Raw genomic sequence first — 417,085 nt, 5'->3', positions numbered from 1 at the left:
GCAACGCCAAAATGCCGGTGATCACCATGGATCCCGTCGTGATCAAGGACCGGTTCATGAAAGCGGTCACGGCCTGATGACACGCGCCGCGCGTATTCATTCCAGTGAAGATGCGCGGCGTTTGGCCAAGGCCCGTCTACCATGGATGGTGTTTGACTATATCGACGGGGCTGCGGGATCAGAAATAGGGGCTGCGCGCAACCGTGCAGCTCTTGATGCAATATGCCTCGAACCTCGGATCCTGAGAGACGTCAGCAATCGTTCGTTGGACATGCCGCTGTTTGGCAAGACGGCCAAGCGCCCCTTTGGTATTGCGCCCATGGGCATGTGCAATCTGTCCGGACCCGGCGCCGATCTGATGCTGGCGCGACTGGCCGCGCGAGACTCGGTGCCCGTGGGCGTATCAACCGTTGCATCAACTCCGCTGGAGAAGATGATTGAGGTTGCCGAAGGGCACGCGTGGTTCCAGCTCTATTTCAGCGGAGACGGAACGGGTTCGTTCAAGCTGGCAAAACGTGCGCAGGATGCCGGTTACGAGACTTTGATCGTTACCGCCGACGTTCCTGAGGTTGGTCGCAGGCCACGTGAGTTGCGCCACGGATTTACAATGCCGTTCCGTATCGGTCCGCGCCAATTTCTGGATTTCGCCCTACACCCGCATTGGTCGCTCACGTCACTTGCTGCAGGTCGTCCTCAGATGGCGAATTTCGAGATGCCGGGCTTTGAATTCGACCGCACCGAAAGCCGAGCCAAGGCGAATTGGACAACACTGAAGGCCTTGCGCGATTTGTGGCAAGGCCACTTGGTCGTGAAGGGCGTGACCAACGCCGATGATGCGCTGAAGCTGAAATCCGAAGGCGTCGACGCCATTCAAGTGTCAAACCATGGTGCGCGGCAGCTTGAAAGCGCACCTGCTGCCGTTCAAGCGCTTGGCCGGATACGCGGCAGGGTTGGACCAGAGTTTCCGCTGTTTTATGACAGTGGCTTGCGGTCTGGCGAAGACGTTTTGAAGGTCCTTGATCAGGGTGCAAATTATGCGTTTTTTGGCCGCATATTGCAGTTTGCAATCGCCGCGGCCGGTGAAGAAGGCTTGCTTAGACTATGGAGCATCCTTAGCGGAGAGTTGTCCAGCGCACTTGCACAAGTTGGTCGGGATAAACTGACCTGAAGAAATTGGACAAGCTTGAATGGAACCTTACATGCCTGACAGCATCAACGTCCAACTGATGTGACCAAAAAAGAAGTATGTGCCAAATTGGTACATGTCATGGTTCTCAATGGACTGTGTGGATCCGGCTGTCATTGCGGTCAATCCGGGATCCAACCAAGCAATAATACCGCCGGGTTTCATTGCATCTCGCGCGATTTGGGAGCGGAATGCGGCGTTTCTGATAATAACAGAGGTCAAGCGTAGCAGCTTCTGAGGATCGACCGCCGAGCGGTGGCGGTCGATGGGATTTTTTGGATCAGGCGGCCTTAGCCTTGTTGATCGAGGCGTAGAAGGCGCTTTCGAGCTCCATGTATCCGGTAAAGGACACCGCATCGCCAAAAGGCAGGATCTGAGTGGCCCAAAAACCGCCAAAACCGTTCTGCCGGTCAATCCAGTAGAACAGATTGGCAAGTCCGGCCCAGCCAATTGCCCCGGCCGGCCGACCCGTGGGCGCCTGATCATCATTGACCATGAAGGTGTAGGACCATGATTTGGGCTGGCCGGGGAAGAACTCTGCATCGTTGGAAAGCGACGGGATGACCCCTTTGAAAGGCGTGATCTTACGCTGGCCCAGATGGTTCTGCGCCGCCATCTCAACCGTTTCGGGCTTGAGCACGCGTCCGTATTCCCCCGCACCATCGTTCAACCACATGCGGATAAAGCGCATGTAGTCGCCGACAGTGCCATAAAGGCCGTGGCCCCCCATATGGACTTCTGGCTTGTCGGGCAGCTCGAAATCCATCGGCGTCAGGCTGCCATCGTCGCCGCGCGCATGCATCCCGGCCAGCTTCTTGCGGAGCGTATCGTTCAGCTCGAAAGTGGTGTCGGTCATGCCCAGTGGCTCGAAGATGCGCGACTGGAAGACTTCGCCTAAACGTTGCCCGGTGATGCCTTCGACGACCTGCCCGCACCAGTCGATATTGGTGCCATATTCCCAGCTTTCGTCCGGGTCGAACAGAAGCGGGGTCATCAGGCAATCTTTGGAAGCGGTGATGACGCTGGGCTGGCCTTTCTCTTCGGCTAGGCGATTGTAGGTCTCGTTGAAGAAGTCATAACCGAGGCCTGCAGTGTGCAGCATCAGCATCCGTGTTGTGATGTCCCGCTTGGGCGCGCGCAGCCGCGGCTCACCATTGGCGTCAAACCCGTCGATCACCTGCAATTTGCCGATGTCCGGCGCATAGTTTTTTGCAGGCGCGTTCAGATCAAGCTTGCCCTCCTCGACCAGTTGGAGAACTGCCGTACCGGTGATCGCCTTGGTGGTTGAGAATATGGCGAAGGCGTCATCGGTTGATATAGGCGTGTCGCCATCCATTCGGCGCAGGCCCGCTGCGCCCTCATAAATATTCTTGTCGCGATCCGTGACCATGGCGACCACGCCCGGGACGCGCGGGCTGGAGCTTACGACGCTATTCAGAATGGCGTCCGCATTGAATTCATGACTCATGATAATATCCTCCCATTGATTGATGTTTGCCCTGCGACCGGGGCTTTCAGCCGGCACAGGGCGTTGTTTGGTTGGAGATCAGGCGTCTTGCGGCGCCTTTGACTTGCTCATCGCAAAGTGCGGATAGCCGCCTTTGGCCTCTTCGTCACACTTGGTGCGATAGGTCCCGACTCCGCCAGTGTAAGACAGTACCCTGCGCGGTTTGCCCTCAACATTGGAGCCAGTGTACCACGATGTGGTCTTTGCGATCAGGGTCGCATTGGCGGTTTCGTCGTGATGCGCGACCCAGGCAGCTTCACCCTCTTCGGTGGGCTCCATCACGTCATTGCCGCTCTTACTCAGATCACCGATACAACGCGTGATCCACTCGGTCTGTTGTTGCAGGCAAGTGGTCATGTTGCAAAGGGCCGCCGCAGGCGCGAGGGGCGCGCCAGTCATGAACAGGTTCGGGAAGCCGAATTTCTGCAGTCCCATTGTGGTGCGCATATCCTTGCGCCATTCCTCGGCAAGGTTGAGGCCGTCGCGCCCGTTGATGTCAATGCGTGCCAACGCGCCGGAACCCGCATCAAAGCCGACCGCCATGATGATCGCGTCAAGCTCATAGACTGTTCCGTCCTCCAGCTTGACGCCTTCGGGCACGATTTCGGCAATTGGGTTGTCGCGGACATTGACGGCCTCGACATTGTCGCGGTGAAACGCTTCGAGATAGTCGGTCTCCAAAGGCACACGATGCGTGCCGAACCCATAGTCGCCGGGCTTGGGCACAAGCGTGTCGATCAGCTTGGGATCCTTGAGCCGAGCAATCATCTTTTGGCGAACAAACTCCGATATCTCGGCGCTGACCTCCTCCTCGAAGAACATTTCGGCGAAAGAGGCGAGCCACAGCTTCAACGAGCCGTCCGCATAAACTTCCTCGAGCACCTCCAATCGTCTCTCTGGAGTCAAATCGGCCCATGTGTTTTCGAAGTCATACTCAAAGCCGGTGAATGTATGCGGCAGGTTCGACCTGAACTCGTCGAAGCGGCTTTTGTACCACGCTTCCTCATCCGGGCCGTATTTCGGGTTCTTCATCGGCAGCACGTATTGTGGCGTGCGGGCAAAGACGGTGAGTTGGCCGACCTGTGATGCAATGGTCTGTATGACCTGAATTCCTGTGGCACCCACTCCGATCACGCCCACTCGCTTGCCTTCAATATCAAGCCCGCCCTTGGGATAGCGCCCAGTGTGGACGATTTGGCCCTTGAAGCTGGACTGGCCCGGAAACCGGTCCTCCAGTGGGGCCGAGAGCATTCCGGTGCAGCCGATCAGGAACTGAGTGTCGATGACATCGCCCTGATCCGTCTCGACCCGCCAGCGTCCTGTCTCTTCGTTGAAGGTCGCTTTGGTGATCGTGGTCGAAAACGACATGTCACTTCGCAGATCCAGCGTATCGGTGACGTAATGCAGCCAGCGCTCGATCTCTGGCTGTCCGGGGAAACGCTCGCTCCAGGTCCAACCCTTGTAGAGGTTCTCATCGAACAGATACTGGTAGATATAGGCTTCGCTGTCGAATTTGGCACCGGGATAGCGGTTCCAGTACCACGTCCCGCCCACGTCGGTGGCAGTGTCGCAGGCATGCGCCTTGAGACCCATCTGACGTAGCTGGTGCAGTTGGTAAAGTCCGGCGACCCCGGCTCCGATCACCAGCGCATCCAATTGCGCAGGCACGGGGTTGCGAGCCGTCGAAACGGTCTTTTCTTGTGCGTCTAGCATATTGTCCTCCACTGCGGCGGCAGTCGGTTTTTCCGGCAGCCTCCTCCGGGTTCGGATTGCAGGTCCGAATCCACCGCGCTCCAAGTCTGGCTCTAGGCGGCAGGGGCGGTCTTGTAAGATCGGGGGGTAAATTTTGAACGATCTGGGCAGACCGTGCGATGCCGTTCAGTGCCCTGAGCGGTACTGGCCAGGTGTTACGCCCTTGGCTTTGCGGAAGCTGCGGCTCATATGCGATTGATCCGAAAATCCGCATGCAGCGGCGATGTCCTTCATCGCGCGCCCCGGTTCGCGCAGCATGGCGCAAGCCCGTTCCATCCGCTTGTGCTGAACGAAGGCGTAGCCGGGCAGGCCCACGCTTTTGCGAAGCTGGCGATTAAAAGTCCACACGCCCAGATGCAGCACACCTGCAAGTTCGTTCAGAGAGAGTGGTTCGTGCAAATGCGCGTCTATATATTCTTCCAACATGGCCAGCTGTCTTTGCGACAAGCCCGACTGCCCCGATGTCGAGCGGCTGTCGACCGACGCGTAGTTGCGAAGCAGGTGGACCGCAAGTTGCACCGACAGAGCCTCAGCATAAAGCTGTCCTCCGGGGCCTTCTTTGGCTGCCTCTATGGTGAGTTGGTCGGCAATATGGTTGATCACAGGATCGCTGCCTTGCAGTACATCGTGCAGCCTGACCTGTTTGACATCCCTTGCCCGAATATCGCGCGCGACGCGGGTCATCAACGCGTCGGTCAGGTAGAGATGCGACACCACCAGCCCTTCAGTCCAGTTCCAGTGCGACTGCATTGCATGCGACAAGAGCGAGAAATGCCCCGGCCCGCATTGCGTACGCGTCCAACGCCCGTCAAACTGCCGGTCCATCGGCGTGTCTCCCCTGCGGTACTGCACAATCATAAATGTGTTCATCGGCGGAATGTGTACATCCTGCCCGTTATAGCGATAGGTCCGCTGCGACACGTCCTTCCAGCCGAGACCTTTGCTTTCGCACAGAATCTTTCCCGGCACCCAAATGGGTAATTCATCGGGTTCAATAAGTTGTGCGTCTGTTCCCGTCGTCTCAGTCATGGCGAGCCTCGCCGGTATCCGCTGACGCCTCGCAAGATGACAAAATTGCGACTTCAGTAGGCCTCTATTCGAAGCGCGAACGAACCATAGTTGCTGAATTACTTAGAGCTGCGCAATAATGATACAGATTTGTCGTCAGTGGAGTCAATTCAACCCCCTGATGAGATAGACCAAAGCAGTAGATACCGACCCGTGCACTCGGTGAGGGTCCGGCACCACATCCATGGGCTATCCTGAGTAGTGTTTCTGGAATTGCGGGCTCATACCCAAAGCCTGATGTGGTTGGATGTGATTGTATCGTCCGAGCCAGATATCGATCACAAACTGAGCTTGTTCGGCGGTGTGGAACCGTTCGCACCAATGAATTCGCGACTAAGTTTGCCGTTGATGCGCTTGTCATTGCCTTTCTACCAAGGCGACGCCGGGCAGATCTGGATCGACCGTGCTGCCGCGATGAACTCTAAGCCATAACAACTTTGGAATACCGTGGATGAGACAACCGACGCAGCCCCATGGCGAACTGCTCCCAATCCGAAACCGGGCGTTCGTTTAAGGTGCAGCTTCCGGTACTGGGGGCTGCTTCACGACGTTTGTTGCGAGTTCGACCAGCGGCTGCTTTGAGTGAAGCGGCGGATGGAGGAAAGGCTGTGAGCCGCAAAAGAAATCTGCTGCGTTGCGGAAAACCGAACTGCAACCATTTCGACGGCTTGTGAGCGCGTGAATGGAAAAACTATGCGTCGCTCCACATCTGTAGCACGTCAAACAAATTTGACCTTTGCGTCAAAGACTGACCCTAAGGGGTCCCGGCCGAACTTTTTCATACTTGAACTGCAGTTCTCTTTGGCCTAGCGACGCGCTGCAGAAAATGTCAGCTTCGAGCCCAAAGTGACCGAACCTGCGATGTGAATGAACAGCGGCTTTGGGATCCGCCCAGCAAAGGCCATCATGTCTCGACTGTCGATGATCGCTGGGTGGCGTCCCATTCTTCTCGAAGAGCTTTGCCCTCTCCAACAAAAGTATCGCCGGTCGCACGACAGCTCGTCATACGATCAATGCGAAAATGCCGGAATGCCCTGCGCAACTCGCACCATGCGACCAGTAGTACGTTGTCAAAATAGAAGATCAGCGCGAGGGGCAGAACAATTCTTGTGCTGTCCACCCCGGTCTTGGCTCGGTAGCGGATGTCCAGCTTTTGCTCTTCCCGGATCGCGAGGCGCAACGCCTTCATGTTCACTGCATCCGAAGGCTGCACCCCCCAAGATGACGTGAGCAGATGATCGACCACAGGGGCCGCATCGTGTAGCTTGCGGGCGGCGCGTTTTGCAGCCTTCAACAGATCGGCATCGCCGGTTCTTGCAACCATGCTCAGACCTACGGTGATCGCTTCAGCCTCTTCCTGATCGAAGTTGATCGGGGGTAGGTCATATCCTTCGCGAATGATGTACCCGACGCCGGCTTCTCCGTGGATCGGCGTTCGCATTGCCTGCAAGGTGGCAATATCGCGATAGATCGTGCGCTTGGAGACTTCGAGTTCCCGCGCAATTTCTTTTGCCATGAGGGGCGTATCCGCCGCGCGAAGGATTTGAATGATTTCGAAAAAGCGGCTGGTTTTGGCCATCAGCACCCCTGAATAATGCACCGCAATCAAAGACTGCTGACACTCAGTTGGCAACAGGGCCGGTATATGCTCGCGCGAGAAATCGAAAGTCCGAACGATGGAGCACTCACAACATATGAAAGGCGTCGCCTTGGTGGTGCTGTCGGCCGTCATATTCAGCATGTCCGGCGTTCTGACCAAGATGATCGAGGCTGATGGATGGACCATCGCCTGCTGGCGCGGGGTGATCGGTGGATTGGCCGTTATTGCTTATGTCGAAGCCCGTCGCGGTGACACGCCCCGCAGCAAAGCATTCCGGCTGGGTCCGCGTGGTTGGTTCCTGGCCAGTGTCGGAAGCGTTGCCAGCGTCACGTTCATCTATGCGTTCAAGCTGACATACGTAGCGAATGTTGCCGTAATCTACGCGACGGCCCCGTTCTTTGCAGCAAGTCTGGCATGGTTGGCGATGCGTGAGACGGTGAAAGGCCGAACCCTGATCGCAGGGGTGTTGTCCTTCGCTGGTGTCGTCATCATCGTGTCTGGCGGTTTAGGCACCGGGAAACTGCCCGGTGATGTGTTGGCGGTTGCGATGACATTGGGAAACGCGGCTTACATCGTACTGATCCGCAAGTTCTCAGACGTGCCAGTTGTCTGGGCGGGTGGCGCATCTGCCTTGCAGCTATTCGTTGTCGGGGCATTCATAGGTGCGCCGCTTGAAGTAACGGTCAAGGATGCAGTTTTGCTGATCTTCTTTGGTGGCGCATTTGCCAGCGCGGTTATTTTATGGACGGAAGGGACTCGCCTCATTCCATCGGCGCAATCTGCGCTACTTGGCACGGTCGAGATCCCCTGTGCCACGCTGCTCGCCTGGATCGTTTTGAGTGAGCTTCCACCTCTTGCGGCAATAATGGGCGGGGCTGTGACCATGTCAGCGGTATTGTGGCACGCTTCGCTTGACCATCGACAAGAAAAACATCGGTTCGTGCAATAGCGGACATTCCTCCACCATCTGCAAATGGCAGCAAAGCCCCGATAATGGGCCATTCACGGCGCGGAGCGCCAATGACAAGTTGGGTCAACTAGGTTGGTGTGATCAACAAAACTTCAAGACAATGACTATCACACAGCTATGCTGGCTTGATGTCGCATGTTGTTCCACGATTGCAGTACCTGATATGATCTACTGCATGAAGTCGCTACGTTAATCCAAAACCGCGGAACAAGATCTTTAAACGCAAAGACGGCTCTACTACTTTAGGTAGTAGTTACACCACCGATTGAACCGACGTTTCGACGGGAGCCACCGGTGCAATGGCTACGTTTATCATCGTATCAGAAGACAAAGACCCGCTTGGTCCTGGGGAGATCAACGCAGGCGATGACGTTCGGGTCAATGAGGGAGATATCTTTGTCATCTCCCCGGCAGCAGATGAGGATGTAACTTTCAAGAGCCCGGGTGGCGCAAGCACCAACTTCACCGTCGAGTTCGGTGAAAGCAACTCGAACAATCTGGAAATCAAGATAGAGGAAGGGCTCACGCCTTCTATTTCCATCGCCGACAATGCCGATCTGTCAGATATCAAAATTGATGCCGACAAAGCCGACGCCGCCAATCTTTCCATCGGCGACGGTGTAACACTCCAAGAATTCAAGGGATCGAACGACGGCAATGATGTCATCGACATCGGCAATGACTTCACGACGCCATCGGAGTTGAAGACAGGTGACGGTGACAATCAGATCACGATAGGTGACCGCGCCGACATCGAAGACATCGAAACGGGCGACGGCAACGACACCGTCGCAATCGGGGACGATTTTGTAAGCAAGAAGATCAAAACTGGTGACGGCGCAGACCGGATCACCATCGGTGATCGCGCAGCGGTCGAAGATATCGAGACGGGCAAGGGCGATGACGACATCACGATCGGAGACGACTTTGTCGGCGAGAAGATCAAAACGGCCGATGGAGACGACAGTATCCACATTGGCGCGAATGCAGATCTTGACGAGATCGACGGTGGAAAGGGGAACGATGTTCTCAATACCCAGTCTCCTGGCATCGATAACAAAAACATCGAAACCATAAATGTGGTCTGTTTCGTCCGGGGGACGCGAATAAAAACGGACCGTGGTGAAGTCTGTATAGAGCACCTTCACGAAGGTGACCTGGTTGTGACTGCGGACCACGGATTGCAGCCTATTCGATGGATTGGATCATCCGTCGTGAGCGGTTGGGAGGACCTGGCACCGATCCTGATCCCAAAAAGTGCTCTGGCAAACACGCGTGACCTTCGTGTGTCACCGCAACATCGAATGCTGATCAAACATCCACGTGCGCAGCTTCTTTTCGAGACGCCGGAGGTATTGGTGCCTGCCAAACATCTTATCGGCAAAGCTTCTATCCGTAGTGATCCATGCGACAACGTCCAATATTTTCATATGCTGTTTGACCAACATGAGATTGTTTTCTCGGAAGGCGCGGCAAGTGAGAGCTTTCACCCTGGGGTCGTTGGAATGGAAAGCTTTAGTCGACGGGTTCAGGAAGAGATCTTCGCGATTTTTCCGGAACTGCGGGTTGGGACCAGAAATTACGGTGCTGCGGCAAGGCGCAGCCTCAAACGACATGAAGCCGTCATCTTGCATGGTTTCTGACCGGAAACTGAAACTGCTTGTTGCATTTTGAAAGTATTCGTTCGTTTGAGGAATAATAGCATCCGGGATGCCGCGCGTGGGGCAGGGCGCTTTGCAGCTCAACACCACACAGATTGACGGAGGAATCAAACGGGCTGGAATAAACGCTCATCACGCTTCGTAGACCTTTCGAGAACAGCATTTGCTCTGTTCGCAAAACCGAAAGGAGAAGATCATGATGAAGACCGTTTTTGTTGCCTGCAGCGCAAGTATCGCCTTGGGCATGTTCTCGGCTCCTGCCATGGCGGACGATCTTGATGATGCCGTTCGCATCATCCAAAATATCTTCACAGTGCATCACCGGAACCGCGTTCTTGTCTGCGATGATGATGACGATGATGGCGGGCGCAGATGCTATTACGTCCGCCGAGGCCATACCGTCTACAAAGACTATGATGACGACGACGGTCATTGGCGTGGGTACGACGACGATGATGATGACGGAGGCCGCTGGGGCGACGATGACGACTAGACCGAACGACCAGAGACATCAAAAGGGCCCGGATCGATAAGCCGGGCCCTTTCTTTTTGAAGAAGCCAAGGTGGCCCTAGTCGGTTTCGGACAAACTATGCCCCTGCAAGGGAAGAAACGGGTAAGCTTCCGGCATCTGCCCCCGTGGTGCACGAAGTTGGTTGGGCATGATCCATGGGTTGGGCCGTGCCCATTCCCACCTGATCGCTGTCAGGTCCTGCTCGGGATCCGTGAATTGCTGCTTTGCCCGTCCATTTAGCGACTTTTGAACATCTACATAGACAGCAACGTCCGGATAACCGCGTGCGGCCCATGCGTCCTCAAGGACTTGGGCAAAGTCGTAGATGATATCAGGTCTGCCCAGCACGTTTCTTGCCTGACGGGAACTCATGACCTCATAGGGATCGATCTCCCATGTCTCGCTACCATCAGCGGCGACGACGCGGAACATGCCTTCGCTTTTCCGATCATAGATCCGCATCCGCCACGAGAACCGATGACCATCACCGCTCCAACCCACGAGGTTATCGAAGAAAATTTGGCGTTGGGGCACGACAATCTGCACAGCAAACCACACGGCCAATGCGGCAAGACCGACAGGTGCAAGCCGGAACTTTCTTGTTGGAAGTGACGGTAGTGCAGGGAGCGTTTCGAACTGTCCAAGGAGCGCACGCAAAAGGCGTTGCGGCCAGTCCGGGGCGAAGAATATCGTCGAAAGCGCCAGCGTGATCCAAGGGAAGATACCGATGTTGAACAGCTGTGCGTTCGACCAATGGAAAAAGGCATACACGATAAAGACGGCTAGCCGCGTGCGGTGCCAAAGCAATAGAGGTGCGCCGACAACATGCAGGACAATCACGCCCCATGATGCCAAAACGAAGGATACATCGTATTGGAAGAGTGCTCCGAAGAACACCTCGTCTTCCTTTCCCGTGAGCCATGTTCGTAAGGGCTCGCCCCGCAGCCAGTCATCGGTGATCTTAACAATACCGGCATAGATCAAGATGATCTCAAGCTGGAGCTTGAGCGCGGTGACCGGCCAACGTGGGATCACAATGCTGCGCAGTTGCGGCCAGAGCCATGCATCAACCGAGAATGCGCGGTTTGCAGGCATAAAGCAGAGCAGCATCCCAAACAGGATGACCATGTAGTTGTGATTAAGGTACTGGGTGCGATCCAGCAGAAAGAAATAGGCAAAGATACCCGTGAGCGCGATGATCGACACGCGGTAGAATGCGCCGAGTGCAACCAACAAACCGAAAACCCCAACTCCACCCCACAGGATGTGAATCCAGGGCTCTGGCAAGGTTCGAACAAAATCAAAGAAAGGGAAGTTGAAATCCGGCTCAACGTAATAGCGTGTGATCCGGTCATATTTGACATATCGCCACCAATCCCAAGCCAGGATCAAGCCGAACGCGATCCGGATGACAACAAGCGATTGGATACTGATCGGCGTTTCAAGATAGCTGCGGAGGCTTGGCCGCGCCGCTGAAAACCTGGTCATCTAACCCTCCATCGAAATGCGATTCAGAGGGAATACGGAACGAAACAGCTTCGTATTCCATCATATCGCGCACGCATCTCGTCTTGCCGAGCGCAAGTTTGCCCGTATCTAAGGAAGATGACCATGCCTGACCAAATCCGGATCATTTATGATGGCGACTGCCCGTTTTGCTCTGCTTATGTGAAACTGGTGCGTCTGCGTGAAGTCGTGGGCACCATCGAACTGATTGATGCCCGTTCAGATCATGAAGTCATCGACCGGATCAATGCGGCCGGCCTGGACCTTGATCGTGGAATGGTTGTCGAGATGGGAGGGCAACTGCAGCATGGAGATGCGGCGATGACCACGCTGGCGATGATGACCACTCAAAGTGGGGTGTTTAATCGGATCATGCGGTTGATGTTTTCCCGACCGGCAATCGCCCGCATTCTTTACCCGCCACTGGTTGCGGGACGGGCGCTGACACTGCGTTTATTGGGGCGCCGCAAGATCAATCATTAGCATCAGACAGGCGCTTGGCTTCTTCCTCGACCGACATAACGGGACCGGCTTCTGTGTTGCGCATCCAGGCTTCGAGCACTTCAAGTGCGCTTGCAGGAGCGAACTGCGTATCATCGGGTAGTTCAACTGCCGCAGCGAAACGTAACTCCCACCCGGCATCGGTGCGACATCCGACGCCAATCAGATCTGACCTGTCTTCAAGTCTCGCTTCGAACTCCCGGCAAAAGGCACCATCACCCGCCTCGAACGATGCGATAAGCCGTGTGTCGACACCATCGTGCGCGATGCTTGTTCCAGATGCCGCAGTCTCCAGAATTGTAACTACAGGGGCAAGATCAAAGGCGGTGGGATCATTTTTGTTCGGGTTGAGCAAGAACGCGCCCAGACCAACACCCAGCACAAGGCTCGCTGCGATAGCGCCCAGCCAAGCAGATTGTCCCGTCCAAACCGCTGGCTTTAGCGGAGCTATTGTGTTGTCACCCGCATCCGTTGCTGAGTTTTCCGATGCTTCAACAGTTGCCCTGATACGCTCTTTCAAAGCCTCGGGCACATCCTCTAAGGGCATGGCGCTCTGCGCAAGCTCCGTACTGCGCTTAAATACATCCAACCGCGCCCTCAGGTCCGGGTCCTTCATAACAGCCGCGGCCACGCGTGCATGTTCAGTGCCCGTCAAAGCACCATCGGCATAGGCCATCAGATCTTTGTCCGAGACTGTCATTGCGAAGGTGTCTCCGTCTTATCATCCGTTTGGTCGGCATACGTAGCAGCTGTGGGGGTTATTCCAACAGCCGCAGTAAGCGCCAGACGGCCACGCGCCAGACGTGACATGACCGTACCAATTGCGATGTCCAGAACGTCAGCGGCTTCGCGGTAGGTCAACCCCTCAACACAGACCAGAACGACCACGTCACGTTGCCCCGCTGGCAACGTTTGGATCGCCTCTAGCGTCTGACGGACCTCTAGTCTTAGCTCCGGACTGGCTGCATTGTCAGAGATGACGTCTGCCGTCGTATCATCAACGTGGACATGCGCACCGCGCGCACTTTGTCTGCGCATCTCATCAATCCAGGCGTTTCGCAGAATGCGCAAAAGCCAGGGCGCAAGCTTCTTGGTAGGGTCATATTGCTGGCTTTGCTTTAAAGCCTTCTCGACCGTGATCTGCACCAGATCATCGGCAAGATCTGGCTGCCTTGTCAGCGAAATCGCGTACCTCCGCAGGTTTGGGAGGAGATCTATGACCTCGTTGATGAAACGGTCTTGCATCAAAAAACCTAATTCGAAGGAATGTTCGGAATAAGACTGAGTGCCGTGCGTAATCTAGGTGAAGCATGAAGGGAAAACCATGTCATACAGCGTATACCTGCCGATCCGAGCGCTCCTGTTGGCCGCAATTCTTGGCCTGTCTCCCCTTTCGTATTTGCTACCCGGTTGGCCCGACGTGGCTTACGCAGACAGCGACGACGATGATGATGACGACGATGATAACGGGGGCCGCCGTTTCGTTTCAGATGACGACGACGACGATGATGATGGAGGCGTTGCACCCGCATCGACGTCCACCCCAGACCGCGCGCCCGACGAAATCATTGCTGCCGATCTCTCGGATGCCGATCTCACCCAACTTATTGAGGAAGGGTTCGAGCTGTTACAGCAAATCGAAGCTACACCGACACTCGTCCGCCTGCGCATCCCGCAAGCCCTGACATTGGACGCCGCGCGCGTTCGTGTTCGCGCCTTGCCCACAGGCTCATCCGCTGACTTCAACCACTACTACCGGGGATCGCAAGGCACGTGTGATGGTCCAGAGTGTCTGGCCCTTGAACTTGTTGGATATCCCAGAGAAGGGATATGCGCGCTGACCGATGTGCGGATCGGGATGGTCGATACGGGGATCAACACTGGACATGAGGTGTTCAGTGGCAGTGACCTGACCGTTCAACGCATCTCCGACGAGCGGCTCGACCCATCGCGTGCAATCCACGGTACCTCGGTCGCGGCCATCCTGATAGGCGCGCCAGAAAGCCGGTCGCCCGGGCTTCTGCCTGATGCAACTCTACTTGCGGTCGACGCTTTCTACCGCGCCGGTGCAGTTGAAAGGGCAGATGCGTTTTCAGTAGCTGCCGGCATCGACTGGCTCCGCATCCGTGACATTGGCGTTCTCAATCTTTCTCTTTCCGGTTCCGAGAACATCGTTCTGAAAGAAGCCATCGACCGCATTGTCACCGAAGATGTCCTGGTCATCGCAGCAGCCGGGAACAATGGCCCGCGCAGTGCGCCCGCCTTTCCCGCAGCCTATGACACTACCGTTGCTGTTACCGCAGTGGATGTACGCGGCTCCGTTTACCGTCGCGCAAATCAAGGGACGCATATCGATCTTGCGGCTCCCGGGGTCGACGTCTGGACGGCAGCATCCGTATCCGGCGCGCGCTGGAAAACCGGTACATCCTTTGCGGCCCCCTTTGTCACAGCGGCGGCAGCATTATCACGGGATGCACAACCTGACAGCACTGCCGCAGAAATTCGGGAGCAACTGATGGGCTCTGCGCGTGATCTTGGCGCTCCCGGTCGGGACGAGGTGTTCGGAGCCGGACTTCTGAACATGGGAGAGACCTGCGGCGGCGTGGCTAAGACGGAAGGGTGATGACTTGGACAGGGGTGTGACGCGGATTTTGGAAGCTACATGAAGCGCGACTAACGTGCTTATGAACGGGAACTAAATCCCGCATTAAGGGAAAATTTTGCCCTTCTGTGAGTGGATTTCCCGTTCTATGCAAGTTGCAGGAACAGACAGTTTGAGCTCGGAATCTGGTCACACTTCCAGCTGCAGACATGACTAAAGCGGCGATCGCATCGCTTATCCGCTAAACACCTCACTTGCCTTTCTGTCGCTGCAGCCCGTGAGTTTTGAACTGTCCCGCAATCGATCAACGAAGGAAGGCCAAGAGATGGAAATCTTTGAGACCACCTTACGCGATGGAGAGCAGCAGGCGTTCCTCCATTTTTCAGCAAAGCAGAAGGGCGAGCTTGCTGTTTTATTGGAACAGCTTGGCGTGGATGTCATCGACGCGGGTTTTCCGGCGGCTTCGGACGTGGACATGAACGGCGTTACCGAGATCGCCAATGAGACCGATACCGTCAAGTTGAGCGTCCTGACCAGGCCGATCAAGAAAGACATCAGACGTGCATATCAAGCATTGAAAGGTGCCGGGCATCGGTCCCGGATTGCGACATCGTCGCGCCCGTTCGATCTTCTGTCAATCTCGGAAAGCTCAGAGGGTCGTGCCCGACAAAAGACCATAGAACGGTCCTGTGATTTGATGACAGAGGCCCGCACCTACTTTCCCGAAGCACAGTACTATCTGATTTGTGCAGGCAATCGCGACATCTCGTTTTTGATGGATCTGAGTGCGTCTGCGGCCTGCGCGGGCGCCACGCATATAGTCGTCGCCGACACGCTTAGCACAACAGAGCCACATGGCTTTGGCGAGCTTGTCAGCCGTATCAAGTCCGCGTTGCCGCCAGAGGTCACTTTGGGCGTCCACTGTCACAACTTGTTGGGCCTCAGCCTTGCGAATTCCATTGCTGGGGTCAGGGCGGGTGCGTCGCAGGTCGAGGTGACGATTGGAAACACCGGCGATGGCGGCGGCAATACAGCCTTGGAGCAAATGCTGGCATACACGGCCTACTTTGAACAAAACGATCCACGCTTCGCAAATGGATGCGACACCGAAAAAACGGCCGAGGTTGTGCAGGCATTCAAAGACTACACCGGCATGCAGTTTTCACCGAACAAGCCGCTTGTTGGAGACATCAGCTTTCTGGTTGAGACCGGCATTCACCAAGCGATCCCGCCCAAGATCATGCAGGACGTGTTCGCCCCAGAAACGATTGGGCGAAGCACGGAATTAGCGATCGGGCGCCATAGCGGCATTGTTGGAATTCTGGATCAGCTCGACAGGATGAATATGCGCCCTCGGAATGTGGATCAGCGGCGGCTTTATCAGCACGTGATGCGCGCTGCTCAAAAGAACGGTTCGGTCCCCAACCATGAGCTTGGGCGGATTGCAAAATCACTGATGCTGCAAGTCGGTCCGGAAGGCCCGTAGCCCGCGCATTAATCCAACGCCCCAGAGAAGGAACCAAAATGGTCAAAAGACCGAAAACATTGGAAGGAAAAGATGACGCTGCGTTGATGACATGCCTGCGTCGTTTCGTGCGTGCCAAGGGGTCTGCATACCTTATGGACCCGAACGTTACTTCGATTGGCGTTGGCCGCAAGAATGGTGATGGCGAAGTAAGCATCGTCTTTACCGTTCGCGAGAAGGTCGAGGTCTCTGCACTTGAAGGCATCGGGTCAAAACCGTTGCCAGAGGTGATCGAGGCTAACGGGGTTACCGTTCCAACGGACGTCGTTCAGCGCGAGTATCAGCCGTCCTATATGATTGTGGAGAACGCTCAGAGTTCGGTGTTGAAAACGCGTCTTGATCCTTTGGTGCCGGGCGCGAGTGTCAGCCATCCGACCGGCACTGCCGGAACGCTTGGTGCAATTGTTTTTGATCCTGCCACAGGCGACCCTTGTATGCTGTCCAACTGGCATGTCTTGCACGGTGAGACAGGCAAAATCGGTGACAAAATCGTCCAACCCGGTCCATTTGATGACAACAACGTAGCCGCCAATAGCTGCGGTGTTCTGTTGCGAAGCCATTTGGGTGTCGCTGGCGACTGCGCGATTGCGCGGATCCAAGGGCGTGGTTTCGATCGTGCCGTCCATAGGCTTGGAGCAGTCTTGACGCAGATGGCGGAGGTCGCCTTGGGCGATACGGTTGTCAAGACGGGCCGCACGACAGAGACGACACATGGAAAGGTCCGTCGCACTGACGTCATCGTAAAGATCGACTTTGGCGCAGCTTTGGGCAGCAAAAACATTGGTTGTTTTGAGATTGGGCCACATCCCGAATATCCAGCGGAGGGTGATCAAATCAGCATGGGTGGAGATTCCGGCGCAGTCTGGATCATCTCCGAAAAGGACCGCGCAACAGAAATCTTCGCCGGCTTGCACTTTGCAGGGGAGGGGGCCGGAAGCTCGGATGATCACGCGCTTGCATGCTATCCCCGTTCTATCCAGAGCAAATTAAACTTCTCGCTGACGCCACCCCAAGGCCTTGTCGTTGAAGAAGGGACAACAATCACCAACGCCACTTCCGGATATGACGCCGACTTCTTGGGCGTTCCGGCGCCAATGCCGGAGCTTTCATTGGCGTACAAGCGTGATGCGGTGAACTTTGGTAAGGCCCAGACGATCCCCTATACGCATTTTTCAGTGTGCCAGAGCGCAAAGCGACGGCTGGCCCGCTTTGTCGCTTGGAATACGGACGGCGCGCAAAAGGTGCAGCTTGGACGTACGGGGTTTCGTCTGGATGATCGCATCGGCGCGGAATTTCAGCTGGACGACACGATTTACGCGAACAACAGGCTTGATCGAGGTCACATCGCCCGACGAGCAGATGTTGCTTGGGGTACGGTTGAAGACGCACGGAAGGCCAATGATGACTCCTTTTGTTTCACCAACATCGCGCCGCAACACGAGAGCTACAACCAATCCAGTAGAGGTGGTCTATGGGGAAAACTCGAAGACTTGGTTCTGGAAAATGCTGATGCCCAGGGTATCCGGATTTCAGTTCTTGCTGGCCCCGTCTTTGCGGAGGACGACCCGAGGTACCGAGGGGCACTGATCCCCCGCAGTTTCTGGAAGCTGATCGCATATCGCGGCATGGATGAGGACTTGCGCGCAGCCTGTTTTGTCTTGTCGCAAAGTGACTTGCTGACTGACATCGAAAGCATCGACTTTTATCCGTTTCGGCTGTTTCAGGTGTCGGTTCCGACACTCGCCGATCGCACAGGGCTTGGATTTGACACCTATGTCCCGGCTGACATCACCCAAAATCCGGCACGGCTAAGCAAGGTCGGTGCGGCACTGGCGAGTGAAATCAATGTCGAAGCCGCGGTGCGGGAAATCACGAAGCAGAAGGAGATCGCGTTCTAGACAATCACGAAGGGGCAACAACGCACATCAATGAAAAGGATCTAACATGACAGATGTTGTCATAGATGCAGGACACGGTGGTTTTCGCAATGTTGGTGGCTCCAGTTGGAACAACGCTGTCGGGCCCAACGGGACACTTGAGAAGACCCTGACACTGAAGGTCGCGACGCTGTTGGCCGCACAATTGCCCGATGCCGAGCTGACCCGAACAACCGACGTGAATATCAGCCTCGCCGCGCGGGCGCGTGTTGCAAAATCTGCAAAGGCTAAAGCGTTCGTGTCGATCCATTTCAATGCGTCACGCGACGGTACTGCACAAGGAACAGAGACACTCGTCCATACAAACTACTCCAGTGCGTCCGCGCAGCTTAGCCTTTTGGTGCAGGATAATCTTCTGCAGGTCACTGGGTTGCGCGACCGGAATGCGAGCTTTGATCCGTCCCGGATCAAACCTATGCCGCTTGGCGTTCTGAACCCGTCCCGCCACCATTTTGGTACGGCGGCGTGCCTTGCCGAGGTCAGTTTTCTGGATCAGGCCGAAGAAGAACAAAGGTTACAGGATCCAGCGTATCTTGAGGATATTGCTGGCGCGATCGGACTGGGGGTCAAAGCGTTCCTGCAATCACCAACTGCAAGCATGATGCCGGTAAGAATGGAAAGCGAAGATGCAATTGATGTTGTTGCGCGCCAGCAAGACCTGACGACCGTCAGCTATCTGAATCTGGATATTGCGGGCCCGGATCAGGGTGATGATGCCGAACAAGTTGAACGTGAAAGCAGCCCCAAAGACCTGTTTGGGGCTGATTTTCTGAGCGGTTCATTTCACGAAGACGAGACGCGCCAGCTTATGGCGGTTGATCAAGACTACATGTCGGAGTTCACCGCCTTTTTGGCTCCGCTGGGTTTGCGATACTTCAAACCCAGCGAGGTCTTGTTCCTTGGAAATTCCCATGGTGGGTCCGGACGCTGCGGGGGACTGAACAGTCTGCCCCCAAAGACCTTATGGAACAACGTCGTTTCAACAGTTCTGATGCTGGATGAAATCCGCCATCAGCTTGGAGCGCCGATCCGCGTGTTGTCGGGATATCGCAACGATGCCTACAACAGTTGCATCTCTGGCGCGGCCAACAGTTACCACAAGCAGTTCATGGCGATGGATTTCACAGCCGCGGCCGGAACCCCCGAGATCTGGCGTCGGATCGCGGCGCGCATTCGGGCGAGTGATGCGCGATATGCAGGCGGTATTGGCAAGTACATCTCCAGCAACTTCGTTCACATCGATACGCGGGGGCAGAACAGTGACTGGACCAGACCTTAACGCGATGATCTCCCGATGCCTGAAGACAGGCTTGATGCTTGGTCTTCTTTTGGGTGTCAGTCTTGGGTCGCCCGACAGATCCTGGCCGATCTCAAAAGCATACGCACAAGACGATAATGATGATGATAACGGCAACGGCGATGATAACGGTGATGACAGCGGCAACGATGACGACGACGATGATGACGATGTAGCAGAACCAGAGCCGTTGTTAGATCAGGCTCCAGACGAAATCACGGTGACATCTTTGTCTGACGATGACCTGGCGACCTTGCTGACCCAGGGCTTCACAATTGTTCAACAGGGCGGACGTGACGATGCGCCAATTCATCGGCTCCGCATTCCAACAGGTCGGACCCTTGAACAATCCCGCAGCGATGTGCGTGCTTTGCCGACAGGGCAGGACGCAGATTTCAACCATTACTACAGGACAGAGCAGTCAACCTGCAATGGCCCACAATGCCGGGCTTTGGAACAAATCGCCTTTCAGTCCCACACCTGCTCTCAACGCGATGTGGCCATCGGGATCATCGACACCAGTATCAATGTCGATCACGAAGTCTTTGCTGATCGTCAGGTGACTATCTACCGCGTACACGAAAGTCCTCATCCGGCATCAAGGGCACTGCATGGCACTGCTGTCGCGGCGATCATCGTTGGAGATCCAGAAAGCCGCGTACCCGGCCTTGTCCCGGCGAGCCATCTTTTCGCGGTCGACGCCTTTACCCGTGAACGGGGCGATGAACGCACAGATGCATTCGCACTTGTCGTCGGACTTGACTGGCTTGAACAGCAAGGCGTCGAGATTATCAATATGAGCCTCGCCGGACCTGACAACACGGCTCTCGCGGCAGCCATCGACCGCGTGAACAGGGCAGGGATCGTTGTCGTGGCCGCAGCGGGCAACAAAGGACCTACAGCGCCACCTGCCTTTCCCGCAGCTTATTCCGGCGTGATCTCGGTCACTGCTGTCGATGCAAGCAACAACATCTTCGCGATGGCGCAACACGGTCCGCATATCGACCTTGCAGCACCGGGAGTGGACGTGTGGACCGCGGCGTCTGTCTCGGGTGGGCGATTGAAAAGCGGGACGTCATATGCCGCACCATTCGTTTCGTCCGCCGCAGCGCTTGTCCTGTCCGCCGAGCCGCATCTGACGCCGGATGAAGTGATCCAACAGCTTGAAAGCACCGCACTCGATCTTGGAGACGAGGGGCACGATGAGGTGTTTGGTGCCGGCCTTGTCCAGATCGGAGGCTGGTGCGTCAACGGTAACTGAAGAGGAGGTGTTTCATGATGAATCCACTCTTACCCGGTGTCCTGGTTTTGACACTTGCAACGTCAACTATGGTCAGCAGTGAGGAAGATGAAGGCTACTTTCTTCTGACACGCGAAGTTGCGGAATGCATTGCAGTCAACCGGGCTCAACTCGCTCTTCAGGATAGTTCCGTCGTCTTCATCAAGCCGCAAGAATGCCAGACTGATGTGACAGAGGATCTGCCAAGCTATGCCCCGGCTGAAGCTCCGGATGTGAGGCTGCTTCAAACGGACGAAGCGCTTGATGTCGACGCCTTGATCTTCCTAAGCCGCGCGCAGCTTGCCTGCTTCGCCGATCTTTCTGTTCTTGCGAGTGAAACGGCAGGCGCACAGGACATCTGGCGCTTTTATCCTGACACCTGTCACTTTGCGCCGGATGCGTGATGCGACAGAATATTGAACTTGCACTGAAAATACTGGCGGCAGCGATTGCTGTCTTTGGCGTGTGGAAGTTCTTTTCCGACCGCGCACTTGCTGTTGAAGCCGAAAGGCGCGCGACGGCGTTGTCCTACATTGAAGCCTATGGAAGCGCTGAAATGATCGAGACGCGGAACGTTCTTTTTAACTTCTGGAAAGAGAACGACACGTTCGTCGATTATATGCGGGCCGAACTTGTGTCCGAGCGGACGTATGCCTTGTTTGCCAGTGTCACGATTGACGAGCACCCCGACACCGAGGCCTTTCAAACGGCGATTTATCGGCTGGTAAACTTCTACGAACAGGTCTGGCATTGCAGAACCGCCGATCTGTGCGACCCGGGCATGCTCGACGAATACTTTTGCGACCGCGTCACACTGCAAGCCGCTGCATATCAGCCCTTTCTGGATGAGCTGGGAAGCCGCTCGGGATACGAGAGCTTTGGAAGTTCACTGGGTGATTTTCGAGTGTCTTGCACGACGCGCTGACGCCTGCACTGCTACAGGAAATGGTCCGGGTTCACATTGGCAATCTCACGCAAGATGTTTTCGCCCAAGACGTAGCGCAACTGCATGGACAGGTAGCGCTCATCGAATTTTTCGGTTTGGGTCATGTAGTAGTCCGACCCGAACAAGACACGGGCGCACACTTTTGGATTTGCTCGAAGTATGACTGCAAGTGCGGGCAGGAACCGCTGGGTCGCAAAAACCGTGTAGGAGATATCTGTATATAGCCCGGGATAGGCGCCACAGCCGATCAGCTGCATGATCTTTGACAGCCAATTGATATGCCCACGCTCTGCGATTGGTGCATCATGTGGAACAAGCTGTCGGCTTTCGGCGTCTTCGAAATAGGTCGTCCAGTCCTGCAAACCGCCAAAATGCGCAAGGCAAACCCGCACTCCGGGATAGGTGTTGAGGATGTCGCGATAGTTGTCCGGATCCGAATAGCGTGTAGTGTTCTTGCGGCGTTCCCGTCGCGAATAGACACCGCCCTTTGAGCAATGGGTCATGACAGGCACATCATGCGCTTCGCAATAAGCCCACATCGGATCAAGCCGTTCATCCTGTGGGAAATAGCCAAGAGGCGGATAAAGCTTGATGCCCCGGAACACCCGTCGCATTGGAGATAGCTCAGCCGGAAAGCGGCGCTGGAGTTCCGCAATCAGCTTCTCCTTTCCCTCTGGGCCATCATAACGCCGCGGATCGATAGCAATAAATGGCAGGACGCGCCCATTTGTCTGTTTGGCAATGACTTCAAGCTCGTCATGTTGCTCGTCAATATCGACTGGGGGCATTCCCGCACCCATGAACGCCATGTCCATCGGAAGGACGACGAACCTTGTGTTGCCCGGATAATAGCTTTGGATGATTTCGAATGTTTCAGCTTGAGTGCTTCGGCCGCCAATCTCCAGAAAGTTTGCATAACGACTAAGACGATCCCGGTCACTAAACGGGTTTGCCAACCTCAGCAGCCGTACAAGTGGACGTTGAAAGGGCAGGGAGGCCAGCGCCTTTGTCAGCCCGAAAGGTAGAAAACCACGCGGAACATGATCCAGAAGGAACGTGTGAGTGTGACAGTTGGTGATGACGTAATCGACATTCTTGGGCATGCTGAACCTGCGATCTGCACATTTCAAGATTGGCGGGTAAAAGCCAGATCAGCAGGCGCAGTTCAGGTGCACGTGCTAATCAGCTACTGAGGCTTGTCCGGTGACAGCGGTGGAAGCTGGAATGTACCTTCAGGCGACACGCGCAGGACACCGTCCAGCGCTTCAAGCTGATCCACAACACTGTCGTCACACTGCCCGAAAATGACACCCATGGCACGCTGGACCTGTTCTACTGTCAGTCCGTGTTCTGACGCTTTTTCGCAAATCGTCTCAGCGTCTGCGCCGCCTTTGGCGTCAAAGACAACTTTCACTGATATCTGTGCCATCTCGTCGGTCCGCGTTCAGTATGAACTCTCACAGTAAACATAGGGGCGCCGGCTAAGCCACACCAGCGGCAGCAGGCGGCGATTGAACTAGGCCCGCACCGAGATCGCGTGCATCTTCGGAAACAGGTGCGGCTGTTTCGATGATCTTATCCCAAAGCGCCTGTCCTCTCAGGTTTTGATCGGATTCGGCCCAATGCGCCGCGACACCCGCCACATGCGGGCACGCCATACTTGTTCCAGAGAGGGATCTGTACAGACGTGGTGCTGGAACGGATGAGAATACATCAACCCCAGGACCGGCCACATTTACTTCGCCGCCGTCAGGGTTGATACCACCGCTTGAAAAGTCAGCAACGCTGAGTGCCTCATCAACCGCAGCAACGGCCATAATTGATGGTGCGTTGGCCGGGCTGCCGACAGGTGCGACAAACCCCAACCGGCGCGAACTGCTGTTGCCAGCTGCCGCGATGATCAGACTGCCACGGTCGAGCGCCTGGCGCCCCAAAGCTTCGTATTCCGGCGAATAGGTATCGCCTTCACGCACATCGGAGCCGAGCGACATGGAAATCACCTCGCAACCTTGCTCAATCGCCCAAGCCATACCGATCAAAACATCGCGCTCTCGTCCGCTGCCGCTGTTTGCTAGGACTTTGCCGACATAAAGGTCGGCATCTGATGCGACGCCATATCGGAAATCGCGGTCCGATGTTCGCCCGCCCACCGCTGTTCCAGCGCAATGGGTTCCGTGACCTTGCCCGTCTTGTACGTCTTCGCCGGTGACAAAGCTTTCAGACACGATCGTGCGATCTGCAAAGTCAGGATGCTGCAGGTCAAGCCCGGTATCCAGAACGGCCACCTTGATACCAGCGCCAGTGTAACGGCTGGCCCAAGCGCCGACTGCGTCAACGCCCCATGTCTTTTGATCGTCATCCTGAATCGTCTTAAGGGCAAAGAGATAAAGTTCGGGCCGCACGGAAAGCACGCGATCATCGTCCATCAGGTTTGCCCGAATGCTCTCGGATTGTGCGGCACCAACTTGGGCGGAAATGAAACCTATGTTCACGTTCTCAAGGACAATTGCTGGGGCCTCATCAGCGCTTTCTGGCAGTCGCCCGGCACGTGATGCGAAAGTCTGGACATCTGCACCAGACAGGCTGGCAAGTATACTTTGTTGTGTGGACAGATCGACATCCGGCTTGAACAGGACAATGCTGCCCCCGGTTTCATGTGGCGGTTGCATCTCGAAGGTTGTCTTTGACATTGCGGCCTCTTGATCAGTTTAGGTCATTTGGCGAGCGATATGGTGACGTGGCGGCAGCTGGGCCGCGATGTTTGCAACACAAACGTAGCTGAAGCCATCTTGGTGATCCTGAAGGTCGAATGAACACAAGATGAACATTGGATTAGGCGAAGCTAAGGATAATTTCATTTCTTTGGCAGGGTACGCTCGACAACAGAACTTTGGGTCTGACAGCCACGAACTACTCAAAAGGATCCTGACCTGCCGAACTACTTCTGAGAGGCGAATGGCGACGAAATGGTTGATTCTGTTAAAAAATCAGATTTCGCCAGCGGGTGATAAAATTGTCGGCTCTACAGCGGCAGGCATTCAATCCGGCGGGGGGGGGGGCGAGCAAAACACTGGTTCAGCCATGTGCGAGGCTCGCACGGCGTCCTGCGCGCAACCAGCGCCAACTTCTCTACAGCAATGCGTTTTGGCGAAAAAGTGGAAGGACGGCATTTTTGAGCGAAGCACGCGGCGGGCATGTTTCAACAGATCCGCCAAAAATTCCACATCCGCATGCAAAAGCCGTAGTTCCGTGAGTGGTGTGTGGCCGGCTTTGGCGAGCGAAATGTCAATCAGCGGATCAACCCAAGCTGCAGGGCGCAGGAGTGTTGGGGCGGTGGCTTATCTGCGGGCCCAATCGCATCGAACACTAAGACAGATAAGTGTTGAACCACCCGATTGTCCGTTCCCACGCCAATTCAGCCATGGCCTCATCGTAGCGCGGCGTGCTGTCGTTGTGGAAACCATGGTTTGCGCCTTCGTAGATGTAGGCCTCGTACACCTTGTCATTCGCTTTCAGGGCCGCTTCGAAGTCGGGCCACCCCGCGTTGATGCGCTCGTCCAGCTCTCCCATCTGGATCAATAACGGGGCTTCGATTTTCGGGACGTCACCTGACGCGGGTTGCCGCCCGTAAAAGGGGACCCCGGCGGCCAGTTCCGGGTATGCCACGGCAATCGCGCCGACCACACCGCCGCCATAGCAAAAACCGACAGCGCCAACGCTGCCAGTGCTGTCGTCGCGTGAAAGCAGATGTTCGAAACCGGCGAAGAAGTCATTCATCAACGCGACCCCATCAACGGACCGTTGAAGTTCGCGACCGTCGGCGTCATTTCCCGGGTAGCCGCCGACCGATGTCAGGCCATCTGGTGCCAACGCCATGAACCCCGCCTTTGCCAAACGGCGCGCAACGTCTTCAATGTACGGGTTGAGGCCCCGGTTTTCATGGATGACCAGAACCGCAGGCAGTGGCCCGTCCGCCGCGGTCGGCCGCACCAGGTAGCCACGCACATCCCCGGTGCCATTCGGTGAAGGATACATAATGTAATCGGCGTGTATGTCAGCATCATTGAACGACACCTGCTGTGCCATCGCGTAGTTTGGGCTGAGCATATCCAGCAGCGCCACTGCCGTCAGGCCACCGACGGCAAACTTGCCTGCACGGTCCAGAAACTCGCGTTTCGTAATCTTTCCGTGCGCGTAAAAGTCGTACAGATCAAGAAGCTCTTGATCGAAGTCCTTGGCTGTCATGCGTTTCATTGAAAGTCTCCCTTGTGGTGAATGGTGTGGTGGAGCAGTGTCAGCTTGGGCGGGATCGGCGCGTCCCCGGTCTCTCGAAAGAGGCTCATTGATTGTCAGAGGACACTGAGCCGTCCGAGGCTGGGACAGCTCGGCCCGAAATCATACGCGTCAGTGTCGGGTCCCGATCTATCAGATGATGTTTGAGCGCAGCCGCGATGTGCAGCACCACAATCGTGCACAGGCCAAGGCCAACATATTGGTGAATTGCAGATGACATAGCCACGATCCAAGGTACTTCTGCCACACCCGGGATCGAGAACCAGCCAAACACGCTCACGTCTCGCCCGCGAAAGATGGTAAATCCGATGCCGGAAAGCGGCATGATCAGGATACCTGACAACAGGCTCCAATGCACCCATTTCGAAAGCCGGTGCTGCCAGCGTTGCATGGTCGAGACCGGTTCGGGAAAGCCCCGCATGACTCGCCAGGCCACACGCCAAGCGCCGTAGATAAGAACAAGGACACCGACTGAGCGGTGGACTCCGATCAAAGGTCGGCGCGCTTCACGCTCCAACCCGCCATATTCAAGGTACAGCCCAAACAGCAGCATCCCGATGATCGCGATTGCGATGATCCAGTGGTTCAGGCGCGAGATGAAATCATAGTGCATATGTTGAGTCCCTCAAACGTGATGCAGAACAGCGGTTGACGGTCACGACGCAAGCTCGGCTTCAAGCCGCCTCATCTCTTCCGCCTGCGGCTTTGAGAAACCGGCCAGCAGCCGATAGACCACAGGTGTGACAAACAGAGTGGCCAAAGTGGCCAGACCCAGCCCACCAACAATCACCCACCCCAGCGACACGCGCGCCTCTGCCCCGGCACCTGTCGACACCACTAGCGGCACACCACCCAGCACGGTTGAGATCATCGTCATCATGACAGGGCGCAGGCGTTGCAGAGCTGCTCCCTCGATCGCATCGCGCACGCTCATGCCTGCGTCCCGCAACTGATTTGCAAATTCCACGATCAGGATGCCATTCTTGGCCATGATCCCGACCAGTAAAACAAGGCCAATCTGACTGTAGACATTCAAGCTGATGCCCGTGAAGGCCAGCGCAAACACGGCGCAGGCAAGGCCTAGTGGGACGGTCCCCACGATGATGAGGCTGGAAAGAAAGCTTTCGAACTGGGCGGCCAGGATGAGGATGACGATCACGATGGCAAAGCCGAACACCATGCCAAGGCCGCTGGATGTCTCGTCCAGCGTCGCCGCTTCGGACAGCGGGATCAGTCCGACATCGGGCGGCAGGATGCTGGTCGCTGCCGCCTCGATCCGCTCGATCCCGTCGCGCAAGGCCACGTCATCAGAAAGCTCTGCCGAAATGGTGATCGCGCGCAGCTGTTCCTCGCGGTCCAGCGACGGGGCTACTGCCATTTCCTGAACCGACACAATGGACGACATCGGGACGATCCGGTCGTCTGATGCCTTCAGAAAGATGTTTTCGAGGTCGGTGGGGTCGTCGACCGGGTGGGTGGTCGAGATCAATTTGACCGGGATCGCGTCGCCATCAACGAAAACCTCTCCAACCTCGTCGCCATCCAAGAGGGCGCGAATGGCGTCGGAAAGACCGCCGATATCAATGCCCAGATCTTCCGCCCTCTCGCGGTCGACGTCGATCAGGATCTGCGGTTGCGTGGTCTCGTAGGACAGCTGGATGCGGCCCATGTCCGGGTCTTGTTCCAACTCGGCCATCAATGCGTCAGCAGCCGTGGCAAGCACGTCATAGTCGCTGCCGGTAATGGCCATGCGCAGCCCGTGACCACCACCCCGGATGCCCAGCGAATTGGGTTGAATGACGAAAGCCCGCACCCCGTTCACCGATGCGATAAGCTGGTTCATCTCGGCCACGATCTCGTTCTGGCTGCGCGTACGTTCATCCCAGGGCGCCAGTGTCATGACCATACGTCCCTCATTACTGCTACCGCGTCCAACGATAGAGAAGATGTATTCGACTTCTCCACTGTTTCGAAACGGTTGAAAAAGCGCTTCGATCTGGCGTTGTTGGCTTTCGGTGTAGTTCAGACTGACGCCCTGGGGCGCACTGATCCGCAACAGCGCGACAGCACGGTCTTCCGGCGGGGTCAATTCCTCTTCCAACGTGCCGTATGTGATCCAGGCTGAGCCCGAGCAAATGGCTGCGGCAGTTATTACGACAAGCGGGGCTGACAGGCAGTAACGCAAAATGGCTGCGTATCTGCGGCTGCCCCATGCACCGACATGCCCGACAAGGCCGGTTGGGACTTTGGCCTCTTCGGGCACGCGGCGCGACAGCAGGCGCGAGGCGAGCATCGGACAAAGCGACAACGCCACGAAGGACGAAATGGTAACCGCAATGGCAAGGACGTACCCAAACTCGCGAAACAGACCGCCTGACGTGCCCGGCAAGAAGGACAGTGGAATGAAGACGGCTGCCAGCGTGGCCGTTGTCGTGATGACGGCAAAGAACACCTCGCGCGTGCCCCGCACCGCGGCGGCGCGGACCGGCATACCCGCATCCCGTTTCTTGACGATGTTTTCCAAAACGACAATGGCGTCATCCACGACCATGCCGGTCGCCAGAACCAGCGCCAGCAGCGTGATGATGTTGATCGAGAAACCCGCCAACCAGATGCCACCAATGGTCCCGATCAAGGCCACAGGCAGCGTCAGCGCAGGGATGAGCGTCGCCCGCACATTCCGCAGGAATACATAAATTACCCCAACCACAATCGCGATGGCCAGCCCGAGTGATTTCAACACTTCAACAATCGAGCCATTGATGAACGTCGCATCGTCGCTGGTCACCGCGATATCGACGTCCTCGGGCAACGTGTCCTGCATCGCCGCAACGACATCACGCACGCTGTTCGAGATGCTCAGCGTGTTCGAACCGGCCTGCCGGATGATGTTGAGCCCAAGCCCCGAATGACCGTTGGCCAGCAGCACCGAGGATTCTGCATCTGGTCCAAGGGTCACGACAGCGATATCGGCCAGTCGGACATCATCGGCGATGATCAGGCGATTGAAATCCTCCGGTGTGCGCAACGAGGCTGTCGCGCGAACCGTGAAATCCTGCGCGCTGCTTTCCAGAGATCCGGCAGGCACGTCCAGCGCCACATCATCCAAGGCATCTATCAAATCAGCGACCGTCAGGCCGCGCGTGGCAAGCTGCGCCTGATCGATATCGATCAGGAAAGTCTGTTCGCGGTCGCCAAATACCGAGACTTCGGCCACACCTTCGACGGCAGACAGGCGATCCACCACCTCTTCATCGACAAGATCTGTCAGCGCGTCGATTTCCATTGTCTCTGACGTTACGGCCAATCGCATGATTGGTTCCGCATCGGCGTCCGCCTTCACAATCGTCGGGTCATCGTCGATATCGTCAGGCAGGCTGTTGCCGATCCGGCCGATCTCGTCCCGCATATCTGAGGCCGCGACGTTCAGATCAGTGCTCGTCGTGAACTCGACGGTGACGCGGCTTTCCTCGTAGGACGATGACGAAGACATCGATTTGACACCCGACACCTGCGCGGCTGCGGATTCCACGATGCCGGTCACTTCCTGATCCATGGTCTCTGACGATGCGCCGGAATAGGAGGTCCTGATCGTGATCGTCGGGCTGTCCACCTCCGGCAGCTCACGAACGGCAACCCCCGAAAGCGCGGCAAGGCCACCGACAAGGATCAGCATGTTGACGACAATCGCGAGAACGGGTCGCCGCACAAAAAGGGCTGTCATGTCAGACAGGGTGGACGGGGCCGTCGCAGGCGCCTCTTGAGCCATCCGCCTACCCCTCCGTTTCAGAGGTGGACGGCGGGGACAGGTCGGCGCGGTCCTTGCCGGGTCGGGCGTCCACGTCCGGCACAGCAGCGCCCTGCACGACGACCTGGGCGCCATTGCGCACGTTCAACCCGCCTTCGGTGACCACTTCTGCGTCGATCCCGATGTCCGAGGCGATCAGGATGTATTCGACATTGCGCTGAATAATCTCGGCACTCGTGCGCGTGGCAACACCGTCTTCCACGACCCAGATATAGGAGCCCTCGGCGTCCCAATTCACCGCCAGCGGGTCGACGGCGGGATAGGTATCGCCGTCAAAAGCCGTCGTGACGCTGAACGACATGCCGGGGCGGATCAGGTCGTCCGGGTTGTCGATCAACGCGCGCACTTGGATCGTTCGACTGTCGACCTGCACCCGGCTGCCGATCGCACTGATTTGCCCGTCGAGCTGCATGCCGGACAGGGCCAGTGGCGTTGCCATGACTTGCTGGCCGAGCGCAAGCAAGCCCACAAACCTTTCAGGTAACCAGAAATCGACCATGACTTGTGATCTGTCGTCGACCATGGCGATCTCGGTCGAGGTGGAGACATAGTCACCAATCTCAACCGGAACGATGCCCACAACGCCACCAATAGGCGAAAAGATCGAACGCCGCTCTAGCGTAACCTCTGCCTCGCGCAAGGCGAGTTCCGCGTCATCCCGCTCTGCCTGCAGCGTGTCGAGTTCCGTCTGCGAGGCCACATTGGACTGAGCCAGACGTTCGTACCGCGCATACTCGGCTTCGGCCAAACGAAGGGTCACAGCCGCCCGGTCCCGTGCGATTTGCTCAGTGTCTGCATCCAGCCGGGCCAGCAAGTCACCCACGGCAACGATATCTCCGGAAGCGACTGCCACATGGGTCAGCATACCGCTCTCGAACGGAACTACCGAAACAGAGCGCAATGCCTCAGCAGAGCCTATTGCTTGTGCCGTTTCGCTGATCGTCTCCGTGGACACCGCTGCGGTGGTCACGATCGCCGCTGAACTGCCACGTTGCCCACGCGGAGCTCTGACCTCGCTTGCATCCAATGTCTGATCGTCTGATCTGGCAATCGCTTCAAGCAAGGTCGGCGGAACACCCAACCCGCCCAGGGCAGTGTTGAAATCCGGAGAGTAATGTGACGCAACCAGCGTTGCGCATGAAACCAACCCAAGTGTTGCGAGGACTTGCTTTGCCAGGTTCATAACTGCCCCCATCGTGCCCGGGACGATCCCATCAAGCATATCGAATAGTGCTGCTCAAACGGCCTGGTTCCAGAACGTCGGATACTTCCGACCCGCTTTGCGCGCGCCCACAGCGGTGTGGTGATCAATAGTCCCGTCATGCGTTTTCCAGTTTGCACGTCAGCCTCCGTCGCTGGGTGTGCGGGGATCGAACATTTACTCGATGGTGACACGGCAAAGGATGGTGTTGTCCCGCTCTAGGTCGGGGCCCCAGATGAACTGGGCGTCCTCGGACCAACTTACGGTGTCGTAGCCATCCTTCGGATCGACAGCACGGGCCGTATGAAGCGTGGCTTTGGGCCAGCCCGATGCATCAAAGCCCGGGGCGGTCCAGTCCGCTGGCTCTTCGGTCAACTCAAATGCACATGCACCTTTGCCTGCAACCGGATTGCTGGACGCCTCGCATGACCGATCGACCGGGGCGTGGTGCACGACAAGGCAACGCATGTTGTCATCTGTCACGGCAACGGTTTCTCCAGTGTCCACATCCACGAACTGCGCGATCAGGCCCCCATCTCCCATCTGCTGCCGCCGTGACCCGATATATTCCAGGCCAGTGTCGTTCTCCTTGAAATCCATTGCCTTGATCGCAATGGTCATTGGCAACTCAACGGCGAATGTGACGGTTTCGGCGTTGAAAGATCGCTCGGTCGTGATGGGAACACTGTCCTCTAGCACCTTGGTGCCGTTCACCGACATGTCGAACCAATTGTCCGCCCATATGTCCGCAGTTATAGTGAGAGGCTCTGCAAAGGCTGGCGCGACCGTCAGGATAAGGGGTGCTGCAAGGATGGTGCGCATCATGGTCTTTTCCTTCTTGGGTGTCAGTTCAGAAACGAAAGCTGGGCGGATGAGATGACCTTGCCCTCCATGGCGCCGGTCAGCATCTGCCAGTCGACCTGTCGGTCGTCATATCCGGGCAGATCGTCCATGGGCGCGTTCAGGGCGTAGATCGTGATGGTGTATTCGTGCTGCCGATCACCGGGCGAGCATGGCGGAGTATAGCCGGTGTGGGTCCGATCCTTGTCCGCGCCTTCGTCACCGATCGATGTGGGATTGCCACGCTCGATCACGGTGACATCGGCAGGTATGTTCCACAGCAGCCAATAGTGGCTGGGGGCGTCCACGCCTTCGGTCGTGCCGCGCGGATAGTGATGCATGGTCAGGGCAAGGCTCTTGGTCCCATCGGGCACACCGTGCCACTCCAGGGGCGGTGACGCGCCGTCGCCGCCATCGCGGACGCATTTCAGATATGCAGGCAAAAAGCTGTCCTCGGTCAGCGCCGGGCTCGACAGCGTGAAGGCGTCCTCTGCCAGTGCTTGGCCTTCGAATCCGACGCAACGCAGGTAAGCTATCACAAACGATGCAGCGACACCTTTCATCGGCAATACTCACCGGTAACGACCTCGCCACCATTGGTCACGGTGCGGGTTTCGAACAAATAGCAGTCAGGCGTGTCCGAAGGGCTGTAGCGGACGTAGTAATCATCGCCCTCGTAACTGTAATCCATGCTGCGGGTGCCGTCGGCACCCTCGGTGAAGACAAGGTTTTCGACCCCGCCGCGCGGTGGTCGGCCCGGTTCCGTGCCACGGCCCGTTTCGGCATCAACAAGCGGAGAAACGCGGGGCAACGCGCGGATGTCTGCAACCTCACCCATGAGGCACTGCACGATATACGGCGCACCCTCGGACGTGTGGTACCTGTAACCGAATGTTGCATCCGGCTGCCCGTTGCAAACATCAAGCACCCCGTCCGAAATTACACTGCCGTCCGGGTTGTTGTCGCCGTAGATCGGGAAGCCGTCGAACGCCCATCCGATGATCGCGGTGTTCCCGGCGTTTTCCATCTGGGCAATCATGCAAGCAGGCTTGACGTGATAGTGGTAGTCATCCCCGCGCCCGGCATGGCCACCGCACACATCAAGTTGCTGGGTTTGCAACGTATCATGCTGGGTCTGGTGGTGGTAAAGGTTCTCCTCCGTCATCTCGCCACCGCCCGTGTAGTCAAAGATCGGCACACCGTTCACAGCCACGCCGAGCGCCGCGTCGCGTGTTTGTGGTGTATCGCCCAACACGGCCACTAATGGGATCGACGCGTTATAGCCCGGGGCGGGCACTGGCACTTGTTCATTAGTCCCGGTGATGCCTGTCATCATCTCGTGGTCAGGATATGTGTTTGACGAAATCACGGCTGCGCCGTTCTCGCAGGTGACGGTCACATCGTCGGAAAACCCCGCCTCTTCCACCGACGCGATGACGGCGGCGCAGTGCTCTTCCGCGCTGTGGGCGAGTGCCGCGCCTGACATGATGCCAACAGAGGTCGAGAGAAGGGCAAAGGTCAAAAACGGTTGTTTGATCGAGAAGCCCGTTTGCATCTGTGTCCCTCTTCAGTCTGAGAGGTGCCGCCTGATCACAAAGACCATAGCGACACCTTTGATGTAAAACAGGGGCGGCACAGGTCGCCGCCAGTTACTCTTGCGGTGCGGGCCGCGCGGGCCGCTGCAGGGTCAGCGTTCCATCGCCATCGCGGTCCATCCGCTCGACAAAACGCGCAACGCTGCGCTCCATCTCTTCCGGCGCGATCTGGCCGTCGCCGTCTGCATCAAGCCTTTGGAAGGCGTCGACCATCCGCGAGCGCGTGAGACTGCGGTACAGCGTGTCGAACTCTTCGATGGACAGGGCGCCATCGCCAGATGCGTCCACCTCTGCCACCAGCGCGTTGCGGTAGGTTTCGATCTCCTCTGGCGTGACGGCGCCATCGCTGTCTGCATCGGCTGCGTCAAAGATATCGCGCAGCATCTCGCCACCGCGCATCTTGCCGCCGTGGCCACGCATGCGCTTTCCACCGTGGTCATCGCGCATGTCGGCTTTGGTCATCTTGCCTTCGGCGGCCGGGGGCGGGGTTGGGGCGGCGCTGTCTTGCGCATTGGCGATGACGGCGCCAATGCCAGATATGCTCAGGGCAATTGCGGTCACAGCCAGTATTTTCGGTCGGTTCATCGGTTGTCCTTTCCTTGGAAATCGAGGCGCCGTTTCGCCTCGTCTGATTTCCATATGGACATGTCGTGCCAGAAAGGTTTGTCGGGCGGGGATCTTGTTTGTCGCGATCTGTCGCAATGGCCAGCGCTGACACAAATTGCGACAAATGAAATGGCGCTCAGACTCGGAGCGCGGGCCACATGCCGCTAGAACAGGCACAAACCGGCCCGGTACAGGAGACGAAATGGAGCAGACGGCCCCTCAGGTGATGATCGTGGACGATGCCCGCGACATCCGCGAACCGCTGGACAAGTATCTGCGGAAGCAGGGCCTGCGCACACAGATGGCCGCCAATGCGATGGAGGCCCGCAGCCTGTTGGAAGAGAGTGATCCGGCCCTGATCGTGCTGGACGTGATGATGCCGGGCGAAGACGGGCTAAGCCTGTGTCGATGGCTGGTGGCTCGCGGTGGCCCACCTGTGATACTGCTGACCGCGATGGCGGATGAGACTGACCGCATCGTGGGGTTGGAGCTTGGCGCCGACGATTACGTGGTCAAGCCGTTCAACCCCCGCGAACTTGTGGCGCGCATCCGCGCCGTGTTGCGTCGTAGACCACCCCCCGCGCCGCAGGTGGCCAAGGGGCGCAGAAGGTTCGGCTCCTGGACGCACGACCCCGATGCGCAGGAAGTGCGACACACGGATGGGCGCGCTGTTGCCCTGACATCCGGGGAAAGCCGATTGCTAGGTGTCCTGCTTGATCATCCACAAACCGTGATGTCCCGAAGCAGCTTGCTGGACCTGACACTCGGTCGTGACGCCAAGGCATATGACCGGGCCATCGACAACAGCGTGAGCCGACTGCGGAGAAAGATTGAAGTGGATGCGTCATCTCCGCGCCTGATCGTCACCGAATGGGGCGGGGGCTACCGACTCACCGCAGATGTGGAACACGTTTGAACAGGTTGCAACGATTTCTGCCTGACGGCATCGCCGGGCGCTTTGCGCTTCTTCTGACCATATCGCTTGTCAGTGCAAATCTGCTGGCGCTTGCGGTCCTGTCCTACGAGCGAATCCGCCTGGATCGCGCGGCGCTGATCGCGCGCGAACAGGAACGCATCGTTTCGCTGGTGCCTGCGTTGGAAGCAGCCGTGCCGCAGGCCCGACCTGGGCTGGCCAACTCAGCTTCGACCCGATCGTCCAGAGTGACAGTCGACCCGACACCCCTTGTGAGAGCTCAACTTGATACACAGCGTGCCCGCGCCCTCGCCGAGGCGCTGACCGAGGCGCTTGGCGGGCGGGACGTGAGAACTGCAATCAGAGTCCAGCCAGATGATGACAAAGGCGGCAGGAGGGTGGCCGTCGCGGCATCCGTGCGCCTGGTTGTGGCCGAGGATGGGGAAGCGCAATGGCTGAACATTCGGTCACGCGGCAAGCGCCCGCCGCCGCCATGGATCGAAGAAGGTGCATTCCTTTTGATCCTTGGACTGTCACTGGCCGCCATATTGGGTGTCGGTCTGATCTTCGTGCACCGCTTGACGCAACCGTTGACCGAACTTGCCACCGCCGCCCGCGCTGCGGGCCGCGGGGATCGCACAGTTCTAATCAAGACAGAGGGGCCGCGCGAGATGCGCGACGCTGCGGCGGCCTTCAACGATATGCAGGTGCGCATCGCCCGCTTCGACGCAGAACGCATGCGCATGCTCGCCGCCGTGGGCCATGATCTGCGCACACCGATTACCAGCTTGCGCATCCGGGCCGAGATGCTTGAGCCCGAGGACAGCGACGCGATGATCCGCACACTCGAAGAGATGACAGTGATGGCTGACGGGCTGGTGGCCTATGCCCGCGGACGCGGGGAGAGCGAGGCGATGCGCGACCTAGACCTCGGCGCGCTGGTTGAACGGGCCTGTGCAGAGCGGGGGGCCTCTTTTGAATGTGATGACCCTGCCACTGTTCGTGGCCGTCCGGTCGCACTTGTGCGCGCAATCGGCAATCTCCTCGACAACGCTTTGCAATATGGAAATACCGCCCGCGCGACGGTTACCCGCGATGCAGACATGGCTGTCATAACGATCGATGACGACGGCCCGGGCATCAGCCAAGACAAACTCGCTGACGTTTTCGACCCCTTCGTGCGGGGCGACGACAGTCGCAACAGCAATACGGGGGGCGCCGGGCTCGGGCTGGCCATCGTTCGCGACGTCATCGCGGCCCATGGCGGAACGGTGACGCTCACCAACCTGCCAACTGTTGGCCTGCGCGCAACTGTAAGGCTACCAATCGAAAATTAAAGGGAGCACAGATGGCTAAGGAGCCACCAGCCAAAGAGTCAGTTGTGCAAAGCTCCGGCGCGAAGACGAGGAATGGTGGAGATGCGAGGCGCCCTCAAGCATCGGTGGACACTGTTCCTGATGAAAGTGGACACACGTGATCGTTAGGGTGAATGACTCTCGATGAGTCCAACTTGTTCGTGCGGCACGCTACGGCGAAAAGCAACATGGCATCATGATGTAAGGCGACGGGCTTAGGCGATGTACCTAAGCAGTTCGTCTTGACACGTTGTCGTTTCTCTTGCGGATTTCATTCAAACACCACGCGCCGACTGCACTGCATCTTGGCGTGCGGTGGCAAGTAGTCACATTCAAGATACCACCTCAAATGAGAGTATCACGAACGGTCCGAACACCTCAAAGCCTGTAATCAGCAAAGCACCAATTAAGAAGAAGAGGCAAAATTGCACGAGGCCTGATCGAGCGCGATTTTATGAGTGACCTGTGGCAGTTCATGCCGTTAACCACTTTTTACGCTGGAAAATACCGCGGCTCATCATGAAAGCAGTGGCAATGATGAGTGTCCCCAACATCTCGGCTGTGTTCGGAACTGCGCCCAACACGACACTTGCAATTCCAAGTGCAACGACGGGGGTGAAGACGGGCAACAGCGCCGAAACATGCACCGGCAGCGATCGGGCAGCGCCGATTAGGGTCACGACGCTGATAAAGCCACCGACAAGTCCCTGCATGAAGACTTGTAGGGCAATTGCTGATGAAGGCGTCACTAGCAGCGTCTCGGAGGCTGTAATGGCCGGCAACGGCACTGCGATGATGGCGGAGCCGCCGGTGACTGCCAGGGTACCTTCGACTATGGGGATTTGCCACAGGCGGAGCAGCACAGTGTAGCCTCCCCACATTGCGCCAGCCAGCACGAACAGCGCCGCACCCCGCGCCCAGGTCCCGCCTAGTCCTTTGAGGTCAAGCCCGACCATAATGGCAAGACCTGCGCACATGATCGTGGCCCTAATCAGGCGGTCGGAAGTGATATTTTTCCCGAAGCAGCAGGTGCCCCAAAACACTTCCTGTGACGAACACGGCGACCGGCATAAAGAGCAACCCGTGTGACAGGGGGCATGAACGTAACCGCTAGCGGCGAACAGTCCAAACAACGGGCCGCCCAGCAGGATCAGGACCAATAGCCGTCGTACCGGAATGACAACTGCCTTGCCGCGCATGTGCAGGACTGTAAGTATCGGTATCACGATGAGCCCAGGGCAGCAAAGGCGTCATTGACGGTTGCGAACACAGTGAACGGACCTTCGCTCATCAAGGTGGCAACGAGGTCTGCGGCTTTGACGGCGATAACCAGTGTCGTGTGGCCCGCCGAGTTTACGGCGTTTTCGATGATGTACTTGTCGGTGAACATGGGGGCGCCGCCCACATCCGGGTTCACGGCATGAGAGGCGGTAGCGCTTTCGCTTTGGATTCCCGTTTTCGTTGCTACTGTTGTTCTAGTAACTGAACTTGAGCATCTTCGATTTTCGCTCATTGCTAACGGTTTTCTGACAGCAAAGCTTGTCTATGCTGTTGTGTCATTGGCCGATGCTCCCTTTCTCCGCTCTGGTGCATGGATTGTGGGCTTTGCAGCTTGGGGCTGTTTGGCGCCGATCATCATGTTCGCAATTTTGCGATAAACCTTAGATTCAAGATTTCCAGACCTTGGTTTTCCGTAACGTTTGCTGGAACTGCGGTGTTGCGATCTGTCACTATTTTATCTGTAGGATTGTATGCTATCAGACGGACTTGGAACGGTTTTGAAGCACTGCGGGTGGCGCACAGCAGACCGTTCAAACCCGCGACGGCCAACCGCTCCGCGTTGCAATCTTCTGGTTTACTGAAATTCTGTACGATGCCCAGTCCGAGGAAGCCACATCACACGCGTCAGGTTGCGACCAATGACCGGTATGACGGCCGCAGCGCAGTTGGGGAGGTAGTCGTTGGATGTTTCCTTTGGCCGTTACACTATAGATTTGATCTACGTTTTGTACCGCTGCTAACAATGGTAGAAACTTTGCTCAATGAAACTCTGCCTGAAGCCGCTTATCAGCGGCTTCAGGCAGAGTTTCATGTGTGATTAGTTGGTAACCTGAATACCGTGACTGTACAAATCGCAGCAGCGAAACAACATGCGCAAATTACCGGGCCAGCAACAGAAACTCCCGTTCCGGCGAGGGATACGACCGCAATAATTCCGCCCAACCGTGCAAGGGTTATATCCAAACTGGCGGAAATCGCGCTCAGGCCCTTGGGCGCGTGTCGTAAGATTAGCTGCGTTGAAGGGGCGTTGCTGCAAGCCAAACCGGCTCCGACGAGGATCGTTGAGCCCATAAGTAGAAAAGTGTTCTCACTGTAAGATAGCAGCAGACCAGCCGCGATCAGAAGAGGAGCTGCAAGCATGATTGTTTGGACGTGATCTTGATCGACTTTGTTCCGCAAGAGGGCGCTTAAAGCTGAGAAAGTCAGCCACAACGTCGAAAGCATGAAACCAATTATTGTCGTCTCGGCACCCGTTTCTGAAAGCCATAGCGGAAGTCGGAACAAAAAATAGGTAATCGCTCCATAAGTGAAGAAAACGTAGGCGAGCGTCAACCACAGGTGTCTGGCACGAAAAATCGCAAAGTACTCTGGTGTTTCAGTTTGCAGTTCTTCCGGTTCATCTGCAGTGGGCGCCGACACATGGAAAAGCAATGCGAGGGCTGCAATGGCCGCTATAAAACCGAACGCGAGATTCCAGTTTCCTACACCGAGTATGCCGCTATAGACCAGCGGTGCGAAAGCAGCTACGTAACCGGCAAGGCTTCCCCATAGTATGAGTATTCGACCGGGTTTTTCAGGCGCGTTCCGTGTGAGCAAGACCGGGACCAGAGGTGAAAACACGCCGGCACCAAATCCCTGAAATATACGTCCAACGATCAGCATCTCGGTATTGATTGATGCGGCGAGTAAAATGGAGCCGGTGAGAAAAGCGAATACGCCACACCCGAAAACCCTGGTCGTCTTAAATGCGTCGCCGAACAGTCCGCCGACTAGAACGCCTACTGCGACTGCAACGCTGTAGGAATTGAATACCCATGCCAATTCGCCAAGTGACAAGCCAAACTGGGAACGCATTGATGGCAGCAATAGAGGCACCAATGTCAGTTCCATCACGAAAGCGACGTGAGCCGCGACGGGGCCGTATATTGCTGCTTGGGCCATGGCGCTCGCAGCATAGGGTGCGCCATGATTTGGTCCGCTGGCTCTCATGGTCGAATGATGGGGGTCAGGCATTCGCTACCGAACTCAGATCCGCCATTTGAATGGCGGGTTTCGGTTCGGCTGGCTTGGTCAAAAGACTATCCGGGCGTTGCAGGTCTTTGGTCGCTTGAGCGAATGAACTGGCCAAGTCCTTGGCGCTCATCCAAATCAGGTAGTCTTCGTCTGTTACCTGTTGGTCCGGGCCAATCCAACGCCCCGCTTCGCAGTGCATGTAGCCGTAGCGAAGATGCGCCCCCTTGGCAGCCAAAGGTTTCGGGACAAACGCAAACACAAACGAGGGATCCCAAGCGATTACGGTTAACTCAAGCAGGAGACGCGAGAGGAGCGCCGTCGCGCCTTGGCTGCGCGGACCGGCAAGCCCCTTGGCACGCAGCCAAAAGTCCCCTTGGTAGCCGACCTTGCCTGTAATCGTATTGAGTGCCTCAGGTCCCGAAAAAAAGGTCTGATCAGGGTCAGGCGTCGAGTCAGGGGTGATGTATTTGTGGCGGTGGAGTTCCAAATGTGTCGCCAATGATACTCCGGACAAGTCAAGAATTCGCACAGCTTGGGTATGGACCAATTCGCCATCCGGGTCGAAACCGCATATCCAAAAGCCGTTGTTGTGATCAACATAGGAGCTCGCAACGTCGAACATCGGATAGATCGGTCCTCGATCGATTTGCCGGTTGCGAAGGGCGCGGTACTCTTGAAAATCGTCACAGATTTTGACTCGAATCCCCATCTCTTCAAGATCGCGCAGAACCCCAGAAAAACGTGTGATAACTTCAAATAGACGACTTGGTCGGAGGCCCATGTTGATGGCTTTCTGTGACAACTTTAAACAAATACGTAGTAGTGGTTGGATCTACGTAGTAGTGGCTAGATCACTTATTGGTTAATGAAGTGTTACCGCAGCCTTGCTGCCCGTTGCTGACGTTAACCGATTTTCCGTGCGCTCCCCGTGGATTGGATTTCTGCTGATCGGCTGTAACGGAAGATCAAGGGCTTCAATCGGCGTGATCAATGATGTTTCGGCCAGTTGAGTATAAACTGCAAAGCCCTGAGCGCAGTGAGATCCGCAAGTAAGTATCAATTCTACTCGAGTTCGGTCGAATCAGGTCTCAGGTTTCCAGCCTTTACCCCGTAGCCGCTAGTGTACGCAGGTCGAAAGCCTTTCAAATCAGACAAATCTTGGGCGAATGTGTTGAATTGGACAGGATTGCCGAGGCGCTGTGCTCCAGCTAAGTCATTCAAAGAAAATATTTTTGGTGATCCTTCCGCGGAAATTCATGCGACGATTCTCCGCAATTTGCATTCAATTCCAACAGAGCCGCCAAACTACGGCACCTTCAAGGCAAGTGCTGAACATGCGCCCCATTTTGGCCAAACCAAACCAGAATACTGCCTCTAAAATGAGGTCTGTTATGAGTATCCACCAGGTTTTAAACGCGCTTGATGACGTTTCTTTGCTGCCATCTGGCGCAGTGAACGTCCGCACAGGCGCAGCCGTAGAAGGTCCAGGCGGGCGATGGGTTCCATGCACATCCGCGGTCGCTGAAGGAGTTTATCTTCCCTGTGTCTATGAGGTCGGACCAGGCCGCAGGCAGGTATGTGGGGCCAGTGTTACTTTCCCATCGGAAGATGAGGCTTTTTCTCGTGCAATGGAGCTTGCCGTGACGGCTTCAGCATAGGCGCGATCTTTACCGCATTTGATAATCGTCAAACTGATGCTGTTGCAGACGATCATGGGCGCTGTCGATATGGCTAGGGAACAGATGACCGCCAAAAAAATGTCTGCGTTTCAGTAATCGCAAAGCCGGTTAACCGGTGATGTACCGCGCCCGATCCGGTTCAATTGACATCGCGTCCGGCCAGAACAAACCGCCATTTTCAAACAGTCTGTTGCGAAGGTCTTCCAAGCTCATGGGCTTACCGAAATGAAAACCCTGCAGGTAGTCGCAGCCCATGTCGCTGACGATACGCGCATGCTCTTCGGTTTCGACACCTTCCGCAACAATACGCATCCCAAGGCTCTTACCAATGCCAACAATCGAGGCGACCAGCGGGCGCGTGCTTGCTTCTTCCACCACCGGCTGAATGAATTGACGATCGATCTTCAGAATGGACGGTCGGATTTCCAGCAACCCCCGAACGGAGGCGTGCCCGGTGCCAAAATCATCAAGCGCGATGGTTACGCCCAATTCGTCCAGCTCATCTATCGTCCATCGAACAACTTCGCCTATGCGATCAAGATAGACTGACTCAAGGATTTCGATGGTCAATCGTTCGGGGGCGATACCGGAACTACGAATGTCATGAATAAATGTTGGATCGGCCAACCGAGCGGCAGATACATTTACTGCGAACCGCGGAAGGTGTACGCCGGCTTTGTCCAAACGCGATAACGCGTCTTTTAAGCACGCAAACATGATTTCATCGATTCTCTTCAAAATACCAATGTTTCGCGCTGTATCCAAAAAGGCTCCGGGTGCCAGAACGCCTCTGGTCGGATGAGCCCATCGTACCAATGTCTCGGCGGAGGCGATCATTCCGGTTTCTGCATCAATAAGGGGCTGGAAGTATGGGATGAACTCTTGCCGTTCACAGGCCAGCAACAAGTCCGACGCCAGTTGCTTGGTGGCGATTGACTTGGCGTGCATCTTTTCGGTGAAAAAGGACCATCGTCCCTTGCCGTGTTCCTTTGAGTGATACAAAGCTTCATCGGCATCAGCGACGATCCTGTCGGGATCATGCATGTTTGTTTTGGCGATCGCGACTCCGATACTGGCGCCACATGCCGTCGATTTCCCTTCACACAGGAAGGGGGTTTGCATCCGCGACACAATTTCGTCGGCGAGACTGCTGATTTCCAAGGCGCTGTGTCCGAGCGGGCGCAGAATTGCGAATTCGTCACCCCCCAACCGCGCGACCAAATCGTACTCGTCCGTGAGCTCGCGTAGCATATCTGCGACAGAAACGAGCAATCTGTCGCCGGCATCATGCCCGAGTGTGTCATTCACGAACTTAAAGCGATCCAGGTCGATATAAAGGACAGCAAACTCTTTCCCATGCTGCTTCAACTCTTCGATCCAAGTCTTCACCTCAACTTCAAAATGCCTGCGATTTGAAAGCCCGGTGAGCGCGTCTTCATTAGCGTCCTTGGCCACAGATTTGGCCAGTTCGTGTAGGCGCGTGTTCTCTTTCTCCAAGCGATGTACTTTATCGAGCGTCTTGGCGTAGCTTCCCACCTCAACAGGGCCAGCCAGCGGCTGAGCTTCTTTAGAGAGACCAGAGGGTCGTTTCCCCAAATCAATGATAGAGCATAGCCACCAATGATCGCCCGTTGCGGGGTCGGACAAGTGGGTCCAACTCATTCGCTGCCAATACGTTTCACCATTCTTGCGATTATTCGTTGCTTCAGTCGAAAAGTTTTCCCATCCCATCAGTTTTTCAATGATGTGGAGGTGTACGCCCTGCTCAAGGTCAGCGCCGATCAAGATCGTGCCGCGTTGCCCTAACGCTTCAGCGGCGCCATACCCTGTGATCTTGGAAAATGCCTTGTTGCACCACCGCAATATCATGACGGCTCCGTCATCGGCGTCGGCTGATGCAAGAGCGAGACCTTCGTTACACTTGTCGTCGACTTGATTGAAGATCTCAGGCGGTATCATGTTTTTCCTGCTTGCAAACGCAGTTTTCATAGTCGTTTTGCTGACAGAAACCGTTAATACGGCAATACAAAATATCTTTTTTTGTCGAAAAATTATTGCATTAAGTCGTCGCGCCTCAAACTCACTGCGTGCACCACAACCCAAGACCAGAGGTCTTTTGGCACAGCGCTCTGCAGCAACAATATGCATGAACTAATGGCTGCTTTTGCGCTGCGCTTCGCAACCGGCGAACTGATGGTCTAACCCCCTGAATATCGATTATGGGGCGGTCTTCTACGTGAGGAGATAGAAGATTTGTTCGCAACATCGGCCGAACCATCATGGGAAAAACAAGGCTTTTTGTGCGGCCATGATGCACCCCGAGATCGCTCTTGAACACCGCGGCAATTGAGCCGAGCAGATCGTTTTGCGCGAGAGCAGTTTGCAACTGACCTGCGGCAACGGAGTCTGTGCGTCGGGTCTTCTCGACAAAATTCGCATAGTTGCGCTGGCGCTGGTCCCGCGACGTTTCAAACTGCCTTGTCGCTTTCTGTTCAGCGCGTAGTTCGAGCGCCTCAGGGACTTCGACGCTTCGTGTTGATTTCTGAGTAATCTCCTTCATTTCCGTACCATGAAAGCCGGCATCCACGAACCTGCTGCGAGACGTTGCGAGCTAACCGCTGAAACTCTTGGTCTATGCCATCGGGCAGGATGTCGAAACTTCCAAAGATAAGCCCTTTCGACCTAGGCGCTTTCAGCATTTTACAGGCAACGGAGCGAACCTTTTCATCGGGAATTCGTACCTACCAATGAGCAACGTCCGTGCAGGGTGTTTGTTGCACAGGAGGTTGCCCGATGACCAATCGATGGAAGACTGTTGCTACGGGGTCCTTAGCGGCACTCACTATTTTGGCGGCTCCTGTTCTCTGGCAGATTGCCGACGTCCGGCGTGAGACGGATTCCGAAATAGGTTCGCTCGCAGCGCTGCAAGCAGAGACACGGGCCCTGCGGAAAGAGCTTGAAGCATTGCGCGCACGTGTGGATGGGCTCGACTCGCGGACTTCCATCGGGATAACCGCCTTGCAGCGGACCGCGTTGACGGCCACTCCCGATTTGCCACCGGAACGTTCGGAGCCGGCGGCTGACAGGCCGCGCGACAACTATGCGCAGGTGGTTCTGATCGCAGATCGGAGGTCAGTCAACGACGGGTTGTCGCTCGCGACACCAAGTTTCCTGCGCCAAACCTTTGGCTTGCCGCGCAACGATCTGAACGACGACTGCCAAAGGTTGACGAACCCACGTCTCCGCGACCTGATCGCGAACGAGCCCGTGGGGCCGATACGTGTCCAGTTGCTGGCACCGGCCGTGGCTTCCCTGCGCAAGGTCTTTGCAGAGGTTGAGGCGCTAGAGCCCGAGCTTTACAAGCGCATCGCGTCGTCCGGGTCGTTGTGCGTGCGACTGATCCGTGGGTCGGCGGCGTCGGCGTCAGCCCATGCTTACGGTTTGGCGGTAGACCTTAACATCGATGGGCAGCTGGACAATTTTGCCGACGGGCGTACCCAACTCGGCCTGATCCTGTTGGCGGATTTTTTCAAGAAGGAAGGTTGGATCTGGGGGGCTGGTTTCTCCCGCGAAGACTCAATGCATTTCGAAGTGAGCCGCCAAAAGATCGAGGAGTGGCAGCGTCAGGGGCTTTTGTGATTGGCCCTTTGCTGCAGATGAACGGACCGACCTCGCAAAAGGTCGGCCCATTACGTGTTCCACTCAGACGGCGATCCGGACTTTATCCAACTCTTTGATCACGTCTGCGGTCTTGGGAAAGGCCACTGCGTGGCGCGGGTTCTTGCCCTTCATCTCTTTGTCCATCTTGGCCTTGATCGCGAGATCCACACAGGATTTGTCCAGGCCGGCCTTTCCAAGCATCAGGTTGACCTTGGCATCGGCCAGATGTTGACCCGCTGTCGGGGGGTACTTCAGCTTGGATGCCAGCGAAGAGCCGTCGACCTGGGTGTCGACGTAATTCTCGTAGCTGTGCGATTTTTTCCAGTTCGGAATGGCCTGATTGGTCACATAGTTTTCAGCGTGTGCCTGCGCCTTATTAAACGCATCCATAACGCCCGGGCTTCGTGATCCGGCGTAGTGCGCATCATCGCGTGACAGTTGCTCGCCGCGCTCCTGTGCCGTTTCCAACTCTGCTTGAACCGCTTGAATGTACGCCCTTTGCGCATTCTTTCGGTAGGTATCAAGACCGGGCAGCTTTACCTTCGGTTTCTTGGACATGTACAGGTCGTAGATGGCTTCGGGCTTTGGTTTGGCCGTTATGAAATCCAGAAAGTTTTCCATCTTTTGCTGCTTCAAATAGCCCGCGAAGAAGATCATCTTCGAATTGTCTTTCATAAGCTTGGTGAGCTTTGGGTTCGGCATTCGTGCACCCCTTCAGATGAACCATGCAACTGTCCGCTAGTTCGGCGCACAGCGGAAAAGGTTCAGTCTCAACCGGTGATCCATTTGGCCAGTGGCCCCTAAGGTGCTGGGACGGCAGTTTTGTGCCGCGGCGACCTTGGTTGGGCATTGCTGGCTGAGCGCCTGAAAAAAAGAGTATTTTATCCATGCACGGATGCAATTTCCACGCTTTTTCCAACGGTTCATCCATCGTTGTACTCAACGGTTCCACCCTAGCGTGAACCGGCGACAGCACTGGGCGTGATCCAGGGCGCGCAAAAAATCTTCTTCAATCGTGAACCTTTCGGCGCTGCCCGGGGACTAACGATCACAGTTAGGGAAATGAGCTTCATGTGGATGTTGAAATCTATTAAGACCACTGCGAAATCGCCCGCAGCGCTGAGCGATGATGCTCTGATCGCGGCTGTGGCCCAAAGTGACGTCGCAGCGTTCGAACAAATTCATAAAAAGTATTTCCCGAAACTGATGCATTTCGCCCGCCGGATCACCGGCAATGCTGAGGCTGCCGAAGAGGTGGCCAATGATGTGTTGATGACAGTCTGGCGCACGGCAGATCGGTTTGAAGGCCGCTCAAAACCGTCGACTTGGATTTTCGGCATCGCCTACCGCGTTGCAATGAAGCAGCGCAAAAAGCTAGAGCGTCGCGCAGGCGACGTGGAACTTGATGAGGGCATGATTGCCGCCAGAGACGACACAGCCGAAACTGTCATCCGCGGCACTGACCTGAAGAATGCGCTGGACCAGCTTAAGCCAGAGCTTCGCGCCGTCGTCGAACTGACCTACTATAACGGTTATCTTTATACTGAGATCGCTGAAATCCTTGGTTGCCCGGTGGGCACTGTGAAAACGCGCATGATGACCGCAAGGCGGCGATTGCGCGGTATCCTATCTGATGACGAACAAACAGGCGGAGAACATGCAGTTGCGTGACAATAATTCAAACGGTCCGCAAAACGACCATGAGGAAGTGTGGGATCTGATCCCGTGGTATGTGAATGGCACCTTGCCAGACATGGATATCGCGATGGTCGAGGCCCATGCCAAGACGTGCATTGCTTGTTCGGAAGAGATCGGGCGACAGACTGTGCTGGCTCAGAAAGTGGTCAAGACAGACCCTTTTGATGTGCCCTTGCAGCGCAGTTGGGACACCTTGCGCGCGCAGGTCGAAGCAGATTTGCGGACGCCGATCACGCCCAAGCGTGGCTGGCTAGAGGTGGTGCAGGGGCGCGGCAGGGGCATGTTGGGTGGATTGGCCATCGCGTGCATTGCGCTGGCGTTGGTGGCGGTTCAGTTTGACGGACCCGGGCAGGACGATTTTGTCACGCTGACAAGCGAGCCCGCATCCGATGCACCAACCATTCAGTTTCAACCTGCATCTGACCTGACACAGGCCCAATTGACCGAGCTTTTGACGCCGTTGGGTGTTGTGGCTGTGACCGGTCCTTCGGCGGCTGGAATCTATTCGGCCACCTTGGCTGAGGATGCCGATGTGGCGGCCGTATCTGCGGTCATGATGGCGCAGGACCAGATCATCTTTGCCGCACCGGAGGCTGGCCAATGAGCCGGTTCATCGCCTTCTTTGCTCTCGTGGGGTTGATCGGGTTTGCCTTGCCCCGATCCGCTGCTTCACAGGACTGGCAACTGACGGACGCGAACACATTTGCTCCGGCCAACTATCTCATTCTCACTATCCCTCAGGATGAGCCGCAAGCACTGGCAGCCCTCGCTGATACGCTGGCGGCTGATTTTGGCGTGTCGTTGGCTGCGGAATGGTCGCTCAATGCGCTTGAAGTGCATTGTTTTGTCTTTGACGCCCGCAATGTGTCTGACGTGGACGGGCTGATTACTGCGATGGAAACGGATGCCCGTATACGCACGGTCCAGCGCCTTCGCAGCTTCAGCCTAACCGAAATGTTCCACTCCGATCCCCTTTTGCCACTGCAATGGGCGCTGCAGTCGATGCGGGTCTTGCCGATCCATGCCTCATCCTTGGGCGAAGGGGTGCGGGTCGGTATCGTTGACAGTGCGATCGACAATCACCACCCCGATCTGGCCGACCAAATGGTTGATCTGTTTGATTTCGTTGCCGCTGATCCTGTTCCGCTGGCCGAAGCGCATGGTACTGCGGTCGCAGGCATCATTGGTGCAGCAGCCACCAACGAAGGGATCGTCGGCGTGGCGCCTTCGGCCGACATGGTGGGCTTGCGCGCCTGTTGGCAGCAAGATGGGGCGCCGGGCGTTTGCAACAGTTTTTCGCTCGCGCGCGCGATCAACTTTGCCATTCTCAATGACATCGACGTTTTGAACCTCAGCATCGGCGGACCTGAAGATCCACTTTTGACGGAGCTGATCAATGTCGCGCTGGAAGCCGGTATCGTGGTGGTTGCAGCCTCGGGCGAGGGGCAAGAATTGGTCTATCCTGCCTCTTTGGACGGCGTGATCGCTGCGGGGCAGGTGGCCGGGCGCAGCGTGCCTGCCCCGATGGTCGACGTACTGACAACGGCGCCGGGGTCAGCCCATCGCTATGTATCAGGATCCTCCATCGCCACCGCCCACGTGTCCGGCGTGGTCGCGCTCATGCTCTCCCAGGACCCGACCCTTACATCCGCCGCGATTTCGGAGCGGCTGAATGGATCGATCAGTGACGTTGAAACGCTGCCTATGCTGAATGCCTGTACCGCTATTCTGGGTCCAAGCGAGGCGTGTGCGCTATGAGGCGCGCCGGTCTTCGTGCTTTGTGGACGCTTGCGTCCGTCACGCTGTTGGCGGTGGCACCCGCTGCCGCGCAAGATGGCGTACGGATTGTTGGGATGGTCGTCTCATCAGGCACAGATGCTCAGCGCGCTGAAAGCGCCCTGCGCAGTCTCAATGCGTTGAATGCGGAAGTTTTGCAGGTGAGCGCGCCCAGTAATGCAGAACTCCGTGCGATGATGCGGCGGTTTTCGCAGGAAGCAGCACAAGCAGATGCGGCAGTGGTCTTTCTGGACCTGCCGGCTGTGCGCTTTGAAGAGCGGATTTTCGTGTTGCCGGGCGGTGCGCGACTGAACCGGTCGACTGATATCTTCACGGAAGCTGTCCCGCTGCGTGCCTTCGCGCGGATGACCGTTCTGGCGGAGCGTGGCGGGGCTGTGATCTTGTCATCGGAAGCGCCGTCCGACTTACCCGAGGGGGTGGAACATGCCGACGCGGCCTCGGCCCCTCTGGTCGGGTCCAGCGAAATTGTGGTTGTCCCGGCACAAGAGGCAAGCGGCGTTCTTGATGTTCTGAGCGAAAGGACCGATGGCACCCCCAGCGTGGATTTGCGCGCTGTGCTTGAGGACATGTCACTGGTGCCGGGTGCCACGCTTTCTGCCGTTCCTGCTGATCCAATTGTATTGCGTGCCCCGCCGGTCGCTGCGCGCGCGCCAATCGATCCAGTTGCCGTTCCGGTGCCCGAAATCATCGAGAATACCGAAGCCGATACGCCTGCGACAGAAGCTGAGCTTGCGATCCTCGAGCAATCACTCTCGCCTCCGGTCAAGCGCGACCTTCAGCGCGCGCTGCGCGCCTCCGGTCATTATCGCGGTCTGATTGATGGAATCATCGGGGTTCAGACCCGTGAGGCGATCAAGGGTTTTCAGGTTGCGCGCTCGGAGGCCGATACCGGGCTGCTGACCCCAACACAGCTTTTGGAACTTTTGGCACGGAAATGAACCTTGTGCCCCTTTGAGGGGACTCACCAGAGAGACAACAATGGTGAGAACACATGGGGCTTCGGTTCAAATACAATCTGGTTCTGGTCTCGGCCAGCGTGCTTGGTATCGTGGCAGCCGCCGGTGCCAGCTACACTCTGGTGCGGGAAAGTGCGTTGCGAGACGTCGAGCGCGAGGCGCAACTGATGCGCGCCAATGCGACTGCGGTCCGCAATTACACCCTCGCGCATATCGAACCTCTTTTGACCGATGACGGCGACATCCTGTTTCAGCCCGAAGCGGTGACATCTTTTGCCGCCCGCACGGTTTTCGAAGCCGTCACGGCGGAGTTCCCGCAATACTATTACAAGGAGGCGGCCCTTAATCCGACGAACCCCGAGGATCTGCCCACACCTGCCGAAGCCGACATCATTGAGCAGTTTCGCGAAAATCCTGACCTCACCCAGCTTTCTGCACGGATCGAGACCGACGCAGGGCAGTTGTTGATGATGGCCGCGCCGATCACGATCAACAATCCCGGCTGCCTCAATTGTCATTCCAGCCCTGACGTGGCGCCACCCGCGATGGTGGACCTGTATGGGTCGGTCAACGGGTTTGGCTGGGAAATGGGCGAAACCGTGGGGGCACAGATCATAACCGTGCCGCGGTCGCTGATTGTCGAACGGGCCAAGGAAACGGCCCTGATGGTTACCGTGGCCCTGGGCGCTGCATTCACGCTGGTTTTCGTATGGACCAACATCCTTCTGAGCCGGGTGGTCATTCGCCCGGTGTCATACCTGACAAAAATGGCCGAGCGGGTCAGTATGGGCGACTTCTCTGTGCCGGAATACAGCCGCAATTCGCGCGACGAAATCAGCTCGCTTGCGCAGTCGTTCAACCGGATGCGCCGCAGCCTTGATCGCGCGATGGGGATGATCGATGACTGATCATACCGTCATAGCGCCGCAAGGCCCCCAGAAGATCGGAAAGTACCGCATCCGGGCCAAGCTGGGCGAGGGGGCAATGGGCGTGGTTTATGATGCCCATGACCAGGACATTGACCGCTTTGTCGCGATCAAGACCGTGCACAAGCACCTGATTGATGCGGCGGGCGAAGAAGATTGGCTGACCCGCTTTTCCCGCGAAGCGCAGGCTGCTGGCAGGGTGCTCCATCCCAATCTGGTAACGATCTTTGATTATCTAGAGCAAGACGGTCGGCCCTATCTGGTGATGGAGCGGCTCGAGGCCAAAACCCTCGAAGACCGCATGTCCGAACCGCAGTCTTTGACCCTGACAGAGGTGGCCGCGATCTTTGGGCAGATTTTGGATGGTCTGTGCGCCATTCACGAAGCATCGATCGTTCACCGCGACATGAAGCCCGCCAACATCATGTTGACGGCTAAGGGCGGCGTAAAACTGACCGATTTCGGTATTGCCCGCTTTACCAAGATGGACCGCACCAGCGCTGGCATGATCGGGACGCCAGCCTATATGGCGCCCGAGCAATTCTCGGGTGACGAGGTCTGCGCCAGATCCGATGTCTATGCGACCGGCATCATTCTTTACGAGATACTAACAGGGCGGCAGCCCTATCGCGGCGGCGGGATCACGGCGGTCATGCTTGCCAGCAAGGGCGAAAGCGTACCGCCACCTTCGACCCTTGCGCCGGACCTGCCTGCCGCTCTTGACACGGTGGTGATGACGGCGATCTGCCCTGATCCCAAGGGTCGGTACGCCAGTGCGGTAGAGATGCGCACAGCCCTTTTGGCGGCGGTCAGCACGCATGGAGCTACGCTGACCGCACCCCCCAAGGTCGGTACACCACGTTCGTTAGAAACGATGATTGGCCGGTTGTCTCTCACGACGATGCTGCGGGTGGAGGAAAGCTTGGTGGCGCGCATCGGGCCAATCGGCAAGCTGCTAGCCCGCCGCGCGGCTGAAACGGCTGTGACGCAAGAAGACCTGCTGCAACAGATACTCGGTGAAGTCAGCGATCCGTCCGAACGCGAGGTTCTGCGCCAGACGGTGGCCAGCCTGATGACCGCTGACCCAGGGCGTGCGCAAGGCAAGCTGAACGAGGGCGATCTGAAGTCCGTCATCGCGGCTTTGACCCCTCATCTGGGTCCCATCGCTGGGACGTTGGTGAGACGCCAAGCGGCGCGCTCACCCTCGCTGTCGCAACTGTTGGACACCATGACCGAAGCGATCCCCGACACCAACGACAGGGCCGCCTTTCTAGAAGCCGCCCAAACCCAAATTGCAAAAGGACCCCGCCATGCTTGACCTGAACGCGCTGATGGAACCCATCCGTGACGACGCGCCCGGTGGGGATGATCTGGAATATGACGACGATTTCATCGCTCTTGAGATGGCCAGCAAACCGTCCGAAGAGCGGGTGATCGGCGATAACGTGATCCCAGCCGAAGATCCCGATTACGATGACGTTTCTTCCAAAGCTGTGGCCCTGCTGGAGCGTACGCAAGATCTGCGTGTCGCGGCGATCCTGGCAAATGCGCAACTGCGCACAATCGGCTTGCCCGGGTTTCGTGACGTGCTGCGCTATGTCGAGGGATGTCTGAAAACCCACTGGGACAGTGTGCATCCCCAGTTAGACGAAGATGATGGCGACCCCACGATGCGGGTAAACGCGGTGCTTGCGCTGTCGAGCCGTGACGTGCTGTTGCGGTCGCTGCGGCAGGCGCCGCTGGTCGATAGCCCGACCTTTGGGGCCTTTTCATTGCGCGATCTTGAGGTGGCTGGCGGTGAAGCCAGCCCGCCTGCAAACGCGACCAGGGTGATTGATACTCAGACCATTGCCGCCGCGTTCCAGGATGCGGGCCGCGCGGACGTCGGCCAAACGCTTGAGGCAGCGGCCGACGCGCTCGAAGCGGTTCGGGCGATATGTGACGTCTTTGATGCAAATGTCGGTGCGGCGGGGCCGGACCTAGACCCCTTGCAGAAAATGCTGGACGACATCTGTCGCAAGCTCAGCGTTTTTGCGGATGACGGTGCGGTACCTGAAACGCTTGAGCAGGCGAGTGAAGCTTCTGCTGCCGTGCCGCAATCGAGCGTCCTTCACAACGCGGCAATCACCTCACCTCAGGATGTCAAAGCGGCTCTGGACCGGATCATGGCCTATTACGCTCAGTTCGAGCCCTCAAGTCCGCTGCCTGTCCTTTTGACCCGCGCTAGGCGTCTCGTTTCGGCCGATTTCGTGACGATCATGAAGGATATGGCACCCGAGGGGGTGGGGAATGTCGCTTTGATCGGCGGATTTGAACCCGATGAGGGGGATGAGGGCACTTACTAACGGGACTGAGCCCTCGACGGGTGTTTTCAGCCGCGACAGAAAAGGAAAACAGCATGGCCAGTAGCCAGAAATTCATCGCCCGCAACCGCGCGCCCCGTGTCCAGATCGAATATGATGTGGAGCTTTATGGCGCGGAGAAGACGATCCAGCTGCCCTTTGTAATGGGTGTGATGGCTGATCTGTCAGGCAAGTCCGAGGACCCATTGCCCGCCGTGGCAGACCGCAAGTTCCTAGAAATCGATGTCGACAACTTTGACGACCGGATGAAGTCGATCAAGCCGCGTGCCGCTTTTGCGGTGCCCAACACGCTGACGGGCGAAGGCAACATTGCCGTCGATCTGACGTTTGAGCGGATGGACGATTTTTCGCCTGCGGCAATCGCAAACAAGGTCGAGCCGCTGAAAAAATTGCTCGAGGCGCGAACCCATTTGTCGAACCTGGGCACTTACATGGACGGAAAGACCGGCGCAGAAGACCTGATGGCCAAAGTCATCAATGACCCTGCTTTGCTAAAGGCCCTGACTTCGGCGCCTGCCGCGACTTCCCAGGATGAGGACTAGGCCATGACCGATGCAACCGAGACAACAACAGAGACGCAGACACAGACGATTTTTGCGTCGTCCGAGTTTGCCGAGCTTCTGCAAAAGGAATTCCGCCCCAAATCCGAGCAGGCGAAAACCGCAGTTGAAGAAGCGGTGAAAACACTCGCTGAACAGGTACTGGAAAACGAGGCACTGGTGTCTGATGACGCATTGCGTTCGATCGATGCGCTTGTCGCCGAGATCGATACAAAGCTGACCCAACAGATCAATCACATCCTGCACCACGCGGATTATCAGAAGCTGGAAAGCTCTTGGCGCGGTTTGCATTTCCTTGTGAACAACACCGAAACTGACGAGATGCTGAAGATCCGGTTCATGGATCTGTCCAAAAAGGACCTGTCCAAGACCTTGCGCAAATTCAAGGGCACCGCGTGGGACCAATCCCCGATTTTCAAGAAGATCTATGAAGAGGAATACGGGCAGTTTGGCGGCGAACCCTACGCCTGCCTTGTGGGCGATTACCACTTCGACCACAGCCCACGGGACGTTGAGATCCTGGGCGAGATATCCAAGATCGCGGCCTCTGCCCACGCGCCATTTCTGGCTGGCGCTGATCCCACGCTGTTACAGATGGACGGTTGGGACGAGTTGGCGAATCCTCGGGATCTGACCAAGATTTTCCAAACCCCGGAATACGCCGCGTGGCGCTCTCTGCGCGAGAGTGAGGATGCCCGTTATCTGGGTCTCGCCATGCCGCGTTTTTTGGGACGTCATCCTTACGGAGCGAAGACCGATCCGGTTGAGGAGTTCGCCTTTGAGGAAGACACCGAAGGTGCACATTCAAACAAGTATTGCTGGGTGAATGCATCCTACGCGATGGCCAGGAATATCAACCGGTCCTTCAAGGAATACGGCTGGTGTTCCCGAATTCGCGGAGTGGAATCCGGCGGCACTGTGGATGAGCTTCCCACCCATACGTTTCCGTCTGATGACGGCGGTGTTGATATGAAGTGCCCGACCGAAATTGCCATTTCCGACCGGCGCGAAGCCGAGTTGGGCAACAATGGTCTGATGCCTTTGATCCATCGCAAGAACACCGATACCGCGGCCTTTATCGGGGCGCAGTCCCTGCAAAAGCCAACCGAATACGACGACAGTAATGCTACTGCTAACGCGAACCTCGCGGCCCGGCTGCCATATCTTTTCGCGACCTGCCGGTTTGCGCATTACCTCAAGTGTATCGTGCGCGACAAGGTCGGCTCTTTTGCCAGCCGCTCGGACATGGAGCAGTGGCTGCAGGACTGGATCAGCAAATATGTCGACTATAACGAAGAGACCTCAACCGAGGAAGTGAAGTCGCGCAAACCGCTCGCTGCAGCCGAGGTCGTGGTCGAAGAGGTCGAGGGCAACCCCGGCTACTACGACAGCAAGTTTTTCCTTCGTCCTCACTATCAGCTGGAAGGCCTGTCGGTCTCACTCCGCCTCGTGTCCAGATTACCTTCTGAGGTCGAATAACCTCTCTCTATCAACGCCTTAAAACCTGAAGAAAGGACCGTAACATGTCATTTGACTCATTCCTACGCTTCCCCAAAAACAACATTATCCGTGGGGAAACACTCGACGAAGAAATGGCCAAGGAAGGCGCATTTCAGATCACTCAATTCAGCTTTGGTGCTGAAAACAGTTCGATCATCGACTCGCAATCTGGCGGCGGTGGTGTTGGTAAAACCGACTTTCAGGACTTTACCTTCGACAAGCTGACCGACACAGCATCTGCTGGCCTCTACCGGGCCTGCGCGACGGGCGATCACCTTGATGAAGCCGTTATGGAATGCCGTCGTCAGGGCGCTGGCAGCAACACTGGTGGCAAGCACTTCTTCATCGTGCGCTTCAAGACCGTCATCGTGAAATCGATGACCTGGTCGGGGTCGGGTGATGAACTGACCGAGAGTATCACGCTGGCTTACGGTGCCAAGCAGATCGAATACCGACGCCAAGGCAAGGACGGCAAGATGATCAAACCGTCCGGCGGCCAGGGCGAGGCCGAGTGGAGCAAGGTTCTCAACAAAGAGAAATACGAGGTCCAGAAGGCATAAGCCGGACTTCGCGTCCCGGGTGCTTCATCTCCCCAGCGCCCGGGGTCAACTCCCTCAAACCATCGAGGCATGAACCATGTCTGCGGAAACCCTGCTCAAATCCGGCGACCTGCCTGGTGCACTGTCCGCGCTTCAGGCTGAGGTGCGTGCCAATCCTGCTGATGCGCGGCGGCGGGTGTTCCTGTTTCAGTTGTTGTGTGTCGAAGGCGAATGGTCTCGTGCTGTGCAGCAGCTCAAGACGTGCGCAACGCTCGATCCGGTGGCCGTGCCCATGGCCCAAATGTACCGCGAAGCAATCGTTTGCGAGGTTTACCGCGAAAAGGTTCTGCGCGGGCAAACTCCGCCACCCTTTGACGAGGACGCGCCGTCCTGGCTTTCGGTGCTTTGGGATGCTTTGAAAAAGGAACTCAACGGTGATGCCGAGGGCGCCGAGCGGCTACGGTCCATGTCCCTGCGCGCGGCGCCCGCCACGGCGGGCAGTGCGAATGGCACCAGCTTTGACTGGATCGCGGACGCAGATCCGCGCTTTGGCCCGGTGCTGGAGCTCATCGTGGATGGCAAATACCTTTGGCTGCCCTTTGCAGAATTGCGTGGGCTAAAGGTGCATCCACCCCGCGATCTGCGCGATGTCGTCTGGACGCCTGTCACCCTGACCCTTGTGAACGGTACCGAAAGTATAGGGCTGATACCGACGCGCTATCCAAACACGCATGAACACGGCACGCCTGTACAGAAGTTGGCCCGTGCCACCGACTGGTCCGACCCCGACGGCATCACCCCTCGGGGCCTTGGTCAAAGGATGTTTTGCACCGAGGCCGACAACCTGCCTCTGATGGAGTTGCGCGAGGTCACGTTTCACCATGCCGATACACCCGCCAATCAATCGCTGAAGCAGGTCAGTCATGGTTGATCGTGCGCGACTTGAGCGTTTGCAGCCTGCACTGCTTGACCGGCTTATCGACGATGCGCCGGATCAGCGCGTCGAGACCAACGCGGCCTGGATCATCGACATCAACCGGTTACGCGACATAATCCAACGTGACCTGCATTGGTTGCTGAACACCACAAATCTGCAGGCTGACACCGATCTTGGACCGTTCCCGGAGGCTGCGCGCTCCGTGTTGAACTTCGGCATCGCTGATGTGTCTGGAATTACAGCCACCAATACACGCGCCATAGAGATCCAGCAGGCGATCCGCGTGGCGATCGAACAGTTTGAACCGCGCCTTCTGCCCAACACGCTTGAGGTGGTGATCCATGAACAGAAGGATGTGCGCGGCGGGTTGTTCTCTTTCGATATCCGGGCCGAGCTGTGGGCGGAGCCCGTGCCGCTTGATCTCTATTTGCGCACGCAACTTGATGTGACGACGGGTGAAGTGACCGTCCATCGCCAAGGATAGCGTCATGGATAAGCGCCTTTTGAATCACTACGAGCAAGAGCTGACCTTCATTCGGGAAATGGGCGACGAATTCGCGGCGGCCTACCCAAAGGTTGCCGGGCGACTGGGCATGGGGCAGTTGGAAGTGATGGACCCCTATGTCGAGCGATTGATGGAAGGGTTTGCTTTTATGGCGGCGCGCGTCCAGCTGGAGCTGGAGCAGCAAAATGCAAACCTGACCCAGAGCCTGTTCGAGACGGTCTATCCCCACTACTTGGCGCCGATTCCGTCCATGATGATTGCAAGACTGGAACCTGATCCGGGACAGGGCAATCTCGCGGCCGGCGTCGCCGTGCCGCGCGGCACCGAATTGCGCGGGCGGGTGCGCGATTCCGTCCAAACCGGAATCATCTACACCACGTCCCAAGATGTCACACTCTGGCCTTTGGAAGTCACCGAGGTGGAATACATCGATGCGCGCGGCGACCTTGTTGCGGCGGGCGTCGGTCGCCACGCCCCGGCCAAGGCTGCATTGCGCCTACGCTTGCGCCGCACGGATGGCGCCCCTCTGGCGGAGTTGCCGTTAGATCGTTTGCGGATGTTTCTGACGGGCGCTGCGGCAGAGCCTTGGCGGCTGTACGAGGCGATCTTAGGGCAGGGGATCGGGATCGCGGGCCGGTCGACCGACCGCCGTGACGATTGGAATAAGTATCTGGGTGCCGAAATCTCTGCGTGTGGATTTGGCCCGGAAGAAGCCCTGCTTCCGACGCCGGGCCCCTCGTTTGATGGCTACCGGTTGCTGCAAGAGTATTTTGCGATGCCGCAGCGGTTCTTTTTCGCTGAGTTTGGGGGGCTGCTGCAGGCAGTGCAAAGAACGACCGAGGCCGATCTGGATCTATATATCCTTCTGCGCGAAGGCTTGCCCGAGCTTGCATCCGTCACGCCTGCTAACTTTGACCTTCATGCCGTGCCGGCAATCAACCTCTTTCGCAAGCGATGTGATCGCGTGCATGTCGCGGATACGCAGGTAGAGCACCTCGTGACAGTGGACCGAACCGCGCCCATGGATTTCGAGGTCTATCAGCTTGAATCCGTTACGGGTATCGGGGGTGATCGCGACGCGGATGTGCAGTTTCGACCGTTCTACAGTACTGAGGATTTCGGGCCATCAGGCGGAAAACATGCCGCCTACTACAGTCAGCGCCGTCGGCTGCGCCAGCCTTCTGAGCGTCAGCGAATGGCTGGATCGCGCACATCCTACCTGGGGTCGGAGCTTTATCTGACCCTCACGGACCAAACGCAGGCACCTTATCCTGCAGCCGTCAAACAGCTTGCAATAAAGGCGCTTTGTACCAACAGGGATCTACCGCTGCTGACGCCAGTGGGTCTGGGCGAGACGGATTTCACACTGCCAGAGGGCGGCTCGGTCAAGCGCGTGCGAGCGATTGTTCCGCCGACCCGCCCAAGGTCTAGCCTCGCCGAAGGCAAGCAGGCCTGGCAGCTCATCTCTCATCTCAGCCTCAATTACCTGTCCTTGGTTGACGCCGACCGCGGCAGCGGGGCAGCTGCCCTGCGCGAGATTATCGGACTGTATGCCACGCTGGGGGAGCCCGCGTTGGCCAAGCAGGTCGAAGGCCTGTCAACCGTATCGTCTCGCGCCATTGTCAGACGGCTTGCCGATGGTGTTCTAAGCAGCGCGGTGCGAGGTCTGGAGATCAGGGTCGGCTTTGACGAAAGCTGCTTCGAGGGGACCGGCTGTTACCTTCTGGGTTCGGTACTGGAAACCTTCTTTGCCAAATACGTGAGTCTCAACAGCTTTACCGAGACTTGTATCCATTCATCACAGCGTGGGGATATCGCCAGATGGCCAGCCAAAAGCGGACGGCGGGTCCTGATCTGACGCGACTTGCCGCGCTGATCGAGGCTCCCGAGAAATTCAACTTCTTCCAGGCACTGCGGCTGATCGAGGCGGTGCATCAGGACGGTCCGCGCCTAGGCATGTCTAGTCGCCCGTCCGAGGACCCAGTGCGCTTGGCGCAGGCGGCGGACCTTGCATTTCCACCCTCTACCATCAAATCCTTCACCGAGGATGAGGCTGGTGTGCCGAAGCTGACGCAGCTGGCCTTTGGCCTCTTTGGTCCCAATGGTCCTCTGCCACTGCACATGACTGAGTTTGCGCGCGACCGGCAACGCAACATGGATGATCCCACGATGGTCGCCTTTGCGGACATGTTTCATCATCGGATGCTGTCGCTTCTCTATCGGGCCTGGGCAAGCGGGCAACCTGCCGCCTCGTTCGATCGGTCGGAAGATGACGCATTCGGCCAAAAGGTCGGAGCGCTGGCAGGTTTCGGATGCGACGCGCTGGAGGGGCGCGATGCCATGCCTGACGTGGCAAAGAAGCATTTCGCTGGCCTTCTGGCCGCTAGCCCGCGTAGCGAGGCGGGTCTGAAAGCTATAGTGACACAGCTTTTTGATACACCTGTCGAAGTCGAAAGCTTTGTGGGCAGTTGGCTGCACCTTGAACCGGGAGACCGCGGACAGCTTGGAAACGCTGCCTTGGGCGGTACCGCCAGCGTGGGCGAAAAAACCTGGTCACGGTCCGCCTGTTTTCGACTGCGTATCGGTCCCATGTCGCTATCGGAGTACACGCGGCTCTTTCCCGGGACGCCCGGCTTTAAACGGCTTGCGGCGATCATTCGAACATATGTCGGCGACACCCTGGAATGGACCGCCAATCTAATCCTGAACGCCGATGAGGTCCCCCCTTCGGTACTGGGGCAGGCTGCAACACTTGGTCGAACCAGTTGGATCGGGCGACGTCCGGCCCTCGATGCGGATGATTTGATCCTCTCTCAACCTTGCCAACACTCCCTTTGACGGCCCCCACAGGAAAGCAATGCAAATGTCCGAGATCAGCCGTGTCGCCCTTTTTGGAAAACTCAACACAAGCGCCTTCCAAGCCATTGAAAGCGCAACCGTCTTTTGCAAGATGCGCGGAAATCCCTATGTGGAGCTGGCCCATTTTATCCATCAGATCCTGAATGTACATGACAGCGATCTACACCGGATCATTCGCTTTTTCGATCTGGACGAAGGGCGTATCGCGACCGAATTGCAGCGTGCTCTGGATGCTTTGCCGCGCGGGGCAACGGCCATCTCAGACCTGTCGCCGCATCTGGAGGAGGCTGTGGAACGGGCATGGATCCATGCGTCACTGGGTTATGGGGAGTCCCGGGTAAGCACGGGGCATCTCTTGCTGGGACTGCTGACCACGCCGGGATTGAAAAACGTTCTGCGTTCAATGTCTGCTGAACTGGAAAGAGTGGATCCGCAGAAGCTTGCACGTGACTTTGAGGCTGCGGTGGAAGGATCGCCCGAGGCTGGATTGCCTGCGCAAGACGGGTCGCATGTAGGGTCAGAGCCAGGGGACGCGTCGTCGGCCATGGCCTCCACTCCTCAGGACGGGTCGGCCTTGGCGCAGTTTTGCACCGATCTGACAGCGCGCGCACGCAAGGAACAGATCGATCCAATTGTTGGTCGGGACCCGGAAATCCGCGAGATCATCGACGTGCTGATCCGTCGTCGTCAGAACAATCCGATTCTGACAGGAGAGGCGGGCGTTGGAAAGACGGCCGTGGTCGAGGGATTGGCCCTGCGCATCGCACGTGGTGATGTGCCGCCTGCTCTGGCAGAGGCGCGCCTTTTGTCTCTGGATATTGGTCTTTTGCAGGCAGGGGCCTCGATGAAGGGCGAGTTCGAAAACCGCCTGCGCGGTGTTATCGATGAGGTGCAGGCCAGTGCAGTTCCGATTGTTCTGTTTGTCGACGAAACCCACACGTTGGTGGGTGCAGGTGGGGCTGCGGGCACAGGCGATGCTGCCAATCTTCTTAAGCCCGCTCTGGCCCGTGGGACGTTGCGCACCATCGGGGCCACGACTTGGGCGGAATACAAAAAGCACATTGAAAAGGACCAAGCCCTGACCCGCCGGTTTCAAGTGGTTCAAGTCGCCGAACCCGATGACGCGACCGCCCTGCTGATGATGCGCGGGGTTTCAGAAACGCTTGAGCGTCACCACAATGTCCAAATCCTCGATGAGGCATTGGAGGCTAGCGTGCGCCTGTCTTCTCGCTACATCCCGGCAAGGCAACTGCCTGATAAATCGGTTAGCGTTCTAGATACGGCCTGCGCGCGCGTCGGCATCAGCCTGCACGCGACACCGGCGCCCGTGGACGATTGCCAACGCCGCATTGCAGGTTTGGAGACCGAGTTGGACATCATAGACCGTGACGAAGCCGCTGGGGCTGAGATCGGTACGCGCCGCAGCAAGGCACAGGCAGAGCTGGACGCCGAAACTACCCGGCTGACCACCTTGACTGAGCAGTGGGAGGCTGAAAAGGCACTGGTGGTCCAGATTATGGACCTGCGCGCTCAGGCCAAATCCACCGAATGTCCAGATGAAGTGGCATCCGCGCTTGAAACCCTGCGCAAGACCCAAGCCGCGCTGGACGAGCTGCAAGGCGAGACGCCCATGATGTTGCCTATCGTGGATGCCGCCGCCATCGGATCGGTGGTCGCCGACTGGACCGGGATACCTGTGGGCCGGATGTTGCGGGACGAGATGCGCACCGTTCTAAACCTGGCGGACCACTTGTCGAAACGTGTCATCGGCCAGGATCACGCGATGGCGATGATCGCCAAGCGTGTGAAATCTTCGCGCGCGGGTCTGGACAATCCGTCCAAACCCATCGGGGTTTTCATGCTCGCTGGCACGTCGGGCGTGGGCAAGACTGAAACAGCGCTTGCAATCGCCGAGACACTCTATGGTGGCGAACAGAACGTCATCACGATCAACATGAGCGAGTATCAGGAGGCCCATACCGTCAGCAGCCTGAAAGGGGCGCCCCCCGGTTATGTCGGCTATGGTGAAGGCGGCGTGTTGACCGAAGCAGTACGGCGCAAACCCTATTCCGTTGTCCTGCTGGATGAGGTTGAAAAGGCGCACCCGGATGTACACGAGATTTTTTTCCAGGTTTTTGACAAGGGTGTGATGGAGGACGGCGAAGGTCGTCGGATCGACTTTCGCAACACTCTGATCCTTATGACGTCGAATATTGGCTCTGACGTGATCATGGATTTATGTGCCGACCCCGAACTGATGCCTGATCCTGACGGCATCGCCAAAGCATTGCGCGCGCCGTTGCTGGAGGTGTTTCCGCCCGCCCTTCTGGGCCGGATCGTAACCATCCCGTACTATCCGCTGAGCCCAGAGATGATCGGTCAGATCACCCGGCTGCAACTTGATCGGATCGGTGCCCGTGTGCAGGCGGCCTATGATGTGCCGTTTTGCTATTCGGATGCTGTTGTCGACGCGATTGTGTCGCGCTGCCGCGAGGTCGAGAGCGGTGGGCGTATGATTGACGCGATTGTCACCAACACAATGTTGCCCGCACTGTCGACCGAAGTCCTGACTCGTCAACTTGACGGAAACCACGTGTCGAAGATGGCCATCGACGTCGCGGATGGCCAGTTCCAATATGCTTTCGACTAGAATGGGTTTGATGGGGGAAGCGCCCTTTTTCTGTTGTCGGGATGAACCCTGCGCGGCGCGGTGGGCACTTACGGATTGAACGTCTGTAAGGAAGCCTGTCCGATGTCCAAGAGCAGCCAGAAATTCATCGCCCGCAACCGCGCGCCCCGTGTCCAGATCGAATATGATGTAGAGCTGTATGGCGCGGAGAAGACGATCCAGCTGCCCTTTGTAATGGGTGTGATGGCTGATCTGTCAGGCAAGTCCGAGGACCCATTGCCCGCCGTGGCAGACCGCAAGTTCCTGGAAATCGATGTCGACAACTTTGACGACCGGATGAAGTCGATCAAGCCGCGTGCCGCTTTTTCGGTGCCCAACACGCTGACGGGCGAAGGCAACATCGCCGTCGATCTGACGTTTGAGCGGATGGACGATTTTTCGCCTGCGGCTGTCGCCCGCAATGTGGAGCCGCTGAACACCTTGCTTGAGGCCCGCACCCGGCTGGAGCACCTGCGCACGTATATGGACGGTAAATCAGAGGCCGAAGATCTGATGACGCGTTTGATCCATGACCCCGTTGCCCTTGCTGCGCTGGCAGGTTCCGCCAAGGAGACGAACCAAGCCGATGCCGCACTGGACTCCATGCGGAACGCCGCAACTCTTGCTTCAGAAGATACGGGTTACGACACCGATGCCGTCCTTGCCGCTATGGCGCTGCAGAATCCCGACCAGATGAACCCACCCAACCCGGACAAAAACGCCGACGGTGTGCTTGCCGACCTGGTGCAATCCGGCATTGGCACAGAGGATGCGAATGATGGCTCGGTGTCTGAGGAAGGCTCAACTGGAAAAGAGCCTGCGGCTGGTCAGGACGCATCAACTTCGGACACTGTGCGCCTCCCTGATAACGAAGGCGCAGGTGATACAGATGTGTCGGAGATTGCGCTCGAAGGTGATGCGCTGGACGCAATTGAGGACGATGTCGATACAGGGGATGAGCTGGAGGCATTGGACTCCACTATCGCAGACCCTGATGTCGTTGCCGATGACTTGGCAGATACCGTCGGTTCCGACGACACGGATGAACACTCTGAATTTGAGGCGCCGGATACCGACGAAGGGGCTGACCTGATTGCGGACCATCTCGATGTGCTTGTTCAAGACGTGTCTGATGAAACCGAAGAGGAGACGTCACTCGATGACGTCGCGATAGAGGATGACGAACCCGCGGCCGAGGAGATTTCACCTCACGGGCGCCTCGATCTGCCCAAACCCGAGGATCGCGACGCCGCCCGACCCAAGTTTCGCATCGCAATCCTTGGTGATTTCACCGGTCGCTCCAGCAAAGGTACGGTAGAGATTGGTGCAGACCTTGCCCGTCGCAAACCCATCAAGTTCGACGTAGATACGCTGGATGATGTCATCGCGCGTTTCGCCACTAAGCTTGTCCTTCCAATTGGCAAGGATAGTGCCGGTGTTGAGGTGACATTGTCTGACCTGGACGACCTGCACCCTGACACGCTCTATGAAAATGTTGAGCTGTTCGAAGCGCTCTCCAATCTGCGCGATCGTCTGGTGTCTGGAAACAGCACCCAGGACATCGCACAGATGCAGGAATGGGCGACAGAGTTCGGGGATACAGAGCCAGTTAGCCGCGCGCGCGCCGCTGGGGTCAGTGTGCCTGCCAACCTGAAGCTGAGCGCGTTTCAGTCGCTGATCGGAGACAATGCCAACGACCTTTGCACGCCATCGCCTGCTGAAGACCTGATCGGGCGTATCGTCGGCCCCTATGTGCAAGCGGCCCCCGACCCGGATCAGCCCGCGATGCTGGCCGCTGTTGATGAGGCTTTGTCCGGTGCAATGCGCGCAATCCTGCATCATCCTGACTTTCAGGCGGTAGAGAGCACTTGGCGTTCGCTTGAACTGTTGGCCCGCCGGATCACGACGGGTGCCGGGCTTGAGATCGTTCTTTACGATATGTCGGCAGAAGAGTGGGCAGCCGATCTGGCGTCCGAGGAAGATCTTGCGAAAACCGGCCTTTTTCAGATGCTGGCTGAAGAGCCGCGCCTTGATGATGCCCAAGGCCCGCTGTCGGCCGTTTTTGGGCTTTACACTCTGGAAGAAACGCCGCCCCACGCGGATCTAATGGCACGCATGGCCAAGATCAGTGACTGGATGAATGCGCCCTTTCTGACAGCAATATCCGAGAACTTCCTGGATACACCCAAGCACGAGCGTCATCCGCTGGTGGCCCGATCTTGGGACGGGCTGCGCGCGATGCCCGAAGCGTCATATGTCGGGCTGGCTGCGCCGCAGTTTTTGCTGCGCTTGCCCTATGGCGCCAAGACCGAACCGGTGGATCCTTTTGATTTCGAGGAATTCACCCTGCGCGACGGTCTCAAGGGCATGCTGTGGGCCAACCCCGTCGTTCTGTCGGCCATCCTTCTGTGCGAAACGGTGAACCAAAAGGGCAAGGCGATGCAATTGGGCGACGTGATGTCAGTAGGTGATCTGCCACTGCATCACATCACCGATCAGCACGGCGATCAGGTCGCCCTGCCATGTACCCGTCGGCTGCTGAACACGCGCACGATGGCGGACGTGGTCGCCCGCGGTTACATCCCGCTGTTGTCGATCAAGGGCCGCACCGAGGTTCGCCAAGGGTCGTTCCAGGGTCTGGGCGCCGGTATGTTGGCTGGTCCATGGGGGCAAAGCGCGGGCGCGGGAACTGGTCTCGGCGGCGTCAAATCCACACTCGATATCACACGCCAGGCATCGGATCACCCCGAAGACGGCGGTGACTTTGGTCCCTCCCGGCCTGGTGGAGCGGGAGAGGACTATGACGACCAATTTGCCCAAGACGAAGATGAAGACGACACGGATGACGGCGATGACCTGGGCTTCGGTGATGATGATGACGACGATCTGGATGGCTTTGACCTAAGCGACGCTGACGACGCCGACGATGGCTCGGACGACGACCTTGATGCGTTGCTTGCCGGGTTCGGTGACGATGATGGCGCTGACGAAGACAACGAAGAAGATATGGATCCCGCACTTGCTGCGTTGATGGAGGATCTGTGATGCGCGTGAACTTCACTCCGCATGCGTATCCCTGCAGCCGGGAGGCATGCTGAATGTCCAAAGATATCCTTTTGGAAAACCGCCCCGCGACACTGATCTTGCCGAACCGTATCAAAGGCTATCTGGTACGCGCGCAGATTGATGAGGCCCTGGGCGAAGTTCCTCTGATGACGGTCGAATTCATGTCTACGGACCTCGATCTTGATCTGCAAAAGCTGGTCGGCGAACGACTGCGGATCGACTTGGATGCGCCGAACAAGAAAACTCGCTACTTCCAAGGGCGGTGTGTCTCAGCTGAATTTCTGGGTGCATCGGGCAGCCAGGGGTATTTCCGTGCCGAGTTGCGTCCTTGGCTGTGGTTTCTGACGCAAACGAACAACTGCCGCATATTTCAGGACAAAACGGTGATCGAGATCATTAAGGATGTCTTTGGTACGCACGGATTTTCAGACTTCAAGGACAAGACCAAGCATCGTTTTGAAAAGCGGACCTACTGCGTCCAATACCGTGAAAGCGATTTCGCCTTCATCTCGCGTCTGATGGAAGAGGAGGGAGTTTATTACTTTCACCAGTATGATCAAACCCGCGAAACGCTGATCCTCGCTGATGACTCGAGCAGCCACGAGCCCCTTACAGATCACGGTCAGCTCAACTACTATGTGCGTGCCGCCGATATGTTTCGGGACGAGGATCACATCTACGAATGGCGCGGTTCAGAGCAGATACGGCCCGGAAAAGTGTCGTTGCAAAGCTATGATTTTGAAAAGCCCAAGACAGACTTGGCATGCGTTAAGTCGGTGTCCAAGGGGCGCCACGTGCACAACTCTTATGAAGTGTATGACTACCCGGGGCGCCATGACAGCGCTGGAACAGGCGAGCATCAGGCCCGCGTGAAAATTGAAGGAATTGCGGCTCAGACCCATCAGGCTCGAGCCGTAGGCAGTGTCCGGCAGATGGCTGTGGGCGCAAAATTCCGGTTGAACAAGCACCCACGCAAGGCAGAGAACAGTGAATACCTTGTTGTTCGCGCCCGACATCAAATCCAGCTCGATGTGATGGTGGAAGACCGCGATATCGTCGAGGCCATTCTGGGCCCGGTGTTGGATTTCGATGCCGATACCAACCCTGATCTCTACCGGTGCAATATCGAAGTGCAGCCCGCCCGCGAGCCCTACCGCTCAGGGCAGCACACGCCACCTCCGGAAAACCCCGGCGTGCAAACCGCCGTTGTCGTCGGAAAGGCCGGTGAAGAGGTTTGGACCGACACATTCGGTCGGGTCAAAATCCAATTCCATTGGGATCGTGACGGCAAACGTGATGAAAAATCGTCGTGCTGGGTTCGGGCGGCTATGCCCTGGAGCGGCAAGGGATGGGGAATGATGGCTGTCCCGCGCATCGGTCAGGAGGTTGTTGTCCAGTTCGAACAGGGCGACCCAGACCGCCCGATCATCACCGGGATGGTTTATAACGGCGATACCAAAACCCCTTTCCCGCTTCCGGGCAATGCGACGCAGATGGGCATCAAGACCAATAGCTCCAAGGGTGGGATTGGCTTTAGCGAACTGGTGTTTGAGGATAAGAAGGGTGCCGAGTTCGTTCGTCTGCAGTCCGAGCGGGATTTCAAACAGATCATCAAAAACAACGCCGAGATCGAGGTTGGGTTGGCCCACAAAGACAAGGGGTGGCTCAAACAGACGATCCATGGCGACAAAACCGAAACGATTGGCGGTGATGACAACACGCAGATCGACGGGGCACACGGCCTGACAGTCGCAAAGAGCGCAGAAATCGACGTGGGTGCGGCGCTGAGCCTGACGGCGAAATCCAAGATCACATTGAAATGCGGTGGTGCGCAGATCGAGATGACGCCATCCGGGATCACGATTTCTGCGCCGCAGGTCGAAGTGAAGGCTGCAGCCACGGCCAAGATCAACGCTGGTGGTCAGCTGGCATTGGAGGGCAAAGGCATGCTCAAGCTCGAAGGCGGCGGTATGACCCAGTTGAAATCTTCCGGCATTTTGATGGTCAAGGGCAGCTTGACCATGATCAATTAGCGGTGCGCGCGATGTCTGATCCTCTATTTGATGATCTGTGCAAACTGTCGGCGGGACCCGTGGCCCGTGTCCTTACGCAGCACAATGTGACTTTGCAGACCGAACTGGATGCCCCAGCGGGAGCAACCGCCGCCGCGATCTTGGAAGAGCTTCATGGCAAGGGCGCTCAGCTCGACATGATGCAGGTGCTGGCCCATACCCTTCCGCCGCGCGAGGCGGCGTGGTGGGCCTGTCTTGCCGCGCGCGAAATGGGGGCAGAGACCCGTGCTGTCAGTGTGGCTGAAGGTTGGGTGCGCCAGCCCGGTTTTGACACAAGGCTTGCAGCCCGCGAAGCATTGGACTCCGCAAAGCAAGACGACGATACCGCCTTTTGCGCCATGGCAGCCTGCTTTGCCGATGGCACGATGGGCCCCGGCGAATTCGATGATCACCCGGCCCCGCCTGGCGCTGTGGGCGCGGCGGTTTATGGGATGCTTTTGATCGCGCTTTTTGCGGATGAGACCGCCGTGGCCACGCGCGGCTCCCTCTTTTTGAAGCGCGGTTTGGATATTGCGCGCGGCGGCAATGGTCAGATTGAACCAAATTCGGACTAGGCGGCACTAACCTAACGAACCGCCAGCGCGCCACGCACTGGTGCAACCGCCAACCCGAACGAGGTACAGTCATGACGTTGCCCGCCGCCCGTGTTGCAGACATGCACGTCTGCCCGATGCTGACCGGTGTGGTGCCGCATGTAGGCGGGCCTATCGTGACACCGACCCCGACGGTCCTGATTGGAATGATGCCCGCAGCCACGGCCACGGCGATGGCGGTTTGCGTCGGCCCGCCGGACGCTGTGGCCAAAGGTTCAATGACCGTTTTGACCGGCAAGAAGCCACAGGCCCGCATGGGGGATACATGCGGCCATGGCGGGGCGATCGTAGTGGGTTGCATGACCGTGCTGGTCGGGGGGTGATGACCATGTCCTTATCCTTGAAAGCACATCATCCCAACCTGCCGAACGATGTCACTCTCGAAGTGACGATGATCGCCGACACGATCACCGTCGGGCGCGGCGAGGATAATGACCTCGTTCTGCCTGATCCGGATCGCCACCTTTCCAAACAACACTGTGTCGTCGAGCGGAGCGGTGACAGCTTTGTCGTGAGGGATATGTCGACCAATGGCACGTTCCTCAATTACCAGGACGACCGACTTGAGGCTGCACCCACGCCACTGAACACTGGCGATGTGATCCTTGTGGGCGAGTTCGAGCTTGTCGTGAGTATCCGCGAGGTGCCTGCGGATGCAGCTGCGACCAATCCTGCGCCTGATCTGCTGGGCCCTTCGAATAATGATAAGGCCTGTTTCGAGTTGGACCCGTTGGCGGCGAGCCATGATGATGACAGTGCATTTCTGGACGCGTTGCTGAGTGAACCCGCCTCAGTTGCGCAGCCCGTAATTACCGATCCTGTTGATGCGCTGCTCCAAGATGAACCCCAGATGGGGGCGAGTGCACCTGATCACACGCCCGCGGCGCAGGATCATTTTGTGCCGCCTCGAGCCATGAATGCGGTCATTCCCGACGACTGGGACGACAACATGACTTCGCCATCTGCCGAGGAACCGCCCCGGGAGGACCCTGAACGAACGCCGCTGCTTGAGCAGACGCCGGATCCAACTCCGTTGCCCGCGACGCAATTAAAAACCGCAGACGCGGATACAGCAGTGCAAGCCTTTGTCGCTGGCCTTGGAGTGACAGGCCTGCAGATCACACCTGAACAGACCGAAGAGGTGATGGGCCGCATGGGTCGCATGATGGCCGCAATGATCGCTGGCATGCGCGAGATCATGATGACGCGCGCCGCTCTCAAGAGCGAAATGCGTGTAACGCGTACGATGATCGAGCCGGATCAGAACAACCCGTTGAAGTTCTCAGTCAGCGTCGAGCAGGCCATCGAGGCGATGCTCAAACCTGCTGGGCGCGGGTATCAGGACCCCGAAAGTGCGGCCGCCGAGGTGCTGCACGACATCAAAACCCATGAGGTTGCAACAATGACCGGCACACAAGCCGCGCTGACTGACCTTTTGGCGCAGCTTGCACCCGAACAAGTGTCAGCGCGGATCGAAAAGAGATCAGGGTTTCTGGGCAATCGAAAGGCGCAACTCTGGGGCGCATACGTGCGTCACCATTCAGAACTGGTCCGCCAGACCGAAGACGACTTTCAATCCACGTTCGGCAAGGCGTTTTCCCGTGCCTACGAACAGCAGATCACCAAGCTTTGAGGGCAAAGACATGTTCAACCGCACCACACTTCTTTTAATCGCGATGGCACTGGCAACCCTTGCAGGCTGTGCCGAGCGCGGCCCTGCGCCAACCACCGTGGCCCTGTCAATCACTGGGGCGGCGGACATGAACGGTGGCGCACCTGCGCAGGTCAAAGTCTACTACCTGAACGACACGGCGGCCTTCCGCTCCGCAGACTTCTTCGCGGTTTTTGAAGAACCCGAGGCGACGCTGGGCGATGATCTGGTGGTGGTGAGCTCATTCAGCCTTGCACCAGGGCGGACGGTGAATGATGCCCAGAGCTTTGCCAACCCACCCGCTGCGGTGGGGGTCGTAGCCGCCTTCCGCGATATCAACGGCACGTTCCTTGCGGTTCGTCCCCTCGTTCCAAACGCACCGAACCCGGTCCAGATGGCACTGACCGGCAATCGCGTCGTTCTTCGCTGACGCGCCCTGAAGGAGCCCACCCAAAATGTCCTGGCAAAACAAAGTTGTGTGGCAAGAAGGTTTGTTCCTTCAGCCACACCATTTCCAGCAGCAAGACCGCTATTTGGAAGCTCTGGTGGCCGGTGTGGCAGGCTCTATCGCGCCCTATGCCTGGGGCGTGCAGAAACTGACCCTCGACACCGAACTGTTGCGGTTGGGCAAGATCGCTGTGACATCGGCCTCTGGCCTGACCCCCGATGGTGCCTTGTTTCGTATCCCCGAGGTAGATGCCCATCCTGCGGCTCTTGACGTTCCGGAAACGGTGAAGGACGCGGTCGTCTTTCTGACGGTACCGACACGACGCCAGGGCGCAACCGAAGTGGACCTCACGGATGATCCGGCAGCGCGCTCGCGCTATATGCCAAGCGAAGTTGAGATCGCCGATAGCACCGGTCGCGACCGTCGAGCTGTCGACCTTACCGTTGGCAAACTGCGGATGACGTTGGCGTTGGACTTGGATGAACTGACGGATCGGCTTGCCATCCCGATTGCCCGCATCATCGAGGTTCGGGCCGATGGCGAGGTTGTCCTCGACAAAGGGTTCATGGCGTCATGTCTAGATGCCCGTGCCGCACCTCCGCTTCATGATTTCCTTCAGGAGCTTGAGGGGTTGGTCAGCCACCGTGCACATGCGCTGTCTGGTCGGCTCAGCCAAACGGGTGGGGCCAAGGGCGTGGCTGAGATCTCTGATTTCCTCCTCCTGATCGCGGTCAACGCGGCACTACCGCAGATCCGTCATTTGTTGAGCATTGAAAATGCCCATCCCGCGCAAATCTATCAGCAGCTCGTTGGGTTTGCCGGTCAGTTGGCAACATTCATGACCGTGGACAAGATTGCGCCGGAGTTTCCAATCTATCGCCACTCCGACCTGACCGGTGTGTTCCAACCTGTGATCCGGGCCTTGCGCGAAAATCTCAGCATGGTTCTTGAGCAAAATGCCGTCGCGATTCCGCTTCAGGCCCGCAGCTATGGTGTCTCCGTGGCGATGGTAGAGGACAAGTCGCTTTTGACCAGTGCCAATTTCGTCTTGGCCGCCAAGGCGAGTGTACCGCCAGAAAGCGTGCGCAGGCACTTTGCCTCGCAGGCCAAACTGGGACCGGTGGAGGAAATCCGCCAGCTGGTGAATTCGGCATTGCCCGGTGTTGATCTGCGCGCCTTGCCCGTGGCGCCGCGTCAGGTGCCGTACCACGCCGGCGTTGTCTACTTCGAACTCGACCGTACGAACCCGTACTGGAAGCAGATGCGCGACTCCGGTGGGCTGGCGATTCATGTGGCGGGCGAGTTCCCGGATCTTGAGATGGAGCTGTGGGCGATCCGTTGATGCGGACCCGTGCAGGAGAGATGAAGATGACCAAGGATGACCCTTTCGCGGAAGCCACAGATACCGACAAAACAGTGATCCGACTTAATCCGGGCGGGCGGCTTCCCGAGCCTATGCCCTCTCCGCCCCAAACTGCACCTGCGCCCAATGTCGGAACTCCGGCGATGACCACTGCGACACGACCTGTCGCGCAGATGCCTCAGTCGCAAGATGTTCTTGCCGGTTTCAATCCGCTTTGCGTCGCAGCCTCGCATCTGTTTCAGCTCGTCGGACGCATCCGCAACCGCGCGCAACATGCCAATCCAGCCCAGCTGCGCCAGAGCGTTGTTTCAGAAATTCGCGCCTTCGAAGATCGCGCGGCACAAGCGGGCGTGCCTGGTCAGATCGTCAAAGTGGCGCGCTACGCCATCTGTGCAACGGTCGATGACGTGGTTCTGAACACGCCGTGGGGCGGCAACAGCATCTGGGCTCAGCAAAGCATGGTCGGCACCTTTCACAAGGAGACCCATGGCGGCGAGCGATTTTATGATCTTCTTGATCGGTTGCAGACCGATCCTGGCAGCAATCGGGACTTGCTCGAGTTTCTCTATATGTGCCTCAGCCTTGGATTCGAGGGACGTTTACGAGTCGCCGCGCGGGGAACGGAAAAGCATCTGACCGTGCGCGATGGGCTGGCGCGGACCATCCGGACACAGCGGGGCCGGACAGAGCCTGATCTTTCGCCGCATTGGCAGGGTGCCAAAGTGGCACATCACGTGCTGTCGATCTGGATGCCGGTGTGGTTGCTGGCTGGGCTTACCGCCGCGCTTGCGGCACTCGCGTTCTTTGTCCTGTCCTTCCTGCTCAGCCTTGATACTGAGCGGGTTCGTGGCCAGATCCTCGCATTGGACCTTGGCGGACCGATCACGCTTGCGCGACCAGCGCCGCCGCCCCCACCACCGCTGCCCGCACCCGAGCAGGTTAACGATCTCGACCGCATCCGTACCTTTCTGGCCCCTGAAATCGCCGCATCCCTTGTGACAGTCACACGTGACGGCAATACAGTGCTGGTTCGGATCAACGGTCAGGGCATGTTCGGTTCGGGCTCTGATGTCTTGCGCGAAGACGTGCGCCCGCTGATCGACCGCGTGGCTGCCGCGCTGGAGCCTGAGGACGGTCGGATAATCGTCGCAGGACACTCCGATAATATCCCGATCAACACCGCGCGCTTTCCGTCGAACCTGGCCTTGTCTCTCGCCAGAGCTGAGGCCGTGATGGAAAAGATCGTTACGACCCTCAGCGATCCGGACCGGATTACCGCTGAAGGGCGCGCGGATAACGAACCCATCGCCACCAACGAAACGCCAGAAGGGCGCGCCCAGAACCGTCGCATTGACGTCATTCTTGTAAAGGCAGGCTAGAGCCATGATCCGCAATTTTTTCGTGAACGTCATCCTTTCGCCCATTGGCATAGTGGCCATCACCGCTGCCTTGCTTCTAGGACCCTTGTGGTACCTTGGTCCGCTGGTACAGATTGTGGGCGTGCGACCCTTTGATACGGTTCTGGACCGTGTGGCGGCCACGCTTTCGATCCTCGCGGCCGCAACGATCTTTGTGTTGATCATCCTCCTGAGCCGCCGGTCACGCGAAACCCAGATATCGGAAGAGATCGCCAAACAAGCGGCCGAGGACACCGCCGAAGACGAGGCAGTGCGCTCCGAGCTGGCGGAGATCGGTGCGCGGCTCAAAACGGCTTTGCATACCCTTCGCAAAAGCAGGACGGGCGGATGGTTCGGTAAGAGACATCTCTATCAGTTGCCATGGTACATCATGATTGGTCCACCAGGCGCGGGTAAAACCACGGCCATCGTCAATTCGGGCCTCAAGTTCCCGCTGGCCGACAGCCTCGGCAAAGAAGCGGTCGGAGGCGTTGGTGGCACCCGGAATTGTGATTGGTGGTTCACCAATGACGCCGTTCTTCTTGATACGGCTGGCCGTTACACCACGCAGGATAGCAACGCCTCAGCGGACAGCCGCGCCTGGGTCGGTTTTCTTGAGATGCTGAAGAAGTACCGCAGTCGTCAGCCGATCAACGGTGCGATGGTCGCGATCAGCGTGTCGGACCTGTCGGAAATGGATGAGGTCACCGCCGCAACCCACGCTCAGGCGATCCGCGTCCGGTTGCAAGAGTTGCGAGATAGGCTTGGTGTCAGCTTTCCGGTCTATGTGATCTTGACCAAGGCCGATCTGGTGGCAGGCTTCCAGGAATTCTTTGATGGGTTGGGCAGCAAGGAGCGTGAACAGGTCTGGGGCATCACCTTGCCGCTGGCCACCGGCAAGGTCGCAGCTGCACCCGTTGCTGAGAGCTTTCGCACGGAATTCGACGGGTTGGTGGCGCGCCTCAGCGATCACAGTCTGGAACGTATACAGGCTGAGACAGACTTTCAGCGCCGCACTTTGATTGCAGGTTTTGCTACCCAGATGGCTAGCCTGCGCGATGCCGCAGAAACGTTTCTGGGCGAGATTTTCCAGGAAAGCCGCTACAGTGATCCGCTGCTGTTGCGCGGTGTCTATTTCACTTCTGGAACACAAGAGGGTATGCCCATCGATCGGCTCATGGCCGGGATGTCGCGCAACTTTGGCATCGGGCGGCAGGCCATCGGGACCGGCCAGGGGCAGGGGCGCAGCTTTTTCCTGACCCGGCTGATGACGGACGTGATCTTTGGCGAGGCGGGGCTTGTTTCGCGGGATGATGCGGTTGAGCGGCGTACGCGTTGGGTCACGCGCGGTTCAATCGCGACGGGTTTGGCGGCCTTTGCCCTGGTTTGCGGTCTTCTACTGAACAGTTTTTTGGGCAACCGGAACCTGATTGCGCAGACCAGTGCGCAGATTTCGACATTCCAGGCCCTGGCCGCCGAAATCCCGCAAAGTCCTATCTCTGATAGTGATCTGGCAAAGGTGGTTCCCGGGCTGAATATCCTGCGTGACATGCCCGGCAATCCAGCCGCCACGGATCCCGAGCCGCCACGCGCGCTGACCTATGGCCTGTATCAGGGTGATGTGATCGGCACGGAGACCGGGCAATCTTACCGCGCTGCCTTGAACACCCTGATGCTGCCGCGCTTGCTGGTTCGGCTTGAAGACGTGATGCAGACCAATCTCAACGACAGTGCCGATCTGTTTGAGGCCCTGAAAACCTACATGATGCTTGGTCTGCAAGTGCCGATGGACGCGGATCATGTCTCGGCATGGCTGGCCGATGATTGGGAAAACCTGTTTCCCGGTCAACCCAACCTTCAGTCCGACCTGCAAGGACATCTGGCCGAACTGCTGGGCCAACCCATGCAGGAAATCGCCCTGAACGGTCCGCTGGTCGCGCAAGTGCAGGCGATCCTGTCGGAAACACCTATTTCCGAGCGTGTTTACATCAGTATCGTTACCTCGCCTGAAGCACAGGCTTTGGCGCCGTTCCGGATCACGGAAGTGGGTGGACCTGCCGCGTCACGCGTACTGGTGCGCCCATCGGGAAGACCGCTCACCAGCGGGATCGAGGGTGTCTACACCCGAGCTGCCTTTTATGACTTTTTCCTGCCTCAGATCCTCGTTGCCGCCGAGCGTATTCAACGTGACAGCCTGATCCTTGGACCCGGCGGACAGATCGAAAACAGCCCTCAAGCGCTTGCGCTGATCAGCCGGGACGTGCTGGCCTTGTACGAGACCGATTTCGTCGCTCGTTATGACGAGTTGCTGGCGGATATCGATGTTCTGCCGATGACCAACCTTGGTCAGGCCACTGATGTCATCAACATCCTGTCGGGGCCCATCTCCCCCTTGCGCAACTTGCTGGAGGGTGTGACCGAGCAAACTCGATTGACAGTCCTACCCTCGGTTGCTGCTGTCACGGGCGTAGCCGCAGCGGAAGCGCAGGAATTTGCGATCGGGGAAGTGGTCCGTAGCGTCAGCGTTGATGCAGAAGACTTTTTTAACGCTGTGCGCGGCACGCTTGAACAGATCCCTGATGCCGAACCTGTCGCGCCGGGCCAATTCGTCGAGGATCGGTTTCAGGAGATCCATCGCCTGACTGACCGCACCGAAGGTCCATCCGAACTTGACCGCGTTATCCAGCTGATGACGGATGTCTATGACGAGTTGAACCGGTTGTCGCTGGGCCAGAACCTTGGCACGGCACTTCTTGGTGACAGCCAGAATGCACCTGCCCGCCTTCAGGCTGAAATTGGGCGGATGCCCGCTCCGATGGAGCGCTGGGCAACACAGGTCGTGCAGTCATCTGCAGGGGCGGCAATCGGTGGCGCACGGTCAGAGATCAACACCAAGTGGCAGTCCGAGGTTCTGCCGTTCTGCACCCGCGCCATCAATGACCGCTACCCATTCAACAGACAGGCGCAGGCAGATGTTGCTTTGCAGGATTTCGGTCGCCTCTTTGGCCCCGGCGGACTGATTGAGGCATTCTTTGACGAAAACCTCGCCCGCTTTGTCGACACGTCGCAAGACCCTTGGCAGGTGCGCCGGGTTAACGGGATCGATGTGGGCGTTTCGAACGCGGTTGTGCAGCAATTCCAGCGCGCGGACGAGATCAAGAACAGCTTTTTTACTGCCCCCGGCTTGCCCGATGTCACGCTGGAAATCACACCCTCTGCGCTTGATCCGAACGTTGAGCGCGTGACGTTGGAAACAGGTGGTCAGACTGTCAGCTATGCCCATGGCCCGCCCCAGCCGAGTGCACTGCGATGGCCCGGGGAACAGGGCGCGCGGACCCGTGTTGCGTTTACGCCTACGCGTTCGGACGTACGCAACGATGTAACGCATGACGGGCCTTGGGCGCTGTTTAGACTGTTGGATGCAGCAGAGGTGCGGCGCACGAATGTGAGCGATCGCAACCGTGTCGTGTTCAATGTCGGTGGACGGATCGCGATCTTTCAGCTGCGTGCTGGCTCCGCGTTGAACCCGTTTACGCTGGACGCTCTCAGCACGTTCAGCTGCCCAACCTCCTTGTAATGTGGGGCATGGATATGACTTTTGGCTATTATGGCAAACTGCCCTTTGCCGGTGATTTCCTACGCCACGGCCTGTCTGCCGCCTTCGTGTCGGGTTGGGATGCCTGGATGCAGCGCGTTCTACTCATGGCCAGCGAGACGGAGGGCGAAACCCGCTGGCAAAGCTTGTATCTGTGTGCCCCGATCTGGCGGTTCAGCATCGCACCGGGTCGATTGGCATCGCATGGGGCCGTGGGCGTTTTGATGCCGAGCCTTGACCGGGTCGGGCGTCGATTTCCGTTCTGCATTGCGGCGGCGACGGATTTACCACCTGTTGCTGCCTACCTCGCCCTGCAACCGGTGGCAGAAAGGTTGGAGGCGATTGCGCTTGATATGATTGAAGGGGAGGGCGGTCTGTCCACCCTCGATGCGCGCCTTGCTCAGCTGCCCAGCCTCAGTCCATTGCAGCACGTGGCGGGCCTTGGACAGGGTGTCGGGTCGCTCTGGATCGCGACCGTCATGGATCAGGCCCGTGTGATGCTTGCGCCCCACGTGCCGACACGCCCGGACGAGGCCGCCGCTTTGTTCAATCCCGATGCATCCTATTGGACCCACGCTGCCTTGACGGGTTCGGAGACCTGATATGCCCCAATCCAAAGCTCTAGCCCGGCGATATAGCGCCAAGACCCACATGGGCCTCGTCAGACCGGTCAACGAAGATGCAATTTTGGCGTTGCCGCATCTTGGGTTGTGGGCCGTAACGGACGGGATGGGCGGCCATCAGGGCGGTGATTTTGCAAGCCAGACGGTCATTGACGCTCTGTCCGCCTTGCCGACGGATCTCCCGCCTGAAGCTTTGCCGGGCCGTATTCGTCAGGCCCTGCATCAAGCACATGACGACATCCAAGCGGAAGCTGCACGGCGCGGGAATGCCATCATCGGCACAACCGTGGTGCTGCTGGTTCTGGCGGGCGATCATTTTTTGTGCCTTTGGGCAGGCGACAGCCGTCTTTACCGTTTGCGCGGTGAAACCCTGGAAATGATCAGCGTGGACCACTCTGTTGTTGGCGCGTTGGTGGCGGCTGGTCAGCTAAGCTGGGACCAGGCCGAACATCATGCCCAGAGTAACCAGATTACCCATGCGGTGGGCGTGGGATCTGAGCCCGGGATCGATAAGCGCCGCGGTGAAGTTGCCCCGGGTGACAGGTTCCTACTCTGCTCTGACGGGCTGACGAAATATGCCAACGAAGCGACATTGAAGCGGTTCATGCAGCAGGGCGCGCCTGAGACTCTGGCTGACGAGCTCATGCGCATCGCATTCGAAGGCGGGGCTGCCGACAACATTTCCGTCATCGTGGTCGACACCTGAGGAGAGACGCAAAATGGTCTGTTTCTGTAAACAACCCGCCGCAACGATCCCAACGCATATCCGGCCCAGCTTTTCCATGGCCTTGCCGCAGGTTCCGCTGCAGATGCAGTTGGCCGTCGCTCTGCCCGCGATCACGCCCGAGAACCGGCTGGACATGCAAATTGGGGCCTATCTGGGCAACCTCAATCTGCCCACCATATCCATGCCGAATTCCGGGCTCTTCCAGATCGCCCCGATGTTGGCCCTTGTGGCGGGGACATTTCCACTGATGGATTTGCCCGCACTGGAACTGTCGCTACAACAGATGGGCGACACGATGATGACGCATGTCTGGCCGCATGTCGGATGGCTCATGTCGCTCAAGCTCGGGCCGCTTTTGAACTTTGCGCTTGCAGCCCGGCTGGTTCTGGATTTGCAGGACCTTGGCATCGATCCATTCGATATGTCCTACACGATGCCACGGGTCAGCTACCCGGGGCATCATTTCCGGATGTCCATGCCTATGCCGCAGTTGCACATGGCGCGCCTCCTGTTAGGGCTGCCAAGCCTGTTTTCGCTGACCGAGACATTTCAGTTGCCGACCTTGGGCGACGAGGGATCCTTTCCAGGTTTGTTCAGCGCGCTGCACCGTTTGGCGAGCGTCCGACCGCCCCAACTGGGTATCACGCTCCCTCAACTCACCAAGCTGGCTCTGGTCTTGAATTCGTTGGCAACGATCAAGATGGCCTTTGGCGATCCCGGACTGATGGGGGCCGGCCTCGCCCCTATTCGCGCGATGATGCGGTTCTGGGGGGCGATGCCTTTTCCGATGCCGCCAATGCCTGCTCTGGCATTGAACGCAGAACTTGACGCGTTACCTTCGCTCGAGTCGATCCAACTGGGCGCGGGGATGGCGTCGCCGTCGATACTCGCGCCGCTGATAGGGTTTTCGATGCCACAGATCGGGTTCTTGCCGGTCGCCAACTTGATGCTGGGTCTCAGCGCCTCCTTGCAACTTGTGCTCGACATGGATCCGCTGGATCCATGTGCCCTTTGCCCATTTTCCTGAGACTGCAAGCAAAACAAAAAGGCCCCGCGAGAAGTGCCGGACTTTCATTCGTGCGCCTTTGCAGCGCTTACATCAATTCCGTGACGACCTTGTCGGAAACCGCCATGACCAGTTCAATACCGGTTTTGTCGGTGTTCCCCGCATCTGCAAGGATAGCCTTTGCCATTGTTATGGTTTTTTTGTTCACGGCGCCGTTCTTGAGAATAGAAGCGCCCAATTCCTTGAGGTCTTTCTCGGCCCCCTTGGGCAAAGCGAATTCCCGCATGACGCCCGGCCATTTCACCGCGTTTACCGCTTTCTCGTTCGCGTTCGAGAACTTTGGGATGTCCTTGTACAACTTTGTCAGGTGATCCTCACAGTCGGCAAATGCTGTGCCCGCCGGGATCTCGCCCGAGCGCATCATCGAACTGTGCAGTGTTTCACTGGCTTTCTTGGCTGCCGGTCCACCTTTCTTCTTGAAAATACTCGTCAGTTTGGCCAGTTCCGCTTTGCGCTTCTTGAACGCGGCTGAATAGCTGAAGTATCCGTGCTTCTTTAGGAAATTCTTGGCAAGGAGGGTAAAGGCCGCCATTTTCTTATCGTCGTAGACACCCAGACCGTCCACTTCGGTGATGACCTTGACGAACCACTTCTTAGTATCAGCTTTGCGGCCGACCCGCCGCGCATCAAGCGCTTCCTCGAACGCGTTGTAGATGGCCAACTTGGCCGGCCCCAGCACAGTGTCAGTCAGCTGATACTCCTTCAAAAAATGCCTTGATCAGTGCTTGGTCACCTGCGGCCATCACTGGCTCCTTTCCTAAAGGGTGCCTGTAGTTGTTAGTCTCCAAAACGGGGCAAATGGTTTGATTTCAGTGCGGGTTTTTTGGACACCCAGGGCACCATGGACGCACGCGCTGCGCTTAAAGTCTTGCAACGATTGCACAAAGCCGGGATGCTGGCTTTCCAGAGAGAGTGGGCGCCTCGGGTCTTGGGGCAAGACAGCAAGGCCATCGCAGCGAACGATTGGGTGAGGGCGATGAAACAGAATTCTCTGACCGGGGGCGCGAGTGCGCGCCTGATCGCCGCGGCGTTGGTCCGTAGGCGTATGGTCCTGTATGTCTGAGCGTTTGCAGATCGACCTGATAAACGAGGTGTCCGTCAGAATATCGGGTCAAGTGGTGCCGCTCGTGCAGTCCCGCAAGACCGTTGCGCTCATGGCCTATCTGGCCGTGACCGGCCAGCCGCACCGCCGAGAACATCTGTGCGAGCTGTTCTTTCCCGACACCAACGACCCCAAAGGATCGCTGCGTTGGTCGCTGACCAAGCTGCGCCAGGCGCTCAACACACATTCAACGTGTTTGCAGACCCCTGGCACATCTGTGCTGATCGATGCCGATCTAATCAGTCTTGATGTGCACCATGTCCAGGCTGTGCATGATGCCGCTGACCCCTCCAGCGCTGACTTGGTGGAGGTCGCTGAGTTGTTGTCCCACAGGCCGTTCATGGGTCTGGAACTGTCACGCAACGATGACTACGCGTTGTGGTTGATGGGCGAGCGCGAACAACTTCATAGCCTGCGGCCCCGTATCTTTCAGCGCATGGTCACAGCCGAGGATGTGAGTGATCAGGACGCGGTGAAATGGCTACGCCGATGGCAGCGGCTCGACCCTTATTCGCACGAGGCTCCTCGCCTCTTGTCGCAAAAGCTGACTGATCTGGGGCTTCAGGATGAAGCGGCAATCGTGGCCCGCGACTACACGGCCCTAATGGGCGACAGTGCTGTGATCGAACCACGACGCGATCCGCTAGAGCCTGTGCGCACCCGTCAGTCCATCGGCTTTTGCAAAGCATCCGATGGGGTCAAAATCGCCTATGCCAAGGTCGGCAACGGCCCACCTCTTGTGAAAACAGCCAATTGGCTCAACCATCTGGAGCTGGACTGGGAGAGCCCGATCTGGGCAGACATGTTTCACGCTCTGGCTGCGGACCACACATTCGTGCGATATGACGAACGGGGCAATGGCTTGTCGGACTGGGATGTCCCGGACATCAGCTTTCCGGCGTTCTTGGAAGACCTCGAGACGGTTGTGGACCATTTGGGCCTGACCCGGTTTCCGTTGTTGGGCTTGTCGCAGGGGTGCGCTGTATCGATTGAATACTCGATCCGCCATCCGGAGAAAGTCTCTGCCATGATCCTGATTGGTGGCTATGCTGCTGGCTGGCGTGTTGGCCTGTCGCCTGAGGAACGTGAACAACGTGAGGCTGTTCTAACGCTGACTCGGCACGGGTGGGGTACATCGAACCCCGCTTACCGCCACATCTTTTCGCAGACTTTCATGCCGAACGCAGATTCTGAACGTCTGGCGTGGTTCGATGATTTCCAGCGCCGAACGACATCGCCAGAGAACGCCGTGCGCTTTCAGGAGGCGTTTGGCGACATCGACATCCGTCATCTGTTGCCCAAGGTTCAGACACCCACACTGGTCCTACATGCCCGTGACGATCAGCGTATTCCCTTGAGGTGTGGCCGCGAACTGGCGGCCAACATTCCAAACGCAGAGCTGGTGACCTTGGACAGCCAAAGCCACATCATTCTTGGCGATGAGCCGGCCTGGCAGGTGTGCATGAACGAAATCTCGCGCTTTCTGGCGAAGCATGTACCAGAAGGTCGCAAAGGCCGTCGCTGAACCAGGCTCTGGAACACAACTTCTTTTTTAACAATGGTCTACATCTTGCATTCTGCCCACGCGGCAGGTCGCAAACACAGTCTTCGTTCCCCGAACGGTTCCCGAGCCGACTGATCCGCGCCACACTTTTCGATCCGGCCGTCAGCGGATCCGAGGCTGCGCACGGCGGCATAAACATTCTTCGCATCGGCGTCCAGCAAGCCTTCGGTGGTGGCCTTGCCGATGCCGCGATTTGCATCTGTGATCAGGGCAACAGTGTTCGTTATGTCAAAAGCCGTTTTGACACTCCTTTCAGGGTTCAGATTTTCTGTTGGTCGTTTAGATGGTGCCGCCTACACCCCGACGGAAGTCCGGACCGACAGCGTTTAGGGGAGGATGGAACCGTAAAGATTGTCTCTGTATTCCATCAAAGCCTTAACCGCTCTCTTGGCGTTCCCGCCGTCGCGGCCACAGCCGAACCGTTTGCCGCCGGTGTGCACGGTAAGTCACATAGCCCGTAGTCTGCGCCAGCGTCTATCAAGGCACAACAGAAGTACAGTATGGCAGTGCCCAAACATAGTTGTCGCTTCGGCAGGTTCGTTTCCTTCTTTGAACGTGCTGTCGTCATCGGACCAAACGGCCGGCACGGCGAGGCAGCGACGCGCCAGAAACGGTGGGCTCTGTCCCTATTGTCGGAGGATGGCAACAGGGCGTTGGTATTGCGAGGCAGAAACCAATTTTAGGATATTCTCATGCCGGCACTCTATCACGCTCCAAACTCTCGTTCGACATCCATCGTCGCCTTAATTGAGGAGATGGGTGTCTCAGACCGCGTCAAAGTGGTTAAGGTCAATATCCCCCGACAAGACGGTGGAGGAGGCTCGGACTCGCGCAACCCCCATCCCGAAAAGAAGGTCCCTTACCTGGTTCACGGCGATGACCACGTTCGGGAGCGTGGCGCAATCGTCGCCTTCCTAACGGATATGTTCCCAAAGTCGGGCCTTGGCCGTCCGGCTGGACACCCACAACGCGGGGCATTCTTGAGCTGGCTGTTCTACTATCAAGGCGTAATGGAACCGGTGTTGGTTCTCGACTGGGCAAAGATCGAGCATCCTGCCATGCAAGCCACCTTCCGCGATCTCGATACAATGATGGACCGCCTGACTGATGCCTTGAACGGTCAACCCTACTTGCTGGGAGAAAACTACTCTGCGATCGACTTGCTGCTATCGAGCCCATTTCAATGGCTCCCGGAAGCTTTGTCGGACCGGCCCTTGGTTCAATCTTGGTCAGAACGCTGTGCCAACCGGCCGAAGTTGAAAGCTATCGTTGAGCGGGAGCAAGCGCGGATCTAAATCAGTCCCACGCGCTTGGGCCCGATCCTTTGTCAAAGCGGAACTGGACGAGCGAGCCTTCAAGCATCTGCGCCGAACGATCGCACCGAGAAGAGTTTTGCAGTTTTGAGTAAAGAGTGTCTCTGGCACGTAGCGCTAGAACACATAGGTGACTTCTGTAGTGAGAGCAGAATATTCGCACCTCTTTTTCCATGAAGAAGACGTGGGGCCGTCGCCACTGACGGTCTCATCGAGCACGCGGATTGCGGGGCGCGCCGCACAAGGCAAGTGCGGCAGGGAGGCAGTCGCCGCTAGACCTGCCGACCTCTTCGCTAACGCGGCATGAGAACTAATCGACCCTGGCTAGACACGTCCACTGCAGCCACAAAATGTATGAGCGACACAGGTTCATCCCAAGTCGGCAGAGACCCGCTGCGATCTCACGCAGTACAACGTGGAGATGGCAGCCGGGTTCCAGTTTGTCTTGTTGGTTGTCTGTCCAATGACATTCGATTCACTCTAGTCAATCGCTCCCGGGGCAGGCATATCTTCGGAGCAAGCCCGCGATGTTCGCCAGCCACATAATCTCAATGCCAATGAGAAGAGGTGCGCTGCGGTGGAGTTGCACTCTACAACTTTGTTGACTGCTTTTGTTCTGCCCTGGGTCTTCGAGCCAAGGTTTCGCGAGCCATATCTTGTCCGATCGGTTGCACAGGGTAACGCAAGCCACCCGGCGCGTAGGGAGCCCGTTGTCGGGCTGCGTCGGCGGTGTTCTCAAATATCGCAGGACAGTTTGTTCTGCCGAGACAAGAGATCGAGGCCGGAGCGATGAGGATAGCGCGTTTCGCGGACCTTGCCGTAGCCCATCTTGGTGATGGTATTGCCCGTCACAACGGGCCGCAGCACCACGTAACCGGGGCCTGTCTATTCGCAATCCATGACGTCCGGCCGCACATGATCGCCGGACCGGCAGATGGTGCGCCACATGTCATCCCACTCTGAGAGGACGCTATGAAAGTGTATTCTGACATCGATGGTTTGGGTTTTTCCACCATGCGGAAACTGATGCTGAACGAAGCGACGGAACATGGGCTTGCCGTTCTGGAACAAGGGGCGGATCGTCTTAGGATCAAGTCAGATTATGGTGCGTTTGGCATCATTGACCGCAGTGCAAACGGCTTCCGGCTTGAGATCGAAGCGGATGGCGCGGGCAATCTGCATGTTCTGCGGGACAGTCTGGTTGCACACATAACCGATTTCCAACCGGATGTGGCAGCACAGATCGCGTGGTCGGATGCGGTGCAGGATGGGCTTAGACCGCCCAATTTTCAGTTTGCCAAAGTCAAGGCTGCAACGCGGTTGTCTGCTTCGTTTCAACGCCTGACTCTGGTCTTGTCAAAACCAGACAGTTTTGGTGATCGGGCCATTCATTTTCGTTTTGTCCTGCCCCGCCCAGATAACCCAGCACCAGAATGGCCAACGCTGGCGGCCAATGGATCGACCCGCTGGCCAGAAGGTGACAAAGCATTGCACCGACCTGTTTATACAGTGCGCGCTCAACGTCAGGCCGAGATTGACGTAGATGTATTTTTACACGAAGGCGGGCAAGCGTCGGAGTGGGCTGTGGGTGTGGCTGCTGGTACTTCGGTTGCGCTTATTGGACCGGGCGGTGGCGGCGTTCTGGATACTGCTCGGGTTGTGCTGGCTGGGGACGAAACTGCCTATCCAGCAATTTCGCGTATCATCGAAAGCTTGCCAGGACAGACACGCGGTAAGGTCATCCTGTTAAGCCACGCGAAACAGCAAGACTATCCGGTGCCACATCACGTAGGTCTGACACCGGCTTGGGTCGGTCCGGATGATTTCGTGAGAGCGGTGTCGTCTGCTGCATCCGACTGCATGGGCGGATATGTATGGGCCGCTGCTGATGCGGGACAAATCAATGCGCTGCGCAACTGTGATGAGATCGCGCACCATCCAAAGGCACAACGCTATGTCGCCACCTACTGGAAACGGACATAGTTGCTTACAGCAAGCGCGGCACCATACAAGGACTACCACTTTTCGTGAAGTGGAGTGAAGGGCTCTGTCCATTTCAGAGAGTTACACCGTTAACCCCTTGCCACCAAACCACGCAAGGGCCGCTGGCTCCTACGCCATCAAGTGACCCACGCATGCCTAAGTTGCTTGAGTAAACGGGGTCTGCACGGTGTGAAGCCTCAGGTGCCGGATGAAAGCGCGGGCTATGGCGGGCGTCGGTTTGTGATCTGAAGTCACAAAATATGTACGGTACTCGATCGGTGACGCGAATTTGCGAAAGATGACGTCGTCGGAACGATATTGCGCAACAGGGAACGGATTGATGACCGTAACACCGAGACCGGTTCGGGCGAGATCCACTGCAGCAAAGGAAGTGGAAACCTCAGCGACGATGTGCGGGATGCTTCGGCGATTGGTCAGAACTTTCTCCAACTGCGCCCGTCGCGAATGCCGGTGGCTCAGAGCGATCAGGGGGTGATCGTGCAGATCTTCAGGTTGGATCACATCGAGTCCGGCCAGCTCGTGGTCTTTGGGCATCGCGCATGCTGCTTCGGAGTGTCGATAAGGCGTCAGCTTGATCCCTTCTCGGGTTAGGTCCACGCCGGACAATCCCAAGTCTGACCGATCCTCCTGAATCCTCCTAATCACATCTTCGGAGGACGCAACCTCAAGGCTTACGAAGAAGTGGGGATTTGCGCGTAAGAAACTCGCGATGTGCCCGATAAGAAATCGATGCGCAAAGGTGGGTGGGGCGGTCAGACGCAAGGTTTCCTGTGCGGGTTCGGTCGGGCCATCAATGCGATCAAGCGCTTCGAACAACGGGTCCAGTCGCTTGTTCAACTGGGCGGCCTCAGTGGTTGGACGCAAGCGTCCTCCATCCCGCTCGAACAAGATCCGGCCAAGGCGGGCCTCGAGGCTCGCGATGGACCGGCTGATCGCAGATTGCGATAGCCCCAGTCGAAGAGCCGCTTTCGATGTCGTGCCGCTTTCCATGAGCGCGCGCAGCGCCTCATACTCCGGAAGGCTGTGCCAAGTTCGTCCTGCCATGAGACCCCTTCGATAACATCATCAGCCTATGATATTTATTCATTCTTTGAAATCTAGTTCATGAGATTTTATGGAATAAGATACCCGAGTTGTTATTGCTTGGAGCCGCCACTTTTTGGGACACGCAACCGATCCGACCATTTTCGATGGACACAACGATGTACTTTTGAAGCTCTTCAGGGCAGGCCAAGCGTCAGCTGTAGAACGTTTCATGACGGGAGACGAAGGTGCGATCGATCTGCCTTCGGCCGAATTGGGTGGCTTTGGCGGCGGCTTTTTTGCCGTCTTTGTGCCGTCACCGATGAATGCTGATGACAAGTTTCAAGAGATGACGAGGGACGCATACGATCTTCCTTTGCCTGATCCAATCAATTGGGAAGATGCGTTTCCGATCGTCATGTCCCAAGCCGCGATCCTGTTCGAGTTGGAAAGACAGGGCGCGCTGACTGTTTGTCGCTCGGCCAAAGAGATCAGGAGTTGCCTGAATGCAGGAAGGCTCGCCGCCGTTTTTCACATCGAGGGCGCGGAAGCGATTGATCCTGAACTGAATACGCTTGAGGTGCTGTGTCAGGCCGGGTTGCGGTCCCTAGGTTTGGTTTGGAGCCGCGACACTATCTTTGGCTACGGTGTACCTTTTCGATACCCTAGCGGCCCCGATACGGGCCCCGGCCTCACCGATCGCGGACTGCGTTTGGTCAAACGATGCAATGAGCTTGGTATCATGGTGGACCTTTCACATCTCAATGAGGCAGGCTTCTGGGATGTGGCGCGGTATTCAACCAAGCCATTGGTCGCGACCCATTCCAACGTTCACGCGATCTGCCCGCACTCCCGGAACCTGACCGACAAACAGCTTGCGGCGATTGCCGAAAGCGATGGTATGGTAGGATTGAACTTTGCAGCGGCGTTCCTGCGCCCGGATGGCAAGATGCTGCCTGACGTCCCGCTCGAGCAGATGATCCGCCATCTTGACCATTTGATCGGGACACTTGGCGAAGATCGTGTTGGGTTTGGATCGGATTACGACGGTGCGATTGTGCCTGAAGTGCTCAAATCCAATGCCGGATTGCCGAAATTCAGGGCAGCCATGCGGCAACACGGCTACGACGATGCTTTGATGACGAAGCTCTGCCATGGAAATTGGCTTAGAGTTCTTGAGGAAACCTGGGGAGCATAACCCGGGCACAAACACGCCAAATTCTGACAAAGGAGAGAAACACCAAATGAATACTTTTGCGAAATTGCTCACTGGGGTCGCGATGGGTCTTGCGGTCAGCGTGACATCCTTTTCGGCAGTGGCCGAGACGCCCTCGAACATGCTTGTGATCGCGCACCGGATTGATGACGTCACCACGATTGATCCTGCTGAAAGCTTCGAATTTGCTGGCTCGGACATCAGCCGAAATGTTTACAGCCGCCTTGTCAGTCTTGATCCGAATGATCTGGCTGCAGGGTATAAACCGGATCTTGCGGAGAGTTGGGACGTCTCGGAAGACGGAAAAACAATCACCTTTACCATGCGTGAGGGGGTGACGTTTCATTCTGGCAATCCGGTCACCGCAGAAGATGCAGCCTTTTCGCTGCAGCGCGCAGTGATACTGAACAAGACGCCAGCGTTCATTTTGACACAGTTTGGTTTCACAGCCGAAAACGCGGCCGAGACAATCCGCGCTGAAGGCAACAAACTGATGATCACGACGGACAAGCGCTATGCGACATCCTTCGTGCTCAACTGCCTGACTGCCACCATCGGGGCAATTGTGGACAAGGAAACCGTCATGGCCAACGAGGTCGGTAGCGACATGGGCAACGAGTGGCTGAAGACCAACTCTGCAGGCTCGGGTCCTTACAAACTTGACAGTTGGAAGCCAAATGAAAGTGTCACTTTGTCATCCAACCCCGACTACTACGGCGGTGCGCCCGCGATGGAGCGGGTCATTGTGCGCCATGTCCTCGAAAGTGCGTCGCAACGGCTTTTGTTGGAACGCGGTGATGTGGACATCGCCCGCAACCTGAACCCGGAAGACATCGCCGGTGCATCGCAGGTTGACGGTGTGAAGATCGAGGACGAACTGAAGGGCCGTCTGATGTACATCGCGCTCAACCAGAAACACCCAGAGCTGTCCAAACCGGAGGTGCGGCAGGCCTTCAAGTATCTGATCGACTACGAAGGCATGCGAGATAGCTTCCTGAAGGGCCAATACACGATCCATCAGAACTTCCTGCCCGCGACCTATCTTGGCGCGTCAGAGGAGAACCCATTCTCCTACAACATCGAAAAGGCCAAGGAACTGCTGGCTGCCGCAGGGGTCGAAAACCTTGAGGTCGAGATTGGCGTACGTGAAGCGCAGGAACGGATCGAGATCGGTCAGAGCTTCCAGAATGCTGCTGCACAGGCCGGCATCAAGGTGAACATCACCGTGGGCACCGCCAAGCAAATCCTGGCACGGTATCGCGCGCGCGAACTTGACGTGTATCTGGGCGCTTGGGGTCCTGATTACCCTGATCCACAGACCAATGCGGGTACGTTTGCCTACAATCCGGACAACTCGGATGCGGCTCAGGCCACCGGTCTGCTGGCCTGGCGCAACAGCTGGGATACTGGCGGTTTGACCGAGAAAGTCGAAGCCGCTGTGGTCGAGAATGACCGCGATGCCCGTGTCCAGATGTATCAGGACATTCAGGCCGAGTTCCGCGAGACGTCGCCTTTCGTCGTGATGTTCCAGCAGATCGAGCAATCGGCGCTGCGGGACAACGTGACTGACTGGTCCACCGGTCAGGCCGTGACCTCTGCAGCCTATTGGCAGGTCACAAAGTAAATGGCCCTCACAGAGGACAACAGGAAGAGGCGCGCGCACGCGCCTCTTCCTTCATGGATAAAGACAATGGCCCTAACGATCGGCTCGATTGCCGTTACGATGCTTGGGCTCTTATTCGTTACTTTCATTATCGGTCGCGTGATGCCCATCGATCCGGTGCTGGCCATCGTCGGTGAGCGTGCGTCGCAATCCACCTATGATGCCGTGTTTCTCGAGCTAGGTCTCGACAAACCGTTGGTCGTGCAGTTCGGGTATTATATTTGGGACGTGTTGCACCTTGATTTCGGCACTTCGCTTTTGAACGCGAGACCCGTTTCCGAAGACATCGCGCGCGTTTTCCCTGCAACGCTTGAGCTTGCGACACTGGGCATTTTCATCGGAATTGTCATTGGCGTTCCGCTGGGCGTTGTTGCCGCCGCCCGCAAAGGCTCATGGATTGATCAACTCGCCCGCGTGCTTGCGCTTGTCGGATATTCAATGCCGATTTTCTGGCTTGGCCTCATGGGCCTGCTGATCTTCTATGGCATTCTGGGGTGGGTCGGCGGGCCGGGACGTGTCGGCATATTCTATGTTGACGTGGTGCCAAGCGTCACGGGTTTGATCCTTGTGGATGCGGCTCTCGACGGAAACTGGGACGTCTTCAAGGATGCGTTCAGTCATATCATTCTGCCTGCCTCTCTCCTTGGATACTTTTCGCTGGCCTATATCAGCAGAATGACGCGCTCATTCATGCTTGAGCAGCTCAGTGCCGAATACATCACCACCGCGCGGGTCAAGGGCATGTCCGAATGGGATGTCATCTGGAAACACGCGTTCAAGAATATCCGCGTTCAGCTGATCACAGTTATCGCGCTTAGCTATGCCAACCTGCTGGAAGGGTCTGTGTTAACCGAGATCATCTTTTCCTGGCCGGGGATTGGCAGCTACATCACCACGGCTCTTCTCAGTGCAGACATGAACGCAGTTCTTGGCGGTACTGTAGTTGTCGGGCTGATCTTCATCCTGCTCAATATCTTCTCGGACCTGCTCTACAAGGTCTTTGATCCGAGGGCAAAATAGATGGCAGAACAGACACTGCGCGCTTGGCTTCTGACGGATACGCCCACCTCGCGCCGCCATGCGAAACTGTCGGCGCTGTATCAGGGCTGGCTTGCGTTTCGCGCGAACACCATGGCGATGATTGGACTTGGCATTCTGCTGTCGCTGGTGCTGATCGCTGCTGCCGCGCCGCTGCTCGCACCGCATGATCCCTTTGTCCAGAACCTTGGCAATCGGCTCGCCCCCTTGGGGTCGGAAGGGCACATCCTTGGCACCGACAGTCTGGGCCGGGATATATTGTCGCGACTGATCTACGGTGCGCGGATCACGCTCTATATCGTGGCCTTGGTGGCCATGATTGCGCCAATCGTCGGTCTCTTGGTTGGGACTGTCTCTGGCTATATCGGCGGGTGGGTAGATATCGTTCTGATGCGGATCACTGACATCTTTCTCGCCTTTCCGCGCCTGGTGCTTGCATTGGCCTTCGTAGCGGCGCTCGGGGCCGGGATTGAGAATGCGGTGATTGCGATTTCACTGACTGCGTGGCCGCCCTATGCCCGCATCGCGCGGGCCGAGACACTGACCATCCGCTCCTCCGACTACATCTCGGCGATCAAGCTTCAGGGTGCCGGAGGCCTGAGGATCATCACGAAACATATCTGGCCGCTTTGCGTGTCGTCCCTCATTGTGCGCGTAACACTTGATATGGCGGGTATTATCCTCGCTGCCGCTGGCCTGGGCTTTCTTGGTCTCGGGGCACAACCGCCCAGCCCGGAATGGGGTGCGATGATTTCAGAGGGTCGCCGCTTTATTCTCGACCACTGGTGGGTCGCCACCATGCCGGGGCTGGCCATTTTTACTGTGTCGTTGGCGTTCAACCTCCTTGGCGATGGCCTGCGCGACGTGCTTGATCCGAAAGCAGGTGAGTGATGGACCCTCTTCTTGATGTCGAAGACCTATGGGTCAGATTCTCCACCCGCCAAGGCGTCTTTGATGCAGTGCGAGGTGTCTCGTTCACGCTCGGGCGCGAACGCCTTGGCATTGTTGGGGAAAGCGGCTCTGGCAAGTCAATGACTGGCCGCGCGATCCTGCGCCTCATTCGACCGCCCGGGATCGTCGAAGCTGATCACATCAAGTTGGACGGTGTGGACCTGCTGCAGAAATCCGAAAAAAGCATGCGCGATGTGCGTGGCGAGCGCATTTCGATGGTGATGCAGGACCCAAAGTTTTCACTGAACCCGGTAATGACCATTGGTGATCAGATCATCGAATCTTACCGGCTGCACAACAAGGCGACGAAATCCGAGGCGTGGGTCAAAGCGCTTGAGATGCTTGAGGCGGTGTCCATCCGTAATCCCGAACGCGTCATGCGTGCTTACCCGCACGAGATGTCGGGCGGTATGGGGCAGCGCATCATGATCGCCATGATGCTCATCCCGAACCCCGAAATCCTGATTGCGGACGAACCGACCTCTGCATTGGATGTCTCGGTTCAGCGGCAAGTGCTCGACATCATGGACAAGCTGGTCCAGGAGCGGGGCATGGGTCTGATCTTCATCAGTCATGATCTCAATTTGGTCGCCGACTTCTGTGACAGGGTCCTGATTATGTACGCTGGCAGGATCGTAGAGGTCTGTGATGCCAACAAGCTGCACGAGGCGCAGCACCCTTATACGCGGGGCCTGCTGAATTCGCTGCCGCGTCTCGACACGCCACGTGACCGTCTGGACGTGTTGAAGCGCGATCCTGCGTGGTCGGAAGCCCCAAGCGTGAGCGGGCGCCTATGAAGATGCTGGAAATAAATGGGCTGAACGTTTGGTTCGGAAGTGGCCGAGACCGGGTCGATGCCGTCAGAAACGCTGCCTTTGAAGTTGGGGCAGGGGAGAGCTTTGGCCTGGTTGGCGAAAGTGGATCTGGAAAATCAACGATCCTGCGCGCGATCACAGGCCTTGCCCCCTCTTGGTCGGGCACGATTGCCGTCGCCGGCAGGCAGATCGAAATAAGGCGCCCCAAAGACTTCTACAAACAGGTCCAGATGGTGTTTCAGGACCCTTACGCGTCACTTCACCCGCGCCATTCAGTTGATGCAGTCCTTGGGGAAACGCTGCAACTGCACGGGTTCAAGGACATCGATGCACGTGTTGTCAGGTTGCTCGATGATGTCGGATTGGGTCAGAAATTCCGCTTCCGCTATCCCCACCAGCTGTCGGGTGGACAGCGGCAGCGCGTGGCGATTGCCCGCGCCTTGGCCCCAGAACCTGAGCTTTTGCTTCTCGACGAGCCGACCTCTGCACTAGATGTTTCTGTGCAGGCCGAAATTCTGAACCTGCTTGCTGACCTGCGCCAAGAACACGGACTGACTTATCTGATGGTTTCCCACGACCTCAGCGTTGTCGGCCACATGTGCGATCGGCTTGCGGTGATGAAAGACGGCGAGATTGTCGAGATCATGGATGTGGTGGCCCTGCGCGCCATGAAGGCCACGCATCCCTATTCGCAGCACCTACTTCAGGCCTCGGTTTGAGGCGAACTCCAGAAACGGGGGAATACATGTACCATTTCAGAAAATCTTTGTTGGTTGGTGTCACCACCAGCTTGATGGCCGTTATGCCGCTCTACGCTGAAACGCCCGACAACATTCTCGTCGTTGCGCAGAACATCGATGACATTGTGACCATCGATCCTGCGTCCGCGTACGAATTCAGCTCGGGCGAATATGTGGCCAATACATATGATACACTGGTCCGCTATGATGCGGCAGATACCACCGTTCTTGCCCCGGCTCTGGCAACAGACTGGCAGATCGATGCAGAGAACAAGACCGTTACGTTCACGCTGCGCGACGATGTGACGTTCCACTCCGGCAATCCACTGCGCGGGGAAGACGTTGTTGGGTCGTGGAAACGTGTCGTGACACTGGACAAAGCCCCGGCCTTTATCCTGACGCAGCTTGGCTGGACAGCTGACAACATCGAACAGATGGTTACGACAAGCGGAGATACCGTTACTGTGCGCTACGAAGGCGATTTCGCACCGTCCTTTGTGCTGAATGTACTGGCTGCACGGCCGGCATCTGTCGTGGATATGGAAACTGTCATGTCCAATGAAGTTGATGGTGATATGGGCCACGCGTGGATGAACAAGAACTCCGCTGGCACTGGACCGTTCAGCCTTGGCACATACCGGCCTGCCGACATCCTCTCGCTCGATGCCAATCCCGACTACTATCAGGGTGGTCCGGCGATGGACCGCGTCGTCATTCAGCATAATCCAGAAGGTGCCACGCAACGCTTGCAGCTTGAGGCGGGCGATATCGATATGGCGAAGAACCTCGACCCAGGGCAGATCGCGGGTCTTGAAGGGGTCGACGGTGTGCGGATTGAAACATACCCGCAGGCGGCCGTGCACTGGGTGTCGTTCAACCAGAAAACCGAAAGCCTCACCGACCCCGCAGTGTGGGAAGCGGCACGTTATCTCGTCGACTATCAGGGCATGGCCGATGGGATGCTTGAAGGGCAGATGAAGGTCCATCAGGCATTCTGGCCTGACGGCTTTCCCGGCGCGCTGACTGACACACCGTTCAGCTATGACCCGGAGAAGGCCAAGCAGATCCTCGCGGATGCCGGGGTGGAAACACCAATCAATGTGACGATGGATGTCATCTCGGCCCCGACCTTTGTCGAAATGGCGCAGGCATTGCAGGCCTCCTTTGCCGAAGGGGGTATCAACCTTGAGATTGTTGCGGGAACTGGCGCGCAGGTGATTACCAAGTACCGCGCGCGGACCCATGAGGCGATGTTGCTTTACTGGGGCCCGGACTTCATGGATCCGCATTCGAACGCCAAGGCGTTTGCGTTCAATGCTGACAATTCGGACGACAAATATGCTTCGACGACGACCTGGCGCAACGCGTGGATGCCGCCAGCCGGGATGAATGAGAAAACAATGGCTGCCCTTGCCGAGCAGGACCCTGATAAACGGCTGGAGATGTATCTGGAGTTACAGAAGGAAACTCAGGCCGAGGCTCCATTTATCATCATGTTCCAGGCGATCAAGCAGGTTGCGATGCGTGATAACGTCAATGGGTTTGTGAATGGTGCGACCTCAGACTACGTCTTCTACCGTCTTGTAGATAAGGAATGAGCGACGCGGAGTCCGCTGACGCGTTCTTTGCCGATTTGCATAAGGAAGTCGGAGGGCGCTTGTTCACCGTGACAGTCCTTGACCACAAGGCTGGACTCGCGCAGCGCGTTTACACCTCACACCCCGAGACCTACCCGGTCTCGGGCACCAAACCGATGTCGCAAGGCGCATGGACCGAGATGGTTATCGAACGAGGTGAGACATTTGTGGCAAACACGGTTGCGGAATTTGCAATCTATTTTGCAGACCACGCGTTAATCGAAAGCCTTGGTTGTCAGTCAGCTCTTAACATTCCGGTCGTCGATGATCGGGTTGTTGGGACCGTCAACGTCCTAGACCAGGAACACTATTTTTCGCCAGATAGGGTGGAGCGCTGTAAATCAGCAATTCTGAATCGACGTGAAGAACTGGTCGCAGCTCTGCAACGTTTTATCAGTTGAAGGATATCGGGGTACTGTGTGTCTGTTTGGCTGCCATGGAGCCAATTTCCACAAGGCTTGGGAAACAGGTGACGCGATCGTGCTAAGCAATCAATGGCACATCTTCTCTATCGACAAGGTCGTCAAAGGATTTGCAAATGCAGGTTCAGTGCGATTCCAATCAGTATGAATCCTCCGATCCAGGCCATTCGTTCACGCATCGCCCTTTCTCGGTTGATGATTTTCGTCATTGTGCCTCCCATGTAGGCCACGACCAGGTCGGACGGGATCGCCGTCAACGGCACCAATATGCCCAGTACCAAAAGCTGGACCTGGACACTGGCGTCGGCCGATTGAATGTCGCCGGCGTTGATGAAGGGTGGCAGAAAGAGCGCAAAGAAAAGAACGGTTTTGGGATTCAGAACTTCCACGATCACGCCCTGCCAAATGATCGCGGGAAGCGGTTTCTGTCGCACCTTCTTAACGTCGAAGGTCACTTGGGCCTCGACCTTGGCCCCACGGATCATGTCAACGCCGAGCCAGACCAGGTAGATTGATCCGACATAGCGTAAGGCAGTCACCAGCCAGTCGGATGTCTGAAAAACCGTGGCCAACCCCAATGCTGTTGCAACAGCAAGAACGATACCCCCCAAACACAATCCCAGCGCGGAAGCGAGGCCAGCCATACGGCTCTGACCAACGGTTCGCGACAGCACGTAGAGCATCGAAGGGCCAGGTGTCGCGCTGAGTGCCAGACCGGCCAGCGCCACGGCGATCATCGCATCCAAACTTGGCATGATTTAACGCGCACTCCGGTTCATTCGGGTTTCGAATGGATTCTTGATCGATGTCGCCTGGTCTGATTTGCCGGCAGTTGTTTCGCATTGGGTTTGGTTTCTCAAGTACGGAAAGTCCCGCACCAGCATTCGTTCCAGATGAACCCCGGCTTTGAAAGGTTCATATCTGGATTGTTCACCCCGACCTATGAGTTCCGGGAAAGGACTGATCATGGTGTCGTAGTTTGCCGCAACAAAATATGGCATCGAGAACCGCTCGGGACTGAGGTTCAGAACCCGGTGCGGTGTTGAACGCAACAGGCCATTGGTCCACGCTTCGAGCATGTCTCCGATGTTCACCACGAAGACACGTGGATCCACCGGCACATCGATCCAACGATCATCAGTGTTCATAACCTGAAGCCCCGCGTTTCGGGTGTGCAGAAGTGTCAGGCATTCATAGTCTGTGTGCGCACCCATGTTGACCGACTTGACGTCGACCTCATTGTTCTGGCGCATATAATGCAATAACCGAAGCTGGGATATAGGCTTGGTCATGCGATCTGTCATTGTTCCGGGGACCAGCCCCAGATGCAGCTCGAGCGTTGAGCAAATCAACCGACCGAGAGCAGAAATCTGCTTGTAGTACTCTGATATTGTGTTCTGGAATCCTGAGATGCAGGGCCAGACATTTGGCCCCAGCAGGCGGTTACCGGCCAGAAAGTCGGGATCGTCAGGTGGCAAGTCCAAGCCGAGATCGAAAGCTTCGTAACTTCGGTTCATCTCGTCCGGATAGTCGCCCTTTTCTGTGAATGGCACGTAGCCACGGTGGTTTGTGCTTAGTCCAATGTAGTAACGCCGCTTTATGGGGTCCGGCAGAGCAAAGAATTGCTCGGCCATTTGATAGGCTCGCTCGACAAGTGCGAGGTCAATTCCGTGACCCATGATCCTGAAAAAGCCGATCTCGCGCCCTGCAAGGCCGATTTCATCGGCGATTTTTCCGTGTATCGTTGCGTTTGTGGAAGCTAGTCCCCCGATGTCGATGAGAGGTAGGCTGTCGAACGCGCCCGGAATGTCTTTCATCTGTTCTGCAGTCGAAGCACCCAAGTGCAAAACCCTTATCAGCTATTGATGGATGGCACGTTATTGCCGGCAGACGAACCGGCTGGGAAGTAGAGTTCGAAGGTCGAACCTTCGTCGACACGGCTGTGCACCGCTACGGTGCCACCCGATTGGCGCATGACCCCGAGCACCATAGAAAGCCCCAACCCGGTGCCTTCGCCAACGGCTTTCGTGGTAAAAAACGGATCAAAGATTTGTGGCAAACGGTCCTCGGAAATGCCTGCTCCTTGATCTGAAACACTCAACCTCACATAGCGTCCTGGCTGGAGCTCGGAAGGGAAGTGTCGTCCTTCTGGCAGAGTGTGGAAGACGTTTTCGGTTGTGATCTTGAGCGTGCCGCCGTTCGGCATCGCGTCAATACCGTTCAGTACAAGATTAAGAAGCATGTTCTCCATTGCCATGGGATCGACTGATACCGACCAAAGATCACCAGCCAGGCTCTGCGCGACGTGTTGTGCAAGCGACTGTTCAAAGTTCTCGCAGAAGGTCGACACAAGTGTGTTCAGATCTAGAACCTCAGGCGCCAAACGTGTCCTTTGCGCGAAGGCCAGCATGTCTTGGATCAGCTTTGCGCCCCGCCCTGATGCTGTCTTGATACTCTGAAGTGTGTCTTTCCTCTCGACACCTGATGCGTCCAGTTCCAGTAGTTCGATGTTTCCCGAGACTACGGTCAACAGATTGTTGAATTCATGTGCGAACCGGCCGGTCAACCACCCGATCGCTTCCAGCTTACGCGCCTCGAACAGCTTGGCCTCCAAAGCCTTTCTGCTGCGCGTTTCCAAAGTGAGTTGAGAGTGTGCCGCGACGAGGCCTTCGTATCGCTCGTGGGATCTCTGGGCCTCCGCAAGCAACTCCAGCTTTGCGCTTGTCATCGCAGCAACCGTGCTTAGTATTTCCAGTTCCGGTTCGCCGAATACGGCAACGTCCGGGTGTTCGCTGTCGATGACGCCAACCACTCGGCCAGCCGAGGTCAATGGGATGCAAATCTCGGAGCGCGCAGGTTGGGTGTCAGCGATGTAATTCTTGTCTCCCAAAAGATCGTCCACGATGATCGGTTTGCCGCTTTGTGCAACCTGCCCGGTGATGCCACGTCCGAAGGGGATGACCAGCGGGTTGATGATGTTCCGCCCAAAAGGGTTTTTCTCACCCCATGCCGCGGCCTGTGTTAGCTCTGTTTGCGCTTCATTGGCCTGGTAGATGACACAGTCGATAAACCCCAGCTTGCCAACCACATTTTGGGCGACATACCAGAACAGATCTTCGACACTTGGGATCGACATCAGGTCGACCGCAAAAGTGTTAAGTGTGCGAAGCATTTGTGCTTCGCTGGCTCGGTTTCGCTGGCTGAGGCTCGTTGGCACAGGCTGGAGCATGACTTCAATTCCCTGAACAGGCTAGCCAAACTACTTTAAGTTGTGTTTCGCCTTGGGTATAGTCTTTTTGGTGTGTTTTTTTAGAAAAACTTCTTTCCCAATTGTTTTTGAGACCGGCAATGACCGACCCAATCGGATCAATTTGTAGCCCATTGAATTTGCCTAGTTAATGGAATTGGTCTGGCCTTGCAGATCAAAATCGTTTCGTTGTCAAAGTCAGGTGATTTAAGAATTGTTGGTGGTAACGAAATCAAACGGGCTCATGATTGTCAGTGCGGTTGTTCAACTGCGGTCAAGATCTTCCCATCTTCAATCGTAGTCGCGCCAGTGGTCATCTATTGGTCATGTGACCCGAACCTAGCTAGCGTGCGAGTATGACAGCTGCCGTACCGACAACCCTCTCAACAGTATCCTATCCGTTTATCAGCGACTGGCTTGTCGCACTGCGCGCGCTTTGCACCGATGAGCAACTGGCGTCGCTACTGGAACGGTCCCATCTCTCGATGGGTCAGGGTCAATCAAACGATAGGGTTACTCTGGATCAGATTGTTGGCCTTTATCAAATGGCCGCCGTCGAGACAGGGGATGAGATGATGGGGCTGTGGAGCCGTCCGGTCCGTCCGCGGGCGCTTCAGCACCTTTTGACTTCCGTACGCGAAGCGACGTCGCTGTCTTCAGCACTTTATCGGTTTTCAACGTTCTGGAACCTGCTGCTGGACGACTACCAGTTCGACCTAACCGAAGCAGATGGCCTTCTGACGTTGACGTTGCATCCCCAGCGCGGCGCCGAGGTGCAACGGTTCGGGCATATGTTGATCCTGAAATTGGCACACGGTCTGATATCCTGGATGGCGGGGCATGAAGTGCCTGTAAAGCACGTAGGGTTCGCTTTCGCGCGACCCGAATTCGATCAGGACTATGCAATTGTTTTCCCCGCGCCCGTGTCATTCGGTAGGAAAGAAACGTCTCTGACTTTGGTCTTGGACAAGATCGGGCGCGTACAAGTGCGCAACAGAGCAGACCTTGATGACTTCTTGCAGAACGCACCCAGAGACTGGATTTTTACAAAATCACGGGAGCATACGCAGTCTTTGCGTGTGCGCACATACCTCAGTCAAACGGGGTGGGAGAACGCAAATCTGACCAATGCGGCGGATGCCATGAATATGACCTCGCGGACGCTTATTCGAAGATTGGAGGCCGACGGTACCTCCTTTCAGGCGATCAAGGATGGACTGCGCCGCGACATTGCCATTCGCAGTTTGCGTGCGGGTCTTAAAACCATTGAGGAGATTGCTCAGGATGTCGGCTTTTCGTCGGCGGCCAATTTCCATCGGGCCTTTCAGCGGTGGACAGGAAGTACGCCCAGCCACTATCGCCGCGCGCCAAACTAAGAACTCACTTTGTCACTTTTGGACAATATCTTGTCACCCCAAGAGATGGTTAACCGTTGCTGGACATCCTTATTTTAAGGGTAATTCACACGCAAACTAGCCAGCATCGGCTTTTGTTGCCTCAAGGCAATGCAGAGTGATGTGGCATGTTCTGACTGCCGGTTTCTGAAAGGAAGACACCAGTGACTGATAAACTCGCTGCCATCCTAAATGCTGCTCGTGACCACGCCGAGCAGGTGATCTTGCCGAATGTGGATGCATGGAATGCCGCCAAGACGTGGCCCCGCGATGCATCGGACAAAGCCGGGGCTGCTGGTCTGACCGGCCTTTATGCACCTGAAGAGTTTGGCGGGCAGGGGTTGCCCTTGCCCGAAGGTATCCAAGTTTACGAGCAGTTGGGCCTTGGTGATGGGGCATATGCTTTTGCCCTATCCATGCACAATATTTGTACGTTTGCGGGATGCAGCTACGGTACTGATGCCTTCAAACAGCACTGGGCCCGCGATCTGACGTCCGGCCACAAGTTGGCGAACTTTGCGCTCACCGAACCACAGTCCGGTTCGGACCCGATGCAAATGTACACCCGGGCCACAATAAACGACGATGGGACATGGACGATCAGTGGATCAAAAGCATGGGTCAGCCTTGCGACAGAAGCCGATATTTATTTCACCGTCGTCAAGACAAGCGATGCGCCCGGGCACAAGGATATGGCAATGATCGCCATTCCTGTCGATGCACCGGGGATCAGCTTTGGTCCGCTCTACGATACCCCGTCCTACAACTTCCTGCCCATGTCTGAAATGTATCTCGACAAGGTGGTCGTCAGCGAAGACAACATCGTCCTGCCTATTGGTCAGGGCCTGCAGGGTTCGCTTATGGCGATCGACATTGCCCGTGTTTCTATTGCATCCGGATGCTGCGGCTTGATGCAATCGGCCCTGGATACGGCACTGTCCTATTCCAAGAACCGCAAGATGTTTGGTGGCAAAAACCTGGATCTTGATGGCATTCAATGGATGCTTGGCGAAGTTGCGACCGACCTTGAAGCGTCAAGACTGCTCTATCGCAGAGCGGCCGAGGCGCTTGGTACGCCGGACGGCCCTTTGATGGCTGCCCATGCAAAACGATTTGTCCCGGACGCTGCAGTGAAGGCTGCAAACACCTGCACTCAAGTCCTTGGTGGCATGGGTCTTTTGCAGCCTTACGGTTTGGATCGTCTGTCCCGCCTTGCTCAAATGCTTCGGATTGTAGACGGAACCACAGAAATCAGTCGCGTTGTGATCGGGCGCGCGTTGCAAAAAAGGGCGGCGGCGCTACCGGACCTCCCGGTTCCAAAAGGGTTTGGCGAGCAGCACGAACAAGCTGATGAGATTGCGGCGCAATAAAAGACGAAAAGGACGCAGTACGACGACGTGATGCCCCGGCAAACCGGTCGCACAAATGCAGCCGGTTTGCTGCATTGAAGACCAAAATTGTGCACGCTGCGCACCCACGAACGAGGCAAAAATTCCACCAACAAGGATGTCCCCGGAGGTGGCGATGTTGCGATCAGTTGCCGCGAACTTCGGAGATTGAGGTTTCACTCAGTCTTTGGATCAGCCTTTGTTCGACATCTTCCAGAACGCCAGTGACCCGTTTATGCAAAGCTTTTTCTACAGAACATGCAGGCGCTTCATCACTGTCACCACCGGTGACCAAACGCTCGTCGAGTGCAAGGTAGACATCGGCAAGTGTAATGTCTTCCGGTGCCTGTGCCAAACGCCAGCCACCTGAATGCCCCTTTTCCGAGGTCAATAGCCCGGCTTTTCGAAGTCGGCCCAGGACACGGCGTACGACCACGGGATTGGTACCAGCGTGTTCGGCGATATCTGCGGATGTGCGCATGCGGCTCGGATCGCCCGCCATATGGCTTAGCGTGTGCAGGGCAAGTGACAGGCGACTGTTTCGCTTCAACGCGTAGTTCCGCTTATTTTGACGCTCACGTAACAAACGGTGTTGCGTGCCTTATGTAGCTCCGCTAGTTGCATGAATACCCTTTTTTCAAGCTTTGACCATTCAAGATGTCTGCGCAACTCACTCGCAATCTCGGACAAACAAGCCTTCGTGGCAAGCGTCGTCTCAGCGATCCGATGCGAACATATGACTCTCTGCCAGCACCCCTAAGGCAGTGGCTTTCACAGGCAGTTCTACCATGGTCCCCGACATCAGCGCGTCGCATCTGGAACAAAGCTCATGCAAGAGGGCACAGTGTTGAAGAGACGCTGTATTCACTCTCGCAGGTCGAGGCGCGCATGCTGATGCGCGACAAGTATGCCGCTCAACACGCCATTACCAATTCTCAAGCCTAAAGGAGCTTCCCGATGTCTATCGTCACCAGACTTGTCTTTGCTGCAATCGTGACGCTGAGCCACGCGTTGCCGACATTTGCCCAAGAGGGAAGTCTCAACATATCGACCGGCTCGGGTCCGAGCGCTGAGGTGCCAGACCCCCGGGCTGGTTACAATGGATGGCTATCCAACCAGACCGGCGTCACCGAGACGCTGATGGGGATCGATTATGATCTGAAGCTTTATCCACGTCTGGCTGAAAGCATTGAACAGTCTTCACCGACAAAATGGCGTGTTACGTTGCGGGACCGAGTACAGTTCCACGATGGTACGCCGCTGACGGCACAGGCCGTGATTGATGCGATTGCGCCGATTTCGGATCAGAACCACCCGGGGCACAACGCCCGGGTGATGAACCTGCTGGATCTGGCGGGAATGTCAGCCGACGGTGATAGCGTCGTGGTGTTCGAGACCAACAGCCCGAACGCGGCCTTCCCTTGGACGCTGTCTGAACCCGGCATCGCGATTCTAGGCCCGCCGTCGGATGCGTTTCCGATCAATGCGACTGGCCCGTATTCTTTTGCAGAGGCTGTACCGAACCAGTTTTATCGTGTTGAAGCGAACCCGAACTATCGGCTTGGCGCTCCCGGCTTGGAAGAGGTTCGTGCGGTTGTGTCCGGCGATCCGGCCACGGCGGCACTGGCCTTCGAGGCGGGCGAGGTCGATATGGTTATCAATTACCCGGAGAGTGATTTTGAGCGGATCAAGAGCACTGGTGCACTTGGCTTTTCTGAGCCAACGGCCCGCCTCTATTTCTACACAGTGAATGCTGCCAGCGGGCCGATGGCCAACCCGCTGGTGCGCCGCGCTGTATCTTTGGCAATTGATCGTCAGGGCATCGTCGATGCTGTTCTCTCTGGGGTTGGTGGCTCCGCTGCCGGGACTGTGTATCCTGACGGGAAGGGCTGGGCTGCGGATGTTCAGGCAGTGTACGATCCGGCAAAGGCTGAAGAACTGTTGTCAGAAGCTGGTGCCGTCAAACAAGGCGGGCGCTGGATGCTGGATGGTGAGCCGCTTGAGATTGACATCGTGACCTATTCTTCGCGCGCGGCCCTGTCACCGACGGCCGAACTGACACAGGCATTTCTTTCGGCCATCGGGATCACAGCGAATGTCAAAGTCGGAGAATGGGGGGCGAGCAGCGACGCTATTGCGGACGGCTCAGCTGATCTTTTCCTGCAAGCTTGGGTGACCACGCCACAGGGAGATCCAGGTGCGGTTCTTGAAACATTGTTGAAATCCGACGGTGCTTCGAACTCCGGGAACTATGCGAACGCCGCCTTGGACAAGTTGCTCGAAAAGGGCCGCCTGACGTTTGACCATGAAGAGCGAGAAGCGATCTATGACGAAGCGCAGCATATCATCGCAGCAGATACCGCCATCATTCCTGTCTTCCATGTCAACCAAGTCAATGTCGCCAAACCCGGCCTCACTGGCTATGCCGTGCATCCAACCGAGACCTACTGGATCACGCATGAAACGAAGTTTGTTGAATGACGCTTTCCGTTTCCGGCCTGAGTGCGATGCGCTCAGGTCAGACCATTCTTTGTCCAACCTCACTTGCAATTTCACCCGGTGACAGGATCGGACTGGTCGGAGCGTCGGGATCGGGTAAGTCGACCCTAGGGCACGTATTGGTTGATGCGTTGAGGGCGCAAAGCCATACCGTGGCGCATGTTCCCCAAAGCCCGGACGAGGCGCTGGACCCGCTGCGTAGCATGGCATTCCATTGGCGTGAGGCAGAACAGGCTTTGGGTTTACAGCCGGGTGCCGCCGATCAGAAGGCCCTCTTTTCATCGCTGAAAATCGAAGGCGGCGATCTGCGCAAGCGGCCTTGGGCGTGGAGCCGAGGCATGCAGCAAAGGTTCGTCATTGCAATGGCACTTATGGGGGTACCTGATCTCATCGTTCTTGATGAACCAACATCGGCACTGGACCCTGTGATCGCGGCTGCGACCATGGGCTTGCTTGATCGACATCTTCGGGGCAGCAAAACTGCAATGATGCTTATCACTCATGACCTCGGATTGGTTGCGCGACGCGTTTCACAATTGATGGTGATGCACGAAGGGCAGATCGTGGAGCACGCATCAACAAAAGACATTCTTGAACGCCCCCAATCGGAACCCTCTAAAGTGCTCGCGGCTCATCGAAACTGGTTTGCCCTGCCATGTTGAAGGTCGATCACGTCTCGGTCAAACGCGGTGCTTCTGTCGCGCTCAAGGGCATCTCACTTTCGCTGGACCCTGGAAAAACTCTGGCTGTCGTCGGCGAAAGTGGCGCGGGAAAATCGACGCTGATCGCCGCGATCCTTGGCCTTTTAAAACCCTCGCACGGGTCGATCACATGGGCTGGCGCACCTGTCCGATCCTGCAGACCTGCGCTGGTCATGCAAGAACCTCGCTCTGCTTTCAATCCAGCCTTATCCTTGCGCCATTCCGTTTTCGAGACGGTCACTGCTGGTAAGCTTAAGGTGCAAGACGACCGCTTGGAACGTCTATGCCGCGGTCTCGAATTATACCCCGGCCTTTTGGACAGACGCCCCAGCGCGGTTTCCATCGGACAGGCGCAGCGGGTTGGCATCCTTAGGGCGTTGATCGCCGCACCGCCATTCGTTCTCTTCGACGAACCGTTGTCGGCTCTTGATGCGGTAACGCAAAAGCACACGGCGAAGCTGATTGCGGACTTGCAGGACGAAGAAGGTTTCGCCGCTTTAATCGTGACACATGATTTGGGATATGCCGTTGCCCATGCCGATGAAATCGCGGTTTTAAAGTCCGGTCGGATCGACGAAATCTCGACGCCGCAAGTATTCATGGCGTCACCGAAATCTGAATATTGCCGAACCTTACGAGATGCAGCCGTGGCGCTTGGAGCATTGGAACCGCCGGTATGATCGCAAGTATTGTTGATCTCGTTCTGCGTGCATTGATCGTTCTCGCGGGCACGGCATTGGCAACTTTTGCGTTGCTGTGGCATGCCCCTGGCGATCCCGCTCAGTCGATCGCCATGGCGCGATTTGATGCTCTCGTGACTGACGAAGTGATCGCCATAGTCCGGGAAGAGGTCGGGCTCGATGTTGGTTTTTGGTCTGCATTCCAGTCTTGGGTCCGCCCTCTGCTTGTATTCGATTTTGGAAACTCGTCGGTCACAGGCCGGGAGGTATTGCCTGACCTGTTGACGGCAATTTCCTATACTGTTCCGCTCGCATTGGTTGGTCTTGCCATCGGCCTCGTTGTCTCAATACCATTGGCATTTGTCGCCACCAAACGACCGGGCGGCTGGCTCGATCGGTTGGCGGTTGCAATCGCATCTCTTGGAGCTGCCATTCCGGCCTACTGGCTTGGACTTTTGCTTATCCTAATCTTTGCTGTCCATCTTGCCTGGCTGCCTGCCATGGGCGCACGGACACCGGCCCATGCCGTATTGCCGGCCCTTACGCTCGGTCTTGGCGTTGCTGCATCGCTAACCCGCATTATCCGTTCAGGCATCCTTGAGGCACGCGCCCAGCCATTTTTGCCAGCCATCAAACGCCGGGGCGTTTCATCGAAGGCGATTGGCAGAGATCACGTGGTCCCCCATGCTGCGATCCCGGTACTTACTGTATTGGGCTTAGAAATGGCCTTCCTCCTCGAAGGGGCGGTCATGGTCGAAATCATCTTCGGCCGTCCAGGTCTGGGAACCTTTCTGGTAACGGCCATCGAAGCACGTGACTTTCCACAAGTGCAGGCCGTGGTCATCCTGACAGCACTGCTATTTGTCACCGTCAATCTGGTCATTGATGTCATCTACCGCGCACTTGACCCGCGCATTGGAGAGCAAGATGCGTAGCGTTGTCGCGCTTGCAGGGATCATTGCACTACTCGTCGTGTTTGGACCCGTCTTTGCTCCGTATGAGCCGACAATGATCGACATCCGCAACCGTCTCAGCCCACCCAGCATGGAGTTTTTGCTCGGAACCGACGCCCTTGGTCGCGATATCCTGTCCCGCCTGCTTCATGGAGCGCGGTGGTCCCTGGGGCTGGCGTTCCTGATTTCGGTCATTGGCCTTTGTGTCGGCACGGCAATCGGCCTGGCCGCCGCGCTGGGCGGCAAGTTGGCAGATTGGGCCGTTATGCGAACAACCGATACATTCCTTGCCTTTCCCGATCTGGTGGCGGCCGTCGTGATTGCCGGGCTAATGGGCGCTGGCACATGGAGCTTGATCTTCGCCCTTAGCGCGACCGGGTGGATGAGATACGCACGGGTTGCCAGAGGCGTTGGGCTTTCACTCAAAACCCGGGGCTATGTGATTCAAGCGAAACTCGCTGGAGTGCCTCCTTGGGCGATCGCACGCTGGCACTATTTACCGTCTCTCTTACCCTCGCTCACAGTAGTGTGGACCGGGATGTTTGCTCGCGCCATTCTGGGCATCTCCGCGCTTGGGTTCCTTGGTTTCGGTGTCCAACCACCGATGCCGGAATGGGGAACGATGCTTTTGGATGCCCGTATCCACATGCGGTCGACGCCGCTGCAAATGATCTGGCCCGGTTTGGCGGTGGTAACCAGTGTTCTTGCCATCAACCTTGCCGGGGACGCGCTCCGGGATGCTTTGACGGAAAAAGACGCCGAGCAATGAGCGGCACTGATCGCCCAGCCTTCGGTATCACATTGCGCCTGCTGTCTGGCCTTCTGGGTGCGGGAATGTTCGTCAGTGTAAAGGCCGTCAGCGACAAGGTTCCATTGGGCGAGATCGTCTTTTTCCGCTCCTTCTTTGCGCTTGTACCTTTGGTGATGTTTCTTTGGATCAGGAATGAGTTTCCCGGTGGCTTGGTAACAAGACGACCCGGCGCTCATTTCATCCGGTCCGGTTTCGGCGCACTGGCACTTTTTACATCCTTTGCCGCGATTGATCGTCTGAACTTGGCCGAGGCCATCCTGATTGCGCAGTTGACCCCTGTACTGGTTTCTGTGGCTGCAGTATTCCTGCTCTCGGAAAGGATAACCCAATGGCGGCTAGGCGGGCTGGTTCTGGGGTTTTCCGGCGTTGTTGTACTGGTCTGGCCGGAATTGGATGGCGGATCCAAAAACAGTGCAAGGTTGCTGGGATACGCAATTGGCCTGGTGTCTGCGGTCTTGTCAGCTCTGGCACTTATCATGGTGCGCAGCCTCAACAAAACTGAAAGCCCGGGCGCCATAGCACTCTATTTTGTCTTGGCCTCCATGATCGGTGCGTTGTTTACGCTGCCTTGGGGCTGGGTCATCCCAGACATTCAGACACTGCTCCTGTTGATCGCTGCAGGTGTGTTCGGTGGATTTGCCCATATAGCGATGACACTTGCGTTTCGTTACGCCGAGGCCTCGCGTCTAGCGCCATTCGAATACGTGGCGCTTCTGTGGCCGTTTTTGGCGGACCTGTTCATTTTCAGGCTACAGCTGTCGACGGCATTCATTTTCGCGGTTCCTTTGTTTTTGGCGGGCGCTTTGTTCGCAGCAGCCGAGAAGAAAAAGAACTGATGAAATGCCTCAGTGTCGATACCCAAGATGAGGAACTGCCTCAGGGCCAGCACACTGTTGCAGGGTGCTTTTCTATTCCCTACGCGGCATCCTCGCTTCCAGGGTTGGGGTGCAAGATCAGTTGATACGCGCCGTGTAAGGTCGGAACTCTGCGAGGTCTGCAGACGGGTGTTCGTGCGCCCGCCATTCGAGCAATTGTGCAGTCCGGAAGTGTGACCCAATCAAGATTCCCGTCAATGTGGTGGACCGGTTGGCATCTATCCCATAGCCTACCGTCAGAGCAGCAGAATAATGCAGGCATACGGAGGTGCCACGCCACTCTCGTGAATAGATCATAAGAACTTACAAAATAGGGACAGCCTCATGAAGTTAGTTATCGGCCTAGACGGGCAAAGCTCGGGGGACAAAGCCCTCGACTTTGCCAAGGATTTGGCAGCCAAAACGACTGCTTGCGAGTTGATCATTGTCTACGTGATCGAATGGTCGCCGTTTTCTTTCCAGACCGCAGAGGAAAACGCAGAACGGCACAAACGGCGCGAGGAAGAGATTGCCGTTGCAACAGAAAGGGTCGTTAATCCGGCGGTGGCGTCGTTGACTGAGGCCGGATTGTCGGCACGGGCAATTGTACGGCACGGGGATGTGGCTGACACCATAGACGACATTGCTCACAAAGAGGGTGCGAGCCAGATCATCGTCGCCCGCAGCAGTGCCGGTGGATTGACATCGCGCATCTTCGGCAGCTCGACCGCAAATCTTGTCATGAACGCCCGCGTTCCTGTCACTGTCGTCGCATAAGGATTGCAGAAAATGAAAAAGATTTATTGGATACTCCTCGCGCTGTCGGCGCTTGTTGCTTTCACCATACCTGCGCAGGCGCAGGATGCGGCACCGTCGCTGGATGCGCGTGTGAACGAAGCCTTCGCCAATTTCACCGGCCCCTTCGTGAATTTCATCTTTGCCCCGATCCCCGGCACGTCCTTTCCATGGATCGTGATGTGGCTCGTCATTGGTGCAACCGTGTTCACGATCTACTTTGCCGCAGTGCAGTTTCGGTTTTTCGGACACGCTATCGGCTTGGTTAAAGGCGACTATTCCGACCCGGATGACGCAGGCGAAGTCAGCCACTTTCAGGCGCTTGCAACTGCACTTTCAGGGACAGTTGGTCTTGGGAATATCGCAGGCGTTGCCGTTGCCGTTGGGATCGGTGGGCCAGGGGCGACATTCTGGATGATCCTTGCAGGTCTCTTGGGCATGGCGTCCAAGTTCACCGAATGCACCTTGGGTGTGAAGTACCGCAATGAATACCCGGATGGCACCGTGTCCGGCGGTCCGATGTACTACATATCCAAAGGATTTGATGAACTGGGCCTGCCGGGTGGCAAGATCCTCGCCGTGCTGTTTTCGGTGTTCTGTATCCTTGGGGCCCTTGGCGGCGGGAACATGTTCCAGGCCAACCAAGCACATGTGCAGATCACTGTGATCACCGGCGATTATCCGGGCTGGATCACAGGCGTCATCTTTGCAGCCGTTGTCTTTGCGGTGATCGTAGGTGGGATCAAGTCCATCGCGAAAGTGACCGAGAAGGTCGTGCCGTTCATGGGCATCATGTATGTCGGCGCGGCGCTGATCGTTCTGATCGTCAACTATGACATGATCGGCTGGGCCATCAGCCAGATATTTGTCGGCGCGTTCACCGGGCTTGGCGTGGCAGGCGGACTTGTCGGTGCGCTGATCCAAGGCTTCAAACGCGCGGCCTTCTCGAACGAGGCGGGCGTGGGCTCTGCAGCGATTGCGCACTCGGCGGTGAAAACCAAAGAGCCGATTACCGAGGGGTTCGTGTCCTTGCTTGAGCCATTGATCGATACGGTTGTGATCTGCACGATGACGGCCCTGGTTATCATCATCTCGCAACAACTGATCGTTGATCAGGCAACAGGCAACTACATGCTGAATGAAGCGGGCAGTGCAATTGCGACAGTAGACGGCAATTCCGGTGTGGCGTTGACGTCGGCGGCGTTCGGGTCCGCGATCGGCTGGTTCCCGTTTGTCCTTGCGATTGCAGTGATCCTGTTTGCCTTCTCGACGATGATATCGTGGTCCTACTACGGGCTGAAGGCATGGACCTATCTGTTTGGCGAAGGCAAAACGACGGAACTTGTGTTCAAGATCATCTTCTGCATCTTCATCGTCATCGGAGCGGCGGCAAGCCTTGGGCCAGTCATCGACTTCTCGGATGCGGCGATCTTTGCGATGGCTGTGGTAAACATCTTCTGCCTCTACTTCCTGATGAAAGTGGTGCGGGCAGAACTGAACTCTTACAGTGATCGTCTGAAGTCAGGCGAGATCAAGAAGTTCGCGCACTAAACCATCGGAGATGTGTTTGCGAGGCCGCTCGGTTCAGAGCGGCCTCCTTTTTTTGAGATAAACAGAATGGTCAGACTGTCGGACATCGGCTGTCCTTATCCATTCGCGCGATACTGCGACGGGGTCATCCCAAGCTCGCGTTTGAACGCCGTATAGAAAGAGGATCGCGAGTTGAACCCGACGTCGTAGGCGATGGCCAGAATGGTCGCATTGGTGGTACGCAGCCGCTCTGCCGCATCCCGAATTCGCCAACCGTTGATGTAGTCAAAGAAGCGTATCCCGATTTTTTCGTTCAGGGCTTGCGAGGCATAGTGAGTTGTGACGCCAATCCGCCCGGCCAGATCCCACAGCGATAGATCAGGCTCGAGATAGAGTTTCTGTTCGGACATCAACGTGTCGATCTTGTTTGCGATCCTGTCCAGACGCATCTCGCTCAGCCCGCTTTTGCCGTATTTTCGTTGCGGCTCTGTTTCCTCGGGCACAGGCGTATCCGGTTTGGGTGACGGCGTGATGCCCGGCCGCTGCCGCGTGCCCCAAAGCGCAATGCTCCATATGAGCGCGTACTGCACGATGATCATGGCAACAAGTGAGTCAAACACCGCCGCCCCGGGAAATGAGAACTCAGCCAAAGAGGCGACAATCGGGATCAGGTTAAAGCACCAGAAGACGATGACTGCAGCCGCCAACCACCGGGCCCAGGCCATCTCCCTGCCTTCCGTGCTGGCAAACAAATCCTTCAGGCGGGTTCGGTATTGCCGCAACCGCAGCATGATCAATATCGCGTAGATCGGTACCAGCACATAGAACAAGGCCGTCGCAGCATACAGTCCAGCAAAGGCAATGGTTTGCCAGACAAGGTGGTCGGGCGCGTCTGGATACAGGCTGGCCTTTAGTTCGGCGGGCAGGACCAGAACATACAGATAGACGATGCAGGCGAACACGATAGGCATGGCATGCCATCGCCAGCGCGGTTGTTCAGAGTGTTGGGTCGGATCACAGGTCAGCCGATGCACATAAAGCCAGAGCAAAAAGGGCTTTGCCATCGTCAACGGCACTTCCGCCAATTCAAGTGCGAGGTTGAGAAGGGGCAGGGTGCTCCCAAGGCTGAGAATACTGACTGGCAGCGCCAGCAACTCAATCGCATTGGCCCAAAAGAACAGGGCAAGTGGCACGCGCACGTGCCGATGACCATCTTGCAGCAAGAGGAGGTGTCCGCAAAACGCTGACAGGACGAGTAAACCAATCCCCGCAGCGAGCCGCATACTTTCAATGTCAAAATTCAACTGAGTGGGGTCCATGAGGTGTTCGCCATCCACGAAGAGGGGGGCACACATGACTTGCGTGCCCCCGCTTTTTCCTTGGTGTGTTCAGAAGATAAAACTGTCTTCCGTCAAGGGCTCGCAAGAGGTTGAGAAGATGGCAACCTCGTTGTCGCCATAGCTGACGCGCGTGTGTGATCCATAGCTGTCGATTTGCAGATCTTCGAAGCTGAGTCCGGTTTGTGAGAAATCCAAAAGGTCCTCATCGGCGTTGAAGCCAAAGATGCGATCATGTCCGGCATTGGCCTGAAAGACAAAGGTGTCTGCTCCTTCGCCGCCCCACATCAAATCACGTCCGGCACCACCGTTCAGAATGTCGTCACCCTCGCCACCACGGATCATGTCATTACCATCTCCGCCGGACAGCGTATCGTCGCCGTGACCGCCACGGACATGATCGCGTCCGTCACCCCCGTCGATTTTGTCATCGCCATGATCGCCGAGCAGAAAATCGTTGCCATCGCCGCCGGAAATGTTGTCATCACCATCGCGCCCTTGGATGAAATCGCGGCCGTGACCCCCGTCAATTTTGTCGTCGCCATAGCCACCACGCAGATGATCATTGCCGGCGCCGCCAATCAGTTGGTTGTCGCTGTGCGCTGCATCTGGTGTTTGGCGAAGAACGTCAGTGAAGTCTCGACCATCGGTGCCGATCGACAGGGTCGAGCCGTCCGAAAAGGTGAAGCGACCCGTATCCAGATCACCCAGTCTGCCTTCAAAGGTCAGGCTGGCGTTACCTAGTTCCAACACAGTTTCTGGTCCGCCTGGTGCATCTTCATCCTCTGTCAGCGAAATCTCGGCCGCTGTACCGGCGATGGTAAAGCTTTCGTCCGATGGGTCGAAGTTGGCCCAGCTATCGTCATTGTAAATTGCGGAAAACGCCTGAAGCAAAAGATAGGTTGGTTCGACTTCGGAAAGCGTCGCCGCTAGCGAGAAGATTGTACCGGATTCGACATGCAGGAAAGTCGCTGTGTTTGTCCCCAGGGTACCGCCCGCGAACCCAATGAACTGTTGACCATACGCGATGCCCGATGACAGACCAAGGCTTTCTCCATCCAGACTTGGGGTGCCATCCTCTGCACGGAAGTCCAGCATCTCCTCGAGTTGCTCGGGTGGCAGCAGCGTGCGAGAGACCAGTAACGCATCCATGAAGCGGATCATGTCTGAAGTCGTCGATACAGCACCGCCAGCTGCACCAAAATCAATGGGTACATCTGTGACGTCCAGGACATTGTCGGGGAAAAGCTCCGCATAGGACCGCAGCATACCGTCTGTCTGGCCTTCGGATCTCATTGAGCTGTCATCCATGCCAGCAACCGAGAAAATACGGTCGGACACCACTTCTGCAAAACTATCACCAGTCTTTTGTTCGATCAGCTTTTGCAGAAGCAGGTAGTTCGTATTTGAATACCCGTAGGCTTCGCCCGGCGCAAAGTCAGCAGGCTGATCTGAGACAAGCGCCAACAAACCGTCAGGCCCCAATGGCTGCGTTGGATTGGCCAAAAGTTGTTCGATGAATGCCGGCAAATCTCCCTGACCTGGGATCGTGTCGAAATCAGGGATACCGGACCTGTTTGCCAGCAATTCGCGCACCGTGACTTCACCAATGTTGGGAATGTCTTCGAGGCCGGTGATGTCCATCTGTTCTGCCAGGGGTGCGTTGAAATCAATAGCACCTTCACCGACCAGCTGTTGCACGATCACTGATGTCATCATTTTGGTCTGTGACCCGACCTCAAATGTATTGTCAGTGCTGGCGGCCTGGTCACCAAAACGCTCAGTCGTTCCGGCCGCATTACGAACGGACAAGCCGTCGCGCACGATTTCAAGTAGCACCGCAGGCGCTTCGTTGCTGTTTGCAAATTCCTCCAAGGCTTCTGCAGGGCCGGAGTTCAGGGCGTCAGGGTCAAATAGGGACATGGTGTCAATCCTTGTCGAAGTCGGAAATTGGACGGACGCATCGGCCCGCTACATGCCATTTGAGTGATTGGGACAAGAGATGCGTCCGGATCGGTCGGGCCGGACAAAACAAGTGATCCGGGCATCCACAGCTTGGCAAAAGACCCCGCGTTTGATACCCGTCAGGCACGGTCGGCAGACACCGAGGCGTCGCTGCTCTTACCAGAGTGCTAAACCTGCCAACGAACCAAAACGAAATCGCATGAAGTAGGGCGTCTTTCGTCAAGCCAGCGACCGACGAGTGAGCAATACGCCCGACTTGGATGCATTATGACCAAAACACCTGTCCCATTGCGCGTGGACGATATGACCGCCTTCACACGCGCGCTGTCCCGACAACTGGGGGACACAAGTCCCAAACATTTGACCCTGATGAACATGGTGGCCCGATCTGCCGGGTTTCAGAATGTTCAGCACTTGCGCGCGGTGTCCGCGGCGGCAAAGCGGTTGGATAATCAGACCGAACCCGCCACAGTAGACGCGCGTGCGGTTGAACGTGCGCTGCATCAATTCGATGCGCTCGGACGGCTCCTTCAATGGCCATCCAAACGCGCCACGCAAACCCTCGCGCTTTGGGCGATGTGGGCAATGCTGCCCACCAATCAGGCATTGGACGAGCGCGAGGTGAGCACGCATCTGGCAGACGAACATCTTTTTAGGGACCCGGCGACATTGCGACGGACAATGATCTCATGCGGTTTGTTAACCCGAGACAAGGACGGGACAAACTATTGCAGAATTGAGCAGGAACCGCCCGTCGAAGCCAAAGCGCTGATCCGTGCCCTAAGTTCCCGCCGAAAGGCACGTGTCGAGTTGGCAACAGAACCTCAGCGTGCCTAAGGCAGATGAACCGGCGCTTTGGAACCGGCGATGACGCCAGACCAAGGCGCGATCACACTGCCACAAGTCGGGGCGCTGGCGCTTGTACCTCTGTCTCTGCCGCGTCTGGCCGTGACAGGAACAGTATTGCTGGGCTTTCAATGCCTGCGATTGCCAGTTTGGACACCATATCCCGACCGACACAGCGCAAGACTTTTTGATCCGCGCGCTGGGCGTTGCCGACGGCTGTCACCTCTACCTGATCCAGCAAGTCAGCGCGCCGAAGACATTCGGCGATCTTGGGCGCTGCCGCCACCCCCATGTAGACGGCGACATTGCTGCGCTGGGTCAGATGCGTGACCCAGTCCGGTGTACCGTTGCCATCCGCACAGCGGCCTGTGGTCAGAACCAGCGTGTCGCTCTTGCCACGCTCGGTCAGGAAGCCCCCGACGGCGGCAGCCGCCCCGCTGGCGGCAGTCACGCCCGGTACGACTTCGTATTCAAGTCCCGCCGCGCGCAACGCGTCTGCCTCTTCTGCGCCGCGGGCAAACACACCCGGATCACCGCATTTCAGACGCACAACGCGCTGACCGCGCTTGGCGGCGGCGACGATGACCGTGTTGATCTTGTCCTGTGGCCAGGCGTGGTAACCGGGTTCCTTGCCCACGAACACACGTTCGGCATCGCGGCGGGCCAATTCCAGCACACCCGGATCGACCAGGCGGTCGTAAAAGATGATGTCCGCCTCTTGCAACCGCTGCACGCCGCGCAGGGTGATCAGATCACTTGCGCCTGGTCCTGCGCCAACCAGCGCGACCGAGGAAGGGGCAGCGGCGGGCACTTTGCCGGTGCGAATGACGTCCTTGATCGCGCGGGCAACGGGCGCATCGCCCTCACGCGCATGCTGGGCGCGCAATGGGCCGTTGAACACCCAGCGCCACAAATCGCGCCGTTGACGGGGTGCAAGACGCTGGGCCGCAAAGTCGCGCAAACGTCCGGCCAATGCAGCCAGATCACCCAAACGCGGATCTAGCATGCGTTCAAGCGCAGTCTTGATCTGTCGCGCCATCACCGGTGCCGTACCCTCTGTGCCTATGGCGACCACAACCGGATCCCGATCCACGATGGCGGGTGTGATCGCATCGCACAGATCGGGTTGATCCACCACATTCACCAGCCCGCCTGCGTCTGTCGCAATGGCGTGCAGTGCCGCGTCGATGCCTGGGCAGCCTGTACCGACAAACACAAGTGGTGCGCCGCGCAGCGCATCCGCAGTGATCCGGTCCATCCGATGGGTGATCCGGCCACCATCGGCCAGCGATTGCAATTCGACATCCAATTCAGGCGCGAACACCTCGATCTTTGCCTCGGTCTTGAGCATCAGGCGGCATTTCTGAGTCGCCTGTTCGCCGCCACCAAGGATGACCACCCGTCGGCCTGTCATGGTCAGAAACATGGGGAAGGTTTTCATCGCAATCCTCCTATTCCGCCGCAACGGCGGTGGGGTGGGCAGGCAGCAAGGCCGCAAGCTCGGGCTTGCAAGCGCCGCAATTCGTACCTGCACCGGTGCATTGGCCCAGCGCGTCAACACTTGCCGCACCATCGGCGATGGCGCGTTTCAGATCATTCAGACCGACGCTCATGCAGGCGCAGACCGTGGGGCCGGAATCCGCTTGACCGCCCGCTGCACGCCCGGCCAAGGCAGCCCCAGCGGGGCTTGCTTGCCCGATGGCTGCGACGGCGTGGGCGCGCGACAGTTGTACGGGTTCAGGCGCAAGGAACAGCAGGGCGGTCAAGCGCCCATCCGCGTGATGCGCTACACGCTGCATCCCGGTGGCACCGTCACTCACCACACTGATGGACCCGGCAAGTGGTCCGACAAGCTGCGACAGCATGGTTTGCAGGTCTTCGAGATCTGTCAGGCCTGCCAGCTCGGCCTGCCATCCCGTCTCAGTCCGGGCGACTGCACAGTAGTCACCGTACAGCTGCATCTCGGTCGCGGAGGTGGCAAACCCGTACCAGCGGGCGGCAAAACGCTGCGCGCTCACGCGGCCGAACTTCAGGGCGGGTTGGCCGGATACTGGATCGGTGCCGGCCTGAACAACGGCGTTCACCGGCCCGCTGGCCGACACTTGCCGCGTCCAGTGCATCGGAGCAAAGAGAGTACCACGTGCAACGCGGTCTGTGGGCAGGGTGCGTAGGACGGTCGTGTTGCGCCCATCGCTCAGAACGCACAGCTCGGCAGTGCCCAGACCCACCTTTGTTGCATCTTCCGGGTGAATCTCCACATAGGGTTCCGCCAGATGTGCGCCTAGCCGGGGCGATTTGCCCGTGCGTGTCATCGTGTGCCACTGATCGCGATTGCGCCCCGTGTTCAGGTGGAACGTGCCGTCCTCAAGTGCGTTCGGAGCGGTCAGGGGCAGCATGCGCGCTTTGCCGTCCGCGTGGAAGAAACCACCATCGGCAAAGAAACGGCGTTGCCCCTTCCCAGTCTCCGGCACGGGCCACTGAACGGGTTCAAGCGCGTTGTATTCGGTGTCGGTCAGGCTGGCGAGGCCGCTGATGTCAAAGTCGCGTCCAAAGGGTCGCATCGCGGCCGACAACTGCGCATGTTCCCGAAACACCGCTGCAGGGGAGGTATAATCAAACGCTTTCTCCCACCCCATTGCCCGTGCCACCTCGCTGATGATTTGCCAATCGGGTCGCGCCTGTCCCGGCATGGGCAGGAACGGGCGCTGACGCGAAATGCGGCGTTCCGAGTTGGTGACGGTTCCGCTTTTTTCACCCCATGCGGCGGCGGGCAGCAATACGTCGGCCAGATCGCCCGTATCTGTGCGGGCCATGATGTCAGACACAACAGTGAAGGGGACGTTGGCAATTGCGTCGGCCACACCTTGAGCATCGGGCAGGCTGACGGCGGGGTTGGTCGACATCACCCACAGGGCCTTGATGCGCCCATCGGCACAGGCCTGGAACAGATCCACGGCTTTCAACCCCGGTGCAGTGCACATGGTGGGACTGGCCCAGAACTCCTGTACCGCATCCCGATGATCTGCGTTTTCGATGTCCAGATGGTTGGCCAGCATATTGGCCAGACCACCAACCTCGCGCCCACCCATGGCATTGGGCTGACCGGTGACCGAAAACGGGCCCATGCCCGGACGGCCAATGCGGCCCGTGGCCAGATGGCAGTTTAGGATAGCGTTGACCTTGTCGGTGCCGCAGGCCGATTGGTTCACCCCTTGGGAATAGACGGTCACAACTTTCCCGGTGCTTGCCCACATGGAATAGAACACAGCCAGATCATCCGCCGACAGCCCGCTGGCTGCGGGGTCGGTTGCGCGCGCGGCCTCAACCGCAATGTCGAACCCGGTCACATGGGCATTCACATAAGCCCTGTTTACGCGGCCTGTCGCGTTCAGATGCGCCAAGAGCCCATTGAACAGGGCCACATCGCCATCAGGCGCAATGCTCAGATGGAGATCAGCCAAATGAGATGTCGCGGTGCGCCTAGGATCAACATTGACGATCCGCATTTCGGGCCGCGCTTCTTTCGCGGCGGCAATGCGCTGATGCAGGACCGGATGACACCACGCCAGGTTCGAGCCCACCAGCACGATCAGGTTGGCCTCTTCCAGATCTTCATAGGTCCCCGGAACCGTATCCGCACCAAAGGCACGTTTGTGGCCCGCCACCGATGACGCCATGCACAGCCGTGAATTCGTGTCGATATTCCCGGACCCGATGAACCCTTTCATCAGCTTGTTAGCGACGTAGTAGTCCTCGGTCAGCAATTGACCCGACACATAAAACGCGACCGAGTCCGGACCATGATCCCGAATGGTCTCCGAGAACTTCCGCGCAACCAGGGCGGTCGCCTCATCCCAATCCGTCTCGATCCCGCCAACAGTCGGGGCCAGCAAACGTCCCTCTAGATCAATCGTTTCTCCCAGGGCCGCGCCCTTGGAACACAGCCGCCCGAGGTTTGCGGGATGCGTCGGATCGCCCTTGATGCTGCCATCTGGCGATGCAATGATCCCGCACCCTACGCCACAATAAGGGCAGGTGGTGCAGGTGCTCATGCCGCTGACCGCGCTTGCAGGAACGTTGTGTCCAACAGTATACGCCCACCCTCGACCCGCGCCGGATAGGTCGCAACCTGCCCTTCATCATTGCCCTGTACCAACCCGGTCTCAAGCGAGATCACCCAGTTGTGCAGCGGGCATGTCACGGCGCTGCCATGCACGATCCCCTCGGCCAGCGGCCCCTGCTTGTGCGGGCATGCGTTGTCGAGAGCAAAGACCTCGTCCGCTGCCGTCCGAAACACAGCCACACAGCCTGCCCGCGTCTTAACCACGCGGGCACCACGCTGCGGAATGTCATCGAGAGATGCAATGTCAATCCAGTCGGTCATTCCGCTGCCTCCAGGCTCAGGTTTGCAACAGGCCGATAAATCGCTGCCTTTTTCTGTGCATGCTCGGCCCAGGGGTCTTTCTGATAGACGGTTTGGGACAGATCAAAGCGCGCGGCCAAGGCCTCCCGTTCTGCCGTGTTGGCAATACGCTCTCGTATCCAATCGAGCCCCACCTTGTTCATCCACTTGTAAATACGGTCGAGATATTTGGCATTCTCACGATACAGCTGCGTCATCGCCTTGATTGCGATGATGGTTTCCTCTTCGGTCTCGACGTCGATCAGGCGTTCGACCTCGCGCACATCCATGCCTGCTGCCCCGCCGATGCCGATCTGAAAGCCGCTGTCGACACAGACAATCCCGATGTCCTTGCAGGTCGCTTCCGCACAGTTGCGCGGGCAGCCCGACACACCCAGTTTCAGCTTGTGCGGTGTCCACGACCCCCACAACGCTTTCTCCAACTTGATGCCAAGGCCGGTCGAATCCTGCGTCCCGAAGCGGCAGTGATCGGTGCCCACGCAAGTTTTGACCGTGCGCAGCCCTTTGGAATAGGCATGTCCCGACACCATCCCGGCGTCGTTCAGATCGGCCCAGATGCTCGGCAGGTCCTCACCTTTCACGCCCAACAGGTCGATGCGCTGCCCGCCCGTCACTTTCACGGTCGGCACGTCGTATTTGTCGGCGGCATCGGCAATCGCGCGCAGCTCATCCGGGGTTGTGATCCCACCCCACATGCGCGGCACCACCGAAAATGTCCCGTCCTTCTGAATGTTCGCGTGCTTGCGTTCGTTGATGAAACGGCTTTGCGGGTCGTCCAGGTATTCCAGCGGCCAATCCGCAATCAGGTAGTAGTTCAGGGCAGGGCGGCACACGTGGCAGCCATCCACCGTCTTCCACGCGCATTCCTGCCAGACGGCAGCCATGGACTTGAGTTCCTGGGATTTGATCATGCGCCGCACATCTTCATGCGTCATGTCGGTGCAGCCACAGATCGGTTGCGCACCGGGCAATACGAAATCGTCGCCCAATGTCACCGCCAAAACCTGTTCGACCAACCCGGTACAGGTCCCGCAGGACCCCGACGCCTTCGTCACCGCGCGCACCGCGGTCAGATCGGTCGCGCCGCCCTCGATGGCGTCTACGATAGTGCCTTTGCAAATGCCGTTGCAGCCACAGATTTCCGCATCACGCGGTAAGGCTGCAACGGCTGCTAAAGGGTCCACGGGGGCACCCCCTTGGTAAGCTGGCCCGAAGATAACGGTATCGCGCATCTCGGCGATGTCGGTCTTGTCGCGGATCAGGCCAAAGAACCAATTGCTGTCGGCGGTGTCGCCATACATGACGGTGCCGACAACCACGTTGCCCTCGATCACAAGCCTTCGATAGACCCCGCGCCCGGGGTCCCGGAACACAATGTCCTCGCGTCCCTCGCCATCGGCAAAATCCCCGGCAGAGAACAGATCACACCCGGTGACCTTCAGCTTCGTGCTCAGCTCCTTTTGAACAAATGCTGCGTCTTCCCCAAGGATCGTCTGAGCGGCCACCTTTGCCTGATCGTATAAAGGGGCAACAAGACCAAAGATCGCGCCGTTGTGTTCGACACATTCCCCAACGGCGAGGATGTCTTCATCCGACGTCACCATCTGGTCGTCCACATGAATACCCTTGCCCACGGCCAATCCAGCGTCCTGCGCCAGAGCCACGTTGGGCCGGATACCCACCGCCATCACGAGCAAATCGCAGGGCAGTTTGGTCCCATCGTCGAGCAGCAGCGCGCGTACCTTGCCATCCTCCCCAAGGATCTCCTTGGAGTTTGCCTGACACAGCACCGTAATGCCCTTGTCCACCAACGCTTTGCGCAGCAGGTAGCCTGCCGCCTCGTCAAGTTGACGCTCCATCAGGTGGCCCATGATGTGCACAACGGTCACGTCCACACCGCGCGCGGCCATTCCTGCTGCGGCTTCCAGACCCAACAGGCCGCCACCGATGACAACCACTTTGTTCTGCGGCCCCATCGACATCATCAATTCGGTATCTTCCAGATCACGATAAGCAATCACGCCGTTCAGATCATGCCCGGGCAGGGGGATCATGAAAGGGTTGGAGCCTGTACCGAAGATCAACTTGTCGTAGGGCAGCACGTCTCCGTTCTTTGCCGTCACGGTCTTGGCCGCACGGTCCACCGAGGCCACCCGCTCCCCAAAGCGGCAGGTGACACCGTTAGCCTCGTACCAGTCAACATCGTGGGTCACGATCTCTTCGTAGGTTTTGTCGCCCGCCAGAACGGGGGACAGCATGATGCGGTTATAGTTCCCGCGCGGCTCTGCGTTGAACAGCGTGACGTTCACGTCGGCGCCTGCGTCAAACAGATGCTCCAGCGCACGGCCCGAGGCCATGCCAGCACCTATGACGATGATTTCTTGGGTCATGTATCTGCTCCGCTTTGCGCATCAGAGGGAAGGCCCCGGCCCTGGGTGGGGGTGATAGCCCCCTCCCGGGGGGAGGGTCGGGGGCTGCCCGGCGGTGCCGGGCGCGACAGGGATGAATGGAGGTGCATTTGACTTACTCCGCCGCGATCGCTGTGGGTTTTGATTTGGGCTTCGCGCCGTGCTCGTATTCCTCAAGGAAATCCAGAACGTCCTGCCGGTAGGTGTAGTAGTCGGGATGTTCGAGCAGTGCCTTGCGCGTGCGCGGGCGGGGCAGGTCCACATCCACGATCTTGCCGATGGTCGCCTGAGGCCCGTTGGTCATCATTACGACGCGGTCGGCCAGCAAAATGGCCTCGTCCACGTCATGCGTCACACAGATGGCGGTCACCTTCGTGCGCGACCACACCTCCATCAGCACTTCCTGCAACTCCCACCGTGTCAGGCTGTCCAGCATCCCGAACGGTTCATCCAGCAGCAGCAGCTTCGGAGACAATGCAAAGGCCCGCGCGATCCCCACCCGCTGTTTCATCCCGTTCGACAAGGACGCCGCTTGCTTGTCCATCGCATCGGCCAGACCCACACGCTCCAGGTAGTACTCGATCACATCCTGCCGTTCCTCGCGCGAGGCGCGCGGGTAGACCTTGTCCGCCCCGATCGCCACGTTCTCCTTGGCGGTCAGCCATGGGAAAAGGTTGGGCGACTGGAACACCACGGCGCGTTCAGGGTCCGCCCCCTCAACATGGCGACCATCCAGCTTGATGGCTCCCTTGGAGATCTCGTTCAGCCCCGCTGCCATCGTCAGGACCGTAGATTTCCCGCATCCCGAATGCCCAATCAGCGAGATAAACTCGCCCTTGTTGATCTTCAGATCAAAATCCTCGACGACCGTCAGCGGCCCCTTGGGCGTCGGATACACCTTGTGCAACTGGCTGAAGTCGAGGAAACGGTTCTCAATCATACCCTTCTGCGCGTCGGCGACAGCAGATGGCACACCATGGATGGGCGTCACATCCGGCAAGGACTTGGTGCCCTCGACCTTCGCCTCGATCCCCACATCCATCAGGTATTTGGTTACATCCGCACGCAACCGCTTGAACTGCTCGTTATGGTTCATCTCCATCCGGTCGCGCGGGCGTGGAATGGAAACAGAGAACTCGTTACCCAACGTCCCATCCGGGTTCAGCGCAATGATGCGATCGGCCAAGATAATAGCCTCATCCACGTCATTGGTGATCAGCACACAGGTCTTCTTGTCGGCCTCCCAGATATGCTCAATCTCGTCGGCCAGATTGGCGCGGGTCAGTGCATCCAGCGCAGACAAAGGCTCATCCAGCAGCAACACTTCGGGGTTCATCGCCAACGCACGGGCGACATTCACCCGCTGACGCATCCCTCCCGACAACTCCGCCGGACGACGGCCCGTGGCATGACCAAGACCCACCATCTTGACATAGTGATCCACCTTCTCGGCCCGCTCCGCCTTCGACAGGTTGGGAAAGATGGTATCGACCGCCAGGCCCACATTCCCGTTCACCGTCAGCCACGGCATCAGCGAATAGCTCTGAAAGATCACGCCACGCTCCGGCCCCGGCCCGGTGATCGGCGCGCCCTTGAACGTCACCTCACCGGAGGACGGCATATCCAAACCAGCCATCAAGTTGATCAGGGTCGTCTTGCCGGTGCCGGAAAAGCCCAGCAGAACCAGAAACTCGCCCTCTTCCACGGACAGAGAGATGTCTTTCAAAACCTCCGTCCGCTCGGTGCCTGCCTCGAAATGCTTCGATACGTTCTTGAACTCGATCATGCTCATGGCGCTCACCGGTTGTTCGTGAAGGTGAACATGGACTGGATGGCGTACATCAGGCGGTCCAGCAGGAAGCCGATGATGCCGATTGTGAACACGGCCACCATGATCTTGGCCAGCGATTGCGAGGACCCGTTCTGGAACTCATCCCACACGAACTTGCCCAGACCGGGGTTCTGCGCCAGCATCTCGGCGGCGATCAGAACCATCCAACCCACACCGAGCGATAAACGCAGACCTGTAAAGATCAGCGGTAGGGCCGAGGGCAGGACCAGCTTGGTGATCTTGGTCCAGGTGTTCATTTTCAGAACCTTGGACACACTCACCAGATCCTTGTCGATGCTGGCCACACCAAGGGCCGTGTTGATCAGCGTGGGCCACAGCGAACAGAGGGTCACGGTGATGGCCGAGGTCAGGAATGATTTGGCGAACCAGCCGTCCGAAGCATAGGTGGCCGACACGATCATGGTCACAATGGGCAACCACGCCAGCGGTGACACCGGTTTGAAGATCTGGATCAGCGGGTTGATGGCTGCATTCACTGTCGGGCTCAGACCAGCGGCGATGCCCAGCGGGATGGCCACGGCGGATGCGATCAGAAAGCCAAAGAACACGGTCAGGATCGACGTCCAGATTTGGTCGTAATAGGTCGGCTTGCCGGTATAGACCCGCTCTTTCACGCGGTCGGCTTGTCCGTCCGCGATTAGCTTGGCGTTGCGCTCGTCCTGACGGACGTAAAACGCGGCTTCCTTTTCCTTCTCGCGCTGTGCGTCTTGGTGCAGTTTGCCAACCTGCTCCCAGACCTGTGCCGGTCCGGGGATGGCGCCCAGCGATGTTTGCACTGTCGGTGCCAGCGACGCCCACGCGGCCAGAAACAAACCAATCGCCAGTAGCGGCACACCCAGCAGACGCCAGATTTCGCGCCCCTGCGCTTTGGGGTTGTCACCCGCGGCGGCCTTTAGCACCGGAGTCAGCCAGGCCAGGCCCAGAACCTGAAACCATTTGTCGGCAGCATTGATGCGGGTAAAGGTCCGCTGTTTGCGCTCTTCGCGCGCTGTGGCGTCCAGATCGGATGGGTCGATGGCGGTCATGTCAGGGCCTCCTCGGCGGGATCGGGCGGGGCGGTCAAAACCCCATATCTTGTGTGTGGCGGGCTATGCTGCACTGCGGCGGTGCATAGGGGGTGTACGGGGGGTGCACGTGGGGTGACACCGGGGTGTTGGGGGCTCTTGCGGCACAGCAGCGTGCCTGAATTTTGAGCAGACGCCCCGCCGTTGGGGCCAATTTGCTGCGGGGCAGCGTCGGGTGGGCAATGCTGCCCACCCCCTCATGGCTTTCAACCTTCGACCGCGTTGCCGACGACCTTCTGGTCACCCTTCAGACCGATAGGCAGGCTGTCGATATAGGCGTTCGGTGCCTTCCCGTCATAGGCGATACTGTCGATGATATCGGCAGCAGGCGTCGGCGCCTTGAAGCCGTCGCTGTCCCAGGGGAAGTCGGCCTCATCCGCCAGCCCTTCGTCCACCAGCAGACGGGCTGCTTCGAGGTAAATCTCGGGCTTATAGACCTTGGCGGCCATGTCGAAGTACCACTGGTCGGACTTCGCTTCGGAAATCTGACCCCAGCGGCGCATCTGGGTCAGGTACCAGATCGCATCCGAGTAGAACGGGTAGGTCGCGTTGTAGCGGAAGAACACGTTGAAGTCGGGGGCCGGACGGCGGTCGCCCTTCTCGAATTCAAAGAAACCGGTCATCGAGTTGGCGATCACATCGTAATCCGCGCCCACATATTCCGAGCGGCTCAGGATCTCGACCGCCTCCTCGCGGTTGGCGTTGTCGTTCTCGTCCAGCCAGATGGCGGCACGGATCAGCGCCTTGGTGATGGCCTTGGTTGTGTTGGGGTACTCTTCGGCGAACTCGTTGGTGATGCCAAAGACCTTTTCCGGGTTGTTTTTCCACATGTCATAGTCAGTGATGACCGGTACACCGATGCCTTTGAACACGGCCTGCTGGTTCCACGGCTCACCCACGGCGTAGCCATATATGGTGCCTGCTTCCATCGTTGCTGGCATCTGTGGGGGTGGAGTCACGCTTAATAGCACGTCCGCGCCGATCTGGCCGGTGATGTTGTCCGGGCTGTAATAGCCGGGTTCCAGACCGCCGGCGGCCAGCCAGTAGCGGATTTCATAGTTGTGGGTCGAGACGGGGAATACCATGCCCATGTTGAAGGGCAGGCCTTGGTCTTTATAGTCCTCGACGACCGGCGCGAGCGCTTCGGCGCTGATCGGATGTTGCGGGCGACCATCGTCCATCAGCGGCACGTGGGGCTTCATCTCTTCCCAGATTTCGTTGGAAACTGTGATACCGTTGCCATTCAGGTCCATGGAAAAGGGCGTGATGATATGCGCCTCGGTGCCGTAGCCGATGGTAGCGGCCAGCGGCTGGCCGGCCAGCATGTGCGCGCCGTCCAGTTGCCCGTCGATCACGCCGTCCAGCAGCACTTTCCAGTTCGCTTGCGCTTCCAGCGTGACGAACAGGCCTTCGTCCTCGAAGTAGCCATTCTCGTAGGCGATGGCGAGCGGTGCCATGTCGGTCAGCTTTATGAAGCCGAACTTCAATTCATCCTTTTCCAGATCCAGCAGCTCGGCGTGGGCCGCCGTGCCAAGCAGGGCAGCCATGGCACCTGCAAATGTAGAGAGACGGGTCATCCTGTCGGTCCTTTTTTTATAAAAAAAGCCGCCCGTTCCACAATGCGCACGGGAGGAGGTGTACGCAGGCAGAACGAGCGGCTTTGCTCTTCAGTGAGCCCCCATCGCTGGGAGCAGAGGGAAGCTTCTTTGCTTCGTTGGCATGAACCTAGCGGCCGCCTTGTTCAGCGTCTAACAAGAAACTCCGTTATTCTGATGAAATTCGCTGCAATGCAGCAACTGCTCAAAAATTGGTCACTCAGACAGGGTGAAATCAAAAGTTTCGCCATCAAAAAAAGCATCTGGCCCAAGAATCATCTGGCCCCGTGTCGATGCAACAGCCATTGGATGGTTCAGAGCGCCTTCGATCTTGGCGGATGCGCCGGGCATATCGACGCCAATTGGACCAAGGTGCTGACGATAGCAGTCTGGCCGCATCGTGCCTTGCGCCACTGCAATGGCGTGCTTGCGATCAATACCGGTGAGGCGGGCGATCTCTGCCCCGATCCATGCAGCTTGGCTGCGCCAGGGGAAATTTGCCGCGCGGTCATGAAAGCGCAGAAAGCCCGGTACATCCACTGGCGCCGCACCAAACTGCGTCGCGAACCGGCCCATCAACGCATGATCCAACGCGGCATGCGGAAGGTCCAGATGTGCACTGCGGGCCAGGATTTCGATGGCGAGGGGACGGTTTTTGGGCGTGTCCAGCCATGCAGCTGCGCGCGCCACCGCGCGCATCAACGCGCCCACGGCAGGCGTGTTCTCTTCTATCCATTCGTGTCGGGCGGCCAGTACCTTTTCCGGGGCATGCGCCCATATCGCGGCCCCGGGCATGATCAGTTCGCCCACGTTGTCCGCTACGGCGACCGATCCCCACGGTTCGCCAACACAAAATACGTCGATCTCTCCTATGGCCACGGCGTTGGCCATCAAGGGGGGCGGTGTTGTGATGATCCTGATGTCTGCTGATTGCAATGCGCCGGTGTGCGCAATCCAGTACTCGAATAGCAGTCGATGCATCGAGTAGGGGAACGGCACCCCGACCCGCAACGGACCATCAAGCGCCTTCAAAAGCGGGATCACAGTGTCATACGGCGTTCCAAAGCCACCGGGCCATCCGCGGTCTCGCATAGCCGCCGCCATTGCGTTCGACACTCCGATGACAGTGCCGTTGACGGATAACACCATCAGTGCGTCGATCCGCGCGATCGGTCCGCTCAGGCCAAGCGACATAGCGGTCGGCATCGGCGCCAGCATATGCGCGGCGTCAAGATGACCGAGAGCCAGCAAGTCGCGCAACGCGGCCCACGAGGGTTGGCGCAGAAGGTTGAGCGACAGGCCTTCATCCGCCGCAAAGTTGAGCTCTTGAGCGACAATCAGCGGCGCACTGTCGACCAAAGGCACGTACCCCAGATTGAGGCGTGAAACGCTCATGTCAAAAGATCCGATGCCGTCAACAGGGCCTGGGCCACGTCGATCACCTTGCGGTTCTGCGACATCGCGGTCTTACGTAGAAGGGCATAGGCCTCTTCCTCGCTCACACCGCGAGCGCGCATGATCATGCCCTTGGCGCGATCAACGGTCTTACGGTCTGCCAGCGCCTGCTTGGCGGCTTCAAGCTCGTTGCGCATCTGGCTCATCATCTGGAACCGGGCAATGGCCGTTTGCAAAACGGGCTTGATACGTTCGGGCTGCAATTCGCCCACGACATAAGCCGACAGTCCGGCGGCCACTGCCGCTTGGGTCATCTCATCGTCAGAGCGATCGACAAACATTGCCACGGGGCGACTTTGTGCTTCGGATGCAACGCTGACCTGCTCCAATGCATCCCTGCTGGGGTTGGCCAGATCGATCAAGACAAGGTCCGGGTCGAGGGCTGCCAGTTTGCGGGCAAGCCCTGTGACATCGCCCAACACAACCACATCGGTCCATCCGCCCTCCATCAGCGCGTCGATGATATCGCGGGCGCGGTCGGGGTCAGATTCAATGACGGCTATCTTCATGGTCTTGGTCACTGAACTGTGGTGGGTCAAGTCACAGCTTTGATCCATTGACTGCGCGCTCAGACGCAGCGCGATGTCGCAGCACATCAAGGCGCCATCCCAATAGTTGGGCGAGGCGATCAAAAAATGTGCAACCGTCAAACAAAGGTCTGGTGCGCTATTCAATTCCGCCGCACAGTCACCGCCGGTAAACTGAAAAGACGGAAATAGGCCAGATGGCAAATGCACCGGAATACAGCACATACGATGTGGTGATCGTCGGAGGCGCTATAATGGGCGCATCAACGGCTTGGTTCCTGACAGACAACGCTGACTTCGACGGTCGTGTTCTCGTGGTTGAACGGGATTCGACATATTCCGCATGCTCGACTACCCACACAAACAGCTGCATGCGGCAGCAATTTTCCAGCGAACTGAATGTTCATATCAGCCAGTTCGCTGCTGATTTCGTAAAGAATATTCGCCAGTACATGGGGGGTGACGACCGGGTGCCCGAGTTGGGAATCCGCAGCTTTGGCTACATGTACTTGGCCGATACCGTGGGGTTTGCCGACACGCTGCGTGAAAATATCGAAGTACAGCGCACGGCTGGTGCGGCAACGCAATTGATGACACCGGATCAAATCAAGGCGGCTTATCCGTTCTACAATGTCGATGATATCGTGTTGGGGTCCATCAACACGGTGGATGAAGGGTATTGGGATGGTGCTGCTGTCTTTGACTGGTGGCGGAGGCAAAGTCGAGAGCGCGGTGTTGAATACATTGAAAACGAAGTTGTGGCGATGGCACGCAACGCTGCAGGTACACGTGTGGAAAGTGTCACGCTGGCCTGCGGAGAGGTCATTTCTTGCGGCCAAGTTGTCAACGCGTCAGGCCCGCGTGCTGCGCGCACAGCACGTATGGCGGGGATCGATGTGCCGGTGGAACCCCGCAAACGTTATTCGTGGGTGTTCAAGGCCGAACAACCGCTTGAGCGCGATTTACCACTGACAATCGATCCATCCGGAGTTCATGTTCGTGAAAACGGGGGCGGCACTTACCAGGCGGGCGGACACTCGGACGTTGATCCGGCAGTCGATTATGACGATTTCGCAATGGATCACAGCATCTGGGAAAGCCATGTCTGGCCAATCCTTGCCACGCGCATCCCGCAGTTCGAGGCAATCAAGGTGACCAGTGAATGGGCAGGCCACTATGCTATGAACACATTTGACCATAACGCGATCGTCGGTCCACACAGTGAGGTCGAAAACTTCATCTTTCTGAACGGTTTTTCCGGCCACGGACTGCAACAATCACCGGCGATGGGGCGTGGCACCGCCGAATGGGTGACTTATGGGGCGTTCCGCAGTCTTGATCTCTCTCCATTCAGATATGACAGGATTGTCGCGGGCCGTCCCATCATAGAAAAAGCAGTGATCTGATAGATCGGGAAAAGGGCCGCACCATGCGTATCGACAACCTTCAATACTGCAACTGGTCCGAAAAGATCTTTCGTCAGATGCGTGAGGGCGGTGTGGATGCTGTGCATGTCACCGTCGCCTACCACGAGAATTTTCGTGAAACAGTGCTGAATTTCGAGGCGTGGAACCGCTGGTTCGAGCTTTATCCTGACTTGATCATCAAGGGGTCTTCGGTCAGCGATATTGATCGGGCCAAAGCTGATGGCAGGACCGCAATCTTCTTTGGTTTCCAAAACCCCAGTCCCATCGAGGATGATATCGGGTTGGTTGAAATCGTACATACGCTCGGCGCGCGCTTCATGCAGCTGACTTACAATAACCAGTCCCTGCTCGCGACAGGGTGCTACGAGGATAACGACACCGGCATCACTCGGATGGGGCGGCAGGTGATCAAGGAAATGAACCGCGTGGGCCTGGTGGTGGACATGAGCCATTCGGCGGATCGCTCCACCATTGAGGCGGCAGATATCTCGGAACGGCCCATCGCGATCACCCACGCCAACCCGCATGACTGGCACCCGGCCCTGCGCAACAAGCGTGACGACGTGATCCGGGCTGTGACGTCGAATGGCGGGATGCTTGGGTTTTCGCTCTACCCGCACCACCTCAAGGATGGGTCAAAGTGCACGCTGCAATCGTTTTGTGAGGCGGTGGCCCGCACGGCAGACCGCTACGGCACGGACACAATCGGCATTGGCTCTGACCTGTGCCAGGACCAGCCCGACAGCGTGGTGGAATGGATGCGCGTGGGCCGCTGGTCGAAAGAGGTAGACTATGGAGAAGGATCCGCCGCCGATCCGGGCTTTCCGCCACAACCCGATTGGTTCCGCGATAATCGCGATTTCGGAAACATCGAAAATGGTCTGCGCGCCACTGGAATGTCGGAAGACGAGGTCGCTGGGATCATGGGCGGCAACTGGTATCGGTTTTACGCCGAGAATTTTGGTCCGGCGTCGTAAACAGGACGGACAGTGTCGGCGCGTCCATATCCCTTTGGGCGAAAGGCGCAAGGGAGGGTGGCGGCCATGAAAATCGGGTTTATCGGTCTGGGCAATGTCGGTGGAAAGTTGTCCGGCAGCTTGATCCGCAATGGACATGACGTAGCCGTGCATGATCTGAACGCGGTTTTCGTGGCGGACAAGGTCGCAGCAGGCGCCCAGAACGGGGTAAGCCCCGCCGCCATGATGCAGGCCTGTGACGCGGTTATCACTTGTCTTCCGAGCCCCGCGGCCTCTGCTGCGGTGATGGAAGAGATGCTACTGCATGTCGGTCCCGGCAAAATCTGGATGGAGATGTCGACGACGGACGAAGCCGAGGTCAAACGGATCGGCGCGCAGGTTATCGAAGCTGGGGGTGCAGCAGTAGATTGCCCCGTGTCGGGAGGATGCCACCGGGCGGATACCGGCAACATCAGTATTTTTGCAGGCTGCGATCGCGCCACATTTGAGCGTATACTGCCGCTGCTCTCAACGATGGGACGCCGCGTGCTGCACACCGGCGATCTGGGTTCGGCGTCTGTGCTCAAAGTGCTGACCAACTACCTTGCTACTGCAAACCTTGTCAGTTGTGCCGAGGCACTCACGGTCGCCAAGGGGGCGGGCATGGACCTTGGCGTCGCTTACGAAGCCATGGCGATCAGTTCGGGCACTTCCTTTGTCCATGAAACCGAAAGCCAGGTGATCTTGAATGGCAGCCGCGACATCTCTTTCACGATGGACCTGGTGGCCAAGGACATTGGTCTGTTTCAGGACGTGGCAGACCGGGCGGGGGTGCCGCTGGACCTCAACCCGTTACTGATCCGGCTGTTCAACGATGCCATTGACCGCTTTGGCCCACGTGAGCTGTCGCCCAACATCATCAAGCGGCTCGAAGAGGCGACGGGCCTGGACGTAACTGCCCCCGGCTTCCCGGCGGAAATGACCGATTATGAACCGGAAGAGCAGGGGGCCGAGGTCATCGTTCGACGTTGATCCCCTTGTCCGCACGCATCGGCCAAGCTAAGGGCGGACCATGCAAGGTCTGGATTTCAAAGAAGGCGAAGTGATCGCAACGATCACGGCATCGCCAGGGCGGCGCATCCTGGGCATTGGTTCGCTTTGGGTGCTGTCATTGTTGGTGATTTACGTCGGCATCGTGCGCCCACCCGAGATTGGCTGGCAATTGTTCCTGTTCGCGTTGGGCGGCGGCTCAATCTGGATTGCCGAAAAGATGCGACGCGCGACAGCCCTGACACTGGAGTTGACGCCAGAAGTGTTGCGAGACAGCTCAGGCGAGATTGTCGCACGGACCTGTGACATTCAATCGCTGGATCGTGGCATGTTCGCCTTCAAACCATCGAATGGGTTTCTTGTGCGGCTGAACACCTCGAAGGGACGCGCGTGGCGTCCCGGTCTTTGGTGGCGGCTTGGAAATCGGGTTGGCGTTGGTGGAATGACACCCGGTCACCAAGCAAAATTCATGGCCGAGATACTCTCGGCCATGATTGCGGAGCGATTGCCCGACTGATTATTGGCTCAACCAAAGCACGCGGGGTGCGTAGCGAGGACGTGTGAACACGAAGTTCTCAATCTCGCGGTCTTGCAGGCCGGTTGCGAATGGTGGGTCGTACTTCACGAACGTTTCCACCACCATCACCCGCTCATTGTGGGGCATGACAGGCAGCAGGTCCTTCAGCTTGCCGACGTCACTGTTGCTCAGCGCAGGTTTCCACCCTTTGGCCTGGGACCAGTCGCGTTTGTAGACGTCATTATTACCGTCATACTTCACGCTGGTCACACGCACCGCCACGTCACTTTCGGTGTTGGCCGTCAGGTAGGCAAGAATATCGCGCGTGCCATTCAGGTAGTCATTGTCCAGCGGCGTCGTCTCACGCGATATGATGTCGCCGATCGTATATGCCGCCTTTTGGTTGATCGAGTGCTGGCGATACGCATCAAAGATGGCGAACATCGACAGGTAGGCCCAAAACAGGACGGGAATGATCAGCACGGTTTCGACCGCAAGGCTGCCACGCTCGTCGTCGCGGAAGGACTGTAGTGTTGCGATAAGACGTTTCATCAGCTTGGCTCCTGCACAAATCCGGACATCGAGACCATCTTGACGCGGCCCGCACCATCCTTCGAGAACGAAGCGCCGAGGCCTGTCATCGGGAATACCGGTTGGAACGAGTAACATGCGCGCAGCATCATGAGCTGGTGCTCCGCTCCATGTACGAAAGTGGTCGAAGGTGTAACGGCCAGTGACACGTCAGCACAGTCAGGGGAGTCTGGGAAACCTGCGAAATTGCGTGCCGACACTGGCTTCATTTCCAGCTTCAGGGCCGAGTCGCAGTCTTCGAGGAAGCCTGAATACTCACACACCATCGTCTTGATGTCGCCGTGGGTATAGTTGGCTCCGGTGTTCAGGCGGACATTGCGGACCGCCATATCCAGGCCCCGGTCCAGAAATCCTTGGCGTACCGAGTAGATGCCGAGTTCGACCGAGGTCATGAAGAGAGTGAACATGAGGGGGACTGCAAGGGCGAATTCCACCACCATCTGGCCATCCTCTTCACGCCGGAAACGACGCAGGAATGATTTGGGATTGAAGGTCATTGGGTCAGCCTCAGTTGGTTGATTTGCTTGGCAATTGCCTCGAAGGCTTCGGTAATTTCGACGCCTTCCACCCGGAAGAAGTGGCTTGGAGAGGAAGCGCAGTCTTCCATCACACCGGCCGAGTAGTCTGTGACCTCGAAGCCGACGGACCACACCACAATGCCTTGGTCCTTTGCTGCGCTGCAGATGTTTGCGAGCATGGAGTCAGCTTGAGACGAGGTATACTTGGTGTAGCGCCAGTTAGACCAGCTCCCACGAACGTAGTTGTTCAGGTACCAGTGCAGCGGGTAACGGCTCCAGTGTGCGTAGTGGGATGAATTGGCATAATACCACGGCTGGATGCGGGTGGTGTCCACGTTCTGGCCGTCTGTCATCAGAACCACTGTCTTCAGCGTTTCGACATCCGAGTAGGCGGCCGGGCGGCTTGCAAATGCGTCATCCACGATGTTTTCGTCAGGTCCGGCCAGATCTTGAACGATCGGGCGGAATGACGGGTCCAGCAGTGCCACACCCCATTTCATCCCAAGGTGGATCGAAGTATTCGCGCGGGCGCGGTAATCGTCGATCGTGTTCTTGAGTGTCGTTGCGTTCTGGCTGAACGGCACAATCTCTTCAAAATCGCGTTTGGGGCAGCCCGGGTTGTTGACCGGGTTGGAGTAGTCCCACCCCTCGTCAAAATGCTGCATCTGTTCATAGGGTGAATCCAGATCCAACCCGCTTGACGAGAAGTCGTCGATTTCGAAGTCGACGCAATATGAGTAGTTGTGCAGATGGTTCGTCTCCATCCGCGAGAAGATGTCGTAGCCGGCATTCACCTGCGCGGTGTAAGGGATCAGCGAGATTGAGATCAGATCTTCGTTTTCCGCGCGGACAACAGTGTCGACAAAGGTTTTCGCTGCATCCTGAAGGTTGGCCATCTTGTTGTTCCAGCCCATGGAGCCGGAAATATCGAGAACCATCGAAATCTCTACGTTCGACACGCGCTCTTCCGCCTGGCCCAACGCAGGTACCGGCAACTCGCTAACACCCATCAGGTGCATGAACTGCGTGCTCGTCGACATGTTGGCGGATGCTGTCACTGTCCGATAGTTCAGACCCTGATCAACGGTAACCGAGGACAGGTAGTCGCTCATCCCGGCTTTATTAAAGTAGTCGCGTACGACTGCCTCGGGCTCAAGTGGCTGATCCAAGTCCGCAGCCGCCAGAACGGCGCGGTCGACCGTTGCTTGCATGCGCGTACGTTCCATTTCGTTGCGCATGAGGTCGACGCCGATACCGCCAACTAAAATCATCATGAAAAACATCGCGACGGCGAAAATGGTCATGGACCCCGAGTCGTCGCGCGCAAATCCGGCAACGCTGCTTTTCAGCCCTGCCTTCGTCGTCAATTTCCGTGTCCACATCATTAACATAATGCACCTTATTGTTTTTTGGTCATCACAGGCTTTGACAGCCTTTTGTCCAACGTTGGGTGTGGGCTCTGAATGTGGCTGAAATCGGGCAAAAGGGGGAAACCTCTGGGGTGATTTCGATCCAATTGTCGTCAATCCGTGCGCGTATGCCTCACTGTTTACGATTCATTAAGAAATGGCGCGAAAGCGCGTGATGTTTTCAACGCGCACAAAAAATTCGCACTGATTAACGGAACCGTCATAGGCTGGCTCCACAGACTCGGACCCAAATGAGTCGTGCCGGAAAAAGGAGATCCCGGATGAGCACCCCCAATGAGCCCAGTTTTCGTGAGAGCGTGGACATCATGTTCAACCGTGCTGTTGCACTGATGGACCTTCCACCGGGCTTGGAAGAGAAGATCAGGGTGTGCAACGCAACCTACACCGTTCGGTTCGGTGTGCGGTTGCGCGGGCAAATCCAGACCTTCACGGGATACCGTTCCGTACATTCGGAGCATATGGAACCTGTGAAGGGCGGTATTCGCTTTGCGCTGGGCGTCAATCAGGATGAAGTCGAGGCTCTTGCTGCGCTCATGACATACAAGTGCGCACTGGTCGAAGCTCCATTCGGTGGCTCGAAGGGCGGATTGCATGTTGATCCGCGTGAATATGATGAGCACGAGATGGAGTTGATCACCCGCCGTTTTGCATACGAGCTGATCAAGCGCGACATGATCAACCCCGCTCAGAACGTGCCTGCCCCCGACATGGGAACCGGTGAGCGCGAGATGGCCTGGATCGCGGACCAGTACAAGCGGATGAACACGACTGACATCAACGGGGTGGCCTGTGTTACTGGCAAACCGACCAACGCGGGTGGTATTCAAGGTAGGACCGAGGCCACGGGACGCGGCGTCCAGTATGCTCTGCGCGAGTTTTTCCGCGATGCAACCGGCGTTGAGAAAGCGGGCATGTCCGGTACTCTGGACGGCAAACGTATCGTTGTGCAGGGGCTGGGCAATGTGGGTTACCACGCAGCGAAGTTCCTCGCGGATGAGGACGGATGCAAGATTGTTGGCATCATTGAACGCGATGGTGCGCTTGTGGATGACCGGGGGTTGGACGTGGACGCCGTACGCAACTGGATTGGTGGCCACGGCGGCGTCTCCGGGTATCCTGATGGCACATATGTGGAAAACGGCAGTTCAGTTCTGGAAAAGGATTGTGAAATCCTTGTGCCAGCTGCACTTGAAGGTGTGATTAACCTGTCGAACGCGGCGCGGATAACGGCACCTTTGATCATCGAGGCGGCGAACGGGCCGGTCACAGCTGGTGCGGACTCTGTATTGCGTGAGAAGGGCACCGTCATCATCCCGGACATGTATGCCAACGCTGGCGGTGTTACTGTTTCCTATTTCGAATGGGTCAAGAACCTTAGCCATATTCGGTTCGGTCGCATGCAACGCCGCCAGGAAGAGGCACGGCACCAATTGGTGGTGGATGAACTGGAGCGGCTCAGCCGCCACTTGGGCGATTCTTGGTCCATGACCCCGGACTTCAAGGACAAGTATCTGCGGGGCGCGGATGAGCTGGAATTGGTTCGTTCTGGTCTCGATGACACGATGCGGGCGGCTTATCAGTCCATGGCGTCAGTTTGGCATGACCGTGGCGATGTTGATGATTTGCGTACGGCAGCGTATCTTGTTTCGATTGGGAAGGTGGCTGAAAGCTATCGCGCCAAAGGATTGTAGTTCTGAGACGGTATGCCAGCGCGAACAAAAACGGCGCTGGCATACCTTACGAAGATTTACGTCAGCTCCCTACATACGCCAACGTCTTCACAGGTGTGAAAGTAATCGCTGCATCGTCGATGCTTGTCTAACGGGCGGCCAATTCCGGCATGGCGGCTTCGATCTGTTCGTAAACCGCAGTACAAATATCGTCCATTGCGATCATGAAGAAGGTTTTGGCCGCTTTTTCATTTGGGTGATACGGATCCTTGACCTTGCCAGATTTCGAAAGACGAAAGTACGTCTTGTTCCCCTGGTTTGCGGCGACCGTCTCGGGGGTTGCCCCCTCAACAAAACTGCACTGGCTGCCCGTTTCTGCAAATGCGCGTTTCACATTCGCTTGCGCCTTCAGGCGCAAATCGGTGATCTTCTTTGAGTAGCTCGGGGCCGTTGTCATGAAAATGCAAGGAACGCCCGCAGGCAATTGCGCATTCATCGTCTCGACATCTTTTATTGCCTGATCGTAACTGCTCGCCCAGCGTTTCGCCGAATTTCCCAAGAACGACAGAAGTATCAACTTCGGTTCGTAGTAACCGGGGCGAAACATGGTCTGAAAGGCAGACATGTCCATCTTGCAAAACTGGTAGGCATCCCCCTTACCAATTTGCTTGTACTTGTTTCCCGTCGTGTTGATGAAGCCGTAGGTGCCCGCGTTGACTTTCCATTTGGGATCAACGTCACAGATTGCCCCTTTGGCCTTGCCCATCTTGGCTGTCCATGAGTGCAGCGACGTTGAACGAACACCGATGACCGCAACCTTCATATCCGCCAGCACTTCCAAGTTAGCGGCCTGCTTAGGCGTCGGTGGGCAGTGGGATTTGATGTTTTCGAAGAACTCGAGAAAGGCGGGGCCGGAGCCAAACGGAATTTGACTGTCGCCGAGGATGACAATCGACGGTGAAACAAAGTCCGAAGACTGGGCAGAAATTTGGGCCGGCAGAACTGCACTGAGGGCGAAGGCAAGTGTGCGAAGCAAGGTCATAAAGGCATTGAACGCCAAAGTGATGTTTCATCAAACAAAATACTACGTGAGCTTTGCAATTCGTCGCTGGCAGACCTGCCCGTGTCGAAAAGCGCCACGAGGTAAAATACTGCTCTTGCTAGACCTGTCAGGATGGTGATGGTGGTGCCATGAAAGGGCGGAGGTGCGCATGCGCTTTTCAGGGCTGAAAGTGTTGGCCGAAGGACTAACCGGTAACAAAGGCTGGAGTCCGCATTGGCGCAGTCCCGAACCAAAGTCCGAATACGATATTGTACTGATTGGTGGTGGTGGTCACGGTCTGGCCACGGCTCATTATTTGGCCAAGGTGCATGGCTTGACCAACATTGCAGTACTCGAAAAAGGGTATCTTGGCGGCGGGAATGTCGGCCGGAACACGACGATTGTTCGTGCCAATTACATGCTGCACGGCAACTCCGAATTCTATTCCCATTCGCTGAAGCTGTGGGAGGGTTTGGAAGAAGACCTGAACTACAACGTCATGCACTCGCAGCGTGGCATTATCAACCTTGTCCATTCGGACGGCCAGCGCGACGCCTTTGTACGCCGGGCCAATTCGATGTGCGGGCAGGGGGATGACGGTGCGATGCTGGACCGTGCAGGGGTAAAGAAGCTACTGCCGTTCCTAGATTTCGACCAGACCCGCTTTCCGATTTATGGTGGTCTCTATCACAAACGCGGCGGTACAGCTCGACATGATGCGGTGGCATGGGGCTTTGCCCGTTCGGCTAGCGATCGCGGCGTCGATCTGATCCAGCAATGCGAAGTCACGGGCATCGATGTTGTAAATGGTGTCGTAAAGGGTGTGCAGACCACAAAGGGGCCGATCCGCGCCAGGAAGGTCGGCATGGTCGCAGCTGGACGATCCAGCCAGGTTGCCGCCATGGCCGGGCTACGTCTTCCTATCGAAAGCCATGTGCTGCAGGCTTTTGTCACAGAAGGGCTGAAACCTTGCCTGGATCGCGTTGTTACCTACGGGATGGGACACTTCTATATCAGTCAATCCGACAAGGGGGGCCTCGTGTTCGGGGGTGATCTGGATATGTACGCAAGCTATGCTGCGCGCGGGAACCTGCCGCTGGTTGAGCATGTAGCAGAGGCTGCGATGACCCTGATGCCGGTGATCGGCAAGGCCAAGATACTGCGCAGCTGGGGCGGTGTCATGGACATGTCGCCCGACGGGTCCTTCATCATCGACAAGACGGATATCGAAGGCCTGTTTGTCAACACGGGTTGGTGCTACGGCGGTTTCAAGGCGACGCCGGCCTCGGGCCACACCTTTGCCCACCTGCTTGCTACGGGTCATCCACACCCTACAACCTTGCACCACCGTTTGGATCGGTTCCGCACAGGCCGCGGCATCATGGATGAAGAGGCGACCGGGTCTCAGCACAATCTGCACTAGGAATGGTTGAGATGACGGGAGCCTCCGGCGGGGATTTTTTTGAAACAGGGAAGGGGTATACCGTGCACCCTGATAGAGAGGTCTGATGCGCCTGCCATGTCCGATTTGCGGAGAGCGCGACCGGCGCGAGTTCTACTATCAGGGGGCTGCGGTCATGCTGGACCGGCCTGCACCGGATGCAGGTGAGGCGGCGTGGGATGACTATCTGCACCTACGCGAGAACCCGGCAGGTGATCTGGATGAACTGTGGAGCCATGACGCGGGCTGCGGTGCATGGCTCAGGGTGACCCGGAACGTGTCGACCCACGAGATCAAAGCTGCGGTGCTGGCGCGGGATGTCAAACGATGAGGATTGATGGCAAGGGGTTGATCGACCGATCACAGCCGGTCTCCTTCCGCTTTGACGGCAACACCTATCGTGGGTTTGCAGGGGATACGCTGGCGTCGGCCTTGTTGGCCAATGACGTGCGGCACGTGGCGCGGTCGTTCAAGTATCACCGCCCGCGCGGTATTCTCACCGCCGGGTCGGAAGAACCCAATGCCTTGATGACCATCGGGCACGGGGCGGCAACCGATCCGAACGTCCGCGCAACGGTGCAGGAGCTCTATGATGGGCTAGAGGCGCGCAGCCAGAATGCGTGGCCATCGCTGGCTTTTGATCTGCTTAGTGTGAATGATCTCGCTGCGCCATTTCTGGGTACGGGCTTCTACTACAAGACCTTCATGTGGCCGAGGGCTTTCTGGGAAAGGGTTTATGAACCTTTCATCCGACGTGCGGCGGGCCTGGGTGCACTGAGCGGTACGCAAGACGCCGATCACTACGAAAAGGCCTACGCGTTCTGTGATGTGTTGGTGATCGGCGCAGGGCCCGCTGGCTTGATGGCCGCGTGGGTGGCCGCGCAGTCCGGTGTCAGAGTCATTTTGGCGGACGAAGACAGTTTGATGGGTGGTCGCTTGAATGCGGAAACCTTGACTGTGGACGGCCTGTCGGCTGCGGACTGGGCGGCGCACATGGTCACAAAACTCTCAGCGATGGACAATGTCCGGCTCATGTCGCGAACAACAATCTCCGGTGCGCATGATGGCGGCACATTCGGCGCCCTCGAGCGGGTCTCGCATCACGTGAAGGACGTGCCGCGTGGCGGGGTCAAAGAAACCTTCTGGCGCATCGTCGCCAAACGCTCGGTTCTGGCGGCGGGGGCCATTGAGCGTCACATCGCGTTTCAGAACAATGACCGTCCCGGCATCATGGCCGCAGGTGCCGTGCGCGCCTATCTCAACCGGTTTGGCGTCAGTCCGGGCAAGGCAGTAACCGTCTTTGCCAACAATGACGACGCGCATCGCACGGCCATGGACCTGCAGGAGGCGGGCGTGCACATCGCCGCTGTTATTGACAGCCGTGCAGATGCGGCGGCCTTGGGGGATTACCGCCTGATGAGCGGTGCAATGGTCTCGGGCGGTTATGGGCGCCGTGGTCTGGAGGCCATCAACGTCCAGACAGCCTCAGGTACAGAAAAGATTGCCACTGATTGTCTTGCTGTGTCGGGCGGGTGGAACCCGACCGTGCACCTCACCTGCCATATGAACGGGCGGCCCACTTGGCATGAAAACATTGCCAGCTTCGTACCGACGCCCGGAGCAATCCCGGGGATGGAAACTGCTGGGGCATGCAACGGGACCTTTTCGACAACGGGCTGTCTGACCGAGGGTGTTGAGGCGGCCAAAAGGAGCCTTGAAGCACTTGGCCTCAAGCCCGCTGAGGTTGATCTGCCCGATGCTGATGACAGCGTTTATGCCATTGACCCGCTCTGGGCCGTGCCGGGCAAAGGCCGCGCGTGGCTCGATTTCCAGAACGATGTGAGCGTGAAGGACGTCAAGCAGGCTGCGCAAGAGAACTTCAGGTCCGTCGAGCACATGAAGCGCTACACGACCCAAGGCATGGCGACCGATCAGGGCAAGAATTCGAACGTCGCGGCGCTGGCCCTTCTGGCGGACGCAACGGGCCGTGGCATCCCGGAAACTGGCACGACAACATTCCGCCCACCGTACAGCCCCGTGGCGCTCGCAGCGCTGGGTGCCGGGGCGCAGGGCAAAGGGTTCGCGCCGGAACGCAAGACCACCAGCCGCGCAGCCACCATTGCTGCGGGTGCTCCGATGATCGAGGCAGGGCTTTGGTATCGCCCGTCCTACTATCCGCTGCCGGATGAAAAGACATGGCGCCAGTCCTGCGACCGTGAGGTAGGTTGGGTTCGACAAGCGGTTGGCATCTGCGATGTCAGCACGTTGGGCAAGATTGATATTCAGGGACCAGACGCCGCACGGCTCCTCGACTTTGTCTACATTAACATGTTCTCGACCCTGAAAGAGAACCGTGTGCGCTATGGTCTCATGCTGCGCGAGGACGGGTTCGTCATGGATGACGGGACTACGGCGCGGCTAGGTCCGAACCACTATGTCATGACAACGACCACCGCCGCGGCTGGGCAGGTGATGCGGCACCTCGAATTCGTGACGCAGGCCTTACACCCCGAGTGGGACGTGCGCATCATGTCGGTCACCGAGCAATGGGCGCAGTTTGCTGTTGCCGGGCCGAAGGCGCGTGAGTTGCTGAACGGCTTGCTCGATAAACCTATCGACAATGATACATGGCCGTTCATGTCCTGTGGTTCGGTGGATGTACAAGGGGTCAAGGGGCGGCTCTTCCGCATCTCTTTCTCTGGCGAGCACGCCTATGAAGTTGCGGTGCCATCCCGCTATGGCGACAGCCTCTTCCGACTGCTGGTGGCGAGGGCCGAGGCATTGGGCGGCGGCGCTTACGGCATGGAGGCGCTGAACGTCCTGCGCATCGAAAAAGGATTCATTACTCACGCCGAGATCGATGGCCGCGTGACGGCGCAAGATATCGGGATGGAACGTATGTTGTCCAAGAAGAAGGATTTCATCGGGGCAACGATGGCGCAGCGGCCCGGCCTGACCGAAGAGGGGCGCGAACAGCTTGTTGGCATGAAGCCGGTGGGACCTGTCAAACAGCTGACCGCGGGCGCGCACATCTACACCGACGGGGAGGAACCCGTACGGGCGCATGATCAGGGCTACGTCACCTCTGTCGGTTTCTCCCCGACCCTCGGGCATTTCATTGGTCTTGGGTTTGTGCGGGACGGGCTGGCCCGGCATGGCGAAGTGCTGAACATGGTAGATCACGTCAGGGGCATCCAGACGCGGGTGGAACTTTGTGATCCTGTGTTCTTTGACCCGGACGGAGAGCGCACACGTGGCTGAACTTATTGCAAAAACGCCGCTGGATGACATGACGCCGCTCACCACCGGCACCCTTACACTGGCCGAGGTTGATCTGGGCATCCTGACCTCGATCGCGCCCTACGCACAGGTCAAGATCGCCGAACCGTTCAAGGCCACGCATGGCATGGCCTGGCCCGCCCCGAACCGCGCTACGGGCAAGGCAGGTGCACGCGCCATCTGGTTCGGACGCGAGATGGTGCTTTTGGCCGGTCCAAAGCCCGATCCGACACTTGCCGAACACGCCGCGCTGACAGATCAGTCTGACGCATGGACGGCGGTTACCCTGTCCGGGGACGATGCCGAGGACGTCTTGGCCCGCCTCGTCCCCCTGGATCTGTCAGCCGCACACTTCAAGCGCGGGCATACAGCGCGTAGCCAAATCCAGCACATGGCCGGATCGATTACCCGCATCGGCAGTGACACATTCCTTCTCATGGTCTTCCGATCCATGGCGGGCACGCTTTTACACGATCTGGAAAGGGCCATGGCAAGCGTCGCGACACGGCGATAAAACGGTAAAACTGATTCCCTAGTGACTGGAGCCATCCATGATCCGTTTTGCCGTTATCGCCGCCATCGCAATGTCTACCGCCCCCGCCTTTGCCCAAGACAGCAAAGAAGAAAGCTGTGGCTACCAAGCGCAGGTGGTTGGTGCGATCCAGCAAGCCCGCCTTGACCGGGTCAGTGAGCGTGACGTGCAAGGTCATATTCTGGCGCAGAACCCCGAATGGCCCGCGCAATACAACAACGCGATCCCGCTGATGACACCATGGGTCTACGAACAAAAGCGCCGCGTGTTGCGCAATGAAAGCCTGTCGGATGCGTGGACTGAGTTGTGCCTTCAGCAGTGACTCGACTTCGGTGCTCACACCACCAATATTAAGGGCATGAGCCTGCCCCCCGGATTTCTTGATGAATTGCGCACGCGTCTGTCCCTCGGGCAGGTGGTTGGGCGCAAGGTCATGTGGGACGCGCGCAAGTCCAATCAGGGCAAGGGAGATCTTTGGGCGCCATGCCCGTTCCACCACGAAAAGACGGCCAGCTTTCACGTCGACGATCGCAAGGGCTACTATTACTGCTTCGGTTGCCACGCCAAGGGCGACGCAATCTCCTTTGTCCGCGAGACCGAGAATGTGGGCTTCATGGAGGCCGTCGAAATCCTCGCGGGTGAGGCCGGTATGTCGATGCCGGAGCGCGATCCGCGCGCGCAGGAAAAGGCTGACAAACGGACACAGCTTGCCGACGTTATGGAAATGGCCGTCCAGCACTTCCGGCTGCAACTCAAAACCGGCGTGGCCGGTCCAGCGCGTGACTATCTCGAACGACGCGGCCTTGATCCGGCAGCACAAGACAGGTGGGAGATCGGCTTCGCGCCCGATGCGTGGCAGGGCTTGTGGGACTCTCTCAAGGGCAAGGAGGTCGAAGATGACCTGATCCTTGACGCGGGCCTTGCCAAACCCAGCCAGAAGGGTGGCAAGCCTTATGACACCTTCCGCGGCCGCATCATGTTCCCGATCCGTGACGCGCGCGGTCGCTGCATCGCCTTTGGTGGGCGGGCGATGGACCCGAACGACAACGCCAAGTATTTGAACTCTCCCGAGACTGAGCTTTTTGACAAGGGCCGCAGCCTCTACAACCACGGACCAGCGCGGACGGCGGCGGGTAAGGGCCAGCCTCTGATCGTGGCTGAGGGCTACATGGACGTCATCGCGCTGACCGAACACGGCTTTGGCGCGTCCGTCGCGCCCTTGGGCACTGCCGTGACCGAGAACCAGCTCGCGATGCTCTGGCGCATCGCAGATGAACCCATCATCGCACTGGACGGGGACAAGGCGGGCCTGCGCGCCGCCATGCGCCTGATCGACCTCGCGCTGCCCATGCTGGAGGCAGGCAAATCCCTGCGCTTTGCGCTGATGCCCGAAGGGCAGGACCCGGACGATCTGCTCAAAGCGCAAGGCGCGCCAGCCCTGCAAAAGCTGCTCGATGCCGCGATGCCAATGGTCCAACTGCTCTGGCAACGCGAGACGGAAGGGAAAACGTTCGACAGTCCCGAACGCAAGGCGGCGCTCGACAAGGTGCTGCGTGACAAGATCAAGCTGATCCAGGACCCGTCGATCCGCCAGCACTATGGGCAGGCGGTCAAAGACATGCGCTGGCAACTTTTCCGTCCGCAGCGCGGGGGCGGGGGACCAAAGCGCAACTGGCAACCGGGTCGCGGCTGGCAAGCGCCACCGGTGCCCATGCCCAGCACCAAGACATCCGCACTGGCTTCGGGCGATGCGCAGGTGACTGATCACTTGCGGGAAAGGGTGATCCTTGCGGCGCTGATCTGCACGCCCGAGGTGGCCGAAGACTTTGAAACTGGGCTTGAAAGTCTGGTTTGTGCTGATCCGGACCATGCCGTCTTGCGCGACCTGATTCTGCACCACGGGAATGCCGGTGCGGAGGTGTTGCGCGAAAAGATTTTCAGCGCGCTGGGGCCGGATGCCCTTGATAACCTGCTCTCTTCACGCCATGTGGCAATTGTCCCGTGTATCCGCACACCCGGCGATGCCGACATGGCCCGCATGACCGTGGCCGAAGAGCTCGCAAAACTCAGCGCGGCGAAGGGACTGGATGCCGAGATCGCGGATGCGGTGCAGGACCTCGAAGGTGTGGCTGATGAAGGCGTGACATGGCGCCTCAGCCAAGCGGCTCAAGCCGCAGCTCAGGCCAGCCGCAGCGGGAAAGAAGATGATTCGGAATACGATACGGGCGACAACGGCGCCCGAATCAGTCGCAGTGAGCGAGATGCTTTTGCGGCGCTCATGGACCAGATCAGCTTCTCAAAACGCCGCAACTGATGCGATTTGGTCTCAAAACATAAAGAAAATGCACGTACATGGGTGGCCGAATCACCCAAAGCACTAAATGTTTCTGGGAGTGATTCGTGGGGACGAATCACCAAGGAGCCCCGGTAAAGGAGCCCAGTATGGCCGCAAAAGACACGAACGAAGACGCTAAGACCGAAGATCAGGACAGCGCCCACTCGCTGGACATGAGCCAGGCAGCCGTCAAAAAGATGATATCGGAAGCCCGTGACAAGGGCTACATCACCTATGATCAGCTCAATACTGTGCTGCCGCCCGATCAGGTCAGCTCTGAGCAGATCGAAGACGTGATGTCGATGTTGTCCGAAATGGGCATCAATATCATCGAAGACGAAGAGGCCGAAGAGGAAGAGCAAAAGGGCTCGACCGAGGTCACGACCACCGAAGGCACCCGGGACCTGACGCTGGGCGCGACGGGCCAGGAAAAACTCGACCGCACCGACGACCCGGTGCGCATGTACCTGCGCGAGATGGGCAGCGTCGAACTGCTGTCCCGCGAAGGCGAGATCGCCATTGCCAAGCGGATCGAAGCTGGCCGCAACACCATGATCGCGGGCCTGTGCGAAAGCCCGCTGACCTTCCAGGCGATCACCATCTGGCGGGATGAACTTCTCAGCGAAGAGATTTTGCTGCGCGACGTCATCGACCTCGAAGCTACCTTTGGCAACCAGATGGGCGAAGACGGCGAAGAGGTGTCTGAACCGGTTGTCGATACCAGTGCCAAACCCGAGGATAAGGCGGATGCCGGTCCCGAGCTTGATGCAGATGGCAACCCCATCGCCAAAGATGATGACGACGACGAAGACGAACAGGCGAACATGTCGCTCGCCGCGATGGAAGCTGCGCTTAAGCCGCAAGTGCTCGAAGCGCTGGAAGTCATCGCACACGATTATTCCCTGCTGTCCGAAATGCAGGATAGCCGGATTTCGGCAACGCTGAACGAAGACGGTTCGTTCAGCAAAGGCGACGAAGAGACCTATCAGAAGCTGCGGGCCGAGATTGTGTTACTGGTCAACGAACTGCATCTGCACAACAACCGGATCGAGGCACTGATTGACCAGCTTTATGGCATCAACCGCCGGATCATGCAGATCGACAGCTCTATCGTGAAGCTGGCAGACCAGGCGCGGATCAACCGCAGGGAGTTTGTCGACTCCTATCGCGGGCGCGAACTGGACCCGAACTGGCTGGACGAGATGGGCGAAAAGTCCGGGCGCGGCTGGCAGATGTTCATCGAACGCTCGGCCGAGAAGGTCGAAGAACTGCGCGCGGACATGGCACAGGTTGGCCAGTATGTCGGCCTCGACATCTCTGAATTCCGTCGCATCGTGCAGCAGGTTCAGAAGGGCGAGAAAGAAGCCCGTCAGGCCAAGAAAGAGATGGTCGAAGCCAACCTCCGCCTCGTGATCTCGATCGCCAAGAAGTATACCAATCGCGGCCTGCAATTCCTCGACCTGATTCAGGAAGGCAACATCGGCCTGATGAAAGCGGTCGATAAGTTCGAATACCGCCGCGGCTACAAGTTCTCGACCTACGCGACATGGTGGATCCGTCAGGCGATCACCCGGTCCATCGCGGACCAGGCGCGCACCATCCGTATCCCCGTGCACATGATCGAAACGATCAACAAACTGGTCCGAACTGGCCGCCAGATGCTGCACGAGATCGGGCGCGAACCCACGCCCGAGGAACTGGCTGAAAAGCTGCAAATGCCGCTCGAAAAGGTCCGCAAGGTGATGAAAATCGCCAAGGAGCCGATTTCGCTCGAAACCCCCATCGGGGACGAGGAAGACAGCCAGCTTGGCGATTTCATCGAGGACAAGAATGCCGTGCTGCCCTTGGACAGCGCCATTCAGGAAAACCTCAAGGAAACTACTACGCGGGTTCTGGCCTCGCTCACCCCACGCGAGGAACGTGTGTTGCGCATGCGCTTTGGTATCGGCATGAACACGGACCACACGCTCGAAGAGGTGGGCCAGCAGTTCAGCGTGACCCGCGAACGGATCCGCCAGATCGAAGCCAAGGCTCTGCGCAAACTCAAGCACCCCAGCCGCAGCCGCAAACTGCGCAGCTTCCTCGATCAGTGAGGGGGCTGTCTGTCGCCCTTGCGCTGGCGCTGACCCCCGGGTTGGCAGCGGCGCAATGCGGCAGTCTGGACGTTGTCCTGAATTGCCAGATCGGAAGCAAAACCCTCACCGTCTGCGTGGGTGAAGGGCAGGCGAGCTATGCCTTCGGTCCTGCCGGATCACCGGAATTGTCCCTGACCCGCCCCTTGGGTCAGGTGCAAGCCACGCCTTGGCCGGGCGTCAGCCGTTCGATCTGGGAGGACATCACCTTTGAAAATGTCGGCACGCGTTACACCGCCTGGATTTCGGTGGACCGCATGGCCGAGGACTTGCCGACCAGAGGCGGCGTGATCGTGGCGCAGGGCGAACAGAAACTGGCCGATCTGGACTGCAAAACGGGAACGGCAGAGGTTGGTGTCTTTGCCATCGCGGACGCCATGCAAGCGGCAGGCTATTGCGTGGATCGGGCGACAGGCACATACGCGCAACACTGCCCGGATTGACACTGAACTTGCGTCACCAGACCGCGGTGCCAATGCATACGAAACCCACTAGCTTTCGGGCATGAAGGGGTAATTCAAGCCACGCCCGATCCCGTTGTCGCCTGATCTGATGGACCGGTTTAACCAGCGCGATATAATCGTGTTTGATGGCGAATGCATACTGTGTTCGGGGTTTTTCAAGTTCATGCTGCGCCATGATCGTCGCCAGCGGTTTGATTTCGTTCTGGCGCAATCGCGGCTTGGGGCCGACCTTTACAGGTCGCTGGACCTGCCAACGGACGATTTCGAAACCAACCTCGTTGTCGTTGACGGGCAGGTACATCAACGGCTCGACGCCTTTGCCGCCGCTATGCGCTGCCTCGGATGGCCGTGGAAAGCGTTGTCAGTCTGCCGGTTTCTACCCGGCGTCATCAAGAACCCACTCTACCATCTTATCGCGCGTAACAGGTATGCCATCTTCGGTCGCTACGACACCTGCATGATGCCCGATGCGGGCCTGCGGTCGCGGTTCATTGCAGGGGGCTGGACCTGACCGGTGCGGTCCTCAGCGTGTTGGGGGATCGGGCGCGGGACCTGCCTGCTGCCTTGCTGGCCTTTCACAGGGGTGAATGTGATGCCGCCTATATCGGGACTGTCACGGTTCGGCAGGGCAACGCATTGGTTCGGCTCCTGTGCCGGTTGGGTGATTTCCCTGCGCCAATGACCAAACGACCCATGCCATGTCGATTGCTTGCGGATCAAAGGGCGAACGGTGGAACCGTGACTTCGACGGGCATATCCTGTCCTCAACCATGCGGCAGGTTTCGCCCATACAGGTCGCAGAACGGTTCGGCCCCTTCGAGGTGCATATGTGTCGGTCCGTCACGCAGGCTGGCCTTAACATGCCGGTCACGGGAATACGCATGTTTGGCGTGCTCTTGCCGCGCCGCCTGTTCCGCGGGAGCGGCGGGCGTGAAGCGGTGGACAAGGACGGGCAGATCACCTTTCATGTGTCATCCAGGGTCATGGGGCTTGGGTGCGTTATCGACTACAACGGCACCCTCATGCGGGCATCCGATACGGTGAGCTTGAGAGGCGGCGCTCAAGGCGACATGTGACGGTTTGCAACCCATCTGCATCCGGCGCAGGATCAAGTCATGCAAACGACCTTTCAGATCACCACAGCCGGGCAGGGGCTCTACGAATTCACCCGCGACGTGACGAACTGGTGTACGGGCGACGGCCTGCTGACGCTCTTTGTTCAACACACCTCCTGTTCCCTGCTGATCCAGGAAAACGCCGACCCCGAGGTGCAGACGGACCTGAAAAACTTCTTTGCGCGCCTCGTGCCGCCCACCACGGACCCGTCCATGTCCTACCTCACCCACACCTACGAGGGACCGGACGACATGCCAGCGCATATCAAGGCGGCGCTGCTGCCCGTCAGCCTGCAAATTCCGGTGCAGCACGGACAACCACAGTTGGGCACCTGGCAGGGGATCTACCTGTTCGAACATCGCGATGCACCTCACCATCGTCGGGTTGTTGCGCATCTGGGCCTCACGTGACCAAAGGTGATTTGGGGCCACGTCGTCGCTGGTCTATGCTGGCCTTACAAAGCGGAGAAGCCCCATGCGCCCACGCACCCTGATCCTGATCTTCCTCGCCATCCTGCTGCCCACCACGGTGCTGGCACAACGGTTTTTCCTGCGCGAAATCATGATCATTCCTGTGCGTCCTATCGACACCGACACATTCGAAGTGATCGAGAATGATGGCGCAGGCGGTACACAGATGTGGTGTGCCGCGGGAAAGTACGTGCGCGATTACCAGCGGCAACGCGGAGGCAGCATCACTGTCCTCACCCCGCGGGCGTCCTCGGTCGCCTATCCCGGGCGCAAAAGCGTGATGTTCACCACCAAGCCCGTCGAAAACAGCATCAGCTCGACCTCGCAGGGCGTGCGCACAGCGGGCCAGACGTTCAGCACGACCCATGCAAATGCGCTTTGCCGGTCCCGCCACGATTTGTACATCAAGGTGCGCGTGCTCGTACCCTGACCCGAAGGGTCAAGGCTGGCGGCCAACATGCAAGGCTCCGCATCGTGACAAAGCGCGTTTCTGCGCGGCGTTTTCATCACCTCGGTCCCAAAGGCGGCCAACCTGCGCATGGGACTTTAGTGCAATCGCCTTTGACCGGTTGAAATCCATGTCGCCGCAAGGTGATTTTCATTTCAGTGCAAGCTTCCTACATCCTTTGAACAAAGGAGATACCCGATGTTCAAACCTATTGCCCTTGCCATTGCCATAACGTTGCCGACCTTGGGACATGCCCAGGATTTCGCTCGCCGAGAAAGATTCACGATTCCGGTCAACCAGATCGACGGCACCACGTTCGAAGTCATCGAGGCCGACGCGGCAGGTGGCACGCAGATGTGGTGCGCGGCGGGTATCTATGCCCGCAATGTCCTCGGCGTGCGGGGCGGCGACCTTTACATCGCGCAAGGACGCGGCGACGCACAGACAGCGCCGGGCCGCAAGGGCGTGACGTTCAGCACGCAACCCGTGCCAAACGCATTCTCCTCTGTCAGCCAAGGGGTGCGTCGCACGGGCAAGGTGTTTTCCATGGCCCATGCCTATGCGTTATGCCGTAACCTGCCGTTCCTGAGGGTCCGCATCTCAAACAACCAGCTTGTACGGCGCTAAGGTTGGCACCGCTTATGTAGCGGTGTCATTTCCCCTCTACCCAAAACTTGGACAACCGCCTATAGTTTCGTGGAACGGGGGAAAACCCCCACTACAGGCGGGACTGAAACAAGGGGATGGGCGATGCGCTGTCCGTTTTGCGGCAATATTGACACACAGGTAAAAGACAGCCGACCGGCAGAGGATCACGTTTCGATCCGGCGCAGGCGCTTCTGTCCGGCGTGCGGTGGGCGGTTTACCACATATGAACGTGTCCAACTGCGCGACTTGGTGGTCATCAAGTCCAATGGCAAGCGCGAGGATTTCGACCGCGACAAGCTCGAACGCTCCATCCGCATCTCGATGCAGAAGCGGCCCATCGATCCCGAACGCATCGATCAGATGATCTCGGGCATCGTGCGGCGCCTTGAAAGCATGGGCGAAACCGACATCCAGTCCAAGCAGATCGGCGAGATCGTGATGGAAGCGCTAAACCGCATCGACACGGTGGCCTACGTTCGCTTTGCCAGCGTTTACAAAAACTTCCAGGCGGCGGATGACTTCGACAAGTTCGTGGCCGAGCTGCGACCAGACACTCCATCAGACGAGTGAGCAAAGCGGAGGATATCCGCTTTATGTCACTGGCGCTGTCCCTCGGGCGGCGCGGAATGGGGCAAACGGCCCCGAACCCCGCCGTGGGCTGCGTGATCGTCAAGGACGAACGTATCATAGGGCGGGGTTGGACCCAGCTGGGCGGCAGACCCCATGCCGAAACCGAAGCGCTCGCGCAGGCGGGCAGCGATGCGGCAGGGGCTACCGCCTATGTCACCCTTGAACCTTGCGCCCATCACGGCAAAACCCCCCCCTGTGCTGAGGCGCTCGTGGCCGCAGGCATCCGTCGCGCCGTGATCGCCATGCGCGACAGCGACACACGGGTGGACGGGCAGGGCATCGCGATCCTGCAAGCAGCGGGGATCGAGGTGACCACCGGCATCTGCGAGGCCGAGGCGGAGGCCGACCATATCGGTTTTACCCTGCGCACCGAACAGGGCCGTCCGTTCGTGACCCTCAAGCTCGCCAGCAGTTTCGACGGGCGCATCGCCACCGGCACAGGTGAAAGTCAGTGGATCACCGGGCCGCAAGCGCGCAGGTGTGTTCACGCCATGCGCGCCCGACACGATGCGGTGATGGTTGGTGGTGGCACGGCGCGGCACGATGACCCGTCTCTGACGGTGCGCGGCTTTGGTGATGTGCCGCAACCCACCCGTGTGGTCGTGTCACGCAGGCTGGACCTGCCGCTTATGTCCACATTGGCCCGCACGGCCAAGGACGTTCCCGTTATCCTGTGCCACGGGCGCGACGCCGACCCGATGCTTCAGGACACATGGCTTGACCTGGGCGCAACCTTGCTGCCTTGCGGCACATCCGGGGCTCAGCTTGATCCGCGGGACATATTGCAGCAGTTGGGCAGCCACGGCGTCACCCGCGTGTTCTGCGAAGGGGGCGGCGCACTTGCCGCATCCCTGATTGAGACGGATCTGGTGGACGAGCTTGTGGGCTTCACCGCCGGGTTGGTGATTGGTGCCGAAGGGCTGCCAAATATCGGTGCACTTGGGCTGGAAACGCTCGCCGCTGCGCAGCGCTACACCCTGAAATCAGTGTCCCGCATGGGGGTGGACGTGTGTCACAGATGGGCGCGCGTCTAACGCCACAGATGCGCGCGACTGGCCAGCAGGCCCTGCAGCTTTGACAGCACCCGGTTGGCAAATCCCGGCCTTGGCAAAGGTCCGTTCCGCAGCCGGTCGACAACAACTTCGACCGGGCAGGCGGTGCCGGTCACGGGGTCGAAATAGCGCGGATAGTCAATCAGGGTGGCGTGCACCAGACCGCTGAGCGGAATGTCCTCGCGCCGCCTTGGCGGCACATCGCCAAGATCCTCGGTCAGCCCCCATCCCGCATAGAAAGGTGCACCTGTTGTCACGACGCGCACACCGCGCAGCAGAGCCTCGAAACCGGTCAGTGATGTCATGGTCCACAGCTCGTCCACGCGCGCCAACAGGGCCCCGATGTCGGCCTGCGTGGCAACCACATCAGCCAGCGCTCCAGCGTCGCACGCACCCTCACGCAGACCGGCCTCCACATCCGGGTGAGGCTTGTAGATCAGGATGTCGTCTGGCCGCGCGGCCCGTGCCGCCTCAAGCAGCGCTGCGTTGGTGCACACTTGGCCGGCCCCCAGCCGGATTGACGCATCATCCTCGACCTGCCCGACCACCAGAACGCGCCGCCCGGCGGGCAAGTCGGGCACGTCACCTGACAGGTTGTACTTGCTCAAACCCTCCTCGGTCAGGCTGCGTATCAGCCGTTCCACGCGCTGTGTCTGATCCGGGCGCAAGCTGCGGCGCGCGCGGATCAGATGCTCCAACCGGCTGGGGCGCGCAGGGTCATAGTAAATCCCCAGATCATCCGTGACCAGGGACAGCGGCGGGATCAACGCGGCACCCAAACCACGCGAGCGCAGGAATCCGTCCTCGACCCGAACAGCATTTTCGTGACCCACATCCGCCTTGCCTGCCCACACCATCCAAGGGCGGTCCATCGCGCGGGCGCGACCGGGGTCATCCTGAAAGCGCACGGGCGCATAGCGACCAAAAACGTTCTGCAACGGTTGCCGCTTCCAAAGCCGCATGCCGCTGGCGACCCACCCCTTGTGATCAGCACGCCACGCGCGCGTCTCTGCAGCCAGCGCTTCCATCGTTGCGGCAAGGTCGCACAGACAATCACGGTGCGGATCGTACCATGTCGGGTAAAGGATCATGGCCCCGGCAAACAGTTGTGCACGGGTCAGTGTGCGCTGGCGGCGCTGCACCGGAAACTCGTCTGTCGTTAGCCCCCATCCCGCATAGAAGGGCTGGCCGAACACGCGCGGCTTGTGGCCCGCGATGATCGCCTCGAACCCCAGCCCGGACGACACGGTGTAGACGGCCACCGCCCCCTCCATCAGGGCCCATGGGCTGACTGGGTCCGAAAAAAGCGATACACGATCGTTGCAATCATCCTGGCTGAAGTAGCCTTCGCGAAAGCCCTGTAGGGTTTCCGGGTGCGTCTTGATCAGGATGCGGGCGCCGGGGTGTTCATCCTGCGCGACAAACAGCATTTCGAGAAACCGGTTCCGATCAGCCCCACATGCCGTCACCGATGCGTCCCTTCGCGTCTGGTCAATCACCAGAACATAACCGGGATCGGGCACCGGGGCGCTGGGATCAAAGCCGGTGTATTTGCTTAGGTGTGCCTCCTGCATCCGCGCCATTGCCCCGCGTGCCGTGTTCAGGATGACTGTGTCGTCCAGCGGATCTGTGGCCAGTATCTCTTCAAGGTCGGACGGGGTAGATGGATCAAAATGCACCCCCTTATGATCGATCAGAAGCCCCATTGGCGGACTTCCCGCGCGACCGGGTAGGACAGAGCGCAAGAACGCATCCTCAACCCGCACCAGGTTGGCGTCGCGCCGGTTGGCGACGGATTCGCCCCGATGGGCCGTCGGAGAGTTACCCCAAACACCCACCATCCCGTCGGGCTGGGGCAGACCAAGCGCGATGTCATAACCCGCAAGCTCGACAATACGCCGCACACGCCCCCGGGCCAGAAAACCGCCATTGTAAACATAAAGCCGCCGGGCCCTTTCGGGTCCGGCAGCGGAGTCGTTTGACCGTTTCATCGGTGTCAGTTGCCGGTCACACCATTGGCAAGCGTGTTGACGCCTGTGATCGGTGTCGTGATCGACGTGATGATCTTGGCGAACTGGGTGTACGGCGCTTCAGTTACATAAAGCGTGTCGCCGTCGCGGATCACGAAATCACGGGCCTGGAACATGCCGTTGGGCTGCGTGAGGTCCAGAACATAGACCAGACGCTGGGCGCCAATCAGGTCATCGCGTCCCAATACGACATTGGCCACTTCGGCAGGCTCGTTTCGGAACACGAAAATCCCAGTCGGGTCCGACGTATTGGTTTGCAGCCCGCCCACTTGGGCAAGAGCTTCAAGCGCGCTCAGGGTTTGACTTTCAAAGGGTACGCGGGCCTGTCCGCCAGTGGCACCCAATGCTGTAAAGGCGCGGGTGTCTTCCTCGACCAGCACGCGATCTCCGCCACGTAGGGCGATGTCCAACTCGGGGTGATCATAGATATCCTGGAACCACACCTGACTGCGCACATCACCACGGATTACGGTGACACGTGCAATCTCGGGCACGATGGTCACGCCACCAGCGCGGGCAAGCATGGTCGACAACGTGCGCGTTGGACGCTCAATGGCATAGACGCCCTGCGCGCCCACAGAACCGATCAGCGACACGGTCGATCCGTCCCCGGCCACCCGGCGCACCTGCACCTGCGGGTCGGGTGTTTGGTCATCAAGTTTCGTGGTGATGATCCGGCGAATGGCGTCCGGTGTGTTGCCAGCAGCGCGGATTCGGCCCGCATATGGGACAAAGATGAAACCGGCGCCGTCAACCTGCACCTCTTCCAGGATGGTCGAATTCAGAGATTCTCCAGCCAGCAGACCATCGTCAACGTTTTCCCAGATGGTCAGGCCCAGAACGTCGCCCGGTTGGATGGTGTCTGATCCCAGTACGCCTACATTCCGAAACGCGTCTGAAAAACCAAGAGCCGGGGTAACAGCGGTGGCTTCGGTCACTCGGTCATTGACCGATACGATGAACGCATCGCCCTCGCGCTGGACCGAGCCCGAGAAAATCTGACGTTTGTTCGGGCCGATCTGCGGCAAGCCGCAAGAGGCCAGAATCCCTAGAAGGGCCAACGACGCACCCACGCGCGCCCAGCGGAACGGTTGGAAAATCACTGCTCGGTCTCCTCGACCTGTTTTTGTTCTGCCTCGAGTGCAGGTTGATCCGCACCCATTTTTGTATTTGCGACGGTTTTCCGCCGCTGATTTGTCGTCAAGCTACCGGAGTCCCGTAATAAAATCTAGCCATAGGGGTTGTGGTGGTCAGGTTACTAACCGCAACTGTTGCCTTGGGGCCGCGGTGCCTGATGCCAGCGCATCGTAGGGATCGTCCGGCGAAAGCATCATGTCGACAACTTGGCGCAACAACTGGCGCCGGCCACGGGCTGAATAGAAACCGCCAGCGATTTGACTGGTTTCCAGCAGATAGCGGCGATAGTCCCTGTATGCGCGGTTGTCGGGACGGCCCGCCCCGGTAAAGAAGGCTGGCAGGGGTTGATCACTTACAAATTCCGGCTTTGCGAAAACGGCTTTTCCAAAGACCTTGAGCGGAATACCGCGCCACAACACCTGTTGTGCAGCCGTAGAATTCACGGTGACCGCGCTGCGGGCATCATTCAGAAGCTGCGCCAGCTTGCCGCCACGCACGTAATGAATTCGCCCCTGCAGGCCCAGTTCCCGGGCCAATGTTCGAATGGTTTTGCGGATCGGCGCACGCCCGTCTTCCAGGGGGTGCGCTTTGATGACAAGGTGATGATGGGCCAGGGCGCCTTCGGCAAAGCCGCGGATCACAAGGTCCAGGAACTCTTGCATGGTTTTGAAGGGCGAGTGTTCCTGAAAGCTGCTGTCATGTTCCAACTGAAGTAACGCGAGGTGATACGGGAACCCACCGTACCGGATACGCAACGTGGCTTGCACCCTATCCATCGTTTGGATCGGCATCAGAAACAAGCGCTTGAGATACAGCTGAAATTCACGCGAGACGCTTAATGCACGATGCGGTTGAAAGTTGCGATAACTGCCATTTCGGAACATCACAAACCAGTGGTACAGCGCGCCGTAAAATATGTGCTGACGCATGTCGCCCCAAGTGCTGGGAGGCAGCGGCGCCTCCATGTCCGACAGGGCCAGCGCTTCCTGCATCTGGGTTACTGACATGTCCATTAGGCGTGAATGGCCATTGGAGCCGCCGCGTTCGTAGGTGACCCAGTAGGGACGCATGTAGCCTTCCTCGAAGACGTGTACGGTGATGCCGCGCCGCTTGGCCTCGGCCACAGCTTGCGCGTGGATGGGGCGCACATCACCGTAAAGAACGACGTCGGTCACGCCCTTGTCGTTTAGCAGTTGGGAAAACGTGAAGGGCCACTCGGCGGTAGTGCCGGTGAAGGGGATGTAGCTGCTGCGATGAAACCAGAACGCGCGATCCCCCGCGTTGAACCCGACACGCCACACGGTTGTCCCCGCACGGCGCAACATCGCGCCAAGGCGGTTGAAAAATGGGCCATGGGGTCCCTGCAGAAACAGGAACACCCTGTCTTCGGGGGCGTGCAGTGTCATCTGGTCCCTGATACTCGGCAATGTCTTGACCCATGATGAACACCTGACTGGGGCGGATTTATGGCTCAAGCGGTAAAAATCTGCAACTTCTGTGACACTTGCCCTTGGTGATATGCACAGTTACCTCGGGTCAGAACGGCAAGGAGCGCAATCATGTTTACGGGCATTGTCACCGATATCGGTACCATCACGGATCTGAAGCAAGAGGGCGACCTGCGTGTGCGCATCCAGACAGGATATGACACGTCGGGAATCGATATGGGGGCATCCATTGCCTCTGACGGGGTTTGCCTAACTGTCGTCGACCTTGGTCCGGACTGGTACGACGTGCAGGTAAGCGCCGAGACGGTCTCAAAAACCAACCTGTCGGCCTGGGCCGTTGGGCGCCGGGTGAATCTGGAACGTGCGCTGCGCGTCGGCGATGAACTGGGCGGGCATATCGTATCAGGCCATGTAGACGGCGTGGCAGAGGTGGTGTCCGTTGTCGACGAGGGCGACAGCACGCGGGTGCAGTTGCGTGCCCCGGATGATCTGGCGCGTTTCATTGCGCCTAAGGGATCCGTCGCGCTGAATGGCACGTCCCTGACGGTGAACGAGGTGCAGGACGCCATCTTTGGCATTAATTTCATCCCGCATACTAAAGAGGTGACAACATGGGGCGATGTTGCAGTCGGGGATGCGGTCAACCTCGAGATCGACACACTCGCCCGTTATGTCGCGCGGCTGGCAGAGGCGGGTTGATCCAAAGAACAGGCTGCGCCCGACGTCATTCCTGGCGCGCCTTTCCCTCGTGCTCGCATCATGGGAGGCGAGGGTGCAGCGGCGGATCGGGCCTTCGGGGAGGATGTTTTGGAGCAGGGGAAGGCCGTAGACCCTGCGCGCGCCGTAGCACTGGTATTGATATGCGCGATCCTCTATGTCGCGCACAATGCTGCCACAGGTGACCCATGAGCTTTGAGACCCCCGGGCCGGTCGAGACTGACCTCGCCGCTGCCATTTCGCCCATCGAAGAGATCATCGAAGAGGCGAAGTACGGCCGGATGTTCATCCTGGTCGACCACGAGGACCGCGAGAACGAAGGCGACCTGGTGATCCCCGCCAATTTTGCCGATGCGGCTGCCGTGAATTTCATGGCGACCCACGGGCGCGGGCTGATCTGTGTGACCTTGCCCGCCGAGCGGATCGACGATCTGGGCCTGCCCATGATGGCAATGCACAATTCCTCACGCCACGAGACGGCCTTTACCGTGTCCGTGGAAGCACGCGAGGGCGTAAGCACCGGCATTTCGGCCGGCGACCGTGCCCTGACAATTTCGACGCTTGTGAACCCGCAAGCCACGTCTGCCGAACTGGCAACGCCCGGGCACGTGTTCCCACTGCGCGCTCGCAAGGGCGGCGTCCTGGTCCGCGCGGGTCATACGGAGGCGGGCTGTGACGTGTCGCGGCTGGCCGGGCATTACCCATCCAGCGTCATCTGCGAGATCATGAACGAAGACGGCACCATGGCCCGGTTGCCCGATCTCGTGGATTATGCCGCCAAGCACAAGCTCAAGATCGGCACGATTTCCGATCTCATCGCCTATCGCCGCCGCCACGACAACCTCGTGGTCGAGACGGACCGCCGCATGGTAACCTCTCAGCATGGTGGCGACTGGGACATGCGGATTTTCACCGACCAAACCTATGGCATCGAGCACGTGACCCTGTCGAAGGGAGATCTGACAACGGATGAACCGGTGCTGGTCCGCACGCATGCACTGACTGAAGTGACGGATATTCTGGGTCTCAGCGACAAACCCGTGGGCGAGCTGCCCCGCGCGATGGAGTTGATCGCCGCCGAAGGGCGCGGCGTTGTCTGCCTCTTCCGCGAGCCGCGCAAGTCACTCTTCACTGATGAAGAGGCGGGCCCGCGCATCGTCAAGAATACGGGCCTTGGCGCCCAGATGCTCTCGAACATGGGCCTGTCGCGCCTGATCCTTCTGACCGATAGCCCTCGCACCACCTATATGGGCATCGACGCCTACGGGCTTGAGATCGTCGGCACCCGCCCCATCCTCGGAGAGAAATGATGGCATCCATAGACCACCACGTGCTGGACCGCCCCAGCTTTGATGATCCGACCAAGCTCCTGATCGTCGTGTCGCCCTATTACAAACAGATCGCAGACAACCTCGTGTCCGGCGCTAAGGCCGAGATCGAGGCCGCAGGCGCCACCTGGGATCTTGTGGAAATGCCGGGCGCGCTTGAGATCCCCACCGCCATCGGCATTGCCGAACGCCTGTCGAACTTTGACGGTTACGTGGCGCTGGGCTGCGTGATCCGGGGCGAGACGACGCATTACGAGACGGTCTGCAACGACTCGTCCCGCGCCATCCAGCTTCTGGGCCTTCAGGGCCTGTGCATCGGCAACGGCATTCTGACGGTCGAGAATACCGAGCAGGCCGAAGTGCGCGCCGATCCCTCAGTCCAAAATAAAGGCGGCGGGGCCGCTGCTGCGGCCTTGCACCTGATCGCGCTCAGCCGTAAGTGGGGCCGCTCCAGCAAGGGGGTCGGGTTCAAACCGGCCACCGAATACCAGCTGGCATCCAAGACAGGATCCACGACCGCATGACCCTTTCGGGCAACCAGAAACGCAAGATGCGCTCGGCCGCACGTCTCTATGCCGTGCAGGCGCTGTTCCAGATGGAACAGACGGCTCAGACCGTTGATCAGATCAAGGTCGAGTTCATGGACCACCGCTTTGGCGCGTCCTACGAGGGCGACGAGATGACCGAGGGCGACCCGGACCATTTTGCGCGGGTCATGGACGACGCGGTGAACTACCAGGCGCCGATCGACCAGATGACGGACCGGGCGCTGGTAGCGAAATGGCCGATTGCGCGGATTGACCCGACATTGCGGGCGCTGTTCCGGGCGGCAGGGGCTGAGTTTCGCGATACCGCGACGCCGCCCAAGGTGGTGATCGTGGAATATGTGGATGTGGCGCGGGCATTTTTTCCGGAAGGGAAAGAACCGAAATTCGTGAACGCGGTGCTGGACCACATGGCGCGGGAGGCGCGACCGGAAGCGTTTTGACGCAAGTTTTCGAACGCTTGCGCTTGAGATGAACGCGGGTTGGCCATTGTCGGATGACACCGTGCTTTGCGCTAAAATTGCAAACGCGCGAGAAGGTTTTGCCTACGTCATCCCTCGTTTGTTTGTCGTTTTGATTTGCCAGATTGTTGTGCAGCGTCGATCCTCCAATGGGGCGTGGATGAGCGAGACCAAGTCCTCTTGCGGATGCGAGATGGTCTCATAGCGGGCGCTTCTACTGTGCGTTGCTGCACGCCCACACACCTGAGGTATCAGGGGGGTCACTTCAGCTAGGTTCCGGTGGCGCGTCTGGGCCGTATTGGTCGCGTGGCTCACGTGTCGCACCAAGCATTGCTTGAACCACGTCATTCCAAACCCCAATTCACAACTGAGTTGAATAACCTCCCGCGTTGCGACGCATTTGGGCGGGGGAACTTGTCGTCTCTCAACCATCCCACGAAATAATTGAGGAGTCAGAAATGGGACGTGAAATCACTCTGTTCAGCAGCAAGGAAGCAAAGAGCCGTGGCGAAATCGCGACCTTCTTGCGCGGCCTCGCAGACCGCTTTGATGCGGCCGAGGTGATCCTGCGGAAAGGTCAGGATGAAATCGTGCTGAGCTTGCCCGATCGAATGATGCTGGAGTTGAAAGTCGAGGACGAGGAGAAGCGAAACAAAGGCATTCAACACAGCCTTGAAGTCGAGATGAAGTGGTATGACGGTGACACACCAACCGGCCCTGTCGAGTTGGGTTAAGACCGGCCAGCAACCGGAAGCGCGCATTTGTTTACTTCATGGCTCAATAGCTGCTCGGTAATTACCGCCAATCACTTGGACGAGTAAGTGCGATACGGACTGCTCTGCCGCAGGGTCCCTGAGACCTTTGGCAAAACGCCGTGCGTTGCTTTTTGAGGCCTGAACTGGTGTTCCAAACTCGATCCAACCGTACCGTCAAATGAGCTGCTGAGGGTAGTCCGCCCTTATGACACCCACCATTTGAGGCCGCTCTTGCGCAGTTCGCTGGACAAAATGGTTGCTTTGTCCGACAAGGCGACCGGGGTCTCGGTTTCGGAGCATCATGCCAGTCTTTCTCTGTGTCAAAGCGGGCTTCATTGCCTTGTTTACAAGAGGTAGTCATTGCTTCCTCCGACTGCTGAACCGGGATCAAGCCATACTGACGCGGGGCTCAGCATGACAGATATCCTGTTCAACAACGCCAAACTGGTGGACCCCGAAGCGGGCACAGTGACCACGGGGTCGCTTGTCGTGCGCGCTGGAAGGATTGCGGAACGGCTCACGCAAGACACTGAATTGAATGCTGAAAAAACTGCAACTGCAAACTTCTCACAGGTTGTCGACTGCCAGCGCAAATACCTGGCGCCGGGCATCGTGGATGTCGGTGTGAAGGTGTGCGAGCCTGGGGAAAGGCACAAAGAAAGCTTTGGGTCTGCAGGGCTCGCGGCGGCAGCTGGCGGGGTTACTACAATGGTCACCCGTCCCGATACCGACCCGGTCATCGACAATCCCGAGACCTTGGAGTTCGTGATCCGCCGTGCCCGTGAGGCAGCACCAGTTAATGTTCTGCCCATGGCTGCTCTGACAAAGGGGCGGCAGGGACGCGAGATGACCGAGATCGGCTTTCTGTTGGATGCCGGCGCTGTCGCCTTCACCGACTGCGATCAGGTGATCGCTGATAGCAAGGTCTTTGCCCGCGCCTTGACCTATGCCCGTTCGCTGGGTGCATTGGTGCTCGGGCACCCGCAGGATCCCGGGTTGAGCGCAGGCGCTGCGGCCACATCGGGCAAGTTTGCGTCGCTTCGCGGCCTTCCTGCTGTGTCACCCATGGCCGAGCGCATGGGACTTGATCGGGATATCGCGATGGTCGAGATGACTGGAGCACGCTACCACGCTGATCAGATCACTGTCGCGCGTGCACTGCCGCCGCTGGAGAGGGCGAAAAACAACGGGTTTGACATCACCGCGGGGACGTCCATCCATCATCTCGCGCTGAATGCGCTGGATGTGTCCGACTACCGCACATTTTTCAAGATCAAGCCGCCTCTGCGAGACGAGGAGGATCGCGTGGCGATAGCCGAAGCAGTTCGGACCGGCCTTATCGATGTCATCAGCTCAATGCACACACCGCAGGATGAAGAGAGCAAGCGTCTGCCCTTCGAAGCGGCCGCGTCTGGTGCAGTCGCGCTTGAGACGTTACTGCCTGCTGCAATGCGCCTGTTTCACGCCGACCAAATCGACCTGCCTACATTGTGGCGTGCCATGTCGCTGAATCCCGCCAAACGTCTTGGGCTTGAAACCGGGCGGCTGGCTGTGGGCGCCCCGGCGGACCTTGTTCTTTTTGACCCGCATGCGCCGTTTGTGATGGATCGTGCCACACTGCATTCGAAATCGCGCAACACCCCATTTGACGGGGCACGGATGCAGGGTAAGGTTTTGGAAACCTTTGTCGCTGGACGATCCGTATACAAAAGAGACTAAATGCCCCTTCTTGAAAGCACACAAGCGACACTGGCCCTGTGGGCAGTGATTGGCTACCTCCTTGGGTCGATCCCTTTTGGCATGGTTTTGGCGCGGGTTATGAACCTCGGAAACCTGCGCGAGATTGGATCTGGCAACATCGGCGCCACCAATGTCTTACGGACCGGTAACAAACTGGCAGCTGCGCTGACTTTGGTGTTGGACGCCGGAAAGGGGGCCGCAGCGTTGCTGCTTGCTCGAATGATTGCGGGAGCAGAAGACGCAGCACAGATAGCTGGGCTCGCTGCGATGCTGGGCCACTGTTATCCAGTCTGGCTAAGCTTCAAAGGCGGCAAAGGTGTTGCAACCTTTCTTGGTCTGCTGACAGCACTACACTGGCCCGTCGGGCTAGGGGCCTGCATTGCGTGGCTTATCGGTGCGGGACTGTCGCGCATTTCGTCGATGGGTGCGCTGGTCGCGGCCGCTTCATGTACATTCCTGATGATGTTTCTCGGCGCGCCAGATGGACTGCTCCTGGGGATCATCCTTACGCTTCTGATCTTCTGGCGGCACCGCGAAAACATTCGTCGCATCAAAGCGGGAACTGAACCGAAGATAGGTCAAAAGAACGTGTAAGTGACTTCGCGGTTCTGTCTGCTTTTGCGGGCGCCATTATTTGTCGAATTGAACGTGAATTCGGATCTACCCAGCGCGCTCAACTCTTTGCTCAACTGGCCGCGCCAAGCAGTGCCGCGTTCCCACCCGAAGCGGTTGTATCCACGCAGACATGCCGTTCGACAAAGACGTGTGCTCTGTCTGGCTGTCCTGTGATCAAGGGGATGATCGGGCCGCTGCGCTTGGCGAGGGCCTTTTCCAAGGCGGAGCCCGTTGGTTCAATTGCACCCCACCAGAGCACACCGCCATACGCAGGGCCGTCGGTCAGCGTTTTGGGGTCAATCTCCCCGCTGGCTACAACGGCGTTACCTCCCAATGCTGTCACGGCCGCCATCTGGGCTGCCGCTGTTTCGGGGCCTGGGCCGGCGCAAAGCAGTGCAGGCCGTGGGGAGCGGCTGTGTACGTTTGACTCGCCTGTTGGGCCGGGCAGAGTGGTGCTGTCCTGAACCGTATCCGAATTCGCTGGCAGCGGGGGTAGCGCTGAGGGGGCGATCCACGTTCCGGATGATGCTTCGGGTGTTTGTGCCCTGAAACGCAACAGATAGTCCGGCCCGCCCGCCTTTGGTCCAGTCCCCGACAGTCCGTGTCCACCAAAGGGCTGACTGCCCACGATGGCTCCGATCTGATTGCGATTGACATAGACATTGCCTGCAGCAATGCGGTCCGTCACATGTTGCACCCTGTCATCTATGCGGGTGTGGAGGCCGAAAGTCAGACCGTACCCCGTGTCATTGATGGCGTCGATCACGGCATCGAGGTCAGCGGCCTCGTAAGTCGCAATATGTAGAACCGGACCAAACACTTCCCGCTCGATATCTCCGATGCCATCCACACGGATCAGGGTGGGTGCAACAAAGTACCCGTGGGTCGGGGTTTCGAGCTGGTGCAGCAGTCGCCCCTCTGTGCGAGCGGTGGCAATATATGTATCTATGTCGGCCTGCGCTTCAGGATTGATGACGGGGCCTATGTCGGTTGCAAGCTGCCAAGGGGTGCTTACGTTTAGAGCGTCCATTGCCCCGATCAACATTTCGGTCAGGTGCGGTGCGATATCCTCTTGCACATAGAGGCAGCGCAGGGCGGAGCAGCGTTGCCCGGCGGATTGAAATGCGCTTTCAACGATGCTGCGTACCACTTGTTCGGGCAAAGCGGTGCTGTCGACGATCATCGCGTTCAGTCCGCCGGTTTCGGCGATCAGAGGTGTGCCGGGTGCTGCATGGTCGGCCAGATTGGCTCGGATGCGCAGCGCGGTGTCTGTTGAGCCGGTGAAGGCGACGCCATTGACATCGGGGTGGCTGGTCAGTGCCGCACCAATATCGCCCGCGCCCAAAAGCAATTGCAGGGAGGTGCGCGGAACGCCAGCTTGGTGCAACAACTCGATGGCTCTGTATGCGATCAAGGATGTTTGTTCCGCCGGTTTGGCCAGAACCGCATTGCCGGCGGCCAGTGCTGCCGCGATCTGTCCAGTGAAGATCGCCAGAGGAAAGTTCCATGGCGAGATACAGACAAAAATGCCTGCAGGAGCGCTGCTGTCCGAGTGTGTCGCGTAGTATCGGAGGAAATCCACGGCTTCGCGCAGTTCGGCCACGGCGTCCGGCAGCGTTTTGCCCGCCTCGCGAGCGAGAAGAGCAAAGAGCTCGCCAAAAGCCGCCTCGTATAGGTCGGCAGCAGCGTTCAGGATGCGCGCGCGCTCTTCGGCAGAGACGGACCATTCCCTGGCGTCTGCGACGGCTTTGTTCACCACGTCCGATGTGGCCCAAAGGGCGGTGCCCACGACATCCTCCGGATCGGCTGGGTTCAAGACAGGTTTTTGAATGCCATCACCCGTTCTGACCGTGAGCGATTGTGCGTTCCACTGATGTGCAGCAAAGTCCTGACGCGCCTTTTCAATCCGTGAAAAGGTGGGTGTGTGGGTCAGGTCAAATCCTTGCGAATTGCGGCGCTCGGGCGCGAACAGCGCAGGGCCGTCTGGGATGGTGATCGCGCTGTCTTCCAGCGCTGCGAACGGATCGGCGGCCACCACCTCTGGCGGCACATCCTCGTCGACGATCTGGTTCACGAAGCTGGAATTGGCGCCGTTTTCCAGAAGCCGTCGCACCAGATAGGCCAAGAGATCGCTATGTGCGCCCACGGGCGCATAAATCCTGCACCTTGTACCATTTTCGCGCAGCACCATGCTGTGCAACGCCTCACCCATCCCGTGAAGACGTTGAAACTCAAAGGGTTGCCCATTGGCGATATGCAGGATCGCCGCGACGGTGTGGGCATTGTGGGTTGCGAATTGCGGATAGATGCGGTCGGTCAGACCCAGCAATTTGCGCGCATTCGAAATATAGGACACGTCGGTTGCGGCCTTGCGGGTGAAGACGGGAAAGCCCGCAACACCTTCGACCTGTGCACGCTTGATTTCAGTGTCCCAATATGCGCCCTTGACCAGCCGCACCATCACCTTGCGATCGTACCGTGCGGCCATATCGTGGATCGCATCGATAGCGGTGCCTGCGCGCGGACCGTAAGCCTGAACCACGATGCCGAACCCGTCCCAACCGGCAAGCGCCTTTTCTCGCAGGACCGCATCAATCACCTGCAGGGACAGTGACAGACGGTCGGCTTCTTCCGCATCCACATTCAGACCCATTCCCGCCGATGCGGCAAGCAGGGCGAGCGACCGCAAGCGGGGTACAAGATCGCGCATCACCGCGGCCTCTTGTGCGCGTTCATAGCGGGGATGCAGGGCGGACAACTTGACAGAGATGCCGGGGTTTTCGCGGATATCTGCGCTGGTGCAGGCCCGCGCTATGGCAGAGATGGCGCGGGAATAGCTCAAATGATAGCGCCGCGCGTCGGCGTCGGTCATCGCGGCCTCTCCGAGCATATCGTAGGAATAGGTGAAACCCTTGGCTTCCATTCCCGCAGCGCGCTCCATGGCGCTGTCGATGCTCTCGCCCAATACGAATTGTCGCCCCATCTCTTTCATTGCACGGGAGACGGCGGCCCGGATCACGGGCTCGCCCAATCGTTTGATCGCCCCACGCAGGTGGCCAATCGGACCCGGTTGATCGTCATCCAGTACGCGCCCGGTCAACATCAGCGCCCATGTGGATGCATTCACCAGTGACGACGTCGAATGGCCCAAATGTTTGCCCCAGTTCGACGGGGCAATCTTGTCTTCAATCAGCGCGTCGATGGTATCGGCATCCGGCACACGCAAAAGAGCCTCTGCCAAGCACATGAGAGCGATCCCCTCATCCGTCGATAGACCATATTCAGCCAGGAAGGTCTCCATCAGACCCGGTGCGGCTTGGGTGCGGATGGCAGTGACCAAATGAGCGGCGCGTTCGCAGATCGCATTCCGGTCCATGGCAGACAGATTGGCGGTTTGGATCAGGTCCGCCAGAACGGCGTCGGGTTCAGCATACATGCCGTTGTCAAGCTGGGTAGCCAGTTCACGGTTCATTTCTCGTACCATGGCGCTTTCCTTTTCCATTTAGCTAAGTGTATCATCGGTTGAGTAGGTAAAATGATTGAATTTGACGGAAACAGCAGAACAAATGAATAGCTTCAGGCAGGATACGAAAGCGAAGAAACCGAATGCATTGGACAAGCTGGATCAATCGATTCTGACGGCCCTTGCCGAGGATGGTCGGATCAGCATCACCGATCTTGCGACGCGCATTGGTCTGTCCAAGTCCCCGACACAGGCGCGGCTGCGGCGGTTGGAGAAAGCCGGGATCATAATGGGGTATCGCGCACTGCTTGATCCGATTTCGCTGGGGCTTGATCATGTGGCCTTTGTGGAAGTGCGCCTGAGTGATACCCGTGAGGCGGCTCTGCGTGGATTCAATACGGCTGTTCAGCAAATCCCGGAGATTGAGCAAGCCCATATGATTGCGAGCCATTTCGACTATCTCTTGAAGGTCCGCACTCGGAGTATGGCGCAGTATCGTCAATTTCTCGGGGATGTGATTTCAAGCCTTCCCCATGTAGCGTCAACATCGACCTATGTGGCTATGGAAGCCGTCAAAGAAGTTATGCTGCCCGGTCTTGAGTAAATGTGATTTGACCGGGGAGGTCTGAGCATCATTCTTTCGAGCATGAGATACGCTATTGTCGCCCTGTTGTTGTCCAGCCCAGCATTGGCGGAAACATGTCCGCCTGCGCCGGACATTTCTGTCGAGTTGCAGGCATTGATCGCCGATGCGAATGCTGCGCCGGATGAACGCAACGGGCAGGTTGCATCTGACCAGATGTGGCAATTGTGGTTGCGCGCACCCGACGCCGCTGCACAGGAAGTTCTGGATCGTGGGATGCGTCAACGGAGCAGTTTCGACTTTGCCGGTGCCCATGACAGCTTTGATAAGCTCGTGAGTTACTGTCCAGACTACGCGGAAGGGTACAACCAGCGGGCTTTTATCAGTTTCCTGCGCGAGGATTTTGCTACTGCACTGATTGATTTGGACCGGGCTTTGGACCTGTCCCCCGATCATGTAGGTGCGCAGTCTGGAAGAGCGCTCACACTCATGAACCTTGGCCGACGAGACGACGCGCGCGCGCAGCTTGAAAAGGCGCTGGTAAACAACCCGTGGCTGTCCGAACGTCATTTGTTGGCGGATGGGGCGCCGCTTGGTCCAGAAGGTCAGGAATTGTAGTCCTGTTGTCAGAGCCAGCGTGCGAAGAATGACACTCAGTTTCAGTCAGATGCAGGCATTCCATCGCAGTTGTGTTCCGCAAAACATGTATTAGAGTTTTGCACGACCCCCCCGTGGTCAACATCAAAAATCTATGGCAACGTCCGACGCAGATGCGGACGTGGTGGAATCGGTAGACACAAGAGACTTAAGCCATGTTTTGAGTGCCTCGGGGGAAACCTCGGGAGTAGAACTGCTCAAATTCGGGGAAAGCTAATGGCCATACCTAGCCCATGCCAATCCCGAGCCAAGCCGGTTGGATACTTGTCCTGATCGGAAGGTGTAGAGACTAGACGGGCAGCACCTAAGGCCGGGCGACCGGGGATGGTGAAGGGATAGTCCAGACCACAAACGACGCGATGCGTCGGCGGCGAAAGCCGTAGCGGGTAAGAAAATCTCTCGATCGTATGATCGTGCGGGTTCGAGTCCCGCCGTCCGCACCAGAAACCAAGAATGTGGTCACCCTGCAATCTGCCAACGTTTTTAGTGAAGCGCGGCGTTGCATAAGGGTGTGGACCTGCCAAACAACCAGAATTGGCCGTAGTTCTTTGTAATTTTATAAAATTCTCTGCAATTTGGAAATGGAGTTCCGCGGTTGCATTAAGGCGGAAGTAAGTGCGGTGACCTAAGGACGTGGTTCAGTTCATGTCGCTGCAACAGGTGTTGTCGCGCGCAATGCCAAGGATCATGCCATGCAATTCACAGGTCGAAACCTGCTTGTTCTGCCTCGCTTGAACTCACTAATGGCGAAAGCAGTACTGATGACTGCGCTGGTCACGCTCTCAGTTCTTGCAGCGATGGTGTCGTTTGACTACTCGGCGCAACGCAAGCTCTTGCACTCAGAACTGACTTCGCGTGCGCAAAACGTGACCGAGCTTCTGGCCATGCAGATGGGTGGCTCCATCAAGTTTGCAAATGAGGCTGCTGTTAAGGAAATAACCAAAAGCGTGATTGCCGCAGCCGAACCCGAGGTGCAGGGAGCGTTGGTTGTCGATTCAGCTGGCTTGCAGATGTTTGGTAGTCCTGAGATGGATGTACTTGCACCGGATGCGGCGTCTCTTGCCGCCAGCGCGATCAAGACTGGTCAGGTGTCGGCGTCAGAGAATGGTTTGGTGGTCGCATATCCAGTGAAGTTCGGGCCGGAAGCAGTGGTGGCAGGGGCGGTTGTCACGGCTTGGGACGATGCGCAGGTCATCGCCTTTCTTGCACACAATCAGATGATGGCGATGGCGGTTGCGGCTGCGGCCTTCGTTCTCGCGATGGCCCTGATCATCACGTACGCTTGGTACGACGTGTCGCGCCCAATAAATGGGCTTACTGAAGCTATGTCCGCAATCGCGCGGAAGGAATATCAGATCGATGTTCCGGGCACAAAGCGTGGTGACGAAATCGGTAACATGTCCCGCCGTTTGGATGGCTTCAGATTGGCACTGGCCAAGGCAACGAAGGGGCAGCGGGAAAGCGCATTCAAAGGTGCCGCATTCGAAGGGTCGACCGCACCAATGATGATGGTAGATGAAACCAATCAGATCATTTTCGTCAACCCCGCCTGCACGGCGCTCCTGAACAGCCTTTTGCCCGACCTGAATGCACTATGGCCTGGTGTTCAGTGTGATGCATGGATTGGTACCAATCTTGGTGAGATGAAAGATGTTGCAGATCTGCTCGATGTCCTGAGTGATCCCGGCAGTCCGCGCGACAACAGCATGGTGCTACGGGTTGGCGAACGGCATGTGCGCATTAATCTGAGCCAGACAAAGGACTATATGGGTCGAACGATTGGTGCGGTTGTTGAATGGTCGGATCAGACGACGGCACAACGAGACGCAGCCTTATTGGCAGGAATAGATAGCACGCAGATGCGCATAGAGTTCGATGATGTCGGACGGTGTTCTGGCGTGAATGGAGTTGCCGCAAAGCGCTTGCGTATAGAACCAGGCGATCTCGCGGACGTAACTTTGGGCACCCTGTTTGCTGCTGACCAGCCTGATCCGAAGATTCCGCACGATGTTCTATTTGCCTTGCAGCAAGGAGAAAGGCTGCACGGCAAAATACATCTAAAGTCTATCGGTGGGGAAAGGCGGGTCATTGATGGTGGTTTTGTCTGCGTTCGCACCGAAGACGCGGCGATTGAGCGCTATATCCTTATCGGAACGGATGTGACCGAGGCAGAGTTGGAAGTACTGGATGCGCGGGATCATCAGGCACAGATTGCTCGCGATCAGACCACCGTTGTTGCCGCCTTGGGGCAGGGCCTGCAAGACCTGTCCGAAGGCAATTTGACGCTCGAGTTGAAAGATCCGTTTCCCGACGAATACGAGAAACTCCGGCTGGATTTTAACGGGGCACTCACCAGTCTGCGCGATGCAATGGCCACTGTGACGCACAATGTGAACTCCATTCGGAGTGAAACAGCTGAAATCACCAGCGCTGCGGATGATTTGTCACGTCGGACGGAACGACAGGCCGCCACTCTCGAAGAAACGGCAGCTGCATTGGATGAGCTCACATCTTCTGTGCGTTCTGCTGCTGAAGGCGCCGATGCGGCGAGCAAAACCTCTGAAGATGCAAAACGCAATGCTGAGCAGGGCGGGGACATTGCACGTCAAGCGGTGAGTGCAATGGACGGTATCAAGGCGTCGTCTCACGAGATTTCCAAGATCACATCCGTGATTGATGACATCGCGTTCCAAACCAATTTGCTGGCGCTCAATGCAGGGGTTGAAGCGGCCCGTGCTGGTGAGGCTGGTCGTGGTTTTGCCGTTGTTGCAACCGAGGTGCGCGCGTTGGCACAAAGATCCTCTGACGCGGCCCGGGAAATCAATACGCTCATTTCCACGAGCGCTGAGCAAGTCCAGCACGGCGTTGAACTGGTCGATCGGACAGGGGGCGCGCTGTCAGCAATCGTATCTTCTGTTACCGATATTTCCGAACGAATGGTCGAAATCGCGACATCAACACGCCAACAATCAGCGGGCTTGAACGAGATCAACGCCGCAGTGAATGAACTGGATCATGTCACCCAACAGAATGCGGCAATGTTTGAAGAGACCACAGCAGCAAGCCATGCATTGACGGGTGAGGCAGATGCACTTGCAGACGCTGTCGCGCAATTCAAGATTGGCTTGGTCCGATTTGAAGATACTGGAGCGTCCGTAACCAGTACCGTACTGCCAGATGTAACACAGTTGCTGGAAGTGAATGGTGCCCTTGCCCTTTCGGATGATGACACGGCGGAGCCCACAGGATGGGAAGAGTTTTAGCCCATTTGATCAACTTTGGCTTGCGCAAAACCATATCGACGGAATTCATGACGATACCGCCGGTGCGTGATACCGGAATGACAGGGCCTGCGGCACCAAAAGTCTCCGGTATGAACAAGCGTTCGTGTAGCGCTCATCAGCCCTACACGAACGCTTCACTCACAAAACAAAAGAGGCGGCGTTACTCACATTTTCGGCGCATGCCCGCTGGACGGGTTGCCGTCAAGCACGGCCTCCGGCGAAACGATCTTGCCAGTCCTTTCTGTCTTCGTCGCTGATCTTGGCGAAAAGATTTTCAGGCACGGCAAAACTTTGTCCGGCAGGCAAGCTGTCGAGGGCATCTGATGCGTTGCTTGGCCACTGTGCCTTTTCGATCTGCAGCGCGGTGTTCATCTTTTGGGCCGCATCCGGGATGAACGGCGCGGACAAGGTGGCATAGAACGAGATCAAGTTCAGGCCAAGACGGATCTGCATGGCTGCCGTCTCGGGGTCCTCCTTGATGGTTGCCCACGGAGCGGCGGCCTGGAGATACTCGTTCCCTGCGACCCAGATAGCGCGAAGCTCTTGCGCTGATTTACGCACTTCCATGGAGTCCATCATCTGAGCATAGCGTGTGAGGCGGGCGTCCAGTTCTGCAATCAGCGTTTCTTCTCGGTCTCCATACACTCCGCCTTTCGGAACGATCTCTCCGAACTTGGAACGGCAGAATTTTGTGACGCGGCTTACGAAATTGCCAAGGACGTCTGCGAGGTCCTTGTTCACACCTTGCTGGAAGAGTTCCCACGTGAACTCTGAATCCGATGTCTCGGGACAATTGGACAACAACCACCAGCGCCAATAGTCGGCGGGCAAGATCTCCAGCGCCTGGTCCATGAACACACCCCGCCCCTGGCTGGTCGAGAACTGACCGCCATCGTAGTTCAGGTAGTTGAAAGACTTGAGGTGATCGACCATTTTCCACGGCTCTCCAGAACCAAGGATGGTGGCCGGAAAACTGAGCGTGTGGAACGGCACGTTGTCTTTACCCATGAACTGGGTATAGCGCACGTCATCTGCGCCCTTGTCGGTCCGCCACCAACGTTCCCAATCTGCGCCGCCGTGCGCATCTGACCACTCGCCAGCGCAGGCTATGTATTCGATTGGCGCGTCGAACCAGACGTAGAATACCTTGCCCTCCATACCGGGCCAGTCAGCGTCGCCACGGCGCACGGGAATGCCCCAGTCCAGATCTCTTGTGATCCCGCGGTCCTGCAGGCCGTCACCATCGTGCAACCACTTCTTGGCAATCGACGTGGTTAGCAAAGGCCAATCGGTCTTGCTATCGATCCAGGCGTTCAGGTCATCCTTGAGCGCGGATTGACGCAGATAAAGGTGCTTGGTTTCACGCACCTCGAGATCGGTTGAGCCGGACACTGCACTCCGCGGCTCGATCAGATCGGTTGGGTCCAGTTGCTTGGTGCAATTCTCGCACTGGTCGCCGCGCGCCTTATCATAGCCGCAATTTGGGCAGGTGCCCTCGATGTATCGGTCAGGGAGGAAGCGGCCATCCGCGTTGGAATAGACTTGTTTCTCTGTCACCTCACGGATCAAATCCGCATCGGCCAACCGACCGGCAAAGTGCTGGGTCAAAGCGTGGTTCTGAGGCGATGACGACCGTCCGAAATGGTCAAAGGATAGACGAAAACCCTTGGCAATCTCGGCCTGGATCTTGTGCATCTCCGCGCAGTATTCAGCCACTGGTTTGCCAGCTTTGGCTGCTGCAAGCTCAGCTGGCGTTCCGTGTTCATCGGTGGCGCACAAAAACAAGACCTCGTTTCCCCGCGCACGCTGGTAGCGGGCATAAAGGTCGGCTGGCAACTGGCTGCCAACAAGGTTGCCTAGATGCTTGATCCCGTTGATGTAGGGAATGGCGGACGTGATCAGATGACGCTGCATGATGGGCCTTTGAATGATTGCGGCCCATGTATCAGCGGGATGCCCGGTGGAAAAGACCTGTTACTTGTTGTCGCGACTGCGGCCCGTCAAACGCCCAATCAGGAAGGATGTCCGTGGGGCGTAGATGTAACGCGTACGCTTGGTCGGCGTGGCACGGGCGCGCATCCGAGCTAAACCAAAGACGATCAGAATAGCATGCCCTACCGCGATCATGGCGAATAGCGCAGGTGGGCCGAAAGCGTCGATCAGGGCCGAGGCAGTAATCGGGGCTGCGATGGCACCGAGGGCGAAATAGAACATCAACGCGGCTGACAGTTCTACCCGCTCCGAAGCATCGGCAAAGTCATGGGCGTGTGCCGCAGCCACCGAATAGATGGGAAAAGTTGTCAGACCGAATAGTCCGGCGGTCAGCATTATGCCCGTTGTATCAAGGTCGGTTGCAAGGGCTGTGATCGCACAGCTGCCCATTGCTGCGGCCGACAGCCAGATCAGCACCCAGCGGCGGTCAAACTTGTCAGCCAGCCACCCCACGGGATATTGCGCCAGCGCCCCTCCCAGCACGAAGGCGGCCATGAACCATGCGATTTGCTGTGCTGTTAGTCCCACTTCCTGACCATAGATGGGGCCGACCATACGGAAGGATGCGCTGGACAGGGCGGCCACTACGACCCCTGCGGCAGCCAGCGGAGAGCGTTCGATTGCCAATCTGGGGCGGAGACGTGGGGCGCTCGGTGTTTCAGGCTGTTTCACCTTGGTCAAGGTTAGGGGCAACAGAGCCGCGCAACACACGATGGCCAACAAGTTGTAGCTAACATAGCTTGCTGGTTCGAGCACCCCGATCACAAGCTGGGCGGCGAGGGACGCGCCCATATCCATCAACCGGTACACACCCATGGTTCGACCGCGGGTGGCATTCGTGACCTTGGATTGGAGCCAGGCTTCGATCACGGTGTAGCAGCCTGCAACGCACATGCCGGACGCGACGCGCATCACTGCCCAGGCTATCGGGTCCACGATCATCATATGAGCGATCAATCCGATGGCTCCTGCTGCGGTAAAGGCAGCAAAGGCGCGGCTGTGCCCGACGCTGCCCATCAGACGTGGTGCCCACCAGCATCCAATGAAGAAACCCAGAAAATGGGCAGATCCCAGCAGGCCGATCTCTTGCCGTGTGAAGTCGAGCGCGAGACCCGACAGCGCATCCAGCGGACCAAGCGCGCCTGAACTGAGTTGCAGCAGAATGACCGACAGAAACAGGGCCGCGAAGGAGATGAGCATGCGCATTGCAAGCTCCTTGTGGCGCGAGTCGGGGGGCTTGCCTAGCGGGTATTCGACGGGCCTGCGTCGTTTTTCAGCCAGCTGCCGTGATTTCGGCAACGATGTCGATGCCGACGGTGTCGTCCACCAGATTAGCATAGCCTGTTGCGCCGAATTCGCGCCGGTCGATACGGCCTTTCAGCATGACGGTAAGAGTGCTGAAGTCCTCTGCGGCACTGCCGCGGGCGCGAAACAGACCCGCATCGAAGCGAATGCGGCGGGTGACACCGCGCAATGTCAGATCCCCTTCGAGCGTGGCGCCATCGGAAAGACGCCCACCGGCCCCCAGCTTTACACGTGTTGATCGGAAGCGGGCGGTGGGATGGTTTTGCGCATCAAGAACCGAAGGTGATTTCAGCGCTTCTGTTGCAAAGATCAGACCGGTGCGTGCACGGCGCACATCGGCGCTGACGAGGGCGGTGGACTTGTCCAGATTGTTGGGGTCAACGGTCAGGTCGGCTTGGTTGACAGGCACCGTTCCTTTCACCGGCGCGCCGTTCAGCATGAATGTATAGGTGATCGTCGCGCCGCCTGTACCAAGGCGATAGGGGGTGGGGACAGCCCAACCTGTACGCGGCGTGAGTGTGGCGAGGGCACAAAGTAGCAAGTGGCGGCGGTTCATGACGATGTCCTTTGCAGGTCTGTTCTGCAGAGGTAACACGCCAGCCTTGGATTTAGTCGCAGGTCACGCAGCCTTTATCGACCCGGAGATGCGGGGAAGCACGTGATCAGGATGACGCGTGATTTCCCACGTCTGTTCAGGGGCAGCGCGTGCACGCAGCCGTGTCAGACGCCAACGGCCTTGGTCGCCCCGGTGATCAGGGGTCAAATGCCAGCGGCTTTCAACACCCTGTGCACCGCCCATTCCAGGCGTCAGCAACAGGCCCAGCGGGGCGTCGCCTTTGCCCGCTCCTCCGTTTTCGGCCGCCAGATGCATGCGGCGGACCGGGGTCAGGCCTAGCAGGCCGGGCATATCGGCGATGGCAAGGGGCACGGTGCCGCTGCGCAAAACTTCTTCCATACTCCACAACACGTCATCCGCCCGCTTTGCATGGACTATGATCAGCCGTGCTGGGTCGAGTGACGGCATCATGCCACAAGGGTTCAGGTGTTCCGTGCTCCAATCCGGGGTGATCCAGATCACTGGACCCTTGGTTTGTGCCACCAGCCACATGGCAAGCCGGTGGCGGGCAGGGCCACAAGCCTCGTGTACCCGGCCCATTGCCAACCCATGCCCAAGCCCATGTTGCGCCCCTTCGGACAACAGGGGCAGACAAGCGCGGACGCCTGATTTGGTGTGCTGGGCAAGTGACGTGGGCAATGGCATGTCTATACGGTAGCGTGTTCTTTATATGTTCTCAATTCTGATTTGCGCGAAACGGGCAGATTTTTGGCTTGTCCCCAAGGGTCTGGCCGCTAGGGTCACCCGGACGCAACAGGAGGGCCTGACATGGAACGACGCAAGCTGGGACGCACGGGGATCGATGTGTCAGCCTTATGTCTGGGATCAATGACCTGGGGCACACAGAACACACCGGAAGAAGGCCACGCTCAGATCGACCGTGCGCTTGCTGCAGGAATAGACTTCGTCGACACGGCAGAGATGTACCCGGTGAACCCCATAAGCGCTGAAACCGTGGGGCGGACTGAGGACATCATCGGCCTGTGGTTCGAACGCGGTGGTGCACGCGACGACATGATCCTGGCCACGAAACATTCGGGGTCAGGTATGCGCCATGTCCGGGATGGTGCGGATATCAGTGGCGCCACGATTCCTGAGGCCGTTGAAGGATCGCTTCGCCGACTGCGGACCGATTATATTGATCTTTATCAGTTTCACTGGCCGAACCGTGGCAGTTACATGTTCCGCCAAGACTGGACGTATGACCCGTCCGGGCAAGACCCCGTAGCCGTTCGTCAGAACATGGCAGATTGTCTGGGCGCGCTGCAGCGCGAGGTGGATCGGGGAACCATTCGTGCATTTGGCCTGTCGAATGAAAGCGCCTGGGGTACCGCTGCATGGCTTGCTATTGCTGAACAAACAGGTGGGCCGCGTGTGGCGTCAGTCCAGAACGAGTACTCTCTGATGTGTCGTCTATATGACACCGACATGGCCGAGCTCAGCGTAAACGAAGATGTCGGGCTTTTGTCGTTTTCGCCTTTGGCGACCGGCCTTTTGACCGGTAAATATCAAGGTGGGGTCGTGCCCACCGGGTCACGCATGACCCTGAATGCTGATTTGGGCGGCCGCAAGACCGAGCGGGCTTTCGAAGCAGTCGATGCCTACCTGGCCGTTGCGCGCAAACATGGTCTGGATCCAAGCCAGATGGCCTTGGCGTGGTGTATGACGCGCCCCTTCATGTGCTCTGTCATCTTCGGGGCCACAACGATGGACCAACTGGACGTGGCCATCGGTGCGGCTGATTTGCAACTGAGCGATGAAGTGCTGGCCGATCTTGACACTGCCCATCGCGCGCATCCGATGCCCTATTGATCCAACTGCGCTAGTGCATTCGACACTCGGTGAGCCTACCCAGATTCACCTGACTGGAAAGGTTTTGCAAAGGCTACTGGTCAAAGCGATGCGCAGCGCGTGTTGCGCGCGGGCTTTCCCCGTATTTTTCTGTATGTGCCCGGGCAAGGCTGGATTGAGATCCGAAACCTGTGGCGAGAGCGATACTGTGCAGCGGTGTTTCTGTATGCTTGATCAGCCTGTGCGCTTCCGCTAACCGAAGGGTAAGGTAATGCGTTTTCGGCGTGATCCCAAGCACTTGCTGGAAGTGGAGTTGCAGGCTGCGGGTGCTGAGCCCGAGCCGCTTCGCGATGGCTGGGATGGGAACAGGGGTGTCCAGCGCGCTTTCCATTATGGCATGAGCCTTGTGTGTCAGTGCACTGTGTTGACGCGCGTCCGGGTGCCGGATCTGCGGGTCAGTGGACGATGGGGCGCGTGTATGGATAAAGCCAGCGGCGACACGCGCGGACAATGATGCTCCGTGTTGGACCTCGATCAGCTGCAGCATCATGTCGAGGGTCGGTGCTGCGCCGCTGCTGGTCCATCGTCTGCCGGATGTCACGAACCTTGCATTTTGCAGCATGATGTCCGGGAAACTTGCAGAGAACTCGGCCAGGTCCTCCCAATGGGTGGTGGCGGTGTGTCCGTCAAGCAAGCCAGCCTTTGCCGCCAGCCATGCGCCGCCATCAATGGTCATGAGGACGGTGTCAGGTGCGGTGAGGCGTCGGATGCTCGACAATAGGGCCGGGGTGGCTTGCGGGATCACGTTGAACCCGGCCACAAGGATCAGAAGGTTGCAGGATACGACGCGTTGCAGCGGTGCGGTGGGCACGGTCAGACCGCTGGTCAGTTGAACGTCCTCGTTGGTTGGTGTTGCAAAGCTCCAATCGTAGAGTTTGCGCTGGGACTGTCGGTTGGCTGCGCGTAGGGGGTCAACGGCTGCTGCGAGCGAAAGGGTGTTTGTATTTTGCAGGACGAGTATTGCGGTTTTCGTCATATCAATTCGCTTTTTGACAAGTTTGGATCACAAGGAATGGCAGAGTGCCCTTGAATGCAAGGAGGGACACATGCCGCTGACCATGAATCGTGAGGTTTTCATCACCTGTGCCGTGACCGGATCGGGCGGCACGCAGGATCGTAGCCCCCATGTACCGCGCAGTCCTGAAGAGATTGCCAACAGCGCGATCGCCGCAGCCAAGGCCGGAGCGGCTGTGGTGCATTGCCATGTGCGGGATCCGGAGACAGGGGTGCCGAGCCGGAAAATTGAATATTATCGGGAGGTTACGGACCGTATTCGCGACGCGGATGTCGATGTTGTCCTGAACCTGACCGCTGGAATGGGTGGCGACATGATCTTTGGCGATGTCGAAGCCCCTCTGCCCTTGAAAGAGGATGGCACTGACATGATCGGCGCGTCCGAACGGGTGGCGCATGTGGCGGAATGCCTGCCGGAGATTTGCACTCTGGATTGCGGCACCATGAACTTTGCCGAGGCCGATTATGTGATGACCAACACGCCCGGCATGCTGACCGCCATGGGTCGGATGATGACGGAACTGGGCGTGAAGCCCGAGATCGAAGCCTTTGACACAGGCCATTTATGGTATGCAAAACAACTGGTTAAGGATGGCGTTCTGGACGCGCCCGCGCTGGTGCAACTGTGCATGGGCGTGCCTTGGGGCGCGCCGGATGACCTGAATACCTTCATGGCGATGGTCAACAACGTGCCGGATGACTGGACGTTTTCCGCTTTCTCGCTTGGGCGGAACCAGATGGCCTATGTCGCGGCGGCGGTACTGGCGGGCGGCAATGTGCGCGTGGGTCTTGAGGACAATCTGTGGCTGGGCAAGGGCGAACTGGCGCAGAATTGGCAGTTGGTCGAACGGGCGGGCACTATCATTGAAAACATGGGTGCGCGGGTCATCGGACCGGCAGAGGTGCGCGAGAAATTGGGACTGACAAAGCGGGCGCCGAAAGCGTGATGACAGGGTGTCACCCCCCGTGCACCAGGCGTGCACCCCCTGTGCACCCCCATCGGACGCTTTGGCTCCTGATCATTAACCTTTGCGCAATAGGCTGGCTGGCTGCGTGCGCGCCTGCGCCTTCAGATGATCCTCAATTGCTGCGCAATCCGACCGTGCCAATCGGCGCCATCAGCCGGTTCGAAGAGGCGCGGTTTGACGGGCGGTGGCAGGTCGAAAGGGCGGGCGCTGGGGAGTGGGCGCTGGCAGGGTTCGAAGTTGCCGGCGGTCGATGGCAGGAGTTGAGCGCGACGGGGGCAACGCGCGACGGACGGGTGAAGCCACTTGGGCGCGGTATTTTAGAAATCACCTACGAAGACACGACCACGCGCGATCTGTGGGTCGTATGGATCGACCCTGATCACAACACGGCGGCCTTGGGAAACCCCGACGGCCGGTTCGGTTTTGTTGTGACGCGCGTTGGAAAGCGGCGGGCAGATCAGATCCGCGCGGCAGAACAGGTTTTGGACTTCAACGGATATCGGACAGAAACATGGGCAACGGTGCAGTAAGAACAGCGGCGATCATCGGCGGCGGTGTGATTGGTGGCGGCTGGGCCGCGCGGTTTCTGCTGAACGGGTGGGATGTGCGGGTGTTTGACCCAGACCCGGACGCCGAGGCGAAGCTGGCCCCGGTGCTGACGCAGGCAAGGCGGGCGTTGCCGAGCCTCACGGATGTGACCTTGCCCCCAGAGGGGCGGCTGACCTTTCACGCTGATCTGGCCGAGGCCGTCGCTGACGTGACGTGGATACAGGAAAGCGTGCCGGAACGGTTGGACATCAAGCACAAGGTGCTGGCGGATCTGCAAGCGGCGTGCCCTGCGGATGCGATCATCGGCTCGTCGACCAGTGGTTTTAAACCCAGCGAGTTGCAGGAGGGGGCGGCGCGGCCTGAGCAGATTATGGTCTGTCACCCGTTCAATCCCGTCTACCTGATGCCGCTGATCGAGTTGGTGCCCTCACCTGCAACCGACCCCACGCTGGTGGAAAACGCCGAGGGTATCTTGCGGTCGCTTGGGCATTACCCGTTACGTGTGCGCAAAGAGATCGACGCCCATATCGCAGACCGGTTCCTTGAAGCTGTCTGGCGCGAGGCGCTGTGGCTGGTCAAGGATGGTGTTGCCACAACCGAGGAGATCGATGAGGCGATCCGCATGGGCTTTGGCATTCGCTGGGCGCAGATGGGGCTGTTCGACACCTATCGCACTGCGGGCGGCGATGCTGGGATGCGCCATTTCATGGCGCAGTTCGGACCGGCCCTGCAATGGCCCTGGACCAAGTTGATGGATGTGCCGGAGTTTACCGATCAGTTGGTGGATCTGATTGCTGGTCAATCAGATGCGCAATCGGGGCATATGACGATTGCAGAGATGTTGAAGGCGCGGGACGACAACCTTGTGGGTATGATGCGGGCGCTCAAGGCCAATGATTGGGGCGCGGGTGCCGTGATGAACGCCCACGAGGCGCAGTTGCGCGAGGGCACTGTTCTGGCGGCGCATGCCGACGATCTGGAGGATGTGTCCGCACCTATCCTGACCGTGCATAGGGCAGTGCCGTTGGATTGGACCGACTATAACGGTCACATGAACGAGGCGCGGTATCTGCAGGCTTTTGGCGATGCGACGGACCGTTTCATGGAAATGATTGGCTGTGATGCGGAGTACATTGCGACAGGCGGCAGCTACTTCACTGCCGAGACGCATATTCGCCATCTGGATGAAGTGCATGCGGGAACCGTGATCGAGGTGCGCACACAGATCCTGGCGGGCGCCGGCAAGAAGCTGCATCTGTTCCATGAGATGTATGAGGACGAGCGGCTTTTGGCGACGGGAGAACATTTCCTGCTGCATGTGAGCCTTGAGACCCGCCGCCCATCCGAACCTGCGGTTGGGATTGTTGCGGCGCTGGAGCGTCTGGCTGCGGCTCATGCGGATTTGCCTGTGCCGGAGGGGGCGGGGCGCGCGGTTGGCCAACGGCCCTGACAGGGTGATCGTCGGGCGGCTCTGTTTGCCTTTGGCAAAGGCGCCCGCCCGCCGACCCGGGGGGAGCCGCGCTAGCGGATCAGGCTGCGCAGGCTTTCTAGGTGATCGGGCAGGGCGCGGGCCGTCATGGCGGCTTGCCTGATCAGCGTGTCGAAGTGCAGGGACAATGTTTCGATCCGCTCACGGTCGCGGAAGGCCATGTAGTGGCCGCCGGTGTAGATCACTGCGAGCAGAGGGCCGAAGATGGTGATCGGTGCCGAGTAGAGCTTGCGCTGGTCAAAGAGGTAGATGCGCAGCCTTGGGTAGAGCTGGGTGCTGAGGTCGAGCAGCTGGTCGAGCTGGCTGTGTCGTGTGTCTGTCGGCAGGTCTGCGTAGTAGCCGGTCCCTGCGGCGAAGCTGTGCAGTTCATACAGAGGCAGCGCGATTTCGTAGTCTGATTGTGCCGCGCGCATCCAGTTCAGCCGATCACGGGAGGCGTTGATGGCTTGCGTGGTGGTGCGCCCGAGGTGGGGGCCGTATTCCCATTCTAACATCTCTTGGGTCTTGAGCATGTCCGGCAGGCCCGCAGGGACGTGCCGGATCTTGTAACCTGCCGCTTCCTGGTGCCATGAGAAGATGCGTTCGTCGATCAGGGCGCGGGGGGCTTCAGTCCACGTAAGCGCGGCCGCGGTTAACGCTGCTGCGCTTTCGGGGCGATCGGAGAGGCCAAGCAGCCAGTCGGCGGATACGCCAAGCGCCTGGGCGCAGGCGCCGACCACCTGGGCGCCGGGCAGCCGCGCGCCATCATCACCGAGGGCCTGGCTGATGGTGGATCGGTCGGTGCCGATGTGGCGGGCCAGCGCGCTTTGCGACATGTTCTGGTCCTGCATGGCGCGGGCCAAGCGGGTGCGGAATTGGGATGCTCGAAGGCGTTTGTCGATAATTTCAGGCATATTGTGATAAATATCAACGATTGGCAAAATTGTTAACTCAATTCGGAATTCGCAGCGGTACGGGATCACGATAGCGTTCGGCATCACTTCCCGGAGCCTTTGCCAATGCCCTCACGCCGGTCGTCCCGACGCTTGCCTTTTGATCGCCCGATGCAAGTCGAGTGGATCACCTTGGGACTGTGGCTGGTGTGTGTTGCGCTGTGGAGTCTGGCCCTCCTGGTGTTGCCGGTGGGGTGGGCATGGGGCGTGCTGGTGTTCGCCCTTGTTCTGCATGCGTCATTGACCCATGAGGTGCTGCACGGTCATCCGTTTCCGTCCCGGATGGCGAGTGAGGCCCTTGTGATCGTCAATCCGGGGCTGTTTATCCCGTACCTGCGTTTTCGTGACACGCATCTGGCCCACCATCAGGATGCGAACCTGACAGATCCGTATGATGATCCCGAAACGAACTATGTTGATCCGGCAATGTGGAGGCGGATGCCACGCCTCTTGCGGGGTTTGCTTGCGCTGAACAACACGCTTGCAGGGCGTATGCTGCTGGGGCCAATCGTGGCGCAGGTCAGTTTCATGCGAGAGGACTGGCGGGCGATCCGGGCTGGTGATGCGCAGGTGTTGCGTGGGTGGTTGGTGCATCTGCCGGGCGTTTTCGCAGTTCTGTGCATCGTTTGGGCGAGCACCATGCCGATCTGGGTCTATTTGACGGCCTGCTACGCCGCGGTGTCCGTGTTGAAAATCCGGACCTTTCTTGAGCATCAGGCGCATGAGCGCGCACGGGGCCGCACGGTGATTGTTGAAGATCGCGGCCTGCTCGCGTTCTTGTTCCTGAACAACAACTTCCATGTTGTTCACCACATGCACCCGCGCGTGCCGTGGTACCGGTTGCCCGCGCTCTACCGGGCCAACCGCGACCGGTATTTGGCCTGTAACGAGGGGTATCGCTATGCCTCGTACAGGGACGTGTTTGTCCGGCACTTCCTGCGTGCAAAAGATCCGGTGCCGCATCCGCTCTGGTCCTCGGACCGCTGAGCCGCCATAGAGGGCCATGGCCCTTTGGATCCCCATTTCTGTCGCCGCGGCGATGTTTCAGACACTGCGGTTCATGTTGCAGCGGCAACTGTCCCTTGGCACCCTGAGCGCGTCGGGCGCGACGCTGGCCCGGTTTCTTTATTCCGCTCCGCTCATTGCCGTTCTGATCATGCTGTACATGCGCAGCACGGACGGGGTGTGGCCAACGTTTGGACCGCAGTTCTGGATGTTCGCAGCCGTTGGGGGGCTGGCGCAAATCCTTGCGACGGTGGCCACGGTCAGCCTGTTCAAGGCACGCAACTTCGCGGTCGGCATCACCTTCAAGAAAACAGAGGTTATCCAAGCCGTCCTGGTGGGCTGGATCGTGTTGGGGGACGCGGTCAGCTGGCTTGGTTTTGCAGCCATAGGACTGGGCCTTGTCGGGGTGCTGTTGCTGTCCGCCCCACCTGAGCCCGTGCGTTGGGATTGGCGGGACATGGCAAACCGGGCGACCGGGCTGGGACTGGCGGCAGGTCTGCTGTTTGCCGTGTCCGGGGTCAGCTACCGGGGGGCGTCGCTCAGCCTCGGGCTGGATGACCCGATTGCGCGTGCAGGTTTGACGCTGGCCGCCGTGACCGCGATGCAAACGGTTGCCATGGTTCTTTGGTTGCGGTGGCGTGATCCGGGTCAGGTCAGGGCAGTTTGGAACGCGCGCAAGGTTGCGGTCTGGGTCGGCCTGATGTCGATGGCCGGATCGTTTTGCTGGTTCTTTGCCTTCACGCTGCAAAGCGCGGCTTACGTCAAGGCGGTCGGGCAGATCGAACTGGTGATGAGTGCGCTGGTCAGTGTGCTGCTGTTCCGAGAGGCGATTACGTCTCGGGAGTGGATTGGCATGGCCGTTCTACTCAGCTCCATCCTGTTGCTGGTACTCGCGATCTAGTCCGCCGTGGGATGGCCGCGCAGGCGAAGGAACAGGCTCTCTTCATCATTGTTCTTGAAGTATGGCACACTTGCCGGTGGAGTGGGGTCCGTCACGCGAGCCGCGATTTCGGCCAAAACCACTTCGGTGATGAACGGCATGTCAAAACCACGGACATCGTCCAGGGCGATCCATTGCAGATGTGAAAGTTCATCGGAGGCGGAGCTGAAGTCGTCGAGGTCCGAAGCAATGTCCTGTGCGTCGATCAGAAAAAACCGAGCGTCAAAGCGGCGCGGGCGGCCTGGCGGGGTCAGCGCGCGAAAGACGAATTGCAGCGGGGCTGCGTGCGGGCGGTAGCCTGCGGATGCGAACTGTGCCCAATCAGGGGGCGCATCCGGCCAGTTGCCCTGTTGTCCGAGGATCTGCCCGGTTTCTTCGAACAGTTCGCGTATCGCCGCTGCGGCGAGGGCCGGGGCGAGATGCGGTTCACCATCTTCTGCGAGACGCGTGTCATTCGGCGACAAGAGCGTCGACGCGAGCGGTATGGAGTGGTCACCTGCATCGACCGCACCGCCCGGAAAGACGAATTTGTTAGGCATGAACGCTGCATTGGCGCCGCGCTGTCCCATGAGGATACGGGGCGTTGTCATCCTGTCACGCAGCACGATGACTGTTGATGCATTCCGAATTTGGGTCTTGTCGATTGTGGTCATGTCACCCCTTTGGCCGATGTCGGCGCCAGGGTGCAGGTGCTACCCGGCGCGGCCGAAGCCGCCCATCGACCGTGCCCACTGAAACCCGACGATGGCCCCCTTGAGCCTTGGCAAAAGGTAGAGGGACAAGCCCACGCAGCCAACTGCAAAAATCGTGAACAGCACCAGCGGCTCGGGTCGCCAATGGACAAACACTATATGCAAGAGGGGCGCCATCAAGTGTCCGACCAGCAGAATTGTCAGGTACGCAGGCCCGTCGTCAGCCCGCGCATGGGTGTAGTCAAGCTTGCACACCGGGCAGGCGTCGGCGAGTTTCAGGTAACCCTTCAACAGCCTTCCGTTGCCGCAGCGCGGGCATTTGCGTTTCCAGCCACGCATCAGCGCCGGCCGCACGGGCCGCTGGACTTCATTTGCAATCGTTGCTTGCTCGGTCTGCATGGCATCTGCCTTTCTAGAAGCTTGCGGAACATGGGGGCGCATCACACAAAACGGAATGCCGCAATCTGTCCTTGCGTCCCGATGTCGCGTTTCACATCAGGTACGACTCGGCAGTTGTTTTTTTTTTTCGACGGAATGTGCGGAACGTGCCGTTTGAGGTTGCATAGGACGGCGGGATCAACCGGCCGGACCTGAGGCAAAAAACGGAGTATACCTTATGCAACGCAGCACATTCATTGGAGCCATCGCCGCAGCGGCGGTTGGGCTTACCACATTGTCGGCCATGGCCCGCGATCGTGGCCCTGACTTTTCCGCTCTGGATGCGGATGGCAGTGGCGAAGTGACCTTGCAGGAAATGCAGGCAATCGGCCAGGCACGCTTTGCCGCGGCTGACACAGATGGCGATGGGTTCCTTTCGGTGTCCGAGCTGGAAGCAAGCGCCAGCGAGCGCGCAAAGCCCCGGGCGGAGCGCATCCTGTCCCGTATGGACGCCAACGAGGATGGCAAGCTGTCGCCTGAAGAAATGCAGAACAACCGCCGCGATCCGGCCCGCATGTTTGAACGTCTTGATGCCGACAACAGCGGCGGGATTTCGCAGGAAGAGTTCGAACAGGCCCGTGCAGAGATGCGCAAGGGTGGCCGCAAACCGCGCGACAATAACTAAGGGCGCAGGCCCTGCCCCTTGTTCATGGGGGCAGGGCCGGGCAGGTTGCCGGAGTTATGACGATGCCGCTTGACGTACGCCCGGAGGAGGATGACGCCGCCTTGCTCGCCCGCTATGCGCGCGGAGATGCAGGTGCGGCCCGCGCCTTGACCGTTCGTCTGGCACCGCGCGCGCACGCGCAGGCCTTTCGTATGCTAGGCGACAGGTCAGAGGCAGAGGATGTGGTCCAGGATGCCATGTTGCGATTGTGGCGCATTGCGCCGGAGTGGCGGACCGGAGAGGCGCAGGTGTCGACCTGGTTGTACCGGGTCGTGTCGAATCTGTGCACGGATCGGTTGCGAAAACGCCGCCGGGGCGGTGTTGCACTGGATGATGTGGCCGAGCCGGAAGATCCTGCACCGGGTGTGGAGGCAACGTTGCAGGACAATGCGCGTCATACCGCGCTGCGCGTCGCGATTGCAGATTTACCGGAACGCCAGCGTCTGGCCCTGACACTGCGCCATTTCGAAGGGGTATCGAACCCGGAGATTGCGGAGCAGTTGGGTGTCAGCGTAGAGGCGGTGGAAAGCCTGACAGCACGGGCAAAGCGCGCCCTTGCAACGGCCTTGAAGGGGCGGGTGGCCGCCCTTGGATATGAAGGATGATGGATATGACAGTGGCACCAGACAAGCCTGATCCCAACGGGATCGACCAGATGCTGGACGAGCTTGCGGCACTGCCGGTGCCCGATCCCTCGGGCGATCTGGTGGCCCGGGTGCTGGCCGACGCCGAGTTGCATTTGCCAGCCCCCGGCGGTCGCGTGGCGGTGACCCCCTGGTGGCAGCAGATTGTGCGCGGCATCGGGGGGTGGGGGGCTGTAAGCGGGCTGGTTGCTGCAACCGCGACCGGCTTTGTCATTGGCCTTGGCGCGGTTGGCGATACGGGTGTCGATGCATTTTGGACCCTTGGATATGATGATGCCTATTACGACACCGACCTGGGCCTTGATGCCTTTGGTTGGGCATTGGAGGAGGGCTGAGCATGGCAGACACACAAATTGAGCGCCGCTGCCCGGTCTGGGTGAAGATCCTGCTGGGCCTGTCCCTGGCAATCAACCTGGGCATTGCGGGCCTTGTCGGGGGTATTGCCCTTAGTGGGGGACCGTTGGGCGGCAAAGGGCCGGGCATGGGCTATGCGATGCCTTATGTACTTGCACTTCCACAAGAAGACCGGCGCGCTGTGTTCGGTGTTGTACGGGGCAACCGGGACCTGCCTGGTCGTGGCGTACGCCGTGCAGTCTATGGCGAGATGGTGGCCTTGCTCAAGGCAGACACGTTTGACCGGGCGGCCGTTACAGCCATTCTTGAACGGCAGGCGCGTGGCGTTGAACAAGTTCAGAGTGTTGCACAGGATGAATGGTTGGACAGGGTCGCTGCCATGTCCGACGAGGAACGCCGCGCTTATGCCGAGCGTGTTGAGGAGGTGGTTGCAAAAGGGGGCCCTCGCAAACCGCGAAAGAAAGACTGAAGGCTGTCGCACGACTGTTGAACCTGATGTTTTGGGAACGGATATTTCCCGATCCTGCGCGGCAGGATGTTTGATGACACTCTCAAAGCATTGATATGCAAGACGCCCTGCGTTGTGCGCATCGACCTGCTAACATGTAACGAACAGGGACGGCGCGCGCCGATTGTCGGGTAAGGGATCAGGATGGACGAAGATGGCTACTTTGGTGACACCGTAGCGGAAAGCTATGACCGTGATCATGGCGGTTACGATCCAACGTTGATTGATCGGACGGTTGAGTGCCTCAAGGGGCTGGCGGGGTCGGGCAGCGTGCTTGAATTCGCCGTCGGAACGGGGCGCATCGCTTTGCCCTTGCTGGCATCGGGCCACGACGTGAAGGGCATCGAGCTGTCGAAGGCCATGGTGGCCGAGCTTCGCAAAAAAGAAACCGGCCCGCCGATGGACGTGGTAATTGGTGATATGACCTCCGCCCAGGTGCCCGGGCATTTCTCGCTTGTCTTCCTCGTGTTCAACACGATCGACAATCTTGTCACACAACAGGCGCAGATCGCGTGTTTCAAGAACGCCGCACGGCATTTGGTCAAAGGCGGGCGGTTCCTGATTGAAACCCGCGTGCCGCCCCTGCAGCGTATTCCATTTGGTGAGACTAAGATGGCCTTTGCCTGCAACAGTGATCATTTCGGTGTGGATGACTACGATCTGGCCACGCAGCGCTACACATCCAATCATGTCTGGATGAAAGGCGATCAGCATCAACATTTGTCGATCCCGTTTCGCTATGTCTGGCCGTCCGAGTTGGACCTTATGGCGCAATTGGCGGGTTTGGAGCTGGAGCATCGGTGGGCCGATTGGGATAAGACGCCCTTCACGCATCTAAGCGAAAGCCATATCTCAGTTTGGAGAAAGCCCGAAGGGTGATTGCCAAATCCCGGTAGCGCTGCCGCAGTGCGTAAGCTATCCGCCGATCCGGATCATCAGCCAGGTCAGAAGGCCCAGAACAAGCAAGGCGATCATGGCGATCCGGCCGGACATGGCGGCGTCGGATGGCTTTTTCTTCACGGTCTCGGGCGGGGCCGAGTAGGGTTTGGCACTGTCCGCCTCGACCGTTTCAGTCGCACGCCAGTCGGTGCGGACCTCGCCATATGTGCCAATCAGCGTTAGCGTCGGGGCCGGCTCCAACACCGTTTCGCGATCCCCGAATGCCAGCGAAAAGACAATCATTACCCAGCCACCCAGCTTTTCCAGCTTGGCTTTGTCCGGCGACAGTTGCTCTGTCGGTACTGCGTTGCCCTCAACCAGATAGCCAACAAGGCCAACCCCTTCGAGGTCCGAGATGGGGAAGACTTCGACATGCTGGGCGTCAACCGATGCCCCAAGTGCGGCATCAATCGCTTCTGGATCGTCCTTGAGTGCGCCCGCCTCCACGTCTGTCATCGACAGGGCAAAGACGCGGATGACCCCGCGTTCATTGGGCGGAACGCGGAAATCTGCGTTCATGCGACGCCCTGCACGGTGCGCAAATTGCGGGCCAGAAGGTCCATGGCGGCCATGCGCACGGCGACACCCATTTCGACCTGATCCTGAATGACTGAACGGTTGATGTCGTCGGCCAATGTTCCGTCAATCTCGACCCCGCGGTTCATAGGGCCGGGGTGCATGACGATGGCGTCGGGTTTGGCATGGGATAACTTGTCCGCATCCAGGCCAAAACGGTGGTAATACTCGCGCTCGCTGGGGATAAATCCGCCGTCCATGCGTTCTTTCTGCAAGCGGAGCATCATCACCACATCGACATCTTTCAGCCCTTCGGCCATGTCGTCATAGACCTCGACACCGAACTCGGCGATGCCTGCGGGCATCAGCGTGGGTGGGCCGATCAGGCGAATGCGATTCTCCATCTTGCCCAGCAGGATGATGTTCGACCGGGCGACGCGGCTGTGGGCGATGTCGCCGCAGATCGCGATGTTCAACCGGTGCAGCCGTCCCTTGGCCCGGCGGATTGTCAGTGCGTCCAGCAGCGCCTGAGTCGGGTGTTCGTGACGCCCATCGCCCGCGTTCAAAACCGCGCAATTCACCTTTTGCGCCAAAAGGTCCACAGCACCTGAATGCGGATGCCGCACCACCAGCAGGTCGGGGTGCATTGCGTTCAGTGTCATCGCCGTGTCGATCAGTGTTTCGCCCTTCGAGATGGACGAGGCCTGCATTGCCATGTTCATCACGTCCGCACCCAGCCGTTTGCCCGCCAGTTCGAAACTGGCCTGCGTGCGGGTGGAGTTTTCGAAGAACATGTTGATCTGGGTCAGACCCGCCAGCGCATCGCTGTGCTTTTTGGCGGCGCGGTTAAGGTCCACATATTCTTCGGCAAGATCCAGAAGGGTGACGATTTCTTCGGGGCGTAGGTGTTCGATCCCCAGAAGGTGGCGGTGGGTGAAGGTCATGGCGATCCCTTGGCGTGTTCCCGCGCTTATATGCGCCCGCCACGCGGCGCGGCAAGCGGTTGGGTTGGCATATTTGTGGAACACGGAATAGGCATTCCGGTTCGTGTGCGGCGCGCGTAGGATCGCGCCATGGAATCGGCGGAATATCATGGTGCCCTCGCGGCGCTGGCGTGGCAGATTGAGCTGGGCGCGGACGAGTGCATCGCCGATGCGCCGGTCAACCGCTATGACGTGCCTGCAACAGTGCCGAAGGTGGCAAAGGTCCCGGCTGCCGCACAAACGCCTGCGGTGCAGATCCCGCAAAACACGGTCGACCCGGTTGTGGTCGCGCAGCAGGTTGCATCAGCGGCGACGGATCTGGATGGTCTACGCGCGGCGCTTGCCGCCTATGATCACTGCGAACTGAAGCGTGGCGCCCGCAACCTTGTGTTTTCGGATGGTGTCGCTGGCGCCCGCGTGATGATCGTGGGTGAGGCGCCGGGCCGCGATGAGGATATTCAGGGCAAACCTTTTGTGGGGCGGGCGGGTCAGTTGCTTGATAAAATGCTCGCCGCGATCAATCTCAGCCGGGGCGAGAGTGTCTACATCACCAATGTCTTGCCCTGGCGGCCGCCGCAGAACCGCGATCCAAAGCCGGAAGAGGTGGCAATGATGCAGCCCTTCCTGCACCGGCACATTGAATTGGCGAACCCTGACGTGTTGGTTGTCGTGGGCAACCATTCCTGTCAGGCGCTTCTGGGCAAACGCGGCATCACCCGCCTGCGGGGCAATTGGACCGAGGCGCGCGGCAAGCCTGCGCTGCCCATGTTCCACCCGGCCTACCTGTTGCGTAACCCGGCGGCCAAGCGTGAGGCCTGGGCCGATCTGCTCAGCCTGCAAGCGCATTTGAGAGACACCAAATGATCGACCCCATCATTTATCTGACCTTTCTGCCTGCGGCCTTTGCGCTGGTTCTAACACCCGGGCCGGACATGCTGTTTGCCATGGCGCAGGGATTGCGGGGCGGTAAGGGGCCAGCGGTTGCGGCCTCTGCCGGGATCGCGTCGGGGGCTTTCATCAATGCGGGTCTTGCTGGCCTGGGCCTTGGCGCGCTGGTGGCTGCAGCCCCTTGGGTCTTTGGCGTGGTGCGCTGGGTTGGGGTCGCCTACCTGCTCTATCTTGCGATCAAGACGCTGATGTCGCCGCTTGTCGGTGAAAACACCCGGCCCGTGCGCCCTTCGCGGGCGTTTCGGGACGGGCTGGTGGTGAACCTGTCGAACCCGTCAGTGATCCTCTTCATCCTTGCCTTCATTCCGCAATTCGTGGATCCGGCGCGTGCCATCCTACCGCAGTTTCTGATCTATGGCGGGACGATTGCCGTTCTGGGCTTTGCCGTGAAATCTGGCGTCGGGCTTACTGCCGGTGGGCTTGGCCGTGCGCTCGCGCGCAATCCCATCATCGAACGTGTGCTGCGGTGGATCACTGCCGGTGTCTTCGGCGCCCTGGCCGCCCGCGTCGCCCTTGCTGGAGCCCGCCCATGAGCCGTATTGACGACGACATCGACTTTATTCCGATCCGCATCGCCGTGCTGACGGTCAGCGACACGCGCAGCCTGGACGAAGACCGTTCGGGCGACGTGCTGGTGGGGCGACTGACCGATGCCGGTCATACGCTGGCTGACCGCAAGATACTGCCTGATGAGCGCGCGCAGATCGCGGGTCAGCTCCGCACATGGTGCGATGACCCTGAGATTGACGTTGTATTGTCGACCGGTGGCACGGGCCTGACCGGCCGCGATGTGACTGTCGAAGCACACAGGGATGTCTACGAAAAAGAGATCGACGCCTTTGGCACCGTGTTTACCATCGTGTCGATGCAAAAGATCGGGACATCCGCTGTGCAAAGCCGCGCAACGGGCGGCGTCTGCAATGGAACTTACCTGTTTGCACTGCCCGGCAGCCCGGGGGCGTGCAAGGATGCATGGGACGAAATCCTGGGTCGGCAGCTCGACTATCGGCACCGCCCCTGCAACTTTGTCGAAATACTGCCGCGCCTCGACGAACATCAGCGACGGAAATAGCCGTCGCTTACGTAACAGCTTTGTTGCTTGGACATTTCCCGGGCGCCACTAAATTGTGATATGATCCCATCGGGGCGGTTAATGGCGTGAAAGAATGAGATTTTTAAGGCAAAGCCTGATCGGACTTGTGCTTGCGGCACTTACCCTTGGTTTGCTCGCCTATGCAGGGTCCATCGTAAGTGGTGCTGTGCAGGAACGGTTGGCGCGTGAGGCAAACACGCCACCGGCCCGCGAACGGGTTTTTGCCGTTGGGGTCGTGCGGGCTGAGGCTGGTACCGAAACCCCGGTGCTTGAGGCGTTCGGAGAGGTTCAAAGCCGCCGCACGCTGGAATTGCGCGCCGCTGCTTCGGGCCGGGTGATCGAACTGGCAGACGTGTTCGAAGACGGCGGGGAGGTCGAGCAGGGCCAGATCCTTGTGCGCATCGACCCTGCGAATGCCGAGGCGGCATTGGCACGTGCCGATGCGGATCTGATGGATGCCGAAGCCGAATTGCGTGATGCCGACCGGGCCCTTGTCCTGGCGCGGGACGAAGAGCGGGCAGCGCAAGATCAGGCCAACCTGCGGCAACGGGCCTTCCAACGGCAGGTTGATCTTGCCGAACGCGGCGTGGGCACCGCAGCGGCTGTGGAAGAGGCCGAGCTGGCCGCATCATCCGCCCGTCAGGCGGTGCTGGCCCGCAGGCAGGTTGTCACCTCGACCGAGGCACGGATCGACCAGGGTCGTACACGCCTTGCCCGCGCCCGCATCGCATTGGACGAAGCACAGCGCACGGTGGACGATACAACCGTTATGGCCCCGTTTGATGGCACGCTGAACGAAACCGATCTTGTTGCGGGCCGCCTTGTGTCAAGCAATGAAAAGCTTGCGGCGCTGATTGATCCAAACGCGCTGGAGGTGGCGTTTCGCCTCTCAACCGCGCAATATATTCGACTGCTTGGGGACAATGGCAGCGTGATGTCTGCACCGATGACGGCGACACTGAATGTCGTTGGTATTGATCTGACAGCCACCGGAACCGTCAGCCGCGCCAGCGCAGGTGGTGGTGACATGCAGACCGGGCGCCTGATCTTTGCTCGCCTCGACAGTGCGGTGGGATTCAAGCCCGGTGACTTTGTGACTGTTGTGGTGTCTGAACCGCCGCTGGATGAGGTGGTGCGCCTACCGGCCTCTGCCATTGATGCGGCGAACACAGTTTTGGTACTGGGTGAAGACAACCGGCTTGAATCCGTTGAAGTCGAGCTTTTGCGCCGTCAGGGCGACGATGTGCTGGTGCGCAGCCCTGACATTGTGGGTCGTGACGTGGTCGAAGCCCGCTCGCCCTTGCTGGGGTCCGGAATCTCGGTGCGGCCCTTACGTGCTGATCAGGCCGAGGCGCAGGTTGAGCCCGAGATGCTTGAGCTGACTGATGAACGCCGCGCCCGGCTTGTTGCATTTGTAGAGGCGAACGAACGCATGCCGGCAGCAGCCAAGGAGCGTGCGTTGGCCAGCCTGAGTGAAGCGCGTGTGCCTGCACAGATGGTTGCGCGGCTCGAAAGCCGGATGGGCGGGTAGATGGTGCGCGGCATCCCCAAGGCGGCGGGGGGGATCCTCAGCTACTTTGTTCGCCACCGCACCGTTGCCAATCTGCTGCTTCTGATGATGCTCGTGGCCGGTGTGGCTTCCATGCCCAACATGCGGGCCCAGTTCCTTCCCGATGTGATCATCGACAATGTCACGGTCAGCGTGGCTTGGGACGGGGCTGGGGCCGAAGATGTCGATGCAGGCATCGTTCAGGTTCTCGAGCCTGTACTGCTGGCAGTTGAAGGTGTTGAAAGCACAGAGTCCCGGTCGCGCGAAGGGTCAGCCACCGTAACGCTTGAGTTCGAACCGAATTGGGATATGGGCCGTGCCGCGGACGATGTGCAAACGGCGGTCGATGGCGTCACAACCTTGCCGGATGAGGCAGATGAACCCACGGTGCGCCGCGGCGCGTGGCGGGACCGTGTGACCGATGTGGTGATTACCGGGCCAGTGAACCCTCAGCAGCTCGGGCTGTTTGCCGATGAATTCATTGTGCGCCTCTTTGCCGAAGGGATCACGCGCACCACGATCCGCGGCGTTGCCGCGCCCCAAGTTCTGGTCGAAGTGCCGTCGCTGTCTCTGATCGCGAACGAAGTCACGATGTCCGAGATCGCCCAGGCGATCAACGCAGAGGTTGATACTGACCCGGCCGGCGACGTGTCAGGCGCCAATGCCCGCGTGCGCACCGGCACGCAAAAACGCACACCGGAAGAGATCGCAGGCATCGTGCTGCGGTCCAACCCGGATGGATCCAAGCTGCGTGTGCGTGACGTTGCAACCGTCACGCAGTTGGGTGCGGCGCGCAACCGCAGCTATTTCGTGGGGACCAACCCCGCCGTGTCGATCCGTGTGGACCGAACCAACAATGGCGATGCCATTGGCATGCAGGCGCAGGTGGAAAAGGTGGCGGCTGAATTGCAGTCCACGCTGCCCCCTTCGGTGACCGTTGACTTGATCCGCACCCGCGCCGAAGCCATCTCAGCCCGTCTCAATATCCTCGTCGACAACGCCATTGTGGGCCTCGGCCTCGTGATCTGCCTGTTGTTCCTGTTTCTGAATGCGCACACTGCCTTCTGGGTGGCGGCAGGCATTCCGGCGGCCCTGTTTGCAGCCATCGCCTTGATGTTCCTTGGTGGCCTGACACTCAACATGGTGTCACTCTTTGGGTTGATCATCACCCTGGGGATTGTCGTCGATGACGCCATCGTGGTGGGTGAGCATGCCGATCATCGCCACAGGGCGCTTGGTGAAGCGCCCATGGCTGCAGCTGAAAACGCGGCTCGCCGTATGGCAATGCCGGTCTTTGCAGCAACGCTGACGACCGTTATCGCCTTTTTTGGATTGGTCGCCGTCGGCGGACGCTTTGGCGATCTGATCCGCGACATTCCCCTGACTGTGATTGCCGTGTTGCTGGCCTCGCTTGTTGAATGTTTCCTGATCCTGCCGCATCACATGGGGCATGCGCTGGCCGCATCGGACAAACCGCGCTTTAGCCGGATCAAACTTGGCGTGGCGGTGCTGAGTGTCGCTGTGCTGTCTGCCGTGATCTCCGGTGCTGTGGGATATGTGATCTGGTCCGGCAGCATCGCAACTGCTTGGGATGTCTGGCCCTACCTGCTGGCAGGTCCCACCGTTTTGGCTGCCGTCTTCCTGCTGTCCCCTCGTCGCCTCAAGGTGGATTGGGTCGCGGGCATGGGGGCGAAGGGGCTCGACACGCCGTCGGTCATCGTCAACCACGGTTTTGAGTGGATGCGTGAAAAGCTGTTCCGCCCCATGATGGCCGGTGTGATTGCCGCGCGCTATGTGGTGCTGGCGGGTGTCTGCGTGGTGCTGGCCAGCCAGGTGGCACTGTTCATCCAGGGCGACGTGCAATGGCGGTTTTTCAACGCACCCGAACGCGGGTCCGTTACGGGCAACTTCGCCATGCTCGAAAGTGCCACCCGCGACGACACCTTGGCCATGATGCAGGAAATGCAGCGCGCAACCGAAGCGCTGGGCGCAGAATATGAAGAACGCTATGGCCGCAACCCCATCGACTATGTGATCGCAGAGATCGGCGGCAATGCGGGCCGCGGTCTGTCCGGAACGGAATCCAAAGACACCGATCTGCTTGGCGGCATCTCGATCGAATTGATCGACGCCGACCTGCGCCCCTATACCTCCTTCGCATTCGTGGCCGATTTGCAGGATGCCGTTGTGCATCACCCCCTAGCCGAAACCGTCAGTTTCCGCGGCTGGAGATCGGGACCCGGCGGTGACGCGCTGGATGTGCAGTTCTTCGGCAACGACACCGACACGCTCAAAGCGGCGTCCGAAGACCTCAAACGCGCCTTGTTGCAATATCCCGAGGTAAGTGCGGTCGAAGACAACCTCGCCTATGACAAGGAAGAACTGATCCTCGACCTCACGGCACAGGGGCAGGCCCTTGGCTTTACCATCGATACGCTCGGCAGCGCCCTGCGCGACCGGCTGAACGGGATCGAAGCGGCAACCTTTCCCGATGGCCCCCGCAGCGCCGAGATCCGCGTAGAGCTGCCAGAGAACGAGCTGACCGCCGATTTCCTGGACCGCACCCAGATGCGCACGCCCGATGGCGGATACGTCCCACTGGCGGACATTGTCAGTGTCGAACGCCGCACCGGCTTCTCGACCGTCCGGCGCGAGAACGGTGTTCGGCTCATTTCCGTCACGGGCGACATTTCCGAAGATGACCCCGCCCGCGCGACCGAGATCAACCGTGCCCTTGAGGAAGAGATTCTGCCCAACATCGCCGCCGAACGTCAGGTGGATTTCCGCAAGGCAGGGCTGAGCGAACAGGAAGACGAATTTCTAAATGACAGCCTGACGGGCCTGATCCTGTGCCTGACCGGTATCTATCTTGTTTTGGCCTGGGTGTTTGCAAGCTGGACGCGACCAGTTGTCGTGATGGCAATCATTCCCTTTGGCCTCGTTGGCACGATCTATGGCCACAGCGTGTGGGACATACCACTAAGCATGTTCACGGTGGTGGGGCTGCTTGGGATGACGGGCATCATCATCAATGACAGCATCGTGCTGGTCACAACCATTGACGACTATGCCAAGGATCGCGGCCTGTTTCCGTCGATCATCGACGGCGCGGCAGACCGGTTGCGCCCGGTCATGCTGACAACGCTGACAACGGTGCTGGGGATGACGCCGTTGCTTTATGAGACATCGCAACAGGCGCAGTTCCTGAAGCCGACAGTAGTCACGCTGGTCTACGGCCTTGGTTTTGGCATGGTGCTGGTGCTGCTCGTGGTGCCGGCGCTGGTTGCCGTGCAACACGACGTGGCACGACAGATTCAAGCGATGCGGCGTGGGCTGGGATCACCAGCCGCGTCGGTCCGCTGGGGTTTCATGGTGCTTTGGGCGGCGGTATTGGGGTGGTTCGGTACGACGATGGGTTATGCTGTCGTCACCGGCGCATTGCCGCCTTACTTGACACATATGTTGCCGCAACTGGCAGAGAACGACGCAGTGCCAATGGCATTTGCCCTGTTTGCGGCTGGGGTGATGGTTTTGGGGCTTGTGGCCTATGTGCTGGCGGCGCTGACCTTCCAGATCATGCGCCGCCGCGCGGTCTAGCCGGCCGTGCAGCCGCGTACATCCACGGCATAGCTTCCGCCCAGAATGGTGATGCGCACGTTTGACCGATCAATGGCAAAAGCGCCGCCCTCGGTATGTATCATCTCGCTTACTGCGACGACGGTGTTGCCGCTGCGGGTTGTCGCGGCCTCGCTCACCCATACATCTGGCACACCGGATTCGATCACTGCGACCTCGGTTCCGCCGGTGTGCGGCAGGTCGATACGGGCTTCGATCTGCATCCCATGGTTGGTCGGACGCAGCCGGCAGGTGACGGATTGCACGTCGGCCTCATCCGCGGAATAGGGCATGTCAGCCAACGCCGCCACAATGGCTGGTGTCGGGCTCAGGTCCGGGCTGTCCAGCAGGGCATCAATCGATACCTCATGGGGAATGCAGACATCGGAACAGACGCCCATGGACAGCTTGGTGCGCAAGCGTATGGGCTTGCCCGGCTTCGTGGGGGTGATGTGCATGGGGATCACCACCTGCTCGGTATAGCCGATGGACTGCATCCCGTTCTGGACATGTACATCCGGGGTTGGCCAGTTCAGACCAACGGCACTGATGTTGCGGGCACGTGACCAGTCGAAATGCGGCGGAATGCCGGCATCGCCCGGCGCCCGCCAATAGGTTTTCCAACCTGGTGCCAGAACCAGGCGCACCGCTGCCAAACGACGGCCATCGGGCAAATCCCAACCCTGCAGCACTTCGGTTTGAACGATATTGTCATACCGACCCTGGGCCAGGGTCGGCACAGCGGTCACGGCAGCCAGCAAGGCGGCAAGGGGCAGGGAGCTCTGTTTCATGGTTTCTAGATGCAACGCCGGACGATCAAAGCCAAGTCACGTCCCGGTCAACTTCCTGTAACGATCCAGTGCGCGGTGGCTTGCCTGTGGCACGTCTTTCGGTTGCTCCGCGCGCGGACCGGCGGCATTCTGCCACCAGAAACAACGGAACAGGCAATGACAGTCGCCTCCAAACTGGATCTGACAGGGCAACTCCTGGTCGCAATGCCGGGCATGGGCGACCCGCGCTTTGACCGCTCGGTTGTGTTTGTCTGCGCGCATTCGGACGAAGGCGCCATGGGACTGATCGTGAACAAGCCTGCCACGGACATGATGCTGGGCGAGTTGCTGGACCAGATCGAGATTGCCTGCACGTCGCCTGAACGACGCAAGCCGGTGCATTTTGGGGGGCCTGTTGAAACCTCGCGCGGGTTTGTCCTGCATGGCCCTGACTACACATCGCGCCTTCAGACACTCAAGGTCGGCACCGCCTTTGGCATGACGGCCACGCAAGACGTGCTTGAAGATATTGCCATTGGTGATGGGCCGGAACGGGCGTTGGTCATGCTGGGCTATGCCGGATGGGGACCGGGCCAGCTGGAGGACGAGATCGCCCGCAATGGCTGGTTGACAGTCCCGGCTACACCACAAGTGGTTTTCGGCACCGGCAATACATCGAAATGGATGAAGGCGCTGAATGCGCTGGGCATCGATCCCTTGGGATTGTCGGGTGAGGCGGGTCGGGCCTAGGGCCGTGGGGCCGCCGCACGCCGCAAGCGATCATTGATGGCCCGACCAAGACCGCATTCCGGGATAGGAGCCACAGCGATTGGGCGGCCCAGGGCATCCAGCGCATGCAGGTGGTCAAACAGGTTTGCAGCCGCTTCGATCAGATCACCTGACAAGGACAGGTTCAGGTCCGACGCCATGGGGCCAAACCCCAATAACACCTCGCCCGGATGTGCCGCATTGGCATTCAGGCGGACGGTTGCACCGGGGGCATAATGTGATGCCAACTGACCCGGCGCTGTGATCACCTTTCCTGCCTGTGCAAGGGGGCCGATAACGCGCTCGATGTCTTCCTGCGCCAGCCCGCCGGGCCGCAGCAGGGCGAGGGGGTTGCCCCCGACGATGGTCGACTCAAGCCCCACCGGGCAAGGACCGGCATCAACAACGGCATCAATCCGACCGCCCAATCCTTCCATGACGTGCATCGCCGTTGTCGGGCTGATACGCCCCGATGGGTTGGCGGATGGGGCCGCGACAGGCCCGTCAAAGACGCGCAGCACGTCCTGTGCCGCCGGATGCGCAGGCACCCGCAGCGCGAGCGTGTCGAGACCCGCCGTGACCAGCGGCGACAGACCGTGCCCATCCACGAGCGGTGCCACCAGCGTCAGTGGCCCAGGCCAGAAGCTTTGGGCAAGGTCGGCCAGCACGCCCGTGATGTCGGCATATCGACGCGCCATATTCAGATCCGGCACATGCACGATCAGCGGATTGAAGCGCGGACGTCCCTTTGCGTCAAAGATGCGCGCCACCGCGTGGCTGTTCCGGGCGTCCGCGCCCAGACCATAGACCGTTTCGGTTGGAAATGACACCAACCCGCCCGCCGCCAAGAGCCGCGCGGCCTCGGCGATCCCGCTCGCATCCGCGGGCAACAGGGCTGTCTCGCTTTGTGTCATCCGACCTTGTCCGCTTTCTCGTGACGCCGCGTTTGAGTTGCGGTACGCCCATCAGAAACGCATCTATGATTTCAAACATGCCCCTTTAAGCGCGGTTGCTGCGCTTGCCAAGACTTTGATACCGGAGCTGACACATGCCATATCGCGCCCCCGTGGACGACTATACCTTCCTCTTCGATCATATCGTTGGACTGGATCAGGTCGCCGCCACCGACCGTTTTGCAGATGCGACGTCCGATGTCACAACCGCGATCCTCACCGAAGCGGGCAAGCTCTGCGAAGACATTATCGCCCCTCTACAACGTGCCGGTGACTTGCACCCAGCAAAGCTGGAAAACGGTGTCGTCAGGACCTCGCCCGGCTATGCCGATGGGTACAAGGCCATCGCCGAAGGCGGCTGGGTCGGTATCGCGGCGGATCCTGAATATGGCGGCATGGGCCTGCCGATGACGGTGACCACTGCGGTGAACGAGATGATGTCGGCGGCCTGCCTGTCGCTGCAACTGGCACCCCTGATGACGCAGGGTCAGATCGAAGCGCTGGAACACCACGCCTCGGACGAGATCAAGACGCTGTATCTGCCCAAGCTGATCTCGGGCGAGTGGACGGGCACCATGAACCTTACCGAGCCACAGGCCGGATCGGATGTTGGTGCCCTTTCGTCCAAGGCCGAGGACAACGGCGACGGTACCTACAGCATCTCGGGCCAGAAAATCTACATCTCCTGGGGCGACAACGACTTTACCGAAAATGTCTGCCACCTTGTGCTCGCGCGTCTGCCGGGCGCGCCTGCCGGGACCAAGGGGATTTCCCTGTTCCTCGTCCCGCGCAATATCCCGGACGAAAACGGTAACCCGGGCGTTGCCAACACGCTCAAGGTCGTGAGCCTTGAACACAAGATGGGCCTGCACGGCTCGCCCACCTGTGTCATGCAATACGACAATGCCAAGGGCTGGATGGTCGGCCCCGAGGGCGGTGGCATGGCGGCCATGTTCACCATGATGAACAACGCGCGACTTGGCGTCGGGGGGCAGGGCGTGGGCGCTGCCGAAGGGGCGTACCAGCACGCACTCAGCTACGCGCTGGACCGCAAGCAGGGCAAAACCGAAGGCGACACCGGCACCATCATTGACCATGCGGACGTGCGCCGGATGCTGATGACCATGCGCGCCGAAACATACGCAGCGCGCGGCATCGCACTGCTGTGTGCCAAGGCGATCGACATGACCACGGCCACCGATGACGAAACCTGGAAATCCCGCGCGGCTTTGCTAACGCCAATTGCCAAAGCCTTTGGCACGGACATCGGCAACGAAGTGGCGGGCATGGGCATCCAAGTCCACGGCGGCATGGGCTTTGTCGAGGAAACGGGGGCAGCCCAATACGCCCGCGATGTACGTGTCACCACCATCTACGAAGGGACCAACGGCATCCAGGCCATGGATCTTGTGGCGCGCAAGATGATGGACGGGGGCGAGGCCGCGGCCCGCATTTTCGACGAAATCGAAACGGCTGCCGAAGCTGCCCGCGCCACCTTCCCGAAGATGGCGGAAGCGGTCTGGCAGGCAAGCGAGACGCTCCGCGAGACGACGGAATGGATGATCGCGCAGAACCACCGCGTCCGGTTTGCGGGGGCTGTGCCGTACCTGCGCGCCTTTGCCCGCGTGCTGGGTGGCCATATCCACCTGCAATCCGCTCTCAATGATCAGGGCGGCGCGCATGAAAAAGTGGCACGCTTCTACATCCAGCGGCTGCTGCCCGAACATGACAGCCTGCTTGCACAGGCACAGGCAGGCGACTACGACGTCTATGCACTGACACCAGAAGAGTTCGCCGCCTGATGAAAGACACACCGCCCGCTGGACTGAGATATCCGTGGGCGGAAGCGCCAGAGCACGGGGCTACCATCGAAGTGGCCCCCGGTGTCCTCTGGATGCGGTTGCCTCTGCCGATGAAGTTGGATCACGTGAACGTCTACGCGCTGGACGATGGCGACAGCTGGACCGTGATCGACACGGGCTTTGCATCCAAGAAAACGAAAGCCATCTGGCAATCGCTGATGGAAGGCCCGTTGGGCGGAAAACCAATTGCGCGCGCGATCGTCACCCACCATCACCCCGACCACGTCGGGTTGGCGGGATGGCTGCAATCCGATTTCGGGGCGGAACTCATCACGACACGCACCGCGTGGCTGTTTGCACGTATGCTGACGCTGGATGTGCAGGAAACTCCGACGCAAGAGACACTGGACTTCTACCGCAGCGCAGGCATGGACAAGGCGATCTACGATCAGCGCGCCGATGAACGCCCCTTCAACTTCGGGGACATCGTGGCACCCATGCCGCTGGGCTACACGCGGATCAAGCAGGGTGACACGATCACCATGGGTGGACGAACATGGGACATCCACATTGGCAATGGCCACGCCCCTGAACACGCCACGTTCTGGAGCCGAGACGACAACCTCGTCCTCTCCGGAGATCAGATACTACCGTCCATCAGCCCCAATATCGGTGTCTATGCGACGGAACCCATGGCCGACCCTATTGGTGATTGGCTGGAAGCCTGCGAACGGCTCAAACTGCTGGCGCGCGATGACCACCTTGTGCTGGGCGGACATAAGTTGCCGTTCACCGGTTTGCCCACACGGATGCGGCAACTGATCGACAACCACCATGGCGCACTCAAGCGGCTGATTGAGTATATTGACACCCCTAAGGCAGCCTCCGAGTGTTTTGCACCGCTCTTCAAGCGCAAGATTGGCGAAGGCGAATATGGCCTCGCACTGGTTGAAGCTGTCGCGCATCTGTCGCACCTTTACCAAGAAGGGCGGGCGAGCCGCACCCGACGGGAGGATGGCGCGTGGGTCTACCAGCGCGCCGAGTGACAGGAGCAGGTCATGAATGACGAGATCAAAACGGCAGCCGAAGCGGTGGAAGCCGATGCCTTGCCGCGTGCATATGAGGTGCATTGTGACCCCGACGCGCGCAATGCCGCGGATCAGCCGGTGCCCAAGGGCGTAAGTAAAACCCCGACCGAGAACAAAAGCCCGGCCCAATGGGCCTATGAGCGCATCATCATGTACCTCAAGAATTTCGAGGAAAACCTGGATAACGAACACGAGGTGGCCATGGGGTTCACCGGTGGCGATGCCGGTGTGCTGCGAATCGAGGGGATGGGATATTTCCCGCCTGACGTGGTCACGTTTTATGGTTCGGATCCGACAGGGTCGAAAACGCAGTTGATCCAGCACGTCAGCCAGTTGAATGTCATGCTGCGCGCGTTGCCGAAGGCAGTAGAACAGGCGGAACCGAACCGGATCGGTTTTCGGTTGGCCCAGGACCTCGAAGAGGAATAGAACCGTGCCGCAAAGACGCAGTGACACGACACCGCGGATGCGCTAAAGCGCAGCGCAGCTATTTGGACAAGGGAACCGGATATGGCAGATCACAAAGCGGGCGAGATGGACATTGAGGTCCAGGAAAAAACCTTTGACGGGTTCATGTCTTGGGTCACATGGTCGGTGATCGTGATCCTCGTCCTTCTTATCGGTATGGCGATCTTCATTTCATAAAGCCTTTTGCATCTTGACGATTGATTGGGGAGTACGGGTATGCGTTTGATTGCATCCCTCGCAGTGTGTGTCACGCTTGCCGGATGCGCGCCGCCTCCCACTGTGTCTTACGCGTCAAATGAACGTGTGGCGTCCGTCGCCTATCGCGAACCGGGTCCGGCCACCATTACGGTGCTGACCATGGTCAGCAATCGCGACGGGTCTGGTGGGCATTCGGCCCTGATGATCAACGGCAGCCAGCGCGTGATCTTTGACCCGGCAGGGTCCTTCGTGAACGACCGTGTGCCGGAGCAGCAGGACGTGCTCTATGGCGTGTCGCCTGCCGTTCTGGCGGGATACAAAAGCGCACACGCGCGCAGCACCTATCACGTTGTCAGTCAGACCGTGGAAGTGACCCCCGAACAGGCCGAGATTGCGTTGCGGCTGGCCCGTCAGAATGGTGCGGTGGCTCGTGCGTTCTGCACCAATGCCAACACGGCGCTGCTACGCCAGGTGCCGGGTTTCCAAGACATCCGCACCACCTTCTTTCCGACCAACCTGATGGAACAGATGGCCGCGCGCGTCGGCGTGATGGAAGAGAAGTATTACGAAGACGACGAAGGCACGATTGTCGACGGCGTCGAAAACCTTGTCATTGCCGAGTGACGGGGCCGGACGCTCTTTGACTGTGTCAAAGTCGCCCCGCCCGCCGTCCCGTCAGAGCACATAGATCAACAGAAACAGCGTTGCGGCCCCCGCGCCGATGGCGGCAAACACGTTCCGCGTCCACATCCCCACCGCGAGCGTTGCAATGGCAGCCCCGACGCGCGTGATGTCCGTGCTGCCGCCTTCACCGGAGTAGACGACCAGCGGTGCAACCAAGGCAGGCAGGATCGCGACGGCCGTATAGCGTAAGTGGCGCAGTAGCCAGGCAGGCAGGGGGCGGTCTCCGACAAAACCCAGAAAGGTGAAGCGCAACAGGAAGCTGCCCACGCCAAGGCAGATGATCACGGTCCATAAGGTCGCAGTGTCTATCATGGTGAGCGCCCTTTCAGCCAAAGCTCGGCCTGCGCGCCCGCCATCATTCCTGCCGCCCCGGCAATGATCAGGCCAAGCGAGTAGGGGACTGACACCGCCAGCAGCCCGACGATCACAGCCACCGTGGCGGCGATCAGATGTGGCAAGGTGCGCACCATGGGTGCAACCATGGACAAGAACGCGATCGGCAGGGCGAAATCGAGGGGCAAGTCCGCGGGCAGCTGCGTTCCGAGAGCGGCACCGGCGTAGCTCATCCCGAACCAGACGATCATCACAAGGAGGCAGGTGCCGAAATAGTAGGCCATGCGCTGCGGTATGGTCAGATCCGGGACCGCCTCGAACTTTGCGTGACTCAAGGCATAGCTTTGATCGACCAGCAGATAGGCGGCGAACACGCGCTGCCACAGCGGGGCACGGCCCAGATAGGGGGTCAGCGCCGCCGAATACATCGCCACGCGCAGGTTCACGGCCAGTGCTGACAGGATGACCACGACTGTCGGCGCATCGTTTTCCATCACCTGCAACGCGGTGAACTGGGCGGCACCCGCAATGACGGCCAGCGAAAAGGTCATCACCTCGAACACGTTCAGCCCCGCTTCGGTCGCGAGCACGCCGAACAGCATGGCAAACGGGCCAGCCACGAAGATGAACGGTGCGCCGTCGCGCACACCCGCCCAAAAAGCGGATTTGGTGGTGGTGATGGGCATGAGGGGGCCTTAGACTATTCGCCAAGACTTACGAACAACCAAGGGGGGATGCAATTGGCACGTGACAGCGATCAAAGCGGATACCTGATTGCGCCCGATCCATCGGCACCTCGACTGACGCGCGCCGTAACCGGGTTTGACCACACCGGGGCCGAAACAGAAATCTCGGTGGTCGAGGAGCGGCCCCTGACCATCTATCTGAACGGGCAGGAAATTGTCACTGCCATGACCATTGGCGATTACCCCGACTATCTGGCGCTTGGCTTTCTGCGGAACCAGCGGATGCTGACCGATGCGGACACGGTGACGCGCGTCGACTATGACGAGGAATTGGAGACGGTTGTTGTCCGCACTGAGAACCCCACGAACCACGAAGACAAGCTGAAGAAAAAGACGCGCACCAGCGGCTGCGCGGTGGGCACCGTCTTTGGCGACATGATGGAGGGGCTGGAGGATGTCACGCTGCCACAGGCGCAGGTCCGTACCTCATGGCTTTACGCCCTCAGCGCTGCCATCAACCGCACGCCGTCGCTCTACCTTGAGGCCGGGGCAATCCACGGCACGGTACTGTGCCAGCAGGACCAACCGCTAGTCTACATGGAAGACGTGGGCCGCCACAACGCGGTGGACAAGGTGGCGGGCTGGATGCTGCAAACAAGCAGCAACCCAGCGGACAAAATCCTCTACACCACCGGTCGCCTCACCTCTGAAATGGTAATCAAGACGGCGCTCATGGGCATCCCCGTCCTTGCGTCCCGCTCGGGCTTCACCGCCTGGGGCGTTGAGATCGCACGCGAAGTGGGACTCACGCTGATCGGACGGATGCGAGGACAGCGTTTCGTCTGCCTGAGCGGAGAAGAACGCCTGATCCGCGACACCGACCCGGCCAGCGTCAAGGATGAACCAAAGGGCGCAGGGCGCAAGGGGACCGCGTGACCGATACTCTTACCCTGAACTACACGGTCGATGAAGCCTCGGCCCGCGACATGCTCGACGGTATGATGCCAGCCCCTGCTGCCATGCAACGGCTCAGCAAAGCAGCCTCCGTATCGCTGTCGGCCATAGCGATGATTATCGGTATGCTCACCGGTTTCGCAATCTCGTTCTACGCCAGGCTGGGCGAAATCGCATTTTCCATCCTTCCCATTGGTCTTGGCTTAGGGTGCGTTGTGGCCTGCTATGTCTGGGCGCGGCGGGTCAACAGGCAGGTGCGCCAATCACAGATCGACGTGATGCGCCCGGGTTCTCCGGTCAGCTACGTTTTTGATACATCCGGTCTTTCCCTCAAGACATGGTGTCAGCAGTGGCAAACCAGTTGGGCCGGGGTGACTGAAATCAGAACCTCCGACAAGGGACTGGTGATCATGTGTGGACTTGTCGGGTTCGCCATCCCACGCGCCGCGCTGGGCGATCACCCCGATGCCACGAGCACACAAATCACGAACCTATGGACACAGCACAAATGACCCCACCCCTCGGTGTGATCCTCGCGGGCGGGTTGGCCACGCGCATGGGCGGCGGCGACAAGGGACTGCTGCTGGCCGGCGACAAACGTCTGATTGACCATGTGATCGACCGGCTCAGCCCCCAAGTGGCAGACCTGGCGCTCAACGTAAACGGCGACCCGGCCCGTTTTGCAGACCTGAACCTGCCGGTGGTCCCCGACAGCATCGAAGGCTTCGCAGGTCCCCTCGCGGGCGTCCTCGCCGGTCTCGATTGGGCAGCGGAGCAGGGCGCAGACACCATCGTGACCGCCGCCGCCGACACACCGTTCTTTCCTTGTGATCTCGTCCCGCGCCTGCAGCTGGCCACCGAAGGGATGCAGCACCCTCTGGCCCTTGCCGCTACCCCCGATCCCAAGCGGGGGCAGGCGCGGCACCCCACCTTCGGGCTCTGGCCCGTCGCCCTGCGCGATGACCTGCGCGCGGCCCTTGAGGACGGGTTGCGCAAGGTGGTCCTATGGACCGACAAGCATGATGGCCGCACCGCCCTTTTCCCGGACGAGGCGGCATTCTTCAACGTCAACACGCCCGAAGACCTCGCGCGTGCAAAGGATATGGCATGAGACTTTACGGCGTCGTTGGCTGGAAAAACGCGGGCAAGACCGGCCTGATGGAACGACTGGTGACCGAGATCACCGGGCGCGGCCACTCGGTGTCGACCGTCAAACATGCGCACCATACCTTCGATGTGGATCATCCCGGCAAAGACAGCCACCGCCACCGCGTCGCTGGCGCGTCCGAGGTGCTGCTTGCCTCCCGCAACCGTGTGGCGCTCATGCAGGAGTTACGGGATCAGGATGAACCGACGCTCGATCAACTTCTGACCCGGCTCAGCCCAGTCGATCTGGTACTGGTCGAGGGGTACAAACGCGACGCGCATCCCAAGGTCGAGGCGCATAGGGCCGAGACGGGCAACGCGCTGATCGCCCCCGACGATCCTACCGTTCGGGCTATTGCCAGCGATACGGCCCTGACGATGGACCGCCCGGTCTTCGATCTGAACGACACCAAATCCATTGCTGATTTCATCCTTTCCGAGGTTGGATTGTGAGTGTCGGCGACACCGGCGCGGTGTTCGACACCATAATCGTCGCGGATTGGTCGGCAGGCAAAAGGCGGCCTGCGCGGCCCAGCAAAGACTCCATCTGGCTCGGCATCGCCCGCGATGGCGTGGCTGAGACACCGATCTACTGCCGGTCCCGACAAGATGCTGAAAACCGGATCAACCAGATCATCGACGATGAAACCGCGGCTGGGCACCGGATGCTTTTGTCGTTCGACTTCCCCTTTGGATACCCGCGTGGCTTTGCCCGCCATATCACAGGTCAGGATGATCCTTTCGTGCTCTGGGATTGGATCAGTGCACGGATCACCGATGCAGCCGACGGCACCAATAACCGTTACGCCGTCGCCGAAGAGATGAATGCGCTTTTTGAGGGGTCCGGTCCCTTCTGGGGTAAGCCAAACGACCGCGACTGGCCCGCGGTTCCCTACCGCAAGGCCGATATCACCTACGACATCGTGCCCGAACGCCGCACCTGTGACTTGGCGGCCAAGGCCGCCTCGAGCTGTTTCCAACTGGCTTTCCCGCCCACGGTCGGTGGCCAAGTCCTCATGGGCTTGCCAACGCTCAACCGCCTGCGCGCCCGCAACGGTGTCGCGGTTTGGCCGTTCGAGGACTGGAACGATGCGTCGGTCGTGTTGGCAGAAATCTGGCCCGGCCTCATCGAACCCGCCGTCAAGGCCACGCAAACCGACGATATCCGCGATGCTGTGCAGGTGCGCCTGCTGGCGGCGGCCCTATCGCGCTTGCCAGCGGCCACATTGCAGACTTGGATGACCGACCTGCCGGATGTCGCGCGCGAAGAGGCGTGGATCCTCGGTGCGGGCCACAATGCAGAACTCGTTTCATATGCCGAGGACACAGATGCCGCCGCTTAAGAACGACTGTTTCGCTCTGCCGCCCGGTGTCCACTGGACACCGGTGGACGAGGCTTTGGCCGACCTGCGGACCCGCTTGTCCTGTGTTGTGGGGGAAGAGGTTTTACCTGTTGCAGACGCTCTTGATCGCATCCTTGCCACCGACATCACCGCGCCGCGTGCCCATCCCCCGCTGCCAAACACGGCCGTAGATGGTTACGGGTTCCTTAACGGACGCGGGGAGGGGGACCACCATATCCCGCTTGTCGCCCAACATATGCCAGCCGGTGCGACCCCCGACGCAAGTGTCCCCGCGGGGACAGCCATTCGAATCCTCACGGGCGCCGCGCTTCCGCCCGGCGTTGACACCGTCATTCTGCAAGAGGATGTGACAGTCGAGGATGATGCCATCCACTTCACCGGACCCATCAAGCAGGGGGCCAACACCCGCAAGGCGGGCGAAGATGTCGAAGCGGGTGATGTGATCGCCCAAGCAGGGCGTAGATTGACGCCTGCGGACCTTGCCTTGCTCTCTGCCGTGGGTGTGGCTGAGGTGCGTGTTCGTCGCTCGTTGCGTGTCGGTATCCTGTCCACCGGGGATGAATTGGTCCAACCGGACGATGATGCTGGGCCGGGTCAGATCTACGACGCGAACCGGCCCATGCTGCGCGGACTGATTGCACGTCTTGGGCATGTGCCCGTCGATCTGGGCCATGTGGTTGATGATCGGGCAGCTTTGCGCGCGCGTCTTGATCAAGGTGCAGAGCAAGCGGATGTCATCTTTACCAGTGGCGGTGCCTCTGCGGGGGATGCAGACCACGTGTCGGCCTTGTTGAACGAGGCGGGGGCGATGGCGCTGTGGCGTGTGGCGATCAAGCCCGGGCGACCCTTGGCCCTGGGAATGTGGCAGGGCAAACCCGTCTTTGGACTGCCGGGGAACCCTGTGGCTGCGATGGTCTGCACGCTTGTGTTTGGTGCGCCTGCGCTGTCGTTGTTGGCCGGAGCGGACTGGAAAAGCCCGCAGGGGTTCATGGTCCCCGCGGGATTTGCCAAGACCAAGAAGGCCGGGCGGCGTGAGTTTTCTCGGGCTCGAATCCGCGGCGGTCAGGTCGAGGTTTTTGCCTCCGAAGGGTCTGGACGGATCAGTGGGCTCAGCTGGGCCGAGGGGCTGGTCGAGTTGCCGGACGAGGCGATGTCGGTTCGCCAAGGCGACCTTGTACGCTTCATCCCCTGGGCGGGGTTTGGCACCTAGTCGAACGTTCCCGCCACGCGGCCCAGCAGCATGAAAGCGCGGGCGGTGCGGGTGTCACTCAGGGCTGAGAGTTCGGCATCCGTGGCCGTCTCGGTAAAAGTGGACACCGTCTGGTCAAAGCGGCGCAGGAAGTGGTGCGCCGCATCGCGGAAGATCGGGTCCTGCTTCATGCGGCCAGCAGACAGCGCCAATGACGAACGGTCCCGCACGCCGCCCAACGGAGCGACGGCACGTCCGCGCGCACCTTGGGCAAACTGGCGCCACACTTCGGGCCGAGCACGGTCGGGGCGCAGGTCGTCCATGTAGATACCGTCCTGACTAAGCAGGGTCAGGATGTCCTGTGCGGCCTGGACGAGCTTCGACGTCTCCCGGTCGCGCATGGCCTTCCGGAGTGCGGCAAAGCCTTCTTCGTCTTCTGCCGTTTCGGGGAAGTTCAGGGCGCGGATGAAATCCTCGGTCGCAAGCGGCGGAGCTATGTCTTCGGCACTGGTGCCGAGCGCAAGGGTGGGTTGGTCACCGCTGGGTTCCGGCTGCGCTGCGGGTTGCTGGGCCGGGGCTTGCTCGCGGCGGCTTTGGAAAGTTGCAAGCGCCGATTCTGTCTTGCGGGTGGCGGCGGCAATCTCATCCAGTTTGCGGGCCACGGACGGCTCATCCGCCACGTTGCGCCCCTGATTCTGGGCGATATAGGCGTGCCGGATCGCGTCGATGGCGGTCTGTAAACGCTGGCTTTCCTCGCGCATCACCTTGCTGGACCGGGCCGCCGTCGCCGCAACCCAGATCATCGCGATCGGCATGAAGATGGCGAGCATCGTGATCAGAAACCGCAGACCTTCGCCTGTCCCCGCAGGGTCATCACCAGCCAGCAGGAAATAGGCCGCTGCCCCGACCAGCCAGATGGCGGTCAGGATCAGCGCGGCAACTTCGATCCCTGTGACACCCCCTTCATTGGGTTTGTCATAGATACCCAGGGGTGTCGGGCGCGTTTGTGGTTCGGGCTTTTCGGCCATGGCCTCAGCTATAGCTGATTTTCAGGACTTCATAGGACTTTTCGCCGCCCGGCGTGCGCACTTCGACGCTGTCGCCCTCTTCCTTGCCGATCAGGGCGCGGGCGATGGGCGATTTTATGTTCAAAAGGCCCTTTTCGATGTTGGCTTCGTACTCACCAACGATCTGGTAGGTCTTTTCCTCGTCCGTATCTTCGTCCACCAGCGTCACGGTCGCGCCGAACTTAATGGCCCCGGACAGCTTGGTGGGATCGATCACTTCGGCCAGCGAGATCACGCTCTCGAGCTCTTTGATCCGCCCTTCGATAAAGGACTGCTTTTCCTTGGCCGAATGATATTCCGCGTTCTCGGACAGGTCACCATGTTCGCGCGCCTCGGCAATCGCCTTGATGATTGCGGGGCGTTCCTCGGACTTGAGGTGCTTCAATTCCGTTTCCAGTGCGGTCGCACCGGCGCGGGTCATTGGGATCTTTTCCATTGGCGTCGTCCTAATAACAGGCGGCGGCCCGCGATGGAGCCGCCGTTGTTTGCGATAGGAGATACCTGACCCAATGGAGCGGGGGAATGCAAGAGGGTTTGGGGCTTTGCCCCCGGCGCGGCGCGCCTCCCCCATGGTATTTTCGGTCAGAAGAATGAACAGGCGTCCCGGAAACGGTCTGGGGGACCGTTTCGCCTGTGAATGGGCGGAGCCCTATTCGTATTGCACCACCTCGAACTCGATATTGTCCTTGTCATGAAAATAGAAGCGGCGGCCCGGTTCATAGTCGTGGTGCTGGCCCACGCGGAACCCCTGTTCGCGTGCGGCGTTCTCGATCCCTTCGAGGTCGTCCGTCACGATGGCAATGTGGTTGAGCCCGCCGATGGTCGCATAGGAGTTATCGGTGGCCTTGCCCGCCGCGTCCTGCGTGTACAGCGCGAGATAGTGTTTGTCGGTCCCGACGTGGACGGTGCGCCCGACCTCCATCGCGTTGCCGGCCCACCGGATATGCCAGCCAAAGAGGTCGCACATCCATGCTGCGGTCGCATCCGGGTTGGAAACGGTGAGATTGGTGTGTTCGAGCATTGCGGGCATGATCTGGTCCTTTCGTCATGTGGTCTTTCCTTTTCAGGTCGATGAGGGCATCCTGCGACCTCAAGTTAACTTGAGGTCAAGGACTTTTTTCATGGCTGTATCCGAGGGTTTGAGCATTGGCGAAATCGCGTCACGGACAGGGTTGGCCGTGTCGGCCATTCGTTACTATGAGGACGAGGGGCTGGTGGCCCCGTGGCGCAATGCCGGTGGGCAGAGGCGGTTTCAGCGTGCAGACATCCGGCGGTTGAGCTTCATCATGGTGGCGCAGCAATTTGGCTTCACGCTGGCCCAGATAAAGGCAGAACTGGACCTGCTGCCCCGCCACCGCGCCCCGAACAAGCGGGACTGGGCACGCATCAGCGTGGAATTTCGGGAAGGTCTGGACGAGCGTATCGCGCGGCTGGAAAAACTGCGCGATACATTGGATGGGTGCATCGGTTGTGGCTGTTTGAGCCTTGAGGTTTGTGCGCTGTACAATCCGAAGGATACGGCAGCGGACAAGGGGCAGGGGCCACGCTATCTGATGGGGGACACGCCGCCCTAGTCGTAGGTTTGTCCGATCAGCATCGTTGGGGTGACGTTGGTAAAGTTGGCTAAGTCGGCCAGCACGGGGCCGGCGCTGGCCAGTGTTGCGTCTAGCGCGGCCTGATCCGCAAAGACAAAGGTGGCAATGGCGTGAAAGCCAGGTGGTGTATCAGGTCCGCCTGCAAGCCCTTTGGTCACCACTTGGCTTTGAATATGCGCACCCATGTGTTCGGACACGAGATCCATGTGGCTGGATTGGTAATAGGCGTCGTCAAATGTGGTGTCGTCGCTGACAGGATAGAGCACTTGCAGGGTCATAGGCATTGTCCGGGTCCTTGTGTTGCGTGTGACCACCATGCGCGGACGCGCAGATTCGGCAAACCGTGGTGTCTGTTGGTGAAGGAAACGTGTTGGATTGAATGTGCATGAAATTGCGGCTTCGGTTTGCTTGACGTGATGCGTCGCCACGTCATTTGCCATAACGTGTCGTCGTTTCGTGAATTTTTGATGGATTTTTTCACGAAGACAGTTCACCACATTGCGCAAAGCCTATCTGTAGGCTAGCGACACGGAAATTTGCGCAAAGGCGCGGGAGAATAGGGGAGCCGCCACATGGCAGAGATTGAACGCGAAGCGATGGAATATGACGTGGTGATCGTTGGGGCCGGCCCGGCGGGCCTGTCAGCGGCCATTCGTCTCAAGCAGTTGGACGCCGACCTGAACGTGGTTGTATTGGAAAAGGGGTCCGAAGTGGGTGCCCATATCCTGTCCGGCGCTGTGCTGGATCCCAGCGGTCTGGACGCATTGATCCCTGATTGGAAGGAAAAGGGCGCGCCGCTGAACGTGCCGGTCAAGGACGACAATTTCTATATGCTGGGCGAGGCGGGTCAGGTCCGTATCCCCAACTTCCCGATGCCGCCCCTGATGAACAACCACGGCAACTACATTGTCTCGATGGGCAATGTATGTCGCTGGATGGCCGAGCAGGCCGAGGAAATGGGCGTCGAAATCTTCCCCGGCATGGCCTGTTCCGAACTGGTCTATGGCGACAATGGCGAGGTGAAGGGCGTTGTGGCTGGTGTGTTCGGTCTCGAAGAGGACGGGTCGATCGGCGAGAACACCGAGCCGGGCATGGAGCTGCACGGCAAGTACGTGTTCCTGTCCGAAGGTGTGCGTGGGTCACTGTCGAAAGAAGTCATCGCCAAGTATGACCTGTCGAAGGGCAAGGAACCGCAGAAATACGGCCTGGGCATGAAAGAGATCTGGGAGATTGATCCGGCAAAGCACAAGGAAGGGTCGGTGACCCACACGATGGGCTGGCCCCTTGGATCGAACGCGGGCGGCGGATCTTTCATCTACCACCTTGAGAACAATCAGGTTTATGTCGGTTTCGTCGTTCACCTGAACTACAAGAACCCGCACCTGTTTCCCTACATGGAGTTCCAACGCTTTAAGCATCATCCGATGGTGGCAGAGCTGCTCAAGGGCGGGAAGCGCGTGGCCTATGGCGCGCGGGCAATCTCCGAAGGCGGATACCAGTCGATGCCCAAGATGGTGGCACCCGGCGTGGCGCTGCTGGGCTGTTCGGTGGGCATGGTCAACGTGCCGCGCATCAAAGGCAACCACAACGCGATGCATTCGGGCATTCACGCAGCCGAAGCGGCGTTTGAAGCGATCAAGGCGGATCGATCCGGTGACGAATTGACGGCGTACGAGACCGAAGTACGCAATGGCGTTATCGGTAGCGACCTCAAGAAGGTGCGCAACGTGAAGCCGCTGTGGTCCAAGTACGGCCTCACGGCCAGCCTCGTGCTGGGCGGCTTCGATATGTGGACCAACACGCTGGGCTTTTCGCTGTTTGGCACGATTGGCCACGGCAAGAACGACGCCGACGCCACCGAAGAGGCAAGCAAGCACAAACCCATCGACTATCCCAAGCCTGATGGCACGCTGTCCTTTGACCGGCTGACCAACGTGTCCTTCAGCTTTACCAACCACGAGGAAAGCCAGCCTGCGCACCTCAAGCTGACCGATGCGGATGTGCCTGTGAACGTGAACCTTGCAAAATATGCCGGTCCGTCGGCCCGGTACTGTCCGGCAGGCGTTTATGAGTTCGTTGAGGAAGAGGGCAAGGACACGCGCTTTGTCATCAACTTCCAGAACTGCGTTCACTGCAAGACCTGTGACATCAAGGATCCGGCCCAGAACATCACTTGGACCACGCCACAGGGCGGGGACGGGCCGAACTATCCTAATATGTGATCGGTTCGCGATCTCGCGCAAAATGTGAACAAAAAACGACGCCGGGCCATGTGCCCGGCGTTTTTTCAGGCACGCAACCGCTGACCATTTCGCGAGGTTCCGTTGCACATGTGCACAGACGTGCTAGCCTAATGGCCAATAACAGGCAAAAGGCAGTGCATTCCGTGATCCGATCGCTTCTTTCCAGTGTCGCTTTGGCCACCGTGCTGGCGACCACCCCGCATATCGCCCCCGCGCAATCCGTGGCCGGATCGTATCTGGCCGGACGGCATGCTGCGATCACAAGCGATTTTGAAGCGGCGGCCCGGTACTACCAGGCTGCTCTGGCCCGAGATCCGGGCAACGTGGAACTGATGGAAGACGCCATCGTTTCGCAGCTGGCGCTGGGCCGTGTGGATCGTGCCCTGCCCATCGCGCGCCTTGTCGAAGAGCAGGACGTGCGGAGCCAGGCCGCGCATATGGTCATCATCGCCGACATGTTGGCGCGGGAAGACTATGCTGGCTACCTGGAGCGTGACGTGGAGACGCAGGGTATCGGCCCGCTTGTCGACGGGTTGCTGAACGCCTGGGCCCTTGTCGGGGCCGAAGATATCGAAGGGGCATTGGCCGCCTTTGACGCCGTGTCCGAACAGCGGGGCGTGCGCGGTTTCGCCATGTATCACAAGGCGATGGCGCTGGCCGGCCTGGGCCAGTTCGAAGCCGCCGGAGAGATTTTCGAGGCCGAAGGTTCTGGTCCTCTGCAACAGACCCGCCGCGGTGCCATGGCACGCGCCGAGGTGCTGTCGCAACTGGGGCGTAACGACGAGGCCATTGCATCGCTTGAAGTGGCTTTTGGCACCGTGAGTGACCCGGAGCTCGATGCGATGACACTGGCGCTTGAGGCGGGGGAGACGCTGGCCTTTACCCACATCACCTCTGCCCGTGACGGGATGGCCGAGGTGTTTTATTCGCTGGCAGGTGCTCTGCGACAGGACGCAGGGGCGGACTACACCCTGCTTTATGGCCGGATTGCGCGGCACTTGCGGCCCGATCACGTCGACGCACTGCTGCTGAACGCTGATCTGCTGGAAACGCTGGAACAGTTCGATCTGGCCAACGCGGTCTACAAGCAGGTGCCGGCCGATCACCCTGCCTTCCACGCGGCTGAACTGGGCCGGGCTGCGGCTTTGCGCGAATCTGGCAAACCTGACGCGGCAATCGAAGTGCTTGAGCAGTTGGCCAAACGCTTTGGTGACCTGCCATTGGTTCATTCTACCTTGGGCGATGTGCTGCGCCAGCAAAACCGGTTCGAGGCCGCCGTGGCAGCCTATGACCGCGCGCTGGACCTGACCGACCCGGATGATCGCCGTGCGTGGTTCCTGCATTATGCCCGCGCCATTTCGCATGAACGGCTCGAGGAATGGCCCGAGGCCGAGGCTGACTTTCGGCGCGCGCTGGAGCTGAACCCCGGGCAGCCGCAGGTGCTGAATTACCTTGGTTATTCGCTGGTCGAAAAGCAGATCAAGCTGGACGAAGCGCTTGAGATGATCGAACAAGCCGTCGAGGCAAGCCCGGACAGCGGGTATATCGTCGATAGCCTTGGCTGGGTGCTGTACCGTCTGGGCCGCTACGAAGAAGCGGTTGGTCATATGGAGCGTGCGGTCGAGCTGATGCCAGTCGATCCGGTGGTCAATGACCATTTGGGCGATGTGTACTGGGCCGTGGGACGTGAACGCGAAGCGCGGTTCCAATGGATGCGCGCCTTGAGCTTTGTCGATCCAGCGGACACGGATGCTGAGGCGGACCCGGCGCGGATGCGGCGCAAGCTGGATGTGGGCCTCGACGCGGTGCTGGCCGAAGAAGGCGCGGAGCCACTGCAGGTGGCGAATGGCGACTGAGGTCTTTGCACCTGCCAAGATCAACCTGACCCTGCATGTGACCGGCCAACGCGCAGATGGCTACCACCTACTTGATTCCCTTGTGGTTTTTGCTGATGTCGGTGATCGGCTGACCATCGACCCCGCCCCCCGAATGCGTCTGGATGTGTCGGGGCCGTTCTCTGTTGGCGTGCCGACCGACGAACGGAACCTTGTTTGGCGCGCAGCGGAGCTGGCTGGCGCGGCTGTGCGGATTTCTTTGGAAAAGAATCTGCCCCATGGGGCGGGTATCGGTGGTGGATCATCCGATGCGGCCGCGACCCTGCGCGCCCTCGGGGCCGAGGCGCACGCGTTGGCATTGGGTGCCGATGTTCCGGTATGCCTGTTGGATGCCCCGCAGCGGATGCGCGGCATTGGAGAGGTGGTGGCGCCAGTTGGCGGCGTGCCCTCTCTGGATCTGGTGCTGGTCAATCCGGGCATTCACGTGCCCACGCCAGATGTGTTCAAGCGTTTGAGGTCCAAGGACAATCCGCCGATGGACGCGCGATTGCATTGGCCGGACCACGCCACGTTTCTGGCTTGGTTGGCCGACCAGAGGAACGATCTGCAAGCGCCCGCTGCGTCCGGCAATCCGGCGATACTGGCCGCATTGAAGACGCTAAAGGGGGCCGAGCTGGCGCGCATGTCCGGGTCGGGATCGACCTGTTTCGGCGTCTATTCCGACGCCGAGACGGCCCGTGATGCGGCCGCCGAGATTGCGGAGAAGCAGCGCCGGTGGTGGGTTCGGGCTGTGAAAACGGTGGGGTCTTAGACAGGGGCGGTCAGTTGATCCGTTCGACCACGTAGTCGGCAAGATCGATCAGCATATCGCGCAGGTCATGCGCGGGCAGGGCGCCGAGTGACGCCTTGGCCTTGTCGGCCCATGCGATGGCGTCGCGCTTTGTCTCTTCCAACGCGTCGTGCTTGTGTAAAAGGTCTAGCGCGTGGTCGAGGTCGCCCTCGTCTTGCTGCCCCTTTTCGATGGTGCGCGACCAGAAGGCGCGCTCTTCCGAATCCGCCTTTGCGACAGCCTTGATCACCGGCAGTGTCAGTTTGCGTTCGCGGAAATCGTCGCCCACATTCTTGCCAGTGGCGGACGACTGGCCCTGATAGTCCAGCAGGTCATCGACAATCTGGAACGCGATGCCGAGCGCATCGCCATAGTCGAACAGGGCCTGCGTTGTTGCCTCGTCCTTGCCAGCGATCACGCCGCCCACTTCCATGGCAGCCGAGAACAGGGCCGCGGTCTTGCCCCGCACCACTTGCAGATAGATCGCTTCGTCGGTGGCAAGGTCTTGGGCCGCAGTCATTTGCAGCACTTCGCCTTCTGCGATGGTGGCGGCGGCGTCTGACAGGATGCGCAGGACGGAGATGTTGTCGGTTTCGGTCATCAGCTGGAAGCTGCGGGCGAACAGGTAGTCGCCGACAAGGACCGAAGATTTATTGTCCCAGAGCAGGTTGGCCGTGGGCCGTCCGCGCCGTTGAGCGCTTTCATCCACCACGTCGTCATGCAGCAGCGTGGCGGTGTGGATGAATTCAACTGTGGCGGCCAGATGCACATGGTAGGGTCCCGGATAGCCGCACAGATGCGCTGAGGCGAGCGTGAGCATGGGCCGCAGCCGCTTGCCACCGGCTTCGACCAGATGGCGTGTTACCTCGGGGATTCGGGGCGCGTGTTCCGATGCCATGCGGTTACGGATCAGGTCATTCACACCCTCCAGATCTGCCGCAAGATAGCTGGCAAGCCGGTCATGCGGCTTTGCGATTGTGGACGCGTCCATCACTTTCCCCATAGCACCCCTCGACAGTTAGGCCGGTGTGCCCCTACATCCATGATATGAAGGAACTTTTGCGCAGCACCGACCCGACGATCATCGCCTTTGCCTCCGCCCTTCTTGAGGGCGAGGATATAGACTGCTTTCAGATGGACGTAAATATGAGCATCCTCGAAGGTGGGATCGGAATTTTCCCACGGCGCCTGATGGTGCGGGACGATGATTATGATGCCGCTTTGCGGGTTGTGACCGACAATGACATCGACCTTGGACGCTGACCTGACCCACGATGCCTTTCTGGGTGGGCGGCTGCATTTGTGGCAACCGCGCGACGGGTATCGGGCGGGCGTTGATCCGGTGTTGCTGGCTGCCTCGGTGCCTGCGCGCGCGGGGCAATCGGTGCTGGATCTTGGGTGTGGCGTTGGGGCTGCGGCCTTGTGTCTTGGCGCGCGGGTGTCCGGGTTGGAGCTGGTCGGTGTCGAACGGCAGGCCGACTATGCCACACTTGCGGTACGGAACGGCTTGCAGGCTCATGCCGCCGATCTGACGGATATGCCCGCAGAGCTGCGAGATCGCAGCTTTGATCATGTTCTGGCCAATCCCCCCTATTTTAATCGTGCGGCGGGGCACGTGGCCGATGATTCGGGGCGCGAGGCGGGGCGCGGTGTTGAGACACCTGTTGCGGCATGGATCGATGCGGCGGCGCGACGGCTGCGGCACAAGGGCTACCTGCACATGATTCACCGGGCCGAGCGGTTGCCAGACCTTCTGGCCAGTGCCGCCGGGCGGCTGGGCAGCCCCGAGATCTGGCCGCTTTGCCCGCGGATCGGAAAAGCGGCAGAGCTGGTGATTTTTCGGGCGCGCAAGAACGGGCGCGCAGATTTTCGCCTGCATTTTCCCGTCATTCTGCACGAGGGCGCACGGCACGAGAGGGATGGCGAAAGCTATACCCATAAAATTCAGTCGGTTTTACGTGAAGGCGCTGCGCTGCACCTTTAATCCGGCGTTGACCATACATACATTTTGTAGGTCCACATGCTGCGCCTGCGGCGTGACTTATGAGCAAAGCTGTGCTTGGCTGTGGAGGCAACTTTATCAGCAAGGAGGACTGCATGAGCGTGATCGCCCATCTCGAGGAGTTGAAAAAGAAGCACCAGACCCTGAGTGATCAGGTTGAGACGGCCCAACGATCGCCGGGCGTGGATCAGATCGAAGTGGCCACCATGAAAAAGCAGAAGCTGAAACTGAAAGAGGAAATTACCCGACTTTCGAGTTAGGGCACCCCCTTCAGGCTGGCGCGGGCTGCCAAGAGCGCTCCGCCAGTGATCAGGATGGCCGCAAGGGCCAGTGACCAGCTGGGCGCAGCAACGCCAGCCAGTATCAGGACGACAGTCGACAAGAGCGGCGCCGCGTAAGAAGCGGTGCCGAGCATCTGGATATCGCCGCGTTTCACGCCGATATCCCAGACATAGAAGGCAAGCCCCACTGGGCCGAGGCCCAGCAAGATGGCGCTTGACCATCCCAAGCTACCCAATGGCCATACCGTTTCTTCCAGCATCAGGTGTAGCGGCACCGAAAGAATGGCGCTCGCCACGCAAAACACGGCAACAGATGCTGTCGGCACAGTGCCAAAACGGCGTGACAGGACGGAATAGCTGGACCAGGTGACGGCGCACGCCATGGCGAGCATGTAACCGGGCAGGGCAGCCGCATCGAACCCCGTGGACCCGCCGGTGACAATCAGCGCGGCCCCTGCAAAACCGACCACCGCCCCCAGCACGTGACCGGTGCGGAGTGTTTCCCCCGGCAGCAGGCCGGAAAACAGAACGATCAGCAGGGGCCAGAGATAGGCGATCAGGCTGGCCTCTGCCGCAGGGGCAAGGCGCAAGGCCGAAAAATAGAGCGCGTGATAGCCGAACAACCCCAATGTGCCCATGACGTAGACGTACAGGGGCACGGTCCGCAATTGGCTCAGACCGCCACTGACGGCGGTCCAGATCAACCCAAGTGTTCCGCCGATGGCAAAGCACATCGCGTTCAACAGGAATGGCGGCGTCGGCGCCGAGCCGACAGTCAGTAGGGCCAAGACGCCCCAAAGCAGCACAGCCACGAAGCCGATCATGGTGGCGGTGCCGCGTGTCATGCAGCTTGAAAATCGGATGAAGGTTTACGGATCATGCGGTCGGTGATGTAGCTTGTCTTGTCGATCTCGACGATCATCCAATCGAGGAAGGCTGCGATGTGGGGCCGGGTTTCGGCCCCTTCGGCGCAGAGAAACCGGAAACGCACGCCGGTGTCCAGCGCGTTCGGCCAAGGAGCCACAAGGCGACCGTCATGCATGTCCTTAACCACCAGTGACCGCCGACCCAACGTCACACCCATTCCTGCCAGTGCGGCATCCACCGCGTGGTCGGCCTGGCTGAACCGGGCACCGTGGGTTGGGGCAAAGTCGATCCCCATCATCCGAAACCATGTGCTCCAGTCCGCGCTTGGACGCAGATTGACGATGCTGTCGTCAAAGATCAGCGGCGCGTCCTTGAGGCTTTCTGGCGTCGGGTATTGCGCGGCGAGTTCGGGTGTCATCACCGGACAGACCCATTCCATCGCCAGCAGTTTGCTGAACATGTCCTCGTCCTTGCCGGTTCCAAAGCGGATGGCAACATCGACCCCGTCGCGGTTCAGGTCGACCATCTTTAGGGATGCCGAAAAGTGCAGTTCGATCTCGGGATGGGCTTGCGCAAAATCATAGAGCCTTGGAGCAAGCCATTTGGCGGTGAACGCTGGTCCCGCGGTGACGGTTAGCGTTCCTGTGTCCAATGTCCTCTCGGCAGCGCGCCAGGCGGCTGCCAGGGTCTGGAACCCATCAGCCATGCCGGGTGCCATGGCCCGACCGGCCTCCGTCAGCTCCACAGCGCGGTTCAGCCTATGAAACACTTGGGTGCCCAGATGTTCCTCAAGCGATTTGATTTGAAAGCTGAGGGCGGCGGGCGTGACATGCAGCTCTTCCGCGGCCTTGGCAAAGGACATGTGGCGGGCAGCGGCATCAAAGGCACGCAAGGCGGTCAAAGGGGGAAGGCGGTCAGGCATATTCACTTAAGTACAGCTTAAGTGAAGTTATGGAAAGTCTCGTTTGTGGGCTTTCATAAAAGGGCGCATATTGATCCCAATTCAGAAACGCTGATCCATCAAAGGATACCGCCCATGTTAGAGACATCCGCACACCCCGCCATCCGCCAAGGTTTGGAACGCGCCCATGCTGAGCGTGGCGCAGCCCTTGCAGACGCCTGGAACTGGTTGTTTGGGGGCAAGACTTCCCGCTGATGCGCGCGCGGCATCTTACGGGATAAAGAAGGGCCGGAGCATCGCTGCACCGGCCCTTTTTATGTCGGAATGGTCTGGCGTCAGACGAAGAATTGCGCGCCGTTGGCCGAGATGGTCGAGCCGTTGATAAAGCCCGAATCGTCGGAGGCCAGGAAAACAACGCAACGCGCGATCTCTTCCGGTTCGCCCAAGCGACCCGCCGGGATCTGGCCGATAATGCTTTCGCGCACTTTCTCAGGTACGGCCATGACCATTTCCGTCGCGATGTAGCCGGGGCAGATGGCGTTGGCGGTGATGCCTGCGCGCGCGCCTTCCTGGGCCAGAGACTTCACGATGCCCAGATCGCCAGCCTTGGTGGCGGCATAGTTCACTTGTGCGAACTGGCCTTTCTGACCGTTGATGGAAGAGATCACGATGACACGGCCAAACTTGCGCTCGCGCATGCCGGACCAGACGGGGTGAACAGTGTTGAACACGCCGGTGAGGTTGGTGTCGATGACCTGATGCCACTGTTCCGGCGTCATTTTGTGGAAGGGGGCGTCGCGGGTGATGCCCGCGTTTGCCACGACGATTTCGATGGGCCCCAAGTCAGCTTCGACCTGGGCGAGGCCCGCTTTCGATTCGTCATAGTCGGCCACGTTCCACTTGTAGGTCTTGATGCCGGTTTCGTCCGTGAACTTGGCAGCTGCCTCGTCGTTGCCCGCATAGGTGGCGGCGACGGTGTATCCTGCGTCTTTCAGGGCTTTCGAAATGGCCTCGCCGATACCGCGGGAACCGCCGGTGACAAGTGCTACACGGGACATGGGGAGAACTCCTTTTGGGTGTGTTTCGCATTGTTTCGCTTAAATGCGGTCTGGGCGCAACAATATTACGCACCTACTTTGGCCTCGAGCGAATTTTGATGGGGAAGGGGTAGGCGGCGCCGTGCGGCACCGCCTTGATCTGGATCAGTCGCGTTCGAGGCACATGGCTACGCCCATGCCACCGCCAATGCAAAGCGTGGCGAGGCCCTTCTTGGCGTCGCGGCGCTTCATTTCGAACAGCAGGGTGTTTAGGATGCGCGCGCCCGAGGCACCGATGGGGTGGCCGATGGCGATCGCACCACCGTTCACGTTCACGATCGACGGATCCCAGCCCATGTCCTTGTTCACGGCGCAGGCTTGGGCGGCAAAGGCTTCGTTGGCTTCCACGAGGTCGAGATCCTCGGGCTTCCAGCCTGCTTTTTCCAGCGCTTTGCGCGAAGCGTAGATCGGGCCGACACCCATGATCGACGGGTCAAGGCCAACAGTCGCGTAGCTGGCAATACGTGCCAGTGGCTCGATCCCGCGCTTTTCGGCATTCTCTGCGCTCATCAACAGGGCCGCGGCGGCACCGTCGTTCAGGCCGGAGGCGTTGGCGGCTGTGACCGACCCATCCTTGGTGAAAGCGGGGCGCAGTTTCTGCATGGCTTCCATGGTTGCGCCGTGGCGGATGTATTCGTCGGCATCGACCACGATGTCGCCCTTGCGGGTCTTCACGGTGAAGGCGGTGATTTCATCGCCGAACTTGCCAGCCTTCTGCGCGGCTTCGGCCTTGTTCTGCGAGGCAACGGCGAATTCGTCCTGCATATCACGAGTGATCTGCCATTGGTCGGCAACATTCTCTGCCGTTTGGCCCATATGGTAGCCGTTGAAGGCATCCCACAGACCGTCGCGGATCATGGTGTCGATGTACTTCATGTCGCCCATCTTGTGACCGGCGCGCAGGGCTGCGGCGTGGGGACTGAGTGTCATGTTTTCCTGGCCGCCGGCAGCGACGATATCAGCGTCACCCAATGCGATGTGCTGTGCGCCGAGAGCGACGGCGCGCAGACCCGAACCGCAAACCTGGTTGATGGACCAGGCAGCACTTTCCTTGGGCAGGCCCGCGTTGACATGTGCCTGACGAGCTGGGTTCTGGCCTTGGGCGGCGGTCAGCACCTGGCCGAGAATGGTTTCGGAAACCTCGGATTTTTCGATGCCTGCGCGGTCCACGATCGCTTCGAGAACGGTTGCGCCAAGATCATGGGCGGGGGTGTTGGCAAATGAGCCACCAAAGCTGCCAACGGCAGTCCGGGCGGCCGAAGCGATGACGATGTTGGTCATAGGGTCGGGGTCCTCTGTCAGTTTCCTTGAGGACCAATCCGAGACTTTGCACGCCGGTGCGGGCCTCAGAATGGTCCCGCGCTGCGTGTGCAGTATCGGATTCGCTATGACGCGACAACTGACGTTATGTCTCAGGCGCGCATGCCAGCCTTCTGTGCTCCCACGCCCTGACCAAAGAGCCAGTCGGGGCGAACCTGGGGTGCCTGGAAATAGAAGCCCTGCAAACAGTCGACACCCATCTGTGTCAGCACTTCGACGTCTTCTTGCTGTTCGACCCCTTCGGCCACAACTAACATGTCAAAATGATGTCCGATCTGGATGATTGCAGCGGTCAGTGCCTGCGTGTCCGGATCGTTGGCAATGCCATTGCAGAACTGCATGTCGATCTTGAGCACGTCAAAAAAGAAGTCCTTGAAGTAGCGCAATGCGGTATAGCCCGCACCGAAATCGTCAAGCGCAAAGCAGATCCCCTTGGTACTGAGCCGATCCATGAAATCCACGACCAGTTCAGGTTGGTCCATGGCCGACCCTTCGGTTATTTCCAGAATCAGCCGTTCACCGACCGAGGGATCCTTTTTAAGCCACCGGTTCAGCGTCTGCATCCAACGCTGGTAGCCGATAGAGCGGGCAGACATGTTGATAGACAACCGTATCGATGGATTTTCATTCAGCGTGCGCAGCCCCATGTTCAGCGCCACCACGTCAATCTCGCGCCCAAGTTCGGTACGCTCAACAACGGGCATGAAATCCTTGGCCGGGATGATGCGCCCGGTGTCGTCCATGACCCGGATCAGCCCTTCGTAAAAGCCGACGCGGGACGGATCGTTGGCGATCACGACCGGTTGGAACGCAAGCAGGGTCTGTTGATGTTCGACCGCTTGTTCGACCATCGCCAGCGTGCTGCGGTCACGCGACGATACGGCGGCATTCAGCGGATTGTCCGCGCCAACGGGCACGTTTGAGAACCGGTGTTTCGTCATGGGCTGGCAGCGACCCTTGTGCTTGAAAACTGCCGTCAACATTGTGCCCAAGCTGTAAAAACTGTCTTAATGTTTGCATTTTGTTCCAATTTTAGTTGTTAATCAAAACAAGGGGGATTTGGCATGGTGCACCGCTGTGGGTGGGAGGGGGAAGCCCCCGACTACGTCGCCTATCATGACACCGAATGGGGGGTGCCCGAACATGATGCGCAGGCCCTGTGGGAAAAGCTGATCCTTGATGGATTCCAAGCTGGACTGAGCTGGATCACCATCCTGCGTAAGCGCGATGCCTTCCGCGAAGCCTTTGCTGATTTTGACCCGGCTGTCGTCGCCGAGTGGGGCGAAGATGATGTGCAACGTCTGTTGGCCAATCCCGGCATCATCCGCCACCGTGGCAAGATCGAAGCAACGATTACCAACGCCCGCGCCTATCTCGAGGTTAATGCCACCGTCGGCTTCGATAAATTTCTATGGAATTATGTGGATGGTGCGCCGCTTCAGACCAACTTTGCCAGCCGTGATCAGGTACCGCCCAAGACGAAACTGAGCGAGCAGGTGTCCAAGGATTTGCGGGCCCGTGGCTTCAAGTTCGTGGGGCCCACGATCGTCTATGCGTTCATGGAAGCAACCGGGTTGGTCAATGATCACATCACCCCGTGTTTCCGCCATGCCGAATGCGCTGCCATGGGTGGGCCGAAGTAGCCGTTGACTCTGTCAATTCTGGTCGTATAAGCGCGGCTTCATTGGTGTTGGTGGCCTTCGCAAGAAGATCCCTGTCGTCCCGGCCAAATCCGGGGAGAGGACAACGCCCTTCGAAAACCTGAACGAAGGAGATCAGCCGTGACAAAACGCACGTCTGCCAAGTACAAAATTGATCGCCGCATGGGCGAAAACATTTGGGGCCGCCCCAAATCCCCCGTCAACCGTCGTGAATATGGCCCCGGCCAACACGGTCAGCGCCGTAAGGGCAAGCTGTCCGACTTCGGTATCCAGCTGCGTGCCAAGCAGAAGCTGAAAGGCTACTATGGCGACCTGACCGAGAAACAGTTCCGCCGCATCTATGCCGAAGCGGTACGTGTCGGCGGTGACACCGGCGAAAACCTGATCGGTCTGCTGGAACGCCGCCTTGACGCGGTTGTTTACCGCGCGAAATTCGTGGCAACCGTCTTTGCCGCCCGTCAGTTCGTGAACCACGGCCACGTGCGCGTGAACGGCCGCAAGGTCAACATCCCCTCCTACCGCGTGAAAGAGGGTGACGTGATCGAGGTGCGTGACCGTTCGAAGCAACTGGCAGTGCTGTTGGAAGCAACACAGCTGCCCGAGCGCGACGTGCCCGACTACATTGACGCAGATCACTCGAAGATGACCGCCACCTTCACCCGCACCCCCACTTTGGGCGATGTGCCGTACCCGGTGATGATGGAACCAAACCTGGTCGTCGAATTCTACGCCAAGAACTAAGACGCTGCGGGAGTGTCCCGCCGTCAGATTTCAAAGGGTCGCCCGCATTGGGCGGCCCTTTTTCATGCGTTTTCGATGGTGATCCATTCGTGCGCGATCTCGATTCTGTCGACGGCGATCTCGTTGCCCTCTGCCTTGAGGTCGGTGCCTGTGATCTTTGTGGGAAAGGCGTTCATCACCCGCCAGACCATGGTCGGCGTACCGCTTCCATCACGCAGTGAAATGGTCAGGTCCTGACGCTTGATCGTGTTCATCTTGATGCCGCTGAACCAGTCCCAAAACGTTTGACCCCGTGTGAAGACACCCTTTTTGAGGGTCAGGTTACCGGTCTTGCGGAGGCCGGGCATCTTGATCGTGGAAAAGACCTTGCTGTTGCCTGCGCGATATTCAATGGGCTGGCTCTCGACATCGAGACCGCTCACCTCCTGAAATGTCATGTCCTCGCCGGCCATCGTAACTTGGAAATAGAAGGCTGGTAGAGGCCAGATGTTTTGTGATTGCGGGCTGTGATCATCGGTCATGGCGCGGTTCCTGTCGGATGAAGGTGGCGCTAGTGTAGCAAGCTTTCAGTTCCGTTGTGGTTTCATGTCACAGGGTAAGGGCTGGCATGCGTCAATAGAGTGACCACAGTCAGCCAAAGGAGTGTCACATGTTTTTCGCACCGCGCGTCACCGCCACCCCATTGCCCGCCGACAGTGCCTTGCACGGGCATATGAAGCGGGGTGATTTTCTGGATTGCTACTCGGTTTCGAGCACGACCAGCCCGCGCGCGGCAGCCGAGATCATCACGGCCTTTCCGGGTTGGGCGCAGATATTGGTCAGACTGCGTGGCTTGATCACAACCCCGTTTGGCTTGTCGCAGGATGGGCCAGACGCCGCTGACAAGCTTGGGCCATTTCCTGTGGAGAGCGAGACGGGGACCGAACTAATCGCCGGGTTCAACGACAGACATCTGGATTTCCGGGTCAGCGTTCGGTCCGAGGATGGTGTCGTTTCGCTGGCAACCTGGGTGCATACGCACAATATGGGCGGGCGGCTTTACTTGACCGCGATCATGCCCTTCCACGTTCTGATCGCACGGGATGCGCTTGCCCGCGTGGCCCGCGCCCCTGCGACACCGCCGCACCCGGCTTAGGCCGACCAGCTACTTGTCGTCCCAGAAGGTGGGGGGCATGTCGTGCAGCAATTCTGCGGCCTTGTCCTCGATCCAGTCCTGCCGAGCATCCGCCGACCACGTGTCAGCCTCCGGTTCATCTGCGATAAGCGCGTGTGCCAGTTTCATGGCTTGCGCGTATTTCAGGTCTTCGATCCGTGCCTCAGGCACGATGGCATAGACAAACCGCGCACCCATGGCAGCGGCCAGCTGTTCCATCTGCTTGATTGAAACGGCCCCGTCCTGTTCGCTGCGCTCCGCCTGATACACCGCGTTTCGGCTAACACCCTTGCGTCGTGCCACCTGTTCTGCAGACATGCCCAAAGCATGGCGGACCGAAGCGATCCAACCCTTGTCAGGCACGGCAACATCGGACACTTGGCTGGCCGTACGATCAATCATCCGCGCAAGGCGGCGGCGGTGGAGAAAGTCCGGCATGGTGTGCGCTCAATCCCGTGTGAAACCGTGGCTGGTACAGATGTTAGATAGGTATGAATAAAAAAAATACAATTTCTGCACATAAATACCTAACAATTTTTTTATCAACGACTATATGGATATGGAAATGAAAGACATGATTGCACTTTTCCTATCGCCCGAGAGCGCCCCGTTTGCCATCGCACTGGCAGTGGTGGCTGGCTTGTTTGTCCTTGAGATATTGAGCGCCGTTTTGGGCGGCACACTCATGGGCCTTGGCAGCGACGCGCCAGATATTGACGTGGATGCGGACTTTGACCTGTCGGCTGAATTCGCGGCTGACATTGATCCCGGTGTGGATGCCGTCGATGCCGTGGATGCGGTAGAGATGCCTGACATTGATGCGGGTGCTCAGTCCTCCGGGCTGTTCACCTGGATCGGTGCGCGCGACGTGCCGTTCCTGATCTGGCTTGCGTCATTCCTGACCATGTTTGGCCTGTTTGGCCTGATCCTTCAGTCCTTTGTCGCGGGCCTGTTCGGGCAGGGGCTGCCCGCCCTCATCGCCTCGGCTGTTGCGGCTGTCCCGGCGCTGGCCGTGACCCGCGTGATCGCCAACTGGGTGGCCCTGATCATGCCCAAGACGGAAACAAGCGCCACGCGGGCCCGGTTTCTTGGCGGCTATCACGGCACGATCACCCAAGGCACCGCTGCGCGTGGTCGCCCGGCTGAGGTCAAGATCAAGGATCGGCACAACAACATCCACTACCTTCGGGTCGAGCCGCTTCATGATGATGATGTTTTCCCCAAGGGCAGCGATGTCACGCTCATTCGCAAGCGTGGTGACAAGTTCTTCGTGATCTGACCCCGCCGGGGGCTCATCATACACGCTGTCTGTCTAACCTTACCTTTGTTCATGTAGGAGTATTCATATGCAACTCACTGCAATTCTGACGATTGCCGCCATCATTCTTGGTTTGCTTGTCCTGATCGGCTTGATCATGGCGCGCCTTTACAAACGTGCGACACGCGAAACCAGCCTGGTCAAAACCGGGTCCGGCGGGCGCAAGGTCATCATGGATGGCGGCACCATTGTTGTCCCGTTCCTGCACGAGATCTCCAAGGTCAACATGAAGACGCTTCGCCTGGAAGTGGCGCGGGTGGCTGAACAGTCGCTGATCACCAAGGACCGGATGCGTGTTGATGTGGGCGTTGAATTCTACGTCTCGGTCAACGCCACCGAAGACGGCATTTCGCGCGCGGCCCAAACGCTGGGCGACCGGACATTCCACGTCGAACAGCTGCGCGAGATGATCGAGGGTAAGCTGGTTGACGGTCTGCGCGCCGTGGCCGCCCAAATGACCATGGACGAGTTGCACGAAAACCGTGCCAGCTTTGTCCAGGAGGTGCAGAATGCCATCTCCGAAGACCTGCTGAAGAACGGTTTGGAGCTTGAGGCCGTGTCGCTGACCGCGCTGGACCAGACACCGTTTGAATCGCTCGATGAAAACAACGCGTTCAACGCGGTCGGGATGCAGAAGCTGGCGGCCGTCATTGCCACCTCGCGCAAACAGCGGGCCGAGATTTCGGCAGAGGCCGATGTGTCCGTCGCCCAATCCGAGATGGAAGCCGAAAAGCGCAAGTATCAGATCGAGCGCGAGCAGAAGCAGGCCGAGATCGCCCAGATCGAGGAAATCCAGACGCTGCAGGCGGAACAGGAGGCACAGATCGCGCGCAACCAGGAAGCGTCGGACCGCGCCAAGGAAGAAGCGCGGATTGAACGCGAGAAAGCGGTACGTTCAGCCGAGATTGCGCGTGAACGCAGCATCCGCGAGGCCGAGATCGCCAAGGAACGCGAGCTGGAAGTGGCGGATCAGGAACGCCAGATCATCGTGGCCCGCAAGTCCGAGGAAGAAAGCCAGGCGCGCGCATCGGCTGACACCGCGAGGGCAGAGGCCAAGAAAGCGGCGGAAGCCATTGAAACGGCACGTGCCGTGGCCGAGGCGGAGCGGATCAAGCGGATCGCCATCATCGAGGCGCAGAAAGAGGCGGAGCGTCAGGCAACGGGTATTCGCGTGACAGCCGAGGCGGAAAAGGACGCTGCAAGCGACCGTGCTGCGGCCCAACTGGAAGAAGCGCAGGCCGATGCAAATGCGTTGACCGTGCGTGCCGAGGCAAAAAGGACCGACATGCTGGCAACAGCCGAAGGTCAAAAGGCCATCGCGAACTCCGAGAACGAGCTGAGTGCCGAGATCGTGGCGATGAAGATCCGTCTTGCCCAGCTTGAGGCCATGCCTGCCATCATCGCGGAAATGGTCAAACCGGCTGAAAAGATCGACTCGATCAAGATCCACCAGGTGACGGGCATGACCCCCGCCAGTGGTGGTGCAGACGGTGCGCCGAACGTTGGCACGCCGGTCAATCAGGCCTTGGATTCCGTGCTGGGTATGGCACTCCAGATGCCCGCGATGCAGGCCCTTGGCAAAGAGCTTGGGATCAGCATGGAAGACGGGATGGCCGGCATCGCGGATGCAGCTGTGGGCAAAACGGTGACTGCGGTTGATCAACCCGCCCAGCCGAAGTCGATCGAAGGTGCAGCAGCCAAACCGTCAGATGCAAACAGCATCCAGGAGCCTGCAAGCAACAAAGCGTAGGCACCTGTCCAACTTCACCCAAACCTTTTGGGGGCGCTGATGCAGCGCCCCCTTTTCCGTTTTGTGCGCGGGCGTTCGGGCACGTCCGTGCCCTGCACCGGGTTTTGCGTTTTTCACACCCACGTTGTGTAACCTGTGGTAGCATTCGGGCATTGATTGACGTGAATTGGAGACGACCATGGGCGCCCGCGACATTTCCTTTGCGAGCTTCAACCTCTTGAACCTTCAGACCCCTGGCGACGCCATTTATGGCGACACGGACGGGTGGGACCCAGACATCTACCAGCGCAAGATTGACTTCAGCGCAGCGACCATGGCGCTTTTGAACGCCGACGTCGTGGGCCTGCAGGAACTCTGGGCCCCAGCTGCGCTGGATCAGGTGTTGGCTGACGCCGGTATGAACAGCGACTACACCGCCCTGACCCCCCCGGATCACGCGGGGGACAGGATTGTCTGCGCCGCCGCCGTCCGCACCGACGTGCTTGTTGGCGATCCGGAATGGATCGTGGATTTCCCGGACGAGTACGTGCTCAAGTCTGGCGGCGATGACCCGCAACAGGACTATCTTGAGGTCAACCTGAGCACCTTTTCCCGCCCGGTCCTGCATTTCCAGGTGCAGCCCGATCCGCGGACCCCGGTGATCCATGTCTTTGTCTGCCACTTCAAATCCCGCCGTCCCACGCAGATCTGGCGCGAGCGCAGCTGGTACGACAAGGATGTGCATGGGGATCATACAACGGCGTTGGGTTATGCCATTTCCACCGTCCGCCGCACGGCCGAAGCGGCCGCCCTGCGGGTCATCATCACGAAGCTGGTCAAGAAGACGGACACGCCCGTTGTTGTCATTGGCGACATGAACGACGGCAAGGTGAGCAACACGCTGAACATCCTGTCCGAACAGCCCACCTATCTGTCGCCCCTGTCAGCGGGGGGCGGGGACAATGCCCTGTACACGGCGCAGACGATACAGGAATACCGGTCCGTGCGCGATGTCTACTACACCCACGTCTACAAGGGTCAGCGGGAAAGCCTGGACCACATCATGTTCAGTCAGGAGTTCTATGACAACTCCAAGCGCCGCAAATGGGCCTTTGACGAGATGGTGGTGCAGAACGACCATCTGAACTTTGACGATCACAAGGAAAGTGGGACCAACGACCACGGGGTTATCCGGGTGGGGTTCAAGTGGAAGCCCGCACCGGACGTAACCAGTTAAGACTGGACCGGAATCAAGCCGAAGGCGCCGGTCCAGCGGCGGACCGTCCCGTCGGTCTACCGCTACATCGCCGACAATCGCGGAACATCAACCACAAAGGCAAATGATCCACATAAATCGCGTTGTTCATACGCCAGTGCGGCAGCCCACGGTCCGCAGCTGAACCGGTGCGTCCGACGCGCGCTTTTGCCCCTAGCCACTCCGGCCTCGCAGCCCTAAAACCTCTCTAATGGACGGAGAGGACACCATGCCCGCTATCACACCGCAACCCGGCATTATGGACATCGCGCTCTATCAGGGCGGGGCGTCTCATCTGGCTGGCGTGGAGGACGTGCTCAAACTGTCCTCGAACGAGAACCCGGCGGGCCCGCCCCCGGCGGCGATCGAGGCGTTGACCAACGCCGCCACCCGTATGCACCTCTATCCCTCGACCGACCACGCGGCGCTGCGCACCGCTATTGCCGAGGTCTGGAACGTGGACGCAGATCGCGTGATCTGCGGTGTCGGCAGTGATGAGGTATTGCAATTCGTAACCCAGGCGTTCTCCGGGCCGGGGGATGAGATCATCCACACCGCGCACGGATTTTCCATGTATCCGATCCTTGCCAACATGGCGGGTGCGACGCCTGTTTCCGTGCCCGAACGGGACCGGGTTGTCGATGTGGATGCCATTTTGAACGCCGTCACCGAACGCACGCGTATCGTGCTGCTGACCAACCCCGGCAACCCTACGGGCACACGATTATCGGATACAGAACTGGTGCGGTTGGCCAATGATCTGCCCGAACACGTGATCCTTGTGATCGACGGGGCCTATACTGAATACGCCGATGGGTATGATGGCGGCCTTACCTTGGCCGAGGCACGACCCAACGTCCTGATGACACGCACCTTTTCAAAGATCTATGGACTCGGCGGCTTGCGTGTCGGCTGGGGGTATGGACCCAAGAACATGATTGACGTGATGACCCGCATCCGCCAACCGTTCAACCTGTCCACCGTCGCATTGGCGGCGGCAGAGGCAGCGGTGCGGGACACCAAATGGGTCGAGGAGTGCGCTGCGCTGAATGCGGATCAACGGGCGCGGTTGACGGGGGCTTTGCGCCAGCTTGGCCTCGCCTGTGATGACAGCGATACGAATTTCGTACTGGCCCGCGCGGCTTCGGTGCCCGAGGCGGATGCGGCCGAGGCTGCCTTGAACGCCGATGGCATCCTTGTACGCCGCGCAGGCGGCTACGGGTTTCCCGAGGGTCTGCGTATCACCGTGGGCAACGCCGAACAGACGGGACGCGTAATCTCGGCCCTGACAGAATGGCGGAACGCATCGTGAGCGTGATCTACAACAAGATTGCCTTTATCGGCTTGGGATTGATTGCAGGGTCCATGGCGTGGGCCACACAGCGCGCAGGCGCGGCCAAGACAATCAGCGGGTACGCCCGGTCCGAGGCGACGCGCGACACGACACGGCGGCTGGGTTTTTGTGACATCGTGACCGACACTGCGGCTGACGCAGTACGGGACGCCGACCTTGTCGTTCTGGCCGTCCCCATCGGCGCGATGGGCCCTGTGATGGCCGAGATCAAGGAGGCGCTGAAACCCGGTGCCACCGTGATCGACGTGGGATCGGTGAAACAGGCCGTGTTCGACGCGGTGCAGCCCCACCTGCCGGATGGCGTGCACTTTGTAGGCACCCACCCCATGGCCGGGACGGAACACAGCGGACCGGAGGCCGGCTTTGCCGAGCTTTATGACAACCGCTGGACATTGATCGTCACACCGGATGATGCCGACCCTGACGCGGTGGCGACGGTGGAACGGTATTGGGCGGCACTGGGCGCGATGACGGACCGGATGAATGTGCAGCACCATGACCGGGTCTGCGCGGTCGTCAGCCACATCCCGCACCTGATTGCCTACACCATGGTCGGCGTGGCCGATGATTTGCGGCGCGTGACCGACAGTGAGGTGATCAAGTTTTCAGCCGCCGGTTTCCGGGATTTCACCCGCATCGCGGCTAGCGATCCAACGATGTGGCGTGATGTTTTCCTGACGAACAAGGATGCAACGCTGGAAATTCTTGGCCGCTTCACCGAAGAGCTGTTTGCCCTGCAACGGGCCATCCGCACGGGCGATGGGGATCACCTGTTCGACTATTTCACCCGCACCCGCGCCATCCGCCGGGGGATCATCGAGGCCGGGCAGGACACGGATGCGCCTGACTTTGGCCGGGGAGCACAACGATGAAGGTGCTGGTGCTTGGACTGATGCTGGCCGCTGGTTTTGCGGTTGCGGCCCCCGAGGCCTCAAAGCGCCCTGTTGCGCGGGCAGGTACAGACGCCCGGAATGTCGTGCGTGATGTGGCCGTGGCCCCGGTGGTGCCAACCGTGGCGTCCGCCGTGCCATCAGCCGCGATCTTGCCCGAAAGTGCCACGTCCCTGCGCCCGGCATTGCGCCCTAGGGCGATTGTCGAAAAAGCCATGGCGCGCCGGGCCGAGCGTCGTCGCGGGCAGGTCTGTGGTGATCCTGACTTGCAGGGGGATTTCGTGGGCTTCGTGCCGGGCCGCATCAATGGCTGCGGGATATCCGAGGCTGTACGGCTGCGCTCGGTTTCAGGCGTGACACTCAGCCAATCGGCCCTGATGGATTGCACAACGGCCAAGGCGCTCAAAAGCTGGACAGAACGGGGGGCCAAACCCGCGTTGCGCGGCACAGGGGGCGGGTTGGCCAGCTACCGCGTCGCCGCACATTATGCCTGCCGGACGCGCAACAACCAGCCGGGCGCGCGTATCTCGGAACATGGCAAGGGACGGGCCATCGACATCTCAGGCTTCCAGCTCCAGGACGGAACCACGCTGACCGTGCTGAACGACTGGAACTCGCGCCACCGTCGGGCGCTGCGGTCCATGCACAAGGCGGCATGCGGACCGTTTGGCACAGTACTGGGCCCAAACTCGGACCGGTTTCACCGGGATCACTTCCATTTTGATACGGCCCGCTACCGAGGTGGAACCTACTGTCGATAGGGTCGGCCTGCGTCAGCGCAGGATCAAACGCGGTGCCGGGGCCAGCGGGATAAAGCCAAGGCGGATCGCGCCGTCCCTGACTGACAGTTCGACATCCAGCGTATTCTCATTGCCCGACGCGCCGGCCAGTGCCTGCAAAACACCTTCGGCCTGACCACGCAATTGGGTTGGCAGCAGCCCTGCCGTTTCTGACATATCCAGCATCTCGCGCCAGTTCTCGGCCTGAATGGCGACTGTCCCCGTGGGGACACCTTGTGCATCGACGGTCAGGTCGGCCGAGAGGTTGAATTTCATGTCGCCCCAGATCGCCTCGACCAGATGCAGGTCAATGACACGGGGCTGCGGGCGGCGCTGATCCAGCGCGCGCCGATCCCAAGGTTGGTCAAAGGTCACGTCGGCGCGCAGTTGCAGGCTGTCGAAGGCGCGCGGAAAGTTATCCGGCAGGCGCAGGCCGCGTCGAGTCGCCGCGCCGGGGGTGAACGTGCCTGCGGTGGCGACCAGCCCATATTGCGCACCCTCAACCTGCGTCATGGTCAGGGTGAGGTCGTCGGCCTGCATCTGCACGCCCTCTGGGTCGCTGACCAGCCAGGGTCCGGCTGTCCATCCCAATGCCTCAAGCTCAAGCGCTGTGCCGGGATGCAGGTTCAGGGCCATCACCCCGTCTGCCATGGTCAATGTGGACCGACCAAGGGGTGACGCGATCAGGATCGGGCCGTCATCCAGCGTGACGGCCACGTCGCCGGGCCACCACGCCGGGGCCGTGATATCCAGTGCTTGCGTTTCGATGGCCAGACCTGCCTGCGGGTCGGCCAAGGCGATGTCGCGCAACCCGGCCTGCAAGGCAAAAGGGAAACCGCCGCTCTCAACGTCGCGCAACTCGGCCTGCCATCCATCGGCCTGCCGTGCGTCGAACCATGTCTGTACGCCACCGCGCAATCCAGCCGAGGCAACCCACCACCAGCCGCACCATGCCAGCACCGCCAGTGCAACGATCCACATCACTTTGCGCATGCGCGCCCCTTTTCCTTTTCTTCCAAATCGGGTCTACCCCACGGCGCAACAAAAGGACCAGTGACAATGACCATGTGGGTTTTCGGCTATGGCAGCCTGCTTTGGAACCCCGGCTTCGATGTGGCCGAAGCCGCGCGCGGTACCTTGCCGGGCTGGGCGCGGTCGTTTTGCATGCGGTCGATCCACCACCGCGGGTCCGAAGCAGAACCGGGCCTTGTTCTGGCCCTTGATGCTGCTGCCGACGCGTCTTGTGATGGGGTGGCACTGCGTGTGAAGCCGGGGACCGAAGACAAAACGCTTGCCTATCTCAGAGAGCGCGAACTGATCTCGTCCGCCTATCTGGAAAAGACCCTGCATGTGGATCTGCTCAGCGGTACGCGGGTCGAGGCCGTGACCTATGTCATCGATCCCGAGCATGTGCAGTATTGCGGTGGTTTGCCGCTTGAAGAGCAGGCGCAGATCATTGCCCACGCGCATGGCGGGCGGGGCGCAAACAGTGAATATCTGTATAACACGGCCCAACATCTGGCCGAGATGGGCGTGGCCGATCCCGACCTGGATTGGCTGTCACGCCGCGTCGCAGCGATACTGGCATAAATCCTTGGCGCTTGGGTACAAAAGCCGATAGTCTGCCGCAAAAGCAGAACAGAGCAGGGGTCAGGAGCCACGCTATGGCACAGACCACACCCAAGGCACAGCCGCATTTCTCGCAGCCGGTTCAACAGATTTTCGCCATGGTCTTTGTACTGGGCATGTCGCTGTTTGGTGCGGTACTCGCACTGCCGCGCGTGCTGCCAGTGTTTCAGGCGAACCCCTATCTGAACGGCTTTATCCTTATGGTCTTTGCCATCGGGGTTATCGCCTGTTTCTGGCAGGTGTTTTCGCTGATCTCATCGGTGCGCTGGATCGAAGAATTTGCAAGCGACCGGGCGGATGCGCAGACAAAGGCGCCGCAGCTTCTGGGGTCGCTCGCGTCGCTGCTGCGGTCGCGGGGCGCGCGAATGCAGCTTTCAGCATCCTCGACCCGTTCCATTCTGGACTCTGTGGCCACCCGGATCGACGAAGTGCGCGATATCACGCGCTACATCGTCAACATGCTGATTTTTCTTGGTCTTTTGGGCACGTTCTACGGTCTGGCAACGACTGTCCCGGCGGTGGTCGACACGATCCGCAGCCTTGCCCCGCAAGAGGGCGAAGGCGGGGTCGCGGTGTTCAATCGGCTGATGACGGGCCTTGAGGCGCAATTGGGCGGCATGGGTGTCGCCTTTGCCTCGTCCCTTCTGGGCTTGGCCGGGTCGCTTGTGGTGGGCCTGCTTGAGCTCTTCGCGGGGCGCGGGCAAAACCGCTTTTACCGTGAACTTGAGGAATGGCTAAGCTCCATCACGCGTGTTGGCTTGTCCGATGGCGAGGGGGGAGGCGACCAGAATGCAATGGCAGGTGTGATCGACCATCTGGCCGAGCAGATGGAAAGCCTGCAAACTATGTTCACGCAGTCGGATATCAGCCGATCGATGGTGGATGAGAAACTGGGCCTGCTGGCGGATTCCGTTGATCGCATGACCGCGCGGCTTGAAGCGCAAGGCAGTGGAAACGAGACGCTGGCGCGGATGGCCGATGGGCAGGAACGCCTGATCGACGTGATCGAACGGCAGGGCACGGGCGACGGGATCGACGCTGAAAGCCGGATGCGCTTGCGGTCGATCGACGTTCAGATGCTGCGTATTCTCGAAGAAATCAGCGCGGGTCGACAGGAAACGATGGCGGAACTGCGCACCGATATTTCCGCCCTTGCCACGGCGCTAAGCCAGCCGCGGGGCCAAGGGCGCAAGCCGGGCGGCAACACTCGCAACCGCCAGGGCCACTCCGCAGGGGATAGCTGACCATGGCGCTGTCGCGACGCACAGGGCAACGGTTCCAGGCGTCCATCTGGCCGGGCTTCGTGGATGCGATGACCGGTCTGCTGCTGGTTCTGATGTTTGTTCTGACGATCTTCATGATCGTGCAATTTGTCCTGCGCGAAACGATCTCGGGTCAGGAAAACGAGCTGGATCAACTGGCCGGTGAGGTGGCAGCCCTGGCGCAGGCACTTGGCTTGGAAGAACGCCGCGCGAACCAGTTGGATTCCCGCCTGTCCGCGCTGAGCGCGACATTGACCGATGCACAGACGCAAGTGGACACGCAGGCCGCAACAATTGCAGCGCTTACGGCAGAACGGGATGCACAAGCAACTGCGCTGGCACAGGCCGAAACCCGCATCACCAGTTTCGAGGCGCAAGTGGCTGCGCTGATCGCGGACCGCGATACCGCGCTTGAGACGGTGGCCGGGCTTGAAGAAGAACAGACACGCCTGTTGTCCGAGCAGGAGGCGCTGAATCTGGCCCTTGCTGCGGCCCGGAACGAGGTGGACGCACAAGCCGAAGAGGCGCGTTTAGCCGCTGCACGGACCGACGCATTGCAGGCCCTGATCGCGGATCTGCGCAACAGGAATGCGGACAGCGCGGATCAGGCCGCCGCCTTGCAAGCCGATCTTGATGCGGCGCAAGAGGCGTTGAGCGCAGAAGAAGCCGCGCGGCTGGTCGAAGCCGCAGCCGCCGAAGCGTTGCGCGAACGGCTCGAGAATGCCGACACCGAGCTGACGGCTATGACCCTCGCGCTCGAAGCGCAGCGGAAGGAGGCCGAGGATACGCTCACCCTCTTGGCTGCTGCCCGCGCCGTGGAAAGGGATTTGAACGACCGTCTGGCGGCGGCGCTGCTGTCTGTGCAGGAATCCGGCAGTTCGGCGTCGGCGGCGCAGATCCGCATCGAAGATCTGGAAGCCGAGCTGTCCGCCGCTCTGGCAGCACTTGATACGTCAAACGCGGAAAAGACCGCACTGTCCGAAGCGCAGGCAAGCCTTGAAGCGCGCCTTGCCACGGCTCTGATCGACGCGGAGACCGGGACGGAAGCGTCCCGGGCCCTCGCTGACGTCGAGGCTCAGATGGCCGTGATCGAAGAACGCCTTGCGGCGCTGGATCTGGAACGTGAGGATCTGCGCGAGCGGTTGGCGGCAGCCGTGGCCGAGAAGGTGGCTGCAGAGGGGCAGGTGGCTGCACAGGATGCCGATCTGGCAGAGTTGCGCACGCAGCTGGCCACCGCATTGGCCGCGCGTGAGGCGGCACTGGCCGACGCGCAGGCCGCGGGCAGCAGTAATGCAGACGTTCGCGAGCAATTGGCTGCGGCGCTGGCCGCCAAACTTGCGGCAGAAGAGGCGCTTACCACGCAGATGTCCGAGGCAGAGCAGCGCGCAGCCCTTTTGACAGCGGCACGTGAGGCTCTGAATGCCGAGGAAGCGGCCACGCTTGAGGCGCAGCGTCAGACAGAGTTGTTGAACCAACAGGTTTCGCAACTTCGGACGCAATTGGGACAGCTTCAGGCACTTCTGGATGACGCTGTCGTGCGTGACGCAGCCAAAGACGTGCAATTGAGCACACTGGGCCGCGATCTGAACACTGCGCTGGCACGTGCGGCGCTGGAGGAACGCCGGCGGCGCGAGCTGGAAGAGGAAGAGCGCAAGCGGCTTGAGGCAGAGGCGCAGGATCTGGAGCGCTACCGGTCCGAGTTCTTTGGCCAGTTGCGCGACGTGCTGGGCGCTCAGGAAGGTGTGCGAATCGTCGGGGACCGGTTTGTCTTTTCCTCGGAAGTCTTGTTCCCGCCCGGTGGCGCCGAATTGTCGGTGGCAGGTCGGGGAGAGATCGGGAATATCGCGGGTATCCTGCGCGGTGTTGCAGATGACATTCCCGCTGGCATTGACTGGGTACTGCAGGTGGATGGGCACACGGACAACGTGCCGTTGTCAGGGCAGGGCGAGTTTGCGGACAATTGGGAGCTGAGCCAGGCGCGCGCACTATCGGTTGTGCGGTACATGGTTAATTTCCTCGGCCTGCCGCCGGATCGGCTGTCCGCCAACGGGTTCGGACAATATCAGCCGATCAATCCTGTGGACACCGTTGAAGCGCGGGCGCAAAACCGTCGGATCGAGCTCAAATTCACCGAGAAATAGGGCGCACGAATAGGTGCGCCTTACAGTCGTGTCCGGACGGCAGAAGCACCGTTGGGACAGCGCAGTACAATTGCGCCTTACTGGATGACGGTGGTGCCCTGAACGCGGCTGATTTCCTGTTGTCCCCGTCGCAGCACCACGGTGCCGGTGTAGCGTCCGCTGGGCCAACTGGCCGTTGTTCGTTTCTTGCCAAGGGCGCGAAAAAACTGGGCCTGATTGCGATCTATTTCGACCATGTCGTCGATCAGCGTTCCGTCAGGGCCATCGATACTCAGTTGCATCTTGTCCCCCGCCTTTCCGCCAAACGCAAAGCCAAAAACCACGATCGCAGGGGCATCTACCGGCATATGCGCGGCTGTGGCGCGGCCCGCCTTGATGTCATCGAACTCGGGCACTCTGTCGGAAAAGCCCACCTCCAGCACAGCGCCCGGCCGGTATTGCGGGGGCGTTTGCCAGAGCGTGTTGGCGCTGGGGCCCCCGCATTCAACCTTTCCATCGGGGTCAAAGGGATCAACCACCGCTCCGTCCTTGCGAAGGGTCATATGGACATGTGGAAACTGGGTCCGGCCTGACAGGCCCACTTCTCCCAGAACAGTGCCCTCATCCACGCGGTCGCCCGTTTTGACGGTGACACTTTCGCGTTTGAGGTGGCAATATTGGGTGCTCCACCCATCGCCGTGATCGATCAGTACACCATTGCCGCATTCGCGCCCGTTGATCTGGCTGCTTTCTTCCGCACGGAAAAGCCTGTCTTCCATCCCGTCGCGTGTGCCCTGGACCGTGCCGGGGGCTGCGGCAATGACAGTCACACCGCGCCGCATCTGGTCCAGGGACCGAAGGGCGAAATCCGTGCCCTGATGCGTATCGTAGCTGAGTGTGGAGCAGCGGAAATCCATGGCCCCGGGCGACGGATCATGATCCACATATTGCTGGATGAAGCATTCGGTACCCAGATCGCAATCAATGGGCAGGTTCAACGAAATCTCCCTCGCCGCGAGCGGGGTCGCAGCGAGGGTCGATATCAATGCGGCAAACGCTGCCGCCCGCATCAGTCTGCGGTCAGAAGCGGTGGCTTGTCGCCCGAGATGCGTGGTTTGTCAGGGCCAGAGAGCTTCAGATCCAGCTCGCCATTCTTGACACCCACGCGGACAACGCCGCCTTTCATCAGCTTGCCAAAGAGCAACTCTTCGGCCAGCGGTTTCTTGATATGCTCCTGGATCACACGGCCCAACGGGCGCGCGCCCATCTTGTCGTCGTAGCCCTTGTCGGCCAGCCACTCGGCGGCAGGCTTCGTCAACTCGATGGTCACGTTACGATCCATGAGCTGCGCTTCCAGTTGCAGCACGAATTTCTCGACCACGGACAGGATCGTGTCTTTGCCCAGCGGTGCAAAGCTGATCACAGCATCCAGGCGGTTACGGAATTCCGGCGTGAATGTACGTTCGATCGCTGCCGTATCCTCGCCCTCGCGCCGCTCGCGGCCAAAGCCGATTGCGGCCTTCGCCATGTCAGCCGCACCGGCATTCGACGTCATGATCAGGATCACGTTGCGAAAATCCACCGTCCGACCGTTGTGGTCGGTCAGTTTGCCGTGGTCCATCACCTGCAGCAGGATATTGTAGACATCCGGGTGCGCCTTTTCCATCTCGTCCAACAACAGAACGCAATGCGGATGCTGGTCAACGCCATCGGTGAGCATGCCACCCTGATCGAACCCGACATATCCCGGAGGGGCACCGATCAGGCGGCTGACGGCGTGTTTCTCCATGTATTCCGACATGTCGAAGCGCAGCATTTCCACACCCAGCGTGTCCGCCAGTTGCTTGGCCACCTCGGTTTTGCCCACGCCCGTGGGCCCGGCAAACAGGTAGTTGCCGATGGGTTTCTCAGGTTCGCGCAGACCCGCCCGCGCCAGTTTGATGGCCGAGGCCAGCGCCTCGATCGCAGGATCCTGACCAAACACCACGCGCTTGAGGGATACTTCGAGGTCCTTGAGGGTCTCTGCATCGTCCTTGGACACGTTTTTTGGAGGAATGCGGGCAATCTTCGCCACGACATTTTCGATCTCCTTGGTGCCGATGGTCTTGCGGCGCTTGGCGGCCGTGACCAGATGCTGGGCCGCGCCCGCCTCGTCGATCACGTCGATGGCGCTGTCAGGCAGCTTGCGGTCGTTGATGTACCGGCTCGCCAACTCGACAGATGTCTTGATCGCATCCGAGGTGTATTTGACGCCGTGGTGGTCCTCGAAATAGGGTTTCAGCCCCTTCAGAATCTTCGTGGCATCTTCGACCGATGGCTCGTTCACGTCAATTTTCTGGAACCGGCGGCTCAGCGCGCGGTCCTTTTCAAAATGCTGGCGGAACTCTTTGTAGGTGGTCGAGCCCATCGTGCGCAGCTTGCCGCCCTGCAAAGCAGGTTTCAGCAGGTTGGACGCGTCCATGGCACCACCTGACGTCGCACCAGCACCGATCACGGTGTGAATCTCGTCGATGAACAGGACCGCATCCTTGTGCTCTTCCAACTCGGTCACGACGGCTTTCAGGCGTTCTTCAAAATCACCGCGGTAGCGGGTACCGGCCAGCAGCGCGCCCATATCGAGCGAATAGATGGTTGTACCAGACAGCACTTCGGGCGTTTCACCAGCCACGATCTTGCGCGCAAGACCTTCGGCGATGGCGGTCTTGCCCACGCCCGGATCACCCACAAGAAGTGGGTTGTTTTTGCGGCGGCGGCACAGCACCTGAATGCAGCGCTCCACTTCGGCCGATCGGCCGATCAGCGGATCGATATCGCCCTCGCGCGACTTTTCGTTCAGGTCCACGCAATACTTGGCAAGTGCGCTTTCCTTCTTCTCGCCCTCTGTCACGCCTTGCGGCTCTTCTTCGGCTTCCGGCGCACCGGAGACAGGTCGCGCCTCGCCAAAGGCGGGGTCCTTGGCCACACCGTGCGCGATAAAGTTCACCGCGTCATAGCGGGTCATGTCCTGCTCTTGCAGGAAATAGGCTGCGTTCGATTCGCGCTCGGCAAAGATGGCGACCAATACGTTGGCACCGGTCACTTCTGTGCGGCCCGATGACTGCACGTGAATGGCCGCGCGTTGGATAACGCGCTGGAAGGCGGCTGTGGGCACGGCTTCGGAGCCGTCAATATCAGTCACCAGGTTCGACAGGTCGTCGTCCACAAACTCCTCAAGCGTGCCGCGCAACTCGTCGATATCGACTGAACACGCCTGCATGACACGGCGTGCATCAGGTTCGTCGACCAGCGACAGCAGCAAATGCTCCAGCGTTGCGAATTCGTGCCGGCGTTCGTTGGCCAGCGCAAGCGCCTGATGAATGGCTTTTTCGAGTGTCGTCGAGAATGAAGGCACGGCTCGTGCTCCTTTCGATCGGGGTCGGGTGGGGGCGCCAAGGTATGTCGAGGCCCCGTACCAACCATGGCCTCATGTGTTTAAGTTTGGTTGAAGATCGCGCAGCTTCAAGGCTTTTTTGCACCTTGACCCTCACAATATGCGTGAGAAACGTTACGATGGTGTCACTTTGGGCGCATTGGTGGACTGATCCGTCTCAGAAGTTGTCCTTCCGGGTGCGGATTTCCGTGAATACGTCGGTGGCGTCGGCACCTTTCATTCCCAGATGGGCCTGAATGGCGGGGTCGTGGGCGCGCAGAAATGGATTTGTCGCCCGTTCCTCGGACAAAAGCGATGGAACAGTCGGGGTGCCCGATGCGCGTTTCTCGGCCACCTCGCGGATTCGCGATATAAGGTCCGTATTCTCAGGATCAATGGTGAGGGCGAATTTCCCGTTGGCCGTTGTGTATTCATGGCCGGAGTAAACATGGGTATCACCGGGCAGGGCGGCCAGCTTTTGCAGGCTGTCATGCATTTGCGGCTTGGTGCCCTCGAACACCCGCCCGCAGCCTAACGCCATCAAGCTATCGGCGGTAAACACCGCCCTGGAGGCGGGAAAGTGGAACGCGATGTGACCAACGGTGTGGCCCGACACGTCGATGACCGTGCCAGTTTCCGACCCGATGGTGACCATGTCGCCGTCGGCCACCTGTGCATCCAGCGCAGGCAGGCGGTGCGCATCGGCGCTGGCGCCCGTGACGCGGGCAGGGTGCTGGGCAAGCAGATTCTGCAAACCGTCCACGTGATCATAATGGTGATGCGTGATCAGAACATCCGTCAGCTTCCATCCCGTCTCGGCTAATGCTGCAAGAATTGGCGCGGCCTCGGGCGCGTCAATTAATGCGGTGTCTCCAGTGTCCGGGTCATGGGCCAGAAACGCATAGTTGTCGGCGAGGCAGGGGATCGTGCGAATGTCGAGAGGCATGGCAATTCGGCTCTTTGTGCTTAGTGTTAGAACCAAGGTGGTCCGAACGGGCCGGATGAACAAGAGACGATCATGCATCTTGATGTGCAAGACCTGCGCAATTTCTATTACCGCAGCGCGCTGGGGCGTGCCGCGCAGGCTTCGTTGCGGCGGCGGCTGGTCGAGTTATGGCCGGAAGCCAAGGGGCAGACGGTGGCTGGCTTCGGCTTTGCCGCGCCGCTCTTGCGCCCCTATCTGAAAGAGGCGCGCCGGGTCGTGGCGCTTATGCCCGGCCCCCAGGGGGTGATGCCGTGGCCGCCTGATATGCCCAATGTGTCCGTGCTGACCGAAGAAACCCTGTGGCCCATTGAAACGGGGCACGTGGACAAGCTGGTCGTCCTGCACGGGCTCGAGACGTCAGAGCGCGCCTATGACCTGCTGGAAGAGGCGTGGCGTGTGCTGGGGCCGGGCGGCAAGGCGCTGTTCATCGTGCCGAACCGCGCCGGGCTGTGGTCGCGTCGGGATCGCACGCCCTTTGGCTATGGACGGCCCTATTCGGCCAGCCAACTCGAAACACAGCTGCGCAAACACCAGTTCCTGCCCGAACGGCATGTGGGCGCGCTCTACCAGTTTCCGTCCACCAAACGGCTGTGGATGAAATCAGCGCCAATGTTCGAAAAGGTGGGGCGGTTGATGCCGGGTATGGTGGCAGGTGGGGCGTTCATGGTCGAAGCATCGAAACTGGTCTATCCGCCCAAGGGCAAGGCCGTGCGGTCCAAAGCCAAGCGGCAAAAGGTGCCGCAAGGGGTCACGGCACCTGTCGCGGGGCGGGTCTCGTGACGTTAGTTGACGATCACAATCTGATCCGTTGTGATATCCGATATGCCGTTGATGCGGATAATTGCTGTACCCGGGTCTAAAGTACCGTTGGGTGCGTAGGTCAAACGCACATCAGTAACGCCATCTTCCAGGTTCTGAACGACTTCGACGTTGTCGACCGTGGCACCATTGAAAGAACCGATCTGCAGCAGGTCTTCGCTTGGGTCGAAATCCGTTACTTCAAGAAAAACGGCCTCGGGGGCGCCATAGGGATCTCGGACCCGGGCACTGATGGTGTCGGCACCCTCGCCTCCGGTGATGGTGGCCGGACCGTCCTCATCGTTGTAGGAACTGACAAGGGTGAACAGGTCATCGCCTTCACCGCCAAATGCAGTGCTCCCCTCTGCAAGTTGCAACGTATCGTTGCCCGCTCCCCCATAGCCGGTTGCGCCCATGTCCACATTGAGGGAATCGTTCCCCAATCCACCGAACGCTTCTGACCCGATGCCGCCCACAACCAGCCGGTCGTCGCCAGCGTCTCCGAAAAGCGTCACCACCCCGTCGCTTCGTGCGTTCAGTTGGTCATTCCCATCGCCTCCGCGGGCTTCACCCCCGTATATGCTAACGGTGTCGTTCCCTGTACCAGCATCCACGGTTGCATTCGAGGTCCGTATCAAGTCGTCGCCGTCACCTCCGTCGATGACGACAGCAGGTTCTGTACCGTCGATCCGCCAGAACGATATGTCTCGAATGCTAAAAACACCTTCGATCGTGTCGTCACCTGCGCCGCCGGAGAGAGTGGTTTCCCCATGATCCGCGATCAGTATGTCGTTCCCTTCGCCACCCTCGAGGGCAATCCCCTCTGTTCCGGTCGTTAGCCAGTCTGCTTCGCTGGTGCCGGTCGTATCTTCGGTCACCACCTGCTCGGTAATGCCACCACGGGTCACAACATAGTCTTCGTTCAGAAAGGTGATCAGTTCATCGCCATCGGTTGTGGCCTCCAAATAGTGGACATCGATGTCAACATTGGAGGTGATGTCGGGCAAAACATCCCGCATCGCGCCTGGATCGGGCAGCGGGTTTCCATCCTCTGGCAAATCCAGCGCAACCGTTCCCAACAGCTCCAGCCCGAAATGGTTCTCAAAATCTGCCAACTGATAATCGTAGGGATCGCCGCCAAAGTCCTGTTGCCCAGGGATGTCCCAACGGTCCTCGAAATCGTTATCAGACAGGTCCACCCCTTCCGGTACGAGATAAAAGCGTGCCTCATAGGTCCGGTAGAAATCGCCGGGGCTGTCCTCACTGTTGACATAGATAACACTGGCCACGTTGCGGGTCTCATCAGCGCCTACGTCGATCATTACTTCATCTGCGGCCGCGTCGAAGTCGAACGCTGCACCAGTGTCCTGATCGCCGGGTTCTGTTGGAGTGTCGGGCGCGTCCGGTTCGTCCTGTGGCGGAACTGTATCCCCACCGTTTTCGCCATCGTCCAGCATTCCGAATGACAGCGCACCTGTCACCAACGCCAAAAGCATCAACGCGCCCATACCAATTCCTTTCCCGTTCGCCCCCCGAACGCCCGGAAGTTGTATCTGACGCCAATGCGAGTCAACAAACCGATCTTGCAAGTGCTGTCGCGCTCAATGACCCGTTGCGATTGAACCACATATCGCCCCGTTAGACCCGGAATCGCCCCCAAACGCCCACGTTTTGTGACGGAAATTTTGCAATTCCTGCGGGCCAAACGGTCGCAGTTTTGTTAACCCCTTGAAATCGCGAAATAACCGCCCTAACGCCCGTTCACGAACACATGTTGCGGGGTGGCAAACCCTCTGCTACATCCCCCCTGATTTTCACGCCTTGGCCAAAATCAGGGCGGTCCAACACCCCGGGCCACGCATCCGTGTGCAGCAATCCGGGCCAAGACATCGAAAGGGTGGACGTGTCCGAACCAGCTTCGATCTCCACAGGTATCGCCGCGCGCTATGCCACTGCTGTCTACGAACTTGCCAAAGAAGGCAAAGCCGTCAAAAAACTCGAAGGTGATATTGAATCCCTGACAGCCGCCATGGCTGACAGCGGCGACTTCAATGCCCTGATCCAATCGCCCGTTTACAGCCGGGAAGAGCAGGCCGCCGCCATCACTGCGATCGCCAAGAAAGCCAAGCTGACCGACCTGATGTCGAACACGCTGGCCCTGATGGCCGAAAAGCGCCGCCTGTTCGTGCTGCCGCAATTGGTGCAGGCGCTGCGCGAGGTGATCGCCGAGGACAAAGGCGAAGTGACCGCAGACGTGACGTCCGCCAAGGCGCTGACAAAAACGCAAAGCGACAAGCTTGCCAAGACGCTCAAGGCCCGCATGGGCAAGGACGTCACCATCAATGCAACCGTCGATGAAAGCCTTATCGGCGGTTTGATCGTAAAAGTGGGCTCGAAGATGATCGATACGTCGATCCGCTCCAAGCTCTCTTCCCTCCAGAATGCAATGAAAGAGGTCGGATAAATGGGTATCCAAGCAGCAGAAATTTCTGCGATCCTGAAAGACCAGATCAAGAACTTTGGTCAGGAAGCAGAAGTGGCCGAAGTGGGCCGCGTTTTGTCGGTAGGGGACGGGATTGCCCGCGTCTACGGCCTCGACAACGTGCAAGCCGGTGAGATGGTCGAATTCCCCGGTGGCATTCAGGGTATGGCCCTGAACCTCGAGAACGACAACGTCGGTGTTGTTATCTTCGGGTCCGACCGTGACATCAAAGAAGGCGACACTGTCAAGCGCACCAACTCCATCGTGGACGTGCCTGCCGGGAACGAACTGCTGGGCCGCGTTGTAGACGGTCTGGGCAACCCGCTGGACGGCAAAGGCCCCATCGCCTCGTCCGAGCGCCGCGTCGCTGACGTCAAAGCCCCCGGCATCATCCCCCGTAAATCGGTGCACGAGCCGATGGCGACCGGTCTCAAAGCCGTTGACGCGATGATCCCAATCGGTCGTGGCCAGCGCGAACTGATCATTGGTGACCGTCAGACCGGCAAGACCGCCGTTGCTCTGGACGCGATCCTGAACCAGAAATCCTACAACGACGCTGCGGGCGATGATGAGAGCAAGAAGCTCTACTGCATCTACGTGGCCGTCGGCCAAAAGCGTTCAACCGTGGCGCAGCTGGTGAAGAAGCTCGAAGAATCCGGTGCGATCGACTACTCGATCGTCGTGGCTGCAACCGCATCCGACCCGGCCCCCATGCAGTTCCTGGCACCCTACGCCGCGACCGCCATGGCCGAGTTTTTCCGTGACAATGGCCGCCACGCGCTGATCATCTATGATGACCTGTCGAAGCAGGCTGTGTCCTATCGCCAGATGTCGTTGCTGCTGCGCCGCCCACCGGGCCGCGAAGCTTACCCTGGCGACGTTTTCTACCTTCACTCGCGCCTGCTGGAACGTTCGGCCAAGCTGAACGAAGACAACGGTGCCGGTTCGCTGACGGCTCTGCCGATCATTGAAACCCAAGGTGGCGACGTGTCGGCCTTTATCCCGACCAACGTGATTTCGATCACCGACGGCCAGATCTTCCTTGAAACCGAACTGTTCTATCAGGGTATCCGCCCCGCCGTGAACACCGGTCTTTCGGTGAGCCGTGTGGGTTCCTCGGCGCAAACAGACGCGATGTCGTCGGTTGCGGGTCCGGTGAAACTGTCGCTGGCCCAGTACCGCGAAATGGCCGCCTTTGCCCAGTTCGGCTCTGACCTTGATGCCGCCACGCAGCAGCTGCTGAACCGTGGTGCGCGCCTGACCGAACTTATGAAGCAATCGCAGTATTCGCCCCTGACCAACGCGGAAATCGTCTGCGTGATCTTTGCAGGCACCAATGGCTACCTCGACAACATCGACGTCAGCGCAGTTGGTAAATTCGAAGCGGGCCTGCTCAACTTCCTGCGGTCGCAGAAAGCCGACTTCCTGAAGTGGATCGCTGACGAAGATCCCAAGTTCAAGAGCGGCGAGAACGTCGACAAGATGAAGGCGGTCCTCGACGAGTTCGCTTCGACCTTCGCATAAGGAGATCGGGCAATGCCAAATCTCAAGGACCTGAAAAACAGGATCGAAAGCGTCAAGTCGACGCGGAAGATCACCAAGGCCATGCAAATGGTGGCCGCCGCGAAATTGCGGCGGGCCCAGGAAGCTGCCGAAATGTCGCGTCCCTATGCCGAACGGTTCACAGCCGTGATGGCGGGGCTGGCGTCGGCGGCGGCCGGCTCCGACAGCGCACCCAAACTGCTCAGCGGTACGGGCTCGGATCAGACGCATCTCTTGGTGGTGATGACATCGGAACGTGGTTTGTGCGGTGGTTTTAACACCAACATCGCCAAACTGGCACGGGCCAAGGCGACGGAACTGCAAGCCGCAGGCAAGACGGTCAAGATCCTGACCGTCGGCAAGAAAGGCCGTGATCAGCTGAAACGCGACTTTGGCAACATGTTTGTCGGTCACGTGGACATGACCGAGGTCAAGCGCATGAGCTATGCGGATGCCCAAGGCGTGGCCAAGGACGTGCTGGGCCGCTTTGATGCGGGCGAATATGACGTGGCGACGATCTTCTTCTCGAAGTTCCAGAACGTCGTGACGCAGATCCCCACAGCGCAACAGATCATCCCCTTCGCGATCCCCGAGGATTACGAGGGCAGCGACACGCTCTATGATTACGAGCCGGACGAAGAGGCCATTCTGGCCGACCTTCTGCCGCGCGGCGTGGCCACGGCGATCTTTTCCGGCCTGCTGGAAAACGGCGCGTCCGAACAGGGCGCCCGGATGAGCGCCATGGACAACGCGACGCGCAACGCTGGCGACATGATCGACAAGCTGACCATCGAGTTCAACCGCTCGCGTCAGGCTGTGATCACGAACGAGCTGATTGAAATCATTTCCGGCGCGGAAGCGCTGTAAGACACCCGGAGACGAAAAATGGCAAACGCTAAAGGCAAAATCACACAAGTCATCGGGGCCGTCTGCGACGTGCAATTCGATGACCACCTGCCAGAGATTCTGAACGCTCTGGAAACCGACAACCACGGCAACCGCCTGATCCTTGAGGTCGCGCAGCACCTTGGTGAAAACACCGTGCGCTGCATCGCGATGGACAGCTCCGAAGGTCTGGTACGCGGTCAGGAAGTCACCGACACCGACGGCCCGATCATGGTGCCGGTTGGCCCGAAAACACTGGGTCGTATCCTCAACGTCGTGGGCGAGCCCGTTGACGAAGGTGGCCCGGTTGCAGCGGAAGAAAAACGCGCCATTCACCAGGACGCGCCCGCCTTTTCAGAGCAGTCCACAGAATCCGAAGTCCTCGTGACCGGTATCAAGGTTGTTGACCTGCTGGCCCCCTACGCCAAGGGCGGCAAAATCGGCCTCTTTGGCGGTGCTGGCGTGGGCAAAACTGTTCTGATCATGGAACTGATCAACAACATCGCCAAAGTGCACTCGGGCTACTCCGTGTTCGCCGGTGTGGGTGAACGGACGCGTGAAGGCAACGACCTTTATCACGAGATGATCGAGTCGAACGTGATCAAGCCCGACAACCTCGAAGAAAGCCAGGTTGCGCTGGTCTACGGCCAGATGAACGAACCTCCCGGTGCGCGTGCCCGTGTGGCCCTGACGGGCCTCACACTGGCCGAACAGTTCCGCGATGCATCGGGGACCGACGTTCTGTTCTTCGTCGACAACATCTTCCGCTTCACCCAAGCGGGTTCCGAAGTGTCGGCTCTGCTCGGCCGTATTCCTTCGGCGGTGGGCTACCAGCCAACACTGGCCACCGACATGGGTGCGATGCAGGAACGGATCACCTCGACCAAATCCGGTTCGATCACATCCATTCAGGCCGTTTACGTGCCTGCGGATGACTTGACCGACCCCGCGCCTGCGACAACCTTTGCGCACCTCGATGCGACCACTGTTCTGAACCGTGCGATCTCGGAACTCGGCATCTACCCCGCCGTGGACCCGCTCGACAGCTCCTCGCGCCTGATGGACCCGCAGATCGTGGGTGAAGAGCACTACAAGGTGGCCTCGGACGTGCAGCAGATCCTGCAGCGCTACAAGTCGCTCCAGGACATCATCGCCATCCTCGGGATGGACGAACTGTCGGAAGAGGACAAGCTGACCGTGGCCCGCGCCCGGAAAATCCAGCGCTTCCTGTCGCAGCCCTTCGATGTGGCCAAAGTGTTCACCGGCTCGGACGGTGTTCAGGTTCCGCTGGAAGACACGATTGCCTCGTTCAAGGCGGTTGTGGCCGGTGAGTATGACCACCTGCCCGAAGGTGCGTTCTACATGGTTGGCGGCATCGACGAAGTGATCGCCAAAGCCGAGAAGATGGCGGCCGACGCAGCTTAAGGTGCATGGCGGGGTGAAACCCCGCCCTACATCTCCGAACGAACTCCGGGCGTAAGGTGGGGTTTAACCCCACCGCCCATTGAAGGAGAAGATGATGCAATTTGATTTGGTATCGCCCGAGCGCAGCCTCGCATCCATGGACGCGACAGCCGTACAGATCCCCGGTGCCGATGGCGATATGACCGTGATGGCCGACCATGCCCCCACGATCACGACCCTGCGCCCCGGCGTGCTCAAGGTCGAGGCGGGCAACGACACCCATGAATACGTTGTGACCGGCGGCTTCGCCGAGATCGGCGCGCAGGGCGTGTCCGTTCTGGCGGAACGTGCGGTTGCGAAGGGTGATATGACGCAGGACCAGCTGGACGCGATGTTCGACGAGGTGCAGGATGTCTACAACCGCGCCAAGGATGCGGCACAGGGCGACACTGGCCCCGTTGACGATGCGGCCAAGCTGCTGGCCGACATGGCAGCCATGGGGTCCGAGATCGGGCTGAGCACCAAGCAGCCCAGCCTGTAACACTCTTTCAAGAGATGTGTGAAAGGCCTCGCATATCGCGGGGCCTTTTTTCGATTTTGGGGCCTTAAATTACCGGTCTGACGTGGTACGAAACCAAAGCCCAATAAGAACGATCTGATGAAACGACTGCGCAACCACCTGATAGGCATCGACCAAGGCGACACCGTCCTGTTCTCCGATTTCGAGGACGGGGGCGAGATGTGGACTGGCCGTGGGCAACGCGAACGCCGGCGTAGAGTGAGCTTTTCCGAACCGTTCCGGACAGAGCCGTCCGTTCATGTGTCGATTTCCATGTGGGACGTTGATACCGCCTCCGCCTTGCGCGCCGATGCCATGGCCGAAACCATCACAAAAGATGGGTTTGACCTCGTGTTCCGCACCTGGGGCGACACGCGCATTGCACGCGTGCGGCTGGCCTGGATGGCCATGGGCGAGTTACGACAGGCGGACGATTGGGATCTGTACTAACTCCGGTTTTTTCGTCAGCGATGTTTTGACACTCGGCGATTGGTGGCTGTGCGGGACGGAGCTGCCGCCGACGGTTCCAATTCCAATGTGCGAGACGAATAGCGGACAGTCGTTGTTGCGAGTACAATCGATACTCTATCGACTTAGCCAGAAGTATTCATCCACCAAACTCTGAACCAGCTGGTTGGGAACTGATGGATATGCTGCAAGAAAGTCGTTTCGAACAGTCTTGGCGTCATGCATCAAGTTCGCGCCGGAGGTATGTGTTGGCTTCATTGAGAAGAACGTGCTCGTCATTTCCTCGTGGGTCTCCAGGATAAGATCTGCCTTCGTTTCTCCAAAAAACTCAATGACTTCGGACCAAGCATCTGTACGCCATTTTTTTCGTCCAATCGCGTTCGATAGAGGTGATCTCGCACATATTTCCAAGGCTTTCGACAGATCATCAGGCGCTATTGTTGCCGTACTTCTAGGCTTGGACATCGCGATGTTCTCAGTTTTGTGGCGACTATTGGGACATGTTGTTTGAGTAAATCATTTCAGAGCTAACTCGGCATTCCAGCATTTGTCAAAGGGGCTCACTGCCGACCTCGGAGCAAACGCAGCATCGCGCTGTCTGCCCCGGCGTACTCAGTTGGTGGTCGGGCTGGCTGCCGAGCACAGCGAAGAAAAGGCCGTCATGATCGATGCGACCTACCTCAAGGCCTACCGAACAGCGACCAGTATGGGCGTCAAATAGGACAAACGGCGTAACCGCATCGAGATCATGTTCGGCAGGCTCAAGGACAGGCGGCGTGCCGCAACGCGGTATGATCGCTGCCCAAAGATGTTCCTCTCGGCAATCGTCATCTATTGGCTATGATTCATGACCCTGGAACAATGCGGATCTTCTCTTCGGCAGAAAATTTCTACCGCGTCTTGCGCCTGATCTTTTTTACAAGCTTGTCAGCTATCCATTCGGCCCAGTACTTGATCTCATCTCGTATCCTCTCAAAGATCATGATGAGCTCACAACTCTCGCTTAGCAAAACAACCCAGTCTGTCTCAAAGGCCCTGACGGGGTTACGCAGGTACACATACTGGACCTACCCAGGCGCAGCCGTAAGGTTGGTGGGATCACCACCAACCTGAACTATCCTTCGGCACAGGGATCACCAGCTCCTGGAACTGCACCAGCGGCAGTCGGTCATTGTCGGTGACAATCGTGGTCGCAAATACCGTCAGCAGAAACTTTAGACTGCTGTCGGGGGATTGTGCGCTCGTGGTTGCTTGCCAATTTGCCAGATTTGACGCGATCTGAGCAGCCAGTGTCCTTTCATCACCCGGATCAACTTTACCTGCGACCAGGAAGACCGGCAGCACGCTGTAGGCGCTGTTGCCCTTATTCGCCATGACCTCATACCGGTAGGAAATCGAGCTTTCAGTTTCCAACGGTGGGTTGGTGCCGTTCTGAACCGAATCCTTCGGCGGGGTGGTCAGGTCGATCAACATCGCCTCAACAGCTTCTGCCAGCGTCGCCTTTGACTCGAGGTCTATCTGGTCTGGTGCACCAATCAGAGGCACGATAGGCGTGGGCCACGCGACCGTTTCAGTGCGATAGACAAAGTCCGGGTTGGTCTGCTGGGGTGGGACGGCGAGGTTTCGGTTCCGCTCGGTGAACGCGCTTGGCAGCACATTCTGGTAGTCAAGGACGTAAAGGTTCTCCCATGTCAGCGTCAGAACACGTTCCGACTTGCCGTTGTCGGGCGAATAGATCGCTGTATCACCGCTGGCTGATTTGAACGTGTAACCAGTGATCGTTGGCCATGGCGGCGTGCCGCTTGAGCGCGACCAAGTGCCTTTCACCTGTAAGTCCGTGCTGTTTTCGACATTCTGGATGTTAAAGTGCCAGACTTCAGTGTCGTCATCCGCCGTGACCCGGTCCAGCCCACCGCGCGGTGGCTCCGGCGGTTGCCAGCTGCTCCATGTTGCCGCAACGCCTGCGATGATCGCGCTGAAATCCTTGAGCGCGTTGACCGACTCTGCACCACCATCGGCGGGCAGTTGTTCGATTTTGGGTTCGAGCTGTGGATATTCAAAGACAAACCGCGCCAGCGCATCGAACAAATCCTTGGGCGGGTCGCGCCCGTCGTCGGTGGCCAACAAGGCCGCGGTAGAGACCGATGTGGGACCCATGTTCGTTTGCAGCTGGTTGAACGTCAGCGACAGGTTCAGGGTGTCCTGATCGGCGGCCGAGCGTTCGACCTGCAACTCGTAGCTCCAGACCAGCGCATCCTGAATGGTGCTGACCGTCGTTTTGGCCTGCGCCTTGGTCGACAGCAGTTTGGGCAAGGGCGGATAGCTGCGCAACGGGATCGGAATCCGTGTTTCGCCAATCGGCTGTGTCAGCGTGTTGTCCTGTTCCTGCGGCAGATCGCCGGGGTTTTGTTGCAGGACAAAGGTCAGCCAGCTGGACGGGACATATCCACGATCCGATGCCTGACCATCGCGCTGATGCTCCAACTGGTTGACCTCATAGTTCAGATCCAGATTGAAAGCGCGCTGTGCCTCTGGGTCACTGGCCGAAACCAGGAAGTTCAGCCAGTTCTTTTGGTCGTCTGTGGTTTGCACCAGCGGTAGGGTCGACGGCGTCAGCGAATAGGGCAGCTTGTCCGGGTCACCCTGTCCGGGGACCTGCACGGCACCATAGAGTTGTGGCGGCAGCGAAGGGTCCCCGCTGGGTTCGATCGGACCGTTGAGGTTCACAATCGCCTCCAGCTGCGTCAGCGTCGAGAAGCCATAGTCATTGGCCAACGTGCGCAGCAAGGCCTGCCGCCACGTCTCTTTGGCAGACTTCGGATCACCCGTGCCGTCCAGTTCGTCGTAGACATAGGTGATCTTGTCCGAAATCGACCCGGCCAACGTTTCCTTGTTCTCCACAAAGGGATCGTACAGCTCGTCCTCGATACTGGAATGATCCGCAACGGCCGGGGCCATGATCGGGCTAAAGATCGTTTCGACCGTGGTCAGGAACAGCGCGCCCCATTGGTCCATATCCGTACTGTTGAAAATGCGATTGACCAGATCATAGCCTTTGTCCGAGCCGCTGGGATTGCCGTAATCCTTCAGGTTCGGCACGTCCCGCGTGATCAGTTGACGGCTGAGGGGGGGCGGTGCATAGAAGATCGGCTCGGGTTTGCCATCTTCGCCTTTGACGATCTCGACCTCGGTGCCCACGCCCTTGCCCCAGCGCTGCAACCAAATGCTGCGGCGGCCAAAGCGTTGGCTGGTGATGTCGCTGTTCTGCCCGGTGGCAACCTTGACCACGCCAACCTTGTCATCGAACGGATAATACGCCGTCTCGAACTTGTCGGCGAACGTCGTCAGGCCCGAGGGATCGTCCTTTTCGCCCGTGTCCTCCACCGGCTGCATCGGAGAGGTGACCATGCGGACCTCAGGTGCTTTGTCGGCAATGTCATCAGGCACATCAGCCCGTTGAAGCACCAGGCTGACCACCAGCTCCTGCAAGTCACCCGCCCAGTTTGCAGGCTGTGATTTGTCGAGCGGCATGGCCAACGTAATGGCCGCAGGTGCCTCACCGGTACCGCCTGCCCGTAGCCAGTCCAGCAGAGGCGTTATGTAACCCACGAGGCCCGATATCACGCTGTCCCCCGACGCCAGCACACCCAAAGGTGCATCCGCCAGCGTGTCGCCGGTATCCACCGCAGCGCTGGTGTTCGGTTGATCGGTTAGTTGTTCATAGATCTTGGCATATTGGTCGGTTGTGACCTGCAATTGATCTGCATTCACCTTGCCTTCGGCATCCTGGATCGTCGACGGATCGAACGACATGCGCAGTTCCAACTGCACGCCACCCTTGTCTTCGACCGCGTAATACACCTGCGTGCCCGACCAATCGGCCAACCCCATCAGATCGTCGTTGTAAACGACCTTCAGGTCCGTGGTGGCCATCAGCGATGCAGGGACCGAGTTTCCGAACACGTCCTCGATCGAGATGCGCACTGTGAACGTATCGTTGATCGCGCCATAGCGGTTGTCGCTTCCCACCGGCGTCGCCGTTTCGAACGCCTTGGAATAGATCCACGTGACCGCGTCGGCACCGGCACCGCTTTCGTCATTCGCATTGATCGGACGGCTCCAGTTCTCATTGGGCTGAGCAGTGCCATTGATCTTTTCGATGCGGTAGCTGACCATCTGGTACAGCCCCTGCAGAAAGTCACCGCTGCCTGCATCTGCCTCGTCTGGTGCGTTGTCCCAAGTGATCGACCACCCGACTGAACCGCCAGCATAGGCAGCAGCATATCCCTGGACTGGAGTGCCGTCCGAGTCTTCGGCCAACGTGCTGAAGATCGCCTTGCCCTTGTCGGGCGCCGATCCGATCAACGCGTTTTGGTAGGGTGCTGCACGTGTGATCGACCCTTTGGTGCCGAATTGCACCACCAACGCCAGATCAGCCGGACCGTTCTGGAATATGTTCAGATCAAGCCCTTCGACTTGCAGGTAGAAACCCGACGAATGCACGACGGACACTTCCCATGTCAGGCGCAGGAACCGGGCAAGTTGCACACCACCTTCACCTGGTTTCGCCCAGTTTAGGCTGGGGGTCGGTTCGGCATCCGTGCCCGCATTGGCTTCGGCCACCGCGTTGGCGGCGGCCACCCCCGCAGGTGTGCTGACGGTCGACAGATCGGTGCGCACCAATACGCGGGGTGTCTTGGAAGACGCCCAGTTGCCCCGGCTTTCGCTCACCAACAAGTCGATGGAGTTCACGGACTCGTTGCCTGCGTCAATCTCGTCCAGCAGGGCCTGCAACATCGCACGGTTGGCTTCGTCCGTACCCAACAACGAGAACGTGTCAGTCAGGATTGCACCCGGCTCAACCGCATCCGGATCGGGGATCGAGGCCAATCGGATCGGCAGGACCAGTGCGCTGTCCGCCTCCCAGGGCGTGCCGCCACTTGAAAGGTCAGTCTGCTGATCGGCATCTGATTCACCACCAAACAGCTGATTGGTCAGCCACGGACCTGTGGTTGCGCCCGTGTCCTTGCGCCAATCCCGCACCGCTTGCACAACATCCTCAGACAATGTGTTGATGATGTAGTCGTCATCCCCGTCGGACCAGCTATTGATGTTGTTCATCGGGAAAATCAGCGGTTTTTCGACCAGTGCGCGCAATGGTCCCACGGTCCACGGCGGCGTGGCCGGGCCCGTGGTGTGCACCATGGATGGATCAAGGCTGGATGTGGCATCATCCGCGACCTTGATCCACTCGGGCGTGTCGGCGGTGGTGGTCAACTTTGCCCCCAACACCCACGCATCATCCGCTTTGACCAGCGCGAATTGCTGCCCCGTCAGGACATACAGCGCCTCCAGCTTGCTGGTGTCATTGGGATCAGGCAGACGCACACCGCCCATCAGGAAACGCGACACAAAGCCGCCCAGATCGTCAATGCTGATTTCGCTCAACGCGGTGTCGAGATCTGGCGCACCGGTCTCGATCAGCAATTCAATGACCTGCTGACCCAGCAGGTTGAAATATTCGTCGAATACCAGCGCGGCAGTCGATTCCTCCACCATCTCAGCGGCTTGCAGACTGTCACCACCGCCAAAATACGCCGCGACAATGTCGGTGTAGTTCGACGGCAAGCGCAGGTGGCCGAAACTGGCGATGGCGCTGCGCAGCGAGGCGTTCATCACCTTGCCGCCATTGTACTCGAGGCCAAGGCTGTCGGGCATGGCCATCGACACAACGGCGGTGTCAGCCGTGAATGTGGTCTTCCCGATGTTGAAGATGAACGTATCGGACAGCGCCTTCAGAATGGCTTCGCGGTCGAATTCACCGTTTTGCAACGCTGCTTCGGTTGCTGCCAACTGTTCCTGGAACGTGGTCGCGGATCCGCTGTAATTGTGCACCAGCCAGCTGGACAATTCCGACGCAAGAACGCCAAACGGACTGCCCAGACTACCGGATTCCAGGACCAGAGTGGCGACGCCCTGTGGCGCCCAGTTTTCTGTCGAATCCCCGGTCGCAATGGCTGTCGGTTGCAGGACGAAGCCCACAGTGATCGGGGTCTTGTCTTTGACAAGCCGCGTGTGGATGCCGTGGGACAACCGCGCCCATGGGGCGCTGGCTGGCCTTGCCATGGCCTCCAGGAGGATATCCGCCTCGAGCGGTCGGCCAGAATTCACGGCCGTGGGCGTTGGTCCACTGAGTTTCGCAACCGCAGACCCGCTGCCGATCACCGTGTCGATCAGGTCCAGCTTGGCGGTAAACGAGAACGATATCTTGACGAACACGATCTTGATCGACGCCTTGGCAACCACTTCGGCTGTCAATTTCAATGGCGACGAATGCGCGGTCTCAATCGCGAATGCGACGGTCAATGAAATGGTCAGCGACACGTCCACCGCGATGATCTTGAAATCGACCTTGCCGAACACGTTGCCGGTCAGCGACAGGCTGACACCCCACCACCAGTAGTCGACACCGGTCTGTGTCATCTTGCCATCGAACGAAGCAAGGAACCCTTCGATTGTGCAGCCCAGCATCAGGCTCGCTCCGGCCTTCAGCGGGCCTTTTTCGAACTCCTTGCCGACGCCTCCTGCAATCCCCAGACCAAAGGTCCAGATCAGATTGAATTCGGTCCCGAACTGGTCAGGCGCGGCGGCACTGCTGAGTTTGCCCAGGTAGAACCCGGCCTTGACGATCAGGGGCAACGGGCCCGCCTGGAACTGGACCGTGATCGGATGTGCCGTTGTCCCGGTGAAAGGCCAGCCGATGGCAAACCGCCAATCGCCATTGGTCCAGATCGAAATGCTGAAATTCGGAAGCGACAGCATCACGGGACCCAGCGGGATGGTGCCCAGATCCAGATAAATGTCGGCGGAATAAACACCGACTTCATCGCTCACTTTTCGGTAGATGATGGTAAAGGTAAAGCCTTTGACCTTGCCCAGGAATCCACCTTCGTCCTTGTCGTCACCGTCCTTGTCATCGTCGGCCATCACGGCGTTGCCGTCGCTGGCAACCAGCCTCTTGCCGTTGCCGTTTTTGCCGCCGCCACCGTCAGGTTCTTTCTTTTCCGGCGGGGTGATGTTGATCTGCAATCCATAAAAGCTGGAATCGATCAGGACCGTTGTCAGTTTGAGGCTTTGGTATTTGAACTGAAGCGCAAAGGCGATGCCTGCGTCCGAATTGTAGAGATCGAGATTGGCAAAGATCAGACGCGCCACCTGTTCGACCGTCTTGTCGGTCATCAGATTCAACTGATTGAATACGTCGGTGATCACGTTTGGATTGGTCGGGTCGGTCTTGATCTCGAACGACCGGCCCAGATACCCCTGCGGCACATCCACCAGCGTCACGCTGATCGTTGGCCCGTTCCAGTCTGTGTCGGTGGATTTACCAATCCAGAACAGTGAGTTGCGACCGCCAGGATCGCCGGGCGCGCCAAAAATGCCAAGATCCTTGGGCCCAACCCCATAACTGAGGAAGAAATTCAGCAACATCGACTGAAAATGCATGAACCGCAGCATTGAAACATAAGTCGTCTCGCCAAACTCGAACCGGTCGAGCTGCACGTATTCAAAGTCCGAGGCAATGACGCCTTCGAACATGAACCCTTTGGGCCCAGAAATTTCTGGCGGCAGGCGCAGGATCACGCCCACCTGCTTTTCCGGATCTGTCGCGTCGGGATCCCAGCCGATCAACAGCGTCGCGGTCAGGTCGGTCTTGAACGAAGCCAACATGCCGAACGTGCCCAGCGGCACTTCGAATTGAAGGCTGTAGCGCGGGGCGCCAGTGTTGGTCCCGCTGCCCGTCTTGACCTGCCACTCTCCAATTTCGGATGGGGTCAGTCCGTCGGGGGATGGCAAAACGGCCTCGATGATACCGGGGAACGTGCGCTCGAAACTGTAATCCCGCGCCTCGCTGAGCATTTGGTCAACCTTGACGCCGGTCAGGTTGGTTGGGATTCCGTCAATCAAATCGGCGGTGTTGTCGGCCTTGATGCAGGTCGTCATGTCAAAGCTGTAACCAGTGATCGCCAAACCTTTGGTCGGAACGTTGTCGGCAACCTCGCCATACGAGAACAGATCGCCCGCAATCCCGTCTTTGAATGCCAGCAGCCCGCTGATCCGGAAGGCGGACGCGGCGATCACTTCGCAATCACCGGTCCCGTCACGCCGTGTGACCGGGACCAGAGTCGCCTCGGTTATCGATTGGGCCACAAGTGCGGTGAATTTGTCGCCCGTGTCGTCATAGACGAAACTGCGCTCGTCCTGGGTCGAGAACAACAGCGATCCGGTGCCATCCTCGAACAAGGTATAAACGCCGTCGATGACAATGGTGCCATATTCCGGATAATCCAGCGATGGCCCTGGTTGCAGGGTTACGCTGCTCCCGAACAACTCCTTGATGCTGAACGCAATCTGAGAGTCGAACACCGCCAATTTGCTGTTGGCGTATTGCACGTTCAACAGCAACACCCGGAAATCCGGGAACTCGGTCGGCGGCGAGGCGGGGATGGTGTAAGGCGGATCAAGCTTCGAGGCGTCGTAGTTGATGACCGAAAACAGCGAGCTGTGTTCGACCGACGCGGCGCTGTCCTTGTCCTCGACCCGGTTGATCGTGATGCCAAAGTGATGCGCCAACAGCTGCCCTTTGATCCCGCCCAGCAGGATCTGAATGTCCAGCGGCAGCTCGTCATAATTGAGCGGGCAGTTGAAAATCAGGATGCCGTTCCAATTGGGGTCATCAATCGTCTGGCGGAAGGCCGCGAACAGGTCGCCTCCTTCGTCGGCTGCCTTCAAATAAGTCAGCAGCCGGGTCTGAACATCTGATTTCGTCGCACCATCTGCGATCAACGTGGTCCAGGTGTTGTCATCCTCGATCAGGGCGCGTGCCGAGACACCAGGCACAAACTTGAAGATCGCAACAGCCTGATTGTCGGCATTGCCCATTTGGACATCAAAGGTGAAATCCCCAAGCTTGATGTTCTTGTCGGGAAACGGTTCGAACGCGCTCTGATCTGTCGCCACCATGAAAAGGCTGTCGTTCAGCACAGTGTTTGAAAACGTCGGGTTGACCACGCCATTGCTGCCCTCATTCGAGGTCAGTTGCAGGAACTGGTCCGGGTTCTGCGGGCTGCGTGCAAGGATCAGGTTCTTTATTGTTCCCGCGGGCGGCGTGCCACCGTTGACAGGGTTCAGCTCCACCAACAGGCCCAACGGCGTGCGTGCAAAGCCGCCGTCAAAGGCCAGGTTGGTGGACGTATCAAAAAAGATCGGGCCGTAATCGACGCTGAAATAGGGTTGCAACGTGTCCCGCCGATCCGGCGAGACCACCTGTCGTTCAATCGCCGAAAGCTCTTCGGCGGATAGGTCTGCGTTGGGGTTCACGATCCCTTCGTCATCGTCAGAGTAGAACACCCCGCCATAGGGCAGCATGGGAAAGGCCACGTCTTCGTTGGCCTGTTCGAATTGCAGCAGGCTTGCCCCCACCGCAATCGGAAACTCGTATCGCGCCTTCGCTGCGTCCAACTCACGTCCGAAGTAAGTCGACGATGACGCCTGCGCACAATAGCTGGTGTTGACCACTTCGACGTCGTCAGCAGCTTCGACTGCGGATTGCTTGAGTACGCGTATCCAGCTTGTGGTCAACGCGCCGTCCAACGTGGTGGGCGTGCCATCCTGCGGATCGTAGGACTTGGCAAAGGCTGGTTTGCCCGATTCAAACAACAACCGGTCACCGGGCTCGACCAAAACATACTCGGTTCCTGCCAGCCCGCTGCGGATCTGGACGCGTTCTTCTGCTGTCAGACCATCCCCGGGGGCTACTTCGAACTCACCCACCGGGCAAAGGTACCGGTCGCTTTCCTCTGTCCCGGTGTTCTTGGCAAAGGCGAAGCCGCCGGTCAGATCTTGGGTCTTGGGGGCCGCTGGAGAGATCGAAACAGGCGCATTGGTCGTGCTGGACAAGTATTGCGATGTCAGCGCATTGGGTTCGCCCAGATCAAGGGCCATGCGTGTGCGCAGGTCGTTCAATGGTGAAAGCGGTTGCAGATAAACGTTGAAAAACAAATCTTTGACTCTGATCGGCCCCGGATCAGATGCAGGCGTGAACAGTGGGTATTGCGCCGCGTCAGCGCCTGTCGCGTCATGGCCATAGAACACGCGCTGCAAACCCGCGTATTGCTGGCCCAACTCGTAATGACTCCAATCCCAGGCAAAGGTCAGCGTGCCGCGGTGATTGCCGGATAAGGGCAGCACCACTTGCGTTGGACGTGTGCCGACAGGTTGGGGTAAGTCGTTCTCGACGATCTGCACCTGAATGCTTTCTTCGCCTGATGCCTTGTCGAACTTGATGGCCGGTGCATCGATATCGAGCGAAATGCGCGTGTTACGCCGCAAGTCCAGCTGCCACGTCCCGATTTGCAACGTCGCGTTTGTCGGCACTGCATAAGCGGTTGACGACGCAACAATGTCATAAGTGTTTGCATCGTGACGCCAGGCGATGCGGGAAAACGTGGTGGGTTCCTTGGTCAGAACGCCGTTCAACTCGGCCAGCAGATCATTGGGGTCAACGTCTTCGTCAGAAAAGACATAGGCACCCGTCCTGTCATAGCTTTCGGGTAAGGTCAGCGTATCCGTCGTGCTTTGGCCTTCGAACAGATAGTAATAGGTCAACGCGATATTGCCGCCGCCGGACCCGTTGTTGCTGGCAACATACAAGGTCGCTGTGTCATCGGTCGCGGCCCGCGCGAAACTGATGTCATCGCCACTTTCATGCGGAACAACTGCTGGGGCCGTGCGGGTTGTGAACAGCGCAGCGTCCGGTTCGTGCTCCTCCATCGCGGCCATTGCGACCGTTTTTTCCTCGTCGAACAGGATTACGCTGATCTCAAACCCGTCCGTTGTCACCGTGTTGCGTGGCTGAAGAGCGTTGTCGAAAACAATGATCTGGACATCCAGAACCGTTTTGACTTCGTGTCCGACATAGATTTCATATTTGATCGTCGGGCCGTTGTTGATATTGACCACCAACTCGTTGGACCCGGTGCCCAGAACATCCGCCGCCGGGGTTGCGGCCCACCCGTATTCGGTGGTCATATCCAGTTGCGCGTTCTGCAGGTCCAGACCCTTGATCGAGCGTTTTCCGCCCTGGTTCAGAACCAGTTCGATATCGCTGATCGAGCCATTCAGGAAATATGCGTTCGCCATAGCTCAACACCCCCCAGAAGTGTGCGCGGTATAGGGATAACGCCCGACCGGAAAACCGGCCGGTCGGACATCTTATGATTGTAGATCATGTCAGGCGGCTGCAGCGCCGCCTTGACAGGTTAGCCGTCTCGCTTGTCGACCAAGGTGATCGTGATGCCCGAACTGTCGCCGGTGGCGTCTTCACCGACGATCGTGTCCTCGAACATGAAGAAATACAGATCCAGCACGGTCGAGACCTTGGATGTAATGGTGTAGCGACGGGTCTTTGCTTTTTGCTCGGACACGAACAAAACCTCGTTGTCGTGTGTATCCCCGCCAAACACGTTTGGGCTGGGACGGGCCTCGATTTTTGCCGCCCATGCGGGGCCTGAAACCGCTGTCCCGTCGGTATTCACCGAAACCGCTGCCAACGCGTTCTGCGCACCTGTGTTCAGTGTCACCTTCACATCAGTGGGGCTTGCATTGATAAAATACGCTTTTGCCATTTTTGGACTTCCTCTTGGTTGAAAAATCGGTCTGCGTGAGTGGTTCCTTCAGGACGGGTAAATCTTTTGGCCCAGCTGTTTTTCGAGCTGCGAAAACACCACATAATCGGGGAATATCCATAACAGCATTTCGATATTCGGTGCTGCGTCCGCCGGATCGGTAAGGTCGTTGTACAATTGCGATCCCGAACTTCCTTCGGACTGCACAACCAACGTGTTGTGCCGCCCCCAGACCCCGGGCGCAGGCTCGCTTGCCGGTTCGCGACGGACCGTCAGGGAATTCGGGATGTAGTTATACTTGGCCTCGCTGTGCGCGAGCGGTGCCAAGGCCTTGGTGTTCAGCGTGGACGTCATCTTGTCCGCTTGCCAATTTATTATGCGCAGGTTCGAAGCCATCTGCTCCCTCCTGTCGTGGCAGCATCAATGCGGTTCGGGGGGGACGCCTTTCTGGCCGTGCAGTGTGTGCTCGTTACGTGCGCCACTGGTCGGAGCTGAATGCATTCAGCGATTGGATGCGCATCTTGCGCGTCAAATCCTGGTTCCATGGAACGATGGTAATTTTTGAACTGTCGCCGGTCATGTCCGCGCCGGTGATCGCGCCGTCCTGAATGTAAAAATACAAATCCAGCACGATCGATACATCCGATTGTACGTTGAACACCAGTGGAGCGGTGTGTGATTCCATGAACACGGTGATTGCATTGATCTGTTTTTTTCCGCCAAAGATGTTGCGCCCGGCATAGGCTGCAATCGTGGCTGGCCATGAATTGTATTTCATTACAGGCATTTGACGTTTTGTAACGATCTCGAAGGCGGCCAATGGATTGTTTGTTGGGGCTGCGTTCAGGTTGACCGTCATGGAGAGGGGCGTTGCGTTGATGAAATATGCCTTGGCCATAGCCTATTGCGTAGCTGCTTGATCGCGACGTTGAAAGCGTCAGATGGGAGGAGGACACCAATGCACCACCACTCATTTCGGAAAAGCGATCGGATTTAGGTGGCAGGGAATACATCTTCTGAAAGACCTGCAATTTGTGAACAAAACGGAAAATCAATAGTTACTCCCGTTAAGGTAGTATGAAGCTGATCAAAAGTCACTCCCAACAATTTCACCAACGCGCCTATATATTTCTTGACACATTGAAAATAAATGAGATTTTCAGCTTCGAAAGCATGGCTGCTCTGTGGTTTTGAAGCCAGAATCATGTGTATCTATGCGGGAAAAAATACACCATAAGTCGATCATGTGGCGAAACGGCTATCTGAGCTCGTATGGAGTGTGAGCTGAGTGCGTACGGGTCAGAATAGTCGATTACACGATTCTGGTTTTTCTATCTGCTGCACTACCGGCCCGATTTGAATGGGCGGGGCAACCTTTTTGCCTGTCCGTCATCAGATAAATTGAGACTGATGGCAGTTTGACTTTGATGAGTCATCGCTCATCTGGTTTCAGCTGAGCCGCTGATTTTGCGTGCTGCAAGCGCCTCAGTCTCATGGTTTTCGTTTTTGTCCTTCGTGTTCGAGAAGTATTGTGTGCCTGCGGCCTGTGTAGACGTCGGCGGGTGTCAGGTTACGCAATCTCGCATGATAGCGCTGATGGTTGTAGTGACCGATGAAAGCACCCTAGCAGCTCAGGACGTTTGGCTTGGCCAAATCCCCTGAACCAGAATGGGAGATCTTGGCGCGTTTTCAGCCAAGCTCAAGGCTTGTAACCGCGTAAGTTGGGTGGTTCCTGGCTGGAGAAGACCCGCGATACATACGCGCTGTTTTGAAACCGGCCTCCAACCCGAAACGTTCGCAAAGGTCAGCCAAGCCTGCTGATGTCTCAGGAACGTCCAAGGTCACAGGCCCATCAAACGTTGTCGCTGCGTGCGCAATCAACCTGTACCCCATCCCGGTATCTGCGGCGACCAAAGGACCGATCTTTGCCCCCGACCTGCAGGAACGCACCGTGCAAAAGCCGCCGATAACGCCTTTATCCTCAAGGACAATAGTGGTTCGGGTCGAGGCACCGGAAAACCATGCCTGCAGGTAGGTGGGTTTTGCCACGCCCGAGGCCTCGGCCTCCATCTGGATCAAGGCCGGGATGTCATCAGAGCGTATGCGGCGAATGTCCGGATCGTGCTGCCCAGTTAAATGACCTGTAAAACGTGTGGTGCCGCCTGCATGTACAAATCCCGATGCGCGGTAATTCTGTTGCTGTGCCTCTACCCCGTCCAGTCCGACCGTCCGGTGCTTTGCGTGCTGCATCGCATGCGCCCAAAGGCCAAACCCGATGCCCCGCCCGCGATAGGCTGGACGTACGATGTAAAGACCGAGAAATGCAAAATCGGGCGTATGATTGACGACCGAGATTGCAGCAATCGGTGTATCGTCCCGGTCAACAGCCACAAAAAACCCATCCGGGTCCGCTGCGAAAAAGGCCTCCGCATCATCCAGACCGGGGTTCCAGCCTTCATCCCCGGCCCAATCCAGGATCAGCTTCAACTCTGGCAGTGTTGCAGTGCGATATTCAATCATCGCCGGAGCGCGTCCTTTAACGAGGTTGTGGCTTCTTGACGCTCGCGCAGATCAAGTTGCGAGAAGATATCGAGCAAATGCCCCTTCATCAGCTCTTCGGCATTATCACCGTCACCCTTGCGCAAAGCATCGACAAGGGCGTGGTGCGCATTGCTTTCGCAAAGCGCATTCCGACGTCGCCAATACAAGGCAATGACCAGAGACGAGCGGGACACCAACTGTCGCAAGAATTGTTCGATGGTCTGCTGATCAGCCATGCGCGCGATCTCGAGATGAAAGTCGCCGGACAGCTTCAACGCGAGCCCTGCCTCGCCACGGTCGAGCGCCGCGTGCTCCTGTTCAATATGGTGCTCAAGTAGTACGATATCTTCGGCATTGGCGCGATCCGCTGCGGCACGCGCCGTACTTGGTTCAATTAATGCACGCGCTTGAAAGACCTCTCGCGCTTCTTTCAGCGTGGGTTTCGAGACAAAGGCGCCCCTGTTCTTTTCAATTGTGAGCAGGCCCTCGAATTCCATCGAGCGCAAGGCCTGCCGCACAATGGTACGGCTGACACCAAATATCTCGCAGACCTCATCTTCACGCAGCTTCGCACCGGGTTGCAGGCGGTGTTCGTGAACGGCCTCGGTCAATTGACCAACGATTTCCTCAACGGTTGCGGTCTTGGGCTCAGTTAAAAGCGGCATTCAGCACCCCCTTGTCGCAACCTGCACAGCGGGCAGAGGGCGCTCAAGACCTGACACAAAACGAATCCGGATTGTATACAATTTTTGCCTGAATTTTGCACAATGCTCGCATCAATTGGTCGATTTCGGGCAACTCGCCATTTCTGAGCTTGGCAAAGGTCTGATTCAACTTGGTCGAACCAAATTTCATCGGCCAGCGTGGTTTTACGACCTTGGGGGTACGATGAGCCAAAAGCTGGATCTTGAACTAATCAGCCTGACAAAACGCTATGGGGCGACTGTTGCCGTTGACGCGATCAGTTACCACTTCAACGCGGGCACATATGCTTGTCTTTTGGGGCCGTCCGGTTGCGGGAAATCCTCGACCTTGCGGATGATCGCAGGTCACGAAAACGTCTCGGATGGGTCAATCACCCTCGGCGGGCGAGACATTTCGCACTTGCCACCCGCCAAACGCGGCACCGCGATGATGTTTCAAAACTACGCGCTGTTCCCGCATCTCAGCGTATTGGACAACGTCGCCTTCAGCCTACGCATGCAAGGCGTCGAGACCGCGGCGCGACATGCCAGGGCGAAAGAGATGCTGGAACTGGTCGATATGACTGCTTTGGCAGACCGCCTTCCCGCACAATTGTCTGGTGGGCAGCAACAACGCGCGGCTCTCGCACGCGCGCTGATCACGAAGCCAGATGTGCTGCTGCTGGATGAGCCGCTATCGGCCCTTGATCCATTCTTACGTATTCGCATGCGGGCCGAATTGAAAAAACTCCAGCGCGAACTTGGGATCACCTTTGTTCACGTGACCCACGGCCAGGATGAAGCCTTGGCGCTTGCCGACGAGATTGTCGTGATGAACGACGCAAAGATTGAACAGGCTGGCAAAACACGGTCTGTCTTCGAGGCCCCCAAGTCGGCGTTTGTCGCCCGATTCCTGGGCTCGCACAATGTTGTGTCCATGCCTGACGGCATGGTGGCCATTCGATCTGATGCTTTGCAGGTCACATCTACGGATACCGCCAAACTGCCCGGCACAATCACCAATATCGAATATCAGGGCACGCATGTCGCACTGACCGCCGTCGTTCGAGGCGAACAAGAGGTCACTGCACTTCTTTCAGACAAGGATTTCTTCGGTGACCCGAAGGATTTGGGAGAGGCCATTGGCCTCGACTGGGAAGCCGAGGCCGCACACGCCTTGGCAAGTTAACGAAACCTAAAACAGGGAAACTGACATGACGACAATTTCAAAAGTACGCTATTCGCGTCGCTCGCTTTTGAAGTCGGGTGGCGCGGCGGTGGCGGCCGCCGCGCTTCCGGCTCCAATGGTGTGGGGACAAGAGACGAAAAACATCACCTTGCGTCAGTTTGGCACCGGGGTGTCGAACCTGAATGAGGTGGCCAAAAAGGTCAAGGAAGACCTGGGCTTTACGCTGGAGATGACAGCGCTGGATTCCGACAGCGTGACCCAGCGTGCGGCGACGCAGCCCGACAGCTTTGACATTGCCGACATCGAATACTGGATCTGCAAAAAGGTCTGGCCCACAGGCAACCTGCAGGCGATGGATACGTCCAAGATCGCCAACTACGACAAGATCGTGGGTATCTTCCGCAACGGGAAACTGACACCGGAAAGCGTGATTGCTCAGGGCACCGCGCCGCACACCGTTGGCTTCACATCCGGCGTCAACGGCACTGACTTCGTGGACGAAGAGTCAGGCTATATGACCCTGATCCCAACGATCTATAACGCTGATACCCTGGGCATCCGCCCCGACCTGATTGGCCGTCCGATCAACAACTGGTCCGAACTGCTGAACCCAGAGTTCGCAGGCAAGGCCTCGATCCTCGACATTTCTTCCATCGGCATCATGGACATGGCCATGGTGGTCGAGTCGATGGGTGAATACACCTACCCTGACAAAGGCAACATGACCAAAGAAGAGATCGACATGACACTCGGTATCTTCACCGAAGCGAAGAAAGCCGGGCAATTCCGGGCCTTCTGGAAGTCGTTCGATGAATCCGTGAACCTGATGGCATCCGGCGAAGTCGTGATTCAATCCATGTGGTCGCCAGCCATCACCGCAGTGCGCAGCCAAGGCATCCCATGCGTTTATCAGCCGCTGGAAGAGGGCTATCGCTCTTGGGGGGGTGGTATTGGCCTTTCGGCCTCGCTGTCCGGCATGGAATTGGATGCGGCCTATGAATACATCAACTGGTACCTCTCCGGCTGGGTTGGCGGCTTCCTGATGCGTCAGGGTTACTATTCCGCTGTGCCTGAAACCTCCAAAACCTTCATGTCTAACGACGAATGGGGCTTCTGGTTCGAAGGCAAAGCGGCCCAGGGCGACATCGCCAACCCATTCGGTGACGTCATGGAAAAAGCCGGCGCCGTGCGCGACGGGGGGTCTTTCTACGACCGCATGGGCGCCGTGGCCTGCTGGAACGCGGTGATGGACGAGAACCAGTACATGGTCCGCAAATGGAACGAGTTCATCGCAGCCTAGGCGATGCTTGCCGGAGAGCTGCGGCCCTCCGGCATCTCCGAGCAACGACAAAGACAACAGAGGCAGGTTTGCGCAACAATTCGGTCATAGGTTGGCTTTTGGCGACCCCGCTGTCGCTTGTGCTGCTCGTCTTTCTGGTCGCGCCCATTGCAATGATCATCGTCGTCAGCTTCTGGGGCGCGACGGAATGGTCGATCTATCCGGCATTCCAATTCGACAATTACCAGTTTCTGCTTACCTCTGACGTCACCTATCGGGTGTTCCTGAACACGTTCAAATACGCGGCCATGACGTGGGTTTTCACCTTGCTGATCGGCTTCACCGTCGCTTACTACCTTGCTTTCCATATCCGCAGCCTGACATGGCAGATCGTGCTGTTCTTGCTCTGCACGATCCCCTTCCTGACCTCGAACATCATTCGCATGATTTCCTGGATCCCGTTTCTGGGCCGCAACGGGATCGCAAATTCAACGCTGATCTCGATGGGTGTGATCGATGAGCCGCTTGAGTGGCTGCTCTTCAGTGATTTCAGCGTGATCCTCGCCTTCGTGCATCTATACACGCTGTTCATGGTGGTCCCGATCTTCAACACGATGATGCGGATAGACAAATCCCTGATCGAGGCTGCGGCGGATGCGGGGGCCACCGGCTGGCAGACGCTGTGGCACGTGATCATCCCCCTGACCAAACCGGGCATTATGATTGGGACGATCTTCGTCGTGGCGCTGGTAATGGGCGACTTCATCACCGTGCGGTTCATGAGCGGGTCTCAGTCGGCCAATGTAGGCCGGATGATCCAGAACGATATCGGCCTACTGCAATACCCCTCGGCCTCTGCCACCGCTGTGATCCTGCTGATCACGGTGCTGCTTCTCATCGGAACCCTGTTGCGGTTCGTCGATATCAGGAAGGAGCTTTGAGCATGGAGCCACGCCCCAGATCCTTCTACGTTCTCAGCGCCTTTTTCGTCCTGTTTCTGATCTTTCTCTACGGCCCCACGCTGACCATTGGCATCCTATCGTTCCAAGGGGCAGGTGGCGGGCTGACCTTCCCGATGCGCGGGGTCTCACTTCACTGGTTCCGGGACCTCTTCGAGCAACAGGCGGTGGGCGACATTTGGGGATCCTTCTCCCGGTCCTTCATCCTCGGGCTCATGGTGATGGTGACCACAGTGGTGGTCTCAGTCATGGGGGGATTGGCGTTCCGCAAACGCTTTGCCGGGTCCGCGATCCTGTTCTACCTGATCATCACATCACTGGTGATCCCGTCGATCCTCATCTCCCTTGGCGTCGGCCTCATCTGGTCCCAGTCAAGCTTGCCCGTGCATTGGTCGACCTCCGGTTTCGGCGCCCAACTGACCTGGACCTTACCGTTCGGCCTTTTGATCATGTTCGCAGTCTTCAACCGGTTTGACCGCTCCTATGAAGAAGCCGCGCGCGACCTCGGGGCCAGCCCGTGGCAAGTCATCCGCCACGTGGTCTTGCCCATCATCGCGCCTTCACTCATCGGGGTCGCGCTCTTCGGCTTCACTCTGAGCTATGACGAATTTGCGCGGACGCTTCTGACCTCAGGCAGCTACAACACACTGCCGCTCGAAATCTTCGGGATGACGACGAACGTAACAACACCCGTGCTTTTTGCCCTTGGCACTCTAACGACGGTGTTCTCGTTGCTTGTCATCGCGACCTTCCTGTTCGTGGTCTGGATTTTGAACCGTCGCCGCGCAAAACAAGGGTCTGATGCGGGCCAAGGCATGGTTTGATGGCGATTGTTATTATCAACCCTAATTCCACCACCAGCATGACAGAGGCCATGGTGTCAGTGGCCCAAAGTGCCGCGCCCGATCTGACGTTCGAAGGTTGGACATCAGAGAAAGGATCACCCTCGATACAAGGGCCAGAAGATGGAGAGGCCGCCGCACCGCATCTGCTTGATCTCGTTGATCGCGCGTCTGCCCAAGGTGCGGAGGGGATCATCATCGGGTGTTTTGACGACACGGCTCTGAAAGAGGCGTCACAACGCGTATCTTGCCCTGTCATCGGGATTGGCCAAGCGTCTTATCACTACGCTGCAATGCGGGGTTGGCGGTTCAGTGTTGTGACAACGCTTGCGGTGTCTGTCCCGGTATTGGAAGCAAATATTCGAAACCAGGGGCTCGGACATGCTGTGGCGAAGGTACGCGCTTCGAACGTCCCAGTTCTGGAACTCGAAGCCGATCCGATGTGCTCTGCGCGAACGATCGGGGAAGAAGCCTTGCGGGCCGAGCAAGACGACGACATCTCCGCAGTCATTCTTGGCTGCGCAGGAATGGTGCAAGTGGTCGCAGTGGTGCGTGACGCACTCAAAATCGAAACCATTGATCCAGTCGCGTGCGCCGCGAAGTGTCTGAAATGGATGACTTGAAGTTTGGCCCTTGATAGCGGCCGTTCCATCCAGTGCCGAAAGTCGTTCGCTGGTTGTGAGAAATACTCGCGGCGGAACCCGGATGCGAGTGATGTTCCGTCAACGTCGGGTTGTCGTTGTAGGAGGACATGGCGGTTCGGAGAACCATCGCGACTTGGCGCTCTTTAACATGGCAATCGACAGTAAGCTGCGAGGCTGTGACGTGGTGAAGATGAAAGTCGTCGACGTCATGGCGTCTGGTCAGGTCAAAAGGCGAGTGTCGGTGCTGCAAAGTGAAACGCAAAAACCCTGTATGCTTCGAGATATCTGAAGGGACGCGTGCGTCGGTGGAAACGTGGATGGGAGACGACCTCATGGTCGGATCTGAGTATCTGTGGCCAGGGCGTTTCCATGAGCGCCTGCATATCTCGACGCGCCATTCCGGACATTCGCCGCGTCTGCTACCTCGTGGAGGTGCCCAACTCACAGATCGCGAACAAAGCTGGCATCTGCCCGCAAGAGTTCATGTCGGCTCATTAAAATGCGATCGTAACCGACCGCGCGCTACGCCGTGCCTCACCATGGTACACCGCCTCGATGTTGTTTCCGTCGGGGTCGAGCACGAAAGCAGCATAGTAGCCTGGGTGATATGCGCGCTCGCCGGGTGCACCGTTGTCGCGTCCACCATGATCCATGGCTACCCGATAAAACGCATCCACTGTCGCACGGTTCTTTGCCTGGAAGGCAAGGTGGTGACGACCGGTCAGAACACCAAGAGCCGCTGGGCTTTCAGCCGAGGATACGACGAGTTCGTCAGCCCAGAAATGGTCCTGGTCCGTGCTCACGATGGGGATGTCCAACACCGTCAGAACGGCTGTGTAGAAGTTAAGGCTTGCTTGCAGGTCGCGTACAACAAGCTGGAGGTGGTCGATAAGCCGACCACGATGCAATTCATTGGTTTCCAAGGACTTTCTCCATATGCGACAAACTTTGAAACGCTCTCCTTGACCGTCGACCCCGGCGATGACGGTCGAAGATCAAGTCGAGCCAGGAATGCGTCAGGGCGTCCGCAATCAAACCAGTCATTCAGTGCCTGGGAACATACGCCGCTGCCGCCACCAGTCGCCTGACATCTCTCAAGCCCACCTTGCCCTTATAGAATTTGCTGCCCTTGTTCGCGTACATGATCGCGTCACACAGGCTCTCAGGATCGGCCTTGGCAACGGAGGCGGCATTGATGTGGCCGCTGGCCAGCAGTGCTCTCGCGAATTTCGGGCTGACCCACTGAACCCGGCACAGATCAGAGATTGCGACGAGTTCCATCACTTCGGCGACGTCCACGCCGACTTTGGTCGCCAGAACGTCTACACCATCTTGCGCAGCATCGAACAGCTCCTTGGTGTTTGTGAGGCCCGCTTCTTTCAGACGCGAGGCAAAACTCCCTTCCAGCCAGTCAATCTCATTCATTGATCTTGGTTTCGGGAAGAAGCCACCAAGCGTCCGCTTGAGTAACTGAAGGTAACCCGGGTCGACACCGGATGCTGTCGATAGGGATGCCAGCGAGGTTGATGACTTGAGCGCGGTGCGAAGATCCGCGAGTGACTCTATGCCTGCGGTCCGAAGAGCGGCAAATTTGACGTCGAGTTCATCAAGCAAAGGCTCATGGCTTGGAATCAGATCGGACGTTTCCAGCCGTTTCTGCAATTCGGTCAGATCGGTTGCGTTATCGTCCAGGTAATAACGTGTCACGGTTTTGCCTTAAGGATCGTTTCGGCGTTCAACAGCCAAGAACGAAATCAAAAATGAAGCCGCGGTCGCGGCTTTACTCTCTGCTTTCGTGGGCAAGTTTTTTGGCCTGTAAGGAAACCCACCAGATCACACCCGCTCCAATCAGGAAAACTCCGAAACCGGCGAAGAAGAGGCAGATAAAGAGCATCGGTGACATAATCATATGACTCTCGGTTCAGTGCGTTGAGTTCCCTGTTCGCAAACCGAGGGTAACAATGGTGAAGCAATCGGCCGTTGATACATATCAATCGGTATATTGACCTGCAAAGCCGCTCAGGTTCAACGATGCCATTTGGAACGGCACGAGAGCAGTGCTGCAAGCATGTCCAGACATTCGAACTGTTCGCAGCATCAAACACTTTGGGCTCTGACCGGACATCCGAAGCTGTAACAGCTACCGCAGCACACTCGCCAGAAACCGCCGCGTCCGCTCCCGCTCGGGGGCCGAGAATATCCGCTCCGGCGCCCCTTCCTCCGCCACCACACCCTGATCCATGAACACCACGCGGTCTGCCACGTCGCGGGCAAAGGCCATCTCATGCGTGGCCAGCACCATCGTCATGCCGTCATCGCGCAACTTTCGCAGCACATCCAGCACCTCGCCCACCAGTTCCGGATCAAGGGCCGAGGTGATCTCGTCCAGCAGCATGGTCTGCGGCCGCATCGCCAACGCGCGAATTACGGCCACCCGCTGTTGCTGCCCACCGGACAGCTGGTCGGGATATTTGCGTATGTGATCCGCCAACCCAAAGCGCGCAAACAACGCCTCGATCCGCTCCCGTGCATCCTCGCCCAGCACGCGGCGGGGGGCGAGGGCGACGTTGTCATAGGCCGTCATATGCGGGAACAGGTTGAAGCTTTGGAACACGATCCCGATGTGCTGGCGTATGGGCGTCAGGTCAAAGCCCGGCTCGGCGATATCGACGCCATCCAGGCGCACTTCACCGTCATCCACCGGCTCCAACCCGTTCATGCAGCGCAACAGCGTGGATTTGCCCGACCCAGACGCGCCGATCAGGCACACCATCTCACCGGGTGCGATGTCCATATCGATGCCTTTCAGAACCTGAACATCGCCAAAGCTCTTGGTCACGCCACGCAGCGACAGTCTAGGTTCGGGCATCGCGGTCCCTGTTCATCAGGTAGTCGGCATAACGCGTGGCAGGCACGGTGACACACAGAAAGATGACGGCGGCTGCCACATAGGGCGTGAAGTTTGCCAGCAGCGATTTGAATATGCCCGCTTGTCGCAGGATTTCCACGGGGCCTATGAACGACAAGAGTGCCACGTCCTTTTGTAGGGCGACCAGCATGTTCATGTTGGCGGGCACCACGCGGCGGATGGCTTGGGGCAGGATGACATAGCGCATCGTGTCACGCTCGCTCAGCCCCAGACAGATGGCGGCGTTGCGCTGGCTGGCATGGATGCTCTCAATGCCGGACCGCAACACCTCGGCAATATAGGCTGAATAGGTTAGCACCAGCGCCACGGTGCCCCAGATGTAAGGGGAGTTCCACGGACGGGCGAGGCCCAGACCCGGGATGCCAAAGCCCACCAGATAAACCAGCAGAACCACCGGAATGCCACGAAACAGGTCGACATAAACCGCACCAAAGATGCGCAGGGGAAACAGGGCCGGGTTGGTGTTGCCGCGCGCCAGTGCGATGGCAAGTCCCAGGCCAAAGATCAGGGGCACCGACCACGCGAAAATCGCCACGTCCAGCACGAAGGCGCGCAACAGGTCGGGAAAGACCCGCACAAACACCTCGCCATTGAAGAACGAGGCGCGCACCGCCTCCCAGCCCGGGGCCAGCGGCACAAGGAACACGACAAGAGCCAGCACAAGTGCTGTGCTGACCCCTGCAATCAGATTGGCGCGACGTTTCTGTTGCGCCTCATACGCGGCCCGTCTCGTCACTTGATCAGCGGAACCCCGGTGGCTTCCTGCAGCCACTGCGCCTCGATCTCGCCCAGCTTGCCGCTTTCGGTCATCTCGGCCAGCGCCTCATCGACACAGGCTTTCAGCTCGGATCCTTCGGGCATCAGCATCCCGAACTGGTCAGGGTTCTCGGCTGCCGATGGATCGAACTGACCCAGCACCACGCCATTGTCCATCAGGACCGCAGCGGTGAACAGGGCGGTGGGCAGGTCAAACAGGGCCGCATCGATCTGGCCCGCCTTCATGGCGGCGGTGACGTTGGCATTGTCGTCATAGACCAGCGGGCTGGCATCGGGCGCAATCTGCTCCATCACGACCGGCAGGGCGGTGGTCGAGGCGACGACGCCCCATTTCAGCCCCTTGAGGCTTTCCAGCGTTGGCGCGGCACCCCCTTCAACGACAGGCTGCGTGGTCATCACGGCCTGCGGCGCAGTGTAGTAGGGGGCCGAGAAGTCCACGACCTTGTCACGCTCGGGCGTGATCGAATATTGCTGCATGTTCAGATCGAAATTCTTGGCCCCGGGCTGGATCGCCTCGTCGAACGAGGTGCGAACCCAGGTCACCTGATCGGCGCCAAATCCCATCTCTTCGGCCAAGGCGTAGGCCACGGCAGCCTCGAACCCTTCGCCCGCCTCGGGCGCATCATTCAGAACCCAGGGGTAGTAGGCCGGGTTTCCGGTTGCGATGGTCAGCGTGCCGTCGGTCAGGGTCTTGCCTGCCGCACAATGGCCCGCCGCAAAGGCGCCGCTGGCTGCAACGCTCAATGTGACAGCAGTCAGAAAGGTCTTCATGTGAAATCTCCCCATTGTTTTATCCGGATACTCGGGCAACGCGGCGGGGCTGTCCAGAGGTCATGCAGGCAGCGTGGCCCCGCAAAGACACCATGCTTCATTGCTGGGCAGGATCAGATGGTTAGCAGTTTACTTCCAGCAAGGGACACAGGTCCCCGATGCAGGATGTGCGGCACGCCAACGAACAAGAGCGGCCTGCGCTCGAGCTGCGCCATCTCAGCCAGATAGGCCCGTGTGCCATCCGCCACGGCGCGCAAATCGTGCAAACGGTCAGTGGAAAACGGAACAATGTCCGTCATTGCTGCAGCCATGTCTTCCCTGGGGCTCGTGTCGCGATGCAGCCAGATGCGGGTCGCGCTGGCCTCCAGCCGCGCGGCATCAAACACCAGAAATTGACGTCCCCGGGCGGGCCAACCAAAACCCGCTGCGATCATCGCATCCCGCAAATCCTCGGGGTGCACGGTCGAAAATTGCACGCAGTCAACCCAAGGGCATCCCAATTCAGGCAGAGGACGGCGCAGCGATCCCATCCTGTTGCGGTACTTCGCAATGGCGCGCTCATACAGATCGGGCTGCGTACGTTCCAACGTCGACAGCGGCACCAGAGCATCCCCCCGCAACTCTGAGGGGTGTAGATGATACACGGCTGTTGCGCGCGCGATCACTCCGCGGCGTACATCCCGTCATAGATGGGCGACAGCGTCTCGGCCTCGAACAACGACGACACCGACGTACCATGCCAGATGTTCAGAATGGCTTGGGCAAAGACCGGGGCCGTTGGCACAATCCGGATGTTCGGTGCGTTTTTCACCGCGTCGGTGGGCTGAATGCTGTCGGTGATCACCAGCGACTTCATCACTGAATTGGTGACCCTCTCAACGGCAGGGCCGGACATCACGCCATGCGAGATGTAGGAATGGACCTCTTTCGCACCATTTTCGATCAACACCTCAGCTGCTTTGCAGAGCGTCCCGGCGGTGTCGCACATGTCGTCCACAATGATGCAAACCTTGTCCGTCACATCGCCGATGACGGTCATCTCGGCCACTTCGCCGGGCTTCTCGCGCCGTTTGTCGACGATGGACAGCGGCGCGTTCAACCGCTTCGCCAGCTCACGTGCCCGCGCCACACCACCTACGTCGGGTGACACGATCATCAATTCGTCCAAGCGACCCGCAAACTGCGTCTTGATGTCGAGCGCGAAGATGGGCGAGGCGTACAAGTTGTCCACCGGAATATCAAAGAACCCCTGAATCTGGGCCGCGTGCAGGTCCATGGTCAGAACCCGCTCGATCCCTGCACCAACCAGCATGTTGGCCACCAGCTTCGATGAAATCGGCGTGCGCGCCTTGGTGCGCCGGTCCTGACGGGCATAGCCGAAATAGGGGATCACGGCGGTGATGCGGGCCGCCGACGACCGGCGCAGCGCATCACACATGATCAAAAGCTCCATCAGGTTGTCATTGGCCGGGTTCGAGGTGGGCTGGATGATGAACATGTCCTCGCCCCGCACGTTTTCGAACACCTCGACGAAGATCTCGCCATCGTTGAAACGTTCGACGCGGGCGTCCACCAGCCCAACGTTGACCCCGCGGTGCAGCGACATGCGCCGCGCAATTGCATTTGCCAATGGCAGATTGGCATTGCCCGAGATCAACTTGGGCTCTTCGATGTTCGGCATGACGTGTCCCCGCGCAGCACGATTGTGACAGATTCGTGATGTTGACTCCGCTTAACACGTGCTTACCGTCCCGCGAAACCTGTGACCCCACGATCGGAGACCAAAATGGCCCATATCGACTATTATTTTGCAACGCTGTCGCCCTACACCTACCTGGCCGGGAAACGGTTCGAGGCGCTGGCACAGCAACACGGGGCCACCGTGACCTACAAACCGCTCGATGTGATCGCCCTGTTTGGGCGGACCGGCGGGACACCTCCCAAGGATCGGCACATCAACCGGGTCGAATACCGTGCACAGGAACTGGTGCGGCAGGCCAAAAAATACGACATGCCGTTCAACCTCAAACCCGCGCATTGGCCCACCAACGCGGCGCCATCCTCCTACGCTATCATCGCGGCACAAAATGCGGGCGGCGGTGACCTCGGGACACTGGTGCACGCCATCCTTCGCGCCGTCTGGGCCGAGGAAAAGGACATCGCCCAAGACGACGTGATCAAGGCCTGCCTGACCGAGGCAGGGTTTGATCCGTCGCTGGCCGACAGCGGGCTGCTCAGCGGGGCCGAAACCTACGCGGCCAACCTCGAACAGGCGGTGGACAAGGGCGTCTTCGGCGCGCCCTTTTACATCGTGGACGGGGACCAGCGGTTCTGGGGCCAGGACAAGCTCGAAGATCTTGATCTGCACCTCTCAGGCAAATTGTGATCCCACATATCCACGCCCGGACCTTCGGGTCCGGGCCACGTCCCGCACTTGCCATCCACTGCTCGCTTGGACACTCCGGTGTCTGGCGTGGGGTGGCACAGTCTATGGGTGACGGCTTGACGCTCCACGCCCATGACCTGCCCAACCATGGCAAGTCTGGCGATTGGGACGGGCAGGGGGTCATGCACGACACGGCCACCGCCATGGCGCTCAAGGTCATGGACGATATTGGCACCGAACCCATCGACATCATCGGCCACAGCTTTGGCGCGACCGTGGCTCTGCGCCTTGCCATCGAACATGCCCCGCGTGTGCGCAGCGTAGCGATGTACGAACCCGTCTATTTCGCGCCCATCATCGCGGACGATCCCGACTTTGGCCCCAACTACAAACGCGACACCGCCGATTTCGATGCCGCCATCGACGCAGGCAACACCGAAGCCGCCGCGCGCGCCTTCAACCGCGCTTGGGCCGAAGGGCCCGCATGGGACGACATCCCGGCCCAAAGCCGCGCCTATATGGTGGACCGCATCCACTTCGTCCGCCATTCCGCCCTGTTCCTGATCGAAGACAGCGCAGGCCTGCTTGCGCCGGGCCGTTTCGAACAGGCGACCATGCCCGCGCTTCTGATGGGGGGTGCCACGTCGCGCTGGGCAGCACCGGTCAACAATGCCATTGCACGACGTCTTCCACGGGTCACATCACATGTGTTCGACGGGGTGGGGCACATGGGACCGATCACACATCCCGACGCCGTGGCGCAGGTCTGGCACACCTTCCTGAATGCGGTCTGATCCCGCGGCATAACGCCCCGGCTTAACTCTTTTTCTTAACGCTTTATCAGGAGGTTGGGGGAAATGCGCAGTTTAGGTGACAAAATGTGCAGTTTCGCGAAATGCCCTCGGTTTCGGGCGACTTCTGCGGGCGCAAAATACGCAGTTTCAGGGGAAAACATCGCGATTTGTCGCCATCGGGGCCTCTGAAAACGTCAATTCCGTCGCCCAAGCCCAAGGTTAACACACCGCGCGCTTTTTAGGTCGGCTCTTCAATGATGTGGTCTTCCCAATCGTCGTCCGCCACGTCGAACTCGCTAAAGGTGCGCCCCTGCATCGACACACCCGCGGCATGGACCGTGTCCGCGGTGCCCGAGATCAACGGATGCCAATCAAACAATGGCTTGCCTTCATAGACAAGCCGATAGGCGCAAGTCTTTGGAATCCAATACAAATGCTCTTCGATATTCGACGGTTTGAGCACAATGCAATCCGGCACGAATTGATGCCGCGTCTCGTAATGGGCACAGCGGCAGGTGTCGTCATCCAGCAACCGGCACGCCACGCGGGTCAACGCCACCTCACCGGAATCCTCGTCTTCCAGCTTGTTCAGACAGCATTTTCCGCACCCATCACACAGCGCTTCCCACTCCTTGCGGGTCAGCTTGCCAATGGGTTTTCTCTCCCAAAAACGGGGGGTTAGACCATCACGGTCAATCGGATCACTCATAGGTCAGCCAGGATCGCGCGCGCCTGCGCACTGTCGGCATCCATCTGCGCAACCAATGCGTCCACGCTGTCAAATTTCACTTCGCCCCGCAGATGCGCAACCAAGGCGACGGACACCGGGGCACCATACAAATCGCCTGAAAAATCAAAGACAAAAGTCTCAAGGTTCGGTCGGTTTTCCCCAAACATCGGGCGCACACCCAGTGACGCAACCCCGTGATACGAACCCGCATGAGGCCCATCCAACACGTTGAAAAGAACAGCATAAACGCCAAAGGCGGGCGGGTGCAGCCCATCAATCGACATGTTGGCGGTCGGATACCCCAAGGTACGCCCGCGCTGCTCGCCCCCGATGATCGGCCCCTCGATCCGGTGCCAGTGCCCCAGCATGTCCGCTGCATCCTGCGGTCTGCCATCGGACAAGGCTTGACGGATGGCGGTCGAGGATACGGTGTTGTCGGCGCGTTCCAACAAGGGCGCGACAGTCACGCCAAACCCCATCTCCTGCCCAAAACGCTTCATGTCTGCGGCGGTACCCGCACGCTTCTTGCCAAAACAGAAATCGGCCCCCACCACGACGTGAGACAGGCCCAGTCCGTCGCAAATGACATCCCGCGCGAACTCTTCCGGGCTCAGCCCTGCCAACCCGGAATGAAAAGGCAATTCAAAGAGATAGCGGATACCCATCTTCTCCAGGCGGCTCGCGCGCGCGGCCTGGCTCATCAGGCGGAAGGGTGGTGCATCCGGCGCAAAAAACTCACGGGGATGCGGCTCGAACGTCAACACGCCCAATGGCGCGTCCGGGGCCGCCGACTGGGCCAGATCAATAACGGACCGATGACCCACATGCACGCCATCAAAGTTGCCGATGGCGACGCTGGCCCCCCGGTCGGCGGCATCAACAAACTGGTAGTCCCGAATGATCTTCATGACCCTTGCCTAGCCAAGCGTTCAAACAAGGGCAAGGACCCGTTTCTTCTGACTGAAAATACCACGGGGGAGGCCGAAGGCCGGGGGCAGAGCCCCCAAAGCCGTTTTAAATGAGAGGTTTAGTCGAACTTCCGCGACGGTGCGAGTACCGTTGCTTCGCCGATCAACACCTTCTTGCCGTCCACGGCACAGTGGCAATCCAGCCTCACGCGGCGCTTGGCAAAGTCGATGTCGATTACTTTGACCTCGGCATAGACCATGTCGCCCGGACGCACCGGGGCCAGAAACTTCAACGATTGGCCCATATAGACGGTGCCATGCCCTGGAAGCTGTTCACCGATAACGGCTGAGATCAGACCGGCGGTCAGCATTCCGTGCGCGATACGCCCCGCAAAGATCGTGTCGCGGGCATAGTCGTCATCCAGGTGTACCGGGTTCCGGTCGGTCGAGATCTGCGCAAACATCTCGATGTCTTCGTCCGTGACGACTTTCCGCAGGTGGCGGGACATCCCCATTTCGATGTCTTCGATGCAGATCGTGCCGCGGGGCATGTTGTCCAACATGAGCTTGCTCCGGTAATAATCCGAACGTTTGTCCGGTGTATGCGCAATGTAATTACTTTGCGCGCGCAGAAAAGCAAGCTAAAAGTAGGTCAGCGCAGATGTCCTATCGCAAAAGTCGGCGCGCTTTTTTCCTTTTCAAGGTAGGAGCTTAGCGCATCTGGATCCGGCTGGTGCGACGTTTTGGTTTCCGACGCCGCCAACCCACCTGAAATGAACAGAGAATCAATGTCCTCTCCCATCGCACCCGCGATATCGGTCAAAACACCGTCACCAATGGCCAGAATACCGCTGTCGGGCACATCCACGCCAAGCTCTGCCAGCCGTCGGCGCGCCAGATCATAGATCGGCGGATGCGGCTTTCCGAAATACAGGCTCTCGCCGCCCATCTCGGTATACAGCTTCGCCAATGCGCCCGCGCACCATTCGCGGACCTCGCCACGATCGACAACGATGTCGGGGTTGGCGCAGAGCAGCTTCAGCCCCAATTGTTTTGCCATCAGGAACTCTGGCCGCATCGCATCCGGGTCTGCCATTGCGTCGCGCGGACCTGTGCAAACAATCCCCTCGGCCTCGGCCAGCGGCACCATGTCGATCTTTATCGGGTCCTTGATGACACCAATGGGCTCAAAGAATTTCTCCTCGCCCGGCTGCCCGATGAAATGCACCTTGGACCCAACGATCCCTCGGAACATCGCCGCCCGTGCACTGTCCCCGGATGTGGCTATCGTGTCCCACGCATCATCCGGCACACCGAAATGTATCAACTGTTTCGTCACACCTGCGCGGGGACGAGGTGAGTTGGTCACCAGCACCACCTTGCCGCCCTTGGCCCGATACGCTTGCAACGCGGCCACGGCCTCGGGCAGGGCATGCACGCCGTTGTGCACACAGCCCCAAAGATCGACAAACAACGCGTCATAACGATCCGAAATTTCGGACAGGGAAGTGATGATCTGGGCCATGACGCCTCCGGTATGAATTGGTCAATCGGGGTGTGCCACAGCCGGGGCAGGGGCGAAAGGGCCTAGTCGGCGCGATGATCCGGGTCGTTCAAAGGGTGGTTCCGCGTCCAGTCATACAGGCCCTCGTCCCGCTCTTTCACCGCCTGTTTCCAGCCCACGGCCTCGGACCGGGCCTTGAAATTCAACCCCTCTGGGGAATGCCGGGTGATCCCGTCAAAAACGGTAGCAAGACGCTGGGTCTGGTTGATCGTGGCCTCAAGCGTCTGGTTGATCACCATCTTGTTCATGGCCAGCTGGTTGATCGGCACCGACGCCATGCGCGCGGCAAGCGCCTCAACCTCGGCATCCAATTGATCGACTGGCACGGCCTTCAACACCAACCCCATCTCAGCCGCTTCCGTCCCTGTGATCTTGTCGCCGGTCAGCAGCATCCGCTTGGCACGCTCTGGCCCAAGCCGGTACACCCACATGGCCGTCGTCGGACAGCCCCAAACACGGGCGGGCATGTAGCCAATCTGGGCGTCATCCTCCATCACCACCATGTCGCAACACAGGGCGATATCCGATCCGCCTGCGACAGCAAACCCGTGCACTTTCGCAATGACAGGCTTCATGGCCCGGAACAGCGACATGAAGCACTGCGTGTTGGCCCACATGAACTGGTAGTCCTGCATCGGGTCCCAAGGCATCGCTTGCGTGATCTTGTTGTCCGGGTCCTGCGCATAGTGCGCGAGGTTATAGCCGGCGCAAAAGGCGCGGCCCGCTCCGGACAGTACCATCACATGCACATCCCTGTCCGCATCAAACGCTTCGACCGCGGCCTGCAATTCGCGCGGCAGATCGTCGTCGATGGCATTCATCACGTCTGGTCGGTTCAGCGTAATGCGGCCGATCCGGCCGTCTTTTTCGGTCTTGATGGTGCGCATGGTGTCCTCCCCCAACAACGGTGGCACAAAAAAGTAAGGCGGACCACTGGTCCGCCCGCCTTGCGCATCTTCAGTCTGTAAGGCGGAGGTGTCCTCCGCCCCGCGCCCTCACACCTTAAGGTTCGGAATGATCTGCTTTTTCCGGCTCATGATGCCGGGCAGCACAACGGTGTCGCCAGACACAGCCGCGTCAAAGCTCTTCTCGGCCACGCCTTTCACCCGATCATTGGGGATCAGCATGGTGGCTTCCTCGTTCAGGATGTCCACGACGAACAACAGGACCTCATCGGCGCCGTCCTCCTTCGCCACATCGACCATCGACGCCATCAGGCTGTCCTTGCGGTCCAGCACCAGCTTGGGCGCGGTCGTTTCCAGAACCGACACGCGGAATTGCGTGCCATCCACGGCGTATTCCTTACTGTCCATGCGCAGCAGCTCGGCATCCGAAAACGCGGACACGTCCGACTTCGCCTCAAACATCTCGGACGCATAGGTCGAAAGGTCCACACCCAAATCCTTTGCCAGATCATGGGCAATTGCTTTGTCTTCCGGCGTTGTGGTGGGCGAGCGGAATTCCAACGTGTCCGACAGGATGCAGGACAGCATTGCGCCTTTCACACCGTTCGGCATCTGCGCCATGTCCTTGCCGATCATCTTCCACATGATGGTGGCGGTGCAGGCCAGCGGTTCGATGCGAATGTCGATCGGGCCTTTGGTCTCAAGCCCGCCAACCAGCTTGTGGTGGTCGATGATGGCGGTGATGTCGGCATCGTTGATGGCGTCGGGCAGCTCAGCCGGGTTGTTGGTGTCCACGATCACAACCGGCTGGTCCGCGTCCACGGCACTGATGATGCGCGGCTTGGGCAAGTCCCATTTCTCAAGAACAAAGGCGGCTTCCGTGTTGGGCTCACCCAGCAGCACAGGCTCGGCCTCAACGCCCTTGATCTCATTCAGATACCACGCCCAGATGATGGGCGAACCGGTGGAGTCCGTATCAGGCGATTTGTGGCCAAAAACGAGCGTTGTCATAATGGGGATTCCTTTGGGAGAAGAGAATTTGGCGCCCTTATAGCAAGCTTGGCCTGCGTGTCACGGGGGCCGGTCAGAGTGCAATTGTCGCGCCTGACGATCTGTTGTATGATTGCGAAACACAAACCAAGGAGTGCTCTGAAAATGAACAAGCTGGCCTGACCGCCCACCTGTTCCGCGTACGATACGCGCACCTTTTCAGAGGAGTGTTTTCCAATGGACAAGCCTGCCTGACCCGCATCTGCGGGGATCGTTCTGCACGTATGTGCAGTCCCATCCAATTCAGACAGAAGGGGCACCCCATGCCCATATCCAAGAAAAGAGCCCTGAAACTGGGCGACACCCGCACGACATCACAACCCTGCAAACCCGTTGCACAACGGCCAAGCGTCAACCGACACCCTGACCACGTCCTGCACACGCAGGTGCGCGGCGGGCGTCCTCCGCGCTTTCCCGGGCGCACCGGCGGGCGATAGGGCTTGCCAACGGTCCCGTGCGTGGGGTTACCTCGCACGGGCCAACTGCCCGGAAGCAAACGTGACCACGCGCGAAACCGACCTCTACCCACCCGTCAAAACCTTTCTCGAAGGGCAAGGGTACGTGGTGAAGTCCGAGGTTGGGGCCGCCGATGTCGTGGCCGTGCGCGGTGGAGAACCGCCAGTCATTGTCGAGTTGAAGCTGGGATTTTCACTGGCGCTTGTACACCAATGTGTCGCCCGGCTTGGGGTCAGCGACGATGTTTATATGGCCGTCGAACGGGGCAAGGGAAAACGCTTCCTCAAGGCGACCAAGGACATGACGCGCCTGTGTCGTCGCATTGGACTTGGCCTTTTGACCGTGCGCCTGTCCGATGGGCTGGTACAGGTCCATTGTGATCCCGGCCCCTATGCACCCCGCAAGAACGCCAAGAGGCAGGGCCGGTTGCTCAAGGAATTTGCTGCCCGGCAGGGTGATCCCAACAACGGGGGGCAGACCCGCGTGGGGCTGATCACCGCCTATCGTCAGGACGCGCTGAAGCTGGCGCTGTTTCTGTACGAAGTCGGTGCCAGCAAGGGCGCAGATGTTGCACGTGAGACGGGTGTGATCCGGGCGACAACGATGATGCGCGACGATCATTACGGCTGGTTCGAAAAGGTCGAAAAGGGCGTCTATGGCCTGACGCCCAAGGGGGCCGAAGCGGTGGCGCAGTCTGGGCAGGTTCTTGGGGGCTAGTCAGGCTTGTTGATTGCGGGCCAACGCCATGCAGCGCTCAGAACGGCATGCGCTCCAATTCAAATCCACGATCTGACAGTTGCTGTAGCAAGCCGGATTCGCCGGACAAATGCGCGGCACCCACAGCGATGACGATATTGGCTTCAGTGCGTGCATCGATCCGGTCCATCCACGCCAGATTCCGTTGGACCAGCAACTCCTCCATCATGTCGTCAAACAGCACGTCAAACTCGCCATCAGGAAGATCGACCTGACCCCGCGAAAACACGCGTGAGAATGCAAGAAGCTCGCCATGCTTCTCATCGAAGTAGCTTTCGACCGTTGTTGCTGTCGAATCCACGATGAATTGCTCCATCTGCGCGATCATCGGCAGAAACCGTACCTGCTCCTCAATCGGCTCCGCCCCAAGCAGGGCGATCAAATCCTGATGGGTTTCCAATTCGACGATGGGTACGTCCGCTGCAGTGGCCCGGTCCATGACCATCTTGTCCAGCCCAACCTTCCCGGCATGCAGATCAGCCATGGCGCAGGGCGCTATTCCCAATGTCAGTGACAGGAACCATGGCTGGTACTTTGCAGCCATGAAGGGCGGCACGCCGCGGGCCTGCGCCGCCTCGGACAACACGGTCCAGGTTTCAGGCGAAACGAGGTCAATCAGGCTTGGGCCGTCTGACAGGAACGCGATGGACGGATCGGTCGCGATGGCATTCAGTAACGCCGCTTCTTCCTTGGCGGTGATCTCGACCATCAACAGGTCGGCTGTTTCAACCACCGGCTCCAACCGGTCCACAATGGCCTCCATACGCGCATCAAAGATATGCATCGTCCCAATAAGGTTGATCACCTGGTTGTCCCGGACCGCGCGCCAATGGTTTCCCTCGGAAAATGGCAGGTTGGTCGAAATCGAAGCAATCTCATTCTGCGCGGCATCATCAAGTGTGGGGCGCAGATCAGTTCCGGTGCACGCGGCATGTGCCGCCAAGGGCGCCATAAATGATAAAGCCAACAAAAGCTGTCGAACCATCCTGCATTTCCTTTTTTTGTCCGCCCGCACCGAACGCTAAGTCAGCTCCGCCCCATTGCCAAGGATGTGTCAAAAAACCTTTGCAAAATTATGGCGGCGACACTGGTTGACTCATGGTTGGGGCTTCCCTAGATACGCAACGTTATCACTCGAACATGCTGAGTGCTAACGGTCCCCGATCCGGGGGCCAAGGGAGTAACTTTGAGCCTCAAGGAGCTGCAAAGATGGCATTGAAACCGCTTCATGACCGCGTGCTTGTACGCCGCACGGAAAGCGAAGAGAAAACCGCTGGTGGGCTGATCATCCCCGACAGCGCCAAGGAAAAGCCCAGCGAAGGCGAAATCGTGTCTGCAGGCCCCGGCGCCCGCAAAGACAGCGGTGAGCTGATCGAAATGGGTGTGAAAGCCGGCGACAAGGTGCTGTTCGGCAAATGGTCCGGCACCGAGGTCACCATCGACGGCGAAGAGCTGCTGATGATGAAAGAATCCGACATCATGGGGATCATCGAGTAAGCGCGTCCGCGTTTCTCTGATCTTCATTCCCTAATTCTCAAAGGAGAAAATACATGGCAAAGGACGTCAAGTTCGACATAGATGCCCGCGGGCGCATGCTGGCCGGCGTGAACATTCTGGCTGACGCCGTCAAAGTGACACTGGGCCCCAAAGGCCGCAACGTGGTGCTGGACAAATCCTTCGGCGCACCCCGCATCACCAAGGACGGTGTATCGGTCGCCAAGGAAATCGAACTGGAAGACAAGTTCGAAAACATGGGCGCGCAAATGGTCAAAGAAGTGGCCCAGCGCACCAATGACGAAGCAGGTGACGGTACAACAACCGCAACCGTGCTGGCCCAGGCCATCGTCAAAGAAGGCATGAAATCGGTTGCCGCTGGCATGAACCCGATGGACCTCAAGCGCGGCATCGACATGGCGACCACCAAAGTGGTTGAAGCCATCAAGGCAGCCTCGCGTGAAGTGAACGACAGTGCCGAAGTGGCACAGGTCGGCACCATCTCCGCCAACGGCGAAGCCGAGATCGGCCAGCAGATCGCAGACGCGATGCAGAAGGTCGGCAACGAGGGCGTCATCACCGTTGAAGAGAACAAGGGTCTGGAAACAGAAACCGACGTTGTCGAAGGTATGCAATTCGACCGCGGCTACCTGTCGCCTTACTTCGTGACCAACGCGGACAAAATGACCGCCGAGCTCGAAGACTGCATGATCCTGCTGCACGAAAAGAAACTGTCGTCGCTGCAGCCCATGGTTCCGCTGCTCGAATCGGTGATCCAGTCGCAGAAGCCTCTGCTGATCATCGCCGAAGACGTTGAAGGCGAAGCGCTGGCGACCCTCGTGGTCAACAAACTGCGCGGCGGCCTGAAGATCGCGGCTGTCAAAGCACCTGGTTTCGGCGACCGCCGCAAAGCCATGCTGCAAGACATCGCGATCCTGACCGGCGGCCAGGTGATCTCCGAAGATCTCGGCATGAAGCTCGAGAACGTGACCATGGACATGCTGGGCACCGCCAAGCGTCTTCAGATCACCAAGGACGAGACCACAGTCATCGACGGCAACGGCGAGAAAGCCGAGATCGAGGCACGCGTTGCCCAGATCCGCGGCCAGATCGAAGAAACCACGTCGGACTACGACCGTGAGAAGCTGCAAGAGCGCGTTGCCAAACTGGCAGGCGGTGTTGCTGTCATCCGCGTCGGCGGCATGACAGAAGTTGAAGTGAAAGAGCGCAAAGACCGTGTCGATGACGCCCTGAACGCGACCCGCGCTGCTGTGCAAGAAGGTGTTGTTGTGGGCGGCGGTGTTGCCCTGGTTCAGGCGGCCAAGTCGCTTGACGGCCTGACCGGTGTGAACAACGACCAGAACGTCGGTATCTCGATCGTGCGTAAGGCTATCGAGTCGCCTCTGCGTCAGATCGCTGAAAACGCCGGTGTCGACGGCGCAGTTGTGGCTGGCAAGATCCGCGAAAGCGACGACGTGACCTTTGGCTTCAACGCTCAGACCGAAGAATATGGCGACATGTTCAACTTCGGCGTGATCGACCCGGCCAAAGTGGTGCGTACAGCCCTGCAAGACGCAGCTTCGGTTGCTTCGCTGCTGATCACCACCGAAGCCATGGTAGCTGACAAGCCCGCCAAAGAAGGTGCCGGCGCACCTGCAATGCCCGACATGGGCGGCATGGGCGGCATGATGTAATCAGGGTTTCTGCTCCGCAGAAGCTTGTACCGCTGAAATTGAGAGAGGCCGTCCAACAGGGCGGCCTCTTTTTTTCTGTATTGTCGGCTCAGCGTTCAATGCGGACAATCAACTGCATGATTGGCAGAGGTTGCGCTCACTCCTCACCGTCCGGCTCAGATATGGGGTCCAGCACAAGGACAAGGCGGGTTTCACCGGTGCCCTCGATCGGGGGCGAGCGATGCAACAAACCGGACGACGGCTGCTCTGGCCAAAGTGTTCCGCGCAGCAGGATCGGAGCGCCCGTTGGGACAGTAAACACGCGTCCCGGCGCGTTCCCACGGGGCGACACGCCGTACTGTGTTCCGGTGCCACGATAGGTGCAGACCAATCGCGCGGTCACGGCGTCGATGTGGAACCTGCGGCAGGCATTGGTTGTGACAAGATCCAGACGTAGCCGCAGAAAAGCGGCGGACATCATGTCCGCAAACGTGTCGGCGAGCAGATTGATATCTGCCTGAAGCCAGTCCCGCTCGGGTCCTGATGGCAAACCAGACAGGTCGAACATGTGGCCGAGCGTCTCCGCTACGGCGCTGGTTGGTATCAAAACGCGACCGTGCGGCAGAACATCCGGGTCAAGTGCGTCCAACCAGCTTTGAACATCCGGTGTGGGTTGCCGACGCCATATCGCGGCCGCACATCCCGGTTTCAGGAACGTGTCGAGCGATGCCGGATCATCGGCAACCGCCACGCCAATGGCGGCGTCTTTAAGGACTTCTCGCACCAGGTTCATGCTGCATCCTCCACCCGTTTCCAGATCGGAAAGGGGTCAGGGTAGTCCGGCAAGTCATCAGGCGCCCTTGCCGCAACTGCGGGAACCAGGCACGTATCCAATAGCGCCTTCAATGCCGGCCAATCTATGCCTGCGCCAATGAAAACAATCTCTTGGCGGCGGTCCCCCCATGGTTCCTGCCAATGCGCCTGCATATACGCGCGGGCGCTTTCATGGGTCGGACGTCGATCCTCGGGCACCGAGGCCCACCAGGTGCCCAGCGGTTGGACGCTGGAAAGCGCACCGGCCAGCGAAAACTCGGCCACCCAATTGGGTCGGGTTGATATCCAGAAATGCCCCTTGGCCCGGATCACACCCGGCAGATCACCGTTCAGCACTTCAAGAATACGCTCTGGGACAAAGGGAAGCCGTGCCCGATAGACGTAAGAGGCTACGCCATATTCTTCCGTCTCCGGCACGTGGTCGGCAAATCCATACAACTCCTTGGCCCACATGGGATGTTCGTGCGCTTTCTCGAAATCGAAGCGACCGGTGTCGAGAATTTTCTGTGCATCGACCACAGACTGGTTGGTTTCAATGATCTCCGCGTCGGCATTGAGGCTGCGGATAATCTTGCGGGCGGCATCGACCTTTTCTGGCCCGGCGTCAGCGACCTTATTCAGAATGACCACGTCGGCAAATTCGATCTGGTCGGTCAGAAGGTGAACAAGGGTGCGTTCATCCTCCTCTCCCATGGTCTCGCCCCGGTCGCGCAGGAAGTCATGCGATGCAAAATCGTTCAACAGGTTCACCGCATCGACGACCGTCACCATTGTATCAAGCCGCGCAACGTCCGAGAGGCTGTCGCCAGCCTCATCCCTGAAGTCAAAGGTCGCCGCGACGGGCAATGGTTCGGAAATGCCAGTGGACTCGATCAACAGGTAGTCGAAACGCCCTTCGGCAGCCAGACGGCGCACTTCGTCCAAGAGATCGTCGCGCAAAGTGCAGCAGATGCAGCCATTCGACATCTCGACCAGCGTTTCGTCCGTCCGGCTCAGTTCCGTGTCCGCGCGCACGAGGTCTGCATCGATATTCACCTCGGACATGTCATTCACGATCACCGCGACCCGGCGACCGTCGCGATTGTTAAGGACACGGTTGAGCAGCGTGGTCTTTCCCGCGCCAAGAAAGCCCGAAAGCACCGTAACCGGAAGACGAGTATCTGACATGCATCACTCCTTTGCTTGATATACAAGTTACGTAACTTATTGAGTTGCGAGTGTAATGCAACAGTAAGAGTTACGTTTTGCGCCGACAAAGAAACACATGAATGGGCGAAGCAATCGCCCGCTGATTGCACCTCGGATTCAAGAGTGGAGGCATCGCTCCGGCAAGATGTGCAAGCGAACCTGTTTCGCTTTGACCACACGGGCGGGGGGATCACTTGGCCCTTGAACGCTCATACTTCGGACTTGTGCAAAAGGGCGAAGTAGCCGGGCAGGACACCGGCAAAAACCCCGTGACCCTTTTCTGTCAGGCTCAGTTGCTTTTCGCGTTGGTCGGCAGGTTGCTTGGTGGCGGGGGCAAGTAACCCCTTGTCCATCAGGCTTCCAATCGCCTTGCTCAGCACCGGCTTTGACACATCCAGCCGTTTGGCAATTTCAGCCGCCGACAGGCTGTTGCGATCGGGTTCCCGCACGATCATCATCAACGACAGAAACTGCGTTTGTGAAAGGGTGTGGGTGCGCAGGAACGCCTCAATGTCGCGCAGCAGGATACTTGCTTGGCGCAGACGCTCCAGCACGGTCAGCACGTGTACTGCGTCAACGTTGGGGACGTCCGCCGTCACGCCTGCAATCATTTCAGTGCTGGGCAGCTCTTTCAGAAAGAACATCAGGCGTGCCGCCGCATCCGCACGATCTCAACCGGTTCTACCAGCCAGTCCTCATAGGCGGCAAAGACACGTTTTATATAGTCCATGTCATAATGCGCATCGAGCGCGGCGTCGTCCGCCCAATGCTCCACAAGATAGAGTGCGCCTGTGTCCTCCACTCCCACATTCAACTCAAACCGGTGGCACCCCGGCTCGGCGCGGGTGGCCGACAGAATACCCTCGATTGCCGCTAGGGCGTCTGATTTATGCTCGGGTTTCGGACGAATGGTAGCGAACACGCTGAGCTCGGTCATGGCAGATTCTCCAAATGGTTAGCATGATAACTATATGGAGCTATGCTGAGCAGACACAAGAGCTGCTGGCGGGTCGGCCCGGACATGCCTCTGCCGGTGCTCAGGCTCCAATCGCGGCGCGTCCTATTGCACCTGTTCCCACCTTGCGCCACGGTCCGACACATGCAGCGTGTAATGATCATCGGGCAGCCCGGATCCGGCAAATCGACCCTGGCGCGGCATCTGGGGGACAAGACGTTTCTCCCCGTCATCCATATCGACCACATCCACTGGAAACACGGATGGGTCGAGCGGGACAGGGCTGAAAAGACACGGATGACACTCGATGCCATTGAACAGTCAAAGTGGATTTTCGAAGGCGGACACAGCGCGACATGGCCCGAGCGGCTTGCTCGAGCAGATACGCTGATCTGGCTCGACCTGCCTGTCGGGCTGCGCCTGCGCCGCGTGATATGGCGATCCCTGCGGTACTTCGGTCAAAGCCGACCGGACTTGCCCGAAGGATGCCCGGAACAACTTGATTGGGACTTCCTGTCCTTCATCTGGCGGACGCGCAACAGCTCCCGCGAAAAGGCGCGTGCGCTCTATGAAAACGCACCTCGGGACAAGACCAGATATCACTTCACGACCCCCGCCCAGGTCCACAACTTTCTGTCAGACCTTGAAACGGCACTTGCCATCGGCAACCTCGGCATTCCACACCGCTGATACCATGCGCCTGATCCTTTTGACCTGCCTCACCATGATTGCCTTTGCCGCCAATTCGGTCCTGAACCGTATGGCGGTCGACAGCGGTGCCATCGACCCGTCCAGCTTTGCGATGATCCGCGTGGTGGCGGGGGCGGTTGCTCTTTGCATGATCCTGACGGTGCGCGGCGGTGGCCTTCCACTGCTGCAGCGCGGACGGCTTGTCGGCGCCACAAGCCTCGCTGCATACATGATCGGCTTCTCGCTAGCCTACGTGACGCTGGACGCGGGCCTTGGTGCCTTGATCCTGTTCGGTACCGTGCAGGTTAGCATGTTCGGCTGGTCGGCCATGCGCGGCGCGCGCCCGACGGCGCGACAGGTTGCGGGGGCAGGCATTGCCTTTGCCGGGCTGTTGATTGCCCTCTGGCCGACGGACGGCGCGGGCGGAGATATCGCCGGTGCCCTCTTGATGGTCATCGCCGGGCTTGGCTGGGCCGCGTACACCCTTGCGGGCAAAGGGGCGCAGGACCCGCTGTCCGCCACTGCGGCCAACTTTGTTGTCGCGACGCCACTGCTGGCGGTATTGCTGCTTGGAACGGGCCTGCACGCCGCGCCATCTGGCATTGCGCTTGCCATCCTGTCGGGGGCCGTCACGTCCGGCCTGGGCTATGCGCTGTGGTACTCGGTCCTGCCACGGCTTCAGGGGCAGACAGCAGCAGTGGTGCAGTTGAGCGTGCCCATCATCGCAATCGCAGGCGGTGCCTTGCTTTTGGGCGAAGCCCTGTCGCTCACGCTTGCGCTTTCCGCAGCCCTGGTCATTGGCGGCATCGCAATTGCAATCACCGCATCAGCGGCTCAATCGGGTCGTAACTGACACCTGCGCCGCCAAAGGCAACAGCCCCAAGGCTGTCGGGCTTGTGCGGCACCTGCGACAGTTCCTCTGCCGTCAGCCAACGCCGCTCGGTCACAACCGCTTCGGCATCGTGCCACACCTCCGGGCGTAGCGTCCCGGGAACAATGGTGCAGCGAAAGAACACCTCGACCTGATGAAACTGGCTGGGCGGATCATGGTATTCATTGACCAGACACGGCGCGCCAACTTCGACCGTCAGCCCGGTTTCTTCATGGACCTCACGCGCCAGGTTGTCCGGCAGGCTGCTGCCAACCTCGACCCCGCCTCCGGGGGCACACATCAAGGCGCTCTTGGCCGTGTGCCATGCGTTGACCATCAACAGACGTTCATCCTCGACGATCACGGCGCGGACGGCGATGCGGGGGGATTTCGGGCGCATGGGCAAAACCTTTCCAAGGGCGACGACGCGTAATCATTCCATAAGCGGGCGCATGGGGCTATCTCAAGGGTATGAGATGGATTGCTGTCCTTGTTCTTGTTCTGATTGCCGCAAGTGCCCGCGCGGATTGCGTGGTGTTGTTGCACGGGCTTGCCCGGACCGAGGCATCGCTTCTGGTGCTGCAACAGGCGCTGCTCACGGATGGCTACCGCGTTATACGCCCGGGCTATCCGTCCACCAACGAAACGGTTGAGACGCTGGCACGTGACGTTGTGCCCCGTGCCCTCGAAAGCTGCGGTGCCGAAACGGTGCATTTCGTTACGCACTCGATGGGGGGCATTCTTGTGCGCTATTGGTTTGCCAACCATGGCGTGCCCGCCAATCTGGGCCGTGTGGTGATGCTGGCCCCGCCCAACCGTGGCAGCGAAGTGGTGGATGAACTTGGTGACCTTGAGGCTTTCGGCTGGTTCAACGGCCCCGCAGGCCGGCAACTTGGCACGGGTGATGACAGCCTGCCGCGCAGCTTGCCCGCCGTCACATACCCAGTGGGCATCATCGCTGGGGAACAATCCCTCAATCCCTATTTCTCGTCGCTCCTGCCGGGGCGGGATGATGGCAAGGTGTCGGTGCTGGCCACTCCGGTGGCGGGCATGTCCGACCACATCGTGCTGCCTGTCACCCACACCTTCATGATGAACAACCCGAATGTCATCGCGCAGGTGCTGACCTTTCTTGACAATGGTGCTTTTGACCGCGAACTGCGCTGGATTGATGCCGTGCTGGAACAGCTGGGATGTCCGGACGGGGGTTGCCTGCAAGGAAGCGATGATGCTGAAAATTGATCTGGTTGGCGGTGCGGTTCTGCAGCCCTCCGGACTGGAAACTGCCCGCCTGTCGATGGCTGATGGCGTTGTGGTCGATGCGCCTACGGGCCGGTCCGCCGATCTGAGCGGGTACCGCATCCTACCCGGTATCGTCGACGTGCATGGCGACGGGTTTGAACGGCACATGGCCCCGCGCCGGGGCGCGATGAAGCAGATGAACGAAGGGATTGTTGCGGCCGAGGCCGAGATCGCAGCCAACGGTATCACCACCGCCGTCATGGCCCAGTTCATCAGTTGGGAAGGCGGGCTGCGCAGCGTCGACTTTGCCGATCAGGTGTTCAACGCCATGATCGCCACGCGCGGTGACGTTGTAACAGACCTGCGCCCGCAATTGCGGTTCGAAACCCATATGCTTGACCTTTATGCAGAGTTGCCTCAGCGCATTTCGGACTGGCAGGTGGGCTATGTCGTGTTCAATGATCATCTGCCGCATGACCGTTTGGCGGACGGGTGCAAACCACCGCGCCTGACCGGGCAGGCGCTCAAGGCCGGGCGGAACCCGGATGTCCATTTCCAGATGCTGTTGGACCTGCATGCGCGCGGGGACGAGGTGCCCGAGGCGCTTGATGCGCTGTGCACGCAGCTTCGACAACAAGGCGTGCAAATCGGCAGTCACGACGACACTAACGCTGGTCAGCGCGCCGCATGGCGCGCGCGTGGGGCAACCGTTGCCGAGTTCCCTGAAACGGCACAGGCGGCAGAGGCCGCGCACGCTGCGGGTGACCTCGTTGTGTTGGGATCGCCCAATGTCGTGCGGGGCGGATCGCACAAGGGTAACGCCTCCGCGCTGGACCTGATCACCATGGGGTTTTGTGACGCAATCGCATCCGACTACCACTACCCATCGCCGCGCCGCGCAGCACTCATGCTGGCCAAAAGCGGGCTGATGGATATGGCCGGGGCATGGGCGCTGGTGTCGTCCGGCCCTGCGAAAGTGTTGGGCCTGACGGATCGCGGTACGCTCGCGCCGGGCAAACGGGCGGATATCGTGATCCTGGATGAAACGGACCGGGTGGCCGCCACACTCTCGGGCGGGCGGGTCAGCTACATGTCTGGTGATATCGCGCAACGCTTCGTGGCAGCGGCCTAGCCGACCACGCGGTTTACATGGCCCATCTTGCGGCCCGGACGGGCTTCGGCCTTGCCATAAAGGTGCACGGCGGTGCCCGCCTCGGCAGCCAGTGCCGGAACCCGATCCACATCATCCCCGATCAGGTTTTCCATGACCACATCGGAATGGCGTTGCCCATCGCCAAGCGGCCAGCCCGCTATGGCGCGGATATGCTGCTCGAACTGGTCCACAACGCACCCGTTCTGGGTCCAGTGACCCGAATTGTGCACACGCGGCGCAATCTCGTTCACGATCAGACCCTGAGGGGTGACAAACAACTCAACGCCCAGCACCCCCACATAATCCAGAGCATTCAGGATGTTGGCTGCCAGCAGGACCGCATCGGTGCGCTGGCTGGCGCTCAGGCGGGCAGGGACGGTGGTGGTGTGCAGGATACCATCCTTGTGCACGTTCTCACCGGGATCAAAGCAGGCAACAGCCCCATCCAGCCCACGGGCCGCGATGACGGATACCTCGTGGCTGAAATCTACAAAGCCTTCCAGGATTGCAGGCGCGCCGTTCATCTCGGCAAGCGCAGCCTCGGCCCCCGCCGCATCCATGATGCGGGCCTGTCCCTTGCCATCATAACCAAAGCGACGGGTCTTCAGGATCGCCGGTGTGCCAATATCGGCAATCGCCTTGATCAGCGCGTCCACATGGGGAATGTCGGCATAGGGTGCCGTCTTCAAACCCAAACCGGTCAGAAAGTCCTTTTCCACCAAACGATCCTGGCTCACCCGCAGCGCTTCGCGGTCTGGACGGATCGGCACGTGATCCTCAAGGGCATCCAGCGTCAGCGTGGGGATGTTCTCGAACTCGTAAGTGACAGCGTCAACGGTGGTGGCAAAGGCGTAAAGGGCGTCGTTGTCCTCGTAGGGGGCTGTCGTCACCATATGGGCCACATCACCCGCTGGGGGTTGGGCGGACGGATCAAAGACATGCGTGCGCAAGCCCAAACGGCTTGCAGCAACGGACAGCATACGGCCCAACTGGCCGCCGCCCAGAATTCCAATGGTCGATCCCGGCGCCAGTGGCTCAGTCATCGCTCGGCACCTCAGGGATGGATGCGGACAGGGCGTCGCGCCATGCCTCCAGCCGCTCGGCCAAGGCCGGGTCCGACACGGCCAGAATGCCCGCGGCCATCAGCCCTGCATTGGCCGCACCTGCTGCCCCAATCGCCATAGTTGCCACTGGGAAACCGCGCGGCATCTGCAGGATGGAATAGAGACTATCAACCCCGCTCAGCGCCTTGGTCTGCACCGGCACACCAATCACAGGCACGCGGGTCTTTGACGCCATCATGCCCGGCAAATGGGCCGCACCGCCGGCACCCGCAATGATCACCTTCAATCCCCGGTCCACAGCCGTCTTGCCGTAATCCCACAGCCGATCCGGCGTGCGATGGGCGGACACGATGTGCGCCTCGTACGGCACCTCAAGCGCGTCCAGCATCTCGGCAGCTTCACGCATGGTGGGCCAGTCCGACTGGCTGCCCATGATGATGCCAACGGGGGGAGGGGTGTCTGTCATCTCAAATCGCCCTGCGGTCAGAAAGCGCGCACTATAGCCAGATCGCGGCGCGGGGCAATGGCGGCACAGCGGGTTTCATTTGACACGATGCTGCGCTGCGGCAAGGCTGGCAGCATTGAGACAAGGAGATTGCAAAATGATGACCCCGTTTGACGTCTGGGCGCCCATGTTCCGCGCCCCATTTTCCGGCGATGTGACACAGGAAATCGTGCCGCGCGTCTTTTCCCCTGATATCGCAGGCAGCGCCGAGATTGAGGCCAGGATCCAAACCGATGTGGCCAGCTACGGCACGCAACTGGGCAAGGTGCTCGAAGCATTGCAGACCCTCGCGGCGGCAACCAAGACGGACCTGCCCGAGATCGACGCACTGGTGGCCCAGATCGAAGGCGTAAAGGATCAGAGCAGGGATACGATCCGTGCGGATGCCGAACGCGCCCTGGCACGGCTCAAGGCGGTGGACAGGGACGGGTGGCACACCCTCACGCGCGGCGAATAGGGATCAGGCGATGATATCGGGGGTCAAACGATCCTCGATGATCGCGATCTGGTCCTTCAGCCTAAGCTTTTTCTTCTTCAGGCGCTGGATGGTCAGCTGGTCGCCCGTGGCCTTTTCCTGCAATGCATGAATGGCTTCGTCCAAATCACGATGCTCGCGTTTGAACACTTCCAGTTCAACGCGCAATACCTCGTCGGTCTTCATCGAGATATCAGAAGGAGCATTCATGATGCGATTCCAAGCAATTGCAGAGGCTTTAATATAATCACAACCCTGCGATACGCCTAGACCTTGTTCCCAACATGGTTTCTGCCCATATTTATACCATCCGCTGCCGCATCAGGGGTGGATACAGACTGTCGCTTGACCAAAAGGACGTGTCGCATGACGAAGATGACCCTTGCCTCGTACCCACATATGTTGGGATTCGAGCAACTTGAACGGCTGCTGGAACGCACAGCCAAAAGCTCCGAGGGCTACCCTCCGTTCAATATCGAACAGACATCAGACTATTCCTACCGCATCACGCTTGCCGTGGCAGGCTTTGCGGAAGTTGACCTGTCAATCACCGTGGAAGATCGCCAGCTTGTGATCCGGGGCCGTCAGGCCGAAGAGACCGAAGAACGCGTTTTTCTGCACCGTGGCATCGCTGCGCGACAATTCCAGCGCAGTTTCGTCCTCGCCGACGGTGTCGAAGTGGGCGAAGCCATCATGGAAAACGGTCTGCTACACGTCGATCTCACCCGGTCAAAGCCCGAAACAATCGTCCAGACGATCAACATCAGGAAAGGATAAGTCATGAACACGCCTTATGATTTGAACGCCGATGTGGGCCGGATGGTCTATGTAAAGGCCATCGATGTGGATGCCCTGCCGCAAGAGGTGCAGGAGCAGGCCGAAGGGCTGGACCAGCTCTTTGCCGTGCACGATGCCGAAGGGCAGCAATTGGCCCTTGTGGCTGACCGCAAACTGGCCTTTGCGCTGGCGCGTCAGCACGACTACGCACCTCAGCCACTACATTGATACACTGAGCCGTCTGGCCGCTTGCGATAGCGAACAGCACGTCGTCTTTCTGCGCTTTGCGTGGGCTTCGCTTTGATGACCAAGGCAACCCCGCTCAATCCGCTTGTGATCGCTGGGTAGGCCAGCGATCACATTTGTACGGGCAATCAAGTGCGCTGCATCCGGCTACAAAGGGTATTCGGAATGCCGCTGCCCCTCTCAGGGAGACGTCTTGGATAACAGTTCGACAAGACACTGCCGCATGACCTCTCGCCCGTCTTCTCCAAGCACGTCCGCGATCTCTTCCTCTATGCCTCGGATTTGATACGCTGCGATCGTACGCCACCGTTGCCCCTTGTCGGTGATCGAAACGACCTTGTCCCGCTTGCTGCCGGGAACCGGATCAACGGACAGCATGTCCTGTGCCACAAGGCGATCAACTGCCTGTTGCGCCGCCTGGCGTGAAAACCCCATTTCGCGGTGTATGTCTGACAATTTGATCGTGCGTCCGCGAAGCTGTGCAAACACCCGAATGTCTGCTGGGCGCACAGTCGCGAATTCCGTCTCGGCCCGCGCATCGTCCATCTGCTGGTTCCATTGCGCAAGCAACGTCATCATCAGGCCCTTGATGTTTCGCCCGAGAAAGTCGTCGTCCTTTTTATCAATCACGGTTGACAAAATACCTTCTGATACCCATTCATCAACCATAGTTGATAAGGGTTGGGGGCTCCAATGGACAGACGTGCTTTTCTCAGGACGGCAGCTGCGGGCGCGTTTGTGGCAAGCGGTAGCTTGGTGTGGGCTCAATCGCTGCGACGTCTTCCCGTGATCCCGTTGACTGACCTGACCGGTGGTATCGATGGCCGCATCCCGCTTGCCCTGGGCCCGGGCACCCACGATTTCGGCACGGGTACGGCCAGCCAGACCTTTGGCATCAACAACAGTTACTTGGGTCCGGTCTTGCGGGTGCGACAGGGGCAAACACTGCCCTTCGATGTGCGCAACGGCATCGATGAAGTCTCTACATTGCACTGGCATGGCCTGCACATTCCGGGCGACGTGGATGGCGGGCCGCATCAAGAGATCGAACCGGGTGCCACGTGGTCGCCCGACGTGCCCATCGTTCAAAGCGCGTCCATGAACTGGTTTCACTCTCATATGCACGGAAAGACCGCGCAGCAGACATACAAGGGTCTGGCAGGGGTGATGCTGATCGAAGATGACGCGAGCCTGTCAGCCGACTTGCCCAAGACCTACGGCGTCGATGACTTCACGTTGGTTCTTCAGGACAAGGCGTTCGATCCTGCTGGGCAGATGACCTATGAATCGACCGGCGAAGTCTTCGAAGATGGGTTTGAAGGGGACACTTTGGTGGTCAACGGGGCCATCGCGCCCGTTGCCCAATCCGTGCCAACAGGGCTGGTGCGCTTGCGCATCCTCAACGCCTGCAACGCCCGGTTTCTGGACCTGTCGATGGCAAATGGCCCCCTGACGGCCATCGCATCCGATGGCGGGTACCTTTCCTCAGCGGTCGAAGCGGAAAGCATCCTGATGTCGCCCGGCGAACGCTACGAGGTGCTGGTCGATATGAAGTCGGTCGACAGCAATGCTCTGAACGTCAGCCTGGGTGGAGGCGGCGGTTTCCTGGCAAACTGGTTCGGGGGCAACCAGACGATTGCTGCACTGACCCTGACTTCGAATGGAGGCAAGGGGTTTTCCGGCACCATGCCAAACACCCTCGCAAACCTTTCGCCGCCTGATCGCTCGCAAGCCACCACGACCCGCTCATTCCAGCTCGAGATGGGCGGGGGCGCTGACCTCGCCGCGCTGGCGCTGGCCTGGGGCAATGTCTGCGGCGGCGGTGTGATGAGCATCAACGGACAACCGATGCGCATGGACAGGATCGACGAACGGGTCCGCAAGGGCGATACCGAGATATGGAGGATCGCGGTGGACGACATGTTGCACCCGTTTCATATCCACGGATGCTCCTTCCGTATTCTTACTCAGAACGGCACCGAACCACCGGCCTATGCCCAAGGCTGGAAAGACATGGTGCATGTCGAAGAAGGCTGGTCCGAAGTCCTGGTCAAGTTCGAACACGACGCGCCAGAGGATGCCCCGTACATGTATCACTGCCATATCCTCGAACACGAAGACTGCGGGATGATGGGTCAGTTCACCGTGACTTGATTCACCGTCACTGTCTGCTTCCGGCGCGCGCGTTCGCGTCAACCTGTCACCGCATGTCGCTGAAAACGCGCTCCAAGACCGCAAAGGGCCGTAGCCGCTGCAAAGACGATCGCCGGAAACCAAAGTGCCAACGCAGCAGCTTCAGCCGTCGTGGCCTGCGGGTTTCCAAGGTACAGACCGCCAACGATGGCGATACTAAGGGTGATACCGATCTGCTGCCCGGTTTGAATGACGCCTGAAGCAGCGCCGGCAAACTCCTTGGGCGCCAGGGCCAGCGTGTTCGACATGAGAGAGACATTGCTCAGCCCCATGCCAAACCCGATCATGGAAAGGGGCAACAGCAGGGACCAGACCCTGATGCCATCGCCAAAAGTCCAGAAGGCCAGGATGACCAGAACAACACCGCCGCAGGTCAAGGCCGATCCAAGGCAGGGCAGCGCCCATCGGTTTGCCGGTGCGATGCGTCCGGCAACCGCAGCGCCCATCGCGGCGAACACCGGATGCGCGACAAGGACAACGGCTACCGCACCGGGCGACAATTGTGGGCCCGCCTGCAATGCCAGGGCCAGCAAGAACGAAACCCCCGCGATGCCACAGAAAACCAACAGGATCATCGCTGTGCCTTGCAAAAAGGGGCGGGACAGCAACAACGCACCGGGCAACAACGGCTCGACGTCGCGACGCACGTAATACAGTTGGTTGCGTGCCACATATGCCAAGATCAGCAAACTGAGCGGGGGAATGGCCACGATCCAAATGGGCCACCCAAACACCCTGCCTTGCACCGCTGCATAGACCAATCCGGTGACGGCCAGCGCGACCAGCGCACCGTTCCGCACGTCAAGCCTCTTCAAGGTCCGGGTGGCGTCACGGGGCACATACACAGCGACCACAGCGGCTGACAGAACACAGGGTGTGAGTGCTGCCAGGAAAACCATGCGCCAGCCCAGACCAAAGGGATCGACGGTCAGGATCAGGCCGCCGACAATCGGGCCCGCGATGGCCCCCAGCGCGCTCACCATGCCGAAATACCCAACCGCACGCCGCCTTTGCTCGGGCGGCAAGATCACTTGGGTCAGGGCAAGGACTTGGGGCATCATGGTCGCTGCACCGATGCCCTGACAGGTGCGTGCGATGATAAGCGTTGCGATGTTTTGCGCGGTGCCCGCCCCAAGCCCACCGATTGCAAATGCAAGAACGCCAATCAGAAAAAGGCGGCGGCGCCCCAGCACGTCGCCAAACCGCCCCAAAGGCAACAGCAACGCGGCAAAGGGCACCAGATAGGCCAGCAAGATCCACTGGGATTGCGTTCCCGTCGCACCAAGGTCCCGTGCAATGCTTGGCACCGCCAGGTTCACCACCGTTACGTCCAGCAGAGACACAAAGGCCGCAATCAAAAGGGCCCAGACGGCGATCCATTGGGCCTTCGTTGCAGGCTGGGGCAAGGTGTGAAGCAGTGACATTATCGCACTCCAATCTCGATTGATTCACGTGACTTTTAATGTCACATGATAGGTGCCGTCAATCTCTCGTGATAACAATTGTCACAAGATGTCAGTTTGGATATGTATGTCGCATGAGAACAGACAATCGGCTTCCCAGGGTGCTGCACATACTGCTGCATCTGGACGAGATAGATGAGCCAGTGACATCGGAACGCATGGGCGAGATGTTCGGAATGGACGCGTCATTGGTGCGACGCACCATGGGGGGATTGCGCAAGCATGGCCTCGTGACATCGACCAAGGGGCACGGTGGTGGCTGGCACCTGCAACGCCCCCTGTCTGAAATCAGTCTTATGGATGTCTACATCGCGCTCGGCTCACCAAGTGTTTTTGCCATCGGCGCACCAGAGCCTTCGTCGCCCTGTCTGCTGGAACATGCCGCAAGCGACGCAACTCGGGCAGCGATGGGCGCGGCCAGACAGGTGTTCGAAAAAGAGCTTGGCCGCGTTTCTGTTTCCGACCTTGCCCGGAATGCCCGGATTTGAAGCGCATACTTCCGTCCCGCACGGTTTTGATCGAATTCAAACATCACTGCCGTCTCTTGGGCGATAAGGTGTATCGCGCGTCTCACCATCCGCACCCTGCAACGCCTTCGACTTGACCTTGTCTCCAAGCAATGCGCTGTTCGAGCGGTGACAGTGCGGCGCGATGGGAAAGGGACATGGCATGAGTTTTGATGTCGATTGGGTGGACGCATTCACCGATCGGGCCTTTGGTGGCAATGGCTGCGCCGTGGTGCATGGCGGCGCTGGGCTGGACGACGCGACTTGCATGGCCTTTGTGCGCGAAACCTCTTTGGTGGAATGCACATTCACAGGCCCCTCCGATGCGGCCGACATCCGCATCCGCTATTTCCTCGCCAGCCGTGAAATCCCCTTTGCCGGCCACCCGACAGTGGCCACAGTCGCTGCGTTGCGCCACCGCGATCTGATCACGGATGGCGCCCTGACCCTCGAAACCAACGCCGGGATCGTCCCGGTCGAAGTGGACGGTATGTCCATTCGCATGACTCAGGTTGCGCCGACATTTGGCGCGCGTCCCGATCCGGCGCTGGTCGCGGCGGTGGGTGGCCTACCTGCGGACGCGATCATTCATCCGCCCCGCGTTGTGTCGACCGGACTGCCCTTCACGATCACGGTGCTCAGGGATCGCGCAATGCTTGAGCGTGCGACGTTCAACATGGACGCCTTTCAAACCTATCTCGGCGCATTGGGTGTGCACGGCACTGACGTGATGGAACCGTTTTGGTGTACGCTTGAAGGCGCGACCAAGGCGGGGGACACTTTTGCCCGCTTGCTGATGGCACCACCCAGCCCGGCAGAGGATCCCTTCACCGGTTCTGCCACTGGCGCAATGGCCGCCTATCTCTGGTCCGAAGGGTTGATCGACAGCCCGGACTTCACTGCTGAACAAGGGCACGGCCTGGGCCGCCCCGGACAGGCACTCGTGGCTGTGCAAGGTTCCCGTGACGCCATCACCGGGGTGGTCGTGGAAGGGCAGGCGCATATCCTGATGAGCGGTCAACTGCACCTCTAGTGCAAGCCGGTAAGGCGCATCCTGATGCGCCGCCCGCCTTCATCGGGCAGTGTGCCATTTGCGTGGTTAACATCCGAAAACCGCACCGCGCGCTGCACAAGCATCTGATATTCCTGCTGGAACACAGATTGCTGAACATCGCCTGATGGCGCCGCACAGGCTGTCCCCGCGGGGACAAAACGAAAAAGGCGCACCAGAATGGTGCGCCTTACGTCTTAAAGTAAGGCGGAGGTGCCCTCCGCCCCGCCTTATTCGGCGGCGATCAACCCCATGCTTTCCAGCTTCAGCAAAACCTGGTGGGCGCAGTTGTCCACGTCCACGTTCTCGGTCTCGACACTCAGCTCGGGGCTTTGTGGCACGTCATAGGGATCAGAGATGCCGGTAAACTCCTTGATCTTGCCTTCCCGCGCCAGCTTGTAGAGCCCCTTCCGGTCGCGGCGCTCGCATTCCTCGATCGAGGTGGCGACGTGCACTTCGACAAAAGCGCCAAACTCTTCGATATCCTCGCGCACGGCCCGACGGGTCGTCGCGTAGGGTGCAATAGGGGCACAGATCGCGATGCCACCGTTCTTGGTGATCTCGGACGCGACATAACCGATGCGGCGGATGTTCAGGTCACGGTGTTCTTTTGAAAAGCCCAGTTCCGAGGACAGGTTCTTCCGCACGATGTCACCATCCAGCAGGGTTACAGGACGACCGCCCATCTCCATCAGCTTGACCATCAGCGCGTTGGCAATGGTCGACTTGCCCGACCCGGAAAAGCCGGTGAAGAACACGGTAAAGCCCTGCTGCGAACGCGGCGGCTTGGTGCGGCGCAGCTCCTTGACCACTTCGGGGAAGCTGAACCATTCGGGGATCTCAAGACCCTCGGACAGACGGCGGCGCAGCTCGGTGCCCGAGATATTCAGGATGGTGACATTGTCCTTGTCCGCAATCTCGTCATTGGGTTCGTACTGGGCGCGCTCCTGCACATAGACCATGTGTTTGAAGTCGACCATTTCGATGCCCATCTCCTCCTGATGATCGCGGAACAGGTCCTGCGCGTCATAGGGACCATAGAAATCCTCACCGGCCGAGTTCTTGCCGGGGCCGGCGTGGTCGCGACCAACGATGAAGTGGGTGCAGCCGTGGTTCTTGCGGATCAGGCCGTGCCAGACCGCCTCGCGTGGGCCGGCCATGCGCATGGCCAGGTTCAGCAAGCTCATCGACGTGGTGGCCTGCGGATACTTGTCGAGGACGGCCTCGTAGCAGCGCACGCGGGTAAAGTGATCGACATCGCCGGGTTTGGTCAGGCCAACAACCGGGTGGATCAGCAAGTTGGCCTGGGCCTCGCGGGCGGCACGGAAGGTCAGCTCCTGGTGCGCGCGGTGCAGGGGGTTGCGGGTCTGGAAGGCCACGACCTTGCGCCAACCCATCTTGCGGAAATAGGCGCGCAGCTCATTCGGCGTGTCGCGACGTCCGCGGAAATCATAATGCACGGGCTGCTGAATGCCAGTGATCGGACCACCAAGATAGATCTCGCCCGCAGTGTTGTGCAGGTAGTTCACGGCCGGATGGGCGCTGTCATCGGCACCAAAAACCTTCTTGGCCTCGTGGCTCTTGTTGGGGGTCCAGCGGTCAGTCACCGTCATGGTGGCGAGGATCACGCCTTCCTGGTCGCGCAGGGCGATGTCCTGACCGATTTCGAGGCTGCTCGCGAATTTGTCGTTTACATCCAACGTGATAGGCATCGGCCACAAGGCACCATCCGCGGTGCGCATGGTCTCCACAACGCCGTTGTAGTCCGCTTCCGACAGGAACCCCTTGAGCGGGTTGAAACCGCCATTCATCAGCAATTCCAGGTCGCAGATCTGGCGCGGGGTCAGATCCCAGCTTACCAGGTCGGCCGCTTCCATCTTCATCTTCTGGGCGCTGTCATAGGAGACATACAGCTCAGGGATCGGAGCAAGGTTGTTTTCCATCAATTTGGTCCTGTGTTTCAGGGGGTTTAACCCGGACGTGGTGCCGGTCAGTTCGGCGAAAAGTGCGTCGTATTCCGCGAACTTGCGGGCGAGGAATTGATCGGTGAGCCTGTTCTTTTCGGCGGCCCCCCGCGTGGTGAGCGCGTAGGAAAAGCGTTGCCGCTTGTCCGGGCCGTCCATGTCGTTCACCTGAACAAACCCCGCATCGGTTGCCTGTCGCAAAAGGGTGTTGAGGCGTCCAAGGGACACGCCAATCTCTTGCGCCATAGCGCGTTGGGTGACACCAGAGGCTTGATCCAGTTGCCGCAACAGGCGGAACAACTGGTCGTCGCTTTCCGGTGTTGATTTGGGTGCAGCTGACATCACATGCATTCGGTTGCGTTCACGGGTGAACACATTTCACAGAAAGTTTGTTCATGGAAGAACAAACTTTTGCAGTGCGCGGATTTCCGCAGTTGTGGCAAATGCGTAACGGCCATGTGTGCCGCGTCAAGTGTGTCAGGCAGGTGCGGCAATCCACAGCGCAAGGGCGCCGATATCGGTTGCATTGGCCAAGGGGACCGCCTCCAGCGGCGCCTCGCGCCCGCGCAGTGACAAGGACACCACGACATCCTTGGGCGCGTCCAGACCGGCGGCGTGCAACGTGTCCATAGACACAAGCACTTGCGCGCTGCGCGCCTTCGTCTCGCTTTCCAATCGCGATGCAATGTTCACGGTGTCACCGATCAGCGTGCGGGGGGCGTGACCCGCAGCGCCAATTTCGCCCAGCACAACATTGCCCAGATGCACGCCGATCCCAATGGCCACCGGTGCGCTGCCTTCGCTGTCCAGTCTTTGATTGAAGTCGGCGAGGGCTTTGCCAATACCCTCAACCGCCTGAATGGCGGAGCGGGCGGATATTTCGGCGGTGGCGCTTTCGAACACCGCCATCAGCCCATCACCCATATACTTGTCCACCGTCCCGCCGGCGGCGTTGATCGGGGGGACAATCTCGTCAAAAAAGCGGTTCAGCAGATGCACAACGTCATAGGGCAATTGCCCATCCGTCCGGGCTGTGAACCCGCGCATGTCCAGAAACAAAACAGCCAGCTGCGCCTCTTTGCCCTGACTGGCATGGGCGCGCCCGCGTTTGCCATCGCGGTCAAAGACGCGGAACACCCGAACCGAGCTTGTGGGCCGCACTTGGCAGGCCAACCGTGCGTTGGGCGGCGCGTTCACGGCGATCAGGCTTTTTTGTTCGGCCTCTGACGGGGCAGGTAAGTCTTCCAGCCCTTCCTCGACAATCACGCGGCAGGTCGTACACCGACCCCGCCCACCACACAGAGCCGTATGGGTGACACCGCTGCTGCGGGAGGTTTCAAGAATGGTCTGACCACGCGGGGCCCGGACGCTGGGCCCGTCCACATAGTGGATGCGGATGGGGCGGGCGATGGCCGCGAGCCCGCGCCGCGCCAGAAAGGCGACAATGGCGAACCCCAGCACGGCCCAGACCGCCAGCGTCATGTTGTTGGCGGCGGCGGCCAGCGCCGCGAAGCCCTGTGCGTCGGGCCAGTTCCACGCCGCGTGCGCCACCTCTTCAGCGCGCGGATTGCTGAGCAATCCGGTGATTGTGCGGGCAAAGGTCATGTACCCAACCAGGGCCAGCGTCGGCAATATGACCGCGATGCCGATCAGCCATGGGATGGCCCGTTGCCACCAGGATGTCAGGCGCAGCCACATGTGCAGGCCGATCCAGCCATGGCCCCACGCCACCAGCAAAAGAACGGCTTGTGCCCAGCCATCCCCCGTCCCCCAGATCAGCCGGTTGACGTATCCAAACATCGTGGTGACGCCCAGCATCTCGTGTGCGGCGCGGGTGTATATCAGGTGATCCACCAACATGATGGGAATCAGCAGGCCCAAGAGGATCTGCACCCAGTCGGTCAGCGGCATGCGCAACGTCCGTGCCACAACGACTTTGCCCAGAGACAACAGCATATGGGCCAAGAAGGCCGACATAATCACTGCCGTGCCCACATCCGACCGGATCACCCAAAGGCGTGCGGCCTGAAACGTGTCAAAAGCCGTGGGCGAAATCAGGATCGTTGCAAGATTCAGGATGTGCAGGGTCAGATAGACCATCAGGATCAGACCGCTGACGATCCTGATCCTTGTTGCCAAACTGCCGCGCCAGATCGCGTGCGCCATGACTGCCCTTTGCTTGTTTTTGCTTCGGTACAGGGTGGCCGGGCCGATGCGTCTGGTCAAGGCGTCGCACGGTGATCGTGTTGCGTTCGCCATCGACGGCGATAGCATTGGCGTTAATGAAGCGGAGAGCAGTGGCGCATGACCTTTGACGAACAAACGGTACGTTCTGCATTGCATGGGGCCTGGTCGCTCAAAACGGCAGTGCAATGGCAGGCGGACAATCCCGCCTTGGGTCAGTGCAATGTCACTGCGGCGGTCATCTGCGACATGTTCGGTGGAGAGGTGTTGCGCACGCGGTTGCCCGGTGTCTGGCACTACTACAATCGGATCAATGATGAGCGATATGATCTGACAGGTAGCCAGTTCACCGCACCGGGGGCGCTATTCGACGCTCCCGACGCTTACGCCGACGAGGTATCGTCTGTCAGTGCTGCAATGACGGGTATCCCGCAACGGGAATACGACGCGTTGAAGCATGCCGTGGAGAAAGCACTGGATACGCCGTAGTGTATTTACCTACTCGGCTGCCATCTCCTCGGCGCCGCTTTCGGTTTCCGCGATGAACCGTTCGGCCTCAAGTGCCGCCTGGCAGCCCATGCCGGCGGATGTGATTGCCTGGCGGTATTGCCAGTCGGTGATGTCGCCTGCGGCAAACACACCGGGGATCGACGTTTCGGTGCTGTCGGGCTTGGTTACGACATAGCCGCCCATATGGGTTTCCAGCGTGTCTTTGACCAACTCATTGGCCGGTGCGTGACCGATGGCGACAAAGACGCCCTTGGCTGGGATGTCCGTGATCTCACCCGTCTGCACGTTCTTGACCTTCACGCCCTCGACCCCCAGCGGGCTGTCGGTGCCATAGACCTCTTCCAGCTGGTGGAACCACAGAGGTTCGATCTTGGGGTTCTTGAACAGGCGGTCCTGCAGGATCTTTTCGGCCCGCAACTCATCCCGGCGGTGGACCAATGTGACCTTGGAGGCGAAGTTGGTCAGGAACAGTGCTTCTTCGACGGCGGTGTTGCCGCCTCCGATCACGACGATCTCCTGACCCCGGTAGAAGAACCCGTCGCAGGTGGCACAGGCGGATACGCCAAAGCCTTTGAATTTTTCTTCGGATGGCATGCCCAGCCATTTGGCGCGGGCACCGGTAGCCAGAATGACGGAGTCAGCCATGTATTCGGTGCCGCTGTCGGATTGGGCCACGAAGGGGCGTTTGGACCAGTCGACGGATGTGATGATGTCACCGATGATTTCGGTGCCCATCGCCTTGGCATGTTCCTGCATGCGGATCATCAGGTCGGGGCCCTGAACCTCGGTATCCCCGGGCCAATTCTCGACCTCGGTGGTGGTGGTCAGCTGGCCGCCGGGCTCGATCCCCTGCACAAGGATCGGGTTCAGCATGGCGCGGCTGGCATAGACCCCCGCAGTGTATCCTGCAGGACCCGAGCCGATAATCAGAACCTTTGTGCGCTTCGTCTCAGCCATTTTGACCCCCGTCTGGTGTTTGAAAGCCTGTCTGATATAGACGCCGAACGCGCGGGATTGAACCCTGGAAATGGGCATCCGGGTTGCAGTGCACGCAATGCGTCATTTCGGAAAATTGCGCAATTGTGAAATATTATTGCGCGCACCTGCGGGCGTGTTATAACAACCGCAAATTCATGGGGGCTTTGATGGCGAGCACGCGACTCGATCCGATTGACCGGAAAATTCTGGCAGAACTGCAGGCGGACGGTCGCATGACCAATGTGGAGCTTGCGAAGCGAGTCGGCATCTCAGCGCCGCCCTGCCTGCGCCGGGTGCGGACGTTGGAGGAAAGCGGATACATCCGCGGCTACCATGCGGATGTGGACAGCCACGAGCTCGGGTTCGAGGTGCAGGTCTTTGCCAATGTGGGTCTGGCCAGCCAGGCGGAGGCCGATCTGAGCGCGTTCGAGGACAAGTGCCGTGCGTGGCCGCTGGTCCGGGAATGCCACATGCTGAATGGCGAGGTCGATTTCATCCTGAAATGCGTGGCGCCCGACCTGTCCAGCTTTCAAAGCTTTCTGACGGGCGAGTTGCTGACAACGCCGAACGTGGCTTCGGTCAAGACCTCGCTGGTGATCCGGCAGGCCAAGGATTCCCCCGGCGTGCCGTTCGACGTGTTGGAAGCGCGGTTGGCGAAATCCGCCTGACCGGCTCCGGCAGCCGCCGGGTCAGCTGCTGACGCTGTCCCGTTCCGGGGCACGCGGATGGGCCAGCGGCCCGAAATCTGTCACGCGTGAGATGTGGGGAAACATCGACAGGAACAGATCGCGTTGTGCATGTGTCACCTGCCGCGTGGCGTTCATGCCCGGATGGAATGTTTCGGCTGCGATTCCCCCGACATCCACAGCCGCGTGGCGCGTCAGGCAGATGTGGAACAGCCGAATGGGGGTTGGTGGAACGACCTCGATGACATTGACGTTGTCCACGAATTCCGACGCGGGCGTCAGCAGGGATTCGCCACCGGTTGTGCCGCGCAGATGCGCCGGCGTTTGCAGCAGTCGCGCGCCGGGACCCACGGTGAGGAATGAACTGGGGCGCTGCTGGCCAAAGCTGTCCGCCATGACCCGGATCAGCGGAATGCGACGCCCCATATCCGACGGCACAAAATTCGATGACCCGATCCATATGACCTGCGCCGGATCACCGGATGAAGTGTTGAGCCAATCGCCCGGCTGCAAATCCTCGATCGCAATGCCGCCGCCCGGGCTGGACAACACCACGCCACGTGCAAAGGCCGAGAAAGCGGATTCAAACAGCGGCAGGGCCGGGGCCTTGAACGTGCCGATGCTGCGCGACCCGTCGGCGCGCAGTGCCGCAACCTCGAATGTGCGGAGTGGAGGATAGTCAGGCCGAGCCATGGGCGTCGCAAATCGTTCTTCAATTGCGCGCGGTGCGCGCAGGGCAGCAGGGAACGTCATATATGAAATGTAACCTCGCAGTACCAGTCACATCCGTATCGGCCCCCACCGACGACGACAGACGGAACGCGTCCTTGTGTCAAGTTTATGAGGCTTAATTCTTAAAATTGCCGCAAATTGTCAAAGAATCGGGGCTATAAACCATGAACGGCGCACCAATGGCGCGCCGCTTAAGACATTGTTCACATGAAACGGGGCAGGTCTGCCACATTCCGATTCGCCATTCAGGCGGACTTGCGCAGCTCCAACGCGGCCTTGCGCTTTGCGACAAAAGCCGCGCGCCGTTTGCCACGTGCCCACGGCATTTGTGGTGCGTCTTGCTTGGCGGCGTCGGTTACCGATTTGATGAAGCGTGCGTTTGTCATGGTCTGTCCTCTGCTCAATGCTCTGGGTCTGTTGCCCGTTGAGAAACAGAATGGCGGTGCAATCGGGCATGTTTGGGGCCAATGGAAACAATTCTCAGAAAAATTCAAATACGTGGATGCACAATTGTGGCGTGTCAGGATCGCCTGTATTTGTTGCCCGTTTGGCACTTGATTGGTCCCGATCTGGAAACAATTGGACAGCAGGATGGCAAGGCCCGCCCGATTTGTGCCCCAATCACAGAACGATGGTAGAGATCAGACGCCCGTAGTCGGGGTCCTTCTGATGCACGGACCGCCGATAGGAATAGAACCTGTCAGGATCGAAATAGGTGCAATGCCGGGTCCATTCAGCCGATGCGATCCCTGCTGCCCGCAGGCGCATCAGCCCGTATCCCGCAAGGTCGAAATGCATCCGATCACCATCCCCACCTGCAAAAAAGCGGGTGTTCTCCGGGTCCTCGTCCAGGAAGATGTCAAAAAATTCCGGACCAACCTCGTAGGCGCGTTGGCTGATCGTAGGGCCAATGACCGCGTGGATGTTCTCGCGCGTGGCGCCAAGGGCGACCATGGCGTCGACTGTCGCCTCCATGATCCCGGCCTGCGCGCCTTTCCAGCCCGCATGTGCGGCACCGATGACCTGTGCCTCTGCATCTGCAAACAAAACCGGCTGACAGTCTGCGGTCAGCACGGACAGCGCCAGACCGGGCGTTGCTGTGACCAGCCCATCCGCCTTGGGTTTTGGTTCAGGGGCTGTTGTGACCTGAACCGCGTCGCCGGAATGAACCTGATGCACACCGGCAAGCTTGTCCGATCCAACGCCCATCGCTTCGGCCACCCGCCCGCGGTTGATCGCCACGATTTCAGTTTGATCAGAACTGCCCGTCCCACAATTGAGACCTGCAAAGATGCCAGAGGATGCGCCCCCCTTGCGGGTGAAAAACCCGTGCCGGACAGGTATCAGGCTCTCGGCAGTCAGAATTTCCAACGTCATCGTTCCAGTCCGGGCGGTGGTGCAGCAGTGGTTGGGAAAAGCCCCAGAACCTTGAACAGGTTTCCCATTTCATCGGGATGCGTCAACCGTCGATGTGCCGCAATGTGAGCATCCAGTGCGGAACCGTCCAGTTTTGCGGCCAATGCCTGCGCGCGCGCCGTGATGCCCAGCCGTTCCAGGAACACGCCTTGCGGGGTGACCCGGGAAAAGGCGGCAGGGGCGGCGGCCTGCGTCAGCGCTTCGAAATCCACGTGGGCCGTCAGATCGGCTTGGCCGGGATTGGCCAGCAGATCGACGGCTTTGTGGTCTTGCATGGACTGTAACGTGTCACCCAGCGACCGCCAATCGCCATAGTCGATGATCAGCGCGGTCCCGCCATGGGTCTCGATCCGGGTGCTGATGGCCGACATGATCGGCGAGGCTGATGGGCAGATCTCGACCAGCTGGCCGTCCTCGGTGTCGTCCAGCCGATGCGCCAACGTGGCTTGCGGCGCGGCGGGCGACAGGCCAAAGGACAGCGTGTTGTCGCTGAGCCCCACGCACCGTTCGCGCCAGCCCGTGCCATCGCGCTGGAATTGCCGCACCGGTAAAGCGTCGAAAAACTCGTTTGCGACCAGCCACAGCGGTGCGTCGGGCAGGTGGTCGGCCCCCTCAACATAGGTGAAATCAAACCCGTCAAGGGTCGTACGCTGCACCTCCTGCAATGAAGGAGACGCCTCGATCAAGGTAACCCGTGCCGCCTCATGAAATCCGCGCACCCGCGCTGTCGCGCGCAGAATATCGGCCATCAAAGTGCCGCGCCCCGGTCCAAGCTCTGCCAGCGTGAACGGCGCAGGCGCCCCCTGGTTCAGCCAGCTTTGGGCCAGCGACAGGCCGATAAGCTCGCCAAACATCTGGCTGATCTCGGGCGCGGTGGTGAAGTCGCCCGCAGCCCCCAGCGGATCACGGGTGGTGTAGTAGCCATGCACCGGATGCAGCAGCACCTCGGCCATGTAGTCGGCGATGGTGATCGGCCCATGCGCCGCAATGCGCGCGATAAGGCCGTCCTTCAGGCTCATGCCGGTGCTGCAACCCGCCGGCGGGCGCGGGTGATCAGCCACAGGCCCAGAAGGATCATCGGCAGGGACAGAATCTGGCCCATAGTCAAACCATAGCCACCGATGTGCCAGGCAAGGCCCAGCGGATTGCCCTCGGAAATGAACTGCGCATCGGGTTGGCGCACGAATTCCACAAGGAAACGGCTGATGCCGTAGCCCGCCAGGAACACGCCCGTCAGCAGGCCCGGTTTCTTGAACCCATCCCGCCGCCACGCCATCCACAACAGGACAACCAGCAGGACAAACCCTTCCAGAAATGCCTCGTAGAGCTGCGACGGATGCCGCGCACAGGCCCCCACGATGTCAGGACAGTACTGCGCCGCCTGCCCGGGAAACACCACGCCCCAGGGCAACTCGGTCGGCCGTCCCCACAGCTCGGCATTGATAAAATTCGCCATCCGACCCAAGAGCAGACCGGGCGGCGTGCCAATCGCCACGGCATCGGCGGTGGTCAGCAAAGGCAGCTTGTGCCGGCGGGTATAAAGCCAGAAGGCCAGGATCACGCCCAACATACCGCCATGAAAGGACATCCCGCCCTCCCAGATCGCGATAATGGACAGGGGATCGCTCAGATAGGTGCCGGGTTGATAGAAGAGCACGTAACCAATCCGCCCACCCAACAGGACGCCCAGAATGATCCAGGTCAGCATATCCTCGGTCTGGCCGGGGCTCAGCGGGGGTGTCTGGTTCGGCCAAAGGCGCGGGGCCTTCAGCGCCATCACCACCAGCCGCCAGCCGATGATGATGCCCACGATATAGGCCAAGGCATACCAGCGCAGGGCCAGTTCCATGCCGAAAAGCGAGATCGAGAAGATCTCGGGCGAGATGTCGGGGAAGGGGAGTGCGCCTGTCATCTGCGTCTCAATGCCTCTGCTTGGGGGGCAGGTCAACCTTGCCTCGCCCCACGTCTGTGTCCATATAGGCAACAGGTTTCAAAGGAACACGACATCATGCAAGCACGCGGCAAGATTTTCGACGACATCTCGCAATTGATGACCAACGCGATGGGCGTGGCCCAGGGCGCGAAGGACGAGGCCGAGACGGCGATGAAATCCATGATGGACCGCTGGCTGGCGGATCGTGATTTCGTCACGCGCGAAGAGTTCGACGCCGTGCGCGCGATGGCACAGAAGGCGCGGGAAGAGAACGAAGCGCTGAAGGCCCGGATCGAGGCGCTTGAAGGGAAGTAGGCGCGACCACCGTCCGAACAGAAAGCCCGGTCCACGCCGGGCTTTTTTTGTTGGTGCGGCGTTGGCTGTCTGCGAACAGAGGGGTGCCTCAGACGGAGATCGGAATCCCAAACAGCTGGGCGATCCTTTCGATATTGATAATAACCACAATCAATAGCAGCACGAAGATCATCCAGACGCGGACAGGGATGCCCAAGAACTGTTTCGACCTGACCTGAACAGTCTGTCCGCCAAAACCATCTTCGACCAGTTCGACATCGTAACCGGCTGTACGCATGATATCGTTGATATTCGCTTCCGTCGGTTGTGGAAGGTCTTGGACAGGATGCGTCCAAAACTCGCTGCGCTCGTTCTTGCGAAACAGCTTCTTTTCCAACCGCATCAGGGCGTCAGCCCCGGCTTTGTTCGGCGGGAAAATAAAAAGTGCCCACTCCTCGTCTATTCCGGGCCGTGACAGCATTTGATGGCGTTTGTCTCCCAAAAGACGCTGCACAAGCTGTGCGACGAACTCGTAGTCTGACCATGATCGCATCGGTGCAAAACTTTGGTCTATCTCCACTCGTTTTGCGTCGTCGCCATCGGCAACCCATTCGGATCGCAGGGTCGCCGACACATGCACCGGAACGATGTTTGCGAAACCCTGCTCCGCAAGCGTCCAGTCCTCGACGGCGACAACATCGTCCGCAAAGCAGCTGACAAGGTGTTGGACCAGCGCTTGGTAGTACCCTTTGCCGCCTTCCGCGCCGGCCTTCTTCATGTTGAAGTGGGTACAGCACTTCCGATCAAGTGCCAGCAAGCCTGCGAAGTAGTAACTGCGCATGTCTTCGAACAGCTCGTCGATGGCTTCAAATTCTTCACCATAAAGGATGTCGGCCCTATAGGCCTTCATCACACCCTCAATTGTGTCGAATGTTGAAGCAGCAAACCAACCATGCGGTCGCAACTCATCCACGCATTCTTGAAAAAACTCCTGGACCTTGGTCATGGCTCCCTCTGCCAGTCACAGAGCGGAAGGCAAGCGCGCTGGCACTGCTGGCTCTACCCCGGTTTGAAACAGGCCTTTGCCCGCAGTTTGATCGTAGGTGAGGTGCAGAAGGGTGCAAAGTGCCGGACACTCCCGCCTGCCACAAAGTGGCGAAAGCCCGCCTTCTTGGCCAACGGGATACATGCCCAGCGTGTACGGCGCGTAGGATGGCTGTTTCGGTGACTGGTTCTTCGACCCCTCGATCTTGCCTGCGAAACCGACTTCTCCCCAACTTATTGGGCTTATCCCCAAATAAAGGGTTGCCAGATGGCCGCACCGTCGTCACCATATCTTGTAGAAGCACGGGGGATCGCCCCGGTTTCTAGAGCAGGCACCTAGCGCTTGGGGCGCTGCCAGCCCCACGCGCTACTAGCGAATAAGAGGTGGCACCATGGCACTTTCCGAGCAGTTCCTGGAAGACGAAATTCATCCCATCGACATCGTCGAGCATCTGGCCGAACACCACGAGTGGGATTTCGACCGTATTGCCGATGACCAGATCGCAATGGCCGTCGAAGGACAGTGGCGCACTTATTCCATTACGCTTGCTTGGTCCGGCTATGACGAAACGCTCCGCATGGTCTGCACTTTCGAAATGGAGCCGCCGGAGGAAAAACTCGGCGGGCTTTATGAGCTTCTGAACCTCGTGAATGATCAATGCTGGGCGGGTGCGTTTACCTATTGGCAAGAGCAAAAGCTGATGGTGTACCGCTACGGTCTTGTCCTGTCGGGCGGCCAGATGGCCAGCGCTGACCAGATCGACACGATGATTGGTGCGGCGGTGATGAGTGCAGAGCGCTACTACCCCGCGCTGCAGCTTCTAGTCTGGGGCGACCGGACACCCAAAGATGCGATGCAGGTCGCTATTGCGGAGGCTTATGGCCGCGCCTAACCTGCGCCCCTGAACGAACGGGGGATTTCATGCAAGACAGTCGGATTGCAGCCCGGGGCCTCGTGCTTCTGGGCTGCGGTAAAATGGGATCGGCGATGCTCGCCGGATGGCTTGAGCGGGGCCTGCCTGCGACCTCAGTTTGGGTGCAAGACCCAGCGCCATCGCCATGGGTGCAATCAACCGGCGTCCACGTGAACACCGATTTGCCCCCTGAACCCGCCGTCATTCTTATCGCCGTAAAACCGCAGATGATGGGCGATGCCTTGCCCGCCATCGCTGCCTTTGGCGGTCGGGACACGGCGTTTGTGTCTGTGGCCGCAGGAACGCCTTTGTCTGCGTTCGAAGAGGCATTTGGCACCGCCAGCCCAATCGTTCGCGCGATGCCCAACACCCCCGCCGCCGTTAGCCGAGGGATCACGGCCATCTGTGCCAACGATGCCGGGCAGGGCGCGCTGGACGAGGCGGAAATGCTGCTCTCTGCAGTCGGGGAAGTGGTTCGTCTGGACAGTGAAGAGCAAATGGATGCGGTCACCGGCGTCAGTGGCTCTGGTCCGGCCTATGTCTTTCATTTGATTGAAACTCTGGCCGCTGGCGGTGTGGCGCAGGGCTTGCCCGAGGATCTGGCGATGCAGCTGGCAAAAGCGACGGTTGCTGGGGCTGGGCATTTGGCGATGAAGGCCGATGAAGATCCCTCGCAATTGCGCGTCAACGTCACCAGCCCCAATGGAACAACGCAGGCAGCGCTAGAGGTGTTGATGGACGAAAAGGTGGGCTTTCCCAGCCTGTTACCGCGCGCTGTTGAAGCAGCCACAACACGATCAAAGGAGCTGGCCCGTGGCTGAGATTTCGTTCGATGATTTCATGAAGGTCGACATCCGCGTGGGCCGTGTGGTGCGAGCCGAACCCTTCCCGGAGGCGCGCAAGCCCGCCATCAAGATGTGGGTCGATTTCGGCGATGATCTGGGCGAGCGCAAGACCTCGGCCCAGGTGACCGTGCACTACGACCCCGAGGCGTTGGTGGGCCGTCAGGTAATGGCCGTGGTGAACTTTCCCCCGCGCCAGATCGGCCCCTTCATGTCCGAGGTTCTGGTCCTCGGGTTTCCCGATGACCACGGAGACATCGTGCTGGCCATACCCGACAAGGACGTGCCGGTCGGCGGGCGGATGCACTGATGAAATTGTGGATCACACGCCCCTTGCCGGACAGCGTGGTGCGGGCGGCGCAGGATCGATGCGACGTGGAAGTGCGGACAGAGACTCTGCCTTTGACGGCGGACGAGTTGCGGCGCGCTTTGACGGATTTTGACATGGTTCTGCCGACCTTGGGGGACGCGTTTTCGGCCGAAGTGTTTGCCGATGTTGCTGCACCACGCTGCAAGCTGCTGGCCAATTTCGGGGTCGGCTACAACCACATCGACGCGGCGGCAGCGCAGGCCAAGGGGATCGCCGTCACCAACACGCCCGGCGCTGTGACCGATGCGACTGCGGATATCGGGATGATGTTGATCCTGATGTCAGCACGCCGCGCGGCGGAGGGCGAACGGCTTGTGCGGGCGGGGGCGTGGCCCGGCTGGCATCCGACGCAGATGCTGGGCCTGCATGTGACGGGCAAGCGGGTCGGCATTGTCGGGATGGGACGGATCGGGCAAGCCATTGCCCATCGGTGCCATTTCGGGTTCGGAATGGACGTGTCGTATTTCAACCGGTCCAAGAAGGACCTTGGTTTTCAGGCTGAGCGGGTCAAGGAATTGTCCGACCTTGCGGCGTCTGTCGATGTGCTGGTGGTTGCTGTCCCCGGGGGGACGGACACGCGCCATTTGATTGATGCGCACGTGCTGGAGGCGATGCAGGGCCATGCGCATCTGGTCAACATCGCGCGCGGGGATGTGGTGGACGAGGCCGCCTTGATCGCAGCCCTAGACACCGGGTCCATTGGTGGCGCTGGGCTGGATGTTTATGAACATGAACCTGCCGTGCCGGAGGCCTTGCGGGCCTTGGAGAACGTGACTTTGCTGCCGCATCTGGGCACTGCTGCGCTTGAGGTGCGGGAGGCGATGGGGCTGATGGCAGTGGAGAATATCGTAGCGTTTCTGGACGAAAAACCGCTTCCAAACGCGGTTTAGGGCGATGTGTCCCCGCGGGGACAAGGCGTTCGGCGGGTTTGGCGGGAATTTACCTTTTGCAGTTCTGAGCGTGGGATCAGTGGGTTGATCGCCGCACGGTCCGGAAGGACGATTTTAACCACGCGTAACGCATCCTGCGTCCCGGCAGCGGGCAAGGTGTTGGAAAAAGCCTCGCTCGGTTCCGCATTGATCGCTGTTGTAGCAGGAAAACTGCAACTGGAAGACGTGACCGTGAGACCATAAGGCGCTCGACCACGCAATAATCAGCGCCAGCTTTAAAACCGATTGGACCAGTGACGATTGATGGCAAGCTGCGACCCACCACTTGGGCGCGCTTGATGGCAATCCGGCGTATCCTTGCTCTTGCCGCGCGCAGGTTTGTTTTCGCCGTTTCAACACGTCTGCACGCGTTCTAGTGTCCAGCCATGCGGCGCATAATGAAACGACTGACCTGTGTGGCTTTGCTTCTGGTGTTGGGCGTGTGGGGGGCGAACACGTCGCTTTTTGTCGCTGGGGTGGATCAGCATAAAACCCGTGTAATCGCCCATCGGGGCGTTCATCACATCTATACCGGGTCCGACAGGTCGAATGATGCCTGTCACGCGTCGCCGGTTGAGCCTATTGAACATGCTTTCGTCGAGAACACGCTGCCCTCCATGCAAGAGGCATTTCGCTTGGGAGCGGATGTTGTGGAAATCGATGTTCATCTGACGCCTGACGATGTGTTTGCCGTCTTCCATGATAGGACGGTGGATTGTCGCACTGACGGAACAGGCGTTACGCATAAACAGAGTTTTGCCGAGCTTCAGGGCCTTGATATCGGCTATCGGATTGATGATGGCACAGGCACCTATCCCTTACGCGGACAAGGGACTGGGTTGATGCCGTCACTGGACCAAGTGTTCGCCGAGAACATGGCGGGACAATTCCTTGTCAATTTCAAAAGTCGTCGTTACGAGGAGGGCGTAGCGCTTGCCATGATGCTGCAAAAGCCAGAGGCGCGCGCGCAGGTTTATGGTGTCTATGGCGGACGGCCACCCACGCGGGTGGCATTGGAGGCAACGACTGACCTGCGCGGATTCGATAGATCCTCTTTGCAGGCCTGCCTCGTTCGGTACTTCATGCTAGGCTGGAGTGGCTATGTGCCGGAGAGTTGTCGCAACACGATCGTCATGATTCCGCAAAACTATGCAGGCTTTTTATGGGGATGGCCGCATCGCTTCACCCGTCGTTTCGAGGCGGTTGGAACCGATGTCATTCTGGCCGGTCCCTACGACGGGTCGGGGTTTTCGACCGGGATCGATGACGCAGATGCCTTTGGCAAGGTCCCGGACGCTTTTGATGGCTATGTGTGGACCAACCGGATCGAGGTGATTGGTCCGCTCAGTGAGGCCAGACGGTAGGAATTCGAGGTTGCCGACCCTGATAATCCGTCGCGGTTTGCTCTGACCTTCGCAGAGTTACAGCTTTTTCAGCGACACCCGCTTGTGCACGTCCTCGACGCTTTCAGCCCGTTCGGAATAGCGATCGACCAGATAGTCCTGACGCCCCCGCACCATCCAGGTGAATTTCACCAGCTCTTCCATCACGTCAACGACTCGGCGATAGAACGGCCCCTCGGGCAGGCGTCCGTCCTCGAATTCCAGCCACGCCTTGGCGATACTGGATTGGTTGGGGATGGTGACCATTCGCATCCAGCGGCCCAGGATACGCATCTGGTTTACCGCATTGAAGCTTTGTGATCCGCCGGACACCTGCATGACGGCCAGCGTCTTGCCCTGCGTGGGGCGAATGCCGCCTTTCATGGAAAGGGGTAGCCAGTCGATCTGGGTCTTCATCAGGCCGGTCATGGCGCCGTGGCGTTCGGGGCTGGACCAGACCATGCCTTCGGACCATGTCGCCAGTTCACGCAGTTCGACCACCTTGGGGTGATCCCCGTCGGCATCATCGACAAGGGGCAGGCCGGACGGGTCGAATAGCTGTGTTTCGCAGCCCAAATGCCTTAGAATACGGGCCGCTTCTTCGGCAGCGCGGCGGGAATAGCTGACATCGCGCAGCGAGCCGTAAAGCAGCAGGATGCGCGGTGGATGACCCGGATCATCGGGTGCGCGCAAGGCATCTGTATCGATCTGCGGCAACGCTTCGGCCACAAGGGCCGGAAGATCCTCAGGCACTTTCATCCTCGAGGTGCAGTTTCATGTCGATCAGCACCTGTTGCAGCAAGGTCGTTTCTTTCAACAACCGCTTGGCTTCGTTGACCGTGATCACGCCATCTTCGATCGATTGCTGGTATTCGGTCATCAACATGGCAAAGCGTTGGCTGAGCGCGATCACGTCGGAATTCACACCACCGGGACGGTCAGAATTGGGGCGGCGGTCATCGTGGCTGAGCGTGATGCCTTGCAGTTCGGCCAGCGCGCCGGTGACGTGCGGGTAGCTTGCCGCTTCTTCCAATGCGATCACCGCGTCGACGGGCATGAAGCGATCCGAGTGCTCTTCGTTGTCGGAGTAGTATCGGCCCAGGGTCGCCTTGGACTTGCCGGTCAGTTTGCATGCCGCTTCGATCCCGACATCCTTTACCAAGGACTCGGTGTGTTTTTTTAAATAACTGCCAACGGTCATAAGCCCGCCCCCTTACTGCGCAAAGCCTCAGTTCAACCACCTATGCGGGGGAACTTGGCCGGTCTTTTCCCATTAATCGTCTAGCCAGCAAATGTCATTTTTAAAAGCATCCCAGTGGTTTTCGGGATGTAACAAGTGCCCGGTGCCCCCAAGCGCCGGGTTCGGGTGGGGTCTGCCACATCCTCTGTCCCGTGGGGGCGACAGGCCGGTCTGACCGGCAGCAGGTGTGGCGGGTCCGTCGGCGGTTTTGAGTATCGGGGTGGGCATCATCCCCAAATCGGGCGCGCAAGCATCCGTTGCCCATTTCATCGTAACCCAGTGCCGAAGCGGCGCAGGGGCTTGTGACGCAGGCGACAAGATCATGCGCGCGGCCCTTGCACCCACCTGGTCTTGCCCAGGCATGCCGACCGAATTATGCAGCCGCCCATGGCGAAGCTTTATTTTCACTACTCCACCATGAACGCGGGCAAATCGACCGTGCTGTTGCAGGCCGCTCACAACTATCGTGAGCGGGGGATGGACCCCTATCTGCTGACCGCATCCTTTGATGATCGTGCCGGAGCGGGGCGCATTGCCTCGCGGATCGGGATCGGGGCAGAGGCTGACACGTTCACAACCGCCGACGATCTGTTCGAAAAGCTTGTCGCACGGCAAACAGAGGGGCCTGTCGCCTGTGTCTTCGTCGACGAAGCGCAGTTCCTGACCGAAGATCAGGTGTGGCAGCTTGCCCGCGCCGTCGATGATCTGCGAATGCCGGTGATGTGCTACGGGTTGCGGGTGGATTTCCGCGGCAAGCTTTTTCCCGGGTCTGCCACGCTGCTGGCGCTGGCCGACGAGATGCGCGAGGTGCGCACGATCTGCCATTGCGGAAAGAAGGCGACGATGGTGATCCGGCAGGATGTCGAGGGCCGCGCGATCACAGACGGCGCGCAGGTGCAGATTGGTGGAAACGAGACCTATGTATCGCTGTGCCGCCGGCATTGGCGGGATGCGGTCGGCGACAGCTGAGGGCTGCGGCCGCCCGCTAGCGCGGCAGGTCCTTGTAGGGGCAAACATCGTCCTCGAACGGCACATGCCGCCAGCGAAAGGGTTCATCCTCAAGGCATTCGGGGCGGCTGATGCGGTCCATTCTGAAGTGGCGGAAATCGTCCCGCGTCGGATCCCACGCCACCAGGTACCACAACGGTTGCAGGATCAGCATCGCTTGCGGTTCGACCTTGCGCCGTGTCTTGTTCCCCTTGGCGTCGCGATAGTCGAACTGGATATGCACCCGTTGCAGGAACCCGGTTTCAAAGACAGGCAGCAGATCCGCATCCATCGGCCCAAGATCGGACAGATCCTGCTGCGGTGACAGTTGACCGATATGCAGGCAATCCAGAAACCGCCGCAGATCGCGGACCTTGTCGGATGGCAGCGACTTTTCGATCTTGGCCAGCCCTGCGTCCGCCAGATCGGAAAAGGGCAGGTTCTGTGCGGCCCGCATGGCGGCTACGCTGATCAACAGGGCAAAGACCTCGGACACGGCAAGGCGCGCGGTTGTCTGCATGGATTGCGGATCAAGCTGAATGCCGCCGCCGCGCCCGCTTTCGGAATGGATGACAAAGCCTTCGTCGCGCAAGGCGCTGATATCGCGCAACACGGTGCGCCGCGAGGCGCCGACGTCGCGCGCCAGATCATCAATGGTGGAACTGCCGTTGCGCCGCAGGGTGCGCACGATGCTGTCATGTCGTTGTCGAATGTTCATGTGCACAGGGTAACACATTCGGTGACAAATTTTGGCACCAAATAGCTCTAAGCCTCTTTCAGACACGTCATGAAGGAGAAAATGACCATGCAACGGACCGCAGTGAACCCTTGGGACTGGTCCCTGAACCTGGGCTACAATCAGGGCGAAATCATCGAAGGCGCATCAAGGCAGATGATCTGCGCGGGCCAAACGTCGGTGGATGGCAATGGTGCCCCGCAGCACCCGGGTGACATGCGCGCGCAGATCGCCCTGGCGCTCGATAACCTCGAAGCCGTTCTGGAAGGCGCGGGCATGAGCCTGGCCAATGTGACCCGGCTGGGTGTCTACGCGACGGATGTGGATGAGGCGCTGAAGAATTTTGATCTGTTGGGCATGCGCTTTGGCCCGATCCAATGCGCACCGCCCATGACCCTGTTGGGTGTCACCCGCCTGGCCTTGCCCGGTTTGATGTTCGAGATTGAGGCGACCGCTTCCGCCTGAAAGACAAAACCTGAATTTGCTTGCCGCGGTGAGATTTCATCGCGGCACGATGCGTTTGTCGTATGGGGTTTGGTTGCTATCCGTGCCGTTCAACCAGAACAGACCCCACAGAGTACCCTGCACCGAACGAGCAGATGATCCCCTTGTCCCCGTCGCCGAGATCGCCTGAATACTTGGAAAAGGCGATGATCGATCCGGCCGAGGACGTGTTGGCATAGTCCTGCAGGATGTTGGGTTGCTCGCCCGGTTCCGGCGTGCGCCCCAGCACCTTTTTCCCGATGAAGTCGTTCATTGTCTTGTTGGCCTGGTGCAGCCAGAGCCGTTTCAGGTCCGCCGCTTTGACCCCTTCGTCGCCCATGTGGTTGGCGATGTGCTGGCTGACCATGGGCAGCACTTCCTTGAACACCTTGCGCCCGTTCTGCATGAACTGCATGTCGCGGCGGTCCTTGAGCCCGTCCGGGCGGGACCGGCGCAGGTAGCCGTTGTTGTTGCGGATGTTGTTTGAAAACGCGGTGCCGCAACGGGTCGACTTGATTTCGAAATAAGGGCCCTTTGCCTCTTCGGCCCGTTCGATCAGGGTGGCAGTTGCCACGTCGCCAAAGATGAAATGGCAGTCGCGGTCGCGCCATTCGAGGTGGGCCGAACAGATTTCCGGATTCACCACCAGCGCTGACCGGATGGAGCCCGAGCGCACCATGTCCGCCGCCGCCTGTATGCCGAAGGTTGCGGAGGAACAGGCGACGTTCATGTCGAAGGCAAAGCCCTGAATCCCGAGAAGTTCCTGAATTTCGATGGCGACGGCAGGGTAGGCACGTTCGAGGTTTGACGCTGCGCAAATCACCGCATCCACATCCGCCGCCGTCTTTCCCGCCTGGGTCAGTGCCTTGTGTGCCGCATCAACTGCCATTTCTGCCATGATCGATGGTTCGTCATCGCTGCGCTGGCGCAGCAGGGGGTGCATGACCTTGGGGTCGAGCACACCGGATTTGTCCATGACGTAACGCCGTTCGATGCCCGAGGCCTTTATGATGAACTCTTCTGATGAGTGATCCTTGGGATCAACCTCACCTGCCGCAATCGCATCGGCGTGTTCGGCGTTGTAAAGGTCCGCGTAAGCGTTGAATGCCTCGACCAGTTCCGCGTTGGAAATGGATTGCTCTGGCGTGAAGACGCCCGTGCCGGTGATCGCAGGAGTGAAGGCCAAGGTGCGCCCCTTTCAGGCTTGTCGCGTGTCGGGCGAACCTACAGGCCCCACGCCCTTGTTCGCAAGGGGTACAGGCGGTTGCGCCGTCGCGGAAATCCCGAAATTTTCGTGTCGCATGCTGCCGGGGTTGCCATTCCTGCTGTGCCAGTGCTTTCGTGCGGCAAAACGAAGGGAGAGGCGCGTTGAAACTGGGATGCATCGGGGACGATTTCACCGGATCAAGCGATCTGGCCAACACGCTCGCCAAGGAGGGGATGCGCACGACGCAATATACTGGCGTGCCTGCAGGCGACGCGGATCCGTCTGTGGAGGCGGGCGTTGTGGCGTTGAAGTCCCGTTCGATTGATCCGGCCGAGGCGGTGGCGAAGTCGCTGGAGGCTTTGGACTGGCTGCGCGCGCAGGGGTGCACCCAGTTTTTCTTCAAGTATTGTTCGACCTTTGACTCGACGCCGGAGGGCAATATCGGCCCCGTCGCGGATGCCTTGGCAGAGGCGTTGGATGCCCACCGGGTCATTGTATGTCCCGCTTTTCCGGGTACGGGGCGATCGGTCTATCAGGGGCATTTGTTCGTGAATGATGTGCTGCTGAGCGAGAGCGGGATGCAGAACCATCCGCTCACGCCGATGACGGACTCGGATTTGCGGCGATGGCTGGCACCGCAGACGCGGTATGACGTGGGGCATGTGGGCGCTGCATCGGTGTTTGCCGGCGCGGAGGCGATCCACGTGGCATTGCAGGCCGAGCATGAGGCGGGCAAGCGCCATATCGTGGTGGATGCGATCAGGGATGAGGATTTGCGCGCCATTGGTGCCGCCGCGCGGGACCTGCCATTGATCACCGGCGGGTCAGGTGTGGCGCTGGGCCTGCCTGCGAACTTCGGCTGTGTGGCCGGTGCCGTTCCCTGGGTCGGGCAGGGCGGTCGCGCCGTGGCGTTGTCCGGCTCCTGTTCCATCGCGACGCGGGCGCAGGTCGCTTATCACGCCGCCCGCCATCCGGTACGCGAGGTTGTGGCAGCGGATGTGATCGAGGGGCGGTTGACCGCTGGCGATGCGGCGGCGTGGGCCTTGGCGCAGGACGGCGTGCCGCTGCTGTATTCGTCTGCCGATCCGGAGGTGGTGCGACAGGTGCAGGATCAGTTTGGCCGTGAGCGGTCGGCGGAGGCCTTAGAGGGCTTTTTTGCCGACGTGGCCCGCGTGGTCCGCGACGGTGGGGCGACCCGCATCATTACTGCCGGAGGCGAGACGTCGGGCGCGGTGGTCGAAGGTTTGGGCCTTGATACGCTTGATATCGGACCGGAAATCGATCCGGGTGTGCCTGCCCTGCGCGCGGGGCCTGATCTGGTTGTTGCCTTGAAATCTGGGAATTTCGGGGCCGAAGATTTCTTTGAAAAAGCGGATCGGGTGTTGATGGCATGAGTGACGAAAGCGCGTTGCGCGAACAGATATGCTTGCTTGCCAAGTCCTTGTTCGACCGGGGCCTGACCCATGGGTCGACCGGCAACATCTCTGCCCGGACCGAAGATGGTGGGTTGCTGGTGTCGCCCACCGGCACCAGCTTTGGTCGGCTCGATCCCGGGCGGCTGAGCCGGTTTGATGCGTCGGGTGCCCATGTGGCGGGGGATAAGCCTACGAAGGAAATGCCCCTGCACACGGCGTTTTACGACACGCGCAGCGCTGCCGGGGCCGTGGTGCATCTGCATTCCTGCCACTCGGTTGCACTTTCGATGCTGCCGGGGGCTGACCCGGACAACTTCCTGCCGCCCCTCACGCCCTATGGCATCATGAAGCTGGGCAAGGTGCAGCTTCTGCCCTTCTTCCTGCCCGGTGATCCGGCAATGGGCGAGGCCGTGCGCGGCCTTGCAGGCAAGCGGTCAGCGGTGATGCTGGCCAACCATGGCCCGGTGGTGGCCGGCAAGGATGTCGAGGCCGCCTGCAATGCCATTGAGGAGCTGGAAGATACCGCGCGGCTCGCGTTGATGACCCGGGGCATGGGGGCGCAGGGCCTGACCGAGGATCAGGTGCGGGCGGTTGTGACCAAGTTCGACGTTGAGTGGGATGACTAGCGTCGTATCCTAACACGGCTCACGTGTTGATCGTATTCCCGTCGGCATCAAAGAAATGCGTGCGCTCCGGATCGAAGCTGAGGCCCACAACGTCGCCGACCTTCAACTCCGCATCACCTGAAATCCGCACGTTGATCTGCCCTGCCGCCCCGCAATCCAGGAGCACAAACGTGTCGGCACCCAGATACTCTGCCACATCGACCGTGCCATCGCATTGACCAGTGCCCGCTGCGCCTACGGCAACATGTTCGGGCCGGATGCCCATCTGCGTGGCCGCACCGCTCAGGCTGTAAGGACCGCCGCGCCCGCCCGGCACAGTGTAACCGCCATTCGCTGTAGAACACCCAAACACATTCATCTTCGGGCTGCCAATGAACTGCGCCACGAACACGTTGCCCGGATGGTTGTAAAGCTCGCGCGGCGTGCCGACCTGGATGATCCGGCCCGCATCCAGAACCACGATCCGGTCGGCGAGAGTCATCGCTTCGACCTGATCGTGGGTCACGTAGATCATGGTGGCCGACAATGACTGATGCAGTTTTGAAATCTCATAACGCATCTCGACCCGCAGGGCCGCGTCGAGGTTTGACAGCGGCTCGTCGAACAGGAACGCCGTCGGTTCGCGTACGATGGAGCGGCCAATGGCAACACGCTGGCGCTGCCCGCCTGACAGGTCCTTGGGCCGACGCTCCAGATACTGATCCAGTTTCAGCGTCTCGGCGGCAGCGTCCACCTTCTCTGCAATCTCGGCCTTGGGTGCGCCCGCCGTTTTCAGCGAGAACCCCATATTGTCCCGCACCGACATGTGGGGGTAGAGCGCATAGGACTGGAACACCATCGACAAGCCACGTTTGCTGGGCGGCTGATCGGTGACATCCTTCCCGTCGATAAGCAGGGAACCACGGCTGATATCCTCAAGCCCCCCGATCATGCGCAGCAGGGTGGACTTGCCGCAGCCCGAGGGCCCAACAAAGACGATGAACTCACCATCGTTGATCGCCAGATTGACGCCCTTGATGACCTGCACCTCGCCATACCATTTCTCGACAGCGTTGAGAGTGATCGCGCCCATTGCTCAGGCTCCTTGATTGGTTGGAGAGGCCCAGGCCAGCCAAACGGCCGCCGTCCATGTGAAAGTGCTGCCGCCCGCCGGTGACCCGTCGCGGGGATCGAAATATTCGGCAAAGCCGTGTTCGGCGATCAGGTCGGCGGTGCTGTGTCTGAGCGCATCGCCCTGGGCCAGGCCCATTTCGGACAGGCCTGTTCCGATCATCAGGTTCATCATCCCCCAGACCGGACCGCGCCAATAGCGCTTGCCGTCAAAGCGAGTGTCATCCGGGGTCAGCGAGGGCACGCCATATTTGCAAAGGGCCAGAACCTCGGCCAGACGCGCCCGCATGTCCGGGTGATCGATACCGGCATACCAGCACAGGAAAGACGCGTTCGAGATCGACCGAGACCAACTGCCGCCGACCACGTCGCGGCTGTCAAAACAGCCCAGGGCCGGGTTCCAGAGGGTCTGTGCGCCCGCCTGAAGCGTTTCTGCCCAGCCCTGTAGTTCGCGCACATCCGCGCCCAACATCTCGCCGATCGTGATGAGGTCACGGGTGGCCCGCAACAGGATAAAGGTCATAGTCGGGTCAGCGACGCGGAAAGGGGTGTCCTGCAGCATTGCTGCCTCATCCCAGCCCAACCGGGCGCCCCGTTGCACCAGCCAGATATATCGATCGTAGTCATATTTCGTGGGCCGCATTGAGCTGTCGACATGGGTCGTGTCGCGGCGCGTGTAGTCTCCAACGCCTTCGGGGGTGATGGCGGCCATGGCCGCGTCCCAGTCGGGGGCATTGTCGCGTCCGGCTTCCCACGGGTGAGTGACGCAGACCGCACCTTGGTCCAGGCGCCAGTCCATGAACCAGCGATGCCAGGCGACCATCTTGGGATAAAGTTCGGCCACGCGGTCCCGACCGACGGCGGTATCCTTTTCCAGCACCATCCGCGCCATGGTCGCGGCGACGGGCGGCTGGCTGATGCCAGAGGAGGGGATTGGCCCCGTGCCCTGCCATACGTCATGATTGGGGAAGTACCCTTCGTCCGGCACATGGAACAGGATGTGTGGCACCATCCCGTTGTCCCACTGGCCCGAGAACAGGGTTTCGATTTCGGCCCAGGCGCGCTCGATGTCGAACTCGGCAAAACCCACTGCGGCAAAGGCACTGTCCCAGTTCCATTGGTAGGGATACAGGCCCGAGGTTGGGATCGTGTACCCACCCTTGTCGTTGCGTTTCAGGATTGCACGGGCTTCCTCGTCGCGCATGTCCGTGGATGTCATGTCTCGCATCATCCTTTTACCGACCCGGCGGTCAGCCCTTTCGTCATGAACCGTTCCAGCCCCAGGAACAGGGCCATGATCGGAATGGTCGCGATCACGGCGCCCGCCATCAGGTGCTGGCGCGGAATTTCAGAGGAGTTCAGCATCGCGACCCCACGGGTCAGCGTGAATTTCGACGGATCGTCCAGCAGCATGAAGGCCAGCAGAAATTCGTTCCAGGCGATCATGAAGACATAAAGCGACACCGACACCATCGCAGGCAGCGACAGGGGCAGGGTGATCTTCCAGATCACTTGCAGGCGGGACAGGCCGTCCATCAGCCCCGCCTCCTCGACCTCGCCCGGCAGGCCGCGGAAGTATCCCTGCAGCATGTAGAGGGCGACGGGGATCGTGGTGACCGGATAGATCATCAGCAGCCCGGGAATGGTGTTGCGCAGGCCGGTCATAGAAAAGGTGATATAGATCGGCAGCGCCAGCACGATCATCGGCACCATGTAGATCAGCAGGATCGACCGCGAAAACGCGGCCCGCCCCTTGAACCGCAGCCGTGCCACGGCATAAGCGCCAGGGACCGAGAACAGCAGCGTGATCAGGACCGTCAGAACCGACACATAGAAGCTGGTCCAAAGGTAGCTGCCGAAATTGAACTGGCCAAACAGCTCGGTGTAGCTGCGAAACAGGTCCCAGCCGCGGCTGAGTTCGATGGAGAAATCGAGCGGGTTCCTAAGCAGGGCCTGCTGCGATTTCAGGCTGGTCATCACCATCACGTAGAAGGGGATCAGCACGGCGGCGGTAAAGACGATGTAGCCGAACCCGGTCAGGAACCGGATCACCGCATCCTCAAACGCATGTCGGGTGAGCGGACCGGGATGCGCCTCGACCAGCATGAGGGTCAGGGGCCAGATCATGAACAGACCAAAGGAGACGACGGCCATAAGCTGCCACAGAACCGGGACGTTCTCTTGAAACAGGATCGGCGACAGTGGCGTGAACATCAGCACAAAGCACAGCAGGATGAAGCCACTCATAACCAGTCGTGCATCGCGCAAGTAGATGCTTGCCATGCCGCCGCCCAACCCAAGGATCAGGCATCCCAGACTGCCGGGCCGAAACCCAAGGCCAGAAGCAAAGGACAAGGTAACAGACACCGTGACGGCGATGACAAAGGCCCAGAACAAACCGATGACGGCCCCGGTCACCGCGCCTTGACGCAGACTGCTCATGCCGATCCTCCTTCACTTTGCCAGATAAACTTCGGGATGAGGCCGCAGGCCGAAGGGCAGAGCCCTTGCGCGCGCAGCGCGCTTCCCCCGCCCGCCGCAGGCACACGATCCATGCGCGCCTTTGGCACACGATCCATCCGCGCCTTTGGCGCGACACAAACTAGTTTTGCGGCACCCGACATCACAGCCCTTCCTCCTGAGAAATGTACTTGAAGAAGAAGAAGCTGAACAAAAGCAGGGTCGCAAAGATCACTACGGCCACCGCTGCGCCCGCCCCGATATTCGAGATCGCAAAGGCTTGTTCGTACACGTTGACCGTCAGCGTGCGGGTGCCCGCATTGCCCCCCGTCAGCAGGAAGATGTCGTCGAACTTGTTGAAGGTCCAGATGAAGCGCAGCAGGAACAGGACTGACAGGATACCCAAGAGCATGGGCAGCGACAGGTACCAGAACTTCTGGAAGGGTGACGCGCCGTCCATATCTGCCGCCTCGTACATATCCGTGTCGATGGATTGCATCCGCGCAAGGATGAACAGGAAGGACAGCGGGAAATAGCGCCAGATCTCGAACACCGTGACCATGATCAAGGCAAGCGGGCGCTGGCCAAAGAAATTTATGGGGCTTTCAACGACACCCATCTGGATCAGCAACGCATTCAGTGAGCCCGAGAACGGATCAAGCAGGGTGACCCAGGTGAAGGCCACGGCAATGATGGGCGAGACGTAAGGAAACAGGTACAGGCCGCGCAGCACGCCTTTGCCACGGAAGGACTTGTTCAGCAACAGTGCCGCAAACAGCCCGACGACCAGCGCGCCGATGGTGCCGAAGACTGTATAGAAAACCGTTGCCCACAGGACGGACCAGAACTCGTCTCCGTCAAAAATACGCGCGAAATTCTCAAGCGTGAACTCGGAATTGGTCAGGATGTTGTCGCCGACACCATAACCTGAGGGTTCGGTCCCTTCGACAATGGCTTCGAGCGTCTCGAGATCCCCATCCAGTGTGACCGGAATGCGGATGCGCTCGTTGAATCCGCCTTCTACATCGCCAAAGTCGCAGCGCAGCGCGCCACCCTCGACCGAACACTGCTCGGGCAGTGCCCCCGGCGTCACACCGTCATGCAGCGTGTCGGTGAATCCAAGCCCCACAATCTCTTTCTGCTGGGACGAGTTGCGCACGCGATACTCGATCACCATCTCGCCCGATCGCTCGCGGAGACTTTCGCGGATCACGGGGGCCACGGGGCGCAGGTCGGCCAGCCCAACGGGTTTGAAGCTGATCCAGAAGATCGCCAGCAGGGGCAGGATGATCACAAGGCTCACGATGGTGATCGTGGGCAGCAGCAGGGACCAGGCCAGCCGCGCCTCGCGGCGCTCAAGCGCACCACGGGTGGTCGGTGGAGTAGGGACCGTCATGGGATGTCTCGGACTGAGGGGGTCAGGGTGAGAGGGCGGGGCGATCCGCCCCCTCGCAGCCTATGGGAGGGCTTAGTTGATCGAAGACAGCTCGCTGTTCATCGCCGCAATCGCGGCAGCGGCGTCGATCTCTTCATCGATGTACTGACGCACGATGCGGTTGATCGCCTGGCTGTTGATCATCTTGGAGGCCAGCGCGAGCTGCCCTTCCTCGACGCCCCAGCGCTGGGCGACTTTCAAGCCGCCTACGATCTCGTCCAGCATCTCGGCGGCATAGAGATCCTTCATGGGCGCCTTGCGATCCACACCAACCGGAATTTCCGACCACGCGGCCGAAAACTTGCCGGGCTCATCCGCGGTGCCGGTGCGGACGGGGAACTTGCCCTCGGCCGCGATGGACAGCGTCTGCATGTAGCCGTCGTTCATCGAGAACTCGACAAAGGCCTGAGCGATTTCAGTATCCGCATCGTTGGTAATGCCAAAGTACCGTACATCACCCCAGGCCGCGCCATCCGGGTTCGACGGACCTGCAAAGTTGGTCACGATGCCGGTTTTGGCCGCCAGTTCCTTGGTCGTGGGGTCGTCGTTGATGGTGGGGGCGGCACTGTCGCGCAGACCGGCCAGTTCATCCAGAATGAAGGGTGACCAGATGATCATGGCTGCATCGCCCGCGAAGTAGATCTCGCGCGATTGCTTCCAGAACAGCTCTCCCGGGGGCGAGGCTTTGGCGATGGCCTTGTAGAAATCCAGCACTTCCGTTGTGGCCGCAGCATCCAGTTCCTTGAAACCATCGTCGCCGACGGGGCTGACACCGTTGGCGAGGAAGACATGCTCCAGCACTTGGGACATGAAATTCTCGTCCACCTTGGTGGCAGCGACAAACCCATACATCTCCGGCGGGTTGTGCAGCGCTTCCAGCGCGGCCTGAACGTTCGCAAATGTGTTGGGCGGTTCCAGCCCTTTCTCGGCAAACAGGTCGGCGCGGTAGACGATCATCTGCGTCCAGCCATCCACGGGGACGGACGCGATGTCGCCATCATAGGCGGCCATCGACAGCGGACCGGATGCGAATGTGTCGCGGCCCAAGCCGTCCACCACATCAGTCGCAGCTTCCGTGTCCAGAATACCCGCTTCGGCCCACGGCAGGGCGTACTGAAGCGGGTGGTAGATGACGTCCGGCAGGTCACCGGCAGCAAAGGCGGCCGTGGTGCGCGTGCCCAGCTCGGTTTCTGAGACCGGGATCACTTCGACGCTGTTGCCCGTGGCTTCTTCGAATTGGGCCGCCATTTCCTGTTGCTTGGCAAGGCGTTCCGGTTGTTCCTCTGTGGTCCAGAAACGGATGTCTTGGGCCATCGCGGCGCTTGCGCCCAGCACAAGGCTTAACGCGGTGCCGGTGGCCAATCGAGCCATCAGACCTTTGGTTGCGTACATGTGGTGTCCTCCCATTGGTAGTCTTTTGGTCCGGTCGCCTGCGCAGCAATCCGAACGGGACCTGCCATAAATGGTCGCAGATAATTGCAACGATGCAACAATTATTTTTGCTGCACTGCTTTCGAGAAAATTCAATAAATATCATTATTTTGCCGCATTGCGGCGAAGATGACGGCACAGAAATTGCAACGATACAATCCGATTCGGTGTTGATCGACATGTCACCTCCTGTTCTGATAATCACAGTGTTCACTGACCCAAATCGCAAGGCAGGCCATGGCCGATCCGACCCGCAAACCGCCAACGCTCAAGACAATCGCCGAGATCACGGGCCTTAGCCTGTCGACGGTATCCTTGTCGTTGCGCGATGGGTCCCGTTTAAAAAAGGAAACACGGGACAAGATTGCGGCAGCGGCGGCCGAGGTAGGTTATGTGCCCAACCGCGCGGGCGTACGTTTGCGTACGGGCCAGACCAACGTGCTGACGCTTGTACTGTCGCCCGCCAAGAACACGATCGACTACACACGCCAGATGATCGAAGGGATCGGGGCGCATTTGTCCGGCACCAAGTACCATTTGAATGTCATTCCCGACCTGCAAGGGGCCACACCCGAAGAATCGGTGCGCTATGTTCTGCAGAATCGGACTTCTGACGGTATCATCCTGACCCACACCAGCGCGCGCGACCCGCGGGTCCAGATGCTGATTGATGCCGATTTCCCGTTCGTGTCGCATGGGCGAACTGAATTCTACGCGGCCCATGCTTTTCACGACTTCCATGCCGAACGCTATGTCGAGATGGCGGTCGAGCGGTTGATTGAGCGCAGGCGCAAACGCTTTGTCCTGGTCGCCGAAGACGACGCGACGACCAATTTTGCCAAGATCACCGGTGGATTTCACCGGGCTTTGGCCCGGCATGGCATGACCGGAGAGGTCGCGACCGAAACGGGTATCCTGATTTCCACCGACACAGCCCGGGAGTTCGGGCAGACGCTCGCGCAGCGCAGTGACCCATTTGACGCGATCATCAGCAACAATGAACTGGCCACACTGGCGCTGATGGGCGGGATGGCCGATCAGGGGCAGGTGCTGGGCCGCGACTATGATCTGATCTGTCGTCAGACAACGCCGATTCTGCCAACGCTTTACCCGCAGATTGATACGGTAACCGAAGACCTGGTGGCCACTGGCCGCGAACTGGCGCGTCTGTTGATCGATCGGGTGTCAGGTGTGCCGGTCGATCAATTGCAGACGTTGCATGAACCAGAGCCGATGTGGCGCAGCAGTTAGGCAGTTCCGAGGATCAGATCCGATGCCTTTTCACCGATCATGATGGCGGGGGCGTTGGTGTTGCCGCTGACAATCTCAGGCATGATCGAACAATCGGCCACGCGCAGGCCTGTAATCCCGCGTACACGCAACTGTTCATCGACCACCGCCGCCTTGTCCTGACCCATTTTGCAGGTCCCGGTTGGGTGATAGATTGACGCAGTATTGCTGCGCGCCCAGTCCAGCGTGGCATCGTAATCATCCATCGGCAGGTCCGCATGTGGGCGGTATTCTTCCGAAATCTTGGATGTCAGAGGGGCATGGCGGGCAATGCGTCGCGCAATATTGACCCCTTCAACCACCGTTCGGCAGTCCGTTTCGGTGCTGAGGTAGTTCGGAATGATCTTCGGATAGGTGCGCCCATCCTTGCTGACCAACCGAATCTCTCCCTTCGATTCGGGCCGCAACTGGCAAACGGACATGGTGAAGGCCGAAAATGGGTCAGCACCCTTGCCGGGATTTTCTGCAGAAAGGGGCTGGACGTGGAACTGAATGTCGGGGGTCTCGAGGTCGTCCCGGGTCTTCATAAAGCCGGTGGCAAGGCTTGCCGCCATGGTCATCGGACCGGCCCGGAACATCAGGTATTTGAGGCCGATCTTGGCCTGTCCGAACAGGCTCGACACCTCGTCATTCAGGGTGGGTTCGTTGCACTTGTAGACCAGCCGCGCCTGCAGGTGATCCTGCATATTTTTGCCGACGCCCGGCAGGTCGACAACCACGTCGATCCCGTGTTCTTGCAACTGTGCCGCTTCTCCAATTCCGGAGAGCATCAAAAGCTGCGGAGAGTTGATGGAACCGCCCGACAGGATGACCTCTTTGCGGGCTTTGACAGTCTGCCACGTACCGCTGCGGTCACGGTAGGACACACCGGTCACCTTGGTCCCGTCCAACTCGATTCTCTCGACCTGAGCATGGGTCACGATGTTGAGGTTCTCGCGGCTGCGGACCGGGTTCAGGAACGCCACGGCAGACGAACAGCGCCGTCCGTTGCGCGCAGTTAATTGAAAGAATCCAACACCTTCCTGATCAGCGCCGTTGTAATCCGGGTTGAATTTGTAGCCTGCGGATTGGGCGGCGGCGACCCATGCGTCGGTGATGGGACGCTGAATACGCATGTTGGAGACAGATAGGTTGCCCTGATCGCCGTGGAACTCGTCGGCACCGCGTTCATTCTTCTCGGATCGCTTGAACAGGGGCAGGACATCATCCCACGCCCAGCCGCGATTGCCCATCTGTGCCCAGCGGTCATAGTCCTGCGGTTGCCCCCGGACATAGAGCAATCCGTTGAGGGACGACGACCCGCCCAGCACCTTGCCGCGAGGCCATTCGATAGAGCGACCGTTCAGGCCCGGATCGGGCTCGGTCTTGTAGCACCAGTCCACGTTTGGGTTGTGAATGGTTTTGAAATACCCGACCGGAATATGAATCCACGGGTTCCAATCCCGGCCGCCCGCTTCAAGCAGCACAACCTTGGTGTTTGGGTCCGCGCTGAGACGATTCGCGATCACGCAGCCGGCACTTCCGGCACCCACGATGACATAATCGGCTTCCAAAACGACCCCTCCCTTACTTAAAGTCAAAAAAAGACTAGGCAGATTGTTCAAGCTGCGCTAGCCTTTTCTGAGATAAAACGTCTCAATAATGTGTATCAGGGAGGATTGCATGAAACTTGGGAAAAACCTCGCGGGCATTTCGCGCCGCGATCTGTTCCGTGTGGCTGGTCGTTACGGCCTCAGCTCCACGCTGCTTGCAGCGGGTAGCTTTGGTGGTGCGATGAGTGTTGCCAATCTGGCGGCCGCCGCGGAATCAACATACGACAAACGGTTCTCGAAAGAGCCCAAGCACACACTGAAATTCGGTGCAGCCGGCTTCAACCAGCAGAACCTGCTGATCGAGCGCGCCGGTTGTCTCGAATTCGCGCGCGATCTCGAAGAGCGCACCGATGGTGAGATTCGCGTTGAGTTCATCGGCAACAACCAGATCTGTGGCCAGCTGTCCTGCGTTGAGAAAGCGCAACAGGGCATCGTCGACATCTATGCCGCCTCGACCCAGAACTCGGCCGGTGGTGCGCCCTATCTGAACGTGCTCGACTATGCGTACATGTTCCGCAGCCGGGCCGACCAGTACCACTTCATGTACAGCCCGGACAGCCAGCGCATCCTGCGCGACCCGTTCGAAAAGCGCCACGGCCTTAAGTTCCTGTTCACGCACGCTGAACTGCGCGGCATCCAGTTGGGTCTGTCGTGGGAAGACAAGCCCACGGTCGACAACATCGACGTTCTGCGCGGCACCAAGAACCGCGTCACGGGCACACAGCTTGGCCGTATCGCGATGGACGCGCTGGGTCTGAACCCAGTGCCGGTTGCTTGGGAAGAAACCCTTGATGGTCTGAAGCAGGGCCTGATTGATGGTGCCGAAACTTGGGCATCGGCCGTGGCTTACGCCAACATGTCGCCGGTGGTCAGCCAATGTGTGGACCTGCGCTTCTTCTGCGGTACGGAACACACCGCGATGAACGCACAAACCTTCGACGGTCTTGGCGGTGAGCTGCAGGATGCGGTTATGGAATCGTCTTACCTGACACAGGTGCACGTCCAGGCCGCAAACGAAGCCGCGCTGGTCAACACTGTTGGTTTCTCGCACCCGCACCAGGGTCCGGACACCATCTTTGCCCAGAACAACGTGCGTGTCGCCGCACTGTCCGACGCAGAGATCAAGAAAGCGGAAGAGCAGTGCTCGCCCGAGTTCCAACCGCAGCTGTGGGAGCAGTGGCGCGAGCGGATCAACGGTTGGGCCGGTGGCATCGACACATACCAGGAAATCTACGACGGTGTTCGCCAGAACCCGCATACCCTGGCCGAGAACGTCGAACCCCGCCGCTGGTGGCGCGGTTAATCCGGAAACGGATTTCTCACAAAATCAATGGCTTGGGCGTATATCGCCCAAGCAGCTATCCATGTCGCGTAACACCGGCATGGATTTCCGTATCCTGACGCGACAAGATGCTGGAACGGATTTGCCAGGCACGAGGGAGGTGCAGCATGGACTTGATTGCGGGCATGGGAGAAATCATCTCCGCCCTGATGACAGGCGACTCATTCGAGTTGCAGACCGCGCTGCGCGGCAATGCCGGGATGTGGCCACTGGGCTTCATCGCCACCTTCGTGGGCGGTGCTTTGGTCGCGCTGCTCTACCGTGCTGTCCCATTCATCGAACGCCACTTCGAACCTGCCGTAATGGTCGTTGCCTATTTGGCGATCGGCTACATCATCTTTGCGGGCGTGGTGCAGCGGTTCTATCTGAGCGGTCAACCGGCTTGGTCGACGACCCTGCCGCCGTTCCTGTTCCTCATCATGACGTGGGTCGGATGCAGCTATAACGTCAAGCTGCGCACACACCTCGCATTTGCCGAGTTTCGCAAGGCCGCGCCACGCGGAGTACAGATGGCCCTGCTGGTTCTCGACGCCATCCTCTGGTTCGGTTTCGCCTGGATCGTGGTCGTGACAACCGCGCAGGAAACTGTGCGTGCCGCCGCCAACTTCGCCATCATGCTGGGCACGGATAACGTGATGCAGTGGTGGTTCCTTGGCACCGTGCCGATCGCATTCATCCTCTTGACTGCACGCGTGATGGAAAACCTCGCCGCTGATCTCAAGAAATACCGCGACGGCAACGAAATGATTGAAGCCGCAGTGATCGGAGGTGACGCATGAGCGATCCAACACTCATCACCCTGATTTCCATCGCGGTGACCATCCTGTTCATGATGGGCGTGCCGGTGTTCCTTGTCATCGCCTATTGGGTGATCGGCATGTCGTTCGTCCTTGAGCTGCAGCTTTTGAACATGGGTGCAGCCCTGCAGGACGTATTCACCGACGGTTTCGCCCTTCTGGCCATGCCGCTCTTTATCCTGACCGGTGACTTGATCAACCGCTCCGGCATCGCGCGGCGCCTGTCCGACTTTGCCTATGCCTGCCTCGGCTGGATCCGTGGCGGTCTTGCCATGGCATCCCTTGGCGCGTGTGGCCTATTTGCTGCGATCTCGGGCTCGAACTCGGCCACCACGGCCACCATCGGTTCGATGCTGCATCCGGAAATGGTCAAGGGCGGATATGACGAACGCTTCTCGGCCGCCACGGCGGCGGCGGGCGGTACGGTGGGGATCATCATCCCGCCGTCGATCATCTTCATCGTCTACGGCTTCCTGATGAACCTGCCGATCTCGGACCTGTTTGTCGCGGGTATCATTCCCGGTGCCCTGATGGTGGGTGGTATGATGCTGGCCTGTTTCATCATCTGCTGGCGCAACGGTTGGGGCTACCTGATCGCACTCAGCCCGTTCCGGGTGTTCAAGACTGCGCTTGGCGCATGGCTTGGCTTCTTCGCCATCGGTCTTGTGCTCTGGGGCATCTACACCGGTAAGTTCTCGCCCACCGAGGCGGCGGGTGTGACCGTCGGCTTCGGGATCATTGCGGGCCTGGTCAGCTGGGTTGTGTCCAAGGTATTCCGCATGGATCAGACCAAGGACTGGTCCGAGAAATCGGCCCTGTCGATGCTGGTCGTCGAAGGGTTCACCATCCCGCAAATCCCGAGCATCACGATGCGCTCGGCGCAGATCACCGGCATTCTTGCGCCGCTGATCGCCATCTCTGTTGTGATGCAGCAGATCCTGTCCCTTTTGGGCGCACAGCAGGTCATTGGCGACTTCGTGACGTCGATGGGTGGCTACTACCCGATTCTGTTCACGGCGATGGGCATCGTGTTCATCTGCGGCATGGTGCTGGAATCCTTGCCGGTGACGATCATTCTTGCGCCGATCCTTGCGCCGATTGCGGCGAGCGTGGGCGTCGATCCGGTCCACTTTGCCGTGATCTTCCTTGTCGGTGCATCCATCGGCTTTGTGACACCGCCCTATGGTCTGAACCTCTACGTGGCGTCAGGCGTAACAGGCGTTCCCTACTTCCGCTTGCTGCGGTATACGGTGCCCTATCTCTTCGCCCTGATTTCAGTGTGGATCATCGTGTCGTTGACACCTGAGCTCGCGCTGTTCCTACTGCCAGAAAGATAACGCCGTAGAGCCATGCCTGACGATCACCGCCCCCGTAAGGACCATCAAATCCCCACCAATCTGCGCCTGCTGATGGTGATGGAGGAGGTCGCCAAGCGTGGGGTGGCCGTCAAACCGACAGACCTGATCGATGCATTGGGTCTGCCGAAACCCACCGTGCACCGGTTGCTGCAGACGGCTGAGGCCGAGGGGTTCCTGCAGCGCGACCTTGACGGGCGCAGCTATGGTCCGGGCCCGCGTCTGCGGGCCTTGGCCGTCAGCACCATGTCATCCGAGCATCTGCGCACGGCGCGTTTGACCATCCTGCGCAGCGTGGCGGAAGAGGTGGGTGAGACCTGCAATCTTGCCACCGCTGACCGCGAGGGGATGACCTATCTCGACCGGGTCGAAACCGAATGGCCCCTGCGCATTCAGTTGCCCATCGGCACGCAGGTGCCGTTCCATTGTACGGCATCGGGCAAGATGTATTTGTCGACGCTCCGCCCCCACATCCTGCGGACAGTTCTCACGACGCGTCCGCTCGAGGCGCATACCGAAGGCACGCTGGTTGACATCGACAGCATCAAGGCTGAGTTGGAAACCACACGCATGCGCGGATATTCCACGGACAATGAGGAATTCATGTCCGGCATGGCTGCCGTCGCAGTCCCGATCTGGGATGGGCAGGGGAAACTGCTGGCCACCCTGTCGGCCCACGCGCCGATTCAGCGCCGCAGCCTTGTGGACCTGATCGACTTCCTGCCGGCCCTACGTCGTGGCGCGGAAGAGTTGACCCGGCTGCACACGTCGTAACTTACAACCCGTGAAACTGGTGCTTCTCGAGAAGCGCCACCAGCATATCGCGCGCCGCCTGCCGGTGGGCATGGTGCGTGTCATGCGCTGTCTTCGCATCCCCGCGCGCGATCGCCTGATAGACGATTCGGTGATCTTCGTTCGATTGTTTGGGTTTGGGGCGCATGAACAGGGTCGTCGCACGGGCCCGGCGCACCTGATCGCGCATCACCGACACCACCATGCTTAGCCGCGCATTGCGGCCCAGGCGGACAAGCTCGCGGTGGAACCTGTCATCCGCTTCGGCCCAGGCCCGCAGGTCATCCGCCGCCAGTGCGGCATCCATATCGCGGATGGCCGTGGCCAGTGTGGCAAGGTCCGACTTGGAATACTGCGTCTCTGCGGCGCGGGCGGCGGCAAGGCTCTCCAATTCCGTTAGAATGTCATAAATCTCGGCCATGTCGGTGGCGGACACCGGGCTGATACGGATGCCCCGGCGCGGGCGCATCTCAACCAACCCCTGCGCCTGCAACATCAACGCGGCCTCGCGCACGGGCGTGCGGGACATACCCAGCTGTTCGGCCAGCTCGCTCTCAAGATGGTCCGACCCGGGCGGCAACTCTCCGGCGAAGATCATCTGGCGCAGGGCCGATACGGCCCGTTCCACATTGCTCATGGCCCCCATTACTCCACCTCTTCCAAAGTGACCTTTCGACCCTCCTTGGCCGAAGCATAGATTGCATCCTTCACCGCAATGACCCGCAGATAGTCGCGCGCCGTGTTCTCAAGCGACGTGCCTTCCGTCATTGCGCGGATCACATGGGATTGCAGCGCGTGGACGCAATCCCCGCCAAACCCGTCCCATGTGTCCGGGCCGAGGATCGTTTCGACCTCTGACAGACCGAAGGCGCGCCGCGTGACAGATCCATCACCGTGCAATGCAAGTATGCCCTGTGTCCCCTCGATCAACGCCTCGCCCATGGTCCGGCGCAGGTTGTCGGCCACGTGGTCCAGATGCCTGTTGCCATCAAACAGCGCCCGCACCGGCCCATGGTCAAAGATCACGTGGCCTGCATCTTCGCCCGCGATCACGGGATTGATGCGGCGCAGATCGGCATAGACGGCGCTGGCGGGGCCAAAGAGATAGGCAAAGGTGTCCACCCAATGCACCGCCGTTTCATGAACCAGAAACCGGGGCATCTGCTGGAAGTAGGGCTGGCGATCCAGATAGGCCTCTGGCCCTTGTCCGTCGCCGGGGCGTAAACGGAATGTCGCGTTCAGCACCTCCCCAATCGACCCGGCTTCAAGTTCAGCCTTGATCGCCCGATACCACGGCTGAAACCGGAAATTCTCGTGCACAACCAATCGCGCGCCTGCTGCCTCTGCCTCCGCAACGATGGAGCGCGCCTCGTCGATATCCATGCAGAACGGTTTTTGGCAGATGATCCATTTGATCCCTGCTGTCAGGGCCGCACGAATGGTGGCGGCATGGGCGGGTGGGGGCAGGATGATGTCCAGCAGATCGGGTGCTGCCTCGGTCAGCATCTCGCCCAGATCGTCATAGGCGGGGGCGCCCGTGGCGCGCGCCTTTTCAATATCCAGATCGCAGGCTCCGACCAAAGTGACCCCATCCATCCGCGCCCAACTGCCATAGTGGAACTGGCTGAAATAGCCCGCGCCGACGCAGGCCACCCGGATCATGCCAACGCCCCCTCTATTGCAGCGGCCACTTCTGCTGTCCCGGCGGATCCACCCAGATCACGGGTCAGGACGCGTCCCTCGGACACAACGGCATCGACCGCATCGCGCAAACGCCTGGCATCCTCTACCATCGCAGGCATGTCATGCCGACTGGCCAGCCATTCCAGCATCATCGCGCCCGACAGGATCATCGCCATCGGGTTTGCCACACCTTGGCCCGCAATGTCGGGGGCTGAGCCATGGCACGGCTGGAACACCGCGTGGTGTGCCCCGATGTCGGCTGACGGCGCCAAACCAAGACCGCCCATCAGACCAGCCCCCAGATCGGACAGGATGTCACCAAACATGTTCTCGGTCACCATGACATCAAAGGACCACGGACGCTCGACCATCCACAGCGCGGTGGCATCGACATAGGCATGATCGGCCTCGATCTCCGGATGCTTGGCGGCCTCGGCATCGAACATCTCGCGGAAGAAGGCAAAGGCACGGAAGACATTGGCCTTGTCCACGCAGGTCACCTTGCCCGGCCCTTGCCCGGACGCCTTACGCGCGTGGGCCATATCAAAGGCAAAGCGGAACAGGGGCTCTGAAATCTCTCGCGTGATGCGCAGCGTCTCACGCGCCTCGTCGGCCTCAACCTCGCCGCGGCCTTGCGTATAAAACAGCCCCTCGGTGCTTTCACGGATAAGGACGAAATCCACGGGCTTGTCCGTCGCCAAAGGGGTTGGTTGGCCGGGGCGAATGGTGACAGGGCGCACGCCCGCAAACAGGGTCAACGCCTTGCGCAGATCAATCTGCGGCGCAATTTCGGTCCCATCCGGGTAACGGATGCTGGGCAGTCCCATGGCGGACAGCAGGATTGCGTCGGCCGCTCGCGCCCCTTCCATTGAGGCGGGCGGCAGGCTCTCTCCGGTCTTGGCATAATGCGCAGCCCCCGCAGGCAGGTCGATCCAGTTCAGGCCATAGCCAGACCCCGCTGCCAAACCAGTTAACAACTCAACCGTGGGGGCCATGATCTCGGGGCCAATGCCATCCCCTTGAAACACGGCGATATCAAAACTTCTGTGCATGGCGCGGGCCCCTTTCGGCATAGGCTGGTGAAAAGCGACTCGCTTCTCGTATATGTTTATGTATACATTAATGTATGAATTATCAAATACCTGGCCGCATTCACTGCGGAGGGCAAGGAAAAGGGACACCCATGCCATATGCAGTCACCGTCATCTTCGACCTGAAACCGGGCACGCAGGACGCGTTCATGCCGCACATCATCCGCAATGCGCGCCGCTCGCTCTACGACGAACCCGGATGCCAGCAATTTGACGTGTGCACAGACCCAAGCCAGCCTGACACAGTATTTCTCTATGAACTCTACGATGACCTTGCGGCGTTTGAGGCGCATCAACAGACGCCGCACTACCTCGAAACCGGTCCCAAGATCGCGGATATGGTTGCGAAAAAGACCCTGAACACCTTTGAGTTGGTCCACAGATGACCTACGAAGTCTACGCCATCAAATACGCCGAACAGACAGAGCGTGTGCGTGGCAACAACTACATGTTCGAGGACAATCACGACGCGCCCGATCCCATCGACTTCTATATGTGGCTGATCCGGGGTGAGGGGCGCGTGATCCTCGTGGACACAGGCTTTGACGCCGCCGAAGGGCAGGCGCGCGGGCGACCCATCCGCCTTGATCCGGGTGAGGCGTTGAAGCCGTTCGGCCTGAACCCCGAGGACGTGACCGAGATCATCGTGACCCACCTGCATTTCGATCATGCGGGCGGTCTGCACCTATTTCCCAATGCCAAACTGCACCTGCAAGCGGCCGAGATGGCCTATGCCACCGGCCCCTGTATGTGTCACGACGCGCTCCGCGCACCCTTCACCGTGGGCCACGTTGTTGCTGCGGTGCAGCGGCTCTATTCCGGCAAGGTGACCTTTCACGATGGCGACAGCGAGATTGCCGATGGCATCACCGTGCACCGCATTGGCGGGCACACAAAGGGGATGCAGGCGGTGCGGGTGCGCACCCAGGCAGGGTGGTTGGTGCTGGCCTCGGATGCCGCGCATTTCTATGGCAATTTCCTCACCGGAACGCCCTTTCCCATAGTGGTGGACATGCAGGACATGCTGGACGGCTTCGCGACGATACAAAGGCTTGCAAGCGCGCGGAAGCTTGTCGTGCCCGGTCATGATCCCTTGGTGCGGCAGTATTTTCCAAACGCCATGGCTGACCACATCACGCGGCTTGATGTCGGACCTACGCAGGACCCGACACTGTAACAAAGCGCCATCGCCTGCGCTCAAATATGAGGCAAAACGGCGAAAACAGCCGGTTCCGGCAGTAACACTTAGCGGCATTTCTCACGTGGTAGAGAGGTGAGCGCCAAAAAGTTGCTGCACATGCAAAGCGGCCCTACCTCTTGAACAATCACGGCTTTCCGCGCCGCAGCATTGTCCAGAGAGGTCACCCATGACACGCACCGCCATCATCACCGGATCAACCAGCGGCATCGGACTCGGCATTGCCGAGGCTTTCGCCGCCCAAGGCTTCAACATTATGCTCAACGGGTTCGGCGACGCGAACGAGATTGAGGCGACGCGTGCGGACCTTGACGCCAAATCCGCGGGGACGGTTGCCTACCACGGCGCCGACATGACCAAACCGGACCAGATCGCCGATCTGGTGGCGACAACCGAAGCGCAGTTCGGTGCTGTCGATATCCTCGTGAACAACGCGGGGATCCAACACGTCGCCCCGGTCGAAGAGTTCCCGTTGGAAAAATGGGACGCAATCATCGCCATCAACATGTCCTCGGCCTTCCACACCATTCGTGCCGCTCTGCCGGGGATGAAAGAGCGTAGGTTCGGGCGGATCATCAACGTGGCTTCGGCCCACGGCCTTGTCGCGTCGCCCTACAAGTCAGCCTATGTCACGGCCAAGCATGGGATCGTCGGCCTGACCAAGACCGTCGCCCTTGAGGCCGCGCAGCACGGTGTCACCGTAAACGCGGTCTGCCCGGGCTATGTGCTGACCCCGCTGGTCGAGGGGCAGATCCCCGATACGGCCAAGGCACGTGGCATCACCGAGGAAGAGGTGAAACGCGATGTGCTGCTGGCAGCGCAACCTACCAAGGAATTCGTGACCGTCGAACAGCTGGGTACGGTGTGCACATTCCTCGCCTCTGAGGCCGCAGCCTCCGTCACCGGCATTGCGATGCCGGTTGATGGCGGCTGGGTCGCGCAGTAGGGGGCGGGGACATGTCAGTCACCAACGGCCGGGCAAAGCGTCACGAGAAATCCATCAACCTCGCATTGCAAGGCGGGGGATCGCACGGGGCCTTCACCTGGGGCGTCCTTGACCGGATGTTCGAAGAAGACCGTCTGTGGATCGAGGCGGTCAGCGGCACCTCTGCCGGGGCCATGAATGCAGTGGTCGCGACCCAAGGGATGTATGACGCGGGTGCGGCCGGAGCGCGGCAAGCGCTCGAAGATTTCTGGCGCGCGGTCAGCCGCGCAGGGCAGGGCAGCCCGATCAAGCGCACGCCGCTCGACATGATGCTGGGGTCCTGGTCGCTCGATGCCTCGCCCGGTTACGTGATGATGGACATGATGAGCCGGATGGCCTCGCCCTACGACCTGAACCCTTTGGGACTGAACCCATTGCGAGACGTAGTTGAGGATTTCATCGACTTCGACAAGGTCGCCAAATGCGATGACATGGGGCTGTATATCTCTGCGACCAATGTCGAAACGGGACGGGCGCGTGTTTTTCACCGGCACGAGGTGACGTTGGACGTGGTGATGGCCTCGGCCTGCCTGCCCAACATGTTCAAAGCGGTCGAGATTGACGGCGTGCCCTATTGGGATGGCGGTTACATGGGGAACCCGGTGCTGTTTCCCTTCATCGATCACTCGCCGTCTTCGGACATCGTGATCGTGCAGATCAACCCGCTGAAACGCTCCGGCACCCCCCGCCGTGCGCGGGACATTCAGAACCGGATGAACGAGATCACGTTCAACGCCTCGCTATTACGGGACTTGCGCACCATCGATCTGGTGCACCGGCTGATCGAGGATGGCGCGTTGTCGGATAACGAATACCGCGTGATGAACATGCACATGATCGACGGTTGCGACGACATGCTGGCACTGGATGCGTCGTCCAAGCTGAACTCCGAATGGGCGTTTTTGATCCATTTGCGGGACCTGGGACGCGAACATGCGGACCGCTGGCTGACCGCGAATTTCGACAAGATCGAGAAGGAAAGCACGCTGGGTCTGCGTGCGATGTTTGATGACTTTGGGGCACCCCACGGGGGCAACATGGTCGAGCTGAAATCCAGAAAAGGATGACCCCATGACATTTCGAACTGCTACACTCGGGCTCGCGATTGCGGCGCTCGGCACGACCGCCTTTGCCCTAGAACTGGACAGCGTGAAGACCCGCGTCCTGAATGGGTTGGAGGGGCCGTCCGGGCCCAAAAATATCTCGAACCAACCCATCGCGAACGCTCCGCTGGCCGAGGAGGGCCTGAGTCAGATTTCCGGGTACAACCTGCGCACGCGGTCCTGGAACATCTCGGGCGACACGGGCATCGTACCGATACACAGCCATGTCGACCGCCCGGCCATTGTGTTCACCCTGACCGGCGAGATTTTCGAGTATCGCAGCGATGCGGCCGAGCGGATCAGGCACAGCGCCGGAGGCCTGAGCCTGGAAGAGGGCGATGTCACCCACTGGTGGCTGAACGAAGGGCCCGAGGATGTGCGCTTGATCGCCTTTGATGTGTTCAATGCACCGGGTGAGGCCGTGGTTGCGGACACACCCGCGCAACAGGACTTTGACCTGCCGGATCAATCCGGGGCTGTGTTGGAGTTGCTAGGCTTGGTTGATATCGAAGGGCACTACGATGGTGAGAAGGGGGATGGTCTGGCCCTGTCCGCCTACCGCGCCGTGATCGAGCCGGGCGGGGTACTGCCCAGCTTTGTGGCCGCAGGTGAGCCGTTGCAGGTCTGGGTGTGGGACGGGGTGGTGACCGAGCATCGGTCCGACAGCGACACGCCGGTGACTTTGGCGGCTGAAGAGGGCACACATCTGGGCGGCGGCGCACAGGCCTATTGGCAGAACTTGGGTGATGCCCCGGCGGTGCTGTTCTTTGGTGTGGTGGAGCCCATCACGGAGACCGAAGGTGTGCCGCAGGTCGGTGTGCAGGCGCATCACGCGGGGCAGTAGAAATGGGAGTTGGGGCGCGGTCTGGTGGTTTGTCCCCGCGGGGACAAACACATCAAATGGTTTCTTATCAATGGTTTGCAGGGCGCGCTAACCACTTTTTAACCTTTGTTTTCGTGGCGTTGTCGCGCCCGGACATGTGCCACGGGAGACATATGTCATGGCTGTGACGGCCCAGATGACCGGGATGGCCGAAGAGCTGGCCAAGAAGACGCCGGAAGATCGCCGCATGGTGATCCGCCGGTCAACGATGATCGCGCTGATCGCCTTTTTGACGCTGATTGACCTTTTTGGCTCGCAGGCTTTGCTGCCCACGCTGGTGGAGACCTATGGCGTGTCGCCAGCGGCGATGGGCTTTGCCGTCAATGCGTCGACCATCGGGATGGCGTTTGCCTCGCTGGTGGTGGCCATCTTTGCCCGGCGGATCGATCGCAAGCGCGGGATCTGGATCTGTCTGGCGCTGCTGAGCATCCCGACAATGCTGCTGGCCTCAACCGACGACCTGACCACCTTTACCTTGCTGCGAGTGGCGCAGGGCGTGTTCATGTCCGCCGCCTTTACCCTGACGCTGACCTATCTGAGCGAGGAGTGTTCGCTGACCGCCGTTGGTGGCGCGATGGCCGCCTATATTACGGGGAATGTCGCGTCGAACCTTTTGGGGCGACTTCTGGCGTCCGAGATTGCAGGGAATTTCGGCCTTGCCGAAAGCTTCTACGGCTTTGCAGCGCTGAACCTGACAGGGGCTGTGGTTGCATATTTCTATATCGGGGGGCGGGACAGCCATCGCCATGATACTGCCGACGGGCCCTCGGTCATCGAGGCGTGGTTGGATCATCTGAAGAACGCCAAGCTGGTGGCAATGGTGGGGATCGGGTTCATCCTGTTGTTCGTGTTTGTCGCGACCTTCACCTATGCCAATTTCATTCTGGCGCAGGCCCCGTTTGACTTGCCGCAGACGATGATTGGGTTGGTATACTTCGTTTTTGCCCCGGCGATCCTGACGACACCCTTGGCGGCCGCGTCCGTCGCGCGGTACGGCGCGCGGACGAGCTTTCACGGCGCGATTGCCGTGTCATTGGTGGGGCTGGTGTTGTTGTTGACGCCTGTTCTGGCGGTGTTTCTGTTGGGGTTGGCGTTGGTCGGGGCGGGGTTGTTCTTTGCCCAGTCTGTCGCGACCGGATATGTCGGGCGCACTGCCACGCATGATCAGGCGGCGGCCAACGGGTTGTACCTGGCCAGCTATTATCTGGGCGGGATTGCCGGGGCCTTTGTCATTGGGCAGGTGTTTGCCACGCAGGGCTGGACCGTTGCCGTGGTTGTGCTGCTTGCGCTGACTGCGCTGGCCTGGGTCTTGTCGCTCAGGATGGGGCGGTGATCCAAAGGCGCGCTGGCGCGCACGCGATTCATTTTTGCTGACGAGGGGGCTGTCTGCCCCCTCGAGCTCCCCCGAAGGTATTGTTGGCCAGAAGAAGGTGTCAGGCGCCTTGGAGGCCTTCGGTTGAGAGGCCTTCGAGCTTGGGCATCAGGCGCAGGAGTTCCTTGGTGTAGTCCGCTTGTGGGGCAGCGAAGAGCTGTTCGGTGTCCGCCACTTCGACCATCTTGCCCTGCCGCATGACACCCACGCGGTCGCACATTTGCCGGACGACGGGCAGGTCGTGGCTGATGAACAGCATGGTAAGGCCGAGATGTTCCTGCAGATCCTTGAGGATGTTGAGCACCTGCGCCTGGATCGACACGTCGAGCGCGGAGGTGGGTTCGTCGCAGATCAGGAAGCGCGGTTGTGTGGCGAGCGCCCGGGCGATGGAGATGCGCTGGCGTTGACCGCCCGAGAATTCGTGCGGGTATTTCCGGCCTGCGTCTGCACCGAGGCCCACGCGGTCCAGCAGTTCGTCGACGCGGTCCTGCACGGCGCGCCCTTCGAGCAGTTTGTGGTGGAGTACCGGTTCGGCCACGATGGCGTCCACCCGCATGCGCGGGTTGAGGCTGGAAAACGGGTCTTGAAAGATCATCTGGATCTGGCGGCGGTAGGCGTCGCGTTCTTCGCGCGAGGCCAGTTGTGTGACGTCGGTGCCGTCGAAATAGATATGGCCGCCGTTCGTTTCGTAGAGCGTGGCGATCATACGGGCGACGGTGGATTTGCCTGAACCGCTTTCGCCCACAAGACCGAACACTTCGCCCTCGCGGATGTCGAAGCTGACCTTGTCCACGGCTGTGAACATTTTGCGCCAGGCGGGGATGATGGAGTCGCGCTGAACGAAGGTTTTGGTGATCCCGTCCACCTGCACCAGTGTGCCGGTTTTGGATTTGGGTGGGGTGGGCCAGTTGCGGGCGAGGTCTTCGATGGCGAACTTCGTGCTGCGCCCGCCATAGGAGAGTTGTGGGAAGCGGTGCACCTTGAGCGTGGCGCGAGGCACGGCGGCGATGAGCGACTTGGTGTACTCGTGTTCGGGGGCGCCCATGACTTGGGTTGTGGTGCCGCTTTCGACCACTGCGCCCTGGTACATCACCGTCACGCGGTCGGTCGTGTCGGCGATCACGCCCATGTCGTGGGTGATCAGGATCACGCCTACTTGCCGTTCGCGGGCCAGTTCCTTGATCAGGTCAAGGATTTGCGCCTGGATCGAGACGTCGAGCGCCGTGGTGGGTTCGTCCGCGATGATGACATCCGGCTCAGAGCAGAGGGCGAGCGCTATGACCACGCGTTGGCGCATGCCACCGGAGAACTGGTGGGGGTATTGTTTGACCCGTTCCGCCGGGTCGGGGATGCCGACGCGGTCGAGCAGTTCCACGGCGCGGGCCTTGGCCGCTTTGTCGCCGAGTTTCAGGTGCGCTTCGATGGTTTCGGTCAGTTGGTCTTCGACCGTGAGCAGCGGGTTGAGTGAGGTGAGCGGGTCCTGAAAGATCATGGAGATCTTGGCCCCGCGCAGAGCGCGCATGCCTGCCGCGTCGCGGCCAGAGATTTGTTCGTTCCGGAAGCTGACGGTGCCGTCCGCGATGTGGCCGGGCGGGTCGATGAGGCCCATGACGGCGGCGCCGATGGTGGATTTTCCTGCGCCGGATTCTCCCACGAGGCCATGGATTTCACCGGGGGCGACAGTGAGGTCGGCACCGTTGACGGCGACGAAGGTGCCCTTGCGGGTGGGGTAGTGGACCGAGAGGTCGGAGATGTTGAGGAGGTTTGTCATGCGGTTTTTCCCAAAATCGGTCTTGGACCTCGCTCACTCATGGTTGCGTAGGCGATTTTGGCAAACGCTTCGACGCTTCTGTACTGAGGAAGCGATCGCAGACCGTCGACGAAGCCCGTATCTTCTATGTCCAGCGCATCAAAGTCGGACAGTGCCGCGTTAAATGCCTTGCATGCGGCAACTTCTGCGGCTGTGAACACTGGCGGCTCCATCCATACACATTCAAAGTCTGTCCAGTGGTCCCAAGATTTGATGAGGCTGTCACTGCCACACGACTGAACGAGCGAACCATCGGCAATGTCGCGCAAATTGATGAATAGCGTTTCGCGTAGATTGATCAGGGACTGCTCAACCATCACCGCAACCTCGGGTTCAGCGCGTCGCGCAGCCAGTCGCCAAGCAGGTTGACGCTGAGCGCCAGGGCCAAGAGCGTGCAGGCGGGGAAGAAGAGGATCCACCACTCGCCGGAGAAGAGGAAGCCTTGGCCGATGCGGATCAGGGTGCCGAGCGACGGTTGCGTGGGCGGTGCGCCGACGCCGAGGAAGCTGAGGGTGGCTTCGGCGATGATGGCGAGGGCTAGTGAGATCGTGGCGATCACCAGCACCGGGGAGAGCACGTTGGGCAGGATGTGTTTGACCATGATGGCGGGGCCGCTGCGGCCGATGAGGCGGGCGGCTTGAACGTATTCCTTGCTCTTTTCCACCAGCGTGGCGCCGCGGACGACGCGGGCGAATTGGACCCAGTCCGACAGGCCGATGGCGATGATCAGGACCCAGATCGCCATCTGATCGCGGTATTCGATGGGCGTGACCCCTTTGGCGATGCCAAAGATCAGCATGGCGACAAGGATGCTGGGGAAGGTCAGCTGTACGTCTGCGATGCGCATGATGATCGTCTCGGTCCAGCCGCCGACATAGCCCGCGATGAGGCCTAGCGAGATGCCAAGCACCATCGCAAACAACACGGCGGCGACGCCGACGAACAGGGAGATACGCATGCCGTAGAGGATGGTCGAGAAGACGTCGCGGCCCTGATCATCGGTGCCCAGCCAGAAGCTGTCACCGGTGAAGGCGTTGGGCGTCATAGGGCGGGAAAAGCCGTTCATCAGGTTGAGCGAGGCGGGATCAAACGGATTGTAAGGCGCGATGAGCGGGGCGAAGACCGCGCTCAGGACCAAAATCAGGGCCACGGCGAAACTGACAATAGCGACGGGGGAGCGTTTGAACAGGTAGAAGAAATCCGAATCCGCCCAGCGTTGCAGGCGGGTGGGCGCTTTGGTCGGGGTTTGGGCTGTATCGGTCATCTTAATGTCCTCCCGCCCGGTCCACGCGCAGGCGTGGGTCGATGGCGAAGTATAGCAGGTCCACGATCAGGTTGATGCCCACGAACATGACCGAAATCAGCATCAGGTAGGCCGCCATGACCGGAATATCGACGAACTGGATCGCGTTGATGAACAGGAGGCCCACGCCCGGCCATTGGAACACCGTCTCGGTGATGATGGCGAAGGCGATGATGCTGCCCAATTGCAGGCCCGTGACCGTAATCACCGGCACAAGCGTGTTCTTGAGCGCGTGGCGGAAGTTGATGGCCCGTTCCTTGAGCCCACGGGCGCGGGCGAAGCGGATGTAGTCTTGCCGCAGCACTTCCAACATCTCGGATCGGACAAGGCGCATGATCAATGTCATTTGGTAGAGGCCGAGGGTGATCGAGGGGAGAATGAGGGCCTTGAGCCCGCTGGCTGTCAGGAACCCTGTGGACCAATTGCCGATCTTGACCGTCTCGCCGCGTCCGAAACTGGGCAGCCAGCCCAGTTCGACCGAGAACAGGTAAATCAGCAGGATACCTATGAGGAAGGTGGGCAGGGACACGCCAATCAGGGATGCCGACATGATCACATTTGCCCAGAGCCCGTTTCGTCGTATGGCGGTAAAGACGCCAAGCGCGATGCCGAGGGAGATGGCCAGAAAGCCACTGACGGCGGCCAGTTCCAATGTTGCGGGCGCCCGCTCCAACAGGATGTCAGACACGGGTCTGCCCTGCCGGTAACTGACGCCGAAATTGCCCTGAACCGCCCCTTCCAGGAAGCGGTAGTACTGCACGGCAAAGGGTTGATCCAAACCAAGCTGTGCGCGCAGGCGCTCGACATCCTCGATGGTCCGTTCCTGTCCCAGCATATTGTCGATGGGATCACCGACAAAGCGGAACATGGAAAAGGCGACAAGGCCGACGACCAACAGAACGAGGGCGGATTGGGCGACACGTTGGAGAATGAAGGAAAGCATTTCCCCGTCTCGCAAGATGCGCGGGCCTGGTCAAGGGACCGCAGACATGCGCACCGCGCGGGCAGGATTGTTTTTTGAAGGAACTTCACGTTCTGCACGCAGGTGAAGCAGCCAGCCAACGGTTGATGCCGCGAGCGCATCTTTTCTTGCTTTTGCCCTTTCTTCGCCTGTTTTGCATTCCACTCTCGCGGGAACGGCCCTTTGAATGGAGATATCCCGTGAACCCCCGGATCATTGTTGCTGCACTATGCGTTGTTTCAGCTTGCGGGGCCCCCGCGCCCCAGCAGAAGGGCGTTGGGTTTTCAACGCCGGGCGCGTCCCAAACAATCACCGCCGCGCAACGGACTCCTGCAGCCGAAGTGCCTGCGTCGCAAACCTCGAACCTGCCATTTTATCAAGAGCAAACAAGATCCTACGCCAAGCGTGGGCGTTCGACCAGTGAGCGTTCGGCGGCGATGGATGCCTTCCGTGCGCGCACGTCTTTCTGGGAGAAAGGCGACAGTGAACTTGTCACTTTGGGCAAGTACCGGCTGAAGTTTCGTCAGGTTCGGGTTGATACCCATAACTTCATTGTCGCGCACAATGCCTCGCACACTGTCGGGGCGCAGCGCTTCAACCTGACGGCAAAGGCACGGCAGGTGGCCCAATCCAAGACGACATGCCAGCTCAAGGACGGTACCTATCACGTGCGCGATGGGTACGAGCGGGGCATGGTTTTTGCGCTGAGTTGTTAAGCTGCCCCGCTGTTTTCAGTAATAATTGGTGCAATGAAAAGGCCCACCCCGGATTGCGGGATGGGCCATTCTTTTCCGGGGTTGCCGGATCAGTTCACCGTCACCCAGCGCAGGATAAAGAAGTTATCCGGACGTTGTGTCAGATCGATGCTGGACTTGGCGCCCCAGACGAGCGGTTGAACGTACATGGGCACATAAGCGACCTCGTCCTGCAGGATCTTGGTGGTTTCATCCAACATGGCCTGACGTTTGGCGTCGTCGATCTCGGACTGGATCATGGGCAGTAATTCGTCCACCCGCTCGTTCGAGAACCCGCCGAAGTTCCACGAGCCGAGTTTCTTTTCCTCGTTCGGGGTTGCGGCCAGGAAGCGGATCGGGTGTTCGGCATCGAACGTGCCCGGGGACCAGCCCAGCAGGTACATGTCGTAATTGTCTTCGCGCAGTTCGGGCCAGTAGTTCTGGACCGGCATCGCGTCGAGGACGGCTGTGATGCCGACCTGCGCCAGCATGCCTGTGACGGCCTGGCAGACGGCTTCGTCGTTCAGGTAGCGGTCATTGGGGCATTTCAGGCCGAACGAGAACCCGTTTTCATAGCCTGCCTCGGCCAACAAGGCCTTGGCCTGTTCGGGGTCGTAAGCGGGACGGTCCGCAAGCGCCGCCGAGTAGCCGCGCATGGCCGGGCTGACCAGCTGGCTGGCGGGTTCGGCATTGCCACGCATGATTGTTTGCAGGATGGCAGGTACGTTGACTGCATGGGCCACCGCCTGACGCACCCGGGCGTCTGCGAACGGGTTGGCATCGGTTGTTTCGCTGGAATATTTCAGCGCGTCGGCTTCGTGTGGGAAGCCCAGCATGATGATCCGCGCTTCGATCCCCTGGATCACCTTGACCGCGTCATTGGCGGCAAGGCGTTCGGCGTCTTGAATGGGCACCGGGTTGATCAGGTCCACATCACCGGACAGCAGCGCTGCCACGGCGGTGGCGGGGTTCTGGATCGGGGTCAGTTCGGCGCGGGTGATGTTGTGTTCGGCTGTGTCCCACCAGCCGCCATTGGGTTCCAGCACCGTGCGCAGGCCCGGCTCGCGCGCCGTCACCTTGAATGCCCCCGTACCATTGGTGTTCAGCGTTGCGTAGTTGCCGCTTTCCTTGTCGGGCAGGGTGGTGTTGTTGGCTTCGGCCCAGCCGCTGTCCATCATCATCCAGTTGGCGATGCTGTCGGGAAAGATCGGGTTGGGGGCGGTGGTCATGATATCGACAGTGTAGTCATCGACCTTGACGACCTCGGAAACAGGGGCGAACCAGCTGCGCGTGTCCGAGGCTTCGTCGCTGGCGCGCTGGTAGGAAAAGATCACGTCATCCGCGCTGAATGCGGCCCCGTCGTGGAATGTGACGCCCTGCCGAAGTGTAAATCGCCACCCTTCACCTGCGCCAATCGGTTCCCACGATGTGGCGAGGGCCGGTTCGATCGTCATGTCCTTGCCGCGGCGGACAAGTCCTTCGTACACGTTGTTGAGAAAGCCCAGCACGGCGGCCGAGTTGACGGCATGCGGGTCCATGGTTTGCGGGTCGGTGGTTTCGGCCCACTTGAATTCTTCGGCGATGGCCGGTGCGGCCAGAACGGTGCTGGCCAGAAGGAAAGCGCGGATCATGTGTCTTGGTCCTTGATGCGGTTTCAATAAAATCGGTGAAAAACAGGCAACACCCCGGCGCGCATTCGGGGGCAAAACGAAAAGGGGGCCGCACGTGCGGCCCCCGTCCATGATCAGTTCATGGTGATGTATTTGACCTTGGGCTGGTCTTCGGGATCAACTTCGATCCCCACACCTTCGCCCATGCCCCAGTTCAGGACCTGGTGGTGCAGCGGAATATAGAGCTGTTCGTTCTGCACAACGCGCCAGATATCGGCGATGTCGGCGTTGCGGGCTTCCAGATCGGTGTTTGAGGCCAGCGACTTGATCTTGGCATCGATCTCGTCGTTGTCGAACCCGGTGCCGTTCCAGGTGCCGATATCGCTTTCACGACCGTGGACAAGGAAGTTGAAGATGTATTCCGAGTCGTATGTCGGCACACCCCAGCCCAGCATGTAGAAATCGGTCTGCCCATCTGTGATCAGCGGGAAGTGTTGCGCCTTTGGCTTGGCATCCAGGTTCACGGTCACGCCGATCTGACCCAGCATGCCGACAGCCGCCTGGCAGATCGCTTCATCGTTGATGTAGCGGTCATTCGGGCAGTCCAGACGGATCGAGAACCCGCTGTCATAGCCAGCCTCGGCCAGCAGAGCCTTGGCGCCGTCGATGTCGGTCGAGGACTCACCGTCCATCGCCTCGGTCCAGCCGTTGACGAAGGGTGGGGCGATCATGCCGGCAGGCTGCGATTGGCCGCGCATCACGACCTGACGGATCGCGTCGCGGTTCATTGCCATCGACATCGCCTTGCGCACGCGCACATCGGCCAGCGGGTTGGCACCGTCGACGTTGTCGGCTTCGATGTCATCCGCACCCTGGTTCATGCCAAAGAAGATCACGCGGTTCTGCGGGGCCTGCTTGACCACCAAACCGTCCGCGGCATTCACGCGCTCAAGGTCCTGAACCGGCATGTCCTGAAGGAAGTTGATCTCACCCGACAGCATGGCTGCGACGCGGGTCGCGGCGTTCTGGATGGGGGTGTAGACGATCTCGGTCACTTCCATCGGGAACTGGTCGATGCCCCAGTAATTGTCGTTGCGGGACATGACGGTTTTCACGTCAGGCTCGCGGCTTTGCAGAACGTAAGGCCCGGTGCCATTGGCGTTCGTGGTGGCGTATGTGATCTCGCCCCCTTCAAAGTCCTGCACGTTGACGGTGTTGTTTGCCTCGGTCCAGTCCTTGTCCATGATGAACAGGTTGGTCAGGTTCGAAGGCAGGATCGGGTTCGGGCCGTCTGTGACCATCTCGATTGTGTAGTCATCAACCGCACGCACTTCGGTGATTGAACCGATCAGTTCCTTCATGTCGGAATTTGGCTGCATCGCACGCTCAAAGCTGAACACCACGTCCTCGGCATTGAAGGCCGCACCGTCATGGAATGTGACGCCTTCGCGCAGTTTGAACACCCAGACATTCGGATCATCAGCCTTGGGCGCCCATTCAGTGGCGAGTGCGGGTTCAAACGCGCCGGTCGTGTCGCGGATGATCAGCGGCTCGTACATCTGGTGGCGGATAGTGTGCGACGGGCCCTCGTTCTGCGAGTGCGGATCAAGGGTGAGCGCGTCACCCGCGCGGGCCCATTTCAGCGTTTCGGCGCTGACCAGTGCTGTGCTGGACAGCAGCAGCGCGGCGGATAGGAATGACGTGACTTTCATGGAAATCTCCCCATTTGCTTTTCTGCCTATGAGTGTTGGTTACTCCGGCGGGATTGGCAAGCAGGTAGAGGGTTGAGCGGCGCGCCAAATGCCTGACGATGTTTAAAACGTCAGATGAATTTAGTGTTCACGGCATCCGCTGGCCCAATGTTGGGACGATGTGCCTGCAGATGATGTCCGTTTTGAGCCCAGAGTGCTGTGTGCTGCAGTTCGAACCAATGTCGGCTTTGGGCTATTTGTTCTGCCTGATGCACGAATGAGTGCCAAACGCGACAAAGGCGATAACCGGTGTCACGGTTTTCTGACGGCTTTGCGGAATGCACTGGGGCTTTGGCCGGATGTCGCTTCGAAAGCGCGGCTAAAGGCACTGCGGCTGGAAAACCCAACAGATTCAGCCACTCTTTTCATTGGCAAATCTGTATTGCGCAGTAGGTCGCCTGCTTTGCGCACCCGCAGATTGCGCAGTAGCTCCATCGGTCCTGCGCCATACGCTTCAGAAAATCGCTTCGCAAACGCGGCCCGGCTCATGCCTGCAATATCCGCGAGAGACTCTACGGAAAACGGATTGCCCGGGTTGTCCAACATCGCGTTCAACGCTTTCCACAGCATCGGATCACGCAGCGCGGCCATCCAATCCAACGGCCCTGCCTGCTCAGTCATTCGCTTGCGCATCATGACAATCACAGCCTGCATCAACAGAACCCGGATCAAAGCGCGGCTGCCGACGCTTGGCTCGCACACTTCGCGCATTAATGTGTCGACCAATACCATCAGGTCGCTGCCGGGTTCGGCACGCGTTACCAACGGCTCACGGATTAAGTTGACCACATCCGTGGCCCCCATCAGCCCAATATTAACGTGCGCGCAAAGTGCGACCAGGCGGCTGGCACTGCCGTCACCTTCATCTGGGGCGGATTTGAGGACCTGCGCCAAGTTCAGCGCTGCTGGTTTGCAAGACGGTCCGGGCACGACCGTCGCGCCGTCATTCAAGACCTCGTGGCTGTTCAGTGAAGGGATCAAAACCAAACTGCCCTTGGATATTCTGATCGGGGCCTGCCCCCGCATCGTGATCTGGCCCTCACCGCACAGGATATAGTGCAGGGTCACCGCCGCATCTGGCTTGAGGGCAACATGGCAGGTTCCGTGGATCTCACAGATGGCAAACGGTTCCGTACGGATGTCGAGTTGATCGAAAATGTGGTCGTAGCTCATCCGATGATTTTGGCCTTAAACTCCTCTGCCGTCACGAAAATTTTCCTGACTGGTCCAAATCAAGACGAAAAGGCACACCGACTGTCACACACAAGGCTTCTCGATACATCCAAAGAAGGAAAGACCTTATGTGCAATTGTGATGACCATGACCACGGCGGCAAGAAACTGTCACGTCGCGCGGCGTTGACCACCGGACTGGCAGGGACTGCAGCGGCTGCTGCCACTGCGCTGGGAGGAACCGCTCACGCGCAAGTCAAGGCCAACCCCTATGCTCAACCGGCCGAACCTGCATTGCCGCCCTCTGACATGAAGCTCGACCTGAGCCGCGCAGCCCTTGTCGTGACCGACCCACAGAACGATTTCCTCAGCCCCGATGGTGTGACTTGGGGCGTGATCGGCGCGTCCGTCACTGAACACAACACGGTTGAAAACATCGAAACGCTGTTCCGCACGGCCAAAGAGTACGACATCACCACCGCCGTGTCTCCGCACTACTACTATCCAACTGACCATGGTTGGAAGTTCGAAGGCGCGTTGGAAAAACTAATGCACAATATCGGTATGTTTGACCGTAAGGGCCCTCTGGACATTGAAGGTTTCGAAGGCTCGGGCGCAGACTGGTTGGAGCAATACAAACCCTACATCAACGACGGCAAGACCATCGTGACCTCGCCCCACAAGATGTACGGCAACGACACCAACGACCTGTCGCTGCAACTGCGTAAGCAGGGCGTGGATCAAGTCATTCTGGCAGGTATGTCGGCCAACCTGTGCACGGAATCGCATATGCGCGAATTGATCGAGAAGGGTTTCGAAGTGGCCGTGGTGCGGGATGCGACGGCTGCGGCGCAACTGCCGGAGGGGGATGGGTACCTCGCTGCCCTCATCAACTTCCGCTTCATCGCTAACGCGGTCTGGAGCACTGAAGAAGCTGTGGCGCAGATCAAGGCAGCGGCTCTGTAAACCAGGCCCTACTCGGGACGCTCTGCCTAAGGTCAAAGCCATGCCGTGCCCGCCATCGACGTCATTGATGGCGGGCGCGATTACAGCGTTGTTCGCGCGAGCAGACAGAAATCAAAGGACAAAGAATGAAATTAGACTCCGTCAAGGAAGACACGATAAGGGCGGTCCTGGGCAAGGTTTTCCGCCTCTATGTGCAGAGCCACTGTTATCATTGGAATGTGGAAGGTCCAAACTTCCGCAGCTTGCACGCCATGTTTGAGACCCAATACCAGACGCTCAACGGGTTCCTCGATGCGATCGCAGAACGGTTGCGTGTGCTGGGTAGCAAAGCACCCGCATCATTGGATGAGCTGCTTGTCTTATCCAATCCAAACCAGGATGCGATCGCCCAGACGACAGATGAAATGCTTGCGAACCATTGCGCCGATTTTCACCGCTTCATTGATGTACTCCGCAATGCAATTCAGGTTCTTGCTGATGTCCGAGACGACGGCACAGTCGGGATTCTGTCCGATATTCTCGAATGGAGCGAAAAGGAGCACTGGATGATGTCAGCCACTATGAAATAGGCTGAAACGGTGCGTAACGTAGCTTCAGTTTTACCTGCGTCGGAATAGTCACCAGGAAGAGCATAGGTCGAATGTGGGCAAAGCCGTCATTGGTCGCCGAGACCCAAAGGGCCGCTTTGTCCGCAAAGCTGACCTTGAACTGCACCAGAGTGACAATTGGTTTGAATTTCCTAGATAGGCGGCACTGATGTGTTTCAATGAACCTCGCGCATCTCACCGTAGATGCGCGAGGTTGAACACAAATGCTTTATACCCGACTACTCTGCGGCCTGACTGAACGGCGGATGTAGGACAAAGGGTGCGTCGTTGCCATTGTCCCGTTCCGCGGATGCTGCGGGCGCCCGGCGGACGCGGTGGATCAGGGCAAAGACCGGTGGCGTGAAGTAGAAACTCACCACGGTGGACAGCAGCACACCCCCAGCCACCGACATCGCGAAGGGGGGCCAGAAGCCGCCACCGGCAAGGATCAGGGGCAGGAAGCCACCAAAGGTCGTGATGGTTGTCGAGACGATGTGGCGGCTGGATCCCATGACCACATCGACCATGGCGTCCTTGTCACCTGAAGCGGCCAGGTCGTCCTCTTGCAATCCCGTCAGGATGATGATCGCGGCATTGATCGACACACCGATCGACCCGATCACGCCGATGATCGCGTTGATCCCGAACGGGTACTGGAAAATCGCGAGCGCCAGCAGGCTCAGACCTGCGGACAGGCCCGACACGACCAGCACAACTGCCGTCAACCGGAAGCTGTTAAAGGTCAGCGCGATGGCCGCAATGGACAGGGTCACGATCAGGCCAAGAGACGCCAGCAGATCGCTGAGCGTGTCAGCCCGCGCATCGCTGTCGCCGCCCAGTTCAAGACGCATGCTGGCGGGCACGGCGAAGCCGTTGGCCTCAAGTGCGGCCTGCACCTCAACCAGCGCTTCTTCGGGCAGTACATCGCGCAGGATAAACGCCTGCACCGTGTTGACCCGTTCGCCGTTGCGGCGGGTGATGCTGCTGGCGGCGGGTTCCAGGTCGATGGTCGACACGGCGGACAGGGGCAGGGCGGGCCAGCGGCCTTGGGCTGACAGCTGTGCCGCATCCGGGCGCAGGATCGGCAGATCGCGGATGGCTTGAACCGAGCCGCGCGTGGCGTCGCCCAGACGGACACGGATGGGCAACTCTTCGTCCCCTTCGACCATGGAGCCACCCGTGACCCCCTCAAGCCCGGCTTGCAACTGCCCGGCAATCTGGCGCAGGTCGAGGCCAAGGATTTGCGCCTGCGCCTCGTTCACCGTGATAACGGCCTTGGGCGCACCGCCACCGATGGTGCCGCGGGTCACAAGCACAGAATCGACGCCGGACATGATGCGCCGCACCTCGTCCCCTGTTTCGCGCAGCGCCTCGAGGTCCTTGCCAACAAGCCGGATCTCGACGGGGGCATTGACCGGCGGGCCCTGTACCAGACCACGAACAAGGATTTCGGCCCCGGGCGCGGTCAGGGCAAGATCGCCTTGCAGGTCGCGCAGGACAGCTTCGGTCGCCTCCGCCGATTGGGTGGTGAGCAGCGCTTGCGCATGGCCGGGCGCATTTTCGCGGGCGCCCACGATGTTGTAGTAGAAGGCGGGCGCCGACCGCCCGACCGTCCACATCACCTGTTCGATCCTGTCATCTGCCAGCAAGCGGTCGTTCAGCCGCGCCACAACGTCCTGCGTGTCGGCAACGCCCGCACCGGGGGCCAAATCCACCTCGATATAGAACTGGTCGCGGTCCACGCCGGGAAAGAATTGTGCCGTGAGTGTTGGCATGGACAGGAATCCAGTGACCGGCAGGATCAGCGCCAGCGCGATAGACCGGACAGGGTTTTTCACGGACCAGCGCAGCGACGCGGCAAAGACACGGCCCAATGCACCACTGTTCATGCCGCCGCGTGTCCCATCCGCGGGCAGCAGGTGACCTGCGATGGCCGGTGTCAGCGTGATCGCCACGACAAAGGACCAGCCCAGCATGATCACCACAGCGATGGCGATGGAGCCCACAAAATCACCTGCAGGGCCGGGCAGCAGGATCAGGGGTGTAAAGGACAGGGCGGTGGTCACGGTTGATGCCAGCAAAGGCGCAAAGAGCCGTTTGACCGACTGTCCCGCCGCCTTGATGCGGCTCATACCTTTTTCCAGCCGTTGGCCCACCTCGTCCGTCATCACGATGCCCGCATCGACCAGCAGGCCAAGGGCCACGATCAGGCCGGTCACGCTCATCTGGTGAATGGCAAGGCCGATGAAATTCATGGTGAACAGCGTGGCAAGGGTCACGACCGGCAGGATCAGCGCCACGATCATGGCGGATCGCAGACCAAGGGTCAGCAGCAGCACACCGACCACAAGGCCAACGCCGATGGCCATGTTCAGGCCGACCTCCTGCAGGCGGTCTGCGGTGTAGCCGGATTGGTCAAAGGTCAGGTCCAGCGAGACGCCCAAGGGGACGTTGGACCGGTATTCGGCGATCTCTTCACGGACAAAGGCCGCCCATTTGTCGACTTGCAGCCCGCTTTCCAACTTTGCGCCCACAAGGATCGCGGGGTTGCCATTGTAGATCGCCAACTCCGCTTCTGGCAGGCGCGGGCCGCGCGTGATCTCGGCCACCTGTGACAGGTAGGTGACGGCCCCGGTGTCCGAGCGGCGCACCACGATCTCACCCAAACGGTCCAGCGCCTCGACCTCGCCCGCGACTGTGATCAGCAGGTCAGACCCCGCCGGGCGCACACGCCCGGCAGGGCCCTTGGCGTCGGCCTGTGCAATGGCGCGGGAGACGTCACTTGCCGTCAGGCCAAGCGCGGCGGTGGCCACGGGGTCGAGCGTGACCAGCACCTCATCCTCGGGCGCACCGAACAACTCGACAAGTTCGGTGCCGGGGATGTTGCGCAGATCCTGGGCCAGGTCGCGGGCATAGCGGCCCAGGATCGTGGTTGAAATGCCCGGCTCGGCCGAAAGGGCCGCGATGGCGGCAAAGGCGCTGCCGCCCTCGGTGTCGAATTCCGGCTCGAATGCATCGGCGGGCAGGCTGGGGGACAGCTCGGCCAGATCATCGCGGATCTCGGCCCAGACCTGTTCAATGCGGTTGTCCGGCACCATCACGCCCAACTCGACCGAGACGATGGAAATACCAGTCGAGGACGTGCTTTCGATCACGTCGACCTCGGACACTTCGCGCAGAATGTCCTCAATGGGTTGGGTGACCAGCGCCTCGACCCGGGCGGGGTCTGCACCCGGCACCACAGTGGTGACAGTGCCGAATAGGTTGGTGATGGTGGGGTCTTCCTGCCGTCCGATAGCCAGCAGCGAGGACAAGCCCGCCGCGATGATGACCAGAAGGGCAAGGGCAACAAGGCGGGGTTGGCGGAAGGTGAGGGTTTCCATCACTCCGCTCCGACCACGCGCACCCGGTCGCCCGAGACAAGGCGGTGGGTGCCATCGGGCACGATCATGGCGTCACCCTGTAGCGTGCCACGGACAAAGGCCGTGCCGTCTTCGACCTGCAGCACTTCGACGGCGGCGGCCTGGGCGGTGTAAAGGTCATCGTCACCCGGGTTCAGAACCATCACGGTCCAAAGCCCGCGCACCCCATCCTGCAAGGCGCGCAGCGGAACAGAATATCCGTTCTGGTCAATCTGGCTGTGCAGTTTCAGTGTGCCGGAGGCAAGGTAGACCGGATCATCCGTCTCAATCTCGAACAGCGCTGTGCGGGTGCGGGTTTGCGCATCCAGGTCGGGCCGGAAGCCGACGAAACGCGCGTCGTAGTCCACACCGTCGAGCGTTACGACGGCTGCGGTTTCCCGCACGTTCTGTGCCAGCCTCGGGTCGATCCCCACACGGAAGATCGGGGCGGTTTCCTCGCGAACATCAAGCACGGGCGCCCCCACAGCCATGATTGCGCCGGGGTCGACATTCCGCGCGCCCACGACACCGTCAAACGGGGCCAGCAGCTCGGTCTGGCTCAGTTGCACCTCAACCTGCGTGATGGCTGCGTCCATTTCGGCGATCTGTGCCTGAAGCGCAGCAAGGTTCAGTGCCGTGTTGTCCACCGCCTGATCCGAGGCAAAGCCGCGATTGCGCAGCTCTTTCTGACGATCGGTCGTACGGCGGGACAGTTCCGCCTGCGCCTCAAGCGCTTCGCGCGAGGCAACAAGGCGGCTGCGTTCGGCCATCAGGATACGGGTGTCGAGCTTGGCAAGCACCTGGCCCGCCTTGACGCGGTCGCCTTCGTCCACGTCCAGGACGTTCAGGCGACCGCCCTGCTCGAAACTCAGGGCAACAGTCTGTGCCGCCTCGACCTGTCCGTGGAAGGCGCGGGTGACGGTCATGGTGTCAGCCGGTGTCACGCGGATTGCCGAAACGGTGCTGATCGGGGCGGGGGGTGGTGCATCCACGGCGGCGGCACGCGTGGCCAATGTGGCGCTGCCAATCCAGACCGCGCCCGCGGCGATGGCAATGACGGACGCAGTGCCGGTCAGCGTGATGATCCCGCGCACAGTGCGCTTCCAAAGGGGTGGTTTCGGTGTATCCTTGGCGCGATCTTTAGGCATGGTGCCACTCCTTGACAGGAAGTAAGGGGTGCTTACTTATGGTAACAGACATATGTAATAGCCACTTACTTTGGCAAGGGAGAGAGGCAAAAAAACTTGGAGCAGACCACGGATAAGGCCCCCCGGACGCAGTATCACCACGGTGATCTGCGCGCGCATCTTATTGAAACTGTGCGCATTTTGGTCGAGGAGAAGGGCGCTGACGGGTTTTCGATTTCCGAGGCCGCGCGCCGCGCTGGCGTCAGTTCAGCCGCGCCCTACAAGCATTTCAACGACCGCGCAGAGATCGTGCGCGAGGTCGCCTTGGCGGGAATCGAGCGGATGCGCCAGCAGATGGATGACGCTGCAAAGGGGGCGTCAGGCGACGCTCTGGCACCCATAACTGCGCTGGGCCTCTGCTATGCAAATTTTGCCCGGGCTGAACCGGGTGTGTTCCGCTTGATGTTTGGCCTGACCAAAGGACATGAACGCGATTCCGAGATGCGAGAGCGAGGCGACGGATGCCTTGCCATCGTCAAGCGCGAGGTGCGCGCAGCAATGCCTGACGATACCCCCGAGGCCGAGATCGAGCGCCGCAGCCTGATGCTGCACATGTTCGTGCACGGCCATGCCTTTCTGGAAATCGACGGCAAGCACGAGCTGGACCTGACGGACGAACAGGAAGCCATGATCGTGGCTGACATCTCGCGTCGGATCATCCGCGACTAGCGGAAAATCCGTGCAAAGAGCGGCGCGCCGAGGATCACCACAAAAATACGCAAGACATGGTGCGCAATGACAAAGGCGACGTCGGCCCCGACGATCAGCGCCAGCACCGTCAGTTCCGCCTGCCCGCCGGGGGCAAAGGCCAGCAGGGCCTCCATCCCCGGCGCAAGACCGGCGGCATAGACCCCTTCGACAAAGATGACCGTCAGCACGATCAGGATGCCGCAGAAGCCCAGCCCAGCCGTCAGGTCGCGCCGAATTTCCGTCATGGTGATGCCGGTATATTTCACGCCCACGGTTGTCCCGATGAAGAATTGGGCAGCCCAGATCGCTTCGGCCGGGGGGCGGTGTTGCAAGAGGCCCGTCAGGGCCATGGCCGCCGCCACGATCAGCGGCCCAAGGATCGAGGCGCCGAACATGCCAAGCGCCTTGGCCCCGCGCCATCCGACAAGGGCGGCCAACACCATTAATCCCAACTGCGAGGGTGCCAACGTGGCCGCTGGCACACCCGGCGGGTTGTTCAGGGCCGCGTCCCAGACACCCCGCAGGATAAAGGGCAGGGCGACGACAATCACCAGAACCCGCGTCGCGTGAATCAGCGAAAGGGTCCGCGGGTTGCCACCCGCCTCTTCCCCGAACACCAACATGTCCTGAATACCGCCGGGCATCGCGCTGTAATAGCTGGTGACAAAATCAAAACCCCAGAGCTTGCGGAAATAGGGGACACCGATCGCCCCGATGACCATGACCATCACGGGGATCAGCAGCAATGTGGGCCACATGCCCAGCATGGATGCCAGCACAACCGGGGTGATCGTGGCCCCGACGGCGACGCCCAATACGGTGCGCATGCCTTCGTTGATCAAGGGCGTGCCCGTCATGCGCACGCCCGCAAGGGCGCTTATCAGGCAGGCAAAGATTGGTCCCAACAGCCACGGCAGGGGCAGGGACAGCCCATGAAACAGCGCGACGCCCAGCCCTGCAATCGCAAAGGTCATGCCGATCCGGATCACCGGGCAAGCACCTTCAGCCGATACCGCAGCGAGGTTTGCAAATGCGCCTCGGCCGCTTCGCCTGCCGCTGCGCTGTCGCCGGCTGCGATGGCTGTCAGGATGTCGTCATGCTGTGCTGTGACCACCTCGATGCGCTGCTGGTCAGCCAGCGTCGTCGGTCCCATCAGCATCAGGGCATTGTTCAACGCGCGGGCTGCGTCCAGCAGGAACCGGTTGCGCGTGGCAAGGTAGATGCCCCGATGAAAATCCTGGTTCAGAGCCGCGGCTTCCGCCGGGCTGCCCTTGGACATGGCGCTGTTCAGATCGCTCAGGGCGTCAATTTCGGCGGCAGCCGCGTGTTTGGCCGCCATCTCGGCAGCGGTGCGTTCCAGCACGATCCGCATCTCGTAGAGCTCGACCAGTTCGGCGTGGCTGAGTTGTCGGATGACCGCGCCCAGCCGTGGGCGATGTTCCACGATGCCATCCGCTTCCAAGCGCCGCAGCGCTTCGCGGACAGGGGTGCGGGACAGGTTCAGCCGGTCAGCCACATCGGTTTCGCGCAGCCGGTCGCCCGGTGCAAACTCTCCCGTGCGGATCGCCGCCAGCAATTGGGCATAGGCCGTTTCGCCCTGTGACATATCTCGATCGGTCATCGCACGCCTCCAATATGTATCCAGATGGATACAATGTGGGGGCCTGCGATACCAGTGCCAATCAAAGCCGGGTCAATAATCCCGTTCGATGAAGATACCGATGCCGGTATTGGCATCTGCACCCAAGGTGCCACGTGCTGTGATGTTGGGCGTCAGGTCGATGTTCAGAGACACCTCCGGCCCGTCGGCCCCACCCACCGTGACGTCTGTATAGACGTTTTCCGAGAGGTACCTGCCCGCTCTGACAGCCGTGTTTCCATCTTCATCCGAGGTAACATCAAGATCGTCCAACCCAAACGAGCCGCGCAGGCGCGACACGATCCCTTCGCCGCCCTGCCCTGCAAGGGCTGCCACGGCGCTGGCGAGCTGCAATGCCTGAAAGGCCGACAGCTGCGTGATGTCACGACCGAAAAAGATCTGGGCAAGGACCTGATCCTGCGGGGCGTCCGGGGTGGATTCGAATGTCACTTCCGGATCGTCTGCGGGTCCCTCAACAACGATGCGTGCAGAGCCCGTTGAGGTCGGTGTTTCAGCCACCAGGCGCAGCAGCGGCTCAAATCGGCCTTGCAGGGCAACGCGGCCCTCGGTCAGCTCGAACCGCTTGGTCAGAACGTCGATGCGCCCCCTAATCAAGTTGAACTGCCCGGTCGAGATCATGTCGGCCGTGGTGCCGCTCACTCGCAACTGCCCACCCATCTCTGCATCAATGCCGCGACCGCGGACAAAGATGCGGCTGGGGGCGTTGATCTGGATGTCGAGCGGATAGGCGGACCCGGTCGTGGTTTCGCTGCTTGTTTGCACCAGACCGGCCCGTTCGCGGGTGCGCATGACGGGGCGCGTGGCCCCGATATGGGTGATGTCAGGCACCGCTCCGAACGTGGAAATACCGCTCGACGGCACGCGCACGTCGGTTTCGCCCAGATTGATCTGGCCAGAAATCGCGGCACCTCCGGTCAGCGGCCCGCGCAGCGCGACCTGCCCATCAACAGTCGTGTTGTAAAGCCGCGGGTCGCGCAATGTCACCGCGTTCAGCGACACGTCCAACTGCGCCGGATAGCTACCGCTCAGCGTGATGGGGCCGGAAATGCCAATGCTGCCCCCTTCGGAAATGGCGCCGGTGAAATCCAGCACCGCCTGTCCGCCAGACAGGCGCGCCGCGCCGGACAAGTCCGAAACGGACACGGGCAGGCTGGGTGTGGCAAGCTGCGCGCCTTGGGTCGTGATCTGGCCGGAAACGGACCCAAGGGCAGGGGGGCCATTCACGGCGAGGTCAAAATCAGCGGTCCCGATGATTGTGCGTGGGGCGATGAAGGCGTTGGCAAGGCCCAACTGCACCTGACCGCGTGCGCCGAGATCCAGCGTCCCATCCCCCAGCACCCGTCCCGATGCCGTTGCCGTTGCACCGGATGGCCCTGCAATGCGGGCAATGATGTCATAGTCCGCGCCGTCCTGTTGGGCCGTGCCGTTCACCGTCATGCTGCCCGCCAGCCCGGGCACAAGCGGGCCCACGTTCGGCAGGGTCAGGGCATAGCCCGCGCCCAGTACTCCGTCCCGCAGGCTGGCACTGACGCGACCCGAACTGCTGTAGGGACCAGCGACATCTGTGACGACTTCCCACCCGTCAGGGGTTTGCGACACCGTGCCGTCCAGCGCCAAAGGCCCGTTCACGCCCGGTGCCACGGCTGCAACATTGGGCAGGCGCAGGTCGAAATTCGAGGTCAAGATGTCCGCATATGTGCCCGAGATTGTCCCCGCGCTTTCATAAGGCCCGGTCACGTCCGCGTCGAATGCCCACCCCTCTGTACTCTGAGCCACATCACCGGTCAGCGTCGCACCACCCGGCACACCGGGGGCAAAGGCGTCGATCGTGGGCACATTCACGTCATAGCGGGCGGTCACGTTCGTCCCGTCAAACTGCCCCGTCACGTCGGCCCGTGTCTGGGCGGGACCATCGATATTGCTGTCGAACTGCCATATGCCGTCGGCCTGCCGGGCCGTCGCCGTCAGTTCTGCACCACCCTCGATCTGTGGAACGAGGGGCGACAGGTCTCCAACCGCCGCCTCAAGTGCAATTTCGGTGCCATTAGGCGCAACGCGGGCCGTACCGGTTGCCGTGCTGTCCAAGGGCCCGGTCAGGTCTGTCGAGATATCCCAAATATCGCCCGTCTGGGTGGCCGTTCCGTCCACGGTCAACGGTCCATCCACCGCCTCGGTCACCTGCCCCACATCCGCCAGTGCCGCGTTGAACCGCGCGACCGATCCGCCGGTGCGCAGGTCTGCCGATGCTGTCAGGTCAAGGGCAGGGTTCTCCAATGTCAGCCGGTCGACGAATGTGCCGCTGGTGTCACGACGAGCAGCAAGGATCAGGTCCGTCTGCCCAGTCAGCAACGTATCTGCCTGTGGCACGCCAATCGCCAACTCCCGCGTCTGCCCCCGCACCTCAATATCGAAAAAGCCACCCAGGGCCGCCGTCCCGGACAGCGCCAGATTCCCGGCCCCCGACAGGTCCAGCCCGGCCAGGTCCGCAAAGGCGGACAGGTCCTGTGTCACAAGGGCCGTATCGAACGTGGTCTCGAACCCCTCATCAAACCCGCTCACCTGCGCCTGACCCGTCAGCGCCCAGGCTGCACTCGCAAGGGTCAGATCGGTCACATCCAGTGGAGCGTCATCGGCATAGGCAATATCGAACCCGCCAGACAAGGCAGAGCCCACGGCCCGCGCCAGCCCCGGATCGCTCAGCGCCACACCGGTTGCGTCGACGTTCAACCGCCCCGCCAGCGCGCCAATCGTGCCCACCGCACCGCTCAGCGTACCGTCAAAATTCAGTGCAACCTGATCCACCGTGGCATCCGGCTGTTCAACACCTATTGCATCGATACGCGCGACCAGCGCATCGCTCTGCTCTGCATCGAAATCGACAGCAATCGACGCACCGGCAAGGCGCGTGTCACCCGGCAGGCGCAATGGCGCCCCATCCGGGTCGGCAAGGGTGCCCTCGATGTCCAGCAAGGTTGGCCACGCATCGCTGTTCAACTCGGCGCGTCCCGCCAGCTGCAGCGCACGGGTGTCCAAGGCAAAGGCGTCCAGAGACAAAGCGCCATCCGCATCGCTGCTGCCGCGCGCGGTCAGCGCGACATCTGTCCCGAAGAAGGCGCGGTATTCCTGCAGGAACAGGGCGGACACATCCCCGTCCAGCGCAGCATCAAAGGCCATTGGCCCGTCCGCTTCGCTTTGTAACTCAAGGGTCCCGGTCAAGCGTTGCGTGTCATCGGTGCGCAAATCCAGCGTCGCGCCAAAATCGCTCAACACACCCGCACCCGCGACGGTCAGATCAACGCTGGGGCGGTCCGGGATGTTCAACAGGCCCGAGATCAGGCCACCCGCGCCCTCGCGCAATTGCAGATCAAGGGACAGGTCGCGGGTGTCATTGGCATAGGCCGCCGCGACATCGAACACCCCGAGGTCTACATCGGTGCGGGTCGCAGTGATACGCGTATTGCCCGCGCCATCGGCCAACGTTGCCGAACCGGCAATGGACAGCACGGCCGCTTCTCCCAGCACCGGCGCGCCCAACACAACCTCGGCCAGATCAAGCTGTGCGATGCTGATCGATGCGGGCAGGTCGGGCAGGGCAAAGGGGGTCGCCTCGGGCGCGGGCAGGTCGCCGCCCGGGGCGGCAATGGGCAGGCGCGGCAATTCAATGCGCCCCGCGCGCAACTCCTGAATGTCGATGGCCGCACGGAACAGGGCGCCGCGGTTCCACTGCATCGCTACGTCTTCCAGCGTCAGCCAGATGCCCTCATTGTCGGCAATCGTGATGCGCTCGATCGTGGCTCGACTGCTCAGCGCCCCGGCAAAGCCGTCGATACGCACAACACGCCCTTCGCCGCCCAAGCTGCTCTCCAGCAGACCCACCAGAAAACCGCGGTCCTCATTGTCGTCTTGTGCAAGCGCCGCTGCAGGCCAGATCAGGATCAAGAAAATCGCCACATACCGCATCAGAAGGCCTGCCCAATGCCGATGTAAAGCTCCACCCCGGAACTGTCGCCCGGCCCTGAACCGGGGACAGCCACATCCAACCGAATGGGGCCGATCCCGGTGTCGTAACGGATGCCCGCGCCAAACCCGGTGTGCCATTCGCCTGACCCGTCGATAAAGCTCTCCGGCCCGACATAGCCCGCGTCATAGAACCCCACGACTGAAAACTTGTCGCCCGTCTTGACGCGCAATTCACCCGATATCCCGGCAAAGGCACGACCACCGATGGTCACGCCCGGGCTCAGGTCCACACCAAGGGATTGATAATCCTGACCGCGCACCGTGCCGCTGCCGCCGGAAAAGAACAGGAAGTCGGCAGGCGCTTCTTCGATGGATGGACCGGCCACTGATCCCAACAGCCCCCGCACGGCAAAAACAACCCGGTCACCCAGCTTGCGATAGGCGCGCACGTCGATGGTGGACAGCACGCCCTCGCTGGTGCCTTCGATGTTCACGAAAGGCTGCACCGAGGCTTCTGCGTAATAGCCGCGCGTCGGGTTCAGGGGATCGTCACGCCGATCGAACTTGGCGGTGAAGGGCAAGGTGAGGATCGTGTAGTCGCGCTCGCCCAGGTCATCGCGTGTTTCGGCCCTTCGCAGACCAAGGCCATAGCTGTATTCGCGGTCCTCGCTGGCAAAATAGACGGTGCTGAACTCAAGCCGCCCGGTGCGGGAAAACAGGTTTGGATCATCGCGCTGCTCAAACTCGGCCAGCAAAACGGCCTCCAGATCGGTGCGCCACGTGGCGGGACGGGACAGTTGCGCGCCCAAACGGAAATCAATGCCGTCGGTGTCGCCGCCCACACCACTGATTTCACCGTCGATCTGCAGGCGTTCAGCCCCGCCAAAGATATTGCGATGCAACCAAAGTGCACTGACGCTGACTCCATCGGTGGTGCCATACTCCGCGCCAAAGCTGTAGCGGCGCGGCAACCGGTCGGTGATCTGGGCGGTGACATCCAGCGTGCCGTCCGGGTTGGCTGTCTCCGCTTCGGTCAGGGTGGCCGAGGCAAAGGTGCCCGTGCGCCGCAGCCGGGTTTCGACCTTGTCGAGCGTGTCGGGATCAAACACCTCGCCGCTGGGCCAGCCTGCAATCTCGCGAATGCGCTTTTCACGCACGGCGCTGTCGCCCTCCAGGTCCAGTCGCCCCAGACGCAGGCGCGGGCCGGGGTTCAGCCGGACATCTGCGTTCAACTGCCCTGCCGGGTGGTTGGCCGTGATCTGCTGGCCGTCGACGCTTGCCTTGGCGTGCCCCTCCTGCCGCCATCCTTCGATGCCTGCACTGGTCGCGTCCCGCAGGGCGGATACGCGCGCGGTCTCTCCGCTTTGCACTTGCGGGGACGGGGTGGCACCGGGGGCCAGAGGGCGCACGGTGACGGTGCCAAAGCTGAACACCTTGCCTGGCTCCACGGTCACGATCACGGTGCCAACACTTTGCGGAGCCGAGATGGGCGACAGGCCCGCCGCCTCTTGCCCGTCCACGGTGATCGAAATGACGGGACCGAAATACCCTCGGTCATAGAGAAGGGCGATCAGGCGGGCATAGTCGGCCTGTGCGGCACTGATCACGTCGATGGAACGGACTGCGCCCTCTTCGTCCAGCAGTCCGGCGGTCAGAGACGCTGCGCGCAACTCCTCGGTCAGCGCCTCAGGCGCACGTACAACCACGTCCAGAGCCCAGGAAGGGGCCGATAGGCCAAGGCTTACACCGCAGACCGCCAAAAACCGGCAGGTATTCCGATACATCGCAGTACTCCGCCGCGCGCAGCGCGCGGCCTTACACTACGTGCATGCCAAATCTGGGACAAAGGTTCCAGCGCCTTGATGGCGCGGGTGGTCAAGTTTTGACGTAACCGGCAACAACTTGCAGCAAACGGAAGGCAGTGGCGGCGTCGTTTTCGACCACGGCCATGAATTCTTCCTCGCCGATGCGCAGGCAAGTCAGCTCGCTCTTGGCGCGCATGTCCAGCGCGCGGGGTTCGCTGCGGATCAATCCCAACTCGCCCACAAGGGCACCAGCACCCACGGTGGCGATCAATGTGTCATCGGCCCCCTCTTGTGGCAGCAGCAGATCGGCCTCGCCGTCGATGACCATATACGCGCCGTCGGTGGGGTCGTCATTCTTGTGGAACACGTATTCGCCGGGATGCGCCGTGTACCACCGCGCCCCGAAGGCCAGCAGGCGCAACTGCTTGCGCTTGAGGCTCGAAAACATCGGGGCCTGACGTAACGCCTCGACCTTGCGGGCAAGGTCTGCACTGGCATCGGTGCCGGCTTCGACTCGCTCACCTTCCGTGCCGTGCAACCGGCCTTGGACAATCTCGACATGCGCGTCGAACGCGTCTTCTTCCTCGAATGACGAGCCCAGAAAGATCAGCGCCGCGTCGGGCAACAGGGTGCGCAAGTTGCGGAACAGCGCGGCGCGCGTTTCCTCTCCATAGCTGGCCATTGGCTCATCCAGGATCAGGATATCGGGCCGCTTGATCGTGGCGCGGCTGATCGACAACGGCTCGGCAAAGAGGGCAGGCAGGTTGGCACCGCCCAGGGCAATCGGCACGTCAAAGACCAGTTCCAGCACCAGCTGGTTCACACCCGCCTCGGTCAGCGCCTCGACCACAATGCGGCGCAGGTCATCGGCCCGTGCACCGGCACTGTCGGACACCTTGCCATAAAGCGCATTTTCCAGAACCGACAACCCATGCACATGGGCATCGGGCTGGATCGGGACAAAGATTTCATGCATCTGCTTGCGCAAGGTCGCGCCATGTTCGGTCCGCATGTTCAGCACCCGTGCGCGCACATCGTCGGGAAAGGCCGCGGCAACCTGTTCGGCCGTGATGTTGGTGGGGATACTCAACAGCAGCGCCAATTCCTTGTCCGTTATATCGGACCCGGCGGGCTTGCGATCAACCAGCTCAAGGGCGGCCTCATAGATATCGACCTCTAGGCCCAGCTTGCGGAACAGCGGGTGGTCCGTGCCGTTGGGACCAAACGTCTGGCGCAGGATCTCAAGGATATTGCGGGCCATCATTTCAAGGTTCGACGCCAGCGACAGATCATGCAGCAACTGCAGGAATTCAACCTCTGCCTCGATCATCTCGGGGCCGATGACCTCACGCGGGGTGGCAAACAGCACGTTCTCGGCAACGGGCAGGGCCGGGTTGTACGTGTCGGGATCGAAGGCGTGAACATAGCGATCAAGCCCCGCCTCGGCCACGGCGGCAGCCACTTTGGGGCGCAGGTCGATCAGGGCCTGCGCAAGTTGCGGGTGTGCCTTTTCGTCAAAGGTCTGATCCATCGTCCGGCGGGTCAGCGCATCTCCTGACCCGCTGCTGTCAATGACGGTGTACCACCACGCCCGCAGCGCGTCCTTGTCCGGAACACCCGCAATGGTGGGGTCCAGCCATTGGCCATCCACCATGTCCGGCGTGTTGCCCGCCCGGACAGCCTCGCGCTTGAATTCGGTCTCTTCGGCTGCGGTTGTGGGGCAAAGGCGCATCGGCATCATCACGTTCTGGCCATAGCTGCCCTGGAACATGATGGGGCGCGAATTGGCATGGCCGACGCGTTTGGCAATCACGGTCTGATGCAGCGACCGAATGTCATGGCCGGACACTGTCACCGTCCCACTGGTCGGCAGCGTTTCACGCGTCAGCACCTCGGCCAAGGCGCGCCGATCCTCATCATTGGGGGCGGTGATGGCAAGACTGCTGCCTGCGGGGACAGCCAGTGAGATGTCTTCCAGCACCGCATTGCCGTCGCCATCGCTGACGGTGACCTGATCCAGAACGATGTTCCCGGTCAACCGGGGTGTTTCGGGCGCCGGGCCATAGAACAGGTCGTCATCAATCATGCCCGCAGGCGCAAAGCGTTCGGTGATCGTCTCCCACCGCAGCGACATGTCGGCCACCTGGTTGTAATAGGCCAGCAGCTCTTTCCAAGGGCTGGACAGGTCCTTGTAGGCAGCAAGGGCCGCCACCAGCGCGCCGATGGTCACGTCGCCCTGGATCACCAGATAGCCACCAATGGAAAAGAAGAAGAACGGGGTCAGCTGTGTGATGAAGTTGTTGAGGAACTTCATGAAGAATTTCTTCTGGTAGATCTCGAACCGGATGGCAAAAAGATTGCCCAGCCGGTTCCCGATCATCGCCATGCGAAAACGCCAGCCGCCATTGACGCGCAACGTGCCTGCGCCTGCTGCACCTTCACCGATCTCGGCGGCCAGTGCGCGCACTTGAATGACCCGTTTCTTGTTCAAAAGGTTGATCTGGCGCTGCAGCTTGGGGATCAGCCAGGCCTGCAGCGGAATCAATGCAATGGCGGCAAAGCCGAACGCGATGGACTGGAAGAACAGAAAACCAAGGATTGTCAGCATCTGCCCGGCCTGCAGCACCGGCTGCGCAATGGCGTCGCCCATCAACCCGCCCATGGGTTCGCTTTCGGCCGTGACCATGCTGACCAGCTCGCCCTGGCTGGTGCGCTCGAAATAGGGCTGCGGGAAGCGCAGGATGCGGGCGATCAGAGTATAGCGCAGGCGCCGCAAAAGCCGTTCGGCCAGCACACCTTTCATCGTGTTGATGCGCATCTTCAGCAGGCCATGACATAGGACTGCCACCAGAAAGCCGCCGCACAACATCATCAGATAGGTGATCTGATCGAACTCGTAGCCATAGGCCGAAATGGTCGGAGAACCCGAGCCGATCGCATCGTTGATGATCTGCTTTGGCAGCTCCAGCGTCAGGTACAGAAGCGGAAACAGTGTCAGCGTCACCACCAGCAGGATCAACTGATCGCGTTTCGAGTACTTCCAAATAAATCCAAAGAGGGAGCGTTCTATGATGCCTGTCCACGTCCTGAAGGGGCGGGAATTGCGCCCGCCGTCAGCCTAACAACGGGGATCACGGGAAATCAATGGCACGTCAGCATACGGTACGGCATGGATTGCGACAAAACACATGGCGGCCTAGGGTAAAGGCAGAGAAAACGCGAAAGGCACCCTTTGACCGACCCTGTTACCTTTGCTTTGGTTCTGCTGTTCCTGCTGCAGGCAAAGCACCTGTTTGCCGACTTCTACATGCAAACGCCAAGGATGCTGGCGAACCGCGGGCGCTACCTGCATGTGGGGCGGCTGCAACATGCCGGGCTGCATGGGGTGGGGTCTCTGGTGGCGATGGTGCTGGTCGGCGTGCCCGTGGCCATGGCGCTGATCGTGGCGCTGGTCGAATGGGCCGTGCATTTCCACATCGACTGGGGCAAGGGGCGCTGGTCCGAACATACGGGCCACGGACCCGACCAAGGCGGGTTCTGGCGCGCCTTCGGGCTGGATCAAGCGTTGCACCAGTGGACCTACCTGGTCATGGTCTGGGCCGTGCTGCCTTAAATATCGACAATGCGGGACAGGCCCGACCGTCATTTTGGACAGTTAAGGTTGGGATCGCAAGACAAAGTGGCTGTTGCCGTTCAACTCACCCCAACCCGCAGAAAACCCCATCTGGATCATGAAATTCACGCCCAAAGTGTGATCAATCCTTGCCTTCATTCCCGCACCTGGAGCGTCTTCTCGATCTTCTCCAGCCGGGCAATCATCTCTTCGCGGTACCGGTCCGTCGCTGCAATTTCTTCTTCGGAATAAGCGGTCTGCATCGAGTTTACGATCAGACCTACCAGCAGGTTCACCACTGCGAAGGACGTCACGAGAATGAACGGCACGAAGAACATCCATGCATATGGGTAGACCTCCATCACGGGGCGGACAATGCCCATGGACCAGCTTTCCAGGGTCATGATTTGGAATAGGGTGTATCCAGACCGCCCAAGATCACCGAACCATTCGGGGAATGCGTCTCCAAAAAGCGTCGTCGCCATGACAGAGCCGATGTAGAACATCATCGCCATCAGCACGAACACCGAGGCCATACCGGGCAGAGCGCTGAATAAGCCTTCGACCACACGACGTAAGCTGGGGGCCACGGACAGCACCCGAAAGAGCCGCAGAATGCGGAGCGCTCGCAGCACCGATAGCCCACTCGATCCCGGGATCAGCGAGGTTCCGATGATGATGAAGTCGAAGATGTTCCAGCTCTTCCGAAAAAAGTCGCGGCCTCTGGCAAACAGCTTCGCCGTGATTTCAACCACAAAAATCGAGAGACAAAGAGTGTCGAGCTTGGGGAACAGTGGCCCCGCCACTGTCACCACCGGTGCAATGGTCTGCAGGCCAGCAACAACCGCGTTGAACAGGATCACCCCGAGGATGAAGTTGTCAATCAGGGTGCTGTCAAGGATCGCTTGGGTACGTGCGCGTATGGACGCGATGGCGCCGGTTTGGTTCCAGTCAGCTTTTGCAACAATTAATCCGAATTTGCTTCTGATATCGTGTTTCATTTTTTATGCCTTTGTGGACCCGTAAATCTGGCCACGACGAGATGTGCATTACCGAGCACACTTGATCGCTGTCTGATCAATAGGTGCCTGTGTTCAGCGATTGGGTTCAAATATCCGGGAAAGTTTCACGGACTAGGCCTTGCGAGGCGCGTATGCCGAGCGGTTCCCCCCGTTCGGACAAATTGGGTCTTGCGAGAATGCAGACATCCAACATGCTCGTTTATTGTACGAGGTCAGAAATCAGCGGTAGGCAACAGGTTCATGCGCAGACAAAGGGGTAAATCCGCGCTGTGGCCCTTTGGGCTCCAAGCGGACATTTCCCGCAATCGCGAGCCCGCGGCCGAGGGTAAGTTCGTGGCATAAATATCCAGCTCTCCCGAAGATCCACTGCGCCGCTATCCAAATTCACGCCCGAAGCGCATCCTACCTGCCCGATCTTTGCACAGACCCGCGCTTGCACAAGCGCGCCTCTAAGCGGCCGGTAGCGTCATGGCATGTTCACTGTCTTTTCGGTCCACGTGTCCCGAAACTCACGCCCGCCACACCGAATTCTGCTGGGCATGCGAGATCGACCGCGCCAGGGCCTTGAACTCGGATGCGATGTGACGATGAAACCGGCGCACCGCGGGGCGCACGGGCCGGTCTGCCGGGCTGATGATCCCAAGGTTGCGCGGCGCGTGTTTGATGCGGATGTCCAGCGCCGTCAGCGCCTTTTGCTGCCGCATCATGAAGATGACCGAATAGGGCAGGATCGTCAGGCTGTCCGACCCTTCCAGCACCGTGCGCACCGCGCTGATGGACCCGCCCGAGAAGCTGACCTTCACATCCTCCACCTCGATCTCGTGCAGAATGGCGCGCAGGTCCTGGTAAAGCGGGCTGTTCGTGGGCGGCGCGATCCACGGGTAGTTGGCGATGTCCTCCAACCGCAGCGCCCGCTTCCGGGCGAGGGGATGACCCATCCGACAGGCGATCACATTGCGGCCCTGCAAAATCTCTTCAAAGGCAATCGGCTCGGGCAGGTCACCCGGGGGCAGGGGGCAGATGGCCAGATCCAGCGCCCCGCTTTCCACATCGCGCATCAGCGTATCGGCGTAACCATAGCTCTGATCGATCCGCACATTGGGATGCGCTTGCTGGAACCCCGCAATCATCGTGGCAATGACGGCGTCCATGAACACCGGCGTGCCGGCCACGCGCACCGCCCCGGTCTTGCCGCCAATATACAGATCGGCCTGCACTGACGCCTCGCCGCTGGCCTGCCAGATTATACGACCCTGCGCCGCCAGCGCTGCACCAAGTTCCGTCGGCACAAGCGGTCGGCGTCCTTTCTCGAACAACGGCTGACCCAAGCGGGCCTCCAGGGCGGCCAGGGTCCTGGACAAGGACGGCTGTGACTTCCCCAGTGCATGCGCGCCGGAGGTCAAACCGCCCTCGTCCACGACGGCGGCCAGCATGAGCAGGTGATTGGGATCCAATTGCATAGCGATAAGTTATATTGCGCCCCGCAATTCGCATCAACATAATCCTTTGAGCCTAGTAGCCTGTGCACATGCTCACTCAATCGCCCCCCTCACTCCCTCGCGTGCGCTTCGGCCCGGGTCTGCGCCACTCGGTGGGAGAAGAGGTCGCACGGCTCGGCTGCAAACATGCCCTGGTCCTCTCAACCCCGCAACAATGCGACAGCGCCATGCAGGTCGCCGAAGCGCTGGGCGACATGGCTGCAGGCATCTTCGCCCGCGCTACCATGCACACCCCGGTCGATATCAGCGAAGAGGCGGTCGCGCACCTGAACGATGTGTCCGCGGATTGTGTCATCGCCATCGGCGGCGGCTCCACGACGGGCCTGGGCAAAGCGATAGCCCTGCGTACCGACGTGCCCCAGATCGTGATCCCAACCACCTACGCAGGCTCAGAAGCGACAGCCATTCTTGGCCAGACCGATGAAGGCATCAAAACGACGCTCACGGACCCGAAAGTACAGCCAGAGGTCATCCTCTACGACCCCGAACTTGTCACATCGCTACCCACGGCCATGACGGTCACCTCCGCCCTCAACGCCATCGCCCATGCGGCCGAGGCGCTCTATGCCGAAAACCGGACCGACCACAGCACCGCGTTGGCGATTGACGGGATGCAGCACTTTGCTGACGGCCTCCCGGCTGTGCTCGAAAACCCGGCCGACGTGATGGCCCGGGAAAAGACACTGCGCGGCGCCTATGCTTGCGGAGCGGTGCTGGGGCAGGTGGGGATGGCCCTGCACCACAAGCTTTGCCACACGCTTGGCGGCAGCTTCGATCTGCCCCACGCCGACACGCATGCCATCATCCTTCCCCATGCGATCCACTACAACGCGCAAGCGGTGCCCGACCTGTTGAAACCCGTCACCGATATCTTTGGCGGTACGGCCCCCGGCCCGGCGCTCCATGCCTTTGCCACGAAAATGAACGCCCCCCTCGCGCTCCAAGACCTCGGCGTCACGGAGGACAACCTCGATCACGCCGCCGACCTTGCCACCCAAAAACCCTATCCAAACCCCGCGCCCATCACGCGCGACGGGATCCGCCAATTGCTGCAAGCCGCCTGGACCGGCACCGCACCCACCTGAACGCCACTCTCTGGGAGGAACACATGGCCGACATCACAACAGACGTCCTGATCATCGGAACAGGCCCCGCCGGGTCCGCCACCGCCGCGCTGCTCTCCAGCTATGGCATCGAGAACATGGTGGTGAACCGCTACCGCTGGCTGGCCAACAGCCCCCGCGCCCACATCACCAACCAGCGCACGATGGAAGTGCTGCGCGATCTGGGCCGAGAGGTCGAGGACGAGGCGTATATGCACGCCACCGAACAGAACCTCATGGGCTCCAACGTCTTCTGCGAAAGCCTCACCGGCGAGGAGTTGGGGCGCATCCAGACATGGGGCACGCACCCGCTCAGCCGCGCCGAACACGACCTGAGTTCACCCAGCAAGATGAATGACCTACCACAAACCTTCATGGAGCCGCTGTTGTTCAAAACCGCCTGCGCGCGCGGGACACAGGCGCGCATGTCCTGCGAATACCAAAGCCACGAGGCGGATGGGGAAGGGGTGACAACAACGCTGCTCGACCGACTGACGAACAAGACCTTTACCGTCCGCTCCAAATACCTGATCGGAGCAGACGGCGGGAACTCCCAGGTCACCGAAAACACCGGCCTGCCGATCAAGGGCAAGATGGGCGTCGCCGGGTCCATCAACCTGCTCTTCAAGGCCGACCTCAGCCAACACGTCGCCCACCGCCCCTCGGTGCTCTACTGGGTGATGCAACCGGGCTCGAATGTGGGTGGCATCGGCATGGGTGTCGTGCGCATGGTCCGTCCCTGGAACGAATGGCTGGCGATCTGGGGCTACGACATCGAAGGTGAACGGCCCGAACTCAACGATGACGAGGCCAAGAAGATCATCCGCGATCTGGTGGGCGATCCCGAGCTTGAGATCGACATGCAAGGCATCAGCTACTGGACGGTGAACGACGCCTACGCCACGCAAATGTCCAAGGGGCGCGTATTCATCATGGGTGACGCCGCGCATCGGCACCCACCTTCGAACGGGCTGGGCTCCAACACCTCGATCCAGGACGCCTTTAACCTCTCGTGGAAACTCGCCGCCGTGCTCAAGGGGCAGGCGGGCGAGGGGCTGCTTGACAGCTACAACACCGAACGCGCGCCCGTGGCGAAACAGATCGTCACCCGCGCCAACCAGTCCATCGGCGAATTTGGCCCCATTTTTGAGGCGCTGGGCTTGATCGGCCACACCGACCCCGACGTGATGCAGGCCAACATGGAAAAACGCTGTGACTCGACGCCCGAGGCCGAGGCCCAACGGGCGGCCCTGCGCGAGGCCATCGCCTTCAAGAAATACGAATTCGATGCCCACGGGGTCGAGATGAACCAGCGCTACCGCTCAGACGCGGTGGTGACGGATGGGCAGATGGAACCGGCCTTCGATCTGGATCACGAGTTGCACTACCAGCCCACAACATGGCCGGGCGCGCGGCTGCCTCATGTCTGGCTTTTTGATCAGCACGGCACCAAGCATTCGACGCTCGATCTGACGCAGGGCGGTTTTGCCCTGATCACCGGCCTCAATGGTCGGGCATGGGCCGACGCCGCGCAAGCCGTTGCGGGTCAGATGGGCATCAACCTGACCACCCATGTCATTGGCCCGCGCCAACCCCTCGTCGATCACACCGGCGACTGGGCCCGCGCCCGCGAAGTGGGCGAGGCGGGCTGCGTCCTCGTCCGCCCTGACCACCACGTCGCGTGGCGTGCCGAGGGCATGATGGACAATCCCCAAGCTGAACTGGAACGGGTGCTCGGCGCGATTCTGGCCCAGAACACACACGCCAAGCAGGAGGCCATGGCATGAGCAACATCCACGACGGATACTTCACCGAAGACAACTCAGCCGAGGTGGTCAACGCCCGCACCACCACCGACAACGCGCGGCTGGCGCAGGTGATGGAGGCGATCGTGCGCCACATGCATGCCTGCGTGAAAGAGATCGAACCAACGGACGAAGAATGGTTCAAGGCCATCATGTTCCTGACCGATACAGGCCACATGTGCACCGACTGGCGGCAGGAGTTCATCCTGCTCAGCGACACGCTTGGCGTCTCAATGCTGGTGGACGCAATCAACAACCGCAAACCGTCCGGCGCGTCCGAATCCACGGTGCTCGGCCCCTTCCACCTGCCTGATGCCCCGGAACTGCCGATGGGCTCGAACATTTGCCTTGATGAAAAAGGTGTGCCGATGCTGGTCAAGGGGCGCATTCTGGATACCGACGGCAACCCCATTGACAAGGTCAAGATCGACGTCTGGCAGGCCAATGACGAAGGGTTCTATGATGTCCAGCAAAAGGGCATCCAGCCCGACTTCAACCTGCGCGGCGTGTTCCGCACAGGCGGCGATGGTACCTATCACTTCAAAGGCGTAAAACCGAAATACTACCCCATTCCCGACGATGGCCCAGTCGGCAAACTGATGGGCGCGCTGGGCCGTCACCCGTATCGGCCTGCGCACCTGCACTACATCCTCGAAGCCGACGGGTTCGAGACGCTGACCACCCACATCTTCGACCCGGATGATCCCTATATCCACTCCGATGCGGTCTTTGGGGTCAAGGAAAGCCTGATGGCGAAATTTGACCTGATCGAAGATGCAGGCAACATTGCCGAGGCAGGTATGGACGGCCCGTACTACGAGGTCGTGCACGACTTCGTTCTGGCGCGCGCCTAGCAACCGTTTTGCCAAAGGGGGCTGTCTGCCCCCTCGGCCTTACGGCCTCACCCCCGAGGATTTTCCAGAAACAGGGAAGAGGATGACGGCCCCGTCTTCCCTGTTTTCAAAAATCCTCCCCGAAGGGCCGGACTGACATTTTCCCAGCCCTTTCCATTGACAGACCGACCTTCCACTGGCTCACATGCCCCAAACACCGAATGGGAGGACAAACCATGATGAGAACCCGCGCCGCTGTCGCAGTTGAGGCTGGCAAACCGCTTGAGATCATGGAGGTGAACCTCGACGGCCCCCGCGCCGGCGAAGTGTTGGTCGAGATCAAGGCGACCGGCCTCTGCCACACCGACGAGTTCACCCGCTCGGGCGCCGACCCTGAAGGCATCTTCCCCGCTATCCTCGGCCACGAAGGCGCAGGCGTCGTCATCGAAGTGGGCGAGGGCGTCACGACGCTTGAAGTCGGCGACCATGTTATCCCGCTCTACACGCCCGAATGCCGCGAGTGCGAGTACTGCCTGAACCCCAAAACCAACCTGTGCCAAAAGGTCCGCGCGACCCAAGGAGCAGGCCTGCTGCCCGATGGCTCGACCCGCTTCTCCATGCTCGATGGCACGCCGATCCACCACTACATGGGCTGCTCCACCTTCGCCAACCACACGGTTGTGCCCGAGATTGCACTGGCCAAGGTCCGCAAGGACGCGCCCTTCGACAAGATCTGCTATATCGGCTGCGGCGTCACCACCGGCATCGGCGCGGTGATCAACACGGCCAAGGTTGAAATCGGCTCCCGCGCCATTGTCTTTGGCCTCGGCGGCATCGGCCTCAATGTGATCCAGGGGCTGAAAATGGCTGGCTGCGACCAGATCGTCGGCGTCGACCTCAACGACAGCAAGGTCGAGATGGCGACGCATTTCGGCATGACCGACTTCGTGAACCCCTCCAAGGTCGACGGTGACATGGTCGCGCACCTGGTCGAACTGACCAACGGTGGGGCGGACTACACCTTCGACGCCACCGGCAACGTGGAGGTGATGCGCACAGCGCTGGAAGCGGCGCACAAGGGCTGGGGTGAATCGATCATCATCGGCGTTGCTCCGGCGGGTGCCGAAATCTCGACCCGCCCGTTCCAACTGGTCACGGGCCGCGTCTGGCGCGGCACCGCCTTTGGCGGGGCGAAGGGGCGCACAGACGTGCCCAAGATCGTGGACTGGTACATGGACGGCAAGATCGAGATCGACCCGATGATCACTCACAAACTCACGCTGGACGAAATCAACCACGGCTTCGACCTGATGCACGAAGGCAAGTCGATCCGCGCCGTCGTCGAGTTTTGACGCCACACAGCTTCGTGGTCCTGCACGACGTCGCCACTGGCGTCGAGCAGGTTGTCCATGAAACGCCCGATCTGATCGAGGCGCCGAACTGGTCTCCTTGCGGGACCTTTTTGGTTTTGAATGGTGGGGGACGGCTGTTTCGCCTGACCCTTGCCGATGGTGCGATCCACTGGATCGACACCGGGCCGCTGAGCGCGCTGAACAACGATCACGGCATTTCGCCCGACGGCAAAACGCTGGCGGTCAGCGAAAGCCCCGCGCGCGGCACATCCTGCATCTATACATTGCCCATCACGGGCGGCACTCCGACCAAGGTGACACCTCTGGTCCCATCATATTTCCATGGCTGGTCGCCAGATGGCACGACGCTGACCTACACGGCGCAGCGCGATGGCCTGTTTCAAATCTTCACCATCCCGGCCAGGGGTGGGAATGAAACCCAGCTGACCTCTGGGCACGGGCACAAGGATGGCCCGGACTATTCAGCGGATGGGCAATGGATCTGGTTCAACTCCGATCACCACGGTGCAACGCCGGATATCTGGCGCATCCGCCCAGACGGCTCGGACTTGCAGCAGATTACGGATGACGCACCGGTCAACTGGTTCCCGCACCCTTCGCCGGATGGGCGCCGCGTGCTATACTTGGCCTATCGAGAAGATGTTGAGGGCCACCCCCGTGGACAGGACGTTGCGCTCAAACTGATGCCGCAGAACGGCGGTGCGGCACGTACCGTTGCTGAATTCCATGGCGGGCAGGGATCCATCAACGTGCCCAACTGGTCGCCCGACGGGGCCGCTTTCGCCTATGTGCGCTATGCGCGTCCATAAATGACTTGGCGTCATATTCACCTCGATTGGCGTGATCTGCAAGTTACTATCGGGCGGCCCTGACATATCTTCTGTATGAAACCGACCCTTTCAGGAGCGCGCGATGAAACTCACGGTCAATGGCACGGAACACGAGGTGGATGTCGAGGATGACATGCCACTGCTTTGGGTTCTGCGGGACGAGCTGAACATAAAGGGCGTCAAATACGGCTGCGGTGTTGCGCAATGCGGGGCCTGTACGGTGCATATCGACGGTGAGGCGGTCCGGTCCTGTCAAACCGCAGCGGCGGATGTCTGGGGTGATGTAACAACGATCGAAGGGCTCGGCACCCCAGACGCCATGCACGCGGTGCAACAGGCGTGGATGGAACATCAGGTGGCCCAATGCGGCTACTGCCAGTCGGGCCAGATGATGCAGGCCGCGTCCCTGCTCGCGCTCAACCCGGCGCCGACAGATGCGGATATCGACGATGCAATGAACGGCAATCTCTGCCGCTGCGGGACTTATTCCCGCATCCGCGCCGCCGTCAAAACCGCCGCCACCAAGCTGCAGGAGGCGTAATCATGGGCCGTATCGGAAAAATCGCGCGTCGTACCTTTCTTGTGGGGTCTGCTGCCGTCGTCGGTGGTGTCGCCTTTGGCTACTACGCCTACAAACGCCCCGTTTCGAACCCGCTCCTGAACGATCTGGCCGAAGGCGAAGCAGCGCTGACACCTTATGTCAAAATCGACAGTGCCGGCATCACGCTCATCACCCCACGCGCGGACAGCGGGCAGGGGGCCTACCACGTGCAGGCCGCCTTGATTGCCGAGGAGCTTGATGTCGAACTTGATCAGGTCAGCGTCGATCCCGGTATGCCTGACCCGGCCTACTACAACACGGCTTTGAGTGCCGAGGCGGCGCCTTTCCGATCCACCGATGATGGGTTTGCTGCTGACACGACACGCGGGATCATGGATGCGATGATGAAGTTCATGGGTATGCAAATCACCGGCGGGTCTACCACCGTTCCCGACAGTTTTGAAAAGCTGCGCCTTGCAGGGGCCGTCGCGCGCGAGACGTTGAAGGCCGCAGCCGCCGAACAGACGGGTGCGGATGTCTCTGACCTCAAAACTGAAAAAGGCGCGGTGATCCTGCCCGGTGGTGGAACGATTGCCTACACGGAACTCGCGGCCACGGCAGCGACCATGGACCCGGTCAACGATGTGACTTTGCGCGATCCCTCCACGTGGCGGCTGGTTGGGAAAGAGATGGAGCGCGTTGACATCCTTGCCAAATCCACGGGCACGCAAGCCTATGGCATCGATTTCGAAATGGACGGGATGGTGCACGCATCCGTTCGTACCAGCCCCCGCGGGGGGATGATGAACGGCTTTGACGCAGAGGCCGCGCGCGAGATGCGGGGCGTCATCGACGTGGTGCAGGTGACGGATGGTGTGGCCGTCGTGGCCGACAACACCTGGCGCGCCATTCAGGCCGTGAACGCGATTGATGTCGATTGGGGACCAGCCCCGTATCCGGCAGAGCAGGCAGAACACTGGCAGACCCTGTCCGACAGCTTCACTTCGGACCATCAGGACAGCCGTTTCCGTGATGACGGAGACGTCGACGCTGCATTGGAAGGGGCCGAGGTGGTCGAGGCCGAGTACCGCGCACCCTACCTTGCCCACGCGCCGTTGGAGCCGATCTCTGCCGTCGTGCAGGTCACGGACGACCGTGCGGATGTGTGGACCGGCACCCAGATCCCACGCTTTGTGCAGACCAATGTGGCGAAGTTGACCGGCTTGGACACGGGTCAGGTCTTTGTCCATGTGCTGATGATGGGCGGCAGCTTTGGTCATCGTCTTGAGGACCGCGTGGTTCGCGAGGCCACTGAAATCGCAATGCAAATGGAGGGTGCGCCCGTTAAGCTGACTTATAGCCGCGAAGAGGACACCGTCCAGAACGACACCCGCCAGATCGCCATGGCCCGCGGGCGGGGCGCGGTGAAGGATGGCAAGGTCGAGGCCTATGATCTGGGCATCGCCATGCCCTCTGTTGTGGCCAGCCAGATGGGGCGGCAGGGTCTGCCTGTCCCGGGCCCCGACCTGCAAATCGTTGCGGGCGCGTGGGAGCAACCCATGCAGATCCCCAACTACCGCGTGACCGGCTACCGCGCGCCTGAACTGGCGCCGGTGTCAAGCTGGCGGTCGGTGGGTGCGTCGACCAACGGGTTCTTCCACGATGTATTCTTGGATGAGCTGATCCATGCTGCGGGTGCCGATCCGATGGAGGAGCGGATACGCTTGTGCTGGCATGATCCGTCTCGCAAGACCTTGGAAGCCGTCGCTGAAATGTCCAATTGGGGCAGTGACTTGGGGCCGAACAAGGGGCGTGGTGTTGCCTTCTGCATGTCCTTTGGTGTCCCCACCGCAGAAGTGGTCGAAGTCACAAACATGGACGGTGCGATCAAGATCGACAAGGTCTGGGTGGCTGCCGAGGTTGGCCGCGTGATCGACCCGATCAACTTTGAAAACATGGTGCAGGGCGGCATTGTCTGGGCCTTGGGTCACACGATGAATTCCGAGATCACCTATGCCGATGGCATGGCGGAGCAGCGGAATTATTATGATTTCGAAGGCATGCGCCTGTCGCAATCGCCGGAGATTTTCGTGCGCGGGCTGGAGAATGGCGACACCGTGCGTGGCATGGGTGAGCCTATGGTTCCGCCGGCTGCTGCGGCGCTGTCCAACGCAATCTTTGCGGCGACCGGGCAGCGGATTCGTGAGATGCCTATGAACAAACATATCGATTTTGTTTGAGCCGCGGGGCGCACCGGTAGGTGCGCCTTACAGATGAAAAGAAGGTTAAAGGCGCAGGTTTACCTGCGCCTTACTTTTTGGATTGTCCCCGCGGGGACAGATTTTGTATACATATTGTATGCAATCTGAGTCGTCGCCTAAATCCAACGCCTATGACGCGCTTGTCGCCGGTATCCTGACACTGGATCTGGCGCCCGGTACCGATCTGGATGAAGCCCGTCTCTGCGCTGAGCACGGCCTGTCCCGCACGCCGATGCGCGAAGTGCTGCGGCAGCTTGCGGGTGAGGGGTATGTCACCCTGCGCCAGAACCGGGGGGCGCAGGTGTCGGAGATGTCCCATGCCTCCCTCCGCGCTTTTTTCATCGCAGCCCCTATGATCTATGCAGCCATCCTGCAGCTCGCAGCCGAGAACCGGACCCCCGCGCAGGTCGTTGAACTGGCCGAAGCGCAGGACATATTCATCCGCGCGCTGCGCAACGGATCGACGGCAGATCGGGCGCTTGCCAATGACCGCTTTCACCGCATCACGGGCGAGATGGCGGACAACCCGTTCCTGTTGCCCAGCTTCAACCGGCTGCTGCTGGATCATGCGCGCATTTCGATGACGTTCTACGCTCCGCGCACCGACGCTGACAAAAACACCATCAAAACCGCTCGCGACCATCACGAACAGATTATCGAGGCAATCGACGCACGCGATGCCGCGCGGGCCGGAGAGCTGGCGCAAGCCCATTGGGCGCTGTCACGCGACCGGATCGCTCAGTTTGTCATGCCCGGCGGCCTTGATCTGCCGCTGGGCCCACCCCCACAGGAGGCGCGCCTATGACGCCCATCATGGAGTTCAACGGGATCTACACCCCCGTTGTCACCCCGTTCAATGCGGATTACTCGCCGGATTTCGGGGCGCTGGATGCGGTGCTCGAAAGTTTGATCGCGGCGGGCGTGCACGGCCTCATTTCGGGCGGATCAACGGGCGAAAACTATGCCATGACCGTTGCCGAACGGCTTGAGGTGGCAGAGCGGACGATCAGGACCGTGGCGGGCCGGGTGCCGCTGATCATGGGTACGGGCGCGATGCTGCCCGCCGACAGCTTGGCGCTCGCAATGGGCGGCAAGGGTATGGGTGCCAATGCGCTGCTGGTGGCCACGCCGCCCTATGCCGTGCCGACCGAGCGGGAAAACGCGCTGGCCGCCCTTGCCATCGACAAGGCCGTCGATCTGCCCATCATGCTTTACAACTATCCGGGACGGATGGGTGTGAGTATGGGTGAGGAATTCCTCGACCGCGTAGGCCGGTCCCGGAATTTCTGTGCGATCAAGGAAAGTTCGAGCGATATCAATCGGGTGCACCTGCTGGCGCGGGATTATCCGCATATCCAGATGTCCTGCGGCATGGATGATCAGGCGCTGGAATTCTTTGCCTGGGGTGCGAAAAGCTGGGTCTGCGGCGGGTCGAACTTCTTGCCCGAAGAACACATCGCGCTGTGGCGCGCTTGCGTGGTCGAAGGGGATTTTGACAAGGGCCGCCGCATCATGTCGGCGATGATGCCGCTGATGCGGGTGCTGGAGCAGGGCGGCAAGTTCGTGCAATGCATCAAATATGGTGTGACGTTCCAGGGCATTGAGACGGGCGCGATCCGGCCGCCGCTCAAGGCGTTGAACAAGGACGACAAGCGGGCGCTGGAACAGGTGATCCGCGTGCTGAAGACCACCATCGCGCAGATCGAGGCGGAGGGATAATCCATGCTGACGACAGAAGAATATAGGGCCATCGCGGCTGACCTGAGCCCGGCCACAAGCGCGTTTATCGACGGTGGGTTTCGGCCCGCTGCGTCCGGCAAGACGTTTGATAGCGTGAACCCTGCGACGGGGGATGTGATTGCGAAAGTGTCGGCCTGCGGGCCGGAAGATGTGGATGTTGCCGTGCTCAAAGCGCGTGAAGCGTTTGACGATGGCCGCTGGTCGCGATTGCACCCAAGCGACCGCAAGGATGTGCTGATCCGGCTTTGCAAGCTGATGACCCGGAACGCCCGCGAACTGGCGGTGCTGGAAAGCGTGGACAGCGGCAAGACCATTTACGACTGCGAGACGGTGGACGTGCCCGAGGCCATTCACTGCATCAAGTGGCATGCGGAAGCCATCGACAAGATTTACGATTCCGTTGCGCCCGCGTCGGATGATCATATTGCGATGGTGGTGCGCGAGCCCGTGGGCGTTGTCGGGTTGGTTTTGCCGTGGAACTTCCCGCTGTTGATGATGGCGTGGAAGATCGGGCCTGCTTTGGCTTCTGGCTGTTCCGTGGTGCTGAAACCTGCCGAGGAGACATCGCTGACTGCTTTGCGGCTCGCGGAGTTGGCCATGGAGGCTGGGGTGCCGCGCGGTGTGTTGAACGTTGTTCCGGGACACGGGCCGGATGTGGGGGAACCCATCGGCCGCCATATGGACATCGACATGGTCAGCTTTACCGGATCGACCGAGACGGGCATGAGATTTCTGACTTACGCTGCGGAGTCCAATGCAAAAGAGGTTGTGTTGGAAATGGGCGGCAAGAACCCCTGTGTCGTCATGGACGATGCCGAGAACCTTGATCGTGTGGCGCAGCACATCGTCAACGGCGCGTTCTGGAACATGGGTGAAAACTGTTCCGCAATCTCTCGCCTGATCGTGCACGAGGATGTGCGAGAGGACCTGCTGGCGCGGATCGAAGCCCATATGCGCCATTTGCCCGTGGGTGATCCGCTGGACCCTGAGACGCGGCAAGGGGCGCTGGTGAGTGGTTCGCATTTTGACAAAGTCTGTGGATATGTGGAAAAAGCCGGGGATATCCTTGTGGGTGGTTCTGTGGATAAACCCTATGTCTCTCCAACCGTTGTCTCAGCGACGTCGGATAATCCACTGGCGCGAGACGAGATTTTTGGCCCGGTCCTGGCGGTGATCCCAGTGGCGTCGTTTGACGAGGCTATGGCGGTTGCCAATGACACGCCCTATGGTTTGTGTGCGTCCCTGTTCACCTCCAACGCCAAGCGCGCCCTGCGCGGGGCACGGATGTTGCGTGCGGGGACCGTGACGGTCAATGCTTATGGAGAGGGTGACATTGCGACACCGTTCGGGGGCATGAAGATGTCGGGCTTTGGTGGGCGCGACAACGGGGTGCAGGCCCATGATCAATACACCCAGATCAAGACCATCTGGGTGGACCTGTCTGATGACGCGGATGAGGCCGTGGAATGAGATATGCCGCGCGCCGCTTGCCGCGGCATCGCGGTCCGGCGGGCTGGGCGGAGATTCTGGGGCCGGGACCTGTTTTCCCCCGGCTTGAGGCGCAGGTGACAGCAGATGTGGCCGTTGTGGGCGCTGGTTTCGCCGGTCTGTCTGCGGCGCGTCGCGTGTTGCAGCACTGGCCGCAGGCGCGGGTTGCTGTGCTGGACGCGTGGCGTGTGGCGGATGGCGCGGCGGGGCGCAATTCCGGTTTCATGATTGATTTGCCGCATGATCTTGCGTCCGAAGATTATGCGGGTGTGGGCGATGATCGCACGCTGACCCGGCTGAACCGCGAGGCCATCGCCTATGCGCGTGATGCGGTGGATGAATACGGGATTTCGGCGGATTACTTCGACCCCGTCGGCAAGGTGAATGGGGCCGCGACAGAGGCGGGGGATGCACACAATCGGAGCTATGCCAAGCACCTTGAGGGGTTGGGAGAGCCCCATGAGTGGTTGGATGCCGCGGCAATGAACGAGTTGACCGGCTCCGCGCATTATCGGTCGGGTCTGTACACGCCGGGCACCGTCATGTTGCAGCCTGCGGGCTACGTGCGTGGGTTGGCAGCCGGTCTGGCCCGCGGGGCGGAGGTGTATGACCGCAGCCCGGTTCTGCGTTTTGAACGTGCGGGGCGGGATTGGGTGCTGCGGGCGCCGAAGGGGTCAGTCACGGCTGAGCGTGTGATCCTTGCCGTGAACGGGCATCTGGAGAGTTTTGGTGTGGCTGAGGGGCGGCTGGTGCAGTTGTTCCTGTTTGCCTCCATGACCGAGGAGTTGGATCCGCAAGCAGTGGGCGGTGCGCCCCGTTGGGGGGTGACGCCGTCCGATCCCATGGGCACAACGGTGCGCCGGATCGATACGGGGCAGGGTGGGCATAGGATCGTCACCCGCAATTGTGCGGCGGTGCGGCCCGGAATGCACCCCACGGACCGCGACATGGGGCGGGCGGCACGCGCGCATGCCCGCGCCTTTGCCGAGCGGTTTCCGCATTTGACAGGTGTGCGTCAGGCCCAGGTGTGGGGTGGGCATTTGTGCATGTCTCTGAACGGTGTAGCCCATGCACGTGAGATCGAGCAGGGGTTGTTCAGTGCTTGTGTGCAGAACGGATTGGGCACGGCGCGGGGCACGTTGACGGGCATCGCCGCGGCGGATCGGTGCTGTGGTCAGCCGTCTGAGATTGCGGATCATTTCGAGGCAGAAGCGGAGCCCAAACGCCTGCCGCCGGAGCCCTTTGCGACCCTTGGCGCGAACGCTTATTTGCGGTGGAAGGAGTGGCGGGCAGGCGGAGAATAGCGTAAAATCAACTTTATGGGGCTCTAACGCACAGATTTTACGATCAAAATATCCAAAAAGAGACAAACCAGCATTTTACTCACAATTCCTTCGCATATCAGTAGTCCTGGTTCAAAGCGTCTGCGGCCGGTATCTCATGCTCCCGTCTTGCGATGTAGTCGTGCAGCGCTTCATCCACGGCTTCATCCAATTTTGGCTCCTCATAGGTTGCCAAAAGGTTGACGGCGTGTGCCAAGGCGCGTTCCGTGATCTCTTTTGATCCTTCGGCCTGCCACTGCTCGATCGAATTGTTGTCGAAGAGGTCCGGCATGAAAAAGGCCGTCTGAAAGTTTTCTTGCGTGTGGGGGTGGCCCAGATAGTGCCCCCCGGGGCCCACATCCGGCACGGCAGCCAGAGCAACCTCGAAGTCATGCCATTTCAGACCCTCGGCCATGCGATAGGCCATGGCGCATTGTTCGGCGTCCACGACGAACTTGGCGACCGAGCAATGCATGCCCGCCTCGTTCCAGCCCGCGGAATGCCAGATGTAGTTGGCCCCCGCATGCATCACGGCGGACAGGGTCGTGGCGCTTTCATACCCGGCCTGTGCGTCGAATGTTTTGGCCCCACCCAGCGTGTTCGAGGTGCGCCACGGCACGCCATAGTACCGGGCCATCTGGCCGATCATGAAGTTCATCATGGAAATCTCGGGCGTGCCGGCCATCGGCGCGCCGGACTTCATCGACACGGTGGACAGGTAGTGGCCATAGATCGCGGGCGCACTGCGCCGGATCACCTGAGTGTAGGCGAGGGCCGAGAGCGCCTCGGCATTCAATTGCGCAACGGATGCGGCGACCGAGACCGGGGTATTGGCCCCGCCCAGCACGAAGGGCGAGCACAGAACAGGTTGATTGCGCTTGGAAAATGCCCTCATGGCGCCAAGCATGGTCTCATCCCAGACAAGGGGTGAGTTGCCATTGCAATTGCCCGTCGTGACCGGGTGATCCTCCATGAATTCCTCGCCAAAGAGGATCGCACACATGTCCATCACATCCTCGGCGTTCTTGGGGCTGGTGGTCATGCCCATGAACGTCTTGTCCGAATGTTTCATGGACGAATAAGTGATGCGCAGGTGGCGGTGACTGATCGGATGATCGTAGGGTTCGACGATATGGTGAGCGGATGAATGCAGGCTGGGCATCATGTGGCTGAGCTTGTGAAACATCGCCAGATCGTCGAGCGTGGGGTTGCGCCGCACGTCCTCAAGATCGCGCAGGAACGGTGCGCCGGTCATGGGCACAAAGATGCTGTGCCGCCCGCCAAGACGCACGTTCTTGTGAGGGTCGCGGGCGTGATAGGTGAAGTCCGACGGGATCGTCGAGATCAGGTCGCGGACAAGGCCACGGTCAAGATAGACGGTTTCGCCCACCACTTTGGCTCCGGCAGCTTTCCAGTCGGCCAGCGCGATGTCATCACGGAACACGACGCCTACGTTTTCGAGGATGTCCATGGAGGCGGCATCGATCCGTTCCACCTTTGACCCATCCATAATCTCGCACCAGGGCAGGGTGTTCCTGAGCCCCGGGAGCATGGTGACATTGGGTGCTGAACGCAGGGCGCGTCGGCTGGCGCGACCACCGGATCGGGTGCGGATCTGTGACATGGCTTGCCTCCCTCTGGGTCTTGGAAGGAGTGAACAGCGCCATGAGGATATGTGTCGGCTCGCATGCGAACCGACTAGCCTGAGAGCGACGTTCTGAAGGGGTCGGTTGTCAGAGGAGTGGTTGTCTCAACGCCTGATGGCGTTGGTTTTAGCGGTTGGAATGCAGGGTACTTCGTTGGTGCCGGATGTCCGGTTTGAGCCCTTAGCGGGCATGGTGGCTCACAACTATTGGACCTACGGACGCGTCTTGAAACTTGCTTGCAACATGATAGCCATTTGGCATGGAAAACGCTGAACCCGAGAAATCCAAGGAAACTGTCCGCAAGCGTGCAGATGCAATAAAGGCATTCCGCTGCAAGAACCTAGTTGCTGTTATCGAAGACCCGGTTGACATCAAAAATATCGGGACCGTCATCCGTAACGCAAACGCGCTAGGTGTTGAGAAGGTCTATATCGTTGATCCACGCAAAGCCCTGCCTGATGATTGGCAAGAGATGCGGGAGCGAAAGTCCCTATCTAAGACCTCAGTATCAGCCGTGAAATGGACGTTTGTGAAACGCTTCAATAACACCGACGAATGCCTTGATCATCTGGAAAAACAAGGGTTTGTATCAGTCGTCACATCACCTCACGTGAAAGGAAAGAAAAATGTCTTTCTTCACGAAGGTGACTACACAACACACACTAAGCTGGCTGTGTGGTTCGGAAATGAAAAACGCGGCATTACTGAGAGTGCGGTAGACCGCAGCGAAATGTGCGTCGCTGTTCCGATGTTTGGAATGATTGAAAGTCTAAACCTAGGTACAAGCTCGGGCATTGTTCTCTACGAGGTAACCAAGCAGCGCAGAGAGTATCAGAGCAAATACCGACGCAGTCGAAACAAAGGGAAACGCTCCGAGCCTTTGCCGACGGTTATGCATCGTGGCGACCAGGATCGCTAACACGACACCAATTCAAAACGGCAGCATTGTCCGCTCCACCGACCATGGACATTAGATGGGCTAAGGTCCGCAAAGAGCCCAACCCAGCCATTGAGGCCAATCACTACTATCCGACTTTCTGTTGATGCGCTCGGCCCATTGCCGCATAGAGGCGGGGCGCAGGGTGCTTGTCGGGCCACGCGCCCAGAGGGCAGGCAACAAAAGCGCCACGAAGAATCCTCGTGAAGATCCCCCGGCAGACAGCACATGCGACGGGGAGCCATGTCACTTCAACCTCCGAACGGGCGGGCCGGACCGGCGGCCACGGACCCGGCTGGCCTGCGCGTCATAAAACGCGCCGTGCTGTTTCTGCTGGGTCCCTTCTATTTCCTCTATGTCGCCTTTGTGCCCCTGCTTTGTGGCAAACGGCAGGGTTTTCGCGGCTGGTACTGGCCACTGGTCAAACGTGCCTGTTCGCGGCTTTTGTGGCTGCTGAGTATTCGGACAGAGATGACAGAGGCCGACAGGGCCGCGCTGACTGCCGACACTGACAGCATCATTGTGATCAACCACCGCAGCCATCTCGATGGTTTCGCTCTGATGGACGTGATGCCCGACGCCAAGTGGATCACCTTCGCCGCCAAGAAGGAGTTATGTGACGCGGCCCTCCTGCGCCGCGGCTTCAAGGGTGCGGGACTGGTGGAGATTGACCGCAGTAGCGGCACGGTTGCGCTTGAGACACTCACCGCTGCCGTTCACGCAATGCCCGCGCGCCGCTCTGTCGTGCTTTTCCCCGAGGGCACGCGCACCGGGTCCGAAAGCCTTGGCGCGTTCAAGGCAGGTGCGGTCCTTGTCGCCCGCGCCACCGGCAGGACAATACGGCCCATCGTCATTCATGCCTCCGACCGCCTGTTGCCGCGCGGCAAACACCTGCCCAGAAGCGGAACGATCCGCATCGAGGTACTGCCGTCATTCGAATGCAATCTGTCCGCATCAGTTGACGACGATGTTGCGCGCCTGAGAGGCGCCATGATGGCCGTTTTCGATGATGCGGCGGATCGGTAATTCTCCAAGACCCATATTGCGCCACGCGAGGAGATGGGCTGGAGCGATACCCCCCATTGTCCGATTTATTTTGCAAAGCGGCTAATGACCGTTGATCCAATGATGTCTTTATCTCAACTGATGTAGTCCACAGCGATCCTGTGCTGCGGGCGCGTGATCCAGTCAAAGTACCGGGCACGCAGGTCTGATGCGATCGCGCCTGCCGTGCCGTTTGAAAACACCCGGTCATCCACCCGTGCAACAGGAATGACACCCCCACCCGAGGAGGACAGGAACACCTCGTCCGCCTCCAGAAACTCTTCAAGCGGTAGGGGGCGGGTTTCGGTTCGCAATCCTGCTTCAACGCACATCTCCAGCACTGTGCGCCGGGTGATGCCATGCAGTACGCCGTGGTCTGAGGTCACCACGCGATCCCCGAAGGCGGCAAAGACATTGAAGCCGGGTCCTTCGGTCACGTTTCCATCGTGGTCAAGCAGGAGCGTTGTTTCAAATCCTTGTTCCTTGGCCTCGAACAGGCCCGAGGTGAAGTCACCCCAGTGGTAGTTCTTGACGCGTGGGTTCACGCTGTCTGCCGGAATGCGGCGGACGGATTTGGCGATCCAGACTGATGTGCCTTGCTCTGCCGCCTCTGGCTTGACGATGTGCACATAGGGCACGCACCAGGCATAGAAATGGTTTGTGCAGTCGCGTGGATCACGGCTGCCGGGCACTGGGTTGCATCCGCGTGCAGTGACCATGGCGACATAGGCGTCTTGCAGGCCGCTAGCGGCGACCATCTGGTGGAGTGCGTCGCAAATCGCCGCGTGGTCCATGCTGATGTGATACCGGCCTGCCGTCAGCGATGCGATGAAACGGTCGACATAGTCGTTCAGGCGGAAGAACGCGCCGCGCCAGACCGGCACCACATCATAGGCGATGTCGGAATGGGTGAGCCCCCAGTCGGTGACGGGAATAGCCGCGTCTGAGATAGGGATGATGTGGCCAGCCATCCAGGCGGCACCCTGCGAGAGATCTGTCATGCCCTCACGCTACTGCACCATGTGTCTGTTGCAAGTCCGGCACGCATCGCCCATTTCCCAATGCGTGTTCCGAAACGCATTGAGGCCGGAGAAAGGTCTTAGGCCGCTTGCTGTTCTGTTGCGGTTGCCACGGCGGACAGCAAAGCCTCTGCCACAGCGTCGAGCGTGTCCTTGGGCAGATGCACGGGCAGGCGCACGTCACAGGCACGCATCAGCATGGCACGGGTTTTTGGTAGTTCGGGCAAGTTGGGGATGAATTGCCAGTTCCAGAAGGCGCGGGCGTTGTCCGTGCTGGCGCCAAACACCTGCACCTTGACCCCGATCTGCGCCGCTGCGGCAACAAAACTATCGACCTGCGCATCGCTCATGTCGATCAGGTTGAACTGGATCGAATCCGGGGCGCGCACCTCGCCATGCAGCGGGGCAGGGACGTGGATATGCGGGCTTTGATCCAGCAAGGCGGCGACATGATCATGGTTGCGCCGCCCGTCCTCGACCCTGTGGGCGAGGTGGGGCAGCTGCGGCCGAATGACGGCGGCACTCAGGTTCGACATGCGCAGGTTATAGAGCGGCCATTTGTTCTGGTGCTTGGCAAAGGCGTCCTGCAGAACCGGGTGTTTCTTCCAGTTATGTTCGTATGCGCCCGACATGATGATGGCGCGCGCGACCAGATCGGCGTCGTCGGTGATCATGATCCCGCCTTCGCCTGCATTGATCATCTTGTAGGACTGGAATGAAAAACAGCCGATCTTGCCGATCTTGCCGATCTTGCGCCCGTTCCAGAGGGTGCCGAGCGAGTGGGCCGCATCCTCGATCACCGGGATGCCGGCGGCGGTGCACAGTGTCATGATCGCGTCCATGTCGGACGTGTGGCCGCGCATGTGGCTGATGATAACGGCCTGTACGCTTGGCAGTTTGTCCACGAAATCGTCGATGTTGACGCGGTAATTGTCATCGACCTCGCACAGGACCGGCAGGCAGTCGGCGTGCAGAACTGATGAGGGCACGGCGGCAAAGGTGAAGCCGGGGATCAGGACGCGGGCGTCGCGTGGCAGATTGAGCGCCTTGAGCGACAGGAAAAGCGCGGCAGAGCAGGACGAGACGGCGAGGGCAAACTTGCTGCCCATCAGTTCTGCAAATTCGGCTTCGAGAAGCGAGACGGGTGCACCTTCGGATGCTGTGTAGCGGAAGAGGTCACCGGAGGTCAGCAGGCGGTCGATCTCTTGTCTTGCGGCGGCGGGGATGGGTTCGGCACTGTGCATGTCGGGGAGAGACATATTCAGAATCCTTATGATCGGTTTTCGTTTTTGTAAATCCGATAGACGCAAAAGGAAACGGTTTTGTGACGTTTGGGCTGAATTAAGCTTGCCGTTACAGGCCGAGGCGGTCGCGCAGAGCGTACCAGGTCATGGCGAGGACGAGGAGCGGGCTGCGCAGTTTGGCCCCTCCCGGGAAAGGTGTTGTGGGGATGGCAGCCATAGTGTCGAAGCCATCTGTGTGCCCTTGGACCGCTTGTGCCATCAGCATACCTGCGTGGGTCGCTGTACCCACACCATGCCCGGAATAGCCCGAAGCGCTGAGCATGTTGGGCGCCAGCCGGGCCACGTAAGGCAAACGCTTCATCGTGATCGCAAGCGTTCCGCCCCAAGCATAGTCGATCTGTACATCAGCGAGATGCGGAAAGATTTGCGTCATCGGTTTGCGCACCTTCGCCGCGATGTCACGGGGAAAGCGGTAGCCATAGCTTTCACCCCCACCGAACAGCAGGCGGTTGTCATGGCTCAGCCGGAAGTAGTTCACCACAAAGCGGCTATCCGATACCGCGATGTCTTGTGTCAGTACGCTGGCGGGGTCGTCCAGCGGCGCGGTGGCGGCGACGAAATTGTTGATGGGCATGACACGGGCAGCGACGGGGGCGTTCAACCCACCCAGATAGCCGTTGCAGGCAAGGATGACGTGATCTGCCGTGACAGAGCCATTGTCGGTCTTGAGCGTGATCTGTGCACCGTTTGTGATGCTGGTGACAGTGCTGCCTTCATGGATCGTTGCCCCGGCCCTTTCCGCGGCGGTTGCCAGCCCGAGGGCAAAGCGCAGCGGGTGCAGGTGGCCGGATTTGTGATCAATGACACCGCCGCGATAGGCAGGTGAGGGGCAGATGGCGTGGAAGGCATCCCGGTCCAGTACGTCGACGCGGTGGTTATAATGCCGGTCCATGTGATCTGCATAGGCGTGCAGGTCCGCCACATCGCTTTCGTCTTCCGCAGTCCAGGCGATGCCGGGGCGGTAGAAGCAATCGATCTGGTGCGTGTCTATCAGGTGCCGGACAAGGTCGGTCGTCTCCAGCCCCATGTCCCAAAGACGCCGTGCAGTCTCGGGTCCGACGATCTTCTCAAGGTATGGCTGCTCAACCCTTTGGCCGGTGCCCAATTGCCCGCCATTGCGGCCGGAGGCGCCAAAGCCTGCGCGATGTGCCTCCAACACAACAACGCGCCGTCCGGCCTGTGCCAGATGCAGTGCAGCGGACAGCCCTGTATATCCAGCACCGACAATGCACACATCTGCCTGTACACCCCCCTGTAACGGCGCACGGGGCGCCGGACTATCGGCTGTCGCGGCATACCAGCTATCGGGATAGGCCCCCGGTTGATCGTTGGCGGTCAGAAGGTCCATCTTCCCTGTTTCCGAAAAATCCTCCCCGAAGGGCCGGGTTGCCAGTTAGACGTTCAGTAGCAAATGCTCGCGCTCCCATGGGGAAATCACTTGCAGGAACTCATCATATTCGGCGCGTTTGACGATCGAATAGACACGCGCGAACTCTTCGCCCAGCACCGCGTGCAGGTCAGTGGCTTGATCAAACAGGTCCAGTGCCGACCCCAGCACGCGCGGGATGTCTCCGTCGCCTTCATAGGCGTCGCCCCGGAATTGGGCCGAGGGGCGCTGTTCCTGAATAAGACCCAGATAGCCGCAGGCCAGTGATGCGGCGATGCCAAGGTACGGGTTGCAGTCCATGCCTGCGATCCGGTTTTCAACGCGCCGCGCCTGTGGCTCGGACAGGGGAATACGGATGCCTGTTGTGCGGTTGTCACGGCCCCAAGCGAGGTTGATAGGGGCAGCGTGATCTTTCACGTAGCGGCGGTAGCTGTTGACGAACGGCGCCATGACCGCAAGCGCTGCAGGCAGATGGTTCTGCAGGCCCGCTATGAAGTGGAAGAACGCGTCGGTGTCGCCGTCTTGCGGACCCACGAAAAGGTTTTGGCCAGTTTCCATGTCGATGATCGAATGGTGGATGTGCATCGCACTTCCGGGTTCGTTCGCGATGGGTTTGGCCATGAAGGTGGCAAAGCAATCGTGGCGGAGGGCCGCTTCGCGGATCAGGCGTTTGAAATAGAACACCTCGTCCGCCAGCTTGACCGGATCGCCGTGACGCAGGTTGATCTCAAGCTGGCCGGCGCCGCCTTCCTGCGTGATGCCGTCAATCTCAAAGCCTTGCGCCTCGGCAAAGTCATAGATGTCGTCGATCACAGGGCCAAATTCGTCCACGGCCGTCATGGAATAGGCCTGTCGCGCCGCCGCCGGGCGGCCGGACCGGCCTGTCATGGGTTTGATTTCCTGCGCGGGGTCCAGGTTGCGCGCGATCAGGAAGAATTCCATCTCGGGGGCCACAACAGGTTTCCACCCCTTGTCGTTGTAGAGCTGCACAACCCGTTTCAGCACGTTGCGCGGGCTGAAGGGCACGGGCTGATCCTTGCGATCATAGGCGTCATGGATCACCTGAAGGGTCCAGTCACCTGTCCATGGCGCCGCTGTTGCAGTCGACATGTCGGGCTTGAGGATCATGTCTTTTTCGATGAACCCGTCTTCGCCTGCGGCCTCACCCCAATCGCCGGTGATGGTCTGGTAGAAGATGCTGTCGGGCAGGTGGAAGTAATCCTGTCGTACGAATTTCGAGGCAGGCACCGCCTTGCCCCGTGCGATGCCGGGCAAGTCGGCGATGATGCACTCCACTTCGTCCAGCCGTTTACCTTCGAGGTAGACACGTGCCGCGTCGGGCAGCTTGGATGTCCAGTTGTCAGACATGTGTTAGAGCCCCCTGCTTGAGAAAGGCCGCCATTTCATCGGCCACCTTTTGGCTTTGTATGGGGGCGTCCAGCTGCGCCCGGGCATTGTCGAGCAGAGGATCGGGCACAACTCCGGGGCCGCGATGCGTGGCGAGTGCATCCACCATGTTGGCGCCAAATTCGGGGTGGGGCTGTATGGTCCAGATGCGGTCGCCATAGACCAGCGCCGCGTTCTCGCAGAAATCGTTCGAAGCGATAACCTCGGCCCCTTCCGGCACTTCGACGACCTGGTCCTGATGCCATGCGTTCACGGCAAGGGTTTCGCCCTTGTAGTTGTATTCGCGTCTTCCCACCGACCAGCCGCCGTCGAATTTCACGACCTTGCCACCCATGGCCTGCGCGATGATCTGGTGGCCGAAACAAATGCCAACCATCGGGCGGTTTGCCGCATGGATGCCGCGGATCAGGTCCTCAAGCGGGGGGATGAACGGAAGGTCGTCATATGCGCCGTGTTTCGAGCCCGTGATCAACCAGCCGTCGCACACGTCCGGGCCGTCCGGGAAGTCCATGTCCACCACGTTGAAGGTTGCGAACTCAAAGCCGTGCCCGTCCAGCAGGCGGGCGAACATGGTGTCATAGTCACCAAGCGTTCCCAACACTTCGTCGGGCGCGTGACCGGTTTGCAAAATGCCGATTTTCATGGATCACCTGAGGGTTACGGGCCGAAGATAGTGCGCGGTTCAGACAGAGTCGAGGTAGATTTCCGTCTGCTCGTCTGGCGTGAGTTCGGCCATGTAGCGCGCTTCCTGTCGCTTCGTCATGTCCATGTTGCGGATCAGCTCAGCGTCGAAGATGCGTGCGATATGCGGGCTGTCGGCAAAGGCTGCCATGGCGTCTTCCCATGTGCTGGGAACCTGCTCCAGATCCTGCGCGTAGGCGTTGCCAGTAATCGGCGCGGGTGGGTCCTGTGCGTCCTCCATTCCGTTCAGCGCAGCGCCCAGGACAGCAGCGATGGAGAGATACGGGTTGACGTCACCCCCGGCCACCCGGTGTTCGATCCGGCGGGCAGCGGAGGGGCCGGACGGGATGCGGATAGCCGCCGTGCGGTTTTCATAGGCCCATGCGATGCCTGTCGGTGCGTGGGCACCTGGCACAAGCCGCGCGTAGGAATTGGCATGCGGTGCAAAGATCAGCATGGACCCGGGCATGGCGGCAAGACACCCTTGCACGGCGTGGCGCAGGGCGTCCGTGCCTGCTTCGCCCCCATCGTCAAAGATGTTCTTACCATCCTTGTCGAGCACCGAGAAGTGCATGTGCAGCCCGTTACCCGCATAGTCCGGATAGGGTTTGGCCATGAACGACGCGGCGAAGCCGTGTTTGCGCGCCAGACCCTTGACCAGCATCTTGAACAGCCAAGCGTCATCAGCAGCCTTCAGCGCGTCGGCCTGATGCATCAGGTTGATTTCGAATTGACCCAGCCCGCTTTCGGAAATGGCGGTGTCGGCGGGGATGTCCATCGCCTCGCAGGCGTCATAGAGCTCGGTAAAGAAGTCGTCGAAGGCGTCGAGCGTGCGCATGGACAGGATCTCTCCGGCGACGCGGCGCTTGCCGGATCGCGGCGACGGAGGCACGCGCAGGCGACTGCCTGTGTCATCGATCAGAAAAAACTCAAGCTCGATGGCAACAACTGGCGTCAGTCCTTTTGCAGCGAACCGGTTCTGGACTGCCGCAAGCGCGTGACGGGGATCGCCCATGAAGGGCTGCCCATCTTCATGGAACATCCAGATCGGCAGGAGACCCGTTGGTGTATTCAGCCAAGGCATCGGGACAAAGCCACGCTCGGTCGGGCGCAATACGCCGTCCCGGTCACCGGTTTCCATCACAAGGGGGCTGTCCTCGATGTCCTCACCCCAGATATCGAGATTGAGGACAGACATGGGAAAACGCGTGCCGCTTTCCGTGACCTTGTTGGCAAAGCGCACCGGCATCCGCTTGCCGCGCGCCACACCGTTCAGATCGGCGGCTGCGACACGGATGGCGCGGATTTCTGGATTATCGACAAGCCAATCGTGCATAACGTTCTTCTTCTGACTAAAAATACGACCGCCGGAGGCACTCTATCTTCACCGGATCAGGTTCATGCGCAGTTTTATCTTCTGGCGCGTGTTGGCGGGCAGGTGCCGGTTCAGGCGACGATTGACGACCCCGAAAAAGCCAATGATCACCAGTGTCAGCAAGATGAAATACGCGGCCAAGATCGGGTACGGAATGAACGGGTTGAAGGTTTTGTCCGCGAAATAGCTTGCGTAGTACAGCGCATCGCCTTGCTGTCCCCGTACCGGAAAGGCCGAGAAAAACACGAGTGTGGTGGCGTGAAACAGGAAGATCGCCTCATTCGTATAAGCGGGCCACGCCAACCGCAGCATCGTGGGCCATACGACCCGGCGGAAGCGGGACCATCCCGTCAGCCCGTAGGCGTCGGCGGCCTCGACCTCGCCTTTGGGGATGGACTGCAGGGCCCCGAAAAAGATTTCGGCAGAATAGGCAGCCGTGTTAAAGAACAGAACGATCAGCGCCCCGAGCCACGCTGCCGCGAATGGGTCAAAGAACGGGTGCACGTTCTTGAGGCTGAGGAAAACGAAGTAAGCAAAGAAGAACTGAATGAACAGCGGCGAGCCGCGGAAGACAAAGATGAACCACTCCGACGGCTTGCGCAGGCTGGGCGTGGTTGATGCCTTGCCCAGGGCCAATACCGTGGCCAGCACAAAACCGGCCAGCATCGCCAGCACGCCGAAATAGATGTTCCAGATCATGCCCGAACCGATCAGCGTGACCTGTTCGCACAAGGTAAAGTCATCTCGGGGCAAGCGGCGTTCCCCGATACCGATGGACCGCAGCGCATAGGCCTGAATCGTTTCAAGGCAGGTCATGTCATACCGCCCTTGCGCGATTGAGCTTCTGTAAACGTATAGCCCTTCACGCTTGCGTCCTCTTGCGCTGCGCATCGCCAGCGGTCGTGGCCTGTCCGTGGCTCAGCCGGGTCATCAGTCGCGCCAGCACAATCTCGGACACACGGGTGAAAAGCAGATAGAAAATCAGAAGGGCGAGGAAGTACCACATGCGCCAGTCGCCATGGGGGTAATCTGTGAAACGGGGGGTCTTGATGCCGCCCAGCTCGCGCGCCCAATAGACGAGGTCCTCGACCCCAAGCAGGAACAGCAGCGGCGTGGCCTTCATCAGCACCATCCACAGGTTGGACAGGCCGGGCAGGGCATAGACCCACATCTGCGGCACCAGGACCCGCCAGAAGGTCTGGCGCGGCGTCATGCCGTAGCTTTCTGCGGTTTCGAGCTGACCGCGTGGCACGGCCTGCATCGCGCCGTACAAAACGTTGGCCGAAAAGGCGCCAAACACGATGGCAAAGGTCAGGACGGCAATGGCGAAGCCATAGGTTTCGTGCACCCATTGCGGCGCGTTGCCCAGCGGCATCTTGGCCGCCTGACACACGACAAAGTCGTTGCCCTGGCGGATCGGTTCTGACCAATCGGGGCACAGCGTCTTGTGGCGGAGGTATTCGATCCCCTGGTCCAGGGCGATCACGAAGAATAGGAAGAATGCGACGTCAGGCACGCCGCGCACAACTGCGATGTACCCCCTGCCGATCCAGGACACCGGCGCAGTACGCGACCGTGCGGCAGAGGCACCAGCAAATCCGAAGGCCAAGGCGGCAGGGGCTGTAATCGCCAGCAACAACAGAACGGTCAGCACCGACCAATAGAGCGAAATGTGTTTCGTCGTGGTCAGGTAACAGGCCATCCACTGCCAATCCGGCAGGGTGCTCGGGTCTGTGCAGAAGCTGAAGATGAGAGGCCTCAATATTTCAGGGCGCGCAGCATCGTGAAGCGAGTGAAGGGGAGGGCTGCGACCTTCCCCTTCACGTCCTGTGCGGGCTTAGAAGAGTTCTGCTTCGTCGCCGAACCACTTTGTGATCATTGTGTTCAGTGTGCCATCTTCTTTCATCGAAGTGATGGCCGCGTCGAACTTGGCTTTCATCTCACCGTCGGTCTCGCGCACGCCCATGCCGACGCCGCCGCCGAGGGGTACAGGCTCACCGACCCAAACGATTTCCGGATCTTCGGCCACGATGGGCTCAAGGAAGGAGCCCTGGAAGAAAACGGCGTCCGCTTCACCGCTCTTGACGGCGGCGATCAACTCTTCTGCGGTTGCGAACTCCAGAAGTGTCGCGTCGCTGTCTGCCACGTAGCCGGCCTGGATCGTGTTGACCTGGCTGGCAACCATGCCGTTGATGTCTGCGTCTTCGGACAGGCCCACGTAGCGGGAGGCCTCTGGCGGCAGATAGTTCTGGGTAAAGTCGATGACCTCATCCCGTTCGTCGGTGATGCTCATGCCCGCGATGATCGTGTCGTAGTTGCCGGACACGAGGTTGGGGATGATGCTGTCCCATTCGTTGGTGACCCATTCACAGGTCAGTTCGGCGCGCGCGCACAGCTCGTCGCCAACTTCGCGTTCGAACCCGTCAACTTCGCCAGCATCGTTGATGAAGTTGTAGGGAGGGTAGGCGCCCTCGGTGCCCATGCGCACGACGCTGTGGCCGTCGGCCATGGCAAAGGTGGCTGTCATCGCAACTGCGACGGTCGAAAGAAGGATGGATTTCATGTGAGTTTCTCCCGTTGATTATTGGTTACGCGGCGTGGGTTGCAGATAGAAACCCACGCAGTCGTTCTGATTTGGGCGCGCCAAACAACTCATCTGGCGGTCCTTGTTCTTCGATCAGGCCCTTGTGCAGAAACACGACGTGGTCGCTGACATCATGGGCCAGTTTCATGTCATGGGTGACGATCAGCATGGTCCGCCCTTCGGCGGCCAAGTCCTTGATCACCCTGACAACTTCCTGTTCCAGTTCCGGGTCCAGGGCACTTGTCGGTTCGTCAAACAGCAGCGCTTCGGGTTCCATGCACAGCGCGCGGGCAATTGCGGCGCGTTGTTGTTGCCCCCCCGATAGCTGGGCGGGATAAGCGTCGCATTTGTCGCCGATGCCCACTTTGTCGAGGTATTTTCGTGCCGCCTGTTCCACCTCGGCCGGATCGCGGCGCAGGACGGTCACGGGCGCTTCCATCACGTTCTGCAGGATGGTCATGTGGGCCCACAGATTGAACTGCTGAAACACCATGGACAGGTTCGTACGGATACGCAGCACTTGCTTGGGATCTGCCGGACGGCGGCCATGGTCGCTGCCTTTCCACGTCACCTGCTCACCCTTGAACACCACATCGCCTTGCTGACTGTCTTCGAGCAGGTTGCAGCAGCGCAGAAGCGTGGATTTTCCTGACCCCGACGACCCGATGAGGGATACGACATCCCCCCGCTTTGCCTTGATATCCACGCCTTTCAACACTTCCAGCGGACCGTACGCCTTGTGCAGGTTTCGGATTTCAATAACGGAAGTGTCTGACACGTGGGTTGGCTGCGCTTGTTTCGATCAGCCGGTATAAGGGAGGAAAACATGTGCCTTGTCCACGGGCAAAAGGGACGTTTTGCCTGCCATTTGCGCAAATTGACGTAGGGAGAACCCGGTTTGATCAAGGTGCGGGCGGAATCGGGAAGGCGAGATACGCGGATGGCGGGAGATTAACGATGCCCTTTAGGCGAAGGGCGCAGCGATCTTCGTGCGTCAGGTTTGAAACAGCGGTTGCGATGGAATCGAATATTGGTTTCGGATCGCGTTCCAGCGCCGTGATATAGGGCAGTGCAGGGGTGGGCACCGTGCGATCGAAGGCGTCCAGATATGCGGCGGCGTCACTGTCCTCCGCAGCCCAAAGAAGGAGAGTCAGCGCATCGATGGCGGCAAAATCCGCCTGTCCGTTCAGAACCGTTCGGATGCTTTCGATATGCGCCTGTGTTTGCAGAGTCTTTCTTGGCTTAAGATTACGTTCTTCAAGGTGTGCCAAGGGGGCAGCCCAGCCCGATTGCGACAATGGATCGTTGAATGCCATCACACCCAGTTTGGACAGTTCCGCAAGAGAGCGCGGATCATCGCGGCGTCGGATCAGGTAGCTGAAATAGTGGCCCGTTGGGCAGTCGGGCAGATCGTAGTCAGGTGTTCCGACGAGGGTCACCTTTTCATGCAGTCGTATCCTGAATGGCAGCCCGCATGTCTGTGCAAGGAGCAGGTCCGGTGATTGCCATTCAGTCCAAGGATCTCCACCGCGGTTCAGCTGATCCGGTCCATAGCCAAGGGCGGTGCGTATCCCCGCCCAGTATCTGTCATGGGCGTCGCGCAAATGCGGCATGTCGTACATGCCGAACGATGCAATCACCCTGTAACCCTTTGACGTGCCTTGGCGCTGTCCTGATCCGTGATGCCCAACAGGTTGGTGACAAGGCGCAGCAATGCGTCCTCTTCCTGCGCGCGCTGTCCGTCTGCAAGCACCACTTTCCAGAGCGCTTCGACAACGGCCAGACGGTCTTCGTAGGCGACGGCGTCTTTTATCGCACGGGTGAAGCGGACGGTGTCTGGGGCGTCGGCTTCCATTGCCTCGGCTTCAGCTCGTAAGGCATTGGCTTCCTTATGTGAAAGTCCGTATCGGTCCTGTGTAATCTGATCGATCAATACACGTTCGTCGCCGGAGTAATCGTAGTCGGAGCGGGCCACGCGCACCAGCAATGCGGTTAGGGCCAGCCGCGCATCTGCGTCGGCAATCGGGGCGGGCTCGGGCTGGATCAGCCGTTTGAGGAGGTCTTGGAACATGGGTGCGGATATATGGCGGTTGTGCCTATTCGCCAAGCGCACGGGTGCGAATGTCGCCGCTGTCGTCGGGCGTGATGCCAAGCGCGGCTTCGATCTGGTGCAGCACGTCCTCTTCGATCCCGGCATGTTCGCCGTCGGCGAGCAACACCTGCCACATGGCCATGGCAAGGCCAAGTCGGTCGGCATAAGGCACTGTTTCCCTTAGGATATCCGCGAATTCGGGTGTGCCGGGTGCGTGCCGTTCCAGCGCCTCGCAGGTGGCGCGCAACTTTGCGGCCTCCAACGGTTTCAGGTCGAAGGTCGCTGACAGGATCTTGTCTATCGCGGCCACTTCCGGTGCCTGGTATTCGCGGTCGGCCATCGCGACCCGCACCAGCAGCGCGCCAAGGGCGAGTTGCGGCGTGGGTTCGGGCAAAGGTTTGGTTTCCTTGGGTCTTTTGGGGAAAAGGCGTTCGAACATGGCGTGTCACTTCAATTGGTCAAAGCGAGTTTTCAGATTTGCGGCCTGTTCGGCAAGACCGAAGGGCGGATTGATCACAAATAGGCCAGACCCAACCATGCCGTGACCGGGGCGTGCGGGGGGAAACCGCACTTCGTGCCGCAGTGCGTCTGGGTGATCTTTTTCAAGTGTCTTCAGCATGTTGTTGTGCGCATCTGATGTGAGGATCGGATACCAGAGAACGATGATGCCCACATTCCACGCACGTGCGTATTTTTTGATGTGACCGGGGATCGTTGCGTAATCTTCTTTCACCTCAAAGCTGGGGTCGATCAGCATCAGGCCGCGCCGCGGCGTCGGAGGCAGGATTGAATGGGCCATGGCAAAGCCGTCGGCGCGGTGGATCTTGGCCGTTGGCAGCGCCAATTCCAGCGCGTTGTGTTCTGCAGGGTGCAGTTCTGCCACCGTCAGCACGTCATCGTCCCGGAGCGTTTGTGCCGCGATCATGGGAGAGCCAGGATAAGCGCTTTCACCATGTATTTCATGGGTTTGCTGAAGGCATCTCATGTAGGGATGATCGCTTGGGAACCAGTATTGCACCCGCGCAATACCCTGTGCCGCTTCGCCGGTCTTGAGCGCTTCGTCGGCTGTCAAATCATAGAGTGCCCGACCGCCATGTGTTTCGATGTAGCTGACCGGTTTGTCCTTGCGGGTGAGATAGTCCAGCATCCAGGCCAGAAGGCTGTGCTTGTGAACATCCGCAAGGTTTCCGGCGTGGTATATGTGCTGGTAGCTGAGCATGGGGGCTTATGGCCCGGAGGGCACCGAACGCGCAACGGTTAACGGCCTGATCCGTGCATCAACGCGGATATGCGCGTTAATGCCTACAAAACAAGGGGAATCGGCCTGTCACCCCGCGTGCACCCTCTGTGCACCCCCGTACACCGGTTGCGCTGCTTTTGCCGGGTTAACGGGCCGTGCGCTGCCAAAGCTTGCCAATCCGTTAACGTCGTCGGGGGCGGAGGCGCGGGGCGATCCGCAGGGCGGCCAGGAGGACCAATACACTCAGGCCGTACTTGGTCACGGTCTCCATCGTGCCTTCGATCAGCAAGACGTGGATCACCGTGCCGATGGCAATCGTCAGGGCCAGCGCCACATGCGCCCGTCGCCATGTCATCGGGCGGACGGTGATGCGTTTGCGAAGGGCGGCCATGAGGGCGGCGGCGAACACGGCCCACATGGCGATGACCCCCCAGACTGAAAACGGCGTGGGCGAGGTGAAGGTCAGTGCGTCGATCACATCCGGTGGGCTTGTGATCCAGAGGCCTATGACATGAGTGACTACGGCCCCCAGCAGCAGCGCCCCTGTCAGGCGGTGCAGGCGGCGCGCGCGGGTCTGGGGCAGGTTGGGCAGATCACCGGCGGCGAGAAGCGGTTGCACCAGCAAAAGCGTCATACCGAAGATGCCCGCAAAGCCCGATGCGATGTAGATGCCGTCCCGCCATTGCAAGAGCGGGCTGAACCCTGCGGCTACCAATGGTGCAGCAATTGCGGCAGCCAGCGCGGTCCACGGAATAATGCCGCGCATAAAGGCTGTCAGCCCTGTAGCAGGACGAACTGCACGTCGAGCGTTGTATCAGAGGCGCTGGACATGATCGGGCGCAGGAACACGGTCTGAAAGCCGTTGTTGTCGAACTCTGCATCATAAGCGAGGTGCCCGTGCGGCTGGCCAAAGGCCGGAACGATTTGCGGCATGTCCATCTGGAACCGGCCCTGTGTATCTGTGAGCGTCGCCCCGTGGCTGCGTTCGTCCCGTTCATGCCCTTCCGTTGTGTGCGCCCACATCTGGATACGGGCGTTGGGGATAGGCGCGCCGTCACCTGCGTTGAGGACGGTGCCGGTCATCAGAAACCCGCCGCCGCCGATACGGTCAACGATGGGCGCGCCGGGGCGGTAGTTGTTGGCGCCGCCGCGCATGGTCGGGGTCGGGGCAAGGCCCGCGGCGCGGGCGGGGACGGTCAGACCGGACGTCAGCAGGGCGGCTGTACCGGTGGCCAGAACGGTGCGTCGGTGGAATGAGGTGGTCATGGGCATGTCTCCTCGGGTGGCGGTTGCCTATGAGGTAAGAGAGTATCACGTTGGATAAACCGGGGTCACGGGGTCGTGATGTGCCGGGCTTGCTCAGGTTTCGTCCTCGAGCCACGTTATGAACCGGCCTTTGACAAGCCAGGAGATACCGAAAGCAATCAACGCGGCGGCCTCGCACCAGAAGGTCCAGTTGCCGGCATCCCACCACGGCCAGGGTACGCCGGTCAGCCATGGGATCAACGCGGCACTGCCCATGGCAAGGATCGCCAGCACGATGACAGAGCCCGCAGCATAGTAAAAGGTGTTGCGGATGACCTTGACCTGCGTCGGCTTTCCGAGTGCATCGCGTTGGTCGTCATCCACGGCTGTGAACACGAAAAAGCAAAACCAGGCGAGAAAGAAGAACACGAAGGCGGCAGACGCGTAGTGGATGACGCTTGCGTATTCAAAAAGTCGAAACGCGGTGGTGGGATCAAAGGTGCCGTCCAGCGCGGGCGCGCCGTCGACAAGGCGCATGGTCAGTTTAGGCCGCGCCGCGAATATCTCGGTGTCGCACCCCCAGCCACTGGTTGGAAAGAGGGCGATACCGAAGGCTCCGATCCCGGCATATGTTGCCAGCCGGTTTTCGGCTCCGAGCCTGTCTTCACCACGGTAGACTACGAGGTAGGCGCCGATGAAGCATAGTGCACCGGTAAACACCGTGCCCCAGAGCGGTGCGTAGTAGAAGTGGCTGATCGAATAGCGGAAACAGGTGTCGATATATGGATTGTCCGAGGGCAGGTGAGACGCGATCCACAGTATGACGGGCAATCCAACCGCGACACTGCCGACCACCCGCGCAAGTGCGCGCTGATCAATGGCTGAGTATTTGTCGCCGTGTCCCGCTGCGGCGTAGCGATCGTGCCCGACTTGAAATAACGACATGGGCGCCCTCCGAAATTGAGTGTGTTCAATGCGGAGGATACTACTCGTTTTGCGAGAATTTCGCGAGTGATTTACAGCACGCGCGCCGTTTGGCGGTCACACCAGCCGTGACATATCCTTGGCCGCGCGCACGAAATCCTGGAACAACGGGTGGGGATCGAAGGGCTTGGATTTCAGTTCCGGGTGGAACTGCACGCCGATGAACCACGGGTGATCTGACCATTCCACGATCTCCGGCAGACGGCCATCCGGCGACATGCCTGAAAAACTGAGCCCCGCTTTTTCCAACTGCTCGCGGTACTTGATGTCGACCTCGTAGCGGTGGCGGTGGCGTTCGTCGATCGTGGTGGTGCCATAGGCTTCGGCCACGCGGCTGCCTTCCGTCAGGGTGGCGTCATAGGCTCCAAGGCGCATTGTCCCGCCCTTGTCGTCGCCCACCTTGCGTTCGACCTTGTGGTTGCCCTGCACCCATTCCTTGAGGTGGTAGACCACCGGTTCAAACCGTTTCTTGCCCGCCTCGTGGTCAAATTCCTCGGACCCTGCGGTTTTCAGGCCAGCCACGTTACGCGCCGCTTCGATCACTGCCATTTGCATGCCAAGGCAGATGCCGAGGTATGGGACCTTGCGGGTGCGGGCGAACTCGGCCGCCTTGATCTTGCCTTCGGTGCCGCGTTCGCCAAAGCCGCCGGGCACGAGGATGGCATTGAACCCTTCGAGATGGGGTGCGGGGTCTTCGTTGTCGAACAGTTCGGCATCGACCCATTCGACCTTGACCTTGACCCGGTTGGCCATGCCGCCATGGGTTAGTGCCTCGGCAATCGATTTATAGGCGTCTTCAAGCTGGGTGTATTTGCCGACGATGGCGACCTTCACTTCGCCTTCCGCGTTGTGGATGCGGTCGCTGACGTCTTCCCACTTTGCGAGGTCCGGCTTGGGCGCCGGGCTGATCTGGAAGGCGTCGAGCACGGCTTGGTCCAGCCCTTCGGCGTGGTAGGCGAGAGGGGCGTCATAGATGGTGCCAAGGTCCTGCGCAGCGATCACGCTGTCGGGGCGGACATTGCAGAAGAGGGCAAGCTTCTCGCGCTCCTTTTCCGGGATTAGCCCCTCTGACCGGCAGACCAGAATGTCGGGGGCAATGCCGATGGACCGCAGTTCCTTGACGCTGTGCTGGGTCGGCTTGGTTTTCAATTCGCCGGACGCCTTGATCCATGGCAGCAGCGTCAGGTGCATGAAGATGCACTGGCCGCGCGGCTTGTCCTGGCTGAACTGGCGGATGGCTTCGAAGAAGGGCAGCCCTTCGATGTCACCCACAGTGCCGCCAATCTCGCACAGCATGAAGTCGACCTCATCATCGCCGATCTCGATGAAATCCTTGATCTCGTTCGTGACGTGGGGAATGACCTGGATCGTTTTGCCCAAGTAGTCGCCGCGGCGCTCCTTTTCGAGGACGTTGGAGTAGATGCGGCCAGAAGACACGGAATCGGTTTTGCGCGCAGCCACGCCTGTAAAGCGTTCGTAGTGGCCAAGGTCGAGGTCGGTTTCCGCGCCATCGTCGGTCACGAACACTTCGCCATGCTCAAAAGGCGACATGGTGCCGGGATCGACGTTCAGATAGGGGTCCAGTTTACGCAACCGTACGGAAAAGCCACGGGCCTGCAGAAGCGCACCAAGGGCGGCTGATGCCAGCCCTTTGCCCAGCGATGACACAACGCCGCCCGTGATGAAAATGTAGCGTGCCATGTGGTGCAGTCCCCCGTGGTTCAATCAGGCCTTCAGGCCACTGTGAGCAGACGCATGAAAGCGTTCCCCACGGGGCCTCAGTATAACAGGATTCGGTTCAACGGGGCAAGGAGGCCGCAACATGATGTTGCAGCTTTTCGCATCCCCGCAAGGTTTTGTTTAGTCGGCGCTGGGAACCAGCGGCGCGTCGTCGTCGCCGGTCGGCGGCAACAGGTCGCCACCTGGCGGCACCAGATCGTCGGCGGGCGCATTTTGCGCAGGCGGTGTGATGCCCAACTGGTCAATGACGGACGTGCCGGATGCGTTCTGTGCCGCGATGATCGTCAACGTGATCGACGTAATGGTGAACCCGATCCCGAGGATCCAGGTCACTTTGCCCAGTGCGGTCGCTGCTGGTCGGCCTGTGGCCGCACCACCTCCGCCGCCGCCCATACCAAGCCCACCCCCTTCGGAGCGCTGCATCAGCACCACGGCAATCAGGCCGAGGGCAAGGATCAGGTGGATGATCAGGACGACATTTTCCATGAAGCGTTCAAGGCTCTTTGCTGCGCGATGGGCGGTATCTATGCAAGTTTGCGAAGCGGGGCAAGGGCGGTTTCGGCCTCTGGACATTTGTGTACGTAGGGTTCCATGATCAGGCCATGCCCCATGACCATTCCGACCACGATCACCCGCATTCGCTGTTGCCCTCTGACCCTGCGTTGCGGGTCAAGGCGCTGGAAACCATCCTGACCCAGAAGGGGCTGATTGATCCCGCGGCTCTGGACGAGATCATTGACACCTATGAAAACAAGATCGGCCCCAAGAACGGCGCCCATGTCGTGGCACGGGCGTGGTCCGATCCCGCGTTCAAGGCTGCCTTGCTGGAGGACGCCGATCCGGTACTGGCGGAGCTGGGCTATTACGGGCGGCAAGGCGAACATATGGTGGTGGTCGAGAACACGGAAGCCGTACACAACATGGTCGTCTGCACGCTCTGCTCATGCTACCCGTGGCCGCTGCTGGGCATTCCGCCGGGCTGGTACAAGTCCGATGCGTACCGATCCCGCGCGGTGCGTGAACCGCGCAAGGTGTTGGCAGAGTTCGGTGTGACTTTGCCGGAGGGGCAGGCCATGCGCGTCTGGGATTCGACGGCCGAGGTGCGGTACCTTGTTCTGCCGCAACGGCCCGAAGGCACGGAAGGCATGGATGAGGTCGCACTGATGGCATTGGTCACCCGTGACAGCATGATTGGCTGCGGTCTGGCGGTGTCACCATGACGCGCGTGCACGATATGGGCGGTCGTTTCGGGGATGGCGCCGTGTCGCCAGAGCCTGAGGATGTGATCTTTCATGCCGACTGGCATCCGCGCGCGCTGGCGATCACGCTGGCATGTGGGTCGCTGGGGCTGTGGAACATTGATGTGTCGCGCCACGCGCGCGAGTGCCTGTCCCCCAAGGATTACGGGCGCTTTTCCTACTACGAGAAATGGGTGGCGGCGCTGGCTGATCTGTTGGTTGATACAGGGGCTGTGAGCCGCGATGAGCTGGCGCAGGGGGCGGCACAGGGGCCAAGCGATCTGGCGGACAAGCGGTTGGCTGCGGCGGCCGTGGCGGGAGTTTTGGCCAAGGGTGGCCCCGCGACGCGCCCCAGCAATGTCGCAGCCCTCTTCGTCGCAGGTGACACAGTGCGCATTCGATCACTGCCAGAGAATATGCAGGTGCCCGGTGGGCACACGCGGTTGCCTGCCTATGCGACGGGTGCGCTGGGTACGATTGTGCGACAGCACGGAAGCCATGTGTTGCCTGACAGCAATGCGCACCGATTGGGCGAAGCGCCTGAACCGCTCTATGCCGTGGCGCTCAGGGCGCAGGACATCTGGGCGCATCCGGAACATCCCGAGGATGAGGTGATCCTTGACCTGTGGCAAAGCTACCTGTCAGCCACATGACGCCCGAGCCGAGTTTTGAAGCCCCATGGCACGCGCAGCTCTTTGCTTTGACCGTGCATTTGAACGAGGCAGGGCATTTTGCCTGGCCCGACTGGGCTGCGCGCTTTGGCGCAACGTTAAAGCGGCACGGCCTGGCGAAAGAGTTGAATGGCGGGGACGATTACTTCGTCGCGTGGCTCGAAACACTCGAGGCGCTGTTGACCGAAACAGGGGCCGCCGAAGCGGCTGCGCTTTCGGATATGCGCGCGGAGTGGGAAGCCGCCTATCTGCGCACGCCACATGGGCAGCCCGTGACACTGGACTGATCCTTCATCTTGCCAGTTAGACTTCGGGGGCTTGGGGGCTGGCCCCCAAGAATGACTTTTTCCGCCAAAAAATCTTGGCGGGGTTGCTACTCGTCCACGTCGTCCATATCCGCCTGCCCCGACAGGCGCCGCCGCACATGGCTCCAGTTCAGGCCGACCCCCAGCACAAGCGACAGGGCGAACACGCCCAGCCATGTGTTGAGGTTGCCGTTGTCCAATGTGAGCAGGCCCAGGTCGTACAGCACCCACAACACCGCGCCGACGACGGCCAGCACCAGTGCCATGCCGAACCCGCCAATCGATCGTAGCGTGGCGCGCAGGTAGATGATGTAGCCGATCAGAAGAAGGAGGCCTGCCAGCACCGCAATCGAGAGGTTGCTTGGCCCGTGTTGCGCGGCCCATGCGACGTAGTTGTATTGGGTCGGATTGTAGGTGACGGCCAGAAGGCCAAAGGCGAAAAGCCAGCGTGCGAAAAAGCCCATCGGGGTTGGTCCTTGGATCGTGCTGATGCGTTGATGGCCTGAAACCTGCGTGGGCCGCAAGCCGCTGGTGCCTCCGGCGGTGGTATTTTTCGTCAGAAGAAACACAGATACCGGTTTGCCTTGCCCGTGCGTATCGCTATACGGACGCGGGTTTGCTTTCTGAAAGGGCATCAAATGGCCAATGTGGTGGTTGTCGGCGCACAATGGGGCGATGAGGGCAAGGGCAAGATTGTCGACTGGTTGAGCGAGCGGGCCGATGTGATCGCCCGCTTTCAGGGCGGACACAATGCCGGGCACACGCTGGTCATTGATGGTGAGGTCTACAAACTGCATGCGTTGCCTTCGGGCGTGGTGCGCGGCGGCAAGCTGTCTGTCATTGGCAACGGCGTGGTGTTGGACCCGTGGCACCTTGTGTCTGAGATTGAGACTCTGCGTGCCCAAGGCGTGAAGATCACGCCCGAGACGCTGATGATTGCCGAGAACACGCCGCTGATCCTGCCGATTCACGGCGAATTGGATCGGGCGCGCGAAGCTCAGAATTCCGTGGCCAAGATTGGCACAACCGGGCGCGGCATCGGTCCCGCCTACGAAGACAAGGTGGGCCGGCGCGTCGTGCGTGTGGCTGATCTGGCCGACCCTGCGACGTTGGAGCTGCGCGTCGATCGCGCCCTTGTGCATCACGATGCACTGCGCCGTGGTCTTGGCCTTGATCCGGTGGACCGCGATGCGCTGATCGCCAAGCTGGCCGAGGTAGCACCCGCCATCCTTGAATACGCCGCCCCCGTTTGGAAGGTGATGAACGAGGCGCGAAAGGCGGGCAAGCGCATCTTGTTCGAGGGCGCGCAGGGTGCGCTTCTGGACATCGATTTCGGCACGTACCCTTTTGTGACATCGTCCAATGTGATTGCGGGGCAAGCCGCAACGGGTGTGGGTATGGGCCCTGGGAGCATCGATTTCGTGCTGGGCATCGTCAAAGCCTACACCACCCGTGTGGGCGAGGGGCCGTTTCCGACCGAGTTGGAAGATGCGGATGGTCAGCGCTTGGGCGAGCGGGGGCATGAGTTTGGCACCACGACAGGTCGCAAGCGTCGTTGCGGGTGGTTCGATGCCTGCCTTGTGCGCCAGACTTGTGCGACCTCTGGCGTGAACGGGATTTCGCTGACCAAGTTGGATGTGCTGGACGGCTTCGAGACGCTGAAGATTTGCGTGGGTTATGAGTTGGATGGCGAAACGCTGGACTATCTGCCCACAGCCGCAGACCAACAGGCGCGCTGTACGCCGGTTTATGAAGAGATGCCGGGTTGGTCTGAATCGACAGAAGGCGCGCGCAGCTGGGCCGATCTGCCGGCCAATGCCATCAAATATGTGCGCCGGGTCGAAGAGTTGATCGACTGCCCCGTCGCGCTACTTTCCACGTCGCCCGAGCGTGAGGATACGATCCTGGTGCGGGACCCTTTTGCCGACTGAGGAGCCTCGCATGGCGCTGCGCTACAAGACCCGGAAATGGCTTGCCCTGTTGATCCTGATCGTGGCGCTGCCGCTTTACATCGTGGCGGCTGTGTCCATCGTAGGGCTGTTCGACCGGCCCCCGATCCTTGTTGAGCTGCTGATCTATGTCGGGTTGGGTGTCATCTGGGCCTTCCCCCTGAAGTTTGTCTTCAAGGGGATCGGTCAGCCTGACCCCGACGCTTGACGCGCCTGCCATGTGGCTTTGCTGAGCCGGTAACATTCATAAATGGCTGTTCCGCTGCTGAGCGTTCGCGTTTCTGTTGCGACGTGATCGACGCCGAGTTTCGCAGTGGCTTTTTGTGAGCGGACATTATCGGTACCGATGTGGAACCAGACGGCCTCCATGTACTGGAAGGCATGATCCAGCATCAGAGATTTCATTTCCCAATTCGCGGCACCGCCCCAATAGGCGCGCGTCAGGAAGGTAAAGCCGATTCCATATTCGCCAGGGCTTTCCGAGGCCGGGTAGTAGCGTGAGCAGCCAATGATGTCATTGCTGGCCCGGTCCGTGGCGACAAGCGTGCCGCCTTCGCGCAGAAGCATCTGGAAATAGGGCGCGAACACCTCTGGCTTATAGCGGTCAGGCGACGGGTGCACCGCCCAGATGGCAGGATCGGACGCCGCGCGCGCAAGTGCGCCTTCATCTTCGGCCTGCAAGGGGCGCAGATGAAGGGTGGGGCCGGTCAGTGTGGGTTGGTCTGGAAAGCTCATATGCGCATCAGCCATGAAAAAAGGCGCCTGTTCAAGGGCGCCTGTCAAGAGTTCATTTGCTGGACTTAGCCTGCTTCGCGTTGGTCCGGGCGGTAGCCGATATCGCTTGTCACGGCAAAGCGGCCCCCTCTGATCTTTTCGATCTTGCCCGCGCGCAGCAGCTGGCCGAACGAGCGCAGCCCGTCTTCGCGGCTGAAGTCGCCTTGTTCGACCTGACGCACCTTGGTCATCAGTTGCGGGCGCGAGAATTGATCGCGGCCTTCCACGAAGCTCAGGTAGCTTGCGGCGGCTTCCAGCAAGGACGGCAGGTCATGCGCGCCCATTTCGGACGCGTAGTCAGCGAAATTGCCTGCGTCTTCGGTGCTTGTGCCGTCATCCATCGCCGCCACACGGCGCGGTGTGACAGGGCCCTTGGGCGCCGTGTCAACGTCAACACGTTGTTCCGCAACCAACTTGAGTGGCGCGGGGCGGTCGCTGCCCGGGCGCTTCGCACCTTCGCTGCGCGCTTCGGGACGGCGTGGTTTGACTACAGAGGCGAGATCCGAGCGGAACGCGCCTTCCTCTTCTTCGTCCTTCTTGCCGATGTCGGCATCCGCCTTTTTTGCCATGACCGCAGCCTTGAGATGCTGGAAGGCGTTGCGGCGGCGCGACCCTTCCGGTTCATCCATCTGGTTTTCGGCCTCGGCCATCAGGCGTTGCACGTCATCATCTTTGACGGCTTCGGGTTCTTCGGACGTGTCTGCCTCAGCTTCGACTTCATCAATGTCGGCGTCGCCGTCAATGTCTGTGTCGACGTCCTCTGATATCGGCAACTCCGCCTCGACCTCGGCCAGTTCAGCCAGCAGTTCGGCTTCATCTTCTGCCGACAGGGTGCTTTCGGCGGTCGAGTCCTCGACCTCTTCAAGCGCACCGCTGGCAATGGCCGCGTCGATGTCCGCGCGCTTGACCTTGATCACGCGTGCGCGGGGGTGGGCGGATGCCTCCTCCGCTTCGGGCGCATCGGCCTCTGCGCTGTCGTCAAAGAGGTTGTCGGCTACGTCCTCTTCCGATGCAGGTGCATCGTCATCGGCTGCCATCAATGCCGCCAGCGTGTCGAGACCAAGATCATCGTCATCATCCGCTTGCGAATCGGACGCGGCCACGATCACCTCTTCTGCTTCTGCTTCTGCTTCTGCTTCTGCTTCTGCTTCTGCTTCTACCGGTGCATCAGATTTATCGGCTTCAAGGCGGGCCAGGATGTCACCGATGTCGTCTTCGTCATCATCGGCTTGGTCAGCCAGCGCGTCATGGGCCGCTTCAAAGTCTTCGGCGGCAGAGATGCGGATATCTTCAGCCGCAACATCTTCGTCTACAGCTTCGGTGATATCTTCGAAATCGACTGCCGGGGCAAAGGCCTCGGCATGTTCGTCTTCGAACATCTCTTCGTCTTCTGCCTCGTCCTGGCTTTGCGAGACCACAGCGCGGATGCGCTGCAGCTTTGCCGCAATGCTGTCAGGTGCCGCATCGGCCATGTCCGCAGCGGTCGCGTCATCAACCAGTTCGGCTTCGACAGGGGTTGTATCGACTGTCGATTGGGCAAAGAATTCTTCGGCTTCGGCTTCGGCTTCGGCTTCGGCTTCGGCTTCGGCTTCGGCTTCGGCTTCGGCTTCGGCTTCGGCTTCG

Annotated in this window: 388 protein-coding genes and 6 pseudogenes; 219 read left to right on the top strand and 175 right to left on the bottom strand. The window is 59.3% G+C overall.

The features are described from left to right. A pseudogene (locus Q1A51_RS24375) lies at window positions 1-77 on the top strand (sulfopyruvate decarboxylase subunit beta); the annotation flags it as partial. Continuing rightward, on the top strand, window positions 77-1,168 hold the full coding sequence (locus Q1A51_RS19005; RefSeq protein WP_299604866.1) for an alpha-hydroxy acid oxidase: 1,092 nt from the start codon (window positions 77-79) through the stop codon (window positions 1,166-1,168). The pseudogene Q1A51_RS24375 and the gene Q1A51_RS19005, both read left to right, overlap by 1 nt. A gap of 298 nt (window positions 1,169-1,466) precedes the next feature. Here the strand turns inward: Q1A51_RS19005 and Q1A51_RS19000 are convergent, their stop codons facing one another. The 5 genes from Q1A51_RS19000 to Q1A51_RS18980 form a co-directional block, all read right to left on the bottom strand. Next, on the bottom strand, window positions 1,467-2,654 hold the full coding sequence (locus Q1A51_RS19000; protein ID WP_299604848.1) for a serine hydrolase domain-containing protein: 1,188 nt from the start codon (window positions 2,652-2,654) through the stop codon (window positions 1,467-1,469). Between the two features lie 78 nt (window positions 2,655-2,732). Continuing rightward, complete coding sequence (locus Q1A51_RS18995; protein WP_299604846.1) at window positions 2,733-4,406, bottom strand: NAD(P)/FAD-dependent oxidoreductase; 1,674 nt, start codon at window positions 4,404-4,406, stop codon at window positions 2,733-2,735. Window positions 4,407-4,571: 165 nt separating this feature from the next. Then, on the bottom strand, window positions 4,572-5,474 hold the full coding sequence (locus Q1A51_RS18990) for an AraC family transcriptional regulator (RefSeq protein WP_299604844.1): 903 nt from the start codon (window positions 5,472-5,474) through the stop codon (window positions 4,572-4,574). A gap of 228 nt (window positions 5,475-5,702) precedes the next feature. Next, window positions 5,703-5,795 (bottom strand): hypothetical protein, encoded by a 93-nt coding sequence (locus Q1A51_RS24370; RefSeq protein WP_366870225.1) that lies wholly within the window; start codon window positions 5,793-5,795, stop codon window positions 5,703-5,705. A gap of 622 nt (window positions 5,796-6,417) precedes the next feature. Further along, window positions 6,418-7,092 carry a YafY family protein gene (locus Q1A51_RS18980; RefSeq protein WP_299604840.1) on the bottom strand — a complete coding sequence of 225 codons (675 nt, stop codon included), beginning with the start codon at window positions 7,090-7,092 and terminating at the stop codon, window positions 6,418-6,420. Between the two features lie 115 nt (window positions 7,093-7,207). Between Q1A51_RS18980 and Q1A51_RS18975 the strand changes: the two genes are divergently transcribed. From Q1A51_RS18975 to Q1A51_RS18965, 3 genes are all read left to right on the top strand, one after another. Next, window positions 7,208-8,062, top strand: coding sequence for a DMT family transporter (locus Q1A51_RS18975; protein WP_299604838.1), 855 nt, complete (start codon window positions 7,208-7,210; stop codon window positions 8,060-8,062). Between the two features lie 320 nt (window positions 8,063-8,382). Beyond that, window positions 8,383-9,726 (top strand): Hint domain-containing protein, encoded by a 1,344-nt coding sequence (locus Q1A51_RS18970; protein WP_299604836.1) that lies wholly within the window; start codon window positions 8,383-8,385, stop codon window positions 9,724-9,726. A 214-nt stretch (window positions 9,727-9,940) separates the two neighbouring features. Further along, window positions 9,941-10,237 carry a hypothetical protein gene (locus tag Q1A51_RS18965; RefSeq protein ID WP_299604833.1) on the top strand — a complete coding sequence of 99 codons (297 nt, stop codon included), beginning with the start codon at window positions 9,941-9,943 and terminating at the stop codon, window positions 10,235-10,237. 76 nt (window positions 10,238-10,313) lie between these two features. On the opposite strand, the gene Q1A51_RS18960 is transcribed toward Q1A51_RS18965, so the two are convergent. Then, complete coding sequence (locus tag Q1A51_RS18960; RefSeq protein ID WP_299604830.1) at window positions 10,314-11,744, bottom strand: HTTM domain-containing protein; 1,431 nt, start codon at window positions 11,742-11,744, stop codon at window positions 10,314-10,316. A 123-nt stretch (window positions 11,745-11,867) separates the two neighbouring features. On the opposite strand from Q1A51_RS18960, the gene Q1A51_RS18955 reads away from it, so the two are divergent. Further along, window positions 11,868-12,245 carry a DCC1-like thiol-disulfide oxidoreductase family protein gene (locus Q1A51_RS18955; RefSeq protein WP_299204418.1) on the top strand — a complete coding sequence of 126 codons (378 nt, stop codon included), beginning with the start codon at window positions 11,868-11,870 and terminating at the stop codon, window positions 12,243-12,245. On the opposite strand, the gene Q1A51_RS18950 is transcribed toward Q1A51_RS18955, so the two are convergent. Further along, the gene (locus Q1A51_RS18950) at window positions 12,235-12,963 is read right to left on the bottom strand and encodes a hypothetical protein (RefSeq protein ID WP_299604826.1); all 729 of its coding nucleotides are present in this window, start codon (window positions 12,961-12,963) and stop codon (window positions 12,235-12,237) included. The two genes, Q1A51_RS18955 and Q1A51_RS18950, sit on opposite strands and share 11 nt — an antisense overlap. Next, window positions 12,960-13,508, bottom strand: a complete 549-nt coding sequence (locus Q1A51_RS18945; protein ID WP_299604824.1) for an RNA polymerase sigma factor — start codon at window positions 13,506-13,508, stop codon at window positions 12,960-12,962. Before Q1A51_RS18945 ends, Q1A51_RS18950 begins: the two co-directional genes overlap by 4 nt. Before the next feature lie 79 nt (window positions 13,509-13,587). Here Q1A51_RS18945 and Q1A51_RS18940 point away from each other — a divergent pair, with 79 nt between their 5' ends. From Q1A51_RS18940 to Q1A51_RS18910, 7 genes are all read left to right on the top strand, one after another. Continuing rightward, entirely contained in the window at window positions 13,588-14,886 is a 1,299-nt protein-coding gene (locus Q1A51_RS18940; protein ID WP_299604821.1) for a S8 family serine peptidase, read from the top strand. Between the two features lie 304 nt (window positions 14,887-15,190). Continuing rightward, a complete protein-coding gene (locus Q1A51_RS18935) occupies window positions 15,191-16,351 on the top strand; it encodes a LeuA family protein (RefSeq protein ID WP_299604818.1) in 1,161 nt (386 codons plus the stop codon). Between the two features lie 38 nt (window positions 16,352-16,389). Next, window positions 16,390-18,288 carry a DNA/RNA non-specific endonuclease gene (locus tag Q1A51_RS18930; protein ID WP_299604815.1) on the top strand — a complete coding sequence of 633 codons (1,899 nt, stop codon included), beginning with the start codon at window positions 16,390-16,392 and terminating at the stop codon, window positions 18,286-18,288. A 46-nt stretch (window positions 18,289-18,334) separates the two neighbouring features. Continuing rightward, window positions 18,335-19,606: an N-acetylmuramoyl-L-alanine amidase gene (locus Q1A51_RS18925; RefSeq protein ID WP_299604813.1), complete on the top strand. Its 1,272-nt coding sequence runs from the start codon at window positions 18,335-18,337 to the stop codon at window positions 19,604-19,606. A 34-nt stretch (window positions 19,607-19,640) separates the two neighbouring features. Further along, entirely contained in the window at window positions 19,641-20,885 is a 1,245-nt protein-coding gene (locus Q1A51_RS18920; RefSeq protein WP_299604810.1) for a S8 family serine peptidase, read from the top strand. A gap of 14 nt (window positions 20,886-20,899) precedes the next feature. Beyond that, window positions 20,900-21,307 (top strand): hypothetical protein, encoded by a 408-nt coding sequence (locus Q1A51_RS18915; protein WP_299604808.1) that lies wholly within the window; start codon window positions 20,900-20,902, stop codon window positions 21,305-21,307. Beyond that, window positions 21,307-21,828 (top strand): hypothetical protein, encoded by a 522-nt coding sequence (locus tag Q1A51_RS18910; RefSeq protein ID WP_299604806.1) that lies wholly within the window; start codon window positions 21,307-21,309, stop codon window positions 21,826-21,828. The genes Q1A51_RS18915 and Q1A51_RS18910 overlap by 1 nt, the downstream gene beginning before the upstream one ends. Window positions 21,829-21,839: 11 nt before the next feature. On the opposite strand, the gene Q1A51_RS18905 is transcribed toward Q1A51_RS18910, so the two are convergent. The 11 genes from Q1A51_RS18905 to Q1A51_RS18855 form a co-directional block, all read right to left on the bottom strand. Further along, entirely contained in the window at window positions 21,840-22,952 is a 1,113-nt protein-coding gene (locus Q1A51_RS18905) for an amidohydrolase family protein (RefSeq protein ID WP_299604804.1), read from the bottom strand. A gap of 83 nt (window positions 22,953-23,035) precedes the next feature. Further along, entirely contained in the window at window positions 23,036-23,278 is a 243-nt protein-coding gene (locus tag Q1A51_RS18900) for a hypothetical protein (protein ID WP_299604802.1), read from the bottom strand. A gap of 52 nt (window positions 23,279-23,330) precedes the next feature. Further along, window positions 23,331-24,539: a S8 family serine peptidase gene (locus tag Q1A51_RS18895; protein ID WP_299604799.1), complete on the bottom strand. Its 1,209-nt coding sequence runs from the start codon at window positions 24,537-24,539 to the stop codon at window positions 23,331-23,333. A gap of 676 nt (window positions 24,540-25,215) precedes the next feature. Beyond that, window positions 25,216-26,103 (bottom strand): YghX family hydrolase, encoded by an 888-nt coding sequence (yghX, locus tag Q1A51_RS18890; protein ID WP_299604797.1) that lies wholly within the window; start codon window positions 26,101-26,103, stop codon window positions 25,216-25,218. A gap of 85 nt (window positions 26,104-26,188) precedes the next feature. After that, window positions 26,189-26,755, bottom strand: coding sequence for a cytochrome b (locus tag Q1A51_RS18885; protein WP_299604795.1), 567 nt, complete (start codon window positions 26,753-26,755; stop codon window positions 26,189-26,191). 42 nt (window positions 26,756-26,797) lie between these two features. Beyond that, window positions 26,798-29,911, bottom strand: coding sequence for an efflux RND transporter permease subunit (locus Q1A51_RS18880; RefSeq protein WP_299604792.1), 3,114 nt, complete (start codon window positions 29,909-29,911; stop codon window positions 26,798-26,800). Window positions 29,912-29,915: 4 nt separating this feature from the next. Further along, entirely contained in the window at window positions 29,916-31,172 is a 1,257-nt protein-coding gene (locus tag Q1A51_RS18875; protein WP_299671466.1) for an efflux RND transporter periplasmic adaptor subunit, read from the bottom strand. Between the two features lie 156 nt (window positions 31,173-31,328). Then, window positions 31,329-31,976, bottom strand: a complete 648-nt coding sequence (locus tag Q1A51_RS18870) for a PEBP family protein (protein WP_299604787.1) — start codon at window positions 31,974-31,976, stop codon at window positions 31,329-31,331. 20 nt (window positions 31,977-31,996) lie between these two features. Beyond that, window positions 31,997-32,530, bottom strand: coding sequence for a YbhB/YbcL family Raf kinase inhibitor-like protein (locus Q1A51_RS18865; RefSeq protein WP_299604785.1), 534 nt, complete (start codon window positions 32,528-32,530; stop codon window positions 31,997-31,999). A gap of 20 nt (window positions 32,531-32,550) precedes the next feature. Then, window positions 32,551-33,546: a YHYH protein gene (locus Q1A51_RS18860; protein WP_299604783.1), complete on the bottom strand. Its 996-nt coding sequence runs from the start codon at window positions 33,544-33,546 to the stop codon at window positions 32,551-32,553. 94 nt (window positions 33,547-33,640) lie between these two features. Beyond that, window positions 33,641-34,171, bottom strand: coding sequence for a hypothetical protein (locus Q1A51_RS18855; protein ID WP_299604781.1), 531 nt, complete (start codon window positions 34,169-34,171; stop codon window positions 33,641-33,643). A 223-nt stretch (window positions 34,172-34,394) separates the two neighbouring features. Here Q1A51_RS18855 and Q1A51_RS18850 point away from each other — a divergent pair, with 223 nt between their 5' ends. Next, window positions 34,395-35,108 (top strand): response regulator, encoded by a 714-nt coding sequence (locus Q1A51_RS18850; RefSeq protein ID WP_299604779.1) that lies wholly within the window; start codon window positions 34,395-34,397, stop codon window positions 35,106-35,108. A 5-nt stretch (window positions 35,109-35,113) separates the two neighbouring features. After that, the gene (locus Q1A51_RS18845; protein ID WP_299604777.1) at window positions 35,114-36,442 is read left to right on the top strand and encodes an ATP-binding protein; all 1,329 of its coding nucleotides are present in this window, start codon (window positions 35,114-35,116) and stop codon (window positions 36,440-36,442) included. 491 nt (window positions 36,443-36,933) lie between these two features. Here the strand turns inward: Q1A51_RS18845 and Q1A51_RS18840 are convergent, their stop codons facing one another. From Q1A51_RS18840 to Q1A51_RS18815, 6 genes and pseudogenes are all read right to left on the bottom strand, one after another. Next, on the bottom strand, window positions 36,934-37,437 hold the full coding sequence (locus Q1A51_RS18840; RefSeq protein ID WP_299604775.1) for a DMT family transporter: 504 nt from the start codon (window positions 37,435-37,437) through the stop codon (window positions 36,934-36,936). A 257-nt stretch (window positions 37,438-37,694) separates the two neighbouring features. Then, window positions 37,695-37,910, bottom strand: a pseudogene (locus Q1A51_RS18835) (fasciclin domain-containing protein); the annotation flags it as partial. Window positions 37,911-38,548: 638 nt separating this feature from the next. Beyond that, window positions 38,549-39,682 (bottom strand): MFS transporter, encoded by a 1,134-nt coding sequence (locus tag Q1A51_RS18830; RefSeq protein ID WP_299604773.1) that lies wholly within the window; start codon window positions 39,680-39,682, stop codon window positions 38,549-38,551. A gap of 64 nt (window positions 39,683-39,746) precedes the next feature. Next, complete coding sequence (locus Q1A51_RS18825; protein ID WP_299204491.1) at window positions 39,747-40,535, bottom strand: hypothetical protein; 789 nt, start codon at window positions 40,533-40,535, stop codon at window positions 39,747-39,749. Between the two features lie 1,006 nt (window positions 40,536-41,541). Continuing rightward, window positions 41,542-43,581 (bottom strand): EAL domain-containing protein, encoded by a 2,040-nt coding sequence (locus Q1A51_RS18820; RefSeq protein ID WP_299604770.1) that lies wholly within the window; start codon window positions 43,579-43,581, stop codon window positions 41,542-41,544. Beyond that, entirely contained in the window at window positions 43,514-43,993 is a 480-nt protein-coding gene (locus tag Q1A51_RS18815) for a hypothetical protein (protein WP_299604767.1), read from the bottom strand. Before Q1A51_RS18815 ends, Q1A51_RS18820 begins: the two co-directional genes overlap by 68 nt. 233 nt (window positions 43,994-44,226) lie before the next feature. Here Q1A51_RS18815 and Q1A51_RS18810 point away from each other — a divergent pair, with 233 nt between their 5' ends. Then, on the top strand, window positions 44,227-45,072 hold the full coding sequence (locus tag Q1A51_RS18810) for a M15 family metallopeptidase (protein ID WP_299204500.1): 846 nt from the start codon (window positions 44,227-44,229) through the stop codon (window positions 45,070-45,072). A 63-nt stretch (window positions 45,073-45,135) separates the two neighbouring features. Here the strand turns inward: Q1A51_RS18810 and Q1A51_RS18805 are convergent, their stop codons facing one another. Beyond that, entirely contained in the window at window positions 45,136-45,795 is a 660-nt protein-coding gene (locus Q1A51_RS18805) for a hypothetical protein (protein WP_299604764.1), read from the bottom strand. Between the two features lie 375 nt (window positions 45,796-46,170). Between Q1A51_RS18805 and Q1A51_RS18800 the strand changes: the two genes are divergently transcribed. The 28 genes and pseudogenes from Q1A51_RS18800 to Q1A51_RS18665 all read left to right on the top strand — a co-directional run bounded on the left by Q1A51_RS18800 (window position 46,171) and on the right by Q1A51_RS18665 (window position 78,963). Next, window positions 46,171-46,764 carry an RNA polymerase sigma factor gene (locus tag Q1A51_RS18800; protein WP_299604762.1) on the top strand — a complete coding sequence of 198 codons (594 nt, stop codon included), beginning with the start codon at window positions 46,171-46,173 and terminating at the stop codon, window positions 46,762-46,764. Continuing rightward, on the top strand, window positions 46,727-47,395 hold the full coding sequence (locus tag Q1A51_RS18795) for a zf-HC2 domain-containing protein (protein WP_299604760.1): 669 nt from the start codon (window positions 46,727-46,729) through the stop codon (window positions 47,393-47,395). Before Q1A51_RS18800 ends, Q1A51_RS18795 begins: the two co-directional genes overlap by 38 nt. Then, window positions 47,392-48,549, top strand: coding sequence for a S8 family serine peptidase (locus Q1A51_RS18790; protein WP_299604757.1), 1,158 nt, complete (start codon window positions 47,392-47,394; stop codon window positions 48,547-48,549). The genes Q1A51_RS18795 and Q1A51_RS18790 overlap by 4 nt, the downstream gene beginning before the upstream one ends. Beyond that, a complete protein-coding gene (locus Q1A51_RS18785; protein WP_299604754.1) occupies window positions 48,546-49,526 on the top strand; it encodes a peptidoglycan-binding domain-containing protein in 981 nt (326 codons plus the stop codon). The genes Q1A51_RS18790 and Q1A51_RS18785 overlap by 4 nt, the downstream gene beginning before the upstream one ends. Before the next feature lie 53 nt (window positions 49,527-49,579). Further along, on the top strand, window positions 49,580-50,452 hold the full coding sequence (locus tag Q1A51_RS18780) for a DUF3365 domain-containing protein (protein ID WP_299604751.1): 873 nt from the start codon (window positions 49,580-49,582) through the stop codon (window positions 50,450-50,452). Then, window positions 50,445-51,788 carry a serine/threonine-protein kinase gene (locus Q1A51_RS18775; protein WP_299604749.1) on the top strand — a complete coding sequence of 448 codons (1,344 nt, stop codon included), beginning with the start codon at window positions 50,445-50,447 and terminating at the stop codon, window positions 51,786-51,788. Before Q1A51_RS18780 ends, Q1A51_RS18775 begins: the two co-directional genes overlap by 8 nt. Continuing rightward, complete coding sequence (gene tssA, locus Q1A51_RS18770; protein WP_299604747.1) at window positions 51,781-52,815, top strand: type VI secretion system protein TssA; 1,035 nt, start codon at window positions 51,781-51,783, stop codon at window positions 52,813-52,815. The genes Q1A51_RS18775 and tssA overlap by 8 nt, the downstream gene beginning before the upstream one ends. 53 nt (window positions 52,816-52,868) lie before the next feature. Continuing rightward, the gene (tssB, locus tag Q1A51_RS18765; RefSeq protein ID WP_299604744.1) at window positions 52,869-53,375 is read left to right on the top strand and encodes a type VI secretion system contractile sheath small subunit; all 507 of its coding nucleotides are present in this window, start codon (window positions 52,869-52,871) and stop codon (window positions 53,373-53,375) included. A gap of 3 nt (window positions 53,376-53,378) precedes the next feature. Further along, a complete protein-coding gene (tssC, locus tag Q1A51_RS18760; RefSeq protein WP_299604741.1) occupies window positions 53,379-54,872 on the top strand; it encodes a type VI secretion system contractile sheath large subunit in 1,494 nt (497 codons plus the stop codon). A gap of 44 nt (window positions 54,873-54,916) precedes the next feature. Continuing rightward, the gene (locus Q1A51_RS18755) at window positions 54,917-55,453 is read left to right on the top strand and encodes a type VI secretion system tube protein Hcp (RefSeq protein WP_299204533.1); all 537 of its coding nucleotides are present in this window, start codon (window positions 54,917-54,919) and stop codon (window positions 55,451-55,453) included. Between the two features lie 76 nt (window positions 55,454-55,529). Next, complete coding sequence (locus tag Q1A51_RS18750; protein WP_299604739.1) at window positions 55,530-56,363, top strand: type VI secretion system accessory protein TagJ; 834 nt, start codon at window positions 55,530-55,532, stop codon at window positions 56,361-56,363. Then, window positions 56,356-56,853 (top strand): type VI secretion system baseplate subunit TssE, encoded by a 498-nt coding sequence (gene tssE, locus Q1A51_RS18745; protein WP_299604737.1) that lies wholly within the window; start codon window positions 56,356-56,358, stop codon window positions 56,851-56,853. Before Q1A51_RS18750 ends, tssE begins: the two co-directional genes overlap by 8 nt. A gap of 4 nt (window positions 56,854-56,857) precedes the next feature. Further along, window positions 56,858-58,732 carry a type VI secretion system baseplate subunit TssF gene (tssF, locus tag Q1A51_RS18740; protein WP_299604735.1) on the top strand — a complete coding sequence of 625 codons (1,875 nt, stop codon included), beginning with the start codon at window positions 56,858-56,860 and terminating at the stop codon, window positions 58,730-58,732. Next, entirely contained in the window at window positions 58,696-59,712 is a 1,017-nt protein-coding gene (tssG, locus tag Q1A51_RS18735; protein WP_299604733.1) for a type VI secretion system baseplate subunit TssG, read from the top strand. The genes tssF and tssG overlap by 37 nt, the downstream gene beginning before the upstream one ends. 25 nt (window positions 59,713-59,737) lie before the next feature. Further along, window positions 59,738-62,383: a type VI secretion system ATPase TssH gene (gene tssH / locus Q1A51_RS18730; RefSeq protein ID WP_299604731.1), complete on the top strand. Its 2,646-nt coding sequence runs from the start codon at window positions 59,738-59,740 to the stop codon at window positions 62,381-62,383. A 102-nt stretch (window positions 62,384-62,485) separates the two neighbouring features. Then, window positions 62,486-62,989 (top strand): annotated as a pseudogene (tssB, locus tag Q1A51_RS18725) (type VI secretion system contractile sheath small subunit); the annotation flags it as partial. Between the two features lie 15 nt (window positions 62,990-63,004). Further along, entirely contained in the window at window positions 63,005-65,446 is a 2,442-nt protein-coding gene (locus Q1A51_RS18720) for a type VI secretion system contractile sheath large subunit (protein ID WP_366870230.1), read from the top strand. A 53-nt stretch (window positions 65,447-65,499) separates the two neighbouring features. Continuing rightward, complete coding sequence (gene tssI, locus Q1A51_RS18715; RefSeq protein WP_299604729.1) at window positions 65,500-67,500, top strand: type VI secretion system tip protein TssI/VgrG; 2,001 nt, start codon at window positions 65,500-65,502, stop codon at window positions 67,498-67,500. 11 nt (window positions 67,501-67,511) lie between these two features. Next, window positions 67,512-68,093: a hypothetical protein gene (locus tag Q1A51_RS18710; protein WP_299604726.1), complete on the top strand. Its 582-nt coding sequence runs from the start codon at window positions 67,512-67,514 to the stop codon at window positions 68,091-68,093. A 71-nt stretch (window positions 68,094-68,164) separates the two neighbouring features. After that, window positions 68,165-68,455 carry a PAAR domain-containing protein gene (locus Q1A51_RS18705; RefSeq protein ID WP_299604723.1) on the top strand — a complete coding sequence of 97 codons (291 nt, stop codon included), beginning with the start codon at window positions 68,165-68,167 and terminating at the stop codon, window positions 68,453-68,455. A 5-nt stretch (window positions 68,456-68,460) separates the two neighbouring features. Continuing rightward, window positions 68,461-69,765, top strand: coding sequence for a type VI secretion system-associated FHA domain protein TagH (gene tagH, locus Q1A51_RS18700; protein WP_299604720.1), 1,305 nt, complete (start codon window positions 68,461-68,463; stop codon window positions 69,763-69,765). A gap of 10 nt (window positions 69,766-69,775) precedes the next feature. After that, on the top strand, window positions 69,776-70,213 hold the full coding sequence (gene tssJ, locus Q1A51_RS18695; protein WP_299604717.1) for a type VI secretion system lipoprotein TssJ: 438 nt from the start codon (window positions 69,776-69,778) through the stop codon (window positions 70,211-70,213). A 25-nt stretch (window positions 70,214-70,238) separates the two neighbouring features. Next, window positions 70,239-71,573: a type VI secretion system baseplate subunit TssK gene (gene tssK, locus Q1A51_RS18690; RefSeq protein WP_299604714.1), complete on the top strand. Its 1,335-nt coding sequence runs from the start codon at window positions 70,239-70,241 to the stop codon at window positions 71,571-71,573. A gap of 26 nt (window positions 71,574-71,599) precedes the next feature. Beyond that, window positions 71,600-72,973: a type VI secretion system protein TssL, long form gene (tssL, locus tag Q1A51_RS18685; protein ID WP_299604711.1), complete on the top strand. Its 1,374-nt coding sequence runs from the start codon at window positions 71,600-71,602 to the stop codon at window positions 72,971-72,973. 4 nt (window positions 72,974-72,977) lie between these two features. Continuing rightward, a complete protein-coding gene (tssM, locus tag Q1A51_RS18680) occupies window positions 72,978-76,568 on the top strand; it encodes a type VI secretion system membrane subunit TssM (protein WP_299604709.1) in 3,591 nt (1,196 codons plus the stop codon). A gap of 8 nt (window positions 76,569-76,576) precedes the next feature. Beyond that, entirely contained in the window at window positions 76,577-77,188 is a 612-nt protein-coding gene (gene tagF, locus Q1A51_RS18675; protein WP_299604707.1) for a type VI secretion system-associated protein TagF, read from the top strand. A 1-nt stretch (window position 77,189) separates the two neighbouring features. Further along, on the top strand, window positions 77,190-77,915 hold the full coding sequence (locus Q1A51_RS18670; protein WP_299604704.1) for a PP2C family serine/threonine-protein phosphatase: 726 nt from the start codon (window positions 77,190-77,192) through the stop codon (window positions 77,913-77,915). Between the two features lie 13 nt (window positions 77,916-77,928). Then, complete coding sequence (locus tag Q1A51_RS18665) at window positions 77,929-78,963, top strand: hypothetical protein (protein WP_299604701.1); 1,035 nt, start codon at window positions 77,929-77,931, stop codon at window positions 78,961-78,963. A gap of 67 nt (window positions 78,964-79,030) precedes the next feature. Here Q1A51_RS18665 and Q1A51_RS18660 read toward each other — a convergent pair whose 3' ends face one another. Next, on the bottom strand, window positions 79,031-79,708 hold the full coding sequence (locus Q1A51_RS18660; RefSeq protein WP_299604699.1) for a hypothetical protein: 678 nt from the start codon (window positions 79,706-79,708) through the stop codon (window positions 79,031-79,033). A 349-nt stretch (window positions 79,709-80,057) separates the two neighbouring features. Here Q1A51_RS18660 and Q1A51_RS18655 point away from each other — a divergent pair, with 349 nt between their 5' ends. Both Q1A51_RS18655 and Q1A51_RS18650 read left to right on the top strand, forming a co-directional pair. Then, entirely contained in the window at window positions 80,058-81,629 is a 1,572-nt protein-coding gene (locus tag Q1A51_RS18655; RefSeq protein ID WP_299604696.1) for an alpha/beta hydrolase, read from the top strand. 731 nt (window positions 81,630-82,360) lie between these two features. After that, window positions 82,361-82,963: a glutathione binding-like protein gene (locus Q1A51_RS18650; protein WP_299604693.1), complete on the top strand. Its 603-nt coding sequence runs from the start codon at window positions 82,361-82,363 to the stop codon at window positions 82,961-82,963. A 753-nt stretch (window positions 82,964-83,716) separates the two neighbouring features. On the opposite strand, the gene Q1A51_RS18645 is transcribed toward Q1A51_RS18650, so the two are convergent. Next, window positions 83,717-83,848: a hypothetical protein gene (locus tag Q1A51_RS18645; protein ID WP_299604692.1), complete on the bottom strand. Its 132-nt coding sequence runs from the start codon at window positions 83,846-83,848 to the stop codon at window positions 83,717-83,719. Between the two features lie 105 nt (window positions 83,849-83,953). On the opposite strand from Q1A51_RS18645, the gene Q1A51_RS18640 reads away from it, so the two are divergent. Next, window positions 83,954-84,964, top strand: a complete 1,011-nt coding sequence (locus tag Q1A51_RS18640; RefSeq protein ID WP_299604691.1) for a siderophore-interacting protein — start codon at window positions 83,954-83,956, stop codon at window positions 84,962-84,964. Between the two features lie 156 nt (window positions 84,965-85,120). On the opposite strand, the gene Q1A51_RS18635 is transcribed toward Q1A51_RS18640, so the two are convergent. Further along, window positions 85,121-86,029 (bottom strand): LysR family transcriptional regulator, encoded by a 909-nt coding sequence (locus Q1A51_RS18635; RefSeq protein WP_299604689.1) that lies wholly within the window; start codon window positions 86,027-86,029, stop codon window positions 85,121-85,123. 115 nt (window positions 86,030-86,144) lie between these two features. Between Q1A51_RS18635 and Q1A51_RS18630 the strand changes: the two genes are divergently transcribed. The 8 genes from Q1A51_RS18630 to Q1A51_RS18595 all read left to right on the top strand — a co-directional run bounded on the left by Q1A51_RS18630 (window position 86,145) and on the right by Q1A51_RS18595 (window position 94,469). Continuing rightward, a complete protein-coding gene (locus Q1A51_RS18630; RefSeq protein WP_299604687.1) occupies window positions 86,145-87,206 on the top strand; it encodes a dipeptidase in 1,062 nt (353 codons plus the stop codon). A 46-nt stretch (window positions 87,207-87,252) separates the two neighbouring features. Continuing rightward, window positions 87,253-88,848, top strand: coding sequence for an ABC transporter substrate-binding protein (locus tag Q1A51_RS18625; RefSeq protein WP_299604685.1), 1,596 nt, complete (start codon window positions 87,253-87,255; stop codon window positions 88,846-88,848). 66 nt (window positions 88,849-88,914) lie between these two features. Next, window positions 88,915-89,907, top strand: a complete 993-nt coding sequence (locus Q1A51_RS18620) for an ABC transporter permease (RefSeq protein ID WP_299604683.1) — start codon at window positions 88,915-88,917, stop codon at window positions 89,905-89,907. Then, complete coding sequence (gene nikC / locus Q1A51_RS18615) at window positions 89,908-90,816, top strand: nickel transporter permease (protein ID WP_299604681.1); 909 nt, start codon at window positions 89,908-89,910, stop codon at window positions 90,814-90,816. Further along, window positions 90,816-91,673, top strand: a complete 858-nt coding sequence (locus Q1A51_RS18610) for an ABC transporter ATP-binding protein (protein WP_299604679.1) — start codon at window positions 90,816-90,818, stop codon at window positions 91,671-91,673. Before nikC ends, Q1A51_RS18610 begins: the two co-directional genes overlap by 1 nt. Next, window positions 91,670-92,410: an ABC transporter ATP-binding protein gene (locus Q1A51_RS18605; RefSeq protein ID WP_299604677.1), complete on the top strand. Its 741-nt coding sequence runs from the start codon at window positions 91,670-91,672 to the stop codon at window positions 92,408-92,410. Before Q1A51_RS18610 ends, Q1A51_RS18605 begins: the two co-directional genes overlap by 4 nt. Before the next feature lie 74 nt (window positions 92,411-92,484). Then, window positions 92,485-94,029: an ABC transporter substrate-binding protein gene (locus tag Q1A51_RS18600; RefSeq protein WP_299604861.1), complete on the top strand. Its 1,545-nt coding sequence runs from the start codon at window positions 92,485-92,487 to the stop codon at window positions 94,027-94,029. After that, window positions 94,026-94,469, top strand: coding sequence for a GAF domain-containing protein (locus Q1A51_RS18595; RefSeq protein WP_299604676.1), 444 nt, complete (start codon window positions 94,026-94,028; stop codon window positions 94,467-94,469). Before Q1A51_RS18600 ends, Q1A51_RS18595 begins: the two co-directional genes overlap by 4 nt. A gap of 122 nt (window positions 94,470-94,591) precedes the next feature. Here Q1A51_RS18595 and Q1A51_RS18590 read toward each other — a convergent pair whose 3' ends face one another. Genes Q1A51_RS18590 through Q1A51_RS18580 form a run of 3 tightly spaced genes read right to left on the bottom strand, consistent with a single transcriptional unit; the run spans window position 94,592 to window position 97,662 of the window. Beyond that, window positions 94,592-95,245 carry a LysE family translocator gene (locus tag Q1A51_RS18590; RefSeq protein ID WP_299604674.1) on the bottom strand — a complete coding sequence of 218 codons (654 nt, stop codon included), beginning with the start codon at window positions 95,243-95,245 and terminating at the stop codon, window positions 94,592-94,594. Between the two features lie 3 nt (window positions 95,246-95,248). Next, window positions 95,249-96,307 (bottom strand): 2-oxoglutarate and iron-dependent oxygenase domain-containing protein, encoded by a 1,059-nt coding sequence (locus tag Q1A51_RS18585; protein ID WP_299604672.1) that lies wholly within the window; start codon window positions 96,305-96,307, stop codon window positions 95,249-95,251. A gap of 38 nt (window positions 96,308-96,345) precedes the next feature. Continuing rightward, window positions 96,346-97,662, bottom strand: coding sequence for an ATP-binding protein (locus tag Q1A51_RS18580; protein ID WP_299604670.1), 1,317 nt, complete (start codon window positions 97,660-97,662; stop codon window positions 96,346-96,348). Between the two features lie 431 nt (window positions 97,663-98,093). Here Q1A51_RS18580 and Q1A51_RS18575 point away from each other — a divergent pair, with 431 nt between their 5' ends. Beyond that, a complete protein-coding gene (locus Q1A51_RS18575; protein WP_299604668.1) occupies window positions 98,094-99,113 on the top strand; it encodes an AraC family transcriptional regulator in 1,020 nt (339 codons plus the stop codon). Between the two features lie 182 nt (window positions 99,114-99,295). Next, on the top strand, window positions 99,296-100,501 hold the full coding sequence (locus Q1A51_RS18570; RefSeq protein WP_299604666.1) for an acyl-CoA dehydrogenase family protein: 1,206 nt from the start codon (window positions 99,296-99,298) through the stop codon (window positions 100,499-100,501). A 163-nt stretch (window positions 100,502-100,664) separates the two neighbouring features. On the opposite strand, the gene Q1A51_RS18565 is transcribed toward Q1A51_RS18570, so the two are convergent. Beyond that, window positions 100,665-101,069 carry an Rrf2 family transcriptional regulator gene (locus tag Q1A51_RS18565; protein WP_299604664.1) on the bottom strand — a complete coding sequence of 135 codons (405 nt, stop codon included), beginning with the start codon at window positions 101,067-101,069 and terminating at the stop codon, window positions 100,665-100,667. 107 nt (window positions 101,070-101,176) lie between these two features. Between Q1A51_RS18565 and Q1A51_RS18560 the strand changes: the two genes are divergently transcribed. The 9 genes from Q1A51_RS18560 to Q1A51_RS18520 all read left to right on the top strand — a co-directional run bounded on the left by Q1A51_RS18560 (window position 101,177) and on the right by Q1A51_RS18520 (window position 109,363). After that, window positions 101,177-101,464, top strand: a complete 288-nt coding sequence (locus Q1A51_RS18560; protein WP_299604662.1) for a DUF6525 family protein — start codon at window positions 101,177-101,179, stop codon at window positions 101,462-101,464. Window positions 101,465-101,476: 12 nt separating this feature from the next. Continuing rightward, window positions 101,477-103,000, top strand: a complete 1,524-nt coding sequence (locus tag Q1A51_RS18555) for an ABC transporter substrate-binding protein (protein ID WP_299604660.1) — start codon at window positions 101,477-101,479, stop codon at window positions 102,998-103,000. Continuing rightward, window positions 102,997-103,680 carry an ATP-binding cassette domain-containing protein gene (locus Q1A51_RS18550; RefSeq protein WP_299204645.1) on the top strand — a complete coding sequence of 228 codons (684 nt, stop codon included), beginning with the start codon at window positions 102,997-102,999 and terminating at the stop codon, window positions 103,678-103,680. Before Q1A51_RS18555 ends, Q1A51_RS18550 begins: the two co-directional genes overlap by 4 nt. Continuing rightward, window positions 103,674-104,399, top strand: coding sequence for a dipeptide/oligopeptide/nickel ABC transporter ATP-binding protein (locus Q1A51_RS18545; RefSeq protein ID WP_299604658.1), 726 nt, complete (start codon window positions 103,674-103,676; stop codon window positions 104,397-104,399). The genes Q1A51_RS18550 and Q1A51_RS18545 overlap by 7 nt, the downstream gene beginning before the upstream one ends. Next, window positions 104,396-105,334 carry an ABC transporter permease gene (locus tag Q1A51_RS18540; protein WP_299604656.1) on the top strand — a complete coding sequence of 313 codons (939 nt, stop codon included), beginning with the start codon at window positions 104,396-104,398 and terminating at the stop codon, window positions 105,332-105,334. Before Q1A51_RS18545 ends, Q1A51_RS18540 begins: the two co-directional genes overlap by 4 nt. Continuing rightward, window positions 105,327-106,121, top strand: coding sequence for an ABC transporter permease subunit (locus Q1A51_RS18535; RefSeq protein WP_299604654.1), 795 nt, complete (start codon window positions 105,327-105,329; stop codon window positions 106,119-106,121). Before Q1A51_RS18540 ends, Q1A51_RS18535 begins: the two co-directional genes overlap by 8 nt. After that, window positions 106,118-106,999, top strand: a complete 882-nt coding sequence (locus Q1A51_RS18530) for a DMT family transporter (protein WP_299604652.1) — start codon at window positions 106,118-106,120, stop codon at window positions 106,997-106,999. Before Q1A51_RS18535 ends, Q1A51_RS18530 begins: the two co-directional genes overlap by 4 nt. 363 nt (window positions 107,000-107,362) lie before the next feature. After that, the gene (locus Q1A51_RS18525; RefSeq protein ID WP_299204660.1) at window positions 107,363-107,794 is read left to right on the top strand and encodes a universal stress protein; all 432 of its coding nucleotides are present in this window, start codon (window positions 107,363-107,365) and stop codon (window positions 107,792-107,794) included. 12 nt (window positions 107,795-107,806) lie between these two features. Further along, window positions 107,807-109,363 carry an alanine/glycine:cation symporter family protein gene (locus Q1A51_RS18520; RefSeq protein ID WP_299604650.1) on the top strand — a complete coding sequence of 519 codons (1,557 nt, stop codon included), beginning with the start codon at window positions 107,807-107,809 and terminating at the stop codon, window positions 109,361-109,363. A gap of 95 nt (window positions 109,364-109,458) precedes the next feature. Here Q1A51_RS18520 and Q1A51_RS18515 read toward each other — a convergent pair whose 3' ends face one another. Further along, entirely contained in the window at window positions 109,459-110,697 is a 1,239-nt protein-coding gene (locus Q1A51_RS18515) for a helix-turn-helix transcriptional regulator (RefSeq protein WP_299604648.1), read from the bottom strand. A gap of 33 nt (window positions 110,698-110,730) precedes the next feature. Then, entirely contained in the window at window positions 110,731-112,602 is a 1,872-nt protein-coding gene (locus Q1A51_RS18510) for a serine hydrolase (RefSeq protein WP_299604646.1), read from the bottom strand. A gap of 309 nt (window positions 112,603-112,911) precedes the next feature. Between Q1A51_RS18510 and Q1A51_RS18505 the strand changes: the two genes are divergently transcribed. Continuing rightward, window positions 112,912-113,481, top strand: coding sequence for a DUF2087 domain-containing protein (locus tag Q1A51_RS18505; protein ID WP_299604644.1), 570 nt, complete (start codon window positions 112,912-112,914; stop codon window positions 113,479-113,481). Window positions 113,482-113,533: 52 nt separating this feature from the next. Here the strand turns inward: Q1A51_RS18505 and cysG are convergent, their stop codons facing one another. The 9 genes from cysG to Q1A51_RS18460 all read right to left on the bottom strand — a co-directional run bounded on the left by cysG (window position 113,534) and on the right by Q1A51_RS18460 (window position 126,808). Further along, complete coding sequence (gene cysG, locus Q1A51_RS18500) at window positions 113,534-114,931, bottom strand: siroheme synthase CysG (RefSeq protein ID WP_299604641.1); 1,398 nt, start codon at window positions 114,929-114,931, stop codon at window positions 113,534-113,536. A 10-nt stretch (window positions 114,932-114,941) separates the two neighbouring features. Continuing rightward, window positions 114,942-117,542: a nitrate reductase gene (locus Q1A51_RS18495; protein WP_299604638.1), complete on the bottom strand. Its 2,601-nt coding sequence runs from the start codon at window positions 117,540-117,542 to the stop codon at window positions 114,942-114,944. Beyond that, window positions 117,539-117,874, bottom strand: a complete 336-nt coding sequence (nirD, locus tag Q1A51_RS18490; protein ID WP_299604636.1) for a nitrite reductase small subunit NirD — start codon at window positions 117,872-117,874, stop codon at window positions 117,539-117,541. Before nirD ends, Q1A51_RS18495 begins: the two co-directional genes overlap by 4 nt. After that, window positions 117,871-120,303: a nitrite reductase large subunit NirB gene (gene nirB / locus Q1A51_RS18485; RefSeq protein WP_299604634.1), complete on the bottom strand. Its 2,433-nt coding sequence runs from the start codon at window positions 120,301-120,303 to the stop codon at window positions 117,871-117,873. The genes nirD and nirB overlap by 4 nt, the downstream gene beginning before the upstream one ends. 133 nt (window positions 120,304-120,436) lie before the next feature. After that, a complete protein-coding gene (locus Q1A51_RS18480) occupies window positions 120,437-122,113 on the bottom strand; it encodes an ABC transporter ATP-binding protein (protein WP_299604631.1) in 1,677 nt (558 codons plus the stop codon). Window positions 122,114-122,118: 5 nt separating this feature from the next. Beyond that, window positions 122,119-123,198, bottom strand: a complete 1,080-nt coding sequence (locus tag Q1A51_RS18475; RefSeq protein ID WP_299604629.1) for an ABC transporter permease — start codon at window positions 123,196-123,198, stop codon at window positions 122,119-122,121. A gap of 245 nt (window positions 123,199-123,443) precedes the next feature. Further along, window positions 123,444-124,814: a CmpA/NrtA family ABC transporter substrate-binding protein gene (locus Q1A51_RS18470; protein ID WP_299204693.1), complete on the bottom strand. Its 1,371-nt coding sequence runs from the start codon at window positions 124,812-124,814 to the stop codon at window positions 123,444-123,446. A gap of 234 nt (window positions 124,815-125,048) precedes the next feature. Further along, window positions 125,049-126,227, bottom strand: a complete 1,179-nt coding sequence (locus Q1A51_RS18465; protein WP_299604627.1) for a CmpA/NrtA family ABC transporter substrate-binding protein — start codon at window positions 126,225-126,227, stop codon at window positions 125,049-125,051. Continuing rightward, window positions 126,224-126,808: an ANTAR domain-containing protein gene (locus Q1A51_RS18460; protein WP_299604625.1), complete on the bottom strand. Its 585-nt coding sequence runs from the start codon at window positions 126,806-126,808 to the stop codon at window positions 126,224-126,226. Before Q1A51_RS18460 ends, Q1A51_RS18465 begins: the two co-directional genes overlap by 4 nt. A 203-nt stretch (window positions 126,809-127,011) precedes the next feature. Between Q1A51_RS18460 and Q1A51_RS18455 the strand changes: the two genes are divergently transcribed. The 4 genes from Q1A51_RS18455 to Q1A51_RS18440 all read left to right on the top strand — a co-directional run bounded on the left by Q1A51_RS18455 (window position 127,012) and on the right by Q1A51_RS18440 (window position 130,764). Continuing rightward, window positions 127,012-128,220 carry an FAD-binding oxidoreductase gene (locus tag Q1A51_RS18455; protein ID WP_299204701.1) on the top strand — a complete coding sequence of 403 codons (1,209 nt, stop codon included), beginning with the start codon at window positions 127,012-127,014 and terminating at the stop codon, window positions 128,218-128,220. A 23-nt stretch (window positions 128,221-128,243) separates the two neighbouring features. Beyond that, the gene (locus Q1A51_RS18450) at window positions 128,244-129,218 is read left to right on the top strand and encodes a membrane dipeptidase (protein WP_299604623.1); all 975 of its coding nucleotides are present in this window, start codon (window positions 128,244-128,246) and stop codon (window positions 129,216-129,218) included. Window positions 129,219-129,284: 66 nt separating this feature from the next. Then, on the top strand, window positions 129,285-130,229 hold the full coding sequence (locus Q1A51_RS18445; RefSeq protein WP_299604620.1) for an NAD(P)-dependent oxidoreductase: 945 nt from the start codon (window positions 129,285-129,287) through the stop codon (window positions 130,227-130,229). 40 nt (window positions 130,230-130,269) lie between these two features. Beyond that, the gene (locus tag Q1A51_RS18440) at window positions 130,270-130,764 is read left to right on the top strand and encodes a hypothetical protein (RefSeq protein WP_299604617.1); all 495 of its coding nucleotides are present in this window, start codon (window positions 130,270-130,272) and stop codon (window positions 130,762-130,764) included. Here the strand turns inward: Q1A51_RS18440 and Q1A51_RS18435 are convergent, their stop codons facing one another. Genes Q1A51_RS18435 through Q1A51_RS18425 form a run of 3 tightly spaced genes read right to left on the bottom strand, consistent with a single transcriptional unit; the run spans window position 130,765 to window position 133,177 of the window. After that, window positions 130,765-131,316, bottom strand: coding sequence for a TadE/TadG family type IV pilus assembly protein (locus tag Q1A51_RS18435; protein WP_299204713.1), 552 nt, complete (start codon window positions 131,314-131,316; stop codon window positions 130,765-130,767). Beyond that, the gene (locus Q1A51_RS18430) at window positions 131,316-131,852 is read right to left on the bottom strand and encodes a TadE/TadG family type IV pilus assembly protein (protein WP_299204717.1); all 537 of its coding nucleotides are present in this window, start codon (window positions 131,850-131,852) and stop codon (window positions 131,316-131,318) included. Before Q1A51_RS18430 ends, Q1A51_RS18435 begins: the two co-directional genes overlap by 1 nt. Then, window positions 131,849-133,177, bottom strand: a complete 1,329-nt coding sequence (locus Q1A51_RS18425) for a pilus assembly protein TadG-related protein (RefSeq protein WP_299604612.1) — start codon at window positions 133,175-133,177, stop codon at window positions 131,849-131,851. The genes Q1A51_RS18430 and Q1A51_RS18425 overlap by 4 nt, the downstream gene beginning before the upstream one ends. A gap of 386 nt (window positions 133,178-133,563) precedes the next feature. On the opposite strand from Q1A51_RS18425, the gene Q1A51_RS18420 reads away from it, so the two are divergent. Next, complete coding sequence (locus Q1A51_RS18420; protein WP_299604609.1) at window positions 133,564-134,994, top strand: Glu/Leu/Phe/Val dehydrogenase; 1,431 nt, start codon at window positions 133,564-133,566, stop codon at window positions 134,992-134,994. Between the two features lie 127 nt (window positions 134,995-135,121). On the opposite strand, the gene Q1A51_RS18415 is transcribed toward Q1A51_RS18420, so the two are convergent. After that, the gene (locus tag Q1A51_RS18415; protein WP_299604607.1) at window positions 135,122-136,033 is read right to left on the bottom strand and encodes an SGNH/GDSL hydrolase family protein; all 912 of its coding nucleotides are present in this window, start codon (window positions 136,031-136,033) and stop codon (window positions 135,122-135,124) included. Between the two features lie 151 nt (window positions 136,034-136,184). Between Q1A51_RS18415 and Q1A51_RS18410 the strand changes: the two genes are divergently transcribed. The 15 genes from Q1A51_RS18410 (at window position 136,185) to ribD (ending at window position 150,544) form a co-directional block, all read left to right on the top strand. Next, on the top strand, window positions 136,185-137,438 hold the full coding sequence (locus Q1A51_RS18410) for a sarcosine oxidase subunit beta family protein (protein WP_299604605.1): 1,254 nt from the start codon (window positions 136,185-136,187) through the stop codon (window positions 137,436-137,438). 85 nt (window positions 137,439-137,523) lie between these two features. Continuing rightward, window positions 137,524-137,787, top strand: coding sequence for a sarcosine oxidase subunit delta (locus Q1A51_RS18405; RefSeq protein WP_299204730.1), 264 nt, complete (start codon window positions 137,524-137,526; stop codon window positions 137,785-137,787). Continuing rightward, window positions 137,784-140,717 (top strand): sarcosine oxidase subunit alpha family protein, encoded by a 2,934-nt coding sequence (locus tag Q1A51_RS18400; protein WP_299604602.1) that lies wholly within the window; start codon window positions 137,784-137,786, stop codon window positions 140,715-140,717. Before Q1A51_RS18405 ends, Q1A51_RS18400 begins: the two co-directional genes overlap by 4 nt. Further along, the gene (locus Q1A51_RS18395; protein ID WP_299604599.1) at window positions 140,710-141,249 is read left to right on the top strand and encodes a sarcosine oxidase subunit gamma; all 540 of its coding nucleotides are present in this window, start codon (window positions 140,710-140,712) and stop codon (window positions 141,247-141,249) included. Before Q1A51_RS18400 ends, Q1A51_RS18395 begins: the two co-directional genes overlap by 8 nt. Before the next feature lie 37 nt (window positions 141,250-141,286). Further along, window positions 141,287-141,589, top strand: coding sequence for a hypothetical protein (locus Q1A51_RS18390; RefSeq protein ID WP_299604596.1), 303 nt, complete (start codon window positions 141,287-141,289; stop codon window positions 141,587-141,589). Between the two features lie 36 nt (window positions 141,590-141,625). After that, window positions 141,626-143,581, top strand: a complete 1,956-nt coding sequence (gene dnaG / locus Q1A51_RS18385) for a DNA primase (RefSeq protein WP_299604593.1) — start codon at window positions 141,626-141,628, stop codon at window positions 143,579-143,581. 128 nt (window positions 143,582-143,709) lie between these two features. Next, the gene (gene rpoD / locus Q1A51_RS18380) at window positions 143,710-145,695 is read left to right on the top strand and encodes an RNA polymerase sigma factor RpoD (RefSeq protein ID WP_299204743.1); all 1,986 of its coding nucleotides are present in this window, start codon (window positions 143,710-143,712) and stop codon (window positions 145,693-145,695) included. Then, the gene (locus Q1A51_RS18375; protein WP_299604589.1) at window positions 145,692-146,177 is read left to right on the top strand and encodes a hypothetical protein; all 486 of its coding nucleotides are present in this window, start codon (window positions 145,692-145,694) and stop codon (window positions 146,175-146,177) included. The genes rpoD and Q1A51_RS18375 overlap by 4 nt, the downstream gene beginning before the upstream one ends. Before the next feature lie 109 nt (window positions 146,178-146,286). Continuing rightward, entirely contained in the window at window positions 146,287-146,709 is a 423-nt protein-coding gene (locus tag Q1A51_RS18370) for a DCC1-like thiol-disulfide oxidoreductase family protein (RefSeq protein ID WP_299604586.1), read from the top strand. Between the two features lie 187 nt (window positions 146,710-146,896). After that, window positions 146,897-147,274 (top strand): DUF4166 domain-containing protein, encoded by a 378-nt coding sequence (locus Q1A51_RS18365; RefSeq protein WP_299604583.1) that lies wholly within the window; start codon window positions 146,897-146,899, stop codon window positions 147,272-147,274. Between the two features lie 39 nt (window positions 147,275-147,313). Next, a complete protein-coding gene (locus Q1A51_RS18360; RefSeq protein WP_299604580.1) occupies window positions 147,314-147,724 on the top strand; it encodes a secondary thiamine-phosphate synthase enzyme YjbQ in 411 nt (136 codons plus the stop codon). A gap of 64 nt (window positions 147,725-147,788) precedes the next feature. After that, window positions 147,789-148,214 (top strand): hypothetical protein, encoded by a 426-nt coding sequence (locus Q1A51_RS18355; protein WP_299604577.1) that lies wholly within the window; start codon window positions 147,789-147,791, stop codon window positions 148,212-148,214. A 216-nt stretch (window positions 148,215-148,430) separates the two neighbouring features. Beyond that, window positions 148,431-148,859, top strand: a complete 429-nt coding sequence (locus Q1A51_RS18350; RefSeq protein WP_299604575.1) for a hypothetical protein — start codon at window positions 148,431-148,433, stop codon at window positions 148,857-148,859. Window positions 148,860-148,982: 123 nt separating this feature from the next. Further along, on the top strand, window positions 148,983-149,450 hold the full coding sequence (nrdR, locus tag Q1A51_RS18345) for a transcriptional regulator NrdR (RefSeq protein ID WP_299043536.1): 468 nt from the start codon (window positions 148,983-148,985) through the stop codon (window positions 149,448-149,450). Continuing rightward, entirely contained in the window at window positions 149,447-150,544 is a 1,098-nt protein-coding gene (ribD, locus tag Q1A51_RS18340; RefSeq protein WP_366870197.1) for a bifunctional diaminohydroxyphosphoribosylaminopyrimidine deaminase/5-amino-6-(5-phosphoribosylamino)uracil reductase RibD, read from the top strand. The genes nrdR and ribD overlap by 4 nt, the downstream gene beginning before the upstream one ends. On the opposite strand, the gene Q1A51_RS18335 is transcribed toward ribD, so the two are convergent. From Q1A51_RS18335 to Q1A51_RS18325, 3 genes are all read right to left on the bottom strand, one after another. Then, window positions 150,541-152,553 (bottom strand): capsular polysaccharide biosynthesis protein, encoded by a 2,013-nt coding sequence (locus Q1A51_RS18335; protein WP_299604573.1) that lies wholly within the window; start codon window positions 152,551-152,553, stop codon window positions 150,541-150,543. The two genes, ribD and Q1A51_RS18335, sit on opposite strands and share 4 nt — an antisense overlap. A 5-nt stretch (window positions 152,554-152,558) precedes the next feature. Further along, the gene (locus tag Q1A51_RS18330) at window positions 152,559-153,695 is read right to left on the bottom strand and encodes a polysaccharide biosynthesis/export family protein (protein WP_299604571.1); all 1,137 of its coding nucleotides are present in this window, start codon (window positions 153,693-153,695) and stop codon (window positions 152,559-152,561) included. Between the two features lie 147 nt (window positions 153,696-153,842). Continuing rightward, on the bottom strand, window positions 153,843-155,135 hold the full coding sequence (locus Q1A51_RS18325; RefSeq protein WP_299604568.1) for a capsular biosynthesis protein: 1,293 nt from the start codon (window positions 155,133-155,135) through the stop codon (window positions 153,843-153,845). 153 nt (window positions 155,136-155,288) lie between these two features. Between Q1A51_RS18325 and Q1A51_RS18320 the strand changes: the two genes are divergently transcribed. From Q1A51_RS18320 to plsY, 7 genes are all read left to right on the top strand, one after another. Beyond that, window positions 155,289-155,876 (top strand): riboflavin synthase, encoded by a 588-nt coding sequence (locus Q1A51_RS18320; RefSeq protein WP_299204775.1) that lies wholly within the window; start codon window positions 155,289-155,291, stop codon window positions 155,874-155,876. Between the two features lie 206 nt (window positions 155,877-156,082). Continuing rightward, complete coding sequence (ribB, locus tag Q1A51_RS18315) at window positions 156,083-157,204, top strand: 3,4-dihydroxy-2-butanone-4-phosphate synthase (protein ID WP_299204778.1); 1,122 nt, start codon at window positions 156,083-156,085, stop codon at window positions 157,202-157,204. Next, window positions 157,201-157,746 carry a 6,7-dimethyl-8-ribityllumazine synthase gene (locus Q1A51_RS18310; RefSeq protein ID WP_299604563.1) on the top strand — a complete coding sequence of 182 codons (546 nt, stop codon included), beginning with the start codon at window positions 157,201-157,203 and terminating at the stop codon, window positions 157,744-157,746. Before ribB ends, Q1A51_RS18310 begins: the two co-directional genes overlap by 4 nt. After that, window positions 157,743-158,210 carry a transcription antitermination factor NusB gene (gene nusB, locus Q1A51_RS18305; RefSeq protein WP_299604560.1) on the top strand — a complete coding sequence of 156 codons (468 nt, stop codon included), beginning with the start codon at window positions 157,743-157,745 and terminating at the stop codon, window positions 158,208-158,210. Before Q1A51_RS18310 ends, nusB begins: the two co-directional genes overlap by 4 nt. 476 nt (window positions 158,211-158,686) lie before the next feature. Then, window positions 158,687-158,962, top strand: a complete 276-nt coding sequence (locus tag Q1A51_RS18300) for an amphi-Trp domain-containing protein (protein ID WP_299604557.1) — start codon at window positions 158,687-158,689, stop codon at window positions 158,960-158,962. Window positions 158,963-159,397: 435 nt separating this feature from the next. Further along, complete coding sequence (gene pyrC / locus Q1A51_RS18295; RefSeq protein ID WP_299604555.1) at window positions 159,398-160,702, top strand: dihydroorotase; 1,305 nt, start codon at window positions 159,398-159,400, stop codon at window positions 160,700-160,702. Further along, a complete protein-coding gene (plsY, locus tag Q1A51_RS18290; RefSeq protein WP_299604553.1) occupies window positions 160,703-161,317 on the top strand; it encodes a glycerol-3-phosphate 1-O-acyltransferase PlsY in 615 nt (204 codons plus the stop codon). It abuts the gene before it with no gap. Between the two features lie 91 nt (window positions 161,318-161,408). Here the strand turns inward: plsY and putA are convergent, their stop codons facing one another. Next, complete coding sequence (gene putA, locus Q1A51_RS18285; protein WP_299604551.1) at window positions 161,409-164,822, bottom strand: bifunctional proline dehydrogenase/L-glutamate gamma-semialdehyde dehydrogenase PutA; 3,414 nt, start codon at window positions 164,820-164,822, stop codon at window positions 161,409-161,411. A gap of 82 nt (window positions 164,823-164,904) precedes the next feature. Here putA and Q1A51_RS18280 point away from each other — a divergent pair, with 82 nt between their 5' ends. From Q1A51_RS18280 to Q1A51_RS18270, 3 genes are all read left to right on the top strand, one after another. Continuing rightward, on the top strand, window positions 164,905-165,405 hold the full coding sequence (locus Q1A51_RS18280) for an Lrp/AsnC ligand binding domain-containing protein (RefSeq protein ID WP_299204796.1): 501 nt from the start codon (window positions 164,905-164,907) through the stop codon (window positions 165,403-165,405). 42 nt (window positions 165,406-165,447) lie between these two features. Then, complete coding sequence (locus Q1A51_RS18275; protein WP_299604548.1) at window positions 165,448-166,002, top strand: tetratricopeptide repeat protein; 555 nt, start codon at window positions 165,448-165,450, stop codon at window positions 166,000-166,002. Between the two features lie 782 nt (window positions 166,003-166,784). Beyond that, the gene (locus tag Q1A51_RS18270) at window positions 166,785-169,304 is read left to right on the top strand and encodes a methyl-accepting chemotaxis protein (protein ID WP_299671459.1); all 2,520 of its coding nucleotides are present in this window, start codon (window positions 166,785-166,787) and stop codon (window positions 169,302-169,304) included. 222 nt (window positions 169,305-169,526) lie between these two features. On the opposite strand, the gene metG is transcribed toward Q1A51_RS18270, so the two are convergent. The 4 genes from metG to Q1A51_RS18250 form a co-directional block, all read right to left on the bottom strand. Further along, entirely contained in the window at window positions 169,527-171,239 is a 1,713-nt protein-coding gene (metG, locus tag Q1A51_RS18265; RefSeq protein WP_299604542.1) for a methionine--tRNA ligase, read from the bottom strand. A gap of 60 nt (window positions 171,240-171,299) precedes the next feature. After that, on the bottom strand, window positions 171,300-172,523 hold the full coding sequence (locus tag Q1A51_RS18260; RefSeq protein ID WP_299604539.1) for an MFS transporter: 1,224 nt from the start codon (window positions 172,521-172,523) through the stop codon (window positions 171,300-171,302). Window positions 172,524-172,590: 67 nt separating this feature from the next. Further along, on the bottom strand, window positions 172,591-173,178 hold the full coding sequence (locus Q1A51_RS18255; RefSeq protein WP_299604536.1) for a YceI family protein: 588 nt from the start codon (window positions 173,176-173,178) through the stop codon (window positions 172,591-172,593). A gap of 63 nt (window positions 173,179-173,241) precedes the next feature. After that, entirely contained in the window at window positions 173,242-173,883 is a 642-nt protein-coding gene (locus Q1A51_RS18250) for a hypothetical protein (RefSeq protein ID WP_299604534.1), read from the bottom strand. Window positions 173,884-174,006: 123 nt separating this feature from the next. On the opposite strand from Q1A51_RS18250, the gene Q1A51_RS18245 reads away from it, so the two are divergent. Then, window positions 174,007-175,050, top strand: a complete 1,044-nt coding sequence (locus Q1A51_RS18245) for an aldo/keto reductase (RefSeq protein WP_299604532.1) — start codon at window positions 174,007-174,009, stop codon at window positions 175,048-175,050. Between the two features lie 73 nt (window positions 175,051-175,123). Here Q1A51_RS18245 and Q1A51_RS18240 read toward each other — a convergent pair whose 3' ends face one another. Then, on the bottom strand, window positions 175,124-176,065 hold the full coding sequence (locus tag Q1A51_RS18240) for a helix-turn-helix domain-containing protein (protein ID WP_299604530.1): 942 nt from the start codon (window positions 176,063-176,065) through the stop codon (window positions 175,124-175,126). 70 nt (window positions 176,066-176,135) lie between these two features. Here Q1A51_RS18240 and Q1A51_RS18235 point away from each other — a divergent pair, with 70 nt between their 5' ends. The 3 genes from Q1A51_RS18235 (at window position 176,136) to Q1A51_RS18225 (ending at window position 179,070) form a co-directional block, all read left to right on the top strand. Continuing rightward, complete coding sequence (locus tag Q1A51_RS18235; protein WP_299604528.1) at window positions 176,136-177,050, top strand: 3-keto-5-aminohexanoate cleavage protein; 915 nt, start codon at window positions 176,136-176,138, stop codon at window positions 177,048-177,050. Window positions 177,051-177,205: 155 nt separating this feature from the next. After that, complete coding sequence (locus Q1A51_RS18230; RefSeq protein WP_299604526.1) at window positions 177,206-177,601, top strand: lipocalin family protein; 396 nt, start codon at window positions 177,206-177,208, stop codon at window positions 177,599-177,601. Further along, on the top strand, window positions 177,583-179,070 hold the full coding sequence (locus tag Q1A51_RS18225) for a carnitine 3-dehydrogenase (RefSeq protein WP_299604524.1): 1,488 nt from the start codon (window positions 177,583-177,585) through the stop codon (window positions 179,068-179,070). Before Q1A51_RS18230 ends, Q1A51_RS18225 begins: the two co-directional genes overlap by 19 nt. Window positions 179,071-179,141: 71 nt before the next feature. On the opposite strand, the gene Q1A51_RS18220 is transcribed toward Q1A51_RS18225, so the two are convergent. Next, complete coding sequence (locus tag Q1A51_RS18220; protein WP_299604522.1) at window positions 179,142-180,002, bottom strand: helix-turn-helix transcriptional regulator; 861 nt, start codon at window positions 180,000-180,002, stop codon at window positions 179,142-179,144. Window positions 180,003-180,134: 132 nt separating this feature from the next. Between Q1A51_RS18220 and Q1A51_RS18215 the strand changes: the two genes are divergently transcribed. Both Q1A51_RS18215 and Q1A51_RS18210 read left to right on the top strand, forming a co-directional pair. Then, window positions 180,135-181,028, top strand: a complete 894-nt coding sequence (locus Q1A51_RS18215) for a fatty acid desaturase (RefSeq protein ID WP_299604520.1) — start codon at window positions 180,135-180,137, stop codon at window positions 181,026-181,028. A gap of 16 nt (window positions 181,029-181,044) precedes the next feature. Beyond that, window positions 181,045-181,947, top strand: coding sequence for an EamA family transporter (locus tag Q1A51_RS18210; protein ID WP_299204838.1), 903 nt, complete (start codon window positions 181,045-181,047; stop codon window positions 181,945-181,947). Here the strand turns inward: Q1A51_RS18210 and Q1A51_RS18205 are convergent. Then, window positions 181,944-182,639, bottom strand: coding sequence for an NUDIX hydrolase (locus Q1A51_RS18205; RefSeq protein ID WP_299604517.1), 696 nt, complete (start codon window positions 182,637-182,639; stop codon window positions 181,944-181,946). The two genes, Q1A51_RS18210 and Q1A51_RS18205, sit on opposite strands and share 4 nt — an antisense overlap. A gap of 39 nt (window positions 182,640-182,678) precedes the next feature. Further along, window positions 182,679-183,077: a DUF983 domain-containing protein gene (locus Q1A51_RS18200; RefSeq protein ID WP_299604514.1), complete on the bottom strand. Its 399-nt coding sequence runs from the start codon at window positions 183,075-183,077 to the stop codon at window positions 182,679-182,681. 217 nt (window positions 183,078-183,294) lie between these two features. Here Q1A51_RS18200 and Q1A51_RS18195 point away from each other — a divergent pair, with 217 nt between their 5' ends. The 5 genes from Q1A51_RS18195 (at window position 183,295) to Q1A51_RS18175 (ending at window position 186,165) form a co-directional block, all read left to right on the top strand. After that, window positions 183,295-183,741 carry an EF-hand domain-containing protein gene (locus tag Q1A51_RS18195; RefSeq protein ID WP_299604510.1) on the top strand — a complete coding sequence of 149 codons (447 nt, stop codon included), beginning with the start codon at window positions 183,295-183,297 and terminating at the stop codon, window positions 183,739-183,741. Between the two features lie 56 nt (window positions 183,742-183,797). Further along, window positions 183,798-184,385, top strand: coding sequence for an RNA polymerase sigma factor (locus Q1A51_RS18190; RefSeq protein ID WP_299604507.1), 588 nt, complete (start codon window positions 183,798-183,800; stop codon window positions 184,383-184,385). Between the two features lie 5 nt (window positions 184,386-184,390). Next, window positions 184,391-184,759: a hypothetical protein gene (locus Q1A51_RS18185; RefSeq protein ID WP_299604504.1), complete on the top strand. Its 369-nt coding sequence runs from the start codon at window positions 184,391-184,393 to the stop codon at window positions 184,757-184,759. Window positions 184,760-184,761: 2 nt separating this feature from the next. Beyond that, window positions 184,762-185,247: a periplasmic heavy metal sensor gene (locus Q1A51_RS18180; RefSeq protein WP_299604501.1), complete on the top strand. Its 486-nt coding sequence runs from the start codon at window positions 184,762-184,764 to the stop codon at window positions 185,245-185,247. Between the two features lie 183 nt (window positions 185,248-185,430). After that, entirely contained in the window at window positions 185,431-186,165 is a 735-nt protein-coding gene (locus Q1A51_RS18175) for a class I SAM-dependent methyltransferase (protein ID WP_299604498.1), read from the top strand. 36 nt (window positions 186,166-186,201) lie between these two features. Here Q1A51_RS18175 and Q1A51_RS18170 read toward each other — a convergent pair whose 3' ends face one another. Further along, window positions 186,202-186,744: a hypothetical protein gene (locus Q1A51_RS18170; protein ID WP_299604495.1), complete on the bottom strand. Its 543-nt coding sequence runs from the start codon at window positions 186,742-186,744 to the stop codon at window positions 186,202-186,204. Further along, window positions 186,741-187,685 (bottom strand): aspartate carbamoyltransferase catalytic subunit, encoded by a 945-nt coding sequence (locus tag Q1A51_RS18165; RefSeq protein WP_299604857.1) that lies wholly within the window; start codon window positions 187,683-187,685, stop codon window positions 186,741-186,743. Before Q1A51_RS18165 ends, Q1A51_RS18170 begins: the two co-directional genes overlap by 4 nt. A gap of 129 nt (window positions 187,686-187,814) precedes the next feature. Here Q1A51_RS18165 and Q1A51_RS18160 point away from each other — a divergent pair, with 129 nt between their 5' ends. The 5 genes from Q1A51_RS18160 (at window position 187,815) to Q1A51_RS18140 (ending at window position 194,911) form a co-directional block, all read left to right on the top strand. Then, the gene (locus Q1A51_RS18160) at window positions 187,815-188,588 is read left to right on the top strand and encodes a uracil-DNA glycosylase (protein WP_299604492.1); all 774 of its coding nucleotides are present in this window, start codon (window positions 187,815-187,817) and stop codon (window positions 188,586-188,588) included. Further along, the gene (locus Q1A51_RS18155) at window positions 188,585-189,205 is read left to right on the top strand and encodes a LysE family translocator (RefSeq protein ID WP_299204864.1); all 621 of its coding nucleotides are present in this window, start codon (window positions 188,585-188,587) and stop codon (window positions 189,203-189,205) included. The genes Q1A51_RS18160 and Q1A51_RS18155 overlap by 4 nt, the downstream gene beginning before the upstream one ends. Continuing rightward, complete coding sequence (moaB, locus tag Q1A51_RS18150; protein WP_299604489.1) at window positions 189,202-189,744, top strand: molybdenum cofactor biosynthesis protein B; 543 nt, start codon at window positions 189,202-189,204, stop codon at window positions 189,742-189,744. The genes Q1A51_RS18155 and moaB overlap by 4 nt, the downstream gene beginning before the upstream one ends. Window positions 189,745-189,838: 94 nt before the next feature. Beyond that, window positions 189,839-191,296: an HlyD family efflux transporter periplasmic adaptor subunit gene (locus Q1A51_RS18145; RefSeq protein ID WP_299604486.1), complete on the top strand. Its 1,458-nt coding sequence runs from the start codon at window positions 189,839-189,841 to the stop codon at window positions 191,294-191,296. Next, the gene (locus Q1A51_RS18140; protein ID WP_299604483.1) at window positions 191,297-194,911 is read left to right on the top strand and encodes an efflux RND transporter permease subunit; all 3,615 of its coding nucleotides are present in this window, start codon (window positions 191,297-191,299) and stop codon (window positions 194,909-194,911) included. Here Q1A51_RS18140 and Q1A51_RS18135 read toward each other — a convergent pair. After that, window positions 194,908-195,720, bottom strand: a complete 813-nt coding sequence (locus tag Q1A51_RS18135; protein ID WP_299604480.1) for a protein-disulfide reductase DsbD domain-containing protein — start codon at window positions 195,718-195,720, stop codon at window positions 194,908-194,910. The genes Q1A51_RS18140 and Q1A51_RS18135 overlap by 4 nt on opposite strands. Window positions 195,721-195,876: 156 nt before the next feature. On the opposite strand from Q1A51_RS18135, the gene Q1A51_RS18130 reads away from it, so the two are divergent. Further along, window positions 195,877-196,449 carry a YqgE/AlgH family protein gene (locus Q1A51_RS18130; protein ID WP_299604477.1) on the top strand — a complete coding sequence of 191 codons (573 nt, stop codon included), beginning with the start codon at window positions 195,877-195,879 and terminating at the stop codon, window positions 196,447-196,449. Here the strand turns inward: Q1A51_RS18130 and Q1A51_RS18125 are convergent. After that, complete coding sequence (locus Q1A51_RS18125) at window positions 196,446-197,381, bottom strand: L-threonylcarbamoyladenylate synthase (RefSeq protein WP_299604474.1); 936 nt, start codon at window positions 197,379-197,381, stop codon at window positions 196,446-196,448. The two genes, Q1A51_RS18130 and Q1A51_RS18125, sit on opposite strands and share 4 nt — an antisense overlap. Window positions 197,382-197,515: 134 nt before the next feature. On the opposite strand from Q1A51_RS18125, the gene Q1A51_RS18120 reads away from it, so the two are divergent. The 5 genes from Q1A51_RS18120 (at window position 197,516) to Q1A51_RS18100 (ending at window position 201,600) form a co-directional block, all read left to right on the top strand. Beyond that, the gene (locus Q1A51_RS18120) at window positions 197,516-199,222 is read left to right on the top strand and encodes an acyl-CoA dehydrogenase (RefSeq protein ID WP_299604472.1); all 1,707 of its coding nucleotides are present in this window, start codon (window positions 197,516-197,518) and stop codon (window positions 199,220-199,222) included. Further along, window positions 199,222-200,268, top strand: a complete 1,047-nt coding sequence (locus Q1A51_RS18115) for an MBL fold metallo-hydrolase (protein ID WP_299604470.1) — start codon at window positions 199,222-199,224, stop codon at window positions 200,266-200,268. The genes Q1A51_RS18120 and Q1A51_RS18115 overlap by 1 nt, the downstream gene beginning before the upstream one ends. Before the next feature lie 12 nt (window positions 200,269-200,280). Then, on the top strand, window positions 200,281-200,739 hold the full coding sequence (locus Q1A51_RS18110) for a DUF6173 family protein (RefSeq protein ID WP_299204890.1): 459 nt from the start codon (window positions 200,281-200,283) through the stop codon (window positions 200,737-200,739). 81 nt (window positions 200,740-200,820) lie between these two features. Continuing rightward, window positions 200,821-200,955, top strand: coding sequence for an aa3-type cytochrome c oxidase subunit IV (locus tag Q1A51_RS18105; protein ID WP_299604468.1), 135 nt, complete (start codon window positions 200,821-200,823; stop codon window positions 200,953-200,955). A gap of 39 nt (window positions 200,956-200,994) precedes the next feature. After that, window positions 200,995-201,600 (top strand): hypothetical protein, encoded by a 606-nt coding sequence (locus tag Q1A51_RS18100; protein WP_299604465.1) that lies wholly within the window; start codon window positions 200,995-200,997, stop codon window positions 201,598-201,600. A 51-nt stretch (window positions 201,601-201,651) separates the two neighbouring features. Here Q1A51_RS18100 and Q1A51_RS18095 read toward each other — a convergent pair whose 3' ends face one another. Then, window positions 201,652-201,972 (bottom strand): AzlD domain-containing protein, encoded by a 321-nt coding sequence (locus Q1A51_RS18095; protein WP_299604462.1) that lies wholly within the window; start codon window positions 201,970-201,972, stop codon window positions 201,652-201,654. Then, window positions 201,969-202,679, bottom strand: a complete 711-nt coding sequence (locus Q1A51_RS18090; protein WP_299604460.1) for an AzlC family ABC transporter permease — start codon at window positions 202,677-202,679, stop codon at window positions 201,969-201,971. The genes Q1A51_RS18095 and Q1A51_RS18090 overlap by 4 nt, the downstream gene beginning before the upstream one ends. A gap of 48 nt (window positions 202,680-202,727) precedes the next feature. Between Q1A51_RS18090 and Q1A51_RS18085 the strand changes: the two genes are divergently transcribed. Genes Q1A51_RS18085 through glp form a run of 6 tightly spaced genes read left to right on the top strand, consistent with a single transcriptional unit; the run spans window position 202,728 to window position 207,353 of the window. Beyond that, on the top strand, window positions 202,728-203,615 hold the full coding sequence (locus Q1A51_RS18085; protein WP_299604458.1) for a formate dehydrogenase accessory sulfurtransferase FdhD: 888 nt from the start codon (window positions 202,728-202,730) through the stop codon (window positions 203,613-203,615). Further along, the gene (locus Q1A51_RS18080) at window positions 203,612-204,145 is read left to right on the top strand and encodes a hypothetical protein (protein WP_299604456.1); all 534 of its coding nucleotides are present in this window, start codon (window positions 203,612-203,614) and stop codon (window positions 204,143-204,145) included. Before Q1A51_RS18085 ends, Q1A51_RS18080 begins: the two co-directional genes overlap by 4 nt. Continuing rightward, window positions 204,142-204,744: a molybdenum cofactor guanylyltransferase MobA gene (gene mobA, locus Q1A51_RS18075; protein ID WP_299604454.1), complete on the top strand. Its 603-nt coding sequence runs from the start codon at window positions 204,142-204,144 to the stop codon at window positions 204,742-204,744. The genes Q1A51_RS18080 and mobA overlap by 4 nt, the downstream gene beginning before the upstream one ends. Continuing rightward, complete coding sequence (gene mobB / locus Q1A51_RS18070) at window positions 204,741-205,232, top strand: molybdopterin-guanine dinucleotide biosynthesis protein B (RefSeq protein ID WP_299604452.1); 492 nt, start codon at window positions 204,741-204,743, stop codon at window positions 205,230-205,232. The genes mobA and mobB overlap by 4 nt, the downstream gene beginning before the upstream one ends. Beyond that, window positions 205,229-206,122 (top strand): hypothetical protein, encoded by an 894-nt coding sequence (locus Q1A51_RS24365; protein WP_366870182.1) that lies wholly within the window; start codon window positions 205,229-205,231, stop codon window positions 206,120-206,122. Before mobB ends, Q1A51_RS24365 begins: the two co-directional genes overlap by 4 nt. Further along, on the top strand, window positions 206,109-207,353 hold the full coding sequence (glp, locus tag Q1A51_RS24360) for a gephyrin-like molybdotransferase Glp (RefSeq protein ID WP_366870180.1): 1,245 nt from the start codon (window positions 206,109-206,111) through the stop codon (window positions 207,351-207,353). The genes Q1A51_RS24365 and glp overlap by 14 nt, the downstream gene beginning before the upstream one ends. Here the strand turns inward: glp and Q1A51_RS18060 are convergent. From Q1A51_RS18060 to Q1A51_RS18050, 3 genes are all read right to left on the bottom strand, one after another. Further along, window positions 207,350-208,360, bottom strand: a complete 1,011-nt coding sequence (locus Q1A51_RS18060) for a hypothetical protein (RefSeq protein ID WP_299604450.1) — start codon at window positions 208,358-208,360, stop codon at window positions 207,350-207,352. The genes glp and Q1A51_RS18060 overlap by 4 nt on opposite strands. A 4-nt stretch (window positions 208,361-208,364) precedes the next feature. Beyond that, window positions 208,365-208,835, bottom strand: coding sequence for a transcription elongation factor GreA (gene greA, locus Q1A51_RS18055; RefSeq protein WP_299204921.1), 471 nt, complete (start codon window positions 208,833-208,835; stop codon window positions 208,365-208,367). Between the two features lie 213 nt (window positions 208,836-209,048). Then, window positions 209,049-209,429 carry a VOC family protein gene (locus Q1A51_RS18050; RefSeq protein ID WP_299604446.1) on the bottom strand — a complete coding sequence of 127 codons (381 nt, stop codon included), beginning with the start codon at window positions 209,427-209,429 and terminating at the stop codon, window positions 209,049-209,051. A 91-nt stretch (window positions 209,430-209,520) separates the two neighbouring features. Between Q1A51_RS18050 and soxR the strand changes: the two genes are divergently transcribed. Further along, the gene (soxR, locus tag Q1A51_RS18045; RefSeq protein ID WP_299204927.1) at window positions 209,521-209,973 is read left to right on the top strand and encodes a redox-sensitive transcriptional activator SoxR; all 453 of its coding nucleotides are present in this window, start codon (window positions 209,521-209,523) and stop codon (window positions 209,971-209,973) included. Here soxR and Q1A51_RS18040 read toward each other — a convergent pair. Beyond that, window positions 209,970-210,278 carry an EthD family reductase gene (locus tag Q1A51_RS18040; RefSeq protein WP_299604444.1) on the bottom strand — a complete coding sequence of 103 codons (309 nt, stop codon included), beginning with the start codon at window positions 210,276-210,278 and terminating at the stop codon, window positions 209,970-209,972. The genes soxR and Q1A51_RS18040 overlap by 4 nt on opposite strands. Window positions 210,279-210,566: 288 nt before the next feature. Between Q1A51_RS18040 and Q1A51_RS18035 the strand changes: the two genes are divergently transcribed. The 3 genes from Q1A51_RS18035 (at window position 210,567) to Q1A51_RS18025 (ending at window position 214,883) form a co-directional block, all read left to right on the top strand. Then, on the top strand, window positions 210,567-212,216 hold the full coding sequence (locus Q1A51_RS18035; protein WP_299604442.1) for an electron transfer flavoprotein-ubiquinone oxidoreductase: 1,650 nt from the start codon (window positions 210,567-210,569) through the stop codon (window positions 212,214-212,216). Window positions 212,217-212,347: 131 nt separating this feature from the next. Continuing rightward, on the top strand, window positions 212,348-214,093 hold the full coding sequence (locus Q1A51_RS18030; RefSeq protein WP_299671455.1) for a tetratricopeptide repeat protein: 1,746 nt from the start codon (window positions 212,348-212,350) through the stop codon (window positions 214,091-214,093). Further along, window positions 214,083-214,883 carry a 4-(cytidine 5'-diphospho)-2-C-methyl-D-erythritol kinase gene (locus Q1A51_RS18025; RefSeq protein ID WP_299604438.1) on the top strand — a complete coding sequence of 267 codons (801 nt, stop codon included), beginning with the start codon at window positions 214,083-214,085 and terminating at the stop codon, window positions 214,881-214,883. The genes Q1A51_RS18030 and Q1A51_RS18025 overlap by 11 nt, the downstream gene beginning before the upstream one ends. A gap of 10 nt (window positions 214,884-214,893) precedes the next feature. Here the strand turns inward: Q1A51_RS18025 and Q1A51_RS18020 are convergent, their stop codons facing one another. Next, window positions 214,894-215,892 carry a polyprenyl synthetase family protein gene (locus tag Q1A51_RS18020; RefSeq protein WP_299604436.1) on the bottom strand — a complete coding sequence of 333 codons (999 nt, stop codon included), beginning with the start codon at window positions 215,890-215,892 and terminating at the stop codon, window positions 214,894-214,896. A gap of 56 nt (window positions 215,893-215,948) precedes the next feature. On the opposite strand from Q1A51_RS18020, the gene Q1A51_RS18015 reads away from it, so the two are divergent. The 3 genes from Q1A51_RS18015 to Q1A51_RS18005 all read left to right on the top strand — a co-directional run bounded on the left by Q1A51_RS18015 (window position 215,949) and on the right by Q1A51_RS18005 (window position 217,163). Beyond that, on the top strand, window positions 215,949-216,164 hold the full coding sequence (locus Q1A51_RS18015; protein ID WP_299204945.1) for a DUF2007 domain-containing protein: 216 nt from the start codon (window positions 215,949-215,951) through the stop codon (window positions 216,162-216,164). Beyond that, window positions 216,142-216,885: a methyltransferase gene (locus Q1A51_RS18010; protein WP_299604434.1), complete on the top strand. Its 744-nt coding sequence runs from the start codon at window positions 216,142-216,144 to the stop codon at window positions 216,883-216,885. The genes Q1A51_RS18015 and Q1A51_RS18010 overlap by 23 nt, the downstream gene beginning before the upstream one ends. Window positions 216,886-216,998: 113 nt before the next feature. Then, window positions 216,999-217,163 (top strand): DUF465 domain-containing protein, encoded by a 165-nt coding sequence (locus Q1A51_RS18005; RefSeq protein ID WP_299204951.1) that lies wholly within the window; start codon window positions 216,999-217,001, stop codon window positions 217,161-217,163. On the opposite strand, the gene Q1A51_RS18000 is transcribed toward Q1A51_RS18005, so the two are convergent. From Q1A51_RS18000 to Q1A51_RS17980, 5 genes are all read right to left on the bottom strand, one after another. After that, a complete protein-coding gene (locus tag Q1A51_RS18000) occupies window positions 217,160-218,029 on the bottom strand; it encodes an EamA family transporter (RefSeq protein ID WP_299604432.1) in 870 nt (289 codons plus the stop codon). The two genes, Q1A51_RS18005 and Q1A51_RS18000, sit on opposite strands and share 4 nt — an antisense overlap. After that, on the bottom strand, window positions 218,026-218,973 hold the full coding sequence (gene gcvA / locus Q1A51_RS17995; RefSeq protein WP_299604430.1) for a transcriptional regulator GcvA: 948 nt from the start codon (window positions 218,971-218,973) through the stop codon (window positions 218,026-218,028). The genes Q1A51_RS18000 and gcvA overlap by 4 nt, the downstream gene beginning before the upstream one ends. A 314-nt stretch (window positions 218,974-219,287) precedes the next feature. Further along, window positions 219,288-220,010, bottom strand: coding sequence for an acetoacetyl-CoA reductase (phbB, locus tag Q1A51_RS17990; protein WP_299604428.1), 723 nt, complete (start codon window positions 220,008-220,010; stop codon window positions 219,288-219,290). A 144-nt stretch (window positions 220,011-220,154) separates the two neighbouring features. Beyond that, window positions 220,155-221,330 (bottom strand): acetyl-CoA C-acetyltransferase, encoded by a 1,176-nt coding sequence (locus Q1A51_RS17985; protein WP_299604426.1) that lies wholly within the window; start codon window positions 221,328-221,330, stop codon window positions 220,155-220,157. A gap of 131 nt (window positions 221,331-221,461) precedes the next feature. Continuing rightward, entirely contained in the window at window positions 221,462-222,310 is an 849-nt protein-coding gene (locus Q1A51_RS17980) for an EAL domain-containing protein (RefSeq protein ID WP_299604424.1), read from the bottom strand. Between the two features lie 123 nt (window positions 222,311-222,433). Between Q1A51_RS17980 and Q1A51_RS17975 the strand changes: the two genes are divergently transcribed. After that, window positions 222,434-223,012 carry a DNA-3-methyladenine glycosylase I gene (locus Q1A51_RS17975; protein WP_299204969.1) on the top strand — a complete coding sequence of 193 codons (579 nt, stop codon included), beginning with the start codon at window positions 222,434-222,436 and terminating at the stop codon, window positions 223,010-223,012. A gap of 138 nt (window positions 223,013-223,150) precedes the next feature. Continuing rightward, the gene (rpsD, locus tag Q1A51_RS17970) at window positions 223,151-223,771 is read left to right on the top strand and encodes a 30S ribosomal protein S4 (protein WP_299204972.1); all 621 of its coding nucleotides are present in this window, start codon (window positions 223,151-223,153) and stop codon (window positions 223,769-223,771) included. A 62-nt stretch (window positions 223,772-223,833) separates the two neighbouring features. Here the strand turns inward: rpsD and Q1A51_RS17965 are convergent, their stop codons facing one another. Continuing rightward, window positions 223,834-224,292: a phage tail protein gene (locus Q1A51_RS17965; protein WP_299604422.1), complete on the bottom strand. Its 459-nt coding sequence runs from the start codon at window positions 224,290-224,292 to the stop codon at window positions 223,834-223,836. A 128-nt stretch (window positions 224,293-224,420) separates the two neighbouring features. On the opposite strand from Q1A51_RS17965, the gene Q1A51_RS17960 reads away from it, so the two are divergent. Next, window positions 224,421-224,906 (top strand): DUF2867 domain-containing protein, encoded by a 486-nt coding sequence (locus Q1A51_RS17960; RefSeq protein WP_299604420.1) that lies wholly within the window; start codon window positions 224,421-224,423, stop codon window positions 224,904-224,906. Between the two features lie 9 nt (window positions 224,907-224,915). Here the strand turns inward: Q1A51_RS17960 and Q1A51_RS17955 are convergent, their stop codons facing one another. Continuing rightward, window positions 224,916-225,362, bottom strand: coding sequence for a helix-turn-helix domain-containing protein (locus Q1A51_RS17955; protein ID WP_299604418.1), 447 nt, complete (start codon window positions 225,360-225,362; stop codon window positions 224,916-224,918). A gap of 127 nt (window positions 225,363-225,489) precedes the next feature. Between Q1A51_RS17955 and Q1A51_RS17950 the strand changes: the two genes are divergently transcribed. The 6 genes from Q1A51_RS17950 (at window position 225,490) to Q1A51_RS17925 (ending at window position 232,231) form a co-directional block, all read left to right on the top strand. Beyond that, window positions 225,490-226,203: a YqiJ family protein gene (locus Q1A51_RS17950; RefSeq protein WP_299604415.1), complete on the top strand. Its 714-nt coding sequence runs from the start codon at window positions 225,490-225,492 to the stop codon at window positions 226,201-226,203. Between the two features lie 67 nt (window positions 226,204-226,270). Beyond that, window positions 226,271-227,992, top strand: coding sequence for a flotillin domain-containing protein (locus Q1A51_RS17945; RefSeq protein WP_299604413.1), 1,722 nt, complete (start codon window positions 226,271-226,273; stop codon window positions 227,990-227,992). Between the two features lie 178 nt (window positions 227,993-228,170). Then, window positions 228,171-229,208 (top strand): endonuclease/exonuclease/phosphatase family protein, encoded by a 1,038-nt coding sequence (locus tag Q1A51_RS17940; RefSeq protein WP_299604411.1) that lies wholly within the window; start codon window positions 228,171-228,173, stop codon window positions 229,206-229,208. A 247-nt stretch (window positions 229,209-229,455) separates the two neighbouring features. After that, a complete protein-coding gene (hisC, locus tag Q1A51_RS17935) occupies window positions 229,456-230,538 on the top strand; it encodes a histidinol-phosphate transaminase (protein ID WP_299604409.1) in 1,083 nt (360 codons plus the stop codon). Then, a complete protein-coding gene (locus tag Q1A51_RS17930; RefSeq protein ID WP_299604406.1) occupies window positions 230,520-231,452 on the top strand; it encodes a prephenate/arogenate dehydrogenase family protein in 933 nt (310 codons plus the stop codon). The genes hisC and Q1A51_RS17930 overlap by 19 nt, the downstream gene beginning before the upstream one ends. After that, window positions 231,449-232,231, top strand: a complete 783-nt coding sequence (locus Q1A51_RS17925; protein ID WP_299604404.1) for an extensin family protein — start codon at window positions 231,449-231,451, stop codon at window positions 232,229-232,231. Before Q1A51_RS17930 ends, Q1A51_RS17925 begins: the two co-directional genes overlap by 4 nt. A gap of 12 nt (window positions 232,232-232,243) precedes the next feature. On the opposite strand, the gene Q1A51_RS17920 is transcribed toward Q1A51_RS17925, so the two are convergent. Continuing rightward, the gene (locus Q1A51_RS17920; RefSeq protein ID WP_299604402.1) at window positions 232,244-233,242 is read right to left on the bottom strand and encodes a DUF2125 domain-containing protein; all 999 of its coding nucleotides are present in this window, start codon (window positions 233,240-233,242) and stop codon (window positions 232,244-232,246) included. 66 nt (window positions 233,243-233,308) lie between these two features. Between Q1A51_RS17920 and Q1A51_RS17915 the strand changes: the two genes are divergently transcribed. From Q1A51_RS17915 to Q1A51_RS17905, 3 genes are all read left to right on the top strand, one after another. Then, window positions 233,309-233,839 carry a gamma-glutamylcyclotransferase gene (locus Q1A51_RS17915; protein WP_299604399.1) on the top strand — a complete coding sequence of 177 codons (531 nt, stop codon included), beginning with the start codon at window positions 233,309-233,311 and terminating at the stop codon, window positions 233,837-233,839. A 74-nt stretch (window positions 233,840-233,913) separates the two neighbouring features. Next, complete coding sequence (locus tag Q1A51_RS17910) at window positions 233,914-235,122, top strand: biopolymer transporter ExbB (protein WP_299205002.1); 1,209 nt, start codon at window positions 233,914-233,916, stop codon at window positions 235,120-235,122. Between the two features lie 2 nt (window positions 235,123-235,124). After that, a complete protein-coding gene (locus Q1A51_RS17905; protein ID WP_299604396.1) occupies window positions 235,125-237,281 on the top strand; it encodes a peptidoglycan -binding protein in 2,157 nt (718 codons plus the stop codon). A 77-nt stretch (window positions 237,282-237,358) separates the two neighbouring features. Here Q1A51_RS17905 and Q1A51_RS17900 read toward each other — a convergent pair whose 3' ends face one another. From Q1A51_RS17900 to gloB, 3 genes are all read right to left on the bottom strand, one after another. Then, window positions 237,359-238,330, bottom strand: a complete 972-nt coding sequence (locus Q1A51_RS17900; RefSeq protein WP_299604394.1) for a M23 family metallopeptidase — start codon at window positions 238,328-238,330, stop codon at window positions 237,359-237,361. Next, window positions 238,330-240,651: an ATP-dependent Clp protease ATP-binding subunit ClpA gene (gene clpA, locus Q1A51_RS17895; protein WP_299205007.1), complete on the bottom strand. Its 2,322-nt coding sequence runs from the start codon at window positions 240,649-240,651 to the stop codon at window positions 238,330-238,332. Before clpA ends, Q1A51_RS17900 begins: the two co-directional genes overlap by 1 nt. Before the next feature lie 196 nt (window positions 240,652-240,847). Continuing rightward, the gene (gene gloB, locus Q1A51_RS17890; protein ID WP_299604392.1) at window positions 240,848-241,615 is read right to left on the bottom strand and encodes a hydroxyacylglutathione hydrolase; all 768 of its coding nucleotides are present in this window, start codon (window positions 241,613-241,615) and stop codon (window positions 240,848-240,850) included. Between the two features lie 72 nt (window positions 241,616-241,687). Between gloB and Q1A51_RS17885 the strand changes: the two genes are divergently transcribed. After that, entirely contained in the window at window positions 241,688-242,434 is a 747-nt protein-coding gene (locus Q1A51_RS17885; protein ID WP_299604390.1) for a hypothetical protein, read from the top strand. A 2-nt stretch (window positions 242,435-242,436) separates the two neighbouring features. Here Q1A51_RS17885 and Q1A51_RS17880 read toward each other — a convergent pair whose 3' ends face one another. Continuing rightward, on the bottom strand, window positions 242,437-243,960 hold the full coding sequence (locus Q1A51_RS17880; RefSeq protein WP_299604388.1) for a hypothetical protein: 1,524 nt from the start codon (window positions 243,958-243,960) through the stop codon (window positions 242,437-242,439). A gap of 395 nt (window positions 243,961-244,355) precedes the next feature. On the opposite strand from Q1A51_RS17880, the gene Q1A51_RS17875 reads away from it, so the two are divergent. The 7 genes and pseudogenes from Q1A51_RS17875 to Q1A51_RS17845 all read left to right on the top strand — a co-directional run. Further along, the gene (locus Q1A51_RS17875) at window positions 244,356-244,916 is read left to right on the top strand and encodes a F0F1 ATP synthase subunit delta (RefSeq protein WP_299604385.1); all 561 of its coding nucleotides are present in this window, start codon (window positions 244,356-244,358) and stop codon (window positions 244,914-244,916) included. Further along, entirely contained in the window at window positions 244,917-246,458 is a 1,542-nt protein-coding gene (gene atpA / locus Q1A51_RS17870; RefSeq protein ID WP_299604382.1) for a F0F1 ATP synthase subunit alpha, read from the top strand. A gap of 12 nt (window positions 246,459-246,470) precedes the next feature. Next, complete coding sequence (locus tag Q1A51_RS17865; protein WP_299205023.1) at window positions 246,471-247,343, top strand: F0F1 ATP synthase subunit gamma; 873 nt, start codon at window positions 246,471-246,473, stop codon at window positions 247,341-247,343. Window positions 247,344-247,361: 18 nt separating this feature from the next. Then, on the top strand, window positions 247,362-248,786 hold the full coding sequence (gene atpD, locus Q1A51_RS17860) for a F0F1 ATP synthase subunit beta (protein WP_299604379.1): 1,425 nt from the start codon (window positions 247,362-247,364) through the stop codon (window positions 248,784-248,786). A 94-nt stretch (window positions 248,787-248,880) separates the two neighbouring features. Beyond that, on the top strand, window positions 248,881-249,306 hold the full coding sequence (locus tag Q1A51_RS17855; protein ID WP_299671450.1) for a F0F1 ATP synthase subunit epsilon: 426 nt from the start codon (window positions 248,881-248,883) through the stop codon (window positions 249,304-249,306). Window positions 249,307-249,423: 117 nt separating this feature from the next. Continuing rightward, window positions 249,424-249,774: an H-type lectin domain-containing protein gene (locus Q1A51_RS17850; protein ID WP_299205032.1), complete on the top strand. Its 351-nt coding sequence runs from the start codon at window positions 249,424-249,426 to the stop codon at window positions 249,772-249,774. Window positions 249,775-250,516: 742 nt separating this feature from the next. After that, a pseudogene (locus tag Q1A51_RS17845) lies at window positions 250,517-250,636 on the top strand (IS5/IS1182 family transposase); the annotation flags it as partial. 254 nt (window positions 250,637-250,890) lie between these two features. Here Q1A51_RS17845 and Q1A51_RS17840 read toward each other — a convergent pair. From Q1A51_RS17840 to Q1A51_RS17810, 7 genes are all read right to left on the bottom strand, one after another. Further along, window positions 250,891-260,994, bottom strand: coding sequence for a hypothetical protein (locus Q1A51_RS17840; RefSeq protein WP_299604375.1), 10,104 nt, complete (start codon window positions 260,992-260,994; stop codon window positions 250,891-250,893). 119 nt (window positions 260,995-261,113) lie between these two features. Further along, the gene (locus Q1A51_RS17835; protein WP_299205038.1) at window positions 261,114-261,479 is read right to left on the bottom strand and encodes a hypothetical protein; all 366 of its coding nucleotides are present in this window, start codon (window positions 261,477-261,479) and stop codon (window positions 261,114-261,116) included. 48 nt (window positions 261,480-261,527) lie between these two features. Beyond that, entirely contained in the window at window positions 261,528-261,875 is a 348-nt protein-coding gene (locus Q1A51_RS17830) for a hypothetical protein (protein ID WP_299604372.1), read from the bottom strand. 73 nt (window positions 261,876-261,948) lie between these two features. After that, window positions 261,949-262,377 carry a hypothetical protein gene (locus tag Q1A51_RS17825; RefSeq protein WP_299604369.1) on the bottom strand — a complete coding sequence of 143 codons (429 nt, stop codon included), beginning with the start codon at window positions 262,375-262,377 and terminating at the stop codon, window positions 261,949-261,951. A 95-nt stretch (window positions 262,378-262,472) separates the two neighbouring features. Further along, window positions 262,473-262,685 carry a hypothetical protein gene (locus tag Q1A51_RS17820; protein WP_299205047.1) on the bottom strand — a complete coding sequence of 71 codons (213 nt, stop codon included), beginning with the start codon at window positions 262,683-262,685 and terminating at the stop codon, window positions 262,473-262,475. A gap of 483 nt (window positions 262,686-263,168) precedes the next feature. Further along, on the bottom strand, window positions 263,169-263,999 hold the full coding sequence (locus Q1A51_RS17815) for a GNAT family N-acetyltransferase (protein ID WP_299604366.1): 831 nt from the start codon (window positions 263,997-263,999) through the stop codon (window positions 263,169-263,171). Beyond that, window positions 263,996-264,685, bottom strand: a complete 690-nt coding sequence (locus tag Q1A51_RS17810) for a GntR family transcriptional regulator (RefSeq protein WP_299604363.1) — start codon at window positions 264,683-264,685, stop codon at window positions 263,996-263,998. The genes Q1A51_RS17815 and Q1A51_RS17810 overlap by 4 nt, the downstream gene beginning before the upstream one ends. Before the next feature lie 223 nt (window positions 264,686-264,908). Here Q1A51_RS17810 and Q1A51_RS17805 point away from each other — a divergent pair, with 223 nt between their 5' ends. The 6 genes and pseudogenes from Q1A51_RS17805 to Q1A51_RS17780 all read left to right on the top strand — a co-directional run. Continuing rightward, window positions 264,909-265,892, top strand: a complete 984-nt coding sequence (locus Q1A51_RS17805; protein ID WP_299604360.1) for an ABC transporter ATP-binding protein — start codon at window positions 264,909-264,911, stop codon at window positions 265,890-265,892. 34 nt (window positions 265,893-265,926) lie between these two features. Further along, window positions 265,927-267,192, top strand: coding sequence for an extracellular solute-binding protein (locus Q1A51_RS17800; protein ID WP_299604855.1), 1,266 nt, complete (start codon window positions 265,927-265,929; stop codon window positions 267,190-267,192). 68 nt (window positions 267,193-267,260) lie between these two features. Continuing rightward, complete coding sequence (locus Q1A51_RS17795; protein WP_299604357.1) at window positions 267,261-268,112, top strand: ABC transporter permease; 852 nt, start codon at window positions 267,261-267,263, stop codon at window positions 268,110-268,112. 2 nt (window positions 268,113-268,114) lie between these two features. Then, a complete protein-coding gene (locus Q1A51_RS17790; protein WP_299205062.1) occupies window positions 268,115-268,954 on the top strand; it encodes an ABC transporter permease in 840 nt (279 codons plus the stop codon). Next, window positions 268,954-269,595: an aspartate/glutamate racemase family protein gene (locus Q1A51_RS17785; RefSeq protein WP_299604353.1), complete on the top strand. Its 642-nt coding sequence runs from the start codon at window positions 268,954-268,956 to the stop codon at window positions 269,593-269,595. The genes Q1A51_RS17790 and Q1A51_RS17785 overlap by 1 nt, the downstream gene beginning before the upstream one ends. A gap of 82 nt (window positions 269,596-269,677) precedes the next feature. Further along, window positions 269,678-270,011: pseudogene (locus Q1A51_RS17780) on the top strand (hypothetical protein); the annotation flags it as partial. Window positions 270,012-270,110: 99 nt separating this feature from the next. Here the strand turns inward: Q1A51_RS17780 and Q1A51_RS17775 are convergent. The 7 genes from Q1A51_RS17775 to Q1A51_RS17745 form a co-directional block, all read right to left on the bottom strand. Next, window positions 270,111-270,539: a VOC family protein gene (locus tag Q1A51_RS17775; protein WP_299604350.1), complete on the bottom strand. Its 429-nt coding sequence runs from the start codon at window positions 270,537-270,539 to the stop codon at window positions 270,111-270,113. A 121-nt stretch (window positions 270,540-270,660) separates the two neighbouring features. Continuing rightward, complete coding sequence (locus tag Q1A51_RS17770) at window positions 270,661-271,323, bottom strand: DUF4332 domain-containing protein (RefSeq protein ID WP_299604348.1); 663 nt, start codon at window positions 271,321-271,323, stop codon at window positions 270,661-270,663. 433 nt (window positions 271,324-271,756) lie between these two features. Then, on the bottom strand, window positions 271,757-272,485 hold the full coding sequence (locus Q1A51_RS17765; RefSeq protein ID WP_299604346.1) for an amino acid ABC transporter ATP-binding protein: 729 nt from the start codon (window positions 272,483-272,485) through the stop codon (window positions 271,757-271,759). Beyond that, complete coding sequence (locus Q1A51_RS17760; protein ID WP_299604344.1) at window positions 272,472-273,281, bottom strand: amino acid ABC transporter permease; 810 nt, start codon at window positions 273,279-273,281, stop codon at window positions 272,472-272,474. The genes Q1A51_RS17765 and Q1A51_RS17760 overlap by 14 nt, the downstream gene beginning before the upstream one ends. Next, complete coding sequence (locus Q1A51_RS17755; RefSeq protein ID WP_299604342.1) at window positions 273,278-274,093, bottom strand: ABC transporter substrate-binding protein; 816 nt, start codon at window positions 274,091-274,093, stop codon at window positions 273,278-273,280. Before Q1A51_RS17755 ends, Q1A51_RS17760 begins: the two co-directional genes overlap by 4 nt. Before the next feature lie 113 nt (window positions 274,094-274,206). Beyond that, window positions 274,207-274,737, bottom strand: a complete 531-nt coding sequence (locus tag Q1A51_RS17750) for a hypothetical protein (RefSeq protein ID WP_299604340.1) — start codon at window positions 274,735-274,737, stop codon at window positions 274,207-274,209. Window positions 274,738-274,754: 17 nt separating this feature from the next. Then, a complete protein-coding gene (locus tag Q1A51_RS17745; RefSeq protein ID WP_299210289.1) occupies window positions 274,755-275,774 on the bottom strand; it encodes a ribose-phosphate pyrophosphokinase in 1,020 nt (339 codons plus the stop codon). A gap of 105 nt (window positions 275,775-275,879) precedes the next feature. On the opposite strand from Q1A51_RS17745, the gene Q1A51_RS17740 reads away from it, so the two are divergent. Next, the gene (locus Q1A51_RS17740) at window positions 275,880-276,479 is read left to right on the top strand and encodes a 2-hydroxychromene-2-carboxylate isomerase (protein ID WP_299604338.1); all 600 of its coding nucleotides are present in this window, start codon (window positions 275,880-275,882) and stop codon (window positions 276,477-276,479) included. Then, window positions 276,476-277,273: an alpha/beta hydrolase gene (locus Q1A51_RS17735; protein WP_299604336.1), complete on the top strand. Its 798-nt coding sequence runs from the start codon at window positions 276,476-276,478 to the stop codon at window positions 277,271-277,273. Before Q1A51_RS17740 ends, Q1A51_RS17735 begins: the two co-directional genes overlap by 4 nt. Before the next feature lie 238 nt (window positions 277,274-277,511). On the opposite strand, the gene Q1A51_RS17730 is transcribed toward Q1A51_RS17735, so the two are convergent. The 6 genes from Q1A51_RS17730 to Q1A51_RS17705 form a co-directional block, all read right to left on the bottom strand. Then, on the bottom strand, window positions 277,512-277,982 hold the full coding sequence (locus Q1A51_RS17730; protein WP_299604334.1) for a YcgN family cysteine cluster protein: 471 nt from the start codon (window positions 277,980-277,982) through the stop codon (window positions 277,512-277,514). Further along, complete coding sequence (locus Q1A51_RS17725) at window positions 277,979-278,911, bottom strand: bifunctional riboflavin kinase/FAD synthetase (RefSeq protein WP_299604332.1); 933 nt, start codon at window positions 278,909-278,911, stop codon at window positions 277,979-277,981. Before Q1A51_RS17725 ends, Q1A51_RS17730 begins: the two co-directional genes overlap by 4 nt. A gap of 119 nt (window positions 278,912-279,030) precedes the next feature. Continuing rightward, window positions 279,031-279,474, bottom strand: coding sequence for a MaoC family dehydratase (locus Q1A51_RS17720; protein WP_299604330.1), 444 nt, complete (start codon window positions 279,472-279,474; stop codon window positions 279,031-279,033). 89 nt (window positions 279,475-279,563) lie between these two features. Continuing rightward, window positions 279,564-280,436, bottom strand: a complete 873-nt coding sequence (locus Q1A51_RS17715) for a TIGR01459 family HAD-type hydrolase (RefSeq protein ID WP_299604328.1) — start codon at window positions 280,434-280,436, stop codon at window positions 279,564-279,566. A gap of 62 nt (window positions 280,437-280,498) precedes the next feature. Beyond that, complete coding sequence (locus Q1A51_RS17710) at window positions 280,499-281,362, bottom strand: crotonase/enoyl-CoA hydratase family protein (protein ID WP_299604326.1); 864 nt, start codon at window positions 281,360-281,362, stop codon at window positions 280,499-280,501. Window positions 281,363-281,470: 108 nt separating this feature from the next. Then, entirely contained in the window at window positions 281,471-282,391 is a 921-nt protein-coding gene (locus Q1A51_RS17705; RefSeq protein WP_299604324.1) for a manganese-dependent inorganic pyrophosphatase, read from the bottom strand. A 537-nt stretch (window positions 282,392-282,928) separates the two neighbouring features. On the opposite strand from Q1A51_RS17705, the gene Q1A51_RS17700 reads away from it, so the two are divergent. Then, window positions 282,929-283,603, top strand: coding sequence for a DUF2161 family putative PD-(D/E)XK-type phosphodiesterase (locus tag Q1A51_RS17700; RefSeq protein WP_299604322.1), 675 nt, complete (start codon window positions 282,929-282,931; stop codon window positions 283,601-283,603). A 37-nt stretch (window positions 283,604-283,640) separates the two neighbouring features. Here Q1A51_RS17700 and Q1A51_RS17695 read toward each other — a convergent pair whose 3' ends face one another. Continuing rightward, window positions 283,641-284,627 (bottom strand): TraB/GumN family protein, encoded by a 987-nt coding sequence (locus Q1A51_RS17695; RefSeq protein ID WP_299604320.1) that lies wholly within the window; start codon window positions 284,625-284,627, stop codon window positions 283,641-283,643. Window positions 284,628-284,851: 224 nt separating this feature from the next. Here Q1A51_RS17695 and Q1A51_RS17690 point away from each other — a divergent pair, with 224 nt between their 5' ends. Both Q1A51_RS17690 and groL read left to right on the top strand, forming a co-directional pair. Further along, window positions 284,852-285,139: a co-chaperone GroES gene (locus tag Q1A51_RS17690; protein ID WP_147109029.1), complete on the top strand. Its 288-nt coding sequence runs from the start codon at window positions 284,852-284,854 to the stop codon at window positions 285,137-285,139. A 53-nt stretch (window positions 285,140-285,192) separates the two neighbouring features. Continuing rightward, window positions 285,193-286,830 carry a chaperonin GroEL gene (gene groL, locus Q1A51_RS17685; protein ID WP_299604318.1) on the top strand — a complete coding sequence of 546 codons (1,638 nt, stop codon included), beginning with the start codon at window positions 285,193-285,195 and terminating at the stop codon, window positions 286,828-286,830. 136 nt (window positions 286,831-286,966) lie between these two features. Here the strand turns inward: groL and Q1A51_RS17680 are convergent, their stop codons facing one another. The 4 genes from Q1A51_RS17680 to Q1A51_RS17665 form a co-directional block, all read right to left on the bottom strand. After that, window positions 286,967-287,602 carry a DUF1826 domain-containing protein gene (locus tag Q1A51_RS17680; protein ID WP_299604316.1) on the bottom strand — a complete coding sequence of 212 codons (636 nt, stop codon included), beginning with the start codon at window positions 287,600-287,602 and terminating at the stop codon, window positions 286,967-286,969. Further along, on the bottom strand, window positions 287,599-288,810 hold the full coding sequence (locus Q1A51_RS17675; protein ID WP_299604314.1) for a GTP-binding protein: 1,212 nt from the start codon (window positions 288,808-288,810) through the stop codon (window positions 287,599-287,601). Before Q1A51_RS17675 ends, Q1A51_RS17680 begins: the two co-directional genes overlap by 4 nt. Before the next feature lie 230 nt (window positions 288,811-289,040). Continuing rightward, window positions 289,041-289,475, bottom strand: a complete 435-nt coding sequence (locus Q1A51_RS17670) for a MarR family transcriptional regulator (protein WP_299604312.1) — start codon at window positions 289,473-289,475, stop codon at window positions 289,041-289,043. Next, on the bottom strand, window positions 289,475-289,768 hold the full coding sequence (locus Q1A51_RS17665) for a putative quinol monooxygenase (RefSeq protein WP_299604310.1): 294 nt from the start codon (window positions 289,766-289,768) through the stop codon (window positions 289,475-289,477). The genes Q1A51_RS17670 and Q1A51_RS17665 overlap by 1 nt, the downstream gene beginning before the upstream one ends. Before the next feature lie 162 nt (window positions 289,769-289,930). On the opposite strand from Q1A51_RS17665, the gene Q1A51_RS17660 reads away from it, so the two are divergent. Next, entirely contained in the window at window positions 289,931-290,476 is a 546-nt protein-coding gene (locus tag Q1A51_RS17660; protein WP_299604307.1) for an AAA family ATPase, read from the top strand. 4 nt (window positions 290,477-290,480) lie between these two features. Further along, window positions 290,481-291,329 (top strand): DMT family transporter, encoded by an 849-nt coding sequence (locus tag Q1A51_RS17655; protein WP_299604305.1) that lies wholly within the window; start codon window positions 290,481-290,483, stop codon window positions 291,327-291,329. On the opposite strand, the gene Q1A51_RS17650 is transcribed toward Q1A51_RS17655, so the two are convergent. Beyond that, window positions 291,295-291,747 carry an NUDIX domain-containing protein gene (locus Q1A51_RS17650; protein ID WP_299210253.1) on the bottom strand — a complete coding sequence of 151 codons (453 nt, stop codon included), beginning with the start codon at window positions 291,745-291,747 and terminating at the stop codon, window positions 291,295-291,297. The genes Q1A51_RS17655 and Q1A51_RS17650 overlap by 35 nt on opposite strands. A gap of 71 nt (window positions 291,748-291,818) precedes the next feature. Between Q1A51_RS17650 and Q1A51_RS17645 the strand changes: the two genes are divergently transcribed. Together Q1A51_RS17645 and Q1A51_RS17640 are read left to right on the top strand one after the other, a co-directional pair. Next, window positions 291,819-292,589, top strand: coding sequence for an alpha/beta fold hydrolase (locus Q1A51_RS17645; RefSeq protein WP_299604303.1), 771 nt, complete (start codon window positions 291,819-291,821; stop codon window positions 292,587-292,589). Continuing rightward, window positions 292,573-293,721: an alpha-D-ribose 1-methylphosphonate 5-triphosphate diphosphatase gene (locus Q1A51_RS17640; RefSeq protein WP_299604301.1), complete on the top strand. Its 1,149-nt coding sequence runs from the start codon at window positions 292,573-292,575 to the stop codon at window positions 293,719-293,721. The genes Q1A51_RS17645 and Q1A51_RS17640 overlap by 17 nt, the downstream gene beginning before the upstream one ends. On the opposite strand, the gene Q1A51_RS17635 is transcribed toward Q1A51_RS17640, so the two are convergent. Both Q1A51_RS17635 and purE read right to left on the bottom strand, forming a co-directional pair. After that, on the bottom strand, window positions 293,718-294,785 hold the full coding sequence (locus Q1A51_RS17635) for a 5-(carboxyamino)imidazole ribonucleotide synthase (protein WP_299604299.1): 1,068 nt from the start codon (window positions 294,783-294,785) through the stop codon (window positions 293,718-293,720). The genes Q1A51_RS17640 and Q1A51_RS17635 overlap by 4 nt on opposite strands. Further along, entirely contained in the window at window positions 294,778-295,272 is a 495-nt protein-coding gene (gene purE, locus Q1A51_RS17630) for a 5-(carboxyamino)imidazole ribonucleotide mutase (RefSeq protein ID WP_299210245.1), read from the bottom strand. The genes Q1A51_RS17635 and purE overlap by 8 nt, the downstream gene beginning before the upstream one ends. A gap of 136 nt (window positions 295,273-295,408) precedes the next feature. Here purE and Q1A51_RS17625 point away from each other — a divergent pair, with 136 nt between their 5' ends. Then, window positions 295,409-295,768 carry a hypothetical protein gene (locus tag Q1A51_RS17625; RefSeq protein ID WP_299604296.1) on the top strand — a complete coding sequence of 120 codons (360 nt, stop codon included), beginning with the start codon at window positions 295,409-295,411 and terminating at the stop codon, window positions 295,766-295,768. Between the two features lie 3 nt (window positions 295,769-295,771). On the opposite strand, the gene Q1A51_RS17620 is transcribed toward Q1A51_RS17625, so the two are convergent. Further along, entirely contained in the window at window positions 295,772-295,996 is a 225-nt protein-coding gene (locus Q1A51_RS17620) for a DUF465 domain-containing protein (protein ID WP_299210241.1), read from the bottom strand. Between the two features lie 156 nt (window positions 295,997-296,152). Here Q1A51_RS17620 and Q1A51_RS17615 point away from each other — a divergent pair, with 156 nt between their 5' ends. Together Q1A51_RS17615 and Q1A51_RS17610 are read left to right on the top strand one after the other, a co-directional pair. Continuing rightward, window positions 296,153-296,563, top strand: coding sequence for an Hsp20 family protein (locus Q1A51_RS17615; RefSeq protein WP_299210238.1), 411 nt, complete (start codon window positions 296,153-296,155; stop codon window positions 296,561-296,563). Window positions 296,564-296,566: 3 nt separating this feature from the next. Continuing rightward, window positions 296,567-296,791: a DUF1150 family protein gene (locus tag Q1A51_RS17610; protein ID WP_299210236.1), complete on the top strand. Its 225-nt coding sequence runs from the start codon at window positions 296,567-296,569 to the stop codon at window positions 296,789-296,791. A 198-nt stretch (window positions 296,792-296,989) separates the two neighbouring features. Here Q1A51_RS17610 and Q1A51_RS17605 read toward each other — a convergent pair whose 3' ends face one another. Beyond that, window positions 296,990-297,439, bottom strand: a complete 450-nt coding sequence (locus Q1A51_RS17605) for a MarR family transcriptional regulator (RefSeq protein ID WP_299604294.1) — start codon at window positions 297,437-297,439, stop codon at window positions 296,990-296,992. 63 nt (window positions 297,440-297,502) lie between these two features. Here Q1A51_RS17605 and Q1A51_RS17600 point away from each other — a divergent pair, with 63 nt between their 5' ends. After that, window positions 297,503-298,963: a multicopper oxidase domain-containing protein gene (locus Q1A51_RS17600; protein WP_299604292.1), complete on the top strand. Its 1,461-nt coding sequence runs from the start codon at window positions 297,503-297,505 to the stop codon at window positions 298,961-298,963. A 38-nt stretch (window positions 298,964-299,001) separates the two neighbouring features. Here the strand turns inward: Q1A51_RS17600 and Q1A51_RS17595 are convergent, their stop codons facing one another. Further along, window positions 299,002-300,426, bottom strand: a complete 1,425-nt coding sequence (locus Q1A51_RS17595) for an MFS transporter (protein ID WP_299604290.1) — start codon at window positions 300,424-300,426, stop codon at window positions 299,002-299,004. A gap of 113 nt (window positions 300,427-300,539) precedes the next feature. Between Q1A51_RS17595 and Q1A51_RS17590 the strand changes: the two genes are divergently transcribed. Then, entirely contained in the window at window positions 300,540-300,953 is a 414-nt protein-coding gene (locus Q1A51_RS17590; protein ID WP_299604288.1) for an Rrf2 family transcriptional regulator, read from the top strand. Window positions 300,954-301,134: 181 nt separating this feature from the next. Then, complete coding sequence (locus tag Q1A51_RS17585) at window positions 301,135-302,004, top strand: PhzF family phenazine biosynthesis protein (protein WP_299604285.1); 870 nt, start codon at window positions 301,135-301,137, stop codon at window positions 302,002-302,004. A gap of 248 nt (window positions 302,005-302,252) precedes the next feature. Here Q1A51_RS17585 and Q1A51_RS17580 read toward each other — a convergent pair whose 3' ends face one another. Together Q1A51_RS17580 and Q1A51_RS17575 are read right to left on the bottom strand one after the other, a co-directional pair. Beyond that, window positions 302,253-304,328 (bottom strand): bifunctional sulfate adenylyltransferase/adenylylsulfate kinase, encoded by a 2,076-nt coding sequence (locus Q1A51_RS17580; RefSeq protein WP_299604283.1) that lies wholly within the window; start codon window positions 304,326-304,328, stop codon window positions 302,253-302,255. Between the two features lie 135 nt (window positions 304,329-304,463). Further along, the gene (locus Q1A51_RS17575) at window positions 304,464-306,152 is read right to left on the bottom strand and encodes an adenylate/guanylate cyclase domain-containing protein (RefSeq protein ID WP_299604280.1); all 1,689 of its coding nucleotides are present in this window, start codon (window positions 306,150-306,152) and stop codon (window positions 304,464-304,466) included. A gap of 138 nt (window positions 306,153-306,290) precedes the next feature. On the opposite strand from Q1A51_RS17575, the gene Q1A51_RS17570 reads away from it, so the two are divergent. After that, the gene (locus tag Q1A51_RS17570; protein ID WP_299604277.1) at window positions 306,291-306,659 is read left to right on the top strand and encodes a hypothetical protein; all 369 of its coding nucleotides are present in this window, start codon (window positions 306,291-306,293) and stop codon (window positions 306,657-306,659) included. Between the two features lie 9 nt (window positions 306,660-306,668). Here Q1A51_RS17570 and trxB read toward each other — a convergent pair whose 3' ends face one another. After that, window positions 306,669-307,637 (bottom strand): thioredoxin-disulfide reductase, encoded by a 969-nt coding sequence (gene trxB / locus Q1A51_RS17565; RefSeq protein WP_299604274.1) that lies wholly within the window; start codon window positions 307,635-307,637, stop codon window positions 306,669-306,671. A 188-nt stretch (window positions 307,638-307,825) separates the two neighbouring features. Between trxB and Q1A51_RS17560 the strand changes: the two genes are divergently transcribed. Next, a complete protein-coding gene (locus tag Q1A51_RS17560; protein ID WP_299210220.1) occupies window positions 307,826-308,326 on the top strand; it encodes an Lrp/AsnC family transcriptional regulator in 501 nt (166 codons plus the stop codon). 21 nt (window positions 308,327-308,347) lie between these two features. Here Q1A51_RS17560 and Q1A51_RS17555 read toward each other — a convergent pair whose 3' ends face one another. The 5 genes from Q1A51_RS17555 to lgt form a co-directional block, all read right to left on the bottom strand. Next, window positions 308,348-309,037, bottom strand: a complete 690-nt coding sequence (locus Q1A51_RS17555) for a Hint domain-containing protein (protein WP_299210218.1) — start codon at window positions 309,035-309,037, stop codon at window positions 308,348-308,350. Between the two features lie 284 nt (window positions 309,038-309,321). Continuing rightward, a complete protein-coding gene (locus tag Q1A51_RS17550) occupies window positions 309,322-309,462 on the bottom strand; it encodes a hypothetical protein (protein WP_299604270.1) in 141 nt (46 codons plus the stop codon). A 235-nt stretch (window positions 309,463-309,697) separates the two neighbouring features. Continuing rightward, a complete protein-coding gene (gene pgeF / locus Q1A51_RS17545; protein WP_299604267.1) occupies window positions 309,698-310,453 on the bottom strand; it encodes a peptidoglycan editing factor PgeF in 756 nt (251 codons plus the stop codon). Further along, a complete protein-coding gene (locus tag Q1A51_RS17540) occupies window positions 310,450-311,511 on the bottom strand; it encodes an SAM-dependent methyltransferase (RefSeq protein WP_299604264.1) in 1,062 nt (353 codons plus the stop codon). Before Q1A51_RS17540 ends, pgeF begins: the two co-directional genes overlap by 4 nt. Further along, window positions 311,508-312,404, bottom strand: coding sequence for a prolipoprotein diacylglyceryl transferase (gene lgt / locus Q1A51_RS17535; protein WP_299604261.1), 897 nt, complete (start codon window positions 312,402-312,404; stop codon window positions 311,508-311,510). Before lgt ends, Q1A51_RS17540 begins: the two co-directional genes overlap by 4 nt. 96 nt (window positions 312,405-312,500) lie before the next feature. On the opposite strand from lgt, the gene Q1A51_RS17530 reads away from it, so the two are divergent. Next, entirely contained in the window at window positions 312,501-312,740 is a 240-nt protein-coding gene (locus Q1A51_RS17530) for an accessory factor UbiK family protein (RefSeq protein WP_189369483.1), read from the top strand. Between the two features lie 88 nt (window positions 312,741-312,828). Here the strand turns inward: Q1A51_RS17530 and Q1A51_RS17525 are convergent, their stop codons facing one another. After that, window positions 312,829-313,725 (bottom strand): hypothetical protein, encoded by an 897-nt coding sequence (locus Q1A51_RS17525; protein ID WP_299604259.1) that lies wholly within the window; start codon window positions 313,723-313,725, stop codon window positions 312,829-312,831. 430 nt (window positions 313,726-314,155) lie between these two features. Here Q1A51_RS17525 and Q1A51_RS17520 point away from each other — a divergent pair, with 430 nt between their 5' ends. From Q1A51_RS17520 to Q1A51_RS17500, 5 genes are all read left to right on the top strand, one after another. Further along, window positions 314,156-314,656 carry a YbjN domain-containing protein gene (locus Q1A51_RS17520; RefSeq protein ID WP_299210205.1) on the top strand — a complete coding sequence of 167 codons (501 nt, stop codon included), beginning with the start codon at window positions 314,156-314,158 and terminating at the stop codon, window positions 314,654-314,656. A gap of 29 nt (window positions 314,657-314,685) precedes the next feature. Next, window positions 314,686-315,498, top strand: a complete 813-nt coding sequence (gene proC / locus Q1A51_RS17515; protein WP_299604257.1) for a pyrroline-5-carboxylate reductase — start codon at window positions 314,686-314,688, stop codon at window positions 315,496-315,498. Then, the gene (locus tag Q1A51_RS17510) at window positions 315,491-315,829 is read left to right on the top strand and encodes a tRNA-binding protein (RefSeq protein WP_299604255.1); all 339 of its coding nucleotides are present in this window, start codon (window positions 315,491-315,493) and stop codon (window positions 315,827-315,829) included. The genes proC and Q1A51_RS17510 overlap by 8 nt, the downstream gene beginning before the upstream one ends. Continuing rightward, the gene (locus tag Q1A51_RS17505; RefSeq protein ID WP_299604253.1) at window positions 315,829-316,779 is read left to right on the top strand and encodes a D-glycerate dehydrogenase; all 951 of its coding nucleotides are present in this window, start codon (window positions 315,829-315,831) and stop codon (window positions 316,777-316,779) included. The genes Q1A51_RS17510 and Q1A51_RS17505 overlap by 1 nt, the downstream gene beginning before the upstream one ends. 437 nt (window positions 316,780-317,216) lie before the next feature. Then, window positions 317,217-318,182 (top strand): glycerophosphodiester phosphodiesterase family protein, encoded by a 966-nt coding sequence (locus Q1A51_RS17500; protein ID WP_299604251.1) that lies wholly within the window; start codon window positions 317,217-317,219, stop codon window positions 318,180-318,182. A gap of 57 nt (window positions 318,183-318,239) precedes the next feature. On the opposite strand, the gene arsH is transcribed toward Q1A51_RS17500, so the two are convergent. After that, complete coding sequence (gene arsH / locus Q1A51_RS17495) at window positions 318,240-318,959, bottom strand: arsenical resistance protein ArsH (protein ID WP_299604249.1); 720 nt, start codon at window positions 318,957-318,959, stop codon at window positions 318,240-318,242. Beyond that, complete coding sequence (locus Q1A51_RS17490; protein WP_189369492.1) at window positions 318,946-319,401, bottom strand: hypothetical protein; 456 nt, start codon at window positions 319,399-319,401, stop codon at window positions 318,946-318,948. Before Q1A51_RS17490 ends, arsH begins: the two co-directional genes overlap by 14 nt. A 426-nt stretch (window positions 319,402-319,827) precedes the next feature. On the opposite strand from Q1A51_RS17490, the gene Q1A51_RS17485 reads away from it, so the two are divergent. Beyond that, on the top strand, window positions 319,828-320,409 hold the full coding sequence (locus Q1A51_RS17485) for a thymidine kinase (RefSeq protein ID WP_299604247.1): 582 nt from the start codon (window positions 319,828-319,830) through the stop codon (window positions 320,407-320,409). A 16-nt stretch (window positions 320,410-320,425) separates the two neighbouring features. Here the strand turns inward: Q1A51_RS17485 and Q1A51_RS17480 are convergent, their stop codons facing one another. Continuing rightward, complete coding sequence (locus Q1A51_RS17480; protein ID WP_299604245.1) at window positions 320,426-321,145, bottom strand: WYL domain-containing protein; 720 nt, start codon at window positions 321,143-321,145, stop codon at window positions 320,426-320,428. An 87-nt stretch (window positions 321,146-321,232) separates the two neighbouring features. On the opposite strand from Q1A51_RS17480, the gene Q1A51_RS17475 reads away from it, so the two are divergent. Further along, entirely contained in the window at window positions 321,233-321,628 is a 396-nt protein-coding gene (locus Q1A51_RS17475) for a RidA family protein (RefSeq protein WP_299604243.1), read from the top strand. Window positions 321,629-321,704: 76 nt separating this feature from the next. Here Q1A51_RS17475 and Q1A51_RS17470 read toward each other — a convergent pair whose 3' ends face one another. Then, window positions 321,705-322,832, bottom strand: coding sequence for a beta-ketoacyl-ACP synthase III (locus Q1A51_RS17470; protein ID WP_299604240.1), 1,128 nt, complete (start codon window positions 322,830-322,832; stop codon window positions 321,705-321,707). Between the two features lie 182 nt (window positions 322,833-323,014). Here Q1A51_RS17470 and otnK point away from each other — a divergent pair, with 182 nt between their 5' ends. Both otnK and Q1A51_RS17460 read left to right on the top strand, forming a co-directional pair. Next, window positions 323,015-324,247: a 3-oxo-tetronate kinase gene (otnK, locus tag Q1A51_RS17465; RefSeq protein ID WP_299604238.1), complete on the top strand. Its 1,233-nt coding sequence runs from the start codon at window positions 323,015-323,017 to the stop codon at window positions 324,245-324,247. Further along, window positions 324,244-324,894 (top strand): aldolase, encoded by a 651-nt coding sequence (locus tag Q1A51_RS17460; RefSeq protein WP_299604236.1) that lies wholly within the window; start codon window positions 324,244-324,246, stop codon window positions 324,892-324,894. The genes otnK and Q1A51_RS17460 overlap by 4 nt, the downstream gene beginning before the upstream one ends. A gap of 19 nt (window positions 324,895-324,913) precedes the next feature. Here Q1A51_RS17460 and Q1A51_RS17455 read toward each other — a convergent pair whose 3' ends face one another. From Q1A51_RS17455 to Q1A51_RS17435, 5 genes are all read right to left on the bottom strand, one after another. Beyond that, a complete protein-coding gene (locus tag Q1A51_RS17455; RefSeq protein WP_299604233.1) occupies window positions 324,914-325,966 on the bottom strand; it encodes an ABC transporter ATP-binding protein in 1,053 nt (350 codons plus the stop codon). A gap of 3 nt (window positions 325,967-325,969) precedes the next feature. Further along, on the bottom strand, window positions 325,970-327,223 hold the full coding sequence (locus Q1A51_RS17450) for a hypothetical protein (RefSeq protein WP_299604230.1): 1,254 nt from the start codon (window positions 327,221-327,223) through the stop codon (window positions 325,970-325,972). Window positions 327,224-327,231: 8 nt separating this feature from the next. Beyond that, window positions 327,232-328,446 (bottom strand): carbohydrate ABC transporter permease, encoded by a 1,215-nt coding sequence (locus tag Q1A51_RS17445; RefSeq protein WP_299604227.1) that lies wholly within the window; start codon window positions 328,444-328,446, stop codon window positions 327,232-327,234. A gap of 181 nt (window positions 328,447-328,627) precedes the next feature. Further along, the gene (locus tag Q1A51_RS17440) at window positions 328,628-329,860 is read right to left on the bottom strand and encodes a sugar ABC transporter permease (protein WP_299604224.1); all 1,233 of its coding nucleotides are present in this window, start codon (window positions 329,858-329,860) and stop codon (window positions 328,628-328,630) included. Window positions 329,861-329,932: 72 nt separating this feature from the next. Next, window positions 329,933-331,291, bottom strand: coding sequence for an extracellular solute-binding protein (locus tag Q1A51_RS17435; RefSeq protein WP_299604221.1), 1,359 nt, complete (start codon window positions 331,289-331,291; stop codon window positions 329,933-329,935). A 276-nt stretch (window positions 331,292-331,567) separates the two neighbouring features. Between Q1A51_RS17435 and Q1A51_RS17430 the strand changes: the two genes are divergently transcribed. Next, window positions 331,568-332,581 (top strand): LacI family transcriptional regulator, encoded by a 1,014-nt coding sequence (locus Q1A51_RS17430; protein ID WP_299604218.1) that lies wholly within the window; start codon window positions 331,568-331,570, stop codon window positions 332,579-332,581. Here Q1A51_RS17430 and Q1A51_RS17425 read toward each other — a convergent pair. Then, entirely contained in the window at window positions 332,578-334,173 is a 1,596-nt protein-coding gene (locus Q1A51_RS17425) for a choline dehydrogenase (protein ID WP_299604215.1), read from the bottom strand. The two genes, Q1A51_RS17430 and Q1A51_RS17425, sit on opposite strands and share 4 nt — an antisense overlap. A gap of 109 nt (window positions 334,174-334,282) precedes the next feature. Here Q1A51_RS17425 and Q1A51_RS17420 point away from each other — a divergent pair, with 109 nt between their 5' ends. The 4 genes from Q1A51_RS17420 to Q1A51_RS17405 all read left to right on the top strand — a co-directional run bounded on the left by Q1A51_RS17420 (window position 334,283) and on the right by Q1A51_RS17405 (window position 338,480). Beyond that, window positions 334,283-335,515 (top strand): TRAP transporter substrate-binding protein, encoded by a 1,233-nt coding sequence (locus Q1A51_RS17420; protein WP_299210166.1) that lies wholly within the window; start codon window positions 334,283-334,285, stop codon window positions 335,513-335,515. A gap of 146 nt (window positions 335,516-335,661) precedes the next feature. Further along, window positions 335,662-336,333, top strand: a complete 672-nt coding sequence (locus Q1A51_RS17415; protein ID WP_299604212.1) for a TRAP transporter small permease subunit — start codon at window positions 335,662-335,664, stop codon at window positions 336,331-336,333. Further along, window positions 336,330-337,688, top strand: coding sequence for a TRAP transporter large permease (locus Q1A51_RS17410; protein ID WP_299210162.1), 1,359 nt, complete (start codon window positions 336,330-336,332; stop codon window positions 337,686-337,688). The genes Q1A51_RS17415 and Q1A51_RS17410 overlap by 4 nt, the downstream gene beginning before the upstream one ends. Window positions 337,689-337,700: 12 nt before the next feature. Next, window positions 337,701-338,480 (top strand): IclR family transcriptional regulator, encoded by a 780-nt coding sequence (locus tag Q1A51_RS17405; protein WP_299210160.1) that lies wholly within the window; start codon window positions 337,701-337,703, stop codon window positions 338,478-338,480. Window position 338,481: 1 nt separating this feature from the next. On the opposite strand, the gene Q1A51_RS17400 is transcribed toward Q1A51_RS17405, so the two are convergent. From Q1A51_RS17400 to Q1A51_RS17390, 3 genes are read right to left on the bottom strand one after another with little or no spacing between them, the layout of a single operon-like run. Next, window positions 338,482-339,135 (bottom strand): GntR family transcriptional regulator, encoded by a 654-nt coding sequence (locus Q1A51_RS17400; protein WP_299210158.1) that lies wholly within the window; start codon window positions 339,133-339,135, stop codon window positions 338,482-338,484. 8 nt (window positions 339,136-339,143) lie between these two features. Then, window positions 339,144-340,160, bottom strand: coding sequence for a Gfo/Idh/MocA family oxidoreductase (locus Q1A51_RS17395; protein WP_299604207.1), 1,017 nt, complete (start codon window positions 340,158-340,160; stop codon window positions 339,144-339,146). Then, complete coding sequence (locus Q1A51_RS17390; RefSeq protein ID WP_299604205.1) at window positions 340,157-341,233, bottom strand: isocitrate/isopropylmalate family dehydrogenase; 1,077 nt, start codon at window positions 341,231-341,233, stop codon at window positions 340,157-340,159. Before Q1A51_RS17390 ends, Q1A51_RS17395 begins: the two co-directional genes overlap by 4 nt. A gap of 131 nt (window positions 341,234-341,364) precedes the next feature. Here Q1A51_RS17390 and Q1A51_RS17385 point away from each other — a divergent pair, with 131 nt between their 5' ends. The 6 genes from Q1A51_RS17385 (at window position 341,365) to Q1A51_RS17360 (ending at window position 346,774) form a co-directional block, all read left to right on the top strand. Then, window positions 341,365-341,658 (top strand): putative quinol monooxygenase, encoded by a 294-nt coding sequence (locus Q1A51_RS17385; RefSeq protein WP_299604203.1) that lies wholly within the window; start codon window positions 341,365-341,367, stop codon window positions 341,656-341,658. Continuing rightward, window positions 341,655-342,449 carry an N-acyl homoserine lactonase family protein gene (locus Q1A51_RS17380; RefSeq protein WP_299604201.1) on the top strand — a complete coding sequence of 265 codons (795 nt, stop codon included), beginning with the start codon at window positions 341,655-341,657 and terminating at the stop codon, window positions 342,447-342,449. Before Q1A51_RS17385 ends, Q1A51_RS17380 begins: the two co-directional genes overlap by 4 nt. A gap of 190 nt (window positions 342,450-342,639) precedes the next feature. Next, window positions 342,640-343,416 carry a 3-hydroxybutyrate dehydrogenase gene (locus Q1A51_RS17375; protein WP_299604199.1) on the top strand — a complete coding sequence of 259 codons (777 nt, stop codon included), beginning with the start codon at window positions 342,640-342,642 and terminating at the stop codon, window positions 343,414-343,416. An 11-nt stretch (window positions 343,417-343,427) separates the two neighbouring features. Then, entirely contained in the window at window positions 343,428-344,522 is a 1,095-nt protein-coding gene (locus Q1A51_RS17370; RefSeq protein WP_299604197.1) for a patatin-like phospholipase family protein, read from the top strand. Window positions 344,523-344,526: 4 nt separating this feature from the next. Further along, window positions 344,527-345,402 carry a cupin domain-containing protein gene (locus Q1A51_RS17365; protein WP_299604196.1) on the top strand — a complete coding sequence of 292 codons (876 nt, stop codon included), beginning with the start codon at window positions 344,527-344,529 and terminating at the stop codon, window positions 345,400-345,402. 157 nt (window positions 345,403-345,559) lie between these two features. Beyond that, complete coding sequence (locus tag Q1A51_RS17360) at window positions 345,560-346,774, top strand: MFS transporter (RefSeq protein ID WP_299604194.1); 1,215 nt, start codon at window positions 345,560-345,562, stop codon at window positions 346,772-346,774. 100 nt (window positions 346,775-346,874) lie between these two features. On the opposite strand, the gene Q1A51_RS17355 is transcribed toward Q1A51_RS17360, so the two are convergent. Genes Q1A51_RS17355 through Q1A51_RS17340 form a run of 4 tightly spaced genes read right to left on the bottom strand, consistent with a single transcriptional unit; the run spans window position 346,875 to window position 350,869 of the window. Continuing rightward, on the bottom strand, window positions 346,875-348,584 hold the full coding sequence (locus Q1A51_RS17355) for an ABC transporter ATP-binding protein (protein ID WP_299604192.1): 1,710 nt from the start codon (window positions 348,582-348,584) through the stop codon (window positions 346,875-346,877). Further along, on the bottom strand, window positions 348,581-348,940 hold the full coding sequence (locus tag Q1A51_RS17350) for a hypothetical protein (protein ID WP_299604190.1): 360 nt from the start codon (window positions 348,938-348,940) through the stop codon (window positions 348,581-348,583). The genes Q1A51_RS17355 and Q1A51_RS17350 overlap by 4 nt, the downstream gene beginning before the upstream one ends. Beyond that, window positions 348,940-349,887: an ABC transporter permease gene (locus Q1A51_RS17345; RefSeq protein ID WP_299604188.1), complete on the bottom strand. Its 948-nt coding sequence runs from the start codon at window positions 349,885-349,887 to the stop codon at window positions 348,940-348,942. The genes Q1A51_RS17350 and Q1A51_RS17345 overlap by 1 nt, the downstream gene beginning before the upstream one ends. A gap of 1 nt (window position 349,888) precedes the next feature. After that, a complete protein-coding gene (locus Q1A51_RS17340) occupies window positions 349,889-350,869 on the bottom strand; it encodes an ABC transporter permease (protein WP_299210136.1) in 981 nt (326 codons plus the stop codon). 218 nt (window positions 350,870-351,087) lie between these two features. Between Q1A51_RS17340 and Q1A51_RS17335 the strand changes: the two genes are divergently transcribed. Beyond that, window positions 351,088-351,603 (top strand): hypothetical protein, encoded by a 516-nt coding sequence (locus Q1A51_RS17335; RefSeq protein ID WP_299604184.1) that lies wholly within the window; start codon window positions 351,088-351,090, stop codon window positions 351,601-351,603. Window positions 351,604-351,692: 89 nt separating this feature from the next. Here the strand turns inward: Q1A51_RS17335 and Q1A51_RS17330 are convergent, their stop codons facing one another. The 3 genes from Q1A51_RS17330 to Q1A51_RS17320 all read right to left on the bottom strand — a co-directional run bounded on the left by Q1A51_RS17330 (window position 351,693) and on the right by Q1A51_RS17320 (window position 356,155). Further along, window positions 351,693-353,252 carry an ABC transporter substrate-binding protein gene (locus tag Q1A51_RS17330; protein WP_299604182.1) on the bottom strand — a complete coding sequence of 520 codons (1,560 nt, stop codon included), beginning with the start codon at window positions 353,250-353,252 and terminating at the stop codon, window positions 351,693-351,695. A 113-nt stretch (window positions 353,253-353,365) separates the two neighbouring features. After that, on the bottom strand, window positions 353,366-354,943 hold the full coding sequence (locus Q1A51_RS17325; protein WP_299604181.1) for an ABC transporter substrate-binding protein: 1,578 nt from the start codon (window positions 354,941-354,943) through the stop codon (window positions 353,366-353,368). Between the two features lie 291 nt (window positions 354,944-355,234). Further along, a complete protein-coding gene (locus Q1A51_RS17320; RefSeq protein ID WP_299604178.1) occupies window positions 355,235-356,155 on the bottom strand; it encodes an AraC family transcriptional regulator in 921 nt (306 codons plus the stop codon). Window positions 356,156-356,283: 128 nt separating this feature from the next. Between Q1A51_RS17320 and Q1A51_RS17315 the strand changes: the two genes are divergently transcribed. Together Q1A51_RS17315 and Q1A51_RS17310 are read left to right on the top strand one after the other, a co-directional pair. Then, window positions 356,284-357,120, top strand: a complete 837-nt coding sequence (locus tag Q1A51_RS17315; RefSeq protein WP_299604175.1) for a cysteine hydrolase — start codon at window positions 356,284-356,286, stop codon at window positions 357,118-357,120. 125 nt (window positions 357,121-357,245) lie between these two features. Then, window positions 357,246-357,689, top strand: coding sequence for a DNA starvation/stationary phase protection protein (locus Q1A51_RS17310; RefSeq protein WP_299604174.1), 444 nt, complete (start codon window positions 357,246-357,248; stop codon window positions 357,687-357,689). A 257-nt stretch (window positions 357,690-357,946) separates the two neighbouring features. Here the strand turns inward: Q1A51_RS17310 and Q1A51_RS17305 are convergent, their stop codons facing one another. Next, the gene (locus Q1A51_RS17305; RefSeq protein WP_299604172.1) at window positions 357,947-361,090 is read right to left on the bottom strand and encodes an efflux RND transporter permease subunit; all 3,144 of its coding nucleotides are present in this window, start codon (window positions 361,088-361,090) and stop codon (window positions 357,947-357,949) included. Next, window positions 361,090-362,256 carry an efflux RND transporter periplasmic adaptor subunit gene (locus Q1A51_RS17300; protein WP_299604170.1) on the bottom strand — a complete coding sequence of 389 codons (1,167 nt, stop codon included), beginning with the start codon at window positions 362,254-362,256 and terminating at the stop codon, window positions 361,090-361,092. The genes Q1A51_RS17305 and Q1A51_RS17300 overlap by 1 nt, the downstream gene beginning before the upstream one ends. Before the next feature lie 96 nt (window positions 362,257-362,352). On the opposite strand from Q1A51_RS17300, the gene Q1A51_RS17295 reads away from it, so the two are divergent. Continuing rightward, the gene (locus Q1A51_RS17295; RefSeq protein WP_299555054.1) at window positions 362,353-362,964 is read left to right on the top strand and encodes a TetR/AcrR family transcriptional regulator; all 612 of its coding nucleotides are present in this window, start codon (window positions 362,353-362,355) and stop codon (window positions 362,962-362,964) included. On the opposite strand, the gene Q1A51_RS17290 is transcribed toward Q1A51_RS17295, so the two are convergent. From Q1A51_RS17290 to Q1A51_RS17270, 5 genes are all read right to left on the bottom strand, one after another. Further along, window positions 362,961-363,974, bottom strand: a complete 1,014-nt coding sequence (locus tag Q1A51_RS17290) for an AbrB family transcriptional regulator (RefSeq protein WP_299604167.1) — start codon at window positions 363,972-363,974, stop codon at window positions 362,961-362,963. The genes Q1A51_RS17295 and Q1A51_RS17290 overlap by 4 nt on opposite strands. Continuing rightward, complete coding sequence (locus Q1A51_RS17285) at window positions 363,971-364,606, bottom strand: GntR family transcriptional regulator (RefSeq protein ID WP_299604166.1); 636 nt, start codon at window positions 364,604-364,606, stop codon at window positions 363,971-363,973. The genes Q1A51_RS17290 and Q1A51_RS17285 overlap by 4 nt, the downstream gene beginning before the upstream one ends. A 72-nt stretch (window positions 364,607-364,678) precedes the next feature. Continuing rightward, complete coding sequence (locus Q1A51_RS17280; protein WP_299604164.1) at window positions 364,679-368,605, bottom strand: translocation/assembly module TamB domain-containing protein; 3,927 nt, start codon at window positions 368,603-368,605, stop codon at window positions 364,679-364,681. Further along, window positions 368,605-370,389: a BamA/TamA family outer membrane protein gene (locus Q1A51_RS17275; RefSeq protein ID WP_299604162.1), complete on the bottom strand. Its 1,785-nt coding sequence runs from the start codon at window positions 370,387-370,389 to the stop codon at window positions 368,605-368,607. The genes Q1A51_RS17280 and Q1A51_RS17275 overlap by 1 nt, the downstream gene beginning before the upstream one ends. A 91-nt stretch (window positions 370,390-370,480) precedes the next feature. Next, complete coding sequence (locus Q1A51_RS17270; RefSeq protein WP_299604852.1) at window positions 370,481-373,426, bottom strand: ABC transporter transmembrane domain-containing protein; 2,946 nt, start codon at window positions 373,424-373,426, stop codon at window positions 370,481-370,483. A gap of 216 nt (window positions 373,427-373,642) precedes the next feature. On the opposite strand from Q1A51_RS17270, the gene Q1A51_RS17265 reads away from it, so the two are divergent. Then, window positions 373,643-374,023, top strand: coding sequence for a DUF3307 domain-containing protein (locus Q1A51_RS17265; protein WP_299604160.1), 381 nt, complete (start codon window positions 373,643-373,645; stop codon window positions 374,021-374,023). Window positions 374,024-374,178: 155 nt separating this feature from the next. On the opposite strand, the gene Q1A51_RS17260 is transcribed toward Q1A51_RS17265, so the two are convergent. Together Q1A51_RS17260 and Q1A51_RS17255 are read right to left on the bottom strand one after the other, a co-directional pair. Continuing rightward, window positions 374,179-375,024: an ion transporter gene (locus Q1A51_RS17260; RefSeq protein WP_299604158.1), complete on the bottom strand. Its 846-nt coding sequence runs from the start codon at window positions 375,022-375,024 to the stop codon at window positions 374,179-374,181. A gap of 530 nt (window positions 375,025-375,554) precedes the next feature. Beyond that, on the bottom strand, window positions 375,555-376,505 hold the full coding sequence (locus tag Q1A51_RS17255) for a LysR family transcriptional regulator (protein ID WP_299604156.1): 951 nt from the start codon (window positions 376,503-376,505) through the stop codon (window positions 375,555-375,557). 68 nt (window positions 376,506-376,573) lie between these two features. Between Q1A51_RS17255 and Q1A51_RS17250 the strand changes: the two genes are divergently transcribed. The 11 genes from Q1A51_RS17250 (at window position 376,574) to Q1A51_RS17200 (ending at window position 389,822) form a co-directional block, all read left to right on the top strand. Then, window positions 376,574-377,629, top strand: coding sequence for a maleylacetate reductase (locus Q1A51_RS17250; RefSeq protein WP_299671444.1), 1,056 nt, complete (start codon window positions 376,574-376,576; stop codon window positions 377,627-377,629). 23 nt (window positions 377,630-377,652) lie between these two features. Next, window positions 377,653-379,434: an FAD-dependent monooxygenase gene (locus Q1A51_RS17245; protein WP_299604152.1), complete on the top strand. Its 1,782-nt coding sequence runs from the start codon at window positions 377,653-377,655 to the stop codon at window positions 379,432-379,434. Beyond that, window positions 379,431-380,306 carry an intradiol ring-cleavage dioxygenase gene (locus Q1A51_RS17240; RefSeq protein WP_299604149.1) on the top strand — a complete coding sequence of 292 codons (876 nt, stop codon included), beginning with the start codon at window positions 379,431-379,433 and terminating at the stop codon, window positions 380,304-380,306. Before Q1A51_RS17245 ends, Q1A51_RS17240 begins: the two co-directional genes overlap by 4 nt. A gap of 218 nt (window positions 380,307-380,524) precedes the next feature. Continuing rightward, on the top strand, window positions 380,525-381,637 hold the full coding sequence (locus Q1A51_RS17235; protein WP_299604850.1) for an S-(hydroxymethyl)glutathione dehydrogenase/class III alcohol dehydrogenase: 1,113 nt from the start codon (window positions 380,525-380,527) through the stop codon (window positions 381,635-381,637). A 14-nt stretch (window positions 381,638-381,651) separates the two neighbouring features. After that, complete coding sequence (locus Q1A51_RS17230) at window positions 381,652-382,467, top strand: hypothetical protein (RefSeq protein ID WP_299604147.1); 816 nt, start codon at window positions 381,652-381,654, stop codon at window positions 382,465-382,467. Window positions 382,468-382,570: 103 nt separating this feature from the next. After that, entirely contained in the window at window positions 382,571-383,029 is a 459-nt protein-coding gene (locus tag Q1A51_RS17225; protein ID WP_299604145.1) for a (2Fe-2S)-binding protein, read from the top strand. A 2-nt stretch (window positions 383,030-383,031) separates the two neighbouring features. Then, entirely contained in the window at window positions 383,032-385,269 is a 2,238-nt protein-coding gene (locus Q1A51_RS17220) for a molybdopterin cofactor-binding domain-containing protein (RefSeq protein WP_299604143.1), read from the top strand. Window positions 385,270-385,387: 118 nt separating this feature from the next. Next, a complete protein-coding gene (locus Q1A51_RS17215) occupies window positions 385,388-386,095 on the top strand; it encodes a GntR family transcriptional regulator (protein WP_299604141.1) in 708 nt (235 codons plus the stop codon). After that, window positions 386,092-387,009, top strand: a complete 918-nt coding sequence (locus tag Q1A51_RS17210) for a dihydrodipicolinate synthase family protein (RefSeq protein WP_299604139.1) — start codon at window positions 386,092-386,094, stop codon at window positions 387,007-387,009. Before Q1A51_RS17215 ends, Q1A51_RS17210 begins: the two co-directional genes overlap by 4 nt. Window positions 387,010-387,012: 3 nt before the next feature. Continuing rightward, window positions 387,013-388,500, top strand: coding sequence for an aldehyde dehydrogenase (locus Q1A51_RS17205; protein ID WP_299604136.1), 1,488 nt, complete (start codon window positions 387,013-387,015; stop codon window positions 388,498-388,500). Further along, window positions 388,497-389,822: an FAD-binding oxidoreductase gene (locus tag Q1A51_RS17200; RefSeq protein WP_299604134.1), complete on the top strand. Its 1,326-nt coding sequence runs from the start codon at window positions 388,497-388,499 to the stop codon at window positions 389,820-389,822. The genes Q1A51_RS17205 and Q1A51_RS17200 overlap by 4 nt, the downstream gene beginning before the upstream one ends. Window positions 389,823-389,919: 97 nt before the next feature. Here Q1A51_RS17200 and Q1A51_RS17195 read toward each other — a convergent pair whose 3' ends face one another. Beyond that, window positions 389,920-391,464, bottom strand: a complete 1,545-nt coding sequence (locus Q1A51_RS17195; RefSeq protein WP_299604131.1) for a trimethylamine methyltransferase family protein — start codon at window positions 391,462-391,464, stop codon at window positions 389,920-389,922. 281 nt (window positions 391,465-391,745) lie between these two features. On the opposite strand from Q1A51_RS17195, the gene Q1A51_RS17190 reads away from it, so the two are divergent. Both Q1A51_RS17190 and Q1A51_RS17185 read left to right on the top strand, forming a co-directional pair. Continuing rightward, entirely contained in the window at window positions 391,746-392,405 is a 660-nt protein-coding gene (locus Q1A51_RS17190; protein WP_299604129.1) for an RNA methyltransferase, read from the top strand. 261 nt (window positions 392,406-392,666) lie between these two features. Beyond that, a complete protein-coding gene (locus Q1A51_RS17185; protein ID WP_299604126.1) occupies window positions 392,667-393,449 on the top strand; it encodes a lysophospholipid acyltransferase family protein in 783 nt (260 codons plus the stop codon). Between the two features lie 113 nt (window positions 393,450-393,562). Here the strand turns inward: Q1A51_RS17185 and Q1A51_RS17180 are convergent, their stop codons facing one another. From Q1A51_RS17180 to secG, 19 genes are all read right to left on the bottom strand, one after another. After that, on the bottom strand, window positions 393,563-394,468 hold the full coding sequence (locus Q1A51_RS17180) for an aminotransferase class IV (protein ID WP_299604125.1): 906 nt from the start codon (window positions 394,466-394,468) through the stop codon (window positions 393,563-393,565). Window positions 394,469-394,566: 98 nt separating this feature from the next. After that, entirely contained in the window at window positions 394,567-395,745 is a 1,179-nt protein-coding gene (locus Q1A51_RS17175; protein WP_299604122.1) for an aminotransferase class I/II-fold pyridoxal phosphate-dependent enzyme, read from the bottom strand. A gap of 94 nt (window positions 395,746-395,839) precedes the next feature. Next, entirely contained in the window at window positions 395,840-397,138 is a 1,299-nt protein-coding gene (locus tag Q1A51_RS17170) for an FAD-binding oxidoreductase (protein ID WP_299604119.1), read from the bottom strand. A 45-nt stretch (window positions 397,139-397,183) separates the two neighbouring features. Next, window positions 397,184-398,545 carry a glutamine synthetase family protein gene (locus Q1A51_RS17165; protein ID WP_299604116.1) on the bottom strand — a complete coding sequence of 454 codons (1,362 nt, stop codon included), beginning with the start codon at window positions 398,543-398,545 and terminating at the stop codon, window positions 397,184-397,186. Then, window positions 398,538-399,227 (bottom strand): type 1 glutamine amidotransferase, encoded by a 690-nt coding sequence (locus Q1A51_RS17160; RefSeq protein ID WP_299604115.1) that lies wholly within the window; start codon window positions 399,225-399,227, stop codon window positions 398,538-398,540. The genes Q1A51_RS17165 and Q1A51_RS17160 overlap by 8 nt, the downstream gene beginning before the upstream one ends. A gap of 39 nt (window positions 399,228-399,266) precedes the next feature. Next, window positions 399,267-400,601, bottom strand: coding sequence for a glutamine synthetase family protein (locus tag Q1A51_RS17155; RefSeq protein ID WP_299604113.1), 1,335 nt, complete (start codon window positions 400,599-400,601; stop codon window positions 399,267-399,269). A gap of 48 nt (window positions 400,602-400,649) precedes the next feature. Next, a complete protein-coding gene (locus Q1A51_RS17150; RefSeq protein ID WP_299604111.1) occupies window positions 400,650-401,456 on the bottom strand; it encodes an amino acid ABC transporter permease in 807 nt (268 codons plus the stop codon). 46 nt (window positions 401,457-401,502) lie between these two features. Then, complete coding sequence (locus tag Q1A51_RS17145; RefSeq protein WP_299210780.1) at window positions 401,503-402,390, bottom strand: ABC transporter permease subunit; 888 nt, start codon at window positions 402,388-402,390, stop codon at window positions 401,503-401,505. An 87-nt stretch (window positions 402,391-402,477) separates the two neighbouring features. Then, window positions 402,478-403,203 (bottom strand): transporter substrate-binding domain-containing protein, encoded by a 726-nt coding sequence (locus Q1A51_RS17140; RefSeq protein WP_299604109.1) that lies wholly within the window; start codon window positions 403,201-403,203, stop codon window positions 402,478-402,480. A 25-nt stretch (window positions 403,204-403,228) separates the two neighbouring features. After that, on the bottom strand, window positions 403,229-404,002 hold the full coding sequence (locus Q1A51_RS17135) for an ATP-binding cassette domain-containing protein (RefSeq protein ID WP_299210730.1): 774 nt from the start codon (window positions 404,000-404,002) through the stop codon (window positions 403,229-403,231). 124 nt (window positions 404,003-404,126) lie between these two features. Further along, a complete protein-coding gene (locus tag Q1A51_RS17130; protein ID WP_299604107.1) occupies window positions 404,127-404,864 on the bottom strand; it encodes a PhnD/SsuA/transferrin family substrate-binding protein in 738 nt (245 codons plus the stop codon). Further along, window positions 404,861-405,295 (bottom strand): TerB family tellurite resistance protein, encoded by a 435-nt coding sequence (locus Q1A51_RS17125; protein ID WP_299210728.1) that lies wholly within the window; start codon window positions 405,293-405,295, stop codon window positions 404,861-404,863. The genes Q1A51_RS17130 and Q1A51_RS17125 overlap by 4 nt, the downstream gene beginning before the upstream one ends. 25 nt (window positions 405,296-405,320) lie before the next feature. Continuing rightward, window positions 405,321-405,755: a TerB family tellurite resistance protein gene (locus Q1A51_RS17120; protein ID WP_299604104.1), complete on the bottom strand. Its 435-nt coding sequence runs from the start codon at window positions 405,753-405,755 to the stop codon at window positions 405,321-405,323. 6 nt (window positions 405,756-405,761) lie between these two features. Continuing rightward, window positions 405,762-406,535: a 23S rRNA (adenine(2030)-N(6))-methyltransferase RlmJ gene (rlmJ, locus tag Q1A51_RS17115; RefSeq protein ID WP_299604101.1), complete on the bottom strand. Its 774-nt coding sequence runs from the start codon at window positions 406,533-406,535 to the stop codon at window positions 405,762-405,764. Between the two features lie 202 nt (window positions 406,536-406,737). Further along, window positions 406,738-407,322: a ferric reductase-like transmembrane domain-containing protein gene (locus tag Q1A51_RS17110; RefSeq protein WP_299604098.1), complete on the bottom strand. Its 585-nt coding sequence runs from the start codon at window positions 407,320-407,322 to the stop codon at window positions 406,738-406,740. 8 nt (window positions 407,323-407,330) lie between these two features. Next, window positions 407,331-407,822 (bottom strand): twin-arginine translocation pathway signal, encoded by a 492-nt coding sequence (locus Q1A51_RS17105; RefSeq protein ID WP_299604095.1) that lies wholly within the window; start codon window positions 407,820-407,822, stop codon window positions 407,331-407,333. Between the two features lie 93 nt (window positions 407,823-407,915). Beyond that, window positions 407,916-408,746: a hypothetical protein gene (locus Q1A51_RS17100; RefSeq protein WP_299604092.1), complete on the bottom strand. Its 831-nt coding sequence runs from the start codon at window positions 408,744-408,746 to the stop codon at window positions 407,916-407,918. Between the two features lie 96 nt (window positions 408,747-408,842). Then, window positions 408,843-410,486: a CTP synthase gene (locus Q1A51_RS17095; protein ID WP_299604089.1), complete on the bottom strand. Its 1,644-nt coding sequence runs from the start codon at window positions 410,484-410,486 to the stop codon at window positions 408,843-408,845. 159 nt (window positions 410,487-410,645) lie between these two features. Beyond that, entirely contained in the window at window positions 410,646-411,011 is a 366-nt protein-coding gene (gene secG, locus Q1A51_RS17090) for a preprotein translocase subunit SecG (protein WP_299210715.1), read from the bottom strand. A 116-nt stretch (window positions 411,012-411,127) separates the two neighbouring features. On the opposite strand from secG, the gene nthA reads away from it, so the two are divergent. Genes nthA through Q1A51_RS17075 form a run of 3 tightly spaced genes read left to right on the top strand, consistent with a single transcriptional unit; the run spans window position 411,128 to window position 412,721 of the window. Next, a complete protein-coding gene (nthA, locus tag Q1A51_RS17085; RefSeq protein WP_299604085.1) occupies window positions 411,128-411,745 on the top strand; it encodes a nitrile hydratase subunit alpha in 618 nt (205 codons plus the stop codon). Continuing rightward, window positions 411,742-412,416, top strand: coding sequence for a nitrile hydratase subunit beta (nthB, locus tag Q1A51_RS17080; protein ID WP_299604082.1), 675 nt, complete (start codon window positions 411,742-411,744; stop codon window positions 412,414-412,416). Before nthA ends, nthB begins: the two co-directional genes overlap by 4 nt. After that, the gene (locus tag Q1A51_RS17075; protein ID WP_299604079.1) at window positions 412,413-412,721 is read left to right on the top strand and encodes a nitrile hydratase accessory protein; all 309 of its coding nucleotides are present in this window, start codon (window positions 412,413-412,415) and stop codon (window positions 412,719-412,721) included. The genes nthB and Q1A51_RS17075 overlap by 4 nt, the downstream gene beginning before the upstream one ends. Window positions 412,722-412,807: 86 nt before the next feature. On the opposite strand, the gene Q1A51_RS17070 is transcribed toward Q1A51_RS17075, so the two are convergent. Next, on the bottom strand, window positions 412,808-413,203 hold the full coding sequence (locus tag Q1A51_RS17070) for a DUF6524 family protein (RefSeq protein WP_299604077.1): 396 nt from the start codon (window positions 413,201-413,203) through the stop codon (window positions 412,808-412,810). Between the two features lie 174 nt (window positions 413,204-413,377). Between Q1A51_RS17070 and Q1A51_RS17065 the strand changes: the two genes are divergently transcribed. Beyond that, the gene (locus Q1A51_RS17065; RefSeq protein ID WP_299604073.1) at window positions 413,378-414,670 is read left to right on the top strand and encodes an adenylosuccinate synthase; all 1,293 of its coding nucleotides are present in this window, start codon (window positions 413,378-413,380) and stop codon (window positions 414,668-414,670) included. Between the two features lie 10 nt (window positions 414,671-414,680). After that, a complete protein-coding gene (locus Q1A51_RS17060) occupies window positions 414,681-414,896 on the top strand; it encodes a DUF2842 domain-containing protein (RefSeq protein WP_299210703.1) in 216 nt (71 codons plus the stop codon). Here the strand turns inward: Q1A51_RS17060 and Q1A51_RS17055 are convergent. Together Q1A51_RS17055 and Q1A51_RS17050 are read right to left on the bottom strand one after the other, a co-directional pair. After that, window positions 414,875-415,423 (bottom strand): GNAT family N-acetyltransferase, encoded by a 549-nt coding sequence (locus Q1A51_RS17055; RefSeq protein WP_299604070.1) that lies wholly within the window; start codon window positions 415,421-415,423, stop codon window positions 414,875-414,877. The two genes, Q1A51_RS17060 and Q1A51_RS17055, sit on opposite strands and share 22 nt — an antisense overlap. Window positions 415,424-415,488: 65 nt before the next feature. Then, window positions 415,489-417,085: pseudogene (locus Q1A51_RS17050) on the bottom strand (hypothetical protein); the annotation flags it as partial.

Source organism: uncultured Tateyamaria sp. (assembly GCF_947496075.1).
Classification (GTDB): domain Bacteria; phylum Pseudomonadota; class Alphaproteobacteria; order Rhodobacterales; family Rhodobacteraceae; genus Tateyamaria.
The sequence above is the reverse complement of the archived record's forward strand: the minus strand, read 5'-3'. Positions and strand labels throughout refer to the sequence as shown.

Coding starts and splice junctions, on each gene's coding strand:
- Q1A51_RS18470 (WP_299204693.1), bottom strand. CDS start 124,814: ATGACCCGTCTCTCTACATTTGCAGGTGCCATGGCTGCCCTGCTTGGC.
- Q1A51_RS17520 (WP_299210205.1), top strand. CDS start 314,156: ATGGCACTTTCCGAGCAGTTCCTGGAAGACGAAATTCATCCCATCGAC.
- Q1A51_RS18995 (WP_299604846.1), bottom strand. CDS start 4,406: ATGCTAGACGCACAAGAAAAGACCGTTTCGACGGCTCGCAACCCCGTG.
- Q1A51_RS18320 (WP_299204775.1), top strand. CDS start 155,289: ATGTTTACGGGCATTGTCACCGATATCGGTACCATCACGGATCTGAAG.
- Q1A51_RS17475 (WP_299604243.1), top strand. CDS start 321,233: ATGCAACGGACCGCAGTGAACCCTTGGGACTGGTCCCTGAACCTGGGC.
- Q1A51_RS17915 (WP_299604399.1), top strand. CDS start 233,309: ATGACCATGTGGGTTTTCGGCTATGGCAGCCTGCTTTGGAACCCCGGC.
- Q1A51_RS18600 (WP_299604861.1), top strand. CDS start 92,485: ATGGCCGTTATGCCGCTCTACGCTGAAACGCCCGACAACATTCTCGTC.
- Q1A51_RS17455 (WP_299604233.1), bottom strand. CDS start 325,966: ATGGGCGCGATCACTCTCAACGCTGTCGAGAAATGGTATGGCGAGGTG.
- Q1A51_RS18825 (WP_299204491.1), bottom strand. CDS start 40,535: ATGGGCCTCCGACCAAGTCGTCTATTTGAAGTTATCACACGTTTTTCT.
- Q1A51_RS17110 (WP_299604098.1), bottom strand. CDS start 407,322: ATGCGCGGCATTATTCCGTGGACCGCGCTGGCTGCCGCAATTGCTGCA.
- Q1A51_RS18135 (WP_299604480.1), bottom strand. CDS start 195,720: ATGAAACAGAGCTCCCTGCCCCTTGCCGCCTTGCTGGCTGCCGTGACC.
- Q1A51_RS18515 (WP_299604648.1), bottom strand. CDS start 110,697: ATGTGTGCCCCCCTCTTCGTGGATGGCGAACACCTCATGGACCCCACT.
- Q1A51_RS18140 (WP_299604483.1), top strand. CDS start 191,297: ATGGTGCGCGGCATCCCCAAGGCGGCGGGGGGGATCCTCAGCTACTTT.
- Q1A51_RS18965 (WP_299604833.1), top strand. CDS start 9,941: ATGATGAAGACCGTTTTTGTTGCCTGCAGCGCAAGTATCGCCTTGGGC.
- atpD (WP_299604379.1), top strand. CDS start 247,362: ATGGCAAACGCTAAAGGCAAAATCACACAAGTCATCGGGGCCGTCTGC.
- tssF (WP_299604735.1), top strand. CDS start 56,858: ATGGATAAGCGCCTTTTGAATCACTACGAGCAAGAGCTGACCTTCATT.
- Q1A51_RS17275 (WP_299604162.1), bottom strand. CDS start 370,389: ATGTATCGGAATACCTGCCGGTTTTTGGCGGTCTGCGGTGTAAGCCTT.
- Q1A51_RS18170 (WP_299604495.1), bottom strand. CDS start 186,744: ATGAACGCAGATTTCCGCGTTCCGCCCAATGAACGCGGGGTCATCCGC.
- Q1A51_RS18905 (WP_299604804.1), bottom strand. CDS start 22,952: ATGCCCAAGAATGTCGATTACGTCATCACCAACTGTCACACTCACACG.
- Q1A51_RS18665 (WP_299604701.1), top strand. CDS start 77,929: ATGGTCTGTTTCTGTAAACAACCCGCCGCAACGATCCCAACGCATATC.
- Q1A51_RS18145 (WP_299604486.1), top strand. CDS start 189,839: ATGAGATTTTTAAGGCAAAGCCTGATCGGACTTGTGCTTGCGGCACTT.
- Q1A51_RS18420 (WP_299604609.1), top strand. CDS start 133,564: ATGAGCACCCCCAATGAGCCCAGTTTTCGTGAGAGCGTGGACATCATG.
- Q1A51_RS17055 (WP_299604070.1), bottom strand. CDS start 415,423: ATGAGCTTTCCAGACCAACCCACACTGACCGGCCCCACCCTTCATCTG.
- Q1A51_RS17445 (WP_299604227.1), bottom strand. CDS start 328,446: ATGAGCAGTCTGCGTCAAGGCGCGGTGACCGGGGCCGTCATCGGTTTG.
- Q1A51_RS17160 (WP_299604115.1), bottom strand. CDS start 399,227: ATGAAAATCGGCATTTTGCAAACCGGTCACGCGCCCGACGAAGTGTTG.
- Q1A51_RS17940 (WP_299604411.1), top strand. CDS start 228,171: ATGGGCGCCCGCGACATTTCCTTTGCGAGCTTCAACCTCTTGAACCTT.
- Q1A51_RS17235 (WP_299604850.1), top strand. CDS start 380,525: ATGAGAACCCGCGCCGCTGTCGCAGTTGAGGCTGGCAAACCGCTTGAG.
- Q1A51_RS17790 (WP_299205062.1), top strand. CDS start 268,115: ATGGAGCCACGCCCCAGATCCTTCTACGTTCTCAGCGCCTTTTTCGTC.
- Q1A51_RS17910 (WP_299205002.1), top strand. CDS start 233,914: ATGGCACAGACCACACCCAAGGCACAGCCGCATTTCTCGCAGCCGGTT.
- Q1A51_RS17730 (WP_299604334.1), bottom strand. CDS start 277,982: ATGAGTGATCCGATTGACCGTGATGGTCTAACCCCCCGTTTTTGGGAG.
- Q1A51_RS18410 (WP_299604605.1), top strand. CDS start 136,185: ATGCGCTTTTCAGGGCTGAAAGTGTTGGCCGAAGGACTAACCGGTAAC.
- Q1A51_RS17240 (WP_299604149.1), top strand. CDS start 379,431: ATGAGCAACATCCACGACGGATACTTCACCGAAGACAACTCAGCCGAG.
- Q1A51_RS17955 (WP_299604418.1), bottom strand. CDS start 225,362: ATGCCGGACTTTCTCCACCGCCGCCGCCTTGCGCGGATGATTGATCGT.
- Q1A51_RS18175 (WP_299604498.1), top strand. CDS start 185,431: ATGGACGAAGATGGCTACTTTGGTGACACCGTAGCGGAAAGCTATGAC.
- Q1A51_RS18475 (WP_299604629.1), bottom strand. CDS start 123,198: ATGACCGCCATCGACCCATCCGATCTGGACGCCACAGCGCGCGAAGAG.
- Q1A51_RS18720 (WP_366870230.1), top strand. CDS start 63,005: ATGCGGAACGCCGCAACTCTTGCTTCAGAAGATACGGGTTACGACACC.
- rpoD (WP_299204743.1), top strand. CDS start 143,710: ATGGCCGCAAAAGACACGAACGAAGACGCTAAGACCGAAGATCAGGAC.
- Q1A51_RS18805 (WP_299604764.1), bottom strand. CDS start 45,795: ATGCCGAACCCAAAGCTCACCAAGCTTATGAAAGACAATTCGAAGATG.
- Q1A51_RS18580 (WP_299604670.1), bottom strand. CDS start 97,662: ATGCTTCGCACACTTAACACTTTTGCGGTCGACCTGATGTCGATCCCA.
- Q1A51_RS18435 (WP_299204713.1), bottom strand. CDS start 131,316: ATGAAACGTCTTATCGCAACACTACAGTCCTTCCGCGACGACGAGCGT.
- Q1A51_RS18520 (WP_299604650.1), top strand. CDS start 107,807: ATGAAAAAGATTTATTGGATACTCCTCGCGCTGTCGGCGCTTGTTGCT.
- Q1A51_RS17065 (WP_299604073.1), top strand. CDS start 413,378: ATGGCCAATGTGGTGGTTGTCGGCGCACAATGGGGCGATGAGGGCAAG.
- tssJ (WP_299604717.1), top strand. CDS start 69,776: ATGTTCAACCGCACCACACTTCTTTTAATCGCGATGGCACTGGCAACC.
- Q1A51_RS17280 (WP_299604164.1), bottom strand. CDS start 368,605: ATGCGGTATGTGGCGATTTTCTTGATCCTGATCTGGCCTGCAGCGGCG.
- Q1A51_RS18250 (WP_299604534.1), bottom strand. CDS start 173,883: ATGCCATTGCCCACGTCACTTGCCCAGCACACCAAATCAGGCGTCCGC.
- Q1A51_RS17190 (WP_299604129.1), top strand. CDS start 391,746: ATGGAAAACGCTGAACCCGAGAAATCCAAGGAAACTGTCCGCAAGCGT.
- Q1A51_RS17710 (WP_299604326.1), bottom strand. CDS start 281,362: ATGCGCACCATCAAGACCGAAAAAGACGGCCGGATCGGCCGCATTACG.
- atpA (WP_299604382.1), top strand. CDS start 244,917: ATGGGTATCCAAGCAGCAGAAATTTCTGCGATCCTGAAAGACCAGATC.
- Q1A51_RS17100 (WP_299604092.1), bottom strand. CDS start 408,746: ATGTCGTTATTTCAAGTCGGGCACGATCGCTACGCCGCAGCGGGACAC.
- Q1A51_RS18350 (WP_299604575.1), top strand. CDS start 148,431: ATGTTCAAACCTATTGCCCTTGCCATTGCCATAACGTTGCCGACCTTG.
- Q1A51_RS18220 (WP_299604522.1), bottom strand. CDS start 180,002: ATGCCTGAAATTATCGACAAACGCCTTCGAGCATCCCAATTCCGCACC.
- Q1A51_RS18370 (WP_299604586.1), top strand. CDS start 146,287: ATGGACCGGTTTAACCAGCGCGATATAATCGTGTTTGATGGCGAATGC.
- Q1A51_RS18430 (WP_299204717.1), bottom strand. CDS start 131,852: ATGACCTTCAATCCCAAATCATTCCTGCGTCGTTTCCGGCGTGAAGAG.
- Q1A51_RS18550 (WP_299204645.1), top strand. CDS start 102,997: ATGACGCTTTCCGTTTCCGGCCTGAGTGCGATGCGCTCAGGTCAGACC.
- Q1A51_RS17320 (WP_299604178.1), bottom strand. CDS start 356,155: ATGAGCTACGACCACATTTTCGATCAACTCGACATCCGTACGGAACCG.
- Q1A51_RS18100 (WP_299604465.1), top strand. CDS start 200,995: ATGCGTTTGATTGCATCCCTCGCAGTGTGTGTCACGCTTGCCGGATGC.
- Q1A51_RS17720 (WP_299604330.1), bottom strand. CDS start 279,474: ATGTTGGACAACATGCCCCGCGGCACGATCTGCATCGAAGACATCGAA.
- tssI (WP_299604729.1), top strand. CDS start 65,500: ATGTCCAAAGATATCCTTTTGGAAAACCGCCCCGCGACACTGATCTTG.
- glp (WP_366870180.1), top strand. CDS start 206,109: ATGCCGCCGCTTAAGAACGACTGTTTCGCTCTGCCGCCCGGTGTCCAC.
- Q1A51_RS17140 (WP_299604109.1), bottom strand. CDS start 403,203: ATGAAATCCATCCTTCTTTCGACCGTCGCAGTTGCGATGACAGCCACC.
- Q1A51_RS17570 (WP_299604277.1), top strand. CDS start 306,291: ATGACCTTTGACGAACAAACGGTACGTTCTGCATTGCATGGGGCCTGG.
- Q1A51_RS17440 (WP_299604224.1), bottom strand. CDS start 329,860: ATGACGGTCCCTACTCCACCGACCACCCGTGGTGCGCTTGAGCGCCGC.
- Q1A51_RS18390 (WP_299604596.1), top strand. CDS start 141,287: ATGATCCGTTTTGCCGTTATCGCCGCCATCGCAATGTCTACCGCCCCC.
- nthB (WP_299604082.1), top strand. CDS start 411,742: ATGACGCGCGTGCACGATATGGGCGGTCGTTTCGGGGATGGCGCCGTG.
- Q1A51_RS18505 (WP_299604644.1), top strand. CDS start 112,912: ATGACCAAAACACCTGTCCCATTGCGCGTGGACGATATGACCGCCTTC.
- arsH (WP_299604249.1), bottom strand. CDS start 318,959: ATGAAAGTGCCTGAGGATCTTCCGGCCCTTGTGGCCGAAGCGTTGCCG.
- Q1A51_RS18635 (WP_299604689.1), bottom strand. CDS start 86,029: ATGGCAGGACGAACTTGGCACAGCCTTCCGGAGTATGAGGCGCTGCGC.
- Q1A51_RS18020 (WP_299604436.1), bottom strand. CDS start 215,892: ATGGACGCGTCCACAATCGCAAAGCCGCATGACCGGCTTGCCAGCTAT.
- pyrC (WP_299604555.1), top strand. CDS start 159,398: ATGACAGATATCCTGTTCAACAACGCCAAACTGGTGGACCCCGAAGCG.
- Q1A51_RS17830 (WP_299604372.1), bottom strand. CDS start 261,875: ATGGCTTCGAACCTGCGCATAATAAATTGGCAAGCGGACAAGATGACG.
- Q1A51_RS17965 (WP_299604422.1), bottom strand. CDS start 224,292: ATGACCGATGATCACAGCCCGCAATCACAAAACATCTGGCCTCTACCA.
- Q1A51_RS17645 (WP_299604303.1), top strand. CDS start 291,819: ATGAGATGGATTGCTGTCCTTGTTCTTGTTCTGATTGCCGCAAGTGCC.
- Q1A51_RS17060 (WP_299210703.1), top strand. CDS start 414,681: ATGGCGCTGCGCTACAAGACCCGGAAATGGCTTGCCCTGTTGATCCTG.
- nrdR (WP_299043536.1), top strand. CDS start 148,983: ATGCGCTGTCCGTTTTGCGGCAATATTGACACACAGGTAAAAGACAGC.
- Q1A51_RS18210 (WP_299204838.1), top strand. CDS start 181,045: ATGGCCCTTTGGATCCCCATTTCTGTCGCCGCGGCGATGTTTCAGACA.
- Q1A51_RS18820 (WP_299604770.1), bottom strand. CDS start 43,581: ATGCATATTGTTGCTGCAGAGCGCTGTGCCAAAAGACCTCTGGTCTTG.
- trxB (WP_299604274.1), bottom strand. CDS start 307,637: ATGGCTGAGACGAAGCGCACAAAGGTTCTGATTATCGGCTCGGGTCCT.
- yghX (WP_299604797.1), bottom strand. CDS start 26,103: ATGAAACGCATGACAGCCAAGGACTTCGATCAAGAGCTTCTTGATCTG.
- Q1A51_RS17370 (WP_299604197.1), top strand. CDS start 343,428: ATGTCAGTCACCAACGGCCGGGCAAAGCGTCACGAGAAATCCATCAAC.
- Q1A51_RS18585 (WP_299604672.1), bottom strand. CDS start 96,307: ATGAAAGACATTCCGGGCGCGTTCGACAGCCTACCTCTCATCGACATC.
- Q1A51_RS18105 (WP_299604468.1), top strand. CDS start 200,821: ATGGCAGATCACAAAGCGGGCGAGATGGACATTGAGGTCCAGGAAAAA.
- Q1A51_RS18605 (WP_299604677.1), top strand. CDS start 91,670: ATGAAGATGCTGGAAATAAATGGGCTGAACGTTTGGTTCGGAAGTGGC.
- Q1A51_RS17560 (WP_299210220.1), top strand. CDS start 307,826: ATGGCGAGCACGCGACTCGATCCGATTGACCGGAAAATTCTGGCAGAA.
- Q1A51_RS17625 (WP_299604296.1), top strand. CDS start 295,409: ATGATGACCCCGTTTGACGTCTGGGCGCCCATGTTCCGCGCCCCATTT.
- Q1A51_RS17805 (WP_299604360.1), top strand. CDS start 264,909: ATGAGCCAAAAGCTGGATCTTGAACTAATCAGCCTGACAAAACGCTAT.
- Q1A51_RS17740 (WP_299604338.1), top strand. CDS start 275,880: ATGGCCCATATCGACTATTATTTTGCAACGCTGTCGCCCTACACCTAC.
- Q1A51_RS18900 (WP_299604802.1), bottom strand. CDS start 23,278: ATGGCACAGATATCAGTGAAAGTTGTCTTTGACGCCAAAGGCGGCGCA.
- Q1A51_RS17925 (WP_299604404.1), top strand. CDS start 231,449: ATGAAGGTGCTGGTGCTTGGACTGATGCTGGCCGCTGGTTTTGCGGTT.
- Q1A51_RS18310 (WP_299604563.1), top strand. CDS start 157,201: ATGATGGCATCCATAGACCACCACGTGCTGGACCGCCCCAGCTTTGAT.
- Q1A51_RS18545 (WP_299604658.1), top strand. CDS start 103,674: ATGTTGAAGGTCGATCACGTCTCGGTCAAACGCGGTGCTTCTGTCGCG.
- tagH (WP_299604720.1), top strand. CDS start 68,461: ATGTCCTTATCCTTGAAAGCACATCATCCCAACCTGCCGAACGATGTC.
- Q1A51_RS18935 (WP_299604818.1), top strand. CDS start 15,191: ATGGAAATCTTTGAGACCACCTTACGCGATGGAGAGCAGCAGGCGTTC.
- Q1A51_RS18785 (WP_299604754.1), top strand. CDS start 48,546: ATGAGGCGCGCCGGTCTTCGTGCTTTGTGGACGCTTGCGTCCGTCACG.
- Q1A51_RS17435 (WP_299604221.1), bottom strand. CDS start 331,291: ATGTACGCAACCAAAGGTCTGATGGCTCGATTGGCCACCGGCACCGCG.
- Q1A51_RS18885 (WP_299604795.1), bottom strand. CDS start 26,755: ATGCACTATGATTTCATCTCGCGCCTGAACCACTGGATCATCGCAATC.
- Q1A51_RS18200 (WP_299604514.1), bottom strand. CDS start 183,077: ATGCAGACCGAGCAAGCAACGATTGCAAATGAAGTCCAGCGGCCCGTG.
- Q1A51_RS18165 (WP_299604857.1), bottom strand. CDS start 187,685: ATGACCTTCACCCACCGCCACCTTCTGGGGATCGAACACCTACGCCCC.
- Q1A51_RS18595 (WP_299604676.1), top strand. CDS start 94,026: ATGAGCGACGCGGAGTCCGCTGACGCGTTCTTTGCCGATTTGCATAAG.
- Q1A51_RS18990 (WP_299604844.1), bottom strand. CDS start 5,474: ATGACTGAGACGACGGGAACAGACGCACAACTTATTGAACCCGATGAA.
- soxR (WP_299204927.1), top strand. CDS start 209,521: ATGGCTGTATCCGAGGGTTTGAGCATTGGCGAAATCGCGTCACGGACA.
- Q1A51_RS17880 (WP_299604388.1), bottom strand. CDS start 243,960: ATGGGCGCGTTGATGCTTTTGGCGTTGGTGACAGGTGCGCTGTCATTC.
- Q1A51_RS18205 (WP_299604517.1), bottom strand. CDS start 182,639: ATGACCACAATCGACAAGACCCAAATTCGGAATGCATCAACAGTCATC.
- Q1A51_RS18245 (WP_299604532.1), top strand. CDS start 174,007: ATGGAACGACGCAAGCTGGGACGCACGGGGATCGATGTGTCAGCCTTA.
- nirD (WP_299604636.1), bottom strand. CDS start 117,874: ATGACCGACTGGATTGACATTGCATCTCTCGATGACATTCCGCAGCGT.
- Q1A51_RS18255 (WP_299604536.1), bottom strand. CDS start 173,178: ATGAACCGCCGCCACTTGCTACTTTGTGCCCTCGCCACACTCACGCCG.
- Q1A51_RS18235 (WP_299604528.1), top strand. CDS start 176,136: ATGCCGCTGACCATGAATCGTGAGGTTTTCATCACCTGTGCCGTGACC.
- Q1A51_RS17490 (WP_189369492.1), bottom strand. CDS start 319,401: ATGACCGTTGGCAGTTATTTAAAAAAACACACCGAGTCCTTGGTAAAG.
- gcvA (WP_299604430.1), bottom strand. CDS start 218,973: ATGCCTGACCGCCTTCCCCCTTTGACCGCCTTGCGTGCCTTTGATGCC.
- Q1A51_RS18455 (WP_299204701.1), top strand. CDS start 127,012: ATGGCAAATGCACCGGAATACAGCACATACGATGTGGTGATCGTCGGA.
- rlmJ (WP_299604101.1), bottom strand. CDS start 406,535: ATGCTCAGCTACCAGCACATATACCACGCCGGAAACCTTGCGGATGTT.
- Q1A51_RS18060 (WP_299604450.1), bottom strand. CDS start 208,360: ATGGCCGAAAAGCCCGAACCACAAACGCGCCCGACACCCCTGGGTATC.
- Q1A51_RS18010 (WP_299604434.1), top strand. CDS start 216,142: ATGACATCGACCTTGGACGCTGACCTGACCCACGATGCCTTTCTGGGT.
- Q1A51_RS18025 (WP_299604438.1), top strand. CDS start 214,083: ATGGCGACTGAGGTCTTTGCACCTGCCAAGATCAACCTGACCCTGCAT.
- Q1A51_RS17810 (WP_299604363.1), bottom strand. CDS start 264,685: ATGCCGCTTTTAACTGAGCCCAAGACCGCAACCGTTGAGGAAATCGTT.
- Q1A51_RS18925 (WP_299604813.1), top strand. CDS start 18,335: ATGACAGATGTTGTCATAGATGCAGGACACGGTGGTTTTCGCAATGTT.
- Q1A51_RS18270 (WP_299671459.1), top strand. CDS start 166,785: ATGGCGAAAGCAGTACTGATGACTGCGCTGGTCACGCTCTCAGTTCTT.
- Q1A51_RS18160 (WP_299604492.1), top strand. CDS start 187,815: ATGGAATCGGCGGAATATCATGGTGCCCTCGCGGCGCTGGCGTGGCAG.
- Q1A51_RS17330 (WP_299604182.1), bottom strand. CDS start 353,252: ATGATCCGCGCTTTCCTTCTGGCCAGCACCGTTCTGGCCGCACCGGCC.
- Q1A51_RS18535 (WP_299604654.1), top strand. CDS start 105,327: ATGCGTAGCGTTGTCGCGCTTGCAGGGATCATTGCACTACTCGTCGTG.
- Q1A51_RS17355 (WP_299604192.1), bottom strand. CDS start 348,584: ATGACAAACCTCCTCAACATCTCCGACCTCTCGGTCCACTACCCCACC.
- Q1A51_RS17395 (WP_299604207.1), bottom strand. CDS start 340,160: ATGATCCGGGTGGCCTGCGTCGGCGCGGGCTATTTCAGCCAGTTCCAC.
- Q1A51_RS17170 (WP_299604119.1), bottom strand. CDS start 397,138: ATGGACCTTCTGACCGCCAACGATCAACCGGGGGCCTATCCCGATAGC.
- Q1A51_RS17900 (WP_299604394.1), bottom strand. CDS start 238,330: ATGCGGGCGGCAGCGTTTGCCGCATTGATATCGACCCTCGCTGCGACC.
- Q1A51_RS17865 (WP_299205023.1), top strand. CDS start 246,471: ATGCCAAATCTCAAGGACCTGAAAAACAGGATCGAAAGCGTCAAGTCG.
- Q1A51_RS17765 (WP_299604346.1), bottom strand. CDS start 272,485: ATGCCCGAACCTAGACTGTCGCTGCGTGGCGTGACCAAGAGCTTTGGC.
- Q1A51_RS18300 (WP_299604557.1), top strand. CDS start 158,687: ATGGGACGTGAAATCACTCTGTTCAGCAGCAAGGAAGCAAAGAGCCGT.
- Q1A51_RS17855 (WP_299671450.1), top strand. CDS start 248,881: ATGCAATTTGATTTGGTATCGCCCGAGCGCAGCCTCGCATCCATGGAC.
- Q1A51_RS18940 (WP_299604821.1), top strand. CDS start 13,588: ATGTCATACAGCGTATACCTGCCGATCCGAGCGCTCCTGTTGGCCGCA.
- Q1A51_RS18115 (WP_299604470.1), top strand. CDS start 199,222: ATGAAAGACACACCGCCCGCTGGACTGAGATATCCGTGGGCGGAAGCG.
- moaB (WP_299604489.1), top strand. CDS start 189,202: ATGAGCCGTATTGACGACGACATCGACTTTATTCCGATCCGCATCGCC.
- Q1A51_RS17165 (WP_299604116.1), bottom strand. CDS start 398,545: ATGTCTGACAACTGGACATCCAAGCTGCCCGACGCGGCACGTGTCTAC.
- Q1A51_RS17840 (WP_299604375.1), bottom strand. CDS start 260,994: ATGGCGAACGCATATTTCCTGAATGGCTCGATCAGCGATATCGAACTG.
- Q1A51_RS17410 (WP_299210162.1), top strand. CDS start 336,330: ATGAGCGATCCAACACTCATCACCCTGATTTCCATCGCGGTGACCATC.
- Q1A51_RS18530 (WP_299604652.1), top strand. CDS start 106,118: ATGAGCGGCACTGATCGCCCAGCCTTCGGTATCACATTGCGCCTGCTG.
- Q1A51_RS18195 (WP_299604510.1), top strand. CDS start 183,295: ATGCAACGCAGCACATTCATTGGAGCCATCGCCGCAGCGGCGGTTGGG.
- Q1A51_RS17575 (WP_299604280.1), bottom strand. CDS start 306,152: ATGGCGCACGCGATCTGGCGCGGCAGTTTGGCAACAAGGATCAGGATC.
- Q1A51_RS17095 (WP_299604089.1), bottom strand. CDS start 410,486: ATGGCACGCTACATTTTCATCACGGGCGGCGTTGTGTCATCGCTGGGC.
- Q1A51_RS18030 (WP_299671455.1), top strand. CDS start 212,348: ATGGCCAATAACAGGCAAAAGGCAGTGCATTCCGTGATCCGATCGCTT.
- secG (WP_299210715.1), bottom strand. CDS start 411,011: ATGGAAAATGTCGTCCTGATCATCCACCTGATCCTTGCCCTCGGCCTG.
- Q1A51_RS17610 (WP_299210236.1), top strand. CDS start 296,567: ATGAACACGCCTTATGATTTGAACGCCGATGTGGGCCGGATGGTCTAT.
- Q1A51_RS17690 (WP_147109029.1), top strand. CDS start 284,852: ATGGCATTGAAACCGCTTCATGACCGCGTGCTTGTACGCCGCACGGAA.
- Q1A51_RS18915 (WP_299604808.1), top strand. CDS start 20,900: ATGATGAATCCACTCTTACCCGGTGTCCTGGTTTTGACACTTGCAACG.
- Q1A51_RS17615 (WP_299210238.1), top strand. CDS start 296,153: ATGACGAAGATGACCCTTGCCTCGTACCCACATATGTTGGGATTCGAG.
- Q1A51_RS17460 (WP_299604236.1), top strand. CDS start 324,244: ATGAGTGACGAAAGCGCGTTGCGCGAACAGATATGCTTGCTTGCCAAG.
- tagF (WP_299604707.1), top strand. CDS start 76,577: ATGGATATGACTTTTGGCTATTATGGCAAACTGCCCTTTGCCGGTGAT.
- Q1A51_RS18445 (WP_299604620.1), top strand. CDS start 129,285: ATGAAAATCGGGTTTATCGGTCTGGGCAATGTCGGTGGAAAGTTGTCC.
- Q1A51_RS18980 (WP_299604840.1), bottom strand. CDS start 7,092: ATGGCCAAAACCAGCCGCTTTTTCGAAATCATTCAAATCCTTCGCGCG.
- Q1A51_RS17655 (WP_299604305.1), top strand. CDS start 290,481: ATGCGCCTGATCCTTTTGACCTGCCTCACCATGATTGCCTTTGCCGCC.
- Q1A51_RS17660 (WP_299604307.1), top strand. CDS start 289,931: ATGCAGCGTGTAATGATCATCGGGCAGCCCGGATCCGGCAAATCGACC.
- Q1A51_RS18180 (WP_299604501.1), top strand. CDS start 184,762: ATGGCAGACACACAAATTGAGCGCCGCTGCCCGGTCTGGGTGAAGATC.
- Q1A51_RS18800 (WP_299604762.1), top strand. CDS start 46,171: ATGTTGAAATCTATTAAGACCACTGCGAAATCGCCCGCAGCGCTGAGC.
- Q1A51_RS18190 (WP_299604507.1), top strand. CDS start 183,798: ATGACGATGCCGCTTGACGTACGCCCGGAGGAGGATGACGCCGCCTTG.
- Q1A51_RS17390 (WP_299604205.1), bottom strand. CDS start 341,233: ATGCACAGAAGTTTTGATATCGCCGTGTTTCAAGGGGATGGCATTGGC.
- tssA (WP_299604747.1), top strand. CDS start 51,781: ATGCTTGACCTGAACGCGCTGATGGAACCCATCCGTGACGACGCGCCC.
- Q1A51_RS18945 (WP_299604824.1), bottom strand. CDS start 13,508: ATGCAAGACCGTTTCATCAACGAGGTCATAGATCTCCTCCCAAACCTG.
- Q1A51_RS18640 (WP_299604691.1), top strand. CDS start 83,954: ATGAAAGTGTATTCTGACATCGATGGTTTGGGTTTTTCCACCATGCGG.
- tssB (WP_299604744.1), top strand. CDS start 52,869: ATGGCCAGTAGCCAGAAATTCATCGCCCGCAACCGCGCGCCCCGTGTC.
- Q1A51_RS18360 (WP_299604580.1), top strand. CDS start 147,314: ATGCAAACGACCTTTCAGATCACCACAGCCGGGCAGGGGCTCTACGAA.
- Q1A51_RS18000 (WP_299604432.1), bottom strand. CDS start 218,029: ATGACACGCGGCACCGCCACCATGATCGGCTTCGTGGCTGTGCTGCTT.
- Q1A51_RS17975 (WP_299204969.1), top strand. CDS start 222,434: ATGGTGCACCGCTGTGGGTGGGAGGGGGAAGCCCCCGACTACGTCGCC.
- Q1A51_RS17195 (WP_299604131.1), bottom strand. CDS start 391,464: ATGTCACAGATCCGCACCCGATCCGGTGGTCGCGCCAGCCGACGCGCC.
- greA (WP_299204921.1), bottom strand. CDS start 208,835: ATGGAAAAGATCCCAATGACCCGCGCCGGTGCGACCGCACTGGAAACG.
- gloB (WP_299604392.1), bottom strand. CDS start 241,615: ATGCCTCTCGACATTCGCACGATCCCCTGCCTCGCCGACAACTATGCG.
- Q1A51_RS17300 (WP_299604170.1), bottom strand. CDS start 362,256: ATGCCTAAAGATCGCGCCAAGGATACACCGAAACCACCCCTTTGGAAG.
- Q1A51_RS18525 (WP_299204660.1), top strand. CDS start 107,363: ATGAAGTTAGTTATCGGCCTAGACGGGCAAAGCTCGGGGGACAAAGCC.
- Q1A51_RS18655 (WP_299604696.1), top strand. CDS start 80,058: ATGTCTGAGCGTTTGCAGATCGACCTGATAAACGAGGTGTCCGTCAGA.
- Q1A51_RS17365 (WP_299604196.1), top strand. CDS start 344,527: ATGACATTTCGAACTGCTACACTCGGGCTCGCGATTGCGGCGCTCGGC.
- Q1A51_RS18155 (WP_299204864.1), top strand. CDS start 188,585: ATGATCGACCCCATCATTTATCTGACCTTTCTGCCTGCGGCCTTTGCG.
- Q1A51_RS17315 (WP_299604175.1), top strand. CDS start 356,284: ATGTGCAATTGTGATGACCATGACCACGGCGGCAAGAAACTGTCACGT.
- Q1A51_RS17595 (WP_299604290.1), bottom strand. CDS start 300,426: ATGTCACTGCTTCACACCTTGCCCCAGCCTGCAACGAAGGCCCAATGG.
- Q1A51_RS18085 (WP_299604458.1), top strand. CDS start 202,728: ATGCAATTGGCACGTGACAGCGATCAAAGCGGATACCTGATTGCGCCC.
- Q1A51_RS17225 (WP_299604145.1), top strand. CDS start 382,571: ATGAAACTCACGGTCAATGGCACGGAACACGAGGTGGATGTCGAGGAT.
- Q1A51_RS17285 (WP_299604166.1), bottom strand. CDS start 364,606: ATGACCGATCGAGATATGTCACAGGGCGAAACGGCCTATGCCCAATTG.
- Q1A51_RS17640 (WP_299604301.1), top strand. CDS start 292,573: ATGATGCTGAAAATTGATCTGGTTGGCGGTGCGGTTCTGCAGCCCTCC.
- Q1A51_RS18405 (WP_299204730.1), top strand. CDS start 137,524: ATGCGCCTGCCATGTCCGATTTGCGGAGAGCGCGACCGGCGCGAGTTC.
- Q1A51_RS18480 (WP_299604631.1), bottom strand. CDS start 122,113: ATGAGCATGATCGAGTTCAAGAACGTATCGAAGCATTTCGAGGCAGGC.
- Q1A51_RS18840 (WP_299604775.1), bottom strand. CDS start 37,437: ATGTGCGCAGGTCTTGCCATTATGGTCGGGCTTGACCTCAAAGGACTA.
- Q1A51_RS18975 (WP_299604838.1), top strand. CDS start 7,208: ATGAAAGGCGTCGCCTTGGTGGTGCTGTCGGCCGTCATATTCAGCATG.
- Q1A51_RS17155 (WP_299604113.1), bottom strand. CDS start 400,601: ATGCACGATTGGCTTGTCGATAATCCAGAAATCCGCGCCATCCGTGTC.
- Q1A51_RS18240 (WP_299604530.1), bottom strand. CDS start 176,065: ATGACGAAAACCGCAATACTCGTCCTGCAAAATACAAACACCCTTTCG.
- Q1A51_RS18090 (WP_299604460.1), bottom strand. CDS start 202,679: ATGCCCATCACCACCACCAAATCCGCTTTTTGGGCGGGTGTGCGCGAC.
- Q1A51_RS17670 (WP_299604312.1), bottom strand. CDS start 289,475: ATGTTCTTTCTGAAAGAGCTGCCCAGCACTGAAATGATTGCAGGCGTG.
- Q1A51_RS17400 (WP_299210158.1), bottom strand. CDS start 339,135: ATGAGCAATGTGGAACGGGCCGTATCGGCCCTGCGCCAGATGATCTTC.
- Q1A51_RS18710 (WP_299604726.1), top strand. CDS start 67,512: ATGTCTGATCCTCTATTTGATGATCTGTGCAAACTGTCGGCGGGACCC.
- Q1A51_RS17945 (WP_299604413.1), top strand. CDS start 226,271: ATGCAACTCACTGCAATTCTGACGATTGCCGCCATCATTCTTGGTTTG.
- Q1A51_RS18870 (WP_299604787.1), bottom strand. CDS start 31,976: ATGATGCGCACCATCCTTGCAGCACCCCTTATCCTGACGGTCGCGCCA.
- Q1A51_RS18400 (WP_299604602.1), top strand. CDS start 137,784: ATGAGGATTGATGGCAAGGGGTTGATCGACCGATCACAGCCGGTCTCC.
- Q1A51_RS17405 (WP_299210160.1), top strand. CDS start 337,701: ATGCCTGACGATCACCGCCCCCGTAAGGACCATCAAATCCCCACCAAT.
- hisC (WP_299604409.1), top strand. CDS start 229,456: ATGCCCGCTATCACACCGCAACCCGGCATTATGGACATCGCGCTCTAT.
- Q1A51_RS17305 (WP_299604172.1), bottom strand. CDS start 361,090: ATGGAAACCCTCACCTTCCGCCAACCCCGCCTTGTTGCCCTTGCCCTT.
- Q1A51_RS17725 (WP_299604332.1), bottom strand. CDS start 278,911: ATGAAGATCATTCGGGACTACCAGTTTGTTGATGCCGCCGACCGGGGG.
- Q1A51_RS17905 (WP_299604396.1), top strand. CDS start 235,125: ATGGCGCTGTCGCGACGCACAGGGCAACGGTTCCAGGCGTCCATCTGG.
- Q1A51_RS18960 (WP_299604830.1), bottom strand. CDS start 11,744: ATGACCAGGTTTTCAGCGGCGCGGCCAAGCCTCCGCAGCTATCTTGAA.
- Q1A51_RS18705 (WP_299604723.1), top strand. CDS start 68,165: ATGACGTTGCCCGCCGCCCGTGTTGCAGACATGCACGTCTGCCCGATG.
- Q1A51_RS18625 (WP_299604685.1), top strand. CDS start 87,253: ATGAATACTTTTGCGAAATTGCTCACTGGGGTCGCGATGGGTCTTGCG.
- Q1A51_RS18830 (WP_299604773.1), bottom strand. CDS start 39,682: ATGGCCCAAGCAGCAATATACGGCCCCGTCGCGGCTCACGTCGCTTTC.
- tssL (WP_299604711.1), top strand. CDS start 71,600: ATGACCAAGGATGACCCTTTCGCGGAAGCCACAGATACCGACAAAACA.
- ribB (WP_299204778.1), top strand. CDS start 156,083: ATGAGCTTTGAGACCCCCGGGCCGGTCGAGACTGACCTCGCCGCTGCC.
- Q1A51_RS18120 (WP_299604472.1), top strand. CDS start 197,516: ATGCCATATCGCGCCCCCGTGGACGACTATACCTTCCTCTTCGATCAT.
- Q1A51_RS17505 (WP_299604253.1), top strand. CDS start 315,829: ATGAAATTGTGGATCACACGCCCCTTGCCGGACAGCGTGGTGCGGGCG.
- Q1A51_RS18275 (WP_299604548.1), top strand. CDS start 165,448: ATGAGATACGCTATTGTCGCCCTGTTGTTGTCCAGCCCAGCATTGGCG.
- Q1A51_RS17420 (WP_299210166.1), top strand. CDS start 334,283: ATGAAACTTGGGAAAAACCTCGCGGGCATTTCGCGCCGCGATCTGTTC.
- purE (WP_299210245.1), bottom strand. CDS start 295,272: ATGACAGACACCCCTCCCCCCGTTGGCATCATCATGGGCAGCCAGTCG.
- Q1A51_RS17885 (WP_299604390.1), top strand. CDS start 241,688: ATGCATCTTGATGTGCAAGACCTGCGCAATTTCTATTACCGCAGCGCG.
- Q1A51_RS17530 (WP_189369483.1), top strand. CDS start 312,501: ATGCAAGCACGCGGCAAGATTTTCGACGACATCTCGCAATTGATGACC.
- Q1A51_RS17175 (WP_299604122.1), bottom strand. CDS start 395,745: ATGTCTCTCCCCGACATGCACAGTGCCGAACCCATCCCCGCCGCCGCA.
- Q1A51_RS17580 (WP_299604283.1), bottom strand. CDS start 304,328: ATGTCAGCTGCACCCAAATCAACACCGGAAAGCGACGACCAGTTGTTC.
- Q1A51_RS17185 (WP_299604126.1), top strand. CDS start 392,667: ATGTCACTTCAACCTCCGAACGGGCGGGCCGGACCGGCGGCCACGGAC.
- Q1A51_RS18955 (WP_299204418.1), top strand. CDS start 11,868: ATGCCTGACCAAATCCGGATCATTTATGATGGCGACTGCCCGTTTTGC.
- Q1A51_RS17210 (WP_299604139.1), top strand. CDS start 386,092: ATGACGCCCATCATGGAGTTCAACGGGATCTACACCCCCGTTGTCACC.
- tssH (WP_299604731.1), top strand. CDS start 59,738: ATGTCCGAGATCAGCCGTGTCGCCCTTTTTGGAAAACTCAACACAAGC.
- Q1A51_RS17205 (WP_299604136.1), top strand. CDS start 387,013: ATGCTGACGACAGAAGAATATAGGGCCATCGCGGCTGACCTGAGCCCG.
- tssG (WP_299604733.1), top strand. CDS start 58,696: ATGGCCAGCCAAAAGCGGACGGCGGGTCCTGATCTGACGCGACTTGCC.
- Q1A51_RS17785 (WP_299604353.1), top strand. CDS start 268,954: ATGGCGATTGTTATTATCAACCCTAATTCCACCACCAGCATGACAGAG.
- Q1A51_RS18810 (WP_299204500.1), top strand. CDS start 44,227: ATGACCAATCGATGGAAGACTGTTGCTACGGGGTCCTTAGCGGCACTC.
- Q1A51_RS17250 (WP_299671444.1), top strand. CDS start 376,574: ATGCTCACTCAATCGCCCCCCTCACTCCCTCGCGTGCGCTTCGGCCCG.
- Q1A51_RS18425 (WP_299604612.1), bottom strand. CDS start 133,177: ATGACCATTTTCGCCGTCGCGATGTTTTTCATGATGATTTTAGTTGGC.
- Q1A51_RS17180 (WP_299604125.1), bottom strand. CDS start 394,468: ATGACAGATCTCTCGCAGGGTGCCGCCTGGATGGCTGGCCACATCATC.
- Q1A51_RS17120 (WP_299604104.1), bottom strand. CDS start 405,755: ATGTTCGAACGCCTTTTCCCCAAAAGACCCAAGGAAACCAAACCTTTG.
- Q1A51_RS18260 (WP_299604539.1), bottom strand. CDS start 172,523: ATGCGCATGCTCATCTCCTTCGCGGCCCTGTTTCTGTCGGTCATTCTG.
- Q1A51_RS17345 (WP_299604188.1), bottom strand. CDS start 349,887: ATGACCGATACAGCCCAAACCCCGACCAAAGCGCCCACCCGCCTGCAA.
- nirB (WP_299604634.1), bottom strand. CDS start 120,303: ATGACCCAAGAAATCATCGTCATAGGTGCTGGCATGGCCTCGGGCCGT.
- Q1A51_RS18855 (WP_299604781.1), bottom strand. CDS start 34,171: ATGAACCGACCGAAAATACTGGCTGTGACCGCAATTGCCCTGAGCATA.
- Q1A51_RS17415 (WP_299604212.1), top strand. CDS start 335,662: ATGGACTTGATTGCGGGCATGGGAGAAATCATCTCCGCCCTGATGACA.
- Q1A51_RS18815 (WP_299604767.1), bottom strand. CDS start 43,993: ATGAAGGAGATTACTCAGAAATCAACACGAAGCGTCGAAGTCCCTGAG.
- Q1A51_RS17450 (WP_299604230.1), bottom strand. CDS start 327,223: ATGACATCCACGGACATGCGCGACGAGGAAGCCCGTGCAATCCTGAAA.
- Q1A51_RS18125 (WP_299604474.1), bottom strand. CDS start 197,381: ATGACACAAAGCGAGACAGCCCTGTTGCCCGCGGATGCGAGCGGGATC.
- Q1A51_RS17815 (WP_299604366.1), bottom strand. CDS start 263,999: ATGATTGAATATCGCACTGCAACACTGCCAGAGTTGAAGCTGATCCTG.
- Q1A51_RS17385 (WP_299604203.1), top strand. CDS start 341,365: ATGCCATATGCAGTCACCGTCATCTTCGACCTGAAACCGGGCACGCAG.
- Q1A51_RS18335 (WP_299604573.1), bottom strand. CDS start 152,553: ATGAAACGGTCAAACGACTCCGCTGCCGGACCCGAAAGGGCCCGGCGG.
- Q1A51_RS18930 (WP_299604815.1), top strand. CDS start 16,390: ATGGTCAAAAGACCGAAAACATTGGAAGGAAAAGATGACGCTGCGTTG.
- Q1A51_RS17125 (WP_299210728.1), bottom strand. CDS start 405,295: ATGTTCCAAGACCTCCTCAAACGGCTGATCCAGCCCGAGCCCGCCCCG.
- Q1A51_RS17850 (WP_299205032.1), top strand. CDS start 249,424: ATGAAACGACTGCGCAACCACCTGATAGGCATCGACCAAGGCGACACC.
- Q1A51_RS18450 (WP_299604623.1), top strand. CDS start 128,244: ATGCGTATCGACAACCTTCAATACTGCAACTGGTCCGAAAAGATCTTT.
- cysG (WP_299604641.1), bottom strand. CDS start 114,931: ATGAAAACCTTCCCCATGTTTCTGACCATGACAGGCCGACGGGTGGTC.
- Q1A51_RS17105 (WP_299604095.1), bottom strand. CDS start 407,822: ATGACCACCTCATTCCACCGACGCACCGTTCTGGCCACCGGTACAGCC.
- Q1A51_RS18365 (WP_299604583.1), top strand. CDS start 146,897: ATGTCGATTGCTTGCGGATCAAAGGGCGAACGGTGGAACCGTGACTTC.
- Q1A51_RS17555 (WP_299210218.1), bottom strand. CDS start 309,037: ATGGCTCGGCCTGACTATCCTCCACTCCGCACATTCGAGGTTGCGGCA.
- Q1A51_RS17920 (WP_299604402.1), bottom strand. CDS start 233,242: ATGCGCAAAGTGATGTGGATCGTTGCACTGGCGGTGCTGGCATGGTGC.
- Q1A51_RS17960 (WP_299604420.1), top strand. CDS start 224,421: ATGTTTTTCGCACCGCGCGTCACCGCCACCCCATTGCCCGCCGACAGT.
- Q1A51_RS17360 (WP_299604194.1), top strand. CDS start 345,560: ATGGCTGTGACGGCCCAGATGACCGGGATGGCCGAAGAGCTGGCCAAG.
- Q1A51_RS18650 (WP_299604693.1), top strand. CDS start 82,361: ATGCCGGCACTCTATCACGCTCCAAACTCTCGTTCGACATCCATCGTC.
- Q1A51_RS17835 (WP_299205038.1), bottom strand. CDS start 261,479: ATGGCAAAAGCGTATTTTATCAATGCAAGCCCCACTGATGTGAAGGTG.
- Q1A51_RS18610 (WP_299604679.1), top strand. CDS start 90,816: ATGGACCCTCTTCTTGATGTCGAAGACCTATGGGTCAGATTCTCCACC.
- Q1A51_RS18780 (WP_299604751.1), top strand. CDS start 49,580: ATGGGGCTTCGGTTCAAATACAATCTGGTTCTGGTCTCGGCCAGCGTG.
- Q1A51_RS18050 (WP_299604446.1), bottom strand. CDS start 209,429: ATGCCCGCAATGCTCGAACACACCAATCTCACCGTTTCCAACCCGGAT.
- Q1A51_RS17075 (WP_299604079.1), top strand. CDS start 412,413: ATGACGCCCGAGCCGAGTTTTGAAGCCCCATGGCACGCGCAGCTCTTT.
- plsY (WP_299604553.1), top strand. CDS start 160,703: ATGCCCCTTCTTGAAAGCACACAAGCGACACTGGCCCTGTGGGCAGTG.
- Q1A51_RS17600 (WP_299604292.1), top strand. CDS start 297,503: ATGGACAGACGTGCTTTTCTCAGGACGGCAGCTGCGGGCGCGTTTGTG.
- Q1A51_RS17255 (WP_299604156.1), bottom strand. CDS start 376,505: ATGCAATTGGATCCCAATCACCTGCTCATGCTGGCCGCCGTCGTGGAC.
- Q1A51_RS17550 (WP_299604270.1), bottom strand. CDS start 309,462: ATGACAAACGCACGCTTCATCAAATCGGTAACCGACGCCGCCAAGCAA.
- Q1A51_RS17745 (WP_299210289.1), bottom strand. CDS start 275,774: ATGCCGAACATCGAAGAGCCCAAGTTGATCTCGGGCAATGCCAATCTG.
- Q1A51_RS17150 (WP_299604111.1), bottom strand. CDS start 401,456: ATGACCTGCCTTGAAACGATTCAGGCCTATGCGCTGCGGTCCATCGGT.
- tssE (WP_299604737.1), top strand. CDS start 56,356: ATGGTTGATCGTGCGCGACTTGAGCGTTTGCAGCCTGCACTGCTTGAC.
- Q1A51_RS17635 (WP_299604299.1), bottom strand. CDS start 294,785: ATGACTGAGCCACTGGCGCCGGGATCGACCATTGGAATTCTGGGCGGC.
- Q1A51_RS18355 (WP_299604577.1), top strand. CDS start 147,789: ATGCGCCCACGCACCCTGATCCTGATCTTCCTCGCCATCCTGCTGCCC.
- Q1A51_RS18095 (WP_299604462.1), bottom strand. CDS start 201,972: ATGATAGACACTGCGACCTTATGGACCGTGATCATCTGCCTTGGCGTG.
- Q1A51_RS17820 (WP_299205047.1), bottom strand. CDS start 262,685: ATGATTCTGGCTTCAAAACCACAGAGCAGCCATGCTTTCGAAGCTGAA.
- Q1A51_RS17755 (WP_299604342.1), bottom strand. CDS start 274,093: ATGAAGACCTTTCTGACTGCTGTCACATTGAGCGTTGCAGCCAGCGGC.
- Q1A51_RS17825 (WP_299604369.1), bottom strand. CDS start 262,377: ATGGCCAAGGCATATTTCATCAACGCAACGCCCCTCTCCATGACGGTC.
- Q1A51_RS18280 (WP_299204796.1), top strand. CDS start 164,905: ATGAATAGCTTCAGGCAGGATACGAAAGCGAAGAAACCGAATGCATTG.
- Q1A51_RS18495 (WP_299604638.1), bottom strand. CDS start 117,542: ATGAGCACCTGCACCACCTGCCCTTATTGTGGCGTAGGGTGCGGGATC.
- Q1A51_RS18775 (WP_299604749.1), top strand. CDS start 50,445: ATGACTGATCATACCGTCATAGCGCCGCAAGGCCCCCAGAAGATCGGA.
- Q1A51_RS18555 (WP_299604660.1), top strand. CDS start 101,477: ATGTCTATCGTCACCAGACTTGTCTTTGCTGCAATCGTGACGCTGAGC.
- Q1A51_RS17310 (WP_299604174.1), top strand. CDS start 357,246: ATGAAATTAGACTCCGTCAAGGAAGACACGATAAGGGCGGTCCTGGGC.
- Q1A51_RS17070 (WP_299604077.1), bottom strand. CDS start 413,203: ATGGGCTTTTTCGCACGCTGGCTTTTCGCCTTTGGCCTTCTGGCCGTC.
- Q1A51_RS17375 (WP_299604199.1), top strand. CDS start 342,640: ATGACACGCACCGCCATCATCACCGGATCAACCAGCGGCATCGGACTC.
- nusB (WP_299604560.1), top strand. CDS start 157,743: ATGACCCTTTCGGGCAACCAGAAACGCAAGATGCGCTCGGCCGCACGT.
- Q1A51_RS18325 (WP_299604568.1), bottom strand. CDS start 155,135: ATGACACTGCACGCCCCCGAAGACAGGGTGTTCCTGTTTCTGCAGGGA.
- Q1A51_RS17500 (WP_299604251.1), top strand. CDS start 317,217: ATGAAACGACTGACCTGTGTGGCTTTGCTTCTGGTGTTGGGCGTGTGG.
- Q1A51_RS18510 (WP_299604646.1), bottom strand. CDS start 112,602: ATGTCCCTATTTGACCCTGACGCCCTGAACTCCGGCCCTGCAGAAGCC.
- Q1A51_RS18130 (WP_299604477.1), top strand. CDS start 195,877: ATGACAGTCGCCTCCAAACTGGATCTGACAGGGCAACTCCTGGTCGCA.
- Q1A51_RS18795 (WP_299604760.1), top strand. CDS start 46,727: ATGACGAACAAACAGGCGGAGAACATGCAGTTGCGTGACAATAATTCA.
- Q1A51_RS17215 (WP_299604141.1), top strand. CDS start 385,388: ATGCAATCTGAGTCGTCGCCTAAATCCAACGCCTATGACGCGCTTGTC.
- Q1A51_RS17350 (WP_299604190.1), bottom strand. CDS start 348,940: ATGGTTGAGCAGTCCCTGATCAATCTACGCGAAACGCTATTCATCAAT.
- Q1A51_RS18590 (WP_299604674.1), bottom strand. CDS start 95,245: ATGCCAAGTTTGGATGCGATGATCGCCGTGGCGCTGGCCGGTCTGGCA.
- pgeF (WP_299604267.1), bottom strand. CDS start 310,453: ATGACGTTGGAAATTCTGACTGCCGAGAGCCTGATACCTGTCCGGCAC.
- nthA (WP_299604085.1), top strand. CDS start 411,128: ATGCCCCATGACCATTCCGACCACGATCACCCGCATTCGCTGTTGCCC.
- Q1A51_RS18185 (WP_299604504.1), top strand. CDS start 184,391: ATGACAGTGGCACCAGACAAGCCTGATCCCAACGGGATCGACCAGATG.
- groL (WP_299604318.1), top strand. CDS start 285,193: ATGGCAAAGGACGTCAAGTTCGACATAGATGCCCGCGGGCGCATGCTG.
- Q1A51_RS18920 (WP_299604810.1), top strand. CDS start 19,641: ATGCTTGGTCTTCTTTTGGGTGTCAGTCTTGGGTCGCCCGACAGATCC.
- dnaG (WP_299604593.1), top strand. CDS start 141,626: ATGAGCCTGCCCCCCGGATTTCTTGATGAATTGCGCACGCGTCTGTCC.
- Q1A51_RS17665 (WP_299604310.1), bottom strand. CDS start 289,768: ATGACCGAGCTCAGCGTGTTCGCTACCATTCGTCCGAAACCCGAGCAT.
- Q1A51_RS17695 (WP_299604320.1), bottom strand. CDS start 284,627: ATGGTTCGACAGCTTTTGTTGGCTTTATCATTTATGGCGCCCTTGGCG.
- Q1A51_RS17705 (WP_299604324.1), bottom strand. CDS start 282,391: ATGACAACGCTCGTTTTTGGCCACAAATCGCCTGATACGGACTCCACC.
- metG (WP_299604542.1), bottom strand. CDS start 171,239: ATGCAGCGTCATCTGATCACGTCCGCCATTCCCTACATCAACGGGATC.
- Q1A51_RS18970 (WP_299604836.1), top strand. CDS start 8,383: ATGGCTACGTTTATCATCGTATCAGAAGACAAAGACCCGCTTGGTCCT.
- Q1A51_RS17680 (WP_299604316.1), bottom strand. CDS start 287,602: ATGAACCTGGTGCGAGAAGTCCTTAAAGACGCCGCCATTGGCGTGGCG.
- Q1A51_RS18790 (WP_299604757.1), top strand. CDS start 47,392: ATGAGCCGGTTCATCGCCTTCTTTGCTCTCGTGGGGTTGATCGGGTTT.
- Q1A51_RS17540 (WP_299604264.1), bottom strand. CDS start 311,511: ATGAGCCTGAAGGACGGCCTTATCGCGCGCATTGCGGCGCATGGGCCG.
- Q1A51_RS17985 (WP_299604426.1), bottom strand. CDS start 221,330: ATGACCAACATCGTCATCGCTTCGGCCGCCCGGACTGCCGTTGGCAGC.
- tssM (WP_299604709.1), top strand. CDS start 72,978: ATGATCCGCAATTTTTTCGTGAACGTCATCCTTTCGCCCATTGGCATA.
- nikC (WP_299604681.1), top strand. CDS start 89,908: ATGGCAGAACAGACACTGCGCGCTTGGCTTCTGACGGATACGCCCACC.
- lgt (WP_299604261.1), bottom strand. CDS start 312,404: ATGACAGGCGCACTCCCCTTCCCCGACATCTCGCCCGAGATCTTCTCG.
- Q1A51_RS17485 (WP_299604247.1), top strand. CDS start 319,828: ATGGCGAAGCTTTATTTTCACTACTCCACCATGAACGCGGGCAAATCG.
- mobA (WP_299604454.1), top strand. CDS start 204,142: ATGACCCCACCCCTCGGTGTGATCCTCGCGGGCGGGTTGGCCACGCGC.
- Q1A51_RS18670 (WP_299604704.1), top strand. CDS start 77,190: ATGCCCCAATCCAAAGCTCTAGCCCGGCGATATAGCGCCAAGACCCAC.
- Q1A51_RS17590 (WP_299604288.1), top strand. CDS start 300,540: ATGAGAACAGACAATCGGCTTCCCAGGGTGCTGCACATACTGCTGCAT.
- Q1A51_RS18225 (WP_299604524.1), top strand. CDS start 177,583: ATGGGCAACGGTGCAGTAAGAACAGCGGCGATCATCGGCGGCGGTGTG.
- Q1A51_RS18860 (WP_299604783.1), bottom strand. CDS start 33,546: ATGCAAACGGGCTTCTCGATCAAACAACCGTTTTTGACCTTTGCCCTT.
- Q1A51_RS17675 (WP_299604314.1), bottom strand. CDS start 288,810: ATGTCAGATACTCGTCTTCCGGTTACGGTGCTTTCGGGCTTTCTTGGC.
- putA (WP_299604551.1), bottom strand. CDS start 164,822: ATGGTACGAGAAATGAACCGTGAACTGGCTACCCAGCTTGACAACGGC.
- Q1A51_RS18880 (WP_299604792.1), bottom strand. CDS start 29,911: ATGGCTCAAGAGGCGCCTGCGACGGCCCCGTCCACCCTGTCTGACATG.
- Q1A51_RS17380 (WP_299604201.1), top strand. CDS start 341,655: ATGACCTACGAAGTCTACGCCATCAAATACGCCGAACAGACAGAGCGT.
- Q1A51_RS19005 (WP_299604866.1), top strand. CDS start 77: ATGACACGCGCCGCGCGTATTCATTCCAGTGAAGATGCGCGGCGTTTG.
- proC (WP_299604257.1), top strand. CDS start 314,686: ATGCAAGACAGTCGGATTGCAGCCCGGGGCCTCGTGCTTCTGGGCTGC.
- Q1A51_RS18750 (WP_299604739.1), top strand. CDS start 55,530: ATGTCTGCGGAAACCCTGCTCAAATCCGGCGACCTGCCTGGTGCACTG.
- Q1A51_RS17220 (WP_299604143.1), top strand. CDS start 383,032: ATGGGCCGTATCGGAAAAATCGCGCGTCGTACCTTTCTTGTGGGGTCT.
- tssK (WP_299604714.1), top strand. CDS start 70,239: ATGTCCTGGCAAAACAAAGTTGTGTGGCAAGAAGGTTTGTTCCTTCAG.
- tssC (WP_299604741.1), top strand. CDS start 53,379: ATGACCGATGCAACCGAGACAACAACAGAGACGCAGACACAGACGATT.
- Q1A51_RS17930 (WP_299604406.1), top strand. CDS start 230,520: ATGGCGGAACGCATCGTGAGCGTGATCTACAACAAGATTGCCTTTATC.
- Q1A51_RS18540 (WP_299604656.1), top strand. CDS start 104,396: ATGATCGCAAGTATTGTTGATCTCGTTCTGCGTGCATTGATCGTTCTC.
- Q1A51_RS17650 (WP_299210253.1), bottom strand. CDS start 291,747: ATGCGCCCGAAATCCCCCCGCATCGCCGTCCGCGCCGTGATCGTCGAG.
- Q1A51_RS18040 (WP_299604444.1), bottom strand. CDS start 210,278: ATGCCTATGACCCTGCAAGTGCTCTATCCTGTCAGCGACGACACCACA.
- Q1A51_RS17340 (WP_299210136.1), bottom strand. CDS start 350,869: ATGCTTTCCTTCATTCTCCAACGTGTCGCCCAATCCGCCCTCGTTCTG.
- Q1A51_RS18755 (WP_299204533.1), top strand. CDS start 54,917: ATGTCATTTGACTCATTCCTACGCTTCCCCAAAAACAACATTATCCGT.
- Q1A51_RS17325 (WP_299604181.1), bottom strand. CDS start 354,943: ATGAAAGTCACGTCATTCCTATCCGCCGCGCTGCTGCTGTCCAGCACA.
- Q1A51_RS18110 (WP_299204890.1), top strand. CDS start 200,281: ATGAATGACGAGATCAAAACGGCAGCCGAAGCGGTGGAAGCCGATGCC.
- Q1A51_RS18895 (WP_299604799.1), bottom strand. CDS start 24,539: ATGTCAAAGACAACCTTCGAGATGCAACCGCCACATGAAACCGGGGGC.
- Q1A51_RS17245 (WP_299604152.1), top strand. CDS start 377,653: ATGGCCGACATCACAACAGACGTCCTGATCATCGGAACAGGCCCCGCC.
- Q1A51_RS18560 (WP_299604662.1), top strand. CDS start 101,177: ATGTCTGCGCAACTCACTCGCAATCTCGGACAAACAAGCCTTCGTGGC.
- Q1A51_RS18950 (WP_299604826.1), bottom strand. CDS start 12,963: ATGACAGTCTCGGACAAAGATCTGATGGCCTATGCCGATGGTGCTTTG.
- Q1A51_RS18875 (WP_299671466.1), bottom strand. CDS start 31,172: ATGCTTGATGGGATCGTCCCGGGCACGATGGGGGCAGTTATGAACCTG.
- Q1A51_RS18035 (WP_299604442.1), top strand. CDS start 210,567: ATGGCAGAGATTGAACGCGAAGCGATGGAATATGACGTGGTGATCGTT.
- Q1A51_RS17200 (WP_299604134.1), top strand. CDS start 388,497: ATGAGATATGCCGCGCGCCGCTTGCCGCGGCATCGCGGTCCGGCGGGC.
- Q1A51_RS17980 (WP_299604424.1), bottom strand. CDS start 222,310: ATGACGAAACACCGGTTCTCAAACGTGCCCGTTGGCGCGGACAATCCG.
- Q1A51_RS18850 (WP_299604779.1), top strand. CDS start 34,395: ATGGAGCAGACGGCCCCTCAGGTGATGATCGTGGACGATGCCCGCGAC.
- phbB (WP_299604428.1), bottom strand. CDS start 220,010: ATGTCCCGTGTAGCACTTGTCACCGGCGGTTCCCGCGGTATCGGCGAG.
- Q1A51_RS17620 (WP_299210241.1), bottom strand. CDS start 295,996: ATGAATGCTCCTTCTGATATCTCGATGAAGACCGACGAGGTATTGCGC.
- Q1A51_RS17715 (WP_299604328.1), bottom strand. CDS start 280,436: ATGGCCCAGATCATCACTTCCCTGTCCGAAATTTCGGATCGTTATGAC.
- Q1A51_RS19000 (WP_299604848.1), bottom strand. CDS start 2,654: ATGAGTCATGAATTCAATGCGGACGCCATTCTGAATAGCGTCGTAAGC.
- Q1A51_RS18575 (WP_299604668.1), top strand. CDS start 98,094: ATGACAGCTGCCGTACCGACAACCCTCTCAACAGTATCCTATCCGTTT.
- Q1A51_RS18005 (WP_299204951.1), top strand. CDS start 216,999: ATGAGCGTGATCGCCCATCTCGAGGAGTTGAAAAAGAAGCACCAGACC.
- Q1A51_RS18015 (WP_299204945.1), top strand. CDS start 215,949: ATGAAGGAACTTTTGCGCAGCACCGACCCGACGATCATCGCCTTTGCC.
- Q1A51_RS18620 (WP_299604683.1), top strand. CDS start 88,915: ATGGCCCTAACGATCGGCTCGATTGCCGTTACGATGCTTGGGCTCTTA.
- Q1A51_RS17260 (WP_299604158.1), bottom strand. CDS start 375,024: ATGAAACACGATATCAGAAGCAAATTCGGATTAATTGTTGCAAAAGCT.
- Q1A51_RS17480 (WP_299604245.1), bottom strand. CDS start 321,145: ATGAACATTCGACAACGACATGACAGCATCGTGCGCACCCTGCGGCGC.
- mobB (WP_299604452.1), top strand. CDS start 204,741: ATGAGACTTTACGGCGTCGTTGGCTGGAAAAACGCGGGCAAGACCGGC.
- Q1A51_RS18910 (WP_299604806.1), top strand. CDS start 21,307: ATGCGACAGAATATTGAACTTGCACTGAAAATACTGGCGGCAGCGATT.
- Q1A51_RS17950 (WP_299604415.1), top strand. CDS start 225,490: ATGAAAGACATGATTGCACTTTTCCTATCGCCCGAGAGCGCCCCGTTT.
- Q1A51_RS17525 (WP_299604259.1), bottom strand. CDS start 313,725: ATGACCAAGGTCCAGGAGTTTTTTCAAGAATGCGTGGATGAGTTGCGA.
- Q1A51_RS17585 (WP_299604285.1), top strand. CDS start 301,135: ATGAGTTTTGATGTCGATTGGGTGGACGCATTCACCGATCGGGCCTTT.
- Q1A51_RS17430 (WP_299604218.1), top strand. CDS start 331,568: ATGGCCGATCCGACCCGCAAACCGCCAACGCTCAAGACAATCGCCGAG.
- Q1A51_RS18465 (WP_299604627.1), bottom strand. CDS start 126,227: ATGAGCGTTTCACGCCTCAATCTGGGGTACGTGCCTTTGGTCGACAGT.
- Q1A51_RS18440 (WP_299604617.1), top strand. CDS start 130,270: ATGCAAGGTCTGGATTTCAAAGAAGGCGAAGTGATCGCAACGATCACG.